Below are 448,021 nucleotides of genomic sequence, written 5' to 3' on the forward strand. Positions count from 1 at the left end.
TCTTGACGAGACGCTGCAGCACATCCTCGTCCGCACCCCAGGCCCAGAAGAGGGCCGCAAGCGTCACATCGATCACGATCAGCGTCGACGAAAGGAAGCCGACCTCGCCGCCGAGCAGGCCGAAGCCGCTGTCGATATAGGTAGAGAAGACCGACAGGAACTGGTCGATCACGCCGGTATCGTTCATGTCTCATCCTTTTCCTGGCCGAAGAAATGGCGGCGTCGCGTCTCCCAGGCCGCTTCGCATTCGGGGTCGGCGACGGTGACCGTGCGGCAGCGGCGGAGCGTCTCGGCAAGCTCTGGGCGTGCGTCCGCTCCGGAGATCCGAGGGGAAGCGGGCGCACGCGGCGCGGGCGGGTCGACCGCAGCCAGAAGCGCGATCGTCAGTGCCATGCCGCCGACGATCGCTCCGGCGACGAGCTTCCCCGCCCGGCTCATCTCAATGGCCCTTGCGGAAGCGGCGGAAGCGTTCGCGCCCTTCGGCCTCAGCCGCCGCCGCGCGTGCGGCATCGAGCATTTCGGCGCGCCCTTGGGCCGAGATCGCGGCGGCGAGATCGCCGAGCTGCTGCGACTGGAGCGCGAGCAGCTGGTTGCCCGCCTGCGCCGCCTGTAGCGCGCCGCTCGCCGACTGGCTGGCGGTGACCAGCGTCGAGATCGACTGGCGTGCGGCGCCCATATTGGTGACGACACCGGCCTGCACCTTCATCGCGTCCTGGAAGGCGCCGACGCTGTCGTTCCAGCGTGCCTCGGCATTGGCAACCATTGCCGCCTGCGGGCCGGCCAGCGCCGCACCCCTGTAACGCCCCTCGAACGTCTTCTGAATGTCGCCGACATCGAAGGCGACGCGCTGCGCTTCGCCCAGCAGTTCGCGGGTGCGATCGACCTGCCCCTGCAGCTCCCGCAGCGTCGAAGTTGGCAGGCTCTGAAGGTTGCGAGCCTCGTTGACCAGCGACGTCGCCTGGTTCTGGAGCTGCCTGATCTGGTTGTTGATCTGCTCGAGCGTGCGCGCGGCGGTCAGGATATTCTGGGCATAGTTGCGCGGATCGTGGACGATTCCGCCGACTTGGGCGGCCGCAGGGGCGACAACTGCGCCGGCGGGCAGCGCGGCGATCACAATCAGGCCGGCGAGGGCCGCACGGCGAAACAGGCACGACTTCATCATATTCACTCCTTCAGGGGGCTGCGATTTCAAGATGGCCGAGCAGATCGGCGGCCCAGGTGAGGCCGCGGTGGCGCAGCCAGGCTGCGGCGAACTGCTGCTGCCCGTGCGCGGCGATGAGCTCGCCGATGCGGATCTGGTCAGATTTCGAGGAGGCGGCGGCAAAGGCGAGCGCGATGTTGCCGAGACCGAGGTCGAAGAGCCGGTTGCCGTGCCGCGACTGGCAATAATAGTCACGCTTGGGCGTTGCCCGACTGAGGATCTCGATCTGCCGCTCATTGAGTCCGAAGCGTTCATAGACCCGCGCGATCTGCGGCTCGGCCGCGCGTTCGTTCGGCAGGAATATCCGCGTCGGGCAGCTCTCGATGATCGCGGGCGCGATGCTCGATCCTTCGATGTCGGCAAGGCTCTGCGTCGCGAAGATCACGCTCGCATTCTTCTTGCGGAGCGTCTTGAGCCATTCGCGCAGCTGCGCGGCGAAGGCCGGACTGTCGAGGACAAGCCAGCCCTCGTCGATGATGATCAGCGTCGGCGATCCGTCGAGGCGTCCCTCGATGCGGTGGAAGAGATAGGACAATACCGTCGCGGCCGACGCGGCCCCGACGAGCCCTTCGGTTTCGAGCGCCTGCACGCGCGCCGACCCCAGATGCTCGGCCTCGGCATCGAGCAGCCGGCCCCACGGACCCCCGACGAGATAGGGCGACAGTGCGAGCTTCAAATCCTGCGACTGGAGGAGCACTGCCAAGCCGGTGAGCGTCCGCTCGGCGACTGGCGCGGTCGCGAGCGAGGTCAGCGCCGACCAGAGATGCTCTTTCGCTGCCGGGTCGACTGCGACACCCTCTCCGGCGAGAAGCGCGGCAAGCCATTCGGCCGCCCAGGCGCGCTCGGCTGCCTCGTCGATCCGGGCGAGCGGCTGCAGCGCGACCGAGCCGTCGCTGCCGGCGTCGTGGAGCGCGCCGCCCAGATCCTGCCAGTCGCCGCCCATGCCAAGCGCCGCAGCGCGGATCGAACCGCCATAGTCGAAGGCGAAGATCTGGCTGCCTGGGTAGCGCCGGAACTGCATCGCCATCAGCGCGAGCAGTACCGATTTGCCGGCGCCCGTGGGCCCCACGACGAGGCAGTGGCCGACGTCGCCGACATGAAGCGAAAGGCGGAACGGGGTCGAGCCTTCGGTCTTGCCGTACAGCAAGGGGGCATCACCGAAATGCTCGTCCCGTTCCGCCCCCGCCCACACCGCCGAGAGGGGGATCAGGTGGGCGAGATTGAGAGTGGAAACCGGGGGCTGGCGGACATTCGCGTAAACATGGCCGGGCAGACTCCCGAACCAGGCCTCAAGCGCGTTCACGCCCTCGACCGTGCAGGTGAAGTCGCGGCTCTGGACGATCTTCTCGACCAGCCGGAGCTTCTCGGCCGCAAGCGCCGGATCGCGGTCCCACACCGTGATCGTCGCGGTGACATAGGCGATGCCTGCCTCGTCCGCGCCAAGCTCCTGCAGCGCCAAGTCGGCGTCGGCCGCCTTGTTCGAAGCATCGCTGTCCATCAGGACCGACGCCTCGTTGGTCATCACCTCTTTCAAGATCGCGGCGACCGACTTGCGCTTCGCGAACCATTGCCGCCGGATCCGGGTCAGCAGCTTGGTGGCATCGGTCTTGTCGAGCATGATCGCGCGCGACGACCAGCGATAGCCGAAGGCCTGCCGGTTGAGTTCGTCGAGCAGGCCCGGGAAAGTCACGCTCGGGAAGCCGGTGATGGTGAGGGTGCGCAGGTGATGATCGCCGAGCCGCGGCTCGAGACCGCCGACGAGCGCTTCGTCGGCGAGGAGGGCATCGAGATAGGCCGGGGTCTCCGGCACCCGGACGCGCTGGACTTTGGTCGAGACGCAGCTGTGGAGATAGGTCAGCGTCTTGCCGTCATCGAGCCATTCGGCCTCGGGCATGAAACCCTCGACCAGATGGAGGACGCGCGAAGTGCGATCGATGAACCCGGCGAGCAGCTCCTTGGGGTCGACCCCGGTCTTCGAGCGCCCCTCATAGAGCCAGGCCTCGGCGCGCGCGGCCTCTTCGGCGGGCGGCATCCACAGCAGGGTCAGATAATAGAAGCTCTCGAAATGCGCCCCTTCCTCGCGGAATTGCTCGCGCCGCTCGACGTCGACGAGCTCGGACACGATATCGGGGAATTCGGATACCGGATAGGACAAGGCAGGGACACGCTGCGCCTCGACGAACACCGCCCAGCCCGATCCGAGCCGACGCAGCGTGCTGTTGAGCCGCGACGTCACCGCGACCAGTTCGGCGGGCGTGGCGCTGTCGAGGTCGGGCCCGCGGAAGCGCGCCGTGCGCTGGAAGGAGCCGTCCTTGTTGAGCACCACGCCCTCCGCCACCAGGCAGACCCAAGGGAGAAAATCGGCGAGGCGGGCGGATTTCGATCGATATTCGGAGAGATTCATCATGAGCGCATCCAGACGGGATATTTGAGGTGACGGCGGGCGACATCGACGAACTGCGGATCGCGGCGGGCGGCCCAGACCGAGAGCGCATGGCCGACAGCCCAGATGGCGAGACCGACGATCCAGAGGCGGAGACCGAGCCCGACCGCGCCGGCGAGCGTACCGTTGACGATCGCGAGCGACCGCGGCGCGCCGCCCAGCAAGATGGGCTCGGCCAGCGCCCGGTGGACCGGCGCGAAGAAGCCCGGCACCTCCGCTTCCCGGCCCATCAGACGAGCGCTCCACCGCCGAAGGAGAAGAAGGAGAGGAAGAAGCTCGAGGCGGCGAAGGCGATCGACAAGCCGAACACGATCTGAACCAGCCGGCGAAAGCCGCCCGACGTATCGCCGAAGGCAAGGCTGAGCCCGGTCACGATGATGATGATCACCGCCACAATCTTGGCGACCGGACCCTCGATGCTCTCAAGGATCGATTGCAGCGGCGCTTCCCAGGGCATCGACGAGCCGCCGGCATGAGCAGGAGCCGATACCGCAAGCGCGACGAACAGCGCGGTCGAACATAGCATGACGCGGGGCGCGCCATGCCGGAGGGCGGGGATCATAGATTTTCTCCTTCACGGGTGATGAGCGGGGTCAGGCGATATTCGACGTTCAGCCGGTCGAACCCGTCGATGCGTGCGAGTTCGGCGAGACGCCGCCCTGTCCCGTCGCGGACGAGAACCGCCACCAGATTGATCGTCTCGGCGAGCAGCGCGCGCGGCACAGTGATCACGGCTTCCTGAATGAGCTGCTCCATGCGGCGAAGCGCGCCGAGCGCGGTGCCGGCATGGATCGTTCCGACGCCGCCGGGATGACCGGTCCCCCATGCTTTCAGAAGGTCGAGCGCTTCGGCGCCGCGGACCTCACCGATCGGAATGCGGTCGGGCCGCAGCCTCAAGGATGAGCGGACGAGATCTGACAGAGAGGCGACACCATCCTTCGTGCGCAGCGCGACAAGATTGGGCGCCGTGCATTGCAGTTCCCGCGTGTCCTCGATCAACACGATCCGGTCGCTGCTGCCGGCCATTTCGGCGAGCAGTGCATTAGTCAGCGTGGTCTTGCCGGTGCCGGTGCCGCCAGCGACGAGGATGTTAAGCCGATCGCGAACGCCGCAGCGAAGTGTGTCCGCGGCGCCCGCCGACATGATGCCCGAGGCCACATAATCGCCGAGCGTGAACACGGCGATCGCCGGTTTGCGAATTGCAAAGGTCGGCGCGGCAACGACTGGTGGCAATAATCCCTCGAAACGCTCGCCACCTTCGGGCAGCTCGGCCGATACGCGCGGGGCGGCGCCGTGGACTTCGGCGCCGACATGATGCGCAACGAGCCGGATGATACGCTCGCCATCGGCGGCGCTCAGTGTGGCACCGCTATCCTCGATCCCCTGCCCCAGCCGGTCGACCCAGAGCCGACCGTCGGGATTGAGCATGATTTCGATGACCTCGCGGTCGGCGAGCCAATCGGCGATCGCACCGCCCATCGCGGTTCGCAGCATGCGCGCACTGCGATGACGCGCCTCCAGCCGGATCGGTTCTGCGCCCATCGGGATCCCCGTTTTCTAGGAGCAGAGCACTGCGCCCGGCTCGACGGGGACGAGTAAGAGACGCAGAAGAAACCCGATTTCAACAAGGTTTTCGCGCCGTCGTACCGTCTCGTAGAAAGACAGGCCGTGGCGTAGGTCGATCCGGAGCGGAACCGATAATAATCATGCTGGAACTTGTGAAACGCCCGATTTTGACAACAGTGTAACAATGACTGATTCGGGGTCGCAGCCGTCAGAGGATGAAGTGCGCTGGGCGCGGCTCACGGACAAGCAGCGCGCTTGTCTCGATTTGCTGGTCGAGCGGCAGACATCGAAGCAGATCGCGCGTGAGCTCGGGATCTCCAAACAAGCCGTCGATCTCCGGCTGACCAACGCGCGCAACATATTGGGAGTCCCGAACCGCGACGAGGCTGCGCTCATCTACGCCCGGCTGCGGCAAACCTATGATCGGATACCATGTGATCCGATCATACTGGCGCCGCGGCCGGCATTGATGTCATTCGACTCTCCGAACGGCGGGTTGCCCGAGGCGATCCACGACCGCGGCTCGCCGACAAACGAGCCGGAGGGCAGTCGCCCACCGTTCGGGGATTTCTGGAGGCGTGATCATGCCCGGGTCAGGCGAGTCTGGATCATGGCGGCCCTGCTGGTCGGCTTGGCCCTGCTCATCCTGACGGGACTTGCGATTGCGCAGGCGCTGACGCGGCTGATCTCCGGCTGATCCCATTTACAAGTCCCAATGTCGATAGCCGAAGCGCGATCGCGCTTTCGGAAAAGGAGAAGTCATGTCCAAGGAAATCACATTCACAGCTGCCCGCCTTGCTCGCGACGTTCCGGCCGCAGAGATCAGGCTCGACGACGCCCTGATCGCTGTTTCGTCGCTGATGACGAGCATCGTGACAGCGCGCCGTGACACCGTCGGCGTGCCCGCGGCAAAAGGCCATGCCACGATCCAGCGGCTCATGAAGGCGCAAATCGCCCTCGTCGGGGCGAGCGGCGACATCCTTCGCGTCCATGGCGACCTCGCCGACATCGGGCAAGCGACCGCAGGCTATGATCTGCACGAATGTCCCAAGACGGCGCGAAGCGATGCGGCTCCCCTCGCGTCGGTCGCCTGATCGGTTGACCAGGAGCGATCGGCATGGAAATCTGGAGCGGTGCGCATCGCCTTGTTTCTCGCTTTCTTGCTGGTCGCTACGGGCTACGCCCTCTGGCGCGGCGGCGGCCCCGAACGCGCGATGGCGGCGATCGCGCTGACGATGGTGGGAGCGGACCAACTGCTCCATATCTTTGTGCCGCCGGAATTTGCGGCGCTGGACATCGGGCATCTCGCGATAGATTTGTTCGGCGCGGCGGCCACATTCGTGCTCGCACTTTTTGCGCATCGCTTCTGGCCCATGTGCGTCGCCGTGCTCCACATGCCTCCCCTCCTCGCGCACACGAGCAAATTGATCGATGTGACGGTGCAACCGGCCGTCTATCTCACGATGCAGGTGGCGACGTCCTGGCCGGTTCCGTTGATCCTCATCCTAGGAACCTGGCGTCACCGGCGACGGCTGGCGCGCGGCGAGAGCGAACCATCCTGGCTGATCTCATCGCCGCGGTCGATCCGGCGAACAGGCATGCGATAGCGGACGCCCTGCTCGCGGAGTATCGCACGCTCGCGCGTCTCTGGACCCAGTCTCCGCGATCTCTTGGGCGGGTTCTCGGGAAGGACAACCCCGTCATCGCGATGCTCTGCGCTGCGCGCGCAGCAACGCTCGAAGCGATGCGCTCGGAAGTCTCCGGCCGCGCCATTGCGCCGTGGGATCCCAAGCTGATTCAATATTTGCAAACATCGATGGGCGCTCTTCCGCTTGAGGTTCTCCGCGTGCTGTTTCTCGATTCTGCACGGCGCGTGATTGCCGACGAGCAGATGCAGAATGGGACAATTGGTCAGCTGACAATCCATGCGCGCGTCATATTCCGCCGCGCGCTTGAACTCGATGCAGCCGCGATCATTCTTGTCCACAACCATCCCAGCGGCGACCCGAATCCGAGTCGGGGCGATATCGATGTCACCGAACGGCTGGTCGCGATCGGCTACGCGCTCGATGTCGATCTGCTGGAGCATATCGTGGTGACGAGCAGCGACCACCAGATGATCTTGAACCGCCGGGCGAGGCCGAGACGGCGGCCGTCGGAACGGCTCGGCGACAGCGCCAACCAACGAGTTGAGGCCGGCCTCGCGCTGGAAAACGCGCATAAAATTGCTCGACGCAGGCTGCTGCGTCGCCAGCTCGTCGGCGCGGACGGGTTGTTCGGCGAGCCGGCCTGGGACATTTTGGTCGACCTTTTCATTCACGAAGGCCAGGGCAAATCGGTATCGACGGGTTCCGCCTGCATCGCGTCTGGACTTCCTAGATCTTCCGCGCTCAGGTTGCTTCAGAAGCTCTGCGATGCCGGCCTCGTCGTCCGCGAGGCCGATCGCGACGACGGGCGGCGGACATATATCCGGCTGGCCCCCGATCTCGCGCATCGGCTCACTGCTTATTTTGCGGCGGGCGAAGAATGATCGCATGCGATCTTCAATCCCCGCGCGTCGATATGGGCGATCGCTATAGCCCGGCGCCGAAACGGGAAGACAGACTGTTTGCCAAACCGCTCCCGCTCACCTTGGCTGCAACAGGCTGCGCAATCGCGGCCTGCGCGATCGCGGTCTGGACCGTACCGGCGCGCTCGTTGATCGCCGAGATCAGTTTCGCTCGGTCATTGGTGACGATCGTTGCCGACAGCTTCGCGCGAGAAATTCCAACGTAGAAGCTTTTCTGATCGACCAGATTGGTGGCGCGGCTGTCGGCATGAATTATGACATGATCGGCCGTGCGGCCCTGGGCCGCGAAGGCTGTGTCGACATAGCCATGGGCGATGTGCCGGTCGCGGGCGGTATCGAGCCGCAAAGTCTGGACCTGCCCTCGCGCGCCGCGAACGGTGGCGACCTTGGTCTTGGCATCTACAGCCGTCACTTCCACACGCGCGCCATTCACCCGTCCCGCCTCGCGATCGTTGCGCGTAAACCGGATGCTGTCACCACCCCGTAATTCCAGCCTTTGCGCCTCGAACACCTGCACCTTGCCAGCACCCCATTGCCGCAGCCGCCAATCCACCTCGCGCCCATCCTCAGCCCTCAGCGCAATCGCAGCCTTGGCCGGATCGATGCCTTCGACTCTAAAGGCCTCACCGCGCGCTACGCCCTTATCGGCATAATCCTGGGAGAAGCGGACGACATCGCCCTTGTCATAGCTCAGCGGATCGTTGGCCTCGGCGCGGGTGAGCCCTTTGTTGACGAGACTTTCCACGGTGACAGCCGGTCCCCTCAGTTCGCCCGATCGAATAAGCGCCTGACGAATATCCCGAGTAAGAGTATCGCGGCCCTCGCGCGACGGTTCAATGACGATTGTGCGCGCACGGCTCGCCTTATCGAGACCGGCATAGCGCTCGGCGATAGCGGCGAAGCGCTCCGATCGGTCGGCGCCCTCGATGATTTGGCCGCTGCCGCGATCGAGCGCGGCCAGCGCCTTCTTCGCATCGCCCTCGATCGATGCCAGCACGGCCTCCTTCGCGGCGGCGTTGGTCTGCCGCACGATTTCGCCGAGCTTGGCGGTTTCCATGCCCGCGGCCTGCAACTGTCCGAACGCCGCGCCCGCCTCGACTGAGCCAAGCTGCTTCACGTCGCCGACCAAGATGACGCGGGCATTTTGCTTTTCGGCCGAATCGAACAGGCGGGCAGTATCACGAGCCGACAGCAGCGAAGCCTCATCGACGATCCATACGGCGGGCTGACCGGACGCCGACTGCCCCGGCGACAGCATATGGCGCGCGACCGTATCGCCGCGTGTCCCAAGCGCCTCGCCGAGCACCATCGCGGCCGATGCGGTCGGTGCCAGCGCGACGACGAAAACGCCGCGCGCCTCTGCTTCGCGCGCGCAGGTCGCGAGTACAGTGGTCGTTTTGGCGGTACCGGCATAACCTTGCACCGCGGTGATCCGATTACGGCTGGTCAGAAGCTCCTCGGTCGCGGCGCGCTGATCGTCGTTCCAAGCAAAGCCAGCACGCTCGGCGTGACGCGCGGCAGTAGCGACCGCTTTGGCCGCCGCCATCGGCGATGCGATCGGCGCGAACGCACCGCGGCCCTCAGTTTCAATGCGCAACAGCCGCGTTTCGGCCTCGATATTCTGACGCGTGGTTACCCCGGCGAACTCGGCGCCGCGTCGGTCAAGATAAGTGCGATCGATCAGGTCACCCCGCGCGCTTGCCGCCTCAATCGCTTGCCCGATCTGTGCGTAGCTGACTTTTCCGAGTCCGACACGTCCCGCTTCCTCATGCAGGACGGCCACCGAAAACACCGATCGCCGCTCGCCGAGCTTGTCTGCGGCATGGGCGACCGCCCGCGCGCCTGCGTCCGTCCGCTCTAAACTGCCCGCTCCACGCGCGACGCTGGTCTGCGCGTCCCGGACGAGCGTCAGACGCGCGCTCACATCGAAGCCAGCCCGGTCGGCGGTTTCGCGCCAGTCCGCGACCAACGACGCCTGATCGGCTGCGACCTTCGGCTGCCGCGTGTCCAGTGCTACCACCTGCTTCTCGGCCGCGCCGGCTTCCTTGCGCGATGTGCCGCGTTCGCCGAGAGCGGCTTCGATTTCGGCGCTGCGGGTGCTAAATGCCGTCATGACGTCATCGGACACACCCCTGATTTCAAACATCGACTCCTTGGCCGTCTCGATTTCGTAGCCGAGTTCACGGACTTTGAGCGCGAGCTCCTGCCGGTAGATCGCACCGATCTGCTTCTGGAGCTGATAGATAGCGCGCGGTTCGAGGCTGCGCCATGATCCGTCCTCGCCCTGTGTCGCGTTCATGATGACATTATGCGTGTGAAGCTGCGGGTCCTGCGCCCGGCTGGTCCCATGCTGAAAACTGGCCACGATCAGATTGCCGGTCGATTCACGGACCACCGTGCCGCCGTGCCGGACGCGGGTCGCGGCCATATGGGTTTCGACATGTGCGAGAGCCGTCTTCACCGCTTGCCCGTGCGCCTCGATCAACCGTCGGTCGCCCGCGACTTCTGCCATGATCGACACCGACTTGGGCGCACTGAGGGTCACGTCCCAGCCGGGCCGATGTTCAAGCTCGCCGCCGCGGATTGTGCCAAGCTGCTGATCGCCGATCTTGCCGTCTAGCAGTTCGCGGAAGTCGTTGCGATCCACCTCGCCGGACATACCAAGCTCCTCGGCGCCCTTGCCATGCCATTCGGATGGCGACAGCCCGCCCTCGGCATAATAGTCGTCAGCCTCATAATAGGTTCTGGCCTGCGCCGAGCTGGTCAGCGCCGATAGCGAAGCCACCATCAGATCGGCCCATCATCGCCATTGGCCGCGGGCGGCGCCGGTTTCTTCTTCGCCTTCGGCTTCGGCTTCTCGGTCGCCGCTGGCGCCGGATCTTCCAGCGTTTCCTCCAGCGGCGCCAATGATCGATGCCACAGGCTTGTCTTGGGGTCTGCTGCGACGAAAGCAGGTTGCCGCGGATCACCACGTCGCGCGATATGATCGGCGGTGAGCGAGATGCGCGCGACCGGGAACCCGTCGGGGAACAGCAAATAACCCTCGTGCCGCGGGAGGCGAAGTTCGCTTTCGAATACGGCGGGCCGGGTCTTACGCTGCCGCCCGAGCGTCATCCTGGGCTTGTCATCGCCTTCGCCGAGTGCGCCGCTCATGGTGTGAAGCTCGACCTCGCAGGTTCCGATCGTGTCGCTTGCCCATTGCCGGGAATCCGCGTCGGTCATCTGGAGGAAGAGTTTTGTGTTGCAGCAGCCCAGCATCGATTCGGACAAATCCTTGCCGTAGCGATGCCGCATCAAGCCGATGGCCTGGAAGGTGATCACGACCGCGGCGCCGAACTTGCGGCCCTCGGGCAGCAGACGCGCAAGATTGTCGACGGGGGGCAGGTCGGCGAGCTCGTCGAGCAGAAACCAGATTCGCCGCTCGGACGATGGCGAAAGCCCGAGCATTGCACTGGCGGCACATTCGAGCCAGCAGGCGAGCAGCGGTTTCGACGCCGCGAAATGCTCCTCCTTCCGTGGCACGAAGATCCACGGCTTCGCCCCCTTCCGCTCGTCGAGCCCGGTAATGAAATCGCGGAAGGCGAAAGCCTTCTCGCCTTCCTCTGGCATTCGAAGGAACTGGATCAGATTTGCGGCCTTCGCGAGCATGAAGAGCACGCTGCCGGTGGCCCGGTCGGCATCGTCGGAGAAGGTGCGCGCCGACGACGTGTCCTTCAGCCAGTCCTTGAGTTTGTCCTTGTCCCACTTTTGCAGCGCCTCGAGCAGGTCGGGCAATGTGCATTTCTTCTCCTTCCACAATTCCCGAAGTATGTTCGCGACCAGGATGCGGCTCGTCTCCAGCCAGACGTCGTTGTCCTTGTCGCCGGTCTCGGGAATGAGCTGCTGCGCAATACGATCGGCGTCGGCCGGATGCGCGATCTCGGCGAAGGGAGACCAATAGACGCAGCGGGCATCGAATGGATTGAGGATGATGTCGCCGCACTCGGGCCGGTAATAATGAGCGATGAACTCGCCGCTGGTATCATAGACCAGCGCGGCCTCGCCGCGCGCCGCAATCCCGTCGAGCATTTGGCGCAGCACCGTCGTCTTGCCGCTGCCGGTCGTTCCGACCATCGCCATGTGCCGGGTTTCGAGACGGCGGGGGAAGGGGATGGGACCGATGGCCAGCGGATGCTTGCCGGCTTCGCCTCGCGCCAGTTTCGCGAGCTCCGTCTCCGACGTCACCTTGGTGCCGTCGATCACGCGATCGCGGAGCGCGCGTTCACGTCGGCGCGCGGCGACATCGCGGAGCAGGAACAGCCCCGACAGCCATGCAATAAAGCCCAGCACGGCGCCGCGCATGACAAACGACTTGGCGATGCTCGCCCGGCGAACCCAATAGGGATCGGTCGCGACCGTGCGAGCGGGCGTCAGATAATCCGCCCCCTTGTAACGGACCACGATCCCCGGATCGCCGCCGCCGCTGCCCGCGAACCAGGACAGCATCTTCGCATGATAATGGGTGCCGGCGTCCTGCACGATGCGAGGATCGAGCATGAGATAGGGCGCGACCAGACCGCCGAGCGCAATCGACGACAGCATGATGGCAATTTGCCGCTTGAACCGCCGCGTCTGGGCGTAGCGAAGATGACGCCGCAGCGTCTCGGCGTGGAGCCGGCGATCATGCGGCTCGCTCATGGCCGTTCCGCCATCGCGGCGAGCTGCCGGTCATAGGCCCGGTTGGTCTCCGCGGTGATGACCTCGTCGGTCTTCTCGCCGCCCATCGCTGCGCTGCGCGCATAGCAATAAGCTGCGCACGCGGTAAACAGGGTGCGGTCGAGCATGCGCTCGACATCGGCGAGACGGGTGCTGATCGACGCGACCTCGGCGACAAGTTCATGCGATCCACCATCGGCGGCTGGCAGGATCAACTGCGCGTTCACACCGGCCTTCACACAGCGCTGGAGCATTTCGTATGGGGTGACATTCTGCTGCGCCGCGAGCTTCTGCATGGCCTTGTCGACGGCGGCTGGCACGCGGACGGTATATTGGATTGTCTTCATCAGGCCACCCGCGCGAGAGTGCGAGTCGTACTCTCGAATATGCGCGAGAATCCGCGACTTTGCAGCAAGCCGCGCTCCCTGTAGTCTAATCGTACTCTCGAAAAATGGCGGAAAAGCTGGATGCACCCGTGCGTGAGGTGTGTATCCAAATTACGGGTCCGATGCGTAGCATCGCGGCCCCGCAACCTTGCTTCCAATGCCATCGGTTCGGTAGTGCTCTGCGGTCCCCTTGAGACCGCTCTGTTGTCGCGGGTCCGATCCGGCCTGTGACGATAAAATGACACGCCCCAGGGCGAGCGAGAGTCGGTGGCCGTCATCAGCGGTCCTTTCCAGACAGCGTTACAAAAAGGGGGTTGAGAGTGGCAGGACGCGCCCGCAGTTCGTCTTCGGGCTGCCGAGGCGGAGGCAAAGTCGCTGCAACATTTTCGCCAGGCGGCAGCGCGCCCGGTGCTGCGAAGAGTCCTGCATCGCGCCAGCCGGGCGCTGCCACCGACATCTCGGAGGTGGTAGAGACGCGTCGCCATGAACCGAGCTCGGGCGCGATCGCAGCGACATAAGCGACCGTTTCGGCGGGCAGCCCTCGCCGCCGCGCGGCATAAGCATCGGTGCGTCCGGGACCGGCATTATAGGCGGCCAGCATCAAGCGGATGTCGCCATAGCGGTCCCACATCGCGCGAAGATAGGCTGCGCCGGCGTGGATATTGGAACGAGCGTCGAACGGATCATTCCCGAGCCGATACTTCGCGGTCAGCATCGCCCAGGTCGCGGGCATGACCTGCATCAGTCCCATCGCGCCGGCGCGCGATACGGCGCGCCGGTTGCCGCGGCTCTCGGCGTGCATCACCCGCCAAATCCAGACCTCGGGGATGCCGAAGCGCTGCGCTGCCTCCGTGACCGATGCGGCATAGGGATGGCCTTCGCTACGCACTGGCGGTGCCGCATGGGCCGTGCTCGACGCGCAGACGAAAGCGGCCATAGAAGCGGCTCCAAGTGCGGCGAACCGCAGCACGAGAACAAGTCGAGCGCCGTTTGACAGCAAATTGCGCGTCGTCATCAGTTGCTCTCGCGTATCGGGAAACGAGACCAGAGCAGATACCGATTATCGTCTTTCTGGCCGGAGTGCAGAAGATGGGCGCGCATCGGTTCGGTCAACGCGGGATCGTTAATTTGCAAAGCGATATAGGCGCCCGCTACCTCACCGGTTCGGTTCCAGCCCACCCCGGTCTCGGCGCCCTCGCCTTGGCTGCCAAGACAAAGCCGCCACGCCGGCGCGCCGTCGTCGCCCATCGCGGGGGCCGGAACGATGCTGAGTTCAACGTCCAATGTAAGCGAACGGAGGCGCCCGACATAGCGGTCGCCGCTCATGCGAAAGATACCGATGATCATGCGCGTAACTCCCGATCGTTCAGAGAAAAAGCGGCGCGCCGGCGTCCGGGCGCCAGCGCAGCGGCGCACCGGGCGCGGCGCGCGTGAGGATCGGATGTGCCACCCCGAGCAAACCAGCGACGGGCAGCGGCCCGAAATAGCGACCGTCGAGGCTGTCCGGCGCCGCATTGACCAGGAAGAGCTGGTCACGGCCGACGATCCGGCAACCGGCCCAGACAGGGAGCGGGCGACCGGTCCGATCGCGCGACAGCGCGCGGGCAACCGCGACTCCGTCGACCGTGACGAAGACGCCGGAACGGCAGACGAGCGCGCCGGGAAGGCCTGCGACCCGCTTCAGCAGCGGGACGCCGCGTGGCAAATATCCGCGCCGCGCGAGGAATGTCGCGAGCGCGGGCGGCGGGGCGATGGCGACATGGTCGCCGAGCCCCGGCGGCGCGCCGACATCGATCCGGTAGAGACCGGTCGGCGCGCTGGCGCTCGCATTCCATAGGAAACGCGGCGCGGGCTTCAGCCACGCGACCGCGACGAATAATGTGCTGAAGATCGTCGCGGCCGCCGCCGTGGCGCGGAGCGCCCGGCGGTTCACGACCCGACCGCCCGGCGGCGAAGCCACGCCAAGTGGCGGTCGCTGGAATAGGGCCGGAATGGCAGACCGGCGACAATCCGGCTGCCGACATGGCGCCAATGATCGGGCGCCGCATCGCACGCATCGATGCCGATTGCTTCGACCGCGTCGATCGCCTCGAGCATCTTTTGCACGTTCGGCCAACCGTCGATCAGCGCGAGAATGTCCGCGCCGGGACGGATGAACGGCAATTTCGCACAGGGTTCGCCGGGCGCCACCGCGACGGCGAGCGCGATGGTCGAATGGATCGTCCCGAAGTCGTTCGACGTCCAGCGCACATAGGCAAAGACGGCGCCGGGCCGGAAGGCCGCGACGCGCGTGGCGCTGCTCAAGATGCGCTCAGCCGCGATGCGGCCGAAGCGGATCCACTGCTCGTGTCGCCCTTCGATCCAGGTCAATTCGACCTCGGTGAACGCGGCGACACGCGGCGACGGATGTGCGCCAGCGTTGCACCTTGCGGTCAGCGGCGGGCACATCGCCCGTTCAAAATTGGCGGACCGCATCAGCGCTGCGCCCGCCGCGCCGGATGTACGGTGCCAGTGCCGGGATCGGACGTCGACGAACGCCGACCAAGTTCGACCCAGGCATCGAGTTCGTCGATCGCGTAAACGACGCGGCCGCCAAGTTTGCGATAGGCGGGGCCCGTTCCATAACAGCGGTGCTTCTCCAGTGTCCGGTGCGAGAGGCCGACCCGCTTGGCGGCATCGGGGGTCGTGAGAAAGCGCGGCGGGTGACCGTTCGTCATTGGAGGGCTCCTTCCAGCGTTCGGACCCAAAGCGCGGGCCGGCGGGCGATGTCGCGTGGTGGCGCGAAAGCGGCCTCGCGGGGAGCGGCTGAATTGCGGTGCTATTTTTGTCGCCCCGCCCGGCCTGCCAGCAGCGCGCGATAACCGCCCGCCGCCAGCGCCTCGGCTTCGCGGATCAGGCGCTGGGTTCGGCGTCGTTCGGGCGAGGATTTCCACGCAGCGCCGCGGCCCACATCCAGGCGCGGATAGATGAGCCGACGCGCGACCTCATGGCTGGTCGCATCCCGTTCGCCGCGAAGGTCGAGAATCGACAGCAACAGATCGAGGCGCTGCGATTGGTAAGAGGTCGGCCAGCCGACTGGCGAAGCGGGCGTTATGCCGCGCAGCCAACGTTCAAGATTGGACACCGCCAGCAGGCGCGTCTCGGTCATGGCATCGCACAAAATCAGGGCAGCGAGCGGAACAATCGCCGGATCGCAGCGCAGCCAGATCCGTTGCCAGATGGAGCCGTCGCCGAGTATATAATGACCGCCCCCAAGCGACGCCCGGTAGCCAAGGCGATGCGTCAAGCGAGCCGGATCGAAGTGCGGTTCAGCCGCAATCCCGCGCGGCGCAGCGTCGAAGATCACGACATAGGGGCAGACCGCAGCATCCCAGAAGGCGGGTGCTGCAGCCGCAGAAAGACGCGGATCGGCCGGGAAAGCAGAGGCCCCATCGCCGGGCCATAACCTCCTGCGACGCCGGATCGGCGTGGCGATCCGACATCACGCTGTCATAGGAACGGCGATAGTGCGGGCTGCGGCGCAGAAATTCCTGGGCATAGCCGGGAAAGTCGAGGCGCAGCGCCCGCTTGCTTTCTGCCGTCTTCTCCACCGCCATAACAGCCTCCAGGGAGGCCGAAGCGTTGGCGAAATGCGGGCATGCGCCAATTCCAAGGCGCGGGGATGCCCATCCCCATTTATGGGTATCCCGCCCGGCAGCTGCCGGGCGGGACCCTTGCGGCTCAGTCGCCGCGGCGGGTCTGGCGGCTCCAGACCAGGTCATGCTCGTCGCCTTCACTCGCGAACAATTGCGCGAAGATCGGGGCGGTGAAACTCGGGTCGTCGAGCTTGACCGACAGATAAGGCCGCTTGTCCTGCGTCTGCTTTTCCCAGGCCGCGCCGACTTCGACGTCGCCGACGAAAACGCGGTGGCTGGGCGCATTGCCGCTCGGGTCTTTTTCGGGTGCGATGCGAACCGCTTTCGCCTGCACCGAGAGGGTGGTGATCTGACCTCGAAATTCTCCGGATACTTTCTTAAACGTGCCGATCTTGGCCATGTCGCATTCCTTCCTTGGTTCGGGCCGCACCATCGCGGCCTCGATGCGCATCGGTTGTCAGCGGGGAACCGGCGGTGCAGCCGCAGGCCCGCAGCGAAGCGAAGGACCGCGCCGTTCGGCTTTCTTGTTTCGCGAGGAACGGCGGCACGCCGGGGGAAGAAAGTCGAAAAGGCGCGGTTGCACCAAGCCTGGTCAGCGAAGCGGCGCGCTGACAGATGGCGCATTTCGAGAGGCCGTAATGGTGCGGATCGGCGGACGGATGCGTTGCCGGTCGGTCGGGAAGCGAAGAAGCATAAGGGCGGGTGAGCGCCTAGCCGTGCAGCGCCGGTGGCTCGATTCCACGTTCAAGCGACCGGAGATCACGCCAACTGGCATGACCGGTAACGAGGCCGATAAGGATGGATAAGCTGCGCTGCGTAAACGGATCGAGGTCGGCCAACGCCGAGAGCGCAGCTCCAGCCTGAAAGCCGGCAGCAGCGGCAGCGCCTACGAACATCAGGATGACGCCGAGCCGGACGGCGAGCGGAGCAGAACTGCGCGTCAGGTGTCGGCCAAGGGCATGAAGGGAGATCCCCGCGAGCAGTCCCGCCACCACAATGACCGACCAGCCGAAACCATGGTCCCGAAGCGTGAAGACCAGGCCAAGCCCGGCGAAAACCGGCAGCGCATATGTCGCGCAGCGAAAGAGCAGAAGCAGACAATAACATGCGGCAACCGCGCCAAGGATCAGCATCAGGGTCATGGACGTCCTCCCATCGGACGCGCCCACCACCACCTCCACAGCGCATTCTGCAGGCCGAGTATAGCAAAAGCCGGCTCGGGGTCGAACCCGAACCGGCCCCAGACTGGACCTAAATCCAGTGACTTAGCGGTTGAACGGATCATATTCGCAAACGATCGTTTCAGGGTCGCCGTCGAATTCGTCGAGCGGCATGACCGAATATCCGGCGCTGGTCTCGATGAGGATGATGATGGTCATCATGGTCCGGGCGAGGTTCCAGCCGAGCGATTGGGCGGTGGAAAGCGGCATGGGATAGGCTCCTGTGTTGGGAGCGGGCCATTCCCGCTCGACAGGCGCCCCGCCGGACGGGGACAGGCCGCAATCACCGCGCGCGAAGCCGCGGCCCGAGCGAAGCGTGGGGACCCTTCACGGGTTGATTGAAGGAGGCCTGGCCTCGGCCAAGGGAATAGCGGCAATCGAGAGCGCGGATGGCCCGCTCCCATGCGGCAGTGCCCCACGCCCCACTTGCCCCCGGTTCGCCGCCGCGTCCCGGCCCCCTCGCTGACCCTTCTGCGTCGCAGACCTGATGATTTTCTTCCGTTCGCAAATCGCGCGACGCTATTCATTCGTTGCCCCCCAATCGCCGAAAAGGAGAGACGCCTGTTCGCCGGTCCCGACAACCAACATGACGCTCAGCCAGGTAGATCGACGTGAAGAAAGAAAAAGGCGGCCTACAGGACCGCCTTCACGTGGTGGAAATAATCGGCTCCGCCCGAAGGCGGAGCCGGAGAACCCGTCAGGCCGGCGGGTTCCAGATGATGACCTTCTTCATCGGATCGTCGCCGGGTGCGTTGGCGACATTGCCGTAGATCGTCCCGAACTCGGGGGCCGACATCGTCACCGACACATATTCGGCGCCGTTGTTCTGCGAGGTGCGGGTCCAGCCGGCACCAAGCTCGAAGCCATTCTTGCGGCTGAGGATGCGATAATCGGGCTCGTTTTCCTTGGTCTTGCGACCGTTCGGCACGATAGCGATCGGCGCAGTGACGTTGAGGGTGGCAAGCGTGCCTTCGAAGCTGCCGTCGGGCTTGACGTTGAGGTTGGCGATTGTGGGCATGGATTTTCTCCTTCGGTTGCTCGGGGGACATCCCCGATGGCGCCAGAAGAAGGGACCGCGAGCTGCCGTCACCGAGCGGAACGCGAGGGCGAACCCCGCATGGGGTTGACGGCCAGAGGCGAGCCGGGCCCGCAGAAGGGCGACAGGAGGGGGTGGCTTTGAGCAACGGAGACAACTGCCGCCACGTCCATTCAACTGTCAGCGCCGCACGCCAAGGCCCGCCCACCCGATCCGCGGGCCCGATCCGGTCCGGATCAGTCGCAGCGATGCGCGCCCCAATATTTGTCCCAGCGCGCGGCAAGACCGCTGCGGACCATGGCGCAGGAGATATCGCCGGAACGGGGCGAGGTGCAGAAGGCGGCGGTGCGGGTGCCGCCGGCCCCGCCACGCGAGACGCAGCGCATAGCCGGACCGCGAACAAGGATATGGCCGGTCCGGTTCCGCCCCTGCGGTTCCCCGAGCAGGCCGACCAGATGATCACGCGCCGCAACCGCATCGGCGTCCGGACAGGGATGCCCCGGACTGCAGCTGCCGTTCATTTCGCGTGCAGCAACGCCGGAAAGGTGAACATGTGGACCTTCCGCACACCAGATCGGCCGTCGCCATCCCAGACCGCGACGGGGGTAGAGGCGAAGGATTGGCCGGCCGGTACGACCGTAGCGAGCAGGAACGGGCTGAACATCATCACGAATCCGTAATGCGGCCGACCGATCGGTTCAAACCCCGTATTTATCACAAAGCATCATAGAACTGCGCGAAGCGCCCAAAGACAAACGCGCTCTTGGCGAGGCCTCAGCCGGACGGCGTGCGCGCGGGCCTGTGGGCCAGCCGCCGTCCGGCAAGGTGACCGAGCCAAGTGCGCTGCGCGGCCCAAAACAACACGCGGCCCCTGGCGCCGCCTGTCGGCGTCAGAGTACGCTCAATTCAGCCGCGCTCTATCTGCCCGCGGCGAAAGTACCAAGTTCAGCCCTTGTGACGAATGACCGGTCGCGGCTCGCCGCACAGGCCGCACGGACCCTTGGTCCGTTCAAAACCTCCGGTACCCGCTGCCGCGCCGGTCGCGACGCTCGCTTGGGCAATGGAAGAAAGGTCGAGCCGGTCCGCGATGCATTCGTCGCAGAGTGGCGTTCCTTCCATTCGCCGGATGAGCGCTTCGACACGTTCTGCAATGGTTGAGCGTCTCGCCATTGGGCGGCTGTAGTGAAAGATCGAAATTCTGGAAAGTTACCGATATCCGAGCACTGAATCGGATCTGGTGGGATCGTGAGAAACACCGCAATCCCACCATATCCGTGTGGGGTTCTATGCTATGCTTGCGTCATGACCTACTGCCTAGAGCGAGTCGCCCGCGCACTTTGCGAGTTGGATGGAAATCCGCCCGATGCGACGATGGGCGGCAAGTCGCTTTGGCAAGACTATCTCCCAGAGGCCCGGGCGGCGATCATGGCTCTTCACGAACCCGACGCGGAGATGGTCAGTGCTGCCGCGCTTGCGGGTGGCCACTTTGCCAAAGACGAAATCGGAATAATTTATCGAGCCATGATCGATACTGCGTTGATCGAATGACTGTCGGCCACAAGCAAAACGAAGTGGCAGGAATAAGCGGAAATGACCGGTTACGGCCGGTCAGTTGGTCGACTAAAAATCGGTAAAGAGCGGGCAGCCCGTTCTATGCGTCTACGGCGCACGACATGCGCGCTGCGGCACAATGTGGAATAATTCCCGTAACCCGTTCCGGATAATTGCACAGCCGAATTCCTTTTGGCGTTGCCGTACAATTCTCGGTAGGTTGGACCCCGTAACTGCGCTGTGCGACCCAGGAGAGCTCTTCCTTTCAGGAAACCAGAGATCTTCATCTGATGCCCGCCCGGTTTCGATCAGGTGGGTGTCTTTTTTGGTCCCGTCCGATAGCTGCTCGAATTGTCGGAATATGGCTAATCGCCACTGACCCGGAATGTGCCTTCCACCAGCCATTCGCCGATAGCCGAATGAAGCGAACCGGGCGTCAGTCGCGCACGACCCGGATGCGGCTGAGCCGAGTCTTGGCGATTAGCCAGCGCCCGCTCGCCTTGCGATAGCAGTCATGATAATGCCCGAAGCCGTGGCGCGACCGACCGGCAAGATCGCTACCCTCGCCCGCCCAGAAATGATCGTCCATCGCCCAGATGCCCTCGGCGTCGCGCGCGCCGGTGAAACGGATTTCAAAGCTGTGGACATGATGGACAGTCGTGGCCTCGTGGAGCTCTGCGGCGACCCCCGCCACGAAGGCATCGGCGCCGGTCGTGAGCAATTTCTCGTCCGGTAGGCCGCCTGGCATTTCGCGAAAGTCGCCGACCATGTCGTCGGTCAACAGGCTGCGCAACAAGGGCCAGTCCTTCGTATCGAGTGCGCGCAGATAACGTGCTTTAAGCAACCGAATTTCCTCGATCGCAGCAAGATTGACGCCTTCGGTCATTTTATTTTCGCTCCCGTATAGCGGCTCCAAAGGCCGCGAAACTCAGTTCGACATTCGAGCGGACCAGACTGGAATCTTCAAGCGCGTAATTTTACAGCGCGCGATCCTCGCGTACGCTGACCTCGATCCAGCTGGCCATTCCCACGCGGATAGGACGAAGGTATTGGCCGGCAGCAGTCAGACGGCTTTTGGCGCGCGATTGGCGAAAGCTGATACGGGCCGTGTTTCCCGTGCCGGCCGCGCCCAACGCTGATTGATTGAGTGAAGCGTATGAAGCTCATCGGCCACGGCAAGCCATCTCCTGGCTTCATTTGCCATTCCGGCTGCGGCGGCTATTCGCGCCTCGCGCCGGGCATATTCTTCAGCACCCTCACCATATTCGTCTTCTGCCGCAATGACGGCCGGCCAGATCGAACCTTTTCCTTGCGTCATGGGAAGCCTCCATCGTGCCACCTGCCGACGAAGCATAAATTCTGCAAAGAACAGCCAGTCTAACCTAGATTATAGCGCATATAATTTTTTGCGCGGACCGCTTTCCGAGAACCGAAACTTCAGTCAACGAATTTCGATCACGTCGCCAAAATTGACTTTGGCGATCGAACGCCGCGCCGCATCGAGAATCTCAACGTAATGCTGCCGGTCGAGATGTCCCTCGATCACGGTTTCTGCCGCAATGCCCCGCGCGCCCGCTACCGCGTGGACCCGAGCAGCCGCAAAATCCGCCAACTCCAATCCCTCTAAATCCTCAGAAAACAAATCGTTTTGAACGTTGAAATAGTAGAGTGGCATGTGTTCAATCCAGCAGTTGTACGAGCTTTCGCGCTTCCGAACGTTGCGAGACAAAGCATGTAGTGTTGAATCGCAAAATGCATCGGTAGATGCCGAGAGCCATCGAAACTTCGGTAACCTGGGTTACTTCTTAACTTCGGACAGTGTACACGATCAGTACCACCGCCCACGCCACGGCACTCGGTGGCAGAGAGACAGGCTCGCGCTCCCGCCTGGGGAGCGCGCGATGTCTATCCGATCCGACATGAGTTTATATGTTGCCAAGCTGGAACGGCGCGGTCCGCTTTCGGTGGCTGGCCGGAAAGCGATCATGGCGCTGCCGACCCGCACCCGCGAATATGGAATCTATCAGGATATCGTGCGCGAGGGCGACCGGCCCGAGCATTGCTGCTTTGTCGCCGATGGACTCGTCAGTCGCTACAAGACACTGCGAAGTGGCGCCCGGCAGATTGTGTCGTTCCACATTGCCGGCGACATGGTCGATCTCTCATCGGCTCTGGTTGTTGTTGCCGATCACGGAATCCGTACCCACGCACCGACGACCGTTGTTGCAATCAGCCATCGGGATATATTGCAGACGTCTGCCGACTATCCCGAGATCGGCAGGGCCCTATGGTTCGACACGTTGATCGATGCCGCGATTTTTCGCGAGTGGACGGTCAATGTCGGAAGGCGCAATTCGCGTGAGCGAACGGCGCATCTGCTGCTTGAGTTCGCCTATAAATTCCGCGCCGCGGACCAGCTCGTCAATGACGGGTTCGAGCTCCCGATCAGTCAGTCGGACCTGTCGGACGCGCTGGGAATAACGCCGGTCCATCTCAACCGCACGCTACAATGGCTCCGCGGCGAACGACTGATCCGGACCCATATGAGAACGGTGACCATCGAGAACTGGCCGGAAATGATCCGTCTGGCCGGCTTCAGCTCGGCCTATCTGCATCCCGAGGGGCCGCGGGAGCTGAAGCTGCCGAAGAGTTGATCTGCTCAATGACTGGGCAGTCGCGCGACATCACCCTGCATCGATTCCGCCGCCAGCAGCCAGACACCACCGTGCCCCTAGTCTCCAGTCTGCATCAGTCGCGCGTGTAGGAGCTGGCCTTCTGCATCTCGTCCCAGAGACGTTTGACGACAGCTCCGGCAGGCATCGGCTTCATAACGAGCGCAGGCTCGAAGAATTGCTGCGCCAAATCCGGGGGCAAGCCAGTGCCCGTATGGAACACGAGCGGCGTTTTCGATCCGGCAAGATGCAGAGCCACCGGCGTAATGTCACGATCCTGCAATTGCACATCGAGGATCGCGCCGGCGACAACGGAGATTTCAAGCATCGCGAGCGCTTCGCTGACCAGCGGGTAAGGTCCCATGACGATGCCGCCCAGGCTCGTGATCGCATCTGAGAGCTCGAGAGCCACGAACGGTTCGTCTTCGACGATCAGAATCGCTTTTGCTTGAAACATACCAAGGCTCCCGGAGCGGGAGCGCGGAACCGTCTCTCAGCCACCGTTGGCTCGGTCTGGCCGGTGGTGATAAGGAAACGGCTTTAACCTAGGTTAGTTCCTTCGCTCAGCGCATTCCCGAAATGCGTGCCATGAAGAACAAAGTTTCAAGTGGCAGAACGATTGAAATTCGTGGTTCTCCAAGATGAAGACAGGGCAGACGCGAAGCCGGCGAGGCGGATCATTTCCGGCCAGTTCTCGATGGCCACCGTTTTCATATGGGTACGGATGAGTAGTTCGCCGCAGAGCCGCTGGAGCGTTCGGTTGGATTGCCCCGCACCTCGCCGCCGCGGCGTAGCGCATTTCGATGAAAGGATGGATTGACGACCTCTGGCCGATTGCGGCCCGGCAACTTACGCGAGCAAGAAGGTGATAGCTGTCCTTGACAGCATTACTGCTCGAGCGACGCGCAAGGGATATTACTTGTCAAAGGTCTTCGCCTCTTGAATATGAGCGCTGTTTACTGGGGTAGGACGCGAAGAGGGGCAGGCATGTGGGCTAAACTTGCGGTTCTTGTTGGGTTTGTTGTTCTGGCTAGTCCGGCCCATGCTCGTCCAGAGCAAGTCCAGATTGCTTGTCGCGCGCTTCACGGGAGCAAAACCTTTGTAGTCCCTGAACTCGTTGTTGATCGGGTCGATGGCGACGGGAATGACATGAAGGAGTACCAGCGGGCGCTCGACCGCGCGTTTCAGAACTACATCAGGAGCAACTACGACGTCGGCGACAATTTTGGAGTCGATTGCCGCGTGCATGCCGTCGAGCTGTCCGATGGGTCTATGGACACCAACATGGTTGAACGCGCTAGCGCCCTTCTTGGTCAATGGCAGGCCGCCCCACAGGCGACACTGATCAGTGCCGGCTGGTTCAAACCGATCAACGTAGCTGCACTGCCAGTTCAGCCGGCGCGGAGCGGCACGGGACACCAAGGCGGTGGCTTTCTTGTGCTTGGCTCAATCAAGCCGCCGATCGAACCCGGGTGGGACGAGAAGGTGAGAGAGCGGCAACGGGAAGATGCCGCGACCAGAACCCGGCTCCTTGCGAATAACGCACGTCTCAAGGCAGAAACGGAAGCGGCAACGAGCGAGATGCTCCATGAGCTACGGAAGCGGGGAAGAGCGCAATGATCCGGCTAAATGTAATGATTGTTGTTGCCGCGCTTCTGCTGGCGCCTTCGCCGACTATTGCTCAATCGGCGATGCCCGACGGCGTTCGAATGATCGAGAATAGCAAGGAAGTTCGGAGCGGACCCGGACAGCCCGACCGCGCTGATCTCTACACCTTCGTTACGCTGCCGGGCGATCAACAACGGGTGGTGCTGCGGTCGTCTAACGAGAGGGCGTTCGAAATTCAGATCCGCGACCCAGGCGGCAACGTCGTTGCGGAAAGCTGGGGAAAGGGAGAGGTCGAGATCGAGACGATTCCAGCCTGGGGTGACATGTATACCATCGCTGTACTCCGAGCCGAACCGACTGCGAACTACACGATCCGCCGTACGGCAACGCCAGGCTCGCTGCCGCAATTCCTTCTGGCTCATATGGCTGGCTATCGACGACTGTCGGGTCTTAAAACTACGCGGTGCTGGTCCAATCCCGGGCGAACGATCAAAATCGACTTCGGCGACTATGTGCTGGAGCGCTCCGTTGATGGCGAGCAGATTCGGAACCGCCGTATTCGCTCCGGGCAGCCTACGGTGTTCTGGACGCAGACTGCCCAGATCGTCGGCGATCAAATCGAGGTTGTAGATCTCGAAGACGGAGATGCTCACAAGACGACCCTGAGCCTCGACTCGGGACGCCTGCGCTATAGCTCCGACTATGAACTGGTGGGTGCTACTTGTTGAACGCCTGCGTGCATCTCGCCGGCTGAGCGCCCGCAGAGATGTGCGAATTCCCTTGAAATATTGGGCTACTGAGCAGCGAAACAGGGAAGCTTTGGACTCAATCAACAGGCTGTCGTGCAGTAAAGATTGACGTGCCCCGCTGCGCTCCACCACGCGAAATCAAAGCCCAGCTGCTTTGTTACGCATGAGCGCGCCATAGCCGCCCTTGGCCGCTTAGAGACGGTCCGCATTTGGGCAAGATTTCAGAAAAGCGGACATAGGCATGTGATATGTGCGCTGCGAACTCGGCATCCTCTTACTGAAGACGAAACGCCGCGCGATTACTCGACGTGGCGGACCAAGCGAAGCGAATTGGATGAGAACGGAGGGTCGATGAGTTTTAAGCCATTTAGCGCGATGGCGAAGAAGGTCCCGGGAGACACGCAAGAAATGGTTCTTGCCGTGGGCGCCATCGCGCTCGTTTGGGCGCATGTCGAGCTCGGGCTCGACATGCTGATCGGCCTCATCGATAACCTCCCTAACGCACCTAAGCGAAAGCGACATCCGGTTCCGCTTGGCGCCAAGCTCTCAGCCATCTTTGTTGCAATGCGCGATCAGCCCGAACTGTTGCCCTATCGCGGCGAACTGCTCCAGATTCATTCACTGACGGCGACACTGGGCGAAAAGCGTCACGCGATCCTGCACGGTGCTGCGCTGTCGATGCTCCAGGACAGCAAGTTCAAGGCTTTTCGGCTCGTCAACGGCGATGATGAAGCAACGATCGAGCATGAACGGGTTTCGCTCCATACTGCTTTCATCTTGTTTGAAGGTAGCTTTGAGCTCACCTTTCACATCTACAATCTCCTGTTCGCGCTCTTCGAGAAGCATTTCCCCGGTGCCCTCGGCGAGCTCGAAAAGCTGCGCGTCGACACCGCGAAGTTCAAATGGCCTGCCATCAATCCGATGTTCTACGAGAAGAAGGGCTCTGACGCGGGGCCGCGCGCCTAGCCGTTCGAGAAGCCCTGCTGCTACGTCGATGCGATCGAACCGGCATTTTCGTCTGCCCCCTCTTCCCCACCGCGCCCGACTCCCAGAGCAGGATTTTTGGTGGCTTCCACCCGATCGGCATAAGCCACTATCCTAATCACCGACCATTTCTATGAGTGGAAGGCGTTGCCGCAGCTGCACCAGCCAACCTACGAGATCCATTATTTCGCTCAAGATTTAAGACCGCTTCTCGAATGAGCATAGCCATCGCGGGTGGCAGCTTGCCCTGCCAGCATTCCATGAAATAATAACGGGTGAGAGCCGCAACAGTTGTTGCTGTCGCCGTGTCGATGCGAAGCTTTGCGGGAATGGTCGATGCATACCAGCGCATGTCGCCATAATAACGGTATACAGGCTCGAACCAGATTTCTCCTCCGGAAGGCTCGTCCGCCGTCATCCAGCCCCGTGCGTCCGCGAGACTCTCTTTCTTGCTGATCTTGATTTCGTCGTCATCGGTGAGAATCTGGGTGAGTCGGGATGCAGCGGGTACGCCAGCAACGCCGAATTGCACCTCTGGGTAGTGTTCTTCGAAGCCATCGCGCGGCTCGCGATACTGGTGCTGGAGCCAACGATCGATCAAGGGAAAGCGCGCAACAATGCGAAACCGGTCAACCAGCCAAGTCGCTGCCGCGCGATCCTCGCCTCCTGACGAAAAGAGCTTCGAGCGCACTTGATCATCGTCGAAAGTACCAAGAACGGCGGATGCAGTCGTGTATGCATCGGCGAGGGTATCGCCGTTCGCCAGCCGATTGTAGAGAGTACCCGCGAATTGACGTGCGCCGACATTTGTGATCGGCGCGTCCGTCCCAATAACGAAGTCGGCAAACTCGGCCAGTTCCCCTGCCATTGTTTCAGACCGACAAGCGTTGAGGATGATAAGACGAGGCCGCAACTTCAATGCCGTCAGGATCTGACCGAGCCTTCTAGCATCAAGAACGACATGCCCCTTCTCGCGCTGCGCGAAAAGAATGGCATCGTCCCGCCCATGTGCTGACAAATGCAGGATGCCAGGCTTGAACTGACCTAGAACACCGACAAGCTGATCAAACTGGAGGTCGGGATGAACCATGAGCTCCAAGCTTTCGCTAGTCGGCACACGGTTCAGTTCATGCTGCAACAGTTGGATTTCGTTCTGAATCTGTAGAGACGGCGCATCCGCCGGATTGCCTGCGATATAGAGAATCTTCACCCCACGCCTCCCTCAGTCAGCTGGCGCTGTGACCAGACCCTCGCCGACATCGCTCGGGTCGGTGCCGCGAAGCTGATTCATTCGGCACGATGCGCGAAGCCGTGCAGCGACGCTGGCCGCATTTGCCCGGTTTCCCAATTTCTGCCACCAAAGAGCGGCGACACCAGCTACATGCGGACAGGCCATGGAAGTTCCACTCAGGCTGACAAGGCCGCCGTCAGGCTCCGCCGAGAGGATGTCCTGACCCGGCGCGGAGACGATGGGCTGACTGTTCGAAAAATCCGCGACGGCATAACCGTCACCATCTTGACCGTCACCATCTTGACGAAGCGCGGCGACGGAAATGACGTCGTGTGCCGCTGCCGGCAAGGAAGCCGCAATTCGATATTGCGCGTCGACACTCCGCCGGCTTTCATTGCCTGCCGCCGCTACGACTAAGGGCGTACCACCAAACGGGGCGCGAGCGCGCATCTCCTGCATCAGAGCATCGAACATCCGGAGATTGCCCCCATAAGCTTCGAGCCCCACTGACGTGGCGAGCGCAGGCGGCCATCCGTCCTTGACGAGGCGTTCGACCATACCCGGAAAGTCGAAGCCCAGTGACATGCTGACGATCTGGACACGCTCCTGCATCACCCAGTGAAGCGCATTGAACAACATATCCGACCCGCCGCTGCCGTCGTCGCCAAGGACCTTGCCAATGAGCACGTCCGTCACACCCGGCGCGACCCCAATGCGACCCGCCGGCAGCTTGCCGAAAATGGTTCCAGCGCAGTGGGTGCCATGGCCTTGCACATCGCCATCGCCCGAGCCGCTGAAATCCCGTTCGAGAAAGCGGATGTGCTGAAAGGCGATATGGTCGCGTGCGATCCCGGTGTCGAGGACGGCAAGGCGAACGCCCGCACCGTCAAATGGGGTTGTATCGGCGCCGACTGCCGCAATGCCCCAAGGGTGATCGACGGTTCCAGGCCCTTCGCCTGAAAGGCTGATATCGGTCCGGACAGGTGCGATAAGACGCGTCGGCATAACGGGAGCAATGAGGTTACTAGGATCGCGTGCGAGGCTGGCCGCGTCGCGGTCTTCGAGGCGTTCGACGGCGATCGAAACTTGCGCCGCCCCGAAGCGTTCGAGACTGCGCGTCTCAAGATCGGCCGACTTGCCCGCTCTCGACCGCCGATAAATTAGATAGTCGCGCAAAATATTCTCCTGTTGCAGCGGCGCAGCGGCGCCAGCTCAGATTTCACGTTCGAGCCGAGACCTTGTTTTCTTCTCGTCGATATACTTCTTCAGCCGGGCCACGATCGGAGCGAGTGCGATATTTGCGGGAAGGCTCCCGTCGAGTATCGGATAGGCCCACGGCTTCATCCCCTTAAATTCCTCAGGCAGTTCGCTTCGGGTACCCTCGGGAATGAGCAGCAGCGTGCGATGGCGGCCGAGGATCGACATCAGATAACCCAGTTCGAAGAGGACCGACTCGCGCGACGGTCCGCCATCGGCCTGAACGGTACGGCGCAAGTCGTCTGGATGAGCCAAGACAATGGCTATGTCGGCGAGCATCGCTGCTGCATTCAGGCGCTCGACCGCATAGGTGCCGGGCGGTGCAAGATCGCTCTCTTTCCAAAGCTCGGTTTCGTAGCTCGGACCGAGCGCCATCTCGATTTCCTCCGCCTCATCATATTGATCTGCGGTCGCTACCATGAAGATGCGGGGGCGCTCGTTCGCACGGCTCACATATTGGTTACGCTGATGTACTTTGCGGGTGAGATCGATTGCGAGAAACCGCCACACGTCGGGCTCCAGCTTCCCGGCCTCCCGGAGCGCCGAATGATCGACCTGGATGGCGACCACCTCGGTAGCTGCGATCACTGTCGCTGTTCGCGGCATGGCATTGTTGATTGCAGCAAACTCCCCCACAACCTGACCGGCCTTGCGGCGGTCGTTGAGCAACATCCCGTTGACCCGTATTTCCACTTCGCCCGCGAGCAGGAAGTACGCTTCGCGATCCTGCCCTTCCTGGACGATCAGTTCGACGCCCGCCTCAAAGTCGACGAGTTTGCCCGCGTCGACGAGCGCCGCGGCCACAAGGGCATGCCCGCCAACGATGGTCTGTTGCCGCATGGCGTCGATGCGCTCCTCGCGGTCGCGAAATCGGTCAATCGCGCGAGTCATGCGGTCCCTTTCGGCTGCGTCGTGCGCGGGAGCGGACATCCCGCGACACGGCCGCAGCATGTGTCGCCCAGCGCGCGAAGGCTATCGAAAAACGCTCGCTCGGCCGCTCGCCGCCGTGACTCGGCAACCAAAATATGGTCGACCGCAGTGCGATGCGGACAGTGGCGGAGCGCGAGCGGCTGGTCTTTGCCATCGACGCATCCCAAGGGGCATGTTGCGCCACGCACGCGCGGTCTGCCCGAATTAGCGTTGGGAAAAAACTGTGCGAGCCAGCCCTCACCTGCCTCAAGCCATTGCGCATAATCTTCTCCAAGGCCTGCGGTAGCCGCCGAGGTTTCGGCCTCGATCTGCGCGTCGGCAGCATCCGGGCCATGCGATAGCCAGCGCCCTGCGGGCCAGACGCCCCGCCGTTCGGCATATGTCTGGTTCACAAGATACTGACCGAGGTTTTGCCAAAAGGCCACGACGTCCGTGTGATGCCGAGCCGCAAAGGAGCGGCGCGCAATGCAGAAGGTGCCATTGCGATTGACATGGAGCTCCGGACAGCTGGCCGGCAACCGGTCACCCAGCGTGCGCTCGGCGACAATCAGTTGCCCATCATCTTCGGTAATTCGCAGCTGAAAAGGCGGCACCGCGACCCCACTCGGCTGGGGCGGCGCGGCCAACCATTCCGAGCGCGCGCCCGAAAAGAGGCATGCCGCCCAAGCAGGAGCTTGAGCGGCGAGGACAGATTCCTCAGCCTTCATGATATGCCCGCGCCGGCGCAGCGAGAGCAGGAGCGGCACTAAGGACCGTTCCCGCGGCACCCGCGACGGTGGCCGCCACGCGAGGAGCATTCACCGCAGTTTCAACATCGTCATAACAAAGATCGTCGACGACACGACCGGGGCCGAAGAGACGCCGCACAGCGGGGGTGGCCTGCGCATAGGCTTTGGGCCCGATCTTCGACTGGGCACCTCCGCAGTCACTCTGGCACTGCTCTGAAGCACGCACAGCAAGGCTAGAAGCCGTCCGCACCGCGCGGTTGCCGCGAATGCCGATACGCGAGACGGGCGTTTCACCGAGCTCGAATCCAATGGCGAGACCCAGTTCGTTCGCCCCCGCGATTAGTTGCTGGCACAGTTTGAAGGAAGAGCGAAGACCGCCAGCACAGCGAGCGGCGAGCGACACCGATCCTGCCAAATCGGTGTCGCGCGACGTGCCCTCGGCGAGGATGCCATGGATACAGTCGCCGATGAAGCGCACCTTCCGGGAACCGAAGTCGTCCTGCAGAACGGCGTTGAATTCGCTGCGCAGGATGTGGAGGAGCCGCACCGCCTCGGCGAGCCGGCCGTTCGCCATGCAGCGATCGATATAGGCGGTATAGCGATCGAGATCGGCGAAGATCGACACGAGTGGCATTCGGATCGAGCGGCTCGGCGACAGATCGTCGTAGTCGATCGACTTCAGCGGCGGCGTGTGATGGTGGAAGGCAAAGGCGCTGGGCCCGACCGAGGCAGTAACGCGGCCGCGGACGTCCTCGCGCCAGCGTTCAAGACGAGATGCGGTGAGCGCCGCGCTGTCGCGGACGGTCAGCGCGCCGTCCCGAAGCAAGCCGAGCTCCACCGAGTTCGCCGTCCATGCCCGTTCCTCGGAAATGCCCGGTGCACGGCGGAGCCCGAAGAGCGCACGAATGCGGTCGGACAGATAGATGCCTTCGGCATTGCCCGCGGCGAGCTTTGCAGCGTGATTGGCCGCAGGCCCGATAAACATCGGCTCGCGCTCGTCACGGCGGCCGCTGTTGATCGCCACGCAGCGCCCGATGTCGATGCCGACACGGAAGCGCGGACGCACGCCGACCTCACTCAGAAACTCCCGGCCGGCAGCGTCGGTGAGCGCAATCATTTCCTCGGCGAAGGCGATCGCGATCGCGATCCGCTCGGCGACACTCGCATTCCCGCGCGGTTCGGTAACGACCGCATGCATGCGCGATCCATGATGATCGACCCGCTGCCCCCCGACTTGCTCGACCACCCGGTCACCAGCGCTGTAAAGGACATGGAGATAGGAAAGGCCCCGCGCATGGCTCGCTTCGGTCTCGGCTCCATCCTGGAGACGAAAGTCGTCATAGTTGAGCGTGCGGACATACACCTGAACGGTTTCGACGAGGACCGCTGCACCGTCCGGAAGGTCAAACAGCGGCGGTGCGTCCGCAGCGTCAGCAAGGCCGAGACGCCGGGCTTCGATCCGCCGGGCTTCCAAACGCGGCAGATATTCGTCCTCATAGCGCTGGATCTGGATGTCCGGGGCGGTTTCGCTGAACTTGCGGATGCGCGCTTCGGCACGCTGACGGGACCAACTCATAGCATATCCTTTCGAGAGGCCCCCTTGGCCCCGGTTTGTTCGCCTCCCCCTACATAACTTATATATTACATTCTACGCAGAACATCAAGGTTAACTATCCCGAAAGGATTATGCCCAAAAGCCGATAGACTATCAGAAGCTTAATGCCTATGTTAAGGCGAAGGGGTCAGGCAATGACGCGTCGTGCGCCGTCAATCGCAGCCGAAATTTCTTTGGTGCGAGTCGGTGGGCGTCGCTGGAGCGTCGCCATGGGCGAAACGGAGTGGGCGTTATTTTGCAGCAGCATCGGTACCGACGCACGCAATCGCCTGCTCGTAATATTCGAACATTTTTGCGATGATGGTGAAGCCGATTTGCCAAGCCGTGCGTTTGGATGGCTGGCTTCCGATCCCGATGTTCCCGGCGGTTCGCGCCAGGGTGCGTTCGAGGCGCATGGTGTTGTGGTCCGGGGCCGCCAAGGGACCATCGACAAAGAGAAAATCTTCTACGTGACCGAAATCAGCATGGACCCGCCGCAGCCCGCTACCCGCGGGCGAATCCGCGCCGATGATCGGCGCCAGGGCCGACTACCCTTCCCCCGCAACCCGTCAGAGAGGAATTGACCATGGCCAAAATCATGCAATGCGACGAGTTCGATTGCGACGACCGCCTGTTCGAGGAACGATTCCTGTTGCACGTGCAGACGCGCATCCAAAAACTGCTCCACCGGAAGAAGCTTCGGTATAGAGATTTATCGAAGCGGCTCGGCGTAAGCGAAGCGCGCGTCAGCCAAATGCTTGGCGACGATGCCTCGAACCTGACAATTCGCACGGTAGCGCGTATCTTTTATTGCCTTGAAGAAACGCCGCGCCTGACTTCGGAAAAAGAACTGCAAGCCTTGCTTTCCGGCCGAACGATATCGGACGCGCCCGAGGAAGGCGGGGATTGGAAACTTGAGGCCAGCAATTTCGACATGTTCGTCATGCTGCAGGGCCAGCCGTGCAACGATGAGGAAGGCCCGCACGGGTTCCGTGCGCCACGCAACCGTGAGTGGATGGCAGCCGAGCCCGCGCTCCGGCGCGCCTGAGGACAAGTCCATGGCAAAGGAAAAGCCGAAACGCGAAGACATCGTCTATAATGATATGGTCGGCCAGACGACACTTCGCGGCATCTGGATGACGGAGTCCCGTCTCGATATGAAGCCCGCAGCGCTCGATCTCGACGATACGCCGCTCAAGCACGGGATGCGCGTCGAGCGTGAGGAAGCTGTGATCCAGCCGGATGGAACGCTGTATGGTTTTATCAACTTCGAGGTCACTGCGCGGCGGGGACGGCAAAGGATGCTCCGTATTACCGCGCGCTATTTCGTCAGCTACCATGTCGAAGGCAGCTGCGATCAGTATACGGCGGATCTGTTCATCGATCGCGTCGGGAGGCTCGCAGCATATCCATACTTCCGCGCGCTCACGGCGTCACTAGCGGGGCAGGCAGGCCTGACGATCCCGCCGCTGCCGATTATAAGCTTTCGTCCGCGGAACATCAGCTTCGTTCTCGACGCCGAGGCTGCAGAAGGGGATGCGACGCCAAAACTATCGTGACCAGTGCAGCGGTCTCGCTCTGCAACCAAGCCAAGCTTCAGATATCGATCTCGAGGGATGCGCCTTCAGACGCGGGATAAACGCAGTCGTAGCCGTGGGTCTTTTTCAGGTCCGCGTCGTTCCAGGGAAGAGTGCGTTCGCTGGCATAATTGAAATAAAGCGTCTTCTGCCTGTTCGATCCAAATTTCAGGATCCGGCTGATTGCCTCGGGATCGGGATGACCGAAAACGCTCCCGCTGGTTGATATGGCAAAACGGTCGCAATCGAGCGTCTCAATAATTTCGCGCGTAATATTGGCACGGCTGCCATGATGCGGAAGTTTGACCAAGTCGATCCGGCAGCGCTTGGCGTCGCCAGTGAGCGCCGTCAGATTTTCAAGGACAACATCGGGATGAGCGTCTGCGCCCAGAAGAACCGAACGTCCATCATATTCAGCGATCATTGCGATGCTCGAGCCGTTGGGCGCGGTCTTGTCGATCCCGCTCGCGGCACTGAGCTTCTCGACATCGAGCGTCGCCGGCATTGGTCGCTTCCCGAACGCCTCAAGCTTGCCGCCTGCATGTGCGGCGGCCGGCGGTGGTGGCGGCGCGAGCGCCTTGCGCCAGTCATTGCGCAACTTGTCCAGCTTTGCGCGATCTGGCGAAATCAGCGTGAGCGTCAGGCCTGCAAAGAGAAAAGGCGTGGGCTGGCCTTCGGTGAAAATCGATTTTCCTCCGAAAGCTTCATTGATTGGCCAGCCTTTTGCGGCCAGCGCTTTGCTATACGCGTCGGCTGCCTTGAATCCGAATGGCTGAAGGCCTCCGGGCGGGACCATCGTCTTCAGTTGCTCATAGCCATTGTACCAGATCGTTTTGGGAACAAGCGGCAGACCGGAATCGGTGACAAGCTCAACCAGGCCATCGATATGATCGGCATCAATGTGAGTGAGTAGCAACAGTTCGACTTCTTCGCCGCGTGCGGCGATCGTCGCGAGGGCCGTCTTCAGCCGCGGCCATGTCGCCTTGCGACCCCCATCGATAACAATATGCCGGAGCACGTTCTCCTCGGGCCCATAACTCAGGATCAGGCAATCGCCCTCGCTCGCGGGCAACATGGTCAGCCGGAAAACGCTCATCGGATCGCTGCCTTTTCTGGTGCGTAGCGCAGGACGGTGAAGGCCTGGCCCGCATCGAGACGGCCGACGAGCCGGCCCGCCTTTTCCGCAAGCGGTGCCAGATCATCGTGATCGGCGGAAAGCTGAAGCAGCATTTCCCGCAGCAGCAGAGCGCCCGCCGAAAAATAGGGAATGCCAGCCGCGCAGGCCGCTCGTAGCGCCTCAGCGGCACGATCATTGTCATTCGCGTCGGTTGGCCGCAAGACGAGCCGCCGCGCATGGACGATCGCGGCATCGGGAATGCCGGGGAAACGCGTCATGCAGTTGTTGAGCCACAAATCCCATTTTTCTTGTGCACCCGGTGGGTTTACGGCGAGGCCGACATAGGCGGCCGCGCATGCGGCGAGCGGATTGATCATCTTCGCGAAGATCGTCTCCTCGATCATCTGGTCACGTGCAAGCTCAGCGAGAATGGGCGCGGCGGAACTGGCCTGGCCGCGATCGAGAAAGGCCAAGAGCCCGGCAAGGCGCTGGTCGCGCACGGCGACGCTGGTCGCTGCGGCACCGCTCCGCGCCGGATCGACGAGAAGTTCCGCCGGACTATATTCACGATTGGCGGCGCAGAGCCAAGGCAAGGGCAAGCTCGCAATTTCGACACCCCCATTGGGCAGCTCAATGCGTGCCCAGCGCCGGGTTTCGGGCTGATAATTGACCGCATCCGCCGATGGGATTCGCCACAATGCGCTGTCGCCGCTCCGGTCGGCGGGCTCTATGCTCTCCCAATCCGGACTGTCCGCGGATTCAGCTGCGAGATCGAATGACCCGACGCGCTGCGAAACCGCGGCAAGTGAAGGAAGCGCGACGGCAGGCGTCGATGATGTGGCGGCGGGGTGTCCTCTTGATTTGAAGCCTCGCGTCAGCGGTGCGCTACGCGCCCGATTTGCTGCGAGATCGAGTGCCGCTTTATAGTCCTCACTGCTACTGTTGCCTGACGAGACCGCAGCTTCGGCAAGAATTTCGCGGTCCGGCCTTCCGACCGATTCCTGCAAGCTGAACCCGCCGGCGGGGGCGAAATCTTCGAAGAATTGGAAATCTTCGTGCGTATCTTCGCCAATCTTCACATGACGCTGGATAATGCGCCCCGACGGCAGGGTCAGCTCGACATTGTAGAGGCCTTGTTCGAGCTTTTGTTCGACGCTCTTCCCAGCCGGCACGACCATTTCGTGGCTGACGGTCGTTCCGGCATCACCAGCGAAACCGAAGATGCGCGCGACGACGGGACGGCTATCGTCGGCCCCGCCCGTACCGCCGAAGCTGATGGTAATGCCTGTCGGCCGGACCATCATGGCCGCCTGCTCACTGGCAGATCGCAAACCACCTCGGGTGGATAGGCGATGACGTCCTCAGCGCAGTTCTGAAACTGCGAGCCGTTCGCGAACCGCGCCTCGACATTATATATAACGTCGGCCGCGCGCTGTGTCGGATTGACCAACTGCATCAAGCACGACGGTGCAGTTACGGTGTCCGTCTCGAGCGGTGGATCATGCACGACCTTCTTCTGGAACGTGCCCCGGCGCGCTTCAATCTCGACCTTTTCGCGCCACACGGCAGGTTCCCGACTGTTCACATAGAGGTCAACCTCGATCGGTCCCGGTTTTGCGATGCGGAAATCCTGTGACTGGGCAGCCGGGCGCTGGATGACGCCTTCGGTCAAGCTCACGCGCTGCAGATAGGTGCTCAGCACGGTGTGCAAACGGCTGGTGGTCACCCACCACTCCGCGGTGTGCTCGGCAGCTCCACCTTTCAGCGCCTTCAAAAGGACTTCGGTAAAGAGGCTCGGCCCCTCGGTCCGGCCCCATGCTTCGGTGAAGAGCGAGGTTGCGAACTGCACGCTCTGCATCGCTGGCGCATTGTCACGGTTCGAAAGGCTTTCAAGGTCGAGCAGGCCATTGCCTGGCGTTGCCTGGCCAAGCAGCGCATTTTCGAGATCCGGCGTGCGGCAAGCGTCGATCAGGAACAACTGGGTGTCGGGTTGGTGGGTCGACAGCGCGATGCGGAATTGCTCAAAGTTGATCGCGCCACGAAAGCGACTGGTTGGCACCTTGCCATAGTCGCGGCAGAGCAGGACCGGATTGCCAGACTGCAGTCCATGGCCGCAGAAGCCAAATATGAGGCTGTTATCGCGGCGGGCCGATGCGCGGTCGATCCAGGCGTCAACGGCATCTTGGACTTCCTCGATCTCGCCACGCGGTACCATCGCGCTGCCGCCCGGCACGCGGTCATGCGTGAAAGGCGCCGGAGTCTTTTCCGAGAGAAGGAGGGACACGCTGGCCAGCTCGCGATCGGGATTCTGGAAGGAGGTCAAGAACCAGTCGGCAAGGTGCCGAATGGAGACAGGTGGCGCGGCGAGCTGACCCATGCCGACAGCATTGTCCTCATGCTTCTCCGGAACATATTGGTCGCCATCCTCGAGCCAAGGATAGTCCCCAACGCCAATGAGAAGAACATGCATGCCGGCGCGATCTGCCGAGTCGTGAAAGATAAGGGCCGGATCGGTCATATCTGGGCGTATCTGCCGGTCGGATCCATCATCAACCGATCCCCGTCCCGGGATAGGGAAAGCCCGCAGGAGCGGATAGCGACGGCATCCAGTAGCGGCGCATTCCGGCATCGGCGACGGCATATCCCCAATTAATCAGCCGTTCCTGCTGTGCATCGTCCATCCGCCGGAGCCGTGTCGGAATGGCCGCGATGCGCGCGGTCTTTTCATAAGGACAGGGTAGCGCATCGGCCAAATCATAAGCCGCGATATTGGTGCGCGCGCTCCAGAAGGCACCAAAGCGCTCCTTGCTTTCGAGCGATCCGACCACCTGGAGCATGCGCAGGTTGCGAACCTGCTGGTCAATTACCTCAAGTACCCGCAGCGACTGACGCGCCCAGTCGCCGGGGGGCGCCGCATTGTCGGCGATATGGCCGCCGCCGTCCGAGACGAGCACCGTCTTGCAGCGCGCCCAGACCTGCTGCAGCCCAAGATTGTCATAGACCCCACCGTCGGAGAGGCTAATCTCGTTGCGAAAGGCATCGTCGGCGATCTCGCCGGGCGCAGGCGGATCGAAATCGGCGGGATCAACATCGAGGATGAAGGGCGAGAGAATTGGCGGGAAGGCCGAGGAAGCCGCAACGGCGTCGGCAATTCGTACCGTTGGCGCAGCGATGCGTCCCACGCGCCAGTCGCGGATGGCGCTCCGCATGAATCGGAAAAGCGAGCCGGTTTCAAGATTGGTCGCATTGATAACGAAAACTGGCGCCTCGGGCAGATCCTGCAACGTGCGATCGCCGAAGAGATGTTTGGCATAAGAATTGGCGACATATTGGGCGATGCTGCCGGGAAGGAAAAGACCACCGAGGATTGAGCGCTCGTCGATGGTGACGCGCGCGAGGCCGCGAAGCGGTTCGACGACATCCTCGCGAAAGGCAGCCATGCCGCCCGACTTCAGTCCATCCCACGCGAGCGCGAGCACGCCTGCGGTGATCGAACCGCCCGAGACGCTCGAAATACGGGTGAGCTCGAACAATTTGTCCGCCTCCATGAGGCGCCACAACGTGCCAACATGGAAAAGCATGGCGCGATAGCCGCCGCCCGACAGGCAAAGGCCGACGCCGTCGTCAGGTACACCTGTGCCGAAGATCGGATCCCCGATCGCGCCGGGTTCGCGCGCCGTCATGGTGTCAGCCAAGCCTGAATGTACGACTGCGCGCGCGTCTGCCGCATATCCGGCATGCCCTTTCCCCTCCGTTCCCCGCGATCAGGCGCGCAGTATCCCGGCCGAATCGCCCGTCAACGGTAGAGATTGCCAGTTATGGCGAAAATCGCCAGCACTGTTTCCCCCATTTTGACCCTATCGCAGCGCCGCCGCCGAATAGGGCTCAGCGCCGCGCAACCTGTCGAAGATCGCATCGCGTTTAGGCAGCGAGATAGCCGGCTTGCGCTGGCCCGAAAAGGTGCCGGGATCGTCACATTCATGCTGCTCGACCCGGTGCAGGAAGATTTGACAGATTTCCATGCCGGGCGAGATCGCGACCGGGACCTCACCGACATTGGCAAGCTCGAGGGTGAGGCAGCCCGAGAAGCCGGGGTGAAGGCCCGCCGCGGTCTCGATAACGAGACCGTGCCGGCCGAGCGAGGATTTCCCCGAGACATAGCCCGAGAGGGTACGCGGCAGAGAGAGCCACTCCATCGTCACGCCAAGCACGAAGCGACCTGGATGCAACACGAAATTCGCCCCGAAACGCACGAAATGCTCGCTGGTACGCATTGCATCGCGTGCGGGCGGCGCCCATTGGCGCTCGGCAGGGAGATCGCCCAGATCGGCATCGAGCGGCGGTGCAGCGGCAGATGGCTCGAGCCAGAGCTTAGCTTCGCTACTCTTCGACGGCTTGAACGATCGAAACCAGCGCCCCAGCCGCAGGTCGACGGATGTGCCACCCCGCGCGCGCAGTATCGCCTGGTCGGGCCGCGGGACAATGGCGAGCCGGTCGACATGGCCTGGGTCATGCTCGAGGCGGATGCAGATTTCGTCGGCATTAAGCATGGCCCGCGATCCTGTCATGATATTCGGCAACCTCGATTGTCTTCAAGACGAGATCGGCGAGAACTTTGTAGCTTTTGGACCGATTGCCGCGCTTCTCTTCCTCATCCGCGCCGCGGCACGGCGCGAGATCGAGCGCACGCAGGCGATGCCAGCCGGCCGAGACGATTTCGCCGAGCTCGACGCGTTCGGGATAGGGTTCGCCCCGCTCGAAAGCTTGGAGCACGTTGTCGATCACGTGTTGTTGCGGCGGGTTGATACCTAGGGACTGAAGCCTTGCGAACAGGTCGGTGCGCACTTGCGGCACCATCGACCGCGTGACCGCATCGACAATCTCTGCGCCCGCCTTGTCGGCCAAGCTCGGCGCGGCAACGGTCCAATGCGCGGCCATGGCAGCGTCGAGCCGGAGGTCGAGGGCGCCCTCGACCTTGTCTCCCGCCGCCTCGACGAGGATCGCCATGCGCTGGTCGTCGCTTGGATAGTCGAGCCCCCTCACATGACCGCCCGGCCCGAGCAGATAATCGAAAGCAGCTATGAAACCATATCCGAAGAGATAAAGGCCGAAGAGATCGCAGAATATCTCCTCGAGCTGCTCCATCACATGGCCGGCACACTGGTTGATGACCCGGTCCTTGTCGAGCGCCTTGAGAGGCGCAGCCTCGAGAAGTGCCTTACCCGCTTCCTTGTTGCGATCGATCTCCTCTTTTACCGCCTGGTTGGCCATTCGCGCATATAAAGGCGAACAGCCATACATGCGCCAAGCCGAATGGCCGACCTCATGTCCAGCGAGCGGGATCAAAAGAGGGTTGCCCGATTCAGGCGCGGGTGTTCCGATAAGAATGGCATCGGGCAACTGATCGACGCTCATCGGATAGGTGAATGGGACATAGGTCCATTCGGACGAGATCAGCAGACTGACATCGCCGTCGAGCGCTCGGCTGACGAGCTTCTTGACGATATAGTGCAATTCGAAAGGATTGCGGACGTTGGTCGAGCGCAGGATGAAGCCGAGAATAGCAGTGAACTTGTCGACCTTGTCGAGCAGATTGAGGCAAAGATGATCGACCACGTCGGTGCGCACGCCGACGGGCAGATCGAGGTCGGCTTGCAAATCCTTGCAATGCTTGCGGATGGCCGCGAGCGCCGCCCGCCCGTCGTCGTGCGGAAAGCTCGATGCCGCCAATACGTCAATTTGCTCGATGAAAGCGTCGATCCGCCGTCTAGCGGACGAAAGCCTCAACTGAGACGCTGCGTTCTCTTCTCCCAACTCGATTCTCCGTCGGCGGACGACGAACAAACTCCCTGTTGAGTTCGAGACAGAAGTCAACGAGCTTCGCCATGAGCGTTTCGTTTATCTTGCGGCTTGCCGCCGCGTCGATATCCGCGATCGCCCTAACCATGAACTTGTGGATATCGTCGAAAGACTTGGGCTCGGCCGCATGGCTCGATCGATAGACACGCTCGAAAGGCTCGAAATAGCCGGGCCGCATATAGGCGACCTTGCCCGACCCATCCGCCTCGCCGGCGGAGACACGCAGCGCCTCGGCGAGTTCGGCAAGCTGCGATTTGTCATACTTCATACCGGCACGCGCGCGTTCGAGCTCGAGCGCCGACTTCAGCGCGAGATCTCCTACCTTGAACTTCGAGAGCCGCGCCGCCATCGCATGCGTCTGCATCATCATCTCCGTCCCTCGCCCTGGCCTGTTACCAAGGCTACCATATCATTCCACGGATTGCGACTCGAATCGAGTCGAATACGCTTGTTCGAGCCAGCGATCTCGCAGTTCGGCTCTCACGAGGACCGCGCCGATTTGTGATAGGCCTTTGCCATGAGCCTGCGCGAGAGCAGTGAGAGCGGCATGCGCGGCACCGTCGACATGCGCCGTGACCTTAGATCGTCGTGCGTCATCTGGTGCATGATCCTCCGGAATGAGTTCGCGAAGCCGTGCGACTCGCAGCTCGCGTCCAAAGAGTAGTGCGAGCAGCCCCGCTGCGTCGAGCAGGAACTGCCGGGCATATTGTTCAAAGCAGGTCCGCTCGACGGAAGTCAGATAGACCGTTGCCTGATATTCGCTCCGTCGCACGCGTCGCCTCCATGCCATTGCCGTAGAGACGAGAAGTTAAGATCGACTTGGAAGCGCGTCCACCGCTTGTAAAATAACCTGTTTCGTCCTCCGGGAGATTGCCTAGAAACCGGGAACCAGCCAATCGCCAATGGCGCCGCGTCCTGTGAATGACCGCTTTCGGATCGGCGTTTCCTTCACTTGGACGGCAACAACCAGGCGCGAAGCCGACCTACAAAAAAGGCGGCCTAAAAGGCCGCCAAAGTTGAATGGAGGAGCCCTCCATTTGGGTCGCGATGCGCCCCCTACATGAATTGATAGATATCGCCAGTGGATTCAGGTTGCCGTAACGGAATATTGCAAAGTGGTGCTACGCGGCAACACATTGTATCGCACGCAACTAACTCCCGAAAATGTGTGAGCGTCGCGTCATCATCACGCAGGATGGCAATTTGCTTCCAGCATTGCGATACGTTCAGAGCAGATTTCCTGCACTGCCCGGCCCAATTCCTCCACGCGTCCCGCGAGCCAAATCAGGTCCTCCTCGCTGATCCGATAATGTTTCGAGTAGCGTGCTTTCACGTAGGCCTCTTTGAGCTTTTCGAAACGCGATCGGTCCGCCTTCAGTTCACGGGGCCATGCGTCGACTAAGCGCATGTCTAATCGCTCAGCTTGGGTTCGCAAAAACCCCAGATTGTGGACGTGCGGAGTGTAGAAGGTGCAGACGAGCAGAACGCAGTGATAAAGCCGCTCAGTGGCTTGATGCGTATCGAATGCAGCATCTTTGAAGTGGCCCTGTTCGCGATAATATTGCGCTCCCCCGAAGCGTTTCATCGCTGCCGGAAACCACTCGTCAAAGTACTCCCGCGCCATCGCCAGCGCCTGTTCGGGCGTCTTCGGCTTCGGCTTGTGCAATTCCTTCTCGTCGAACTCGTACAGTGCGACCCCATCGCGCGCGACGTCCATGAAGAAATAGCGCCCGTGCGCGAGCCCATCGTTCACCTCCTGCAGAGTGTGGACGATGAAGTTGACCGGCGTGTGCAGCGTCTTGTCGATCGCGAGCTCGCGGGTCAGCCGATCGTCGAGCTTCGCCCAGAAGTCGACCTTGTCGGTCAGGCGCTTGTCGTTGACGATGATCAGCAGATCGAAGTCCGAGCGATAGCCCTTGGCGGTGTGGGGCTCGTCAACCCAGCCGCCGCGCGCATAGCTGCCGTAGAGGATGATCTTGTCGATCCGCCCCTTCTTCTTCCAGCTCATCGTGCCGAGCGCGAGCGCATCCTCGAATTCTTCGAAGATGATCGCCTTCACGCGTTCGAGCTCGCGCTGCTTGTTCGCCGGGAGATGATCGAGATCGGTTTTCATTGATTTTCATCCTGTAATCCCGCTCGCCCGATGGCAAGCATCGTCGGGTCCAAATCTGAAGACAAGTTCATCCCGGCACCCGAAAGTCCCAGACCGGAATGCCGAACGCCCGCGCCTTGTCGACGAGATTATCCTGGATTCCGGTGCCCGAAAAAACGACCAGCCCGGCGGGCATGGCATCGATCATCCGCTCGTTGCGCTTGAAAGGCGCCGCCTTCTTGTGACGGTTCCAGTCGGGGCGGAACGCCACCTGCGGCACCCCGCGCGTGTCGGCCCAGCAGGCGGCGGCACGCTCCGCGCCGGTCGGCGTCGCCCCATGCATCAGCACCATGTCGGCATGACGGGCATGGACCTTGTCGAGCGCCGACCAGATATGGCGATGATCGTTGCATGCCGGTCCTCCGCTGAAGGCAATGCGCGTTCCCTCGGGGATCAGAGCCTTGGCCTTTTCGCGGAGGCGCTTGTCCATGAAGTCACGGCTGTCAATGATCGCCGCAGTCATCGTCTGGTGGCGGATGCGCGATCCGGTGCGAGGCTGCCAGGCCTTGCGCGCGTGGATGCGGAACTGCTCGGCGGCGCATTCGCGGAAAAATTCCATCGTGTCGCGCCGCTCGATCATCGTGATGCCTTCGGCGATCGCGCGCTCGAGTTCGACCGAACGGATTTCGCTGCCATCCTGCTCGCGCTGGAGCTCACGCTGCGCCTGTTCGTTGCGATCGAGTTCGCGCTCGACCCGCTCGCCGGCGCGGTGGAAGATGTTGACGACATTCCAGAGAAGGTCCTCGAGATCGGGCTCGATGCGGGTATCGACAAGGCACCCCGCCAGGGCGTCGAAGATGTCGGCGACCGCACCGCCGGCGAGCCGGTCGCAAGGGAGCGGCCGTGGGTCGGGTTCGTCGTCATAGGGCCGATGGCCGTAAAGCTGCATTTCCTGGAGCAGATAGGCGCTGGCGCCGGGCTGCTGCGGTTCGCCCCGTTCGGGAAGCTCGAAGAAGTCGGTCATGTCGTTTCTCTTGTCTGGGGCCGCGCCTTTCGCGGCCTTCGCGGCGACGCCTTCGCGGCGGCGGGTGCGGGTCCGCACCGTGCGGGGCACCCGCGCGGCCGAAGCGCAGCGAAGGATCGCGGGGGCGCGGCTATTTTGTTTCGCGATGCAAAGGGGCGTGAGCCCCGGCGGAAAATAGCCGCGACCAGAGCCATTGCGGCGCCCGCGCCCGCTGCCGCAGTCGCCCTCCAGCGAAGGCCGAGGCGTGGCCTTTCGAGAAAGGACCGATCGGGCTTATCCCTTTCCGGACAGGCTCGACCCCATCCCCGGCGCCGAAACGCCCTGCTACAATCCAGAATTGCTATCGGCTTCTCGTCCGGCGTCGATGCCACCAGCGCCATCGCCGCAGCGCAACGTCGTTCGGCGCGATGCTGGGCGCGGGGTGGTTTTGCGGCGGAAGAAGCTATCTATGCCGAATCCAGCATCCGTTCGGCATCGACGTCACGCATCTGGGTGAGGATCATGGCCGCAAGCTGCAAGCGGCCCATCGATAGGAGATCGCTGTTCAGATCGTCCAGCATGGGATCGAGCGGCAAGGCTTCGATCCCCAGCGGCGCAGCGCGCTCGGCGAGGGCGGCGAATGCGGCGCGTCCCGCGTTATCGCGTTCGCGCGCGACATAGAGGCGGCGCAGCGGCGCAGGAAATTCGAGCGCCGCGAGATGCGCCGCCGACAGGCCCGCGACAAGCGGCAGCGTGGCGGCGATTTCGCGCAGCGAGAGCATGGTCTCGATACCCTCGCCGAATGCCATGACCTCGCCCGCGAGCCCGAAGCGGACGCCATGACCGAGCAGATGTCCCATCGCGCGCCGCGGGTAGGCCACGGCCGCCTTTGTCGATCGATCCGGATCGAGCCACGTGCGATGGACGCCCCTGATCAAACCATCGAGATCGGTCACCGCGGCGATCATCGCGGGATAGGCGGGTTTGACCGATGGGCCATCCTCCTCGGACCGGCGATAATAGCAATTCGGGTGGCATCGCAGCGCGGGCAGATCACCGCCGCGCCGCAGCGACCGGCCCGTCAAATAGGTGCGCACCAAGGTCCCCGCGATCGGCTTCGATGCCGCCCACAGCCGAACGGCCGCCTCGGCGCTGCCCGCGCGGGCGCGGCGCGCACGGGGACGCGGACCTGAACCCAGACCCTGGGTGCCGGCATCGGATGAAGGCAGGCTCAGGAAGCGCCGCGCCTCGGCGAGCGTGTCGCCGAGGTTGGCATGGGCGCAGCTCGCGCCGATGATATCGAGCAGGTCGCCATGCTCGCCGGTCGCGGCGTCGGACCATTTGCCGGCTGCCCGACCGTCATCGCCGGCGACGAGGCGCACATAAAGACTGCGCCCAGCTGCATTGCCCTTATCGCCGACCATCCAGTAATGGCCTTCGCGGCGACCGTTAGACAAATAGTGGCGGCACACCGCCTCGGCATTTTCACCGAGACGACGCGCGAGTTCACGAACCGGATTGGCCATGGCGGGGCTCCTTCAGGCGGCCTTGCGGTCGGCGATCCGCTGGATCGGAAAGCGATCCACCAGCCGCGCGAACACATCGGCGCCAGCAGCCCCTGCCGGCACGTAGAGCTTCAATTTCCACGAGACGATCTCGGACATCAAGCCGAAAGCCTTCAGCCGCTCGACGCCGAGATCGTTGAAGCCGCTGAGTTCGATGCGCCAGTCGTTCATCGCGCGAACACGGCGCAACATCTGCCCTTCGGCAAGGTGCAAGACGACCTCGCCTTGCTGAACAACCTGCCACGCCTCCTCCCTGGGCAGATCGCATGGCCCGTCTCGGACGACAGATGCCACCCAGCCCTCCGAGACCTTGCGTCCGATGATGCGTTCGCCGTCATCAGTCTGGAGCCGGTAAACGCGCGAGGATTCCTTGGGCAGTTGCCGCCAGATGGGAAGCAACAGGCCCGACACAATGCGCAGGGTCGAGGTCTCATAGTCGGGAATAGCGGCAAGTTCGGCATTCCAAACGCTCCCGAACAGGTCGCGGTCGGCCGGTTGCCAATGGCTTATGACGAAATCGGCGATCAGCATGTGGCTGGCCTCGAGGGGCCGGTGGAGACGCACGCGCCGGTGGACCGCGCCATCGTCGTCGATGAAACTGCGCGCCCCCAGCTTCACCGCGGCGCGCTGTGAGCGCCGATTCACGAGCAGTTCGCCGCCACGCTCGCGGGCGAGCGCCAGCGCATCGTCAAGACCGAGGGGCAGGACCCGCTCCTTGCGTTCGATCGTCAGGAGCTGCGTTTCCGCCCCGGTTCCCGGATGGGTGTAGATCGTCTGCCGCGCCTTCACGCAAAAGCTCTCGGCGCGCAGCGTTTCGAGGCCGATCTCATAAGTGCCCGCCGCAATCGCCGCCTCGATGCGGTGCACAAGCAGACCCTCGAAGGCCTCGAAAAGGATGTTCTGCAGGTCGATCGTCAGCGCCAGCATGCGATTGAGGAAGGTGGTGATCGGCGGCAGCTCCTCGCGCAGGCAGCCGTCGACGTCGAGCAACGAGAGGCCGGTCGCGCTCTCGAATGTCAGCAGCGCGCAGCCCTCGACCTTGCCGTCCGCGATCAGCACGTAGAGCTGGCGGAGCGCATCGCGGGCGTAGAAGGATTCCAGATTGTCCTCCGCCCGGAACATATTTTGCCCGCCGGTCTGGCGCTGGCCGCGCGTTATCGCCCCCATCGAATCGAGCCGCCGCGCGATCGTCGAGATGAAACGCCTCTGCGCCTTCACGTCGGTCGATACGGGACGGAACATCGGCGGCTGCTTCTGGTTCGTGCGGTTCGTCCGACCAAAGCCCTGGATCGCGGCATCGGCCTTCCACCCCGCCTCAAGCAGATAGTGGATGCGTCGCCGCTGGTTCTTCACGCCGAGATCGGCATGATAGGAGCGGCCCGTGCCGCCCGCTTCCGAGAAGACGAGGATGCGCTTCTCGTCGTCCATGAAGGCATGGGTCTCTCCGATGTTTGCGCTGCCGGGCCGGTTCTCGACCGCAAAGCGCACCTCCCCGCCTTCCCCGCGCCGCGGGACGATGCGGCGCGAGCGGCCCGTGACCTCGGCGACCAGCTGGGTCCCGAAATGCTGGACGATCTGGTCGAGTGCGCCCGGCACCGGCGGCAGCGCGGCGAGCTTCTCGATCAGCGCGTCGCGCCGCCGGCAAGCCTCGCGGCTGACTATCGGATTGCCGGCCTCGTCATAAGCGGGCCGCGACGCAAGATTGCCCTCCCCGTCGGTGCAGGGCTCGAACAATTGCACCGGAAAGCCATGCGCAAGATAGTCGAGCACATATTCGCGCGGGGTGATGTCGACCGACACGTCGCCCCATTCATCCGCCGGGATCTCGGCGAGCCGCCGTTCCTGGAGCGCCTCGCCGGTCGAGACGATCTGGACGACCGCGGCATGGCCCGCCTCGATATCGCGCGCGATGCTCGCAATGCAGCTCGGGGTCTGCATCGCGGTGATGAGATGGTTGAAGAAGCGCTGCTTGGTGCTCTCGAACGCCGAACGCGCCGCCGACTTCGCCTGCGCGTTGAGCGTACTATGTTCGGCGCTCGTCACCCCGGCCGCCTCCATCGCGGCGGCGAGATTGTTGTGAATGACCTGGAAGGCGCCGGCATAGCTGTCGTAGATTCGCCGCTGCTCGTCGGTGAGCTTATGTTCGAGCAGCTCATATTCGACGCCGTCGAACGACAGCGAGCGCGACGCATAGAGGCCGAGCGCCTTGAGGTCGCGCGCGAGCACCTCCATGGCCGCGACCCCGCCCTCCTCGATCGCGGCGACAAACTCGCTCCGCGACGCGAAGGGAAAGTCGCTTCCGCCCCACAGGCCGAGCCGCTGCGCATAAGCGAGGTTCTGGACGGTCGTCGCTCCGGTCGCCGACACATAAACAATTCGCGCTTGCGGCAGAGCATGCTGCAACCGAAGGCCGGCGCGCCCCTGCTGCGACGACTTCTGGTCGCCGCGCCCGCCCTTGCCGCCCGCCGCATTGGCCATGGCATGGGCCTCGTCGAAGATGATCGCGCCGTCGAACTCAGGGCCGAGCCATTCGACGATCTGGTCGATCCGGCTCGCCTTTCCTTCGCGGCCCTGCGAACGCAGCGTCGCATAGGTGGTGAACAATATGCCTTCGGCGAGGCGAATCGGCGCGCCCTGGCGAAAGCGTGATAACGGTGTGACGAGGAGTCGCTCCTGCCCCAGCGCCGACCAGTCGCGCTGCGCGTCTTCGAGCAGCTTGTCCGATTTCGAGATCCAGAGTGCGCGGCGTCGGCCCTTCAACCAATTGTCGAGAATGATTCCCGCGACCTGCCGCCCTTTGCCCGCGCCGGTGCCATCACCGAGGAACCAGCCGCGCCGGAATGCGACCGCCGCCTCATTGTCCTCGCTCGCCGCGCTCACGACGTCGCACGTTTCGTCGACGGTCCAGGCGCCCGACAGATGGCCGGCGTGCGCCTCGCCGGCGTAGATGACCGACTCCAGCTGCGCATCTGAGAGGAGGCCGTCGCGGACGAGATGCTCGGGAAGATGCGGCCGATAGGACGGCCGCGGTGGTGCGACCGAGGCCATCGCCGCCGACTGGACGAGGTCGGTTGGATGGGGAAGCGCCCCTCCAATCCGCAAGGACTGGAGCGCGTAGGGCTCGTAGATCGCCTCGCCGAGCTGGCCTTCGGGCGGCGACCACGCGATCGTCTCATAGTCCAGTTCGCCTACAGCGACGCACGCGGACTTCTCCTGTCGCGCGGGTCCCTTGGCAAAAGGGCCGAGAGCAGTCGATGCGCCGCGAATGAACGGCATTGCTGCTGCTGGTGCGGGGGACGGCGGTGCTGGTCGCGGCGGAACATGGCTGGACACCCAGGCAAGGAGCGTCGCCAGGTCGGGAGCTTCCCCATGGCTCGCCGGCAGCATGGCTCGATCGGCCGCCGGCACCTTGTCGATCACAAGCAGACGCGTCGCGGTCGTGGTGCCATGCTTGGCGTAGACTTTTCCAGCGATCGCGGCTGAGAACAGGATCGTCGCCCGCTCGTGAAGCCGGGCGAAGCCTTCACGGAAGGCTGCGGCCTCGGGTGCGCAATTGGCGCCGACGATGGCGACCAGCCGTCCGCCGTCGCGCAGACGCGTGAGAGCGGAAGCGATGTGGCGAAGCGCGGTGCCGCGCATTGGGCGATCGACATTCGCCGTCGCGGAAAAGGGCGGGTTCATGAGCACGATATCGGGAACGACCGCATCGTCGAGCCGGTCGTCGATTGATGCCCCATCGTGTCGGCTGACCGGGACGGCGGGGAAGAGCAACCCGAGCAGTTCGGCGCGCCCGCTGGCCATTTCATTGAGCGCAAGACCGGCCCCGGCGAGTTCGGCGTGGATCGCGAGCATGCCCGTGCCCGCGGATGGCTCGAGAACGCGGTCGCCGGGATGGATCGAGGCTGCATGCGCCGCGACGAAGGCCAGCGGCAGGGGCGTCGAGAATTGCTGGAAGGACTGGCCTTCCTCCGACCGCCGCGTCTGCGTGGGAATGCGAGCGGCAAGTCGTTCCCAAGTCGCGAGCTGGTTTTGGGGCGAGCGGCTGCGCACCGCAAGCGCGCAGCCATAGCGGCGAAGGAGCAGGACTTGCGCCGCCTCGCACGCATCATAGGCTGCTTTCCAGTCCCATGCGCCGGCGGCGTCGCTCGCGCCGAAGGCAGTCGTCATCGCCGCGCGCAGTTCGGCGGTGGAGAAGGGCTGGCCCGCCTCGAGCAGTGGCTGAAGCGCCGCGGCGGCATCGAGCAAGCGCCGGGGCGCTGGCGCGTCCGGGCGAGAAGCGGCGGTCGCCGCAGCGCCGGGCGCCGCATCGGGGAAGGTCATTCGCATGGCTGAAATCCTTGGGAGAGCGGGGCTGGAATGAACCGCCCGCTGCTCTCTCTTCGATCCGGGGGTTCCCCCTTTCCGGCCCCGCCTCTCCCTCTCAACCGAAGCGAACGCCGTCGGCGGTGAAGCTATATTCATTGAGACGGATGATCTCGTCGACGGCCTCGTCCGACGTCAGATGTTCATATTCGTCGTCAAGGCGTCCGTAGAGCCAGCGGGCCAGATCGCGGAGCGCCTCCGTCACATCCTCATCGGCATCGGCGGTCAAGTCCTGGACGACCGGGCTGTCGCGCTCGACAGCGATGTCCATGCTATATTCGTGATAATAGCGGCCGCGATGCGCGATACGCGCGCTCAGCTGATAGAAATTGCGCCGCTGGATCGATCCCAGCGCGTCCGCGATGCGATGAAGCTCGCTGTCCGTCGGCGCGTAACTGCGGATTTTTCCGCTCGCGCCTCTGGCATAGCTATAGGCGCCTTCGAAGCAGGCCCCGTCACTCTGGCTCCAGAAACCCGAAAACCAGATGCAGGGCTTCCGGCGCGTTCCGCCGCCGAACAGGCGCACGGCGACCGTATCGAGGCTGATCCCCAATATGTCGCAGACGCGCTCGAAATCCTCATAGACAAATTCGAACCAGTCATAGTCGAAACCGCCTTCGCGATACCAGGCGCGCGCCTTCTCCTTCCCGTCATCCGGCAGTTCATCGAGGCAATAGACGGTCGTTTCGATAATCGAGGGCATGATATCCTCCTCTCGGCTCAGGGGCCAGAAAAGGCGAAAGCCCGGCGCGCGGGCCAGGCTTTCGCAGTCGGTGAACGATGGGCTGAACAGGCGTCAGCCGGGGGCATCGCCGGACAGGCGCGCGATCGCTTCCTCGAGCCATCCGGCTGTCGAGACCGTTTCGATGTCATCCGTCGTGATCAGCGTCGCGGCACCGCCGAAACCGTCGGGCCGCATTTTGGAACAGGTCCATGCGGCCTCGACTTCGATATAATCGAGCGCCGACCGCCGAACGATGTCCTGGAAAATGCCCTCGAAACCGATCATCGACATGTCGAGTTCGAACTCGGCACCGTCAGGATCGCATTTGGCCATCTCCTGCCGGACGAGATCGGCGAGGCCGCTTGCGACACCCTCATCTTCGCCAAGCAGCGCCTTCACCTCCCCGAGGTCCAGGAACAGCATATCGTTCGGACCGTGGCTGGCGCAGAAATAGACATCCTCGCCGACATCTTCATGATCGAACATCTGCGCGAGCACCTGATATTCGAGCGCGGTCATCGCCGTGCGCGGGATGTCGGGACGGATGACGGTCTGAGAGAAATAGTCAGCCATGGCGCGCCTCCCCAGGTACATCCGCGTCTTCCGCCGCCGCCGGGGCCAGCGGCGGATCGCCTTCGACCACCAGCGGCGGCACTTCGAATTCCGCGCCGTCGAAGTAAGCAAGCGCGGCTTCGATCGAGCCGAGGTCGCTGAGCAGGCGGCGATCGATCAAAACGCGGTCGCTTTCATCGATCATGTAGCTATCGACCGTGCCCGAGCCCCGGTAGACAAGCCGCTCGGGCGACCATTCGCCGGGGCAGCTCCCCGACCATCGGACGAACGACAGGCCATGCTCGACGCAGAAAGCCTCGAGATTGTCGATCTTGCCCCAGGCGCAGCTCTCGTCGAACAGTGCGAGCGGCTCGCCCGGAACGCGGCTCCCGGCTTCGAAGGGCTCGCCGCCCCATTCGGGCGACAGGCCTTCGAAAGCGATGATGTGGAGCAGCTCTGCGAAAACTGCGGCAGAGACGCCGCCGCCGATCAGGATTGAAGCGGGAACACGATCAGCCATGACAGCCTCCATCGTTCATGCGGCGGGTGGGATTTGAACTCTTCATGTCAGGTCTCCGTAAAAACGGCTCGGCCCGGCATTGCTGCCGGGTCGGAGCCTTGATTGTCGGTGATGCGCGGCAGCCGATTATTCGGCCGCGACAGCCAGTTCGGGGTCGTCCGCGTCGTCGGGGCTGGCCGCATCCTCAGCGAGGAAGGCAGGCAATTCGGCGTCGGCGGCATCGCCCTCGGCGTCGCCAGGCTTGGCAACATCGAGCCCAGGCGTGCGCATCGGCTCGGGGAGCCAGGCTGCGTCTTCGAGGAGCCGCTCGGCTTCGCGGGCCATGTCCGCCTTCTTGAGATGATCGATCATCTCGGCGAATTGCGGTCCCCGCGCCTCGGCGACATCGGCAAGGATCCGCGGCTTGGTCACCGCGCGAAAATAGCCCTCGACGGTCGGGAGCCAGCCCGCCGCGACAAGATCGAGCCCGACCGCCCGCGCCAATATGTCGCTGTGCGCGAGCCGGCGCGCCACGCCGTGCGCCGAGATGCGACCATTGTCATATTTGGGGACGATCTCGGCTTGGGCGTTAACGCAGAGCGACGCGCAATGGGCGAACAGCTGTGCCTGCTCCTTGCCATCGAGGGTCAGCAGAAAGTCCCACAATTCCTTGTCGGACTGCGGGAGCCGCTCTTTCCATGCCGAAGCGCGCGCATCGATCGCCTGCGCCGGCCCGCAATCGCGCAGTTTCGTCGGCGCGTTGCTGAAATAGACCCGGTTCGCCGCGACCTGGACGCAGCTTTCGCGCGTCCCGGTGTAGAAACAGCCGAGCACGAGGGCGTGGAGTACCGCGGCAAAGGCAATCGCCGGATCCTGTGCGAAGGCATCCTGGAGCGCGAGCGTGCGCCATGCCGTGAGATCGGACACAAGCCGATCGGGGAGCGGACGGAGCCCCTCGCCTTCCTCTTCGCCATCGCTGCCCGCAGCCGGTGTAGCGTGATCGCCATCCCCACCGCCGCGCAAGGCGACGCCTTCGCCGTCGGCTTCCGCGTCGGGCGCAGCCGCGCCATCGGCCATTTCCTGCCCCGGCTCGTCTTCAGCACGAACGAATCCACGCTCGATCCGCACCGACCCGTCGCGATCGATCGAGACGAAGGCGCCGGCGATTGCGATATCGGCGGCGTCGAAGACGAGCGGGCGGTCGACGACCGCACCAAGTTCGGCGTCGATCGCATCGATCCGCGCATGCACTTCGGCGGGCACATTAGGCACGTCGGACCATTGCTCGCAAAGCGCCTCGCTTTCGGCCTCGAGCGCAGTGACGCGCGCCTGTTCGTCGTCGCTCATCGGGACGTCCGCGCGGTCGATCGCGCGCAGGTCGCGCGTCGCGTCCCACGGCAGGTCGATCGAGGTGGTGACCCATTTCCAGCCCTCGGCGAGGATGCGTGTCCCTTTGGCCTTCAGCTTTTCGTCGACCAGCCGGTCGAGCAGCGCCGGGTCGGTGAGCCAGCCGCCGCCGTCGGCCTCGAACAGGTCGCGCACCACGCCGCCGCCCGCTGCGACATAAGCATCGACGCCGACAAACGCCGCGCGCTTGTCGGTCACCCGCACGCTGTCCTCGGTCAGTTTCTGGCGGATGAAGGCAGGGCTCTTGTTGAAGCTGTGATCGAGCTGGGCCCAGACGTCTTCTTGGCGCTGATGATCGTCGGCGACGGTGAAGGCCATGAGCTGGTCGAGCGTCATGCCGTCTTCGGCGTAAATGTCGTGGAGCTTGGGCGACACCGCGGCGAGCTTCAGCCGCTGGCGCACGACCGCGGGGGTAGTGAAATGATGCGCGGCGATCGCTTCGACATCGTCGCCCTTGTCCACCATCGCCTGCATCGCGCGAAACTGGTCGAGAGGATGCAGGCTCTCGCGCATGGCATTTTCGGCGAAGCTGTCGTCCTCGGCGAGGATGTCATCGCCCGGCGCGCGGACGACGCAGGGGATCGGCGCATCCTTGGCGAGGCGCCTGCGCTTCACCAGCAGTTCGAGTGCGCGGTAGCGGCGCCCTCCGGCGGGTATTTCATAGCGGCCGGTCTCCTGGCCCTCCGCATCGAGCAGCGGGCGAACGCTAAGGCTCTGGAGCAGTCCGCGCCGGGCGATGTCGTCGGCGAGCGTCTCGATCGACACGCCGGCCTTGATGCGCCGGACGTTGGACTGCGAGAGGGCCAGCCGGTCGAGCGGGATGTCGCGCGACGGGCTGAGGGTGATCTTGGCGGCAGTTCGGGCCATGGCCATTCTCCATGACGGGCCGCCGCGAGACTCTCTCCCGGCTCCTGGACCCGTCACGAAGGCGCCAGCCCCCCTCTTCCTCCCGGGGCCGCGCAAGGCGGCCCCGGCAGGCGGCGAGGCGCATCAGCCGCGCCCCGAAAGCCGTTCGGCCGCCCGGCGCAGCCTTTGCTCCCCCAGCACTATTGATCCCGCACTCCGCGCCGCTTCGGCATAGGCCGAGAGCGGGTGGCTCGGCGCGAAGTGCAGATCGCGTTCGATGGTGAGGCCGAATGGCAGGCGGACGGCTTCGAGCTCGGCGAGCGCGAAACTGCCGAGTTCGGGACAACCGAAGCCGAGGTCGGCGAGCCCGAAGAAGATGCCGTCCGCATCGATCTCGGTCGCGAGCCAGGTCGCCGCGCCGACGGGGCTGAACAGGCGGACGACCGGCCTCGGATCGGGCTCACGTTCGCCGCGCGAAAGCGCGTCGATCCGCGAGGCCAGATTGGTGCGAAGCTGCGCCTCCAGTTCGGGGGTCAAGAGTTGCATGGCATGGGTCTCCTCCGGCGGCCGGCAGCGAGCCTCTCTCGCCGCGCCCGGTCCGCCGCCCCGGGGCAGGCCCTTCTCTGCCTCGCCGGATGTTGGCACCGCCGGTGGCGGGCGCCGAAGGCGCGAGGCAGGCCGGCGCAGGCGCGCGCCTGCCGCCAAGGCCGCCCGCTCCGTCCCGGCCACGCACTTGCCAAAATGTTCTTCCTATGTTCTCATAAGGCCATGAACAATATCGATACCGCGCGAGTCGCAGAGACCATCCTTTCCGCTCCCGGCTGGGCGCGCGTCGGCATCACCGCGCCCACCAGCCATATTCGGGTCGAGGCGGCATTCGAGCTTGCGCGCGCGATCGTCGAGAGCGCATGCGCCGGTGCGGAGCCGCAAAACCCCGATCAGCTCGGGCTCTCCCTGTGACGTGGGCGGCTGGACCAAGGATGGACAGCCCCGCGCGACCCACATTTTCGAGGCGGCCGCGTGGTTCCGCGCGATCAAGCCGGTGTGCCGCTGCGGGCACAGCGCGACCTTCAATCCGTACGGCATCTGGTGGCGCTTCCAGTGCAAGATGTGGGACGATGATCTTTTCAAGGCGCGACAGAAATTCTGGTGCGTCCGCTGCGGGGCGCGGACGGGCAAGCGCGTTCGCCCGGTGCGGATCGAGCTCGTCGAACCGAGCCGCGACGACATCGCGCTGCCGATGCCCGACGAGCGCGAATGGAAGCGCGCGCTCAGCCGCTTCCGTGCCTGAGGATTGAGTGCATGGATATCGAAACGGACGACGCGCTCGTCGGCATCGGCAAGCTCCACCGGGTGATGATCTGGGACGGCCAGCGCGAGCGCGAGAAGGAAATGCTCTGGGGCCTGCCCTCGCGCGAAGCCGAGGTGTTCCAGATCCCGCTCCTGAAGTCCGAGACCGCAATCATCGACCGGCCCTGCCTGTTGCTCGCCAATGAGTTCGGCCTCGTGAAGCGCGGCAAGACGATCTATGCCGCGAGCCTCATCTCCGACGAGCCCTTCTTCTGTATCGCAGCGGTCTGGCGCCCGGCGCACCAGCTTTGGCCCGAGAGTTTTGCGGCGCTCACCGTGCCGGCCTATGACGATCTTGCCCCGCACAAGGACCGCCATGTCGGCGTGGTGCGCCCCGAGGACTGGTTCGACTGGCTGATGGGGACAAGGCCGCCGCTGGACATATTGCAGCCTTTCCCCAAGAACAGCTTCAGCATCATGCCGCCGATCCAGCAGAATTTCGACGAGTTGCTCGGAGCGACCTGACAGCTATTGTCGCAGGGGACCGCCGCAATGTGCAATCTCGTGACCCTCAAGGCTTCGGTCGCCGAAGTCGCATCGGCCTTCGGCGCGCGGCGTCCGATCACCAATGCGCAACCCGGCGAAGTCTATCCAGGCGGACAAGGCTTTGTGATCCGCGACGATGCGGGCACGCGCGCGCTGCAGTCGATGACCTGGGGCTTCCCTGTCCGGCTCAAGCATATGAAGCCGACGAGCAAGCCGAAGCCGGTGAACAATGCCCGCGACGACAAGCTGATGACCTTCTGGCGGACCTGGTTCACCAATCCCGGCCAGCGCTGCCTGATCCCGATCACGTCCTTTGCCGAGGCCGAGGGCGAACAGGGCCGAATGACGCGCACCTGGCTCAGCGTTATCGACCAGCCGCTCGCCGCCTGTGCAGGCCTCTGGCGACCGACGGACGAGTGGGGCGACTGCTATACCATGGTGATGGTCGATGCGACCGAGGAGCTTTTCGACATCCACGACCGCATGCCAGTCATCCTCCATGCAGCGGATCATGACGCCTGGCTGCACGCGCCGCCCGAAGAGGCCATACAGTTGGTCGCTAAATATCCTGCCGAGCGGCTCGCCGTCGAACGAACGGACATTCCTTGGTTCAGCCCCAGACCGCCGACGGTCGAGGCCCCGACGCTTCTTTAGCACCGCTATAAACAAGGCCCGCCGAGTTCGCCGGTCCCAGTCCAATCAGCCCAAGAATATGGCGCCGCCCCGCCAGGAAAAAACTGCGAACATAACCTGTGTTAAGTCAGGAAACCGTAGCGTTAACGGGGCCTTGACTCTCCTGCCGAGCGCGGTAGCTAGGACACCTCTTTTCGATCTTCGATGCGACCTAGAAGATTCGGGGAGGGGGGCGACTTTCGATATGGCTCCTGTGATATCGAAAGCCGGAAGGGCCTCGTCGAAAGACGGGCCCTTTTTCGTATGTCCTACATCGTGGGACAGTGTCATGCTCATGCCATGACCCCCGAACCCAAATGGAAAAGCCGCGCTATCGCGATTGAGTTTTGGCTCCTCTCTGCCTTGGTCGCGGGATCCTTCATCGCCGGACTTATCGCCGCGATCCGATCGCTTGTCGGCAGCTGACCGGATCGACGTCGCCCGAACAAATTCAAGCGCCCGCCCTTCGGCGGATGAAGTATCAAATTGGGTCCATCTCCGGAATGCCGAGCCTTTACGCCATTTTTCCGACTGTTAGACTAGGGCAACCGATCGATCGCCGCGTCGAGGCCGCGAAAACAGCAGCCCGCCCGGCCATGTCAGGACCCGTCGGTGAAATGTCCATCCTTCGTACGCCTCGGAGAGGAACCGAGAGCGCGCGATCCAATGGAGCGGACCGCGGGCAGCCGGGTCGGGACCGTGCCAGCGGCCGATGATCAGACGTGAAGCATTTTCATTTGACGGAGGAACTCGCACAGGAAATTACCGGTGCCGGCAGAGTAGAACAGCTTTTCGCGGCGCTCGCGAACGCGACCGGGCGCATGGGGTTCGATCATTTCGCCCTCGCCTTCGACCGGCGAGGAAACGATGGCGCCTCAATGCTGGTCCATAATTATCCGGACGCCTGGGCAAAAATCTATGTCGGCTTCGACCTCGGCGCCGCCGATCCGATCCGCCGCGCCGGCGAGCGGTCGGTCACCGGCTTCCAGTGGCGCGATGTGAACCGCTACATTCCGCTGTCGCGCGGCGATCGGCAGCTGTTGAATGTTGCGCGCGAGAGCGGGGTCGGCGACGGTTTCACCGTTCCGCGGCACTTGCCCGGCGAAGCGTCGGGCTCCTGTTCCTTCGCAGTCAGTCCGCGCGCAGCCCTGCCCGCCGACATGTTGCACGCCGCTGAGATCCTCGGCGCGATCGCTATTGCGTCAGCCCGCGAATTGATCGGGTCTTCGCCCTTGCGGCCGCGCCCTGTTCTCACCGAGCGTCAACGCGAATGCGTCCTCTGGTCGGCGCGTGGTAAGACGGCAGGCGAGATTGGCGATATCTTGGGGATCAGCGAAGAGACGGTGGTGCGCCACCTCAAGATGGCCCGCGACCGTTATTCGGTTCACTGCCGCTCGATGCTCATCCTGTGCGCACTGTTCGACGGGCTGATCGGCTTTTCGGATATCTACGACTGGTGGCGTCCGAACTGAGCGCGACACAAATCGCGAAATGCTTGCCCAGAAATGGGCATAGGCGACCCGCGGGATTGATGGTCTGATTCCGGCTCCACAAGCCAAGGACTTCTTATGATCACTCAATTCACGCGGGCGCATGATGCGCCCGGGAATGTCGCGTTGCGCGCCATGTTCGCAGCCCGCAAACAGGTTTTCATCGACCAGCTGAAATGGGACCTGCCTGCCCTCGACGGCCGTTTCGAGATCGACCATTTCGATACGCCGGATGCCCGCTACCTGATCCTGCTCGATCCTGACGATCTGCGTCACCGGGCATCGGCACGGCTGCTGCCGACAACGGCGGCGCACCTTCTCGGCGACGTCTATCCTCAGCTTTGCACCGACGGCCCGCCGTCCGGCGAAGGCGTGTGGGAGATCAGCCGCTTCTGCCTCGATCCTGCGCAAACGCATGCCGAGCGCCGCGATGCCCGCAATCAACTTGTCACCGCGCTCGCCAACCATGCTTTGCGGAATGGCATAACCCAGTATGTCGGCATCGCCGAAGAGAGCTGGTTCGACAAGATCAGCAAATTCGGATGGCTCTGTCGCACGCTTGGCCCCCTTCACACTGATGGTATCTGCGACCTACTCGCGCTCAACATCCACATCGACGATGACACGATCGCAGGGCTCAAGCGCACCGGAACCCACGCGCCGCTTGCCCTCAGGTTCGAGCAAGGCGGGGAGCGCGCACAATGAAAAAGGACCTGACCGAAGCCGATCTTCCTGACCTGCTCGTCGATGAACTGCGCCGCAAAGGCTATTGCATCATCGGCAACGAGGCGATCGGGCGCGTGCATGCCCTCGCGAGGGACCTTGATCCGATCTTTGCCGCGACGCCTTTTTGCGAGGGCAATTTCTACGGCGGCCGGACAAAGCGCTTCGGCGGCCTGCTCAAGCGATCGGAGCACATGGCCGCACTGGTTCTCAACCCGCTCATCCTTTCTGCCGTGCAGACCATTCTCGGCACCGGCTGCGACCGGATCCAGCTCAACCTCACGCAGGCGATTGAAATTCATCCTGGCGAAGTGCGCCAGTTCCCGCACCGCGACCAGGATATGTGGCGCGGGGCCGACGGCACGCAGGAATATCTTGTCAATGTGCTGTGGCCGCTGACCCCGTTCACACAAGAGAATGGCGCCACGCGCATCTTCCCGAAGAGCCACGGCGTGCTGGGGATGGCGAAAACCGATCTCGGCCAGCCGATCTTCGCGGAATGCAAGCCGGGCTCGGCGATCTGCTTTCTCGGATCAACCGCGCATGGGGCGGGCTCGAACCTCAGCAAGGAGGTCCGGCGCGGCGTCCTCGTCAGCTACAGCCTCGGCTGGCTGAAGCCGTACGAAAATCTGGGGCTCGTTTACCCGCCCGAGATCGCCAAGCACTTTCCGCCCGAACTGGCCGCCCTCGCCGGCTATGCGCTGCACCGTCCGAATCTCGGCAATTACGAAGGGCGATGTCCATCGATCCTGCTGCAAGACGAACTGCCGGCGCATATCGGCGCGATCGACGCGCTTCGTCCCGACCAGGCCGACGCCGTGTCCGAATTCGCTGCCGCGGAAAGGAACGGACAATGAGCCCCGCGCATGTGTTCGAGCCGACCTATGAAGCGATCAAGCGGCGTTTGATGACGGGCGCATGGGCCGCGGGCGCCCGTATCGAGGCGGCGCGTCTTGCCGACAAGCTCGGTGTCAGCATGACGCCAGTGCGCGACAGCCTCTACCGGCTGAACGGCGAGCGCATGGTCGACTTCACGCCCGGCGAGGGATTTCATGTGCACCGTCTCGCCGAGACCGAGTTTCGCGACCTGCTGGAGTTGCACCTGATCCTGCTGCTCGCCGCGCTGGCGACCGCCCCCAAGGGCGCCGCGGGGTCGGTGCCCGAGGACCAGCCCTATCCCGACCGGATCGCGGACCTGTTCCTCGCGATCGCCGAGCGATCGGCGAACAGCGAGATCGTCGCGAACATCGCGGCGATCGGCGACCGATTGCAGCTATCGCGGCATTTCGACGCGATGATCCTCGTCGATGTCGACGCGGAGTATGATGCGATCGCCCATGCCGTCGCCGATGCCGAGCCGCAAGCCGAGGTCCGGGGCCTGCTGCTCAGCTATCATGAGAGGCGCGCGCATGAGGCGGCGAGCTATGCCCGCATGCTAGGCAGTCATTCCGGCGGTGAGCCTTGACGCCGCGACGACCCGGCCCGAAGCTTTTGCTTGTCAGCGCCGTCCGGAATTGACATGATTCTGCCGCGCGGGTGCATTTTCTGGCAGCTCCCGCGCGGAATGTTTCGCCAGTCATCAAACACGCCAGTCCTTGATCGGACCGGCGGCCCAACCGGACCATGGACCCGCGCGAGCGGCCAGACGGCGGCACAGCACTGGGAGAGCGGTGTCCGGCTGAAGCCGGCCGCATCCGCTCGCGCCGTCCGGGACTGCCGCATTGTCTTCATGTACCTGCCGCGACCGTGCTCCGCCGCGTCATCCATTTTCTCCGTCGTCTGCTTGTCATGTGCATCCTGCCGACCGGCCCCCGTTCATCGAGATGCGGCCAGACGCGGAGCATGATCTTGAAGCGGCCTATCGCGCGCATCGCACATCGCTCTTTCATTTCCTGCGCCGCAACGCGGGCGCCGAGGAAGCCCCCGATCTTGTCCAGGAGGTCTTCGCACGCGCGGCGGGCAGCGCGCAACGCCGCCAACTCGTCAATCCGGGCGGATTTCTGCGCCGGATCGCCCAGAATCTCCTTATCGACCGCGCGCGGCGGCAAAAATCCTCGCGCGCAGTCTTCTATCCGCTCCGCGAAGAAGCTGAGGGCGCCATACCCGCGGCGCAGGAATGGAACCTGGAAGCCGCGGACCTGCTCCGACTCTACGAAGCCGCTGTTGACGCCATGCCGCCGAAGACGCGCCGCGTCTTCCTGATGCACCGGGTGGACGAGCTCTCATATCGCGAGATACATGAAGCGCTCGGCATCAGCATCGCGACGGTGGAATATCATATGATGAAAGCGCTTGGTCAGATCGCGAAGGCGGTGGACGGCGGTCGATGACCACGACATGCGGCGACGACTATTCGGTCGACGAGGTCGCCAGGGCTTGGCTGATCAAAATGCGCGGCGAAGATGCCGATGCGCTGCGCGGAGAATTCGAGGCTTGGCGGCTCGCATCGGCTGCCCATGACGAAGCGTACCGACGGGCGGAACAGCGCATGGCGGCGCTCGCGATCCTCAAGACGTCGGAGCGCCACGGAACGGCACATGCGCAGGAGCGGCTGGGCCGGATCCGCGGTTGGCTGCCTTGGGGCGCCGCCGCGACGGTGATCGCGCTGCTGATCATCGCGATCGGGGCGGGAGGTGCTCCGCTTCCCGGCCAGCCTGACAGCGCCTCGACGGCCATTGCCGCCGAACCGCTGGAAACGCGTCGCGGTGAGATTCATACGTTTCGGCTGGCCGATGGGTCGAGCGCCACGCTCGACACCGACAGCCGGTTGGACATTGCTGTCGGGCAGAGCGTACGAAGCGTTCGCCTGATCAAGGGACGGGTGCGCCTTTCGATCGCCCGGCAGGATCGTCCAATGCGGATCGAGACGGGATTGCGCACGGCAAGCGCAAATGATGCCATAATCGACCTCAGCCTCGACGAGTCCGGACGGGTTGTCGCATCCTTGCGGCGCGGGAGCGCCGAGGTATTGGCGGACGCGAACGGCGGGGATTTGACCACGCTTCGATCAGGTAGCACGCTGGCCTATCAGGCCGATGGCACGACGGAGCCCGGCCCTGCGCCGACACCGGGCATTCCGGCGAGCTGGCCCGAAGGCTGGGCCGAATATCGTTCGATACGGCTCGACCGCCTTGTGGCCGAGGCCAATCGCTATGCCGTGCTGCCGATAACCATCGACGACAGCATGATTGCCGCGCGCGAGGTGTCGGGACGCTTCCAGATCAGCGAGACCGAGCAATTCGCAGAACGGATCGCGAGCCTGTTTGGTTTGCGCGTCGAGCGGAAGCCCGACGCGATTATCCTCAGCCGCCAATAATTTTTTCATCCTCCGGCTAAGGTCGCGGGGCTCCTCCCGTCAACTCACCCCCACTGGCGGCCTGCCTGATGCACGGCCGAGAACCTGGGGGAGTGATGATGTTGAAAAAATCCCGTTCGCTGGCCGTGCTGCTGGTGGGTGCCGCAGCCTGTTTTTCTCCGGCGGCCGCGATGACCGCGCAGCAACAGCGCCAGTCGTATGACTTGCCGGCACAGGATCTGGGAGAGGCGTTGCGCCGCGCCGCCGAACTCGCCGGTATCGAGCTTTATGCCGCCTCACGCGACTTGGAAGGAAAAACTGCGCCCGCCCTCAAGGGCGAGTTGACGCCGCGCGAAGCCATCGAGGCGCTTCTCGAAGGTAGCGGGCTCATAGCCAGGTTCGACAGCCGGTCGGTTATCATTCTGACCGACGCTTCGGCCGAAGCCACATCCCCGGGCGAGCCGGAAGCCATCATTGTCACCGGCTCGCGCATCGCCGGCGCGCCGGCGGCGGCGCCAGTCATCGAAGTAACGGCCGAGGATATTCGCAACGCCGGACACGCCGACCTTGGCGAGGTGGCGCGCAGCCTGCCCCAGAATTTCGGGGGCGGGCAGAATCCCGGAATCGGATCGGCGCAAGGGGTCCAGAACCAGAATGTCAATGTCAACGGGGCGTCGACCTTCAACCTTCGGGGCATCGGTCCCAATGCGACGCTCACACTGCTGAACGGGAACCGCTTTGCCTACAGCGGGACGCAAAGCGTGATCGACATCAGCGCGATTCCGACGGCCGCGGTCGAACGGATCGAAGTCGTCACCGATGGCGCATCCGCAATCTATGGCGCCGATGCGGTTGCGGGCGTGGTCAATATCCTGCTGCGGAGGGATTATGAGGGTCTGACCACGAGCGCTAGGATCGGCGGCTCGACCGACGGCGGAAACTTCCAGCAACAATATAATGTCGTAGGCGGAGCCAAATGGTCGGGCGGAGGCTTCCTTGCCACCTATGACTATTTCGAGAACAGCGCGATACTGGCGCGCGACCGCAGCTATGCGGCGTCGAGCAACCCGCTCTCGACTTTCTATCCCGACCTCAAGCGCCACAGTATGCTGCTGAGCGGCCATCAGCAACTCGCACCCGGTCTCCGCGCGAAGGCCGACCTGATCTACAAGCGCGGCGACATGACCTCGGTGCTCGGCCTGTTCGTCGACCGGCCGATCATGACGCGCGGGATCGTGGTCCACAATGAATTCGAAACTCTGGGCTTCGCGCCGACCCTCGAGGCTGACCTCGGCGCCGACTGGAGCGCGCGTATCTCCGGCTTTTACGGCACGGACAGGACCAATGGTATCACACAGAATTTCACCAACGACATTGCCCGGACTTCGGTTCGGATCTTCAACAACCGCAGTCTGAGCGTCGAGGCGGGCGTCGAAGGCCCCCTCTTCGCCCTTCCGGCAGGAGACGTCCGGCTCGCAGCCGGAGGCGGCTGGCGCAGCAATCGCCTCAACGCCTTGATTGCCGGCCGCGCGTTCGCGCCGACGCGCGAAAATCGTTATGCCTATGGCGAACTCTTCGTGCCGCTAGCCAGCCCGGAGCAGCAGCTGTCCTTTGCGCACCGCGCCTCGATCACGGCGGCGATGCGCTTTGAGGATTATTCGGAATCGGGCAGCATCGTCGTCCCCAAGCTCGGTTTCGTCTATGCACCCGCGCCCGAGTTCAGCCTGGGCATTTCGTGGGGCAAGTCGTTCAAGATGCCGACGCTGAACCAGCAATATAGCGGATACACGCCGGTCCTCCTCCCCGTCACCGGCTATGGCTCGATGTTTCCGGCAGGGTCGACTTATATCTATCTCGGCGGCCCGAACCCTGACGTGGGCCCCGAGCGGTCCGAAAATATCATGCTGAGCGCGACCTTCCGGCCTTCGAGCCGGTTGCAGATCGTGACGAGCCTCTTTCGCATCGATTATCGCGACCGGGTAGCACCACCATTCGGGTCGCCGCTGGGCATTCTCACCAATCCGCTGTTCGCCGATCTTGTCACATTCAATCCCTCGCCCGCTCTACTGGCCGCTGCGATCGCGGGCGCCTCGGATCCGCTCGGCAATGCCACTTCGGGACCCTATGACCCCGCCAACGTCATTGCGCTGATCGACGGGCGTGACCGGAACATCGCGTCACAGCGCTATGAAGGGGCGGATTTGTCGCTGCGCTATCGCGCCCCGCTCGGCACGCAGACGCTCACACTGACCGCGAGCGGCACCTGGCTGGACAGCCGGCAGCAATTGCTTCCGGGCCTTCCGGTCACCGATCTTTCCGGCACCCTGTTCAATTCTCCGCATTTTCGCGCGCGGGGCGGTGCGACGTTCGGCGAAGAGAGTTTCACGCTCGCATCCTTTGTGAACTTTACGGGCGGCATCACCGACCGGCGCCGTCCGGTACCGGTGAAAATTGCGTCGGTCACGACACTCGACCTGTCGGCCCGGGTGCGGATCGGCTCATTGGGCGAAATCAGCGTCAACGCGCTGAATATCTTCAACGCAAAACCCGAGAGAATTGCGGTGGCGTCGCCGAGCGACACGCCCTTTGATTCGACAAATTATTCGGCGGTCGGACGTTTCCTCGGCGTCACGATCCGCCGCGACTGGTGAGGAGAATCTCGATGCCGAGTCCCCTCCGAACCGGCCTCCCGGTCGCGGCGCTCCTTGCCGCCGCGGCGCTCTCCCCTGCCTCCCTGGCAGGGGAGAGCAAGGGCAGATCCTGGACCCTTGAAGACATTCTCCTCGTCCCCGAAGTCACCGATATCGCGCTATCGCGCGACAAGCGGTTCGCCATCTATTCGGTGGAGGCGGCCGACCCATCAGCGGGAAAACCGCGTCTCACGCTGCGCCTCCTCGATCTTGCGGCGCGAGCGCAGCGAACATTGCGGACCGCGGACATGGTGAAATCGCTGCGACCGATCCCTGGAACCGACGACTGGAGCGGCTTGATGGATTTGGGCGAGGGACTGCAACTCTATCGGATCGCGTCATCGGGGGCCGTCGAGCCGCTGCTCGTCAACGCCGACACCGTGCCGGTGGGCCGTGCTGACATGTCCTTGGCGGTCGGCGGAGGAACGGTACCGCACCGGATTGGCGTACTCGCCTATGACTGGGCGCCGGACGGCCGATGGCTCTGGTACGCGCTGTTGAAGCCGGTACCGAACCCGCGCCGAATCCGCTTCGACGACGAGGTTCGTCCGCTACAGGCGCGACGACGATCCTCGATCGAAGCCGAGATCGAATATTATCTGCGCCGCCCGGATGGCGAGAGCGTCAAGGTGATGACGCGGCCATCGAGCGACCGCATGGCGCTGCACGCCGCAGGCAATATCCTGTGGCGCGGAGACGAAATTCAGTTTCGCATCGAGACGCCGGGTTCGAGTGCCGGCGGGACCTATGAGGTACGCGCCTGGAACCGGGTTACAGGAGCCATGCGCACGCTCGCCGACGAACATGATCTTCAGACGCTCTGGATCCTCAGAGGTCCGCGCGGCGGCACCCTTGGCACCACTGGCACCGGCGACAGGCTCGAACTTGCAGAAAGCTTCGCAGACGGCAGGAAGCATAATTACGGTCGCTTCGGTTTCACGATCGGCGATCTTCGTTCGGCGGGCATTTCGGTCAACGCCGAGTTGCAGCGTGCGGTACTCGGAACGCGCAGTCTCGGCAATCCACGCTATGGGCTCGCGGTCGTCGACAAGCGGGGCGTGCGCGAAATCCGCAACGACGCGAGCCTCACGCGTTGCGGCTTCGACGCGGCGCTGACGGTCGGGGTTTGCGTGGCGGAAGGCATGTCTCGTCCGCCTTCACTTGTACAAGTCGATATTGCGAAGGGATCGGTAACCCCGCTCGTGTCGGTTTCGCCGCGCCACGACGAGATCGCACCTCTGGTTGCGCGGCCGCACATCTGGCGCAATCGGGACGGGTACCGGATGGCCGGCTATGTCGTCCTGCCGCGGGGCTATCGCGCAGGAACGCGCTATCCTGCGATTGTTGTAACGCATGGCGGGGACGCTGATGATCGCTTTTCCGAGATCGGCAACCAGTGGAACTATCCGGTGCAGTTATTTGCGGAGCGGGGCTATGTGGTTCTTCTCCTGAACGACCCGTGGCCGCAGCAGTCCGACGAACTCATGGCCGCCTACAACGCCTGGATCCGCGGCAGCGGGCCGCCCGGGCCGGACACGCTGCAACGTCTCATATGGATCAACGGGGTCCGCAGTTTCGAAGATGCGGTGCTCGATCTGGCTCGTGAAGGTCTTGTCGATCCGGACCGGGTCGGGATTGCGGGCTACAGCCGCGGTTCCCAGCTGGTAAATGTCGCGGTGACGCAGTCGAATGTCTTCCGGGCAGCATCAAGCGGCGACGGAGGTTTCCTCGAGCCCGCCGGTTACCTCTATTCGGCTGCGAGCTACGACCCTGTCTATGGCGGAGGGCCGCTCAGCGAGCATATCGAAGCCTACCGGAAGTTCGCTCCATCGCTCAACGCCGCAAGGATCTGCACGCCGGTGTTGCAGCAGGTCGCATCCGCCTCGCCGCCGCAGATCGAGTTTTACGATGCACTGCGCGCCGTGAAGGTGCCGACACAGATAAGCTATTATCCCGGCGCAAGCGCGGCGTCGGACGAAACGCATATCTTCCATATACCGTCCAACCGGCTTCTCGCCATGCGCGAGAACATCGCCTGGTTCGACTTCTGGCTGCGCGGGATACGCGATGACGATGCCCCCTTTCCCGGGCGTTTGGCGCAATGGGAGCAAATGGCCACTCGCGCGCAGCCATGTCCATCGCCGGTCAGGCCCTAGGCCCACTCCACCAGTCCACCCAGTTCTCCGCCGCGGCGAGGTCGAGGATGCGCTGGATTCTCTCGGTCCCGCGCCAGGTCGGATCTTCGGCTTCGTCGAGAAAGGCGAGGTCGAGCATGCCGGCCTCAGCCAGACGGCCGTGGCGAAGTCGGTCGACAAGCGCCGCGCGGTGGCGCTGGTAGATGGCAAGATCGAACCCGCCGGGACCGCCCTTCTGTGTCCGCCGCAGGATGAGCGGGGGAAGGATGCCCTCGAAGGCCAATCGAGCCACCGCACGATTCAGGCCATCGGCGACCCAAATCCAGGTCGGTATCGAGAGGCAAAGTTCCACGATCGGCTGGGACTGCAACGGCGCAATGTGCGGGGGCGACGCTGCGCGGGGATAGAGTTCGATACCCTTCTGGCTGCGCATCAAATAGGCGACGTGAACGGTTTTTCCGGGCAGCGCATCCTTCGGAAACACGAACCACGGATGCGTCGACCCCTCGGCCTCGAGTTCTTCCAGAATATTGGGCGCTATTCCCGAGCCATTGTAGCGCGCACGATGGGAACCGCCGTTTCGCCGGTAACGGTCCCACGCATAGCGGAGGACAGTCATCCGATCGGCACCCGTCACCATGCATATATCGCGCAGCGTATCGGCAAGGCGAAGATGAGGCCCTTCGGCCAGGTAGCGATCCAGAAACGGCACGGCGCTGCGGGTGCTGCAGAATATCCCGTCACCGCCATTTCCTGAAAAATGGGCATCGATCGCCAGCCCCTGCGCGAGGCGACCGTGAATCGCTTCATTGGTCAGTTTTCCGATCGACGCGACCGGCCATGGATGATGCGGCGATGGCGCACGCGTCACGTCAATATCGTCGATCTGCCGCGGCATCTCATGCAAATCGACGCCAAGCGCGTCGGTCAGCGCGCGGGCATATCGACGCTCATCGCCATCGGCGTCGGGGCCAAAGAGCGTGAGGCAGTTAAGCCGGCTCGCTGTCGGCGCTGCTGCCGCGGCGACGATCGATGAGTCGAGACCGCCCGAGACACCGAGCAGAATCGACGGAAAGCATCCGGCCCAGGCGCCGACGCAGTCAGTGATTGTGTCGCGGAGTCCGGCCGCAGCCTCGGAGGCCGCCATGCTTCTTGGGGGCGCGACATGGTGCCAGGGCGTCCACCAGGCTTCGGTCCGGATGTCGCTGCCATCGACCACAAGGCACTCACCAGCGATCAGTTCGTCGATGCCTTCTATGCATGTGCGCCGGCCTCGAGCGTCGCCGCTCGCCAGAAGCCGGGCAACCTCCCGAAAATCCACCCTGCCCGGGCCGGGGTGCGCCAGGTCGGTGATGTCGCCAGCGAGCGTTACACCCATGTCACTGGTCCGGACGTAGCAAGGCAGGATGCCGGAAGGGTCGCGCAAGACCTTGATCCGGCCATCGGCGCGTGCGTGAACCAGTACATAGCCGCCCCAATAGTCGGCCAACAGCATGCGACCGCGATCGGCCAAAAGCTTCTCGCTCCCGATCTCCTGCAGGTTCGTGATGCGCCGACTGGGAGATCCACGCTTGAAGAGATGGCCGACAACGACCGTATGCGCGTCGATGGGCACGAACGGTTCGTCCGCCCAGACTCCCAAACTCCCCTCGGCAATGAGCAGCGGCCTCTCAGGCCCGCGACAGGCGGCAGTAGAACCTCGTCGCCGTGCGATGTGGATATGGAAGCCGCCCGCCATCAGATCGCAAAGATCGGCTGATAATGGAGTACGATATCGAGAGGGTCGGTCAGCACCGTATCACCGACCTGAATCCAGCAATGAGCCGCGAAGGGTATAGTGACGCCAAAGACAAGGATCGACGGGCAACCACGCGTCAACAGAAGGCGCTTCATCGCAATGCCGCGGGCGAGGCATTCATCGGTGGCAGGCAGATAGCGAGCCGCGCGCAGAGAGGCTGCGGCAAGGTCCGTGCAAATATCCGCCTCAGCCGAGGCTGCGTCCGGGCATTCTGGCTGTAATCCGGCAATGACATACGCGAGCTCGTGCCGACGCAGGTCGCGTTTCGCTAAGAGCTGCGCTTTCAAAACGGCAATCGTCGCGCGAACGGTACCTTGCGGAAGCGGTCCGTCGACGAGGCTCCGAGTCGGGGGCGGGGCTTGGCGGTCCTCGCAGCTCAGCTGGCGGTTTGCCGGCAATATCAAGCCTTCTCTTTGCAGCGCCTCGATATCTTGTGCTGCGGCTTTCCCAGCTGCGAAGCGCGCGAAACACTGCGCCCGGCTGCCGCTCAACATGAAATAGCGATCGCGGGGCAGGTCGAAGAACAGAGTTATGTTTCCGAAAGGGCGGAAATAGAGGCCGGGGCGCAGCATATAGATCATGGATGGAGCCGAAGCGGTCGGCGTACCGCCGAGTGACGGCACGCCGCTCGCAGTCAGTCGTCGGCCGTGATGCCGCCCGAGAAGAGGAAATGATCGCCCGTGGCTTCATCGCGCGGGCCAACCGGCTCGATTCCGCGGGTTTCGGCGCTGATCGCGCCGAGTTCGATCAGTTCTTCACTGGTATGCAGTTTCTTCATGGCAATTTCCTTTCCAAACAAGCGACCGGATGAGTCGCAATCAGAAAGTTATGCCTGACGAGAAGGGGCTACCATTTAATAATCCAATTATTATTCCTCGTCCTTTACTCAAAAAAATGTGACCGAGCGAAGGAAACGTGCGTCGAGAGCCCGTACCGCCACCTTTAGCATACGCCTGGACATACGTGACGGATCCCGGTCACCCGCCCGAGATAAATGCGGGCGATCGCACAGTCTTGGCGTGGGTACCCGATTTCGCAACGACAACTGGGACCGAATATGGATGTATTTCTTTATCCGACGCTACCGCTTGGCGCCGTCATCGCTTTCCGAATGGCGGCAAATCGACTAGTTTTCCCCGATGGAAATCCGTCATGAGCATCTGGAGGGCGAAGACATCGCCCTGTTCGGGAACTATCGGCCCTGGTGGTATCACAAGGAGCAAGGCGGCGACGGATCAAACTACCCGCTGCACAGTAGTCGCATACTCGATCTCAAGGATGGCGACGCCCGAGGCATCGATTATTTTTGCGAATATATCGCGCCCCGGATGAAGCGCTATCCGATGGTGGCGGCAGTTCCATCCCATGACCCGGACAAATCGTCGTCGGGGATTCGTATGCTCGCCGCCAAATTGGAGGCGGCCGGAGATTGCAAGAATGTGAGCGGGCTGCTTGTCCGGCACACTAAAATTCAAAAGCTCGCCGCGGGCGGCAATCGAAGCATCGACGTGCACCTCGAGTCCATCAGGATCGACGACGGCCAGCCGATCAAGGGTCAGCGGATATTACTGATCGATGATGTGCTGACGACCGGCTATTCCCTGCTTGCCTGTCGGAAGCTGCTGCTCGCCGCCGGGGCCGATTTCGTCAAATGCGCGGCGCTCGGCCGTACTACTTATTGAGACGGTCGAGCACGTCCTCGATCCGCTCGAGTACGACGCATTTCTCGTACGGCAAAAAGCGCTCCGGCCAGGTCAGACGCGGATTCTCCACGACTGATTTTGCAATAAACAGCCAACGACCGAGACGCTGACATTCCGCGCTCTGGTGCAGGGTCCCCGAGCTGTCAGATGCTTCGATGACGACCGTCGCATCCGATACCGCCGCCATCAAGCGGTTTCGTTCCGGGAAATTGGATTTGAACGTTCGGGCCCCCGCGGGAAATTGGGATATCAGTAAATGGTCCCGGTATATCTGTTCCTGGAGTGCCGCATTTATCGCGGGATAGGCCTTGTTGATCGGTGTCCCGATTACCGCAGCCACGCGCCCGCCGGATCCGATCGCGGCAGTGAGCGCTTCCGTATCGACACCTTCCGCAAGACCCGAAACGACCGCAACGCCGGCAGCCGTGAGCCCTCGTGCGAGCTTCCTCGCACGAGCAGCGCCTTCGGGCGACACCTTCCGCGTCCCGACGATCGCGACTGCAGGCGCGGTCAGGAAGTCGAGATTGCCGGAGTAGAAAATATCCTTCGATCGGTCAGGTTCGGCGCTGCCAAACATGAGATCGAGCTGCTTAGTTTCAAACGGCGCACCACCGCGGCTCGCAAGTATATCTGCAAGATTTGCGCGTTTAACGTCTTCGGGCGGCTTGTAGGACACCGACATCTCGCCTTGGGTGTGCCTCGTCGAACCCCGATCCGAACGCTGATGCAAGAGCGGCACGTTCATAATCTGCCAAAACTACAAGATTCAGTCATTAGATTCAAGCGCTTAGGAGGAGAACAAAATGACTCGAAATCAGCAGTTTAGCCAAGTTCTCCCCTGAGCGGCGCCATTGTCGAGCAAACCGGCGAAGGCGCCGGAAGATGATCGGCAGCGACCGAGGCTCATCGCCGAACAGGATCAGAATGATGATTGATGGCGCACCCGACAGGATTCGAACCTGTGACCTTCGCCTTCGGAGGGCGACACTCTATCCAGCTGAGCTACGGGTGCTTCGGGGCGGTGCCTAGCCGGTTCGACGGGCATCGGTCAACGGATTCGATGCGTAATGGCTCGACCAGCCCGACGGCGATCGCCTACTCCAGCAAAACCCTTCGTACGCTATGATACTACGCAGTATGCTTACGTCATGCTTACGCGAAATAACCAAACCTATTTGGTACGCAAATTAAGCCAGAAAAATCGTTTAATATCAAAGAGATATACAGAAATTTACCGGAAAATTAGCGCTTGACCTCTGCCTTCGGAGGGCAGCGCTCTATCCAGCTGAGCTACGGGTGCTGATAGAGCGCGGCCTCTAGCAAGCCCTTGGCCCGCCAGCAATGGCCTATCGACCGGGACGCGCGGATATGCGAAGCGGACCCCGCGAAGAGAGCGGGAACGTTGGTGAAACTATCCGAACAGGGCTGGCCGATGGCCGCCGACCTATACGGCGAGATGCAGCTCGAGGCGAACCCGCCCGCGCGGCATCGCTGGCGCGACTATCTTCCGGGCATTCTCGTCACCACCATCGCCGCGCTCGCCGCCGCGTGGCTCGCCGACCATTATGCCGCGCCGATCGTGCTGATGGGGTTGCTCATCGGCCTTGCCCTGTCCTTCCTGTCGCAGGACAAGCGCACCCACGCCGGGCTCGACCTGATGTCGCAGACCGCGCTCCGCATCGGCATCGTCCTCGTCGGCGCACGGATCACGGCCGAACAGCTCGCCGAGCTGGGACCGCTGCCCTTCGCGCTGCTCGTACTCATCATGCTCGCGGTGATCGTGGTGACCGTCGCCGCCGCGCCGCTGTTCCGGCAGGACAAGCAGGCCGCCTTGCTCGCGGGCGGCGCGACCGCGATCTGCGGCGCTTCGGCGGCGCTCGCGCTTTATTCGCTGATCGGCGACAAGCGTATTGATCAGGCGCGCTTCACCCTCACCCTTGTGGGCATCACCGTCGCGAGCGCGCTGGCGATGACGCTCTATCCGGTGCTCGCGGCGCAGCTCGGCCTTACCGACGCGCAGGCGGGATTCCTGATCGGCGCGTCGGTCCACGACGTCGCGCAGGCGATCGGCGGCGGCTTTTCCTTCTCGCAGCCGGCGGGCGAGGTCGCAACGATCGTCAAACTGACGCGCGTCGCGCTGCTCGCCCCGATGCTGATGCTCGTCGCGCTCTGGCTCGGCCACAGTGGCGGAACGGGCGCCAAGACGCGTATTCCGCTCCGCCTGCCGTGGTTCATCATCGGCTTTCTCGGCCTCGCGGCGATCAATTCGCTCGTCGCGATTCCGCGCCCCGCGCAGGACGCCGCCGCGACCGCCGCGCAGGCGCTGCTCCTCCTCGCGATCGTCGCCACCGCGATGAAGGCGCGGCTGCACCTGCTGCTCGATCAGGGGTGGCGCAGCTTCGCGCCGATCATCGTCGCGACGCTGACCGGCTTCCTGCTGTCCCTTGCGGCCGCGCTGCTGCTATGACGGCGTGACGTCATAGCAAATCGTTGAAATATCAGCCCTTCGGTAGCGCCCAGCTCACCGTCAGCTGCGTCGCGCGGCGCGGGATGTCGAGCTTCGCCTCGCTGAAATTGACCTTCTCGTTGGGCGGCAGCATCCGCACCGGCGGCTTGATCGTCCAGCTGTAGACGATCGTACCCTGCGCATCGCGCAGCTCGGCGAGGATCGGCGGCACGCGCTGTTCGCGGTCGGTCGGGTTGATGATCACCCCCGACGCCGCGAAATAGATTGTCCCGTCGGCGAGTTCGCGATGATCCTGGTTCGGCGGCAGCTCGATCACCAGGTCGGGTTCGTCGACACCGCCCGGCAGGCCGAGCCCCTGCGCCCAGCCCGGCAAGCCGAAATAGGCGAGCCCCGCGGTCGCGGCGATCATCAGCACGGCAGCGGTCGCGGCGATCGCCGTCCAGCGTTTCGCGGGATTGCGCCGCGGGCGGCGGAACGGTAGCGGCGCGTCGGCAGCGGCAGGTGCGACGCGCGGCGCGGGCTCCGCGGCGGCGGCAAAGGCCGGCGGCGCCGGTGCGGGAGCGGGCGAAGTTTCTGCCGCCTCCGAATAGGCGGCCGCGGCGGGTTCGGCCGCCGGCGCCGGCGGCGCGGCCGGAGCAGGCGTTTCGACCGCCGGAGCGGAGGCGGCCGCGGGTTCCTGGAACCAGCTGTGTCGGCAATTGGCGCAGCGCACCGTGCGCCCCGTCGGTCCGATCGCCGTATCGGGAACGACATAGCGGGTATGGCAGGACGGGCAGGCAAGGATCATGGGGTCCCTCTAAACACGCTGATTCGCGGCGTTGCAAGCGCCGCGTTCCACTCGCACCTTGTCCTTGGTGGATAGCCGTGCGACAGGCAAGCGGATGAGCGGACCAGCGCCCCTGTTTCTTGACCCCGTAGAGGCGCATGATCGTGCGCGCGTGGCGTCATGACCGAGGTAGCGCCGGTGCGCCCCGGCGGCGCGATGGTCGAATTCGACGGCGTCGGGCTGCGCTATGGCCCCGATGCCGAAATCCTCTCCGACATCAGCTTCAATCTCCAGCCGGGCAGCTTCTATTTCCTCACCGGCGCGTCGGGTGCGGGCAAGACGTCGCTGCTCAAGATGCTCTATCTCGCGCAGCGGCCGAGCCGCGGGATCGTCCGCCTATTCGGCGAGGATCTGGTCGCGATGCCGCGCCACCGCCTGCCCGGCTTTCGCCGCCGCATCGGCGTCGTCTTCCAGGACTTCCGCCTGATCCCGCATTTGAGCGCGCGCGACAATATCGCGCTGCCGCTGCGCATCGCAGGGGTCAGCGAAGAGGATCTTTCGGGCCCGGTCGGCGAAATGCTGAGCTGGATCGGGCTCGGCGACCGCGCCGACGCGCGCCCCGCGACGCTGTCGGGCGGCGAACAGCAGCGCGTCGCGATCGCGCGTGCGGTGATCGCGCGCCCCCAATTGCTCATCGCCGACGAACCGACGGGGAACGTCGATCCCGAGATGGCGATGCGCCTCCTGGGCCTGTTCGAGGCGTTGAACCGCCTCGGCACCACCGTCGTCGTCGCGACGCATGACATCCACCTGATCAGCCGCATCGAAAATGCGCAGATGATGCGGCTCGAAAAGGGCCGCCTCGCCGACCCCACCGGCGCGCTGCGCTATCCACCGGCGAACCGGGCATGATCATCCCGCGCGTTCCCGTCCAGCATCGCCGCCTGCTTCCCGACCGCCGCCTGTCGGGCCCAACGCCGTGGGTGATCGCGATCCTGATGATGCTGACTTTGCTCGCCGCCGCCGCCGGCGTCGGGCTGGCCCGCTCGGCGAATGCGATCGGCGACGCGATCGCCGGGCGCGTCACCGTCCAGATCGTCACCGCCAACCCGGTGACGCGCGCCGAGCAGGCGGCCGCGCTCCGCCGCGCCGCCGCCGCGCAGCCCTTCGTGCGGTCGGCGCGTTCGGTCGAGCGCGAGGAGCTGCAGGCGACGCTCGGCCAGTGGTTCGGCAGCGCCGACGGCGACGACCCGGTGTTGAAGTCGCTCCCCCTGCCCGCCCTCGTCGACGTCGATTTCGTCGGTGAGGACCGCGGCCGCCATATGGAGGCGCTCCGCGCCCTCGTCGCGCGCGAGGCGCCGGGCGCGCGGATCATCCCGCACGCCGAATGGCTGGGCCCGGTCGCGCGGCTCATCCGTTCGCTCGCGTGGATCGCCGGCGCCATGGTGCTGCTGATGGCGGCGGCGAGCGCCGCGGTGGTGATCATGACCGCCCGCGCCGCGCTCGGCACCCATTATGCGACGATCGAGATGCTTCATATGATCGGCGCGACCGACCGCCAGATCACCCGGCTGTTCCAGCGCCGGATCGCGATCGACACCGCTTATGGGATCGCGCTCGGCAGCACCGTCGCCGCGGCGATTCTGCTGCTGATCGGCTGGCAATGGTCGGGGGTCACCGCGGGTCTCGCCGCGACCGCGTCGCTCGGTTCGGCGGGCTGGGCGCTCTTGCTGGCGCTGCCGCTATTGGCTATCGCGCTCGCTGCCCTCACCGCGCGGCAGACCCTGCTCGCGGCGCTCAAGAAGATTCTATGATCAAGCGCCTGATTTCCCTGTTGTTTCTGGCCTGGGTGCTTGGCTTCGCATGGTTTGCGCTGCTGTTGCCGCTGCCCGCCGACGCGCAAAAGACCGATGCGATCGTCGTGCTCACCGGCGGGCCCGGACGCATCGACCGCGCGCTCGAACGGCTCGAGGCGGGCGACGCCAAGCGCCTGCTCATCAGCGGCGTCGCGCGCGAGGTGAAGCCGCGCGAGCTTGCCGCCGAGTATAAGCGTCCGGTTTCGCTTTTCGACTGCTGCATCGCACTGGGGTTCGAGGCCGAGGATACGCGCTCGAACGCGACCGAGGTCGCGACCTGGGCGCAGCGGCGCAAGTACAAGAGCATCCGGCTGGTCACCACCGATTGGCACATGCGCCGCGCCGAATATGAAATCGGCCGCGCGGTCGGCGATACGGTGACGATCCTGCCCGACGCGGTGCGCAGCCAGCCCAGCTTTGCGACCCTGTTCCGCGAATATCATAAATATCTCGCGGGACTGGCGGGCGGCCTCCTCGGACTGTAAACGCCCTCCGTGCGCTACACCATCGCCCTGATCCGCTCGATCCTCTTCTGGCTGCTGTTCGTTCTGATGAGCAGCATCAGCTCAATCGGCGCGGTGATTTCACTGCCGGTCTCGCACAAGGCGACGATCTGGTTCGTGCGCATCTGGGCACAGTTCCACCGGCTGATCTGCCGTTTCGTACTGGGCCAGAAGATCATCGTCGAGGGCGAGATGCCCGACATTCCGGTGCTTTACGTCTTCAAGCATGAGGGCGCATTCGAGACGATCGAGCAGCCGGGCCTGTTCAAGCACCCAGCCGTCTTCGCCAAGGAACAGCTTTTCTCGATCCCCGTCTGGGGCCAGGCCGCGCGCTTCTATGGCCTGATCCCTGTCGACCGCGACGGCGGCGGCAAGGCGATGCGCGCGATGCTGAACGCCGCTAAGGCCGCGCTTGCCAAGGACCGTCCGCTCGTGCTGTTCGCCGAGGGGACGCGTATCCCGCACGGGCTGGCGCCACCACTGCGCTCTGGCTTTGCCGGCATCTATCGTCTGCTCGGCGTGCCCGTGATCCCGGTCGCGGTGAACAGCGGCATGGCCTATCCGCCGCGCCGCTGGGTCAAATGGCCGGGGACGATCACCTACAAGGTCGGCGAAACGATCCCCGCCGGCCTGCCGCGCGAAGAAGCCGAAGAACGCGTGTGGCGCGCGATCAATGCCCTGAACCCACCCGAAGCACTACTGGCAAGCAAAGCCTCGGCTTAATGTTTCCGCCCGAAATCGGGCGCCGCATCATCCTGCCCCTGTTCGATGATCGACCGCCGGATCGCGCGCGTGCGCGTGAACCAGTCCTCTAGCTTCGCGCCGTCGCCGCGGCGGATCGCCTGCTGGAGCGCGGTAAGATCCTCGTTGAAGCGCTGCAAGGTCGCGAGCACCGCATCCTTGTTGGCGAGAAACACGTCGCGCCACATCACCGGATCGCTCGCCGCGATGCGCGTGAAGTCGCGGAAACCGCCCGCCGAATATTTGATCACCTCGCTCTCGGTGACCTCTTCGAGTTCGCTCGCGGTGCCGACGATCGTATAGGCGATGAGGTGCGGCAAATGGCTCGTCACCGCGAGCACCATGTCGTGATGCGCGGCGTCCATGACGTCGACCTTCGCGCCGAGCGCCTGCCAGAAGCCCGTCACCGCCGCCACAGCCTCGTCGGGCGCCCCCGCGCCCGGGGTGACGATGCACCAGCGGCCGTCGAACAGGGTCGCGAAACCGGCGGCGGGACCGCTGTTCTCGGTCCCCGCGACGGGGTGCGCGGGAATGACGATATGGTCGGGCAGCGCCTTCGCCAGCGCGTCCGCCACGCCGGCCTTAGACGATCCGACGTCCGAAATGATCGCTCCCGCCTTCAGCCCCGGCGCGATCGCCGCCGCCGCGTCGGCCATGCGACCGACCGGAACCGCGAGGATGACAAGGTCGGCATCGGCCACAGCCGCGGCGGGATCGTCGGTAATCGTATCGCAAAGGCCCAGCGCGCGCGCGACCCCGCGCACATCGTCGCTGGCGTCATGGCCGGTCACCGCCACCTGCGGCAGCCGCTCGTCGATCGCACGCGCGATCGACGAGCCGATCAGGCCCAGCCCGATGACCGCGACCTTGCGGATCGCCATCAGCCGTTCAGCGCCGCGCGGATCGCCGCCGCCAGGCCGCGCGTCTCGTCCCCGGTGCCGATCGTCATGCGCAGCGCGTTCGGCAGTCCCTGCCCCGGCAGCCAGCGGACGATATAGCCCGCGTCCATCAACCGGTTGTAGACCGTCTCGGCGCTGACATCGCCCTCGAACAGCACGAGCAGGAAATTGCACGCCGACGGCACGACGCGCACGCCATGGTTGCCGAGGCTTTCGAGCTCGCCCGCCAGCCACGCGCGCCATGTCGCATTATGCTCGCGGCTGTGCGCGACGAATTCCTCGTCGCCGAGCGCCGCGACCGCCGCCGCCTGCCCCGCGCGCGTGACGTTGAACGGCAGGCGGATGCGGTGCAGCGCCGAAATCACCTCGGCGTCGGCATAGCCCCAGCCGATGCGTTCGGCGGCGAGCCCGTGAATCTTCGAAAAGGTGCGCGTGATGAAGACGTTCGGCTGCGTCTTCGCGAGTTCGAGCCCGCCGTCGTCCTCGGCCTCCGACAGATATTCGCTATAGGCCTGATCGATCACGAACAGGACATTCTTCGGCAGCCCGGCATAGAGCCGCTGGACCTCCTCGCGCGTCGCGAGCGTGCCGGTCGGATTGTTCGGATTGGCGAGATAGACGACGCGCGTCTTGTCGGTCACGGCGGCAAGCAATGCGTCGACGTCGGTCGCATAGTCGCGGTCGTCGGCCTCGACCGGCACCGCGCCGACGCGGCGCGCCGCGATCTCGTAGACCGCAAAGCCGTAGCGCACATAGAGAATCTCGTCGCCCACCCCGGCATAGGTGCCCGCCGCCAAGTGAAGCAGCTCGTCCGACCCGTTACCGCAGATGATCCGCGCGGGATCGAGCCCGAACTTCGCCGCGATGGTCTCGCGCAGCTCGACCGAACCCGGATCGGGATAGCGCGACAGCGCATCGGCTGCGCCCTGCGCGGCGGCGAAGGCCGCGCGCGCCTTTTCGCCGGTGCCGAGCGGATTTTCGTTCGCGCTCAATTTGATCAGCGGACGCCCGTCGGCGCCCGCCGACTTGCCGGGAACATAGGGAGCGATGCCGCTGATCCACGGCTTGGGCGTAAGGGTTTGGGTCGCGTCGGTCATGCCGCGCCGTTTAACGGCTATGCGTGGCGAGTCCAGCACGTTGACACGCTCCCCGCACCCGCTTAGCCCGCGCGAACGATGGCGAGCCTTCTCCACCAGATTCAGCATCAGGGCGTGACGATCAACGCACCGCTGCCGCTCGACAGCGGACAGGTGCTGCCGTCGGTGACGATCGCCTGGCAAAGCTATGGCGCGCTCAACGCCGACAGGTCGAACGCCGTGCTGATCTGCCACGCGCTCACCGGCGACCAATATGTCGCGAGCGACCATCCCGGAACGGGGAAACCCGGCTGGTGGGCGCGCATGGTCGGCCCGGGCAAGCCGATCGATACCGACCGCTTCCACGTCATCTGCGCCAATGTGCTCGGCAGCTGCATGGGGACGAGTGGCCCCGCGACCCCCGACGCGGCGACCGGCGCGCCGCTCGGCATGGCCTTTCCCGTCATCACGATCACCGACATGGTGCGCGCGCAGGCGATGCTGCTCGACCATCTCGGCATTTCGCGCCTCCACGCGGTCGTCGGCGGGTCGATGGGCGGGATGCAGACGCTCGCCTGGGCCGCGACCTATCCCGAGCGCCTCCAATCGGCATTGGTCATCGCGAGCGCGGCGCGCCATTCGGCGCAGAATATCGCGTTCCACGAGGTCGGGCGGCAGGCGATCATGGCCGACCCCGACTGGCAGGACGGCCAATATTATGGCAGCGCGCGCGCGCCCACCAAGGGGCTCGCGGTCGCGCGCATGGCGGCGCATATCACCTATCTGTCCGAGGAAGGGCTGACCGAAAAGTTCGGCCGCCGCCTGCAGGCACGCGACATCAAGAGTTTCGGCTTCGACGCCGATTTCCAGGTCGAATCCTATCTCAGGCATCAGGGGCTGGCCTTCACCGACCGCTTCGACGCCAACGCCTATCTCTATATCACGCGCGCGATGGACTATTTCGACCTCGCCGACCCGCACGACGGCCGCCTCGCGGGCGCCTTCGCGGGCGCCAGGGATGTGCGCTTCACGCTCGTCAGCTTCGACACCGACTGGCTCTATCCGACCTCCGAATCGCGCCGCGTCGTGCAGGCACTGCAAAGCGTCGGCGCGGCGGCGAGCTTCGTCGAGCTGTCGGCGCCCTTCGGCCACGACAGCTTCCTCCTCGACGTCCCCGCGCTCGACCGCCTCGTCGCGGGATCCTTGCGGGCGGGTCTGGCATGACCGACGCCTATCGCCTCTCCTTCGACCCTGCCGACATGCAGGTCGACGCGATCCACGCCTTTCTGGCGCAAAGCTATTGGGCCGAAAATATCGCGCGCGGCCTCGTCGAACGCGCGATTGAAGGGTCGCTCTGCGTCGGCGTCTTCGCGCCCGGCGGCGAGCAGGTCGGCTTTGCCCGCGTCGTCACCGACCGCGCGACCTTCGCTTACCTCGCCGACGTCTATGTGCTCGCGGCGCATCGCGGGCACGGCCTCGCCGCGCGCATGGTGACCACGCTCCACGATCATCCCGATCTGCAGGGTCTGCGGCGCTGGATGCTCGCGACCAGCGACGCCCACGGCCTTTACGCAAGTCTCGGCTGGACTGCCGTTGAGGACTCCACGCCGTTCATGCAGCGGCATTTTCCCGACGTCTACCGGCAGGCCGAGCAATGAAGCTTCGCCCCGACCTCGCGATCATCGCCGAAGCAGTGCCCTCGACGGCGCGCGTGCTCGACGTCGGCTGCGGCGACGGCGAACTGATGGCGGCGCTGCGCGCCAAGGGCGTCGACGCGCGCGGGCTCGAGATCGATCCCGACAATGTCACCGCGGCGATCGCGCGCGGCCAATCGGTGGTGCAGGGTGACGCCAACCGCGACCTTGCCGACTATCCCGACGACGCCTTCGATTATGCGATCCTGTCGCAGACGCTGCAGACCACCGAGCGCCCCGACCGAGTCGTCGACGAACTGCTGCGCATCGCGCCGCGCGCCTTCGTCAGCTTTCCCAATTTCGCCCACTGGCGCATCCGGCTCGCGCTGCTGTGGGGCGGGCGGATGCCGGTGACGCGGCTGCTCCCCGTCGCCTGGTACGAAACCCCGAACATCCACCATGTGACGGTCAGCGACTTCCGCGACCTCGTCCGCGACAAGGGCATCGGGGTCGAGCGCGTCTGGCACCTGTCGGGCGACAAGCCGGCAAGCGACGCCGCCGCGAGCTGGCGCGCCGAACATGCGATCTTCCTGATTTCGCGCTAGGTCAGTCGCGCTTCTTCAGCCCGTTCGCGAGCAGGTCGTTCGCAACGCGCGCGATCTCCGAAATGTCGCTGTCGGTATCCCAAAGCCCGTAACGCATCCCGAGGAATACGTTCATCCCGCCGATCGCCCACGCGTGAATCTCGCTGACGTCATCGCGGATTTCACCGCGCGCCGCGCCATTCTCTAGCCGCTGGCGCACGCGCGCGACGGTCGTTTCATAGTGGCTGCGATAGCTCGCATAATCGACGAATTCGGCCTCGTCGATGATGCGGTATATCTCCTTATGTTCGCGCACGAAGCCGAGATAGGATTCGAGCCCGATGCGCTCGGCGCTGATCTCGTCGGGCGCCGCCTGGACCAGCGGCGTCACATGGTCGCGCAATTGCTCGCTCATATAGCGGACGAGCGCCTGGAAGATTTCCTCTTTCGAATCGAAATAGGTGTAAAAGCTGCCGAGCGCGGTCCCGGCGCGGCGCGTGATCGCGCTGATCGACGCTTCGTGAAAGCCGCGCTCGCCGAATTCGATCGCCGCCGCGTCGAGCAGCTTGCGCAGCGTCCGCCGCCCGCGCTCGGTGCGCGGCGTCTTGTCGCGCGCATCGCCCTGAGCCTCTTCGTCCTGCCCCGTGTCGGTCTGCGGCTGATCCATGGCTGCCTTTCCGTCTCCCCCGTCGTCCGGCTCCGCCTGCATCGTGGCATTTCCGCACCACTGGCAAGCAAAAAACGACGAAACCAACTTCCAAGTTGAAACTTGGTTCATGTTTCATTATTGGAAGCGGCGCGGCTTGGCAAGCACCGGCCCAAGAAAAGCAAACCGGGCGGCGAGGGGTCGCCCATCACATGGGAGAGTTTTCATGCGTCCTTTCGCCCGCCCGCTGCGCCGTGCCGTGCTCGCCACCAGCGCGCTTTCGATGATCGCCTTCGCTCCGCCCGCCTTCGCGCAAGAAGCGGGCGCCACCGACGCCGGCGACAACGAGATCATCGTGACGGCACGCCGCCGCGACGAGCGGCTGATCGACGTCCCCGTCGCGATCACCGCCTATTCGGGCGAGGCGCTCGAAAAAGCGGGCGCGATCGACATCACCGACATCGGTCAGACGACGCCGAACACGACGCTCGAAGTGTCGCGCGGGTCGAATTCGACGCTCAGCGCCTTCATCCGCGGCGTCGGCCAGCAGGATCCGGTGTCGGGGTTCGAACAGGGCGTCGGCATCTATCTCGACGACGTCTATCTCAACCGCCCGCAGGCCGCGGTGCTCGACATCTACGACGTCGAGCGTATCGAAATTCTGCGCGGGCCGCAGGGCACGCTCTATGGCCGCAACACGATCGGCGGCGCGGTCAAATATGTCACCAAGCAGCTGCCGGAGGAATTTTCGCTCAAGATCAAGGGCACGCTCGGCACCTATGACCAGGCCGACCTCGTCGTCACCGCGAGCGCGCCGATCGGCGACCTGCTCCGCGTCGGCGGCTCGGTCGCGCGGCTGTCGCGCGGCGGCTTCGGTGACAATCTCACCACCGGCACCGAAAATTACAACAAGGACGTCTGGGCCGGCCGCGGCACCGTCGAGCTCGGCGGTTATGGCGCGCCGGTGCTGATCCGCATTTCGGGCGACTATTCGAAGGACAAGAGCGATCCGCGCGGCGGCCACCGCCTGATCCCCTCGCTCGCGACGGGCGCGCCGGTGCTCGACGATGTCTTCGACACACGCGGCGGCCTCAACGATCCAAAGCAGGACATCGAGGCCTATGGCCTCGCGATGAACGTCACCGCCGAACTCAGCGGCACACTGACGCTCCGCTCGATCAGCGCGTGGCGCAAGGACCGTTCGGCGACTCCGATCGATTTCGACGCGCTGCCCGCGGTCGACGTCGACGTTCCCGGCTTCTATTTCAACGAACAGATCAGCCAGGAATTCCAGCTGCTCTACGAAGGCGACCGGCTCAAGGGTCTGCTCGGCTTCTATTATCTCGACGCGACCGCCGACACTTTGTTCGACGTGCGCATCTTCAACACCTTCGCCGGGCTGACCGCCTTTACCGAGGCCGACGTCGACACCACGACCTTTGCCGTCTTCGGCGACGCGACCTTCGATTTCACCGACCGGCTCAGCCTGTCGGTGGGCGGCCGCTATACGTGGGACAAGCGCACCGCGTCGATCCTGCGCCAGAATTATCTCGGCGGCGGATCGCCGGTATTCGGCGGCGCCGGGGTGCCCTTCGGCGCCCCGGGCACCGATTTCGACGGCAGCCGGAGCTTCGAAAAATTCACCCCGCGCGCTTCGCTATCGTTCAAGCCGACCCCCGACCACACGCTCTATGCAAGCTATTCGCAAGGCTTCAAGGGCGGCGGCTTCGACCCGCGCGGTGTCGGGGTCAACGCGCCCGCCGCGACCCCCGGCGCGCCGACCGACGACGAGGTCGCCGCCTTCCTGAGCTTCCGTCCCGAACAGGTCGACAGCTATGAAATCGGCTATAAGGGCAGCCTGTTCGACGGCGCTCTGAATCTCGCGCTCGCGGGCTTCTACGCCGATTATACCGACGTCCAGATTCCCGGCTCGGTCGCCTGCACCGTGCAAGGCCTGCCGAGCTTCTGCGGCGTCGTATCGAACGCGGGCAAGGCGACCTTCAAGGGGATCGAGTTCGAAGGCCGCGCCCGGCTCGGCGAGGATCTGGCGGCGACGGGCGACCGGCTGACGCTGTCGACCGCGCTCGGTTATATCGACGCCGAATATAAGGAATATATCACCAACATCGGCGGCGTGCCCACCGATGTCGCCGATTTCCGCGAGGTGCAGAACACGCCGAAATGGACCGCGAGCGCCAACCTCGCCTATTCGGCTCCGATCGGCGACGGCGACATCAGTTTCGGGACGACGCTGTCGTACCGCAGCAAGACCTATCAGTTCGAAATCCCCAACCCCTATATCGACCAGAAGGGCTTCGCGCTGTGGGATGCCAGCATCGTCTACACCGCACCCGACGACCGCTGGAGCCTCGGGCTATTCGGAAAGAACCTGCTCGACAAGGAGTATAAGACCTCGGGCTATACCTTCATCGTCGTCGACCCGGTCACTGGCGTTCCCGCGCTCGGCGCCAACGGCCTCCCGGTCTCGGCGCTCGGCACAGAGGGCACGCTGACCGCTTTCTACGGCAACCCGCGCCAGATCTTCGTCACCGGCACGGTGAAGTTCTGATTTTCGGATAATAAGGGGGAGAAGGGGGCGTCCATCGCGGCGCCCCTTTTCTTTCGCGATCAGTCGGCGAAACGGCCGGATGTCTGCTTTGGGGTGGAGAGCTGACGTCCTCTACATTCGTCATCCCGGGCTTGACCCGGGACCCGCCTTCCTCCTGCTCAAAGTCGAAAAGACAAGGCAGGCCCCGGGTCAAGCCCGGGGTGACGAGGAACATGATGGCGGCCGCTTCCGGTCGTTAGCCACCCAGCGGCGGCGCGCCGCGCGCGGCGACCATGCGCTCGCCGTCGATCACGATCGGGCTCGCGACGCCGTCGATCGACGCGCCATCAGGGCGAAACCGCATCCCGCGCGCCTGCACCTGCGGATCGGCGAACACCTGCGCCAGATCGTTGATCGGCCCCGCGGGCACCCCTTCGGCCTCAAGCGCGAGCGACAGCGGCTGCGCGTCCCACGCGGCGATCTTCGCCGCGAGCAGCGGGATCAGCTCGCCCCGATTCGCGAGCCGCGCGGCATTGTTCGCGAAACGCGGATCGTCGCCCCATTCGGGCACGCCCAATATCGCGCAGAGCTTCCGATACTGCCCGTCGTTGCCGACCGCGATCACCAGCTGGCCGTCGGCGGTCGCAAAGACCTGATAGGGCACGACATTGACATGCGCGTTGCCCATCCGCTTCGGCGCGACGCCGCTCGCCAGATAATTGGCGGCCTGGTTGGCGAGCACCGCGACCTGCGAATCGAGCAGCGCCATGTCGACATGCGCGCCCGCACCTGTGACGTCACGGCGTCGCAAAGCCGCGAGAATTCCGACCGCCGAATACATGCCGGTGAAGATATCCGCATAGGCAATTCCGGCCTTTTGCGGCGCGCCGTCGGGCTCGCCGGTCAGCGACATGAAGCCGCTCATCGCCTGCACGATATAGTCATATCCCGCGCGGTGCGCATAAGGTCCGCTCTGGCCGAAGCCGGTGATCGAGCAGATGACCAGCTGCGGGAAATCGGCGCGCAGCCGCGCCGGGTCGAGGCCATATTTGGCGAGCCCGCCGACCTTGTAATTTTCGATGACGACATCGGCATCGGCGAGCAGCGCGCGCACCTTCGCCTGCCCTTCGGCGTGCGCGATATCGATCGCGACGCTGCGCTTGCCGCGGTTGCAGCTGTGATAATAGGCCGCACCCAGATTCTCGCCCTCGGCGCCGGTGACGAAGGGCGGGCCCCATTCGCGCGTGTCGTCGCCCGCGCCCGGCCGCTCGACCTTCACCACCTCGGCACCCAAATCGGCGAGCAATTGCCCGCACCACGGCCCCGCGAGCACCCGCGCCAGTTCGACGACGCGGATGCCTTCAAGCGGCTTCGGATCAGGCAAAGGCGCTGATGCCGGTGATCGCGCGGCCGAGGATCAGCGCGTGGACGTCGTGCGTGCCCTCATAGGTGTTCACCGTTTCGAGGTTCACGGCGTGGCGGATGACATGATAATCGGCCGAAATGCCGTTGCCGCCGTGCATATCGCGCGCGACGCGCGCGATATCGAGCGCCTTGCCGCAATTGTTGCGCTTCAAAAGGCTGATCGCATCGGGGACGAGCCGCCCTTCGTCGATCAGCCGCCCGACGCGCAGCGCCGCCTGCAAGCCCAGCGCGATTTCGGTGAGCATATTGGCGAGTTTCAATTGGACGATCTGATTCGCCGCGAGCGGGCGCCCGAACTGCTGACGTTCGCCCGTATAATTGCGCGCCGCCTCGTAACAGAATTCGGCGGCGCCCATCGCGCCCCAGCCGATCCCGTAACGCGCGCGGTTAAGGCAGCCGAACGGTCCTTTGAGCCCCGAGACATGCGGCAGCAGCGCATCCTCGCCGACCTCAACCCCGTCCATCACGATCTCGCCGGTAATCGAGGCACGCAGGCTCACCTTGCCCTCGATCTTCGGCGCCGACAGCCCCTTCATCCCCTTTTCGAGCACGAAACCGCGAATCGCGCCGTCATGTGCCTCCGACTTCGCCCACACGACAAAAACGTCGGCGATCGGCGAATTGGTGATCCACATCTTCGCGCCCTTGAGGCGATATCCGCCCGCGATCTTTTCGGCGCGCGTACGCATCCCGCCGGGATCGCTGCCCGCATCGGGCTCGGTCAGCCCGAAACAGCCGACGAGTTCGCCCGAGGTCAGCCCGGGCAGAAACTTCCGCTTCTGCTCCTCGCTGCCATAGGCGTTGATCGGGTGGATCACGAGGCTGCTCTGCACCGAACAGGCCGAGCGGTACCCCGAATCGATCCGTTCGACCTCGCGCGCGATCAGCCCGTAGCTGACATAGTTCAGCCCCGCGCCGCCATATTTGGGGTCGATCGTCGCGCCGAGCAGGCCGAGCGCACCCATTTCGGACATGATCTCACGATCGAAACGCTCGTCGAGGAACGCCGAGGTCACGCGCGGCAACAGCTCGCCCGTCGCATAGGCGCGCGCCGTGTCGCGGACCATCCGCTCCTCGTCGCTCAGTTCGGCGTCGAGCTGGAGGGGGTCGAGCGGGTCGAGCGCCTCGATGCGCTGCGGATCGGCGAGGGCCATGGGTCTGCTTTCTTCAAAGGCGACCCTTGGAACCGGGTCGCTACGGGGTCGGTTCGGCCGTTTTGCGGGCCGCCGCGGCAGGCGGGCTGTCGCGCGGCTCCAATATCGCCGCCGTCTCGATCAGGTCAAGCGCGCGCCGCGCCTCGTGATAGCGCCGCGCGTCCATCAGCCACTCGCCCGCGACCTCCGCGCCGGGCATCGCTTCGACCTCGGCGATCGCCTGATCCGCCTGCCCCGCCGACAGATAACGCCGCGCGCGATCGAGGCGTTCGGACGCGCGCGGCGATTTGGTTCCGGCCGCGCGCACGACGAACAGTTCGCCGAGTTCGCGGCGCAGCCCGGTCCACAGGCTGCCGTCGCCGTCGCCGTCGCGCCCGACGAGTTGCGGCGCCATCGCGTCGAGTTCGGTGCGCAGCCTCTCGAGCGTCACAGGGTCGCGCGACGTGTCGATGATCGTCTTGACCGCATTCGGCTGGTCGTCGCCGAAGCGCAGCCGCAGCTGCGCGTCGAGATAGCCCAATGACAGCCCGCGATCGAGCGCGCGGCGCACCGCGAAGGCGACGAGCAGCCCTTCGGCGCGCGATGCATTGCCCGACGCCGATTCGGCCTGGAGCGTGATGCGCGACAGCCGTTGCTCAAGCTCGGCGACGCGCGCCGCAAGCGCATTGGCGCCGTCGACCGGCGTCACCACCAGCGGCGCCGCAGCCGCGCCGCCCTTCACCGCCCCACCCGTCAGCAGAGGATCGGCGGCCGCCGCCGGAACGCCGACGGCTTTTGGGGCGGGCGACAGATTATTGCCCACCAGCCAGCGATTCACCGCCCAGCCGCCGCCGACGATGCCGATCAGCAGGAGGAGGAAGGCACCGATGGCGAGGGCGCGGAACGATAGCCCCTTCGCCGGGACCGCCCCGTCGGCAGGCGGGGAGGTTTCGAAGCTGTCGATTGCCATGTTTCTCTTTCGAACGACCCTATTTCGCACCCTTGTGCCACAAAGCGCGCGCCTGTGCCAATATTGCGACATCGTCGGGCCGTTCGGCAACCGCGACATCGCGCCACCCCTCCCCCGCCGCCGCAGCAGCAGCCGGACTGATCGCGGCGAGCGACAGATGCGCGCGCGCCGCGCCGACAAGGTCGGACATGCGCTCCGCCGCACGCGCCGAATGCGCGAGCAGCACCGCAGGCGCCGCGATGAGGCCGGCCCATGCGGCGGGCGGCGGCACGGGATCGACGGCATAGCAGGGCAGCGGCGTGATCGCCGCCCCGCGCGCGTCGAACCCGGTCCGCTCGCGCCCACAAAGCCACAGGATCGAACGAATATTCCGTGACGCCATGGCATCAAGAAGCTGCTGCGCGCCCGCCGCTCCGCGCATCGTGACGCGCAATCCCGCCGTTTCGGCGGCGCGCGCGGTCGCTTCGCCCACCGCGTGGACCGGCAATGCCTGAAGCCGCGCAATCTGGGGCCCTGCCAGCCGCGCGGCAAAGGCGCTGGTCAGCAGCAGGGCGTCGAAATCTTCGGCGGCGGGCGCGCGCCAGTCGAGCGGGTGCGCGGCGAACAGCGGCATCGCGTGGACCTCGAAACCCATCGCCCTTGCCCGCCCGGCCGTCGCGGCATTGCCCGGCTCGGGCCGCGTGACGATCAGCGGCGGCCCGCCCGTCATGGCGTGAACAACGCCCGGACGCTGTCGGGCGCCTCGGCGAGCAGGCGGCGCGCCAGCGCGGCGGGCATGTCGGGCCCGGTCACGACGATATGCCCCGCCGCATGCTCGGCGCCATCCTCCGAAAAAATCTCGGCGTCGAGGCGCAGCGCGCCATCCTCCTGCCAAAAGGCATGCGCCGCAACGGGCGAACGGCAATCGCCGCCCAGCGCCGCGAGAAAGGCACGCTCGGCCGCCACCGCGCCATGTGTCGGCGCATGGTCGACCGCGCCGAGCAGCGCGATCGCCCTCGCATCATCGGCGCGGCATTCGATCCCGATCGCGCCCTGCGACGCCGCCGGAAGCAGCAGCGCCGCATCCTGCACCGTCCCGACATCGTGCATCCCCAGCCGCTCGAGCCCCGCCGCGGCGAGCAGCGTCGCATCGGCGTCACCCGCCGCGAGCTTGGCGAGCCGCGTCGCGACATTGCCGCGCAGCAGTACGGTCTCGAGATCGGGACGCAGCCGCTTCACCTGCGCCGCGCGGCGCGGGCTGCTCGTACCGAGCCGCGCGCCCGGCGGCAGCTCGGCGATCGTCGCGGCCGCGATCCCCTCGCGCACCACCAACCGGTCGCGCGGGTCGGCACGCTCGAGCATCGCACCGAGGAAAAAGCGCGCGTCGCGCAGCGTTTCGACATCCTTCAGCGAATGCACCGCGATGTCGATCGTCCCCGCGTCGAGCGCCGCGTCGAGTTCGCGCGTCCACAGCGCCTTGCCGCCGACCTCGGCGAGCGCGCGATCCTGAATCCGGTCGCCGGTCGCTGTCATCGGCACGATTTCGAGCGCCGCGGCGGGCACGCCATGGCTGGCGATCAGCGCCGCCATCGCCATATGCGCCTGCGCCATCGCGAGCGGCGAAGCGCGCGTGCCGATGCGCAGCGGGTTTTCGGGGGTGGGAAGTCCATTCATCAGCCGCCTGCTAGCGCGGCTTGCCCTGTCGATAAAGGGGCGGGTAAAGGAACGCGCAACATATGACCCTCATCCTTGGCCTTGAATCGAGCTGCGACGAAACCGCGGCGGCGCTCGTCGACAGCAAGCGGCGCATTTTGGCGCAGCGCGTCGCGGGGCAGGAGGCCGAGCATAGCCCCTATGGCGGCGTCGTCCCCGAGATCGCGGCGCGCGCGCATGTCGACCGGCTCGCGCCGATCGTCGAGGGGGTGCTCGCCGATGCCGGCGTGACGCTCGCCGACGTCGATGCGATCGCCGCGACCGCCGGTCCCGGGCTGATCGGCGGCGTGATGGTCGGGCTCGTCACCGGCAAGGCGCTCGCGCACGCCGCGAACAAGCCGCTGATCGCGGTCAACCATCTCGAAGGCCATGCGCTCAGCCCGCGCCTCGCCGACGCGAGCCTCGAATTCCCCTATCTGCTGCTCCTCGTGTCGGGCGGTCATTGCCAGCTGCTGCTCGTGCGCGGCGTCGGCGATTACCGCCGCCTCGCGACGACGATCGACGACGCCGCGGGCGAGGCGTTCGACAAGACCGCGAAGCTGCTCGGGCTCGGCTATCCGGGCGGCCCGGCGGTCGAGCGCGTCGCGAAGGACGGCGACCCGTTTGCGGTGCCGCTCCCCCGCCCGCTCGTCGGCAGCGCCGAGCCGCATTTCTCCTTCGCCGGGCTCAAGAGCGCGGTCGCGCGCGCGGCGGCGAGCGGCGCGCATAGCGTTCCCGACCTCGCCGCCTCCTTCCAGCAGGCGGTCGTCGACTGCCTCGTCGACCGCAGCCGCATCGCGCTCGCCGTCTGTCCCGAAGCGACTGCTTTCGTCGTCGCCGGCGGGGTCGCGGCGAACGGCGCGATCCGCACCGCGCTTACCGATCTCGCCGCGCGCTTCGACAAGGGTTTCGTCGCGCCGCCGCTCTGGCTCTGCACCGACAATGGCGCGATGATCGCCTGGGCGGGCGCCGAACGCCTTGCCGCCGGCCTCACCGACGCGCTCGACGCGCCCGCGCGCCCGCGATGGCCGCTCGATCCCGAAGCCGAAGCCGTGCGCGGAGCCGGAGTGAAAGCATGACGTCATACAGGAATTTCGGCGTCGTCGGCGGGGGCGCATGGGGCACCGCGCTCGCGCAGCTGCTCGCCGCCGGCGGCGCGCCGGTCCGCCTCTGGGCGCGCGAAAAGGACGTCGTCGACGCGATCAACGCCGAGCATCACAACCCGGTATTCCTCCCCGGCGCGGCGCTATCGCCGTCGCTGTCCGCGACGGCTGAACTCGCCGACATGGCCGGGCTCGACGCGCTGCTCATCGTCGTCCCCGTCCCCTTTCTGCGTGCCGTGCTCGCCGACCTGCCGTCCGGCGACGCCCCCCTGATCTTCTGCAGCAAGGGCATGGAAGCGGGCAGCTTCGCTTTCCCGATCGACATGGCGCGCGATCTCGTGCCGCAGCGTCCGCATGCCGTGCTGTCGGGGCCGACCTTCGCGCACGAGGTCGCCGCTGGCCTCCCCACCGCGATCACCCTCGCCGCCGCCGATGCGGACGTCGCGGCTGCGCTCGCGCAGGCGCTCGCGCGCCCGCACTTCCGTCCCTATGTCTCGACCGACATGATCGGGGCGGAGATCGGCGGCGCGGTCAAGAATATCCTCGCGATCGCCTGCGGCATCGTCGACGGCGCCGGGCTCGGGCTCAACGCGCGCGCGGCGCTGATCAGCCGCGGTTTCGCCGAGATGACGCGCTTCGCCCTCGCGCGCGGCGCGCAGGCCGAAACGCTCGCCGGACTCGCGGGGCTCGGCGACCTCGTCCTCACCTGCACCTCATCCAATTCGCGCAACTTCGCGCTCGGTCAGGGGCTTGGCCGCGGCGAAAAGGTCGAGACGCTGATGGCCGATCGCCGCACCGTTGCGGAAGGCGCGTTCAGCGCGCCGGTTGTCGCCGCCGCCGCGCGCGCCGACGGCATCGACATGCCGATCACCGATACGGTCGCGCGCCTCGTCGCCGGCGAAGTGCGCGTCGCCGACGCCATTCAGGCCCTGCTCAGCCGTCCGCTGCGACCCGAAGGGCGATGAATTGCCGCACACAATTGCCTGCTCCCTCGGGCCGCGCTAGACTGCGTCTCTGGGCAAAGCAGAAGGGGCGCCAGGCTTGAGCCAGACCGATAGCGCAGCCGCGCCCCAATCGCCCGACGTCGCTTCGCGCGACGCCGACACGGCGGCGCTCGCCAAGGGCGGGCGCACCAATTTCTTCGGCTTCATCCTCCGCCTCGTCGCGCGCCTGCCCTTCCTCTATGTGGCGGGCCGTTGGTACGGGCCCGAGGCGGTCGGGCGCTTCGCCTTTGCCGTGCTCGTCATCGAACTCGTCGCGCAGCTCGCGACCCTGGGGCTGAAGCGCGGCCTCGCCGAACAGTTGAGCGCCGAGGGCGCCGACCAGCGCATCGTCGTGTGGGACGGCATGTTCGTCGCCTTCATCGTCTCGGCGGCGGGATCGGCGCTGCTCCTCCTGTTTCCGCAACTCATGTATCCCGCGGGCGACGTGGACAGCGCCGACCGCTGGATGGCTCTGCTCGTCTTCGTGATCGCGGGGACCGACATCGCGCTCGCCGCCTGCGCCTATAAATTCGACGTCGGCGCGACGGTGCGCGCGCGCGCGATCGTCGAACCCTGGGTGATCAGCGTCGCCGCGGCGGGCTTCTGGTTCGTTTCGGCGCGCGACGGGCTGATGCTCTCCTACGCCGCCGCGATGGTCGGCGCCTTCCTCACCGCGCTGGTCCCGATGATCCGCCATTATGGCGGCCCCGGCGTGTGGCGCCCGCATCCGGCGCATCTGATCCTGCTCGCGCGGCGCAACGCGCCGCTCGCCGCCGCCGACGCGATCGAATGGGGAACGCGCCGCCTCGACCTCTTCATCCTCGGCCAATTCACCTCGCCGACGATCTACGGCATCTATTATATGGCGCAGCAGGTCGCCTCGCTGCCGCAAAAGCTGAAGACGAGCTTCGAGCCGATCCTCGGCCCGGTGATCACGCGCAACCTCGCCGAAAAGCGGCTTGGCGCGGTGGCGGCGCAGGTCAGCCAGGTCGGTTTCTGGATCATCGCCGCGCAGGCCGGGGTCGCGCTCGCGCTCGGCATTCCGGGCGAGGCCGTCATGGGCCTCGTCGGCCCCGAATTCGTCAGCGGCACCGCCGCGCTCGCCTTTCTGCTCGCCGCCGAAGTCGTCGCCGCGACCGCGGTCGTCAGCGAAGCCGCGCTCGTCTATGTCGCGCGCCATCGCAACCTGCTCATCAGCATCGCGACGCTCGCGCTGCAGGCGGTGCTCAGCGTCGCGCTGATCCTGATCGCGCAGTCGATGGGATGGCCGCCGATTTATTATGCCGCGGCGGTCGCGCTCGCGCTGATGCTCGCCCTCGGTTTCGCGTCGCTGGTCAAGGCGCGGCTGCTCGCACATATCCTCGGCGCCCCGGTGAACAGCCTGCGCTGGGCGCTCGTCTGGGCGACGGCGGGGGCGGCGGTGCTCGGCTGGGGCGCGACGCAGCTGCCCGAATGGGCCGAGCTCCTGATCGGCGTGCCCTTCATCCTCGCCATCTACGGCTGGCTGATCTGGACCCGCGGCTTCGGCCCCGCCGACCGCGAATTGTTCCGGAAGCACCCCGATCCGGCCGCAACACCCGCGAGCTGAGGCTTAGTCGACCGCCTTTTGTGCCGCGTCGCCGACATCCTGCGCGGCGTCGCCGACCTGCTGCGCCGCTTCGCTGATCGCGCCGCTCTCGGCCTGTTCGCTCGCGAGGAACTGAAAGGCGAAAAAGGCCGCCACCAGAATCGCGACGAGCAGGATCAGCCCGATGCCGATCCCACCCCGGCGGCGCGGTTCACGGTCGATGACCGTCGTGGTGTGCGTCGTCCCGTCGGGATCGCGCGTCGTGTGGATTTCGTCGGCCATAAAGGAAACTCCCATGCCTGTGATGCGGCATAGGACGTTTCAAAGTGCTTAGAAGTTCCGGCACCGGCCCGCTCCCCCTCCCGGCCTCCCCAACGATAGTAGCCTATGGGAGGCCGGGAGGGGGAGCGGGCCGGTGCCGTTTCCGCGCAAGCGAAAAGAATCCTACCCCAGCCGTTCGGCGACCTTCGCCTTGAGGTCGGTCTGCGCGCGCGGACCGACCTGCGCGATGATTTCGCGCGCGCACACCGCGCCCATCGTCAGGCATTCGTGCATCGACCGGCCTTCGGCGAGGCCGGCGAGGAATCCGGAAGCGAACAGGTCGCCCGCGCCCGTCGTGTCGACGACCTGATCGATCGGCTCGGCGCCGACCTCGGTGCGCGTGCCGTCCTGCAGCGCGATCGCGCCATGCGCGCCGCGCGTGACGACGAGCAGCGGCACCTGCGGCGCGATCTTCGCGACGGCGGCCTCGAAATCGTCGGTTTCGGCCAGCGCCTGGATCTCGACTTCGTTCGCGAACAATATGTCGAACAGCCCCTCGCCGATCAGCTTGCGGAAATCGGCGCCGTGGCGGTCGATGATGAAGGCGTCCGAAAGCGTGAAGGCGACCTTGCGCCCCGCCGCGCGCGACACGTCGATCGCGCGCCGCATCGCCGCGCGCGACAGTTCGGGATCCCACAAATAGCCTTCGAGATAGAGGATCTCGGCATCGGCGATCCATTCCTCGTCGATCATCGCCTGCTCGAGCAGGTGGCTCGCACCAAGGAAGGTGTTCATCGTGCGCTGGCCGTCGGGGGTGACGAGGATCAGGCAGCGCGCGGTCGGCGCTCCTTCCTTCAGCGCCGGGGTTTCATAGGCGACGCCCAATGCGCGCAGGTCGTGCGTGAAGACATGGCCGAGCTGGTCGTCGGCGACCTGGCCGATGAAGGCGCAGCGTTCGCCGAGCGCCGCCATGCCCGCGAGCGTGTTCGCCGCGCTGCCGCCCGACACTTCGACCGCCGGGCCCATCGCCGCATAGAGGCGCTCGGCCTCTTCGGCGTCGATCAGCCGCATCGACCCCTTGGTCAGGCCTTCGGCGGTGATCAGCGCATCGTCGGCGCGGGCAAGAACGTCGACGATCGCATTGCCGATGGCGACGACGTCGAAACGGGCGGTGGAGGCCATGGAAAATCCTGTGCTGGTGGGAAAAAGCTGCGCGCGCTTTAGGGACGGCGGCGCGCCAACGCAAGCGCGGGCGCTTGACGCACGCGGCGGCGCCGGTCATCCCCCGGCGATGGCCCGCGCCGCCCACGCTTTCCTGCTCGCGCTCAGAGACCTGCCGCACCCGCGCGTGCTCCGCGTCCTCGCGCAAAGCCTCGCGCTCACGCTCCTGCTCCTCGCCGTATCGGGCGCAGCGATCTTCTTCGGCGCGCGCTGGGCGCTCGCACACTGGAAATGGCTCGAAGGGGCGCAGCTCGACATGGCGGGCGTGCTGATCATCCTCCTGATCATCGCGGGAAGCTGGCTGCTCTTCCGCGCCGTCGCGATCGTCGTCATCGGCCTTTTCGCCGACGGCATCGTCGCCGATGTCGAGGGGCGTCATTATCCCGCCGCGGCGGCGCGCGCGGTCGATGTCGGTTGGCGGCAGAATATCCGCCTCGCGCTTGCTTCGCTCGTCCGCCTGATCGGCGGCAACCTGCTCGCGCTGCCCATCTATATCCTGCTGCTCGTCACCGGGATCGGCACGCCGATCTTCGCGCTGCTCGTCAACGCGTTGCTGCTCGGCCGCGATCTCGAGGCGATGGTGCTCGCGCGCCACCCGGACCGTCCGCGCTTCGACCGGCCGGCGCGCTGGTCGCTCGGGCTGCTGTCCGCCGCAAGCTTCGTGGTGCCCGTCGCCAATTTGTTGGCGCCGATATTGAGCGCCGCTATGGCCGTTCACATGCTGCACCTGGGCAAAGGGGACCCCGAAATATGATCGATAACCGCCGTCTCGGCGTCGTAGCCATGCTCGGCCTGACCCTCGGCGCCTGCGCCGGCCCGGCGATTCCGCGCGCCGCCCCGCCGCGCGCCACCGCGCCGCCGCCGACCGTGGTGCGGCCGGTGCAGAATAATGTGCTGATCGGAAACAGCGCCGACGCGATCGGCCGCATGTTCGGCAAGCCGCGGCTCGACGTCACCGAGGGCGCCGGCCGCAAGATCCAGTACGCGGGCTCGAACTGCATCCTCGACGTCTATTTCTACGCCCCGCGCGCGGGCGCCGATCCGGTCGCGACGCATGTCGACGCGCGTACGACCGACGGCCGCAACGCCGAGGTCAACAGCTGCGCGCAGTCGCTGCGGCGTTAGGTTGACGTCAGGGCGTCAGCTCGTGAAGCGCCCATAAAGCCGCGTCGACAACCATCGGCGACTCGTCTTTGGCAAGCTTTTGAAGCGCGGGCACAAAGCGAGCATCCCCGCTGTTCCCCGCCGCGATCGCCGCGTTGCGTACCATCCGACCGCGCCCGATTCGCTTGATCGGCGACCCTGCGAAGATCTGCCGGAATCCTTCCTCGTCGAGGTCGAGCAGGTCGCCGATCGACGGCGCCGCCAGCTCGGCGCGCGGCAGGAACGCCCTGTGCCTGTGCGCGGTGTCGGCGAATTTGTTCCACGGGCAGGCGGCAAGGCAATCGTCGCAGCCATAGATGCGGTTGCCGATCCCGCGCCGCAGCGCGACCGGGATCGGGCCATTATGCTCGATGGTCAGGTAGGAGATGCAGCGCCGCGCATCGAGCCTGTACGGCGCGGGAAAGGCGTCGGTCGGGCACGCCTCCTGGCACGCCGAACAGCTGCCGCACGTATCGCGCCCCGCCTTCGACGGCGTCAGATCGAGCGTGGTGTAGATCGCGCCCAGAAACAGCCAGCTGCCATGCTCGCGGCTGACGAGGTTGGTGTGCTTGCCCTGCCAGCCGAGCCCCGCCGCGGCCGAGAGCGGCTTCTCCATCACCGGCGCGGTGTCGACGAACACCTTGACCTCGGCGTCCTCGACCTCGCCGATCAGCCAGCGTGCGACGGCCTTCAGCGCTTTTTTTACGACGTCATGATAGTCGCCGCCCTGCGCATAGACCGAAATCCGCCCGCGCCCCGGATGCCCCGCCAGCGCGAGCGGATCGAGCGCGGGGGCATAGCTCATGCCGAGCGCGATCACCGAGCGGACCTCGGGCCACAGCCCTTGGGGCGATCCGCGCTGTTCGGCGCGGCTTTCCATCCAGATCATGTCGCCGTGGCGCCCTTCGGCGAGCCACTGGTTCAGCCGCGCGGCGGTTTGCGGCGCCGCGTCGGCGCGCGCGATCCCGAACGCCGCGAACCCATGTTCGCGCGCGACCGCTTCGAGGCGCTGTTCCAGCGAAGGCAAGGCTTCGGCAACCATTGGCGCTCTATACGCGAGCCGCCTCGCCGTGCCATAGCTTGGTATGGGAATGATTGGGGACCGGCATTTGAACGATTTCAGCGTCGAGGCGGACGGCCTCACCAAATATTTCGGCGATTACAAGGCGGTCGACCACGTCAGCCTCGCGGTGCCAACGGGCAGCATCTATGGCGTGCTCGGTCCCAATGGCGCGGGCAAGACGACGAGCCTCAGGATGACGCTCGGCATCATCGACCCCGACGAAGGGACGAGCCGGCTGCTCGGCGGACACCGGCCGCAATCGGTGCGCCACCGCATCGGCTATCTGCCCGAGGAGCGCGGGCTTTACCCCGGCATGAAAGCGCGCGAGGCGATCGCCTTCATGGGCGCGCTGCGCGGGCTCGACTGGTCGGAAGGGCGCCGCCGCGCCGCGACCTTCATGACCGAACTCGGACTCGAACGCGTGATCGACGCCAAGATCCGCAAGATGTCGAAGGGCATGGCGCAGATGGTCCAGCTGATCGGCTCGATCGTCCACGCCCCCGACCTCATCGTGCTCGACGAACCTTTCTCGGGGCTCGACCCCGTCAATCAGGAACGGCTCGAAACGCTCATCCGGCGCGAACAGGCGCGCGGCGCGACGATCCTCTTCTCGACGCATGTGATGGCGCACGCCGAGCGCCTCTGCGACCGGATCGCGATCATCGCTCGCTCGGCGCGGCGGTTCGAGGGCACGGTCGAAGAGGCGCGCGCGCTGCTCCCGATGCAGGTGCGCTACACGCCGCGCGACGCCGGCGATCCCGCCGCGGTCGCCGCGACCCTGCCCGCCGGCGCCGAACGGCGCGGCGATGCCTGGCATTTCGCCATTCAAGACGACGGCGTCGAACCCTTGCTCGCACAAATCACCGCAAGCGGTCATGGCGTCACCGGCCTGTCGATCAGCCGCCCGGCGCTCCACGACGCCTTCGTCCATATCGTCCGCCAGGTCGACGCGGGTTTCGACGCCGATGCGGCCGAGGATGCCATCGAGGAGGCGAGCGCATGACCCCCTTCATTCGCAATATGTTCGTGGTTGCGCGGCGCGACTTTCTCGCGATCGTCGCGACGCCGACCTTCCTGCTCTTCCTGCTCGCGCCGCTGTTCATGGTCGGCATGGGGCTCGCGGGCGGCATGGGCGCGTCGCAGCTCGCCGACAGCGCGCGCGGCGCCGGCCGCATCGTCGCGGTCGCCGATCCCGCCCAGATCGAGGCGCTGCGCGCCGCCGACGCCCGGCTCCGCGCCGCGATGCCGCGCGAGCCCGCGCTGCTCGAACTGCGCGTCGCCGGTCCCGCCGCCGATCCACTCGCGATCGCGCGCGAAAAGGGCAGCGACACCTATGCGGTGATGAGCGGCGACCTCGCGGCCCCGCGCATCGTCGAGCGCGAGGAGGGCAGCGGCTCGGGCCGCTATCTCGCGCTGCTCGCGGGCGAAGTGCGGCGCGCCGAGGCCGCCGGCGACCTGCCGCCCGTGACCCCGCGCTTCGAAAGCCTGGCGAGCGGCGGGACGAGCATCGCGGTGCAGCAGTCGCTCGGTTTCGGCGCGGTGTTCGTCATCTTCCTTCTGACCCTGCTCCTCGCGGGCCAGACGGTCAGCTCGCTCGCCGAGGAAAAGGGCAACAAGGTCATCGAGATCCTCGCCGCCGCGGTGCCGCTCGAAAGCGTCTTTCTCGGCAAGCTGCTCGGCTTCCTCGGCGTCGCGGTGCTGTTCATCGCCTTCTGGATGGCACTCGCGTTCGGCGGCGGACTGATCGCCGCGACGCAGATGGACCCCGCGGCGATCGCCGCGGCGGGCAAGGCGGGCAAGGCGGCGACCGCGCTCGCCGCGACGCCGGCGACCGGCTGGCCCTTCTTCCTCGCCATCGGCTTCATCTATTTCGTGATGGCCTTCCTGCTCCTCGGCGCGGTTTTCCTCGGCGTCGGCGCGCAGGCGGCAACGGTGCGCGAAATCCAGATGCTCAGCCTGCCGATCACCATCTTCCAGGTCGGCATGTTCAGCCTCTGCGCCGCCGCGGCGAGCGCGCCCGACAGCGGCCTCGCCCGCTTCGCGCAAATCTTTCCCTTCTCCTCGCCGCTCGCGATGGCGGCGCGCGCCGCGACCGACGATGCGAAAGCCGTCCACCTGCTCGCGCTCGGCTGGCAGGCGCTCTGGGTCGCGCTCGTCATCTGGCTTTCGGTACGCCTGTTCCGCGCCGGCGTCCTCAGCGGCGGCAGCGGCTGGAAATTCTGGCGCGGCAAAAAAGCTGTCGCTGCGGCTGCGGCCGCCATCGAGGCCGCTTCGTCCCAGCCTCGTTGACAAAGCTGTAAACAGTGGCATCCTGCAACTGATCTGGCCGACGGCGGCAAGCGTCGCGGCGAGTCCCTTTTGAGGAGGAGGATGCCCGATGGCGACTGCAGCCGCGCCCCAGCCCGTCACCGACCGCTATGACATGAGCCCCGCCGCGATCTATTCGGAGGATCGCTGGCAGGCGCCCTTCGCCGAAATCCGCAAGGCGGGCGGCATCGTCAAATGCGCGGACAGCGTCCACGGACCCTATTGGAATATCGCGAGCCATCAGGCGATCCAGCATGTCGAGGCGCTCCCCGACATCTATAGCTCGTCGTGGGAATATGGCGGCATCACCATCCTCGAACGCGACGAGGATGAAGATTTCCGCCTGCCGATGTTCATCGCGATGGACCGGCCGCAGCACACCGACCAGCGCCGCACCGTCGCCCCCGCCTTCACCCCCGCCGAAATGACGCGCCTGTCCGAAGACATCAGGAATCGCACCGGCGAGGTGCTCGACGGGCTGCCGTGGGGCGCGACGTTCGACTGGGTCGACCGCGTGTCGATGGAACTGACGACGCAGATGCTCGCTTTGCTGTTCGATTTTCCGTGGGAGGACCGCCGCAAATTGACCGAATGGTCCGACTGGATGGGCGACGTCGAGCTCGCGCAAAAGGTCGAACTCAAGGAACAGCGCCGCGCGGTGCTCGAAGAGGCGTTCGTCTATTTCCAGAAACTGTGGATGGAAAAGCTCGATCAGCCGCCGACCCCCGACCTCCTGTCGATGATGCTCCACAGCGAGGCGATGAGCCACATGGACAAGTACGAGTTCATCGGCAACCTCGTGCTGCTGATCGTCGGCGGCAACGACACGACGCGCAACACCATGTCGGGGCTCGCCTACGGGCTCGACAAATATCCCGGCGAGCGCGCGAAGCTTGAGGCCGATCCGGCGCTGATCCCCAATGCGGTGAGCGAGATCATCCGCTGGCAGACCCCGCTCGCGCACATGCGCCGCACCGCGCTCGCCGATGCCGACCTGTTCGGGCATCAGATCAAAAAGGGCGACAAGCTCATCCTCTGGTATATTTCGGCGAACCGCGACGAGAGCGTGTTCGACGACGGCGACGCGCTTCGGCTCGACCGCGAGAATGCCCGGCGGCACCTGTCCTTCGGTTACGGCGTCCACCGCTGCGTCGGCGCGCGCCTCGCCGAGCTGCAGCTGCGCATCCTGCTCGAGGAAATGGCGGCGCGGCGGATGCGCGTGACGGTCGCGGGCGAGCCCGAGCGCGTCCACGCCTGTTTCGTCCACGGCTTCCGCGCGCTGCCGGTGCAAATCGAGAAATATTGACGCGCGCTTGTAACCCGGCGGCCGCGTCATACGTATCAAAGGCATGATCGAACGTCGTTATCTTCTCGGCGGACTCGCACTCGGCGGCGCCGTCATTGGCGCGCCCATGCTTTTCGCCAAATCGGCGCGGCCCAAGGCGCAGGCCGGTTGGCAGCTCAGCGACGCCGAATGGAAAAAGCGCCTGTCGCCGCTCCAATATCGCGTGCTGCGCGAAGCGGCGACCGAGCGCGCCTTCACCAGCCCGCTCGACAAGGAAAAACGCGCCGGCACCTTCGTCTGCGCCGGCTGCGCGCTGCCGCTCTATTCGAGCAAGACCAAGTTCGACAGCGGCACCGGCTGGCCGAGCTTCTGGGCGCCGCTCAAAGGCGCGATCGGTACGTCGACCGACCGCGACCTCGGCTATGCGCGCACCGAAGCCCATTGCCGGCGCTGCGGCGGCCACCTCGGCCATGTCTTCAACGACGGGCCCAAACCGACGGGCAAGCGTTATTGCATGAACGGCGCCGCGCTCGCCTTCCGCGCGGCCTGATATATGGTCAAATTGAATAAGCTGTGTGCTCCGCGAAGGCGGGAGCCCATCTCCGGTCGGTGCTATTTCGAGCCGGCCGATGGTGTGTCCCCGCCTTCGCGGGGACACACCACCCTTTCAAAGATGATCATGCTTCGGGGCCTTCACCCGCCACACCGACAGCCCCGCGCGCGAGCCGATCGGCACCGCTTCGAGCCACGCCGGCGGCGTCTCCGCATAGAGCCGCGCCCCCAGCGAATCCTTCCGCGCGCGGCGATATTTGGTGAAGTCGTTCGCCGTGCGGCAAAAGACGATCAGCGTCGCCTGCTGCTGCCGCACCAGTACTTCGGCCTTGGCCGGATCGCCCGCGAAGGCGCGGATCGTGTCGGCCATCGCCTGGCTGTTGCGGTGATGCGGCGTCGCGACGAGGCTGTGCCGCGTCCAGAATATCAGCGGCGCGCCGAGGTCGATCGGCGTCAGCAGCGTCGTCGCTCGCAGATGATTGAGATCGGCGATCGCCGCGGGGTCGAGGCAGTTCGCCTTATAGGCGTTGGCTTCGGCCTTCTCTGCGGTTGCGCGTTCCTCCTCATCCTTGAGCGCGGGGACTACCGGCGTCAGCACTGCGGCGACCACCATGCTGCCGAGCAGCGGCAGCGTCAGGGCCGCCATCGCCGAGGCGAGGATGCGCGGCAGCGCCGACGAAATCGTCCGCGCCCACGTCCAGGCGCGCAGCCCGAGCCAGGAGCAGCCCGGCAAGGCGAAGAGATGCGCGGTCGACACGGTGCGGAAGACGAGCAGCGACAGCGCCGCCGCGCCGGCGAGCGCGACGATGACCGTCGCCCAATTCCTGCGATCCGCCGCATCGGTGCAATCGCGCCAGGCGAAAACCGCCCCCGCGAGGCCGACGATCGACGGCACGAGCACATGGATCATGTCGTGCGGCTTCGCGACCCACAACGGCTGGCCTTCGAGGACGTTGCGATACCAATATTGCACGACGATCGGGTCGAGCGCGGCGAAGGGCCCGTTCGCGCATTGCGGTTCGGTCCCGACCAGCGCGGCGGCCGCCGCGATACCCGCCAGCGCGAGCAAAGCGAAGCGGACCCAAGCCACGCCGGGATTCGCCCGCGCCGCGGCAAAACTCACAGCCGCCGCCGCGACAAACGCCGCCATATAGGGCGCCGAAAGCGAATCGCACCAGCTTCCGACAAGGCCCACCGGACCGCGCGTCACGAACTGGAGCAGGATCGCCCCGCCCGCGAGCGCGCCCATATAGCCGCACAGCCTAGCGCGATCCTCGCTCCGGCCATCGAGCGCCCAGCGCAAGGCGGCAAGCCCCGCGAACAGCGCCACGACGGGCAGCCCCTCGATCGACACCGCAAGCAGCGCCGCCGCGAACAGCCCGCCGAGCAGCCCCGCCTGCCACGATGCCGGGCGCAGCGCCTGCGCCATAACGAGCATCGCGAGGAATATCTGCCAGCCATGATGGTCGATGCGCAGCGGCCGGAACTGGACGAGGATATAGCCCGACATGATCAGGAACAACGGCACCACATAAGCGATTCGGCGGTCCGACAGGTTGCGGTAGCCGAGCGCGCAGGCGACGCTGAGCGCCGCACCGAGCAGCGGCGGCCACAGCGCCATCACGATCCGCTCGGCCATCGTCTGCCCGAACAAGGGCTTCAGCAGCAATATGCCCGCCGCAAGCGGCGCATCGACGAGGCGCGACCAGTGCATCAGCACCCCGCCCCCGGCCGGATTGACGCGATACTGCGCCAGATCCCACCAGCCTTGCCCCGCGAGCAGATCGCGCACCTGCGCCATGCGCATCGCATCGTCGGTATCGGAAAGGTCGAGCGCCCCGATCGCCTGCCATTTGGCGACGACCGCGATCAGGCTCATCAAGCCCCACACGATCAGCGCGATGCGGGCGGGCGTGAACCAGGGGCCGAGATGGATGCCGCCCGGATTTGAAGCGGACGGCGCCTCGCTCACGCCGCGGCCGCCCGGAACACGATATGGCGGCGCAGCAGATAGGTCGTCTGGAAACTCACGACGATTGCCGCGAGCTTGGCGAGCCGGGGGTCGAGCCCCAGCGCGCTGCCACCGCCGACGATCGCGGTCGTGACCGCGAGGCCGACGAGCGCCGAGCCGACGAAAAGCAGTTTCTGCCGATGCCGTTCACCCGTGCCGCGCGCTGCGGCACCGTCGGCGAAGACGAGCCGGCTCGAAATGACCCAATGGACGAGGATGCCCGCGCAATAGCCGGTCGCCGACGCCGTTACCGGCGCCATCCCGGCGTCGAGCAGCAGCAGGAACAGCCCCGCGTCGCTGCCGAGCGCGAGCCCGCTCGCGAGCAGATAGTTCAGCCAGCGGATCTCGCCGCGCCGCACCGACGCGATCAATTTGGCAATAGGTTGCATCGCGCGTCCCCCCGGCCCGATGCTCAGGCGGCCTTCGCGACGCGCGCCGGCACCTCGCGGACCGACGCCAGCGCGGCCTGTTCGCCCTCGGTGCCGCTTTCATGATATTCGGCGTCCTCGTTGACGCCCCAGATATCATAGAGTTTCTCGCCCGCGGCGATGTTGCGCACCGTCAGCATCGCGGTCATCATCGCATGATCCTGGTTGTTATAGCGGTGCATGCCGTTGCGCCCGACCATGTGCAGCGTCGGATAACGCGCCTCGAGTTCGCTGCGCATCGTCTCGACATGCGCGGCATAATCATCGTCATAGACGGGATAGGCCTTTTCCTGCCGCACGACCGCGCCGCCGACGACATCTTCGGGATCGCAAAGCCCCAGGATTTCCATTTCCTTCGTCGCCAGCGCGATGAGGCGCTCGTCGCTCGACGACCAGAGCCCGTCGCCCTCGAAGCAGAAATATTCAAGGCCCACGCACGCGATCGCCGGATCGGGCACCATTTCGGGCGACCAGCTGCGGAAATTCTGCACCCGGCCGACCTGCACCTTGCTGTCGTGGATATAGATCCAGTTGTCGGGAAACAGATCCTCCGAGCGGATCTTGAGCGCGACGGTCAGAAAGTCGCGATAATTGAGCTTCGGCGCGGCGCTGAGCGCGCACGCGGGCAGCGGATGGATTCGCGCCGCGAGCTCGCGCATCGGCGCCGAGCTGATCACATGGCCCGCATCGATCACGACATCGCCGTCGGGCCCGCTCGCGGTCATCCGCCAGCGCCCCGTCTTCTGGTCCTGCGTCAGCTGCTTGAAGCTGTGGCCCATCAGCACATGGTTACCGCCCGCGACGACCTTGTCGCGCGCCGCCTCCCACATCATGCCCGGGCCGAGCCGCGGATAGCGGAAGGTTTCGAGCAGGGTCTTGGTCGCCATGCCGTCGTTGGGCTTTTTGTTGAGCCCGAGGCTGCGTTTCAGCCCGTCGATCACGGCGCCGCCGAGGCTCAGCCCCTTGATGCGCTGCGCCGCCCAGTCGGCCGACATTTCGTCGCACGGCATGCCCCACACCTTCTCGGTATAGGTCTTGAAAAAGATCGAATAGAGCTTCTGCCCGAACTGGTTGATCGTCCAGTCCTCGAAACTGCGCACCTTCTTCTTCGGCAGCAGCTTCGCCTTGGCATAGCTCACCATGCACAAGGTCGACCGCACGACGCCGAGGTTCCACAGCGCCTCGAACGCGCGCAACGGATAGGAATAGAATTTGCCCTCATAATAGATGCGGCTCATTCGCGGCCGCTCGATGAAATCGTCGGGCAAAATCTCGTTCCACAGCTCGACGACTTCGCGGCTCTTCGAAAAGAAGCGGTGCCCGCCAATGTCGAAACGAAAGCCCTCATGCTCGACCGTCCGGCTGATCCCGCCAACGTAAACCGGATCCTTCTCGATCACGGTCACGCTATAGCCCTGCTGCGTCAGCAGATAGGCCGCGGTCAGGCCCGCCGGACCCGCGCCGATGATGGCGACGTCGGCGCTCGTCGGACGATTTTTCGACATTTGGGCGTTAGTCACGTGAATATTCCCCCACACAGATAACTCGCTGGGTCTCGCCATGGAGGAAACATGGCTAAGAACTGGTTAATACCGTGCGGGATTTCCCGTTGATCGCGCGCTTTCTCTATCGGGACGGAGGATGCGATAGACATGGAAGCTGCCCGACGAGAGCCGGGTTTCGGGTTTCAGCCAATCGATCCGATCCCGCGCCAGCAGCCGGGCTGCCAGTCCGTCGGGATTGCCCGGGGCCAGCCGCGCAAGCTCTTCGTCGCAGAATACCAGATATTGCGCCCCGCTCTCGCTGACCAAGGGCCTTGCAAGGGCCGGCGGGGCGAGAAAGGCCGACAGGACGCGGTGGAGTGTCGCATGGTTGCGGTGATGGCCGGTCGTGACCACGCTATGCGGCGTGCGCACCAGCAAAGTCGGCGCGATATTGACGGCGGAAAAGAGCAGCGCCGGAGGTTCGTCGGCCAGCGCGATGGTGCTCCGGTCCAGACAGGTCGGCGCCGCGCTCGCCACCGCGGGCGATCCGGCTTGCAACGACATCAATCGAAAGCCCAGCGCCATATCGACCGTCGGGATCGCAAGCATGAACAGCAGAACCCCGCCCAGCCGGCGTAGCGAATTCGGCTGGGCATCGGCGCGGCGCCACAGCGCGGCCGCGAGCGCGGCAAAGGCCGGAATCATGAAGGCGTGCGCCACCGCGATCGTTCGCACGACCAGGCAGGCCATGATCGCGCCGAACGATATGACGAGCGCCAGTCGCACCCGGTTTTCGCTTTCGGGGCGGTCCCGCGCCTGGCCGCACGCCCACAGGCTCGCCGCGACACCCACCACGGTCGGAATGGCATAGCCGAGCATTCTCGCCGGCGTTTGCACCCACAAGGGTCGCCCTTCGAAAATCGGATCGTACCAATAGGTCCGCACGAACGGCTCCAGTTCGCCGAAAGGTCCGCCCAGACAGGACGGCCCCGTCAGGGCGAATCCGGCCGCCGCCGCCATGCCCGCGACCAGCACGACGCCCAGGCGCTGCGCCAGCGACGTGGCCGGGCGCAACGAGATAGCGATCACGAATATCGTGCCGGCCAACGCCGCGGCGAGAATATAGGGCAACGAAAAACTGTCGCAAAAAACGCTCGAGAGATAGGCGGGCCCGCGAAACGGCAGCGACCACAACGCGGGAAGCAGGATCATCCCCGCGGAAAAGCCGCGCAGCCGATCCGCCTTCGACGGATCGTGCAACCAGTCGAACACAAAAAGCGCCCAGAAAAACCCCAGAAACGGAAAGCCCTCTAGCGAAATCTCGACATATATGCTGGCGATCAGGGCGGACAGCAATCCGTTGCCGATGGTCGCCGGCCGCAACGCGAGCCACAATAGCGTGACCGAGAGCAGGATCTGCCAATTGTGATGATCGATGTTGAGCGGCGCGAAATGATGGAGATAGCTGATCGTCGTGGCCGCGATCGCAAGACCGAAAAATACCGAGGCGCGATCGCCCAGCATCTGTAATATTCGCGAAAGGACGAGCAGCAGGGGCAGCGCCAGCAGCGGCGGATAGGCCGCCAGCACCAGGCGCTCGGCGGTCCGGGCCTCGACGAAAAGGCCAATAAGCCAGATCGACCCGGCAATCGGCGCGTCGATAAAGCGCGACCAATGCGTCGGTCCGCCGCCGCCCCCCGGATTCGTCCGGTACTGCGTCGTGTCGAACCAATTCTGTCCGGCGACCAGATCGCGGACCTGCGCCAGTCGCATCGCATTGTCGGGATCGGAAAAGCTCAGATGAGCGATCGCATCGCGGTTCAGGAACAGGCTGGCACCGAAAAAACCGCACCACAGGATCAGCGCAAACCGGTCGGGGGACAGGGACGAACGCGCGCGCCCGCCTTCCCGCGCTTTTGCTATCGTTCCGGCCATCGGTATCCCCCTCCGGCCGTTCCAGCCCGCAATCCGTCATAGGCTTGGCGCTCTAAAAACCGGTTAATAGCGCGCTAGGGATTTCAAAATATACGGATTTTCTCGCCGTCCCTTGTCGCGGCGCTTGGTCGGCGGGCGAACCTGCGGTAAGCTGGCACGGGCCAAGGAGGCGCACATGGCAGGCGGTCTGGCAATCGTATTGAGCGGCGGCGGCGCGAAGGGCGCCTTCCAGGTCGGCGTCGTCCACGAACTCGTCGTCAATCGCGGGGTGCAGCTCGACATCGTCGCCGGCGTCTCGACCGGCGCGATCCAGGCCTTGGGCGTCGCACAGAACGATGTCCCCGCGCTGCTCGACGCCTGGCTCGGCATCCGCGGCAACAGCTCGATCTACAAATCGCGCCCGCTCGGCGTCGTCGGCGGGTTGCTCGGCGAAGACGCGCTCTACGACACCGGACCCTTGAAGCGCCTGCTCAAAAACTTCGCGAACGAAGCGAAACTGCGCGCGAGCGGGCGCAAACTCCTGCTCGGCGTCGTCAATCTCGGCACCGGCACCTATCGCACGATCGACGAAAGCGTGCCCGGCATCCACAATTGGGTCTATGCGAGCTGCGCGATGCCGCTCTTTTTCGATCCCTTGAAGACGCGCGCGGGCGACGGGACCGAGGAACAATGGGTCGATGGCGGCGTGCGCGACGTCACCCCCTTGAGCTCGGCGCTCGACATGAACCCGCGCGGCGTGATCGCGGTGCGCGCCTCGCCCGCGCCGCAGCCCGGCGCGGTGCGCACCTTCCCCAACCTCATCAAGATCGGGCTGCGCGCGGTCGACATCCTCCAGTCGGAGGTGTCGGCGAACGACCTCGCCGGCGCGGCGTTGATCAACGACCTCATCGCCGCGCGCGAGGCGCAGCTCCGCGCGCTCCAGAGCGAGGACATCGGCGGCGCGCAGGCGGCGCGCATCCTCCGCCCGCTCGACGTCCAGATCGCGCGCTATCGCTTCGCGCCGATCCGCATCATCGAGCCCGAGGAAGAAGTCGCCGAAACGCTCGAATTCGATCCCGCAAAGATCCGCGCCGCGATCGACGCCGGCCGCCGCGCCGTCGACCGCGAATGGGACGCGCTCGAGCCGCTGCTGAGCTGAGATGGCGGGTTTCGGCCGGGAGCGGACCTACTTCTCCCCTCCCTTTTGGGGAGGGGCCGGGGGGGGGTGGGTAGCCGCCGAAGGCCGCACTCTTCCTTCTGGCTCGCTGCGCTTGCGCACCCACCCCTCGCCCCTCCCTAAAAGGGAGGGGAATGTCAGCTTTCCACCCCTAAGCCGTCATTCCCAACCAGCCCGCAACCGCGCCGCCCGCCACAACCGCCGGCGCGACCCAAACGGCCTTGAAACGCCACACCACCGCGAGCGCCGCCGCAAAGAGCAGCAGCGCGAACAGTGGTTCCGCGACCCGCGCGCCCACCGCCTGCCCCAGCTGCACGAAAGTTGCGGCGATGATCCCGACCACCGCGGCGGCGACGCCCGCCAGCAGCCGGTGCAACGCGGGATTCTCGACGATCGCCTCGAGCCGCTCGAACAGGATCAGCGAAAAGGCGAAAGCGGGCAGAAACATACCCGCGGTGATCGCCAGCGCACCCCCCGGGCCGCCCGCGACATAGCCGACGAAGGTCGCGAAGATGACCAGCGGCGCGGGAAGCACCCCCGCGAGCGCGATGCCGTCGAGGAAGGTCCCGTCGCCGATCCAGCCGCGCCCGACCGTATCGGCGCGAACATAGGGGATCGCGGCATAGGCGCCGCCAAAGGTTAGCAGCCCGCCTTTCAGCCCGGCGATGAACAAGGCCGTCAGCGTCACAGGCGCCGCTATATTCCCCGCCGGAGCCGACCCGGTGATCAGGCGAAGCGCCGCCGCCACGCCAACCGCGGCCATGACGACCAGGATCGCTGCGACCGGGCGATGCGAAGCGGCATAGGCCAGCCCCCCGGCGACGAGCGGAATCCAGAAAGGCACCCCCGCCAGCGTGGCGAGCAGGCTCGTGGCCGCAAGCAGCGCGAGCAGCCGGTCCTCGACGATATGCTCGCCGATCCGGACGACGGCGCGCAGGATGATCGCGAGCACGACGAGCTGCACGCCGAGCAGCACCCCCGACAAGCCGGCCTTGCCCGCAATCCAACCGACATAGAGCCACCCCGCGACGAGCATCAGCGCCAGCCCCGGCAGCATGAACCCCAGCCCCGCGAGCAGCCCGCCGATCCGGCCGCGCGCGACCATGCCCAGATGCACGCAAAGCTCGTGCGCCTCGGGCCCGGGCAGGACCTGCAGCACCGCGAGCAGCCGGTTGAAGCGCGCCGGCTCGATCCAGTGCTCCTCCTCGACGAGCGCGTGCCGGATCATCGCGATCTGTGCGACCGGGCCGCCAAAGGCGAGGAAACCGAAACGCAGGAATTTCAGGAACAGCGCCGCCAGGCCGAGCTGTGACGGGGGGACGGGGGCAAGGTCGGTGGTCATCTCAACGCTCCGGACGCCGCGAAGCGCGGCGGGGGAACGGAACTTGGGCGAGCCCTCGCCTGAACGGGCGTCCGCGTCGGCCCGTTGCCGCCGATATCATCCGAAGCGGCGGTGAAGTCAATCGCGGCGCCCGAGTCCGCCCACGTCCTCGGCGATCGCGGCCGTCCGCGCGGCGTCGTTATCTGTTTACCGATCGGCGCGCTTGCCGGGCCTTATCACAATATTCGCCGCGTCGGGCGCACGCCGCCTCCAGCGCCTGGATCGATTTTTCCCATTGATCGGCGACATAGGGGTCCTTTGCGATGATCGGCGAGTAAACCTCTCTGTTCTGCGTGCGTTGGGGCGGGCTGTGGTCGATCGAAGGCCGGCTGCCGCCTTCCTTGCGCGGCGACGGCACGGCGGATACGAGCGCCGCAAAAAGGCCCGCCGCCGCTAACAGGAGACCCATCGACACCGCTATCCACGCCGCTTTTCGCACATCATGCCTTTCACGGACCGACGTCGTCGCGATCATCGTCGCCGTGCTTCATCTCTTTCGCGGCTGGGCGCGGCAAGCAAATTATCTGCTTTTCGGATCGGTTACGGTTCTGCATCGCCCTCGCGCGGCGGGCCGCGCGCGCTGCTGATTCCCGGCGCCGCGCCGCCCGCCGCAACCTTACGCAGCGGCTTCAGCACCACCGTCCCCAGCCGCACGCGCGGCGTCGCCTTGCCGGAAACCGCACTCATCGCGAAACCGCTGTCGAGCCGCAGCGCCGCCGCCGACGCCGGACCCAGCCGCACCGTGTAACGCCCGTAAGCGACGCCTTCGAACAGAAAATAGCCGTCGAACTCGGTCAGCGTCGCCGCGCGCACCCGCCCTTCGGCGTCGACCAGTTCGACGCGCAGCCCCTCGACCGGATTGCCGCCGTCGCGCCGGAATATCCCCTCGATCTCGCCCGCCGCGACCATCGGCAGCGCGACGCGCGTCGCGACCCCCGGCCGCGGCGCGACCACCACCCCCGGCAGCGCGGGCTGGACATAGGGATCGGGCAGGCTCCCCGCATCGATTCCGATCATCACCGGACGAAAGGGCTCGAGTCCATCGATCGTCCCGCGCCCCTCCTTGTCGGTGGCGGCATCGACAAAGGCGTTGCCCGCGGTCAGCGGCACGCCGGGCAGCGCCGCTTCGCCCGGCTGGCGGACGCCGTCGCCATTTTCGTCCATCCAGACATCGGCGATCACCTGCCCGCGGCTCGCGAGCTTTTCGCTCGATACGCGCCAGCCACCGTCGCTTCCCGGCCCGAAACTGAATGCAAGCGCCAGCGACGCCGCGACCGACCCATCGCTCGCAACCTCGCCGAAACCCGACAACTGCAACTTGTTGAATCGGCGCGTATAACCGAGCCCGGCGCGCGCGCGATCGAGCCCGCGGTCATAACCGAGTTCGGCGCGCCATTCGGCCTCGCCCTTCCCCGCCCATTCGCCGATCAAGGCCATCCGCGTGTCGCTATTGCCGCCCGACAGCGCAAAGCGCGCCTCGCCGCGGACGCGCACCCGCCCGATGCGGGCGTTGGCCAGCAGGCTCGCGATCAGATTGTCGGGCGGGTCGGGACCGGCGGGCGCTTTCGTCCGGCTCCAGTCGAGCTGGCCGGTGAAGGTCATCGCGCGGAAACTCGCCGACGCGCGCGCGCTCGCCTCGACACTGTCGCCCCCCGACCATCGCTCGACCTGCCGCACGTCGAAGTGCAGCGGCAATATCGTCCGCCCGAGCTTCACCGACTGGTCGACCGACACCGAATATATCGCGTTGATATTGCCCAATAAGCGGTCCGACACGAACCCGCCCCAGCCGCGCATCGCATCGGCGCGCACATAAGTCTCGCCGAACGCCGCGAGCCAGCTCGCGCGCGCGGCGACGCCGCCCTTCTGTTCATAGCTGCCGCCGACCTCGAGCAAGGTCGGTCCGATCGAGCGCCGCAAGGCGACCTCGCCATAATTGTGGCGGACATTCTCGATCAACAGGCTGTGCAGATAGGCCGAAGCCGATGTGCGCGTGTCGAGCCCGCGCTCGATCCCCGCCGTCCCGCGCCAGCCGCGCCGGAACGCGCCGCCGCGCCGGCCGCCGAATTCGATCAGGTCGGCATTTTCCTGCGCGAAGCCCGCCCAATACCAGGTCTGCTGCGGCGGGATCGAATCGAGCCCCACCTGCACCTGCTTGATCTCGCGCCGCACCTGCCCCTGCGGTCCGTACAGCACGATCTCGAAGCGGTTCGCGCCATATTGCAGTGGCACGTCGATAAACTCGTAACGCCCGTCGCCATTCGGGCTCGTGAACGCGAGCAGCTGGCCGTTGCGATAAAGTTCGGCGTCCCATCCCGCCGGCAAATCGCCGCGAAAATCGGTCTTGTCGAAAGCGTCGGGGCGCTCGACCGGGCGATTGGTCAGCACCGCGCCGCGCCCCGGCGCCGACGCCGCGACGATTCCTGTCGACAGCAGGCTGACGTCGCCGACGCCATAATGCGTTGCCTTCAACGGCCCGAGCAGCCGCCCTTGCGCGTCGGTGCGATAGAGCCGCATCCGCAGACTGTCGGGCACGCCCTCATTGTCCGACGACAGCCGCGCGTCGAAGCTCTGCGCGAGCAGCTCGCCCGCCGCGAAAATCTCGTAGCGTGCCTGGACATAGGATCCGCCGCGCTTGTCCGACACCGCACCGGCCGACGCGACGACATCGACCGAGGGCGTTGCCCACGCCGCGTAAGGCCGCGCCGCCTGCGGCAGAGTGGCAAGATCGAATTGCGCGCGCGGGCGGATCGACGCCGCGCGCGCGCGCCGCTCGGCGGCGAGCTGGAACGGCAGCTTTTCCTTGGCATCGACGCGCAGCACCGCGTTCGACAGATCGGCGGTCAGCGGCACCCCCAGCCACGCGTTCAAGCTGTCCAAATCGACGCACCAGCCCGCCGCCGTGTCGCGAATCGTCGTCGCGGCGAGACGAAATGTCTGGCTCCCCGCGCGCACCTCGCCCGTCTCGCGGTCGATCGTCAGGCCGCGCCGCTCGTCGAACACCCAGCCGGTTGCGCGGCGCAACTTCCGATCGACCCGCACCGCGAGATCGAGCGCGAGCACGACATCGGCCAGGTCGACGCAAATCCCCTGCGGCGTCTGATACCCGCGCACCCCGTCGCCGAGCCGATATTGTCCCGACCGCACATCGAACAGCCAGCTGTCGTCCGCGTTCGGCGCCCACACCGCGGAGGAAGGGGAAACCGGCATCCGATCAACGGCTTCGGCGCTGGCGGGCGCGAGGCCCGCCAGCGCCAGCGCGGCGACGATGAAGCGCCCCCACCGCATCACGGCCGCGCCTGAACTGTCCCTCCGCTTCCTACTTCACGACCCGCTCGGCCTCGTCGATCGTGCCGCCGCCAATCTCGCGATCCTCCGAATAGCGGATGCGCACCGGCCCCTTGAGCTTCGCCGCCACCTCGCCGGGCACGCGCAGCGACACCGTGCGCGCGGCGACCTCGGGATAAACCGCGATCCCGCGCGCGACGAGCAGCGGCTCGGCCACCCCCGCCCGCGTCACCTCGATATCGCCATAGACCGATCGGTTTCCGCTCCGCGAAAGATCGAAATTGAACGCCGGCCCGTCGGCGCCCTCGCTCACCCACGCGTCGCCAATCGCCGCCTCGGCGCCGAGGTCGCCGACGCGCACGATCACCGGGATCGTGATCCCGTAGATCGGCGTCAGCGCGATCGACACCCCCGTGCTCGCGGGCTTCGCTTCGGCCGTCGCCGGCACCGCGTCGGGAACCGCGCGAAACAGCATATGCGCGCGATATTCGCCCGGCGGCGTCCCTTCGGGCACGCGCACCCCGACGCGCACCACCTGCGGCTGGTTCGGCGGCAAGGTCACACGCCGCGGGCTGAAGACGATCATGTCGAGCGCCGCGCGCTCGGCCGCGGTGACATTCTCCTCGACGATCTCGTCGAGCCCGCCCGCCGCGGTCATCCGCTTGATCTCGAGGCTGATACGATAGGTCGCGGGCGCGCTGCCGATATTGTTGAGCACCACCTCGGTCCCGCGCGATCCGTCGAGGATCACGCGCGTCGGCGCGACGAGCAGGTCGCCCGCCGCATGGACGGGAGCAGCCGCGGCGCCGAGCGCGGCCGCGGTGAACAGGCCAAAGGCCTTCAGAAAGCGAAACATTGGTCACGATCCCCACAATCGTCCGGGAAGCGGCCCCACACCGTCCCGATGGTCGCCCCCCGCTTGCGCCGACATGGTTGATATTTCGCTAACCATCACCCTCGACCGCGCAAAAAAAGGGGCCGCCCGGCGCGTGCCCGGCGGCCCATTTCAAACGGCTGGCGGATCGAAGCCCGCCAGCTCCCCCCAAATTCACTGATAGTTGGCGGTGACGTTGAACGTCCCCGAATAGTCGCCCGACGCCTGATTGGCACCGACGCTCAGCGTGCCGCCGACCTGAAAACTGCCGCCGGTGGCGCCCAGCGTGATGTTCGGCGCCGAATAGGTCAGCGTCGACGTCATGGAGCCGCCGAGCGACCCGTTGAGCGTCACGCTCGAATCGCCGCCGACGAGCACGACCGCGCCGCTCGTGCCCGCGACGTCGAAGCTGCCGGCGGCGGCCGTGCCCGTGCAGGTCAGCCCCGCGCCGCAGGTCACCCCGCCCGCGGTCGACACCGCGACGGTCGACGCGGTCGCGCCGCTGATGATCGTCGCATATTGCAGGTCGCTGGTCTTGGTGAGCGTGATCTGGCGAAGAATCTTGGCCGTCGCCGTGCCCGTGGCCGTCGCCGCCTGCGCCGCCGGGGCGTTTATCGCGAGGGCAGCAATCGCGGCGCCCAGCAGGGCGCGCTTCATTCCATGGTATTGCATATGATTTGGTCCCTTGAATTCGGTCTAGAGTCGAATGGAAATCCCACACCATTCACCGCCCTGTTTAGGCGGGGACCTCTTCAGGCTTTGCCAGCAAGCTTGGTTAACAGCGCGACAAGGACTGGCCCGCGCACCGCAATATATCATATATAAATCAAGTAGTTACGGAAAAATCATGAGCGGGTCGAGAACCACCTTCCCCGCGCCGGCGGCCCGATCCGGCACATTTTAACGCGCGCAATGGCGCGAATCAGATCCCCTCGCCCGAGAGCCGCTGGCAGATCATGTCGAGCTGGTCGAGCGACGCGAATTTCAGCGTCAGCGCGCCCTTGCCCTCGCCGGCATATTGAATCGCCACCCCGATCCCGAGCAGTTCGGACAGATGGCGTTCGACCGCGACGATGTCGGGGTCGCGCCCCGATGCCGCGATCGCGCCCGAATCGGCGGGCGCCTTGCGCGGCGCGTCGCCGCCCTTGCCCGCGCGCACCAGCGCCTCGACCGCGCGCACCGACAGGCCTTCCTTCGCGACGCGGCGCGCGATCGCTTCGGCGTCTTCGGCACCGATGAGCGCGCGCGCGTGACCCATCGCGAGCGATCCGTCGCCGACGAGCGCCTGCACGGCTTGGGGCAGATCGAGCAGGCGCATCAAATTGGCGACATGGCTGCGCGACTTGCCGACCAGCTTCGCCAGCGCTTCCTGATTATGACCGAAATCCTCGATCAGCCGGCGATAGGCGCTCGCCTCTTCGATCGCATTGAGGTCCTGGCGCTGGATATTCTCGACCAGCGCGATCTCATAGGTCGCGGCATCGTCGAGCTCGCGCACGAGCGCCGGAATCTGGTGCAGCCCGGCGCGCTGCGCCGCGCGCCAGCGCCGTTCGCCCGCAACGAGTTGGAAACCCTCGCCATCCGGCGCCCGGCGGACGATGATCGGCTGCAACAGTCCGCGCAGCCCGATCGAATCGGCGAGCTCGGCGATCGCATTCTCGTCGAAATGGCGCCGCGGCTGCCCGGGCAGCGGCCGAATCGCGCCGACGGGGACATGCTGCACCGCATCGCCCGCCACCGGCGCCGCGCGCGCCGCGCTTCCCGGCGTCGCGAGCACCGGCGCCTCGACCGCGGCGTCGCCGAACAGCGCGTTCAGCCCGCGGCCCAGCCCCGAAGGACGCTTGCGAATCGGCGTTGCGCCACTTTCTTTTTCATTATCAGCCATTTATGCCGCCTTGCGGATTTCGGGGAGCCGGTCGATCAGCTCGCGCGCGAGCGCGATATAGGCCGCCGACCCGGCGCAACGATGATCGTAGATCAGCGCCGGCAGGCCGTGGCTCGGCGCTTCGGACAGGCGCACATTGCGCGGGATCACCGTGTCGAACACCACCGGGCCCAGCACTTCGCGCACATCGTCGGACACTTGATCGGTCAGCCGGTTGCGCCGGTCGAACATGGTCAGCGCGACGCCGAGGATCGACAATTTCTGGTTGAAGCGCTCGCGCACGCGCTCGACCGTGGTCAGAAGCTGGCTCAGCCCCTCGAGCGCGAAAAATTCGCACTGGAGCGGCACGATCAGCGATTCGGCGGCGATCAGCGCGTTGAGCGTGAGCATCCCCAGCGAAGGCGGACAATCGATCAGGCAGATGTCCCACTGCCCCGCTTCGGCGCCCGACAGCGCTTGCTGGAGCCGGTGGAGCCGGTCCTGAAATTCGATCAGCTCGATCTCGGCGCCCGACAGGTCGACCGTCGCGCTGACGATGTCGAGCCGCGGCACCGCGGTCGCGATCGCGCATTCGGCGACCGTCGCGTCGCCGCGCAGCAATTCGTAACTCGAATATTCGCGTTGCGACTGCTTGATCCCGAGCCCCGTCGAGGCATTGCCCTGCGGATCGAGGTCGATGATCAGCGTGCGCCAGCCGGTTGCCGCGAGCGCGGTCGCCAGATTGATCGCCGTCGTCGTCTTGCCGACCCCGCCCTTCTGGTTCGCCACGGCAATGCGGATCATCGCTTTCCTCGCTGTTTTGCGCCGATCCGCCCCTGACCCACCAATATCTGACTGTCGGCGTCGGTGCGGCTTTGTTCCACGTGGAACATTCTCTGCCATGCCTCGGGCAGCAAAGCCAGTTCCTTAACCGCGTTTCGGCCCTTTGGCAGCAACCAGCGCGTCGATTCGGTGGAAAAACGGGTGGATAAGGTGATGAGCTTGTCGAGCGGCGCGAAAGCCCGCGCGCTGATCGTCGCCGCAGGCCGCGCTCCGACGCGCTCAAGCGGCATCTCGGCGACCTCGACATGGGCCAGATCGAGCTCGGCTGCGACGTGCCGCAGAAAATCGCACCGCCGCTTGCGCGATTCGACGAGCAGCATCGGCCGCTCCGACAGGATCGCGACCACCAGCCCCGGCAGCCCCGGCCCGCTCCCCAGGTCGATCCAGAGCCCCTCGCCCTCGCGCGTGTCGAACGACAGCAGCTGCGCGCTGTCGGCGATATGCCGCACCCAGATCGTCGGGATCGTCGACGCGGAAATCAGATTCTGCTGTGTGTTTTCGGCGATAAGCATGCCGACGAAGCGTTCGATCTTCGTCCATTGATCGCCGGTCGGTGCGAATTTCTCTTCGAGCCAAGACCGAGACCCTTCTTCGCTGTTGAGGAGTCCATTCGTCATATATCGTCTTCGGTAAGCAGCATCACCGTAGGCAGAGGCATGCCACGCTTCCCCTTAAATCGGCTACGTCGGTACTCGCTTTGATATTCCCGCCTTTGCTTCGCCACTTCATACAGAACGATCCCGGAACTGGTCCCAAGGTTTAGGCTTTCGATCATCCCGAACATCGGTATTGCGACGCACATCTCGCTGCGCTCGACGGCAAGATCGCTGATGCCCCGTTTTTCATTACCGAACCACACGGCAAGCTTCGCGTGCTGCTTGTAATCGCCCTCATGCAGGTAGCGGCTCTGCTTTCCTTTGACATGAGGCGATGTAACGATCGATACGAAACCCCGCTTTTCCAGATGATCTAAGCACTCCTCCGTGCTGTCGAAGCGTTTGACGAAGGTCCATTTCACAGCCGAAACAGAGGTCTGGGAAAGCGATTTGCGCGAACGCATATCCTGCCAATTGTCGGGCAGCGACTTACGTGGATCAACGATATAGACCTTCTCGACACCGAGCGCATTGGCATTGCGAACGACGGTTCCTATGTTCCGAATGTCGGAAGGGCTTTCGATTACGGCGATTAGATTCTTGCAGCGAAACGCCCGAATCGCATCGGCGCGATCACGAACCGATGCCTTGGATCTCGTTGCCTCGTCAGCTTTTTCTGGTTCTTCTGTCTGCATAGAACCGGTCTAGCAGGCTCGCCGCGGGGTTCAACGACCTCGTCCTGATGGTCTCAAGCCGCCGCCCGCCGGCGGCTATGCACCATGATCGCGGTCAGCGCCGCCGGCGTCACCCCGTCGATCCGCGCCGCCTGCCCCAGCGTCTCGGGCCGCGCCTTTGTCAGCCGCTCGACCATCTCGCGCGACAGTCCCCCGATCGCGGCATAATCGAGCGCCGGGTCAAGCAGTATCGCCTCGTTCGCCGCGAGCGACCGCAGCTCGGCGTCCTGCCGCGCGATATAGGGCGCGTAATGTGCGTCCTCGGCGACTTCCGAAAGGATCGCCGGATCGATCGATACGAGTTCGGGCGCGAGCACAGCGAGCCGCGCCATCGTCATATCGGGATAGCGCAGCAGATCGATCCGCTTGCGCGCGATCCCGTCGCCGGGCAGCGCCAATCCGATCGCGACATAGTCGGCGGTCATCACCGGCGCATCGAGCAGAGCTTCCGCCCGCGACCGTTCGGCCCGCCGCTCCGCAAACTGCGCCGCCGTCGCCGGGCCAACGAGCCCCAGTGCAATCCCCCTCGGGGTCAGCCGCGTCGCGGCGTTGTCGGCACGCAGCCGCAGCCGATATTCGGCGCGCGCGGTGAGCATCCGGTACGGCTCGGTCACCCCCTGCAGCACCAGATCGTCGACCATCACCCCGATGTAGGATTCGGACCGGTCGAGGATCAGCGGGTTGCGGCCCTGCGCGGCGAGCGCGGCATTCGCCCCCGCTACCAGCCCCTGCGCCGCCGCTTCCTCATATCCCGTCGTGCCGTTGATCTGCCCCGCACACCACACGCCCGGCATCGCGCGAACCTGCAACGTCCGGTCGAGCGCGCGCGGATCGATATGATCATATTCGACCGCATAGCCCGGAACGACCATCTCGACCGTCTCGAGCCCCTCCATCGTGCGCAGCATCGCGAGTTGAACGTCGGCGGGGAGCGAGGTCGAAATCCCGTTCGGATAGACGAGGAAGCTATCGAGGCCTTCGGGCTCGAGAAACACCTGATGCCCGTCGCGGTCGGCGAAGCGGTGGATCTTGTCCTCGATCGACGGACAATAGCGCGGCCCTGCCGCCCCGATCGCGCCGGTGAACAAAGGCGAGCGGTCGAGATTCGCCGCGATGATTGCGTGGCTTTCGGCGTTGGTGCGCGTGATCGCACAGAAAATCTGCGGCACCGTGCGTTCGCTGTTCCACGTGGAACAGGTCCAGCGCGCACCCGCGGCGCTGTCCGACGCCTGCTCTTCTAGCCGCCCCCAGTCGATCGTCCGCCCGTCGAGCCGCGGTGGCGTCCCCGTCTTGAGCCGCGCCATCGGCAGATGTGCGGCGCGCAATTGCTCGGCGAGCCGATGCGCGCCGGCTTCGCCAATGCGCCCACCCTCCATTCGCTCTTCGCCGCGAAACAATTTCCCGCCGAGAAAAGTGCCGGTTGCAAGCACGACCGCATTTGCGATCAGGACCGAACCATCGGCCAGCTCTAGACCCTCGACGCGTCCGTCATCCGACAACCGCAGCGCCGCCGCTTCGCCCGCGACGACGGCGATATTCTCCTCGGCCGCGAGCAGCGTTTGGATCGCGTCGCGATATAGTTTGCGGTCGGCCTGGATGCGCGGCCCCTGCACCGCCGCGCCCTTCGACGCGTTGAGCATCCGGTAATGGATCGCCGCGCTATCGGCCGCGCGCGCCATCCAGCCGTCGAGCGCGTCGACCTCGCGCATTAGATGGCCCTTGCCGAGGCCGCCGATCGCCGGGTTGCACGACATCGTCCCGATCAGCGCGGGGTCGAAACTGACGAGCGCGACGGACGCGCCGAGCCGAGCCGCCGCCGCGGCGGCCTCGGTCCCGGCGTGTCCGCCGCCGACGACGATGACATCGAAAATTGCGCTATCGTGCATGATGGCGGCGCGCATAGCGCAAAGCGCGTATCGAATCCACCGCGCTGCTTGCCGCTCGATGTTTCACGTGAAACATCATTTCCCGATGCAGAAACGGCCGAACAGCGCGTCGAGCATCTCCTCGACCCCCGCGCGCCCGGTAATGCGGTCGAGCGCCGTCGCGGCGAGCCGCAGCCGCTCGGCGAGCAGGATCAGGTCGCCGGCCTCGCGCGACCCCTCCTCGACCACAAGCCATTGTTTTGCTTCGGCAAGTGCGGCGCGCTGGCGCTGGCGCAGCGCTGCCTCGTCCTCGCGCGGCAGCAACGTCCGCGCCATCTCGACGATCATGCGATGCAGCCTGTCCATCCCCTCGCCCGTCGCCGCCGACAGCGTCAGGTCGCAATGCTCCGCGTCCGCCTCGGCCGCCGCATCGCCGCGCCAACGATCGGCCTGCGCCGCGATCAGGATCGTTCGCGGATGATCGGGAACCGCCTTCGGCGCCCCGAGCCACAGCAAAATATCCGCCGCCTCGACCGCTGCCTTCGCACGGTCGATCCCGATCGCCTCGATCGCATCGGCACCTTCGCCGCGAATCCCCGCCGTATCCGAAAAGCGCATCGCGATGCCGTCGAGCGCCAGCGGGGTTTCGATCACATCGCGCGTCGTTCCTTCGACGGGCGACACGATCGCCAGCTCTCGCTGCGCCAAGGCATTGATTAAAGTGGATTTTCCGGCATTTGGCGGCCCCGCGATCACCACCGACAGCCCCTCGGCGATCACCTCCGCCGCCGGCCGCGCCAGCCATGTGCCGAGCTCGTCCGAAAGCTCCGCCATCCCCGCAATCAAACGCTGCGCGGCACCTTCGCCAACTTCGACGTCATCCTCGTCGGCGAAATTGAGCTCGGCCTCCGCCCCCGCCATCAGGGCGAGCAAGTGCTCCTGCCACCCCGCGACCGCGCGCGACACATGCCCGCTCGCCATTCCCAGCGCCTGCACCCGCTGGCTCTCGGTCTCGGCCGCGAGCAGGTCGGCCAGCCCTTCGGCCTCGGCAAGGTCGATCCGGCCGTTCTCGAACGCGCGCCGCGTAAACTCGCCCGCCTCGGCGCGGCGCAACCCCGGCATCGCCGAAAGCGCCGCCTCGACCGCCGCGACCACCGCGCGCCCGCCGTGCAGATGCAGCTCGGCCAGATCCTCGCCCGTCGCCGTCGCCGGGCCCGGGAACCACAGGATCAGCGCGCGGTCGAGCGCCGCACCATCGGCATCGTTCAACCCCACCAGGATCGCGCGGCGCGGCGCCGGCAGGCGTCCCGCGAGCGCCTGCAGCGCCGCCCCGGCCGCCGGTCCGCTCACACGCACGACGCCGATCGCCGCCGGCGGCATCCCGCTCGACAGCGCGAAGATCGTATCGCTTACAGGATTTTGGTTCAGCTCTTGCGCCCCTTGGCGGGCTTGTCATCGACCGCCGCATCGCCCGGCTTCGCGCCGCCCATCAATCCGCCACCGAATTGACCGAGCAACGACTGGACCAGCCCCAGCCCGCTCTCGCCCATCGGCACCCAGGTCTTGACCATCGACTGGACCATGTCGGGGGTGATCCCCTTCGCCATCAATTCCTTGACGCGGTCGAGGTAGATATCGTGGAGCGGCTCGAGATCGGGAAGGCCGAACAGGCGGCGCGCCTCCTCGGGGGTGCAATCGATCTCGATATTGAACTTCATCGCCTGTCTCCGCGCCGAAAAATGCCGGTTAGCCGCTTGAGCCCTGCTCATCGCGCCGCTAGCTTCGCGCTTTCACCACAAAGAAGCAAGAGACAGGAGAGCTCCCCACATGGCCGCGACCAACACCCAGATCCCGACGCTCGACGGCGCCGGCACCCTTCCCGCCTATGTCGCGCGTCCCGACGCCGACAGCACGCGCGCGATCATCGTCATTCCCGAAATTTTCGGGGTGAACGAAGGCATCCGCAAGAAATGCGACGACTGGGCGGCCGAAGGATATCTCGCGATCGCACCCGACATCTTCTGGCGCTTCGCCCCCGGCGTCGAGCTCAGCCCCGATATCGAGGCCGAATTCCAGCAGGCGCTCGGCTATTTCGGCCAATATGACGCCGACGACGGGGTCAAGGATATCGAGGCGGCGATCCACTGGTTGCGCGGCGAAGGCGCCGAAAGGATCGGCTGCGTCGGTTTCTGCCTCGGCGGCCGCCTTGCCTATATGGCGGCGACGCGCACCGATATCGACGCATCGGTCGGCTATTATGGCGTCATGATCGACCAGATGCTGAACGAGGCGCATGCGATCGCCAATCCGCTGATGCTCCACATCCCGACCGAGGATCATTTCGTCGATCACGCGGCGCAGAAAAAGGTGCACGAGGCGCTCGATCCGCATCCGAAGGTCACGCTCCACGACTATCCGGGGCTCGACCATGGCTTCGCCGCGACGATGGGCAATCGCCGCGACGAGGAAGGAGCGCAACTCGCGGACGGCCGCACGCGCGCCTTCTTCGCCGAGAAGCTCGCATGACGGGCCATGCGGGTCTCGCCGCCTGGCACGCCTATATGGCGGGCGGCGGCGACCCGCAGGCCTTGCGCGACCTGCTCGCCGAGGATGCGGTGTTCCACTCGCCCGTCGTCCATACGCCGCAGGAAGGGCGCGACAAGGTCTTCGCCTATCTCCACGCCGCGAGTCACGTCCTTGGCGGCGACGATTTCCGCTATCTGCGCGAGATCGTCGACGGCGGCCAGGCGGTGCTCGAGTTCCAGAGCAACCTCGACGGGATACAGATCAACGGGGTCGACATCATCACTTGGGACGAACACGGAAAGATAAAAGATTTCAAGGTGATGGTTAGACCGCTCAAGGCGATCAACAAGGTCTGGGAAAAGATGGCGGCGATGCTCGCGGCGCAGGCGGGCTAAGCCGCTCGCCATCCAATGCACCGCTGGATCGCCTTCCCTATCCTCCTCGCCGCGATCGCGCTGGCAATATGGTGGCCGCCGGCGCGCTGGACGCTGATCCTGTGGGTGCCGCTTCTTCTCGTCGCCTTCTATGACGCGATCCAGCGGCACCACAGCCTCCGCCGCAACTTTCCGCTGATCGCGCGCATTCGCTGGCTGTTCGAGGATTTGCGGCCCTTCCTCTACGCCTATATCGTCGAAGGGCCGCTCGACGGCCGCCCCTTTGCGCGCGCCGAGCGCGATATCATCTATGCGCGCGCGAAGGGCGAGCTCGACAGCCATCCCTTCGGTACCGAACTCGACGTCTATTCGGACGAATATGAGTGGATGAGCCACAGCATCGCGCCGGTCGCGGGGCACGACCGGACGCTGCGCCCGGTGGTGGGCACGTCGCAATGCTCGAAACCCTATCGGCCCGCCCTGCTCAACATCTCGGCGATGAGTTTCGGTTCGCTCGGCGCCAATGCGATCGAGGCGCTCAACCTCGGCGCCAAACTCGGCAACTTCTATCACGACACGGGCGAGGGCGGCTTCAGCCCCTACCATCGCACCCACGGCGGCGACATCGTCTGGGAACTCGGCAGCGGCTATTTCGGCTGCCGCGACGCCGAAGGTCGCTTCGACCCCGAACGCTTCCGCGACCGCGCGGTCGAGGATCAGGTCAGGATGATCGAGATCAAGCTCAGTCAGGGCGCCAAGCCGGGGCACGGCGGTGTCCTCCCCGGCGCCAAGGTCAGCGCCGAAATCGCCGCGACGCGCGGGGTCCCCGAGGGGCAGGATTGCATCTCGCCCGCCGCGCATTCGGCGTTCGACACGCCGATCGAGATGCTCGAATGGGCCGCTCGATTGCGCGAGATGTCGGGCGGCAAGCCGGTCGGGATCAAGCTCTGCGTCGGTCAGCCGCACGAAATCTATGCCGTCATGAAGGCGATGATCGAGACCGGCATCCGCCTCGATTATATCGTCGTCGATGGCGCCGAGGGCGGCACGGGCGCGGCGCCGGTCGAATTTTCGAACCGCGTCGGCATGCCTTTGCGCGAGGGTCTGATCTTCGTGCGCAACGCGCTCGTCGGCTGCGGGCTCAAGGAGGAGATTCGCCTCGCCGCGTCGGGCAAGGTCCATTCGGGCGCGGGGCTCGCGGTCAATTGCGCGCTCGGCGCCAACTGGTCGAACGCCGCGCGCGCCTTCATGTTTTCGCTGGGCTGCGTCCAGTCGCTCAAATGCCATACCGACATGTGTCCGACCGGCGTCGCGACGCAGGATGCCGGCCGCCAAAGCGGCCTCGTCGTCGAAGACAAGGCCGAGCGCGTGCGCCGCTTTCAAGCGGCGACCGTCTCGGCGCTGTGGGACATCAGCTGCGCGATGGGGCTCGACGATCCGTGGGCGATCCGCCCGCACCACCTCCACGAGCGGCTCAATTCGGCGCGCTCGGACTCGATCGACCGCATCTATAAATTCTACGAGCGCGGGGTTCTTCTCGACGATCCGCAATCGATCGCGAGCGCCCGTTACTGGGCGATGGCGCGCGCCGACAGCTTCCGCGCAGCCTTTTAGATCAGGCTGAGTTCGGCGAGCTCGCGATACAGTTCGGGCGGCAGATCGGCGAGCCCGTCATCCTCGCTGATTCCCTTCGGTGCATCGGCATCGGCAAGGTAGCGCCACCCTTGGTGCGCGCGCTTCGGCTGCGGATGAATCCGCTCGAGCTTCGCGACGCAGACGATATCGACCCGCCCGTCGCTCCGATCCTCGAAGCGCAAAATTTCGACGCGCCCGACCAGCGTGTGTTTGACGATGAAATGCAGCTTGCCGCCGATCAACTCGTCGGCGCGCTTGGGCCGGAACCGTGTCGCGAAACGGATTTCGCTATCTTCGGCATGATTGGCGATCCGCGCTTGCAGCGCCGGGTAATCGGAACAGCCGACGGCAACGCGGGTCATGTGAAGCTGGGACATACGAAGCAGATGGGAAGCCTGAACGAAAAAGGCCAGCCCCTCCCTCATTTGGGCGGAGCCGGCCTCTTCATTTCAAGCCGAAAATCGATCAGCCGAACAGCGTACCCACCCCGACGCTCGGGTCGACCCAGCCGTCGTAGATCATCTTGAACGCGACATAGACGATCACGGCAAGGCCGAGATAGGCGATCCAGCGGTAGCGCTCGATATATTTAGCGATGATGTTCGCCGCGAGGCCCATCAGGGCTACCGCGAAGATCAGGCCGACGATGAGGATGCCCGGATGCTCGCGCGCCGCTCCGGCAACCGCGAGGACATTGTCGAGGCTCATGCTGACGTCGGCGACGGCCACCGCCCAAGCTGCGCCGGCGAAGCTCTTGGCGGGCTTCAGGCCCGAATGCTCGTCGCCCGCAATCTCGGGCGACCCATGCGACTGGCCGGTGTGACGCAGTTCGCGCCACATTTTCCACGCGACCCAGACGAGCAGCAGCCCGCCGACGAAAATCAGTCCGACGATCTGCATCAGCTGGGTGACGACGAGCGCGAAGGCGATGCGCAGCACCAGCGCCGCGAGTACGCCGATCAGGATAACCTTCTTACGCTGGTCGGCGGGTAACCCTGCGGCAAGCGCGCCGACGACGATCGCATTGTCGCCCGCGAGGACGAGGTCGATCATCAGCACCTGCAGGAAAGCGGCAAAGGCCGCTGGTTCGGTGATATTCGAGAAATCCTTTACGATCGCGTCCCACATTCCCGCGGGACCGCCGAAACCGCCGGCGTGCGCCGCGGCCTGAGTCAAAAATTCCAGAATCACACCAAATCTCCGAAATAGCTGACCTCTGGCATAGGGTCATAAAAAGGATGCAGCAACGCCCGCCACTGTTGGTAGCGATCCGATTGCCGGAATCCGTCTCGATGGTCGGCGACCGATCGCCATTCGGCTAACAGCAGATAGGGCTGTCCGGTTCCGGTCGGGCGGCGAATTTCGAGCGAAATAAAGCCTGGCGACGCCTCGATCAGCGGCCGCGCCGTAGCAAGGGCCGCCTCGAACGCGGCCTCGCTTCCAGCACGAACCGGAAGCAAGGCATGTTCGAGAACCGCCACAAGCGCGGCTTATTGGTTCATGCTGTCGAAGAAATCCTCGTTGGTCTTCGAATCCTTGATCTTGTCGAGCAGGAATTCCATCGCGTCGACCGTGCCCATCTGCATGAGGATTCGGCGCAGCACCCACATCTTCGACAGCTTGTCCTTCTCGACGAGCAATTCTTCCTTGCGGGTGCCCGACTTGCCGACGTCGAGCGACGGGAAGATGCGCTTGTCGGCGACCTTGCGGTCGAGCACGATTTCCGAGTTACCCGTGCCCTTGAATTCTTCGAAGATCACTTCGTCCATGCGGCTGCCGGTATCGATCAGCGCGGTGGCGATGATCGACAGCGAACCGCCTTCCTCGATGTTGCGCGCGGCGCCGAAGAAACGCTTCGGGCGCTGGAGCGCATTGGCGTCGACACCGCCGGTCAGCACCTTGCCCGACGAAGGGACGACGGTGTTGTAGGCGCGGCCGAGACGCGTGATCGAGTCGAGCAGGATGACGACATCCTTCTTATGCTCGACGAGGCGCTTGGCCTTTTCGATCACCATTTCGGCGACCTGGACGTGGCGCGTCGCGGGCTCGTCGAAGGTCGAGGAGACGACTTCGCCGTTCACGCTGCGCTGCATGTCGGTGACTTCCTCGGGACGTTCGTCGACGAGGAGGACGATGAGGTAGACCTCGGGGTGGTTGTCGGTGATCGCCTTGGCGATATTCTGGAGCAGCACCGTCTTACCCGTACGCGGCGGCGCGACGATCAGCGCGCGCTGGCCCTTGCCCTGCGGGCTGACGAGGTCGATGACGCGCGCCGACTTGTCCTTGACGGTCGGGTCGACGGTGTCGAGCGACAGCTTCTGGTTCGGATAGAGCGGGGTGAGGTTGTCGAAATTGACGCGGTGGCGCACCGCTTCGGGGTCGTCGAAATTGACCTTGATCAGCTTGGTCAGCGCAAAATAGCGTTCGCCGTCGCGCGGGGCGCGGATCTCGCCTTCGACGGTGTCGCCGGTGCGCAGACCATATTTGCGAACCTGGTTCGGCGAGACATAGATGTCGTCGGGACCCGCCAGATAATTGGCGTCCGACGAGCGCAGGAAACCGAACGAGTCCGGGAGAACCTCGATCGTGCCCGACCCGATGATTTCCTCGCCCTCTTCGGCGAGTTCTTTCAGGATCGAGAACATCAGGTCCTGCTTGCGCAGCGTCGATGCGCCCTCGACACCCAGTTCTTCCGCCATTTCGACGAGCTGGGCGGGCGCTTTGGTTTTGAGTTCTTTGAGATGCATTGGATGGATTCCAGATATTCGGGAGAAATAGGACGCGAATTTGTCGCACCGCTGGGGTGCCTATCCGGCCGTGGGACGACCGTTTCGATAGCATCGGCACGGGGGACGCGCCGCCCGTATGGAACGGGGGTTGAATCGCCCCTATAACCGGCTCGGGATCAAGTCAATCGGGCTGCGCCGGGGCGAAGGCGGGTCAGGGGCGCACGACCACGAGGATGACGATGATCGCCGCGGCGACGCCCGGCACCTCGTTGAGCATCCGCAGCTGTTTTTCGGTCAGCGGACGCTCGCCCTTTTTCAGCTTCTTGAAATAGCCGATCATCCAGCCGTGATAGCCCGACAGCGCGATCACGAGCAGCAATTTAGCGATAAACCAGCCCTCGCGCCAATAATCGCCGTTGAAGGCGAGCATCAGGCCGAAGATCCAGACGATGGTGAGCGACGGACCCAGGATGATCCGGCGCAGCCGGTCCTCGCGCTCGATCCACTTCTTGTCTTCGTCGGACCCGACCGGTGCCTGGTGATGATAGACGAAGAAGCGCGGCATCATGAACAGGCCGGCCATCAGGAAGATCACGAAAATGATATGCGCGGCTTTGATCCAAAGCATCGTCGCCCCCAAAAAACCTGCCAGTTCCATAGATTATCCGCCGCGAACGCGTTTGATCAGATGCTCGACATGCGCGATCGGCGTGTCGGGCACGATGCCATGGCCGAGATTGAAGATATGGGGACGATCGGGGAAAGCCGCAAGGATGCGGTCGATCGCCGTATCGAGCGCGGCGCCGCCCGCAACGAGCGCAAGGGGGTCGAGATTGCCCTGTACGGGAAGATGCGCCGGCAAGGCGGCGTCGGCCCAGGCGGGATCGACCGTCTCGTCGATCCCGATCGCGTCGACTCCGGTTTCGTCGGCATAGGCGCGGAGCTTGCCCCCGGCGCCCTTCGGAAATCCGATGATCGGCGTATCGGGATGGAGCGTGCGCAAGCGACGCACGATCTCGGCATTGGGCGCAATCACCCATTGCTCATATTGCGCCGGCGACAGGCTGCCCGCCCAGCTGTCGAACAACTGCACGGCGTCGACGCCATTTTCGATCTGCCCCGCCAAATAGGTCACGGTCAGCTCGACGATCGCATCGATGATCGCCTCGAACGCCGCGGGATCGCCAAACGCCATGCGCCGCGCCGCGGCCTGGTCCTTCGACCCCTGCCCCGCCACCATATAGGTCGCGACCGTCCACGGGCTTCCCGCGAAGCCCAGAAAGGTCGTCTCGCGCGGCAGCGCCGCCGCGACGCGCGCGACGGTCGCGTAAACCGGGTCGAGCCGCTCGGATGCCGCCTCGAGTGACGCGAGGGCGCTGTCGACGAGCGGCGGCGCGAGCCGCGGTCCTTCGCCCACCTCGAACCACAGATGCTGGCCGAGTGCGTGCGGGATGACGAGAATGTCGGAAAAGAGGATCGACCCGTCGAAGCCGAAGCGCCGGATCGGCTGCAACGTCACTTCGGCCGCCGCCTCGGGATCGTAGCATAGCTCGAGGAAACCGCCCTTGGTTTCGCGAAGCGCGCGATATTCGGGCAGATAGCGCCCGGCCTGACGCATCAGCCAGAGCGGCGGGCGCTCCTGACGCACCCCGCGCAGCGTCGCGAGCAGCTTCTTCGGTGACGCCTTCACGCGGCCCCTCTTTCTCTCTTCATATAGTTTTAAATATGATTGTGGTGGTTTGTAGGTCGGCGGACAAGGCGGCTTTAGGCCGGGGCGCCCATTTTGCCAACAGCTTGACTCCCGGCATTGCGGGTCGGGCCATAGAGTCGCCGCGCACTGTCCCCCTAATTCACAGCCTGTGGATAAGATTCGTCCCGTGTGGATAAGCGGTGGAGCGGAATCGACACGGCCGGGGATGAATCCCGCCTGTCGAAATCATCCCGGGGCTTCTGCCAAACTTATCCACAGGGGGCTTTTCATCAGCCGGGCGCGATCCGGCATTGCCTTTTTTCGCGGATTCCCGCCATGGTGGCGCGATGGGCCGGCTTCACCTTCACCTCATATCCGATTCCACGGGCGAGACGCTCGAAAATATCGCCAAGGCGGCGATCGCGCAATTCGACGATGTCGAGGTGGTGCGCCATTTCTGGCCGATGGTGCGATCGGAATCGCATCTCGACCGCATCATGGCCGAAGTGCAGGCGAGCCCCGGCATGATCCTCTTCACCCTCGTCAACGGCGAGCTCCGCGTCAGCCTCGAACGCCGCGCGCGCGCGCTCAACCTCCCCACCGTCGCGGCGCTCGACGCGGTGACCGACGCACTATCGCGAATGCTCGGGCAGGAGGCGAAGGCGCGTCCGGGCCGCCAGCATGTCCTCGACGCCGCCTATTTCGCGCGCGTCGAGGCGATTCAATTCACCGTCGCGCACGACGACGGCATCGGCTGGGAAAATTGGGAACAGGCCGACATCGTCCTCGCCGGCGTATCGCGCACGTCGAAAACGCCGACGAGCATCTATCTCGCGAACCGCGGCTTCAAGACCGCGAATATCCCGATCGTTCCCGAATCGCCGCCGCCGAACGCGCTGTTCAACCTCAAGCGGCCGATGATCGTCGGGCTGACGACTGGGCTCGACCGGCTCGTCCAGGTACGCCGTAACCGGCTGCTCTCGCTGAACCAGGCGCCCGAGACCGCCTATGTCGACGACGAGCGCGTCAAGGCCGAACTCGCTTATGCGCGGCGGATGTTCGCCGACAACGGCTGGCCGGTGATCGACGTGACGCGCCGCTCGATCGAGGAAACCGCCGCCGCGGTGATCAAACTCGTCGAAGACCGGGCCGGCGCATGAGCCTCCTCCTCGCCTCGCAAAGCAGCGGCCGCGCCGCGATGCTCCGCGCCGCCGGGCTCGCCTTCGAAACGAGCGCCGCGCATGTCGATGAGGAGGCGCTCACCGCTTCGCTGCTCGCCGCCGGCCAGACGCCGCGCAACATCGCCGACGCGCTCGCCGAGGCGAAGGCGGTCAAAATCTCGTCGCGGCTTCCCGGCGTCACCGTGCTCGGCGCCGATTCGACGCTCGCGCTCGATGACGGCGCGATGCTCGCGAAACCCGCGAGCCCCGAAGAGGCCGCCGATCATCTCCGCCGTATGGCGGGAACGCGGCACCGCCTGTTCAGCGCCGCGGTCGCCGCCCGCGACGGCGCGCCCGTCTGGCGCGCGATCGGCGAGGCGAAGCTGTGGATGCGCCCCTTGTCGGACGCCTTCATCGCCGACTATGTCGCGCAAAACTGGGACAGCATTCGCTGGACCGTCGGCTGTTACGAAATCGAAGGAGCGGGCGTGCAATTGTTCGACCGGGTCGAAGGCGACCCCTGGACCATTATCGGCATGCCGATGCTTCCCTTGCTGGCGTGGCTGCGCGCCACCGGGCTCGCCGCATCATGAGCAATATTCCATACGCCGAAGTGATCGGCGATCCGATCGCCCAGTCGAAATCGCCGCTGATCCACGGCTTCTGGCTCGACGCGCTCGGAATCCCGGGCGACTATCGCCGCGCGCATGTAAAGCCCGAAGACCTTGGCGCCTATATCGAGAACCGCCGCGCCGATCCCGACTGGCGCGGCTGCAACGTCACCATGCCGCACAAGGGGGCGGTGATGGATCTCGTCGACGATTCCGGCGACATTCGCGGCACGATCGGCGCGATGAACACCGTCGTGCGCCAGCCCGACGGCGCGCTGATCGGCACCAACACCGATGCCGCGGGCTTCTATTCGCCGCTCGCCGAACTCGATCTCGAGGGCGAGCCCGTCGCGGTCGTCGGTGCGGGCGGGGCGGCGCGCGCGGTGCTCTTCGCGCTTGCCCGCGCCAATGTCGGCCCGGTGACGATCCTCAATCGCAGCCCGCTCAAGGCGATGGGCCTGCTCGCGACCTTCGGCCTCAAGGGCGAGGTTGTCGGCCTCGACGCGCCGCTCCCTCCCGTATCGCTGCTCGTCAATTCGAGCAGCCTCGGCATGGCGGGCCAGCCGCCGCTCGATCTCGACCTGTCGCCGCTCCCCGAGGATGCGATCGTCTACGACCTCGTCTATTCGCCGCTCCAGACCGGGCTGCTCAAAGCCGCCGCGGCGCGCGGGCTCGATATCGTCGACGGGCTCGACATGCTGATCGGGCAGGCCGCGCTCGCCTTCGAGCTGTTCTTCGGCGCGTCGCCGCCCGAGGGCCGCGACGAGGAATTGCGCGCGTTGCTGGTGGCCGGATAATCGTGACATGACGCATCGCCCGCGCCCCGGCTCGCGGCTGCGCCGGCCCTTTATCCTCGGGCTCACCGGCTCGATCGGCATGGGCAAGTCGACCGCCGCGACGATGTTCGAACGCGAAGGCGTCCCCGTTTTCGACGCCGATGCGGAGGTGCACCGATTGCAAGGCCCCGGCGGCGCGCTCGTCGCGGCGATCGAGGCGCGCTTCCCCGGCACCACCGGCCCGAAGGGCGTCGACCGCCAGAAGCTCGGCGCGCTGGTCCTTGGCAACACCCACGAACTCGCGGCATTGGAGGCGATCGTCCACCCCGCGGTCGGCAAGGCCCAGAAACGCTTCCTCGCCCGCCACCGCGCGCGCGATCTCGTCGTGCTCGATATCCCCTTGCTCTTCGAAAAGGGCGGCTGGCGGCGGGTCGGCGCGATCGCCGTCGTCTCGGCACCGGCGTGGATGCAGCGAAAGCGCGTGATGCGCCGCCCCGGCATGACCGCGGCGAAGCTGAAGGCGATCCGCCGTCTGCAGGTTCCCGACCGCGTCAAACGGTCGCGCGCCGATTTCATCATCGAAACGGGCCGCCCCAAAAGCGAGACGCACCGTCAAATTCGCTTCATCGCCTCTTGTTTCCACGCCCGATAGGGTCCAGATTATCCATTCGATGCGCGAGATTATTTTCGATACCGAAACCACGGGTTTCGATCCCAGAAGCGGGGACAGGCTGGTCGAAATCGGATGTGTCGAGCTGGTCGACCGCCGCGAAACCGGCGTCACCTTCCACGCCTATTTCAACCCCGAGCGCGACATGCCCGCCGCCGCCGAAGCGGTGCACGGGCTGTCGATCCAGTTCCTCTCCGACAAGCCGTTGTTCGCGACGCGCGTCGACGAGCTGATCGAATTCCTCGGCGATGCGCCGCTGGTCGCGCACAACGCCGCCTTCGACTTCGGCTTCGTGAACGCCGAACTCGCCCGCGCCGGCCGGCCCGCGCTCGATATGGCGCGCATGTGCTGCACGGTGCAGATGGCGCGCAAGCTCCACCCCGGCGCGAAGCATAGCCTCGATGCGCTCTGCACGCGCTACGGCATCGACCGCAGCCACCGTGTCAAGCATGGCGCGCTGCTCGACGCCGAACTGCTCGCGCATCTCTATATCGAAATGACCGGCGGGCGGCAGATCGGCCTCGGCCTCGCGGCCGCCGCTGCCGTATCGGTGTCGCTCGATGTCGCGGCGCCCACCGCGCCGCGCGGCCCCGACCGCCCCTTTCGCGAACCCCGTCCCCATATGGCGTCGGCCGCCGAACTCGCGCGGCACGCCGAATTTGTCGCAGGGCTGAACCAGCCGCTGTGGCTCGATACGGTGTAACGACTCTCCCATTGTCGTCGCACCGGCCAAGAAGGAGAAGAAAAATGGAAATCCGCGTCTCTGGCCACCAGATCGAAACCGGCGAAGCGCTCCAGGCGCATGTGTCGGACCGGATGAACGCGATTGCCGACAAATATTTCTCGCGGGCGATCGGGGCGCACGCGACCTTCGGAAAAGGTCCGCACGACAGTTTCCAGTGCGACATCGTCGCGCATGTGATGCAGGGGCTCGTGCTCAAGGGACACGGCCAGGCGCAGGACGCGCATGTCGCTTTCGAGGGCGCGGCCGAACGCATCGAAAAACAGCTCAGGCGCTATATGCGGCGGTTGAAGGATCATAATAATGGCGTGGCCGCCCCGTCGCCGACGATCGACGAGATCGAGGATAATGCGGCCTACACCGTGTTCGACGCCGGCAGCGAAGAGGATGCGGGCGACGCGCCCGCGATCATCGCCGAAACGCGCGTCGACATTCCCAGCAGCAGCGTGTCCGACGCGGTGATGATGCTCGACCTTCGCAACACCAACGCGCTGCTCTTCGTCAACAGCAAGACCGGCACGCATAATATGGTCTATCGCCGCGACGACGGGACGATCGGCTGGGTCGAACCACGATAGGGCTGGATTTTCTCCGCCATCCGGCTTAAGGGCCGCGCCCAACGATGCCCGAAGCCGGGATGGCGGGGGGCCTGCCACGACAGATCCGCGACCGCTTGCCAGCATAGTTCCTGGCGGCGGCCGGCGTTTAACAAGATTTGGCCAGACGATGAATCTTTCTTCCCTTCTCTATCCGGCGACCGTGCGCGCGCATGTTCAGCTCGATTCGAAAAAGGCGCTTTTCCCCTTCGTCGGCGATCTCGCCGGCCGTTCGCTCGGCCTCGACGCCGGCGAAGTCAGCGAAGCTTTGCTCGAACGCGAGCGTCTGGGCTCGACCGGCTTCGGTCGCGGGATCGCTCTGCCGCACGCCAAGATGGCCGACCTCGGCGGGGTGCGCGGCCTGTTCTTGCAACTGGCGAGGCCGATCGATTTCAACGCCGTCGACGGCCTGCCCGTCGACCTGCTCTTCATCCTGCTCTCGCCGCTCGATGCCGGCGCCGACCATTTGAAAGCGCTCGCGGGCGTGTCGCGGATGCTGCGCAACGAAGCGATCGCCGACCGGCTGCGCGGCGCGAAGAATGACGAGGCGCTCTACGCGCTGCTCGCCGATACCGAAACGCGTGACGCGGCCTGACAAAAGAACACCGCGCCCCTGCGAAGGCAGGGACCCATCACCCGCCGTCGCGATTTCAGTTTCCCCCGCCTCAGGCCGGAAGGTTCGGTGATAGGCGCCGGCCTTCGCAGGGGCACACGCTGAGATGACCCGCCTCAAAAGCCGTTTCCTTGTCGACCTGCTGCTTCGCCGCACCGAGGCGGCCGGCGGCTTTGCGACGATCCTCGCCAAGGGTGACGACACATCGGGCATCATTCTTGTCCAGTGCAGCGATCGCGGTGAACCCGGGCCGCTCCTCGAGCGGCGCTTCGGCCTCGATGGGCACTATATCTGGGAGGAGGTCGGCCTCGCCGACCCAAAAGATGGTGAATCGCGCCAAAACTATCACGATCGGCGGCGAAGGGCCGATCCCGATCTGTGGATCGTCGAACTGGATATCGCAGATGCGCCACGACTCGTCGCGGAGTGGGCCGCGTTAACTTGACTCTGTTGCGGCGCACAATAACTGGCGCCCATTCGATAACGCGTAGGTCGTTCCGCGGGTTGCATCGCCTTGGGCGAAGCTCCGGTAAAACGGTTCGGACACGCAGTCGGACGATGACCGCAGGCGATATTGGACCATAGTCCCCCGCCTGTTTTGAGAGGTTCGGTTCATCGGCCGCCCTTTTGACGGACACTATGAGTCGCATTTTGAACGTGGCCGGCATGGCTGCCGTTGGCATGACTGCCGCCTCCATGCTGCTTCTGGCGGAACCGGGCTTTGCAAGCGATCTTGCTGCCGACGCCAATATCCCCGCGATCATCCTCCCGGGCGCCGATGCGCCGGCGGTTGAGGAGAAGGCGGATCTCCCGATCGAAGCCGAGGCGCCGGTCGAGGACAGCACCCAGAACGAAACCGAAGCCGATCCCGCGCCGATCCCGGCGCCGGTGACCGCCGCTTCGCTCGCCGAACTCGTCGCCGTGACGCCGCGGCCCGCCGAAATCGATCCCGAATTGCGCTGCCTCGCCGGCGCGGTCTATTTCGAATCGCGCGGCGAATCGCTCCCCGGCCAGCTCGCGGTCGCGCATGTCGTGATCAATCGCGCCCAGTCGGGCCGCTTCCCCAAAAGCCTGTGCGGCGTCGTCCTGCAGAAAAGCCAGTTCAGCTTCGTGCGCGGCGGCCGGATGCCGGCGGTCCGCAAAGGCGCGCAGTGGGACAATGCGGTCGCGATCGCCCAGATCGCGCGCGACGGCACGTGGAAGAACCACGCCCCGGGCGCGCTCTTTTTCCACGCGCGCTACGTCTCGCCGGGCTGGCGCAAGACGCGTATCGCGCAAATCGACAACCACATCTTCTATCGTTGATTGCCGGGGCGGGGTGTTCAGGCATCCCGTTCATTGCCAAGCCATAATTGCTGGCGCATGATGCGCGGATGACGCGTTCTCTTTCCGCCGCCCTGCTCGCTGCAGTGGCGTTCGCCATGGCTGGCTGCGCGACGGCGGTGCCGCCGGTCGAAGTCACCCGCTTTCACACCAATGCGCCTGCCGGCTGGGCGCCGGGCACGCGCTACGCGATCGCGACCGCGCCGCTCGACGCCCCGGGTGCGCAAACCCCAAGTGCGGTTCCCGGCGCGGCGATGCCCTCGCTCGAATGGAACAGCTACCGCGCCGCGGTCGACCAGCAGCTTCAGCGGCAGGGGCTGGTCCCCGCCGGATCGGGCGAACGTGCGCCGCTCCTCGTCCGCATCTCCTTCGACCGCGTCGACCAGCTGCCCGAGGGCCGCCGCTCGCCCGTGTCGGTCGGCGTCGGCGGTTCGACCGGCAGTTACGGCTCGGGGGTCGGACTCGGGATCGGCATCAATCTCGGCGGCGGTCCGAAGCGGATGGCCGATCTCCAGCTGTTCGTCCGCATCGACGATGCCGCATCCGGCCAGGCGCTGTGGGAAGGTCGCGCGTTGACCGCGGTTCCGGTCAAGGCGCCCGCCAACCAGCCGAGCCTCGCCGCGGCGAAATTGGCCGAAGCCCTATTCAAGGACTTCCCCGGCGAATCGGGACGCACTATCAGCGTCAAATGACCATCAGCATCAACGCCGCTTTCGACAGCGGCAATATCGTCGTGGAAAATGTCGACGGCACGTCGGCGCGCCTTTCGATTCGCAAGGATCGCGAATCGGACTTTTTCCAATGGTTCCACTTCCGCGTTGCGTGCAGCGTCGGCGACGCGCTCGAACTCGCGATCGCCGGGCTGGCCGAATCGGCTTATCCCGACGGCTGGCCGGGTTACGCCGCCTGCGCGAGCTACGACCGCGAGACCTGGTTCCGCCTCGACACCAGCTATGATGCCGGTACGCTGACGATCCGTCACAACGCCGAAAGCCCGCTCCTCTGGGTCGCCTATTTCGCGCCTTACTCGATGGAACGCCATCACGACCTGATCGCCTCGGTCGCCGAATGCGAGGGGGTCACCTATCGCTGCCTCGGCACCAGCCTCGAAGGCCAGCCGATCGACTGCCTCGAAATGGGCAGCGGCGACACGCAGGTCTGGCTCTATGCGCGTCAGCATCCGGGCGAATCGATGGCCGAATGGTGGATGGAAGGCGCGCTCGAAAAGCTCACCGATACCGCCGACCCGCACACGCGCTCGCTGCTCGCCAAATGCCGTTTCCACATCGTCCCGAACATGAATCCCGACGGCTCGCGCCGTGGCCATCTGCGCACCAATTTTGCCGGTGTGAACCTCAACCGCGAATGGGACAATCCGACCGCCGAGCGCAGCCCCGAAGTGCTCGCCGTGCGCAATGCGATGGACGAAAGCGGCGTCGATTGGGCGATGGACGTCCACGGCGACGAGGCGATCCCCGCGGTCTTCCTCGCGGGGTTCGAGGGCATCCCGTCACTCAAACCCGAACAGACCGAGAAGTATAAGGCATTCGAAATCGCACTCGCGGCGAACACCCCCGATTTCCAGGTCGATCTCGGCTATGAAGAATCGGCGCCGGGCAAGGCCAATCTCTCGATGTCGACGACGCAACTCGCCGAACGCTTCGGCGCGGTGTCGATGACGCTCGAAATGCCGTTCAAGGACAATCGCGACCTTCCCGATCCGGTGCAGGGCTGGTCGCCCGAGCGGTCGAAACTGCTCGCCCACGCCTGCCTCGCGACGCTGGACCAGCTACTGTGAGAGGTGATGCCTGGCGGATCGTCGAGGACGATCTGTCGGGCGCCGCCATTCGCGCGCTGCTCGAGCAGCATTTCGCGGGCATGCTTGCCAACTCGCCCGCCGAAAGCTGCCACTTCCTGGATTTCGACGGGCTGCGCGCGGGCGACGTGACCTTCTGGTCGATCCATCGCGGCGAAGACCTCGCCGGATGCGGCGCGCTCAAGGCGCTCGACGAGCGTCACGGCGAGATCAAGTCGATGCGCACCGCCGACGCCTTTCTGCGGCAGGGCGTCGCCGCGCGCATGCTCGTCCACATCATCGACGAAGCCCGCGCTCGCGGCCTCGAACGGCTCAGCCTCGAAACCGGGTCAGGTCCTGCTTTCCAGCCCGCACTCGCGCTCTATGCGCGCCACGGCTTCGAGGATTGCCAACCCTTCGCCGACTACCAACCCGACCCGTTCAGCCGCTTCATGGCGCGCGCGCTCTAGCAACGAAAACGGGGCCCGGAAGGGACTCCGGACCCCGCATCATCAAACCAGATCGGCCGCCGTTTACGCGGCCTTCTTGTCCTCGATCACCGGCGCACCGCCGATCGCGATCTTGTGCGGCTTCATCGCCTCGGGCACTTCGCGCACCAGGTCGATCGTCAGCAGCCCGTCGGCGAGGTCGGCCGCGCTCACCCGCACGAAGTCGGCGAGCTGAAAGCGGCGCTCGAACGCGCGCGTCGCGATGCCGCTATAGAGCAATTGGCGCGCCTCGCCTTCGGCCACCGGCGCCTTGCGGCCGCTGACGGTCAGCATATTCTGCTGCGCGGTGATGTCGATCTCGTCGCTCTTGAATCCCGCGACCGCGACCGTGATCCGGAAATGGTCGTCGGCGAGTTTTTCGATGTCGAACGGCGGATAATTTTCGGCGCCCGACCCGCCGGTTTCGAGGAAATCGAAGAGCCGGTCGAACCCGACGGTCGAACGACGATAGGGGGTCCAGTCGAAACTGTTACGCATGGGTCATTCCTTCCTTGCAAAAGCGAAGCAAAGGGACCGCGGGAACGCCCGCGATCGCCACCCGGCCCCGTATCGGCGGCCGGACGATCCAAATCTGGGTGCCGCCGAAACCATTTCAAGAGCGCGGTTGGCGTTCGATGAAAAGCCGCGCTAAAGGGCGGCACACTTCCTCCAGTGCAAGGATCCCAAATGCCCCAGCTCATCCTCATCCGTCACGGCCAGTCGCAGTGGAATCTCGAAAACCGCTTCACCGGCTGGTGGGATGTCGATGTCACCGAAAAGGGCGTCGCCGAAGCGATCGCCGCAGGCGAGCTGATGAAGGCGAAGGGCATCGCGCCCGACACCTGCTTCACCTCGGTCCAGTCGCGCGCGATCAAGACGCTGAACCTGGCGCTCGAGGCGATGGGGCGGCTGTGGCTCCCCGTCACCAAGGACTGGCGCCTCAACGAGCGCCACTATGGCGGCCTCACCGGGCTCGACAAGGCCGAGACCGCGGCGAAGCATGGCGACGATCAGGTCAAGATCTGGCGCCGCAGCTTCGACATCCCGCCGCCGCCGCTCGAAGCCGGCTCGCCGTGGGACCTGTCGAGCGACCCGCGCTACGCCGGCATCGATATCCCGTCGGCTGAAAGCCTCAAGGATACGATCGAGCGCGTACTCCCCTATTATGAAGCGGCGATCGTGCCCGAGCTCGCGGCGGGCAAGACGGTGCTGATCTCGGCGCACGGCAACAGTCTGCGCGCGCTCGTCAAGCATCTCTCGGGCATTTCGGACGCCGACATCACCGGGCTCGAAATCCCCACCGGCCAGCCGATCGTCTACGACCTCGCCGACGACCTGACCGCGCGCGAACGCTATTATCTCAGCGAACGTTGAGCGCGCTTTCGCGGCCGCGACACGACTCTCGCAGGCGCAGCAGGACGATACCGATACTTCGGGATCGGTATCGTCTTTTCTTGCATCGCGCGCAATTCGCGACATGATTGCCCCGGATAACGGGGGGTTATGGTGCGGATATTTTTCTCGATGATGGTCGGCGCCGTCTTGGCGCAGGCTCAGGTTCAGGCAAAAGACGAACGGATCGAGCAGGGACCGGTTCCGGACTGGGCGACCCCGTCCGAACTGATGCCGGTTCCCGAGGGAGCTGGCGGGCTGATTTTCGTGCGACGCCAGGATGCGCTGATCCATCTCGATGCGGAGGGTCAGGCGCAATATTTCGGCTATCGCATCCGCATCCTCCATCCCAATGCGCTGCAGATGGGCAATATCCAGACCGCGTGGAATCCCGCGTCGGGGCCGCCGGTCGTGCATTTCATCAAGGTCCATCGCGACGGCGAGACCATCGACGTCCTGGAAAAATCATCGTTCGAAATATTGCGCCGCGAGGGTCAGCTCGAGGCGGCGATGCTCGACGGCATTCTGACCGCGGTGCTCCGCGTTCCCGACCTGCGCGTCGGCGACGAGCTCGAGGTCGGCCTGACCACCCGGCTCAGCGACCCCACGCTGGGCAAGAATGATTCGGGCGTGCTTCTCCTCGGTCCCAGCCCCGCGCCCGGCCGCTACCGCCTGGGGCTGAGCTGGGAAAAGGGGTTGAAGCCGCATGTCCGGATGACCCCCGACATCGCGCCGGTCGCCCGGTCGCGCGCCGACGGAATCGATTTCAGCTTCGACAATCCGGCGATGCTGACGCCGCCGAAAGACGCGCCGGGGCGTTATCAGTGGCAACGCATCGTCGAATTCACCGACTTTGCCGACTGGGCGACGATTTCGCGGCACTTCGCTCCGCTGTTCGCCAAGGCGGCGCGGATCGACGAGGGGTCGGCGCTCGACCGGGAAGCCGCGCGCATCGCGGCGGCGCACGCCGCGCCCCTCGACCGGGCGAGCGCGGCGCTGAAGCTCGTCCAGCAGGATGTGCGCTACATCTACGTCGGCCTCGGCAACGGCAATCTGACCCCCGCAACGGCGGAGGAAACGTGGCAGCGCCGCTACGGCGATTGCAAGGGCAAGACCGCGCTGCTCCTGGCGCTGCTCGCCCGGCTGGGGATCGAGGCGGAAGCCGTGCTCGCCAACAACAATGGCGGCGACGACGGTCTCGACGCGCGGCTGCCCAATCCCGGGATGTTCGACCATGTCCTCGTGCGTGCCCGTATCGACGGCGTCGCTTATTGGCTCGACGGCACGCTGCCGCCGGTGGTTTCCCCCGGCTCGACCCCGGCGATACCCTATCGCTGGGTCCTTCCGCTCACCGAACGGGGCAGCGCGCTCCAGAATCTCGAATGGCGGATGGCGAGCAAGCCGAACGAAATCACGCTGTACGAGATCGACGCGCGCGCCGGCTTCGACAAACCGGCGAAGGTGACGAACACGATGATCGTTCGGGGGCTGCCCGGGCTCGTGCAACAGGTCCAGCTATCCGGCCTGACCGCCGACCAGTTGCGCGACGGCATGCGCCAGCAGCTGATCGGCGCGACATGGGAAACGGTCGACGATGTCAAATGGCGCTACGACCAAAAGGCCGAGGCGAGCATCCTGACCGTGAGCGGGACGTGGACGATCGATTGGGACGATGACGGCGACGGGGACAAATCCTATGCGCTCCCCGGAGGCGGATTCAGTCCGCCCGAAAGACGCGCCCGCGCGGTCGATCAGGATCAGGACCTGCCCTATTACAGCGCGCCCGAATTCGACTGCCGGGTGACGACGCTCCGCTTGCCGGCCACCACGAACGCGGCGAACTGGTCGTTCAAATCGGGCTATGACACGCGCATTTTCGGAATGAATTATTACCGCGCCTTCGATCTTCGCGACGGTGCGATCCGCATGATCCGCGGGCTGCGCGTCGAACAGCCCGAAATCGATGCGGTCAGCGCGCGGCGCGACAACGGCCGGATCGCCGGCTTCGACAACAGCATGGCGTGGGTCTCCTACAAACCCGAGGTCGCGAAGCCGCACGATCCCACGGGCCGGGTCGTGCCCGCCACCTATGATATCGACTGGACCGCCGACACCGTTCCCTGCCTTTCGCCCGCGACGATGCGCTGACCCGGCCGGACAGACTCTAGTCGCGCAGCAGCTCGTTGATTCCGGTCTTCGCGCGCGTCTTGGCGTCGACGCGCTTGACGATCACCGCGCAGTAAAGCGACGGTCCCGGCGTCCCGTCGGGCAGGGGCTTGCCCGGCAGCGAACCCGGCACGACGACCGAATAAGCGGGGACTTCGCCGATAAACACCTCGCCCGTCGCGCGGTCGATGATCTTGGTCGATGCGCCGAGATAGACGCCCATCGACAGCACCGCGCCTTCGCGCACGATCACGCCCTCGGCGACCTCGGCGCGCGCGCCGATGAAGGCGCCGTCCTCGATCACCACCGGCCCGGCCTGCAGCGGCTCCAATACGCCGCCGATTCCCGCGCCGCCCGACAGATGGACATTGGCGCCGATCTGCGCGCAGCTACCGACGGTGGCCCAGGCGTCGACCATCGACCCTTCGCCGACATAGGCGCCGATATTGACGAAGCTCGGCATCAGCACCGCGCCCTTGCTGATGAAGGCGCCGCGGCGGACGATCGATCCGGGGACCGCGCGGAAGCCCGCGTCGCGAAAGCGGTTCTCGCCCCAGCCGGCGAATTTCGACGGCACCTTGTCCCACCAGGTCGCGCCGCCGGCGCCGCCCTCGATGATCTCCATGTCGTTGAGGCGGAACGACAGCAGCACAGCCTTCTTCAACCACTGGTTGACCTGCCAGGTGCCGCCCGCGTCGCGCTCGGCAACGCGGTAGCTGCCGTCGTCGAGCCCCGCGAGCGCACTCTCGACCGCCTCGCGCACCGCGCCGGTCGTGGTCAGCCCCAGCGTGTCGCGCGCGTCCCACGCGGCTTCGATCGTGCTCTGCAGGTCGGTCGTCATGAAATTCCCCAAGGTGAAGGCAAGGTATCGAGCCAGTCGGCGATGTCGGTCGCGTGGAAATCGACATGGTCCGGCAGGTGGTCCCGATGGCCGCTTTCGCTGCCATTGTCCAGCCACACGGTCGTCATCCCCAGCCGCTTCGCCGGGGTCAGGTTGCGCGCCATATCCTCGACGAACAGGCTCTTCGCCGGATCGACGCCGAGGTGCGCGACCATCATGTCATAGGCCGCCGCGTCGGGCTTGGGCGTATAGCGGGTGACGCGGATGTCGCAGATGCCGTCGAACAGGTCGGCGATCCCGCGCGCCTTCAGCACCCGCGCCGCATAATCGGCATCGGCGTTGGTGAAGACCAGCTTGCGTGCGGGCAGCCGCTCGAGCCCGGCGCGCAGCCGCGTGTCCACCGTCAGCCGGTCGAGCGCGATATCATGGACATCGACCAGGAAATCCTCGGGATGCACGCCGTGGTGGCGCATCAGCCCCGCCATCGTCGTGCCATGATCGTGGAAATATTGCTTCTGCACCCGCCGCGCCTCGACCGCGTCGACGTCGAGCAGGCGCATGATGAAGGCGCCCATACGCGCGTCGATCAGGTCGAACAGCTTCGCCGACGGCGCATAGAGCGTGTTGTCGAGATCGAAGATCCAGCTGTCGATATGGTCGAGTGCGGGGGACATGATGCGGGCGCATAAAGGCTGCGGTGGGCAGCGGCAAGGCGGGTGAGCGAGCACGCACCATATCACCCTATCGTCGCCCCCGCGAAGGCGGGGGCCGCTGTCGGTCTGTCGCAACGATGAGGCCCGATCGCCAACGGCCCCCGCCTTCGCGGGGGCGACGGGTTGGAATAGCGAGGATCAGCGAACCCCCAATTAACCGCATGATGCTACCCCTTCCCCCTCCGTCGCGTTAAAAGACGGGCATCAGGGCAAAGGGGAACGGCGATGGCCGACGCGAACCGACGCAGCCGCATCCACCGGATGGCTGGGCGGTCTTTACCTCTTTTGTTTGGCATCGCCGCGCTCTCGCTTGCGGCGTGCGGTGGAGGTGGCGGCGGTGCCCGCCCCTCGCCGACTCCGGCTCCACCGCCCGCTCCGACGCCGACCCCCACGCCAACGCCCACGCCTCCACCGCCGACCGGCAATTTCGACACCGCCGAAACGCGCATGTCCGACGGGGTCAATTTCCACGGCGCGATCACCGCCTATCGGGCGGGGGCGACGGGGCGGAATATCCTCGCCGGCGTCATCGACGACGGTATCGATCAGGACAGCCCCGAATTCGCCGGGCGCATCTCGGCCGCTTCGGCCGACCTCGCCGGGTCGCGCGGGATCAATGGCGAAGGCACGCATGGGACGAACGTCGCGCAACTATTGCTCGGCGGGAAAAATGACGCGGGCACCTTCGGTATCGCGTTCGACGCCAGCCTGCTCGTGCTGCGCGCCGACCGGCCGGGAAGCTGCGCGACCGAGGATCCGTCGAACGACGAAAGCGGCTGCCGCTATCCCGAAACGGCGATTGCGGCGGGGCTCGACCGCGCGGTCAGCGCGGGCGCGCGCGTCGTCAACATCTCGCTCGGCGGTGAGGATCCGCCCGGCGCGATGCTGCGCGCCGCCGTCTCGCGCGCGACCGCGGCGGGAATCATCGTCATCGTCGCGGCCGGCAACGACGGCGACACCACCGCGAACGGCAACGATCCGGGCAGCCCCGATCGCTTCGCGCAGGGGCTGCGCGATGCCGGCGGCGGGCTCGTCGTCATCGCCGGGTCGGTCGATGGCGGCGGTGCGATCTCGCCGTTCAGCAACCGCGCGGGCGGCTATGCGGGCTCCTACCTCACCGCGCTCGGCGAGGGCGTGTGCTGCGCCTATGAAAATGGCGCGCTCAAGACCGAGGGCAATTTCGTCTTCGTGCTCAACGGCACCAGCTTCGCCGCGCCGCAGGTCGCGGGCGCGGTCGCGCTGATCGCAGAGGCCTTCCCGAACCTCACCAGCCAGCAGATCGTCTCGCTTCTCTACCAGTCGGCGCGCGATGCGGGCGCCGCGGGCGCCGACGGGGTCTATGGTCAGGGCATCCTCGACATCGCGCGCGCCTTCCAGCCGATGGGGCGACGGCGCTGACCGGGACCATGACTGCGGTGCCGCTCGGTGCGCCGCTCGGCCTGCTCGGCGGTCCGATGGGCGACGCCGGCGGGGCGGGCACGATGGGCCTCGTCACCGACGGTTTCGGGCGCGCCTTTACCGTCGACTTCGGCGGATCGCTTGGCATCCGCCGCCCCGATTTCAAGCTGTCGGGCGCGATCGGCGGACTCGTCCACCAGCAAAGCGCCGCCAGTTCCTCGCTCGCGCTCTCGCTCGTCACCGCGCCCGGCGCGGGCGGCACCGATGCGCTCGCCGGGCTGTCCTTCCACGACGCGCGGCGCGCGCGCACCCTCGCCGCGTCGGTGATGACGCGCCTCGATGCGCACACGCGTCTCGGTTTCGCCGCGGGGCGCGGCACCGGCGGCCTGCTCGCGGACGAGCGCGGTGAAAGCGGTCACGCGATGCTGATCGCCGACGCCGCGCACGAAGGGCTGGGCTTTGCCGCGAGCCCCGGCATCGGAACGATAATTCGGCATAATATATATAAAAATCAATATGTTAATTTATATGCCGAAAGCGGTTGGGTCTCGGGCTCGCGCTGGCAGGACGATCCCCTCCTCCGCTACCGTTCGCGCTCCGACAGCCGCTACCAGCGCCTCGGCGCCGCGTGGGACGGCCATCTCGGCCCCGTGCGCGCCGCGATCGGCGCCAGCTGGCTCCGCGAATCGGACAGCCTCCTCGGCGCCCGCCTCGGCCCCGTCTTCGGTGCGGGCGGCGCGACCAGCCTCGTCGGCGACGCGAGCTTCACCCTCAATATGCGTGAAGATTGGCAAATTGCAGCCGTCTGGCGCCAGATGTGGACCCGCCCCGACGCCCGTGGCCTCGTCGCGGGCGGCGCGCTTCGCTCGACCGCCTTCTCGCTCGACCTCGCCAAGGCGGGCCTGCTGCAAGCCGGCGACCGCGCCGCGCTGCGCTTCGCCCAGCCGCTGCGCGTCGCGCGCGGCGGCATCGACCTGATGCTCCCCGTCGCGCACGACTATGCCAGCGGCCAAACCGATTTCGGCCGCCGCACCTATAATCTCGCGCCGACGGGGCGCGAGCTGGTGGTCGAGGCGAGCTATGCGCTTTCGCTGTTCGGCGGAGATCTGATCGCCAACACATGGTGGCGCCGCGACCCCGGCCACATCGCCGCGATGCCCGACGACCGCGGCGCGGCGCTCCGCTTTACGATGGGCTTCTGATCGGCTTTAACGTTCCCCAAAGATCAAAACAGGGGATGCCGAAATGAAGCCGATTCAAATTCTTCCGCTCGCGCTGTTCGGCGCGACGCTCGCCATGCCGCTCGCCGCCCAGGCGCCCGCGCGCACTGTTATCCATGCCGGGCAATTGCTCGCCGAACCCGGCAAGCCGGCGCGCGGCGCCTCGACGATCGTCGTCGAGGGCGGCAAGATAGTGAGCATCGCCGACGGCTATCAGGCGGCCGACCCCGGCGCGACGCTGATCCACCTCAAGGACAAATATGTCCTCCCCGGCCTGATCGACAGCCATGTCCATCTGACGAGCGACGCGGGCGGAATCGCCGGCCAGCTCGAGGAAATCACGCTTAGCCCGGCGGCGCAGGCCTTCAATGCCGAGGTCAACGGCATGAAGACGCTGCGCGCGGGCTTCACCACCGTCCGCAATCTCGGCGACGGCGACGGGGCGACGCTGGCGCTCCGCGACGCGATCGCGGCGGGCAAGGTGCGGGGACCGCGGATCGTCGATGCCGGCGCCAGCATCTCGGGCAGCGCGGGGCATATGGACGGCTCGCTGGGCTATCGCGACGAGCTTCGCCCCTTTTTCGCGGGGGCAGGCAACACCTGCAACGGCGCCGACGATTGCCGCCGCGCGGTGCGGCTGCAGATCGGGCGCGGCGCCGACGTGATCAAATTCGCCTCGACCGGCGGGGTGAACAGCCGCATCGGCGCGGGCCTCGGCAAGCAGATGTTCGACGACGAGGCGCGGGCGATCGTCGAGACCGCGCATCTGTTCGGCAAGAAGGTCGCGGTCCACGCGCACGGCGCCGACGGCATCCGCCTCGCGATCGGTGCCGGCGCCGACTCGATCGAACATGGCACGATCCTCGACGACGCGACGATCGCGGCATGGGCGAAGTCGAAAACCTATTATGTTCCGACGCTGTCGACCGTGAACGGTTACAAGGAACGGCTCGCCGCCAATCCCGACGCCTATGAGCCCGACGTGCTGGCGAAGATCAAATGGCGCATCTCGATCACCGGCAAAAGCCTCGAAACGCTCGTCCCGCGTGGCGTGCGCATCGCCTTCGGCACCGACGCCGGCGTCTCGAAACACGGCCGCAACGGCGACGAGTTCGAACTGATGGTCCAGCACGGCATGACCCCGGTCGAAGCCTTGAAGGCCGCGACGGTGAATGCGGCCGACCTGCTCGGCCTCTCGGACCAGATCGGCTCGATCGCGCCGGGCAAGAGCGCCGACATCATCGCGGTGGCGAGCGATCCCATCGCCGATGTGCGCATACTCAAGAAGGTCGATTTCGTGATGGCGCGGGGAGAGGTCGTCGACTGACCTATAGTGCGCCGCGCAGCGCCAGCCAGCGGTCGCGCTTCGCATCGAATCCGATCGTATGCGCGGCGCTGCTCGACGGCAGATCGACGAGAGCGACGCCCTCGATCGGCGGGAGCTGCTTCCGCCCGATCGCCGCGGCCTTGCCGCCGTTGAAGGCGATCATGCGCAAATCGGGCAGGTCGGCGATCAGCGCTGCGAGGTCGTGGGCTTCGGCTTCGCGGATATGGCTGTCGCTGCTCGTGTGGCGTTCGGCGCTGCGGATCACATCCCACAGGCCGACCTTCGCTTGGCGCAGCGCGGTCAGCCTGTCGTCATAGGGTATATCCGCGAGCGGCCGGCCGATCACCTCGCCCAGCAGGCGCCAGAACTGGTTGGTCGGATGCGCATAATATTGCCGCGCGGCGAGCGAGCGGGCGCCGGGCAGGCTTCCCAAAATCAGCAATCGCGTGTCGGGCGCGACATGCGGGGCGAAGCTGGCGTGGCGGACGGCGGGCATGGACCCGCGATAGCCCGCTCCGCGTGGCGCAACAATATTGCCTGCCTCTTGACCGGGGAGGGAATCGGGTCTAGGGGCGCGCTCGACCGAAAAGGGCGGTTTGCCGCCTCTTTCAGTTGCAACAGCGCTTGAACATTGCTGGCGCGGATGGAGCCTCCGGAAGATCAATCCGATCTGCCGGGGTCTTTTGCTGTTATCAGGTCGGCCGTTTTCCGCCATTTTCGGCGGGCTAGCGGCCGGAGCTTCATCCACCGCGGTACAGTAACCGTTCGCTTTGATGGGCGGACACAAAAAGGTGAAGCATTCATGCCCACGATCAACCAGCTGGTCCGCAAGGGCCGGACTCTCCAGAAGGTGAAGTCCAAGGTCCCGGCGATGGAAGCAAACCCGCAAAAGCGCGGCGTTTGCACTCGTGTCTATACGACGACCCCGAAAAAGCCGAACTCGGCGCTCCGCAAGGTTGCAAAGGTCCGCCTGACCAACGCCCGCGAAGTCATCACCTATATTCCCGGCGAAGGCCACAACCTCCAGGAACACAGCGTCGTGCTGATCCGCGGCGGCCGTGTGCGCGATCTTCCCGGTGTGCGTTACCACGTCTTGCGCGGCGTGCTCGATACGCAGGGTGTGAAGGACCGCAAGCAGAGCCGTTCGAAGTACGGCGCGAAGCGTCCGAAGTAAGGACCGCTTTTTCGGCTATTTGATCATCCCAGGCTGCCTCGGCGCCGGGATGCTGTTGTAAAAGGAATTACCCATGGCTCGTCGTCGTCGTCCTGAACGCCGCGAAATCCTGCCCGATCCCCGTTTCGGGGATGTCGTGCTGTCGAAATTCATGAACAGCGTCATGCTGGACGGGAAGAAGTCCGTCGCCGAAAGCATCGTTTACGGTGCGCTCGAGTCGGTCGAAGCCCGCGCCAAGAAAGAACCGATCGGCGTGTTCCACGAAGCGCTGGCGAACATCCGCCCGAACATCGAAGTCCGCAGCCGCCGCGTCGGCGGTGCGACCTATCAGGTTCCGGTCGAAGTCCGCCCCGACCGCGCGCAGGCGCTCGCGATCCGCTGGCTGATCACCGCCGCGCGCAACCGCAGCGAGACCACGATGGCCGCGCGCCTGTCGGGCGAACTGCTCGACGCGTCGAACAACCGTGGCAACGCGGTCAAGAAGCGCGAAGACACGCACCGCATGGCCGAAGCCAACCGCGCTTTCAGCCACTACCGCTGGTAATTTGCCGGACGCTCTCCGTGTTACGGGGGCGTCTCGCAATCGCAACAAAACTTCCTATATCGGGGGCGGCTCCAAAGGCCTCCCCCCAAATCCAAGGAAAAGATCATGGCACGCAGCCATCCGCTCGAACGCTATCGCAATTTCGGTATCATGGCGCACATCGACGCCGGCAAGACCACGACGACCGAGCGCATTCTCTATTACACCGGCAAGTCCTACAAGATCGGCGAAGTCCATGACGGCGCCGCGACGATGGACTGGATGGAACAGGAGCAGGAGCGCGGTATCACGATCACGTCGGCCGCCACCACCTGCCTGTGGAAAGCCGAAGAAGGTCAGGGTCCCGAGCATCGCCTGAACATCATCGACACCCCCGGCCACGTCGACTTCACCATCGAAGTCGAGCGTTCGCTGCGCGTGCTTGACGGCGCGATCACCGCGTTCGACGGCGTTGCCGGCGTCGAGCCGCAGTCGGAGACCGTGTGGCGTCAGGCGGACAAGTATAAAGTTCCGCGGATGTGCTTCATCAACAAGCTCGACCGCACGGGCGCCGATTTCTATTATTGCGTCCAGACGATCATCGACCGCCTCGGCGCGACCCCGGCTGTCCTCTATCTGCCCATCGGTGCCGAAGGCGACTTCAAGGGTCTCGTCGACCTCGTCAACGAGCGTGCGATCATCTGGAAGGACGAAAGCCTCGGCGCCGAATTCTTCTATGAGGAAATCCCCGCCGACCTCGCCGACAAGGCGGCCGAATATCGCGAAAAGCTCGTCGAGCTCGCCGTCGAACAGGACGACGACGCGATGGAAGCCTATCTCGAAGGCACCGTCCCCGACGTCGCCCAGCTCAAGGCGCTGATCCGCAAGGGCACGCTGGCGCAGGCGTTCGTCCCGGTCCTCTGCGGCTCGGCGTTCAAGAACAAGGGTGTGCAGACGCTGCTCGACGCCGTCGTCGACTATCTGCCTTCGCCGCTCGACATTCCCGACGTTCAGGGCATCAACCCCGACACCGACCAGCCCGACTCGCGCGAGACGTCGGACGCGGCGCCGCTGTCGTTGCTCGCCTTCAAGATCATGAACGACCCGTTCGTCGGTTCGCTCACCTTCGCCCGCATCTATTCGGGGACCCTGAACAAGGGCACCTATCTGAACTCGGTGAAGGACAAGAAGGAAAAGGTTGGCCGCATGCTGTTGATGCACGCGAACAGCCGCGAAGACATCGAAGAAGCCTATGCGGGCGACATCGTCGCGCTCGCCGGCCTCAAGGAAACCACCACCGGGGACACGCTCTGCGCGACCAACGCGCCGATCATCCTCGAGCGGATGGAATTCCCCGAGCCGGTCATCGAGCTGTCGGTGGAACCGAAGACCAAGGCCGACCAGGAACGCATGGGCATCGCGCTCAACCGCTTGGCCGCCGAGGATCCCTCGTTCCGCGTGTCGACCGACCATGAATCGGGCCAGACGATCATCAAGGGCATGGGCGAGCTTCACCTCGACATCCTCGTCGATCGTATGAAGCGCGAGTTCAAGGTCGAAGCGAACGTCGGCGCGCCGCAGGTGGCGTACCGCGAATCGCTCGCGAAGGCGGTCGACGTCGACTATACCCACAAGAAGCAGTCGGGCGGCTCGGGCCAGTTCGGCCGCGTCAAGGTCAGCGTCGCTCCCGGCGAACGCGGCGCGGGCATCACCTTCATCGACGAGATCAAGGGCGGCAACATTCCGCGCGAATATATCCCGTCGGTCGAAAAGGGCATGCGCGAGTCGGCCGAAAACGGTCACATGATCGGCTTCCCGATCATCGACTTCGAAATCAAGCTCACCGACGGCGCGTACCACGACGTCGACTCGTCGGCGCTGGCGTTCGAAATCGCGGGCCGTGCGGCGATGCGCGAAGTGGCGGCGAAGGCCGGCATCAAGCTGCTCGAACCGGTGATGAAGGTCGAGGTTGTCACCCCTGAGGAATTCATGGGCGACGTGATCGGCGATCTCAACAGCCGTCGCGGGCAGATTCAGGGCACCGATAGCCGGGGCATCGCCCAGGTCGTCGAGGCGATCGTTCCGCTGGCGAACATGTTCGGCTACGTCAATCAGCTGCGCAGCTTCAGCCAGGGTCGCGCCAGCTACTCGATGCAATTCTCGCATTATGAGGAAGTGCCGACCAACGTCGCCGAAGAAGTGAAGGCCAAGATGGCCTGATGGGTCAAAGCCGCGCGGGCTTGCACCGCGCGGCAAGACCCTCTAAGGGCGGCGCCTGATTCAGCAGGCCCGTCCGGACTGATCAAACGAAACACCTAAGAAGAAGGTTCTTAAATCATGGCCAAGGCTAAATTTGAGCGGACGAAGCCGCACTGCAACATCGGCACCATCGGTCACGTCGACCATGGCAAGACCTCGCTGACCGCAGCGATCACCAAGGTGCTCGCCGAAAACGTCGCCGGCAACGCCGCCGTCGACTTCGCGAACATCGACAAGGCTCCCGAAGAGCGCGAGCGCGGCATCACCATTTCGACCGCACACGTCGAATATGAAACCGACGGCCGCCACTATGCGCACGTCGATTGCCCGGGTCACGCCGACTATGTGAAGAACATGATCACCGGTGCCGCCCAGATGGACGGCGCGATCCTCGTCGTGTCGGCCGCTGACGGCCCGATGCCGCAGACCAAGGAGCACATCCTGCTCGCGAAGCAGGTCGGTGTTCCGACCATGGTCGTGTTCCTCAACAAGGTCGACCAGCTCGACGATCCCGAGCTTCTTGAGCTCGTCGAACTCGAAATCCGCGAAGAACTTTCGAAGCGCGACTTCGACGGCGACAATATTCCGATCATCGCCGGTTCGGCGCTCGCCGCGCTCGAAAGCCGCGACGACAACATCGGCAAGGACGCGATCCTGAAGCTGATGGCGGCCGTCGACGAATGGATCCCGCAGCCGGAACGTCCGCTCGACAAGCCCTTCCTGATGCCGATCGAAGACGTGTTCTCGATCTCGGGCCGTGGTACGGTTGTCACCGGCCGCGTCGAAACCGGCATCGTCAAGGTTGGTGAAGAAGTCGAAATCGTCGGCATCAAGGACACCAAGAAGACCGTCGTCACCGGCGTCGAAATGTTCCGCAAGCTGCTCGACCAGGGCCAGGCCGGCGACAACATCGGTGCGCTGATCCGCGGCGTCGGCCGTGAAGAAGTCGAGCGTGGCCAGGTTCTGGCGAAGCCCGGCTCGATCACGCCGCACACCGAGTTCACCTCGGAAGTGTACGTCCTGTCGAAGGACGAAGGCGGCCGTCACACGCCGTTCTTCGCGAACTATCGTCCGCAGTTCTACTTCCGCACCACCGACGTCACCGGCGAGGTCATCCTCCCCGAGGGCACCGAGATGGTCATGCCGGGCGACAACGTCCAGCTGTCGGTCAAGCTGATCGCCCCGATCGCCATGGACCCGGGTCTCCGCTTCGCGATTCGCGAAGGTGGCCGCACGGTCGGCGCAGGGGTTGTCGCGACGATCACAAAGTAATATAGGGCCGCGAGCCGCGCGATTCGGACCGATTCGCGCGGCTCGTAGCTTAAAGGTTTTTGATGGCCGATCCGGCTTCCCTGCGGAAGTCGGAGCAGGCCATTTCGGCTCTTTCGCATCGTTAGACGGGATTCGACTGGAACAGTCATGGAAACGCAGAATATTCGCATTCGCCTGAAGGCCTTTGATCACCGCGTGCTCGATCAGGCCACCACCGACATTGCCGACACGGCACGTCGTACCGGAGCGCTTATTCGCGGCCCGATCCCGCTTCCGACGCGTATTGAAAAATTCACCGTGAACCGCGGTCCGCATGTCGACAAAAAGTCGCGCGAGCAGTTCGAGGTGCGCACCCACAAGCGGCTGCTCGACATCGTGCAGCCCACCCCGCAGACGGTCGACGCGCTGATGAAGCTCGACCTCGCCGCGGGCGTGAACGTCGAAATCAAGTTGGCCTAAGCCAACGCCGCCCCGGTGAAAACCGGGGTCTCTATCGGCAGGTGGTTCGCCGCCTGCATTGTCCGGAGCGATCCGGGCCGACGATAGGGTGGATACCGCCGGTCGTTTCTTCGGAAACATCCAGACCGGGCTGCGTCCCCCGTCTCGCCGCTTCTCCTTCGGGATGGCGGCACCTCAGCCCGGACGGGGCGATGCATCGAAATTTTGGGCTGGGAGGGTAGCCGTCGGGCGTTCGTCTGATGGCTTCCCGCAAGCCGTGCGGAATGGTCCGCCCGGCCTCTGTTGAGGAGTATGATCATGCGTACTGGCGTGATCGCGAAGAAAATGGGGATGACCCGCCTGTTTCAGGACGACGGCCGCCACGTGCCCGTCACCGTCCTGAGCCTCGAAGGCTGCCAGGTCGTCTCCGTGCGCGATAAAGAACGTGACGGCTATGTGGCCGTTCAACTCGGTGCCGGTTCGGCCAAGGCGAAGAACGTCGCCAAGCCGCAGCGCGGCGCTTATGGCAAGGCCGAAGTCGAGCCCAAGGCGAAGCTCGTCGAATTCCGCGTCGCCGACGACGCGACGCTCGACGTCGGCGCCGAACTGTCGGCCGACCACTTCGTCGCCGGCCAGATCGTCGACATCCAGGGCGTGACCCAGGGTAAGGGCTTTGCCGGTGCGATGAAGCGCTGGGGTTTCGGCGGTATGCGCGCGACCCACGGTGTTTCGATCAGCCACCGTGCGCATGGTTCGACCGGTAACCGCCAGGATCCGGGCCGCGTCTTCAAGAACAAGAAGATGGCCGGCCACATGGGCGCGCGCAACCGCACCCAGCAGAATCTCGAAATCGTCCGCACCGATGTCGAGCGCGGCCTTCTCTTCGTCAAGGGCTCGGTCCCTGGCTCGAAGGGCGGCTGGCTGCTCGTCCGCGATGCGGTGAAGCTGCCGCGCCACCCCGAGGCCCCCTATCCGGCGGGTGTCAAGAGCGCGGCCAACACCAACGATGCCCCGGCTGACGCGCCGGTCGAAACGCCGGTCGAAGAAACCGTCGTCGACACCGCGGCCACCGACGGCGCACAGGAGTCCTGATCATGAAGGTCAAGGTTCAGACCCTCGACGGCAAAGCCGGCACCGACATCGATCTTAACGACGACGTCTTCGGTGTCGACGCCCGCGCCGACATCCTGCACCGCGTCGTCGCATGGCAGCTCGAAAAGCGCCGTGGTCCGGCTCGCGCCGCCCGCGAACGCAGCGATGTGTCGCGCACCGGCAAGAAGTTCGGTCGCCAGAAGGGCGGCGGTACCGCCCGTCACGGCGATCGCAAGGCGCCGATCTTCATCGGCGGTGGCAAGGCGCACGGCCCGCGTGCCCGCACCTTCGGCCACTCGCTGAACAAGAAGATCCGCACCCTCGGCCTGAAGATGGCGCTGAGCGACAAGGCGAAGGGCGGCAAGCTCGTCGTTCTCGACACGCTCGAGCTCAAGGACGCGAAGACCAAGGCGCTCGCCGGCAAGCTCGGCAAGATGGACCTCGGCAATCGCGCGCTCTTCATCGACGGTGACGCGGTGCACGAAAGCTTCGCGATGGCTTCGGCCAACCTCATCGGTGTCGACGCGCTGCCCGCCATCGGTGCCAACGTCTATGACATCATCCGTGCCGATACGCTGGTCCTGACCCGCGCCGCGGTCGAACAGCTGGAGGCCCGCTGCAATGGCTAAGGCAAAAACCATCGACGCGCGTCACTATGACGTGATCCTCGCTCCGGTGATCACCGAAAAGTCGACGCTGCTCAGCGAAAATGACGCGGTGGTGTTCAAGGTCGCGAACGACGCGACCAAGCCCGCCATCAAGGCCGCCGTCGAGGCGCTGTTCGATGTCAAGGTGCTGAGCGTCAACACGCTCGTCACCAAGGGCAAGACCAAGCGCTGGAAGGGCAAGCCCTACACCCGCAGCGACGTGAAGAAGGCGATCGTTCGCCTGGCCGAAGGCCAGTCGATCGACGTCACCACGGGCGTCTGATTGTAGGAAGAGGCAGAGAAAATGGCACTTAAATCCTATAATCCGACCAGCCCCGCGCAGCGCGGCCTGATCCTCGTCGACAAATCGTCGCTGTGGAAGGGCAAGCCCGTCAAGGCGCTGACCGAAGGCAAGCGCAAGACCGGTGGCCGCAACAACAAGGGCCATGTGACCTCGCGCGGTATCGCCGGCGGCCACAAGCAGAAGTACCGCTTCATCGACTTCAAGCGTCGCAAGTGGGACATGCCGGCTGTCGTCGAGCGTCTGGAATATGACCCGAACCGCACGGCGTTCATCGCGCTCGTCAAGTACGAAGACGGTGAAGTGGCATATATTCTGGCACCGCAGCGTCTGGCCGTTGGCGACACCGTCGTCGCGGGCAAGAAGACCGACGTGAAGCCGGGCAATGCGATGGAATTGTCGCAGATGCCGGTCGGCACGATCGTCCACAATATCGAGATGAAGCCGGGCAAGGGCGGCCAGATCGCCCGTTCGGCCGGCACCTATGCGCAGGTCGTCGGTCGTGATCGCGGTCTCGTCATCGTGCGTCTCGGTTCGGGCGAACAGCGTTACATCCGCGGCGAGTGCATGGGCACGGTCGGTGCGGTGTCGAACCCCGACAACCAGAACACCAACCTGGGCAAGGCCGGCCGCAACCGCTGGCTGGGCAAGCGTCCGCTGACTCGCGGTGTCGCGAAGAACCCGGTCGATCACCCGCACGGCGGCGGTGAAGGCCGCACCTCGGGTGGCCGTCATCCGGTGACCCCGTGGGGCAAGCCGACCAAGGGTGCTCGTACCCGTCACAACAAATCGACCGACAAGATGATCATCCGGTCGCGTCACGCGAAGAAGAAGAGGTAAGCCATGGCTCGCTCGGTCTGGAAGGGTCCCTTTGTGGACCTCCATCTCCTCAAGAAAGCCGAAACGGCCCAGGACGGTGGCAGCTCTGCCCCGATCAAGACCTGGTCGCGCCGGTCCACCATCCTGCCGCAGTTCGTCGGGCTGACCTTCAACGTCTACAACGGCCGCAAGTTCGTGCCGGTGTCGGTCAATGAAGACATGGTCGGCATGAAGCTGGGTGAATTCGCGCCGACGCGCTTCTTCCCCGGCCACGCGGCTGACAAGAAGGGCAAACGCTAATGGGCAAGGAAAAGTCCCCCCGCCGCGTTGCGGACAATGAGGCGCTCTCGGTCGGCACGCAGATTCGCGGCTCGGCGCAGAAGCTGAACCTCGTTGCCGCGCTGATCCGCGGCCGCAAGGTCGAAGACGCGATGAACGTCCTCGCTTTCTCGAAGAAGGCGATGGCCGTCGACGTGCGCAAGGTTCTCGCCAGCGCCGTCGCCAACGCGGAAAACAACCACAACCTCGACGTCGACGCGCTCGTCGTCAAGGAAGCGAGCGTCGGCAAGTCGCTCTCGATGAAGCGCTGGCATGCGCGTGGCCGCGGCAAGTCGACCCGGATCGTCAAGCCGTTCAGCCGCATCCGCATCGTCGTGCGCGAACAGGAAGAAGAGGCGTAAGATGGGCCAGAAGAGCAATCCGATCGGCCTGCGCCTGCAGGTCAACCGCACCTGGGACAGCCGCTGGTTCGCCGAAGGCCAGGACTATGGCCGCATGCTTGTCGAGGATCTGAAGATCCGCAAGTTCGTGTTCAAGCACCTGCCGCAGGCCGCGATCTCGAAGGTCGTGATCGAGCGTCCGGCGAAGCTGTGCCGCGTGTCGATCTATGCCGCCCGTCCGGGCGTCATCATCGGCAAGAAGGGCGCGGACATCGAAAAGCTGCGCAAGAAGCTGGGTGAGATGACGGGCAGCGACGTGTCGCTGAACATCGTCGAAATCCGCAAGCCCGAAGTCGACGCCAAGCTCGTCGGCCAGGGCATTGCCGACCAGCTCGAACGCCGCGTCGCGTTCCGCCGCGCCATGAAGCGCGCCGTTCAGTCGGCGATGCGTCTCGGCGCCGAGGGCATCCGCATCAACTGCGCCGGCCGTCTCGGCGGCGCGGAAATCGCGCGCACCGAATGGTATCGCGAAGGCCGGGTGCCGCTGCACACGCTGCGCGCCAATGTCGACTATGCCGAGGCCGAAGCGCACACCGCTTACGGTGTCTGCGGCATCAAGGTCTGGATTTTCAAGGGCGAAATCCTGGGTCACGACCCGATGGCGACCGACCGTCTGATGCTCGATGCGCAGACGACCGGTGTCCGTCCGGCCCGTGAAGACCGCCGCTAAGGACTGCTGACATGCTGCAACCGAAAAAAACCAAGTTCCGCAAGGCCTTCAAGGGCCGCATCCATGGCAATGCCAAGGGCGGTACTAGCCTGAACTTCGGCTCCTACGGGCTGAAGGCGATGGAACCCGAGCGCATCACCGCGCGCCAGATCGAAGCGGCCCGCCGCGCGATCAGCCGTGCGATCAAGCGTCAGGGCCGTTTGTGGATCCGCATCTTCCCCGACGTCCCCGTGTCGTCGAAGCCTGCCGAAGTCCGTATGGGTAAGGGCAAGGGTTCGCCGGAATTCTGGGCCGCGCGCGTGAAGCCGGGTCGCATCCTGTTCGAACTCGACGGCGTTCCCGGCCCCGTGGCCGCGCTGGCGTTCGAACGCGCCGCGATGAAGCTGCCGATCAAGACGAAGGTGATCGCCCGTCTCGGCGACACCTCGCATCTGGAGGGTTAAGGACATGGCCAAGACCGAAGATTTCAAGGCCAAGACCGACGACCAGCTCGCCGAACAGCTTGGCGAACTGAAGCGCGAGGCGTTTAACCTCCGCTTCCAGGCGGCCACCGGCCAGCTTGAAAAGGCCTCGCGCGTCAAGGAAGTGCGGCGCTCGATCGCCCGCATCAAGACGCAGCAGACCGAGCGTTCGCGCTCGGCCGCGAAGTAAGGAGACTATCGATGCCGAAGCGCATTCTGACCGGCACGGTGGTGTCCGACAAGGGCGACAAGACCGTCGTGGTGAAGGTCGAACGGAAGGTGAAGCACCCTCTGTACGGCAAGATCATCCGCCGCTCGAAGAAGTATCACGCCCACGATGAGGACAACGCCATCAAGGCTGGCGAAACCGTCCGCATCGAGGAAACGAAGCCGATTTCGAAGCTGAAGACCTGGAAGGTGCTCGACAAGGTCGACACCCACAGCAAGCCCAAGGGCGCCGCTCCGGCTGCTCCCGCCGCGGCCGAAGGCTAAAGAGTTTCACGGAACCGCCGGGGCATCCCGGTAGGCCAAGGAAGAAGGAAATGCATCGATGATTCAGATGCAGTCACAATTGGAAGTCGCCGACAACAGCGGCGCGAAGCGCGTCCAGTGCATCAAGGTGCTCGGCGGCTCGAAGCGTCGCACCGCCGGCGTGGGCGACGTGATCGTCGTGTCGATCAAGGAAGCGCAGCCGCGCGGCAAGGTGAAGAAGGGCGACGTGCATCGCGCCGTCATCGTCCGCACCGCGAAGGATGTGCGCCGCGCCGATGGCTCGGTGATCCGTTTCGACAGCAACGCCGCCGTGCTCGTCAACAAGAACGAGGAGCCGATCGGCACCCGTATCTTCGGCCCCGTCGTCCGCGAACTGCGCGGCCGCGGCTATATGAAGATCATCAGCCTGGCGCCGGAGGTGCTCTGACCATGGCGAACAAGATCAAGAAGGGCGACACGGTCGTCATCCTGTCCGGCAAGGACAAGGGCAAGACCGGCGAAGTGACGCAGAGCCTGCCGAAGGACGGCAAGGTCGTCGTCGCGGGCGTCAACGTCATCACGCGCCACCGCAAGCCGAGCCAGACCAACCCGCAGGGCGGTCTGGAACGCAAGGAAGCGCCGCTGTTCGCAAGCAAGGTCGCGCTCGCCGATCCCAAGACCGGCAAGCCGACGCGCGTTCGTTTTGAAACCAAGGACGGCAAGAAGGTCCGCGTGGCCGTGAAGTCCGGGGAGACGATCAATGGCTGATAACTACACCCCGCGCATGCGCAAGCGCTACGACGATGTGATCGTCAAGGCGATGACCGAGAAATTCGGTTACAAGAATGCGATGGAAGTGCCGAAGATCGAAAAGATCGTGCTCAACATGGGCGTCGGCGAAGCCACGCAGGACAAGAAGAAGGTCGAAGCGGCCGCTGCCGAGATGGAACTCATCGCCGGCCAGAAGCCCGTCGTGACCAAGGCGAAGAAGTCGATCGCACAGTTCAAGCTGCGCGAAGGCATGCCGATCGGCTGCAAGGTCACCCTGCGCCGCGAACGCATGTATGAATTCCTCGATCGCCTGATCACGATCGCCATGCCGCGCATCCGCGACTTCCGCGGCGTGTCGGCGACCAGCTTCGACGGCCGTGGCAACTATGCCATGGGCCTGAAAGAGCAGATCATCTTCCCCGAGATCAACTATGACCGCATCGACCAGGTGCGCGGCATGGACGTGATCGTCACCACCACCGCCCGTACGGACGAAGAAGCCCGCGAACTGCTCAAGCTGTTCGGCTTCCCCTTCCCGATCGAAGCGCAGGAAAAGGAAGCCGCCTGATCCTTCGGGACCAGGCAGGCTCTTTCAAGAAGGAAAGAGAACTTAAGTCATGGCGAAACTGAGTTCGGTAAACAAGAACGAGCGTCGCAAGCAGCTGGTGAAGAAATATGCCGGCCGTTACGCGAAGCTGAAGGCGATTGCGGCAGACACGTCGCTCGACGATGGCGAGCGTCTGATCGCGCGCCTCAAGATGGCGGAAATCCCGCGCAATGGTAACCCGACCCGCATCCGCAACCGGTGCGAGCTGACGGGCCGTCCGCGCGCCTATTATCGCAAATTCCGGCTGTGCCGTATCCAGCTCCGCGATCTGGCCAACAAGGGCCTGATCCCCGGTGTTGTGAAGTCGAGCTGGTAAGGGACTGACAAGATGGCAATGACCGATCCCCTGGGTGATATGCTCACCCGCATCCGCAACGGCCAGCAGGCGAAGAAGGACAGCGTCCTGACTCCCGCCTCGACCCTGCGCGTCCGCGTTCTCGATGTTCTCCAGCGCGAAGGCTATATCCGCGGCTACAGCGAAGAAGCGCTGGGTGCCAAGGGTCAGCACAAGGGCATCCGCATCGAGCTCAAATATTTCGAAGGCCAGCCGGCGATCCGCCACGTGGCCCGCGTCTCGAAGCCGGGCCGCCGCATCTATTCGGGCTCGAAAGAGCTGCCGATCGTGCGCAACGGCCTTGGCATCACCATCGTGTCGACCCCGCGCGGCGTTCTCTCGGACGCCGAAGCCCGCGAGCATAATGTCGGCGGCGAAGTGCTGGCGGAGGTGTTCTGATGTCGCGCATTGGTAAAAAGGCAGTAGCGATCCCCGGCGGCGTCACCGCCGCGATCGACGGCGGCCAGCTGTCGGTCAAGGGTCCGAAGGGCACGCTCGCGATGCCGCTGTCCGACCTCATCAAATATGAAGTCGGCGAAGGCAGCATCTCGGTGCAGCCCGCGAACGACACCCGCGAAGCACGCGCCTTCTGGGGCATGCAGCGCACGCTGGTCCAGAACCTGATCACGGGCGTGACCGAAGGCTTCACCAAGGTGCTCGAAATCACCGGTGTCGGCTATCGTGCCAACGCACAGGGCAAGAATCTGAAGCTGCAGCTCGGCTACAGCCACGATGTCGATTTCGCGGTGCCCGAAGGCATCGAGATCAAGACGCCGGACAACACGACGATCGAGATCAACGGTATCGACAAGCAGAAGGTCGGCCAGGTCGCGGCGGAAATCCGCCGTTGGCGCAAGCCCGAACCCTATAAGGGCAAGGGCATCAAATATCGCGGCGAGTACATCTTCCGCAAAGAAGGCAAGAAGAAGTAAGCCATGGCACATCTTACCCCTTTCCAGAAACGCCGTCAGCGCGTTCGTACCGCCCTCCGTCAGCGCGCCGCTGGCCGTGCCCGCCTGTCGGTGCACCGTTCGGGCCGTCACATCTATGCGCAGCTCATCGATGACGCTGCCGGGCAGACGCTGGCTTCGGCCTCGACGCTCGACAAGGATGTTCGCGGCAAGACCGGCGCGACCACGGCGGCGGCTGCCGACGTCGGCAAGCGCCTCGCCGCTGCCGCCAAGAAGGCGGGCGTGACGCAGGTCGTGTTCGATCGCGGCGGCTTCCTGTTCCACGGGCGCATCAAGGCGCTGGCCGACGCGGCTCGCGAAGGCGGATTGGAGTTCTAATCATGGCAGACGAAATTCAGAACGCCGAAGGCGCCGCCCCCGAGGCGACGACCCCGACCGAAGGCCAGGCTCCGCGCCGCGGCCGTGGCGGCGGCCGCGATGGCGGTCGTGGTGGACGTGACGGTGGCCGTGGCCGCCGCGACGACCGTCGCCCGCGCGACGAGGATGGCGGCGAAGAGCTCATTGAAAAGCTCGTCCACATCAACCGCGTTTCGAAGACCGTGAAGGGCGGCAAGCGCTTCGGTTTCGCCGCGCTCGTCGTCGTCGGCGACGGCAAGGGCCGCGCCGGTTTCGGTCATGGCAAGGCGCGCGAAGTGCCCGAAGCCATTTCGAAGGCGACGGCTGCCGCGAAGAAGGCGATGATTCGCGTTCCGCTGCGCGACGGCCGCACGCTCCACCACGATGGCCGCGGCGTGTTCGGCGCGGGCAATGTGACGCTGCGTTCGGCGCCCGCCGGTACCGGCATCATCGCCGGTGGCCCGATGCGCGCCGTGTTCGAATCGCTGGGCGTTGCCGATGTGGTGACCAAGTCGGTCGGCACCTCGAATCCCTACAACATGATCCGCGCGACCTTCGAGGCGCTCGGCGAACAGACCAGCCCGAAGTCGGTCGCGCAGCGTCGCGGTAAGAAGGTTTCGGACCTGATCAAGCGTGGCGGTGCGTCCGACCGCGCAGCCGAGGCCGAAGCCGCGGCGGTGACGGAGTAAGACCATGGCCGACAAGAAGATCAAGATCCGCCAGATCGGTTCGCCGATCCGTCGTCCCAAGAGCCAGCGTGCGATCCTGACCGGCCTCGGCCTGGGCAAGATGCACCGCGAGGTCGAACTGGTCGACACCCCGGAAGTGCGCGGCATGATCCGCAAGCTTCCGCACATGGTGGAAGTCGTCGAGGGCTAAAACGCCAGTGAAGCTTTATCGCCTGTTGACCGGTCCCGATGACGCCGCCTTTTGCGCGCGGGTCGAGGGGCTGCTCAACCGGGGATGGCAGCTTCACGGCAGCCCCTCGATCACCAGTGTCGATGGCCGTGGCTATGTCGCCCAGGCCATCCTGATGGAGAAAGCCGGGCCCTATCCCGGCTTTCAGCCGTCGAGTGAAATCGAACCGGACTGAAGCGTTTCAGTCCACAGCGCGAACACAGCGAAAGCGAGTGCAACCATGACTATCAAGCTTAACGAACTTCGTGACAACAACGGCGCCCGCAAGGGCCGCATGCGCGTCGGACGCGGCATCGGCTCGGGCAAGGGCAAGACCGCCGGCCGCGGCCAGAAGGGCCAGAAGGCGCGCAGCGGTGTCGCGATCAACGGCTTCGAGGGCGGCCAGATGCCGCTCCACATGCGCATCCCGAAGCGCGGCTTCAACAACATCTTCGCGAAGGACTTCGCGATCGTGAATCTGGGCATGATCCAGAAGCTGATCGACGAAAAGAAGCTCGACGCCAAGAAGACCGTCGATCACGCCGCGCTCAAGGCCGCTGGCGTCGCCCGCGGTGGCAAGGATGGCGTCCGCCTCCTCGCCAAGGGCGAGCTGACCGCGAAGCTGACTTTTGCCGTTGCCGGCGCCTCGAAGGGCGCGATCGAAGCGGTCGAAAAGGCTGGCGGCAAGGTTGAACTGCCCGAAGTCAAGGAAGCCGCGCCCGAAGGCAAGAAGGCCCAGCGCCGCGCCAAAGCCAAGGCGGAATAATTAGGGCGAAGGGGCGGTTTCTAAGGGAACCGCCCTTTGTCATATAAGATACCCCCTCCCGTTTGTGTCGAGCGAAGTCGAGACACCCCTCGGGACAGCGCAAGTTCGAGAGGCATCTCGACTTCGCTCGATGCGAACGGACAGTGAAAGCGGCACCCGGCATCGACCTGCCGCTTAAGTAAGGCCTTTCCCCTTGCGCTTCGCGACCGCCGAACGCACATAGGCGCCGGGTCGCGGGGGGCGCGGTCCGGAATATCCGAGGAAAACACCCATGGCCTCTCGCGCCGACCAGCTTGCATCCAACCTCAATTTCTCGAAGTTCGGTCAGGCGACCGAGCTCAAGAACCGCATCTGGTTCACGATCGGCGCGCTGATCGTCTTCCGCTTCCTGTCGTTCGTGCCGCTTCCCGGGGTCGATCCGGTCGCGCTGGCGTCGCTCTACAGCCAGGCCGCTTCGGGCGGCGTCCTCGATATCTTCAACACCTTCTCTGGTGGCAGCCTCGAGCGCATGAGCATCATCGCGCTCGGCGTCATGCCCTATATCACCGCGTCGATCGTCGTGCAGCTGGCGGCCGCGCTGTCGCCCAGCCTCGCCGCGCTCAAGAAAGAGGGCGAAAGCGGGCGCAAGAAGCTCAACCAGTACACGCGCTACGGCACCGTCGCGCTGACCGCGATCCAGGGCTATTTCATCGCCGTCGGGCTCGAAACGCTCGGCGCGAGCCAGGGCATCGCCGCGGTCGTCGATCCGGGGATGATGTTCCGCATCGGCGCCGTGATCAGCATCGTCGGCGGCACGCTCTTCCTGATGTGGCTCGGCGAACAGATCACCAGCCGCGGCATCGGCAACGGCGTCTCGCTGATCATCATGGCGGGCATTCTCGCGCAGCTGCCGCGCAGCTTCGCGCAGATGTTCACGCAGGTCCGCGAAGGCTCGATGGGCGGCGGCACGATTTTCGCCGTCATCGGCGGCGCGATCGTGATCATCGCCTTCATCAGCTTCATGGAACGCGCGCAGCGCCGCGTGCTCGTCCAGTATCCGAAGCGCGCGACGCAGCGCGGCGTGATGCAGGCCGACCGCAGCCATCTGCCGCTGAAGGTCAATACCGCGGGCGTCATCCCGCCGATCTTCGCCTCGTCGCTGCTGCTGATGCCGCTGACGGTGACGCAGATGATGGGCCAGAATGTCCAGGGCGACACCGCGACCGGCGACTTCCTGATCACGCTCAACCAGTATCTCGCGCACGGCCAGCCGCTCTATATGGCGCTCTATGCCGCGGGCATCATCTTCTTCTGCTTCTTCTACGTCGCGGTCGTCTTCAACCCCGAGGAAACCGCAGACAATCTCAAAAAGCAGAACGGTTTCATTCCCGGCATCCGTCCGGGCAAGAATACCGCGACCTATCTCGACTTCGTGCTGACGCGAATCACCGTCATCGGCGCGGCCTATCTGGCGGTCATCTGTCTGGTGCCCGAATATTTCATCGCCGGATCGGGCCTCCCCTTCCAGCTCGGCGGCACCAGCCTTCTGATCATCGTGAACGTGACGATCGACACGATCAGCCAGATCCAGAGCCACATGCTCGCCCATCAATATGGCGACCTCATCAAGAAGGCCAAATTGAAAGGCGGCGTTGCGCGGCGCTAAGGCGCCCGCTACGGCACTCGCGACACGGTAGGGCAAACAGGGGTCCCCATGACGCTGAATATCATTCTGCTTGGTCCGCCGGGAGCGGGCAAGGGTACGCAGGCTTCGCGGCTCGAGGACGAGCATGGCATGGTCCAGCTCTCGACCGGCGACATGCTGCGCGCCGCGGTCAAGGCGGGAACGCCGATCGGCCTCCAGGCCAAGGCGGTGATGGATGCGGGCGAACTCGTCTCCGACGCGATCGTCTCGGGGCTGATCGGCGAGCGGCTCGACGAGCTGGGCCCCGACGTTTCGGTGATCTTCGACGGCTATCCGCGCACCGCGGCGCAGGCCGACGCGCTCGACACGATCCTCTCGGACCGCGGCCGCAAGCTCGACCATGTGATCGAACTGCGGGTCGAGGAAGACGCGCTCGTCGACCGCATCACCGGCCGCTTCAGCTGCGCGAAGTGCGGCGCGGGCTATCATGATCGTTACAAGCTCCCTAAGGTGGAGAATGTTTGCGACGTTTGCGGCAGCGATGAATTCAAGCGCCGTCCTGACGACAATGAGGAAACGGTGCGCACGCGCATGGCCGAATATCGCGCCAAGACCGCGCCGATCCTGCCGATCTACGAAACGCGCGGCATCGTCACCCACGTCGACGGCATGGCGCCGATCGACCAGGTCAACGACGCGATCGAAACGGTTCTCGCGACGGCTGGCTAGCAACTTTCCCCGGCGCCGGTTATTGACGCGCCAAAGGGGAACGGGCTGATGGCATTTTTCAGATATTTTGCGAGCGCGGCGGTGATCGGCGCGCTCGCCTTCGCGCCCGCGCAGGCCAAGGTCATCGATCAGGGCGAGATCGGCTTCGCCGTCGCGCACACCGCACAGGTCGCCGCGACCCCCGCCGATGTGTGGAAAATGCTCCGCATGCCGCAAAGCTGGTGGTCGAAGGAGCATAGCTGGTCGGGCGACGCCGCCAACTTCTGGCTCGATTCGCAGGCGGGCGGCTGCTTCTGCGAAAAGCTGCCCGACGCCGGATCGGGCGTCGGCAGCGTCCAGCACGCGCGCATCGTCTTTGCCAAGCCGAACGAGATGCTTCGCCTGTCGGGCGCCTTCGGCCCGCTTCAGGGCGAGGCGCTCGATGCCACGCTGACGATCCAGATCAAGGAAACGCCGACGGGCAGCGCGCTACGCTTCGACTATGTCGTCGGCGGCTATATGCGCTTCAAGGTCGCCGAGATCGCGCCCGCGGTCGACAAGGTGATCGGTGAACAATTGCTCGGCCTCGCCAATGCGCTCGGCGGGGCGCTGCCGCCGACGCGCGACGAAAAGGCGGCCGAGGAACCCGCCGCCGAAGCCCCGGAAGCGAAAGAGGAACCCGGACTCGACGCCGCGGTCGCCGATCTGGTCGAGGAGGAAGCGAAGCCCGCCCCCGACGAAAGGCCCTAGGCGCCGGGCTTGCCGCGCAGCTTCGCCAGCGCGGCGAACGGCCCCGCCGCCTCTTCGCTCAGCACGCCCTTCTCCGCGAGAAGGCGTTCGGCGTCGGGATGGCGCGGAAAGGGATTTAGCGCGAGCGACAGCGTCTGCACCGCGGCTTCGCCCAAATCGACCCGGTCGCCCTCGAGCGGCAGCAGGTCGAGATCCTCGCTGCCGATCTCGATCTCGTCCTCCTCGCTCGCCGGGGCATCGACATCGCGCAGGAAGCGCAAGTCGAACGGCTCGGCGATCGTCGCGGGCACGGGCAGGTCGGTCGCGGCGCACGCCTGCACGACGTCGGCGCCCACTTCGCCTCTTACGGCGATCCCGCCCGCGATAGCACGAACTTCGGCAGCGAGAGAAAAACGATCGAGCGCGAGCAGTCCGAGCCGCCGCGCGATCGCCGCGCGCGCGCCGGCGTCTGCTTCGACCGAAATGGCGCGGCCGTGCGCCGCGTCGGCGAGCGTCACGACCAGAGAGAATTCGGGAACGGTCATGCCCGCGCTCCGTCCAGCCGGTCGGCGACGACCAGCTCGGACACCGGCGTCGCCGCGAGTAGCGCGCGGAGCGCCGCGACCTCGGTCATCACATGCGCCAGCCCCGCATCGGGGGGGGCGTTGCCGCGCCACAGGTTGCGGACCAGCGCCTCGCGCAATTCGGCCGAGCCGTCGGCGGCGCGATAGGCGCCAAGCCGCCCGCCAAGTGCGCTCATCATCCGCCCGACCTGCTTGCCGACGACCATGTCGCCGAAACCGATCTGGCGCATCTGCCCGTCCATGTCGTTCACGAACAATTCGGTGAGCTGGACGCCGGCGAGCCCCTGTGCGGGGTCCTTGTCGATCCGGTGCAGCACGAGCGCGAGCACGAGGCTGATCATATCGAAGCGGCCGTCGAGCGTGTCGGGAACGCCGCCTTGCGCATACCAGTGCGGCGCGCGCGCGGTGGCGACGACGGCGTTCCACAGCGGGCGCCGCGCCTCGCGCGGATCGGGTTCGGATTTGAAGAGTTTGCGGAGCGAAGAAAACATGGCGCAACGCTTAGGCCGAATCATGTCGGCGGAAAAGGGGCCTGAGTCAGCTTGGCGCAAGCTTTGCCGCGGCATAAGCCGCTTGTGCGCGCCGACCGCTTGCGGTTAAGAGGCGCGATTGCCAGCGCCCCATACAAGCGGCGCAACGGAGATATATGTTGATGCCGACCCATGACCCGAAGTCTCCCGTCCGCCCCGTGCGCCTGATCGTCGCCGGGCTGGCGCTCGCGCTGACCGTTGGCGGTTGCACGCAGCTCAAGGGGCGGCAGGGCTATGTTGCCGATCCGGCGCTGACCCAGGCGATCACCCCCGGCGTCGACAACCGCGAGTCGGTCGAAAAGACGCTCGGCCGTCCGACCTTCGTCGGTCAGTTCGGTACCGACGAATATTATTATGTCTCGCGCGAAACGCGCCAGCTCGCGTTCGCGAGGCCGCGCCCGATCGACCAGCAGGTGCTGCGCATCCGCTTCGACGATACAGGCAATGTCGCCGCAGTCGATCGCACCGGGCTCGAACTGGTCCGCAAGATCAGCCCCGAAGGCGACAAGACGCCGACACTGGGTCGCGAACGCAGCTTCTTCGAAGACATCTTCGGCAATATCGGCGCGGTCGGCGCGCCTGGTGCAGGCGCGCCCGGCGGGCGGTAAAACCGCCGTCGCCCGCGCTTTCGCGGGGGCGGCGACTTATTTCTCTATATTATTGCGCGATCCCGCCTGCCGCGAGCACAGCCAAGGTAACGAGATCCGACGCGGTCGAAGCCATCGTGGCGACCTGCACCGGATTCTCCATGCCGACGAGCATAGGGCCGATCACCGCACCGCCGCCCAGTTCGCGCAGCAGCTTCGCCGACAGGTTCGCCGACTGCAGACCCGGCATGACCAGCACATTCGCGGGACCCGACAGGCGGCAGAAGGGATAATTCTTCATCACCTTCTCGTTGAGTGCGACGTCGGGCGCCATTTCGCCTTCATATTCGAAGGCCGGTTTCCGCCGGTCGAGGATCGCCACTGCTTCGCGGATGCTCTCCAGCCAGCTTCCTTCGGGATTGCCGAAGGTCGAATAGGAGAGGAAGGCGACGCGCGGTTCGTGGCCCATGCGCCGCGCGACCTGCGCGGTGCGTTCGGCGATGTCGGCGAGCATCTCGGCGGTCGGCCGTTCGTTGACCGTCGTGTCGGCCATGAAGATCGTGTGATGCTGATCGACGAGGACGTGGATGCCGAACGGCGTCTTGCCCTCGGCATGGTCGATCACGCGCCTTATCTCGCGCATCGTCTGCGAATAGGTCCGCGTCGTGCCGGTGATCATCGCATCGCCGAGCCCCATCTTGAGGAGCAGCGAGCCGAAGATGTTGCGGTCGCGGTTGACCATGCGCTCGACGTCGCGGCGGAGGTATCCGCGCCGCTGTAGCCGCTCGTAGAGCATGTCGACCATCTGCGGCACATGCGGCGAATTGACGCTGTTGTGGACCTCGAAGCTTTCGGCGTCGGCGACGCCCATCGCGCGCAGCTTGTCGTGCAGACCTTCGCGCCCGACGAGCACCGGAATGCCGTATCCGCCGTCGCGGAACTGGATCGCGGCGCGCAGCACGACCTCCTCTTCGCCTTCGGCAAAGACGACGCGTTTGGGATTGTTGCGCGCGGCCTCATAGGCGAGCGTGAGAACCGAGGTGGTCGGATTGAGCCGCGCGCGCAGCCGGGTGCGATAATCGTCCAGATTCTCGATCGGGCGCTGAGCGACGCCGGTATCCATCGCCGCCTTGGCGACCGCGGCGGGGACGATTTCCATCAGCCGCGGATCGAAGGGGGAGGGGATGATATATTCGGGGCCGAAGCTCGACGCGCGCCCGCCATAGGCGGCCGCGACTTCTTCGGGCACCTGCTGGCGCGCGAGGTCGGCGATCGCATAGGCCGCCGCGATCTTCATCTCCTCGTTGATCGCGGTCGCATGGACGTCGAGCGCGCCGCGGAAGATGAAGGGGAAGCAGAGGACGTTGTTGACCTGGTTCGGATAATCCGAGCGCCCGGTCGCGATGATCGCGTCGGGCCGCGCCGCGCGCGCGTCGGGCGGCGAGATCTCGGGATCGGGGTTCGCCATCGCGAAGATGATCGGCGCCGGCGACATGTCCTTGACCATCTCGGGCTTGAGCGCGCCCGCGGCCGACAGGCCGAGGAACACGTCGGCGCCGACCAGCGCCTCGGTCAGGTTGCGCGCTTCGGTCGGCACCGCATGCGCCGACTTCCACTGGTCCATCCCTTCGGTGCGGCCCTGATAGATCGTGCCCTTGCGGTCGCACATGATCACATTTTCGTGCCTTACGCCCATCGCCTTGATCAGCGCGGTACAGGCGATCGCGGCGGCGCCCGCCCCGTTGACGACGACCTTCACCGTCGAAAGGTCGCGCCCGGTCAGGTAACAGGCGTTGATCAGGCCGGCGGCGGTGATGATCGCGGTGCCATGCTGGTCGTCATGGAACACCGGAATGTTCATGCGTTCCTTCAGCGCCGCTTCGATGACGAAGCAGTCGGGGGCGGCGATATCCTCTAGGTTGATGCCGCCAAAGCTCGGCGCGAGCAGCTCGACCGCTTCGATGAAACGCTGCGGATCCTCGGTGTCGACCTCGAGGTCGATCGAATCGACGTCGGCGAAACGCTTGAACAGTACCGCCTTGCCTTCCATCACCGGCTTCGATGCCAGTGCGCCGAGATTGCCGAGCCCGAGGATCGCGGTGCCGTTCGAGATCACCGCGACCAGATTGCCCTTGATCGTATAGTCATAGGCCTTGGCGGGATCTTCGGCGATCGCGTTGACCGGCACCGCGACACCGGGCGAATAGGCGAGGCTGAGGTCGCGCTGCGTCGCCATCGGCTTCGACGCGACGATCTCGATTTTTCCGGGCCGGCCATATTCGTGGTAAAGCAGGGCCTCGCGGTCGGAAAATTGCACCTTGCTGCCGCTGTCCATTCTGTATCCTCTCGAAATTTCCACAAGATGCGCGCCCGAATATTTCCCCTAGCGCCGCCTCGCGAAAATGTAACCGGCAATGTTGATCGCGATCCACCCGGCGCGACCGGAACTCGCCGTCGCCCTCCGACCTTGCCATGCCGCCCCCAATCACTAAGCAGGGTCCGATGTCCGCCACCGCCCGAGCCGCCGCCAATATGAACACTGCCGCGCCCGCCGCGACGCCGATGATGGCGCAATATTGGTCGCTGAAGGACAAGGCCGGCGACTGCCTGCTTTTCTATCGCATGGGCGATTTTTTCGAGCTGTTTTTCGACGACGCCAAGGCCGCGGCTTCGACGCTCGATATCGCGCTGACCTCGCGCGGCGAGCATGGCGGCGCGCCGGTGCCAATGTGCGGCGTGCCTGTTCATTCGGCCGAATCCTATCTCGCGCGGCTGATCCGCGCCGGGCACCGGGTCGCGATCGCCGAGCAGGTAGAAACCCCGGCCGAGGCGAAGGCGCGCGGCGGGTCGAAAGCGCTCGTCGCGCGCGACATCGTGCGCTTCGTCACCGCGGGCACGCTCACCGAGGAAAGCCTGCTCGAAGGGCGCAGCGCGAACCGGCTTGCCGCGCTGGCGCAGGTCGGCAGCGAGGTCGCGATCGCCGCCGCCGATATTTCGACCGGCCGCTTCGAGGTGGTCGCGGTGCCTGCGCAAGCGGTCGACGCAGAGCTTGCGCGGCTCGCGCCGTCGGAATTGCTGCTGAGCGAGAATGCCGAGGACCTGCCGATCTCTTCGGCGCGCCAGATCGTGCGCCGTCCGTCCTCCGAATTTTCGAGCACGAATGCGCAAAAACGGCTCGAAGCCTTTTTCGGCGTCCAGACGCTCGACGGCTTCGGTCAGTTCGTCCGCGGCGAGATCGCCGCGATGGGGGCGCTCGTCGCCTATCTCGACCATGTCGGCACCGGCGGCCCGACCTTCCTCCAGCCGCCGCTGCGCCACCTCGCGTCGGGTCGGATGGCGATCGACGCCGCGACGCGCGAAAGCCTCGAACTCGTCCGCACCATGGCGGGCACGCGCGACGGCAGCCTGCTCGGCACGATCGACCGCACGGTGACGGCGGCGGGCGCGCGGCTGCTCGCCGACGATCTCGCGAGCCCGCTCACCGACAAGGCGGCGATCCTCGACCGGCTCGACCTTGTCGACGCGCTCGCACGCGATGCCTTGTGGCGCGGCGAACTGCGTGCGGCGCTGCGCGCGCTGCCCGACGCCGGGCGCGCATTGGGCCGCCTCGTCGCGGGGCGCGGCGGGCCGCGCGATCTCGCGCAGCTGCGCGATGCGCTCGGCGGGGCGCGCCTGCTGCGCGAACATCTCGCGCGGCGCGCCGACCTGCCGCCCTTGCTCGCGCGCTTGCTCCCCGCGCTCGACGGCCACGGCGCGCTCGTCGACGAACTGACGCGCGCGCTGATCGAGACGCCGCCGGTTGACGCAGCGCAGGGCGGCTATGTCGCCGAAGGCTATGATCATGCGCTCGATGCGCTGCGCGAAACCGCGCGCGACGGGCGCAAGGCGATCGCGTCGCTCGAAGCGCAATATCGCGACCGCACCGGCATCGCCTCCCTGAAGATCCGTCATAATGGCGTGCTCGGCTATCATGTCGAGGTGCCCGCGAAGCACGCCGACGCGCTGATGGCGCCCGAATCGGGCTTCACCCATCGCCAGACGCTCGCCGGCGTCGTGCGCTTCAACTCATCCGATCTGCACGAGGCCGCGAGCCGGGTGACGCAGGCGGGGGTGCACGCGGTCGCCGCCGAGGCCGCGCATCTCGAAACGCTCACCGACGCCGCGATCGGCCGCCGCGAGGCGATCGCCGCGTCGTGCGACGTGCTCGCGCGCCTCGACGTCGCGGCGGCGCTCGCCGACCATGCGATGAGCCACAATTGGTGCCGCCCCGACCTCGCCGACGAGCCCTGCCTCGACGTCAGCGGCGGGCGCCATCCGGTGGTCGAGGCGGCGCTCGCGAAGTCGGGCGAACGCTTCGTCCCTAACGATGTGTCGCTGTCGGAAGCCGACCGGCTCTGGCTCGTCACCGGCCCCAATATGGGCGGTAAATCGACCTTTCTCCGGCAAAACGCGCTGATCGTCGTGCTCGCGCAGGCGGGCGGCTTCGTACCCGCGGCGGCGGCGAAGCTCGGGCTCGTCGACCGCCTGTTCAGCCGCGTCGGCGCGAGCGACAATCTCGCGCGCGGACGCTCGACCTTCATGGTCGAGATGGTCGAAACCGCCGCGATCCTCGCGCAGGCGACCCCGCAAAGCTTCGTGATCCTCGACGAGGTCGGGCGCGGCACCTCGACCTATGACGGGCTCGCGCTCGCCTGGTCGGTGGTCGAGGCGGTGCACGAGGTGAATAAGTGCCGCTGCCTCTTCGCGACGCACTATCACGAGCTGACGCGGCTTGCCGAAACGCTAAACGCGCTGTCGCTCCATCATGTTCGCGCGCGCGAGTGGCAGGGCGATCTGGTGCTGCTGCATGAGGTCGCCGAAGGCCCCGCCGACCGTAGCTACGGTCTCGCGGTTGCGCGCCTCGCGGGCGTCCCCGCGCCCGTCGTCAAGCGCGCCGAAACGGTGCTCGCGAAACTCGAGGCGGGGCGCGAGGCGACCGGCGGGCTCGCCGCGGGTCTCGACGACCTGCCGCTGTTCGCGGCGACGCTCGCCGCCGCGCCCGAAGCGGCGAAGGACGCGCTGCGCGAAGCGCTCGGCGCGATCGACCCCGATGCGCTCGCGCCGCGCGATGCGCTCGATGCGCTCTACACGCTCAAACGCCTGCTGGCGGACGAAGGATGAGCAATCTCTTCGACAATCTCGACCAGCGCCGCGCGATCATCGATCGCCGCGATCTGGCGGCGCGGCTCGACGCGATTGCCGCCGAAAGCAGCGATTCGGGCACGCGCCGCCGCGCGATGGTCGACCTGCTCAAGGGCGCGCTCGAAGCGGGCCGTGCCGAGATCGAGCGCCGACTGCTCGAACGCCCCTCCTCTGGGCGCGTCGCGGCGAATGCGACCGCCTTCCTCATCGACCAGATCGTCCGCCTCAGCCACGATTTCACCACCCACCATCTCTATCCCTCGGCCAACCGCTCGGCGGGCGAGCGCATCACGCTGATCGCGGTCGGCGGCTATGGCCGCGGCGAGATGGCGCCGCACAGCGACATCGACATCGGCTTTTTGACCCCGTTCAAGCAGACGAGCTGGACCGAACAGGTGATCGAGGCGCAGCTCTATACGCTGTGGGATCTCGGGCTGAAGGTCGGCCATTCGTCGCGTTCGCTCGACGAGATGGTGCGCGCGGCGAAGGAGGATCTGACCGTCCGCACCGCGCTGCTCGAAGGGCGTTTCATCTGGGGCGACCGCGATCTTTACGATCAGGCGTCGGCGCGCTTCGATGCCGAGGTCGTCGCGGGCAACGCGCGCGCCTTCGTCGCCGACAAGCTCGCCGAGCGCGACGAACGTCACAAGAGGATGGGCGATTCGCGCTACGTCGTCGAACCCAATGTGAAGGAAGGCAAGGGGGGCCTTCGCGACCTCCACACGCTGTTCTGGATCGGCAAGTTCATTCACCGCGTCCGCACCGTGCCCGAACTCGTCGATGCGGGGCTGATGTCGGCGCGCGAGCTGCGCCAGTTCGAGCGCGCCGAAAATTTCCTGCTCGCGGTGCGCTGCCATCTCCACATCCTCGCGGGGCGCGCCGAGGACCGGCTGACCTTCGATTTCCAGCGCGAGATCGCGAGCCGCATGAAATTCGCCGATCGCCCGGGCAAGAGCGCGGTCGAGCGCTTCATGCAGCTCTATTTCCTCCACGCCAAAAGCGTCGGCGACGTCACCGGCACCTTCCTCGCGCATCTCGACGACCAGATGGCGGCGCGCGGGCGGCGTTTCCTGCCGACGATCCGGCGGCGTCCGGGCAAGCTCCACGGCTTCGTCCTCGACCGCGGCCGGCTCGCGCTGCCGGCGGAGGATTTCTTCGCGAAGGATCCGGTGCGGCTGGTCGAGATTTTCGCGCTCGCCGACAAGCACGGCCTCGAAATCCATCCGCAGGCGATGCGGCAGGCGCGCCACGACGCCAAGCTGATCGAGACGCAGAGCGTGCGCCGCGACCCCCGCGCCAACGAGCTGTTCCTCGACGTGCTGACGTCCCCGCGCGATCCCGAAACCGTGCTGCGCTGGATGAACGAGGCGGGGGTGTTCGGCCGTTTCGTTCCCGATTTCGGCCGCGTCGTCGCGCAGATGCAGTTCGACATGTATCACCATTATACCGTCGACGAGCATACGATCCGCGCGATCGGGCTGCTCGCCGACATCGAGCAGGACCGGCTCAAGGACGATCACCCGCTGTCGACCGCGATCATGGACCAGATCCACTCGCGCCGCGTCATCTATGTCGCGGTGCTGCTCCACGACATCGCCAAGGGCCGCGGCGGCGACCATAGCGTGCTCGGCGCCGAGCTGGCGCTGCGCGTCTGCCCGCGGCTGGGGCTGACCGACGCCGAGACCGAGACGGTGTCGTGGCTCGTGCGCTATCACCTCCTGATGTCGGCCACCGCGTTCAAGCGCGACCTTGCCGATTTCAAGACGATCCTCGACTTTGCGCAGATCGTGCAGAGCGCTGAACGCCTGCGTCTGCTCCTCGTGCTCACCGTCGTCGACATCCGCGCGGTCGGGCCGGGGGTGTGGAACGGCTGGAAGCGCCAGTTGCTGACCGAGCTCTTCGACGCCGCCGAAGAAGTGCTGCGCCTCGGCCACAAGCAGAAAGGGCGCGAGGCGCGGATCGAAAGCAAGAAGGAGGCCGTGGCCGCCCAATTCGGCTTCGATGCCAAGACGTTCGAAAAGCTCGCGAGGCGGCTCCCCGAAAGCTACTGGATTGCCGAGCCGGTCGAAGTGATCGCGGCGAATATGCTCCATATCCGCCAGGCGGGCGATGCGCCGCTGCATATCGCCGCGGTGCCCGACGACGATCGCGGTGCCACGCTGGTGATGGTGCTCGCGGCCGACCACCCCGGCCTCTTCTATCGCATCGCCGGCGGCATCCACCTCGCCGGCGGCAACATCATCGACGCGCGCATCCACACGACCCGCGACGGGCTGGCACTCGATAATTTCCTCGTCCAGGACCCGCTCGGCCGGCCGTTCGACGAGGCGGGTCAGATTGGCCGGCTGACGCGCGCGATCGAGGACGCGCTCGCCAACCGCCAGAAACTGCTGCCGAAACTCGAAGCGCGCGCGCTGCCGCGCACCCGCGCCGAGGCCTTCCGCATCGCCCCCAGCGTCTTCGTCGACAATAAGGCTTCCAATCGTTTTACCGTGATCGAGGTCAATGCGCAGGATCGCCCCGCGCTGCTCAACCAGCTCGCCTATGCACTCTTCCAGTCGAAGGTCACGGTGCACAGCGCGCATGTCGCCACCTATGGCGAGCGCGCGGTCGATACATTTTACGTGACCGACCTGATCGGCGACAAGATCGACAGCGCGGCGCGCGTGAAGAGCCTCGAAAAGCGTCTGCTCGAAGCCGCCGGCAGCCGCAGCGAGGAAGCCGTCGCGGCGTAGAGCGTGATCGGGTCAGACTGAAACACCGCTTTCCCTTTTCGCCGGGATGACGATCAGTCAAAATAATCTGCTCTAGAAATCGAACCCCTGCTGGACGGGGGGAAGCGGCACGCCTTCGAGTTCGAGCATGCGCGCCTTGGATTGCGAGCCGCCCGGCGCGGAGAATCCGCCGATTCCGCCGCCCGCGGCCATGACGCGGTGGCAGGGGATGATCAGCGGCACGGGATTGGTCGCCATCGCCTGCCCGACCGCGCGGGCCTGTTCGGGACCGGCATCGAGCGCGCGCGCGACAGCGCCATAAGTCGTCGTCTCGCCCCAGCCGAGCATGCGCACATGGTCATAGACGCGCGCGAAGAAGGGCGGCTGCTCGCCCGGATCGACGGCCACTGTGAAAAATTCGATGCGTTCGCCAGCAAAATAGCGGGTCGCGGCGTCGATGACTGCCGCGATTCCGGCGGGCGGCGCGGCGCGAAGCGCGCCGGGCAGGCGGCGCAGCATCGCGCGCTCGGTTTCGGAGGCGGCCGGCGCGGGCAGCCGCAGCGCGGTGACGCCTGCGTCCGCCCAGCCGATCGCCGCGATCCCGGCGGCGGTTTCGAAAAGCTGATACTGGCTTTGCCCGGCCATGCGCGATTCTCCGTCGTTGCCAGAGATATAGGATCCTGCGGCGCCGACGCCATAGAGCGGCGGTGCGACGCGCGGCGGCCGACAGCTTTGGGGTCAGTCGCCCGCCGGCCCCGTCATCGCCGCCGCCGCCGCGAGCAGCCCGCCGTTGAAGCGCTGCGACAAGGCCGCATCGGGAATCGCGTTGAAGGCATGGATCGCGCCGGCATAGCTGTGCAGATCGACGGGTACGCCCGCCGCGACGAGCCGCCGCGCATAGTCGAGATTTTCGTCGAAAAAGAGGTCGAGACTGCCCGTCGCGATATAGGCGGGGGGCAGGCCCGTCAGATCCTCGGCGAGGCTCGGCGAAAACCAGCCGCGCCGCGCGTCGTCGGCCTTGTAGTCGGCCTGCAGCGCGCGCCAGCCGAAGCGGTTGCTCGCGCGCGTCCAGATGAATTCGCCGGTCGCGGGATTGGCATATGGGCAGGCGTCGCCGCCCGTCCGGTGATCGAGCATCGGATAGGTCAGCAGCTGGCCGGCGATCGCGGGTCCGCCGAGGTCGCGCGCCATGATCGCGAGCGCAGCGGCGAGCCCGCCGCCCGCGCTCTCGCCTGCGACGACGATCCGGCGCGCGTCGACGCCGAGCGCGTCGGCCTGCCCCGCGAGCCAGCTCAGCGCCGAATGGCAATCTTCCTGCGGCGCGGGAAAGGGATGTTCGGGGGCGAGGCGATATTCGACCGACACGACCGGCACGCCCGCGGCCGCCGCCAGCGCGGCGGGCCCCACCTGCATCTGTTCGACCGATCCCAGCACCATGCCGCCGCCATGGATATGCAGGATCGCGCCGCTCCCCGGCCGCGGCGCGGCGGGGCGATATAGGAAGACCATGATGTCGGGGCCGCCGTGGATCGACGGCACGATCAGCTTTTCGGGCGCGATGACGGGTGGCGGCAGGAAGGAATAGGTCTCCGCCGCTTTCGCCCGAATCTGCGCTATCGGCGCCGCGTCGAGGTCGACGCGGGGAAACAGATCGATGATCGGCGCGATCTCGCGATCGACGAGGTGGCGGGTGTCCATATCAAACTCTCCCTTTCATCCCGCCGACCCGGTCATCAGCCGCGCAGCGTCGCTCCGACCTTCGCCGCCGCGGCGACCACCTTGTCGGCGATCGCCTTCAACTCGGCATCGGTGAAGCTTTTCTCTTGCGGTTGCAGCTCGACTTCGACCGCCAGGCTCACCTGCCCTTCGGGAACGCCTGCGCCCGCGAAGCGGTCGAACAGCCGCGCATCGACGACGTTCGCCTTGTCGGCGCCGCGGATCGCGCGCACCAGCTCGGCCGCGGTCAGCCCCGCGGGCGCGAGGAAGGCGAAGTCGCGGCGCACCGATTGCAATGCCGGGGGCGCGAAGGCGGCGCGCGCCGGGCCGCTCGCGCGCTTCGCTGGGATCGCATCGAGGAAGATTTGCACCGCGATCACCGGGCCATCGACGTCGAAAGCGCGGGCCAGCGCGGGGTGGAGCGCGCCGAACTCGGCGAGCACCGCCTTGGGACCGAGCCGCAAGGTCGCCGACTGGCCGGGATGCCAGATGTTGCCGTCCGTCACGGCTTCCATCACCTGCAACCGGTCGGCGGGCGCCCCCGCCGCGTCGAGCAGCGCCAGTGCCGCGGCCTTGGCGTCGAACGCGTCGAAGGGCGCGGCTTTGCCCGCCTGCCAGCCGCGCCCGCTTTTGTCGCCCGCCATCAGGATCGCCAGCGTCGGATGTTCGGCGTCGGAAAGATAGCGCCGCCCGATCTCGAACAGGCGGATGCTCTCCGCGCCGCGATTCTGGTTGCGCGCCGCCGCGGTGAGCAGGCCGGGCAGCAGCGACGGGCGCATGACCTTCAAATCTTCGCTGATCGGATTGGCGAGACTCCACGCGCCGCCGCCGAAGGGCGCGGCGTCGGCCTCGCTGATGAACGACCAAGTCACCGCCTCGTCGAACCCGGCGGCCGCCGCGGCGCGGCGCAGGCGGCGCTCGACCATCTGTTCGGGCGTGGCGGTCGGCTTGGCCACGCCATCGGCGCGCGGCAGCGGCACCGACGCGATCGCGTCGAAACCGGTGATGCGCGTGACTTCCTCGACGACGTCGGGCGCGCCGTCCATGTCGCGGCGCCAGCTCGGCACCGACACCTGCCAGCGGCCGCCCTGTTCGATCACCGCGAAACCGAGCGCGGCGAGGATGTCCTTCTGCCGCTCGGGCGCGATCGCGATGCCGCCGAGCGTCGCCGACAGCGCGGGGTCGTAATCGATCACCTTCACCTCGGCGGGCGGCGTGCCCGCGCGCGTCACCGCCGACGGCGTGCCGCCGCAGATGGCGAGGATATGCGCGGTGACGATCGCGGTCGCATCGTCGAGGAATGCGGGGTCGACCCCGCGCTCGAAGCGGCTGCGCGCGTCGCTCGACAGGCCGAGCGCCTGTCCGGTGAGCGCGATGTTTTCGGGGGTGAAATAGGCGACCTCGATCAGCACGTCGGTCGTCGTCTCGCTGCACCCCGAATGCTCGCCGCCCATGATGCCCGCGATGTCGTGGACCTCGCGTTCGTCGGCGATCACCGTCATCGTGTCGGTGAGCGTGTATTCCTTGCCGTTGAGCGCCGTGACGGTTTCGCCATCCTTGGCGCGCCGCGCGACGAGCGCGCCGGTCAGCTTGGCGCGGTCGTAGATATGACTCGGACGACCAAGGTCGAACATCACATAATTGCTGATGTCGACGAGCGCCGAGATCGACCGCTGGCCGACGGCTTCCAATCGGCGGCGCATCCATTCGGGGGCGCTGCCGTTGGTGACGCCGCTGACCGTGCGGCCGAAGAAGGCGGGGCAGGCTTCGACATCGTCGGTGCGGATTTCGGTCGCGGGCGCGCCCTCGCCGGTGACCGTCGGGACGTCGAGCGGCTTCAGCGTGCCGAGCCCGGCGGCGGCGAGGTCGCGCGCGATCCCGCGCACACCCATGCAGTCCTGCCGGTTCGGGGTGATCGATATGTCGACCACCGGGTCATTCGCTCCGCTATAGTCGGCGAAGGGCGTGCCGACCGGCGCGTCGGCGGGCAGCTCGATGATCCCGTCATGGTCGTCGCCCAGTTCGAGTTCGCGCGTCGAGCACATCATGCCGTTCGATTCGACCCCGCGCACCGCGGCGACCTTCAGCTCCATGCCGTTCGCCGGCACGACCGCACCGGGCAGCCCGAGTACGCCGACCAGTCCCGCGCGCGCGTTGGGGGCGCCGCACACGACGGTGAGCGGCGCGCTACCGTCGCCCGTATCGACGGTCAGCACCTGCAGCTTGTCGGCCTGCGGATGCTTTTCGGCGGTGAGCACCTTGGCGACGCGGAAACCCGCGAGCTTCTCGGCGGGGTTTTCGACGCCTTCGACCTCGTGGCCGATGCGATTGAGCGTCGCGACGACATCGGCGACCGAATAGTCGCCTTCGAGATGTTCGCGGAGCCAGTCGAGGGTGATCTTCATGCCGAAATCCCCCCGCTCAGCGTCGGCACCGACAGCGCGCCGAACCCGTAATGCGACAGCCACCTGAGGTCGCCGTCGAAGAAGGCGCGCAAATCGTCCATGCCATATTTGAGCATCGCGAGCCGGTCGACGCCGACCCCGAAGGCGAAGCCCTGCCATTCATCGGGATCGAGCCCGCAGTTCGCGATCACGCGGCGGTTGACCATGCCGCTGCCGAGCAGTTCCATCCACGCATGGCCCGCATCGTCGCCGTTGCCGCCGACGATGCGGCGGCCCTTTTCCTGTTTATAGCCGACATCGACCTCGGCCGAGGGTTCGGTGAAGGGGAAGTAGCTAGGTCGCAGGCGGAGCACGATGTCGTCGCGCTCGAAATAGGCCTTGAGGAAGGTCTCGAGCGTCCACTTGAGATGCCCCATATGGATGCCGCGGTCGATGACGAGGCCTTCGACCTGATGGAACATCGGCGTGTGTGTCGCGTCGCTGTCGCTGCGATAGACGCGGCCGGGCGCGATGATGCGGATCGGCGGCTCCTGCGACATCATCGTCCGGACCTGCACCGGCGAGGTATGCGTGCGCAGCAGCATCGCGCGGCCTTCGGCGTCGTTCATCTGCGAAGGGAAATAGAAGGTATCGTGCATCGCGCGCGCCGGATGCGTCTCGGGAATGTTGAGTGCGGTGAAGTTGCGCCAGTCGTCCTCGATCTCGGGGCCCGTCGCGACCGCGAAGCCCATGTCGGCGAAGATTTCGGCGAGCTCGTCCATCACCTGGCTCACCGGGTGCACGCTACCACGCGGGCTCGCGTCGGCCGGCAGCGTCATGTCGATCGCTTCGGCGGCGAGTTTGAAGTCGAGCGCCGCCGCGTCGAGCACCGCCTTGCGCGCCGCGAGCGCGGCCGTGACCGTTTCGCGCAGGCCGTGGATCGCGGGACCCTGCGCCTGCCGTTCCTCGGGGGTCATGCCGCCGAGCGTCTTGAGCAGCGCGGTGATGCTGCCCGCCTTGCCGAGCGTGGCGACGCGCAGCGCCTCGACCGCACCCGCATCGGCCGCGGCTTCGATGTCGCCCAAGAGCTGGGTCTGGATGGCTTCGATATCGCTCATCGTCATTCGTCCTGTTCCGGCGGCGAAGTCGCCGCCAGCCTCATGTTTCCGTGGTTCCGTGGATAGGCGGCTACCCGCGCGTCCGTCGTCCGCCGCTTGCACCGAACCCGCCGCGCGGGTCAAGCCTGTTGGCGGAAAACGGTCTATCCTGTCGGTTTGTGGAGCCCCTGCACTGCCGCGCCCGCCGCCGCCGCCCGCGCGAACGCCGCGGCGCCCAATATCGGCTTGGGTCGCGCCGCATAGTCGCGCGGGCTCATCCCCATGAAACGCTGAAAATCGCGGGTGAACTGCGCCTGATCATAATATTGATGGTCCATCGTATCGATCCACGCCATCGACGGATCGAGCATGAAGCGCGCGAGGCTGCGCAGGAAGCGTTGGCGGCGCAGCAGCAGCTTTGGCGAAAAGCCGAAGGCGCGGTGGCTCAATCGCTCGATCGAGCGTTCGGAAAGACCGAGCTTCGCCGAAAGGTCGGCGACGCTCGACAAATCATCGTCGACGAGCGCGCGATGCGCGGCGAGAATGGCGGGATCGTCGGGCGGCGCATCGGCGAGCAGCGCGCGGAAATGGGCGTCGATCAGAGCGGCTGCGGCATCGACGTCGTTGGTTCGCCGCAACCGCTCGGCCAGCAGCGCGAATCGGGCAAAGGCGGGATGCGCGCTCCCGTCGCAGAGCCGGTCGGCGAGCGCGTCGGCGGGCAGCGGAACGAATTTTGCCCATCCCATCGGCAGCACGCCGATGCCCCAGGTCCGCATATTGCCCGCCGCGAAATAGGTCGCCTGGCTCGTCGGCCCGGTAACGACGAAGCGCGGCGTTTCGAGGGCGTGCCCGCCGCCGATCGCCGCGAGCGGCGGATCGCCATCGACAAATCGAAGGTTCGCCCATTCCGGGTGCAGATAATCCTCGACCCGCGAACCGTCGGCGACGCGGACCTCGCTCAGATAGATGGTGCTGAGATAGGGGCGCAGCGGTTCCGACAAGGGAAAGAAGCGCGTCGCGACACGCGGGCTGGCGGGAGATGCGTCGCGGTGCGCCATGTTGTTTCATTTTAGCGCGCAAAACGCATGAAAAACAATGTCCCGAAGCGGTGTTCTGTCGGGTTCTTACAATTTTATGGGCTGCCGCTGCTTCATAGTTGCGCTGCCTGCTCCGAACGGGGGGCGTGCAAGGAGAATCGGGCGTGACGCCAGAGGATGGGGCTTGGCGGGGACCTGAAATAGACGACTGATTTTCCGAGCTTCGTTCCGGCCGTCGGCTTCTGCGACCCACGGCTATTCGGCACGGGCGGGGGGCGATGGTTTCCACTGGAACCATTGTCGAGGCGGCCCGGCGCGCGAGCTCCGCGCCGCCTCTTCGTTCGGAGCGGGGCTAGCGCGCCCGCGCAGCCTGATGGGCGATATCGGTCATCAACTTGCGGAACAGCACACCGCCCGCGGTGCCCGACGCCTTGAGCGCGCGCTCGCAGTCGAGCAGGCGGCTCATCAGCCGCGCGATGCGCACCGAATCCCAGATATGCAGCTGCGCGGTCACCGCGTCGCGTTCCTTCCAGAAAATGCCGCTCGATCGCGCCGAGACGACGGTCGCCGGATGCGCGCCGCCATCGACTTCGGCGCGCAGCCGCGCCAGTGCCAGCGCCCGGATCGCGAGCGCGCGGATGATGCGGATTTCGGCGACGCCGACCGCCGCCGCGTTGGCCAGCATCTCGGGCAGATCGCGCACCTTGCCGCCGAGCGCGACGTTGATGCATTCGCTGACATCTTCTTCGTGCGTCGCGGCGCCGAGCGCGGCGATGTCGGCGGCCGTGACCTGCCGCTGGCGGTCGGGCCCGGCGTCGAGGTAGAGCGCGATCTTTTCGATCTCGCGGCGCATCAGCGCCTGATCGCCCGAGACGAGGTCGACGAGCAATTGCGCCTCGCTGTTGGCGATACGCAGCCCCTGCTCCTGCGCCGCCGCCATCGCGATGCCGACGAGCGCGCGCCGGTCGGGCTGGTAACAGATCGCCGCGACGGCATGGTCCGACCCCTCGACCAGCTTGACGAGCTTCGATTTGGCGGTGACCGAGGCGCCCGTCGCGACGACCGGGTTGATCGCGGTTTCGGCGGCGAGCAGCGCCTCGACCGCGGCGAGGCTGTCGTCGCCGCTACCGGTCAGTTCGAGCTTGATGATGCGCGCGGGCGAAAAGAGCGACATCGACGCCGCTTCGGCGGCGAGCAGCGAGGGGTCTTGCGACAGCTGCGATCCGGTCAGGTCGAGCCGCTCGGCCTCCTTGCCGGCAAGGCCGATCAGGCGAGCCGCGACGGCTTCCATCGTCGCTTCGTCGGGGCCCGTCAGGAGGGTGAAGCGAACCGCGGGATCGAGGCGCGTCTGGCGTTCGAGGTCGGCGGGCTTGACGCTCTTCATTGCCCGGCGGGCGCGGGCACGGCGGGTGCGAGCACCGCCCCCGGCTGACCGCCGCCGCGGTTCGCATAGACCGCGAGCCGCGCGACGATCTGGTCGGCGACGCCCGAGGCGAGCCGTTCGAGCGCGGTCGATTCGGCGGCGATCGTCGCATATTCGCTGCCGACGACATCGATCCCGGCGTCCTGCGCCGCGGTTGCGTCGAGCAGCACCGCGCCCGACGCCGAATCGACGAGTTGATAGCGCGCGCGCAGCGTCCGGCGCTCGCGCGTCACCGTATCATCGGCGCGGACGCCGAAGCCGGTGATCGAATCCTCGAGCCGGACGTCGAGGCGGAGGCGCTTGCCCGCGCCCTCGCCGCCCTGCGTCGCTTGCAACCGGTCGCGGAGCGCGTTGCGGACGAGCCAGCCTTCATGCCCCTCGATCGGCGCGACATCGACGTCGGCGAGTATCTGTGCGACCGCCCCCTTGCTGCCATTTGCATAAAGCGGACGCAGCCCGCACCCGCCGAGCATCAGCGAAGCGGCGACGAGCGAGGAGGTCAGAAGGGCGCGCATATCAGGGTACGATATTCACCAAACGGTCGGGCACCACAATCACCTTCTTCGGCGTCGCGCCGGCGAGCAGCTCGACGATACGCGGGCGCGCGAGTGCCGCCGCTTCGGTGGCGTCCTTGTCGAGGCCCTTGGCGATCGTCATCGTATCGCGCAGCTTACCCGCCATCTGAATCGCGATTGTCACCTCGTCATCGACGAGCAGTGCTGGATCGGCGGCGGGCCACGCGGCCTCGGCGATCATCGGCGTTGTGCGCTGGCTTGCCGGCAACGCCGCCCATGCCTCTTCGGCGAGGTGCGGCATCATCGGCGCGACGAGCAGGATCAAAGTGCGGCACGCCTCGGCACGCGTCGCCGAGGGCGGTGCCTTCTCGATCTCGTTCGCGAGCGCGTGAATTTTCGCGACCGCCTTGTTGAAACCGAGCGATTCGATGTCGGCCGCGACGCCCGCGATCGCCTGATGCAGCTTGCGCGCGAGTGCCTTGTCTTCGCCGCCGTCGCCGACATTTCCGGTATCGCCGAACAGGCGCCATAACCGCTGGACGAAGCGCCACGCGCCCTCGATGCCCGCCTCGCTCCACGGTAGATCGCGCTCGGGCGGGCTGTCGGACAGCATGAACCAGCGCGCCGCGTCGGCGCCATATTGGTCGAGGATGGCGTCGGGATCGACGACATTCTTCTTGGACTTCGACATCTTGATCACGCGGCCGATCTCGACGGCGGCGCCGTCGGCGGTCAGCGTCGCGCTCTCGGCGCCGCGATCGACCTCGTCGGGAGTGAAGAAGAGCGGCGGCAAGCCTTCGCCCTGGCTGCGGCTATAGGTCTCGTGCGTCACCATGCCCTGGGTGAACAGGCTCGCGAAGGGCTCGGCGATGTCGATCATCCCCATATGCTTGAGCGCGCGCGTCCAGAAGCGCGCATAGAGCAGGTGAAGGATCGCATGCTCGATGCCGCCGATATATTGGTCGACGGGCAGCCAGCGGCGAATGACCTCGGGGTCGAAAGGCTTGTCACTCGGCGCCGACGCGAAGCGCAGGAAATACCACGACGAATCGACGAAGGTATCGAGCGTATCGGTCTCGCGTTGCGCCTCGCCGCCGCACGACGGGCATGGGACATGCTTCCACGTCGGATGGCGGTCGAGCGGATTGCCGGGGACCGAGAAATCGGCGTCCTCGGGCAGCACGACGGGCAGCTGGCTCTTGGGAACCGGCACCATGCCGCAGGCGGCACAATGGATGAACGGGATCGGCGTGCCCCAGTAACGCTGGCGCGAGACGCCCCAGTCGCGCAGGCGCCACACGGTGGTGCCCTTGCCCCAGCCCTCATGCTCGGCGCGCGCGATGACGGCCGCCTTGGCTTCGTCGATCGTCATGCCGTCGAGAAAGTGGCTGTTCACGAGGCGGCCGGGGCCGGTGTAGGCCTCGGTCCCGGTGAAATGCTGTTCGGTCTCGTCGCCGTCGGCGATCACGCGGTAGACGGGAAGCTCATATTTATGCGCGAAGTCGAGGTCGCGCTGGTCGTGCGCGGGACAGCCGAAGATCGCGCCGGTGCCATAATCCATCAGCACATAGTTCACGACCCAGACGGGCAGATGCCAATCGGGGTCGAGCGGATGCTCGACCGAAATTCCGGTGTCGAAACCCATCTTCTCGGCGGTGTCGAGCTGCTCGGCGGCGGTCCCCTGACGGCGGCACTCCTCGATGAAGGCGGCAAGCTCGGGCGAGTCCTTGGCGAGGCGTTCGGCGAGCGGATGGTCGGGCGAAATCGCCGCGAAGCTCGCGCCGAACAGTGTGTCGGGGCGCGTCGTGAAGACGTCGAAGCCGACCGCGCCGCCGGCGAGCTTGAAGCTGAATTCGAGCCCCTGCGACTTGCCGATCCAGTTCTCCTGCATCAGCCGGACCTTGTCGGGCCAGTTGTCGAGGCTGCCCAATCCTTCGAGCAACTCCTCGGCGAAGTCGGTGATCTTGAGGAACCACTGCGACAATTTCTTCTTTTCGACGAGCGCGCCCGAGCGCCAGCCGCGCCCGTCGATCACCTGCTCGTTCGCGAGCACGGTCATGTCGACGGGGTCCCAGTTGACGTAGCTGTGCTTGCGCGTGACGAGCCCTGCGGCGAACAGGTCGAGGAACAAGGCCTGTTCCTGCCCATAATAGTCGGGTTCGCAGGTCGCGAGTTCGCGGCCCCAGTCGATCGCGAGGCCGAGGCGCTTGAGCTGGCCGCGCATCGAGGCGATATTGTCGCGCGTCCAGCCGCCCGGATGCACGCCCTTTTCCATCGCGGCATTTTCGGCGGGCATGCCAAAGGCGTCCCAGCCCATCGGATGCAGGACGTCGTGCCCGGTCATCCGCTTGAACCGCGCGAGCACATCGCCCATCGCATAGTTGCGCACATGCCCCATATGGATGCGCCCCGAGGGATAGGGGAACATCTCGAGGATATAGGCTTTCGGCTTATCCACCGTATCGGTCGTGGCAAAGCTGTTCGCCGCCTCCCACGCCGCTTGCCAGCGGGCATCGGCGGCGAGGGCGCCAAAGCGCGTTTCGCGGGTCATTCGTCGGTTACCCCGTTAGTCTGTGTGGGCGCGCGGACGCGCGCCGCCGGATTAGTCCCTGATGGCGCTGCGGCGCAGGTCGCGCGCGCGGGTGAGGATGATTTCCTCGAGCTTCTGCACGGTGGCCGCCTGCACCGGCGCATCGACCCAGGCGCCGCCCTGCGACACCTGCCGCGACGCCGCGATGCGCAGCGCGTCGGCGCGCAGGTCCTGGTCGAGGATCGACACGGTGACCTTCATCCGCTCGCCCGGGTTCGACGGATTCGCGTACCAGTCGGTGATCACGACGCCGCCCGCGCTGTCGGCTTGGAGCAGCGGCATGAACGACAGCGCGTCGAGCGAGGCGCGCCACAGATAGCTGTTCACACCGATCGTCGTCACCTGGCTGGCGGCGAGGTCGGCGCGCGGCCGTTCTTTGCCCGCGCACGCTGAAAGGCCGAGCGCCGCAAGTCCGAGCAGCGCGAGCGTGGCCGGACGGCGACCGATCGTGGCAAGGACAGAAAGCTGGGACATGCCGATAACACCTTATCTTTTTGAGCCCGCCCGAACGTAAGAAAATCGGCCGCGCATAACGGAATTGCCAGCGTCTCTATCGCCCTTGCCGCCACCCTGCAAGCGCGGCAATTCCCGCCGCGACATCATTCAGATTCTGGTCAGATTCGATCCGCACTGTGACGATCGCGCAACAATTTTTGCAAAAAGCGGAATCGTTGCAACAATTTGGCGGGATTCGCTGGTATTATCGGACCGGCGGTCCTATTTGACGAGTCGATTGGGGTTGGAGTCGCAGAGCAATGGCGCGGACATCGCGACATTTTTGGAAAGCAGGTCTCACCGCTTTGGCGGTGGCTTCGCTTGCGCTGCCGCCGGCCCTCGCTGCGATGTCGAACGCCGACCGCATTCGCGACACCGCGCTTTCGGAAACCTTGCTGGGCCAGTTCACCCCGGCGTCGGGCGACGAAAGGCTGATCGCGCGCTATAACAAGATGTCGGCCGAACAGCGCGGCAACTTCAGCTTCACGCCCGCCCTGACCGACAGGGCCCGTCAGAACCGCGCGATCACCGTCGTGATTCGCGCCCGCGACGATGCGACGAGCGCCGCGCGCACCTCGGCGCTGGCGGCGGGCCGCACCGCGCCGGTCGCGATCGCGCCGGTCAAATATAATCTCGGCGCGTCGGTCGGCTTCGAAAAATTCGTCACGCCGTCGCTGCCGCGCGGTACCGATCTTCGCAACCTGCCGGTCGCCAAGGCGCCCGAACAGGACGAGAAAAAGTCACGCTTCGCCACGCGTATGGTGAACCGCCCAAGCGACCCGAGCGGGGCAACCGATCGCGTCACCGCTCCCGGCGAGGCGTCCGCCGTCGATGTCGTCAGCAGCTATCGCCTGACCAAGAATATCGATGTGACCGCGGGCGTCCGGTACCGGAGCGACGACCGCGTCGAACCGCTCACCGATTCGCGCCGCGACAGCCAGGCGGTCTATATCGGAACCGCGTTCCGCTTCTGACGCGCCCGGCGCTTCGCCGCCTTTTCATCCCAGGCATCGACCGCAGCCCAGCCGTGCGCGCTTCCGCTCGCCAGCTTTAGTCGGCGCGCCCGCGCCTCGGTCATTCCGCCGAGCGCGACCGGCGTCGCCGCTGTGAGGCGCGCGAGCCGCAGCCAGGCCGCCCGGCCGAGCGCCGAGCCCCCGGGATGCGAGCGGGTCGGATAAAGCGGCGAGATGAAGACGGCGCCGGGCCCGGCCCGGCGCGCGCGGCGCGCCTCGGGCACGTCATGGACCGGCATCGTCACCAGCAGCCCGAGCCGGCGCGCCTGCTTCGCCCGGTCGGCGTCGCGCTGGCGCAGGTGGACGCCGTCGGCGCCCCAGCGCCGCGCCATATCGGGAGATCCCGCAAGCAGGACAACGAGCCCCCGCGCCCTCGCGGTGCGCATCAGCCGCCGGAGCAGGCGCCAGCGGGCCCCGGACGCCAGCCCGTCGTGCCGGAAAATGACGCCGCTGCCGGGCGGCAACAGCGCGGCGAGCGCGACAGGACCGGTCCGCGTCCGCTCGTCGCTGAACAGCCATCGCATCGGAATTTGGAGGGGCAAGGGGTGGCGCGGGCGCATCGCGCTTTCTATAGGCGCGTCGCGAGCGCGTGCAACGCGCGGTATGAAAGCGAGACGATGAGCGAAGCAGCAGAGCGGCTGGCCGAAGTGCAAGGACATATCGCCGACGCGGCGAAGCGCGCGCAGCGCGAGGCCTGCGCGATCTGCCTGATCGCGGTGTCGAAGACGCACGACGCGCCGACGATCCGCCCGCTGATCGCGGCGGGTCAGCGCCATTTCGGCGAGAACCGGGTGCAGGAAGCGGCCGCCAAATGGCCCGAACTGCGCGCCGAAACGCCCGGCATCATGCTGCACCTGATCGGTCAGCTGCAATCGAACAAGGCCGAAGAAGCGGTAGGGCTGTTCGACGCGATCCACTCGGTCGACCGCGCGTCGCTGGTGCAGGCGCTCGCCAAGGCGTGCGCCAAGGCGGGCCGGCAACCGCAGCTGTTCGTGCAGGTCAATATCGGCGACGAGGAGCAAAAGGGCGGCTGCGCCGTCGCCGACCTGCCCGCGCTGCTCGCCGAAGCCACGGAAGCGGGGCTGACGATCGACGGCCTGATGGCGATCCCGCCCGCCGATATCGAGCCCGCGCCCTTTTTCGCGCTGCTCGACGAACTCGCCGAACGCCACGGCCTGCCGCTGCGCTCGATGGGGATGAGCGGCGATTATGAGAGTGCGGTGATGCTCGGCGCGACGCATGTGCGCGTCGGGACGGCGCTGTTCGGCGCGCGGGGTTGAAGGTCCGCTAGCGGCGGAAATCAGCCGTCGCCCCCGCGAAGGCGGGGGCCGCTGTCGGTTTACGCGGGCGCCGCCGAGTAAGGCCGCTAGCGGCCCCCGCCTTCGCGGGGGCGACGGTTATGTGGAACGTCCGCTCACCACCCCCAAAGCCGACCTTCGCCCTACTGATACTCCACCGTCACCGGAATCCGCCCACGATAATTCCCATCGTCGAGCGCCGCGACCTGCAAGCGGCCGCCGAAGCGGAACTGCAACCGGCCGTCGGCGCCAAGGCGCGGCGCCGCCGACAGGTCGGTGACAAGGCCGGTGACCCGTGCGGTGCGGCCATGGCCCCCCTCCAGGTCGACGCTCGCCGGCAGGATCACGCGCACTTCGGCGCCCGGCGCGCCGCGCACGGTCACGACGCCGCTCAGCGCGTAGCCGCCCAGATCGACGACATCGCCGCGCACCCGGCGCGCGCCCGACACCGGATCGAGCTCGACCTCGCCGCCCATCGCGCCGACGGCTACGCGGCCCATATCGAGCCGGGTTTCGACTTCGACGCGCAGCGGCGTTTCGGTCGCGCGAGGCGCGGCGCCGCCCGATTTGTCCTGCGCGCAGAGCAGGCACGGCGCCGCAATGACGGGCGCGCCGCCAAGGGCCAGGGCGAGGCCGAAGAAAAGACGCATTTTCACGCCCGCCCGCATAGCCCGGCCGTGGTTAATCCGGGGTAAAGTGGGCCGGGCGCTAATCGCTGGTCTGTCCTCCGCTTTTCGGCCACACCTGCGCGATGACCACGCCCCCGCTCCCCCACCTGAATGCCCTCGCCACCGCGGTTCCGGGGCATGACATCCATCGGGCCTTCATTGATTGGGCGGCGCCGCGGCTCGGCGACGAGCGCGTGCGCGCGCTCTTTACGCGGATGGCGGCGCGCTCGGGGATCGACCATCGCTGGTCGGTGCTGCCGCCGACCCCGGGGGGCGGGTCGCCGGTCGCGGCGGGCGGCTTCTACGACGTTCCCGGATTGCCGCCGACATCGGTCCGCATGGCCGCCTATGCGGAGCATGCGCCAGACCTCGCGATGCAGGCGGTCGCGGCATTGGGCGACGCGCTCGATCCGGCGCGGATCACCCATCTGGTCGTCGCGAGCTGCACCGGTTTCGTCGCGCCCGGGATCGACCAGATTCTCGCGCGGCGGCTGGGGCTGTCCGCAACCGTCGAACGCGTGCTGATCGGCTTCATGGGCTGTTATGCCGGGGTCACCGCGCTGCGCACCGCGCGGCACATCGTGCGGTCCGAACCCGGCGCCGTCGTGCTGGTGGTCAGCGTCGAGCTGTCGACGCTGCACCTCGCGCCCGCCGACGAGGCCGAGCCGCTGCTGATGATGCTGCAATTCAGCGATGGCGCGGCGGCGGGGATCGTCTCGGCCGCGCCGCGCGGACTCGAACTGGGTGAGGGCCGCAGCCTCGCGCTCAAGGACAGCGAAGATCTGATCCGCTGGGACATCGGCGACAAGGGCTTCGAGATGATATTGTCGGGTGAGGTGCCGGGGCGGCTGCGCGAGGCGTTGGCGGACCCGGATGTGCAACACGAGCTGTTCGGCGATGCCGGCGCGCCGCCGCTGCTCGCGGTCCACGCCGGCGGCCGCTCGGTGCTCGACGCGGTCGAACACGCGCTCGCCGTTCCGGCGGAAGCGCTCGCCGACAGCCGGGCGGTGCTGGCGCGGTTCGGCAATATGTCGTCGGCGACGATCCTTTTCGTGCTCGCCGACATGATGGCGCGCGGAGCGAGCGGCGAGGGCGTCGCGATCGCCTTCGGCCCCGGCCTCGCCGCCGAGGCGATCCGGTTCCGGGCATGAACCCCTTCGCCAGCCTTCGTGTCCCGATCGCGCGCGAGGAGGAAATGGACGCCGCCGACCTGCCGCCCGATCGCTATGCGCGCGTGCTCGCCGACCTGTCGCGGATCAACGTGCTGACGCTGGCGCCGCGGCCGACGCTGGGGTTTCTGGGCCGGGTGCGCGCGCGCGGCATGGAAACAAGCGGCACGGGAACGCGGCCGTGGCGCATCCTCGACATCGGCTTCGGCGCGGGCGACATGCTCGCGCGGATCGCGCGCTGGGGCGAACGCCGCGGCGTCGCGCTCGATCTCGCCGGGGTCGACCTCAACCCGAAGAGCGAGGCCGTCGCGCGTGCGCGGCTCGGCGACCGGGCGCGGCTCATCACCGGCGATTACCGCGATCTGGCGGGGCAGGGGTGGGACATCATCCTGTCGAGCCTCGTCAGCCACCATATGACGCCCGCGCAGCGCACCGAATTTCTGCATTTCATGGAAGGCGAGGCGGCGCGCGGCTGGCTGGTCAACGACCTCCACCGCCGGCGCCTGCCCTTCGTCGGCTATCCCGTGCTCGCCACTCTGGCGTTCGTCGATCCTATCGTGCGGCGCGACGGGCAACTATCGGTCGGGCGCAGTTTCCGCCGCGCCGAATGGACGGCGATGCTGGCGGAGGCGCTGCCCGATGTGGCGAGCGAATGCCGCATCTTTCGCAGCTTCCCCTATCGCCTTTGCGTCGAGCGTATCCGGTGAACGACGCGATCGTCGTCGGCGCCGGGCCCGCCGGGTCGGCGGCGGCGGTCGGGCTTGCACGCGCAGGTGCAAAGCCCTTATTGCTCGACCGCGCGCGCGAAACGGGCGATGCGCTGTGCGGCGGTTTCCTGAGCTGGCGGACGCTGGCGCGGCTCGATGCGCTCGGAATCGACCGGGCGTCGCTCGGCGGGCAATCGGTTCGCTTCGTGCGCCTGTTCGCGGGCGAGCGGCGAAGCGAAACGATGCTGCCGGGCGAAGCCATAGGGGTGTCGCGCCGCCGGCTCGACGGCTTGTTGCAGGCGGCCGCGGTCGCCGCAGGCGCGGGCCTCGAACGCGGCGTCCATGCGACGGCGCTCGAGGACGGCGCGGTGCAGACGCGCGATGGCGCGACGCTGGCGGCGCCCTCGATCTTCCTTGCGACCGGCAAGCACGGCTTTCGCGGTTTCCCGCGCGACCCCGCCGGATGGCAGCGCGGCGATCCCGTCATGGGGTTGCGGCTGCGGCTGCCCGCGCATCCCGCGCTCGCCCGGCTGGTCGGCGATGCGGTCGAGCTGCATCTGTTCGATCGCGGCTATGCCGGGCTGGTGCGGCAGGAGGACGGTGGCGGCAATCTGTGCCTCGCGGTCCATAAATCGCGGCTCGACGAAGCGAACGGCGATCCGGCCGCCCTGCTTCGCACCTTGGGTAGCGCGTTGCCGCACCTTGGCGAGCGGCTGGCGCACGCCGACTGGTCGCAAGACGTCGATGCGATCGGCCACGTCCCTTATGGCTGGCGAACCGCCGAAAGCGTGCCCGGCCTGTTCCGGCTCGGCGATCAGGCGGGGGTAATCCCCAGCCTTGCGGGCGAAGGCATGGGGCTTGCCCTCGCGAGCGCCGCGGCTGCTGCCGCTGCGTGGTGTGACGGTGGCGGCGATGCGGCACCCGCATATCAGAAGCGCCTCGCGGCGACGATGACGCGCCCCTTCGCACTCGCCAATCTCGTCTGGCGGATGGGCGAAAATCGGCGCACGGCGGGAGCCATGACGAGCATGGCGTCACTTTTTCCGGCTTTGGTACGAATGATGTCAGCGGCGACGCGGATCGAGCCCCGCTGACCGCTCACCCCCTTGCGAGAACGGGGCGCCGCGCCGATATTGTGACCAACAGCGACGGGAATGAAATGGCCCGTCGGAAGGAGATTCTCCATGACCGACCCGAAAACCGAAAAGACGCTCGATCCGATGGCGCATCATGTGCTGCGCGAAGGCGGCACCGAACGCGCGTTCACCGGCAAATATACCGACCACAAGGGCGATGGCGTCTATCATTGCGCCGGATGTGGCGCGCCGCTCTTCGACAGCCACACCAAATATGACAGCGGGTCGGGCTGGCCGAGCTATACCGCGCCCGCCGGGAGCTCCGCGGTGAGCGAACATCGCGACGCGAGCCACGGCATGGTCCGCACCGAAGTGCGCTGCGCCAAGTGCGAAGGCCACCTAGGCCATGTCTTCCCCGACGGCCCCGGACCGGAGGGCCTGCGCTATTGCATCAACAGCGCGGCGCTTGACTTCGCGGACCGCGGGCAGGATGAGGCGTCAACCGGCGAAGGCTGACACGCCCTCGCTACTGACGCATCAGGGGCGACGCGAGGGAAGGAATACGGGCTTTGCGCCGCGAAAGACAGCAAGCTTCGTCGAATAAATCGTCATCGTCCAGCAAGCGCAGCGGCACGCCCCGTGGTGAGCCGCCGCGCTGGCGCGTGTGGCTGCGCCGCGCCCTTCGCTGGGGCCTCGGCCTCGCCGTCGTCGGCCTCGTCGCGCTCGGCGTTGCGGTCGGCATCGCGGTGCAGCGCATGCCGAGCTTCGAAGAACTCAAGAAATCGCCCGCGGGGCAGACGATCCGCGTCCGCGCCGCCGACGGCACGGTCTTTCTGTCGCTCGGGCCCAATTACGGCCGCTGGCTGACCCTCAGGGAAACGCCGCAGGTGATGCAGGATGCGATGGTCGCGGTCGAGGACCGGCGCTTTCGCTATCATCCGGGCGTCGATCCCGTCGGCATGGCGCGCGCCGCGGTGTTCGCGGCGCAGCATTACGGCACCGGCCGCCGACTGCAGGGCGCCTCGACGATCACGCAGCAGCTCGCGCGCAACATCTTCCTGTCGAACAGCTATACCTGGGCGCGCAAGATGCGCGAGATGGTCCTGTCGCTCGCGCTCGAATGGAAATTCTCGAAGGACGAGATACTCGAACTCTATCTGAACAAGGTCTATTTCGGTGGCGGCAGCTATGGCATCGACGCCGCGTCGAACAGCTTCTTCGGCCATAGCGCGACCGAAATGTCGCTGTCCGAAGCCGCGGTGATCGCCGGGCTCGTCAAGGCGCCGTCGCGCTATTCGCCCACCGCCGACGCGCAGGCCGCGCTCGGCCGCGCCGGTGTCGTGCTCGACGTCATGGTCGATGCGGGCGTCATCACGCAGGCGCAAGCCGACGCCGCCGAGCCCGCCAACGTTCAGCTCGCAAAGGAAACCGGGCAGAACAGCGCGCGCTATTTCAGCGACTGGGCGCTGCCGCAGCTCGACATGCTGATCGACGAGGGCAGCGAGGCACTCGACGTCTACACCACGATCGACCTCGGCATGCAGCGCGCGGCGACTGCGGCGATCCAGGCCGACACGCCGAAAGGCGTGCAGGGCGCACTGGTGTCGCTCGACCGCGACGGCGCGGTGCGCGCCATGGTCGGCGGCCGCGATTATGTCGCGTCCAACTACAACCGCGCGACGCAGGCGCTGCGCCAGCCGGGATCGGCGTGGAAATTGTTCGTCTATATGGCGGCGCTCGAGGCGGGCTATAAGGTCAATGACCCGGTCGTCGACGAGCCCGTCACGATCAACGGCTGGAGCCCGCGCAATTCGTCCGGCCGCTTCGCGGGCACGATGGATCTGCGCAGCGCCTTCGCCTATTCGGTCAACACCGTCGCGGCGAAGCTCGGCGACGAAGTCGGATTCTCGGCGGTCGCGAACATGGCGCGCCGCTTCGGCATCACGACGCCCGTCAACACCCATCCCTCGATGGTGCTCGGCAGCGCCGAGGTCCGCGTGATCGACATGACCGCCGCTTTCGCCGCGGTTTCGCGCGGAGGCGTGTCGGTGCAGCCTTATGGCATCACCAAGGTGACGACGGCCGGCGGCGAACTGCTCTACCAGCGTCCCGCCGAGCGCGGGACCACACTCGTCGATCATTGGGTGGCCGCCGGGATCACCGATCTTTTGCAAACTGCGGTGAACACCGGCACCGGCCGGGCGGCGCAGATCGGCCGCCCCGTCGCGGGCAAGACCGGCACGACGTCGAGCAACAAGGACGGCTGGTTCCTCGGATTTTCGAGCGGGATCACCACCGGCGTCTGGATGGGCCGCGACGATGCCAAGCCCGTCGGCGGGCTGCAGGGCGGTCGGGCGCCTGCCAGAGCCTTCGCCGATTATATGCGCGTCGCGGTCGCGCGGCGCCCGGTCGAGCAGTTCGACACCGAAGTCGTGCTGCCCGAATGGCAGCTCGAGGACGAAGACGAAGCCTATATGGGCGAGCCCGGCGAAGACGGTTTCGTCGACGAGAATGGCATGCCGATCGAGCTCCCCTATGACAGCCGGCCCCCCGAAATGACGGGGCCGATGCCGCCGCCGGCCGACGAAGGGCCCGTGCTCGACCAGCAATGGATCGAGGAGCAGACCGGGCGGCGGCCGCCCGCCGAGAATGGCGCACCGCCCCCCAATGGCGCGGCGCCGAAGAACGGCGGCCAGCCCAGAATCGTCACGGTGCCGAAGGTCGTGCCGCCGCCGGCGCGGCCGCCGCAACAGCGCCCGCCGTCGGACCCTTCTGACTAAAGTCAGGCCGTGAAGCGGTAGCGGTGGAGCCCGCGCCCTTCGCGGCGCAGCCAGCCGCGCGCCGCCGCGACATCGCCGTCGTGCAGTTGATCGACGAGCGCGTGGAACGCCGCGCCATGGTCCATATGGCGAAGATGCGCGACCTCGTGCGCGACGGTCGCGCGCCGGACATGATCGGGCGCCAAGATCAGCCGCCAGCTGTAGCGGAGGTCGCCATCATGGGTGCAGCTGCCCCAGCGGCTGCGCGGATCGCCGACCCCCACACGGCCGACCGCGAGCCCCGCGGCGGCGGCGATTTCGCGGCTCTCGCGCTCCATCAGCTCGAGCGCCTGCGTCTTGAGCCAGCGTTCGATGCGCCGTCCGAGCGTCTCGAGCGGACCGCCCACGTGGAGCCGTTCGCCATCGAGGCGGATCGCGCGCGGCGCGGCGGGCGCCCAGTCGACATGGCGCTCGATCCCGCGAAAGGGCAGCGCCGCGCCCGGCTGGACGAGGATCGGCACCACCGCTTTGCCGAGCTGTTCGGCGAGCCACGCTTGCTGTTCGCCCGCCCATGTCAGCGCGGCGTGCTCGCTGGCGCGGCGCGGCACCGTCAGCCGTAGCTCGCCGCGCGCACCGTCGAAGACGAGGCGGTAGCGGCGCGACTGCGCATGGCGCACGACGCGCACCGGCCAGGCTTCGTCGCCGACCCGGATGTGCGGCCGGTCGGCCGACGGATCAAACGACGCGTTCGACAAGATGATTCTCGAGCGGCCCCGCGACGTCCTCGCCGACCGTCCAGCCGACGATCGACTGCCCCGCACGGTGCACCGCGTCGCGGTCGCCGCAAACGAGATAATGCCAGTCGGGCAGTGGCCCGCCCTCGGCGCGCAGCCGATAGGCGCAGCTCTGCGGCAGCCATTCGAGATCTTCGACCTTGGCCCTGGTCAGCGTCAGGCAGTCGGGAACGTGGCGGCGGCGATGCTTGTAGTCGCCGCAGCGCGCGGTCGTAAGGTCGAGCAGGCGGCACGCGACATTGGTGGGATAGATGCGGCCCGTATCCTCGTCTTCCAGCTTGTGCAGGCAGCATTTGCCGCAGCCGTCGCACAGCGCCTCCCATTGCCCGGCGTCGAGGCTGGCGAGCGGCGCTTCCCAAAAGGGGCGCTCGACGATCGCGCCCCCCGCCATCATTTCACCCACTTCGCCAGCTCGGCGGCGACCTTGGCCGGCGCGCCCTCGTCGACATCGGTCGAGGGGTCGTCGAGCGGCAGCAGCGCGAGCGGCTTGCCGTCGGGATCCATCAGAAAGGCGAGCTGGCTGTGCGCCATCAGATAGCGGTCGGGCGCCGAGCCCGGCACCTTGTTATAGGTGACGACAAAGGCTTTCGCGACACTCGCGATCTGTTCGGGGGTGCCGGTAAGACCGAGCAGGCGTGGGTGATAGCGTGCGACAAAGGGCTTCAAGGCCTCGGGCGTATCGCGCTCGGGATCGACGGTGATAAACAGCGGCGCGACCTTGGCGCCACGCGCGGCGTCAGCCTTTTCGAACTGCGACAGGCCGCGCATCAGCTTTTGCAGGTCTACCGGGCAGATGTCGGGACAGAAGCTGTAGCCGAAATAGACGAGGCGATATTGGCCGGCGAAATCGCTGTCGCGGACGGTTTTGCCATTCTGGTCGGTCAGCGTGAAAGCGCCGCCGATCCGCGCGCCTTCGAGCGGCGGCTTGGCGGGCGCGCCTTCGCCCGCGCCGTTGCATCCCGCGAGCGCGGCGCCGAAAGCGAGGATCAGGCTTGCACGGACAAGCCTTTGTCCCATATTTGCGATATTCATCATGTGGCCAGCCTTGGTCGGCTAGCCTTCGAAAATCAACCATTGTCGTCGCGGCGCGCGATGGACAAATTGCCCCAGGGGTCGCCCGATCATGTTTCGACGCGCGGAATTCCGCCTCGCCTCCTTGTTCCTCACGCTGCTCGCGGTTGCGGGTCTGGCCCTCCCCGCGCAGGCGCAATTCCGCGGCGGTTATGCCTTTCTGCAGGCGGTCGAAAATCGCGACGGGACCAAGGCGACCGAGGCGCTGAAGGATGACCCCTCGTTCGTCAACACGCGCAATCCCGACACCGGCGAAACCGCGCTGATCATCGTCGCCAAGCGGCGCGACATCAGCTGGCTGCGCTTCCTGCTCTCCAAGGGCGCCGATCCGTCGATCGGCGACCGTCAGGACGTGACCCCCTTGATGCACACGGCGCTCATCAACTTCACCGACGGCGCCGAAGCGCTGCTCGACCGCAAGGCGCCCGTCGATCAGACCAACCGGCGCGGCGAAACCGCGCTGATTCTCGCGGTCCAAGCGAAGAATGTCGCGATGGTCCGCCTGCTCGTCAAGCGCGGCGCCAATCCCGACAAGGCCGATCATATCGCGGGCATGTCGGCGCGCGACTATGCCAAGCGCAACGATCGCAGCGGACGCATTCTCGCGCTGCTCGAAGCCAAGACGGAGGAGGCACCCGCGCGCGAGTACGGCCCGACCTTCGGCCCGCAATGATCAGAGCAATGTGATAGGCGGATTGACAATCACATTATGATGTGAGACATGCCGGTCATGTCCACAATGCTCATCGATCGCATCCGCGCCATCGTCGACGACGGGACCATGTCCCGCTCGGGACTCGCTCGCGCCGCGGGTCTCCACGCCAACAGCCTGCGCGACCTCGATTCGCCCGGCTGGAACCCCACCGCCGAAACGCTGCGCAAGCTCGAAAACTGGCTCGCGAACGGCAGCGACCTGTCGCCGATGGCGAGCCCCGAAGAGATCATCGCCGAAGCGCGCAACGGGCGCATGTTCATCCTCGTCGACGACGAGGACCGCGAGAATGAGGGCGACCTCGTCATCCCCGCGCAGATGGCGACCCCCGACGCGATCAACTTCATGGTCACCCACGGGCGCGGCCTCGTCTGCCTGACGCTGACGAAGGCGCGCGTCGATACGCTCGGGCTCGAACTGATGAGCCGTAACAACGGCACCCGGCACGAAACCGCCTTCACCACCTCGATCGAGGCGCGCGAAGGCGTGACGACGGGCATTTCGGCGGGCGACCGCGCGCGCACTGTTGCCGTGGCCATCGACGCGGGCAAGACTCGCGACGACATCGTGACGCCGGGCCATATCTTTCCGTTGATCGCGCGCGACGGCGGCGTGCTCGTGCGCGCCGGCCATACCGAGGCGTCGGTCGACATCGCGCGCCTCGCGGGCCTCAATCCCTCGGGCGTGATCTGCGAGATCATGAACGACGACGGCACGATGGCGCGGCTCGACGATCTCATCCCCTTCGCGCGGCGCCACGGGCTCAAGATCGGGACGATCGCCGACCTCATCGCCTATCGCAATCGCAGCGACCGGCTGATCGAATGCGTGTCCGACGATCCGTTCGAATCGGATTATGGCGGCGACTGGCGGCTCAAATCCTATCGCAACAAGATCGACGGCAGCGTCAATCTGGTGCTGCAAAAGGGCCCGGTCGATCCCGCGGGCGTGACGCTGGTGCGGATGCACCCGGTGTCGCTGTTCGACGACATCATGGGCCGCCCGGGCCCCAAGAAACGCCGCCTCCAGCGGTCGATGGACGCGATCGGCGAAGCCGGCGCGGGGGTGATCGTGATGCTGATGCGCCCGCTCCCCGGCTCGGCCGATGCCGAGGCGCTGCCGCCGCCGACCGGCGGTATGGACCTTCGCACCTACGGCATCGGCGCGCAGATCCTCGCCGACCTTGGCGTCCATGCGATGGAATTGCTCACCCCCACCCACAGCAATATCGTCGGCCTCGAAGGCTATGGCCTGTCGGTCGTCGGCGAACGCCCCATTCCCGGAGAGGCGTGATCGGACGGTGAGCGAGGGGCTGGGGATCGGCTTTGCAGTCGTAGCCGCGCTGACCACCGCTTCGTCGCATGCGCTACTCAAGTCGGGAGAGGATCAGGAGGCCGTTCGTGCGCTGTGCGGGGTCACCTGGGCTGCGGCAGCGGCCATTCCCCTGGCATTCATCGGCGCGCCGGCTCCGGCGATACTGCCCTGGCTGGCCGGCGCCGTGACCTTGCACAGCCTCTATTCGCTGGTGCTGACGCGGTCGTACACGCTCAACGATTTTTCGGTCGCCTTCCCGATCGCACGGGGAACCGCGCCGCTCGTCGCGACGGTCGCCGGCGCGCTGCTGTTTGCCGAAACGCCCGGTGTCGGAGAGATATTGGGCGTGGCCGCGATCTGCGCGGGCATATTCTCGCTGTCGGCGGGCGGGCGCATCGGCACGAAAGGGTTGATCGCCGCGCTGGGAGCGGGGGTTCTGACCGCCGCTTACACCGTCGTCGATGCGGGCGGGATGCGGGCGAGCGACGGGGTCTTTCCGTTTCTCTGCTGGTTCTTTTTCGCCACCGGAATAGCTTTGACGATCCAGTTCCGCGCGTCGGCCGGCCCCTCGGCTTTCGCGCGCATGCGAAACAATCTGCGGCCGGGAATCGCGGCCGGATCGCTCGCGATCGTCAGTTTCGGATCGACGCTTGTCGCGCTGCGTTACGCTCCCGTCGCCGTCGTCAGCGCGCTGCGCGAAACATGTATCCTCGTCAGCCTGCTGATCGCGTGGTTCTGGATGAAGGAGCGCGTCACGCTGCACAGCCTGACCGCCGCCGTCCTGATCGCGGCGGGGGCGCTGCTTCTCCTGCTTCCCCATCTCTTCCCATCCATCTAAGGAGGCCGTTATGGCACATGTTCTGATCGTCGAAGCCCGCTTCTATTCGCACCTCAATGATATGCTGCTCGACGGCGTGCGCAGCGCGCTCGAGGGCGAGGGGCATAGCCACGAAACGGTGACGGTTCCGGGCGCGCTCGAAGTGCCCGCGGCGATCTCGCTCGCCGCCGACAGTGGGCGTTACGACGCCTATGTCGCATTGGGCGTCGTGATCCGGGGCGAAACCTATCATTTCGAGGTTGTGTCGAACGAAAGCGCGCGCGGCATCATGGCGTTGACGCTCGACGGGCTCGCGATCGGCAACGGCATCCTGACCGTTGAGAATGAGGAACAGGCGCTTGCGCGCGCCGACAAGACGCGCAAGGATAAGGGCGGCGAAGCGGCCAAGGCCGCGCTCGCCATGCTCGCGCTCAAGGAACAATTCGGTATTGGTTGACCGCCCGCCCCCCAGCCGTTTTTCGGTCGTCGAGCGCGGCGGGCGGTTGGTGGTGATCGACCGCGAAACCGGCCAGATTCCGCCGACCGCGGCCGAGCGGATGGATGCGCATGATCGCCGCATGGGGATTGAGCCAGTCCAGCCCGCGGCGCAGGCTGCTCCGGCCCGTGCCGAGACGATCCTCGACCTTGCCGAAGCCGCCCCGGCGCCGCAGCGCACCGCGCCGCGACCGCCGAACGACGGGAAGGCGGCCGCGCGCGCGATGAACCGCAAGCAGCCATGGGGCCAGCAGGCGAGGGGGAAGGGACCGGCCCGCATCCCGCAACGCCCGCAGTCTCAATCGCGAGCGAGCGACCGGAAGACGATCGTCACGGCGAAATGGTGGGATGCAAAGGGGCCGCGCACGATCGAACTGGGCCCGAACGGGCAGTCCGAACTGACCGGCCGCCTTATGTTCCTGTTCTTCGGGGTGGTGATCGCGGCGATCGTCATCGCCTTCATCGCGCCGCTGCTGTTGTTCGTCGCCGCGTTCCTGCTGTTCCGCTTCGGCGGCAATTTTCTCGGGCCTGTCGGCGCCGCTATCGTCGACAAGGCGCTCGCCGAAAAGCGGTGATCCGGACGGCAGCGGCCGCCCGGATCACCGGCCTGTTACGCCGGCTGCAGCGCCGGATAGTCGGTGTAGCCTTCGGGGCCCGGCGAATACCAGGTCTGCGGATTGTCGGCCGCCCATTCGGCGCGGTGCCGGATCCGCTCGACGAGGTCGGGGTTGCCGATGAACGGCCGGCCGAAGGCGATCGCGTCGGCGGTGCCGCTGGCGAGCGCCTGTTCGGCGAGCGCGACATCATAGTCGCTGTTGAGGATCAGCGGACCCTTGAAAGCCGCGCGGATCGAAGGCGACTGTTTCGGCACATCGGTACGCCCGAAAGTGCCCTCGGGTCCGGGTTCGCGCAGTTCGAGGAAGGCGATGCCGAGCGCACCCAGCGCCGCGGCGGCGATCGGAAACAGCTTTTCGGGCGCGCTGTCGTCGACGCCCTGCGTGTCGCCGTTGGGCGACAGGCGCACGCCGACCCGGTCCTTGCCCCAGACCGAAATCAGCGCCTCGGTGACTTCGCGGAGCAGGCGGATGCGGTTTTCGACCGGACCGCCATAATTGTCGTCGCGCAGGTTCGACCCGTCGCGCAGAAACTGGTCGATCAGATAGCCGTTCGCGCCGTGCAGCTGCACGCCGTCGAATCCGGCACGCTTCGCATTTTCGGCCGCCTTGGCGTAATCGGCGATGACACGCGGGATTTCGCCAAGCTCGAGCGGGCGCGCAACTTCATATTCGCGGCGGCCGACGGGCGTGTGCGCCTTGCCCGGCGCCTGCGTCGCCGACGCCGAAACCGGCGGCTTGCCGTCGTTGAACACCGAATGGACGACGCGTCCCATATGCCAGAGCTGCGCGACGATCCGCCCGCCAGCTTCGTGAACCGCGTCGGTCACCGGCTTCCAACCCTCGACCTGCGCGTCGGTCCAGAGGCCGGGCGCCGACGGCCAGCCGAGCCCTTCCTGCGAAATGCCGGTGGCTTCGGAAATGATGAGCCCCGCCGACGCGCGCTGGCGATAATATTCGCGCGCCAGCTCGTTGGGCACGAAACCCGGTCCGGCGCGGCCGCGGGTCAGCGGCGCCATGATGATGCGGTTCGGCGCGTCGATCGCGCCCAGCTTGATCGGATCGAACAGGGATACGGCCATATTTCCTCCACATTCACTTTCGTTGCGCGCGGCCCCATCGGCCGCCGCCTTGGCCCGCGAAGCTATGGACGCAGCGGGGCCGGCACAATGGTGAGTAGCAAAAGAAAATCTAAATGACAGCGAAGAAGGTGCGCGTCGACGCGCGCGATACGGGTGCGGTTGCCGAACCGCGCGGTGCGGCCTATTTGACATTTATGGCTTCCATCTTGCCCGCTGACCCGACCCTCGACGAGATTCGCGCCGCGCTCGCGCCGCTGATTGCCGCATCGGCGGCTTTCGACGGTTTCGGCGACGCCGCGCTCGCCGATGCCGCCGCGCGCGTCGGCGTTGACCCCGACGTCGCGCGCCTCGCCTTTCCCGGCGGCCCGCGCGACATGGTCGACGCGTGGTTCGCCGATATCGACGCCGCGATGGAAGCGCGCTGGCCCGCCGAAAAGCTCGGGGCGCTCAAGATTCGCGAACGGATCACGACGCTCGTCGAAACGCGCATCGATCTGCTCGCCGGCACCCGCGAATCGCTCCGTCGCGCGCTCGCGCTGCTCGCGCTGCCGACCAACGCACCGCACGCCGCGAAGCTCGGCTGGCGCGCCGCCGATCATATGTGGCGCCTCGCGGGCGACACCGCGACCGACTATAATCATTACAGCAAGCGCGCGATTCTCGGCGCCGTCTATGGCTCGACGATGGCGGTGTTCCTGAACGACGAGAGCGAGGATTTCGCCGATACGCGCGCCTTCCTCGCGCGCCGCATCGACCAGGTGATGCGCTTCGAAAGCTGGAAGCACCGCCGCGCCGCGCACAGCATCGAACGGCCCAGCCTCGCGCGCTTCGTCGGGCGTCTACGCTATCCGGGGCGCTGACGCGTTTCGATAAAGGACTGGCGCTCGGCGGTTGTTATTGATAATCGCTCGCAAATGACTGCTTTGCTCGACAAATCGCCGCTGGGCGTGATGGTGCGGATCGCCCGCATCGACTGGAATGCCATGTCCGAAGACGAGGGACGGCGCCTGCGCGAATTCGGCCTGATGGAAGGGTGCGAAGTCACGCCGCACCATCGCGGCAGCATCTTTTCGCGCGATCCGCTCGCGCTGACCGTCGGCCGCATGAAGGTGATCATCCGCGCCAGACAAGCTGCGGCGATCGAAGTGGAGCCCGCGGCATGACGGCGGCGATTCCCTCGGTCGCGCTCGTCGGCAATCCCAACGCCGGCAAGTCGAGCCTGTTCAACGCGCTGACCGGAGCGCGGCAGAAGATAGCCAACTATCCCGGCGTCACCGTCGAGCGGAAGGCGGGACATGCGAGCTTCGCCGACGGCCGGCCGCTGTCGCTGATCGATCTGCCCGGCACCTACAGCCTGACGCCCGCGAGCCTCGACGAAGCGGTGACGCGCGATGTCGTGCTTGGCCGTCAGGAAGGCGAGACGCGCCCCGACGCGCTGATCGTCGTGCTCGACGCCGCGAACCTCGACAATCATCTGAGCTTCGCGATCGAACTGCTCGCTCTCGGTCTGCCGACCGTCGTCGCGCTCAACATGGTCGATCTCGCGACCCGCGATGGACTGACGCTCGACGCCGAGCGATTGTCGAAGGAGCTCGGCGTCCCCGTCGTGCCCACCGTCGCGGTGCGCAAGCGCGGGCTGACCGAGCTGCTCGTCGCGGTCGACGGCGCGATCCAGTCGCATGCATCGCGCGGCGTCGCCGCGCCCGCCGAAGCGAGCGACGCCGCGCTTCACCAGCGCGCCCGCGCGATCGCGAAGGCCGCGATCGTCAGCGAAACCCCGGTGCGCCGCTGGACCCAGCGCGTCGACAATATCGTGTTGCATCCAGTCGCCGGGATGGTGATCCTGCTCGCGCTGATGTTCGTGATGTTCCAGGCGGTCTATGCCTGGGCCGGGCCGCCCGCCGACGCGCTCGAAGGGCTCGTCGGCGCGATGCAGACGTGGGTGGTCGACAATATCCCGCAGAATTTCCTGCGCGACCTTGTCGTCGAAGGCCTGCTCGCGGGAGTCGGCGCGGTCGTCGTCTTCCTGCCACAGATCCTGATCCTCTTCCTCTTCATCCTGCTTCTGGAAGCCTCGGGTTATATGACGCGCGCGGCCTTCCTGATGGATGGGCTGATGGGCAAGGTCGGCCTGTCGGGGCGTGGTTTCATCCCGCTGCTGTCGAGCTTCGCCTGCGCGGTGCCCGGCATCATGGCGACGCGCGCGATCCCCGACGAGAAGGACCGGCTGACGACGATCCTGATCGCGCCGCTGATGACGTGTTCGGCGCGGCTTCCCGTCTATGCGCTAATCATCGCCGCCTTCATCCCGAACCGCGGCGTCGGCGGCACGGGCATCGGGCTGCAGGGGCTCGTGCTGTTCGGCCTCTATCTTGCCGGCATCGTCGGCGCACTCGTCGTCGCCTTCGCGCTCCGCCGCACGGTCGCGAAGGGCGCGGGCGCGGGCTTCATGATGGAAATGCCGCGCTACCAGATGCCGCAACTGCGCGACGTTCTGCTCGGCCTGTGGCAGCGCGCGTGGATCTTCCTGCGCCGCGCGGGCACGATCATCGCGATGACCACGGTCGTGCTGTGGCTGCTGCTCACCTTCCCGCAGGCACCCGAGGGCGAGAGCCAGGTCGAATATAGCGTCGCGGGCCGCATCGCGAGCGGGCTCGAAGTCGTCGTCGCGCCGATCGGTTTCAACCACGATATCGCGCTCGCGCTGATCCCCGCGATGGCGGCGCGCGAGGTTGCGGTGTCGGCGATGGCGACCGCCAACGCGATCGACGCCGGCGACGATGAGGAGGCGATGGCCGAGTCGCTTGGCGAACGGCTGCAGGGCAAGTGGAGCCTCGCGACCGCCCTCGCCTTCCTCGCCTGGTTCGTCTTCGCGCCGCAGTGCATTTCGACCATCGCGATCACGCGGCGCGAGACCAATGGCTGGAAATGGCCCATGTTCATGGTTGGCTATTTGTTCCTGCTCGCCTATGCCGCTGCTGGTATCACTTACTGGACGGCCGTCGCCTTCGGACTCGGCTGATCCTCCCAATCTTCAAGCGGAGCGGAGCGGCGGATGGCTGGCAGCGTCAACAAGGTAATTCTCATCGGCAACCTCGGCGCCGATCCCGAAATCAAATCGTTCCAGAATGGCGGCAAGATCGCCAATATCCGCATCGCGACCAGCGAACAGTGGAAGGACCGGATGAGCGGCGAGCGCAAGGAGCGCACCGAATGGCATAATGTCGTGATCAACGGCGAAGGGCTGGTCGGCGTCGTCGAGCGTTACCTCAAAAAAGGCTCGAAGGTTTATATCGAGGGCTCGCTGCGCACCCGCAAATGGCAGGACCGCGACGGCAACGACCGCTACACGACCGAAGTGGTGATCGCGGGCATGGGCGGCACGCTGACCATGCTCGACGGCGCGCCCGGCGGTGGCGGCGGCTCGCGCGGCGGTGGCGGTGATGAGTGGAGCGGCGGTTCGTCGGGCGGTGGTTCGGGCGGCGGCTGGAACCAGGGCGGCGGTGGCGGCGGCTCCTCGGGCGGCGGTTTCGGCGGCGGTTCGAGCGGCGGCGGACGCCCGCCCTTCGACGACGATCTCGACGACGACGTCCCGTTCTGATTTCTCCATCAAAATCCCGCTCGCGCTGAGCCTGTCGAAGCGCCGTACTTTTCTTTGCTACGTTGCGGGAAACGAGAACGGCCCTTCGACAGGCTCAGGGCGAGCGGCTTAAGGTAATAGCGTGGCTGGACTAGCCGGTGCCGGTACCGAAATGGGAATCACCGCCGCACACGTCGCGCGCGGCGTATGCCGGCTGTTCGCACAGCAGGGGCTTGTCGCGATCCCCGAAGTGCCGCTGCCCAACGGGCGGCGCACCGACCTCACCGCGATCGACGCCAAGGGCAATATCACGATCGTCGAGATCAAGGTCAGCCGCGCCGACCTCCACGGCGACGGAAAATGGCCCGACTATTGCGACTGGTGCGACCGCTTCTATTGGGCGCTCGCCTCGGGGCTCGACCCGGCGATCCTCGACACGCCCGATTACCGACCCGAAACGTCGGGGCTGATCGTCGCCGACCGCTATGGCGCGGCGGTGGTGCGCGAAGCCGCGAGCTGCAACCTCGCGCCCGCGCGGCGCAAGGCCGAGCTGCTCAGGATCGGGCGGCTCGCGATGCGGCGCTCGATGCTCGCCGCCGACCCCGAATTGGCGGCCGGGTGGATCGAGGGCTAGTCGGGATCGATCCGCGCCGAATCGAAGCCAGCTTCATATTGCGGCGCCGCATCGGAGATGCACACCCAGGGCGCTTTTGAACCGACGAAAATATGGGCCGCGTAGCCGCGAAATCCCGGGTCTTCGTCAAGCAAGCCAGCCGGGACAAAAAGAAACTTTCCGTCATTGCCGCTCAGCGGCACCGGGCTGCCGCATTGCCGACAGAAATGCGACGACCAGCCGCTACCGTCGGGAACGGCGAAACGCTGGATCATGTCTTCCCCCGCCAGCCAACGAAAGCTGGCGGCGGGCGCATAGAAGACCGCATTGCCGTCCGTACCCGAGACTTTTCGGCACTTGGAACAATGACATTGGCCGGCGGGGCCAATTTTTCCGTCGATTTCGAAACGAACTTCACCGCACAGGCAGGAGCCATGAAGCACGCTTGTCATACGCCCTCCTTGTCTGTTCGTCGCGGAACTATCCCCGCGCCTGCATCCGCGCGAGATAGCGCGCGAGGATATCGATCTCGAGATTGACCGGGCGCCCCGCCGCCGCTTCGTTCAGCGTCGTCATCTCCTGCGTATGCGGGATGATGTTGAGCGTGAAATGCGCTTCGCCGTCCGGCTGGTCGGTCACTTCGTTGACCGTCAGCGACACGCCGTCGACGGTGATCGAGCCCTTGGGCGCGATATGCGGCGCGAGCGACGCGGGCGCCGCGACGGTGACCGTCACGCTGTCGCCGACCGGCTCGACCGACACGATACGGCCGATGTCGTCGACATGGCCCGTGACGATATGCCCGCCAAGCTCGTCGCCGATCTTGAGCGCGCGTTCGAGGTTGAGGCGCCGCCCCTGGTCCCACATCCCCGGCGCGGTGCGCGCGAGCGTTTCGCCGCTCGCGTCGATCGCGAACCAACCGCCGGGCCCGTTGCTGTCCGCGTCCACACCCTTATCGACGACCGTCAGACACGCCCCCGAGCAGGCGATCGACGCGCCGATATCGATGCCGCCCACATCATAGGCGGTCTCGATGACGAGCCGCGTATCCCCGCGATCCTCGCGGCTGCGGATGGTGCCGATGTCGGTGATGATGCCGGTGAACATATGCGTCCTCAAATAATCCTGATGCGCTCGTAGACGTCGAGCCGGTCGCTGCCAAGCATCCGGCTGTCGGCAAGGCGCCAACGGCCGTGCGCTTGCGCGAGATCGGCGAGGCCGATGTCGCCGAGCGCGGATCTGCCGCCGCCGATCAGGATCGGCGCGCGATAGAGCAAAAGCCGGTCGACGCGGTCGGCGGCGAGAAAGGCCGATGCCGCGCCGGCGCCGCCCTCGACGAGTAGCGAATCAACGCGGTCGATCGATTCGGGTGAGGCAACGACGGTCCAGCCGTCGGGCGCTTTGCCGGAGGTCAGCAAAAGCTTCTCGGGGCCGCGATCCTCAAGTCCGGCCAGGCGCACGTCGAGCTTGGGCGCATCGGCGTCGAGCGTCCCGCGCCCGACGAGGATCGCCTGATGGCTCGCGCGTTCGAGATGGCCGTGCGCGCGGGCGCGCTCGCCGGTGATCCAGCGGCTCGACCCGTCGGCCATCGCGATACAGCCGTCGAGCGACGTCGCGAGCTTCAGCGTCACGAAGGGGCGGCCCTCGGCCTGCCGCGTCCACCACGGCGCCATCGCGGCGCGCGCCTCGGTGGGAAGGACATTGAAGACCACTTCGATCCCGGCGTCCTGCAGCCGCGCTATGCCCTTGCCGTCGGTGCGCGGGTCGGGGTCCTGCGCGGCGATCACCACGCGCGCGATACCGGCGGCGATCAGCGCGTCGCTGCACGCCGGGCCGCGCGGGCTCGCATGGGCGCAGGGTTCGAGCGTGACATAGGCGGTCGCCCCGCGCGCGGCGCCGCCCGCCGCGGCGAGCGCCATTGCTTCGGCATGGGGGCGTCCGCCGGGCTGGGTCCAACCGCGCGCGACGACGGTGCCGTCGTTGACGATCAGGCAGCCGACATTGGGATTCGGCGCCGCCGCCGGCCGCCCGCGCCGCGACAGCGCGATGGCAACCGCCATCCAGTCGGCGTCGGCGGTCGGTCGGCGCATCCGGTCAGTCGGCGGGTTTGGGCGGCGTGCCGCGCGCCGCGCGTTCGGCGAGCGTCGAGCGCGTCTGCACAGGCGCGGGCTTTTCCTTCGCAGCTGCGGCCGCCTCTTCGCCCAGCGTTTCGCGCGTCACCTTGTCGGCCTCGCTCGAATCATATTCGATGCCCAGGCTGTCAGCGAAACGCTGATATTCGGCGCGCTTCTCGGCATTGCGGCGCGTCGTCTCCTTGGCGCGCGCTACCCAGTCGGCGCGGATCTCATCGGCGCTGCGCGTCGCTTTCCAATTCTCGAAATAGATGATCTGCGCCTTCGGCTTCTCATAAGGGATCAGATATTGTTCGATCCCGTTGAAGACGATCCAGGTCAGCGCGAGCGCGACCCCCCAGATCGCCCAGCGGTGCGGACGCGGTTCGCGGATATAGGACCAGAAATCGGACAGGCCGCCGCCGACATCGACTTTGTTGAACATTCCCATCGGCGCAATTTAGGCGATGTCGCAGCGATTTGCGAGAGGAAGCGGCGCGTCGCGTCGATTGCACCGAATGGCGGCTGCGAGCGTTCTCGATTGCAAAAAATGCAATTGCGGATGCTTTTTTCGCAGTTGCAACATTCATTGTGCACTGCAATATCACACTTGCCTTTTAGGCATCCTCTCCCAAAACTTTCACGGGCCGCCCTTGGGCGGCCCTTTTTTTCGACTTTTTTGGTTGAGAGGGTCGATTCGGCTCGTTCGAATCAGCCCTGTGTCGGCGTCCGCGCTTCGAATCGCCTTACTTCCGCAATGAAGCTCCCCGGCAGCACCGTCGGCTGGCCGCTATCGGTGTCGATATGCGCGTAGCTGATCTCGATGTCGGTAAGGCGTTCGTTTTCGCGGAAAATTCCGCAGTGCAGCGTGAAGCTCGCCCGGCCGAAGCGGCTGATTCGCGCGGCGATCGTGATCAATTCATCGAGCCGCGCGGGCGCATGATAGTCGATCTCACAATGCGTCTCGCGAATGTCTGTGCCATATTGGTTAAAATAGGGGCCGGGCTGCCCCTCGCCGAGCGCGCGGAAATATTCGGTCACGCCGATGTCGGCGTAGACCAGATAGTTGGCGTTGAAGACGATATTCTGTCCGTCGATTTCGTTGAAGCGCACGCGCACGCGCTCCCGGACGCGGAAATCGTCGAGCGGCACGTCTCTGCGAGCGTCGGTCATCCCGGCCTCAGGCAGCGAGTGCGGCGGGGGTGCGGTCGAGCGGCGCGCACGCGGCTTCGAGCCATGCGCGCTCCTCGCCCTCCATCGCGGCCCCGAGCTTCGCCAGCACCTCGGCATGATAGGCGTCGAGCCAGTCGGCCTCGGCGCCCGACAACAGCGACGCATCGACGAGATTCTGCGCGATCGGCGCGAAGGTGATCGTCTCGAACCCCAACATGTCCTCCTCGGCGCCCGCGATGCTTTGCGGCGTGACGACGACGAGATTCTCGATGCGGATGCCGAAATGGCCCGCCTTGTAATAGCCGGGCTCGTTCGAGAGGATCATGCCCGCGTGCAGCGGCTCCTCGGTTCCCGCTTGCCCGCCCGACGGCTTGGCGATGCGCTGCGGCCCTTCGTGGACCGCGAGGTAGGTGCCGACGCCGTGGCCGGTGCCATGCGCATAATCGACCCCGTCGGCCCACAGATACTGGCGCGCGAGAATGTCGAGCTGGCTGCCGCGCGTCCCCTTCGGGAAGCGCGCGACCGCGAGCGCGATATGGCCCTTCAGCACCTGCGTGAAACGGCGGCGCATTTCGGCACTCGGCGTGCCGATCGCGATCGTGCGCGTGATGTCGGTCGTGCCGTCATCATATTGCCCGCCCGAATCGACGAGGTAGAGGGTGCCCGTTTCGATCGCGCGGTTGGTCGTTTCGTCGACCTTGTAATGCGGCAGCGCGCCGTTCGGGCCGGCGGCCGAGATGGTGTCGAACGACAGATCCCTGAGCGCGCCGCTTGCATCGCGAAATGCGCGCAGCTTCGCCGCGGCGCCAAGCTCGTCGAGCCCGCCCTGCGGCGCGACCTCTTCCATCCATTTGAGGAAGCGCGACACCGCGGCGCCGTCGCGCACATGCGCGGCGCGCGTGCCATTGAGTTCGGTTTCGTTCTTGATCGCCTTGGGCAGCACCGCGGGGTCGCGGTGACGCTCGATCTTCGCGCCGGCGCCCTCGATCGCGGTGAAGATCGCCGCGACCGCGCGATCGGGATCGACCGCGACCGTCTTGCCCGAAAGATCCGCGAGCGCGCCCTCGAACGCGTCGCGGTCGTGAATGCGGACGCTGTTGCCGAGATGCGCGCGCACCGCGTCGGTGAGCTTCTCGGGCGCGATGAACAGATCGGCGGTCGCATCGGCGTGGAGCAGCGCGAACGCGAGCCCCACCGGCGTGTGGCTGACGTCTTCGCCGCGAATGTTGAACGTCCACGCGATCGAATCGAGCGCGGTCATCACCGTGGTATCGAGCCCCTTCGCCTTCAGCCAGTCGGCGATGATCTCGCGCTTCTCGACCGCGCCCTGCCCCGCGAGCGCGGCGTCGTGAACGGTCACCACCGCATCGCTCGGCGCGGGCTGATCGTCCCATGCGGCGTCGAGCGGGTTCGCTTCGACCGCGACGAGGCTCGCGCCCTTTGCTTTCAGCGCCTTTTCCAGTCCCCGCGCCCAGTCGATGCCGTGCAGCCAGGGGTCATAACCGACCTTCTGCCCCGCGCTGACATTCGTGCCGAGCCATTCGGCGACGCTCGACTGCGGCACGCCGACATAGTCGAACAGCGTCCCGTCGACCTGATCGCGGACCTGCACCGTGTAGCGGCCGTCGACGAACACCGCCGCCTTTGCGGGCAGCACCGCCGCGGTCCCCGCCGATCCGCCGAAGCCCGTCAGCCACGCCATGCGCTGCGCATAGTCGCCGACATATTCACTCATATGCTCGTCGCTGATCGGCACGACGAAGCCGTCGAGGCCGCGGGCGGCGAGCTCGGCGCGGACGCGCGCGAGGCGCTCGGCATGGACGGGGCTGGACATGGTCGCTTCCTTGTTCCTACATCACCCGATCCCGCCCAGAGGGGCGAAACCGCGGGGGATTTTGTGATGCGCGCTATTTGGATGTTTCTGGCGGCAATTGCCACCCCGCTTGTCGCGTCGCCCGCGCTGTTCGCCCCCAAGCTTTTCGCCAAAGAGAAAGACGCCGCCTTGACCAGCCCGACCCCCGCCCTGTCCGCCGCCCCCGTCGCGGAAAAGCGCCCGCACGAGACGACACTGCACGGCAAGACGCTGTCCGATCCCTATCATTGGCTGAAGGACGAAAGCTATCCGACGATCGATGACAAGGACGTGCTCGACTATGTGAAGGCGGAAAATGCGTATTTCGACGCCGCGATGAAGCCGCATGCCGAGCTCGTCGAAACGCTGTTTCAGGAGATGAAGGGCCGGATCAAGGAAGCCGATTCCTCGGTGCCGCAGAAGGACGGCGACTGGGTCTATTGGGTCGAATATGAAGAGGGTGCCGAGTATAAGAAATGGTACCGGAAACCCGTCGCGGGCGGCGAGCCGGTCCTGATCCTCGACGAGGTCGCGATGGCCGCGGGTAAGGATTATTTCCGCCTCGCCGAGGTGTCGGTCAGCCCGAACGGCAAGCTGATGGCCTATTCGTTCGACGACAATGGCTCCGAACGCTTCGAGGCGCGCATCCGCAACCTCGAGACGGGCGAACTGCTGCCCGACACCATCCCCGGCACGCTCTCGTCGCTCGTCTGGACATCGGGCAACGACGCGATCCTCTATGGCCTCGCGAACGAGAATTGGCGCACCGACAATGTCCGGTTGCACAAGCTCGGCACGCCCGTCGCCGAGGATAAATTGCTCTACAAGGAGGCCGACATCGGCTTCGGCGTGGGGATCGGCAAGACCGCCGCCGACAATTATATCGTCATCGCGACGGGTGATAACGAAACGAGCGAAGTCTATCTGCTCCCCGCCGATAACCCCGAAGCACCGATGCAGCTTGTTTCGGCGCGCAAAAAGGGCCGCGAATATAGCGTCGATGAGCGCGAGGGCACGCTCTACATCCACACCAACGACGAGCATCCCAATTTCCGCGTCGCGACCGCGAGCATCGGGGCGCCGGGGACGTGGAAGACGCTGATTCCCGGATCGGATGATAATTACATCACCGGCCTGTCGGTCTTTCGCGACTATTTCGTGCTCGAATCGCGCGAGCAGGGCGTCGATCAGGTCGACGTCCGCAAATATGATGCGCCGCTGACCCCCGGCCGGATCCAGTTCCCCGAGGCGACCTATGTGGCGGGGCTCGGCGACAATCCCGAATATCATCAGGACAAGCTGCGGCTCGACTATGAATCGATGGTCACCCCTGACACGGTGTTCGATTACGACCTCGCGGGCGGCAAGCTCGAAACGCTGAAGGTGCAGGAGATTCCGTCCGGTTATAATCATGACGACTATCAAACCGAATTGGTTCACATGCCCTCGCGCGACGGCACGCCGGTGCCGGTGTCGCTCGTGTACAAAAAGGGCACGCCGCGCGACGGCAGCGCGCCGATGCACCTCTATGTCTATGGCTCATACGGCTACCGCGTCCCGCCGGGCTTCTCGACGACGCGTCTCAGCCTCGTCGATCGCGGCATGATCTATGCGATCGCGCACGTCCGCGGCGGCGACGACCTCGGCCGCGGCTGGTATCTCGCAGGCAAGACCGACCAGCGCAAGAACACGTTCAACGACTTCATCGACGTGGCGAAGGGGCTGATCGCCGCCAAATATACGAGCGCGGGCAAGATTTCGATCGAGGGCCGCTCGGCGGGCGGGCAGGTGATGGGCGCGGTGTATAACCAGGCGCCCGAGCTGTGGGGCGCGGTACTCGCCGGCGTGCCTTTCGTCGACGTGATCAACACGATGGTCGACAAGGACCTGCCGCTGACCCCCGGAGAATGGCCCGAATGGGGCAATCCGATCACCGACAAGGCGGCGTTCGACTATATGCTGAGCTACAGCCCCTACGACAATGTGACCGCGAAAGCCTATCCGCCGATGCTCGTGTCGGCGGGGCTCAACGACCCGCGCGTGACCTATTGGGAGCCCGCCAAATGGGTCGCGAAGCTCCGCGCGACGCGGACCAACGACGCGACCCTGCTGCTGCGCACCAACATGGGCGCGGGCCACGCGGGCAAGTCGGGCCGCTGGGGCGCGCTACGCGAGGATGCCGAGGAATATGCCTTCGTGCTGACGCAGCTCGGCGTCGAGAAATAATAGCGATAGCCCGCATCGACTAAACCGCGAGCGGTCGCTGCCCTCATTTCAAGGGTTGTTTCGACGAGGGCAATATATATAAGCCCTTATATATGAACTATCGATCAGGCCTTGGGACACGTCTGCGGCTGCTGGTGGCGGCGCTCGACGACGCGGTCGAGCAGGCTTATCATGACGCTGGACTCAATTTCCGGCCGCGCTTCTACCCCTATTTCCGGCTGCTCATGGCACACGAGTCGGCATCGGTCGGCGAATGCGTCGCCGCGCTCGGCTTCACCCAGCCCGCCGCCACCCAGACGTTGCAGACGATGGTGCGCGAAGGCCTGATCGAATCGGTGCCCGGTCGCGACCGGCGCGAGCGACGCTTTGCCCTCACCGTCGGCGCGCGCGCGATGATTCCCGATCTCGAAGCGATCTGGGCCGCGACCGCTGGCGCCGCGCAGGCGCTCGATGCGGCGCTGCCGCAACCCTTGGGCGCGACGGTCGATGCCGCCCTCGAACAACTCGGACGCCAGTCGTTCGGCGATCTCATCAAGAAGGAACGCTTGCCATGATACGTGCCCTGCTTTTGCTGGCGCTCGCCTGCTTCGCGCTGCCCGTCGCGGCGCAGCCGATCAGCGCCGCCGACCGGGGACAAACGATTGACGAAATCGCTCGCTTGCTCGCGACGCGCTATGTCGACGCCGACAAGGGACAGCGGATAGCTGCAGAGTTGCACCGGGCGAAGGGGCAATGGAGGGACGTGGCCGACGGCCCCGCCTTCGCCAAAGCACTGACCGGCTGGCTGCGGCAAGCTTCGGGCGACGGGCATTTCGCGGTCGACTACAGCGCCAGCCCGATCCCCGCCGACGGCGGCGACCAGGCCTTTCTCGACGCGGAGATCGAGCGTTATTATGGCGCGCACGTCAATCATGGCGTGCAGAAAATCGAACGTCTCGACGGTAATATCATGCTGATAGACCTCCGCGTCTTCCCGCCCCCGGCACTTGGCGGCGACGTCATTGCCGCGATGATGACCGTCGCGGCGCAGGGCGATGCGCTGATCATCGACCTGCGCAAGAATGGCGGCGGCATGGAAACGGTCGACACAATTATCAGCCAACTCGTTCCCGCGGGGTCGCCGCTCAGCGGCAGTTTCGACCGTCCGAGCGGCAAGACGACGCCCCATGTCTCGCCCGCGCCGCCCGAAGGGCGCCGGTTCGGCGACACGAAGCCGGTCTATATCCTGACCAGCAAGCGCACCTTCTCGGCCGCCGAAGCGCTGGCTTACGATCTTCAAGCCCTGAAACGCGCGACGATCGTCGGCGAAGTCACGGGAGGTGGCGCCAACCCGTTCGAATATCGCCGCGTGCACCCGCATTTTGCGCTGAGCCTGCCCGAGAAACGGTCGGTCAACCCGATCACCCGAACCAACTGGCAGGATGTCGGGGTCAAACCCGACGTCGCGGTCCCCGCCGACCAGGCGCTCGAAACCGCGCTATCGCTCGCGAAGGAAACGCTCGCCAAAGCGCCCGGCGGTGGTCAGGACAAATAGCCACGCGCGACGAGGTCGCGTTCCAACTCCATCGCGCCGCGAAAATGATGCCCCGCGATGCCGGCCGCTTCGGCGCCTGCGACATTCTTCGCGACATCGTCGATGAAGACCGCGCCCGCGGGATCGATGCCGAATCGCTCGATCGCGAGGGCATAGATCGCCGGGTCGGGCTTCATCAGCTTCTCGGTGCCCGACACGATGATGTCGCGGAAGCGGTCGAACACCGGCTGAGTCGGGCGGAAACCTTCCCAGAATTCATGGCCGAAATTGGTGATCGCAAAGAGCGGCACGCCAGCGGCATCGAGCCGCTCGACGAGTTCGAGGCTGCCCGGCACCGGCCCCGGGATCGTCTCGTTGAAGCGCGTCGCATAGGCGTCGATCAGCGCGTCATGCCCCGGAAACTCGGCCTTGAGTTCGGGGACCATCTCGACAAGCGGACGCCCGGCATCGTGCTGGAAATGCCACTCGGGCGTCACGACGTTGGCGACGAACCACTCAAGCTGCTCCGCGTCGTCGATCAGCTTGGCGAACAGGTGGCGCAGGTCCCAGTCGAAGAGGACGCGGCCGACGTCGAAGATCACGCTTTGCCGAATCATAGGCACTCCAGACACGCGAAAGCGCCGCCGGAAGCATCCGACGGCGTCACGCTGGCTCGCAAATGCGCGCGGGGCGGCAAACGCCCCGGCAGGGACATCAGCCCTGGCGCGCCTTGAAGCGGCGATTGGTCTTGTTGATCACATAGGTGCGGCCACGGCGGCGGATCACGCGGTTGTCCCGGTGGCGGTCCTTCAGCGACTTCAGGCTGTTGCGAATCTTCATCGTTCTGTTCCGTAAAATTTCGAGCGTTGCTCGCGAAGCGGCGCAACTATGGGGATGGGGCCGAAAAGTCAACTGCCGCCTTCCCTTTTTCGTCATCCCGGACTTGATCCGGAATCCACAGCGGCGCTGAAGGCATGGACCCCGGATCAAGTCCGGGATGACTATAATGTTACCCCGCCAAAGCCTTTTGCCGCCGCCGCTGTACCGACGAGCCATAGCCCATCGCCTCGCGATATTTGACCACGGTGCGCCGCGCGATGTCGTGGCCCTCGGCCGACAGTTTTTGGGCGATCGTCTCGTCGGAGAGAATCGCCTTGGCGTCCTCGGCCTCGATCATCGCCTTGATCCGGCTCTTCACCGCCTCGGCCGATACCGCGCCGTCGCCCGCGGTCGCGGCGATGCCCGACGAGAAGAAATATTTGAGTTCGAACAGCCCGCGCGCGCAGCTCAGATATTTGTTGCTCGTCACGCGGCTGACGGTCGATTCGTGCATGCCGATCGCCTCGGCAACCTGGCGTAGCGTCAGCGGGCGCATATGCGCGACGCCGTTCAGGAAGAAACCCTCCTGCTGCTTCACGATCTCGCTCGCGACCTTGACGATCGTGCGCTGGCGCTGGTCGAGCGCGCGGACGAGCCAGTTCGCGCCCGCGAGTTGCTCGGAAAGCCACGCCTTGCTCTTGGCGGCGGCGCCCGCAGCCAGCTCGGTATAATAGCGGCGGTTGACGAGCAGGCGGGGCAGGGTGCCGCTGTTGATCTCGACCGCCCAGCCCTTCGCGGTCTGGCGGATATAAAGGTCGGGGACGACTGCGGGCGCACCCTCGCCGCCGAATTTGAGGCCGGGGCGCGGATCGTAACCGCGCAGCTCGCGAATCATGTCGGCGAGATCCTCGTCGTCGACGCCGCAGATGCGTTTGAGCTGCGGAAAGGCCCCCTTCGCGACCAGATCGAGATGCGCGATCATCGTCGCCATCGCGGGGTCATAACGGTCGGCCTCGCGCGCCTGGATCGCGATACATTCGGCAAGGTCGCGCGCGCCGACGCCCGACGGGTCGAAGCACTGGATGCCCGCCAGCACCGTTTCCACCAGCGCCAGCGGAACGCCGAGCTGCGCGGCAAGCTCGGCGAGGTCGGCGCGCAGATAGCCCGCCTCGTCGATCAGCGCGACAAGCTGTCCCGCAACGATCGCCTCGATGCCGCCGAACCGCTCGCCGACCTGCGCCAGCAGATGATCGTGGAGCGTCCCCTCATGCTCGGCGAAACTGTCGAAATCGATATCCTCGCCGCCGCCCGACAGCCCGACATTGTCGCTCGCGCTGTCGTGGTGGAAGCTTTCGGCGGCGAGGTCGACGTCGAGGTCGTTTTCGCTCCCGCCATCGGCCGAGAGCGCCTGATCGGTTTCGAGCGACGCGGCCTCGGCCGCGGGTGCGTCGCCCGCAGGCTCGTCACCGCCGCCGCCGTCGCTGTCGGCCGAGGCTGCGTCGAGCAGCGGATTGCCTTCGAGCGCCTCGGCCAGATAGGCCTCGAGTTCGAGGTTCGACAGCGCCAGCAGCTTGATCGCCTGCTGAAGCTGCGGCGTCATCACCAGCGATTGCGACTGGCGGAGATCGAGACGCGGACCGAGCGCCATCGGCGGCTAGTTCATTATTCCGCGTTCTCCCGCGAAGGCGGGAGCCCATCTCCGGCCGGTGCAAACTTGAACCCACCGGAGATGGGTCCCCGCCTTCGCGGGGACACACGGTATTTTTTGTCGCGGCAAACCACTAAGATCACAGCGAAAAGCCTTCGCCGAGGTAGAGGCGACGCACCTCGGGATCGGCGACGAGTTCGGCCGGGGAGCCGGCAAGCAGCACCTTGCCGTCATAGATGATGCACGCGCGATCGACGAGGTCGAGCGTCTCGCGGACATTATGGTCGGTGATCAGCACGCCGATGCCGCGCGTCTTGAGGTCCGCGACCAGGTCGCGGATATCGCTGATCGACAGCGGATCGATGCCCGCGAAAGGCTCGTCGAGCAGGATGATCGACGGGTTGGCGGCCAGCGCGCGCGCGATTTCGGCGCGGCGGCGTTCGCCGCCCGACAGCGCCATCGCGGCGGCGTCGCGCAGCCGCGTGAGGCCGAACTCGTCGAGCAGTTCCTCGAGCCGGCGTTCGCGCGCGATCTTGTCGGGCTCGGCGAGTTCGAGCACCGCCTCGATATTCTGTGCGACGGTCATGCCGCGAAAGATCGACGTTTCCTGCGGCAGATAACCGAGGCCGAGGATCGAGCGGCGGTACATCGGCAGCGCGGTGATGTCGGCGCCGTCGAGCATGATGCGCCCGGCGTCGGGCTTCACCAGCCCCATGATCGAATAGAAACAGGTCGTCTTGCCCGCGCCGTTCGGACCGAGAAGGCCGACGACCTCGCCCTTGCCGACCGACAGCGAGACGTCCGACAGCACGACCCGCTTGTCATAGCTTTTCGCGATCGAGATGACCGCGAGACCATTGCCCGCCGCCGCATCCTCGCGGACATGCGCGCGATGCTCGGTGACGCCATGATCGCCCTCGGCCAGCGTGCCAACAGTGGATTCGTCGTCGGTCATAGGTCGGTCGGTTCCGTTTCTAGCCCCCGAGCGGCGTTACCCCAGCGACGCGGCGAACGTCAATCTGGCAAGATTTTTGCAAGGCAACGCAAGTGGCGCCGCAGGCCGCTTAGTGCGCCGCCTGCGGTCCGCGCACGATCCCCGACAGGGCGAGCTGCTCGTCGATCGCGGCGAGCAGGCGCGTCAGCGCCGCCTCGTCCTTCGCTTCGGCGCGCGCGACGAGCACGTCCTGCGTGTTCGAGGCGCGAAGCAGCCACCAGCCATCGTCGGTGAGCACGCGCGCGCCGTCGGTGCGGTTGACCTTCGCCCCCGATTCGGCGAGCCGGTCCAGAACTTCGTCCACAATGGCGAACTTGCGGCTCTCGTCGACCTGGAAGCGCATTTCGGGGGTGTTGACCATCGGCGCCATTTCGCCGCGCAACTCGGTGACGCTCTGCCCCAGCTTGGTCGCCGCCTCGATCAGCCGCACCGCCGCATAGGGCGCGTCGTCATAGCCATAATAGCGGTCGGCGAAGAAGATATGCCCGCTCATCTCGCCCGCCAGCGGGCTGCCGGTTTCCTTCATCTTCGCCTTGATCAGACTATGGCCGGTTTTCCACATCAGCGGTTTGCCGCCAAGCTCGGCGACGCGGTCGAACAGCGCCTGGCTCGCCTTCACATCGGCGATCACCGTCGCGCCGGGCATGTCCTGGAGCACCGCGGCGGCATAGATTTGCAGCAGCTGGTCGCCCCAGATCACCCGGCCCTCGCCGTCGATCGCGCCGATGCGGTCGCCGTCTCCATCGAAAGCGACGCCGAAATCGAGGCTCTTCTCGGCGACGAGCTTCCGAAGGTCGGCGAGATTCTTTTCCTCGGTCGGATCGGGATGGTGGTTCGGAAAATGGCCGTCGATGTCGGTAAACAGCAGGTGGTGCTCGCCGGGCAAGCGCGCGGTCAGCTTCTCGATGACGGTGCCCGCGGCGCCATTGCCGGCGTCCCAGCCGATGCGGAAGGCGCCGCCGGCGAACCCCTCGACCAGCCGGTCGACATAGGCGTCGACGATGTCGATGCTCTCAAACGTGCCTTCGCCATCATCCCAGTCGCCCGCGGCGGCCATTTCGCCGATCCGCTGAATGTCGGCGCCAAAGAAGGGACGCCCCTGAAACACCATCTTGAAACCATTATAGTCGGGGGGGTTGTGGCTGCCGGTTATCTGTATGCCGCCGTCCACATCCTCGGTTGATGCGGCATAATAGAGCATCGGTGTCGGCCCGAGCCCGACGTTCAGCGCATCGACACCCGCGGCGTTGATACCCGCGATCAGCGCGTCGGCGAGCATCGGCGACGACAGCCGGCCGTCATAGCCGACCGCGACACGCTTGCCGCCGGCGCGGCGGATCAGCGTCGCGAAGCTGCGCCCGATCGCATAGGCATCCTTGTCCGAAAGCGTGTCGCCGACGACCCCGCGGATATCATATTCGCGGAGCATCGTCGGATGGAAATTGTGCGTCATATTCGAACCTCTTGGGGAGAGAAGGAAGTCAGGCGGCGGCGAACAAATCTCCGTCCGGGTGCAATCGCTCGCGCGCCGGAAGGTTCAGTCCGCCCATCGCCTCGCGGAGTTCCTGCCGCGCGACGACGTGGCCGATTCCCATGCCGCCCAGATGCGCCTTGTCGAGCAGGGTGAGGCCGGCGGGGAAAAGTTCGCGATAGATGACGCGCTCGCCGAGTCCCGGGATGACGCGGAAACCGACGCGGCGCGACAGCTGGGTCAGCGCCTCGCCGACGCGGCGCATATTGTGCGCATCGACATGCTGCAGGCGATTGCGCAGGATGATCCAGTCGATCGTCCGCCCGTCGCTCTTGGCGCGCGCTTTGCGCGTGTCCCAGATCAGTTCGGAATAGAAGCTCGGCCGGGTCACCTGGAAGGTTTCGGGATCGACCTGCCCGATCAGGTCGAAATCGATGAAACTGTCGTTGATCGGGGTGACGAGCGTATCGGCGCTCGTCGCAAGGTGGCGCGCGAAGACGTCGTCGCGGCCCGGCGTGTCGGCGATCAGATAGTCGGCGTCGACGCTCAGCCGCGCGACCTGCGCGTCGAGTTCCTCGATCGTCGAGCCGGTGAACACTTCGAAGCGCGGGGTCGGCAGCGCGATGTCGCGGCGCTTCGCCGTATTCTCGCGATTTTCGAGATAGCGGTGGAAAGTGCGCTGGCGCGGGTCGAGGTCGATGCCCGCGACGCGCCAGCCCTGACTCGCCAGCGCGACCGCGAAATGCACGGCGCAGGTCGATTTTCCCGTTCCGCCCTTTTCATTGGCAAAGATGATGCGGTGCGGTGCGGGCGTCGTCATGAGCGTTGCGATTTTCCTGTTGGCACGGCATGGGCGGCCGTCGCGCGAAGTGATATAGTCGCGCCAATATCGGAGGGCGACGAGCCGTGCAAATCATCCGTGACATCGCGATGCTGCACCGTGCCGTTACGGCACTGAAACAGGGGGGGAAGAGCGTCGCTCTGGTCCCGACGATGGGTTCGCTGCACGACGGCCACCTGTCGCTCGTTCGCATGGCGAAGCGCGTCGCCGACCACGCGGTCGTGTCGATCTTCGTCAATCCGACCCAGTTCGGCCCGAACGAGGATTTCGACGCCTATCCGCGCGACGAAGCGCGCGACGCCGCGCTGCTGGTCGAGGAGGGGACGAGCCTGCTCTGGGCGCCCGATGTCGCGACCATGTATCCCGGCGGGCACAGCACGCATATCGAGGTCGCCGAGCTTGGCGCCGATTATTGCGGCGCCGCGCGCCCCGGCCATTTCGATGGCGTCGCGACCGTCGTCGCGAAATTGTTCAACCAGGTCCGCCCCGACGTCGCGATCTTCGGCGAAAAGGACTGGCAGCAGCTCGCGATCATCCGCCGCATGGCGCGCGACCTCGATTTCGGCATCGACATTTTGGGTGCGCCGATCGCGCGCGACGCCGACGGCCTCGCGCTGTCGTCGCGCAACGCCTATCTCTCGGACGCGCAACGCGCGGCGGCGCCCGCCCTTCCCGCCGCGTTGAACGCCGCGGCGCGGGCGATCGCGGGCGGCGCCGACGTCGCCGAGACACTCGCCAAGGCCGAGGCGGCGATTGTTGCGGGCGGTTTCGACAGCGTCGACTATGTCGCGCTCGCCGATGCCGACAGCCTCGAAAGGCTGAGCGCCTTCCGCGTGCCGGCGCGTCTGCTCGCCGCCGCCCGGATCGGAAAAACGCGGCTGATCGACAATCTTCAGGTGGGTTGATCGGCGCGGAAACCCAAGGATTTCCGAGAGATTTGGACAATATCCACAAAAAACGACATCGTCGTTAACACTTTGTTGACCATAAGCCGCAAATTTGGGCCCCGAGGTCTCCATGTGGGGTGGAGGCAAAGGGGGTTATCATGGCGAATAGTCTGAAGTCTGCCCAATATCTGATCGAGAGCCGCTTGCTCGACGCAGCGCGCGGTGATGCGGGCGCCTATTTCGATCTCGGTATCGCGTTTTCCACCGGCTCGGGTGGGGTCGATGTCGACCTGATCCAGGCGCATAAATGGTTCAATCTCGCCGCGCTCGGCGGCAATATCGAAGGCCAGCAATGCCGCGCCGACGTGTCGAGCGAAATGTCGCGCGATGAAATCGCCGAGGCACAGCGCCAGGCGCGCGCCTGGCTCGATGAGACGGCGCGCCGTCCCGCCGCCCGCCGCTTCGCGGCCTAATCCTTCCGCTTGAAGGGCATCTGCCCTTCCAGCCATTCCATCTCGGCCGCTTCGGCCTGCCTTTCCTGCTCGAGATAATCGGCGACCGCGCGGCGAAAGCCCGGATCGGCAATGAAATGCGCCGACCAGGTCGCGACGGGACCATAGCCGCGCGCGAGCTTGTGCCCGCCCTGCGCGCCCGCCTCGACCCGCGCGAGGCCGCGTTCGATCGCGATGTCGATCGCGCGATAATAGCATAATTCGAAATGCAGATAGGGGATCTCGGTGAGGCATCCCCAATAGCGGCCGTAGAGCGTGTCGGCGCCGAGGAAGTGCAGCGCCCCCGCCACCGGGCGTTCTTCGCCGTCATAGGCTATGGCCAAGATGATGTGCTCCGCCATATGCTCACCCATCAGGTCGAAGGCGGCGCGCGTCAGATAGGGGTGCCCCCATTTGCGTGCGCCGGTGTCCTGATAGAAAAGCCACATCGCGTCCCAGTGTTCGGGGCGGATCGCATCGCCGGTCAGTTCCTCGATGCGCAGCCCCTCGACCGCGCGCAGCCGTTCCTTGCGCAATTGCTTGCGCTTCTGCGAATTCAGCGTCGCGAGGAAATCGTCGAAACTGGCATAGCCGGTATTCGCGAAATGAAACTGGATATCGCGGCGGACGAGCCAGCCCGCCTCCTCGAACAGCGGCATCTGTTCGGGCGCGACGAAGGTCGCATGCGCCGACGACAATTGATTCTGCCGCACCACCGCCTCGGCGGCGCGGAGCAGCAGCAGCGCGTCGCCCTTGTCCTTGGCGAGCAGTCGCGGGCCCGGCACCGGCGTGAAGGGCGCCGCGATCTGCAGCTTGGGATAATAATCGCCGCCCGCGCGCGTCCACGCATCGGCCCACGCATGGTCGAAGACATATTCGCCCTGGCTGTGTGATTTGAGATAGGCGGGCGCCGCGGCGACGAGTGCGCCGGCGGCGTCCTCGACGAGCAGCGGCGCGGCCTGCCAGCCGGTGCCCGGCCCGACGCTGCCCGATTGCTCAAGCAGCGACAGGAAGGCGTGGCCGACGAACGGATTGCCGCCACCCGCCAGCGCATCCCACGCCGCCGCATCGATCGCGGCGACGCCGGTTCCGAGCGAAATCGTCCGGGCGGGCGGGTCGGCTTCGGCCATGCCGGGACGCCCTTAAACGCCGTGCCCCCGCGAAGGCGGGGGCCCATCACCCGGCGGTGCCATTTCGAACCCACCGGAGATGGGTCCCCGCCTTCGCGAGGACACGGAAAGATTTTGGGCGATATTTTTCAAGGTCATCCTACGCCGGGCGCACCGCGACGATCGCGTCGGCCTCGACCGCCGCGCCGAGCGGCAGCACCGCGACGCCGACCGCGGCGCGCGCGTGGCGGCCCGCTTCGCCGAACAGCGTTTCGAACAGCTCCGATGCGCCGTTGGCGACCTTCGCCTGATCGGTGAAGCTCGGCGCGCTGTTGACGAACACGCCAAGCTTGACGACGCGCTCGACGCGCGACCAGTCGCCGCCCAAGGCCTGCCCGATCTGCGCGACGAGCATCAGCGCGACACGCTGCGCCGCATCCTGCCCGCCGGCGACATCCATATCGTCTCCGAGACGGCCGGTCACGACCTGCCCGTCGCGGAAGGGAAGCTGGCCGCTGACATAGAGCATGCCGCCCTGCTCGACGACCGGCACATAGGCCGCGACCGGCGCGGCGGGCTTGGGGAGCTCAAGGCCGAGCTCGGCGATCTTGGCGGCGATATCCATGGGGGTGGTTCCTTCTTAAACCGGCTCGGCGGCCGGGGCGGGGATGTTTTCGGCGAGGCGCGCCAATATCCAGCCCTGCGCCTCTTTCCAATCGTCGATTCGCGCATGGGCGTATTTCGCCGGGGCGATCTTGCCGGCGATCGCTGGCTCGCCGATCAGGTGCAGCCGCCACACGTCGGGCGCCTCTTGCGCGACCGACTGGTGATGGCCGGCCAGATCGTCGATGAAGACGGCGACCGAGGGCCGATATTGCTCGATCAGGCGGCGCACTGGCTCGCCCTTGCCGCCGCGGCTGCCGATCACCGGCGCGTGGAATTCATGGAGCGCGAGTTGCTCGATCCGCGCCTGCTGGTGCTCGGGACCGACATTGGTCAGGACGACGATATCGGCCTCGGCGCCGATCGCGGCCATCGCCGCGAGCGCGCCGGGTATCGGATATTGCCGCGTCATTTCGGTGCGGAAGAAGCCGTCGAGCAGCGGCCATACCTCGGCCGCCTCCAATGGCGTGCCGCATTCCTTGCGCTTCAGCGCATTGGCGAAGCTCGCATCCTCGATGCGAAAGATCACGCCATGTTCGGTGTCGACCCATTCGGCGAAGGGCACGACCATGTGCATCAGCACCTCGTCGCAATCGGTGATGACGAGCGGGCGGTTCATGCGGGGGTTCCTTCGAGTCTTTGCGCCGCGGCGGCGATGCTGGCCGGCGGCACCTGCAACGCATCGGCGCAGGCGACAAGGTCGTTTTCGTGGCCCGCGAGGAAAGCGAGGATCGCCGCGAGCGTCGCCTGCTCGCCCAGCGAGGCTCGCAGTTCGTCGGGCGCGAGGCCGGTCAACGCGAGCAGCCGTTCGGCGCGCGGTTCGTCGCTCAAAATCCACCCGAGCGCCTGAAGCGCCAGCGCCGCATCATCTTCCAGCACGCTCGATCCCTCCGTCGCGATGCAATTGTGTCGTGCGGCCGATTCGCCTAAACGGGCCGCGCAAGCAAGGTGGGGAACGGAACGCACATGGGCAAGACCATCCTGGTCGTCGAGGATAATGAACTCAACCTCCGCCTCTTCTGCGATCTGCTCAACGCCCATGGCTACAGCGCGCATCCGGTGCGTGACGGGCGCGACGCGCTGGCGAAGGCGCGCGAAATCACCCCTGACCTGATCATCATGGATATCCAGCTGCCGCATGTCAGCGGGCTCGATCTGATCGGCCAGATGAAGGCCGACCTGACGCTGCGCGCGGTGCCGATCATGGCGGTCACCGCCTATGCGGGCAAGGGCGACGAGGAACAGATCAAGGCGGCGGGGGCCGAGGCCTATGTCTCGAAACCGATTTCGGTGATCAAGTTCATCGAAAGCGTCGGGGCGTTCGCCTAGGGCGGGTTGCGGCCGATACCAACCGTCGCCCCCGCGAAGGCGGGGGCCGCTGTCGGTTTACGCAACGGGCCCTGGGTAAGGCCGCTAGCGGCCCCCGCCTTCGCGGGGGCGACGGATTTTATGAACGTCCGCTCCCCGCCCAAGCCCAAAAAAGGAAAGGGCCTGTCGCGACAGTGCCCGGCCGCGGCAGGCCCTTCCTACGCCCTCCCCGACTTTGGGGAGGGGGAGAGACGGTCAGAACTGGCCGCGCAGGGTGACGCCATAGGTGCGCGGCTCGCCGGGGAAGCCGACGAACAGCTGGTTTGCGGTCGCCGGGAAACCGAGCGCCGCGGGCGCCGCGACCGATCGGAACGATCCCGATCCCTGGAGCGGCATGTCGGCGCCGATCTGGTAATATTGCTTGTTGAACAGATTCTGCCCCCACAGCTCGATCCCCCAGCGGCGATCGCGCCCATAAAGGCCGATGCGGCCGTTGAAGACCGCGAAGCCGTCCTGGATCTTTTCGACATCCAGATCCGACCCGGTGTTGGTGTCGCTCTGGAGCCGCGTGTCGAAATAGACGAGCGCGCTCAGCCCGCTGTCGCCGATCGGAGGCGTCCAGCTGATCCCCGCGGTCGCCACATATTTCGCGGCGTTCGACACGCCGCGCCCGGGCAGCTGGAACAGCACCGGCGACAGCGGCCGGCCGCCGGTGCCGACGAGGTTGCGGCGATAGAGGGTGTCGACATAGGTGAGCCCCATATTGACCGAGAGATAGCGTGCGGGGCGCAGGAAAGTCTCGATCTCGAACCCCTTCGCGACCACCCCGGGCTTCAGCCGGTCGGACGCGCAGCCGCCGGTCGCGGCGCTGTTGTCGATCGGCCCGGTCCCGAGATCGTCCTTGCAGGCCTGAATGTTGGTGACCTCGAAATTGACCCCGTTGAAGGTGTTGAGCTGGTAATTGCTATATTCCTGCCAAAAGGCCGCCAGATTGACGTCGATCCCGGGGCCGTCCCATTTGACGCCGAGTTCATAGGCGTCGACCTTCTCGCTCGCGAATTGCAGGTCGCTCGCTTCGGGCCGCGCGTTGCCCGGCGTGTTCGCTGGCCGCGCGAGCGCCGCGACGCAGGCGGCATCCTGCGCATCCGATCCCGCGGTCGTGCTGCACGGCCGGTCGAGCGCCGAATAGTCGAGGTTGAAGCCGCCCGCCTTGTAGCCTTTCGACGCCGAGGCATAGACGAGCCATTCGGGCGCCGGCTTCCAGCTGAGCACCGCGGTCCCCGTCCACTGGCCTTCGCTGAATTTGGTCCCCGGCGCGCCGGCGACGATGTCGGGCGCGGTGCCGTTGATCACGCAGGCGAGGGTCGCCAAGGCTTGCAAGGATGAATTGACGATCGCCGGACAGAGCGTGTTGGTGAAATTGGCGTCGCCGCTCAGCGTCTTCTTCTCGTGCGTATAGCGCGCCCCGACCGTCAGCGTCAGCGCATCCTCGACGATGTCGAAGCTGTTATGGGTGAAGATCGCATAATTGGTGCTGCGCTGCGCGAAGGTCGATCCATTGTTCCCGGTGCCGTTCAGCGGTGCGGCGCCGAGCAGCGCGGCGATCCCCTGAAAGCCCGGGAAGCTCGCCGCGGGCAGGTTCGAACAGGTCGTCGACGCGGGGTTGAGGAAGGCCGGGGCGAGCGCCGCCGCGGCGAGGCAATTGGCATAGCGCTGATAGTCGGCGCCATAGACGATGTCGTCGTCGACATCGAGCTTCTCGTTCGCATAATAGCCGCCGACGAGCCAGTCGAGGCGGCCATCGAACGCCTCGCCCTGCAGCCGCAGCTCCTGCGTGAACAGCCGGAAACGGCGATCGAGATCGGTGCGCCGCAAAATGTCGAGCGTGTTGAAATCAGCGTCCTGTCCCTGTGCATTCTTGTAGTCGCGATAGGCGGTGATCGAGGTCAGCGTCGCGCCGCCGAAATCCCAGTCGAGCTCGCCCGACACGCCCCAGTCCTTGGTGTCCGACCGGTAGGTGACGCCGGGGGTGGTCGACTGGCGGCGCACGAAGCTGTCGTTCGCCGGCGCGACCTGATGGTTCGCGCCGAGGAACTGGAGCAACGGCAGCAGCGTGTTGGGCGACGCCACGGGGGCGCCGTCGGGGCCGCGCGTCAGGCTGCGCACGGGGTTCAGCAGCACGCCGCCGCAGCAATTCTCGTTGCGCTTCGAATAGTCCGCGATCAGCCGCAGCGTGATATTCTCGGCGGGTTCGAGCAGCAGCTGGCCTTTGACCAGCCAGCGGTCGCGGTCGTTGATGTCGGGCTCGCCCGGCGTCGCATTGTCGATGAAACCATCGCGTTGCTGCCAGACGCCGTCGACGCGCACCGCCGCCTTGTCGCCCAGCGGCGCGTTGATCATGCCGTCGACCCGCCAATAATCATAATTGCCGTAAGAAACCGATCCCTTGGCGCCGAACGCCGAAAGGTCCGGCCCCTTGGTGACGATGTTGATCAGCCCGGCGGTCGAGTTGCGGCCGAACAGCGTGCCCTGCGGCCCGCGCAGCACCTCGACGCGCTCGATATCGCCGAGCTCGGACAGGCCTACCCCCGTCCGGCTGCGATAGACGCCGTCGATGAACAGGCCGACCGAGCTTTCGAGGCCCGGATTCTCGCCGACCGTGCCGATGCCGCGGATGCGCGCGGTGAAATTGACCTCGCTCGTCGCGCCCGATACGAGCAGCGACGGTGCGACCTGCCCCAGCGCGCGCACGTCGGTCGCGCCCGTCTTTTCGAGCGTATCGCCGGTGACCGCCGAGACCGCGATCGGCACGTCGGACAGCGCCTCGCTGCGCCGCGTCGCGGTGACGATGATCGTGCTGTCGTCGGTTTCGGCGCCCGCGGCGTCCTGCGCCACGGCGGGCACGGCGATAAGGGCGAGCGAAAGCGACAGTCCGGCGGCGCTGGTTCGCAGCAGACCGGCGGCGCGGCGGCAATTGTTTTTCATGAAAATGGCCCTCCTCTCACGATCGTTCATCGGTGCGGGGGAGAGCGGTTTTGTTTATGACCGGGGCGTATCACGACTTGTGCGCGTCATGCCAGCGCGGCGCGGCTGCCCTAGCGTCATTCCGCGCGTGGCGCGGCTTTTGTGTCACAGCTGTCAGATGTGACGGGTTGACGTGTCCGGGCAAAGAAAAGGGGGCGAAGCCACCGGCCCCGCCCCCTCGAACGTCATGCGATCGTAAGCGATCAGAATTTGCCGCGCAGCGTCACGCCATAGGTCCGCGGTTCGGCGAGGAACTGCGAAAAGATCTGGCGGCCGCCCGGATATTGCGGGTCGGCGAAAGCGGCGCTGGCCGAGGTCGCGCCCTCCTGGAACGGCGAGTTGAAAGCGACCTGGGCATATTGCTTGTTGAAGATATTCTGGGCCCACAGCTCGATGCCCCACTTCTCGTCGGGACCGCGCACGCCGAGGCGGGCGTTGAACAGCGCATAGCCGTCCTGTCCCTTTTGCGGGAACAGGTCCGACCCGGTGTTATAGTCGCTGGTCATGCGGCCATCGACATAGACGAGACCGGTCAGCCCGCTGCTGCCGATGTCGGGGGTCCAGGCGATGCTGCCCGTCGCGACCAGTTCGGGCGCGTTCGACAGATTGTTGCCCGGCAGCAGGCGCAGCGCCTGATCGAGCGGCGCGCCCGAATCATTGCCGACGAGGTTGCCGCGATATTTGGTTTTCGCATAGGTCAGCCCCGCGGTCATGCGGAAGCTGCGCGCCGGAACGAGCGAGGCTTCGAGTTCGAAGCCCTGCGACCGGACGCCATGGCTGACGTCGTCGGTGGGACAGGCGCCGGTGGTCGCCGCCGCGGCATTATAGTTCGGCGCACCCGTGAACTTGCTCTGGTCGCGGTCGCCGCCCCCCAGATCACTGTCGCAGCCGTTGATGTTCTGCACGAGGAAGACGGTGCCGTTGAACGTGTTGAGCTGGAAGCTCGAGAAGTCCGACCGGAAGAAGGTCAGGCCGAGGCCGAACGGACCGGTCGAATATTTGGCGCCGATTTCATAGCTGTCGACCGTTTCGGGGTCGAACTGCAGCGCGCCGACCAGCGCCTGCGCCCCGCCCGGCGTCGCCGCGAAGGGCAGGATCGGCGATTTCAGCGCCGACCGGTCGAGGTTGAAGCCGCCCGCCTTATAGCCGCGCGAATAGCTCGCATAGACCATCAGATCGTCGACCGGCTTATATGACAGGATCGCGGTACCGGTGAATTCGTCCTCGCTCCTTTTGTCGTTGATCGACACGCCATTGAGTTCGGCGGTCGAATTGCCCTGGCAGCCGAGGCCGATGAGCGCACCGGCGAGCGCGCGCGCGGTGGGGTTCGTGCTCGACAGATCATCGAGCACCAGCCCTTGGACCGTCGTGCAAACGGTGTTGTCGTTGGTGAAGCTTGCCGAGAATTTCTTCTTGTCGTTGGTGTAACGGAGACCGAAGGTGAAATCGAGCTTGTCGGTGATGTGGAAGATATTGTGCGTGAACAGCGCCCAATTCTCGCCATCCTGACGATAGACGTCGTTGATGCTGCCGAGGTCGCTCAGCCCGTCGAGCGCATTGAACGCCGCGAGAATGTCGGGACCCGATGCGCCCGACGCGCCCGCGATCGTCGCCGGCCCGACGCCGGGAGCGACGCAGAGCGGATTCGTCGGCGAATACAGGAAATTGAGCCCGCCGCCCGAAATGATGCGGCAGGTCGCGAAACGGCCATAATCCTCACCGAAGCGGAGGTTGTCGCGCACGCGCAGCTTTTCATTGGCGTAAAAGCCGCCGACGAGCCAGTCGAGCTTGCCGTCGAAGGCCTCGCCCTGCAGGCGCAGTTCCTGCGTGAAGGTGTGGAACTGGCGATAGGCGTCGTCGTCGGGCGCGCGATAGAGGATGTCGACCGTGCCATAATCGACGTCGCCCGCCTGGCTCGACCGATATTCGCGATAGGCGGTGATCGAGGTCAGCGTCGCTCCGCCGAAATCATAGTCGATCTGGCCCGAGAAGCCGTAATCCTTCGTCTTGCCGGCATAGCTGCGGCCCGGGGTAACCGAAATATCGCGGCTATAGCCCTGATCGAACGCCGAAAGCGACTGGCCGAGGTCGGCGAGCACCTGGATGATATTATTGGAGGTGTCGGTGGCGGGAACCCCGGGATTGTTGAGGTTGCCGATATAGGGATTGACCGACGGCCCGACATAGGTCGCCGCGCAGCATTCCTCGTTGCGATAGGTATAGTCGGCGATCAGCCGGACCGACAGCGCGTCGGTCGGCTCGAACAACAGCTGCCCGCGCAGGAAATAGCGGTCGCGATTGTTGACGTCGCGGTCATTCGCGGTGTCGTTGTAAAAACCGTCGCGCTTCACCCACACGCCGTCGAGACGCGCGGCGAGCGTGTCGCTGATCGGGCCGGTAACGCTGCCGCCGAGGCGCCAATAATCATAATTGCCATAGGTGATCTCACCCGTGGCACCGAACTGGAAATCGGGCTTTTTCGAATAGATGCTGATCAGGCCCGCCGACGAGTTGCGGCCGCCGAGCGTGCCCTGCGGGCCGCGCTGCACTTCGATGCGGTCGATTTCGCCCAGCTCGTTGAGGCCGATGCCCGAACGCGAGCGATAGACGCCATCGATGAAGACCGGGACCGAGCTTTCGAGGCCGGGGTTGTCGCCGACGGTGCCGATGCCGCGAATACGTGCCGAACCGTTCGCTTCCGAACCGGTCGACGAGACGAGCAGCGACGGCGCGACCTGGTTCAGCTGGCGAATGTCGTTCGCGCCGCTGTTCTGCAGCGTTTCGGCGCTTACCGCCGAAATCGCGACCGGGACGTCGGACAGGAGCTGCGAGCGGCCCTGCGCGGTGACGATGATCGGTGTGTCGTCGCTGTCGTCGGTCGCGGTATCGGCCGGTGCATTGGCCGGGGCATCTTGGGCGAAGGCCGGGGCTGCGACCACCGCCATGGCGATCGAAACGCCCAGCGCGCTGGTGCGAAGAAAACGGGCAGCGCGAAGGGAAGATGATTTCATATCGGGCACTCCTCTCAACATTTCATTATTTTTGTTGCCGGCGGAGCATAACTCAATTGCGTCTCCGATCCAGCCGGAGGCGCCAATTTGCGTCGTTTTTGAAAAAGTGATGCTTTTCGGTCACAGCCAGAAAAGCGCCTGTTCGACGGGACTTAACTCCTCGCCCGTCGAAGGAGGCGGCTTGCCGTAGCGTCATCGCGCGCCCGGCCGGCGCAGGGGAAGCAGAGGCGGCGACCGCGCGCGACGAGCATCGCTTCATAGGGTCCAGCGAAATTTTCGGCGATGACCGGGTCTTCTGCGGCCAGACCGCCGGTCAGGCTGCCGAAGGCCGGCAGAATCAGCCGCCGGGCGTCCCCCGCGAAACAGGGGCGCGAAATCGGCCGGCCGCGGACGTTGATCCGCAATTTGGGATGGAAGTGGCCAGAGATTTCGGGCCGCGTCTCGTGCGCCAGGCTTTGATGGCGAAAGACGATGCCATCGACGGCCAGTTCGTCGGCGACCTCGCCGCCCCACGCACCACCGGAGAGCCCGTCGTGATTGCCCGCGATCCACAGCAGCCGCGCCGATGCCGCCTGCCGCGCCAATCGCTCGGCGATCGCCGGCACGATGCGCGCCGCGGCGTGACGGTCGTGGAAGCTGTCGCCAAGGCACCAGATCGCGCGCGCGCCGGTCTCGGCGGCGAGCGCGGCGAGCCGGTCGAGCGTGTCGTGGCTGTCATAGGGCGGCAGCGGCTGTCCCAGCGCCGCATACCAGCTCGCCTTTTCCAGATGCAGGTCGGCGACGATCAGCGCGCCGTGGCGCGGCCAGAACAGCGCCCGGTCGGCCAGCATCTCGAACTGCTGGCCCGCAAAGACAAAGGTCGGCGGCGCGGACATGGCGTCGCTATGGAGGCGCCGCCGCTCCGCCGCAAGCGCCCAGTCGGTGCTCATGTCAGGGTTCTCGCCTAACCGCCGATACGGATTCCGTTGGCGGCAAAGCGCCGCCCCATGTCGCGGCTCGCCCCTTCGGGAAGGTCGAACACGACGCGCTTGTTCGGAAAATCGATTTCGACGCGGTCGAACAGCGACAGGCTGTCCATGCCGAGCAGCAGCGCCGGCCGCTCGACGAGGCCCAGCGCACGGAACGCCTGGCTGTCGGCGAAGCTGACCGGCAGGTCGTTGACGTCCATGCCGTTGATCACGATGCGCCGGATCGCGGTGCGGACCGCCGGAACCGCCTCGCCGGTCACCGCGCCGAGCGTCGTCGGCAAAAAGGGCAGGCGGTTCGCGCGTTTCGCCGCGACCAGCTTTTGCAGTGCGAGGTTGCCGACGCTGGTCTGCGCGCCGGTATCGACGATGACGTCGATGCGTTTGCCGTCGAGCCGCGCGTCGGACAGGATCAGCCGCCCCGCCGAATTGCGCGCGGTGACGACGATCGCATCGTCGTCGCGGATGATCGGGCGCGCGCGCTTGCGCGTTTCCAATATCTCCATCGTTTCCTTGCGGAAATCGATCAGCACGCGCCGCTCCTCAAGCATGTCGACCCCGATCAGTCCGGCGGCGCCGATATGCCGGCCGAAAAAGGCGGGGGCATCGACCGGCGCGAGGTGCAGGTCGGACATCCGCAGCGCCGCGACGCGGAAACTCGGCACCACCGCCGATCCGCCGATCGTCGCGAGCTTGAGCTTGGCGCCTTCGACAAGTTTCAGCCGCGCGGCGAGTTCGCGCGCGATCACGGTGCGCTCGGCGCCGGTATCGACGAGGAAGGAAAAGGGGCCTTGGCCGCCGACCATGACCTGCACCGCCATGCGCCGCGTCGCGTCGAGGTCGAAGGGCTGGATGAAGGGAACGACGGTGACCGGCGGCGCGACCAGTTCGCCGGGCGGTGTCGGGGCCGCGGCGGGGGCCGGCGCGGGGCCGGCCGGCGCCGGCGTCGCACCGGTAAGCGCGGGGGCGGCGAGCAGCAGCGCCAATGGGACGGACCACCTGGTTGCACGGGTCATCGCTGGCATCCTCATCTATCTTTGCGCCAGTTTACGCCTGTGCGGCCCCTGCGGCAAGCGATGCGGCGCTGGACGTCTCATTCCTGCGGGTCAACGCGCATCGCCTCCTCGGCCAGCGCATCGGCGAGTTCGCCGAGCAGCATGTCGTCGAGATCGGACGCTGCGACATTTTCGCGCCCGATCAGCACCAGCACGGGGATGGCGAGCGGGCTGATCCGGTCGAGCGTCAGGTGCAGCATCGTACCCGCCGCGCGGTCGAGCAGGTCGCCCAGCCGCGCGACGTCGGTCAGCCGCTCGCGCGCGTCGGCCCACGCGGCTTCGAGGAGCAGATGGTCGGGCTCATATTTTTGCAGCACGTCGAAAATCAGGTCGGTCGAAAAGGTCACCTGCTTGCCCGTCTTGCGTTTGCCCGGGTGTTGGCGCTCGATCAGCCCGCCGATCACCGCGACCTCGCGAAAGGCGCGCTTCAAGAGGTGCGACCGCTCGACCCATTCGACGAATTCTTCGGACAATATCTCGGCATCGAACAGGTTTTGCGGGTGCGCCACCGGCCGCAGCGACCAGATCGCGATCGCATAGTCGGAGGCGACGAAGCCCAGGGGTTGCAACCCGGCGCGCTCCATTCTTTTGGTGATCAGCATGCCGAGCGACTGGTGCGCGTTCCATCCCTCGAACGGATAGCAGACGAGATAATGCTTCCCTTCGTGCGGAAAGGTCTCGACGAGCAGTTCGCCCGGCCGCGGCAGCGCCGAGCGCAGCGCCTGCATTTCGAGCCAGAAGCGCACATCCTCGGGAAAACGCGCCCAGCTCGCCGGATCGGCGAGGAAGCTGCGCACGCGGTCGGCGAGCCGCGTCGAAATCGCGAGGCGCGCGCCCATATAGCTCGGGATGCGCGCGGGGCGCGTCGTCGCGCGGACGATCAGGTCGGTGTCGCGGATCGCCTCGACCTCGAGACTGAGCCCGGCAAAGGCGAAGGTGTCGCCGGGGGTCAGCGTGCTCGCGAAATATTCCTCGACCTTGCCGAGCCGCCGGCCGTTCTTGAAGCGCACGTCGGCCATCGGCGCTTCGACGATGATCCCGGCGTTGAGCCGGTGCTGCGCGGCGAGACGGGGGTGCGCGATCCGCCAGCGCCCCTGCCCGTCGGGCGCCAGCCGGCGGAAGCGGTCATAGCTTTTGAGCGCATAGCCGCCGTCGCGCACGAAGCCGAGCAGCCGCGCGAAGATCGGGGCGTCGATCCATCGATAGGGTGCCGCGCTCCGGATTTCGGCGAGCAGTTCGGCCTCGTCGAACGGCGCCGCGCAGGCGAGCGCCATCACATGCTGCGCGAGCACGTCGAGCGCGCCGGGGCGGAAGCGGTCGGCGTCGCGTTCGCCCGCCTCGACGGCGTCCAAAGCCGCCTGCGCCTCGAGATATTCGAAGCGGTTGCCGGGCACGATCAGCGCGCGGCTCGGTTCGTCGAGCCGGTGGTTGGCGCGCCCGATGCGCTGGAGCAGCCGTGAGCTTCCCTTGGGCGCCCCCATCTGAATCACGCAATCGACGTCGCCCCAGTCGAGCCCGAGGTCGAGGCTCGCGGTCGCGACGAGCGCGCGCAGCCGTCCCTCGGCCATCGCGGCCTCGGCGCGCTGGCGCGCTTCGCGGTCGAGGCTGCCGTGATGGATCGCGATCGGCAGGCTGAGGTCGTTGACCTTCCACAGCTCCTGAAAGATCAGCTCGGCGAGCCCGCGCGTGTTGCAGAAGATGATCGTCGTGCGATTCTTCGCGATCACCTCCATCACCTGATGCACCGCCCAGCGCCCCGAATGCCCGGCCCAGGGGACCGCGCCCTCGGGCAGCAATATCTCGATATCGGGCTCGGCGCCCGCTTCGCCCTCGACGAGCGTGACCTTGTCGGCATCGGCGTCGGGAGCGAGCCAGCCGGCATATTGCAACGGGTCGGCGATCGTCGCCGACAACCCAACGCGGCGCAGCCCCGGCGCGATCGCCTGGAGCCGCGCCATCGCGAGGCTGAGCAGATCGCCGCGCTTGCCGGGCGCAAAGGCGTGGATCTCGTCGATCACCAATGTCTTCATATGCGCGAACATCGTGAAGCTGTCGGGATAGGAGAGCAGAAGCGACAGCGATTCGGGCGTCGTCAGCAAGATGTTCGGCGGCCGGCTGCGCTGGCGCGCTTTCTTGTCCGAACTGGTGTCGCCGCTGCGGCTTTCGACGCTGATGTCGAGCCCCATTTCGGCGATCGGGCCGAGGAGGTTGCGCTCGACGTCGGCCGCGAGTGCTTTCAGCGGCGAAACATAGAGCGTGTGGAGCCGGTCCGACGGGTATTGCGCGAGATCGACGAGGCTCGGCAAAAACCCCGCCAAGGTCTTGCCCGCCCCCGTCGCCGCGACGAGCAGCGCATGTTCGCCCCGCGCGCCCGCGCCGAGCATGTCGGCCTGATGCCGCCGGAGCCGCCACCCGCGCGCGGCGAACCAGTCGGTAAAAGGGGCGGGGAGCGGCATGGACGAGATGTGGCGCGGCGCACGGGCGGGGGCAAGGGCTTCGGCCCCGCACCGAAGATGCCCGACCGGTTGCCGGCCCTGAGCGTCAGAAGATTCCGGCGGCGATCCCCTCCGCGAGCGCGGCGCCCATGTCGCGCGCTTCGGCAAGGCGGTCTGGCGCGATGGTCTTCGGCGCCAGGATGGCTTCGGGGGTTTGCGCCGCCGTATTGACAATCACCGGCTCGGCGACGCGTTTCAGCCGCCAGCCGGTGGCGATGCGGTCGAGCTGGCGCTGGGCATTCTCGCCGTCGGACCCGGCGCAGATGATCGTCGCATAGGGGCGGCCTTCGAGCTTGCCGAGGCAGGGGTAATAGCAGCGATCGAACATCTCCTTCATCGCGCCCGACAGCGCGGCGAGATTTTCGGGGCCGACGAAGAGATAGCCGCCGGCCGCCTGTAGCGCGTCGGGGGTGACGTCGTCGGCGGCGACAAGCCGGGCACCCGCCGCGCCGTCGGCCGCCGCCTCGGCCAGCGCGCGACTGCCCCCGGTGCGGCTGTGCCAAATGATAAGAAGCTTGCATTCGTCCATGCGCCGATCCTCTATCCTGCCCCGCCGGCATCGTCGGCCCCTCGCTTGCCAAGCCGCGCGACGCGGCGCAAGCTGGGCGCCAACAGGGGAGAGAGACTATGCGCCGACTGACCACCGTGCTGCTCGCGAGTTGCCTGCCATTCGCGGCGCTCGCGCAGGATGCCCCAAGCGAGGCGACGCGGACCGCGCAGGCCGAGATCGCTAATCGCCTGCCGCTCGACGATCCGCGCGACGAAGCCAATGTGCTGCGCGGCAAGCTCGCCGAGATCCCGGACGGGGTCATCCTCGACAAGCAAGGTAAGACGGTGTGGGACCGCCGGCCCTATGCCTTCCTCGATGCGAAGGAGGCGCCCGATACGGTCAATCCTTCGCTGTGGCGGCAAGCGCGGCTCAACGCGGTGCATGGATTGTTCGAGGTGGTGCCGGGCAGCATTTGGCAAATCCGGGGCTATGACCTGTCGGTGATGACGATCATCCGCGGCAAGACCGGCTGGATCGTCGTCGATCCCCTCTTGTCCGAAGAGAGTGCGGCAGCCGGCTGGAAGCTGTTCGCCGGCACGATCGCGAGCAAGGAGCCCGAGCGTCCGATCAGGGCGGTGATCTTTTCGCACAGCCACAGCGATCATTTCGGTGGCGTCGGGGGCATCGTGACGCCCGAACGGGTCAAAGCGGAGAATATCCGCATCATCGCACCGCACGGATTTTCGGAGGAGGCGACGTCGGAAAATGTCCTCGCGGGCGGCGCGATGGGGCGGCGCGCGCTCTATATGTTCGGCGCCATCCTGCCGCCGGGGCCGATGGGGCAGGTCGATACCGGACTGGGGCCGAAGCTGTCGTCGGGGACGATCGGCTATATGGAACCGACCGAGACGGTCGGCGAAAAGGGCGGCACGCTGACGATCGATGGCTTGGCCTTCGACTTCCTCGACGCGGGCGGCACCGAGGCCCCGTCGGAGTTCGTTTTCTATATCCCCGCCTACAAGGCGCTGCACACGACCGAAGTCGTGACCCACAATCTCCACAATATCCTGACCCTGCGCGGCGCGCAGGTGCGCGACGCGCTCCGCTGGTCGAAGGTGATCGACGCGATGCTGCTGAAATGGGGCGGCAAGGCCGAGGTCGCGATGGCGTCGCACCATTGGCCGACCTGGGGCGCGGATGAAGTGTCGTCGCTGCTCGCGAACCAGCGCGATGCCTATCGCTATGTCCATGACCGCACGCTCTTCCTCGCGAACCGCGGCGCGACCTTGCACGAACTCGCCGACCAGACCGCCGAGGCGCCGGTGCAGGCGACCGATTTTTCGACGCGCGGCTATTATGGCACGCTCAACCACGACATGAAGGCGGTCTATCAGCGCTATTTCGGCTGGTGGGACGGCAATCCGGCGAATTTCAACCCGCTACCGCCCGAGCAATCGGCGCCCAAATATGTCGCGCTCGCGGGCGGCGCCGACAAGCTGCTCGCGGCGGGACGGGCGGCGCTGAAGGCGGGCGATTATCGCTGGGCGGCCGAGCTTTTGAACAAGCTGGTCTTTGCAGAGCCCGACAACAGCGACGCGCGCGCCGCGCTGGCGTCGGCCTATGACCAGCTCGGCTATCAGGCCGAATCGGGCGCATGGCGAAACTATTATCTTGCCGGGGCGGCCAGCCTGCGCGGTAACGCGGTCGAGGCATCGAACGGCAACGGGCAAAGCCGTAGCTTCGTCAGCGCAATTCCGACCGCGGTCTTCTTCGACGCGCTCGCGACGCGCTTCGACGCGGCGAAGGGCGGCGCGGTCAAGGGGACCTTCCAGTTCATCCTGCCCGACAGCAAGGAAAGCGTCGCGGTCGTGGTTGTCGGCGGGGTCGAATTTCCGCGCTACGGCGTGACCGACCCGGTCCCCACGGCGACGATCACGATCGACCGCAAGATCCTCGACGAAGCGATGATGGGGCGCGCGCAATTTCCCGCGCTCATCCAGTCGGGGGCGATCCGCATCGACGGCGACAGGCAAGCCTTTCTGTCATGGTTCGCGCTCCACCCGCCCGCCGATCCGCGCTTCAATGTGGTTGTGCCGTAGTCATATAAGACGCTAACGGAGGAGCATGACCGACACGCCCGCCGCGCATCCGACCGACCCCTTCGCACCCGAGGCGCTCAACGCCGCCGAGGGGCTGCACCCGGTCGATCCGGCCTATGCGAAAGTGCTGCGCATCGCGACCGCGCTCAACCTGATCCCGCTCGCGATCGGTGCGAGCGTTTTCGACGCGCTGCTGATCCGCCATATCGAGGGCCCTTACGGGCTGATCACCGCGCTGGCGTGGCTGATCGCGATCGTCACGATCGTCAGTTTCCCGTCGCGGCGCGTGTCGCGCTGGGGTTACAAGATCGGCGACGGCCAGCTTCGCGTCGCACGCGGCTGGCTGTTCCGCACCGATACGATCGTGCCCTTCGTGCGCGTCCAGCATATCGACGTCGGCCAGGGGCCGATCGAACGCTGGTTCGGCCTGTCGCACCTGATCGTCCACACGTCGGGCACGCACAACAGCACGGTGACGCTGCCCGGATTGCCCAGCGACCTCGCGGCGGCGATGCGCGAGACGATCCGCCGCCATATCCAGACCGACTTCGCATGACCGACGCCGCAGCCCTCGCCGCGCCGGAGGACGAGACGCGCTGGCAGCGGCTGCACCCCGCGACGCTGGCGCTCGCGATTGTCGCGCTCGGGCCGAAATCGCTCAACTTCCTGCCCGCGGTGGCTGCGCTCGGCTTTACGGGCAACTGGCTCTGGATCGTCCCGGCGGTCGGTGCGTTCCTACTGATCTCGCTGCTCGCCGCCTGGTTCCAGTGGCTGCGCTTCCGCTTCCTCGTCGGCGACGACGAGGTGGTGATCGAAAGCGGCGTCTTTGCGCGCCAGCACCGCACCATCCCCTTCGACCGCATTCAGGACGTCGGCATCGAGCAGGGGCTCGTCGCGCGTGCCTTCGGCATCGCCAAGGTCGGATTCGAAACCGGCGCGGGCGGCAAGGAAAATGATGCGAGTCTCAACGCGATCGCGCTCGACGCGGCGCAGGCGCTGCGCACGACGATCCGCGCGCATCGCAGCGGCGAGGCGGCGGCGGCCGTCGCTGCGGGCGCCCCCGATACGGCCGTGCCCGCGCCGGACGATCGGCTGCTCTTCGTAATGAGGCCGGGGCGGTTGCTGACCGCGGGGCTGTTCAACTTCTCGCTCGCCGCGCTCGCGGTGGTCGGCGCCGCTATGCAGTTTTTCGACGGGCTGTTGCCGTTCGATTTCAATATTTTCAATCCGATGGACTGGATCGACATCGCCGAAAGCTATGGCCTCGACCAGTGGCTGCTCGCGCATCGCTGGGTGGCAGGGATCGGTGCGGCGCTGTCGCTGCTGCTGATCGGTTTCGCGAGCGGGGTCGCGATGATGGTCTTCGCCAACTGGGATTTCCGCCTGACGCGCGAGCCGCGCGCGCTCCGCCGAACCCGCGGGCTGACGACGCGCACCGACGTCGCGGTGCCGGTCAAGCGCGTGCAGGCGGCGATCCTCATTACCGGCTGGTTTCGCCGGTGTTTCGGCTGGCACGAGCTCCGTCTGCAAAGCCTTGCGAGCGATGGCGAGAAGGAGCGCGACCATCAGGTCGTCCCCTTCGGCAAGCTGGCCGAAATCGACCCGGTGCTGGACGAGATCGCGATCGCGCGGCCGGGGGCGGAGGCGGCATGGCAGCACAGCCATCGCATCGTCGCGCTCGGCGGTCTGATCGGCGCGGTGTGCGCAGCGACCGGCGGGCTTGTCGCGGTGTCGTTCGGTCAACCGCTCGGCTGGCTGGGTCCGGTCGCCGGGCTGCTGATCGGTGCGGGGTCGCTGTTCGGCGCCCGCTTCCACCGCTGGACCGACCTCGGCGAGCAAGTGGCGATCCGGCGCGGAATATGGAAGCCCAAGACGACGCTGCTCCCGCACGCGTCGGTGCAGAGCATCGACCTCAAGAGCGATTTCATCCTGCGTCCCTTGGGCCTCGCGACTTTGGTGTTCGGCGTGCCGGGCGGCAGCTCGCTCGCCAGCCATGAGATTCCTGCGATCCCGGCGGCCACGGCACAGGCGCTGCGCGCCCGCATCCTTGCCGCGAGGGCGCGGCGATGAGTGATGCGGCGCTCGGAATTACGCGCTCGATCGTCGGGCAGCCCTGGCACTGGCGGCGGGCGAGCGCCGACATGGCCGGCGAAAATCTCGCCCCCGACGATCTCGTCACCCAATTGCTGCTCGCGCGCGGCGTCGCGCGCGACGATCTCGACCGGCAGCGCACGCCAACGCTGCGCGGCTTCATGCCCGACCCCTCGCTGTTTCGCGACATGGACACTGCCGCCGCGCGGCTCGCCGACGCGGTGGAGGCCCGCGAAGCGGTGACGATTTTCGGCGATTACGACGTCGACGGCGCGACCTCGGCGGCGCTGCTCGTCCGATTGCTGCGCGGGCTCGGCCTTCCTGTCGGCGCCTATATCCCCGACCGCTTGATGGAGGGCTATGGCCCGTCGGGCGCCGCGCTCGTCAAGATTGGCGAGGCGGGATCGAAGCTCGTCGTCACCGTCGACTGCGGCGCGCAAGCGTTCGACGCGATCGCCGAGGCCAAGGCGGCGGGGGTCGAGGTGATTGTCGTCGACCATCACCAGTGCGCGACGACGCTGCCCGCGGCGCTCGCGCTCGTGAACCCCAACCGGCTCGACGAGGAACCCGATGCCGCGATCCACGGTAATCTCGCCGCGGTCGGCGTCGCCTTCCTGCTCGGCGCCGCGCTGCTCCGCACGCTTCGCGCACGCGGCTTTTTCGCGGGCCGCGACGAGCCTGCGCTGATCGAGCTGCTCGACCTCGTCGCGCTCGGGACCGTCGCCGACGTCGCGCGCCTCACCGGCTTCAACCGCGCGCTCGTGACGCAGGGGCTGAAGGTGATGGCACGGCGCGGCAACATGGGTCTCGCGGCGCTGATGGACGCCGCGCGGCTCACCAAGCCGCCGAGCGCGAGCGACATGGGCTTTGCGCTCGGCCCGCGGATCAACGCCGGCGGGCGCGTCGGCAAGTCGGACCTCGGCGTGCGGCTGCTCACGACGAGCGATCCGCAGGAAGCGGCGGAGATCGCAGCCGAGCTCAACCGGCTAAACGAAGAACGCCGCGCGATCGAGGCCGCGGTGCTCGAACAGGCGATCGAAGCGAGCGCCGCCTGCGGCAACGCACCCGTTGCGATCGTCGCGGGCGAGGGCTGGCATCCGGGCGTCATCGGCATCGTCGCCGGGCGCCTGAAGGAAAAATTGCATCGTCCCGCGATCGTGATCGCGGTCGACGAGGAGGGCGTCGGCAAGGGGTCGGGGCGCTCGATTTCGGGCGTCGACCTTGGCGCCGCGATCCTCGCCGCGAAGGAAACGGGCCTGCTCGTCGCGGGCGGCGGTCACGCGATGGCGGCGGGGCTGACGGTCGAAAGGGACAAGGTCGATGCGCTTGGCGCGTTTCTGAACGACCGTCTCGCCGCCGACGTCGAGCGCGCGAGCGGCGACAAGGCGCTGCTGATCGACGCGGTACTCGCGCCGCGCGGGATCAATCCGCTGTGGTGCGACGCGATCGAAAGCGCGGGTCCCTATGGCGCCGGCTGGCCTGCACCGCGCGTCGCGACCGGCCCTTTGCGAATCGTCGAATCGGGGATCGTCGGTACCGACCATGTCCGCCTCATCGTGTCGGGCGACGACGGCGCGCGCTTCAAGGCGGTCGCCTTTCGCAGTGCCGGGACCGAGCTGGGACAGGCCTTGCTCCACGCGCGCGGGCGCAAATTATGGCTCGCGGGCCGCGCAAAACGGGACGATTGGGGCAGCCGCCCCGCCGCCGAATTACATCTCGAGGATGCCGCCTGGGCCGACTAGCGGCGGGCCGCTCGGGTGCGGCGCAATATTTTTGCGCGGGGGTGGCGTCGCCATGCTTGACCGCGCCCAAACGCCCGTCTAAGGCGCCCGCTCACCGATCAGACGGCCCCTTCGTCTAGCGGTCTAGGACGTCGCCCTTTCACGGCGAAAACACGGGTTCGAGTCCCGTAGGGGTCACCATCGGTCAAAGGAGCGGTCGGCTCCTCTCACCTGCGAAATTTCCGACCTAAGGCCCCTTCGTCTAGCGGTCAGGACGCGGCCCTCTCACGGCTGAAACACGGGTTCGATTCCCGTAGGGGTCACCAAATCCGGAAACGCGGCGCGCGCAATTCGAAAAACGCGCCGATATGGCGCCGCCGCCGATCCTTTCCCGCTGTCGGCCCGATCGTTTCGCGCGCAGCATCGCAGCGTGACCGAAAGCGGGGACCATATCCATCTGATCCTGCCCGACCCTGTCGAACGGGCGGCCTGTTTTCGCACGCTTGCTACAGGTCATGCGCGGGTCGTTCGCAGCTTTGCGAGCGCGGACGCCTGGATCGAGGCCGAGGGCGACGATCTGTCCGGCGTGTTGCTTTTTCGCTGGCGCCAGCCCGGGCGAACCGACGGCACGGCGCTGCTCGAACGGATTGCCGGGCGTCCCGCGATCCTCGCCTTCGTCGCCGCCGAACAGCTCAGCATCGCCGAATCGCGCGCGATCCTGCGCGGCGGGGCACAGGATCTGCTGCCCGCGCCGCTCGACCCTCGCCTCGTCCGGCGCACGATCGACGCGGCGCTTGCCGACTGGCGCGCGGCGCAAGGCGCGCTGGCGCGGCATCGCGAGGCCGAAGCGCGGCTGGCGGCGCTGACCCCGCGCGAGCGCGACATTCTGGATGCGATCGCCGCCGGGCTCGGCAACAAGGCGATCGCGCGGCGGCTCGACCTCAGCCCGCGCACCGTCGAAGTGCACCGCGCGAATATCATGCGCCGCGCAGGCGCAGGTAATGTGGCCGAACTGCTGCGATTGCAGTTCACCGCCGAATATGCGCGCGCCGCGTCGGGCGATCGGGTCCGTTTCGGTGCATGATCGCACGGGAACCCGGCCAGTCGCCGCGCGTAGCGCCTATAAGGAAAATGAACGGTGTACCGCCCTTGAGTTGGTCCCCATTGGCGCTGCCGTTCATCCGCCCGGGGTCAACCCCACCTGACCCCGGGCAAACAACAGGGCCGGCAGGGACGTTCCTCTCTGCCGGCCCTATCGCTGTCCGGTAACCAGCGCGCGCTGGTCGGCGCGGCCCATCGAGAACAGGATGGGGTCCGACGCCTGCCGCGCCATGAAATCGGCCTTGCTTGTCATGCCCTGCCAGCCGATGCCGATCAGCGATTGCGCGATCGCGCCGCCGAGCGTGTCGCCCGGGCCGGGCAGGATGATCGCGTCGGGCGCATATTCCTTGACCGCGACCTGCACCGACAGTGCGAAATCATAAGGCGCGAGGATCTGGTGGCCGAAAGTATAGTCCCAAATCTCGGCGGGGTCGCTGGAGAAGCGGCGCCAGATATGGCCGCGGCCATCGACCATCGGAATGTCGGGGCGGCCGAAAAGCGCGACCGGCAACTCGGCCCGGGCCTTGTCCGAACTGCCGAACATCAGCGCCGTGTGAAAGGGGCCGTGGCCCGCGAGGCGCAGCGGATCGCGCCCCGGGGTCGGCGGCGCTTCGGCGAGCAGCGCGGCCAGCCCTTCCTCATTGCCCGCGAGCACGAGCATGCCGGCGAGGTCGATCGACAGCGCGAGCGCGTGGTCCGGACGGGCGTCGATCGCCGCGGCAAGGTCCAGCAGCTTTTCGCGCAGCCCGGGTACCGGACGCCAATCCTCGTCGACCACTTGCAGCAAAATCTGCCCGCCCGGACCGTGTGTCTGGCTGTTGAGGCCCATCGCGTTCGATATACGGAAGCCGTCCTCGACCGAAACCGCGCCGCCGAGCGCGAGCGCGCTGTACCAGCCCATCGAATTGCCGAGGGCCGCGACGATGTCGTATTTTTCGCGGTCGATGCTCAGATAATCGAGCGCGGTCGCGGTGTAGATCAGCGGCGCCGCAACGTCGCCGCGCATATGCGTTGCCACACTGAAGCGGTCGGCGCCGTCGAGTTCGGTGACCGTCGGCTGACCGCGGTCGCGGCGCTGCGCGTCGAAATCGGCGACGAGGTCCGCGAAGCGAGCGCCGTGGAATCGGGCGATGCTGCCGAGCTCGCCCTTGCCATAGGTGCCGCGGCCGGGGGCGACGACGATCGCGGTCTTGCGCGCGCTCATGCCAGCAGCTCCTTCGCGGCGGCGATGATGCTGTCGCGGCTCGGCAGCGTCAGCGTCGCCGCCTTGCCCAGGGGGATGAAGCTGTCGTCGGCGGCGATGCGCGCGAGCTTCTTGTCTGGCGTGCGTTCGACGAAGGTCGCCATCAATGCTTCGCTCTGCGATCCGGTAATGCGGCATTCGTCGACGATCAGGATGCGTTTCGCGTCGCCGACGGCCGCCACCAGCTTCGCTTCGTCGACCGGTCCGAGCCATCGCAGGTCGATCACGCGCGCCTTGATGCCATCGTCGGCGAGCAATTTTTCGGCCTGCCGTGACAGATAATATCCATTGCCGTAAGTGACGATCGCGAGGTCGGTGCCGTCGCCGTGGACCCCGACGTCGCCGAGACGGATCGGCGCACCTTCGCCCGGCGCCTCGTAGACGCTGGTCCACAGGCCGTCGCCCTCTTTGTGGAGGTCGCGCGTCATATAGAGCGCGATCGGCTCGACGAAGACGATCACGCGCTGCTCCTCGCGCGCCAGCCGCACGCATTCGCGCAGCATCTGGGTCGCGTCGCGTCCGTTCGAGGGCACCGCAAGGATGACGCCGGGAATGTCGCGGAAGACCGCGAGGCTGTTGTCGTTGTGGAAATGGCCGCCGAAGCCCTTCTGATAGCCGAGCCCCGCGATGCGGATGACCATCGGATTGCTATATTGCCCGTCGGAGAAAAAGCTGAGCGTCGCCGCCTCGCCGCGAATCTGGTCCTCGGCATTGTGGACATAGGCGAGGAACTGGATCTCGGGCATCGGGATAAAGCCGTTGTGCGCCATGCCGATCGCGAGCCCGAGGATCGCCTGTTCGTCGAGCAACGTGTTGACCACCCGCGCCGATCCGAAACGCTGGTGGAGCTTCGCCGTGACGTTGTAGACGCCGCCCTTCGGTCCAACATCCTCGCCCATCACGGCGATTTCCTTGTGCGCGAGCATCAGGTCGGCGAGCGCCCAGGAAAGGAGCCGCGCCATGTGCATCGGCTTGTCCATCTGGCCCGCATCGCTGCCGAACATCGCCTTACGATCCTCGTCCGACGGCGTGTTGACCCGCGCCACCTCGCGCTTGGGCGGGATCAGGCTTTGCATCACATGCGCGGGCGTTATGATCTTGGGGCGCTGGATTGCCGCTTCGGCCTGCCGCGCGAGCGTGGCACCGATTTCCTGATAGGCTTCGGCGATCTCGCCCGCGCTCATCCAGCCATGTTCGGTCATCAGTGCCGCGCCCGCGAGCAGCGGGTCGCGCGCCTCGTCGGCCTCGATCAGCGCCTTGGGAAGATAGGCGCCCTGCACGTCCGATCCGGCGTGGCCATAAAGGCGAACGGTGCCCATGTGGAGGAAAACGGGCTTGCGGGTGCGCCGCGCATAATCGGCCGCCTCGGCGGCGCCCGCATAGGCCGAGACGAGGTCGGTGCCGTCGCATTTGATGTAGTGGAGACCGGCGCGGTGGCGGAACTGCGCTTCGATCCAGCCGGTCGGGGTGCGCGTCGAAATGCCGATGCCATTATCCTCGCAAAGGAAGATCAGCGGCATCGGCGAGCCCTGGAAGGCAGCCCAGCCCGCGGTGTTGAACGCGCCCTGCGCGGTCGAATGGTTTGCCGAGGCGTCGCCGAAGCTTGTGAGCACGACCGCGTCGTCGGGCAGCGGCAGCCCGGTCATGCCGAGGCGGCGCGCGATGCCGATCGAAAAGGCGGCGCCGACCGCCTTGGGCAAATGCGAGGCGATCGTCGAGGTTTGCGGCGGGATGGCGAGCGACTTCGAACCGATCACCTTGTGCCGCCCGCCCGAAATCGGATCCTCCGACGACGCGGCGAAGCTCAGCAGCATGTCCCATGTCGGCGTGCCGCCGGGAAGCTGGCGCGACCGGTGAAGCTGGAAGGCGTTCGAGCGATAGTGGAGGAAGGCCATGTCGGTGACGCGCAGCGCCGCCGCGACCGCCGCATTGCCCTCGTGCCCCGACGAGCCGATCGTGTAGAAACCCTCGCCGCGCGCCTGCAGATGGCGCGACAGCCGGTCCATCTGGCGGCTCGTCAGCTGCGACAGGAAGATATCGGTCGCGCGGCCGCGCGACAGCCCGGCTGCGGCGGGATCGGGCGCATCGGCGCGGCTGGGCAGTCTGCCGCTTGCCAGCGCGCCAAGGAATTTCTCATGTACCGCCTGCGCCGCGTCCACCTGTCTCTCCTGTCGCGCGGCCGGTGGTTTCGATTGTAACGAACCGGCCGATTTTTCCGCGCGCTAGAACGGGGCAGTTCGGCGCGCAAGCATCTCTTGCCTTGCAGAGCGCGCTCGCGCTACCAAGATCGGTAATGACCGAGCGGGGCGAGATCATCTTTTCAACATGATATCCATGTGGATCGCCCAGACGTCGGCTGCGGCCGACACGTCCGGCGCCGGTGGGGGTCAGGGGTGGCTGCTCGACCCCGAACTCGTCGATCCGGCTTATAGCCAGACGATCGCGGGCGGCGAGATCCAGACCGCCTTTCCGCCGCCGCCTCCACCCCCGCCGCCGACGCCCGAGTGGCTGAAGTCGCTGCTGAACGCGATCGGCAATTTTTTCGAGTGGAGCGCGCCCGCCGCGAAGCCGCTGATGTGGATCGTCGTCGCGCTGATCCTGCTGTTCCTCCTTTACCATTTCGTCCCCGCCTTTGCGCGGTGGGTCGACAATCTGCGCTTCGGTCGCAAGCGCGGCGACGCGGATGCGGACGATGCCATCGGGCAGGCCGAGGCCGGCGCTGCGCGCGCGCTGCTCACCGAGGCCGATGCGCTCGCCGCCGAGGGGCGCTTCGCCGAAGCGGTTCATCTGCTCCTCTATCGCAGCGTCGAGGATATCGAAGGCCGCCGCCCCGGGCTCGTCAAACCCGCGATGACGTCGCGCGACCTGGCCGAAGCACACGACCTGCCGTCGGTCGCGCGCGGCGCATTCAGCCGTATCGCGCGCGCGGTCGAGATCAGCCTGTTCGGCGGGCGATCGATCGACGCCGGGGCGTGGGAGCAATGCCGCGCGGCCTATGCCGAGCTCACGGTGCCGAAGAATTGGGCGCGCGCATGAGCGAGGCCTCCACCGACGATCATGGCTTCAACCCGCGACTGATCGCCGCGGTCGTCGCGATCGGCGTGGTCGCTTTCATCGCGCTCTGGGCACTGATCGCGCTCGGGCCGCAGCTCAGCAGCGGCAATGACGGCGGCGGCCATGCGCTGTCGAAGGCGGCGCCGGGCTATGCCGCGATCGTCGACCTTTCGGAGCGCGCGGGCGCTGAAGTCGAACTGCGGCGGAAGGTCGAGACGACGCGCTACGAAGAATATGAGCCGCTGCTGATCCTCACGCCGACGCATCGCACCCGCGCGTCCGAGATCGCCGAGCTGCTCGACGCGCAGATCAGCACGCCGGCGCTGATCGTGCTGCCCAAATGGCAAACGATGGCGGTGCCCGGCCAGGCGGAGAAGCCCGGCTGGGTTAGCGTCGGCCTTCCGGTCAAGCCGCGCGATGCCATGCTTCCCCCCGCGCATTTCGGCAAGGTTGCGATCAAGGCTGCGCCGGGCAAGGCGCAGGACGTGCCCGCGCGCCTTGCGGGACACAGCTTCACCGCCTGGCTGCCGGCCAATGTGCAGACGATTTCGGGCGACAATCTCGAAACGCTGATCGCCGCGCCGGGCGGCGGGGCGGTGCTGGCGCAGGTCGGCGATCGCGATCTCTACATTCTCGCCGACCCCGACCTCATCAACAATCTCGCCTTCGCCTCGCGCGACAGGGCGCGCGGCGGCGCGATGCTGATCGACGCCGTTGCCGACTATGCCGATGCCGACGGGCTCGCTTTCGATGTGACGCTCAACGGCTTCGGCGGCCAGCGTTCGCTGCTCCGCTTCGCCTTCGTCCCGCCCTTCATCGGCATCACGCTCTGCCTGCTCGCGGCTGGGCTGCTCGCGCTGTGGCAGGCGTGGATGCGCTTCGGCCCGGCGCTGAAGCCGGGCCGTGCGATCCCGGTGTCGAAGGCGGCGCTGATCGCGAACAGCGCCGACCTGATCCGGCAGGCGCGGCGTGAACTCGACGGCGCTGAGGCCTATGTAAAGAGCCAGCGCATCGCGATCGCGCGGCGGCTGCACGCTCCCACCGGGCTCGACGACGCCGAAACCGATGCGTGGATCGACCGGCACCTGGGCAAGGGCAGCGAGCTTTTCTCCGCGCTCGCCCGGCGCCTGCCGCTCGCGCGCAACACCCATGAATTCCTCGCAGACGCGCAGGCGCTGCACGACATCAGGAAGGATCTACTCCGTGACAGCTAATATCGCCAAAGGGATCGAGAGCGTGCGGGCGCTCGGCGCCGCGATCGAGGGCGAGGTCGCCAAGGCCGTGTTCGGGCAAGGTCCGCTCACCCGCATGGTGACGATCGCGCTGCTCGCGGGCGGCCACGTCCTGCTCGAAGGTCCGCCGGGGACGGCGAAGACGCTTCTCGCGCAAGCCTTCGCGCGCGCGACGGGGCTCGATTTCGGACGCATCCAGTTCACCCCCGACCTGATGCCGGGCGACATATTGGGATCGAACCTGTTCAACTTCCAGACGTCGAGCTTCACCCTGACCAAGGGGCCGATCTTCACCGAATTGCTGCTCGCCGACGAGATCAACCGCACCCCGCCGAAGACGCAGGCCGCGCTCCTGGAAGCGATGCAGGAGCGGCGCGTCACGATCAATGGCGAGCCGCACGTCATGAGCCCGCGCTTTACGGTGCTCGCGACGCAGAACCCGATCGAACAGCAGGGCGTCTATCCGCTTCCCGAAGCGCAGCTCGACCGCTTCCTGTTCAAGCTCGTCGTCGATTATCCCGACGCCGACGAGGAACGGCGCATCGTCGCCGACCATGGCGGGCGCTTCAAGAGCCCGGCGGTCGGCGATTTCGGGGTGACGCAGGTCGCCGATGCGAAAGCGATCGGCGAGGCGATCGACATCATCGCGACGGTGCGGCTCGCCGAAGAGATCGTTGACTATATCGTCCGCCTCGTCCGCGCGACGCGCGAGAGTGCCGACCTCGAATGCGGTGCCTCCCCGCGCGCCGCGACGTTGCTCGCGCGCGCGGCGTGCGCGGCGGCGGCGCTCGACGGGCGCGACTATGTGATCCCCGACGACGTACAGCGCCTTGCCGCGGGCGTGCTCCGCCACCGCGTCATCCTGTCGGCCGCCGCCGAGATCGAGGGCCGGGGCGTCGAGCAGGTCGTCGCGGCCTTGCTCGAACGCGAAGAGGTGCCGCGTTGATCTATCCGACTCGCCGCGCGATCTATCTGCTGCTCGCGGGCGCCCCGATGGCGCTCGCGCTCGGGCTGATCCGGCCCGAGCTGTGGCTGGTCGCGCCCGGCTGGATCGGCGTGATCATCGCCTGCCTGATCCTCGATTGCCTGGCGGGCGCCAGTCCGCGCCATCTGACGCTCGATGCGCGTTTCCCGCATCAGGTCGGCGTCGGCGACCCGTTCGACCTATCGCTGACCGCAAGCGGCCGCAGCGTCCCGCCGCGCGCCGAGCTCGCGCTCGCGCTCGACGAAAGGCTCGCCGAGGACGGACGCCTCGCGGGCGATATGCGGCGTGCCAATACGGGCGGCGCACTCGTTCGCACACTCGCGCTCACCGCATCGCGGCGCGGGCAGGCGCGCATCGAGGCGCTGTGGCTCCGCTGGGCGGGCCCGCTCGGGCTCGTGTGGAAACAGCGCAAATTCGAGATCGGCGGTACGATCCACGTCGTGCCCAGCCTGCGCGCCGTCACCGACGAGGGCAGCCGGCTGTTCCAGCGTAACAGCTGGTTCGGCCTTCGCCAGCAGCGTTTCCGCGGCGAAGGCACCGAGTTCGAGGCGCTCGCCGAATATCAGCCCGGGATGGACCGGCGCGCGATCGACTGGAACGCGTCGGCGCGCCACGTCAAACTGCTCGCCAAGGAATATCGCGTCGAGCGCGACAATCGCGTCGTCCTCGCGATCGACAGCGGGCGGACGATGGCCGAGCCCGTCGGCGGCATGCCGCGCGTCGACCGCGCGGTGTCGGCGGCGCTGCTGCTCGCCTATGTCGGGCTCAAGCTCAACGACCGGATCAGCTTCTTTTCCTTTGCCGCCAAGCCGCAGGCGCTGACCCCCGCCTATATGCACACGCGGGATTTCCCGGCACTGCAGCGCGCCGCGAGCCTGATCGACTATGCGCATGTCGAGAGCAATTTCACCCTCGCGCTGACGACGCTCAGCGCGCAGCTCAACCGCCGCTCGCTGATAATCCTTTTCACCGAATTCACCGACGCGACGAGCGCCGACCTGATGATCCGCGCCGCGGGGCGGCTCGTCCAGAAGCACCGGCTGCTGTTCGTCGTGATCCGCGACGAGGAGGTCGAGAGCGAGGAGCGGCGGCGGCCCGAGACCGGCGCCGACGTCACGCGCTCGAACGTTGCCGCGGCGATGCTGCGCGACCGGCAGCTGGTGATCGCGCGGCTCCAGCGCCTCGGCGCCGACGTGATCGAAGTGCCCGCCGACGCGATGGGGGCGAGCGCGGTCGAGGCCTATCTCGGCATCAAAAGGCAGGGCAGCCTGTGATCCCGCCCGCCGCCCCCGCAAGGACGATCGACGCGCCGAGCTTCTCGACCAGCCGTTTCCGCGCCGAGCGCGAAGCCGACTGGATCGCCTTCGATCTTCTGCTCACCAAGCTCGAGAAGAAGGGCGCGAAGGCGCTGACAAGCGACGAGCTGCTCCAACTCCCCATCCTCTATCGCGCGACGCTCTCGTCCTTGTCGATCGCGCGCGCGACGAGCCTCGACAAGGCCCTGCTCGATCATCTCGAGGCGCTGTCGATCCGTGGCTATTTCCTCGTTTATGGCGTGCGCGAAAGCCGCTGGAACCGCCTCCGCCGCTTCTTCCTCTACGACTGGCCCGCCGCGGTGCGCTCGGTGTGGAAGGAGACGCTGATCATCGCGCTCGTCATCCTGCTCGGCGCATTGACCAGCTATTCGCTCGTGTCGAGCAACCCCGAATGGTATTTCAACTTCGTCGACGAGGAGATGTCGGGCGGCCGCGACCCGCGCGCTACCGCCGAATATCTCCAGACGACGCTCGGGCACGGCAAGGCGGCGGCGGAGAAGGACGAAAGCGGGCTGCACGTCTTCGCGACCTATTTGTTCACGCACAACAGCCGCGTGTCGATCCTGTCCTTCGCGCTCGGCTTCGCCTTCGGCGTCCCGACGCTGATGCTCGAATATTATCAGGGGATCGGGCTCGGCGCGATGATGGCGGTCTTTTCCGCCAAGGGGTTCGGTTTCGATTTCGGCGGCTGGCTGTTCATCCACGGCACCACCGAATTGTTCGCCGCCGCGCTGTCGGGCGCCGCGGGGCTGCGGATCGGTTCCGCGGTCGTCTTTCCCGGCGCGCGCGGGCGGTTGCAGGCGGCGTCGGAGGCGGGGCGCACCGCGGGCAAGGTGATGGTCGGCGTGATCCTGATGCTGTTCGCCGCCGGACTGCTCGAAGGTTTCGGGCGCCAGCTGATCGCCGACACGATGCTCCGCTATGCGATCGGCACGCTGATGCTGCTTTTCTGGCTCGCCTATTATTACATTCCGCGGCGCGAGGATGTGACATGACCGCCGCCGCCAACGCGAAACATCGCGCCGCGAAAGCGAAGAAGATCCGCCAGTTCGTGACCCCCGAAGGCGTCGATCTCGAACTCAGGATCGCGAGCGCGGGGCTGCGCTTCGGCGCGCTGCTCGTCGACATCATCCTGATCCTGCTCGCGCTGTTCCTCTTTTCGCTGTTCATGCTGTGGGTCGGCCTCGCTTCGCGGTCCGACGTCACCGTTGTCGTCTGGCTGCTCGGTTCCTTCGTGCTGCGCACCTTCTGGTTCATCGGCTTCGAGCTTGGCTCGCGCGCCGCGACACCGGGCAAGCGGCTGATGGGTATCCGCGTCGTCGCGCGCGATGGCGGGCGCCTGACCGCCGACGCGGTCGTGGCGCGCAATTTGATCCGCGAGCTCGAACTCTTCCTGCCGCTGATGATGCTGGGGTCCGGCGCGGCGGAGGATATGGTTTCGGGGTGGATCATTCTCGCCGGCGTGCTCTGGTCGCTGACGCTCAGCCTGTTCCTGCTATTCAACCGCGACCGGATGCGGATGGGCGATCTGATCGCGGGCACGTGGGTGGTGATGGCGCAGCGGGTCAAGCTCGACGCCGATATCGCGGTCGATGCCGCAGGTGGCGCGATGAGCTTCACCGAGGCCGAGCTCGCGGTCTATGGCATTTTCGAGCTGCAGGAACTCGAGCGGGTTTTACGCGGCCGCGATCCGCGCGCGATGCGCGAGGTCGCCGACGCGATCCGCGCCAAGATCGGGCGCCCGGTCGCCGAAGAGGATGACGTCTTCCTGCTTTCCTATTACCGCCAGTTGAAAGCCCGGCTCGAACGCAAATTGCTGTTCGGCAAAAGGCGAGAGGATAAATATGCCAGCGACTGACATAAGCGTTACCGAGGCTCTCCACGCGCGCCGCTCGGTGCGCGCCTTTACCGATCGGCCGGTCGATCCGGCGCTGCTCAAGGAGATTTTCGCGGCGGCGCAGCGCGCGCCGTCGGGCGGCAATCTGCAACCGTGGCAGGTGACTGTGCTCACCGGCGAGCCCTGGCAGGCGGTGAAGGATGCCGTCGCGAGCCGGATCGCGATGGGGCGCGAGGGGCACGAGCCCGAATATGACATCTATCCCCGCGCGCTGACCGGGCCCTGGACCGACCGCCGCTTCGGGGTCGGCGAGGCGCTCTATGCGTCGCTCGGCATCCCGCGCGAGGACAAGGCGGGGCGGCTCGCTCGGTTCATGGACAATTACCGGGGTTTCGACGCACCGGTGATGCTTTTCCTCCATTGCTCGCGCATCATGGGGCCGCCGCAATGGTCGGACATGGGGATGTGGCTGCAATCGGTGATGCTGCTGCTCGTCGAACATGGCCTCGCGAGCTGCCCGCAGGAATGCTGGGCGATGTATGGCGCGACGATCCGCCGCACGCTCGGACTGGGCGACGAACAGATTTTGTTCACCGGGCTCGCGATCGGCTATGCCGACACCGAAGCGGCGGTGAACCAGTGGCCGGTGCCGCGCGCGCCGCTGGATGAAGTGATCGATTGGCAGGGGTTCTGAGGATGCAAATGTCCGGCTTTCGTTATGCGGCGGCAGCGACGCTGATGCTGGTCGTCGCGGGCTGCGCCGCGATCCCCCAGCCCGAAGCGCCGCCGCCCGCGCCGCGACCCGTCGCGCCCGCGCCGGCGCCGGCCCCCCTGCCAACTCCGACGGCGGGCTGGGAGGATCGCGCGATCGATCGCGGCGCGTGGCGTTACGACGCCGCCAGCCGCACCGCCGCCTTCGTTCCGACGGGCAGCGCGAATCCGCTGCTGACGATGGCGTGCAGCGGCGGCGGCATCCGCATGACGTCGGAGCTTTCGGGCAACGTCAGCCTGCGCACCAGCGCCGGCACCGACCAGATCCGTTTCGACGGCGGCAGCGCGAACCTGCCGAACCGCGACCCGCGGCTCGACCGCATCGCCTTCAGCCGCGGCCGTTTCGCGCTGGAGACGCCGGGCGGCGGCGCGCTGACATTGCCGGTGCAGTCCGAAATCGGGCGCGTGATCGAGGATTGCCGGGGGTAGGGGCGTCGGCTTCGGGGTGGGGAGCGGACGAACCCAATATCGTCATTCCCGCGAAAGCGGGAACCAGTCTGAGATCAGCCTCGCACGCTCTGGGTCCCCGCTTTCGCGGGGATGACGATGTAAAAAGACGGGCAGCTATCGGCCGCGAACCGGTCATATCGGTGGCGCGGCCGGGCCTATCCGCCCAGCTGAACCGTCCCGCCCTTGATCCAGCCCCAGCGGCATGGACCCTGATATTCGCGTGCGTTGGGGACCGACTTGCCGACGCCGCACATGTCGGGATCGGTGCCGGGCGCGGCGAAGACGACGCCGAACCAGCTGTCATTCTCGGCCGCCTCGCACAGCGAGACATTCGCGCCGCCGGCGAGCTTCGCTTTGACCGCGCGCGTTTCGTTCGGCGCCCAATAGACGTCGGTGCCGCCCGTCTTGACGCGGCTGATGCTCGAACAGGCGGGCAGGCTCGGTCCCTCGGTGCCGATCATCACCGCGCGCGTCGCGATGGGTTCACCCGCAACGACGGGGGCGTTGTCGGCGGGCGGCGCGGGCTGGCTGCAGGCGGCGAGGGAGGCGATGAGAAGGGTGGCGAGCGGCGTTGTGGGACAATGTTTCATGGCTGCGAAACTAGCCGCCGTGGCGTCGCCGCGCAACGCTCGTCGCCCAAGACCCGAGAGCCGCATTTTCGCTTGGGTTTTCGGGTCCGCGACCCTATATAATCGATATGACGGACACGCCTGAAAATGAAGCGCCGAGCGCAGCTTCCAACCAGCCCAATGCCAACGCCTATGGCGCCGATTCGATCAAGGTATTGAAGGGCCTCGACGCGGTCCGCAAACGCCCGGGCATGTATATCGGCGATACCGACGACGGCTCGGGCTTGCATCACATGGTGTTCGAGGTTTCGGACAATGCGATCGACGAAGCGCTCGCGGGGCATTGCGACCTCGTCCTCATCACGCTCAACAGCGACGGATCGGTCAGCGTCGAAGATAATGGCCGCGGCATCCCGACGGGCATCCACGCCGAGGAAGGCATTTCGGCGGCCGAGGTCATCATGACCCAGCTTCACGCGGGCGGGAAGTTCGAGAATACGAGCGACGACAATGCCTATAAGGTGTCGGGCGGCCTGCACGGCGTCGGCGTGTCGGTCGTCAATGCGCTGTCCGAATGGCTCGAACTCACGATCTGGCGCGACGGCGAAGAGCATTGGATGCGCTTCGAACATGGCGATTCGGTCGCGCCCTTGAAGGTCACCGGCCCCGCGCCCGCGGGCAAGAAGGGCACGCGCGTCACCTTCTGCGCCTCGACCGACACGTTCAAGAATGTCACCGAATTCGATTTCGAGAAGCTCGAGCATCGCTATCGCGAACTCGCCTTCCTCAATTCGGGCGTGCGCATCAAGCTCGTCGACGCGCGCCATGCCGAGCATGAAACACACGACCTTTTCTACGAGGGCGGAATCGGAGCGTTCGTCCAATATCTCGACCGCAACAAGAATGCGCTGCTGCCCGATCCGATCGCGATCAGCAGCGAGCGCGACGGCATCGGCATCGACGTCGCGCTCGAGTGGAACGACAGCTATTATGAAAATGTCCTCTGCTTCACGAACAACATCCCGCAGCGCGATGGTGGCACGCACCTGGCGGCGTTCCGCGCCGCGCTGACGCGCACCTTGAACGGCTATGGCGACAAGTCGGGCATCCTCAAGAAAGAGAAGGTCTCGCTGACCGGCGAGGATATGCGCGAAGGGTTGACCGCGATCGTCTCGGTCAAGCTGCCCGATCCGAAATTTTCGTCGCAGACCAAGGACAAGCTCGTTTCGTCCGAAGTCCGCCAGCCGCTCGAAAGCCTGATGGCCGACCGGATGACCGAATGGCTCGAGGAAAATCCCGCGCACGCCAAGGCGGTGATCCAGAAGGTCATCGACGCCGCCGCGGCGCGCGAGGCCGCGAAAAAGGCGCGCGAGCTGACGCGGCGCAAGGGCGCGATGGATATCGCCTCGCTCCCCGGCAAGCTCGCCGACTGTCAGGAACGCGATCCCTCGAAGTGCGAACTCTTCCTCGTCGAGGGTGACTCGGCAGGCGGATCGGCGAAGCAGGGCCGCGACCGGCATGTGCAGGCGATCCTGCCCTTGAAGGGCAAGATTCTGAACGTCGAGCGCGCGCGTTTCGACCGCATCATCTCGTCGAAGGAAGTCGGGACGTTGATCCAGGCGCTCGGCACCGGGATTCGCGACGAGTTCAACCTCGAAAAGCTGCGCTATCACAAGATTGTGATCATGACCGACGCCGACGTCGACGGCGCGCATATCCGCACGCTTTTGCTCACCTTCTTCTATCGCCAGATGCCCGAGATCATCGAGAACGGCCATCTCTACATCGCCCAGCCGCCGCTCTATAAAGTCGCGAAGGGGCGGAGCGAGGTGTATCTGAAGGACGACACCGCGCTGGAGAATTACCTTGTCGACGCAGGCATCGATGCGCTGCTGCTCGAAACCGCCGGCGGCGCGCGCTCGGGCGCCGATCTTCGCTCGCTGATCGATCACGGCCGGCGGCTGCGCGCGCTGATGCGTTATGTGCCGCGTACCCTCAATCACGGGCTGGTCGAGGCGCTGGCGCTCACCGGCGCGCTCGATCCCGATCTCGATACGGCAGGGCGCCACAGCGCCGCCGCGACCGCCGCGACCTGGCTCAACGCCGCCGAGCGCGCGCTGACCGGCGGGGCCGAAGCCTTGTGGACCGTCGAAGCGGTCGAGGGCGGCGGCTACACGCTCGAACGCCGCTGGCGCGGGGTCAGCGATCATCATGCGATCGACGCGGGCTTCCTCGCCAGTCAGGAGGCGCGCCGCATGCACAAGCTCGCCGCCGAACAAGCCGAAAGCTATGCGCGCCCCGGCCGGCTGGTGAAGGCGAGCGGCGCGGCGGCCGAGGTCGAAACCGAGGTTGCCGACGGCGAAGAGAGCGACGTTCCCGCCGCGACGAACGCGAAGGCCAATCCGGTCACGCGCCCGTCCGAACTGCTCGAGGCGATCTTCGCGCACAGCCGCAAGGGGCTCGCGATCAGCCGCTACAAGGGGTTGGGCGAAATGAATGCCGAGCAGCTCTGGGAAACGACGCTCGATCCCGCCAACCGTTCGCTGCTGCGCGTCGAGGCCGAACAGGCCGATGTCGCGCACGAAATCTTCGAGCGGCTGATGGGCGACGAAGTCGAACCGCGACGCGATTTCATTCAGACGAACGCGCTTTCGGTGGCGAATCTCGACGTCTGATTTCGCTTTGGTTCCTTAAAAAACGGGCCAAAACGCACTTTCGAACGCGAAATATATTCAGTTTAACGCGCGGCGGCTTGTTTCGGCAGGCCGCCGCTGCTTTTGGCGCTCTCACCGAAAAGGGAGGATGCCATGCGGGCTCTTGTAACCATGGTGATGCCGCTGATGCTCGTTGCGTCGGCCGCTGCACAGGACAGTGACGCCGCTGCCATTCCCGCCGTCGCGGCCAGCGCGATTCCCCTTGCCGACATTATCGAAGAAACCGAAATCGACGGCGGCATGGCGAGCTATTACGGCAACGAGCTTGCCGGCAACCGCACCGCGAGCGGCGAGCGGTTCGATCCCGGTCAGCTGACCGCGGCGCACCGCACATTGCCCTTCGGCAGCAAGGTGCGCGTCACCAACATGACCACCGGCGACAGCGTGATCGTCCGCATCAACGACCGCGGTCCCTTCGCCCACGGCCGCGTGATCGACGTCAGCCACGCCGCGGCGCGCGAAATCGGCATGCAGCGCAGCGGTACCGCGCGGGTGAAGCTGGCGCTGCTCGCCGACGACTGAGGCTCAGTCGAACACCGACCAGCCGGCCGCATAGGCGAAATGTTCGAGCGCGACCGCGCCGGCGAGCGACGTTCCCGCTTCGTTGAGCGCAGGCGACCAGACCGCGATCGATCCCTGCCCCGGCGCGATGCAGAGGATGCCGCCGCCGACGCCGCTCTTGCCCGGCAGGCCGACGCGGAAGGCGAATTCGCCGCTATTGTCGTAATGACCGCACAGCATCATAATCGCGTTGATGCGCCGCGCGCGGTGCGGCTCGATCAATTGCTCGCCGGTGAGCGGATCGCGGCCCTCCATCGCGAGGAACAGCCCGGCGCGCGCGAGCTGGCAGCACGACATGGCGATCGCGCATTGGCGGAAATAGACGCCGACGACGGTTTCGACCGGATGCGTGAGGTTGCCGAAGGCGTCCATGAAATGCGCGAGACTGCGGTTGCGCGCGCCGGTGTCGGATTCGGAGAAAGCGACGTCGAAGTCGATTTCGACGCTGTCGTCTCCCGCCCGCGCACGCATGAAATCGACGATCTCATCGACGGTCGCATCGCCGCTCCGGCCGTCGATCAGCCGGTCGGTCGTCGCGAGCGCCCCGGCGTTGATCAGCGGGTTGCGCGGTATGCCCTGCTCGCTTTCCAACTGAACGATCGAGTTGAACGCCGAACCCGATGGCTCGCGTCCGACGCTGTCCCAAAGCGCGCTGCCGACACGGCGGAGGGCAAGCGCGAGCGTGAAGACCTTCGACACTGACTGGATCGAGAAGGGCTCGTCGGCGTCGCCCGAGCTGTGGACGGTGCCGTCGGGGAGGGCGAGCGCGAAGCCGAGCTTGTCCGGATCGACCTTCGCCAGCGCGGGAATATAGTCGGCGACGCGCCCTTTTCCGAGCTGCGCGGCGGCGCGTGTCATCGCTTCGTCGATATGGTGGCGGAGGTCGTCGGTCATCGCGCTGCTTTATCATCTTGACGCATATCGGCGAGTATTTTCATTTTTGTGAAAATATTCTATAATTGAGAAATCATATGGCGAATCGGGAGACAGGACATGGCCGATCATCCGCGTTCCAAGGGGCTTTCGAGCGCCGTCTGCTACAAGGACGCGAAGGCGGCGTTCCGCTGGCTGGAGGACGCGTTCGGGTTCGAGCCCGTCTTCGTGCTGCTCGACGATCAGGGCAATCTCGCGCACAGCGAGATGGAATATGGCAATTCGTCGATCATGATCGGCAATGAATGGTCGGACGAGCATCGTAGCCCCGCGAATCTCGGCGGCAAGAATAGCCAGACGGTGCACGTCCAGCTCGGCCGCGGCGAGGATATCGATGCGCATTGCGAGCATGCGCGCGCCGCCGGCGCCGACATCGTCGCCGAACCCGAAACGCAATTCTACGGCGACCGCACCTACCGCGCCAAGGACCCCGAGGGGCATATTTGGACATTCGGCGTCACGGTCGAGGACAAGAGCGCCGACGAGTGGGACGCGGCGGGCGGCTTCACGACCAAGACGCGGCTCGACGATTGAGCGCCGCGCTCGACCGGATGCTGGGCGCGCTCGCCGACCCGAAACGGCGGCGCGCGATCGCATTGCTGGGCGAACGCCCGCGCAGCGCGGGCGAGCTGGCGGGCGCGCTCGGCCTCGCGCCGCCCGCGATGAGCCGGCATCTGCGCGCGCTGAAGGAAGGCGGGCTGGTCGAGGACGGGCATCCGACCTTCGACGCGCGCGTGCGCATCTATCGATTGAAGGACGGCGCGACCGCCGAGCTCAAGCAATGGCTCGCCGAGACCGAGGCGCTGTGGTCGCACCAGCTCGCCGCGTTCAAGGCGCATGTCGAGGGCGGTCCATGAGCGGGGCGGCGGTGATCGTCGCGCTGCGCGTCGCGGCGACTCCGCAAGCGGCGTTCACGGCCTTCACGCGCGATATCGGCCAATGGTGGCGGAGCCATCCCCTGTTCCAGCTTTCGCGGCACGGCGACGGCGCGCTGCGCTTTGATCCCGCGGGGCCGGGCGGGCGGCTCGTCACGCGCTTCGACGATGGCGCCGAGTGGGAGATCGGCGCGGTGCGCCACTGGCTGCCGGGTGAGCGGCTGACTTTCGCCTGGCGCCTGCCGAGCTTCCGCGACGACCAGACGACCGAGGTCGATGTGCGCTTCGAGGCGGTCGGCGCCGAAACGCGCGTGACCGTCGAGCATCGCGGCTGGGACGCCATCCCGCAAAGCCACGTCGCGCGGCACGGGTTCGAGCTGATGCTGTTCCAGCGGCGGCTGGGGGAATATTGGCGGGGGTTGCTGAAGGGGATGCGCGCGCGGCTTTGAGCTGATCTCCCCTCCCGCTTGCGGGAGGGGAGAAGGATGACAGCTTCAGCCGCCTTCAACCCATCTTCAATGCGACCGGTGCTCGCCCTTGACCCAGCGCACGGTGCCGGACGAGGCGCGCATCACGACCGTTTCGGTGGTCATCACGCCGTCGCGGCGGCGCTTGACGCCGCGTAGCAGCGATCCGTCGGTGACCCCCGTCGCGGCGAAGATGACGTCGCCCTTGGCGAGGTCTTCGAGGTCGTAGACGCGGTCGAGATCCTCGATGCCCCATTTCTTCGCGCGCTTGCGCTCGTCGTCGTTGCGGAACAGCAGGCGGCCCTTGAACTGGCCGCCGACGCAGCGCAGCGCCGCGGCGGCGAGCACGCCCTCGGGCGCGCCGCCCGACCCCATATAGATGTCGATATTGGTGTCGGGGTTGGTCGTCGCGATCACGCCGGCGACGTCGCCGTCGGGGATCAGCGCGACGCCGCAGCCGATCGCGCGCAGTTCGGCGATGATCGCCTCGTGGCGCGGGCGATCGAGTACGCAGACGATGATCTGTTCGGGCTTGCAGCCCTTCTCGCGCGCGACCGCCTCGACATTCTGGCGCACGCTGTTGTCGAAATTGACGACATCGGGCGAATAGCCGGCGCCGACCGCAAGCTTGTCCATATAGACGTCGGGGGCGTTGAGCAGGCAGCCTTCCTCGGCGATCGCGAGCACCGCGAGCGCGTTGGGGCCGGCCTTGGCGGTGATCGTCGTGCCTTCGAGCGGGTCGACCGCGATGTCGATCTTGGGCCCCTTGCCCGGCGCGTTGCCGACCTTCTCGCCGATATAGAGCATCGGCGCCTCGTCGCGCTCGCCCTCGCCGATGACGATCGTGCCGTCCATATAGAGGGTGTTGAAGGCGGTGCGCATCGCCTCGACCGCGGCGGCGTCGGCGGCTTTCTCGTCGCCGCGGCCGATCAGCTTCGCGGCGGCGATCGCCGCGGCTTCGGTGACGCGCACCATTTCGAGCACGAGCACCCGGTCGAGGTTGCTGCCGGTATCCGTCATCTCGATCACTCTCCGTCTTTACTTGCTGCGCCGCGTCGGCATGGTGGGCGCCATATGGTCGCCCGCGCCACTTGTCGAGAACGCTTCGCCCGATTCGGTGCCGCTTTCGCCCTGAGCTGTGTCATCGCGATGACCGGGGCGATGACCGGCGCCATGATCGCGATGGCGCCAGCCGCGGCGCAGGTGCAGGGGCCGCCCGCCCCGCCGCCGCCGCGCGATGCCGAAAGCGCCGCGGCCAACGCGAAGGAGCTGGTCGACCCGATCCGGCGCTGCAAACCCGCCGAAGACGGATCGATCAACGTGTGCGGCACCGACACCGAACGCCACCGCCTGACCCCCGAATTGCGCGCGATCGCGAACGAGGGGCGCGAGGCGCCGCCCAAGCTGCCGCGCGCCGAAGCGAGCGCGATGACGCTCGACAAGCTGCCCTATAACTGGATCTCGATCGGCGGCCGGATGAAGCCGGGCCCCGAATATAATGCGCTCTATGAAATGGCGAAGGAGCGCACCGACCCCGAGAACGGCGAGCCTGCGGCGCCGGAAGAAGAGCCTTAAAGCGCGAGGATCGGCATATGCATCGGTGCGCCGACGACATAGTCCGACGCGCCGAGGATGCCGAGCGCCGCGTGGATCGCGCTCGCCGGGCCTTCGTGGGTGACGAGCACGATCACGACGCCGTCGCCGTCCTCGCTGCCGCGCTGGATCAGGCTTTCGATCGACACGCCGGCGTCGCGCATCGCCGTCGCGATTTCGGCGAGCACGCCGATCCGGTCCTCGACGATCAGGCGGACATAATGTTTGCCGACGCGCGCGCCGGCATCGGCGGCGGGCGCCGCGTCGAGCGCGTCGACGGGCATCGCGAAGGCGGGGCCATATTCGTCGCGCGCGATGTCGATGATGTCGGCGACGATGGCGGACGCGGTCGGTCCCGCGCCGGCGCCGGCACCTTCGAAGAAGAGGCGGCCGACGAAATTGCCCTCGGCAACCACGGCGTTGAGCGCGCCGGGGACATAGGCGAGCGGATGGTCGGCGGGGACGAGGCACGGCTGGACATGCTGGTAGAGGCCGCCGCCTTTGTCGGCGCCGTCGCGTTCGGCCATGCCGATCAGGCGGACGCGGTGGCCGAGCGCTTCGGCTTCGCGAATGTCGGCGGCGATCAGCCCGCGAATCCCGTCGGCGGTCACCGCGTCGATGTCGAGCCTCGTGCCGAAACAGAGCGCGGCGAGGATCGACAATTTATGCGCGGCGTCGATTCCGTCGACGTCGAAGCTCGGGTCGGCCTCGGCATAGCCCTCCGCCTGCGCGGCGGTTAGCGCGTCGGCGAAGCTGGCGCCGTCGCGTTCCATGCGGGTCAGGATATAATTGCAGGTGCCGTTGAGGATGCCATAGACGCGCGCGATCTCGTTCGCCGACGCGCCCTCGCGGATCGCCTTGATGACGGGAATACCGCCCGCGACCGCGGCTTCATATTTGAGCGGCGTGTCCTTTTCCTCGGCGATCCGCGCGAGGTCGAGCCCGTGATGCGCGATCATCGCCTTGTTGGCGGTGACGAGCGCCTTGCCCGCGCCGAGCGCGTGGCGCGCGAGCGTCAGCGCCGATCCGTCGGCGCCGCCGATCATCTCGACGACGACATCGACGTCGTCCGCCGCGACGATCGCGTCCATATCATCTTCCCAGCGATAGCGGGTCAGGTCGACGCCGCGGTCCTTGTGCCGGTCGCGCGCCGACACCGCGACGATCTCGATCGGCCGGCCCGCGCGGCGCGCGATCAGTTCGCGGTTCGCCTCGAGCAGCCGCACCACACCGCCGCCGACGACGCCGATCCCCGCGAGCGCGACGCGCAGCGGCGGACGGGGAGCGGTCGGGGCGGAATAGGGCGACATGCGGGGGGACTCCATAAAACTACGGAGCCTCGCCCCGCCATCGCGAGCGCCCTATCGGCTTTTCCGGGCGAAACAAGGAAGCTTTTCTGTTGCCGCGATGCGAAAACGTGCGGCACCGGCCCGCTCCCCCCGCCCGGCCTCCCTCACGATAGTAGCCTATGGGAGGCCGGGCGGGGGAGCGGGCCGGTGCCGCCTTCGCCGCCAGGCGAAGAAGTTCTATCAATCCACCAGTGGCTTGCGCGTGCGTGTGCAGTCGCCGAGCGCGCCGAGAATGACGGCATAGTCCGACGCCGCCTTGCGCCGGTCCTCGGGCGGGGTTCCCGCGAGCTTGTTGAGCGGCAGCTGGCGCGGCAGGCCGCAGGCGAGACGATACCAGGCGAGCGTGTCGCGCGCCGGCACCGCCGCCGAACCATCGACGATCTCGCCGAACGCCGCCGCCCAGCGCCGCGATCCGTCGGCGGCGGTCAGCACGGTGAGCGATACGGGGTCGCCGGTCGAGGTGTTCAGGAACAATTGCGTCTCGCCCTCGCCGGGAAGCGTCCCCGGGACATGGAAGCCGTTGGCAATGCCGGTGATCGCGGGTGGCGCGCCGGGCTTGACCAGCTCGGTCAGTATCGCGCGCAATTGCGCTTCGGTCGCGGAATCCCACGGCAGCTGGGCGTCGGGGGCGATCAGGCGGACGCTGCCGGTGCTGTTGGCGCCCGCTGCCGAACCCGCGACGGGGCCGGCGAAAATCAGCACCGGCTGCTTCTTCTTGAGCTTGGGCGGCTTGCCCCGCGCATCGAGCGGCAGGTCGACGAGATAGGAGATTCGCGACGCGAGCGGGCCGCTGCCGCGAATCAGGCTGACGACGTCGGCTTCGACGTAGAATCGGACGTGACCCGCCGCGACTCCGGGCGCTCGCTCGGGTTTCAGGTCGGTCGCGTCGCGGATGCGCGCGTGCAGGACGATCGGCGCCGCGGTCGCCAGATCGGCGATGTCGGCATAGGTGTAGGGGCTTGCCGCCGCGGCGCCCGCTGGCGCCTGCATTGCGGAAACGCTTGGGATTCCAAAGCTCAAGGTCAATATGCCGGCGATAGCGGCCGGGTGAGGGAGGCGCATGGTCGATCTACTTTCCATCATCTGTGACACCGGTATCGGCGCCTGAATCCCCATCATGGGACATGGCACATTAACCGCTGATAAAGGGTTTGCGAATGTGCCGCCACCGCGATAGGACGGGCCGCGAAGCGTCCGGCGAAAACATAATAAGCCGGATGTAGCGCCGTCGGGTCTGTGAAAACGCATCGGAAATCATCCGGGCATTTGGCAACCGTCCCGAGGGTTGGGAATTGGTGTCAGGATGATCTAGCAAGGAGCGTCGTCCCTGAATGGCTTATGGTGATAATGTCGACCCTAAAAACAGGGTAGTGGCGATTGTCTTGGTTGGTCTGTTTACGGCAGTTCTGGGCTATGGCCTGGTTAACGGCTTGAATATCAGTATCGTCAAGAAGATCGCCGAAAAATTGGATGTGGTGGACGTCGAAGAGCCGCCGCCGCCGGAGGAGCCGCCGCCGCCGCCGCCGCCGGACAACAAGCTGCCGCCGCCGCCGCCGGTCGTGACGCCGCCGTCGCCGATTCCGCCGCCGGTGACGACCAATACGGTCCAGTCGGTGCCGAAAGCGCCGCCGACGCCGCCGCCGCCGGTCTTCACGCCCCCGGCTCCCCCGGCTCCGCCGGCGCCGGACCTCAGCCAGGCCGGTACGCCGCGTGGCAACCCGGGCCGCTGGGCGACGAACGACGACTATCCGGCGCGCGCCATGCGTGAAGAACGCGAAGGCACGACGGGTTTCCGCGTGACTTATAATGTCGAGGGCCGCGTGACCTCGTGCGACGTGACCTCGTCGAGCGGACACGCCGATCTCGATGCCGAAACCTGCAAGCTTATCCAGCGCCGCGGCCGGTTCAATCCGGGCAAGGATCGCGCGGGTAACCCGACGGGCGGCACCTACAGCAACCGTATCCGTTGGCAGATTCCGCGCTGATCGGCGCCGGACCACCTGTTTTCGATTTTGAATATTTTGAGAGGGAATTTCCTATATGTTTAATCTGATCGCAAATGCCGCCGCTGCGGCGCCGGCTGCCGCTCACGACGCAGGCATGAGCCTGATGCCCGCATCGATGTGCGTGAAGGAAGAAGGCCAGAACCCCTACGGCCTCGTCCCCGCGCTCTGCGAAGGCGGCATCGTGTCGCAGGTCACCTTCCTCGTCCTGCTGATCATGTTCATCGGCACGCTCTACATCCTGTTCACCAAGCTGTTCGAGCAGAACAAGGTGATCAACCAGGGCAAGCAGGTCGACGCCAATTTCTGGCGTGCGCCGACGCTCGCCGACGGCGCGTCGAAGCTCGAAAAGAACAGCGCCTATCGTCAGGTCGTCGAAGACGGTCTGCGCGCCAACGAAGAGCATAACAAGCTGACCGACCCCGTCGAAGCCCACGACTGGATGCACGGCACGCTCGAGCGTTCGCAGAACCACATCAACTCGAAGCTCAACTCGGGCCTCGCCTTCCTCGCGACCGTGGGTTCGACCGCGCCGTTCGTCGGTCTGTTCGGTACCGTTATCGGTATTCTCCGCGCGCTCGTGAAGATCGGTGCGTCGGGTCAGGCGTCGATCGACACCGTCGCCGGTCCGGTCGGTGAAGCGCTCATCATGACCGCCATCGGCCTGATCGTCGCGGTTCCCGCGGTGCTCGCGTTCAACTGGCTGCAGAGCCGCAACAAGTCGATCGCCCGCCGTCTGTCGACCTTCTCGAACGACGTGCTCGGTTCGATCATGTCGAACGGCCAGGTGAAGCCGGCGACGCTCGCCCCGGCGAAGGCCGCTGCTCCGGCCGCGGCGCCGAAGAAGGCCTGATTGGTTCCTGGATTTCCGCCCTTCGCCGCGCGGCGAGGGGCGGGGTCCGCTGGACAAGGGCGCGGCGCCGGTGGCGCGACGACCCAAGGTCCGTGACAGTAATTTTGTGACAGGATGCTAATCCTATGGCGATGAGTGTAGGCGACAGTGGCGGTGAAGACGCCCCGATGTCCGAAATCAACACGACCCCGCTCGTGGACATCATGCTTGTGTTGCTCATCATCTTCCTCATCACGGTTCCCGTGGTGCTGGAGACGGTGAACCTCAAGCTGCCCGACGTGGTCTTCGAGCCGACGACGACGAAGCCCGAAAATGTGCTGCTGTCGATCCGTTCGGCCGATACCGACGGTGACGGCGAGCCCAATGCCGACAGCAGCGCGTGCGAAGTCTATTGGGGCCAGACCCCGGTCGATTCGCGGCAGCTGCTCGAACGCGGGCAGGCAAAGCTTGAAAAGCTGCTCGAAGATATTGGCGGGCCGCAGAACATCACCGAAGAGAACTTCCCCGAAGTGCATATCCGCGGCGACGTGAACACGCCGTACCAGTGCATCGGCGGCGTGATCTATACGATGCAATATGCCGGCTTCCAGAAGATCGGGTTCATTTCCGAACCGGCTCCTGGCTCGGGCACGGTGGGTCGCCTCTAAGGCGGCCTTCCGTTTAGGAATGAAGGAATAATCGCATGTCCATGGCAGTTGGAGATCGGGACGAAAACGAACCGATGATGGACATGAACACGACGCCGCTTATCGACGTCATGCTCGTGCTCCTCATCATGTTCATCATCACCATCCCGGTCCAGACCCACGCGGTGAAGATCGACCTGCCGGTCCCGACCGACAGCCAGAGCAATGTCGACCCCGAGAAGAACAAGGTGATGATCGACCCCGCGGGGACGATCACCTGGAACGGAACGCCGGTCGACCTTGCGCAGCTGGCGCAATATCTGGAACAGACCAAGGCGCTGCCGGTCGAACCCGAATTGCAGGTCCAGCCCGACCCCTATGCGCGCTATATCGTCGTCGACAATGTCATGGCGGTGATCAAGCGCAGCGGCGTCGGCAAGCTCGGCTTCGTCGGCAACGAACAATATGCCCGCGTCTTCTGATTTCTGATCGGAAGCCGTCAGGCGAAAATGGAAGGGGCCGCGAAGCAATTCGCGGCCCTTTTCCTTTGTCGGCGCGGAGTGACTGCTTTCGCGCGGTAGTTGCCATTTAATCCTCCCTGCGGCGAGGCCGTGGGGAGGGGGACCGCCGCGAAGCGGTGGTGGAGGGGCGGAGACGTCGCGCCATTGGCGCCTCCGTCAGCGCTTCGCGCCGCCACCTCCCATCGCTGCGCGACAGGGAGGATCTTCCCCGCTTCGTCATCCCGGACTTGATCCGGGATCCATCCTTCCACCGTTGCGCGAATGGACCCCGGATCAAGTCCGGGGTGACGAAGCGAGGGTAGTTTGCCGTCCGCTTCCCACCCCGAAGCGGACGCAATCTGTCCGCACCGGGAGGAGCGTCGGCTCAATAGCCGAGCGTCGCCTCGAGGAACCAGATGCGCTGCTGCGTCTCGTCGGCCCAGCCGTCGACCAGCCCGCTGGTCGCGATGTCGCCATCGGCTTCGGCAGCCGCCTTCACTTCCTTGAGCTGGCCGAGCAGCAGCTTGTTGTCGTCGGCCAGCTTGCGGATCATCGTCTCGGCATCGGCGTTCGCGCTATCGTCGTCGCGGATCGAAGCGCGGCGGCCTATATCGCCGATCGAGCGCAGCGTCGGCGCGCCATTCTTGCGCACGCGCTCGGCGATCAGGTCGGTCGTCGCGAAAATCTGCGCCGCCTGTTCGTCGAACAGCAGGTGCAGTTCGCGAAAGCGGGGGCCCTGAACGTGCCAGTGATAATTTTTGGTCTTGAGATAGAGCGCGAAGCTGTCGGCGAGCAGCGCGTTGAGCGCGTCGGCGACGGCGGGAGCATTGTTGGTCTTCTCGGACATGGGAGCATCCTTTCTGTTACCCCGCCGATATAGCGAAGCGGGATGACATTTTCCCATTGAAGCTTCGGATGAGCATCATCGACAAAAACGATGAAACTCATTCCTATCGATCGATCAGCCGATCAGTCCGAAGGCGCCGAGCGCGGTGCGCAGGCCCCAGATCATCAGGATCCCCGCGGCCGCCCAGCGCAGGCCGCGCGCCGCGCGCCGCTCGGCGAGCGCCGGCCCGAAAGCGAGGAAAGGCAACATCGACAGCGTCCAGCCGACGAGCCCGCCCGCCGCCGCCCATTGCCCCGCGCCGCTGGTCGCGGCGAGCGCGGCGATCAGGAAATGGCTGCGGTCGCCGAACTGGTTCGCGAGCATCCGTCCCGCGAATAGCGGCGCCGGCGCGTCGCCATCTCCTTCCTCACGAGCGGGCTTCATCGGCCACAATAGCGCCACCGCGGCCGACAGCATCGCGAGCGTGACGAGCAGGGCGGCGACGCCCTGGCCGATCATCCGGTTCGCGATCGCCCCGGCGGTCGCGGCGACGACCGCATTGATGATGAAAGCGCCGAAGGCGATGCCGACGGTGATGCGCCGGTCGCTGCGCACGCTGACGAGTCGCGACAGCGCGATTCCGCTGCGCCCGTCGGCATTGGCGAGCAGCACCGCCACCAGCGCGAGCATGATTGCGTCCATGACGTCGGATCTGGATCGTCAGGCGTGCGGGGTCAATGCCCGAGCCGGCTCGCCACCGATGCCAGCCACGCCTCGTGCGCAGCCGCCGGCATCGGCCCGCGCGGCGCCTGCACCGCGTCGCTCATCGCGTCGAGATAGGTCAGGATCGCGGCGCGATAGCCGCCGCCCGCCACCGCCGATTCGAGGCGGCTCGCCAGCGTTTCGACCGCGGCGAAGCCGTTGTCGCGCGCAAGGCAGCGAATATCGTCGATCCCCTGCACGATCTGCGCCAGCGCGCAATGCGGCAAGGCTTCGGCGAGTGCGCCGATCTGGCCGGTGATCCGGTTCTGAATGTCGAGATATGGGTCGGTCTGGTTTCGCATCGTCCACCCCCTGTCGTCAGGGAACGATGCGCCCTTTTGGTTAACGCGCGGTTAGCGGTGACCCACAGGCCCGCCCTGTCCCTGCTTGCAGCGATACATGTCGCGGTCGGCGGCCGCCAATATGTCCGATTCGTTCATTCCCGTCTGGAGCATCGCGACTCCGAAACAGGCGGACAGGGCGATCTCGTGCCCGTCATAATGCGCGGGCGCCGCGGTCAGCACGTCGCACAGCCGCGTGACCTGCGCGCGCGCGCCGTCCTCGCTCGACTGATCGAGGATCAGGCCGAATTCGTCGCCGCCGATGCGCGCCGCGACGTCGGTCGCGCGGATCGAACCCGCGAGCCGCTTGGCGATTTCCATCAGCGCGAAATCGCCCGCGGCATGGCCGAAATTGTCGTTGATATATTTGAGCTGGTTGACGTCGATGAAGACGACCGCGGCACGCTCGGCGTGGCGTTCGAAGCGTGCCATGCGGTGGTGAATCGCGGTCAGGAAATAACGGCGGTTGAACAGCGGGGTCAGCGTGTCGCGTTCGGACACGCGCTCCAGTTCGGCGACGGCGATCTTCAACACGCGGTTCTCGCGGCGCAAGGCGTCGCGTTCCCGGCGTATCTCACGCAGCTGGTCCTCAATGGAGTCAACGGGTACGGCGGCGAACTGGTCGACCGCGATCCGTGCCCCCCCTATGCTATCCATGCCTTGTCCCCGGCGCGCCCTACCCCTCCACCGGCGGGATGCCGACGGATATGATGCGGCAACCCTAGCCGCGACTTGATACCAATCGGTAAACGCGCCCGACATCAATTGCACGGCGTTGCCCGCGCGAAGCGCAGCCGTCAGAGCCTGTCTTGTCGAGATGGAAACATCGCGACGGAGCAGATTTTGGCCCATAGCGAGGCGCGAGGAGGGAGCGATGTTCTCGCATCGTGACCGACGAGCAACGCTGCAATGGGCCAAAATCGGCCCGCCCCGAAGGGGTCGCGTTGGGGGGACTGCTGGACGGCGTCGCGGCGCTTGCACGGGCAACCTGCCCGCGCGGCGCCCCGTTCCTTGCCAGCAATCCCCCCAACGCGATCTCGATGCTTCCATCTCGACAAGACAGGCTCTAGGGGGAAGGCGGCGGCGATTCATGCCGCCGCAGGAGGGATTGGGCGATGGGCGACAACGCACCGCAAGTCGGTGTCATCATGGGCAGCCAGTCGGACTGGCCGACGATGGCACACGCGGTCCAGATCCTCGAAGAATTGGGCATCGCGCACGAAGTGCAGATCGTCTCGGCGCACCGCACCCCCGACCGCCTCGTCACCTATGCCAAGAGCGCGGCCGAGCGCGGGCTGAAGGCGATCATCGCGGGCGCGGGCGGCGCCGCGCATCTGCCCGGCATGGTCGCGTCGATGACGCGCGTGCCCGTGCTCGGCGTCCCCGTCCAGTCGGCGGCGCTGAGCGGCGTCGACAGCCTCTATTCGATCGTCCAGATGCCCGGCGGCATTCCGGTGGCGACCTTCGCGATCGGCAAGGCGGGCGCGACCAACGCCGGCCTCTTCGCCGCAGCGCTGCTCGCCAACGAGGATGCGGCCCTCGCGGACAAGCTGGTCGCGTGGCGCGAGACGCAGACGAACAGCGTCGCCCCCGTTCCCGTTCGCGAAGGCTAGGACCCCGACTTGCTACCTCCCGGTTCGACGATCGGCATCCTCGGCGGCGGCCAGCTCGGCCGGATGCTGGGCCTCGCGGCGGCGCAGCTCGGCTACAAGGTCCATGTCTATGCCCCCGATGCCGAAAGCGTCGCGGCCGAAGTGACCGCGCATCACACGCAGGCGGCGTGGGACGACGAGCCGCGCCTCGCGGCCTTTGCCGCGCATTGCGACGTCATTACCTATGAATTCGAAAACGTCCCCGTCGACACGGTGCGCTTCCTGTCGGGGCATGTCGCGATCCGCCCCGGGCACGAGGGACTGGAAATCGCGCAGGACCGCCTCGCCGAAAAGAATTTCGTCGCCGGCCTCGGCGGCCGTCCCGCGCCCTTTGCCGCGGTGCCGGGTCGCGCCGCGCTCGATATGGCGCTCGAACAGGTCGGCGCGCCCGCGATCCTCAAGACGGTGCGCATGGGCTATGACGGCAAGGGGCAGGCACGGCTCGGGACGTCGGGCGACGCCGATGCGGCATGGGAAGCGATCGGCCGCCACGCCGCGGTGCTCGAAGGCTTCGTGACCTTCGCGCATGAATTTTCGGTGATTCTCGTCCGCGGTATCGACGGCGAGGTTCGCTTCTGGGATTCGCCCGTCAACGTCCATGAGGGCGGCATCCTCGCCACCTCGAGCCTGCCGCCGCCGCAAATCGTTGCCGATCAGCAGGAGGAAGCCCGCGCGCTGATGGCGAAGATCGCCGAGGAGCTCGACTATGTGGGCGTCCTCACCGGCGAATTTTTCGCGACGGACAATGGCCCCGTCTTCAACGAGATGGCGCCGCGCGTCCACAACAGCGGCCACTGGACGATCGAGGGCGCGGTGACCAGCCAGTTCGAAAATCATATCCGCGCGGTCGCGGGCCTGCCGCTCGGCGGCACCGCGACGCGCGCGCTGCCCGTCACGATGCGCAACCTGATCGGCGCCGGCATCGCGGATGTCCCCGCGCTGCTCGCCGACGAAAATTGTCACGTCCATCATTACAGCAAGACCGAGGTGCGCGACGGGCGCAAACTCGGCCACGCCACATGGGTTGGAGCCTCTCCCAAAGGGTCCGTACTCGATTGCAGCAGCGTCGAGGTTTGAAGCAAAATGGCCCAGTGCGAGGAGAGAAGGCGCAGACATATGCCGATATTTCAAGGCTTCTCGACGAAGCAATGGGCCATTTTGATCAAATCCCTTCGGGACGCTCAAATGGCTTCCATCTCGGCCCGAAAGTCGCTTGGAAAGGCAACCAGCCTTCCCGGCGCGTCTTTCGGCTCGATCTGTTCGCCATTTGAGCGCCTCGACGCTGCTGCAATCGAGTACGGACCCTTATGAACCGACCCGAAATCACGCTGATCCTCGCCCGCGCGGCCAATGGCGTGATCGGCGCCGGCGGCAAGATGGCGTGGCACCTGCCCGCCGACCTTCGCCGCTTCAAGCAGCTCACCATGGGCCGCCCGATGATCATGGGGCGCAAGACCTTTGACAGCCTGCCCGCGATCCTCGAAGGCCGGCGCCACATCGTCATCACGCGCGATCCCGAATGGCAGGACGAAGGCGCCGAGCCGGTCGGCACGATCGAGGAAGCACTGAAGCTCGCCAACGCGCCGCATGTGATGGTGATCGGCGGCGCCGAAATCTATCGCCTCTTCCTGCCGCTCGCCGACCGCATCGAGCTGACCGAAGTCGCGCTCGAACCCAAGGGCGACGCGAGCATCGATTATCCCCCCGCCGCCGACTGGCGCGAGACGGCGCGTGAGGACCATCCCGCCGACGAGGCCGGCCGCCCCGCCTACAGCTTCGTCACGCTGGCGAGGAAATAGGCGATGCGCCGCTGGATCATCGGCATCCTGCTCATCGTCGCTCTCGCCGCGCTCGCCTTTTTTGCGCTGGCTCCGGGCATGATCGAACGCGGAATGAATCAGATCGACGGCAAGCCGCTGCCGCAGGTCAGCGCGCGCGCGCAGGCGCTTCACAAGACGCTGACGATCGTCGACCTGCACAGCGATACCCTGCTCTGGAAACGCAGCATCCTCGACCGCGCCGAGCGCGGCCATATGGACCTGCCACGGCTCGAGGACGGTAACGTCGCGCTGCAGGTGCTCGCGAGCACGACCAAGTCGCCCAAGGGGCAGAATTACGACGCCAATAGCGGCGACACCGACAATATCACCAGCCTGGTGATCGCGCAGCTCCAGCCCGTGCGGACGTGGAATTCGCTGCTCGAACGCTCGCTCTGGCACGCCGAAAAGCTGCACCGCGCGGTTGCCGATTCGGCGGGCGCGCTGCGCGCGGTCGATGCGCCCGAGGATCTCGACACGCTGCTCGCCGCGCGCGGGGGCAAGGCGCCGCCCATCGGCGCGATGCTCAGCATCGAGGGGCTGCACGTCCTCGAAGGCAAGCTCGCCAACCTCGACAAGCTTTATGCCGCCGGCTTCCGCATGGCGGGGCTCACCCATTTCTTCGACAATGACCTCGCGGGATCGATGCACGGCCTCAAGAAGGGCGGGCTGACGCCGCTCGGGCGGCAGGTGGTCGAAACGATGGAGGCGAAGGGCATGATCGTCGACATCGCGCATTGCTCGGTCGCCTGCGTCGCCGACATCCTTCAAATGGCGCGCCGCCCCGTGGTATCGAGCCACGGCGGGGTGCAGGCGACGTGCCAGGTCAACCGCAACCTTTCCGACGAACAGATACGCGGCGTCGCCGCGACGGGCGGGCTCGTCGGCGTCGGCTATTGGGACGCCGCGGTCTGCGACACCTCGCCCGCGAGCATCGCGAAGGCGATGAAGCATGTCCGCGACCTCGTCGGCATCCGGCATGTCGCGCTCGGCAGCGATTATGACGGCGCCACGACGGTGCGCTTCGACACGTCGAAGCTGGTGCAGGTGACGCAGGCGCTGATCGACGCGGGGTTCAGCGACGACGAAATCCGCGCCGTCATGGGCGGCAACGCGATCCGCGTGCTGGGGGCGGGGCTCGTGCCCCTCACGCCGCCGCCCTCGATTTCGGCGCCATGATCCGCCTCGACGGCCACGACCGCATCGAAGGGCGCTTGCGCGGCGGGGTGATCGCGCTCGGCAATTTCGATGGCTTTCACGCCGGGCATCAGGCGGTCGTCGGCCGCGCGGTCCATCATGCGAAGGACGAGGGGCTTCCCGCGATCGTCGCGACCTTCGACCCGCATCCGGTGCGCTTCTTCAAGCCCGACGTCCCGCCCTTCCGCCTGACCACGCTCGACCAGCGGCAGGAACTCTTTGCCGAAGCGGGCGCCGACGCGATGCTCGTCTTGCCCTTCGACGCCGCGCTCGCGGGGACGACGGCCGAGGATTTCATCACCGGGCTGCTGCTCGATCGCTATGGCGCCGCGGGGGTCGTCACCGGCGCCGACTTCGTCTTCGGCAAGGGCCGCGGCGGCGATGTCGTGACGCTCGCCGACCATGCGCGCCGCCTCGGCTTCTTCACCGAAATGGTCGCGCCGGTCGACGACGCCGCGGAGGTGATCTCGTCGAGCCGCATCCGCGAGGCGCTGAAGGCGGGCGACTGCGCCACCGCGGCGCGCCTGCTCACGCGCCCCTTCACCGTGCGCGGCACCGTCCAGCATGGCGACAAGAACGGCCGGCTGCTCGGCTTTCCGACCGCCAACCTCGAAATGGGGCAGTATCTGCGCCCGCGCTACGGCATCTACGCCGTTACAGGCCGCCTGCCGGATGGCCGCGTGCTGAAGGGCGCCGCCAATTTCGGTATCCGCCCGAGCTTCGACCCGCCGAAGGAGCTGCTCGAACCGCATTTCTTCGACTTCGCCGAGGATCTGTACGGGCAGGAAATCGACGTGGCCTTCCACGCCTTCATCCGGCCCGAGGCGAAGTTCGAGAATATGGACGCGCTGATGGCGCAGATCGCGGCCGATTGCGACGAGGCCCGCAGGCTATTGGCCGACGTCTGACGACGCAGCTATCATCCCGCTCCCAATTTCTTTGCTCCCGCCCAAATCTGCGCTAAGCGCCGCGACCATGACCGACGCTCTCGACTACCGCGACACCGTCTTCCTGCCCAAGACCGACTTCCCGATGAAGGCCGGCCTGCCGCAGAAGGAACCGCTGATTCTGGCGAAATGGCTCGAGGGCGATCTCGAGGGGCAGATTCGCGAGAGCCGCAAGGGCCGCGACCAGTTCATCCTCCACGACGGCCCGCCCTATGCCAATGGCGACATGCACATCGGCCATGCGCTCAACCATATCCTGAAAGACATGGTCGTCCGCACCCAGACGCTGAAGGGCAAGGACGCGCCCTATGTGCCCGGCTGGGACTGCCACGGCCTGCCGATCGAGTGGAAGGTCGAGGAGCAGTATCGCAAGAAAAAGCTCAACAAGGACGAGGTTCCGGTCGAGGAATTCCGCGCCGAATGCCGCGCCTATGCCCAGCATTGGGTCGACACCCAGCGCGAGCAGTTGAAGCGCCTCGGCATCGGGGGCGACTGGGACCATCCGTACCTGACGATGGATTATGAGGCCGAGGCCACCATCGTGCGCGAGCTGCTCAAATTCGCCGCGAACGACATGCTCTATCGCGGCGCCAAGCCGGTGATGTGGTCACCGGTCGAAAAGACCGCGCTCGCCGAGGCCGAGATCGAATATGAGGATATCGTTTCGACCCAGATCGATGTCGCGTTCGAGATCACGGAAAGCCCGATCGCCGAACTGGTCGGCGCGCATGCGGTGATCTGGACGACGACCCCGTGGACGATCCCGGTCAACCAGGCTTTGGCCTATGGGCCGGAGGTTGAGTATGTGATGGCCGAAGTAGACGGCCGAGGCTATCTGGTCGCTCTGCCGCTATTGGTGGAATTTTCGCGCCGTGCATTTCCGGGCAAATTTGGCATCCGGCCGCAAGAGGATGGCACGGGAGTGATGACCGCGCCTCACATTGTTTGGCAGGGCAAAGGCTCCGACCTCGCCGACTCCATCGCCCGTCACCCGATGCACGCGCTCGGCGGCTTCTTCGCGCGCCCGCGGCCCTTCCTCGCGGGCGATTTCGTCACCACCGACAGCGGCACCGGCCTCGTCCATATGTCGCCCGACCATGGCGAGGATGATTTCGACCTGTGCAAGGCGAACGGGCTCGACCCCGTCTTCGCGGTCGAGGGCGACGGCAAATATCGCGCGGACTGGGGCTGGCTCGGCGGTCAGGGCAGCGTCATCAACCCGAAGTTCAACGCCCCCGACGGCCCGATCTGCACCGATCTGCGCGAAGCCGGCGGGCTGTTGGCCGCCAGCGCCGACTACAAGCACAGCTATCCGCACAGCTGGCGCTCGAAGGCCAAGGTCATCTATCGCTGCACGCCGCAATGGTTCGTGCCGATGGACAAGGTGATGACGCATATCGAGCCCAAGGCGCCGCGCGAGCAGCGCTGGGAGTCCGAAGGCGGCGCGATCAACCCCGCCGAGGAAGGTCTTTGCGACGCGCCGACGCTGCGGCAGGCCGCAATGCATGCGATCGATCGCACGCGCTTCGTTCCCGAAAAGGGCCGCAACCGCATCGGCAGCATGGTCAAGGACCGCCCCGACTGGGTGCTGAGCCGCCAGCGCGCGTGGGGCGTGCCGATCACGCTCTTCGTCGACCGCAAGACCGGTCATTATCTGAACGACCCGATCGTCAACGACCGCATCGTCGCGGCCGTCCGCGAGGGCGGCGTCGACGCATGGTCGGACGCGCGCGCGCAGGAGTATCTCGGCGCTGCCTATGACGCCGCGAACTACGAGCGCATCACCGACATTCTCGACGTCTGGTTCGATTCGGGCTGCACCCACGCCTTCGTGCTGGAAAGCGGCCGCTGGCCCGCGCTCGTGCGCCACGATGGTTCGACGCACAGCGCCGACCTCTACCTCGAAGGCAGCGACCAGCATCGCGGCTGGTTCCAGTCGTCGCTGCTCGAAAGCTGCGGCACGCGTGGGCAGGCGCCGTACAAGGCGGTGCTGACGCACGGCTTCACGATGGATGCCAAGGGCTTCAAAATGTCGAAGTCGCTCGGCAACACGATCAGCCCGATCGACCTGATGCGCGACTATGGCGCCGACATCCTCCGCCTGTGGGCGCTGTCGGTCGACTTCACCGAGGACCACCGTATCGGCAAGGAGATCCTGACCGGCGTCGCCGACCAGTATCGCAAGCTGCGCAACACCTTCCGCTACCTGCTCGGCGCGTTGGAAGGTTTCACCGAAGAGGAACGCGTCACCGACGTTGCGGCGATGCCCGAGCTCGAACGCTATATGCTGTCGCTGCTCGCCGACCTCGATGCGAAGATGGCCCGCGCGGTCGATGATTTCGACTATAACAGCTACACGCGCCTGCTCGCCGATTTCTGCAACGAGGACCTGTCGGCCTTCTATTTCGATATCCGCAAGGACGTCCTCTACTGCGACCTCGGCCCCGCCGCACCCCTCGGCACCGACACGCGCCGCGCCTATCGCAGCGTGCTCGACATCCTGTTCCACGCGCTCGTCCGCTACGCCGCGCCGGTGCTGGTGTTCACCAGCGAGGAAGTGTGGGGCACGCGCTATCCCGACGCGGGCAGCGTCCATCTGCTGGAGTGGCCGGTAATCAACGCCGCGTGGAACGACGCCGCGCTCACCGCCAAATGGGCGGGCGTGCGGACCCAGCGCGAAGCGGTGACCGAGGCGATCGAGCCCTATCGCCGCGAAAAGACGATCCGCTCGAGCCTCGAAGCCGAGGTGACGATACCCGATCCCGCGCTCGACCCCGCGGCGCTCGAAGAGGCGTTCATCGTATCGGTCGCGCGCGCGGGCAACGAGCTGACCGTCACCCGCACCGAAAACCATAAATGCGGCCGCTGCTGGCGCCACCTGCCCGAGGTCGAGACCGACGGCAGCTTGTGCAATCGCTGCGACACGGTATTGACTTCGGCATGAGCAGCACATTTTCGCCCTATCTGCGCTTCGGCCTGATTTTCGCCGCCGCCGCCTTCATCCTCGACCAGATCGTCAAATGGGTCGTCACCGTCCCCCTGTCGCTCGAAGCCAAGGGGCAGATCGAGCTTGCGAGCATCTTCAACCTGACCTGGGCGGAAAATTGCGGCATTTCGCTGTCGATGTTCGCGAGCTGCACCGACACGACGCGCTGGACGCTCGTCGCGGTGACCGGGATCGTCGCCGCCGCGGTCGCCTTCTGGATGACGCGCGAACAGGCGAAGGGCGATGTGATCGCGCTCGCGATGATCCTCGGCGGCGCGCTCGGCAATATCGTCGACCGCGTGCGCTTCGGCTATGTCGTCGACTTCGCCGACCTGCATTTCGGCGATTTCCGCCCCTTCATGATCTTCAACGTCGCCGATGCGTGCATCACGCTCGGCGTGCTTTTGCTGGTTGCGCGCGCGCTGCTCTTGGGCGAAAAGGCCCCAGCCGCGGACGCCACGCCGTCCGCCGAGTAAACGGGGCGCATAGGAGTTTTTTGACGTGAACCGGACCACCGCCATCCTGGCAGCCTCGATATTTGCCACCACCCTGTCGGCCTGCGGGTCGAACAGCCTGTTCAGCCGCGACCGCCCCGACGAGATGATGGTGTCGCGTCAGGCGCCGCTCGTCGTGCCGCCCGATTTCGCGCTGACCCCGCCCGCGCCGGGCACCGCGCGCCCCGGCGGCGAATCGACCGCCGAACAGACGCTGCGCGCGCTCTTCGGCGGCGCGTCGCAGCGCAGCGCGAGCGAGACGCAGATCATCGGCGCCGCCGACGGCCAGCGCGCCGACCCCGGCATCCGCAGCGCGGTCGGCAGCCCCGGCACGCAGGTCGTCGACAAGGGCCTCGTCGTCCGCGACATCCTCGCCGCCCCCGAAGGCGACGGCCGCGACGCGCAGGCCTCGATCCCGGGCGCCTGAGCCAGCCCTCGGATTTCAATAGATCGACGGCCCGGCATCGCCCGGGCCGTTTTCTTTTGCCCGGCGCGGCAGCCATATGTCGCCCCACGCCTTGATCGCGTCATAGGTGGGGCGCAGCGCCTCGCCCGCGGGCGTGAGGCGGTACAGCGCGCGCTTGCCCTCGGGCGGCACCCGCTCGAGGACCCCGGCCGCGACCATCCAGCCGAGCCGCGAGGTCAGCGCGGCGCGCGAAATGTCGAGCCGGCCGAGGAAATCCTCGAAACGATCGATCCCCAGAAACGCTTCGCGCAGGATCAGCAGCACCCAGCGGTCGCCGAGCAGCCGCGACGCGCGGCCGACGGCGCAGGGCGAACGCGAGGGCACATAATCCTTCATAAGTCTGGATTTAAGACTTGACGCCATCACGATGCAAGCGGCAATAAGTCTGTATTGCAGACTTAAAGGGATGGATCATGCGCGGACACCGCTTTGCCAGCAACGACGAGGCTGTCGCCTATATGAAAAGCGTCGCGGTCGATGCGTCGGGCTTTACCGCCTTCCTCGGCGTCGAACCGCTGCGCTGCTTCGATGGCGAGGCCGAATTGCTGCTCGCGCTCCGCCCCGACATGACCCAGCATCACGGCTATGCCCATGGCGCGATCGTCGGGCTGATGGCCGACAATGCCTGCGCCTGGGCGGCGTCGAGCGTCATCGGCGACGTCGTCACCGGCAGCTATACGATCAACTTCCTCGCCCCCGCGCAGGGCAGCCGGCTGCGCGCCAAGGGCAGCGTGGTCAAGGCGGGCAAGCGGCAGGCGATCGTCCGCGCCGACGTCTGGGCCGAAAGCGAAGGCGAGGAACCGCGCCGCTGCGCGATCGCGCAGGCGACGATCGTCCCCGTTGGCTAGCTGAACAGGCTCGACAGCAGGAACATCGCGGCGAGGCTTTCGACCATCGCGCGCGACGCGTGGCCGAACGCTCTGAGGCGCCCGCATTTCAGATGCTGGTTGAACCAGGCGGTCTGCAAAAAGCCGAACCAGAGCAGCGCGAAAAGCACGAGCGCCCCGCCCGCAAGCACCGACCAGTCGTGCGCGAGCTTGATCAGGATCACCGCGCTCCCCAGCATCATCGCCAGCACCGCGGCGACATAGCATTGGCTGTAAAAGGGCGCGCGCAGCGTGTCGCGGTTGACCTGCAATGTCTGCGCGCGGACCATCCGCGTCGCCATCATCACCGGAAACAGGCTGTAGGTGACGATGCGCAGCATGATCAGGTCGGTGTTGGTGCTGACGAAGGCCGACAGCCCGACCTTGCTCGCGACCACCGCGTCATTGCCGACCAGCGCGATCTCGGCGGCGTGGACGATGATCAGCGACAAGAGCAGGAACAGCGGCGGGCTCAGCGTGTCGGTATATTGCTGGTCGCTCGCATCGCCCTGCTCGCTGTCCGAATAATCCATCATCTTGAGCGGGTGCACGAGCGTGCGCCACAAGGTGATCGGATAAAAGACCAGCCACGACATCACCTCGTACAGCAGCTCGTCGAGCGATTGCAGGAGGTTGAAGAAGTTCATGCCGCCGACCGCGCCAGCAACCGACGGCCGTCCGACAGCCAGCGGGCGTAATTGCGCACCGTCGTCGCAGCGTCCCGCGGCCAGTCGGGGAAATCATCGTAACTCACTGCAAAGGCCTTGCAGAAATCGCCGAACCAGTCGCTCTGATTTTCCGGATCGATCGGCATGTCTTCCAGATAATCGTCATCTGGATGCGGCGTGAGCTCGACACCCCAATGGGAATATTCTTCGGTGAATATGGTCCAGACGAACTCGGCGATATCCGGCTCGCAATCGGCGGCGAGCGTGGCGAGAAATTCTTCCCGGCCCGGATTCGGCCGTCGTTCGACCAACGCGAGCGCCTGAATTTTCCATTTTCGGGCCGTGAAAACCCACAACAGCAGATATAGTCCGACGCAGCCAGCGGCGAACCACCAGCCGTTCAAGCGCGCGCGCCCGCTTCCTCGACCCCCGCGCTGTTGTGGCGCAGCGCCTTCAGCACCGTGTCGACAATCTGCGGCGCGTTGAGCCCCGCCGCGTCATATTGCAGTTCGGGCTTGTCCTGGTCCTGAAAGACGTCGGGCAGGCGCATCGTGCGCAGTTTCAGCCCCGCGTCGATCAGCCCCTCGTCGCTCGCGAGCGTCAGCACATGCGCGCCGAGCCCGCCGATGCTGCCTTCCTCGATCGTCACGCAAACCTCGTGCGCGGCGAGCGTCTTGCGAATCAGCTCCTCATCGAGCGGCTTGGCGAAGCGCAGGTCGATCACGCTCGTCGACAGCCCGCGGGCTTCGAGCGTGTCGGCTGCCTTGAGCGCCTCGGCGAGCCGCGTGCCGAGCGAGAAGATCGCGACGGTCTTGCCGCTGCGCACGACCCGCCCCTTGCCGATCGGAAGCTTCTCGGGAACCGCGGGCAGCGCCACCCCGGTGCCGTTGCCGCGCGGATAGCGGAAGGCGATCGGGCCGGCATCATATTCGGCGGCGGTATAGGTCATATGGACGAGTTCCGCCTCGTCGGCGGCCGCCATCACGACAAAATTGGGCAAGGTCGCCAAATAAGTGACGTCGAACGAGCCGGCGTGCGTCGAGCCGTCGGCGCCGACGAGCCCCGCGCGGTCGATCGCGAAACGCACCGGCAGATTCTGGATCGCGACGTCGTGGACGACCTGATCATAGGCGCGCTGGAGGAAGGTCGAATAGATCGCCGCGAACGGGCGCATGCCTTGGGCGGCGAGCCCCGCCGCGAACGTCACCGCATGCTGCTCGGCGATGCCGACGTCGAAGCTGCGCTCGGGATGCGCCTTCGCGAATTTGTCGATCCCGGTCCCCGACGGCATCGCCGCGGTGATCGCGACGATGCGCTCGTCACTCTCGGCAAGCTTCGCGAGCGTTTCGCCGAAGACATTCTGATAGGCAGGCGGTCCGGGAGGCGCCTTGGCCTGCTCGCCGGTGATGACGTCGAATTTCTGGACGCCATGATATTTGTCGGCGGCGGCCTCGGCGGGGGCATAGCCCTTGCCCTTCTTGGTCACCGCGTGGATCAGCACCGGGCCATGCTCGCTGTCGCGGACATTTTCGAGCACCGGGATCAGATGTTCGAGATTATGCCCGTCGATCGGCCCGACATAATAGAAGCCGAGTTCCTCGAAGAGCGTCCCGCCCATCGCCATGCCGCGCGCATATTCGTCGGTCTTTTTCGCCGCCTTGTGCAGCGGCTCGGGTAGCTTGCGCGCAAAGCGCCGCGCGATCTCGCGCAGCTCGACGAACGGCCGCGACGACACGAGCTTCGCCAGATAGGCCGAAAGCCCTCCGACAGGCGGCGCGATCGACATGTCATTGTCGTTGAGGATGACGATCAGCCGGTTGCCCGCCTGCTTGGCGTTGTTCATCGCCTCATAGGCCATGCCCGCCGACATCGACCCGTCGCCGATCACCGCGATCGCGCGTCCCGGCGCGCCGGTCAGCTTGTTCGCGACCGCGAAGCCGAGCGCGGCGCTGATCGAGGTCGAGCTGTGCGCCGCGCCGAACGGATCATATTCGCTCTCGCTGCGCTTGGTGAAGCCCGAGAGCCCGCCGCCGGTCCTGAGCGTCCGGATGCGGTCGCGTCGCCCGGTGATGATCTTGTGCGGATAGCATTGGTGGCCGACATCCCACACGATCTTGTCGCGCGGCGTGTCGAACACATAGTGGAGCGCGGTGGTCAGCTCGACGACGCCGAGCCCCGACCCCAGATGCCCGCCCGTCGTGCCGACCGCCGAGATCATCTCGGCGCGCAATTCGTCGGCGAACTGGCGGAGGTCTTCGGGCTTCAGCTTGCGGAGGTCGGCGGGGACATCCACCGTGTCGAGCAGCGGCGTATGCGGACGATCGGTCATCGCGCTGTCATACTGGTAACCGCCGATAGTGTCGAACGAAAAGGGATCAGTCGCGCTCGCTCGGTTCGCCCTCTTCCTCGCGCCGTTTGGCGGCATCGACCTGCGCATAGAGCCCGCGCACCATCAGGTCGGTGAACACCAGCATCACCCCGACCATGCCGAGAAAAAGCGCCACCGCGACCGCGGGCAGCGGCCCGACCGTCTCGACGCCCTCCTTCTTCATCACCGCCGCCAGCAGCGCGGAGGCGGCCATGAAGCCATAGCCGATCAGGCGCGGAATCCGGCTCATGCCGGGCGAATCCGGGGCAGCCCAAGGGAACCAATGACGGAGCGGGGGAATATGAGAGCGGCGAAGGAGCGTCGTGACATGAAAGCCACATGCGGCGAAATGCGTGCCTCCGCAAGACGAAGCCGTTGCAAAGGCGCGTCGTTTACTTACACCCCCGTAAAGAGGGGTATAGACAAAGAAAATATAGGCGGATGTTTATGCCCGATTTGACCTTGTTGTTCCGCTTGGCCCGTCCGGCCCGATCGCTCCCTCTTCTTGCCGTCTTCGCCCTCGCCGGTCTGGCCGCGCCCGCCGCCGCCGAGGATGCCGCGCTTCCCTATGACCTGCCGGCGATCAGCGACACGACGCTCGCCACCGGCGACGACGAACAGGCTACCGCCCATTTCCAGAACACCGAGATCGACGAGAATATCCTGCTGCCCCCCGCGCGGCCGCAGGACGACGACCCCGAACGCAAATGGTCGCGCGACTATTTCGCGGTCGCCGTGGGCGTTTTGAACACGCCGAAATATAACGGCTCCGACGATCGCCGCACGCTGCCCGCCTTCTATTTTCGCGGACGGGTCAGCGGCTTTTCTTTCTCGACGCGCGGCACCAATCTCGTGGTCGACCTGATCCGCCAGCGGCGGGGGCAAAAGACCGATTTCAAATTCGGCCCGTCGATCAGCCTGCGCGGCGACCGCAGCGGCAAGATCGACGATCCGCAGGTCGCGGCGCTCGGCAAGCGCAAGGTCGCGGTCGAGCTCGGGCTGTTCGCCGGGGTCACCCAGACCGGCGTTCTCACCAGCAAATATGACCAGCTCGGCTTTCGCATGTCGGCGTCGAAGGATGTTTCGGGGCGCCACGGCAGCTGGACGGCGTCGCCGACGATCGATTATGGCACGCCGCTGTCGAAACGCGCCTATATCGGTGTCTCGGCCTCGGTGAATTTCTACGGCAAGGGCTTCGGCCGCTATTATTACGACATCGACGCCGAAGACAGCGCCGCGAGCGGGCTCCCCGTCTATGACGGCGCGGGGCGCAAGGCGACCGCGGGCAAATATACGCTCGGCATCGCGGGCGCCTATTCGCTGTCGGGCGACCTCCGAAAGGGGTTCACGCTGATCGGCGGCGCGCAATATGGCCGCATCGCCTCGCGCTTCGCCAAATCGCCGATCGTCGCGGACGTGGGCAGCGCCGACCAATGGCTTTTCGGCGGTGGGCTCGCTTATCAATTCTGACGGGTTTCGGGCGAAACTAACCGTCGCCCCCGCGAAGGCGGGGGCCGCAGTCGGTTTACGCAACGCCGCTGAGTAAGGCCGCTAACGGCCCCCGCCTTCGCGGGGGCGACGGTCATAGCGAACGTCCGCTCCCTACCCCCCAAAGCCGCCGATCCGCGGCACGCAAAAAGGGCGGCACGCGGCCGCCCTGGATCCCCGCCTTCGCGGGGATGACGCATTTCTCACCCACGCGCTTTCAGCGCGCGGAGAAATGCCTCACTTGATCTTGGATTCCTTGAATTCGACATGCTTGCGCGCACGCGGGTCATATTTCCGCACCGTCATCTTTTCGGTCATCGTGCGCGGGTTCTTTTTCGTGACATAGAAAAAGCCCGTGTCGGCGGTGCTCACCAGCTTGATCTTGACGGTCGTCGGCTTGGCCATGGCCCTGTTCCTCGAAATAACTGCACATCCGCCGGAGCTCCGATGGATGCGGCGGGACTAGGGGCCCCGACGTTGGTGTGAAAAACATAGAGGGCCGCGCACGAGGCGCCGCCCCCAATATCCGGGCGCCTTTGGCGGGATTCGCCCTTTCTGTCAAGCGAAAGCGAAGGGCGGGCGGCAATATCGGCCGCCCGCCCGGGAGGGGTCGGTGGGGGTCTTCAAGCGTTCCGGATCTCGAACCGGACGGTCATCACCTTCCAGCTTTCCTCGGCCACGCCGCCGCGGGTCGCGGGCTTGAAGCGCCATTTGGCGAGCGCGCGGCGCTTCGTCGCTTCGAAAAAGGCCGGGCTGTCGGCGCTGATCAGCTCGACCGCCTTGACGCGCCCGTCGGTGCCGATCAGCACGCGGACCTTCGCCACGCCCTCGATCCCGCCGCGCTGCTCGCGCGCCGGATATTCGGGCTGGAAAGCGTCGGCAAAGCGCGGATCGATGTCGGCGAGCACCAGCTTCGGCGGGGCGGGCGGATCGACCGGCTTCACCGGCGGGCCGGGATCGACGCGCGGCAAGTCGACGATCACAGGCCCCGGCTGCACATAGTCGGGGGCAAGCGGCACCGTCTTGACGAGCGGCTCGACGGTGTCGCTGGCCGAGGAGGTTTTCGGCGTCGGCTGGGCATCCTCGATGACCTCTGGGGGCGGGGGCGGGGGCTTTGGCAGCTCGATGATCGTGCCGATCAGCGGGATGGTCCGCGGCCCGGGCTCGACGACCATCGGCGACAGGGCGACCGCGACGACGAGCGCGGCGGGCAATCCCACGGCGAGCACGGCGGCCACCGGCCGGTGGCGGTTGCCCGCCCCATAGCTGTTGCGCGGTTGCAGGGCTTGATGGGCGCCCGCGGGCGCGGTGGTCGCCTCGGGCGCGGCAACAATCGCCGAAATCAGGGGTATCAAGGTCATGGCATCTCTCCTTGCCTGTCGACCCGGCCCCGCGGCGTTCTGACCGTCGAACCGGCCAGGTCAGGATCACGTGATATTATAACATCACTGACCTTGTCAAGCGGATCGGTAAGCAAGCATCGATCGGCTGGAGCGGCTTGGATCAGGCGCCCGAAAGCCGCGCGACCGCTTCGTCCTTGTCGATCAGCGGCAGCAGTTCGGCCATGTCGGGCCCGTGATCGCGCGCGGTCAGCGCGCGGCGCAGCGGCAGGAAGAGCGCGCGGCCCTTGGCGCCGGTCCTCTCCTTCACCGCGCCGGTGAGCGAATGCCAGGGGTCCGCCGACCAATCGATCGAGGGCGCGGCTTTCGCCGCCGCATCGAGCACCGGCCGGTCGGCGGCGTCGGCGGGCGGCGGCGCGAAGGGGCCGTCGAACACCCCCACCCAGTCGGCCGCCTCGGCGACCGTCATCAAATTCGGGCGAATCGCGTTCCAGCGCGCCTCGCTGATCGCGGCGGGAAGGCGATCGGCGACCGCGGCATAGTCGGTGTGGTGGAGGATCTTCTGATTAATCAGCGCCAGTTCGCTCTCGTCGAAGCGCGCGGGCGCACGGCCGAAGCGCGCGAAGTCGATGCTCTCGATCAGCGGCGCGGGCGTCGTCACCGGTTCGACCGGGTCGCTGGTGCCGAGCCGCGCGAGCAGCGCGACAAGCGCGATCGGTTCGATCCCGTCCGCGCGCAGGCTCGTCATGCCGAGCGAGCCGAGCCGCTTCGACAATTTGCCCTCGGTCCCGACGAGCAGCGCCTCGTGCGCGAATGCGGGCGGCTTCGCGCCGAGCGCCGCGAACATCTGGATCTGCGCCGCGGTGTTCGACACATGATCCTCGCCGCGCACGACATGGCTGATCCCCATCGCGATGTCGTCGATCACGCTCGGCAGCAGATAGAGCCAGCTGCCGTCGGCGCGGCGCACGACGGGGTCGGACATGGTCTTCGGCTCGAAATGCTGCGGGCCGCGGACCATGTCGGTCCATTCGATCGGCGCATCATGGTCGAGCCGGAAGCGCCAGTGCGGCGCGATACCCTCGGGGGCTTGCGTGCCTTCGGGCTTGCGCTCGTAAACCGGGGGAAGCCCGCGCGAGAGCAGGATCTTGCGCCGGATATCGAGTTCCTCGGGGGTCTCGTAACAGGCATAGACGCGCCCGGCCGCCTTCAGTTTCTCGAACTCGCCCTCATAGAGCGCGAAGCGCGCCGACTGCCGCTCCTCGCCGTCGATGTCGAGCCCGAGCCATGCGAGGTCGGCGCGAATGCCCTCGACATATTCCTCCTTCGACCGCTGGAGGTCGGTATCGTCGATGCGCAGCAGGAAACGCCCGCCGTGCTTGCGCGCCCACAGCCAGTTATGGAGCGCGGTGCGGACATTGCCGACGTGCAGGCTGCCGGTGGGCGAGGGGGCGAAGCGGGTGATGACGGTCATGCGCCGCGCCTATAGCCGCATTTGCCCGCGCGGCGATAGCTATGCGCTGCGCCGCGCCGGCCACCAGGCCCAGGCGATGCCGAGCAGCGCGACGATCAGGATGACGCTATATTCCATCCCGTTGCGCCCGCCGCCGACGACGAACCAGCCGGCGGGAAGGTGGACGAGGATCATGCCGAGCGTCAGAATCGCGGCGTGGCCGAGCGCGGCAAGGCTGGTCCAGCGGCGCGTCAGCATCAGCGCCGGGCCGACAAGCTCGTACAGCGTCACCGCCATCGCCCAGCCATAGCCATATGGAAAGCCGAGGCTGTCGAGCCAGATGCCGAACGGGGCAACGAGCCCCGCGGCGAGGCGATAGACGCCGTGGATCAGGATCAGGATCGCGACGGTGATCCGCAGCAGCTCGATAAATTGCCCCGCGCGTTCGGGCGGCGCCTTCGGTCCCAGCAATCCCATTGTGCCTCCCCCTGATTATCCTGTGCGGAACCCGTGCGTGATCGGATAGCGCCGGTCGCGCCCGAAATTGCGCGTCGACAGCTTGACCCCCGGCGGCGCCTGCCGGCGCTTATATTCGGCGAGCATCAGCAGCCGCTCGATCCGCGCCACCGCGTCGCGATCGAAGCCATATCGGGCGACGACGTCGTCGACGCTCGCTTCCTCCTCGACGAGCATGTGGAGCATGCGGTCAAGATCGGCATAAGGCGGCAGGCTGTCCTCGTCCTTCTGGTCGGGGCGCAGCTCGGCGCTCGGCGGCTTGGTGACGATATTGTCGGGCATCACCGGCGTGACGCGGTTGCGCGACAGGCGCGGCACATTTTCGTTGCGCCATTTGGCGATCGCAAAGACCGTCATCTTGTACGCATCCTTCAGCGGATTATAGCCGCCCGCCATGTCGCCATAAATGGTCGCATAGCCGACGCTCATCTCGCTCTTGTTGCCCGTCGTCAGCAGCATCGGGCCGAATTTGTTGCTGAGCGCCATCAAGGTCAGCCCACGGATGCGCGACTGGACATTCTCCTCGGTGATGTCGACGTCTTTGTCGGCGAAGCTGCCCGCGAGCATGTGATCGAAGGCTTCGACCGCGGGGACGATCGGGATCGTGTCGAGCCGGCATCCGATCATCGCCGCGCAGCCCGCGGCATCGTCGAGGCTCGCCTGCCCGGTGAAGCGGCTCGGCATCATCACGCACCAGACCTTGTCGGGGCCGAGCGCGTCGGCGGCGATCGCGGCGCAGATCGCCGAATCGATTCCGCCCGACAGGCCGAGCACGACGCCGGGAAAGCGGTTGCGTTCGACATAGTCGCGCAAGCTGACGATCATCGCGCTGTAGATGTCGGCGGGATGCGCTTCCCATTCGGCGATCGCGCCCGCTTCGCACACCCAGCCATCGGCGCCTTTCGTCCAGCGCGTCACCCGCTCCTCGGCTTCCCAGTCGGTCAGCCGGTGCGCGGTCGTCCCGTCGTCATTGAGGACGAAGGAGCAGCCGTCGAACACCAGCTCGTCCTGCCCGCCGATGCGATTGAGGAAGATCAGCGGCAGCTTGGTTTCGGCGACGCGGCTCGCGAACACTTGGCTGAGCCGGCGCTCGTCCTTGTCGATTTCATAGGGGCTGCCGTTCAGCGAGATCAGCAGCTCGGCGCCCTGCGCGGCGAGATGCCGGCAGACCTTCGGCAGCCACCCATCCTCGCAGATCGGCAGGCCCAGCTTCACCCCGCGCCATTCGACCACGTCGGGGAGCGGACCGGGGGCGAACACGCGCTTCTCGTCGAAGGTGCCGTAATTGGGGAGTTCGTGCTTGCGCCGCGTCGCGACGATTTTCCCGCCGTCGAGCAGCGCGACGATATTGTAGAGGTCAGCCCCGTCCCGCTCGACCGAACCGACGAGCATCGCGGGCCCGCCGTCAGCGGTCTCGGCCGCGAGCTCGGCGAGCAGCTTCGCCGCGCGCTCGGCCAGCGCGGGCTTCAACACCAGATCCTCGGGCGGATAACCGATCAGTTGCAGCTCGGGGTAGAGGATCAGGTCGGCCCCCGCGTGCCGCGCCCGAATGCTGCGCATCGCGTCGGCGTTCGCGGCGAGGTCGCCGACCGTCTGGGTCATCTGCGACAGGACGATGGTGAGCGTTTCGGGCGAGGTCATGCGTTGCCCATATTCCGCCGTCGGTCCCGGAGCAATGGCGGCCAAGCAACTAGACCCTTCCCCTCTCCGCCTGTGATGGCTAAGGGGGCGCGCAATCCCACCCCGCGCGAAAGGGCTTTGCACCTTTATGAAACTCATCTCCGGCAACAGCAACCTGCCGCTGGCCCGCGCGATCGCGGACTATCTCGAACTGCCGCTGACCGACACCAGCGTGCGTCGCTTCGCCGACGAGGAGGTCTTCGTCGAAATCCACGAGAATGTCCGCGGCCAGGACGTGTTCGTCGTCCAGCCGACGAATTTCCCCGCGAACGACAATCTGATGGAGCTGCTGATCATCAACGACGCGCTGCGCCGCGCTTCGGCGAAGCGCATCACCGCGGTCGTTCCCTATTTCGGCTATGCCCGCCAGGACCGCAAACCCGGCCCGCGCACCCCGATCTCGGCGAAGCTCGTCGCGAATCTGATCACCACCTCGGGCGCCGACCGCGTGCTCGCGATCGACCTCCACGCCGGGCAGATTCAGGGCTTCTTCGATATCCCGACCGATAACCTCTACGCCGCGCCGGTGATGAGCGCCGACATTCAGGCGCGCTTCGGCGGCAAGAATCTGATGGTCGTGTCGCCCGACGTCGGCGGCGTCGTGCGCGCACGCGCGCTCGCCAAGCGGCTCGACAACGCCCCGCTCGCGATCGTCGACAAGCGCCGCGAACGCGCCGGCGAATCGGAAGTGATGAACATCATCGGCGACGTTTCGGGGCGCTTCTGCATCCTGATCGACGACATCGTCGATTCGGCGGGCACGCTCTGCAACGCCGCCGCGGCATTGAAGGCCGCGGGCGCCGAGGGCGTCGTCGCCTATTGCACCCACGGCGTCCTGTCGGGCGGTGCGGTCGCGCGCGTCGATGCGAGCGAGCTCACCGAACTCGTCATCACCGATTCCATCATGCCGACCGACGCGGTGAACGACAGCGGCAAGGTCCGCGCGCTCACCGTCGCGCCTTTGCTTGGCGAAGCGATCAAGCGCATCGCCGACGAAAGCAGCGTCTCGAGCCTGTTCGATTGATCGTTCTTAGAGGCGGCACCGGCCCGCTCCCCCTCCCAGCCTCCCATAGGATACCATGTCGGGAGGCTGGGAGGGGGAGCGGGCCGGTGCCGCATTCGTGGGCCGCGTCAGCGCGCGACGAGCGCGCCGACGATATGATCGAGCTGGCGCCGGAACGCCGCGTGATCGGGCACCGCATGAACCAGCCCGCGCGCCGTCCAGCATAGGGCCTGCGCCATGCTCCCCGCGCGCGACACCGCCGAGCCGTGGCCGCTGAGCCGGATCGCCTCGGCCATCGCCGCGACCAGCCGCCGTTCGGCCATGCGCGCCGCGTCGGGCGGATCGCGCTGGAGCATGGCGATGATTTCGGCGCCATGCGGCGAAGCATGAAGCGCCGCCATATGCCGCCCCACCCACGCGTCGAGCGCGTCGGCCAGCCGCTCGGCGAGCGTCTTGGCGGGCTGCTCGATACACGCGAGCGCGGCGGCGAGCGATGTATCGACCAAGCCTTTGGTCGCCCATTCGACCAGCGCGCCCTTCGATCCGAAGCGCAGATAAAGCGCCTGCCGCGACACGCCGAGCGCCGCGGCGACATCTTCCATCGACGCCTTGCGCAGCCCATAGCGCGCGAAGGTCGCGACGATCGGATCGAGAGGAAAATCGCCCGGCACGACGCCGATTTTACAGTTTAGATTATATTTGTAAAATTGATAAAATGGGAGCTCGAAAGCACGCAATAGGCCTGCATGGACTGGCGGCGCGGACCGCGCTGGGCTAGCGCGAAGTCATGTCGATCACCTCCGACCTCGCCCTCGCCAACCGCCTCGCCGACGCCGCCGGCGAAGCGATCCGCCCGCTCTTTCGTTCGAACTGGGTCCACGAGGCCAAGGCCGACGCCTCGCCCGTCACCGAGGCCGACCGCGCCGCCGAAGCCGCGATGCGCCGCCTGCTCGATGCCGAGGCGCCGCGCGACGGCATCATCGGCGAGGAATATGGCGCCGAGCGCCCCGAAGCCTCGCGCCAGTGGGTGCTCGACCCGATCGACGGCACCGTCAGCTTCATGGCGGGCCGCCCGATCTTCGGCACGCTGATCGCGCTGCTGCAGGACGGCTGGCCGGTCCTCGGTATCATCGACCAGCCGATCGCCGGCGAACGCTGGGTCGGCGCGCTGGGGCAACCGACCCTGTTCAACGGCGCCCCGGCGCGCACGCGCGCCTGCCGCAACCTCGCCGACGCGGTACTCGCGACGACGGGGCCACAATATTTCAGCGATCACGACGGCGAGCATTTCATGGCGCTCGCGGCGAAGACGTCGCACAAGCGGATGGTCTTCGGCGGCGATTGCTATAATTATGGCCTGCTCGCGAGCGGGCATATCGACCTGGTGGTCGAGGCGGGGCTCAAGCTCCACGACTTCGCCGCGCTCGCGCCGATCGTCGAGGGCGCGGGCGGCACGATGTGCGACTGGAACGGCGACCCGCTCAGCGCCGACAGCGGGGGGCATGTGATCGCGCTCGGCGATCCGGCGCGGCTCGAGGATGTGATCGAGGGGCTCGCCTGCCACCATTGAGGCCGGGACCCCGGAAAGGAGAGACGACATGGCTTATCAAGGCAGCTGCCACTGCGGCGCGGTGACCTATAGCGTCGAGGGTGACATTCCCGACACGGCGATGAGCTGCAACTGCTCGCACTGCCGACGCAAGGGTTTTTTGCTCAGCTTCGTTCCGATCGACCAGTTCCGGCTGGAGAGCGGCGCCGAGCGGCTGACGTCGTACAAGTTCAACAAGCATAATATCGACCATCAATTCTGCGACGCGTGCGGGTGCCAGAGCTTTTCGGTGGGCACCGGCCCCGATGGATCGAAGATGGCGGCGGTGAACCTGCGCTGCGTTCCGGGCGCCGATCTCGACGCGCTGAATGTCCAGAAGGTCGACGGCGCGAGTTTCTGATCCCACAACGCTTGCATTTCCGGGCGAATCCACCTAAGCGCGCCGCTTCCGATTGTGTCGGCTGGCTGAAAGGGCTGCCAGGCCGATACGCAAACGGACTTCAAAGGAGACCAAAATGCCCAAGATGAAGACCAAGAGTGGTGTGAAGAAACGCTTCAAATTCACCGCTTCGGGCAAGGTGAAGCACGGCGTCGCCGGCAAGCGCCACCGCCTGATTTCGCATAACTCGAAATATATCCGCACCAACCGCGGCACCAGCGTGCTCAGCGATTCGGACGTGGCCCATGTGCGCCTCTGGGCGCCCTACGGTCTGAAGTAAGGAGCGCTAGACCATGTCACGCATCAAACGCGGCACGACCACGCGTGCCAAGCACAAGCGGATTTTGGATCAGGCGAAGGGCTATTATGGCCGTCGCAAGAATACGATCCGCATCGCCAAGCAGGCGGTCGAAAAGGCCGGCCAGTACGCGTACCGCGACCGCAAGGTCAAGAAGCGGAGCTTCCGGGCTCTCTGGATCCAGCGCATCAACGCCGCGGTCCGCGCCGAAGGCCTGACCTATTCGCAGTTCATGCACGGCGTGAAGCTCGCCGGCATCGACCTCGACCGCAAGGTCATGGCCGACCTCGCGATGAACGAAGGCGGCGTGTTCACCGCGATCATCGCGCAGGCAAAGGCGGCGCTGCCCAAGGCAGCCTGACGCTTTAAGCCAAGGCGAACAAGAAAAAGGGCGGTCCCGACGGGGCCGCCCTTTTTCGTTGGGTGCCTGCAAGCGACCGAAATCAGCCGTCGCCCCCGCGAAGGCGGGGGCCGCTAGCGGCCTTACTCGGCGGCGCCCGGGTAAACCGGCAGCGGCCCCCGCCTTCGCGGGGGCGACGGTTATGTGGAACGTCCGCTTCCCACCCCAAACCAGCCATCCACCCTCAATCCAACCCCGCCGCCCGCATTCGTGCCGTCATCGCGGCGACGAACGCGCGCACCGACGGCAAGCCCGCGCGCGACGGCTCGAACAGCAGATGGACCGGCAGCGGCGGCGGCGCTTCGTCGGCCAGCAAGGATATGAGCCGCCCCGCGTCGATCGCTTCGGCGAGCTGGTAGCTCAGCAAATTTGCGATCCCCAGCCCTGCCTCGGCCGCCGCGAGCACGCTATCGACGGTGTTGAGCACGAGCCGCGGCGGCGCGTCGAGCCGCCAGCGCCGCGACGCGAATTGCCATTCGGCCGTCCAGCGCGGCCCCATCGTGCCGATCAGCTCGTGGCCCACCAGATCCGCGACCGCCGCCGGCGCCCCGCGGCGCGCGAGATAGGCGGGGCTCGCGACGAGCATCTGGCGCACCCGGCCGATCCGCTTCGCTTTCAATGTCGAATCGGCGAGCGGTCCGATCCGCACCGCGACGTCGATCCCCTCCTCGACGATCCGCACATTGCGGTCGATCAGCATCATGCGCACGGCGAGGTCGCGATGCTGCGCCATCAGCTCGCCCACGACCGGCAGAACATGCAGCCGCCCGAACATGACGGGCGCGGTCAGGTGCAGCTGCCCGCGCGGTTCGGCCTCGGCACCGCGCAACGCGCGCTCGGCGCCCGCCAGCTCGGCGAGGATGCGCCGCGCCTGCTCCAGAAAGGCCGCGCCCGCATCGGTCAGTGCGACCGCGCGCGTCGAACGGTGAAACAGGCGCGCGCCCAGCCGCGCCTCGAGCGCCGCGATCCCGCGCGTCACCGCGGGCGGCGAGCTGCCGAGCTTGCGCGCCGCCGCGGCGAAACCGCCCTCGCTCGCGACCGCGACGAACATTTCGAGCGTGGTGAGGCGATCCATGATTGTTCCACTATGCGGAATTAACTCATTCGACCTTCGCCGATTAACGCTCAGGCTGCAATGCTCTAGCGACGGGCCCGCAAAGGAGCGGACGATGGCGCGAAATTACCGGCACACTTTGTTCAACGACGCGGTGAAGGCGCTGCAGGAACGCCATGGCTCGCGCGCCGCCTATGTGAAGATGGACGCCGGCGCCGACGGCACCCCCGATGCGCTGACCGCCAAGGAGCTCGATTACATCGCGCTCCGCGACAGCTTCTATATGGCGAGCGTCACCGCCGACGGCTGGCCTTATATGCAGCATCGCGGCGGCCCCGCGGGCTTCCTCCGCCATATCGCGGGCAACCGCATCGGCTTCGCCGACTATCGCGGCAACCGCCAATATATCAGCACCGCCAACCTGACGGGCAACGACCGCGTCTCGCTCTTCCTGATGGACTATCCGAACCGCGACCGGCTGAAGCTCGTCGGCCATGCGGCAATCGTCGAACTCGCCGACGATCCCGCCGCGGTCACCGCGCTGATGCCCGCCGGTTATCGCGCGACGCCCGAGCGCGCCTTCTTCATCGACGTGATCGGCTGGGAGTGGAACTGCTCGCAGCACATTACCCCGCGCTTCACCGAGGCCGAGATTTCCGCCGCGGTCCGCCCGATGGCGGCCGAAATCAACCAGCTGCGCGCCGAAATCGCGGCCTTGCGCGCGGCCTCTTCCGGAGACGCCCAATGATCACCCTCTATGGCACGCCGCTGTCGGGCAACACGCACAAGGTCCGCATCGCGCTCGCCCTCCTCGGCCTGCCGTGGGACGAGCGGCTCACCGACGCCGCGGCGCGCCAGTCGGACGCCTTTCGCGCGCTGACCCCGATGGCGCAGATCCCGCTCTACGTCGAAGGCGATTTCAGCCTGCGCGACAGCCAGGCGATCCTCGTCCTGCTCGCGGCGCGCCACCGCCCGGGCGACTGGGACGGCCGTACGCCCGAAGAACGCGGCGAGGTCGCGCTCTGGCTTTCGCACGCCGCGAACGAGATCGCGAACGGCCCCGCCACACTCCGCCTCGCGCGCAAATTCGGCCTCGACATCGCCGAGGAACATGCCGCCGCTGTCACCGCGCGGTTCCTTCCCGTGATCGACGCGCATCTCGAACGCCGCGACTGGCTCGCCGGTGGCCGCCTCACCATCGCCGACATGGCGGCGAGCCCTTATCTGGCGCTGATGGGCGATGCGGGCATAGACATCGCCGCGTGGCCCGCGATCCATGCCTGGACCCGCCGGATCGCCGCGCTGCCCGGCTTTCCCGCCATGCCGGGCTGGCCCGCCGAAGGCGCCGCATGATGCCCTACGTCCATATCAAGATCACCCGCGAGGGGGCGACGGCCGAACAAAAGGCCGAACTGATCGCCGGCGTCACCGATCTGCTCCGGCGCGTCCTCGACAAGAACCCGGCGACCACCGTCGTCACCATCGACGAGGTCGAGACCGCCAATTGGGGATTGGGCGGATTGCCAATCCTCGACTATCGCGCCGCACAGGCCGCCAAGGAGACCCAGCGATGACCGCGAACAATGCCGCCCCCGCCTTTGCCACGATCATGTTCCTGACCGGGGTCGGCATTCCGATCCTCGCCGCCCTGAACGGCGGGCTCGGCGCGCGGCTCGAAAGCCCGATGGCGGCCTCGGTGATTCTCTTCACCCTCGGCCTGCTCATCGCGGTCACCGGCGCGATCTTCACCGGCTCGCTCGGGCAGGTGCGGCTGTCGTCCGACATTCCGGCGCATTTCTATTTCGGCGGCGCCTTCATGGCCTTCTACGCGATCGCGGTGACCTTCATCGCGCCGCGCTTCGGGGTCGGCAACGCGATCTTCTTCGTGCTCGTCGGCCAGCTGATCAGCGCGGCGACGATCGACCATTTCGGCCTGTTCGGCGCGATCCGCTCGGCAATCGACGCGAAGCGCGTTGCGGGGATCGCACTGATGATCGCGGGCGTGTATCTGGCGCGTCGCACGGGTTGAGGGGTGGGTTCGGACGAACCTAGCCGTCGCCCCCGCGAAGGCGGGGGCCTTTGTCGGTTTACGCGACGCCGCCGAGTAAGGCCGCTAGCGGCCCCCGCCTTCGCGGGGGCGACGATTTCTGAGTATTCGCCTACCTTTCCTCACATATGCGCGGTCACCTCCGGCGGGTTCCACCAATTGTTGCCCGCGCCGTCCATATGGCTCACCGGCAGCTCCGCCATCTCGGCGGGGGTCAGATCGTCGAGGCACGCGATAGCGACCGAATAATAGGCGCCGCCGATCTCCTCGACATAGCCATGGCCGAAGGACGACACGCCGCACGTCTTGCAGAAGACATGATGCGCGCTGTTCGACCCGAACTGATAGTCGGCGAGCGCCGCCGGATCGGTCAGCAGCCGAAAGGCGTCGGGCTTGATCTGCGCGCTCCAATTGCGCTTCTTGGTGCAGATCGAGCAATTGCACTTACCCGTCCCCGCTTCGAGATCGAGGTCGGCTTCGAACTTGACCGCGCCGCAGTGGCACGAACCATGATGGGTCTTGAGCATCGCAAATCCTCCGGTTGCCGGCGCCGTCCTTGGCGCCCTTCACCCGAAGCGATGTAGCCCGCCCCCCTGACAGATATTGTCAGGAGGCGGCATCGTAACCGCTCTGCCGCCACCAGTCGGCCATCAGCACCGCGCGGCGGCGCCCGAAACCTTCGTCGCCGATCCGCGCCGCAGCGATGCGGTCGATGCGAAAGCTGCGGAAATCCTGCCGCAGCAGGCACCAGGCGGCGATGATCTGCTTCTCTTCGAAATAGGCGAGCGCCGCGGGCCAGATCGCGCGCGCCGTCGCCGTGCCGCTTTCGTCGGCATAGTCGATGTGCAGCACCTTCTCGGCGCGCATCGCCTCGCGCACCGTCGCGAGCAGCGGCGCGTCGGTTTCGCGCCAGCGGCTGTTGACCGGCCACAGCCCCGCCTCGTCGATCCGCTGCTTGAGTTCGTCGGGGCTCGCCGCGGCGATCTTCGCGAGCGCCAGCCCCGCCGCGCGCGACAGCGACCCGTCCTGCCGCCCCTCGACCCAGCGCGCGCCCAAAACCAGCGCCTCCAGCTCGTCGGCGGTGAACATCAGCGGCGGCAGGAAAAACCCCGCGCGCAGCACATAGCCGACCCCCGCTTCGCCCTCGATCGGCGCGCCGAGCGCGATCAGCGTCTGGATGTCGCGATAGAGGGTGCGCACCGACACGCCCTGTTCCTCGGCCAGAACCTCGGCGGTCACCGGGCGCCGGCGGCGGCGCAGGCCGTCGATGATCGCGAAGAGCCGCGCCGTCTTGTCCGCCATGATGTCCTTCGTCCGTCAGCGCCGCCGATAGGTCCAGCGGCGCGGCTTCGCCCCGTCGATCGCCGAAATCGTCGCGGTCAGCGTATCGCCGTCGCGGGCATAGTCGATGCGCTGCGGAAAATCATGCGCCGGATTCTCGAAGGTCGCGCGCGTTGCCCCATGCGCCTTGGCCTGCCGCACCAGCCGGAACGCGACCGGCGCCCCGCCCTCAGGCATCGCGATATAGGAAATCGCGCCATCGTCGCCGCGCGCGATGCGGATGAATTCATATTCGCGCAGGGCCTCGCCGCGCCCCGACCGGCTATGCCCCAGCATCATCCCGCCGCGCGGGGGCGTCCAGCGCTCTTCGGTCCAGCGTTCGCCCTCCTCGCTCACCCAGTCGCCCGCGAGCCAGCCGAGATCGTCCACGCTCGCCGCCGGGCTCGCCGCCACCAGCAATGTCGCCAACACCGCCGCGATCATCCGCATGGCCCTCTCCCTCTCGCCGCCTTTTACCACCGCGCCGTCCCCATCATCAATGGACAGCGCACCCCCCGCCGCCTATAAGCCGGTCATCCCCGGGGAGCCTGTGTGCAGAAACAGGTTGAGAGCGGAACAGCCCGCGACCCGTTGAACCTGATCCGGGTAATACCGGCGGAGGGAGGGTCGGCGTTCCGAAAGCCGGAATCCCCATTCTCGCTCCGGCATTGATATGGAGCGACTGCACATGGCCGACATCGACTCGAAGTTCGAATTCGCAACCCCCATCGGCGTCACCACCGGCCCGATCCGCGGCAGCCGCAAGATCCATGTCGCGGCGCAGACCGGCAGCGGCATCCGCGTCGCGATGCGCGAGATCGACCTCGACCCGCATTCGGGCGAGCCCCCCGTCCGCGTCTACGACACCAGCGGGCCTTATACGGACGCCAACGCCACCATCGACATCAACGCCGGCCTCGCCGAACTCCGCCGCGAGTGGATCTTCGGCCGCGGCGACGTCGAGGAAGTCACGCAGCGCGAGGTGAAGCCCGAGGATAACGGCCAGCTCGGCCCCGACCGCAGCGGCGGCGTCCCCGCCTTCCCCAACGTCAGGAAGAAGGTGCTCCGCGCCAAACCCGGCCAGAACGTCAGCCAGATGCACTATGCCCGCCGCGGCATCATCACGCCCGAGATGGAATATGTCGCCGAGCGCGAAAATCTCGGCCGCGCGCGCCTCGCCGAATATAAGCGCGACGGCGAAAGCTTCGGCGCCAGCATCCCCGATTACGTCACCCCCGAATTCGTCCGCGACGAGGTCGCCCGCGGCCGCGCGATCATCCCCAGCAACATCAACCACCCCGAGAGCGAGCCGATGGCGATCGGCCGCAACTTCCTCGTCAAGATCAACGCCAATATCGGCAACAGCGCGGTCGCGTCCGACGTCGCGAGCGAGGTCGACAAGATGGTCTGGTCGATCCGCTGGGGCGCCGACACCGTCATGGACCTGTCGACGGGGCGCAACATCCACGACACGCGCGAATGGATCATCCGCAACTCGCCCGTCCCGATCGGCACCGTCCCCATCTATCAGGCGCTGGAGAAGGTCGGCGGCATCGCCGAGGACCTGACCTGGGAAATCTTCGCCGACACGCTGATCGAGCAGGCCGAACAGGGCGTCGACTATTTCACCATCCACGCCGGGGTCCGTCTGCCCTACGTCCCCCTCGCGGCAAAGCGCATGACCGGCATCGTGTCGCGCGGCGGCAGCATCATGGCGAAATGGTGCCTCGCGCATCACAAGGAAAGCTTCCTCTACGAACGCTTCGACGAGATTACCGAGATCATGAAGGCCTATGACGTCGCCTACAGCCTCGGCGACGGCCTGCGCCCCGGCAGCATCTACGACGCGAACGACGAGGCGCAGTTCGCCGAGCTCTACACGCTCGGCGAGCTCACCAAGCGCGCCTGGGCGCAGGATGTGCAGGTGATGATCGAGGGGCCGGGCCACGTCCCGATGCACAAGATCAAGGAGAATATGGACAAGCAGCTCGAGGCGTGCGGCGAGGCGCCCTTCTATACGCTCGGGCCGCTCACCACCGACATCGCGCCCGGCTACGACCATATCACCAGCGGCATCGGCGCCGCGCAGATCGGCTGGTACGGCACCGCGATGCTTTGCTACGTCACGCCCAAGGAGCATCTGGGCCTGCCCGACCGCGACGATGTGAAGGTCGGCGTCGTCACCTACAAATTGGCAGCCCACGCCGCCGACCTCGCCAAGGGCCACCCCGCCGCGCAGGTCCGCGACGACGCGCTATCGAAAGCGCGCTTCGAATTCCGCTGGCGCGACCAGTTCAACCTGTCGCTCGACCCCGACACCGCCGAGCAATATCACGACCAGACGCTACCGGCGGAAGGCGCCAAGTCGGCGCATTTCTGCAGCATGTGCGGCCCCAAATTCTGTTCGATGAAGATCAGCCAGGAAGTCCGCGACTTCGCGAAGCTGCAAAATCAGGACAGCGCGGGCTTCATCGCCGCCGAAAAGGCGGAGAAAGGCATGGCGGAAATGAGCCAGGTCTATGAGGACACGGGGCGGGAGCTGTATATGGGCGCGGGTGGGCGGGAGCATGATTGAACTCGCCACCTTCGGCAGCGTTAGCCAGCCCACTAATCTGCCAAGCCCAACGTGAGCGCTCCGCCAGCGGGTTCGTCGAACCGCTGGTGGAGAACGCCGTGCTCCGTTGAGCAAGCGTTGAATGAAAATCCATAGAAATTCGCCAATTATGGCGAAATCAGATCGATACGACTGCATCCCCGATCCCCGGTAGCGTGAATCCTGCAACGGGTGCAATGCGGCGGGGATCAAGAGATTACGGATAAACCGTAAATTGATATCGGATCGAAGCGACCCAAACTCCTAATTTATATTATTGATTTTCAAGAATTTATATTTTCATCAAATAGGTTTCTTGCTCTCAGAACGTGGCAATCGTAGAGAGTTCAGCCATATACCAAGCCCAACGTGAGCGCTCCGCCAGCGGGTTCGTCGAACCGCTGGTAGAGAACGCCGTGCTCCGTTGAGCAAGCGTTGAATGAAAATCCATAGAAATTCGCCAATTATGGCGAAATCAGATCGATGCGACTGCATCCTCGATCCCCGGTAGCGTGAATCCTGCAACGGGTGCAATGCGGCGGGCTTCATAAGATTACGGATTACACGTAAAAACGATCCAATATTCTTCGATTTGTGACCCAAAGCCCTTAAATCGGTCGATGAATTTTTGACTATGCCACGGTAAATTTCATGTTCTGACGTTGCAGTCGCACCGAGAAGAATTGGAAGAACGGAATTTTTTGCATAACCATCGGAAAATATCGAAAAATTATGAAATTCCATTGCACTTTGCATCTCCTAAGTTTTATATGCTTTGAAGGATTACCTTTTTTATGCTCTTGACAAAATTTCCGACTCGATCCACGTAAAGTGAGAACAGGAGGGAATCCGATGAATCAGGCAAAAATCTCGATACAGCACGGCGCGACGAGCCTCAGCGCGGAAGGGTCCGAAACTTTTGTGAAGGAAGCCATGCATCTGTGGGACAAGCTAATAGAGCAGCCCGCGCCCGCATTTGTTCATCCGCAGAGTTCGGCGCAGCCCGAAGTGGCGGCAACAACCGCGCCCAAAAGTGCCTCGTCAGCGGGGCTGCTTGAGTTTGATAACGTCTTCGACACGGCAGACGAAAAAATTAAAATTATCGCGGCAATTAATGGGAAAAGTAAAGCTGAACAAACCAGAAATGTTGCGCTTCTTACGCTCTTCGCTCACTATGTTGATGGGAAGGAAGTTATTCCTTCCGAACTCATTCGCAATGCTTGCGTGGATCAGGGATGCTATGATTCTACCAATTTCGCAGGCTACTTGAAGAGCCTAAAATCATTCGTTGTCATGAACACGAAGAGCGGTGGTCAGTACGACATCAAGTTGACAGCACCTGGCCGAAAGCGTGCGCGCGAATTAGCTGAAGAGCTTCAAAAGGGGGATGAATGAAACAAGAAAATCTCCTGCCCGATCTTCCCGATGCCCTGCGTCTTGAGTTGTTCAACGAGTTCTCCGAACTCGGCCAGAACTTCAACGAGGGAAGATGGAGAGCGTGCGGCTTGAATGCAGGGCGGTTTTGCGAGGTCGCATATTGCGTCGTGCAAGGCATCGCCAACCAAGCCTATGCAGCAAAAGCCTCGAAGCCACAGAACTTCAGAGATGCATGTAAACAGCTGGAGAATGTTAGCTCGCTTCCGAAAAGCTTTCGGTTCATTCTCCTACCTCTGTTGACTGCGCTGTATGAGGTGCGAAACACCAGAGACATCGGTCATGTAGGGAGCGACGTCGATCCGAGCTTTATGGATGCGAGCGTTGTTATGGCAAATGCAAAATGGGTAGTGGCTGAAATCATTCGGCATTCCCATGACCTTCCTTCGGCCAAAGCTCAAAGTATCGTTGATTCTCTTAGCCAATACTCGTCGCCGCTTGTATGGTCTGATACAGACGTGCGACGTGTCTTGGATCACAATCTATCGTTGGATCAGAAGATCTTAGTGCTTCTATCTTCCGCCGGCGGCCGAGCAACGCGATCAGAGCTATTCGATTGGTTGGATGAGGCAAGCAAATCCACTTTCAATCGACGTATATCGACATTGCATAACTCGCGATGTATCGAGGCAAAGGCTTACGGTTCCACCATTCAAATTCTGCCGCCGGGAATCCAGCGTATATCCGATATGGAACGAGGGAATACGGCTATCGCGGCATAAAGGATGCGCTAGGATTACGGTGATATTCTATTAAATCCCCAAATTTCGGCCTGAACGGAGCGGGCAATCGTACCCACCCCCACACCATGCTACACTCCCACCCATGCGCGCCCGGAACCCCCTCTACGTCATGGCCAAGCCGCCGCCCGAGGTGCAGGCGCAGATCGCCGCGCTGCCGCGCAACGACCCTTCGCGCGGGGTCGACCTCCTCCATGTCACGCTCATCTCGCTCTACGACCTGCACCATGTGCCGCCCGAGTGGCTGCCCGCGACCGTCGCCGCGCTCGACAGCTTCGTCGCGGCGCCCTTTCCGCTCCGCTTCGACCGGATCGAGAACCGCAAGGCGGTGACGCTGCGCACGCGTGGGTCCCTGGCCGAGGCGCGGGCGTTCCAGAAGGCGCTGGTGAATCATCTGCTCGCGGCGAAGGCGCCGATCATGGACGGCACCACCCCCGAACCGCACATCACGATCAACTATCGCGGCGACCGGCTGAACGCACAGAAAATGCCGCCGATCGAATGGACGGTCCGGGAAATATTCCTGGTCGAAAGCGTTGTCGGCAAGACCACCCATATCGAGCACGGTCGCTGGGCGCTCACGCCGCCCCGCGACTGAGCGCCGCGCAGCGAAAGAGGAGCGTAGCCATGACGACGATCACGATCGGCAAACCCGCGGACAAGGCGCGGCTGCTCCACACGCTGGTGCTCGGCTTCTCCGCCGACCCGGTCGCGCGCTGGGCCTCGCCCGACGCCGCGACCTATATGAGCCGCCGCCACGAATTTTTCGGTGCCTTCGGCGGCGCGGCGTTCGATCATGGCACCGCGTTCGTCGCCGACGACGGCGCGGCGGTCGCGACCTGGCTGCCGCCGGGGGTCGAGCCCGACGGCGAGGTCATGGCCGCGATCATGGACGAACAGACGCCGCCGCACCGCAAGGCCGAAATGGACGACCTCGTCGAACAGATGGACCGCTTTCACCCGAAGGAGCCGCACTGGTATCTGCCGCTGATCGCCGCCGATCCGGCGCATCGCGGCCGCGGGCTCGGCACTGCGCTGATGGAGGCGGCGATCGCGCGCATTGACGCCGACGGCCGCCCCGCCTGGCTCGAAAGCTCGAACCCGCGCAACATCCCGCTCTACCGCCGCTTCGGCTTCGAAAGCATCGGCGAGATCCGCACCGAAACCTCGCCGCTGCTGACCCCGATGCTCCGGCCGGGGCGGGGATAAAGCGCGAAAGGATTGCCCCATGTCGCACCCCTCGAACATCGTTTACTGCACCGGCCCCGGCGACCCGCACGCGCTCGACGGCATTTCGCGGCGCCACCGCAGCGGCGATCTCGACACGCTCTGCCCCGTCTGCCTCGGCTATGGTCAGTGGAACACCCAGATCGACCTTGTCAGCCACCGCTCGATCCGCCACGCCTGCCCCAAATGCGACGGGCGCGGCTGGATCGAGACCGGCGACGACATGGTCCCCTCGCACGACATCGAGCGCAGCGCCGAAGGCCATCCGGCGTGGACGGTGCGGCTCGACCCGTCGGACGACCGCGAATGACGTGGGCTCCGGTCCGCTTCGCCCTGCTCCTGTCGCTGGCCGCGCCGGCGGCAGCGCAAGCAGAAACCGAGAAGCCGGCGGCGACCGCACCCGCCGCGCAGCCGCTCTTCGCGCTCATCCTCGCCCCCGGCCCGGCGTGGAAGCCGGGCCGGCCCTTCGCCGAACAGGGGCTGCGGCCGCATTTCGATTACTGGATGGCGCTGTTTCGCGCGGGGCGCATCGCGAGTGCCGGCCCCGTGGGGACCGACGGCGGGCTCGTCCTGCTGCGCGCGCCCGATCAGGCTGCGGCCGACGCGATCCTCGCCGCCGACCCGGCGATCGTCGCGGGCATCTTCACCGGCACCGTTCGCCCCTATGCCCCGCCGATGGTCGATGCGGGCGTCCTCGGGTCCGCACGCAATTAACGCGCCGTCGAGGCGCCCCGGGGTATATTTTCACCGAAGGCGAATGACCGCTTCCGACTTCGGCCAGCGGGGCGCGGCTCGACTTCAGGATGCGTCGCCGATAGGCTGGCGTCCCTTGTCGATATGGGAGAGTGACGATGCGGAAACAAAGCTGCCTGAAGGGCGGGCTCATGGCGGGCGCGTTGCTGGCCCTCGCGGCGTGCGGCAAGGCCGAAGCGCCAGCCGCGCCCGAAAGTGCCGCGCCCGAAAAATCGGTGCTCGCGGAGGGCCCCGCGGCCGAGATCAGTAGCGTCGCCGCCGCCGACTTGCCGCAGGGGGTGCGCGATGCCGTGCTCGCGCGCGTGCCGGGCATGAAAATCGCCGAGGCCGAGCGCAAGGAACGCGATGGCAAGCTCTTCTACGACGTCGAGGGAACGCGCCCCGACGGCAGCCCGGTCGAACTCGACCTGATCGAGGAGGCGGAGGCATTTCGCGTCGTCGAGATGCAGCGCGACATCGCCTGGGCCGACGCCCCCGCGCCGGTGCGCGCCGCCGCGGCCGCCCCGGACGACGCCTTCACCCCCGCGCGCGTCATCGAAAGCACGCAGGAGGACGGCACCATCGTCTATGAACTCTTCGCCCCGGGCAAGGCCGACGAGCCCGCCGCCGAGGTGAACTGGAAGGACGGCAAGGCGGTGCTGCGAACCGAACGCAACGAATATTGATGACCGACGCTCCCCATGGCCCCGATGCGGGCGCGACCTTCTACCACGGCACGCGCGCCGACCTCGCCGTCGGCGACCTGCTCGCCGCGGGCTGGAACAGCAATTACGGCACCGACAAGCCGCTGTCGTGGATCTATTTCTCGGCCGCGCTCGAATCGGCGATCTGGGGCTGCGAGCTCGCGGCGGGAGCGGGGCGCGAGCGCATCTATATCGTCGAGCCGACCGGCGACTGGTTCGACGACCCCAATCTCACCGACAAGAAATTCCCCGGCAACCCGACGCGCAGCTACCGCAGCCGCGCCCCGCTCCGCGTCATTGGCGAGGTCGAAAGCTGGGAGCCGCATGCGCCCGAGGTGCTCGCCGCGATGAAGGATGGCCTCGCGAAGCTGAAGGCCGAAGGGAAGGACGTGATCATCGACTGATGCCGCGATATTTCGTCCGAAAGAAACGGAGAGAATAGCCCATGCCCTCCCCCATCCGCATCTTCACCCTCGCCGCGTTTCTCGCGCCAATGCTCGCGCTGGCGCCCGCCGCCGCTGCCACGCAACCCGACGCGCCCGCGCCGCTGCAGCAACTCCGCATCTATGAAATCCCGCGGACCAACGAAGGCGTGTTCCACGACCGCTTCCGCGATCACGCGCTGCGCATCATGGCGCGCCACGGCTTCGCGGTGCGCTCGATCTGGCGCAGCGAGCATGAGGGCAAGGTCGAGTTCGTCTATCTGCTCGACTGGCCCGACGCCGCCACGATGAAAGCGGCGTGGGCCGCCTTCATGGCCGATCCCGAATGGGCGGCGATCAAGAAGGAGACGGGCGCGCAGCACGGCAGCTTCGTCGACGCGATTTCGGACCGCACGCTTGAACCCGTGCCTTACTCGCCCGACCGGGCGGGCGCGGGCGGCTAGGGGCCAATCGACGGAACCGGACCGCGCCTTCGCGGGTCTATCATACAGAGGGGCCATTCGCATGCCGCCGCTTGGCCCGGCACGCGATCCGAATGGAGTGATGTCGATGAACAAGCTCATGATCCTGCCCCTCGCCGCCGCGACCGCGCTCGCCGGCTGCGCCTCGACCGGCGGCTATGGCGGCGGCTATGACGATGGTGGCTACGGCTATTACGACCGCAGCTATTACGACCAATATGGCCGCTATGACTGGGACCGGCCCGATCCGCGCCACGACGGCTATTATGCCGATAATTATTATCGCAACGACCGCCGTTACCGCGAGCGCCGCCTGTCGAATAACGACCGCGTCTATCGCGGGCGCGACGGCAAATATTATTGCCGCCGCAACGACGGCTCGACCGGGCTGATCGTCGGCGGCGTCATCGGCGGCATCGCGGGCAATGTCATCGCACCGGGCGATTCGAAGACGCTCGGTACCGTGCTCGGCGCGGTCGGCGGCGCGGTTGCCGGGCGCGCGATCGAACGCAGCGGCAACGACGAGGTGCGCTGTCGCTGAGTAGCGCGACGCGACGGCGGCTTGCGAAGGTTCACCGGTGTCATTAGCCTCCGCCCGATGTTGTGGGGAGAGGCTGAATGATCACCGCCGCCAAGCTCGCCGCCGCCGCGCTGCTGCTGACGCTCGGCGCCGCACAGGCGGCGCCCGATCCGCGGCGCCCCGCGCCTACCTTCGACCGCGTCCCGCCCGAACTGCCCGCGCTCACCCGTCCGGCGGTGCTGATCGTCAGCAAGACCAACGGCTATCGCCACGACAGCATCGCGGCGGCGGTGCCCGCGATCGAGGCGCTGGTGAAGGCGCGCGGCTGGTACAGCTTCGCGACCGAAAATGCCGCCGTCTTCAACGCCCGCGACCTCGCCAAATTCGACGTCATCGTCTTCGCGAACGCTAGCGGCGACATCTACACCTCCGACCAGCGCAAAGCCTTCCAGGCGTGGATCGCCGGCGGCGGCGGCTTTGTCGGCCTCCACAGCGCGGGCGACGGCAGTCACCCCGACTGGTTCGTGAAGCTGCGCGGGGGCGGCCGTTTCACCGGCCATCCGGGGGGCGCCGACCAGTTCCAGGCGGCCGACTTGGTCATCGTCGATCGCAGCCATCCCGCGACGCGGCACCTGCCCGCGCGCTGGCGCTGGACCGACGAATATTACAGCTGGGACGCCCCGCCCGCCGCCGACGCGCATATTCTCGCATCGCTCGACGAGGCGACGCTGCGGCTCGAACCCCGATACCGGATGGGGGGCGGCCACGCGCTCATCTGGTGGCGCTGCGAAGGCCGTGCGCGCATCTTCTATTCGGCGCTCGGTCACAAGGCCGAGGCGTGGCGCGACCCGATGCACCTCAAGATGCTCGACGGCGCGATCGGCTGGGCCGCGCGCGCCGAAGGAACGGGCTGCGACTAGGCCTTTTTGACCCGCGCGGGCTTTTCGAGGTTCGCCTCGACCGCCGCGCGGATCAGCGCCTTGAACGCCGCCTCGTCGATCGTATCGCCCTCGAACAGGTCGATCGCGCGCCGCGTGTTGCCGTCGAGGCTCGAATTGAACAGCTTCTTCGGATCGGCGAGCGCCGCGCCCTTCGCAAAGGTCAGCTTGACCTTGTCCTTGTACGTCTCGCCCGTGCAGAGGATGCCCGCATGGTCCCACACCGGGACCCCCGCCGGGTTCGACGGCTTCTGCCACTTCACCGATTCTTCGACCTCGGGATCGGCGGCGTGGATCAGCGCGCGCAGCCTCGCCAGCGTGTCGCCGCGCCAATCGCCGAGCCCCGCAATCTTCGCATCGATCTGCTCCGCCGCCATAGCCTCGTCCTCACATCTTCTCGCCGGGCAGCGCCGCGGCCTGTTTCACCCAGCCGGCGAACGCCGCTTCGTCGACCCGATCGTCTTCATGGATATGGAAATAGCGCGTGTCGCCGCTTTTCGACGCAACCGGCGGCACCGGATCGAGCGACTGGCCGCGAAAGAAAGCAACCTTGATATATTTGTCGAAGCAATGGATGCTGAGGAACCAGTGCGTCGGCGCCTCACCCTGTCCCGGCGCGCCATAGAAGGGCGAGTTCCATTTGACCGCCTTCGCGACGCCGGGAACCGTCTTTTCGATCAGTCTGTCGAGCCGCGCCCAGGCGGCCGACTTCCACCCCGGCATCGCGGCGATATAGGCCTGCACCGGCGCGTCGCCATAGGCTTTGGCGATCTGCGGATTGCCGCCCGACAGCAGCACGACCTTCTTGTCGCTCATCGCGGGGATCTTTAGCGTTCGTCGCGATAGAAGGGCCGGTCGCCCGCGATCGTCACGCGCTCCATCCGCCGCACCGCCGGGAAATAGTCCGACGCCGCATAATGCTGCGCGGCGCGATTATCCCAAAAGACGACCGAGCCGGCGCGCCAGCGGAAGCGGCACTGGATTTCGGGGACCGCGGCCTGGGCATAGAGATGCGCGAGCAGCCATTCGCTCTCCTTTGCCGACAATCCCTCGATATGGCTCGTGAACGCGGTGTTGACGTAGAGCGCCTGTTCGCCCGTCTCGGGATGGGTGCGGACCACGGGGTGGAGCTGCGGCGGATATTGTTCGTGCAATTCGTGCGCGCTCTTGCCCAGCCTTTTGGCGAAGACGCGCGCGATGTCGTGCACCGCGCTCAGCGAGCGGCACCAGTCCTGCATCGCGGGCGACAGGCCGCGAAACGCCGCCGCCATATCGGCGAACAGCGTGTCGCCGCCGACCTCGGGCACCTCGATCGCGCGCAGGATCGACCCCAGCGACGGCTCGGCGCGCCAGGTGACGTCCGAATGCCAGAAATTCTCGCGCCCGCGCGACTCGGGCCCGTGCGCGATGTGCAGAACCTCGCGGTTCGGCTGATCCTGCGGCGTCGCGGGGTGGATTTCGAGTGGGCCGAAGCGCCGCCCAAAGGCGATATGCTGCTCGGGAGTCATCGACTGGTCGCGAAAGAAGACGACCTTGTAGGCGAGCAGCGCGGCACGGATTTCGGCGATCGTCGCGTCGTCCTGTTCGCGGCCGAGGTCGATGCCCGAGATTTCGGCGCCGATCGACGGCGTCAGAGGTGCGACCTTCAGCCGCTCGAAAACCCGCTGCGATGCGATAAGGGTCATGGCTTTCGCTCCTGCAATTCTGTGTCGGAGCATGAGAAAGCCATGGCGGCGGCGAGTCAAGCCGCGGGCATCGATTGGTCCTAGCCGACGATCTCCGCCGTCGCCGCACGCTCGATCGCGCCGCGCCAGTGCGGCCGCACGGGCAACAGGAAAATCTCCGACAGCGCGCGCTCGATCTCGTCGGCGGTCAGGTAGCGCCGGTCGGACCGCCCGTCGATCAGCCGCGTCGTCAGCCGGTTGTCGCGCAGCCCGTAACGCGCCTCGGCCGTCGTCCGTGCTGCGATCAGCTGATGGCGGAAATGCGATTCGGGATGCGCCGAGGTGTACCAATTGCCCAGCTCGTAATCGATCGCCGGCGGCGCCGCATTCTCGATCCGGTAGAGCGTCCGCCATTCACTCTCGATCAGCGCCGCGACCTGCCATTCGTCGCGATGCCGAACGACGCGATAGCTTTCGTGCCGCGTCGGCTGTGCCTCCTCGCGGTCCATCGCCAGCGGCTGCGGCGGTACCGCGGCGCCGAAACCGACGTCGGTGAGCCACGGCCGCCCTTCGATCGTCACGCGCACGACCATGTGCGTGCGCGGCGTCGGCGGCGCATCATCGGGCAGCATCCAGCGCACCCGTCCGATCAGCCCCTCGGCCGCGAAGCCGATCGCCTGCAGGACGCGGAGGAACAGGCCGTTCTGCTCGAAGCAATATCCGCCGCGCCGCTGGCCGATCAGCTTCGCGTCGATCGCGTCGGCGCCAATATCAATCCCGGCGCCGGTCAGCGCGTCGATCGCCTCGAACGGGATGCCGGCGATATGCGCGGCCTGGAGCGCGGCGAGCACCTCCAGCGTCGGCGCCGCGGCGCCGCTATAACCGATGCGCGCGAAATAGCGCGGCAGGAACGCATCGGCCGCGTCCGGCGACGCATCGTCGCCATCGGCCGGATCGGTAGGGGCAGCGGGATAGTGCAACATGGTCAAAGGCTCCGTTCGCAAATCATCTGCCCGCCTTATGAAAGCTCAACCGCGGTTGAGATCAAGCACGAATGTCGCCGCCCGAACGCGAAATCGGATCGGGCAGGGCCGAGGACGATTGACCGGGAGGCCGCCGGCAGGGATGATAGCGGGATGAAGACTCCTTTTTTCCGGGCTCCGCTTGTGGCCGTGGCCCTGTTCGCCGGCGCGTCGGCGGCAACCGCCGAGGCGCCGCAGGGCGACCTCGCCGGCCTCACAGCCTTTGCCGACGCCTTCGACGCGGCGCAGATCGCGCAGGATCGCGCCGCGCTCGACCGCATGGTCGCCGACGACCTCGTGTTCATCGACGGCAGCGGCAAGCGCTATGGCAAGGCCTTCTTCATCGATGGCTGGACCGGCCCCGACGACGATTATGACCCGGTGACGCTGAAGGACCGGGTGGTGCTGCCGCTCGGCAAGGATGCCGGCCTCGCGAGCGCCGAGACGATCCTGTCGGGCCGGTCGGCGGGCAAGCCCTTTCGCGTCCGCATACGCTTTACCGACATCTTCCGTCGCCATGGCGACAGCTGGCAGGCAAGCTACATCCACGTCACACGCATGCCCGTCGAAGGCGATTAGCGGAAGGATTCGACTCCTGCGGCAAGTGAGAACATAATGGGAACATTGATCCGATTCGGAGGAATGGACGATGGACCCGATGTTCCGATACTTCCTTGGCTTTCAGCTTGCCGCCGACCGCGCCGGCTGGCTCGCGCGTCAATTGCCGCCCGTTTCGGGCGATCTGTTCGCAGGGCTGAAGCCGCAAAACTATCATCTCACCCTCTGCACGATCGACGAGACGTCGGTGCCGCACCCCTTCCTGCGGCAACGCGTCGCCGGTGCATTCGAAGCCGGCCTGCCCGCCGCCGCTTCGATTCCCTTTGGCCGGATCGTCAGCCGGGATGCCGGCGCCGAATTGGTGACGGTCGGGAGCACCGCCGCGATTCGCCAACTTTACGACGACCTCGTCGCAGGGCTCGCGCCGCACGGGATCACGCCCTGGTATCGCCAGTCGGGGCTCCGCCCGCATATCACGCTCGGCTATGGCAAACATGTATTCGACCCGGTGCCGGTCGCGTGGAACTGGACGCCGCGCGAGCTCGTCCTGATCGAAAGCCATGTCGGCCACAGCCGCCACCGCCTCCTGCAACGCTGGCGGCTTCCCGCGCCCGTGCAGGGCGCCTTCGACTTCATGGACGACGCGCTGCCGCCGCCGCTGCGCTATGCGGCTTAGCTTTCGAGGCTGTGTTCGAGCGTGATCTCGCAGTCGAGCAGCTTCGACACCGGGCAATTCTTCTCGGCCTCCTCGGCGATCTTCGCGAATTCGTCGGCGTCGATCCCCGGCACCTTGCCCGTCAGCGTCAGCGCCGACCTGGTGATCGTGAAGCCGCCGTCCTGCTGTTCGAGCGTCACCGCGGCACTCGTCTCGAGCGTATCGCCCGAATAGCCCGCGCGCGCGAGACCGAACGACAGCGCCATGGTGAAGCAGGCGGCATGCGCCGCGGCGATCAATTCCTCGGGATTGGTCCCGGGCTGCCCCTCGAAGCGCGTACCGAAGCCATAGGGTTGTTTGTCGAGCACTCCCGACTTGGTCGTGATCGATCCCTTGCCCTCCTTGCCGAAACCTTCGTAGCGGGCCGATGCGCGATTGACGGTCATGCGATTTCTCCTGGAGTTGGATCGGGGCGTTCGATCGGGAGTGCGAAACGGAAAAGGCGCCCGGGACTCGGGAAGCCTCAGACGGCGAGCAGCTTACGCCCCGCGCCCACGCGCTGCCACGCCTTTTCGTGAAAGAAGAAGGCGACAGCGTTGATGCACGGCTCGATGATCGCGATCCCGCCGGCGAGCGCGACAGATCCCGTCATCACATAGGCGACGCTGAACCCGATCGTCAGATGGATCGAGAGATAGGTGAGGGTCTTGAACAGGTCGGTGGGCATGGCCCGTCTCCAGCAGCGGTGAACCCGTCCAAGTTAAGAATGATTCGCAACAATCGCCAGCCGGAGCTTTCGTTCAGTCTGATCGTTTTTCCCGCGACACGCCCGCCCGGTCGAGTTCGGGTCCGAGCCTCCCCCTGAGCCACATCGCCCACATCTTGAAATCGGCTGCGAGGCTCCACAGCGGATAGGTGAAGGTCGCGGGACGATTCTTCTCGACCCCGAAGTGCGCGACCCACGCGAAGAAATAGCCCGCGATCGGCAGCGCGACGAGCCAGCCCCAGCGGCCGCTCGCCACGGCCGCGACCGCGATCAGCACCACGAGGCTCGTCCCGACATAATGCAGCGCGCGCGTCGACGCCTTGCTGTGCTCGCGCAGGTAAAAGGGCCAGAATTCGGCGAAGCTGGTGTAGAGCCGCGGCATGATGACAGAGGATGCTGCGGCCGGCGCGAGGCGTCAAGGTGCCTGTCGAATGTACGGCCCACGTCGACCGTGGGCTTTGGAATGAAGAAATAAGGGATGGCGACTGAAGGCCGTTCTCGGCCGTGCGCAATCCTGCGTTCCAAACAAAAAGGGCGGCCCCTTGGCCGCCCTTTCCGTTTGCCTGTCCTGCCGATCAGTCCTGATGCGGCTGGATGTTCACCGCCGCGAACTTGCCGCGGTCGTCGACTTCGATGTCGAAAGCGACGCGGTCGCCTTCGTCGAGGCCCGCCATGCCGGCGCGCTGCACCGCGCTGATATGGACGAAGGCGTCGGCCTGTCCGTCGTCGCGCGCGATAAAGCCGAAGCCTTTCGTCGTGTTGAAGAATTTGACGGTGCCCGAGGTGCGCTCACCGGTCAGCTGGCGACGCCCGCGGGCGCCGCCCGGACGGTCACCGCCGCGGTCGTCGCGACGCGGGGCGAATTCCTCGACCGGCATCGGTTCACCCTCGATCTTGAGGTCGATCGCCGATACCTTGCCGTTGCGCTCGACGAGCGTGAAGCCAAGCGGCTGACCCGAAGCGAGGCCCTGAAGGCCCGCCTGTTCGACCGCGCTGATGTGGACGAACACATCTTCGCCGCCATCGTCGCGGGCGACGAAGCCGAAGCCCTTCGATGCGTTGAAGAACTTCACCGTGCCCTGGCCCTCGCCGACGACCTGCGCCGGCATGCCGCCGCCGCGTCCGCCGCCGAAACCGCCGCCGCCGCGATCGCCACCGCCGAAGCCGCCACGGTCGCCGCCGCCAAAGCCGCCGCCACCACGATCGCCGCCGCCGAAGCCGCCGCGATCACGATCGCCGAAACCGCCACGACCGCCGCCGTAGCTGTCGCCGCCGTAGGGAGCCGGTTCGAAGCTGTCGAAATTGCCGAAATCATCGCGCTTGCCGCGTCCCCGATGGCCACGGCGATCCTTGTTGAAACTCATTGCTTAGTAGTCGCTTTCGGTCGTCCACACCCCATTCAACCGGCTCCTTGCGCCGGACGGGGACGCAGTTCACCACGGGCACGGACTCGCCCCATGCCACCAAGAGCGCAAGATATAGCCTAATTATCCACAGGCTGCGAACAGAAAATTTCAGAAAGACGGTGCCGAATATTGCACGCTTTGCCGCGGGCTTGCGTAGCCCGGCGGCGGGCCCGAAAACCAGCCATTGAGCGGCAGGGCCGCTTGGCCTAAGGCGGCCCTATGACTGTCTATTTCCACGAAGAAGATCTGCCCGAGGGCGTGCTGCGCCCGGGCCCGGTCGCGATCGATACCGAGACGATGGGTTTGAACCCGCTGCGCGACCGATTGTGCCTCGTCCAGATCAGCGACGGGTCGGGCGACGAGCATCTGGTGCGCTTCAACCCCGGCAGCGCCTATGACGCGCCGGTGCTGAAGGCGATCCTGACCGATCCCGCGCGTTTGAAGCTGTTCCATTTCGCGCGTTTCGACATCGCGGCGCTGCAGCAGGCGCTCGGCGTGGTGACCGCGCCGGTCTATTGCACCAAGATCGCCTCGAAGCTCGTGCGCACCTACACCGACCGCCACGGGCTCAAGGAACTGGTGCGCGAACTGCTCGGCCAGGAGGTGTCGAAGCAGCAGCAGTCGAGCGACTGGGGCGCTGCGGAGCTCAGCGACGCGCAGCGCGACTATGCCGCGAGCGACGTGCGCTTCCTGCACGCGATGAAGGCGATTCTCGACGTGCGGCTGGCGCGCGAGGGGCGCACCGCCCTCGCGCAGGCCTGTTTCGATTTCCTGCCGACGCGCGCCGCGCTCGACCTTGCGGGCTGGCCCGAAGTCGATATTTTCGCGCATAGCTGAAGGTCCGGGAGGCTCCGCCCATGTCCGAACGCGCCGATCTTGATCGCACGATGCGCCGCATGTGGGCGGCGAGCGGGTCGAGCCACGACCGCGTCGTGCGCATCCTGCGCTTCGGGCTGCCGCTCGTCATCGGCGTCGTCGCGGCGGTGCTCGTCTTCTCGCCCTTCACCCAGCGCGCGGAGATCAGCTTTCTGCTCGCCAAGGACAAGGTCGAGATGGCGAGCGAGCGGATGAAGGTGACGCGCGCCGAATATCGCGGCCAGGATGCCAAGGGGCAGCCCTTCGCACTGCTCGCGGGCAGCGCGGTGCAGAAAAGCTCGGCCGAGCCGATCGTGCGGATGACCGACCTGTCGGGCGCGATCAAGCTCGTCGACGGCCCCGCGACGATCGTCGCGAAGAACGGCGCCTATAATATGGAGACCGAAAAGGTCGCGGTGCCGGGAACGGTGCAGGTCAAGAGCGCGAACGGCTATAGCATCGACGCGAGCAATGTCGCGGTCGACCTCAACACGCGCACGCTCTCCGGCCAAGGCGGCGTCGAGGGCACATTGAACATCGGCCGCTTTTCGGCCAATCGGCTGTCGGCCGACCTCGACAAGCGGATCGTGCGCCTCGAAGGCAATGCACGGCTCAGGATCAATCAGGGAGTGCTCAAATGAACCGGCTTTGGACCCTGAGGAGTATGGCGCTTGCGGGTGTGGGCTTCGCGCTGACCAGCCTGGCGCTCCTGTCGGCCGGCGGCGGTGACGCCGCGCAAGCGCAGGCGCTCGCCAATCACAACAGCAACGCCCCGGTCGATTTCGCGGCGGGCAGCATCGAGGTGCAGGACCGCGCCGACCGCGTCGTACTGGCGGGCAATGTCCGCGTGACGCAGGCGGGGCTGACGGTCACCGCGCCGCGGATGACCGTCGCTTATACGCGCGCGGGGGGCACCGACGTCAACCGGCTCGACGCGACCGGCGGGGTGACGGTGGTTAAGGGCGACGAGATGGCGAAGGGCAATGTCGCCATCTATGACCTCGACCGGCGCCTGATCACGATGGTGGGCAATGTCGAACTTCGCCAGCGCGGCAACAATCTGCGCGGCGGGCGGCTCGTCATCGATCTGAACAGCGGCCGCGCGACGGTTGACGGGCGCGGCGCAGCGCGCGGGCCCGACGGCAATCCGGTGCAGGGCGGCACCGGCGGGCGCGTCACCGGCACCTTCACGGTACCGGAAAGAAAGCAGTAACCACCCCGCTTTACCGGGCCGCAACCATGCGGTTTCACCATGGCTGCAGGGACCAGATCATAGCGGTGCCGGGGGGCGACGCCGTGCATTTTGAAAGCAGCCCCCATGCGCTTTTCCCCCATCGTCCCACCCCGGCGCCCGCTGTTCGGCCGCCGCCAGGAACCGCCCGCGGCGATCGTGCCGACGCCGACATCCGAAGAGCGGCGCCTGATCGATCGCATCATCCGCCACGCGGGCTATCGCGAATCGCGCTAGACGAGGGAGTTGGCGCGGCGGCCTTACGCCCCTACATGGGGCGTCCATGCCCCCCGATACCGCAACCTCCGCCGACGCCAGCCGCGAACCGCCCGTCCTTGCGACGCTGCGGCGCTTTCTCCCCTATCTGTGGCCCGCAGGCCAGACCGAGGCGAAGGTCCGCATCCTCCTTGCCGGGCTCATCGTGCTCGCGTCGAAGGGCGTGCAGCTGTCGATGGGTTTCCTCTACGGCGCCGCGATCGACCGCATGGCGCCGGGGATGGAGGAAGGCGTCGCGCTCGCGATCGGGCTGGTGCTCGCCTATGCCGGCGCGCGCTTTGCCGGGGTGCTGTTCGACAACCTCCGCAACGTGGTGTTCGAGCGCGTCGGGCAGGATGCGACGCGCGAACTCGCGATCGGCACCTTCAGCCATCTCCACGCGCTGAGCCTGCGCTTCCACCTCGCGCGGCGGACGGGCGAGGTAACCAAGGTGATCGAGCGCGGCACCAAGAGCATCGACACGATGCTCTATTTCCTGCTCTTCAACATCGCGCCGACGATCGTCGAACTCGCCGCGGTGCTGATCATCTTCTGGACCAAGTTCAGCTTCGGCCTCGCGAGCGCGACCGCGCTGATGGTCGTCGTCTACATCGTCTTCACACGCAAGGTGACCGACTGGCGCAATGCGCTCAGAACGCGGATGAACGACCTCGACACGCTGACGATCGGGCGCAGCGTCGACAGCCTGCTCAACTACGAGACGGTCAAATATTTCGGCGCCGAGGAACGCGAGGAAGCGCGTTACCGCGACGTCGCCGACCAATATGCGCGTGCCGCGGTCAAGAGCGAGAACAGCCTCGCGTGGCTCAACATCGGGCAGAGCCTGATCACCAACGCCGCGCTTGCGGGGGCAATGGCCTATACGGTGTGGGGCTGGTCGACCGGCGAATATAAGGTCGGCGACGTGGTGTTGGTGAACACTTTGCTCGCGCAGCTCTTCCGCCCGCTCGACATGCTCGGCATGGTCTATCGCGTGATCCGTCAGGGGCTGATCGACATGGAGGCAATGTTCCGCCTGATCGACACCCCGCCCGAGATCGCCGACGCACCGGATGCGTGGCCGCTGGTGGTGAACGGCGGCGCGGTGGCGTTCGAGAATGTCGTCTTCGGCTATGAGCCCGACCGCACGATCCTGAACGGCGTGAGCTTCGCGGTCGGCGCGGGCGAGACGCTGGCGATCGTCGGGCCGTCGGGTGCGGGCAAGTCGACGATCGCGCGGCTGCTGTTCCGTTTCTATGATCCGCAGCGCGGGCGGATATTGATCGACGATCAGGATATATCGCAGGTCACCCAGAAAAGCCTGCGCGCCGAAATCGGCATCGTTCCGCAGGATACGGTGCTGTTCAACGATTCGATCGGTTACAATATCGCCTATGGCCGCGAAGGCGCGAGCGCCGGGGAGATCGCGGCGGCGGCCGAGGGCGCGGCGATCGACAGCTTCATCGCGCTGCTCCCGCAGGGCCATGAGACCGAGGTCGGCGAGCGCGGGCTCAAGCTGTCGGGCGGCGAGAAGCAGCGCGTCGCGATCGCGCGCACGCTGCTCAAGAATCCGCCGTTGCTGATTTTGGACGAAGCGACGAGCGCGCTCGACAGCCGCACCGAAGCGGCGATCCAGTCGACGCTTGACCGCATCGCGGCGCGGCGCACGACGCTGGTGATCGCGCACCGCCTGTCGACGGTGACGAACGCCGACCGCATCATCGTGCTCGAACGCGGACGGGTCGCCGAGACCGGAACGCACGACCAGTTGCTCGGCATGCGCGGGCTCTATGCCGACATGTGGGCGCGGCAGCAGGCCGAGCGCGACGAGGGGACGGTCGACGCCTGATCGCGGCGGTCGCTAAATTTTAACGCCGGTTTACATTTCTGTAAGTGATTCCCACCCATTGAGCCTCTTTGGACCTGTCCGTCAGGCTGGCGGACGTTCGAGGGGAAGGTGGGCGCTTGATCAGGCTGGCGATGTGTATCGCGATCGACCACGATCCGTGGCTCGTCGCGCTGGCGGTCGCGATATGCGGCGTCGGCGCGTTTGCGATCGTCCAGATGTTCGAGCGCGCGCGCGACGCCTCGCGTACGCAGGGGATCGCCTGGGCCTTCCTCGTCGCCGTCGCCGCGAGCGCGACGATCTGGTGCACCCATTTCGTCGCAATGCTCGCCTTCGAAGCGAAAGCACCGGTGACGCTTGACCCGGTGCTGACCATCGCCTCGCTGATGGTCGCGATGGTCGGCAGCTTCATCGGCTTCGCGGTCGCGGCGTGGGGCAAGGACGAGGTTTTCGGCGCGATCGGCGGGGCGCTGTTCGGCGCCGCGATCGCCGCGATGCACTTCACCGGCATGACCGCGTACCGTGTCGACGGGATCGTCGCGTGGGACGGCGAGTATATCGCCGCGGCGGTGATCTGCGGCATGGCCTTCGCCGCCGCCGCGCTGACCGTGCTGCGCACGGGCCGCGCGGTACGATACCGCGTGCCGCTCGCGACTTTGCTCATCGTGCTGGCGATCGCGTCGCTCCATTTTCTCGCGATGACCGCGATGCGGATCACCCCGATGGCGCTCGACGAGACGCCGCTGCGCCCGGCGGAGTTCAACGCCCTCGCGCTCGCGACGGTCCTCGTCGGCGGCATCGTGATCGCGGCGGGCGTCTTCGCCGCGATGCTCGACCGCCAGACGCGGTCGGAGGCGCTGCGCGAACTGATGCGGATGGCGATGAACGATGCGCTGACAGGCCTGCCCAATCGCACCGCCTTTCGCGCCGAACTGGCGCGGCAGATCGGGGCGGCGATGGTAAGCGGCGAGCGCGTCGGCCTCTGCGCGATCGACCTCGACCGCTTCAAGGAAATCAACGATGTCCACGGCCACAAGGCCGGTGACGAGGTGCTAGCGCGGATTGCTCAACGGATGCGCGACACCCTGGGGCATAATGAGTTCGTCGCGCGGCTGGGCGGCGACGAGTTCGTCGCGCTGACGCGCTTTACCGAGCGCGCGCAGCTCGCGGCGTTCGCGGCGCGGCTCGATGCCGAACTCAAGGCGCCGCTTATCTTTCCCGATTTCGAGGCGCGGCTCGGCGCGAGCATCGGCGTGGCGGTCTTTCCCGACGATGCGGCGACCGCCGAGATGCTGGCGAACAACGCCGACCTCGCGATGTACCGCGCGAAGGCCGACGCGGCGACCACACCCTGCCACTATGACTGGCAGCTCGACGAGGCGATCCGCGACCAGCGCGAACTCGCGACCGACCTGCGCAGCGCGATCGAGCGCGACCAGCTCGACGTCCATTATCAGGTCCAGACCTCGGTCACTACCGGCGAGATCACCGGATATGAAGCGCTGCTGCGCTGGACGCATCCGGTTCGCGGTGCGATCCCGCCCGCCATCTTCATCCCGCTTGCCGAAGCGAACGGCTTCATCCTGACGCTCGGCGAATGGGTGTTGCGGCGCGCCTGCACCGACGCGGCGGCGTGGCCGCACGCCTCGAAGGTCGCGGTCAACGTATCGCCGCTGCAACTCGCGCATGTCGATTTGCCGCGTTTGTTCCACCAGATCCTGCTCGACACCGGCCTGCCGCCGCGGCGGTTGGAGATCGAGCTCACCGAAACCGCGATCATCGCCGACCGCGAGCGCGCGCTGCACGTGCTGCGCCAGATCAAGGCATTGGGCGTCGGGGTCGCGCTCGACGATTTCGGCACCGGCTATTCGTCGCTCGAAACGCTGCGCGCATTTCCGTTCGACAAGATCAAGCTCGACCGCTTCTTCCTCGCCGAACTCGCCGGCAACGTTCAGTCGACCGCGATCCTGCGCGCGGTGCTCGCGCTCGGCAAAAGCCTGTCGATCCCGATCCTCGCCGAGGGGATCGAGACCGCCGAGCAGCTCGATGTGCTGCGCCGCGAGGGATGCGACGAGGCGCAGGGCTTCCTGATCGGGCGGCCGGGGCGCGGCGTGGCCACGGGCGAGGACGAGGGCGACGGCGAGCGGGTTTACGCGGCCTGAAGGCGCAATTTTAACTAAAATACTTGGCTTGGGTTGACCCTCCGCACATGCGCCCTTTACGCAGGGGTTCATGCCGCATGATACCACGCTGATCGGAACCATCGTCGCGGGCCTGGGGGTCGCCTTCCTGATGGGGGCGCTCGCGCACCGGCTCAAAATCTCGCCGATCGCGGGCTATCTGCTCGCGGGCATCCTCGTCGGGCCTTTCACTCCGGGCTTCGTCGCCGACACGGGGCTGGCGATGCAACTCGCCGAGATTGGCGTCATTCTTCTCATGTTCGGGGTCGGGCTCCACTTTTCGCTCAAGGACCTGCTTTCGGTCCGCAAGATCGCGGTCCCGGGGGCGATCGCGCAGATCGCGGTCGCGACCGCGCTCGGCATGATGCTCGGCCTGTGGCTGGACTGGTCGATCGAGGGGAGCGCGGTGTTCGGGCTGGCGCTGTCGGTTGCGTCGACCGTTGTGCTGCTGCGCGCGCTGCAGGCGCGCGACATGGTCGAGACCGAAAAGGGACGAATCGCGGTCGGCTGGCTGATCGTCGAGGATCTCGTGATGGTGCTCGCGCTCGTGCTGTTGCCCGCGATGTTCGGCGACCGCGGCGACGAAGGAGCGACCGCGGGGCTGCTGCAATCGGCGGCGATCGTGCTGATCAAGGTCGTTGGTTTCGGCGCTTTCATGTTCCTGATCGCGCGGCGAATCCTGCCGTGGGTGCTTCACTGGGTCGCGCATTCGGGATCGCGCGAGTTGTTCCGGCTCGCGGTGCTCGCGATCGCCTTGGGGGTCGCATTCGGCGCGGCGGTGATTTTCGACGTGAGTTTCGCGCTCGGCGCCTTCTTTGCCGGCATGATCCTCGGCGAGACGCAGCTGTCGCGGCGCGCCGCTGAGGAGACCCTACCGCTGCGCGATGCCTTTGCCGTGCTCTTCTTCGTGTCGGTGGGAATGTTGTTCAATCCCGAGGTCTTGACCGAACAGCCGGGACCGGTCGTGGCGACGGTGGCGATCATCGTCGTCGGCAAGTCGCTCGCCGCCTATGCGCTGGTCCGCGCCTTCGGCCATCCCAACCAGACCGCGCTGACGATCTCGGTCAGCCTCGCGCAGATCGGCGAATTCTCGTTCATCCTCGCCGGGCTCGGCGTCGGCCTGAAAGTGCTGCCCGAAACCGGGCGTGACCTGATCCTCGCGGGGTCGATGCTGTCGATCCTGTTCAACCCGATCCTCTTCACGCTGGCGGTAAAACGCATCCGTTCCGACGAGCCCGCCGCGGAGCAGCCCGAGGGCGCGGCCGCCGAAACGCCCGAACCGTGCAACGCCGGGGTCGTCCTGATCGGCTATGGCCGCGTCGGCAGCCATATTGGCGGGATGATCTGCGGACGCGGCGAAGGGCTGACGGTGATCGAGGACCAGAAGGACATGGCCGCCGCCGCCGAGGCCGCGGGCGCGACGGTGATCGTCGGCGACGCGACGAAAGAAAGCATCCTGCGGCAGGCCGGACTCGATGCGGCGTCGACGCTGCTGATCGCGATTCCCGAAGGGGTCGAGGCGGGCGCGATCGTGCGGCGCGCGCGCGCGATCAATCCCAAGCTCGTCATCGTCGCGCGCGCGCATTCGGATGAGGAAGTGAGCGATCTGGTGCGGCGCGGCGCCGACCATGTCGTGATGGCCGAGCGCGAGACCGCGTCGCGCATGGCCGAGCGCGCGATGCTGACGCGGGCATAGATCAATCGGGGACTTCCCCCACCGCGCCAAACTTCCTATCGCCCTCCTCAATGTCCGCCGACGCGCTCCTTCCGCTGCTCAAATCCACCTTCGGTTTCGATCATTTCCGCGGCCGCCAGGGCGAGGTCGTCGATCGCGTGATGGCGGGCGAACATACGCTGGCGGTGATGCCGACGGGGGCGGGCAAGTCGCTGACCTATCAATTGCCCGCGGTGGCGCTGACCGGCTGCGTCGTCGTCGTGTCGCCGCTGATCGCGCTGATGCACGACCAGTTGCGCGGCGCGCGCGCGGCGGGGATTCGCGCGGCGAGCCTGACGAGCGTCGATGCCGATTTCGCCGACACGCGGCAGGCGTATCGCGACGGCGAACTCGATCTTCTCTACATCGCGCCCGAGCGCGCCACCGGCGAAGGCTTCCGGTCGCTGATGGCAGCGCGCACCCCCGCGCTGTTCGCGATCGACGAGGCGCATTGCGTTAGCGAATGGGGGCACGATTTCCGGCCCGATTACCGCCTGCTCCGGCCGCTGCTCGACGCCTTTCCCTCGGTGCCGCGGCTCGCGCTGACGGCGACGGCGGACAAGCATACGCGCGAGGATATCCTCCTTCAGCTCGGCATTCCGGCCGAGGGGCTGGTGCTCGCAGGGTTCGACCGCCCGAATATCCGCTACCGCGTGACGCCGCGCGTGAGTCCGGCGAAGCAGCTCACCGATTTTATCGCCGCCAATCCCGGCCCGGGGATCGTCTATTGCCCGACGCGCGACGGGACCGAACGCATGGCGGCGAAGCTTGCCGCCGCTACGGGGCGCAGCGTTGCCGCCTATCACGCCGGGCTCGATCCCGAGCGTCGCGCGCGGGTGCAGCACGACTTCGTCGCGTCGGAGGACGGGATCGTCACCGCGACGGTCGCCTTCGGCATGGGGATCGACAAGCCCGACGTGCGCTTCGTCGCGCATGCCGGGCTGCCGAAGTCGATCGAGAGTTATTATCAGGAAACGGGGCGCGCGGGGCGCGACGGCGACCCCGCCGAGGCGCTGATGCTGTGGGGCGCCGAGGATTTCGCGCGCGCCCGGATGCGGCTCGGCGAACTGCCCGAGGCGCGGGTCGCGGGCGAACGGGTGCGGCTCAATGCGCTCGCGGCGCTCGTCGAGACGGTCGAGTGCCGGCGCGCGCTGCTGCTCCGCCATTTCGGCGAGTCGCCGCCCGAGCGCTGCGGCAATTGCGACAATTGCCTCGAGCCGCCAAGCCAGATCGACGCGACGGTGCTGGCGCAGAAATTGCTCTCGGCGGTCTATCGCACCGGGCAGAGCTTCGGCGCGGGGCATGTCGAGGCGGTGCTCACCGGCCGGAGCGATGAGCGCATCGCCCAGCGCGGGCACGACAAGCTCTCGGTCTTCGGAATCGTCGCGGGCGAGGAAGCGCGGCTGATCAAGCCGCTCGTCCGCACGCTCGTCGCGCGCGAGGCGCTCGAGACGACCGAGCATGGCGGGCTGATGTTCGGCCCCGCCGGGCGCGCGATGATGAAGGGCGAAACGCCGGTGCTGATCGCCGAGCCGCCGGTGAAGCGGACGCAGAGGGCTTCGCGCGCGGATCGGGCCGCCGCGAACCCGGTCGGCGATCCCTTGTTCGATGCGCTGCGCGCGATGCGGCGCGAACTGGCGGCCGAAGCCGGGGTGCCGCCCTATGTAATCTTCCACGACGCGGTGCTGCGCGCGATGGCGAGCGAACGGCCCGCGACGCGAAGCGCGCTCGCCGACATTCCGGGCGTCGGCGGCAAGAAGCTCGACGCGTGGGGCGACGCGTTCCTGAACGTGATCCGGCAATATTGATCGCACCTTCACGCCCCCACCTTCATGCTTGTCAGCAAGTGGGCGGCGGGAGTAGATCGGCGGCATGAGTGATTTTCGTCCCCTGTCCGCCCAATTCAGCGTCGCGCCGCAGATCGACATCGAGGCTGTCGCCGAGGCCAAGGCGCAAGGCTTTGCATTGGTGATCAACAACCGTCCCGACGGCGAGGAGCCCGCGGCGCCGCAGGGCGAGCATATATCGACCGCCTGCGCCGCCGAGGGGCTGGCCTATGCCGCGATCCCGATCGGCCATGCGGGGTTCAGCCACGCGCAGATCGATGCGCTCGACAAATTGCTGGCGAGCGCGACCGGGCCGATCCTCGCCTATTGCCGTTCGGGAACGCGCTCGACGCATCTCTGGGCACTGAGCCGCGCGCGCGCCGGCGACGACGTGGACGGTATTGTCGATGCGGCGGCGAAGGCGGGTTATGATCTTTCGGGGCTGCGGCCGATGCTGGACGCGCTTTCGGGGGAAAAATGACCGCGGTCGCGATCCAGACCGGCGCATCGCTCGTCGCGGTGCTGTTCATCGCCTGGCTGGTCGGCAGGATGGGGCTCGGCGCTGATCCGCGGATTGCGGATGAAGCCCATGCGATCCGGCTCGCCGAAGAGGCCGAAGCGGGGTTTTGCGGGATCGAAGTGGCGCGCGACCGCGCTGGCTTCGCGGCGATCGTCCGCAATGCCGAAGGACGGATGATGCTGGTGCGCGCGCACGGCAATCATTTCGCGGCGCGGCCGGTCGACGCCAGTGTCATCGGGCGACTCGATAAGGATTTCCTGACACTGACGACGCCGGAACGGACATTCGGTGCGGTGACGCTGCAACTGGGGAAGGATGCGGGGATGTGGGCATCGCGCATGCGGGATATCGCCCGTGCCTGAGCTTCCCGATCCCGTCGTTTACGCGGTTCCCGTCTTCATTCTGCTGTTGATCGCCGAGATGATCGTCTCGCTCAGGCGCGACAAGAGCCGGTATGAGGCGCGCGACACGCTGACCTCGCTGATGCTCGGGACGGTAAGTCAGGTCGCCGGAGCGCTCGTCGGCGCGGCGGTGATCGGTATGGCGGTTTGGGTCTATCAGTTCCGCCTGTTCGATATCGGGATCGAATTCGGCACCTGGTGGTGGGCGTGGATCCTCTGCTTCTTCCTCGACGACCTCGCCTATTATGCCTTTCACCGCAGCGCGCACCGCGTGCGCTGGTTCTGGGCGAGCCATGTCATCCATCATTCGAGCCAGCATTATAATCTGTCGACCGCGCTCAGGCAGACCTGGACGGGCTTTTTGAGCCTGACCTTCCTCTTCCGCCTGCCATTGTTCCTGATCGGCTTTCCACCCGCGATGGTCTTTTTCTGCGCGGGGCTGAACCTGATCTACCAGTTCTGGATCCATACCGAGGCGATCGGGCGGATGCCGCGCTGGTTCGAGGCGGTGATGAACACCCCGTCGCACCACCGCGTCCATCATGGCGTGAACCCGCGCTATCTCGACGCCAATTACGCCGGCGTCTTCATCATCTGGGACAAGATGTTCGGCAGCTTCGTCCCCGAGCGCGACGACGAACCGGTACGTTACGGCATCGTCAAACAACTCGGCAGCTTCAACATCCTCTGGGCCGCGGTGCATGAGTGGGTCGGGATCGCGAAGGACGTCTGGCACGCGCCGTGGCGGCACAAGCTTTCGTACATGTGGCGCGAGCCCGGCTGGAGCCACGACGGCAGCCGCGCGACGAGCGCGATGATCAAGCAGCGCTGGGCGGCCGGGCGGCCGGTCGAGGAGCCGGCGGAGTAGCGTCTTTCCCTCCGTCCGTTCGTGCGCGCGTGATGCCCCTTGCCTCGCTCCCTAATGACATTCATGTAAGCATCCGGGAGACCGCCAGCAGGCGGCGCGAGGGAGAGTCGCGAGCATGGATCAGTTCGACATCATCGTCATCGGCGGCGGCAGCGCGGGGAGCGCGGCGGCGGGGCGGCTTGCCGAGGACGGCACGCGCACCGTCTGTCTGGTCGAGGCGGGTGGCCGCAACGACAATATGCTGATCAAGACGCCGGGGTTCATGCCCTTCATCCGGAACAGCTCGAACTATAAATATGAGACGGTGCCGCAAAAGGGACTGAACGGCCGGGTCGGATATCAGCCGCGCGGGCGCGGGCTCGGCGGGTCAAGCGCGATCAACGCGATGGTCTATATCCGCGGGCACAAGTTCGATTACGATCAGTGGGCGTCATTGGGCGCGACGGGCTGGAGCTATGCCGACGTACTCCCCTGGTTCAAGCGCGCCGAGCATAATGAGCGCGGCGCCGATGATTTCCACGGCAGCGGCGGGCCCCTCAATGTCATGGACCAGCGCTGGCCCAATGTAACGAGCCGGCGCTTCGTCGAGAGCGCGGCGGTGCTGCAACTGCCGCGCACCGCCGATTTCAACGGCGCGCAGCAAGAAGGTTTCGGCCTCTATCAGGTGACGCAGAAGGGCGGCGAGCGCTGGTCGGCGGCGCGCGCCTATGTCGAACCCTTGCGCGAGCATGGCAATTTCGCGGTGCGCACCGGCGCGCTGGTCGAGCGGATATTGATCGAGGATGGCCGCGCGACGGGGGTGGTCATCCGGCGCGGATCGAAACGCGAGACGCTGCGCGCGCGCGGCGGGGTCGTCCTGTCGGCGGGCGCCTTCAACAGCCCGCAGATATTGATGCTGTCGGGAATCGGGCCGGGCGCGCATCTGCAGGAGAAGGGAGTCGCCGTCGCGCTCGACCGCGCCGGCGTGGGCGCGAATCTGCAGGATCATATCGACTATGTGTCGAGCTGGGAGACGCGCTCGGCCGACCCCTTCGGCGACAGTCCGGGCGGCACCTGGCGGATGCTGAAGGCGATCTTCGAGCATCGCACCAAACGCAGCGGGATCATGACGACCTGTTTCGCCGAGGCGGGCGGCTTCTGGAAATCGCGGCCCGACCTGCCCGCGCCCGACATCCAATATCATTTCGTCCCCGCGATGCTCGAGGATCATGGCCGCACCAAGGTGAAGGGGCACGGCTTTTCGTGCCACGCCTGCGTGCTCAGGCCCGAGAGCCGCGGGTCGGTGACGCTGGCATCGGGCGATGCCGCCGCGGCGCCGGTGATCGATCCGGGCTTCCTGACCGATGCGCGCGACATGGCGACGCTGCGCGCCGGGGTGCGGATGATGCACCGCATCGCCGCCGCGCCGCCGCTGTCGGATTATGCGGGGGTCGACCGCCACCCGGTCGATCTCGACGACGATGCGGCGCTCGACGCGCTGATCCGCAATCGCGCCGACACCGTCTATCACCCCGTGGGCACGTGCCGGATGGGGAATGACGCCGATGCGGTGGTCGATCCGACGCTGAAGCTCAAAGGCATCGACGGACTGTGGGTCGCCGATGCGAGCGTGATGCCGCGACTCGTTTCGGGCAACACCAACGCGCCAAGCATCATGATCGGCGAGCGCGCGGCGGATTTCGTGAAGGCCGCGCTGGCCTGAGAGCTAAGAGCAAGCGGCCGCCAGCAATCGCCCGCTGCCCGTCAATTCATAACGGCTCGCGGGCGGGCGCATGTCGATCACCTCGCGCGTCACCAGCCCATGACGCCCAAGCGCGGCCAGTCCCTGCGACAGCGCCCGTGGTGTCGCGGGGGCGAGCAGACGCGACAGCGCGTTGAAGCGGTCGTGCCCCGCGCCGATTCCGACGACGAGCGGCAGCCCCCAGCGCGTCGCGGCCCCCGGGGGCAGGCCGAGCGCGCCATGGGCTTCGGCGATCGTCGCGGCGCGCGCGGCGGCCGCCTGTCCGCTTTCGGTCAATATATATTCGGGGCGGAGCGGGTGGCCGTGGCCGGGGTTGCGCTGCACCCAGCCGATCGCCCGCGCCGCCTCGAGCGTCCGCGTCAGGCTGTCGCGCGACAGTCCGAGCCGATGGGCGAGCTCGACGAAGCGCGCGCCTTTGTGGCCCGCGAGATCGGCGAGCAAGGGCACCAGCCAGCGGTGGCTGCCGAGCTGGACCAACAGGGAATCGGGCGGTGGCGGATCGGGCTTGCTTGACGGCATTTGCAACTAACTATACAAACCAGACCATCGGTGCAAGGATGTTGGCAGAGGGAGCAAAGACATGGCACTCGAATATGGATCCGAACTCACCTGCTCGATGGGGGTGAAGGACATGACCGCGTCGATCGCCTGGTATGAGCGGGTGATGCGCTGCGAACTGCTCTACCGCGCCGACGAGATCGGCTGGTGCGAGCTGAAAACGCCGATGGCGGGGGTCAATATCGGGCTGAGCGAGATCGAGAGCGTGACGCAGGGCGGCGGCGCGACCAATGTGTTCGAAGTCGCCGACATCGCCCAGGCCAAGGCGCATCTCGATGCCGAGGGCGTGCGGCAGGACGGCGATATCCAGCATATCCCGGGGCTGGTGAAATTGCTCACCTTCTACGATCCCGACGGCAATGCTTTCATGTTCTCGCAGTCCGAGATGGCGCCATGACGGCACTCGGCTGGGCCGCGGCGGCGCTGCTCGCGTCCCCGGCGCCCGCCGCCGAGCCGTCGTCGCTGACCGCCTGGCACGGAAGCTGGGTCGGTGAGGGTGAGGCGTTCGGCCAGCCCGCGACCGCGACGCTCGAAATCGCAGCGGGCGAGGGCGGCGCGGCGACGCTTGCCTATCGGCTGAGCATCGCCCGAACGCCACCCCTCACCTACTCGGCCGAGGCGACCTATGCCGTCGACGCCAAGGGGCGCGTCAGTGGAAAATGGACCGACAGCACGGGGCGCGCACGCGCGGTTGCGGGCGGGGTGAATGCGGCGAAATGGTGGACGCATTGGGGCAGCGCCGATGTCGAGATCGGCCGATCGACCTATGTCCTCGAAGAGGGTAGGCGGCTCCTCGTTAGCGATTCGGTCCTGCAGGAAGATGGTGGCTGGCGCGTCTTCGCCGTGCTGCGCTACACGCGAAAAAAACCCTGAAAGCCGCCACTTTTCAGGCGGGCGTATGGTGCGCACAAAAAAAGAGGGCCGGGACTTGCGTCCCGGCCCAGCCTTTCAGGCTCTCCCCTCCTGAAACTGTTGACCCAATGAATGCCATATTAATGTCATGTTGGAAAGGCCAAAATTGCGGCAATGTTGCACAAAATTTGTGCAGCATTTCAGTTGAGAAAGGGGTCGGCGCGCGCCGGCGATCCGGCCCCCTTTCGCAGCCGCTTAAAAGCCCTTTCGCACCGTGACGCCGAAGGTCCGCGGCTGGTTCGTCGCAAAGCCGAGGCGTGCGCGCCCGCCACGCTCGCGGTCGAAGGCGAGCAGCGCATTTTCGTCGAGCAGATTGTTCACATAGACCGAGATTTCGAGTTCGTCGGGAAACTCGATTCCCGCGCCGATATTGACCAGCTGATAATCGGGCAGCTTGAGGTCGAGCGTCGTCGCCGACCCGATCGGCGCGCCGCCGAAAGTGAAGCCATGCTCGAAGGTCCGCGGGTTGTTCTCCTGATCGCCCGGCTGCGTATAGCGGCTGCCGACATGCTGGAAGGAGGCGGTGACGAAGGCGTTGCTGTTCCCCGATGCGTCGATCGGAAAGCTGTAGGTCGCATTGGCCGCCATCTGGAACTTCGGCACCGAGGGCAGGCGGTTGCCGTCGCGGATGCCCTCGATCACCGTTCCGTCGGGGCGCGTCAGCGTCGAGTCGAACTCGGCCTCGACATAGCTGCCCGACAGTCCGAGATCGAAGCCGGTGAACGGGCTCGCCGACAGCTCGAATTCGAGCCCCATCGTATGCGCGTCGGCATTGAAGACGATACGCGACGAGCAACTGCCGGCATCGGCGGTGACCTGCAGATTGTTGATCTTGGTATAGAAGCCCGCGGCGTTGAAGGTGATGCCGCCGAACTGCGCCTTCACCCCGCCTTCATAGTTCCACAGCGTTTCGTCGTCGTAGCGCGGCCGGCCGCCGAAGGTCTCGGCATCGGGGCCGCCCGGATTGCCGCCGTCGCAGAGCGGCAGGTTCAAGGGATCGTTGACCCCGCCGAGGCGGAAGCCCTTCGACGCCTGGGCATTGAGCGTGACGCCGTCGGCGACGTCGTAGCTCAAGAGCAGGCGCGGCGAAAAGCCGGTCGACGAGGTCTTGTCGCGCGCATTGTCGCCGTTCGGGAAGAGCCCGCCCGACACGAAGCGGCGGCTTTCGTCGAAGGCATAATAACGCCCGCCGACCGTCGCGGTCAGGCGGTCGGTGAAATCATAGCTGACCTCACCGAAGATCGCGATTTGCGACAGATCATAGGGAATGTCGGCGTTGTAGGGCGAATCGGGCCCGAAGCCGTTGGCGATATCGGCCGCGGTGAGCGGCACCCCGCCGGGTCCGCAATCATCGGGGTCGGCGTTGCATGCGTCGATGAAGAACTGGTTGGTGAAAGCGTCGTAGCCCGGCGTCGGCAGGCGCTGGGTATAGTCGCGCTTCACATTCGCATAATAGCCGCCGATCAGCCACTGGAAGGGGCCGTCGCCCGCCGAATTGACGCGGACTTCCTGCGTGAACTGCTTGACCCCCGTGGTGTCGACCAGGTTCGAGGGAAGCAGGATGCCCGCGTCGGGAAAGCCGAGGTCGGACGACACGCTGCCGGTGAGCGCGCTCGCATCGCGGCTGACGAGGATGTCGCGGTCGGTGTAGGTGGTGACCGAGGTCACGCCGATGACGTCGCCGGTATAGTTCATCGTGAGGTCGAAGAGCTTGACCTCGTCCTCGAACGCTTCGTCGAGCAGCAGATATTGCTGGCGTTCCTCGAAGGTCACCTGCGGCCGCGTCGTCGTGAACTGGTTGGCGTAGAGGTTGTAGACCTCCTGCCGGTTGAAGCCGTCGGTCGTCACCTTCTGATAGACGACGCGCGGCGTGATCGAGAGGCCCTCGGCGGGTTCCCAGCGCAGCGAGAAGCGCCCGCCATAACGTTCGCCGCTGTTGACGTCCTCGCTCTCGCCGCCGCCTTCGCGCAGCGCGTTGATGAAGCCGCCGTAGCGCGTGTAATAGCCGACCGCGCGCATCGCGAGATTCTCGCTCAGCGGCAGGTTGATCGCGCCTTTGAGGTGGCCGCCGAAATCGTCGCCGTCGACGAGATTCACATTGCCTTCGACCTTGCCCTCGACGCGGTCGGTGGTCGGCTGATTGGTGATATAGCGCAGCGTGCCGCCGACCGATCCCGAGCCGAAAAGCGTGCCCTGCGGCCCGCGCAGCGTTTCGACGCGGTTCAAATCGAACAGGTCGAGGTCGGGGGTGAACAGCGACAGCGAGACGACCGATTCATCGAGGTAGACGCCGACCTGTTCCTTGACGCCCGGCTGGTCGCGCGCGATCTGACCCGCCGACACGCCGCGCACCGACACTTGGCTCTGCCCGGGTCCGAGATTCTGGACGGTCAGGCCCGCGACGTTGCGCGACAGATCCTCGATCGTGCTCGCATTGGCGCGCTCGATCGCCTGTTCGGTCTGGGCGTTGATCGAAAAGGGAACGTCCTGAAGGCTCGCGTCGCGCTTGGTGGCGGTGACGATGATCTCGTTGCCGTCATAGCTGCCCGATGGCGCCTCCTGCGCCGCTGCCGGGGCGCTTGCGAGCGCAAGGCACGACAAGCCGGCGAGCAAAGATGCTCGTGCATTCATGATAATCCTCCTCCTGGTGGCCAATCTGACGCTGGTCCGGGCGGGAGGGTGCGCCTCTTGCGGGTGAGAGGCAATGGGGGACGATTCGCGCGTAATAAAATTACCCGAACCTGTTGCGTCGCCGCCACAGTATAAAAAGAGGCCGGGACGTCGGTCCCGGGGCCGTGACCCTTCCGGCCACAACTAAAAAAAGCCGGGGCCAAGCCCCGGCTAGTGGTTCGCAGGAGGAACCTCGTTAGGCCCCCGCCGCCGCCGTTTGAAAGGAGAGAGAGACGTGCGGCGACGGGTTCCTGTCTCGTCAATAATTATAGGCGCGCTCGCCATGCTCGCCGAGGTCGAGGCCTTCGCGTTCGACCTCTTCGGAGACGCGCCCGCCGGTGACCGCCTTGGCGATCGTGAAGGCGATGGCCGAACCGACCGCCGACCAGAGGACGGCGACGCCGACCGACTTGATCTGGATCCAGAGCTGGCTGCCGAGAACATAATCGTCGCCCGCCGGACCGCCGAGCGCGGGCAGCATGGTGACCGCGGTCAGCACCGAGCCGATCAGGCCGCCGATGCCGTGGATGCCGAACACGTCGAGCGAGTCGTCGAAGCCAAGCTTGGGCTTGATCTTCATCACGAACCAGCAGCAGACGACGCCGGCGATCGCGCCGAGCAGGATCGCGCCGAACGGGCCCGAATTGCCCGCGGCCGGGGTGACCGCGACGAGGCCGGCGATCGCGCCCGAACAGGCGCCGAGCAGCGAACCCTTGTGGCCGAGGACGCGTTCGGTGAGCATCCAGAAGAGAACGCCGGCGGCGGTGGCGGTGAAGGTGTTGATCAGCGCAAGGCCGGCCGAGCCATTGGCTTCAAGCGCCGAGCCGGCGTTGAAGCCGAACCAGCCCACCCACAGGAGGCCGGTGCCGATCAGCGTCATGGTTAGCGAGTGCGGCGCCATGATGTCCTTCTGATAACCGCTGCGCTTGCCGATGATGAAGCCGCCGACGAGCGCCGCGATACCCGCGTTGATGTGGACGACGGTGCCGCCCGCGAAGTCGAGCGCCCCCCAGCCGAAGATCAGGCCGGTCGAGGCTTCGTCACCGCCGAGGTACCAGACCATGTGCGCGATCGGATAATAGACGATGGTCAGCCAGACGATCGCGAAGACCATCACCGCCGAGAATTTCATGCGCTCGACGAGCCCGCCGAGCACGAGCGCGACGGTGATCGCCGAGAAGGTCATCTGGAAGGCGATGAAGACGAATTCGGGGATGACGACGCCGTCGGTGAAGGTCGCGACGTTCGAATCGGCGGTGACGCCGGCAAGGAAGAACTTGCCCGACGAAATGAGCCAGTTGGCATCGCCGCCGAAGGCGAGGCCGTAGCCGTACATGACCCAGAGCACCATCGCGAGCGCCGCGACGGCGAGCACCTGCGTCAGCACCGAGGCCATATTCTTGGTGCGAACGAGGCCGCCGTAAAAGAGCGCGAGGCCGGGAACGATCATCGCCATCACGAGCACGGTCGCGACCATCATCCACGCGGTGTCGCCCTTGTCGGGCGTGGGTGCGGCGGCTTGGGCGACGGCGGGCGCCGCTTCGGTGACGGCTTCCTGGGCCCAGGCGGGCAGCGCGGCGAACAGCGACAGGCCGATCGCCCCCGCGCCCGCCGCAATCTTGTTTGCGAACTTCATTGCTTCCCCCTTTGTCATTACAGAGCCGCCTCGCCGGTTTCGCCCGTGCGGATGCGCACGGCCTGACCGACGTCGAGGACGAAAATCTTGCCGTCGCCGATCGAACCGGTGCCGGCGCTTTGCTGCAGCGTTTCGACGACCCGCGGCGCCAGCGCGTCGTCGCAGACGAGTTCGATCTTCACCTTCGGCACCATGTTGGTGGCATATTCGGCGCCGCGGTAGATTTCGGTCTGCCCCTTTTGCCGGCCGAAGCCCTTGACCTCGGTCACGGTCATGCCGGCGATGCCGAGACCGGTCAGCGCCTCGCGCACCTCGTCGAGCTTGAATGGTTTGATGATGGCCAGGATCAGCTTCATGACGCCCCCTTTTGCTAATGGCACCATGTCGCTCTGCAACGGGCGTGCCAAATTGCGCTCGAGGATCGAAAGTTAACATTTTGTGACGGTTTTGGAGTCGCCGACGCGCCGGATCGTGCGTTCGGTGGGCAGGCGAGGCAGACCTTTGCCTAAATTTTAGGCACCCAAGGAGGGCGACTTAGGACGCCTTCGTAAATCGCGCCCAGATGGGCAAATGATCCGAGGCGCGCGCCGCGAGCGCGCTGCGGTGGACGCCCGCCTCGACTGCTTCGAGGTCGGGGGTCGCGAAAATCCGGTCGAGCTTGGCGACGGGGCGGCGGCTGTGGAAGCTGTGGCCGGTGTCGACGAGGCGGTGATGCGCGCCGAAATCGGAAAGGCAGCCGCCGCTGGCGCGCCATTCGTTGCAATCGCCCATCAGAATCGTCGGCAAGGGCTCGCCCTCGGCGACGTGGTTCAGGATCGCGCGCGCCTGCTGGCGGCGGCGCAGCCCCGAAATGTCGAGGTGCATGCCGACGACGCGGAGCCGCGTATCGCCGATGCGCACCGTCGCCGCGACGGCGCCGCGCGGTTCGAGCGTCGGCAGGTGGAGCGCGTGGCTTTCCTCGACCTCGGCGCCCTTGCGCACGAGCAGCGCATTGCCGTGCCAGCCGATCGCATAGGGGCGGCCGCTCAAGAGGTCGACGGGGACATAATCGCTATGATCCTCGAACATGTGCGGCGGGATCGCGCTTGCGCGGGTGCCGAAACGGCGGTCGGCCTCCTGCAGCGCGACGATGTCGGCGTCGAGTTCGCCGAGCACCGAGAGCACGCGGCCGGGATCGCGACGGCGATCGAGCCCGATGCCCTTGCGCATATTGTAACTGGCGACCTTGATCATCTGCTTTTCAAGCGCTCAGGCCGCGTTTCCGTTCCCGCCGCCCTCGAACTCGGTCATCAGCGCGCGCGCTTCGCCCAGATCCTCGTCGAGCACCATCACGCGCACCGGGATGAGCAGCCCGACGCTTTCGGCGATGTTCATCCCCGCGTCGAAGCAGACCGCATGCACACCCGCGCTTTCGAGCCGGCCGCGCAGCAATTCGGCCTCGGCGCCATTGGGAAGCCGCACCAACTCGACCAGCGGCATCAGGCGTCTCCCGCGATAAAGCGGTCGGTCGGGCGCGTCGGCAGGCCGTCGATGCTCCGGTTGCGTTCCTTGAATTTCTCGACCCACAGCGCGCGGTCGGCCTGGCGGTGATATTTCTGCAGCGTGTCGCGTTCGTGTTGCAATTCCATCATCGGCACGCCCCAGCCGCAGCTCGTCTGCACGCTTTCGACGTCGATCACGAAGATCTGGCGCGTGCCGGGAAGCAGCGTGAAATGGGCCGCGAGCGCGTCCCATTCGGCATCCTGTGGCAGGACCGGGCGGCCGCGGCCATAGATGCGCAGGATCAGCGCGCTGCGATCGAAGGCGCAGAACATGATCGTGATCCGTCCGTCGGCCGCCAGATGCGCGTGCGTTTCGTTCCCCGACCCGCCGAGGTCCAGATAAGCGACCTGCATATCCGAAAGCACCTTGAAGCTGTCGGCATAGCCCTTCGGCGAGAGGTTGATCCGACCATCGGCGGCGGCGGTCGCGGTAAAAAAGACCGGCTGCTTTCCGATGAAGGCGATATGTTTTTCGGTCAGCGTTTCGGTGAATTCGGCCATGGCTGCTCTCCGGTTCGCGACGTGCCTATCACCAATTCTTGCCCTCTTCTATCGCCGCTTCCTCATCGGCGCGCGTCGCGCGGCCGAGGGCTTCGTTGCGGTGCGGGAAGCGGCCGAAACGATCGACGATGTCGAAATGCTTTTGCGCATAATCCTGGAACATCGGGTCGTCGAACTGGCCGAAGAGGCGCAGCGATTCGCGCTGGTCGCCCAGATCTTCGCTATGCTGGAAGGGCAGGCAGGCGAACTGCCGGCGCTCGTCGGGCCAGCCTTCGTGCCAGCCGCGTGTCACGATGCCGCGCGCGATCGCGCGGGCGAGGCTGTCGGTCGCGAAAGCGTCGGCGTAGCCGCGATAGATGTTGCGCGGCACCTGGTCGAAGAGGATCGTCGCCGCGAGCGCGGTGTCGGGGTCGGTCAGAAAGACTTCGGCGGGCTGCGAGCGGAGGGCTTCGTGCCAGCCTTCGGCAAGCTCGCGGACCTCGGCATCGAAATCGGGGCCGCCGCCGTACCAGTCGTCCATATCATGGTCGTCGAACCAGAAGGCGAGCAGTTGCTTGGCCCAGTCGGCGGGGGGAGGGGCGGGTGCTTGGGAATCACTTGTCATTGCGAGCGCAGCGAAGCAATCCAGAGCGGTTTGCGCAACCCTGGATCGCTTAGTTGTGCGCTCGCGATGACGAGCTATTCGCCCTTCGCTTTCCGATAGGGAACGAACTCGCCGAGCGAGACGAAGCCGCTGTACATCCGGCTCGTCCGATCGTGCAGTTCGAGCGTGTCGATGCTGCACAGCTGGCTACCCGTCGTCCTGAGGACGAGGATATCGTCGTCGTCGAGCGATTCTGCGCCGCCCTTCGGCCGGTTGACCCAATAGGTGCTGCCGACTTTGTAGACGATCGCGGTCTTGTCGATGATCTGCGAGCTGCGCGCGGTTGAGAGCGGGATGCAGTCCTGCGGTTCGCCCGCAACGCGGCCTTCGAGCAGCTTGGCGAGCTCGGCTTCGGGCTCGAGCTTTTCGCGCGCGGTCGCGGCGGGGGCGGCCGCTACGGCCGCGGCGGCAATGAGCGCCGGGATGAGGTGACGCATGGTTCGACTCCTGTCTTCATCATACCCTACCCGGCGCTCTTTTACGCGATCATGCGTGAACAGGGCCTGACTCGCCGCGCTTTCAGCACGCCCCGTCCGGGAGCGGAATCCCGAACGGGCCCTTGCATTTCTTCTTTTTCGCGGGCTCGGCCGGCGTGCCGCCACCAGTGTTCGCGCCGCTCATGCCGCCGAAATCGGCGCCGATCATCAGCATCGTGTGCGATCGGAAGCGGACTTTCGCCGTCCAGTCGATGTTCCACGCCGCATTGCCCGCGGGCTTCGGCGGGTAGGAGAAATTGGCCTCGGGGCCGAAGGCGTTCAAATTGCCGATCATCATCTCGCCCGACGCCTTCTTGACCTCGGCGGGGATCTGGCAGCTTGTCTGCGACGGCGGCATCACGATCTTTTTGGTGATCAGGTTCGCGACGACCGACGGCGGCAGCCAGTCCCATAGGCCGCCGCCGAATTCCTTCGACGCGCTGCTCGTCCACCAGACGATGTCGCCCATGTCTTTCCCGCCGCTGCCGCCCGACATGCCGCCGATCGTCCACGCGACATAGCCGGTCGCGCCCGGCACCGCATTCCAGCGCACCATCACCGACTGGTCGCCCTGGATCGCGGTCGACGCCGACAGGCCCTGCATATAATCCTGCGCGAGCGTGAAATTGATGTCGGGGCCGATATTGCTCGCGATGCGGTGCGCGCCGATCAGCGACGAGCCCGACCCCGGCTGGCGCCCGCCCTTCTTGTTCGGCCAGTCGATATAGGAACGGCTGTTCGCCTTGCTGACCTCGCGGATCACCGGCACCGCGCTCGAAAACAGGTTCGGCGGCATCTGGCCCGCAGCGACCTTGGCGAAATCGATCACGACCGGCTGGCCGGGGCCCGCCTTCGCGCCGCAGCCCCAATAGAGCAGCAGGCGGCCCTTCGGCCGTTCGAACGGCGTCGTTCCCGTCGCTTCCTTGCCTTCCTCCCAATATAGCGGGACCGATTTGCCCATCTTCGCCTGCGGCTGAAAGAAATGGTCGCCCTTTGGCGGCGGCGCGGTGGCCGCATCGTTCGAGCCGAGACGGAGCAGGAGCTGATGCGCGACCTTGCTCGACGGATCGCCGCCGAACATCATCCCCATCGCGCCGCCGAGCCCGCCGCGTCCGCCGCCCGCCATCGCGGCGAAGCCCGACATCGTCGCGACGTCCATCTCGTACCGTTCCTTGGGGCCGGTCGTTTTTTGCGCCGAGCCGGGAACGGCGGCAAGCATCGCGGCGACGGGGGCCGCGGACACAAAATGCAGAGTCGAACGCATATTATCCTCCCTGTTGCAGGGGATCCCCCACGGATGATGCGACCGAATCTTCTTTCTGTTTGGCTATCCTATATGCGCGGGAGGGGCGAACGCCAAGTGAGGGCGATCACAGGCGCGTCAGGCCGTCCCGCCTACCGTCAGCCCGCTCACCAGCAGCGTCGGCTGGCCGACCCCTGCGGGCACGCTCTGCCCCGCCTTGCCGCAGATGCCGATGCCCTCGTCGATCGCCATATTATTGCCGATGCCGGTGACCTTCGTCAGCACGCTCGGCCCGTCGCCGATCAGCGTCGCGCCCTTGATCGAGTCGCCAAGCTTGCCATTCTCGATCTTGTACGCCTCGGTGCAGCTGAAGACGAACTTGCCCGACACGATATCGACCTGTCCGCCGCCGAAGCTCTTGGCGAAGATGCCGTTCTTGACGCGCGACAGGAGCTCGGCGGGATCGTCACTGCCGCCGCGCATGAAGGTGTTGGTCATCCGCGGCATCGGCGCGTGCGCGAAACTTTCGCGCCGGCCGTTGCCGGTGGGCTCGACGCCCATCAGGCGCGCGTTGAGGCGGTCCTGCATATAGCCCTTGAGGATACCGTCCTCGATCAGCACCGTCTCGCCGGTCGGGGTGCCTTCGTCGTCGATCGAAAGCGAGCCGCGGCGACCGCCGCCAACGGGGCTTTCCATCGCGCCGTCGTCGACCACCGTGACGCCGGGTGCCGCGACGCGCTCTCCAATTCTTCCCGAAAAGGCGCTGGTGCCCTTGCGGTTGAAATCGCCTTCGAGCCCGTGGCCGACGGCTTCGTGGAGCAGCACGCCGGGCCAGCCAGGGCCGAGCAGCACGGTGAACTCGCCCGCGGGGGCGTCGACCGCGCGCAGGTTGACGAGCGCCTGGTTCAGCGCCTCGTCGATCGCGCGGTTCCACTGCGCTTCCTCGAACAGATGGTCGTACATGTAACGCCCGCCGAGGCCGAAATAGCCCGATTCGCGGCGCCCATTCTCCTCGACCACGATCGAGACGTTGAGGCGGACGAGCGGGCGAATGTCGGTCGCGAGGAAGCCGTCGGCACGGACGATCTCGACCACCGACCAACTGCCGGCGAGCGCGACCGAGACCTGCACGACGCGCGGATCGCGCGCGCGCGCGGCGGCGTCGACCTTCTGGCACAGCTCGACCTTCTTCGCGAAGGGGATGAGGTCGAGTGGGTTCGCCTCGTCGTAAAGGTGGCGGTTGGTGCGCGGCGGCGGGCCGGCGGGGGCTTGGCTGGCGGGATCGAGCAGCGCGAGCGTCTCGGCGGCGCGGCGGATCGCGCCCGCGCTGACGTCGCTCGCATGCGCGAAGCCCGTCATCTCGCCCGATACGGCGCGGAGGCCAAAGCCGGCGTCGGTCGAATAGTCGGCGGTCTTGAGGCGCCCGTCGTCGAAGCCGAAGCTCTCGGTCGCGCGATATTGCAGGTAAAGCTCGCCGTCGTCGGCTTTCGCGAGTGCTTCGCGCGCAAGCTTCTGCGCGAGATCGGGGTCGAGCGCGTCGGCGCGATAGAGGAAGCGGCGGGGATCGGTCGGGCTTGTCATAAGACGGATATAAGCGCTGGTCTCGCCGACCGCAAAGGTTCGTCAGAGATAATTGACCGTCAGCGTGAACGTCCCGCTGTAATTGCCCTCGGGCTGGTTCGCGGGGACGGTGAGTGTGCCACCGATATAATAGGTCTGCACGCCGCTCGGCAGCAATGTCGCGCCGAGCAGCGCGATGCCGCCGCCGCTCGTGGTCGCGGCGCGGACGAGGCTGGCGGTTATTGCCGGCGCGCCGCCGCCGGCGCGGGTGAGGGTGACCGACGTGCTGCCCGACACGGTGATCAGGAATATGCCGCCGGTGCCTTGGAAGACCGCGCGGCGGCCATCGTTGCCGACGAGTGTCGCGCCGCCGGTCGCGCTGCGTCCGTTGGTGACGGGGTTGATCGTGACCGTGCCGCCCGCCGATCCGCCGATCAGCGTTCCGAAATCGAGATCGTCGGTCTTGATCAGTGTGTTCGGACGGACGACCGCCGCATTGGCGGTGGTGCCCATGTCGGCGGCATAAGCCGGCGCAAATAGCGCCGCGCTCGCTGCCGCGATGGTCAGGACGCGAAACGCTCCCTGCCTGTATCTGGTCCCTTGAATCCCCACGATTCTGCTCCCGTCTGACACATTTATGCCAACCGGACCTTCATCGAGGATGCACGGGCTTGGTAAAGGCGGCGTTTACCTCCGGTCGCGCTTGGCGCCACCGGAACCCCGCCCACGCTTAGCTTTTGTCGGCGACCCCGCCGATCAGGATGAAGCGCCGGTCGCAATAGCCGCAGTCGGCGAAGCCTTCGTCGGTGTCGATTTCGAGCCACACGCGCGGGTGGCCGAGCGCCGCATCGGCGAGGCCGTCGCCGGTGCCGTCGCAGGCGATGCGGGTCTTGGGCGTGCGGATGGTTTCGGGTGCGGGCTGGGTCATCGACCGCGCCCATAGCAAGGCCGCGAAGGCTCGGCAATCGGGTCTGCGCATGGGGTGGGGTCTGTGACGGCACCGGTGCAAGCACCCGTCCGGGTGCCAGTGGTCCCCCGGTGCCGTCTTCCCCCCCACAGGAAGCCTAAAGATAGTTCAAGGTGATCGTGAAACTGCCGCTGTATTCGCCCGGCGCCTGGTTGGCGCCGACCTCGAGCGTCGCCCCGACCGGGAAATTATAATTGCCGAGCGGCGAGGTGATGCGAAAGCGCGTCGGCGACGTTGACAGGATCGCGGTCGGTGTGCTGCCGATCTCGAAATTGCGCGCGCGCATCCGCGTGCCCGGCCCGGTAAGCCAGACGCTGTTCGATCCCAGCGAGATATTGACTTGGCGATTGACGCTGCCGAGCCCGGCGAAGCGCGCAGGTTCGCCGCCGTCGCCCGCGAGGGTCACGCCGCCGGTGCGGTTCCGCGATCCGTCGGGTTCGATCGTGACGGTCCCCGCGGCGTTCGACGGGATGATGTCGCCGAAGTCGAGGTCGTTCACCTTGAAGAAGGAAAGCGGGCGAAGCACGATGGCTTCGGCCTCGCCCGGTGCGCCCGCCTGCGCCAGCGCCGGCGAGGCTGCGAAAGGCGCGATCGAGAGCGCAACGATGGCTAGCCCGCGCTGCATGGGCAGCGGGCGAAAGATGTGACTGGTCCCCACAGACCTCGTTCTAAGGGCAAGATTCCAATTTAGCGTTAACGCGCCGGTCAGCAGAAAATCTATCGGCGAAGATGGCTTTCACGCGAAGAGGCGCGCGGCTATGGAGGCGGCCATGAGTGAAGCCGCCATCCGCATCGACGCCGTCTCCAAACTCTATGCCGGCGGCAAGCAGGCGCTCGACAATGTCAGCTTCGACGTGCCGCGAGGGGCAATTTTCGGCCTCCTGGGCCCGAACGGTGCGGGCAAGTCGACGCTGATCAACATCCTCGCGGGGCTGGTCAACAAGACGAGCGGGGCGGCGAGCATCTGGGGTTTCGACATCGACGCCGACCCCAGGAACGCCAAATATTCGATCGGCATCGTGCCGCAGGAAATCGTCTTCGATCCCTTTTTCACCCCCTATGAGACGCTCGAAAATCAGGCGGGGCTCTATGGCGTGCCGAAGGACAGGCGGATTTCGGACGAGCTGCTCGCCGCGGTCCACCTCAGCGACAAGCGCGACGCCTACGCGCGCACGCTCTCGGGGGGCATGAAGCGCCGCCTGCTCGTCGCGAAGGCGATGGTCCATTCGCCGCCGATCATCGTGCTCGACGAGCCGACCGCGGGCGTCGACATCGAACTCAGGCAGCAGCTTTGGGAATATGTGCAGTCCTTGAACGACCGCGGCGTGACCGTCGTCCTCACGACGCACTATCTGGAAGAAGCCGAGGAGCTGTGCGACCGGATCGCGATCATCAACCATGGCAAGCTGATCGCGAACAAGCCGACGCGCGAACTGGTCGATATGGCGCGCGAGAAGATCGTCGTCGTCACGCTAGACCAAGACGTGACCGTGCTGCCGAGCCACCCCGCCTTCGATAAGGTCGAGCGCGAGGGCGAGCGCGGGCTTGCGATCAGCTACAACAAGGACCGCATGAATGCCGGCGAAGTCCTCGCCGCGGTCAATGCCATGGGCCATGGCATCGTCGACGTCTCGACCCGCGAAGCCGATCTCGAGGATGTCTTCCTCAACCTGACGCGCGCGGCGAATGGGTGAGCGTTCGTTCCCGTTCGTGTCGAGCGAAGTCGAGACACCCAATAGGATAGCGCGAGGCCGAGCGGCATCTCGACTTCGCTCGATGCGAACGGAATTGTGATGACAGATCCTATCCCCCACGACGTCATCATTGTGGGTTCGGGCGCCGCGGGGCTCACCGCCGCGATCGCGCTTGCCGATCACTGCAAGGTGCTCGTGCTGGCGAAGGGCGAACTCACCGGCGGGTCGACCGCCTGGGCGCAGGGCGGGATCGCCGCGGTGCTCGACGCGGGCGACACGTTCGAGAATCATATCGAGGACACGATGATCGCGGGTGGCGGGCTCAACCGGCGCGAGACGGTCGAGTTCGTCGTCGAAAATGCGCCGCACGCGATCGAGCGGCTCGTCGAAATGGGCGTGCCCTTCAACAAGCAAGCCGAAGCGCTGCATCTGACGCGCGAGGGTGGCCATTCGCACCGCCGTATCGTCCATGTCGACGACGCGACCGGCTGGGCGGTTCAGGCGGCGCTATTGAAGACCGCCGAGGCGCATCCGAACATCACCCTGCTGCCCGGACAGGCGTGCATCGACCTGATCACCGGCCGGCATGAGGAACGCTATTCGGGCTCGGGGCGCGTGTGGGGCGTCTATGCGCTCGACGAGAAGACGGGAAAGGTGCGCGCGCATGTCGGGCGCGCGACGATCCTCGCGAGCGGCGGGGCGGGGCGCGTCTACCAATTCTCCACCGCCCCAAGGGGCGCGACCGGCGACGGCATCGCGATGGCTTGGCGCGCGGGCGCCCGCGTCTCCAACATGGAGATGATGCAGTTCCACCCGACCTGCCTCTACAATCTCGACGTCAAGAATTTCCTGATCACCGAGGCGGTGCGCGGCGAGGGCGGGATATTGAAGCACCCCGTCACCGGGCACCGCTATATGCCCGACTATGACGCGCGCGCCGAACTCGCGCCGCGCGATATCGTCGCGCGCGCGAACGACGACCAGATCAAACGCTACGGCCTCGACTATGTCCATCTCGACATCAGCCATCAGGACCCCGATTTCGTCGCGGGCCATTTCCCGAACATCTATGAAAAGCTGCTGACGCTCGGCATCGATATGACCAGGCAGCCGATCCCGGTGGTGCCCGCGCAGCATTATACCTGCGGCGGGGTGCTGATCGACCTCGACGGGCGCACCGACTTGCCCGGGCTATATGCGGCGGGCGAATGCACCGAGAGCGGGCTGCACGGCGCGAACCGCCTCGCGTCGAACAGCCTCCTCGAATGCTTCGTTTTCGGCGAGGCGGCGGCGAAGGACATCGTCGCGCGCTGGGACCAGCTCGAACCGCCGCCCGCGATCCGGCCGTGGGACGAAAGCCGCGTCACCGATTCGGACGAAGAGGTGGTGATCAAGCAGAACTGGACCGAAATCCGCCGCTTCATGTGGAATTATGTCGGCATCGTGCGCACGACAAAGCGCCTCGAACGCGCGCAACACCGGATCAAGATGCTAGCGGGCGAGGTCGGCGACTATTACGGCCATTTCCGCGTCACCACCGACCTGATCGAGCTGCGCAACCTGCTACAATGCGCCGAACTGATCGTGCGCAGCGCCCTCCACCGCAAGGAGAGCCGCGGGCTGCATTACACGCTCGACTATCCCGGTCTGCTGCCCCAGGCCGTGGATACGGTGCTGGTGCCTTGATAGCGAAAATCAGCGAAAGGCAGATTTTCTGGAGCGCGCTCGCATTGGCGGCGATGTTTCGGGCGGTGGCGTCAATCCCCTTCACCGTCGGCTGGTTCGACGAGATCTGGCAATATCTGGAACCTGCCTGGCATTTGGTCGAAGGGCCGTGGGTGCAGACCTGGGATTATCGGTCGGGCATCCGCAGTTGGCTGATCCCCGAACTGCTCGCGCTGCCGATGGGCGCGGGGCATGCGCTGGCGCCCGAGACGACCTTCCACCTGACGCTGGTGCGGCTGACGCTCGCCGTCTTGTCGCTGGTGGTGGTCGGCGCGGCGACCGCGCTCGGGCTCAAATTGTCGCGGTTGCACGGCGCGATGGCGGGGGTCGTCACGGCGATCTGGTTCGAACTGATTTTCTTTGCGCCGCGGGCGCTGTCCGAACCGATCGGGCTTGCGCCGCTGATGGGGGCGATGTGGCTGCTTGTTGCGCGGCGGGCACCGCCGGGGCCGCGGCAATTCGCTGTCGCGGGGCTGTTGATGGGATTGAGCTTCGTCGCGCGCATCCATTACGCGCCCGCGCTGCTCGTCCTCGCGATCTGCACCGCGAAGCGCGACTGGCGCGGCGCGTGGACGCCGCTGATCGCGGGCGGGCTCGTCGCGCTCGGCATCGACGCCGCGGCCAATCTCGCGATGGGGGCGGTGCCGTTTCAGTGGGCGGTCGAATCGGTGCGCATCAACATCGTCGAAAATCGCGCCGCGGCTTACGGCCTGTCACCGGTCACCGGATATCTCTCCCTGTTCGTTTTCTACTGGCACTTCGCGCTGGTGCCGATCGTGCTGCTCGCCTGGTTGGGAGCCAAGCGTTATCCCGTCCTTGCCTGGATGGCGGTGGCGCATCTGGCGTTCCACTCGCTGATCGGACACAAGGAATATCGCTTCGTGCTGCTCACCGCGGCCCTGCTCATCATCCTCGCGGCGATCGGCACCGCCGATCTGTTGCGCCGGGTGCCGCGCCGGCGCCTGATGATCGCGGTGGCGGGAGCTATGGCCGTGTGGGCGGGCGGTTCGGCCGCGCTCGCGGCCGGTAATTTCCGGCCGAACTGGTCGATGGAGGCGGGGCTCGCCGATGCGCTCGAACGCGCGGGGCGCCCAGCAAAGACCTGCGGGCTCGCGCTCTATCGCCCGCGCGCGACGGTGGCGGGCAGCTACGCGCTCTATCGCCGCGCAACGCCTATCTACAGGATTGCAACGCGGCACGAGGCGGCGCGCCATGCCGCGGCCTTCGACGTCGTCCTGACCGGCCCCGCGCATATCGGCGAACTGCCGCCCGCCTACCGCCTCGAAGCCTGCGCGCCGCCCGGCTTTACTGACGCACCGTCGTGCGTGCTGCGCCGCGCGGGCGGCTGTACGCCCGATCCGGCGCTACGCAAACTGAACGACTGGCTCGCTGCGACGGGCAACTAGAGTCTTTGTGCCCAATCCGGGGCGGAAAGACTCTAGCCGCCGATTCCGGCCAGTCGTCCGATGAAGATCAGCACGATCGCGCCGATCACCGAAGCAAGACAGCCCGCGCGGCTAAAGTCGCCGCGGCCGCGCGATGTCGCGAGGCCGGCGAGGAGCGAGCCGCCGATGCCGAGCAGGATCGTCGCGACCCATCCCATCTCGACCGCGCCCGGGTAAAAGAAGCGCGCCAGCGCGCCGATGATCAGTCCAGAGATGATCGCGCCGATGATGTTGATCATGCATTGAATCCTTCGTTGAGGAAGCGTTCGGCAAGCGCCGCGTGGAGCGCGGCGCCGCGCGCCATCACGCTCTCGTCGAGGACCATATGGTTCGAATGGAGCCCGCAGCATTGGCGCCAGTCGCTGCCCGCCGCGCTCGCGCCGAGCCAGAACATCGCGCCGGGAATCTTTTCAAGGACGTAGGAGAAATCCTCGGCTCCCATCACCGGATTGTCCATCGTCAGCCAGGCTTGCTCGCCGAAGGTCTCCTCGACGACCGCCTGGCCGAAACCGACCGCGCGGCTGTCGCAGATGGTGACGGGGAAGCCTTCCTCGATCGTGACCTCGGCGGTGCAGCCATGCGCCTCGGCGATCGTGGGCGCGAGGCGCTTCAGTTCGCGCGCGACCATCGCGCGGCGTTCGGGGGAAAGCGTGCGGATCGTGCCGAGCATTTCGGCACTCTCGGGGATGATATTGTTCGTCGTGCCCGCGGCGATCTTCGCGATGGTGACGACCGCGGGGTCGAAAACCGAGATGCGGCGCGTGACCATCGTCTGGATCGCGGCGACGATTGCGCAGGCGACGGGGATCGGGTCGATGCTGTCGTGCGGCATGGACGCGTGCCCTCCGGCACCCTTGACGGTGATCGAGAGGACGTCGGACGAAGCGAGCAGCGGCCCCGCGCGGCCGGCGAAAATGCCGTGTGGCGCATTGGGCATGATGTGGAGCGCGAAGGCCGCGTCGGGCAGCGGATCGATGATCCCGTCATCGAGCATGAAGCGCGCGCCATGATGGCCCTCCTCGCCCGGCTGGAACATGAACATCACAGTGCCGGGCAAGCGGTCGCGCGCCGCGCACAGCAGCTTGGCCGCACCGACGAGCATCGCGACATGCGTATCATGCCCGCACGCGTGCATCGCGCCAGCGATCTCCGAGGTGAAATCGAGCCCGGTCTCTTCGAGCAAGGGCAACGCATCCATGTCGCCGCGCAGCAGCACGGTGCGCCCGTTCGCGGGGCCGCGCAGGATCGCGATCAGTCCGGTGGTCGACGGCCCCTCGCGAAATTCGAGCGGCAGGCCCGCGAGCGCATCCTTGATCTTCGCGAGCGTCTTGGGATTCTGGAGGCCCAGCTCGGGCTCGCGGTGAATCGCGCGGCGAAGGTCGACGAGGTCGCCCAACAGAGTTTCTGCCTCGGCGGGCCAGCTACGGGCGATCTCGTTCACTTCTTTCCTCCAAACAACTGCCGCCCGGCAAGGTCGAGCATGATTTCCTCGCTGCCGCCCCCAATGGCGTTGACGCGCACCTCGCGGTAGATGCGTTCGACCTTGCTGCCGGTGATATAGCTCGCACCGCCGAGTATCTGTGCCGCCTCGCGCGCGACGGCTTCGAGCATGCGCGTCGCCTGCACCTTGAGCATCGCGAAGTCGGCGGGACGGGCCTTGTCGTGCTTGACCTGCCAGGCGGCGAGGTCGACCCACGCCTGCGTCGCCTCGATCTGGCGTTCCATGTCGGCGAGCTTGATGCGGATCGACTGGTGGCCGACGAGCGGACGCCCAAAGGTCTCGCGGCTCTGCGCCCATTCGGCCGCTTCGGCCATCGCCACGCGGGCATAGGCGCAGCAGCCCATCGCCATGCCGAGTCGTTCGCTGTTGAAGTTGCGCATGATGCCGATGAACCCGCCATTCTCGGGGCCGATCAGATTTTCGGCGGGGACGCGGACGCCCTCGAAATGGATCGCAGCGGTGTCGCTGCAGCGCCAGCCCATCTTGTCCAGCCGCGTGCGCTCGACGCCGGGGCTCGCCATGTCGATCAGCAGCAGCGAGATCCCCGACGCGCCGGGGCGGCCGGTGCGCACGGCGCAGGTCAGCCAGTCGGCGCGCATGCCGCTGGTGATGAACATCTTGCCGCCGTTGACGATATAATGATCGCCGTCCCGAGCCGCGCTCGTCTTGAGGTTCGCGACGTCGCTGCCGCCGCCCGCCTCGGTGATGCCGAGCGCGATGATCTTTTCGCCCGCGAGCACCGGCGGCGCGACGCGCTGCTTCAATTCTTCCGAGCCGAGCGCCAGGATCGGCGGCAGGCCGATGCCGTGCGTCATCAGCGAGGCGCCGAGCCCGCCCGCGCCGACCGCGGCGAGTTCCTCGGTCAGCACGAGGCCGTGGAAATTGTCAAAGCCTTCCGAATGGCCGCCATATTGCTCGGGATAACGCAGGCCGAGAATGCCCGCCTCCGCAGCCTTTTTGTGCAGCTCGCGCGGCAGTTCGCCCTCGGCCTCCCAGCGGTCGATATGCGGCGCGATCTCGTGCGCGACGAAACGGCGGACGCTTTGCGCCAGCGCTTCGTGGGTTTCGTCATAATAGGGCGAGCGGGCGCGCCAGTCGTCGAAGGCTGTCATAGTGCGATGCTGGGCTGGGTTGACGGACACGTCAAGTAGGAGGCGTCAAGCGAGGCTTGCGCCGCGACGACAAGGACTTAAGGTCGCGCGCCATGAACAAGTCGCAACTGCTCGCCGGCCTCGCCGCTCTCGCCCTCGTCTCCACCCCCGCCCTGGCGCAGAAGTCGCCCGAAGCCGTTGCCGATGCCGCGCTCAAGAAGGCGCCGGTGTTCGACGGGCATAACGACGTGCCCTGGGCGCTGCGCGGGCGCGAAGGCAATATGATCAACGGCTTCGATTTCGAGGACACGACCGACACCGCGAAACCCGACGCGACCCCGCCCGAGATCGCGATGCACACCGACCTCCAGCGGCTGCGCAAGGGGCGGGTCGGCGCGCAATTCTGGTCGGTCTATGTGCCGAGCAACCCCGACGAGCCGCTCGCGGTGCAGCAGACGATCGAGCAGATCGACGTGATGAAGCGGCTCGTGGCGCGCTATCCGGACGATCTGATGCTCGCCTCGACCTCGGCCGAACTCGAAAAGGCGATGAAGGCGGGCAAGATCGCCGGGATGCTCGGGATGGAGGGCGGCCATTCGATCGGCTCGTCGCTTGCCGTGCTGCGCCAGATGTACGATCTCGGCGCGCGCTATATGACGCTGACGCATTCGAAGAATCTGAGCTGGGCCGACGCTTCGACCGACGCGCCGGCGCACGACGGGCTCACCGATTTCGGCCGCCAGGTGGTGCGCGAAATGAATCGCATCGGGATGATCGTCGATCTGAGCCATGTGAGCGAAGCGACGATGAAGGACGCGCTCGAAACCTCGCACGCGCCGGTGATGTTCAGCCATTCGGGCGTGCGCGCGATCAATCCGCATCCGCGCAATGTCCCCGACAGCGTGCTGCCCGCGGTGAAGGCGAACGGCGGGATCGTGATGGTCGTGCTGCTGCCCGGCTTCCTCGACGCCGACGTCCGTGCGCAGGGCCTCGCGCGCACCGCCGAACAGGCACGGCTGAAGGCGATGTATCCGGGCGAGCCGGCGGCGGCCGATGCGGCGCTCAAGACGTGGGACGCGGCGAATCCGGTGCCGACGACCGATGTCGCGAAGGTCGCGGATCATATCGACCATCTCAAGAAGACGATCGGGGTCGACCATATCGGGCTCGGCGGCGACTATGACGGGATGGATTCGGCGCCGGTAGGGATGGAAGATGTGTCGGGCTATCCGGCGTTGTTCACCGAACTCGCGAAGCGCGGCTATTCGCAGGCCGAGCTCGAAAAGATCGCGAGCGGCAACATGTTGCGCGTGCTGAAGGCGGTCGAGGCCTATGCCGCGAGCCAGCAGGGCCAGCCGCCGATCGAGACGCCGGTCGCGAAATAGGACTCAGCGGCGGAAAGGCCAGTCGGTCGCGCCGCTCGCCCACAGCGCCCACCAGATGATCAGCGGCTGCGCGGCGAGGCGCGGGCCGTGATACCACCAGCTCAGCGTCTCGCCGCCGATCGCGATATTGGCGAGCGCGTGGTGGAAATTGGCGGGCCAGACTGAGAGCGCGTAGAGCGCGAGGCCCCAGCCCGCCACTTTCCGCGTCGCGGGAATCATCAGCCCGATCGCACCGGCGATTTCGGCGATGCCGGTCGCGGCGACGACCATCTGGGGCTGTGGCACCCACGGCGGGGTGATCGCGAGGAAGGGCGCGGGCGTCGCGAGATGGCGCCAGCCCGCATAGGCATAAGCGAGCGCGAGCAGCCAGCGCAGCGCGGTACGGACGCGGCCCTTCACCGCCCGATCGCGCCGAGCATCGCCTCGATACTGGTGAATTTTTCGCGCGGGTTGCCGTCGAGCGCCGCCTTGACCTCGGCCTCCTCGATCCGGCGCCAGTCGCGGAAGGTGACGGGGGTGATGCCGCGGCTCGCCAACAGCGCGTCGAGCCCCGCGCGCCCGGCCTTGTTCGCGCCGCGGCCGATATCCTCCAGCACCATTTCGCCGATGCGCGCGCCGTCGGGCTTGTTCGTGCCGATCGTTCCCGACGGCCCGCGCCGCGCCCAGCCGACCGCGTAGAGCCCGGGCAGGATTCGTCCCTCGTCGCTCGCGAAGCGACCGCGCCCATGTTCGTAGGGAACCCCGGGGATCGGCGGGGTCTGATAACCGATGCAACTGATCACGAGGCCTGCGTCGACGGCATAGGTTTCGCCGGTGCCATGGCTGCGAAGGTCGGCGTCGAGGACGGTCTTCTCGACGATGACGCGCTGGACTCGCCCGTCGCCTTCGATCGCCACCGGCATCGCGAAGAAGTCGAAATCGATCGTCACCGGCTTGGCGACCGGGTTGGCCGCGAACTGCCGAAGGTGCGTCACCGACTTGCGCATCCCTGGCTCGAGCATCGCGTCGTCGCCCTCGTCGGGCAGGTCGGCGGGATCGACGCGCGGGCTCGCGCGCTCGAGATGGCCGAGTTCGCCCAGTTCCTTCGGCGTCATCGCGATCTGGTGCGGCCCGCGGCGGCCGAGAATCTGGATATGGCGCACCGCGCTCGCCGCCAGCATATCGCGCGCGTGCGCGACGATGTCGCTGCCCGCGAACTCGCCCGGCGTCTTGGCGAGGATGCGCGCAACGTCGAGCGCGACATTGCCGTTGCCGATCACCGCCACACCCGGCGCGTCGAGCGGCGGATCGAGGTCGGCGAAGTCGGGGTGGCCGTTATACCAGCCGACGAAGGCGGCGCTGCCGATCACGCCGGGAAGATCGGCGCCGGCGATGTCGAGCGGCCGGTCGTTCGGCGCGCCGGTCGCGAGCACGACGGCGTCGTAGAGGCCGACAAGCTCGTCGATCGTCACGTCGCTGCCGACCGAGACATGGCCGACGAAGCGGACATTGTCGGTGAGCGCGGTGCCCTCGTAGCGGCGCGACACCGCCTTGATCGATTGATGGTCGGGGGCGACGCCGGTGCGGATCAGGCCGTAGGGCACGGGCAGCCGGTCGATGACGTCGACCGCTATATCCTCCGCTTTCTGCAATGTTTCGGCGGTATAATAGCCCGCCGGGCCCGACCCGACGATCGCGACATGACGCATCAACCCACTCCTTCGGGCATCCGCGCGGGCGCGCGGCCCCTCTTTTGTTATGGGGTGATGCTAGCGGCGAAATGCGACAGGGCAAGCGCGCTTGTGCGGGCTGCCGCTCCGGCCTTGACAGGCGGCTCCCGCAATCATATTGCGCGCGCCTCATTGCCCCGTCGTCTAATGGTAAGACTACGGATTCTGATTCCGTCTATTGAGGTTCGAATCCTCACGGGGCATCCAGAGCTTTCCATAAAGCATTGAATTCATTCGGTTTTATGTCGAACCGATGCACTCCTCCCACATTTCCTCCGTCATATCGCCCCGCCAGCGGAGGGCTGCGGGAGCGAAGAAAATGCGGCGCTGGCGTCGTCCATCGCATTTCGCTCGAACTGATTCGGCGGGATGATGCGAATGCCCACGGTGGGGTGCTGAGCGCAGCGACAAAGTTCAAGTCACTTCCGGTTGCAGTTCTCGTTGCAATTCGTTCCAGAATTTGCAGGCTGCGCGAGCGCTCAGGCCAGCAGGCGTGTGACCGGGCTCTGTCACGTATGTCCAGGCGAAAGCTAAAGGTGCCGGTGCGCGCTCCCAACGCGCGTCTTCCTTTGCTCGGTCACTCTTATCTTAGTCGAAATTGGCGGCGCGATTATAATCCGATTATAAAATAGCCCTCAGGATTGGCGCGACATAACTTTTCCTTGCGACTCATTTCGGTCGCATTTTGGAAAAGGTGAAAGCGATGAAGACGTTTCAGAACAGTGACGAACTGATCGACCTGGGCGCAATCAGCGTCGAGACCCGCGGGATCGAACCCGTCGGGTTCGAGGATCAGGACCCGAGCGACAAATATCTCTTCTCCGGCGGCATTTCGGCGGACGACTGAAGGGCGGCGGCGTGTTGTCCTTGGGCGGCACGCCGCACCCTTCTGGTTTAGCAGACGCGCTCCGATGGCTCTCATGCTTCGCGACGGCCTCTATCATCGTCAAATTGGCGACGCCGTCATCTTTCTCGATCTTCCGGTTGACCGCTATTTTCTCCTGACGGACGGCCACGCCGAAGATTTCCTTCGCGCTCTTTCGGGAGAGGCGAGCGCGTCGGATTGGCTAATCGAGCGGGGCATTTTCGCCGATCGAAAAACCGAAGAAGGGACGGAGCCTGACGCTTTGGTTGCTCCGAAAATAAGCCTCGTCGACGGGCCGCTCGACGAAGCGTCGGTTGCGACGACGGCCGCATCGCTCTGGCTACAATGGAGGACACGAAAAGAACTGCGCCGCCGACCGCTGTCCAGCATCATAGGTGAACTGAAAAGCGCGGGGCGGCGGGAAACTGCCCAGCCCAACGACGCCGTAATTGCCGGAGTTGCGGCGGCCTTTCTGTGTGCCAAGCGATACGCGCCAGCGATCGATCAATGCCTCGTCCGCAGCATAGCGATGAAGCGGATGCTGATGCACCGCGGATCTGCGGTTTCGCTGGTGTTTGGGGTGACCATGCCCTTCGCAGCACATTGCTGGGTCCAGGCTGGATCGACCGTGCTGTCGGATCCGCTCGACATTGTCCTCCACTACAAGCCAATTCTCGCCGTTTGATGGCTGGCGGGTTCCGCATAGTTGTGGGATTGCGGGCCGGAAGAGAGGGGCTGACCAGGCTTGACGCCGATCGGTCGCCCGACCTCACAACGGCAGGCTTCGTCCTTTGGTCGGACGAACCGATTGTGCGGGTCGATTCCGAGACAGCGATCATCGGTTACCTGTTCAAGCGCGGCCCGCCCAGCAGGCGAGTCATGGAGTTCAGTCCGGACGAAGCGGAACGACTGAGCAAAAGCGGCGGGCGTTCGCTGCTCAGGGAATATTGGGGCGGCTATGTGATGATCCGGGCCGATGTCTCCGGAACGGTCAGCATCCTGCGCGACCCCTCCGGAGCATTGCCTTGCTATTTCCGGCGTGAAGCGGATCATATCTTGTTTGCGGGCAGCATTGCGGACCTCGCAGAGCCGGGGCCTGGCGTGGCCGATCTCGAAGAAATTGCGCGGATTGCAGCGAGCGGCGACGCCCGGGGGCGACGGACCTGCGTCAGCGGGATCGATGAGCTGATCGCCGGCGAATGTCTTGTCGTGGGACGCGACGGAGTTGCAATCGAACCTTGGTGGACGCCGTGGGATCATGTCGAGCAGACAGCATCCGCCGATTTCGCGGAGGCGGCAGTCCGGTTGCGTGAAACCATTTCGGATTGCGTAGGAAGTTGGGCAAGCTGCTTTCCATCGATCCTGCTCGGCTCCTCCGGCGGGCTCGATTCTTCCATCGTCGCCGTCGCATCCGCTCCACGGGCGAGGCGGCTCGCTTGCCTGACATTGGTCGGTCCTGATTTCGGAGGTGACGAGCAACGCTATGCCGCAGCCCTTGCTGCGTCGCTTGGCCTCGGTCTCGAAGCCGTACCGATGGATCTTGAAGACATCGATGTCGGCCGCGCCGTCGCACCCCATCAGCCTTGGCCGATTGCGCCCCTGTTCAAGCAATCGGTAGAGGCAATTCATATGCGAATGAACGCACGCTCGCCCATCGATGCCCATTTTACCGGGAACGGCGGCGATGGAATGCTATGCAGCATCCGGAGTGCCGTTCCTCTTCTTGATCGCTTTCTTGCCGAGGGTCCTCGACCCGCGCTTGCCGAAACGCTCCGCGACATTTGCATTCTCACCGGCACCGACAGCCGCACGGTCCTTCGTCACGCGTGGGCGCGCTACCGCCGTGACGGTGGCCGTCATCATGTGCGTTTCGACTTCAGTGGGATTTCGCCGGACGCCGCGTCGCGGATCGAGACGGCAGGCGGAACTCACCCGTGGCTGTCAGCGCCGACCGAGGTGCTACCGGGCAAGACCGTTCATGCCGCCTATCTGATGCGGACACAAAAAGGCATCGAGCTTTATCCGCGGTCATGCTCGCCCATCCATGTCGCTCCGCTGGTGTCGCAGCCCATAGCCGAGCTCTGCCTGTCGATTCCGAGCTGGCTGTGGATCGAAGGCGGTCGCAATCGCGCGGTCGCCCGGGAAGCATTCGAACATTCATTTCCCGAGCTCGTCGCAAGACGGACGCAGAAGGGTGGTCCCGGAGGATTTCAGCTCTCGATCTACCACCGGTTCCGGGCGATCCTCCACGATCGTTTGCGCGGGGGACTGCTCACAAGCGCCGGAATATTTGACACCGCTCTTCTCGATGAACCCGACGATCCGAGCTGGCGCGGGACCGAGCGCCTTCAGCGAATCCTGGCCCTCGCCGCGGCCGAAAACTGGGCAAGGTGGTGGAGCGGTTCCAGCTAATGGCGCGATACGCCGCATCGGCCTCCAGCGTTGACCGCCATGCGATCCCATTCCGCAAAGCGCCGTGGGAACGGCGCATCGGAATCGCGCCTGCCAAGCAGCCAATAATCGAACCAAGCGACATTTTCGCGCATCGCCAGCAGCCGGTTCGAAGGGATGTGAAACAGGTGGGTTTCGTCCGACGCTGCGCTTGCGCCTGGATAGAGGCTGATCTGCGCGGGCACATTGGCGCCGCGCAGCGCGTCGTGGAGATCGGCTTGCGACCGTGAGGCCGACGCCACTTGCTGGAGCAGCGGCGCGCAAATCTTGTCGGCATTGAGCGATGGACTGAATCGGCGATAATTTGCGGCATGCTCGCCGAAAGGCGAGCCGCCGTAAATTGCGGTGTAGCTGGCCGGCGATAGCGAATAGCCCGCCGGTTCGAGAAAGCCGCCGTCGCCGCTCGAAGCTGCCCGGAACATGCGGGAGTGGGTGACCGCGACATTCACCATTTGCGCGCCGCGGCTATATCCTGCGATGCCGACCCGATCGAGATCGACAAGGCCTTCGGCGGCCAGCTCGGTGACGGCATCCTCGAAACTGTACACGCCGTTGATCCAGACAAGCTTCTGAATCTCCTCCGGCCCTGGCGGGCCGCTTCCCCGGAGCCATGCTCGATAGGCGGCCTGAAGGGCCGCGCTTTGCTGCGGCGCAGGATCGTTGATGAGGAGTATGGCATAGCCGCGCTCGGCCAATAGTTGGACGGGATAATTCCATTGATTGCTGCTCTCCGCGAAGCGTTCGTCGGCGTCGCTGCCGTGTGTAACGACGATCGTGGGATATCGACGGTCCTTGCGGTAGCCGCGGGGAAGGATGACATATCCGGTGGCTCTGTAGCCCAGTCGATTGACCCAGGTCCGGGGCCGCACGGCCAATGGTGTGATGGCTGAGTGGCGAGGCGAAACCTCGAGGAGGTGCTCCAGCTTTCCGGTCGAAAGGTCGACCTGAACAAGTTCGGGCGCCAACGTCATGCCCTCATATACGCAGACAGCGAACGAAAGATTGCCCGAAAAGCCGCATTTTGTGAGGCTTCCCTTGGTGCTGATCTCGCGGACACTATTTCCGTCGATGAGGGCGAGGCCATAGCGCGGCGTACTCAGGTAGCGAGTTCCTACAATTGTCCTTTGCCGATCGGCACTACGGCTGAACCCTGCCGATCGCGGATCCCCGATGGTAAAATCGAAGCGGCCATAAATGTGCCGCCTTCCGCCCGGCAGGATTTCTGCCAGTTCGTTCGAGCCATCGCCGGTCGTCGACTCAAGTTTTCCCCCGCGCGGTCCCGCAATCATCCAGAGGGACTGCGTGTCGCGCTCACTCTCCAGTCGCTGTGTGGATTTCTGGACGCGGTCCCAAGCCCAGATCGCCTGCACCGACCCCACCGATCCGTCGGATTCTTCGACGCGAAATCCGACCTGATCCTCCTGCCAAATGATGTTGCCCCCCGCATGGAGCGCCATGCGGTCGGAGGAAGGGCGTGAAGTGACCTTATCGACCCGCCCGTCGGGGCCGCGGAGAAAAAACTCGATACGCGCCTCGATCTGCGAGCGCCTGCGATCGCGGAGTGCCGTTACCTCCTTGTCGAAGCGGACGCCCACTGGGTCGTTCTCTGCCGTGAGCAGGCTGTACCAAAGCCAGCGTCCGTCCGGTGACCAGTCATAGGCGAGCACGCCGACCGAATGCGGCGGACTATCTCCCCCGATGGAAAGCGACATGTCGGCTTTCCCGACGCGAACGGGCGCCGGATTGAGCACAATCGCATCGACCTTTCCGTGCCGGTCGATGCGATAAAGTTGCAATCCTTGCCCGATATCGAGGAGCGCGCTCCAGTCATCGGTTCCGGGAATTTGCCTTATCAGCTTCGCGGCTTCGATCTCGATCACGTCGCGCTGCGTCTTTTTTTCGATATCGACCAGACGGAGCGTGATGCGGGGCCGTCCGGCATTCACGTCGCTTGCTCGCACCGCGTACAGGACCGTTCGAGCGTCCCCTGACAGGGAAATTTCGAGAATTTCGGGGACGAGCAAGATATCCTCGAGCGTCCACGGGCGTATCGCATTCGACTTGGCGGCGGTCGCTGCGGGCAATAGCGCGGTGCCGACCGCTAGTGCGATCGAAAAGTGAGAGCGGGCGCCGGCGATCATGGCGATCCGCCTCACCAGTCGCGCCGGATGGTGATGCCCAGGAATCGTCCGACCGCGGAATAATTGGTCGTATCAAATGGGGTATCGCCAGCCGCCGCGACAGTCGTTCTCTCCGGCTTCGCATTGAGAATATTTAGGGCGCTCAGCGAGACCTCAGCGAGGGTGCCGATCTTGATCCGCCCGGTCAGATCGAGCGTCGCCATCGAAGAGATTTTCAGCGGGACCGGCCGCCGCCGATCGGTCACACCCCCGGTGAAACTGACGAAGCCGGAAAGTGAGAAGCGCTCATCACCGAAGGTCGCGCCGCCTCGTGCCTTGAAATGAGGCGAGTTGAAGATGGTCCCGGCAAGGTTCGTCGCCGGGAGGCCGGGAAGGAGCCGCTGCCAGCTGTCGATCCAGGTCGCACTTGCGGCGAGGGTCAGTGACCGCCCACCCGCCATCGGCGCGCGGTAGCGAAGCGAGAGGTCGGCGCCCTGATATTGCTGCACCGCGATGTTGCGATCACGGCCGTCAAGAAGCGCAATGACTCTGGCGGGGTCGTAGGGTCCGCCCGTTGCATTAACCAGCGGCGCATTGGCGCCCGAGATGGCCGCATCGAGGGCATCGGCGGCAGGGTCAAAGCTGACGAGGTCTGCGTAGAGCGGATTGGTCAGCGCGCCGAGTGGAGACGCGAATGGTGGCGCTACGCGGTCGCGATAGTCGATCCGGAAGAAGCTCGTCACGATCTCGAGCCGCGGCGATGGCCGGAAAGTCGCGCTCAGCGTAATATTCTCCGAACGCTCGGGACCAACCTCAGGGTTCGGGCCACCGATGTAGAGATAGGTCGAACCCGGCGGGAAGAGATTGCCATAGCCGGTGACAGGCAAAAGCAGCGCCGTGTAGCCGGTGTATTGCTGGATGAGCGTAGGCATCTTGAACGAGCGGCCCCATGAGATGCCGAGGCTGAGCTCCGGAACGGGAGCGTAGACGAAACCGAGCTTCGGGGTGACGATACTTCCCGAATCCGAATAATCCTCCCAGCGGAGCGCCGCCGTGAGCGAGGCCCGATGCGCGAAGCCGAGGCGCTGGGACGGACTAGCTAGCGGGATGAAGATTTCGCCATAGGCGAAGCTGTTTGCGCGCGCCGCACTGAAGCGGCGACCGCCAAGCTCGACGCCGATGCGGTTGCGCCGCCAGCCGCCGCCTGCGGCCAGCCGGGCATCGCCGGCAGGCAACGCAAACAGCGGACCCTCAATTCCAGCCTCGATTGCGAGATTGCGATTATTGTAGGTGCGGACGGCCTGCGTCGCGACATCATTGGTGTAGTTGTCGGTAAGGGCGTTGGTCTTGTCGGTACCGTACAGACCGGTAATTCGCGCATTCCACGATCCGCCGAGATCGGCCTCGAAGGTGGGTGCGACACCTAAGGTCACGAACTTCGTGGTGGCCAGGAAGCCCCGGGTCGTGACCGGGCGGTCGACGAACAGGGCGCGGACGCTGCTTGTATTGCCGCGCTTGTAGATCAGGTCGCCCGACAATTTTACGCTGTGTGCGACCTCTTGATGGCCGCTCAGCAAAACACTGTGACGCTTGAGTTGGGGATAGAATGTCGATGCCGGGTTACTGCTCTCCGAATAAGTCCGGTCGCGCGCATAGATCGCGCTGTTATCGAAATAATCATATGTCGCGACAAATCCGCCGCCGGACCATTTTGCGCCGCCGAGCAGATTATATTGCTGCTGGAAGTTGCCGCCGTCGGTCGACCCTCCGAGACGGGCGCTCGTCGTGACGCCTTCATAGTCCTTGCGCAGCTTGATGTTGACCACGCCGGCCACCGCATCGGCGCCGTAAATTGCCGACGCGCCGTCGGCGACGATCTCCACGCGTTCGACCGCGGCAACAGGGATCGCACTGACGTCGATGACGCTCTGCGTACCGCTGTAGCTGAACCGGTTCCCGTTGAGCAGGGTCAATGTCGCATTCGGGCCGACGCCGCGGAGATTGAATGTTGAAGCGCCATTGACGTTGACATTCTCGTTCCCGGTCCCTTGTCCGCTGCCAATTCCTGGATTCTGGCCGCCACCGAAATTCTGCGGCAGGCTTCGGGCAACCTCACCGAGATCGGCTTGGCCCGCGTCGCGGATATCATCGCCGGTAATCGTGATGACGGGCGCGGGCGGTGGCGCGCCTTCAATGCGGGAGCCCGTCACGACGATAGCCGCATCGTCGGTGACGTCGGCGGATGTCTGGCTGCTACGCTGTCGTCGAATGATTACCGAGCGACCGTCGAATTCCGCCGACAGCAGCGTCGCTCGCAGAAGCGCATCGATGGCTTCGCGCGGCGTGAATGTGCCGTTGAGCGGCGGAGAGCGCCGACCCACTAGATCCTCGCTCGATGCGTAGAGCTCGAGCCCGGCGCGCGCGGCAACGCCCTTGAGGGCGTCGCCGAGATCCTGTGCTTGCAGGCTATAGGACTGGCGCGCCTCCTCATAAGCTTCCGCATCGGCCGGCGCAACGAGCAGCGCCGCGCCGGCAAGCAGCTCCAGCGCCGAACGGGATTTGAAAATCGTCATCTAACTCCCCCCTTTTTGGTCGGCCGTGCGTTGGGCGCAGGGCCAGTGGGGAGCGTTGACGCTCGTCTTCAGCCTACCTTAGGCGGAGAGTGAAATTATCTGCGGCGAAGCCGAATGCCGTCGTCGCGCCGGTCGAGCTCAAGGTCCAGCAACTGTGCGATGCGCCGTGCAAACCCGTCCGCATCTGCAATGTGGAAGCGTCCCGAGATTTCGCGCGATGCGAGCGCTGGGTCATCGATGACGATCGGGCGAGCCGCATATCGGTTCGCCTCTTCGACAAGCCGATCGAGGCGAATGGCGCGATGTTCCGACCAACCCGTCGTCCAGTCCGCGGACGATTTCACGATGGCGGGCGAGCCCCCATCGGAGACCATTTGGCCGGTCCGGTAATGGCTGCGCTGGCCGATACGCAATGCGGCTGGCCGCGACGATGTCGCCATCGCGGAGCGGACGGCGGCGGCACCCCTTGCCAGTTCGACTGCAATGATATCGCTCGTCTCAATGCTGACGTCGATCGTCGCGTCCCGCGCCGCGATGACGGTGGCGCCGGCATCGACGCGAAACGGCCGGGCGTCGGCGGCGATCGCGAGGCGGGCACGCCCGCGCGACAGGCGCAGGCGCCGTTCGCCGCCATCCATCGAAAATTCGGCCACGCTGTCGGTATCAAGGACGACGGTCGATCCGTCGGCGAGGCGGAAGGTGCGGATTTCGCCGCGCCTGGTCGCGAGCGGTTCGGCCGCATAGGCGGACGCCGCCCCGGGTTGCATGGGACCCGGAACGGGGGCGCCGCCAGCCCCTATCGCAAAGACGAAGAGCGCAGCCGCCGCCGCGACGGTTCCGGCAATCTGCCATCGGCGCGCCTGCACGAAGCCCCACGGATCGAAGCGGCGCGGCCCGAATTTTTGGGAGGTCTTGAGAATATCACTTCGCGCGAACCTCCCGGCGGCGCGCTCATAGGCGCGGCGGTTTTCGGGCGAGGTCGCCAGCCATTCCTCGAACTCCGCGCGAAGCGAGGGCGCGTCCTCACCTCGCATCTTGACGACCCAGGCGCGCGCGACTTCCGCGCTCGAATAGCTTCCGGCGCCAGGCGATCCGTCGTCATCGTTCATCGGCAGCCTTCCAGAGCCCTGTCGATATGCGCGAGTGCCTTCATCATATGATATTCCACCGTCGCAACACTGATACCCACCCGTTCGTGGATCTCCCGATAGCTGAGTTCGTCGACGCGGTGCATCAGGAAAACGCGGCGTGTCTTTGGCGGCATGGCCTCGACGGCCTGTTCGTAAAGGCGCAGGAGGTCGGCGGCTTCCAGGCCATGCTCCTGCTCCGCCGGGCAAGCCGCATCATGCTCCTCGCGCAGCGAAAAGAGTAGGACATTGTCGCGCCGGTGGCGGCGGGCCCGGTCGATCAGCAGATTCTGGGCGATCCGGCGAAGAAAGCCGCCCGGATTGACGAGGCGATGCCGCTGGGGACTGCCCGCCGCGCGCGCGAACACGTCCTGCATCAGATCGGGCGCCGCCTCGTCGCCCGCGCGGCGGCCGAGAAAGCGCAGCAGGGCGGCGCCATGCCGGCGAAAGGCGTCGTCGAGGCTTGCCCCGTCGTCCCCGGGGGCCTGTGCCGGAGCGCGGTGCTCGTCGGCATCGCCCGGTCGGTGATGGCAGGCCGAAGCGACCGAGAAGGGATGGCGCTGTGCCGCGGCACGCTTGAGGGGAGGCGGTGACAAGGATCGGGCCTGAACATATACGCGCGAAACGGGCCGGCGGCACCGGTCGTCTCGTCATCCAGGGCAGTGCCATTGCATCGATCCGGCAAACCTGTCCGATGCGGCCGCCCGGCCTGCGGGGACGGGCGTAAATAATGCCTGGCATATTCTGTGCCGCGCCCGCCAATGAGGGGGCGCTGCGAGGAATCATGACAAGCGGCCGCGCGATTGACAAGCAAAAGGACGTCTTCGGCGCCGCGTCGTGGTTCCTGCCGTAACGCATGGCGAATGTCATTCGCCCGGTGCGAGCAGCCGCGTCATGCGATCGGCCGCTTGCCCCCGGCTGTGATGATAGCGAAGCAACAGATCGCGAACGCGGCCGTCGGCTTCTCTCTCATCTATCGCTCGTTCGAGTGTCGCCAGTTCGCCGTCTGACTCGGGCATCACGGCGCCTTCCTGGAGGCGCATCAGATGCAGCCGGTCATTGATCGCGGAGACGGTGGCCAGCAGTGCGCCGTTGCCCGCGCGGCCGGCGATATCGAGGAACAGGCGAGCGGTGCGCTCCGCCACGTTGCCGCCGATCTCGGTGCGGCGATCCCGGGCAGCCGGGACCACCGACATGGCTGCCAGCAACAAGATGCAGTTGAGCTCGAGCAGGTCGCGGAGCTCGTCCTGCCCGAGGCGGGGTACCCGAAAGCCTTCGCCCGGCGTGACATCGACCATATGTTCGCCCGCGAGGCGCCACAGACTGTCGCGGACGGGGGTGATGCTCACGCCAAGTTCGTCGGCGAGCTTGGCCGCCTCAAGCCGGAGGCCGGCGGGCCATTTTCCGATCTTGAGGCGTAGCTTGATCGCCTCGTAGGTTGGTTCGAGGACATGCGCCGGGCTCACCGCCGAGGCTCCTGCTCGGCGAACTCTGCGAGCATCGCTGCCTGGTCCGGTCGGAGCGCATCGATCGCGGCGAGATGCTCGGGCACCGTCTCGCCGAGTAGGATGGACGGACATTGTCCCTCGTAATTGCCAAGATTGGGGCGGTGCTGCACATAGCCGGCGAGCGCCGCGAGTTCGGGCGAAAAGCGTCGTGCGATCTCGGGCGGATAGGCGAGCCAGTTATTCTCATAGGGCTTGAGCCAGCCAAGGCTGTAGCCGATCACGACCCCGCGCCGCACCCGCGACGTGATATTTGCGCCGGCGCCATGCGCTGTCGATCCGAGAAAGCAGATCGCCGATCCGGGCGAGCATTCGGCGACGACCGGCTCGCCGGGATCGTCTTTGGCCATGCCTTCCGGACCATGGCTGTAAGGATAGAGGTGCGTTGCGCCATTATCGGCCGTAAAGCGCGTGAGCGGCCAGATGATGTTGACCAGATATTCGTGCGCGCCCTTGGCGCCCGCCCACATGTCATGGTCGCGGTGCGGGAATTGCCGCTTCTCGCCGGGATGAATCTCGATCGCCTGCGCGACATTGAGCTGGATGCGGTCGCAGCTGTCGCCGAGCACCGCGTCGACGATCGCGAGAATTTGGGGTTCGAGCGCAAGCGCCTCGACATGGCGCGACCGCTTGAGAAGACCCCCGAATCTTTTGGTCCGATAGCCGTAGAAATGACCTTCGCCAAAGGGCGTCGCCGCAAACAGCGGATCGAGATCCGCGTCAAGTTCGGCGATCAGCTTCGCCGGTATGAGGTCCTCGAGAATGCAGTAGCCGCGCGCGTTCAACTCGGCCGTCGCTTCGGCGACATCGACCCGCTTCATTGCTCCAGCCCCCGGCCCGCGGTCAGACGGAGCTCGGCGGGTTGATAGATGCCCCGCTCTCTCAGACCGGCGAGCGTCTTGTCGTCGATCCGGATGTGCAGCGCGCCCAAGCCGGTTCCGATTTCCAGCGCGCTGCCGAGCGTCCGGCAATCCCATCCGAACTCGACGATCTGGCAAAGCCACCCGGGCTCGGCGACGCCGATATAGTCGGTGATGCCGCATCGCAGGGCGTGCTCGGCAAGGGCGGTCACGAGCTGGTTCCGGGCCGAGCGGCGTTCGGCGGCGGACTGGTTGCGGTCGAGGCAGAAGCGGGTGATCTCGCGGACCAAGGGACCATGGGGAGGCGGGCCGTCGCAGAGATGCGCATAATATTCGCCGAGAAGGTGCGGACCGTCGGTCCGGAGCAGCCGGGTCGAAGCACGGTGCCGACCATCACGATCCATCAGAATGAGATATTCGGCGTCGGCCGTGTCATATTGGTCGACCTCATATTGGCCCGCCAGCACGGGCACGTCCCACCCGAGCAGGTCGACGAACACCTGTTTTCGTGCCGCGAACATGGCGCGCAGCGCCGTATCTCCGGGCGCCTGCGGCGCCCGCACCAAATTGTCCTGCATGTCGGCTCTCCGATTTTCGACGTGCAGGGATCAGACCATGATCGCGGCTTCCCCGGCATCCCCATATCTGGGGAGGGCCGGGACGATTTTTCGGACCGCCGGGTCGCCTACGGATCGCGCCAGTCGAAGATGTCGGCGAATCCGATCAAGCCGTCGAACAGCGCGCAGAGGATCAGCGCATTGCCGCTGTGAACATTGTAGCGTTCGCGCGCGGTCCTGAAATGCTGGATCACGGTCGATTCCGAAATGTCGAGGATGATCGCGATCTCGCCCGCGGTCTTGCCGCGCGCCGACCACAAGACGCACTCGCGCTGCCGCTCGCTGAGGGTCGGGCGTTCCTTTGGAAAGCCGGCTCCCGAGATTTGTCTCGCTCGGGCGAGCGCGAAGGCGCCGACGATTTCGGCGACGTCGAGAGCATCGGCCGGCAATATCCGGTCAGGGCGGACGACGAAGGAGCAGGACCCGCTGGCGTCGCCGGGAAGATGCCGCGGCACGGTGTAGCCGTCGCCGATCCCATGTTCGCGGCCGACCGACAGCATCTGCCGGTCGCCGCGCGTCAGCGGAATATAGCGATCGATATGCTGCCATTCGAAGCCCGTCATCGACCGCTCGCCGGCGCGGCGGACAGGGTCGGCGCCGCCAAGCTCGAACCCGATATAGACGCGCGCCCAGGCGTCGGGATAGTCGTGCAGCAGGATCGCCGATCGTCCGATCGCGGGGAGGCGCTTTTCATAGGAAAGCGCGAAATGGTCGAAACCGATCCGCGCTGCGGCGTCGGTCAGTGCGCGGTGGAGGCTCTCCTCGTTCGCCGCGCTGTGGATATCGGAGACGAGACGCTCCGTGAGTTCATTCTGCATTGCTGTCTTTGCGGCTGCCGGGGCGGTCCCAACCCGCTCTCCGTGCACGCCGCCCCGATGGGCCCGCCGGTGACATTTCCTTTCCGCTCCCGACGGGCGGCTGCGCAAGCCGTCGGACTTTTGCCGCGGCGGGACATATTGCTAGCCGGAAAACTCCGCTTTTCAACAGGATAAACTTTCAGTTCTGACTTCAATCGGCTCGGGGCAGGGGCTGGCGGTGGCGCTTTCACGCCGGGCTTCGGGCGGCCACCTGCGGCGGCCGGAGGAAGAGGGACCTTCGGATTTCGGGACAGGCTGGGAGCCGGGAGAGAGTCTCGCGGCGGCCTGTCACGGAGAAAAACCATGGCCAAGGCCGCGCAGAAGATCACCCTCAGCCCGTCGCTCGACATCCCGTTCGACCGGCTGCAACTGTCCCAGTCCAACGTCCGGCGCATCAAATGCGGCGTGTCGATCGGCGAGCTTGCCGAGGATATCGCTCGCCGCACGCTGCTCCAGAGCCTCAACGTCCGGCCCCTGCTCGACACCGCGGGCGCGGAGACGGGGTCCTATGAAATTCCGGCCGGCGGCCGGAGGTTTCGCGCGCTCGAACTGCTGGTGAAGCAGAAAAGGCTCGCGAAGGATGCGCCGATCCCCTGCATCGTCCAGCGCGCCGGCGAGGCCATCCTCGCCGAGGAAGACAGCTATGCCGAAAATGCGGTGCGCGAACAGCTCCATCCGCTCGATCAGTTTCGCGGCATGCAGGCGATGGTCGAAAAGGGGGCCGAGCCTGAGGATATCGCGGCGCATTTCATGACGACCCCGGCGGTCGTGCGCCAGCGCCTCAAGCTCGCTGCCGTCTCGCCGAAGCTTCACGACGTCTACGCGGCGGACGCGATGACGCTGGAACAGTTGATGGCGTTCACCATCTCGGACGATCATGCGCGGCAGGAGCAAGTCTGGGAGTTGCTTGAAAGCAGCTTCAACCGCTCCGCCACCTATATCCGGCAAAAGCTGACCGAGGATAGCGTGCGCGCCGCCGACAAGCGGGTCGGCTTCGTCACCGTCGAGGCCTATCTCGAAGCGGGCGGGAGCATTGTGCGCGACCTGTTCGAAGCCGATAATGGCGGCTGGCTGACCGATCCGGCGCTGCTCGACCGGCTTGTCGATGCGAGGCTGGAGGCGGAGGCCGCGCGGATCGGCGCGGAAGGCTGGAAGTGGGTCGATACCGCCGTCGAACTCCCTTGGAATGCGACGCATGCGCTGCGCCGTATCGCCGGGACCGAGGCCGAACTGACCGATGAGGAGGCGGCCAAGCTCGCGGCGCTCGAGGAAGAAGCGGACACGCTCTCGGAGCAATGGTCCGAAGAGCCCGACGTCCCCGCTGAAATCCATGCGCGCCTCGAGGCGATCGACGCCGAGATCGGCACGCTCGCCGACCGTCCGCAGCTCTTCGATCCCGAGGAGATCGGGATCGCCGGCGCCTTCGTGTCTATCGATCCGCGCGGGAATTTGACGGTCGAGCGCGGCTTCGTGCGGCCCGAGGACGAGCCGGTGGCCGGCGAAGCTGGCGGCGAGGAGAAAGGGAGCGGTGACGGCGGTCCCGGCGATCGGGACGCACCTGCGGAAGTCATGGGCGGAGAAATGACCGCCGAGCCCGATCCTGCGGAGGAGGAGCTGAAGCCGCTGTCGGAGCGGACAGTGTCGGATCTCACCTGCTGGCGCACGCTCGCGTTGCAGGATGCTTTTGCGCGCGATCCCGGAGTGGCCTTCGCGACCGTCCTGCACGGTCTCGTCCTCGCGACCTTCTATGGATACAGCCACGAATCCTGTCTCCAGCTGACGCTGCATCCGGTCGGATTCAGCAACGCGCCGGGGGGTCTGCGCGACACGCCGCCGGCGCAGGCGATCGCCGAGCGCGCGGAAGCCTGGCGCGCCCGGCTGCCGAAGTCCGACAAGGATGTGTGGGACGCGCTGCTCGAACTGGACGGCGACGAGCAGATGGCCCTGTTCGCACATTGCGCATCGCTCGCGGTCAATGCGCAGGCCGAGATCGTTCCCAAATATGACAATGGCCGCATCTCGAAGCACATGGTCGAGCGGCGGATTGCGCACAGCCATGTCCTGGCGCGCGCGGTCGGGCTCGATCTCGTCGAGGCCGGCTGGCGTCCGACCGCCTCGGGCTATCTCGGGAGCGTGACCAAGCCGCGCATCCTCGCAGACGTCGCCGAGGCGCGCGGCGAGAATTTCGCGCAGATGATCGACCATCTGAAAAAGGCCGACATGGCGCGCGAGGCGGAGCGGCTTCTGGAAGACAGCGGCTGGCTCCCGGAACCGATGCGCACGCCGGGGGCCGAGGAAGCGGCCGTTCAGGGCGATGCAACTGGCGGCGCTGCCGCCGCGGGGGCGTCCGACCTGCCGCCCTTCCTCGACGACGAGGCGGGCACCGACGAACTGCCGATCGCGGCTGAATGACCGTTCGGGGCGGCAGAACCGCCCCGGACCTGTCCATCCCATTTTCCAGGAGCCCGTCGACGCGCGGGCTCTTGGCATTTCAGGAGCACATATCATGTCTGCACAGGCCATAATGGACCATGCGCCGCTCGGCGCGATCATCCGCTTTTCGGACGGCGCCCCGCGTCCGTCCGATCGTTTCCGGCGCAAGCTCGCCGACTGGGAAAACCGCAACGACAAGGGGCGGCTGATCCGCAAGGAGCCGCCGCGTATCGGCAAAAGCCTCAATTATCCGGGCGGCTTTTCGCTCCATCTCGGTGACTATGGATCGAACGGGGTCGTCGTCATCAAGTTCACGCGGAGCTTTCAGGCGACGACGCGGCTCAGTTTCGAGATCGTCGACCTGCCGCCGCCGGGCAGTATCCGGATCCTGAGACAAGTCGGCGAGGGCGAGGAACTCGAATATCTCGCGCCGGACGCGGCTGCCGCCGACGAATGGCTTGCGCGCAATCATTTGGCGAAAGTCCGGATCGAGACCGTCGGAGCTCGGGCATCGCCGTTGACGCATACGGCCCCGGTAATCGTGACGTCGTGATTTCGCTGCCGGGCGAAAAGACTGGCCAGCCCGCCCCGGTCGATCGCCGGGGCGGGCCCCTTTGTTGCCTGGCCATCGAGAACGACCGCGCTCGCCGGGCAGAGACGAAATGAGCGGGGCTATGGCCCACACTGACCGAATGGGATTCGGCCAGAGTGGGGCGCTTATCCGCGGCCCCGCGCACACGCTGAAACCGGCCGGACTGCGGTCATTCGGCCCCTTGGCAGCCGACAGGCCCCGGCTGCCGGGCCTCAGATCGGCCAGCATCGAGCCTCCTTTCAGGGTGCGGTCTTCTGGCAGCCGGCGCGGCCGGCTGCGCAGCCGCCGATGGCGGCGCGAGAGGCCGAGGGCCTGCCTGAACGGGTGCGCGCAGCGGGATCGAGAAAGCTGCGGCGCTTTCCTGAACCATCCGGAGACCTGTCATGACATCATCTTCCAAGGCGGCGCCTTGCGCCACTGCCGCGCACCAGGCGCAAACATCGGTTGCGCGTGCGATTTTCTCCCTTCTGGCTGCCGAGGTGCTGCTTCCGCACCTCGAGCGGAGCAAGGCACTGGATGCGTCGGCGCTGCGCACGCATGCCTATGGCGGGAACGACGCCCAAGGCGCCTGGGAGTGGAAGGCGGCCTCATGACCAGTCCCGCTGCCGAAATCGCCCGCCGCCTCGGCGGCAATGCTGAGGGCGTATGCCGCCGCTATCTCTCGAACGGACGTCGCGAGGGCCATTATTGGCTCGTCGGCGATATCCGCAATACGCCGGGGCGGAGCCTCTACGTCCGGCTTGTTTCCTCCGATGGCGGCGGAGCCGCGGGCAAATGGACCGATGCCGCGACCGGCGATCATGGCGATCTCCTCGATATCATCGCGGCGAGCTGCGGCCATGCGATGATGCGCGAAACGCTCACCGAAGCGCGGCTGTTCCTCTCGCTGCCGCAGCCGCCCGTGGGCATGGCGAACCCGCGCCCAGCCAAAGCGCCGACGGGGTCGCCCGAGACCGCGCGGCGCCTGTGGGCTGCCTCGAGGCCCTTGCCCGGAAGCCTCGCGGCGCACTATCTCGCCCGTCGCGCCATCCGCAACATCGGCGGACTCGCTGCGCTGCGCTTCCATCCGTCCTGCCATTATCGGCCCTCCGAAGACGATGTCCCGAATGTACGGACGGCGTGGCCGGCGCTGATCGCGGCGGCAACCGACGACGACGGTAGCATCATGAGCGTGCACCGGACATGGCTCGACAAGGGCGGCGAGGCTAAGGCACCGGTCGCCTGTCCGCGGCGTGCGATGGGACTTTTGCTCGGGAACGGCGTCCGCTTCGGCCCTGCCGGTCCGGTCATGGCCGCGGGCGAGGGCCTCGAAACGATCCTGTCGCTGCGCCAGGCGATGCCCGCGATGCCGATGATCGCGGGGCTCTCGGGCGCGCATCTCGCCGCCATCGTCTTTCCTGCAGGTCTGCGCCGGCTCTATGTCGCGCGCGACGACGACAAGGCGGGCGCGGCGGCGCTGGCGACGCTGACCGGTCGCGCCGAGGAGGCCGGAATCCCCGTCGTCCGGCTCGAACCCCGCCGCGATGATTTCAACAGCGACCTCTGCGCCTTCGGGCTGGAAGCGCTTGGTGCGTCGCTGCGGGGCCAGCTCAGCGCTGCCGACGCCGCCCGGTTTCTGGGATGATCGGGATTCGCCGGAAAGGGGCGGGATGGACCGCCGGAGAATTCGATCAGCGTGAACATCACAATCCTCGCGGGACGCCGCGCTCCCGGCCTTCCCGGAGGGCGACTGCGGCTGCCGGTCCGGCAGCGCAATGGCGTGCGCGCGGCTATTTTCCGCCGGGGCCCGAGAGCCCCTTTGCATCGCGAGGCAAAATAGCAGCGCGCCCGCCATCCTCCGCTGGCGCTGCGGCCGCTCTGAACTGGGGCATCGACACGAACTTCGGGCAAGCGCGGTGCGCGGGCGGACCGGCTGCCGCCTTGCGTCGCCGGAAGGCCGCGCGAGGCGCGGCTGCAGCGCAAGGATACTCATCATGCTCGACGACGAAATGTCTCCCGAACCGCAGGACCGGGCCGGACCCGGCTCGACCGCCTATCTGCTCCAGGAAATGCAGCTGTTCGGCCATCGGCCCTTTGAGGACGAACCCGACCCGCGGCCGCTTCCCGACGCTCGCCTCGCCGCTGGCGCGGTCGCCGATATATTCGACGCGCTGGCGGGATGTATCGAGGATACGCGGATCGAGCCCGATCTCGACGACCTGCTCTGGAATCTGGTGAACCTCTTCCACCGCGCCGGCGAGCGCGCCGATCGCGAGCTCGATGACAATGAGCAGGCGCAGCGACGGCTGCAGCGCGAACAGGATGGCAGCGAGATCCGCTCGGTCGAGCTCGAACAGGCGATCGCCGAGGGCATCTCGATGATCGAACGGCGCGATACGATGGAATTTTTTCGCGAAGCCGCCGCCGAGCAGTATCGGACCCGGACGCGCAAGGCATGGACGCCGCGCACCGGCTCGCGCATCCGCCACCAAGCGATGACGGCCTCGGTCATCGACAGCCGCGACTTCATGGATCGTCGCCTGCACGAAAAGGCCGGGGCGCTCCTGCCCGAGGGGACACGGATCGCGTTCAGCGGGGGCCCCGCCTGCAACGATCACCGGCATATCTGGTCGGCGCTCGATCGCATCCATGCCCGGCATGCCGACATGGTTCTGCTCCACGGGGCAACGCCGACCGGCGCCGAGCGCGCCGCGGCATGCTGGGCCGATAGCCGCGGCGTGCCGCAGGTTGCTTTCCGGCCCGACTGGAACCGCCACAAGAAGGCCGCGCCGTTCAAGCGCAACGACCGGATGATCGACGCGATGCCGGTTGGGCTGGTCGTTTTCTCGGGGACGGGGATCCAGGACAATCTTGTCGACAAGGCGCGCGCCTTTGGGATCCCGGTCTGGGATTTCCGCGTGGCGGGGGGCGGTTAGCCAGCCCCTCCATCGGCTTGAACGAATGCTATGACGGGGAGGGCACGCCGTGCTGCCGGGGAGGACGGCGACCGATGATTACGGAAGCCGCCGCCGCTCTAGAATAAAAATGCTGTCCGCTGTCGTTTTGGCGTTTCCATACAATCGCGACTCATCTCGTATCTTTATGGGCGCGTCCGCGACCCAGAGAGCTCAGCCTTTCGCGAGGACGAGATCTCAATCTGACACCCGTCCGGTTTCGATCGGTCGGGTGTCTTTTTTAACGGTTGCGGGGTCTGATCAGCAACATAGCGCTGCGGGTGCGCGGTGATTATAGCGTCCTTCCGCCCGGGGCAGGCCCGAGGCGCCTGAAGGAGAATTTTATGAACCACGCCGAACTTTCGGACAGCGTCGCGGCCGCGCTCGGCCTCAGCAAGGCGGACGGCAAGAAAGCCGTCGACGCCGTCATCGCGGCGATCGCCGACGCAGTCGCTAAAGGCGAGGAAGTCTCGGTCGCCGGCTTCGGCAAGTTCAAGGTCAAGGAATCGGCGGCGCGTGAAGGCCGCAATCCCGCCACCGGCGCGGCGATCCAGATTCCGGCATCGAAGAAGCTCGGCTTCACGGCCGCCAAGGCCGTCAAGGATCGCCTCAACAGCTGATCCGAAAGCCCCCCGCCGGCGCGGCCGGCGGGGGGCTCGATATTGTTGGGCACGCGCCCGATCGGACTCGCGCAGCGCACGCTTTTCCAGCCAGACTTCGATCTGCAAAACGGTGTGACGTACTGCCAGAGGTCGCCTTCCCCAGCGACGGCACCACTCGCCAATCGTTCGGCCGACTGAATTTTGTCATATGTAGGCTCCATGCTATCATCGCTCGATAATACCGGAGTCGCAAAACATGGGAACCAAGGCCGACCATGACCTTTGGGGCCAGGCGCTCGCTATCGAATCCCGATACGGGGATCGCGGGCTGGAGGTAATCGCGCGCAAGGTCGAGGATCTTTGCCGCGCCGGACAGGATTCCGAAGCCGAATTCTGGAGCGAGGTCGCCGAGTGCCTCACCGAATTGCATTCGATTCGCTGGCCGGGCGGAATAAGTACGGTAACTCCGTCTGCTGCTGGCGGCGATGCTCCCACCCCATCGCGTCGTCGAGGCGGTCAGGCGTCGCCAAGACGATATATCGGCGTCCGCTGAAGCGGGCTGCCGCGGGCGTTGCCCGCTGGCGGGATCGCATCGCGAGCGTTCGGGCCGGACGGCATATCTAGACGGTGGGAAGGCTCATTCGCTCAGCGGCGGCGGCCGGCGAGGGCTTCGAGCTCGGCGATCCGTTCGGCGCAGATGGTCTGGACGACCTGCCCTAGCTCCTCGACGCAGCGGCCGAGCCAGCGGAGTTCGGCTTCGGTGATGCGATAATGTTTCGAGTAGCGCGCCTTCACATAGGCTTCTTTCAGCTTCTCGAAGCGCGAGCGGTCAGGGCGGGTTTCGCGGGGCCAGGCATGGACAAGACGGATGTCGATCCGTTCGGCCTGGGTGCGGAGGAAAGCGAGATTATGGACGTGCGGTGTGTAGAAGGTGCAGACGAGGAGGACGCAGTGATAATAACTTTCTGTTGCTTGGTGGAGTAAGAACGCCGCCTTCTTCGTCCAGCCTCTGTTCGTGGCAAATTTGGCTGTTTCGAAGAATTCTAATCCGCTCGCTGACCACTCCTCAAAATACTCTTGGGCCATCAAGAGAGCGTCGTCGGGCGTCTTCGGCTTGGGAGTATGCAGTTCCTTGTCGTCGGACTCGTAGATTGCGATGCCGTCGCGCGCGACGTCCATGAAGAAATAGCGACCGTGCGCGAGGCCGTCGTTCACTTCCTGAAGCGTGTGCACGATAAAGTTGACCGGCGTGTGGAGGGTCTTGTCGATCGCAAGCTCGCGGTTGAGCCGGGCCTCGAGCTTCAGCCAATAATCGACCCGCTCGGTCAGCCTCTTGTCGTTGACGATGATCAAGAGGTCGAAATCCGAGCGATAGCCCTTCGCCGTGTGCGGCTCGTCGACCCAGCCGCCGCGCGCATAGCTGCCGTAGAGAATGATCTTCTCGATCCGGCCCTTTTTCTTCCACCCTTGGGTGGCGAGGGCGAGCGCATCCTCGAATTCCTCGAAGATGATCTGCTGTACGCGCTCGAGTTCGCGCTGCTTGTGCGGGGGAAGATGATCGACGTCGGTTCGCATTGTTTTCAGTGTGATGGCACGGCGCGCGAATGGCAACCTGATCGGAGCAAATCTTGTCCGAATTGGTGATCGGAATGGGGAGGGCGGATGCCAGCTGCACGGCTGGCGAGGGGTCAGCGCTTTAAAGATTGCCGTGCGAGCTGGCACTTAAGTGGATAATTTTCGCTTTAAATTAATTCATTCTTCCACACGCTTGTCCTATCCATCCTATCTTTATGTCGATTGTACAAAGATAATTTAAAGCGCACCTAAGCTACTACGACGCATGAAAATCAATGTTGCTTTAAATTACCTCTCATGATAATGAGTCTGCAACGTAACCTTGATTCGGAGAAGCGCGATCCCCGATCGGCACGCCATCATCACCTTTAAAGGCACGGCGGCAGGTCTGCTCAGCGAAATCGGTAATGGAAGCCAGTTCACCTATGCCGATGGCTGGGATACCGACATTGCCTGCGCACTGCCGACAGTCCGCCGCGACCATGTCTACCGCGACGGACTGATCCCCTTTTTCCAGCATCTGGGTCCCGAGGGCTGGCTTCGCGGCCTGCAGGCGCGCGCGGGCGGGGCCACCGATCAGGATGATTTCGGGATCCTGCTGCAATATGGCGCCGACTGCATCGGCGCGGTCGGCGTCCTGCCTGCCGACGGCGTGGCGCCCGTCCACCATGTCGAAGGCAGCGTGTCCGAGGAAGCCGCGGTGACCGCGTCGCGCACCGTGTCTGGCGTCCAGCGCAAGCTCCTGGCCTGGCACGACGGCACCGGCTTTCGCCCCTCGGTCGAAGCCGGCGAACCCGCGACGCATATCGCAAAATTCAATCATAATGACGAGCCGACCCTCGTTCAGAATGAGGATCTCAGCCTGCGTCTCGCGCGCGAGATATTGGGCGAGGCTGAGGTGACGCGCGCCGCGCCCGCGGCCGTCGCGGGCATCGACGGGCTCGCACTCTTGGTCGAGAGGTTCGACCGCGACGAGGGCGTAAGGCTCAGGCTCGAAGATTTCGCGCAGATATTGGGCAAGCCGCGGGGCGCACAGTTCGGCGGCAAATATGATTCGAGCTATGAGGAAGCCGCGAGCGTGATCGCCGGCTTCTCGTCGCGTGCGAGGCTCGACCTCGATCGCTATTTCCGGCTGGTCGTCTTCAATTTCGCGCTCGGCAACGCCGATGCGCATCTGAAGAATTTCTCGCTGCTCGAGCGGCCCGAGGGTCTTCGCCTCAGCCCGGCCTATGATCTTCTGAACAGCCTGCTCTATCCCTTCAGCCGCGAGACCGCGCTCGCTATCGGCGGAAGGAAGCGCGAGTTCGACACTTTGTCGCGCGCGGTCGTTGAACGCTTCGGGCTCGACATCGGTCTACCGAAGGCAGCGGTCGATCTCGCGCTCGCCGATCTGGCGAAGCGCCTCGCCGATCCGAAGACCCTGCGCTTCGCTGCGCCCGTCGACGCAGGCGATTTCCGGGCACGCTTCAAGGCAGGCGTCGAGGAAAACAGCCGGAGGATATTCGCATGAGCAGCGCACCGCTCGACTGGCAGGCACTCGTCGACGAGGCCGTGCGCCGCCGCAAGGCGGAAGGCCACACGCAAAAATCGCTGGCGGCACTCGCCGGCGTCAGCCTGCCGACCGTCAATGCCTTCGAGCAGGGCGATATCAAGCTGCGGCTCGAGAAGGTCTTCAATATTCTCGACGCGCTCGGCCTGGTGATCCTGCCCAGTACGCCGGGGAGCTTTGCGGCGTTCGTCCGGGCGGCGCGTCAGCGCTGGGCCGAACTCGTTGCGCCGCTCGACCCTTCGCATCCGTCGCGCCAGACGCTCGGGCACGTGTCCTATGCCTATGAACTCGGTAATGGGGAAAGCCACGAAACATTGGGCTCGCTCCGGAACATCCTCGCCAGGCTACCCTCCACCTCAGGCTGGACACCCTTCTGGTTGCCGACAAAAGACAGCATACGCCCGGTCATCCGGGACGGTCTCATCGAATGCTGGCTCGGTGATCCTGCCGCCGACCGGTTCTTCCTCGACGCCGCGCACAGCGATTTCTGGCAGGTGACCGGCGACCTCAAGGGCTATTTGCGCCGCGGTTTTCAGGAAGATGGCTCGGGCAATCTCGAACCCGGGACGATCTTCGATCTGACGCTCCCCGTCTGGCGGACGGCGGAAGTTTTCGTCCATATCCTCAATCTGGCGCGAGCGCTCGAACTCGACCCCGCGACGCCGGTCCGCTTCGAGAGCCGTTACGCCGGCCTTGAGGGGCGCCAGCTCATTTCTTGGGCAGCACCGCTCCGTTGGCCGCTCACCGATACCCAGCGCAGCCGGACCAGCGCGGCCAAGCTTGCGACGACCACAAGTATCGCTGAGCTCCAGAGTGATTTCGCCGACGTGGTCCACCGCACCCTGACGCCGCTCTACGATCTGTTCGATGGCTATGACGCAACCCTCCAGTTCGTCGGATCGGAACTTGATGAATTCCGGCGTTCGGCGCTGAGCTTCGGGACGCCGCGTTAGGCGTCGTGCGGTCCGTTCCGGGAATCTGCACATTGTCGAACGCGCCGGACTCCTCTCGGTTCAAGCTCTGCGAGCCGTTTCGAGCGGACGGCCCGGGCGACCTGATCGGGCTTCTCACGCGGCGGATGATTCAGCGGATCTCGGCCTGCGACACCAAGCTATTGTTTCCCCATGAAGCGTTTCAATCGCTCGCGTCCCTCCACGGTCTGGACGGCGATATCGGCATTCGCGCATTCTTCGCCGCTGGCAGAACCCTCCTTGCAGGCGGCAATAACCGCACGCGCCTCTTGGACATTAGCTTCAAAAAACTGTGTGCTGCGCGGTTCGCTCGCGCTGCAGGCGCCTAGAATGACGAGCATTGGGACCAGAGTCTTTTTCATGTTCCGTCTCCTTGCGGATGAAGAAGGAACCATAATTGCCTCAACGGGAATGGCGACAAGAACTAGGACCGGATTTGACTTCAATCGATGAAAAATGCGCTCGGCGACCCGATAATATGTCGGCCTTGCCTCATGTCAGCCGTTTCTGCCTTGACTGGCGTCTGCCTGAAAGCGGTCATTTGATCGCCACGCTTATCGTGCCTTCTCCCGGTCTGTACGGTGCGATTTGCGACACCTGAAAGGCGAAGTCGAAACCGGGCTAGCGCGTTGCGTTAGTGTGAGATCGCCCGCCATGATTGGCACGCGCCCTCGCCATAACCCGCTGCACTGCATCGGTCACGGCCTTCCGCATGAAGATCCTTCGTTTGTCGTCGACAATATTCTCGAGGCCGTCGGGATGGTTAGGAAATGACGCGAATTGGCACTTGTCCGTTAAGGCGTACTTCCGAACCGAAAGCGGATTGGTCGTAATCGGCCATTCGCGCACGTCACTGTCAAACGAGACCGGCAAGCGTGTCCGGCTGCCCGCGCCGTTCCAAGCGCCAGCCGCAGCAAACGGCCCGTCAGGGTATTTTCTCGGTCACTTTTGCCCTTTCGAGCCAGCGGCTATATTCAGCGAGGAAGGGCGATGCGGGATCGACGAGCGCGAGCATCCCCGGCATCGCTTCGAGCGCACGGCGGTTGGGCGCGTTCAGGAAGATGATCACACCGTCTCTCGACGGTTTGTAGACATAGGCGACGGCCAGTTGCGCCCAATCGGCACCGCCATGCTCGAGCACCGTGACGCCATCATATTTCAGCACGTTGAAGCCGAGGCCGTAGCCCTGCTGGGCGGGGCACGGCAAATTGGGCGCATCTTCGCAGTGGACGATGCGCTCGCTGCCCTTGTCCGATTGCACATGATCGCGATCGCTGGCGATCGCCGGGCCGTAGCCGTCCGCGTCTATCACCGCGACGAGGAACTCGGCATAGTCCTCAACCGTCGTCATCATATCCGAGGCAGCGGACCAGTCGCCTTGCTTGCGGCAGAAGGCCGTGCCTTCGGGGCGGCAGAAATAACCGTGGAACACGCCGCCATCGTCAACCGGGCGGGCGATCTTGTCCGCGTGTTCGGTGCGGACCGTGAAATCGGTGTGGGCCATGCCCACCGGCTTCGCGTTAGTCTGGTATCTATGTACGATTGTGAGCTTCGGTTTGACGCCATCATGGATCCACGCCGGACTCTCGGTGGTCCCGTTCGGTCCGGTGGCGTTGGCGTGGCAGATGTTTCAAGGCGTGACCCTTTATGCCGCGTTGGTCCTCTTCGTGTATTGGCGCGACGCGACGGCTCGACTTGAGGCTCTTCGGGCCGGGCGCGCTGCCGCAACCGAACTAGCGACGAACGCCCCTGCGCGCGAAACGCTTGGTTCGCTTCTCGTGCGCTGCGACAGGGAAGTGGTCCCGGTCGCGCTCGACGACATCGTGATCATTTCGGGCGTCGACGGATATGCGGAAGTCGTCACCAACGCGCGCCGACTGCTTTCGACTACGACCCTGACGCGCTTCGAGGCGATCCTTCCTCCCGAACAGTTCGTCCGTGTGCACCGATCGCGCATCGTCCGTCTGGGCGCGATCCGGCACGCCGAACCCGCCGGCAACGGCAAGCTGCTTATCCACATGGAGAATGGCGACATGGTGAACACCAGCCGAGCCGGCGCACGTGCGTTGAAAGCGCGTGCCGTTTGAATCTTCGGGCGGGTCGCTTCACCGTCGCCTGAGGCATTTCAAAGGTTTTTTCTCACCGGCAACCTCGCATGACTAGTTCTGCGCCGTGCTCGACGCAGGTGCCGAGCCCCGTGGAGGACAGCGATGAAGCAATTGGAATGGCGCCATGGTCTCGTGGCAATGGCGGCGCTCGCCCTCGCCGGTTGCGCCACAACGCGTCAGTTGCCCGGGCCACCCTTCGGCGAGGTCGCGGCGCCCCACGGGTCTGCGGCGCTGCTTCTGGAGCGCCGGCTCGGAGAGATCGTTGTAGAACAGCGAGTGATCACGGCAGGCGTTGGTGTGATCAGGCACGGCAAGCTCGTCTGGAGTGCCTATTTCGGCGAGCAGTCGCCGGGCGTGCCCGCCAGCGCTGCGACCCGGTTCAATACGGCGTCGATCACCAAGACCGTCACCGCCGAAACGATTTTGCGCCTCGTGGGTCAAGGGAAGCTTTCGCTCGACGAAACGATGGCGGAATATTGGGTCGACCCCGACATCGCCGCAGATCCGCGCCGCTTCGACCTGACCCCGCGCATCGCGCTTACGCATATGACGGGCTTCCCCAATTGGCGGTTCTTCCGACGTGACGGCAAGCTCGCATTCGAGCGAGCGCCCGGCGCCGGCTATGGCTATTCCGGAGAAGGGTTTCAGTATCTCGCTCGGTTTGCGGAAAGAAAGCTGGCCAAGCCTTTCCCGCAGCTTGTCGATGAGACGGTCCTGAAGGCGACGGCCAGCGGCACATGCAACGCCGCGGCCACCGCAGGCCGGCGATCCACTACAAAGCGTGCGAGCAACTGGTAGAATCCAGTCCCTGCCAAACCGATGCCCAGCGTATTGTTGGCCGCATAAAACATCGAAGAACCGACCGGTTGATCAAGTGTCGCGAGGAACGCCGCAGCATAGCCGAAGAAGACCAAGACGAGCCCGGCCACCGCAGCGGATGCAGTCGGCGATGCCTGGAACCAAGCTATGGGACGGCTAAGCGAACGTGAAACCGTCTCCGCGAGTTGTTTGAAATCGAAATGCAGCCGCCGCCTCATCCGACCAGTCTGCATGAGAGTCCCGGCCAAGCGCAACTCCATAACATGGCTAGATCCGTCGCCTTTGGGGAATGCCGAAAGCTGACAGTCGGCTAGCCGCTCGCGCTCGGCCAGATGAAACCAGCGCCCCAATCGAGCAGCTGATCCGTGATCTTCAGCGCGCCGTCTACCGGCTCGATCCGGTAGACCGTCTCGCCGACATGTTTGCCGATGGCAATGTCGAGCGCGCCGCCCTGGGGATGCGGGACGGTGAAGCAAACTGCCTTCATGTCCGGGTCATGGTCGGACGGCCAACCGAGCGAACTCGGTTCCCAATAGCTGTCGTTGCGCGCCCAGTAGCGCTGGTAGATAGCGAGTTTGCGGGCCATCAGCTCGCGCAGGAGGCCGTCCTCATCGCTGCGTTCGTGGTGTTCGCGGTCGATCGGGAGCATTTCGGCATCATAGGCCGTCACCAGCGCATGGGCCGCCTCCAACATGTTTTCGTCGATCGGCGCCGCGGCGCGGGGCTTGCGGGCCGGTTCGTCGAAGCGAAGCGAGAGGAACACAGATGTCGAGCCGTTGACGATGGCGCGATAGACGCCGTCGGCGCCGCCCGCCCGGGCGGCGAAGGCGAGCAGGGGCATCAAGTCGTCGAAGACGACGGTCTGGGTCGGTGTCTTCAGAGCGACGAAGCCCAGCCGTTCGCCCTCGGCCTTCGCGCGTCCGGCATCCTCGCAGATTGCCGGCAGGAGGGAAGGATTGGCCCAGGCCCACAGGAAGCTGCGGTCGCGTGGATCGAAACTGCCGAGGATTTGCGCATGGGCAGCGATCGTGCGGCCGCGCATGAACTTCAGGGTAAGCCGACCGCTGTCCTGATCGAAATCATAACTGCGCTCGAGACCGAGCCCCCGTTCGCGGGCGAGGCGGATATTCTGCCCGATGAGCCAGTCGCAGGCTTCGCGGAGGCGCGGCGCCATGCTGTCGTCGGGGACAAGCGCGGGAAAGGCGGGAGTATCGGCGCCGTCTTCGGCCAGCGACAGCGTTTGCGTCGCCCGCGTGATGCGCCCTTGCTCGTCGCGCTCGACGCCGCCCGCGGGCGGCTCTGCGGTTTGGTCCCCGCTCATCAACTTCCGCAGCCATTCCAGCATGTGCCATCTCCCTTATCCGAGCGCCCTGTTGCCAATTAGATAGTTGCAATGACACCGCGACGACGATCGGGAAAGCCGCTCGTTTCGCGCAAAACCTATGGCTCTTCTCGAAGAGTTATTGCCCTATTTCTGTTCAATATTTGGTTAATCTTCAGTTAACCTAATGAGATATCGCGACGGATTACAATAATTAACAAATTTTTTGACAGTAATATCCGACGCATGCGCGCCTTTTACAATTGTTGACTTACGCTCTCACTCAATCCGGTGATAGGGGCGCCGCCTCGTCTGAGGGGCATAGATAGTAGGTGACTGAATGCACCGGCCTCGATTGGACCAAGCATCAATTAAGGGGCTTACGACAATGCAAGCATTTTATCTCGGATCTCTATCGGCCGCTGCGGTTGGCGATGATCAGGAACGCGCCCAACGCCGGGCACCGTCAAGTGGCGGGCGCGGCGGGCGCCTGACCAAGTGGAAGGGCATCGTGGCGAGCGTAGCGCCAACGACGACGCTGGTTCTGGCCGGACTTGCCGGCGCAAGTCCCGCGATGGCGGGGGATTGCGGTCCCGCTTCGCCCGGCGCCACGATCACCTGCACTGCGGCCACCTTCAATCCGGTGCCCGGTGGCAATATCTCATACGAAAATGGCGTCGACGGTCTGACGCTTATCCTCAACGATCCGAACCTGACGGTCACGCCTGATCCGGCGACGATCGGCGGCGCCGTCCGGGTGAGGAATAGCGCGACGTCAAGCGCTGACGTTTCGGTCCAGGGAACGCGTTTTGGTACCCTTGCGACCACGACTTTTAACGGCGGACACGCAATCTCTGTATTCAACCTGGGTCTTGGCGGCTCCGCCGGCACGATAGGCGACGGCAATGTCTCGACCACCGGAATGAATTCGAACGGCATGTTTGTGGGCGTCCAAAACGCTGCCTCGCAGGGGATCGCCACCGCAACGATGTCGGGCGGCACCATCACCACCAGCGGGTCCTTCTCGCGCGGCATCTGGGCATGGAGCAGCGGCCTTGGCGATGCAGCGGCAACGCTGAAGGCCGGTGAAATCACCACCTCCGGGTTCAATGCGGTCGGTGTCATGGCGGACATCAGAAACCCCAACTCCGAAGGGACCGTGACGGCAAGCATGGAGGGCGGCTCGGTCGCGACAATCGGCACCTCTTCGCAAGGCGTCCAGTCGTGGAACCAGGGACTGGGCGACGCGATTGCCGCGCAGAGCGGCGGTGACATATCGACCCAAGGGGCCCAAGCCCATGGCATCTGGGCGCACAGCGATCAGACGGGCGATGCGACTGTCGGCATGACGGGCGGCGCGCTTGCGACCGCCGGCGACGCCGCGCACGGCATCTATGCGCTCTCGAACGGCGGCGATGCGGGCGTTGCCGTGAGCGATGGTATGGTTGCGGCCGCCGGTGCCGGCTCTGACGGCGTACGGGCTCAGAGCACTTCGGGCACCTACGCCGCGTCCTTGACGGGAGGCTCGGTAACCGGAGGCACGGGTTCCGCAGCGGCTGTCCACACGATTGCGGCCGCGGGCGGGACGATCGACATTGGCGCGGCCGCCGTGGCCGACGGTTCGGCGTCGGGAATCGCGATCCGCGATGGCGACCTCAACGGCGACGGCATCGACGAAATCGGCGGCAACGCCGTTGTGACGACCGCCGGCACGGTGACCGGCGACGCCATCCTCGGCCTGGGCGACGACAGGTTCGCCCTGACCGGCGGGAGCTTCACCGGCGACGTCTACGGCGACGACACCGTCACCAGCGCGAATGATGGCGGCGATGCCTTCGTGTGGAGTGGCGGGACGCTGACCGGCGGCTTCCACGGCCAGAACGGCACGGACACGGCGATCGTCTCGGCCGCCGGCTATGACGGGTCGCAGCGTCTGGATGGCGGCGACGACCTTGCGACGGCCGATGGCTGGAATGACCGGCTGACCCTGCAAGGTGTGACGGCGAGTGCTCCCGGCGCGAATATCGTCAACTGGGAGATTGTGACGCTCGATGCGGCCAACCTGACCATTTCGGACGGCGCGCTCGCAGTGGGTTCGGATCCGGGCACGGGTCTCTACCTCACCAACGGTTCGAACCTCGATGGCCTCAACACCTATACCCAGACCGGCAACATGTCGATCGATCCCACCTCGACCTTTATCGGCACGGGCGGCGGCGCCGGGGTCTATACCTTCAACGGAACCGTGACCAACCTTGGCACTATCACCACCGTCGATGGCGCGGTGGGCGACAAGGTCGTCGTCAACGGCAACTATGCGGGCGGCGGGAAGCTGCTGTTCGACACCAATGTTGCCGCCGGCAAGACCGACACCATGGCGGTGAGCGGGACGGCGAGCGGGACGACCAACGTCGACCTCAACATCGTCCAGCACGGGATCGTTGCGGGCGGATTCCTCCCGGTCGTGACCGTCGACGGCGGTACGCCCGCGGCGGGCGCGTTCGTCTCGACCTCGCTGCCTACGACCGGGTTCATCACTCAGAAGTTCGTGCAGAACCCGGCCAATGCCCACCAGTTCGGCATCCAGCAGTCGGTCAACCCCGGCGCGGTCCAGCTCGCCTCGCTCTCGACGCTGGCGGGCAGTGTCTCGGCGATGCTCGATGCCCCCTTCATCGTCGACCGGCGCGACCGCGAGCGTCAGGTCAGTCTGTGGATGCGCAATGGCGGCGGCAGCTTCGACCAGAACCTCACTACCAGCTTCGGCGCACCGGGCTTCGCCACGAACTTGAGCGACCGGGTGCGGACCGACTATTGGACCGCCCAACTGGGTCTCGATTATGGCGTGCTCGAGATGGGCGGGGGCGGGCTCGACCTGCATATCGGTCTGGCCGGCGGGTTCTACGGCGCCGACGCCCGCGGAGCGAGCGGTCTTACCAAGGTCGAAGCCAATTTCTTTGGCGGTTATGCGAACCTCCAGAGCCGCGACTTCAGCCTCGATGCGACGGTGCGGCACGAATGGCGTGACTATACCATGGCGAACCCGAGCCTGTTCGCCGCCGGCCGCGCCAAAACCGATGGCACCGCCTGGGCGGGTTCGGTTGCCGGCAGCTACACCTTCCATCTTGGCAAGAAGGTCAAATTGGTGCCGTCGGCCTCCTATGCCTGGGCGTCGAGCCGTGTGGATCCCTTTGTCGTCGACAGCCTGACCACGGTGACCCCGGCGAACGATCGCCAGGGCCTGGGGCGCTTCGGGGCCAAGCTGGTCTGGGGCGAAGCCAACGCTAACTGGGCGCCCGAGGGCGAACGGAAGTTCACGATGAGTCCCTATGTCGGGGTCTATGCGCTGCGCAACTTCTCGCGAACCGAAGCGGGCAGCGCAAGCTTCGGCGCCTCGGCCGTCGCCATGGAGACCACCGGGTTCAAGAATGCCGTACAATATAGCGCCGGCATCAGCGGGCGCGACGCCACGGGCAAGGTCAATGTGTTCCTCCAGGGCAGCCTCAGCCGCGGCGATGGCCTGAAGGCGGCGGCGCTCAGCGGCGGCTTGCGGTTCAACTTCTGAAACGCCGGCCCGAAGGGCAACAGGTTCGCGAAGGCCGGTCTCGACACCTTGTCGGGCGGCCGGTGAACTGAAGAACCGGACGGATATGCCTTCTTCCCTCGGCAATCCGTCCCGCGGGAGACGGTCAGGCACAGGCCGTCTCCCGCCCCATCCCTGCCGAACGGCGGAACAGCGACAGCGGGCCCCTGCGCCCTGATCGCTGGTCCGTCGTCCGGTAGAATGTTCGAGCCGCTCGCCGCGCTCCTGAACAGAAAAGCTGGAATCGGCAAGGTCGCGGTTCACGATCCTTTACGTGACGGCGAAGCCGGACGGCTGACAGCCAGCCGGCGTGCGGTTTCTCTGCGCATGTCGATCTCGTTGCGCTGTCCGGCCTCTCGCGTCGCCCCCGCCGCTCGGGGAAGCACCCCTCCTTGTCGCCTTCTGCGGGCCGCGGATCGCCTCGGGCCGTCAACCCCTGGCGGGGTTAGCCCTTCGCTTCGCTCCGGTGACGGCGGCTCCCGGCCCCTTCGGTGGGCGCCATCGGGGAATGTCCCCCGAGCCACCAAGGAGTATCGAACATGGCCACCATCGCAAATCTCACCGTCAAGGCCGACGGCAGCTTCGAAGGCACGCTCGCCACCCTCAACGTCACCGCACCGATCGCGATCGTCCCCAACGGCCGCAAGACCAAGGACAGCGAGCCCGATTACCGGATCGTCAGCAAGAAGAACGGCTTCGAGCTCGGCGCCGGCTGGGTCCGCACCGCGCAGGCGACGGGCGCCGAATATGTCTCGGTCTCGTTGTCCGCCCCCGAATTCGGGACGATCTACGGTAATATCGCCAACGCACCCGGCGACGACCCGATGAAGAAAGTCATCATCTGGAATCCGCCGGGCTGATCGGCCGCCGGTCCCGCCTTCGCGGGACCGGCTATGTCTTGCCGAGTTGCTCGGCGCCTGACCGAATGAAGGATCCCAGGACCCCGTCGATCGCCTCTTTCAGGTCGGCGGGTTTGTCATCAGTGAGGTTTCCCAACGCTTGGGCCAGCTCGATCAGGAGCGGCTTCAGAACGGCGGACGAGCTCTGAACGCGTGCGAACATGCGTATGCCGAGCGCGGCGTGACCGAGGAACTTCATGTTGAGCCTGGTGATGTCGGCGACTATGTCCTCCGTGACCGCCTCCGCCGGCGCGACGAACGCGCTGCCCGTCCAGTCGACATAAAGGGCGTCATTCTTGTTCTTGTTCGATCTCTGGTGGAAACCATCCTGCATTTTCTTGAAGGCGGCGGAGGAAGCGTCCCAGTCCCCGCTTTCGCGGGCCGCAATCTCTTCCGCGGATGACGCGAGCATATAGGCGTTCAGCTTGTTCTTCGCGGCGTGACTTCTGAACGCCTTACCGATCTGCTCCCGATCGCCTTCCTTCTCGAGCAACTGGCTCATCGCCCATCCCCCGAGATATTCGACTTTCGAGCATTCCTCGATCGAGATCTGGTGGAGACAAAGCGCCCGCGCGCGAGAACCGTGCGCCGCCAGCAGCTGAGCCTCGCCGAACAGCGCTTCGGCATTGTCGAAGGCTTTTTGCGCCCCGTCGATCAGCAACTCCAGCGAAAGCCCGTTGGATTCCGCCTTTGCGGGCGCGGCTTTCTTCTCGCTTTTCATGCTTCGATCCATTCGCTTGTGGGTGGCATCGGGGACCGTCCCGCGATGGCCGACGCCGCATCGGAAATAACGGCGGATCGTGCAACCGGTGATCGTCGCGAAGCCGGACGGTGTTCAGGCCGTTGCGTCTTCCCGCGCGGCACCATCCCGCTCTCGATGGCCGCTGATCCCTGGGCGCGAGGCCCTGCCTCCTTCAATCAACCCGCGAGGGGTCCGCTACGCTGCGCGTGCGGCCTTCGCTTCGCTCAGGTGATTGCGGCACGCCCCCGGCCGGCGGGGCGACTGTCGAGCGGGAATGGACCCGCTCCCGGACAGGAGCCTCGAAATGCCGCTTTCAACCGCCCAATCGCTCGGCTGGAACCTCGCCCGCACGATGATGACGATCATCGTCCTTGTCGAAACCACCAGCGGATATTCTGTCATGCCTCTCGACGAGTTCGACGGCGATCCCGCATGCATCGTCTGCGAATATGACCCGTTCAGCCGCTGATCGCGCCAATCGCTTCCCAAGGCGGACCGAATTTCGGTTCCCCCTTGGTGCGAAAATGCCAAACCGGCAAGGCAAGCCGCGCTGCGGTTGTGGAGGAAAGCGCGTCCTTTGGAAGGACGCTCATGACCTTTTTGTTGATCCTCGGCGCTATCGCACTCTTCTATCTTGTCTGGTTGCTGTTCCGGCTGGCGACGCTCGCGCTGCCTTTGTCCGCGGGTCTCGCCGCCGCGACGCTCATGACCGAACGCGATTTCTCGCTCCCCGCCTCGCTTGCGGCGGGATTCGCGGCAGGGCTTCTGCTCCTGGCAATCGGTCGATTGATCTTCACATCTTCGATATCGCCGCTGATACGGACGGGCGTCGCCATCATGTTCGCGGCGCCGGCCGCCTTTGCCGGCTATCTGATGGTGCGCGGCCTTGCCGGTCTTGCTGTCGGGGAGGGGATCGCCCTCAGCCTCCTGTCACTGGTCGGCGGGATAATGGCAGCATCGTCGTCGTGGCGAAGTCTTGTCGATGGCGCCGAGGGCCCCGAATCCGGTCCGGACTCGGCATCGATCCCTGGGCGAGCAAGGCTCACCGCGGCGACTGAACTGGCTGCTATGCGATCGCGATGACGGGCCTCGTCGTACGGATTGGCGAGAGCGATACCGTGCCGCGACCTTGAACCACTCACCTTCGATTGGCCTTTCCGGGCATTGCCGCGCCGCTGCGGCCTCGTGGCATGCGCAATCTGTCGGCAAGCCGCTGTGCTGGCCCGGCTTGCCGCAACGGCGAGGAGCCGCCTTTCTTCCCCCGGCGTGCCGCCGTTCCCCGCGAGACAAGAAAGGCGGTCCCTCGCCATCCTTCGCTTCGCTGCGGTCCTGGCGGATGCGGCGCCTGTCCCTTGCCGAGCATCGATGCGCATCGAGGCCGCGATCGGCGCGGCCTTCGACGCCAGGAAAGGAAATCGAAATGGCACGTATCGGCAAGTTCAAGAAAGTCTCGGGCGAGTATCGCGGCGAAATCGTCACGCTCTCGGTCCAGGCGAAGGGCATTCGCATCGCACCCGAAGACAATCCCAGCGGCAACGCCCCCAGCCACCGCGTCTTCGTCGGCGATGCCGAGGTCGGGGCCGCCTGGCAGAAGCGCACCCAGGACGACCGGCCCTATCTCTCGGTCAAGCTCGACGATCCGAGTTTCACGGCGCCGATATTCGCGCAGCTCTTCGACGGTGAGGCTGGCGAATTCGACCTCGTCTGGAGCCGTCAGAACCGCCGCGGCGACTGAACCCGCGGAAACGGACCACCCGGCGCCCGCCGCCGGGCGGTCCCCTTTTGTGGGGATGCACCGCCCAAGGAATGGTGATTTTGCCGATGCGGACTTGACGTCAAGCTGAACCTTCACGTCAAGGGAGGCGCCCGTGATCGGCAGAGGGGAGGGCGGCAAGCAACCCGTTCCCCTCGACTTCCCGGGCTTCGCGCAGGAGTTCCTCCGGCGCAGCCCCGCGTATCGCGCCTATTTCCGCGAGACGGCGGCCGACTTGCTGCGGCGACCGGCATCGCTTCAGGAGGACATGACCCGGCGCTGGGGTCTTTCCTATCCGTTGTCGCCCGACATGCCGGCCGCGGCGGAGCCCGCGCTATGGACGCCGTCGGCCTCGGCCTTCACGACTATTGTCGCCAGCACTCCGGTGGGATCAGGCATCGCGTCGTCCCGGATAGCCGACTGGCCCGCCATTCTGGTCGATCGCCCGCTTCGCGGCGGTCGCTTTCTGATCCTCGATGACAAGGACGGACCGCATCGCATCTGGCTGTGCAGCGAAGGTGAAGGAGTGCCGCTCGCTTATGTCATTCCCTACGATGCCGCCGCCGAACTGCGCCTCGAGACCGCGCGGCGGCTCGGCCGCCGCCTGGCCGGCGCGCCGCCCGTGCGCGCGCTGAACGGACATCGTCCATCGCCCTTCCAGCGGCACCGGCTCGGGCAGCTTCTCGCCATCCTCGACGCAGTCGATCCCCGGGGTGCACGACCGGCGACCACTTACGAAGTCGCGCGGCAAATCGTCTATCCCGCGATGACGGTGGGCCGCGGGGCGGAGTGGAAAACCTCCTCGGAGCGGCGCCACACCCAGCGGCTCATCGACGAGGCGCGCGAACTGAGGGACGGCGGCTATCGCCGCCTGCTCCTTGGCCGGGTGCGGGGGGCGACAAAAAGCGGCGGCTCAAAATAGCCGCTCCGGCCGCCGCGCGTCTTTCCGCCATTGTCCGCCACGGGCCCTCGCGATCGCATGCGGCGGCCGAAGCAGCGAAGGAGGACGCCAATGCACCCTGCTCCCGTATTTATCGGTCCGCGCTATCTCAAAACCCCCGACGCCGCCGTCCATCTCGGCCTGTCGGCGCGAACGCTGGAAAAGCATCGCTGCTTCGGCACCGGCCCCATTTATCGAAAGCTTGGCGGACGGATCGTCTACGCGATCGACGACCTCGATGCATGGGCCGAGATCGGGCGGCGGCGCTCGACGTCCGACCCGGGCACGGGAACCGTGCATCCCGCGCGGCCGGTGCGCCGCTGATGTCTCGCGCTGCTATTCCGGCGCGAACCTGCGGCCATTTCGTGGGCGCAGCGCCGGCCGCCGTCGGGGTGTCCGGAAACGGGCTGACCGACGTCGAACTGACATGGATCGAGCAGCACCTCGGACAGTCGATACGCTTCGGCCGGGTCGCGGCGGAGCGCATCGCCGGGAGCCGGACGCGCATCGTCTCGTTCCGGCCCGGTACGATTTTCGCGCTGGTGCGCTGGACGTCGAACGATTTCGGAACCGTGCACGCGAGCCTTGCGATCATCGCCGCGCGGGCGCCCGAAGAGCCCTTCGACACGCATCCGTTCGTGCGTCCGGGCGGCGACATCCTGCTGCGTATCGACGGACGGCAACAGGTTCGGACCGTCGTCGGCGCGATCGATGCGGTCGATGCGGCGGGCATCGATCCGTGCGACGCGGCCCCCGATCATTGGCGCCATGTCGGCAGCCGCCTTGCCGCCAACCTGCCGTTCCGGCCCTATGGCACCGAACGCCACGCCGGCTGGCTACAGCGCAAGGCGCGCGAGTCATGAGCCGGGCATGGCTGCAGGCCACCATCGGCTTCGGCGCCCTGTTCGCGGGGCTGTTCGGCGCAGTCGCGGCGCTTGCGCCGCAGCCTCGCCTCCTCTGGAATGCAAGCGCCAGCGTGCCGGTCGGGCTCTATCGCCTCGTCGCGGAACCCCGTCCGGCGCCGGGCGACCTGGTCGCCATCGCGCCGCCGGCGCCCGTCGCCGCGCTGCTCGCGCGTCGCGGCTATCTTCCGCGCGGCGTGCCGCTGCTGAAGCGTGTTGCGGCCGCGGAGGGCGCGCTGGTCTGCCGCAGCGGGAGCTTTGTCACGATCGACGGGGCGTTCGCGGGGCGCGTGCTGACGCGCGACCGCGCCGGCCGGCCGCTGCCATATTGGATCGGCTGCCGCCAGCTCAGGAGCGGCGAGCTGTTCCTGCTCGGCAGCGCGCCGGGCAGCCTCGACAGCCGATATTTCGGGGCGCTGCCGGCCGCCGGCGTCGTCGGTATCGCGCACCCGCTCCTCGTCCGCGACGCGCCGGGCGCGCGCCTGCGCTGGCGCACCGCGTCGGCTCGGGCCTTTGCTTCACCGCAGACCGAGGGGGGGCGGCGATGATTGCAGCACGCATCGCCGCGGCCGCATTGGTCGCCCTCGCGCCGCTTGGCTGCCGCGCGGCGGCTGCGTCGCCGGCATCCCCGGCGAGCGGCCATGCGCATCCCTATGCCGCCCATGTGACGGAGGCATCGCAGCGTTTCGGCATACCGGAGGCGTGGATCTGGCGCGTAATGCACACCGAGAGCCGCGGCAACCGGCGCGCGGTCTCGCCCGTCGGCGCGATGGGCCTGATGCAGATCATGCCCGGAACCTGGGCGATGCTGAGCGCTCGCCATCGGCTTGGCGCGGATCCGTTCGACGCTCGCATGAATATCCTCGCGGGTGCGGCCTATCTGCGTGCGATGTGGGATCGCTACCGCGATGTCCGGTTGATGCTTGCCGCCTATAATGCGGGCCCCGGGCGCGCCGATGCCTATGCAGCCGGGCGCCGCCGCCTTCCCGCTGAAACCAGGGCCTATGTCGCACAGATTGTGTCGTCGCTCGGCGTCTCGGGCGTGTCCCCGGCTGCACCGGCGCGGCCTTGGGATTCGCCGAATTGGCGCGATGCGTCGCTCTTCACGGCGCAATCGGAGCGCGAAAAATTTGCTCGGGAACCGGGAATCCGGCTGCATCCGGCGCGCGAAGCCACTGCGGCCGACGGTCCTTTGTCTGATGCGACTTCGCCGCTCTTCGTCGCGCTCTCGGGGGACGGACAATGACGATACCGCGGATTTCTCTCGGGCCTGAATCGGTCGCGAGTGACGGAAGATTGCGGGGCCGCGATGCTGCGCATCGGACCCATAATTTGAATACACACCTCACGCACGGGTGCATCCAGCTTTTCTGCCGTTTTTCGAGGGTGCGATCCGGATGCGCGGCAGCGGATCGGAGCCGATCCGTCGGACTTCCGCCGAAATTCGAGGGTGCGCGGCGCACCCTCGGGGGAGCTGCGCTATGAAGGCGGTTCAATATTCAGTCCGCCTGCCGATGGCGCTCGACGGGGCCCTTCGCAAACTCGCCGAGCAACAGGATATGACGCCTTACGCGATGCTCCAGCGCAGCGTGAAGGCGGGGATCGCCGCCGAGACACAATCCCCGCTCGCCGACACGAACGGACGCGAACTCATTACCGAGGTGGCGTCGATCGGCACGCGCCTTGCCGACCTCGAGCGGTTGCTGGACCGGACCCTGTTCACGGCCTGTGCCGCTTATTGCTACGCGCGCAGCGCAGCGATGGGCGGCGGCAAGAGCGACGAGATCATCCTCGTCGAAATCAACCGGGCCTATGACCGGCAAATGGGGATCGCGGAGGATCGGTCGTGATCGAGCGTCCTGATCTCCGGCTCCATGCCGATACGCTGCAGCGCCATTATCGCTACAGCCAGACGCGGCGCTTCAGGCGGCATGTCCTGATCATGCTTTCGTCGATCGCGCTCGGCGCACTCGCCGCTCCCTTCCTGCTGCTCGACCCGCGCGTTATGCAGGAGACTGGCACCTATTATCATGCAAAGCTCCTCGTCTGGTTCGCCGGAAGCGGAGGTGGCGATCCCGGGATGACGATCCGCTACGAGGGTGCCGACTATCGGGTGCCCGCGCGCGGGGTCGCGGCCGATCGATATTATCGCCGCGCCGCCGACGTCACCGTCTCGTTCGTGATGCGCGGGAGCATGCTGGGGCTCGCGGCATGGCTGTCGGCCTTGTTCCTCCTTCGCGGGCTTGCGGCTCGCCGGCGCGATCGGGCGCTTCGCGATCATTTCCTCAGCGGCACGATGGTGACGAGCGAAGCCAGGCTCGCGAAGCTGGCGCGATCCGGGGCGAACAAGCGGTCGCTGGCGATCGGCTCCATTTCGCTTCCGCCGCGCCTCGAGACGCGCCATATGGCGATGATCGGCACAACCGGCAGCGGTAAGACCACCGTGCTGCGCCAGATGCTCGACGGGATCGAAGGGCGCGGCGAGGCGGCGCTGGTCTACGACACGAGCGGCGAGTTCATCGCGCATTACTTCGACCCCGAGCGCGGAGACATCATCCTCAATCCCTTCGATGCCCGCTGCGCCTATTGGTCGCCGTTCGCCGAGATCGCCCACCCTGCCGACGCCGACCGCATCGCGCACCAGCTGATCACCGAGACCGGGCAGCATGATCGCGACGTCTGGCTCGAGACCAGCCGTATCCTCGTCGCCAACATGCTTCGCGCGCTGTGGCGCGAGGGCAAGGGCACGCTGCCCGACCTGCTCCACGCTCTCCAGGTGCGGACCAAGGACGACCTCAAGGCCTGGCTTGGCGACAGCTCGTCGGCGCGCACCTTCGCCGACGACGCCGACCGGGCGACGGGCAGCGTGCTCTTCATGCTCACGAAGGCCGCGAACCTGATCCAGTTCCTGCGGATGCAGGACGGGGACGAGAAGCCCTTCTCGTTCCGCGCATTCATCTCCGGCCTCGACGAACGGACGGGGCGCAGGCCCTGGATATTCGTGCCGCGCAAGGAGGATTATTTCGAGGCGTCGAAGCCGCTTCTCGCCTGCTGGCTCGAATGCGCGGCGAGCGCCTTGCTTGGGCTTTCGCCATCGGCGGACCGGCGCGTCTGGTTCCTGCTCGACGAACTCGCCGACCTGCCGCGTGTCGACAATCTTGCGCGGTTGCTCCCCGAGGGGCGCAAGTTCGGGGCAGCGGTCGTGCTGACCTTCCAGGCCATCGGCCAGATGCGGCACCGCTATGGCGACGATCTTGCCGAATCGATGCTCGGTTGCTGCAATACGAAGCTCTTCCTCCAGATGATCGATGGCGAGAGCCGCAAGTGGGCGAGCGACACCATCGGTAGCTGCGAGATGGAAGTCCACACGATGACCGGCGTGCTCGGCGAGGGCGACGACAAGCCGCGAATGACGCTTGGCCGCCAGCGCAAGACCCGGCCTGCGGTGCTCGAAAGCGAGTTGCGCCTGGCGCGGCACGAGGGATATTTGCTGTTCCCCGACGGTCTGCCCGTCGCGCGCATATCGCTCACCGCCGACCACATCGCGCGGCGCGGCGATCCGCGTCAACACGCTTTCGTCGAAGCCAATCCCGCGACCAGCCTGTGGCGGCACGCGCCGGAACCTGCGCCGCCCGAAATTGGTGCGCGCGAAGCCGCCGGGAAGCCGAAACCCAGGCCAAAGGCCAAACCGGCTGCGCCCCCACCCGCCGTCGATGACGGGCCGGTCTGATGGTCGCGTCGGTATCCGCGCTGACCAGCTCGGCGCAGGCCAGCAGCTATTATGAGACCGACGACTATTATGCCGAGGGCGGGCTGTCGCCGTCCGAATGGCAAGGCAAGGGAGCGAGGGAACTTGGCCTTTCGGGCGATGTCGACCGCGATGTCTTTCGGGATCTGCTGGACGGCAAGATCGGCGACCGGCAGCTTGGCACGATCCGCGACGGCCGGCTCGAGCATCGACCCGGGTGGGATATCACCCTGAGTGCGCCGAAGTCGGTGTCGATCATGGCCGAGGTCGCGGGCGATCGGCGACTGATCGCGGCGCATGGGCAAGCGGTGACGACCGCCTTGGCGCATGTGGAAGCGCATATGGCCGCGACCCGTGTCCGGCGCGGCGGCAACGTGGCCCGCGAGGCGACCGGCAATCTTGTTGTCGCCAGCTTTCAGCACGGCACGAGCCGGGCCCAGGACCCGCAGCTTCACACGCACAATGTCATCGTGAACGCGACGCAGGGCGAGGACGGCGCCTGGCGCAGCCTCGAGCCGCGCGCGATCTACCAGCTCCAGAAGCAGATCGGCGCCGTCTACCGGCAGGAGCTGGCGCTCAAGGTCCGCGACCTCGGCTATGAGATCGATACGGCCAGGGACTCGATGTTCGAGATCAGGGGCGTCTCCGCCGACGTGATGGCCGCCTTCAGTACCCGTAGCGCCGAGATCGAAGCTGCGCTTGGCGAACGCGGGACGTCGCGCGAGGCTGCCAGCGCGGCCGAAAAGCAGGTCGCCGCGCTTGATACCCGGCAAGCGAAGGCGACAGCCGACCAGGCCTTGCTTGTTGCCGATTGGCGCGAGACAGCCGATCGGGCCGGTTTCGATGCGAGCGCGCGGCTCGCGCTCGTTCGCGAGGCGAAATCCCGTGCGGAAAGCGCGGCCAGTCTGGCGGCGCGGACGGACGCAGCCGAGCGCGCGGTCGCGCACGCTGCGGACAAGCTCGGTGAACGACAATCGGTCTTTTCGGTCGCCGCCCTCCACGAAGAGGCCGGGCGGGTCGGTTTGGGCAAGGTGGGATACGCCCGGATCGGGGAGGCAATCGCTGCGGCGACGAAGCAGGGCCAGCTGATCGACCGGACATTCGTCGATCGTCGCGGGGCCGAGTTCGCCGGATTCACCACCCGCCAGAATATCGAGGCCGAGACCAGCTTGTTACGGTTCGAAGCCGAGGGGCGCGGCGCCTTTCTTCCGATCGCATCGCCGCTGGCGGCGGCGAAGGCCGTGGCGTCGGCCGCACGCCGGTCCGAGCGCGCCGGCTTCGCCTGGAATGAAGACCAGCGCGCCGCCACCGGGCAGCTTCTCACCAGCCGCAACCGGATCACCGCGGTGCAGGGCTATGCCGGCACTGCCAAAACCACGACGGTGCTCGCGACGTTCGCACGCGAGGCCGAGGCGCGCGGGGTGACGGTCGTAGCTCTGGCGCCGACGGCGTCGGCGGCCGCAGTGCTTGGCGAGGCGCTCGGGACGCGGGGCGACACTGTCGCGCGCCATATGCTCTCGGCCGATCGGTCCCTTCCCGGTCAGCCGGCCGCCTGGATCGTCGACGAGGCTTCGCTGTTATCCGCGCGCGACACGGCGCACCTGTTTGCCCTTGCCGAAGACCATGATGCCCGCATCATTCTGGTCGGAGACGTGAAGCAGCTCGGATCGGTCGAGGCCGGCGCCGCCTTCGCGCAACTGCAAGCGGCAGGCATGGAAACCGCCAAGCTCGGCGAGATCGTCCGGCAGACCAATAGCGCGACCAGGGACGCGGTTCTGGCGTCGATCGAGGGCGACGCGAAAAAGGCGCTCGCCGCCCTTGATCGCGGTGGCGGCGCGATCATCGAGAACGCCGACCGTGCCGAGCGCTTCGCCGCGATCGCCGAGCATTATGCCGGGCTCGACCGGGGGAGTCGCGGCCGCACGCTCGTCGTCGAACCATCGCGCGAGGGCCGCGACGCCTTGACCGCGGATATTCGGGAGGCGCTTATCCGTTCGGGGGCGTTAAGGGGGCCGGCCGTTACCGTGGAGAGCCTGGCCAATAAAGGCCTCACGCGCGCCGAGGCACGCGATCCGCTGAGCTACGATAAGGGCGATGTCGTCCGCTTCGCGCAGGACTATGCCGATAAGGGCGTCGCGCGCGGCGAAGCGTTCCGTGTCGAAGCGATCGATCCGATCAAGGCCGCCCTTGCGCTCAGGTCGGAAGACGGGCGCGAGGTCGATTGGCGGCTGCTCCAATGGGGCGCCGGCAAGGTGCAAGTGTTCGAGGCGCGGCGATTGGAACTGAGGGCCGGTGACAGCATAAGGTTCACGCGCAACGACCGCGACGCGGGTCGGGTGAACGGCGCGCGCCTGGAGGTGACGGCGGTCGATGCCGAGACCAGGACCGCCATCGTTCGGGGCTCGCGCGGACAGATCCAGACCCTGCACCTTGATGCTGCCCGCGACCGGCACATTGCCCACGGTTATGTCGACACGGCCTTCGCAGCGCAGGGCCGCACCGCCGATCATGTCATTGTCCATGCCGACAGCCGCGCCACCAATCTCGTCGACCAGAAGAGTTTCTATGTCGGGATTTCGCGCGCGAAGCAGTCGGCGACCATCTTCACGAATGATCGCGCGAAGCTGGTGTCCGCGATAAACGAACGCGCCGGGACGGTTCAGACAGCAATCGTGCAGGCGGCTATTCCGCCTGCCGCCACCGCCAGGACGTCCGCCGTCGGGCTGGTGCAATCCCTGTCTTCCCGTTTCGGCGCCGGGCTTTAGTCCGCATCTACCAGTTGGGGTATCTCCATGGCCAGCTCGGCAATATCCCGTGCCAGGAGATCGACGGCCTCGAAGCTTGCATCCCAGGCGAACATGAAACGCGCGCTGCCGCCGATGAACGTGTAAAAACGCCAGCCCCGCGCACCGAGATTTTCGAGCAGCCTGTCGGGGGCATGGAGGAACACCGCGTTGGCCTGGACAGGGAAGGCGAGATGCACGCCGGGAAGGCCTTCGACCGCCGCCGCGAGGCGCGCGGCGCAGCGATTTGCATGTTGGGCATTGCGGAGCCAGGCGCCGCTTTCGAACAGGCCGATCCATGGGGCGGCGAGAAAGCGCATTTTCGAAGCGAGCTGTCCTGCCTGCTTGCAGCGATAGTCGAAATCGATCGCGAGCTTCGTGTCGAAGAAGACAATCGCTTCGCCGGCCGCCATGCCGTTTTTCGTGCCGCCGAAGCAGAGCACGTCGACGCCTGAGCGCCAGGTCAGATCGGCCGGCGAACATTGGAGCGTCGCGCACGCGTGCGCGAAACGCGCGCCGTCCATATGGAGCTTGAGACCCAGGTCCCGACAGGTCGCGGCAATCGCACGAATCTCGTCGATCGTGTAGATTTGCCCGGTCTCGGTCGGCTGTGTGATCGTCACGACACGCGGTTTCGGAAAATGAATGTCCGATCGGCTCGCCGCGAGCGCGCGGATCGCCTCAGGGGTCAGTTTTCCGTCGGCGGACTGCACGCCAAGCAGCTTCGAACCGTTCGAGAAGAATTCGGGCGCGCCGCACTCGTCGGTTTCGACGTGCGAACACGAAGAGCAGATGACGCTGTGATAGGATTGACAAAGCGCCGCGAGCGCCAGCGAATTGGCCGCGGTGCCGTTGAAGGCGAAAAAGACTTCGCAGGGCGTGTCGAAAAGCGTCCGAAACGCGTCGGCGGCGCGCTGGGTCCATTCGTCGTCGCCATAAGCGGGCGCCGAGGCCGAGTTCGCGGCGGCCATCGCCTCCCAGGCTTCGGGACAAATACCTGCATAATTGTCGCTGGCGAATTGCTGCGGCCGCGTCGTCATATCGAATTCCTTCCTTCGAGATCGAGGCAGGTCGACGCGCGTGCGGCTTGGGGTCCCGTTGGTTGCCGGTCCGGCCACATCCCCCGCCTGTGACGGGGTACCACCTTGCTCGGGAGCAGGTTGGTGCCGGGCGTCGGCCCGACTCTTGATGTACGCCGCGCCCTAGGCGAGGCGATAATTCCTGTCAATTTCATCGGCCGCTGCCCCACGGATGGGGCATGCAATCGATCCGGCCGCCGCGATACGACACCCCCGGCACGCAATCGGCGGCAAGGAATATCGGGCCGTCGAGGTCGACGATCGAGCAGAACTGGCCGAGCAGGAACGCCGGCGCCATCGCGAGCGAGCTGCCGAGCATATTCCCGACCATCACGTCCAGCCCGAGCTGACGAGCGCGTTGCGCGAGCCGCAGCCCGTCGGTGAGACCGCCGCATTTATCGAGCTTGACGTTCACCGCCTGATATAGCCCGGCGAGCCGCTCAAGATCGGACATCGTCTGGATGCTCTCGTCGGCGGCGACAGGGATTGGCAGGTTAAGGCCGGCGAGCTCCGCATCGCGGCCGACCGCGAAGGGCTGCTCGATCAGACGCACGTCCGCGGCTTCGAGCGCAGGAAGCAGGCGGCAGACGCTCTCGGGCGCCAGGCTGCGATTGGCATCGACCGCGAGCCACACATCGGGGCGCGCCGCGCGCACCGCAGCGACGCGGGATGCGTCGGCCGCGTCGCCCACGAGCTTGATCTTGATAGCGCGCGCTTCGCTATAGAGGACCGCTTTGGCCGCCATTCCATCGGGCGTGTCGCTGCCGATCGTATAGGTTGTGAGCAGCGGGGCTGGCGGCGCGATGCCGAGCAGTTGCCATACCGGCAATCCCATCCGCTTCGCTTGCAGATCCCAGAGCGCGCAATCGAACGCGTTCCGCGCCCCGCCCGCTGGAAAGAGCCGTGCCGAATCGGCGTGGCCAATTCCTCGTGCGATTGTCTCCTTGGCTTCGCGCAGCGCGGCAACGATATCCGACGGCATGTCGCCCCGATAGAAGACGCCGGCCGCCTCGGCATGGCCGACATGGCCATCGGCCTCGAGCCGCAGCACCGCGGTCTCGACCTCTTCGAATATATGGCCCGCGATGCAAAAGGGCTCGGCGAGCGCAAGCCGGGCCAGCTCGACTTCGACATTTGGCGAGCACGGCGCGAGCCGAGCCAGGGCGTCGTCAATTCCGAGCGAATCCAGAGTGGCTGCAGTAAATCCGGCGGTCATGCGATCCGGCTAATTGGTCGTAGGTTTTCTGTCTATGAATTTTAATGACAAAAAACTAGCATGACTTCGCTGCTTTAGCCATTCATCTTCGGGCGTGGCGGCTGGTGACCCGCATAGCCGGTGAATGTCTGGTGAAGCCGCGTCAGCGTTTCCAGCCGCGCTTCGACCTTCGTGCCGATTCGCTTGATCACGCTGTTCACCATCAGGTTCACCGCGCAGACGAGCGCGACCGGCGAGCTCCAGAACATGCCTGATTGCGTCGGAACGGCGAGGACGTGGGGCGTAAAGCGGGGCGCCCAGTCGCAGAATAGGTCGGTGATGACGATCAGCGGAATGCCGTGCTGGCTCGCCTGTTCGGCGATCAGATAGGATTGCCGCGAGTAGCGACGAATGTCGATGACCACGAGGCAGCGATCTGCATCCTCGTCGGTCGCGAAGACGTCGGCATAATTGCCCGCGGTGAGGTCGACGAGCCGGACGCCGTCGCGCATGAATTGCAGATGGTTCGCCAGCAGCATCGCGATTCCGCGCTCGGTCTGGAACCCCGCGATCTGCACCGTGCGTGACCTGGCGAGAAGGTCGGCGGCGGCCGCCCATTGCGGCGTTTCCGCAAGGCGATAGACCGCAAGCAACGATTTCATTTCGCGCTGAATCGAGCCGTCGGCCTCCTCGGGCAGCCCCGGGGCTTCGATAAAGTGCTGCAATTGCTCGCCGACCAGCCAGGGAAAGCCTTCCTCGCTGCTGTCCTTGAGCTCGTTCTTCATCGCCTTGAAATTGCGAAAGCCGAGCTTGCGAGCGAAGCGCCCGATCGTGATCTCGCTGACCCCCGCCTTCTGGGAGAGGGTCATCGCGGTCTCGAACGCGAGCGTCGCATAATGGCCAAGGATATAGACGGCAACGGCACGGTCGGCGGACGAATAGCTATCGAGATCGGCCTGCAAACGCTGGAGCAGCGGAACATTGGGAATCGCTGGGACTTCGGTTGCTGGCCGCGAAACCTGATCTTCACTCCCCGCCATCGTCGTTCCTTGATCCGTCATCTCTGGCGCTATGTCAGAAATATGTTCAAAACTATCAATTGACAGAAATATGTCAACAGGCCTTAATTCTGTCGTACTTCGGCGATGCGGTGCGAAAGCGGGCGCAAGACCGGGCATATCGATTGCCGATCCAGGGGGTGTGTGATGACGATGATACGACAGCCGCATGAGTTCCGTCACCAGCGCCGGCGCGGGGCGCTTCATTTGTTTTGCGCAGGCAGCGCCGTTGCGGCCGCGGCTCTCGCCCCCTCGACGGCGAGCGCGCAAGAGACCGATGCGAACGAAGGCGATGCCATCGTCGTCAGCGGCTACCGCTACCTCAGCGAAGATACGAGCGGCACAACCGGACTTCCGGTGCCGATTGAAAAGGTTCCACAGTCGATCAGTCTCGTCAGCGAAGACTTCCTCGACGCGACCGACGCGAAATCGCTGGGCGATGTCGCGCAATATACGCCGGGGGCGCTGTTCGACGGTAATCCCGGCGGCACGTCGTCGATCGTCAAGCTGCGCGGCTTTGCGGCGGGCAACGCGATCGACGGGCTGAACGTCGGAGCCCTCGATTACGAACCCGATTTCGCGACCCTCGAACGGCTCGAAATCGTCAAGGGGCCGACCTCGGTGGTCTATGGCGCGGCGAACCCGGGCGGCATCATCAACCAGGTCACGAAAGGCGCGAAACCCAACACGCCCTCGCACATCGAACTGCTCGGCGGCTCGTGGGATCGCTGGCGGATCGAAGGCCAGGCCGCGACCTCGCTGAATGCTTCGGGCACGGTCAATCTGATCGGGATCGGCGTCCATGAGGAGGCGGGCAGCTTCATGCAGCGCGTCGATTCATCGAAGACGGTGCTCTACGCGGGGATCGACGCCGAGCTGTCGCCGGGCCTGACCGGTTATGTCCACGGCGGATACGAGCGCTACCGCCGCACCTCGTTCGACGGCATTCCGACCTTGCCCGACGGCTCGCCGGCGCCGGTCGGCCGCTCCTTCTTCATCGGGTCGGGCGATTTCGACCTGGTGACCCCGGTCGTTCGCGTGAACGGCGGGCTCGACTGGGAAGCCTCGTCGGCGCTGTCGGTCAGCCTCAAGGTCAACTATCTCCGCTCGAACACGACCGGCGAGAGCGGCTATGGCTATGATCTGCAGCCGAACGGCGACTTTTTCATCGCGATCAACAAAATCACGAAGAGCGTTACGCAGGCATTCAGCGCGGGCCTCTCGACTGTGTACAAGTTCGACGATCTCGGGCTGACCGACAGCTTCGTAACGGTTGCCGCCAATTACCAGAGCTATGACACGAAACAGGCGGGCACGATTCCCGATACGCCGCAGGGCGATGTCGGCAATATCTTCGACGGCGTCGATGCGATCGAGGCGCTCTTCAACACGCGCACCTATCCCGGCATCTTCGACTACAGCCTGAACCGCCGTCTGCGCTATTTCACCCTGTCGACGCAGGCGAACATCAAGGTTGCCGAACCGCTGACCCTGCTCGCGGGGCTCTCCTGGGCCAAACCCGATGTCAGCAAGCAGTCGGGCACCGGGCCCTGGCAGGATTTCAGCGGCGACAGCCAGACGAGCCTCCGCCTCGCTGCGACGCTGGAGCCGGTACGCGGCCTCAACTTCTACGCATCCTACAGCGAATCCTTCCAGCCGCAGCTCTTCATCGATGCGGCGGGTGACGTCTTGGCGCCGCTCACTGGCGAACAATATGAGGTCGGCGTCAAATACGTGTCGCCCGACCGGCGCCTGCTCCTCACCGGCGCGTTGTTCGACGTCCGGCAGTCCAACCAGGCTCGCTACGACCAGACGATCGATCTCATCGACCGCTACGCGCCGATCGGCAAGGTTCGCCACCGCGGGTTCGAACTGCAAGCGGTCGGCGAGATTGCGAAAGGGTGGCAGGTCAATGCCGGCCTCGCCATCCTCGACCCGACGATCCGGCGCGACGACGATCCGACCCTGATTGGCAAGACCATCACCTTCCTGCCAAAGAGCTCGGCGAGCATCTATACCAGCTACGAGTTCGGGAGTGCCTTCGTCGGCGGCGGCATCCGCTACGTCGACTCGGTGAAGACCGACATCGACCGCGCGACGCGCGATATCCCGTCCTACACGCTGGTCGACGCATCGGCGGGCTATGATTTCGGGCGCTTCCGCGCGCAGATCAACGTCAAGAATCTCTTCGACAAACATTATTTCGTGAACAATTATCAGACGCTGTTCTACGGCAATGTCGTCGGTGAGCCGCGCAGTGTCACGGTTTCGCTCCGCGCGAATTTCTGACCCTGTGCTAGGCGTGGCGCATGCGAGGCGTATCTTGACGATGGGGCGGCCGAGACGGGCAGCAGCGCTGCTGCTCGCGGCCGCCGCGTTGGGGGCGGACCTTTCCGCCGCCGCGTCGCAGACCGGCGTGGTCCATGACATCGTCTATAAGGGTGCGCGCGCGATCGATCCGGAAACGGGGCTCGATGCGGTGCGCGACATCGCGGTCGACGGCGACCGGATCGCCGCGATCAGCGAGGCACCGCTTAACGGACGGCGCATGATCGATGCGCATGGGCTCGTCGCCTCGCCGGGCTTCATCGACATTCACTCGCACGCGACAACGCGCGAGGCGGCGCGCTACCAGGCGAAGGACGGCGTGACGACGCGGCTCGAGCTCGAGATCGGGACCTGGCCGGTCCCGGCTTGGTACGAGGCGAAACAGGGACGCGAGCTCCTGAACTATGGCACCAGCGCCGGGCACACGGCGCTGCGCTATTTCATCCAGAAGGGCGAAGGCGCTGCGGGGCTCGCAGCGCTGCGCGATCCGATGGAGAAGTTCGGGGCGAAGGAAGCCGATGCGCCGCTGTCCGATGCGATGGGGAAGAGGCTCGATCTCCTGCTCGAACAGGGCGTGCGAGAGGGTGCGATCGGGATCGGCAGCGGTACCCAATATGCCCCGGGGATCACGCGCCGCGAAATGCTCGACGTCACGGCGGTTGCCGCGAAAACCGCAACCTGCCTCTTCACCCATATTCGTTATGGCAGCCTCGTCGAACCGGACAGCACCTTTGAAGCGGTGCAGGAGAATATCGCGAATGCCGCCTCGACCGGCGCCTGCATCCATGTCGCGCATATCAACAGCATGGCGATGCGCGATGCGCCCTTCATGGCCGCGCTGATGCGCGACGCCCGTACGCGCGGCGTCGATATCACCACCGAAACCTATCCCTGGGGCGGGTCGGTCGACGCGGTGCGCAGCCATTTCTTCGATCCCGGCTGGGAACAGCGCTGGGGTGTCGGGGTCGGCGATCTCCAGTCGCGCAGCACGGGCAAGCGGTTGACGCAGGCTGAGTTCGACGCGCTTCGCCGCGGCACCGGCGATGACGGGGTCATCATGCACATGAACAGCGAAGCGACGATCGCGGCACTGCTGAAGGAAAGTTCGGTGATGGTTGCGAGCGACGGCGGGCGGATCGAGGGGCCGAACGGTCATCCCCGATCGGCCGGCACCTTCGCACGCCTGCTCGGCCATTATGTTCGCGAGGCGGGAACGCTTGGTCTGGTCGAGGCGCTCGGCAAGATCACCTTGCTGCCTGCTCGGCGGCTCGAAGCCTTCGTTCCCGCTATGAAGCGCAAGGGCCGCCTCCAGCCGGGCATGGACGCTGATATCGTGCTGTTCGATCCGCGCACGGTGGGAACGCGCGCGACCTATGGCGACGCGGCCCGCTATTCAGACGGCTTTCGCTACGTGATGGTGAACGGCGTGCTGGTCGTCGATCACGGCGCGCTCGTCGAAGGCGTCAGTCCGGGCGGACCCGTCTATTCGAAGTATAAATCATGAGCATCGCGATCGATTATCCCGTGGCTGCGCCGGCAACCGGACCCGAAGGTTTCAACCTTCCCGGCCCCTATCTGCTCTTCCTCGGCGATGCGGCAGACACGACCTTCCTCAAGACCGGCCTCGGTCTCCGCGATTGGGCGCCCGGGCTCTGCATCGGCGAGCATAAATGCGCAGGCGCCGCGGCAACGCTCGGGCTTCCCGTCATGGGGCCAAGCGTGGCGCATGGGGCGGGCGCGCGCGCGTTCGTCCTGTCGGCGGCGTCGATCGGCGGCGCGATCCGCGAGAGCTGGATTCCCTATCTGGTCGAGGCGCTCGAAGCGGGGCTCGATATCGTTAGCGGCGCGCACGACCGGCTCGGCGACAATGCGCAGCTTCGCCAAGTAGCCGAAACGCATGGGCGTCGCCTCATCGACGTGCGCACGCCGCCGCCGGGACTGCCGATCGCTACGGGGCGGCGAAGGAGTGGCAAGCGGCTGCTGACCGTCGGCACCGACTGCGCGCTCGGCAAGAAATATACGGCGCTGGCGCTCGCGGATGCCTTCCGTGCCCGCGGGATCGATGCCGATTTCCGGGCGACCGGCCAGACGGGGATCATGATCGCGGGGCGCGGCATTCCGATCGACTCGGTCGTCAGCGACTTCGTCGCGGGCGCTGCCGAGTTGCTCAGCCCCGATGCCGATGTTGCGCATTGGGACGTGATCGAAGGGCAAGGCTCGCTCTTTCACCCGTCCTACGCCGGCGTGTCGCTCGGCCTGCTCCACGGGTCGCAACCCGATGTGCTGGTGCTGTGTCACGCGCATGGCCGCGAGCGAATCGTCGGTCTGCCCGACTATCCGCTGCCGTCGATCGGGCGCGCGATCGAGGTGACGCTCCAGCAAGCGGAGCTCACCAACCCCGGCGTCCGCTGCGCGGGCGTCTCGCTCAATACGGCGGGGCTCGGCGCCGAAGAGGCCGAGGCTGCGATGTCCGAGCTGGCGCGCGCCTGGAATATCGTCGTCGCCGACCCGATGCGCGGCGGCCCGGTGTTCGATCGGCTCGTCGACGCATGCCTCGCATGACCCGGCTGCTCCTTCTTCTTGCCTTCCTGATCGGGGCGATCGTGCCGGCGGCGGCGAAGGAAGGTGGCGGCACGGACCGCGAGGCAGCGCTTGCCGACATCCGGGCGATGGTCGAGGGCGCTTCAGGCGACAGCGCGCTCGTCGTCGCGATCACCGATCGCGACCGATCGATCATGGTCGCAGCCCATGGTTATGCCGACATCGACCGGCGGATCGCAGCGACAGGCGATACGCGCTTCGCGATCGGGTCGATCTCCAAATCCTTCGCGGCGGTCGCGCTGATGCAGATGGCGGACGAGGGGCGGTTCGACCCCGATGCGCCGATTGCGCGCTATCTCCCCGATTTTCATGTGCGCAGCAGCTATGCGCCGATCACCGGCGCTTCGCTGTTGTCGCACACCTCGGGTCTTCCCAATTATCTCGCCAACGTGGCATCGATGCGCTTCCTCATCACCGCGCTCGCCGGTTTCGAGCGGCGCTATGCGCCGGGCGAGCATTTCTGGTATTCTAATTCCGGCTATCAACTGCTCGGCTATGCGGCCGAAGCGGCCGACAGACGGCCGTTCCCGATGATCGTGCAGCAGCGTATCCTGGGTCCGCTCGGCATGACCGCGACCGCCCCGCAGATCGACGACCGGCAGCGCCGACAGATGGCGACAAGCTATGAGCGCGCGCCCGACGGCGATCTCGTCGTGGCGCCCTGGTTCGAGCATATCGCGGCCGATGGCGCGATCGTCTCGAACGCCCCCGACATGACCGCCTATGCCCGGATGCTGCTGGCGCGGGGCAGGGCACCGAAAGGCCGGCTGCTGTCGGATCGCGCCTTCTCGCGCATGATCACGCCGGTTCGCGACGATTATGGCTACGGCTTCGATATTGCCGAGCGGGGAAAGATGCTCTTCCACACCGGCTCGATCATGGGCTTCCAGGCCTATTTCGCCGTCCATCTGGAGAAGGGGCTGGGGATCGTCATGCTCGGCAACGGACCTGCGGACAGGGCGCTTCGCGAGCGGATCATCGCGCGCCTTTTCGGCACCGCACCGAACCCCGTGCCCGACCTCAAATGGCGTGAAGCCGATAGCTTTGCCGGCCGTTTCGTTGGCCCTGGTGACAAGGTGCGGGAGTTTCGGCCCGGGCCCTCGGGCGATCTTCTCGTCGACGATGGCAGCAATATCCTCCCGCTTGCGCGGATCGGGCGGGAAGGTTGGGGCGCCCATCTGACGCCGGCAGGACCACGTTCCTTTCTCTTCTTTCGCGATGCCTCGGGTGTCGTGTCGGATGTGGTCGATGGGGATGTGACTTTCGTCCGCGCAGGCGGGACTCCGGCACCGGTCGCGCCGACATCCTATCGGCCGCTTGTCGGACGCTATAGCGCCCATGGCGAAGAGGGGCCAAGCGTGCGTATCTATACGCGCGGCGCGAAGCTCATGATGTCCTATGCCGATTCCAGCCTCCCCATGCCGCTCGTCGAGGATGGGCCCGGGCGCTTTCGGCTCGATACCCCGGAATACTCGCCCGAGTGGTTGCGATTCGACACAATTGCCGAAGGCGAGGCGCAGCGGCTTCTCCTGAACGGGGTGCCCCTCTACCGCATCGAACTGCCGTGATGGCGCTTCGCCAGATCTATATATTCCTCGCAGCGCTGCTTGGGGCGATACCGGCCGCTGCTGCTGCGCCACATGATGCAGCATTCGTCGCATGGGCGAAGGCGCACGCGGCTCCGCTGCCGGCCTGTGCGTCGATCAAGGCGGGCGCGGATTATCGCGCAATCGCCGCGTCGCTCGGGACCGCGCGCGTCGTCGCGCTCGGCGAGCCGGTGCACGGCGCGCACGAACCGCTGGCGCTGCGCAACTGCCTCTTCCGCTATCTTGTCGAAGAGCAGGGCTTCACGGCGATCGCGCTGGAGACAGGGCTCCATGAATCGCGCCGGCTGCACGATTATGTGGCGGGCGGTGCCGGGGACGTGCGCGAGGTCGCGCGGAGCGGCTTTACCTGGGGCTTCTGGCGCTATCCCGAGAATATCGAGCTGCTCGAGTGGATCCGCGCCTATAATCTCGACCCCGCGCACGCTCGCAAGATCGCCGTCTATGGCATCGATGTGAGCGGCGGCGATGCGGACGGCGCTTGGGCACGGGCACGCATTACGCTCGACGAAGGCCTCGATTATCTGGCCCGCGCGGCGCCCGCGAGTTCGATGCCTCCGCGCAAGGACATCGAGCCATTTCTGGGTCGCTTCTCGGCCCCGTCCTATCGCGCGCTGACAGGCCGCGAGCGAAAGAAACTTCGACTGTCGATTGCCGGCATTCTCGCATTCTTCGATACAAACCGGGCTGCTTTGGTCGCTGCATCCTCTCAAAGGGACTATGACTGGGCGCGGCAGAATGTCGTCGCGGCGCAGCAACTCCAAAGTCTTTTCGATGTGTCCGGCGTGCCCGATCCCGAAGGCAGGCTCCTCCCCGGGGACTATCGCGCCGACGCCGCACGCGACGCGGCAATGGCGGACAATGCCCTATGGGCGTTGGATCGCGAAGGCCCCCGGGGGCGGATCCTGTTGTTCGCGCACAACGGCCATGTCATGAACGGAAATAGCCGCGGGGGGATATGGTCCGTCTATGCAAGACCACCCTCGGCCATGGGTGCCTATCTGCGCCGGAAGCTTGGGCGTGAGCTCCTGATCCTTGGAAGCAGCTTGTCAGCAAGGAGCAACGGTGCGGGAAGGCCGCGGACGATGGATGCCGCGTTGGAGCGAGTGAGCCCGGCTCAATTTCTCGTCGATATCCGCATGGCGACCGGCAAGCCGGCGCAATGGCTGTCGCAGGAGCAGTCGATTAGCGTCAACTACACGACCGAAAATCTGATCGTTCCGCAGCAAGCTTTTGACGTCTTGATCTCTTTCCCGTGATCATGGATGGACCGTCCCAGCCGCACGGCCAGGTGCAAATGATTTCCATGTCACAGATAAATATGGATGCCCGGATGCGCCTGATCATTGTAGACGATGAGACCAGCGTTCGCGATGCTTTGGCCGATCGACTGCGCGAAGAAGCCTTCGATGTGGAAAGCGTCGGCACCGCATTGGAATTCTATCGCGGCATGGCCGGAAACGGCTATGATATCGCAATCATCGACGTCGATTTGCCTGACGAAAGCGGCCTCGATATCGCGGCCTGGCTGAGCGAGAAGGGCCGGGTGGGCGTTGGGCTCATGACGAGCCGCGGCGATCTCGAGGATCGCCTCGCACTCCGGCGCAGCGGCGCTGATTTCTATTTGCTGAAACCGGTCGATGGCGACGAATTGGTCGAGGCTGTGCGTAATGTCGCACGGCGCATCGTCCGCGGCGAGCGAGCGGAGAGTGATGTTGGCGCCGGACCAGCCGACTGGTTCTTCGACCCGTCGCAATGGATTCTGCAATCGCCTGACGGCCAGGCCGTGAAGCTCACTGCCGCCGAGGTGTCGTTCGTTGGGCGGCTGGCGTTGCAGCCGGGATCGGCGGTCTCGCGGTCCGAGCTTCGCACGGAACTCGGCTACGGCCATGACAGGTCCGGCGACCGCAACCTCGAAGCCATTGTCCGTCGCCTTCGAAAAAAGCTGGGGGCGCTGGGAGAGCGCGCCGTCCCGATTCAGACCGTCCATGGAACCGGATATCTCTTTTCCGGAAGTTTGCGCATCGACCGGCGCAAGCACTCGGGCGCTGATCGCGAAAAGTCCATCCAGCCTAAATGACAAAGATGTAAACAGAGAGACTCGCTGCGTTGGGGCGTTTGGAATAGTAGGTAAAGGTAGGAACCTACTAAATCCTACATCTGCAATTGTAAAATCTTGTAAGGTGATTCGCCTTATTCGCGAATTTTCAAGATTTGACGTTACTCGTTTATCTTTTTGTAAGAAGGTATGAATCAATTTGATTTGATTGTCGGAATGCGGGCGGCCGGAGAGTTTTTGACTGGCCGAAGGGGATGATCGGAACTTGATCGCGGGATGTGTCTTGAGGCTGTGTGAGCCGGCATTCCAGGAGCGTCCGCGATATTGTCATTTGTGAAACCCAAGGCCTTTCAGGGCGCGCGGGCGGGTCGATTATAATCAGGGGGTCGTGGAATGAGCGGAATCGGACAAGCCGGGCGTCGCGCGGGTTTTGCGGCTGGACGTCTGCTTTGCGGTACGTCGCTCTCTGCGGCCTTGTTGTTCGCGATCCCTGCTGTGGCTTACGCTCAGGATTCCGACCGACATTGGGATGCGAACGGCACGACGCCGGGCAATGGCGGGACCGGCACATGGAACACCACCGGCGGGAACTGGGGTCCTGACAACAGCGGCCAGAATGGCCCCTATGTTCCGCCGTGGAACAATACGTTGCTCGATAACGCGATCTTTGGCGGTACCGCCGGCACAGTGACGCTCGGGACGCCGATCACCGTCCATAACATTACCTTCGACACCTCGGCTTATACGCTGACCGGCAACACATTGACGCTTGCCGGGCTGGCGCCCACCATCCGGGTCAACAGCGGCAGTTCGTCGATCGCATCCGCGCTGGCCGGTACGGCCGGCCTCACCAAGGAGGGTGTAGGCGGACTGACGCTCTCTGGAGCGAACACACTCACTGGCGATATCACGATCAATGCCGGCACGCTCAGCCTCTCGGGCACGAGCAGTTTCACCGGCGATATCTACGTCAACAGCACCGCGAGGGGCGGTCTGACGATCGTGAGTGACGCTGCGCTCGGTGTCGCTTCGAACCGCATTTTCACGGCAGCTGGCAGCTGGCTGACCATCCTTCCGACCCTGTCCGCGAGCCGTGTGGTCACGCTCGGCACTGGCGGGACCGTCGTCGAAGGTGCCGGCGCGGGCGCGGTGCGCTACACCGGCGTGGGCGACCTCACCGCCTATCGCAGCGGCCTGACGAACAATTTTAACGACTACACCGGCCAGACGACCTTCAGTTTCGACGGCTTCGCCACGTTCAGTTCAGTCGGCAATCTGGGTGAGGCAAGCGCTTTGGGCGCGCCCGTCACTGTAGCAAAGGGAACCATCATCGTCGCCCCGGGCGGCGGAGCCACTCGGCAAATGATCTACGTGGGCGATGGCGATGACTCGAACCGCAATTGGGACATGCGGGCGACCGGCGCCAATCTCACCTTCTCAAACAGTGGCACCGGAACGCTCACCCTGCGCGGAGACATCCTCCTCAGCGGCACCGCCGGCACCGGAGTCGGCTACGCGGCGACGACGGGTGATATCGATCTCCTCGGGCAACTCACCAGCACAGGAACCTTCGCCTCGGTCTCCTTTAGCGGTGGCGTAGGTCGCACGATCACGCTCGGCGGTTCCAACACCTTCAACGCGTCCGCTGCGGTCGACACTATTACCGTCAAGGCAAGTGTCCTGGCCAATATCGGCGCAAGCAGCTCGCTCGGCGCCGGCACAAATGTCGGTGTGAACAACGGCGGTGTTCTCAGCTATACTGGCGTTGGGGCCAGCAGCAACCGGATCTGGTCGGTTTCCGGTGCTGGCACGATCAGCAACGACAGCGTTGCGGGAGCGCTGAATCTCAGCGGGGCTCTCGGCTTCGTGGCCGGCGGTGCCGTTGATACCTTGACGCTTGGCGGCAGCTATGCCGGCGGCGTCAACACCTTCTCGGGCTTGATTTCCGGCGCCGGAGGCCTTGCCAGCAGCGGATCCGGCATCTGGGAGCTGACGGCGGCGAATACGCGAACCGGTACCATTGCGGTTAACTCCGGTACATTACGCGCCGGCAATGCGGCGGCATTCGGTACGGTCACGGGGACCACAGTCAATGGCGGAACGCTGGATCTGAATGGAACCAGCCTGGTCACGCCGACGCTCGGCGGTACCGGCGGTACGATCGCACTGGGAACTGGCAACCTTACCGTCAACGGCACGGCCGCCTCCAGCTATGGCGGCAGCATTACCGGAAGCGGATCGGTCGGCCTGATCAAGACCGGCACCGGCGTGCTGACGCTGACGGGGCAAAATAGCTATACCGGCGCCACGAACGTCGGGGGAGGCACGCTCAGGCTCGACTTCACCGGCGCGGCCACCAGCGATATCCTCTTACCCTCGTCAGTCCTGAACTTGTCCGGGGGCAGTACGCTTTCGCTCGTCGGTGCGACCGAAGCCAACAGCCAGAGCTTTGCTGGTGTGAATATCCTGTCCGGCAGCAATACGATCAAGCTCGATGAGGGTGCCGGCGGCAGTCTTACGCTCAATCTCGGCGCTCTTTCCCGCACGGCCGGAACGGTCAACTTCGTGCCCGAAGACGGGCTCATCACAACCGCCAACGCCGACGGCGCGCTTGGCGGTTGGGCCCTCATCAATAATACCGATTATGCCAAGGTCGTAGGCGGCAATATCGTCGCCTTCGATGACAACGACTATACCGGCCGGGACGATGCGGGAACCTGGCAGGCCGGTGAGATCATCACCGACGAGGATACGCTCAACACCACGAGCTTCTTCGGCACCGTCGCGAGCAGCGTTCAGCTCGGCGGCCTGCGCTTCGTCGAGGCGGACCCCACCACCACCATAACCATCGCGGGCGGCCAGACGCTGGGCATAGACGGCGCGATCATTGTGGCGCCTTCGGTCGGCAATAACAGCCAGCTGATTACCGGCGGCTCGATCACCGGCAGCACCGGCGGCGGCGTATTGGCTGTTCAGCAAAGCGGTGGCGGCAACTTCCAGATCGCATCGCAAATCGTCGACAATGGCGGAGCGACGGGCTTCCTCAAGGGCGGTGCGGGCCTGGTCACTTTGAGCGGTGCGAACAACTTTAGCGGCGCGACCACGATCAGCCAGGGCGTGCTGTCGGTCAGCACCATCGGTAATGGGGGCGCCGCGAGCAACATCGGCGCGTCGAGCGCCGATGCGTCGAACCTAATCATCGACTCATCCGAGCTGCGCTACACAGGCGCGACGGCCACGACCGACCGCGGCTTCACCGTCGCGCGCACTCTCGGCAATGATCCGACGATCAACGTGACGACCGCAGGCTCCAATCTCACATTTTCCGGACAAGTGGCCAGCTCCGATAGTGCTGGTCTCACCAAGACCGGGGCGGGCACGCTGACGCTGGCCAACGCCACCAACAGCTATGCCGGGGTGACGAAAATTGGCGCCGGGACGCTGGCAATTTCGACGATCGGCAATGGCGGCGCGCCGAGCAGCCTCGGCGCGTCCTCGAACGCATCCGCTAATCTGTGGATCGAGGGCGGTGCCGCGCTCCAATACACGGGCAGCACTGCGACGACTGATCGCGGCTTGACGCTCAATGGTGTCGCCGGTGGCGCGATCGACGTAACCAACGCAGGCACGACGCTCACATTCGGTGGGGTGGTCGCCGGACTTGGTTCGGCTCCCTTACGCAAGGAGGGGGCCGGCACGCTGGTACTCTCGGGCATAAACACCTATCCGGGAGCGACGAACGTCAACGGCGGAACGCTCCGGGCTGGGTCGACCAAGGCTTTTGGTGGTCCCAGTCTGGTGACGCTGGCCGACACGGCGGGCGTGACGCTTGACCTCGCCGGATTCAGCAACAAGGTCGGCGGATTGACGGGAGGTGGCACAAGCGGTGGCAATGTGCTTCTCGGTAGCGCAACGCTTACCATCGGCGGCGCGAACGGAACCTACAGCGGCACCATCAGCGGCTCAGGCGGGATCATCAAGGACAACAGCAGTTCGCAGACGTTCGTGGGCTGCAACAACAATTATACCGGCTCGACCACGATTCAGGGCAGCAGCACGCTGACCGTGGACTGCCTGGCCAACGGCGGTTTTGCGAGCGGCATCGGTGCCTCGGGCAGCGCGTCGTCCAACCTCGTCTTCATTAACGGCGGGCTGAATTACACCGGCGCGAACGTCAGCACGAATCGCGGATTCACGATCCAGGGATTTACGGGAGCCACGATCGGCGTTGAGAACGCAGCCACGACGCTAACATTCAGCGGCCAGGTTACCGGCGCGAACGGTCTTGTCAGAAAGGAAGGCGCTGGCACGCTGGTGCTCTCCGGGAGCAATGTTTACGGCGGGGGCACGGTTGTGGCAGCAGGTACGCTGCGGGCGGGGTCGATCTCCGCATTCGGCACCGGTGGGATGACAGTGAATGCCGGAACCACGCTCGACCTCGATGGTCTCAGCAATTCGGTTGCGGGCATCACCGGAAGCGGAAACATAACCCTGGGCTCGGCAACGCTCACGCTGACTGGCGGCGGCGGCCTGACCTTCAGCGGTGCTATCAGCGGCACCGGTGGCCTCGTCAAGAGCGGCGCTGGCACGCAGATCCTTTCGGGCTGCAACAGCAGCTACGCCGGGTCGACGACCATCAACGGCGGCATCCTCTCGGTGAATTGCCTCGCCAATGGCGGAACTAACAGCGCGATCGGCGCTTCGGGCCCGGCCGCCGGCAATCTCATCCTCGACGGTGGCACATTGCAATATACCGGCGGCGCGACGAGTACCGACCGGCGGTTCACGCTTGGCCCGTCCTCTTCGAGCAAGATTGAAGCGTCGGGGACTGGCGCGCTCACGATGACGAACACGAATGCGATCGCATTCTCTAGCCCAGGTACGGCCCAGACGATCAAACTAGGCGGCACCAACACCGGCAATAACAGCCTTGCCGCGCAGATTGGCAACAACGCCGCGGGTACGACGTCCTTCACCAAGGAGGACAGCGGCACTTGGATTCTGACAAACCAGACCAGCAACTATACCGGCGTAACCTCGATCGTCGGCGGCGTGCTCGGCGTCAGCAAGCTGTCGGATGGCGGCTCCGCCAGCAGCATCGGGGCGTCAGCCAGCGATGCGTCGTTCCTTGTTATCGGCAGCGGCACGACCCTGCGCTACACCGGTGCTGGCGATACGACCAACCGGCTGTTTACACTGGCGGCAGGAAGCACGTTTCTCGAATCGGCCGGGACCGGTGCGATTGCCTTTACCAACACCGGCGCCATCGGTTTCTCTGGAACCGGTGCGCGTAACTTCGCGCTCGGCGGTAGCAACACCGGCGCCAATATCATGGGTGCGAGCATTGCGAACGGCGCCGGCGGCGTCACTACGCTGGCCAAGAGCGATAGCGGCACCTGGTATCTCACCGGCACGAACACCTACACCGGCAACACCAATATCAACGCCGGGACACTCTATATCGGCAATGGCGGCACGACGGGATCGGTCGTAAGCGCCACGATTAATAATTTCGGCGCGCTCGGCTTCAACCGATCTGACGCCGTGACCTATGCCGGAACGATTACCGGAACGGGCTCGGTGCTCCAGGCGGGTACCGGGACGACGACCCTCACCGGGACGAACAATTATACCGGCGGCACGACGATCAGCGCAGGCACGCTCCAGCTCGGCAATGGCGGCACGACCGGCAGCATCGTCGGCAACGTTGCCAACAGCGGCACGCTGGCGTTCAACCGGAGCAATGCCGTCACTTTTGGCGGAACGATCACCGGCACCGGCACGATCGCGCAGATCGGCACCGGCACGACCACCCTGACCGCTGCCAACACCGCCGGCGCGACCACGATCAGCGCCGGGACGCTGCAGGTCAACGGCGCGCTGGAGACCGCGACGGTCGCGATGACCGGCACCTCCGCGCTGACGGTGAACGGCACGATGGGCGCGGCTGCCGGCGGCGCCTCGACCTTCGCCGGGGATGCCGGGGCAAGCACGATCAATATCAATTCCGGCGGGACATTGCGCGCCGCCGGTGATCTCGGCGCCGGCGGCGACTTCGTCAACGTTACGGGCACGCTGAACACGGGCGCGGGAACACTTTCGCTTGGCGACGGCAACGACACGCTGGCGCTCAATGGCAACTGGAGCCTCGGCGGCAACGTCGCAGGGGGTAGTGGCAACGACACGCTACAGGTGAGCAGTACGTCCTTCCGAGTTTTGAATGGCGCGAGTGTCACCGACTTCGAGACGCTCAACAAGACCACGGCCGTCACCCTCATGCTGACCGGCGATCATAGCTATATCAATGGCGTGACGAACGCCGCGGGCCTGCTGCAAATTGGCGACGGCACTGCGACGGGCACGCTCGTCGGCAATGTCGCGAACAGCGGAACGCTAACATTCAACCGCGCGGGCGCCTCGACTTACGCGGGCGTGATTTCCGGATCGGGTGTGCTCAACCAGAATGGGACCGGCACCACCACGCTGACCGGCAACAGCACCTATGCGGGCGCGACCAACGTCAACGCCGGCACGCTGCTAATCAACGGCAACCAAGCGGGCGCGACCGGCCTCACCAGCGTCGCTTCCGGCGCGACGCTCGGCGGTGCGGGTACGATCGGTGGCAGCGTGACCATCGCCGACGGCGGTATTCTGGCGGCGGGCGCGAACGGGGTCGGCGAGCTGACCATCAACGGCAATCTGGCGCTGGCCAACAACTCGCAGCTCAACTTCGAGTTCGGTGCGGCCAACGTCCCGGGCGGTCCGCTCAACGATCTCGTCGATGTGGGCGGCAACCTGACGCTCGATGGCGTCGTCAACGTGACGCAGACGCCCGGCGGCACGTTCGGCCCCGGCGTCTATCGCATGTTCAACTACAGCGGTGCGCTGACCGACAACGGGCTGACGGTGGGCTCGGTGCCGGTCGGGACGCAGGCGTTTGTCCAGACCGCGCTCGCCAACCAGGTGAACCTCGTCAACACGGCGGGGCTGACGCTGAGCTTCTGGGACGGTGCGGCGGGGCCGAAGAACGACGGCACGATCCAGGGCGGCGACGGCACCTGGCGCGTAGCGGGCGGCCAGAACAACTGGACCGACCCGAATGGCGTGGTGAACGCCGACTATGCGCAGGACAGCTTTGCGATCTTCCAGAGTGCGGCAGGCACGGTCACGGTCGATAATGTCGGCGGCAATGTCCTGGCATCCGGAATGCAGTTCGCGAGCGATGGCTACCTCATCGACGGCGGCCCGCTGACGCTGACCGGCGCGCAGGCTCTGATCCGCGTGGGCGTCGATACAGTCGATCCGGTCTACACCGCCACCATCGCTGCCGAGCTGACCGGTTCGGCGCAACTGGTGAAGGATCTCGCAGGTACGCTCGTGCTCTCGGGCACCAACAGCTATACCGGCGGGACCGCGATCAACGGCGGCACGCTGCGCATCGCGAGCGACGCCAATCTCGGCGGCGTGGCGGGCGGACTGAGCCTCAATGGCGGCACGCTCAACACGACCGCGAGCTTCGCCTCGGCTCGGGCGGTTGACCTTGCCGGCGCCGGCACCTTTCTCACGGATACCGGTACGACGCTCGCACTGAGCGGTGCAATCTCGGGCGCTGGCGCGCTGACCAAGGATGGCGCGGGCTCGCTGATTCTCACCAATGCCAATAGCTATGCTGGCGGTACCACGATCAGCGCCGGCACGCTCCAGCTCGGCAATGGCGGAACCAGCGGCGCGATCGCGGGCGACGTCGCCAACGACGGCGTGCTGGCGTTCAACCGCTCCGACAGCCTGACTTTCGCCGGCGCGATCACCGGCAGCGGCGCGGTCAACCAGCTCGGCAGCGGCACGACCATCCTCACTGCAGACAGTGGTTATACCGGCGGCACGACGATCGGTGCGGGCGTTCTCCAGCTCGGCAATGGCGGCGCGAGCGGCGGCATTGCGGGCGACGTGGTCAACAATGCCGCACTCGTCTTCAATCGCTCCAACGCGCTGACCTTTGCGGGTCTGATCTCGGGGGCCGGCACGCTCACCCAGGCGGGCAGCGGCACCACCATCCTGACCGGCGCCAACAGCTATGCCGGCACGACGACCGTGAGCAGTGGCACGCTGCTCGTGAATGGCGATCAGAGCGCGGCGAGCGGCGCAACCACTGTCGCCTCCGGCGCGACGCTGGGCGGCACCGGGACGATCGGCGGCGATGTCACGCTCGCGGGCGGCGCGACGCTGGCGCCCAGCGACGCGACCGGTCCGGGCACGCTCACCATCAACGGCAATCTCGCGCTCGCTGGCACCTCGCGGCTCGATTACGAGTTCGGCCAGGCGAACATGCCCGGCGGACCACTCAACGATCTCACGCAGGTCGGCGGCGATCTCACGCTCGACGGCACGATCGATGTGACCGTTTCGCCGGGCGGCAACTTCGGTCCCGGCCTCTATCGCGTGATCAGCTATGGTGGCACGCTCACCGATAACGGCCTTGCCCTCGGCTCACTGCCGCCCGGTAACCTGGTATCGGTCCAGACCTCGGTCGCGGGCCAGGTCAACCTCGTCAATTCGACCGGCGCCACGCTCAACTTCTGGGACGGCGCGGCGCTGCCGAACAAGGGTGACGGCGCCGTCAACGGCGGCGACGGCATCTGGCAGAACAGCAGCGGCAACGATAATTGGACCGAGCTCACCGGCGCCGTGAACGGCGCCTACACCGATGCCAGTTTCGCGATCTTCGCCGCGGCGCCCGGCACGGTGGATGTCGACAACAGCCTCGGCGCGGTCAGCGCGTCGGGGATGCAGTTCGCGAGCGACGGCTACACGATCACGGGTCAGGACCTGACTCTGGTCGGCCCGCAGTCCACCATCCGCGTCGGCGACGGCACGGCACCGGGAGCGGGCTTTACCGCGACGATCGGTGCCGCCCTCATCGGTAGCACCGAGTTGGTCAAGGCCGACCTCGGCACGCTCGTCCTCACCGGTACCAATAGCTATACGGGCGGCACGCAGATCGATGCGGGGACGCTGCGCATCTCCAGCGACGCCAATCTTGGCGATGCGGCGGGCGCGCTCAGCCTCAACGGCGGCATTCTCAACACCACCGCCGACATCGCCTCTGGCCGCGCCATCGATCTGCTTGGCGCGGGCACATTCGCAACCGATGCGGGAACGACGCTGACGCTGAACGGAGGCATCACCGGTGCCGCCGGCTTCACCAAGACCGGCACTGGCAGCCTTGTCCTGACCGGGACCAACGGCTTCGGCGGCGACGTTGACGTGACCGAAGGCAGCCTGTTCGTGAATGGCGACCAATCGGCGGCGACCGGACTCACTAGCATTGCATCCGGAGCGACGCTGGGCGGTTCGGGCACGATCGGCGGAAACGTCACCCTTGCCGATGGCGCGACGCTCGCGGCGGGCACCAACAATGTCGGCACGCTCAGCATTGGCGGCAACCTCGCGCTCGGTGCGGGTTCGGTGCTCGATTTCGAGTTCGGCCAGGCCAATGGCATCGGCGGTTCGCTCAACGACCTTGTCGACGTTGGCGGCAACCTGACGCTCGACGGGACGATCAACGTGACGGTGCCGACCGGCGGTACGTTCGGCCCCGGCATCTACCGCGCCTTCAATTATGGCGGATCGCTTACCGACAATGGCCTCGCGCTCGGCACGCTGCCCGGTGGCAGCGCGGTCACGGTCCAGACCGCGATCGCGGGACAGGTCAATCTGGTCAACACCGCCGGCCTGACCTTGAGCTTCTGGGACGGCAATGCCGGTCCCAAGAACAACGGCACGATCAATGGCGGCGACGGCGTGTGGCGGATCGCCGGCGGCTCCAACAACTGGACCGACATGACCGGCGCGGTGAACGCTGACTATGCGCAGGACAGCTTCGCGATCTTCTCGGCCGCACCGGGAATTGTGACCGTGGACAATAGCGGCGGCAATGTCCTCGCTTCGGGCATGCAGTTCGCGAGCGATGGTTATGTCGTGACCGGCGATGCGCTGACCCTGACCGGCGCGCAGGCGATCGTCCAGGTGGGCGATGGCAGCGCCGCGGGCGCGTCCTACGTCGCGACGATCGACGCCGAGCTTGGCGGCGCCGCGGGCCTGGTCAAGACCGATGCGGGAACGCTCGTGCTTTCCGGTACGAACAGCTACGCAGGCGGCACGTCGATCAACGGCGGCACGATCCGCATCGGCGCCGACGCCAATCTTGGCGCGGTGACGGGCGGGCTCGTCATCGACAGCGGCACGCTTCACACCACGGCCAATATCGTGTCGGGCCGAGCGGTCGACCTTGTCGGGGCAGGCACGTTCCTGACCGATAGCGGCACTTCGCTTACCCTCGGCGGTGCCATCTCGGGGGCGGGCAGCCTCGGCAAGTCCGGTGGCGGGACGCTCGTCCTGACCGCGAACAACAATTATGCGGGCGGCACGCTGATCGACGCCGGACTGCTGCAGCTTGGCAATGGCGGAACGAGCGGTTCGATTGCCGGAGACGTCGTCAACAATGCCGCGCTCGCCTTCAATCGCTCGGATATCGTCACCTTCGGCGGTCTTGTCTCGGGCAGCGGCGCGGTCACCCAGGCCGGAACCGGTACGACGATCCTCACCGCGAACAACAGTTACGCGGGCGGGACCACGATCGCGGCGGGTACGCTTCAGCTTGGCGATGGCGGCACCACCGGCTCGATCACGGGCGACGTTACGAACAATGGAACGCTCGCGTTCGGCCGCTCCGACAGCATTACCTTCGCCGGCCTGATTTCGGGCAGCGGCGGCGTCGACCAGATCGGCTCGGGTACGACGATCCTGACCGGCGGGAACAGCTATGCCGGCGCGACCAACGTCACCGCGGGCAGCCTGCTCGTGAATGGCAACCAGTCGGCGGCAACGGGCCTCACCAGCGTGGCGTCGGGCGCGAGCCTGGGCGGCACGGGCACGATCGGCGGCGACGTGATCGTTGCGGGTGGCGGGACGCTGGCGCCGGGCGCGGGCGGTGCGGGCGCGCTGACGATCAATGGCAACCTGTCGCTTGCGGCGGGGTCGGCCCTTGGCCATGACTTCGGCCTGGCGAATGCGCCCGGCAGCCCGCTTAACGACGTGGTCAATGTCGGCGGCGACCTCAGCCTCGACGGCACGATCAATGTCGCGGTGACGCCGGGAGGCAGCTTCGACATCGGCCTTTATCGCGTGATCAACTATGGCGGCGCGCTCACTGACAACGGGCTTGCGATCGGCACCACCCCGGCAGGGTCGGATGTGTTCGTGCAGACTTCGGTCGCGAACCAGGTCAACCTGATCAACACTGGCGGCGCGACGCTCAACTTCTGGGACGGCGCCGCCGGGCCGAAGTTCGACGGCGCGGTCAATGGCGGCGACGGCATCTGGCAGAATGGCACCGGCAATGACAACTGGGCGGATGCGACCGGTGCGGTGAATGCGCCCTTCGATGACGGCGCGTTCGCGATCTTCACCGGCGCGGCAGGCACGGTCACGATCGACAACAGCCTGGGCACGGTCACCGCCTCGGGGCTGCAGTTCGCAACCGACGGTTACACGATCACCGGCCAGGACCTGACGCTCGTCGGGCCGCAGTCGATGATCCGGGTCGGCGACGGCACGGCGGCGAGCAGCGGCTATGTTGCCACCATCGCGAGCGCGATCACAGGCGGCACGCAGCTGGTGAAGACCGATGCGGGCACGCTCCTGCTCTCGGGCAGCAACAGCTACACCGGCGGCACCGCGATCAACGGCGGCACGGTTCGCATCTCGAGCGACGCCAATCTGGGTAGCGCGGCCGGTGCGATCAGCTTCGATGGCGGCACGCTCAACACCACTTCTAGCCTCAGCTCGGCCCGAGCGGTCGATCTGGCCGGTGCGGGCACGTTCCTGACCGATGCGGGCACGGTGCTGACGCTCGGCGGCGCGGTCTCGGGCGCCGGCGGTCTCACCAAGAGCGGTGCTGGCACGCTGGTGCTGGGCGGCAGCGGCACCTTTGGCGGTGCGACGGTCGCGGGCGGCACGATGTTGGTCAACGGCAGCTACGCGGCGGTCACGGGCACGACGAACGTCCTTGCCGGTGCGACGATGGGCGGCACCGGCACGATCGGCGGCAATGTCGCTTATGCCAATGGCGCGACACTCGCGCCGGGCGCGGGAGCGGCAGGGACGCTGACCATCGGCGGCAATTTGTCGCTGTCAGCGACCACGCAGCTCGATTTCGAATTCGGCGAAGTCGGCGCGGTCGGGGGTGCATTGAACGATCTCGTCAACGTCGGCGGCAACCTCGTGCTCGATGGCGTTCTCAATGTGGGCGTTCCGGCGGGCGGCGCGTTCGACGTCGGCGTCTACCGCATGTTCAACTATGGCGGCGCACTGACCGACAATGGCGTGACGCTCGGCACGCTGCCGGGCGGGGCGGACGCGCAGGTCCAGACTTCGGTCGCGGGCCAGGTGAACCTCGTCAATTCGGCGGGGCTGACCCTCAACTTCTGGGACGGCGCGGCCGGGCCCAAGAACAACGGCGTGATCAACGGCGGCAATGGTGTCTGGCAGAACAGCGGCGGCAACGATAACTGGGCCGACGTCTCGGGCGCCGTCAACGCGCCCTATTCGGACGGCGCTTTCGCTGTATTCGGCGGCACCGGCGGCACGGTCACGGTCGACAACGGGCTTGGCGCCGTGTCGGCCGCGGGGATGCAGTTTGCCGCGAACAATTATGTCATTGCGGGCGGCGGCATAACGCTGACCGACCCGACCGCGACGATCCGCGTCGGCGACGGCAGCGTCGCCGGGGCAGGCTTCACCGCGACGATCAATTCGGCGCTGAACGGTACGGCGCAGCTCGTCAAGACCGACGCGGGCACGCTCGTGCTGGGCGGCGCGAACGCCTACACCGGTGGCACGTTGATCACTGGGGGCGCGGTCCGCATCGCGAGCGATGCCAACCTCGGCGCCGCCGATGGCGCCGTTACGCTCGACGGGGGCGCGCTCGAGACAAGCGCGAACATGGCGAGCGCGCGCGGCATTTTCGTTGCGAGCGAGGGTACCATCTCGGCCGCGGCCGATACCGTCTTCACCTATGATGGCCTCTTCTCGGGTACCGGATCGCTCACCAAGGCAGGCGCCGGGACCTTGCTCGTCACGGCCGACAACAGCGGCTTCGCCGGTAGCACTTCGGTGGCCGCGGGGACGCTTGCGGTGCAGGGCAGCCTCGGGGGGTCCGTCGATGTTGCTGCGGCCGGCCGCCTCGAAGGCACCGGCCGGGTCGGCTCGATTGTGAACTCGGGCATCGTCGCGCCCGGACGCGGCGAGATCGGAACGCTGACCGTTGCCGGCGACTATGGCAGCAACGGCGGCACGCTCGAGATCGAGGCGGAGCTTGGCGGCGATGGGTCGCTTTCGGATCGCCTCGTCGTGAACGGAGCGACGTCGGGCAGTACCCGCGTGACCGTGACCAATCGGGGTGGGCTCGGTGCCCAGACCGTCGAAGGGATCAAGATCGTCGATGTCGCGGGCGCGTCGAACGGCAGCTTCGCGCTCGAAGGCGACTATATTTTCGGCGGCGAGCAGGCGATCATCGCGGGCGCCTTCGGCTACCGTCTCTACAAGAACGGGGTTGCGACGCCCACTGACGGCGACTGGTATCTCCGCTCGGCGCTGCTCAATGGTTCGAACGAGCCGCAGGGTCCGCTCTATCAGCCGGGCGTACCGCTCTATGAAAATTACGGGCAGGTCCTCGCGTCGCTCAACACGCTTCCGACCCTGCAGGAGCGTGTCGGCAACCGCCAGTGGGCACAGTCTGCCGACGGCGCGAGCAACGGCATCTGGGGCCGGATGGAAAGCACCCGGGCCCGGCCCGAGGCACGCGTGTCGACCGCCGGCACCGACGCCAATATCGACAGCTGGAAGATGCAGATCGGCGTCGACCGCACGCTCAGCGACGGTGACAGCGGCGTGCTCGTCGCGGGTCTCACCGGCCATTACGGCGAGTCCAATGCGTCGGTCCGGTCGATGTTCGGCGATGGGACGATCAAGGCCAAGGCCTATGGCGCCGGCGCGACGCTGACCTGGTACAGCGAGGGCGGCTTCTATGCCGATGCGCAGGCCCAGTTCGCCTGGTTCGACGGCCGTCTGACCTCGTCGGTTCTCGGCACGCTCGTCGACGGCAACGACGGCACGGGCAAGGCGTTCAGCCTCGAACTCGGCAAGCGCGCTATGGTCGGAAGCGGGCTCACGGTCACGCCGCAGGTCCAGATGATCTATCAGGACGCCGATTTCGACAGCTTCGCCGATCCGTCCGAGGCCATGGTCTCCTCGGCGAAGGGCGACAGCCTGAAAACGCGCTGGGGCATCTCGCTCGATCATCAGAAAGCGTGGGAAGCGAACGGGACGACGCGCCGGAGCCACCTCTACGGCCTCGTCAACGTGAGCTACGAATGGCTTGATGGGACCGAGGCGAATGTGTCGGGTACGGCCATCCGCAACTCGAACGACCGGCTACGCGGCGAGATCGCGCTCGGGGGAAGTCTCGGTCTTAACGACCGGGTGACCATCTACACCCAGGCGTCGGCGAGTTCGCCCTTCCGCGATTTCGGCGACGATTACAGCATCAAGGGCGTCGCCGGGGTGCGGGTCGCCTTCTGACGCTTCTGATTTCGGATTGCATAGGAGAAAAAACGATGGCCAGCGCAGCGCAGAGCGCGACCTTGCCCCTGTTCTACAAGGACCTCACGCCGGTCAACGTCCGCGATCACGGGACCTGGCGGAGCCGCACGACCGACAAGGCGAGCTGGCTTGCCGCACAGCATGTCGTGCCGCTCACGGTCGAGGAATTCGCCGAGGCGCAGCGGCATTATCCGATCATCTTTTCGGTCGGAGACGATCCGGTCCCGCTCGCGCTGATGGGCCTGAACGACGGGGTGAATGTGTTCGTCGAGGCGGACGGCAGCCTCGCCGAGGCGGTCTATATCCCGGCCTATGTGCGGCGCTACCCGTTCATGCTGGCCCGGATATCGCCTGAAAGCAGCGATCTCTCGCTCTGCTTCGATGCGACCACCGATCTGGTGGGCGACTTTGCCGACGGTTCGCTCCTGTTCGACGGCAACGCCCCCAGCGAAGCATGTCGTTCGACGCTGCAGTTTTGCGAGCAGTTCGAGATGGCCGGCCAGAAGACCGGCGCCTTCATGGCCGAACTCGTCAAACACGGCCTTCTCATGGACGGCGAACTCACCGTCCAGCCCGGTGGTGAAAGCCCGCCTTTCGTCTATCGCGGCTTTCAGATGATCGACGAGACCAAGTTTCGCGACCTCGATGCCGAGGTGCTTCGCGAATGGAGCCGGAACGGCGCGCTGCCCCTGATCATCGCGCATCTGTTCTCGTTGAACCTGATGAGCAAGGTCTTCGATCGCCAGCACCCGGTGTCGCCTGCCGGCGCGCTGGCCCCAAGGCCTCGCGGCCGCTCAGCGGCGCGATGAAGCTGCTGCGCCGCCTCGGATGCCTGGTCGGAAGACATGAACGCTGGCGCGAGCGCGTATGGCGCGACGGCTCTTTCTACAAGGGCATCTGCAGGCACTGCCGGGTGCCGATGGTCCAGGATGCCAAGCGCCGCTGGCATGTCGACCGCGGACGCTGAGATGCCGCCTCCTGCTCTTTCGGTCCGGCCAAGCGACCGGGCGTGACGATCGATGCGCCGGGAGATTATATTGTCGGCGGCAGCCATGGCCGTCTTGTTCTGGTCCGGGCAAGCCACGACCCCGCGGCTTCCCGACAGGACCAGCGGCGATCGGATCATCCTCGTCGACATCTTCAGGTCGGTGGACGCGTGCGCGGCCGCGTCCGGACTCAGCCGTGCAGCATGCGCGGAAGGGGGGCGGGCGGCCCGCGCCAAGCACGATCGGTCGGGCCCGAAGTTCGGAACGCGTGCCCTTTGCGAAGCGCGCTTCGGCGTTGGCGCTTGCGATCTCGGGCACGCGGGCTCCGAGGCGTGGGCGACCCCGCGGCCCGCCGGTTTCCTGCACTGTGCCGCCGGGCCGCGCGGCTGTTCGAAACCCACCTTCGCTCCGGTCTATCGCAACGCTGCGGGGGCCGAATTCATCGTTGCCGGCGAGGGATATGCCCGTCGCCTGTCAGCCTATGCAGGCCGCTTCCGTATAAGCCGGCTCGCAATTGGCCAGTCGGATATCTGACCGCCATGAGTCTGCGCGACGCGCTGCCTCCTTACCTGCCGATGCGCGTGCCGTGCCTTCTTGCATGGCGCGTCGCGCGATCAGTGCGCGAAGGATGCGACCGAGACGCGATCGCGGCCCGACCGCTTTGCGCGGTAGAGCGACTCATCCGAGGCGCGCAGCAACTCGGCTGCATGCGCGGCGACCGATCCGGCAACCGTTCCAAGATCGAGCACCGCGACCCCGACGCTGATCGTCACCTTCTCGCGATCCGCCGCCGGGTGAGGCACTGCGAGGCTGTTGACGGCGCGCCGGCACTGGTCCGCGAGTTCGGCGGCGGCTCGCGGGCTGGCATCGGGGACGACCAGTGCAAACTCCTCGCCTCCATATCGCGCGACCGAGGCGGCGGCGCCGAGGCCGCATTGCTCCAGCGCCGCCGAAACGACGCGCAGGCACCGGTCGCCCGCGGGATGTCCGAAATGATCGTTGTAGAGTTTGAAATGATCGATATCGACGAGGAGGACGGCGACGCGACTTCGCGCCGCGCCAGCGCGGCGCAATTCCTGCCGCAATCGCATCTCAAGACCGCGGCGGTTAAGCAGGCCCGTCAGATGATCGCGGGTGGCGATCGAGAGCAGCCGGCGGTGCGACCTCAGCAGACGCCGCTCGGTATGAACGCGCCGCGTGATGTCGGCGGCCGCCACGCACAAAGCCTGCACCTGTCCGTTCTCGGCCAGCACCGAAAAGGAAAGCTCGAGCCAACGATCCTGCCAGGGAATGATGAAATTCCTGAGTTGTTCTCCAGCGTCGGCCTTGGCGAAGCAGGAGCTCAATATCGTATCGGCGTCGGCGAGCAGGCTTGCCGCGAAACGACCGGCGAGCTGTCCGGCAGCCACTCCGGCAAGTTCCGCCATCCGCTCGTTGACGGCCTCGAAGCGGCGCTGACGGTCGATGATACAAAGGGCGATCGGGGCCATGGCAAAATAGCCGGGAAGCGCCGATCGAGATGGCCCGGCGGCGAGGCGACGCGGCGTGCTGGTCGGCGCACCGCACCGCTCGCTCGCCGCACGCGACCACGCTCCCAAGGCGAGTTCCATGACCAACTCCATCGAATAATCTCAAAGCGCTCTGGTCGCTGCCCCGGAGCTTGTCATGTTAAGGATTGCAAAATCTCCCCGCTTTCGAGCCAGGCTGTAAAATATTGTTAACCATCCCTTCTTTCCTCGCATTTCGCGCCTGCATCCCTAGGGTCGCGCCCGAAGCGGGTGGCGGAGCAGGAAATGCGGATCGCAATACTGGAAGACGATCTGGCGCAGGCCGGATATGTGAAGAAATTCCTTCTCGAAGCGGGTCATGGTTGCGACCATTTCGCCGACGGGCAGGATCTCATTCGGGCGTTGCGCCGCGAGACGTTCGATCTCCTCGTTCTCGACTGGAACGTCCCGGGAGCGTCGGGTCTCGACGTGCTGCAATGGATGAAGATCAATCTCGAGACGCCGCCCGCGGCGCTCATGCTGACGAGCCGCTCGACCGAGGAAGATATTGTCGAAGGCCTCCTGGCGGGCGCAGACGATTATGTCGTAAAACCTGTCTCGGCGCCCGTCCTTCTCGCGCGCGTCGATGCCATCGCGCGGCGCGCCCACCCGCATTCCGTCAGCGGCACCGAGACCTTCGGCCGGTACAGGTTCGATACGCGGGGCGAACAGCTCGAGATCGACGGCGAGCCGGTCAATCTGACCGCCAAGGAGTTCGCGCTGGCGCTGCTCCTGTTCCGCAACACCCACCGCGCGCTCTCGCGCGCTTATATTTTCGAGTCATTATGGGGCCGCAGCCCCGACCTTCCGACCCGGACACTCGACGTTCACATCTCCAACGTCCGTACCAAGCTCAACCTTCGTCCGTCGAACGGCTACAAGCTGGTCCCGGTTTACGCTTATGGATATCGCCTTGAAGCGCTTGAATGACTTTCATATTCTGATTGCGCTGACATTTCTGTGCCTCGTCGCGGCGCCCGGTCTCCCCGCTGCCGCCCAGGGGCGCGAGGCGCGGGGCGCCGAGGTCGTCCTCTACCGCGTCAAGGCCGGCGACAATCTCTACGATCTCGCCGGGCGCTATCTCACGCGCATCGAAAGCCACGCTGCCGTCCAGCGTCTCAACGCAATCTCCGATCCCCGGCGCCTCAGGCCGGGATCGCTGATCCGAATCCCGCGCTCGCTGCTTCGCCACGAGCCGCTGAGAGCCGTCGTCCAGAGCTATCGCGGTACGGTTATCGTTCAGCGCGGCGCCGCCCGCCAGGCCGTCGCGGTCGGAATGCGGCTCGGCGAAGGCGACTTGCTCGAAACGGCCGAAAAATCCTTCGTCAGCCTGCGGCTGCCCGATGACTCCACCGTCGCCATGCCCTCACACTCGTCGGTTCGCATCCAGCGTCTGCGCAGGACGCTCCTCGGCGGTTCGATCGACAGGCTGTTCGCGATCGTCAAGGGGCGGGCGAACGCGACCGTCACGCCGATGACCGATCCCGGCAGCCGCTTCGACATGTCGACGCCGTTGGCTGTCTCGGCGGTCCGCGGTACGGAATTTCGCATGTCGTTCGATCCCGGGGCGCGCCGCACAACGACCGAAGTCACCGAAGGGAAGGTCGCCTTCGAACCTGCGATCGAAGGATCGGCCGCTCCTGCCGGCGCCCAACTCGTGACCACCGGTTTCGGCATCGCGACCGATCTCGCAGCGCCGGTCGCGCTGCTGAGCCCACCCGACCTCCTGCGTCCCGGGCGCGTGCAGGACGAGGACAGGCTCCGCTTCGAATTGCGTCCGGTCGACGGCGCGGTTCGCTACCATATCCAGGTTTCGCGGGACGCGGGATTTCTCGAACTGCTCGACGACGCCGAGGCGGCGGCGCCGCTCGTCGATCTCGAACCCCTCGCGAACGGAACTTATTTCGTGCGCGCCACCGCGATCGACGCGCGAGGTCTTGAAGGAATGCCCGCGACCTATGGTTTCGAGCGGCGTCTCAACCGCGTGGAGGCAAGCGTCGAAGGCACGCAGGCCGGCCGTCACCGCGAATATCTGTTCCGCTGGCGAACGCCCGATGCGCCGCGTGCCCAATATCGCTTTCAGCTTTTCTCCGCGTCGGCAATCGATCCGATCGTCGATGAGACCGGCCTCGCATCCACCACCTTCGTCGTCGCCGACCTGCCCGAGGGCAGCTACCGTTGGCGCGTGATGACGCTGAAATTCGCCGAAGGTCGCCCTTATGATTCCTGGTCTACCTTCCAGGAATTGCGGGTCGATACCGAAAAATGATGTCGGGCGGATGAGCGGGGAAAAAAGCCGGACACGGCTCAAGGTCGAATGGGGGATCATTCTCCTCGCTGCGAGCCTTCTTGTCGGATGGATGAGCGCCGACCGGTCGCTCCTGCGCTTCGACAATCTGATTTATGATCACCTGCTGCAAGCCAGCCGGCCGGCATCGTCCGGCGACATCATCCTTGTCGCAATCGACGACGAAAGCCTGCGGCGGGTCGGCCGCTGGCCATGGCCGCGCGAGACGCATGCGCGCCTCGTCGACGCGATAGCCAAGACGAGACCGCGCGCGATTGGCTATGACATCCTCTTCTCCGAGCCGGCCGATGCGGCGGGCGATGCGAGCCTCGGTGCGGCGATGCGGCGCGCCGGCAATGTCTATGCACCGCTATCCTTTGCCGCGCCCGGCCGGAATGGCGCCGGGTTCGACATTCTCGCACCGATCGGCCCCGTGCGCGAGGGTGCCGCCGGGATCGGCCACGTCAACCTCAGCTTCGATCCCGACGGGACGGTCCGGCGCTTTTCGTCCTCGTTCGGCGATTCCCGGCATCGGTGGTGGCATCTGGCCGAGCTGGTCCATGCCGGGCCCAGGCGCGAACCGTCGCGGGCCCCGGGCGCACCCATTCTCATCCCGTTCGCGGGGCCAGCCGGCCACTGGCCAACGGTCCCGGCGGCCGCGGTGCTTGCGGGCGAGGTTCCTCCGGAGTTTCTCCGCGGCAAATATATCATGGTGGGTGCGACCGCCAACGCACTCGGCGCCGGGCAGCCGGTTCCGGCCGGCGAGCGTATGCCCGGCGTCGAGATCCAGGCGCATATATTGAATGGCCTCATTACCGGACGGGCGGCGCGCGAGGCAGGTATCCCCGCCATGCTCTGCTTCGGCCTCATTCCCTTGTGGATGGCGTTCCTGGCCTATCGCTACCTTCCGAGCCGCGCGGCCGCTTTCGCCGCGGCGATCATGATATTGGCCGTGTTCCTCACGGCCGCGGGCGCGTTGATTCTTTTCGGGCTCTGGATTCCGCCGGCCGTCGCGATTGCCGGACTGGTCGGAAGCTATCCACTTTGGGCTTGGCGCCAGCTCGCATCGGCGGACAAATTCATGCGGACCGAAATCGACCGCTTCCGGTCCGATCCGCGATGGCTGCCCGAGCCGGAGATGCCGCTTCCTCCCGGTGGGCAGCTCGAATCGACGATCGGCAAATTGCGGCTCGCGATCTCCAATGCACGCGAGCTTCGGCACTTCGCTCTCGACCGGCTCGACCAGCTTCCCGACGCGATCCTCGTTACCGATCGCGAGGGCTATATCGTTCTCTCGAACGCGGCGGCGGCGGCGCTGTTCGGCTCGCTTGGCACATCGATCGCCGAGGGCGACGACTGTCTCGCTCTCTTCGCCTGTTTTCACCTCGATCCCTCGCGCGATCCGCTGCCGGTGACCCGCGAGAAAGGACAGCTGAAAGTCGATTGCGGCGATCTCGATGCGGCGACTGCCGAAGGCCATTTCTATTCGGTGCGCTTTGCGTCCCAGAGCGCCGCGACAGGCGAGCAGGTCGGTTGGCTCATCCGCCTGCTCGACGTCAGCGAAAGCCGCGCTTCGCAGCGGCAGCGCGACGACATCGTCCAGCTTCTGACCCACGACATGCGATCGCCGCAAGCCTCGATCATGGCGTTGCTCGATTCGGCCGCGTCGGAGCAGATCGATCCCGGCTTCGCGGCCCGCATTCGTCATTACGCTCAGCGGACGCTCGGTCTTGCCGATGGTTTCGTTCAATTGGCCCGCGCGGAATCGCTTAAATATGCCATGGAGGAAATCGACTTCAACGACATCCTCATGGACGCCATCGACGAGCTCTGGCCGCAGATGACCGCGAAGCAAATCCGGGCCGAAACGCTCGGCGGCGAGGAGCGGATCCTTGTCGAGGGCGAGCGATCGCTCCTGACGCGGGCGCTCGTCAACATCATCGACAATGCGGTCAAATATAGTCCGCCCGGAACCTGTATTCGCTGCACGCTTCGCCGCGAGCCTGCGCCCGGTGGCGGCTGGCTTGCGCAGTGCACGGTCGAGGACGAGGGGCCGGGCCTGCCCGCTGATCGCTGCGGAACGATCTTCGAGCGTTTCGAGCGCGGTCCGCTCGGTATCGGCCACAAGATCGAGGGGGTCGGTCTCGGCTTGAGTTTCGTGCATACCGTCATGGTGCGGCACAAGGGCGAAGTGCGCTGCGTGAGCGAGCCGGGGCAGGGAGCGCGCTTCACGCTCACCTTGCCCGCCCTGGCCTAGGGCATCAATGCGAACACCGAGGTCCGAAGAGCTTCGCCTTCATCGGATTTCTTTTCGCGGTACAATTCGCTCCCATGGGCGCGATAGATTTCTTCGCCCGTCGCGCTGTCGGTCACGGTCACGACAAGACGCCGCATCCGCTTCGATTTCGCGCGTGTCGGCGGCAGGAGCCACTGCGGTTCGGCGGCCTGGAGCAGTGAAAGGCCGGTTTTCGCTGGCGGCTCCGAGAGGCCGACCTGAACGACTAGCGAAGCCTTTTCATCCGCCGAAAACCCGCTTGCCTTGAGCTTCGATGCCAGCGCCGCCTCGATGCGGGACGGTTCGGGGCCAGCGACAAGCATGCGGTAGCTGCCCGGTTCCGGCATCCTTCCCACTTCGGTAGCGATGATCGCAGGCTGCGTGGTGCAGGCGGATAGCGCCAGAATCGGCGGCAGGGCGAGCGGCAGGATTTTCATCTCCGCTTCCTACAATCTCGCTGCACGAAGCCGAAGTTAAAAATCGACTTGAATGTTTGAAGTGCGGTGCGGAAAAGCGCGGAGCTTTGCATAATTTAACATTCATGTTGTTGAGTTTACTCCACATATCTGATCATCTTCATTCCGGGGGCGAGCCTCCTGGGTCGCAAGTCATGATCGATGATCATGAGGGCGAGATCAGCGAAGGCTGGTCTCGCTTTCCCCTCGCGGATGGTGGCTTGCATCTCCGGTCGCCCTGCTCGCCGCGGGCTGCGATCGCCTCAAAGATATCGGTCGCAAAGCCCCGGGAACGCTCGGCGAAGCGACGCGTTTTGGGGCGGACGAAGTTGGGGAGACGGGGCCGTGGGAATAAACAGGATATCGGAGGCTCGCGTCCGGCGCGACCGGATCGCGGAAGCCGCAGACTGGATTGCGGCACATGTGCCCTGGACCATCGATGCATCCGATTGGCCGGCTTTTCATGCACGCTGGCCCGATATAGGCGCCGGGGAACTCGCCGATGTCGACATCGAGTTGCAGCGGCGAGGCGAGGCGATATGTTCGGATCCCGAAGCCACCGCGGCTACGTTCGGCATGGCCGGTCGAAGCGATGGCTCGTCCGCCGCGGCCGCGTGGCTGCTGGAGCGCTTTCCGCGTGCGGACATATTCGATCCCGAATTCGTCGAGCATTTCGCTCATCTGACCCGCTTGGAAATTCTGTGGGCAGCAGTCGAGCATCGCTCGCTCATCGGCGCTGCTGTGGCAGGCACGCGTCCCTGTCGCTAGCGCGCGAGGCTGATGGGCGGCGGCTGGGGACCAACCCGCCGCCGCCCAGGCCGGGCCGATGTGGGGGCGGTCCGACCGCGTTGATTATCGCAAGACGTCATTAACAAAAGGCTGACGCGGGCTTCTCTGCGTCGGGGCGCGCACCCGGCATCAGTGAGTGCCGGTCGCGATGGCGCGCCTGTTCAGCGCCGCTTTCATACCATGGGAGCACCCCGTTAGAAGGATCACGCATCCCGTCCGCGATCCCAAGTTTTCGATTCAGCGCTGGAGCCATAGATCGCGATCTTTCGGCCTTTGGGTTCGGACGAACGCCGAAAAGGAAAATTTCCAGCCAGTGCTTTCGTCGCGAGGCGGTCGGCTAGTGAATTGTTAAATAGTGTCAATTTTACAATTCTCCAACTATTCATTAACCACCGACCGCCTCTAAGGCGCCCCGATCTCATAGCGAGAGCGGGGGCTTTCAGTGTTTAAAAATCTAGTCGGCGGTTCGGTCCGCGCATTTCGTGTTGCGCGTTTCATCGGTCTCGCCATTGCCATGCTCGTTTCGGCACCGGCCTGGGCGGCCGATCTGCAGGTGTCCGATTACACCTGGGCTCCCGATCCCGTGCCAAATGGCGCCGCCACCGAGTTCACGGTGCGTCTGACCAACAACGGGCCGGGCTCTGTCTCGGACACGGTGGTTTCCCTCGCGGTCTCGAACCGCTTTCGCGTCGATGCCGGCGACTTCCCTTCCTATTGCTCCTTGTCCGGTGCGACCGGGTCGCAGACGCTGACGTGCAACCTTGGTGCCTTCGCGGTCGGCGACCGCAGCTTCTCCTATTCGGCGACCGCCATTGCCGTCGGCTCGGCAAACACGTCTGCCACCATCTCGAGCGCGACCGCTGGCGATACCAACGCCGCGAACGACGTCCTCGTCGTGACGCCCGCGGTCCAGAACGGCGCGGATCTTTCGCTGGTCAAGGATGATGGCCTGCCCGGCAACAGCATCGTCGCCGGCGGCACCATTTCCTATCAACTGACGGCCAGCAATGCCGGTCCCGACGCGACAGCGGCGGTGCGCGTCGTCGACAATCTGCCGCCGGCTTCCGATTTTCAGTTCCAGTCCGCCGGTGGCACCAACTGGAATTGCTCGCGGGCCGGCACGACGGTGACCTGCATCTATTCCGGCGCTGCGGCGATCGGCGCGCTGCCGCCGATCACCATCGCGGGCCGCGTCATCCGCCAATCGAGCGGTACGCTCACGAATACCGCCTTTGCCGAGCTTTCGGTACCCACCGTTCTCGATCCCAACGGCGGAAACAACGCCGCCACTCCGGTCGTGACGGCGATAACGGAGGGCACCGACCTGCGAGCCGGAAAAGCCTTTTCCGCGGCGACGATCGTCGAAGGGACGAGCGCGAGCGTCACCTTGACTGTCTTCAACGACGGTCCGCGAAGCGTCACCGGCGCGACGATCAGCGACACGTTCGCCACCAATTTCTCGATCGGAACCTTGCCGGCAGGCTGCACGGCCGCCGGGCAGACCGTGACCTGCAACGCCGGGACGCTCGCCAGCGGCGCCAATCGCGCCTTCGTTATACCGGTAACGGCGAACACCGCGACGGCAGGCATCGAGAATAATAGCGCGACCGTAACCGGACCGGCCGGCCTCGCCGAACCCGATACCGCGAACAATGTCGCCACGGCAGCGTTCCAGATCGTGGCGCCGACCGCCGATCTCAGCGTGACCAAGGGCAAGACGCCGAATCCGGTCCAGGCGGGCCAGGACATGACGAGCACGATCATAGTGCGCAACAATGGCCCCGGCGTGCTGAGCTTCGGTCCCGGCAGTCCGCTCAGGGTAACCGACAGCGTTTCTGCCGACGAAACCTATGTATCCGCGAACGCGGCATGGAGTTGCGGCCAGGCCGGGACGGTGATCACTTGCGATACCGTCAATTCGGGCACAATCGCCGTCGGTTCGACGATCACCCTGACACTGGTGACCCGCGCGGGCCCCACCGCCAACGTCAATCTCACCAACAATGCCTGCACCGGGACGACCGGCGGATCGCAAGCGACGCCGGCCGATAGCAATGCCGCGAACGACTGTGCCGGCGCAACCGCGCGCGCGACGACGGTCACGACCGATCTCGCCGTCGTCAAGGAGGTCTCGCTCAGCCCCTCGGGGCCATGGAGCCAGACGCCGGCGCTCGCGATTCCGGCGACAAGCCAGAGCTTCTACATCCGCCTTACCGCCTCGAACGGCGGCAGTCAGGCCGCCGGAACCGTCGTCGTGAGCGATGTGCTTCCGAACCGGTTGAACAGCGGCGGTTTTGTGACGAGCGTCGCGCAGGAAAGCGCGACCAGCGGCTCGGTCGCCTACACCGCCTCGAACGGCGAGGTCCGCTGGACGCTCGGCAATCTCGCGCCCGCGGCCGCTGCGACGGCCATCGTTCGCGTCACGCGCCCGTTCACCGAAGGGGCGCACACCAACGTCGCGCGTATCTCATCGCCCGACACGATTGATTCCAACAGCGCGAACAACCAGTCGACCGCGCTCTACACGGCGGAGCCGCTGGTAGACATGGCGGTGACGGCGAAGTCCATTGCGCCCAATCCGGTGCAGACGGGTACCGTCGCGACCTACACGATCAGCGTGCGGAACAACGGCGCCAACACGGCCGACGACGTGGTTGTGACCGATACGATCGATCCGACCCGCTTCGAACTCGTCGGCAGTCCGTCGACGACGCAGTCCGGCGGCAGCTGCGGCGCGACGGCGTCGACCGGCGAGGTGCGTTGCAACATGGCCGACTTCACGCGCGGCCAGACCTTCCAGATCAACCAGCAGGTCCGTCCGCTGTTTCCCTTCGGCGGCGCGACATCGGGCTTCCCCCTCAGCCACACCAACACGGCCTCGGTCACGACGGTTACGGCCGAAAGCGACACCACGAACAACAGCGCGTCCGTCACGCATGACGTGACCGCGCCTGGATTCGACCTTGCGATCACCAAGCAGGAGCCGGGTCCCGAGTTCGATCCGCGGCGCTTTGGCGACGAGCTCGTCTATGACGTTCGTGTCTCGAATTTCGGCCCCTCGCGCGCGACGAACGTCGTCATCACCGATATTCCCCAACCTCCCGCCGGCTACACAATGGCGCTGGCCGGTTTTCAAACAAACCAGGTGCCGGCCAACGGCGGCCTCACGCTCTACACGCCGCCCGCGCCCGATTGTGTCCAGGCTGGCGCCAATGTTGTTTGCCGCCTGCACGGCTCGCAGCCCGCGCTGAACTATCTCGACCCGCTGCGGCAGACGATCTTCAGGCTGCGCTTCACGCCGGCCGGTCCGGCGCCCGCGACCTCGCTCACCTTCACCAACGGTGTGAACGTGGTCGCGCTCGAGCAGGACAATACGAGCGTCAACCAGGCCGATACCCAGCTCGCCAACAACAGCGCGGTCCAGACGACCACGGTGCTGCCTTCGGTCGATCTTGAAACCGTATCGAAAACCCGTATCACCGCCTCGCCCGCCGGAATCAACGAGCCCGTCGAATATGCGATTGTCGTGCGTAACAACGGCATCTCGCCGATCGCCCAGATCCGCGTTACCGACGAACTCCCTGCGGGCCTTATTCTCGCTACGCCCGCGCCGACCGCCACAGCCGGCGGCACCGCGAGCGTCAGCGCGATCAATTGCAGCGGGACGACGTCGGTGCTGTGTATCCTCGACGGCAGTTTTCCGCCCGACGGCTCGCAGGTCACAATTCGCCTTTTCGCTCGCGCCGCCTATCCGTTCAGCGGCCCGCTCGGCTCCGATCTGACCAATAGCGCGACGATCGCGCCGGGCCAGGACAGCGGCGGCCAGGAACTGGCGCGCGATAGCGAACCGACCAACAACAGCAAGACGGCCGCCGTGCAGGTCGCGGCGTCCTCGATCGCGGGTTCGGTCTATGCCGACGACAATCTCGACGATGCGCCGCAGGCGGGCGAGATGCTCGCCGGTGTTACGGTGACGATCAGCGGCACCGATGCGTATGGCAATGCGATCGCGGCGCGTACCGCGACCACCAGTGCGTCGGGCGCCTTCCTGTTCGACCGCCTGCCGCCGGGCACCTACACCATCGTCGAGACCCAGCCGGCCGGCTTGCTCGACTATCGGGAGACCGCGGGCAGCGCGGGCGGTACCGTCAACAATGCCGCCTTCGGCAGCGGCGCGGCGACCAACTCGATCGCAAGCATTTCCCTGCCGGCCGCAACCGACGCGACCGGCTACCTCTTCCAGGAGGTGCGCGCTGCATCCCTCAGCGGCACGGTATTCCGCGATGCCGACAATGACGGCATCATCGATCCCGGCGAAACCGGCGTGGGGCCGGCCGACTTCCCGGCTACGCCGCAGATCCGCCTGACCGGCAACGATTATGCCGGCAATCCGGTGAATCTCACGACGACGGTGGATGCCAGCGGCAATTACAGCTTCGCCGACCTGCCGCCGTCGGATGCCACCGGATATACGGTGACCCAGCTCGTCCAGCCGAACGGTCTTTCGGACGGTCTCGACAGCAATGCCGGCAACATCGTCGCCGGCTCGGCGGGACGCGCTGCGCCCGAGGGTATCGCGGTCGGACCGGTCGGCTCAGGTGCCACGCTCACCGGCCGTAACTTCGGCGAGATTCCGAGCTCGACCCTGTCCGGCATCGTCTATCTCGATCCGAACGAAAATGCGGCGCGCGACGCGGGCGAGCAGACCGGTCTCGCCGGTGCGATCATCCGTCTCACCGGCACCAACGATGTCGGGCAGAGCGTCGATTGCTCGATCACCACCTCGGCGGCGGGAACCTACAGCTTCCCCTCGGACGTCGATCCCGATCCGGCGTGCCGCGTTCTGAGACCCGGCACTTACACGGTCGCCCAGACGCCGCCTCCCGGCCTCACGCCAAGCGGAGCCTATATCGGATCGACGGGCGGCAGCTCGGGCGGCGTCAGCGGCACCAATGTGCCGGTGCCGGGTACCGCCAACACCATGGTCACCGGCGTCGTCATTGCCGCCGGCACCACCGCCGAGCGTTACGACTTCGGCGCGACCGGCGAAGGCCTCAGCGGCTATGTCTATGTCGATCGCAACAACAATGGCGTTCGCGACGACGGCGAGCCGGGAATCTCCGGCGTCACCGTCACGCTCTCGGGCCAGACCGGCGGCGGCCAGGACGTGTGCACCATCGCGACCTGCACCGCGACCACCGATGCGGGCGGCAACTTCATCTTTATCAACGTGCCCGGCTCTTCGGCTGCAGGCTACACACTGACCGAGCAGGCCCAGTCGAGCGCCCCGCTTTCCGGCTATGGCGACGGTGCCGACGCACCCGGCACGGTCGAGGGCAGCCCTCGCGGCACGGCCGGCAACGATGTCATCAGCGGCATCGTTCTCGGCGCCGGCGAGCTCGGCATCAACAACGCGTTCGGCGAGCGCGGATCCTCGCTCGCGGGCAGCGTCTATATCGACGGCAATGACGACGGCGTGCGTCAGGGCGGCGAGACGGCTCTGCCCGGGGTCATGGTCACGCTGTCGGGCACGAGCGCCAGCGGCGAGGATATCTGCACGCTCCGCGCTGCGCTCGATCCGGCACTCGGCTGCACGACCACAACGGGTCCTGACGGCAGCTATCGTTTCGACGATCTGCCGGCCGGCACCTACACGCTGACCGAGGACCAGCCGAGCGTCTATGCCGACGGCCGCGAAACGGCCGGCACCCCGGCAGGCACCGTCAACAATGGTAGTTTCGGCGGCACGCCCGCAACCAATCGCGTCGCCTCGATCGCACTCGGTGGCGGCGTCGCGGGCACGGGCTACGACTTCGGCGAGCGCGCGATCACCATTTCGGGCCGGGTCTATCTCGATCCCGAACGCGACGGCGCGGACAACAACGAGACCGGCATCCCGGGCGTCACGATCACGCTGCGCCAGGGCGGCACCGTCGTCGCCACCACGACCACGGGTCCGGACGGCAGCTACCGGTTCGAGAACCTGCCCGCCGGTAGCTACACGGTCGAGGAAACCCAGCCCGCGGGCTACGGGTCGTCGACCCCCAACAGCCAGTCGGTCAACGTGAGTGCCGGCCAGAACCAGTCGATCGACTTCGGCGAAACCAATTCCAGCCTTGCGGGCTCGGTCTTCGTCGACAGCAACAATGACGGCGTTCGCCAGCCCGGCGAGAGCGGCATTGAAGGCGTCACCGTCCGTCTCACCGGAACCGACGAGGCGGGCACTGCGGTCGATCGCACGCTGACCACCGATGCCGACGGCAACTATCGCTTCGGCGATCTGCTCGCCGGCACCTACGCACTGGCCGAGACCCAGCCGGTCGGCTTCGGGGACGGGGGCGAGAGCGCCGGCACGTCGGGCGGTTCGGTCGCGAACGACAGCATTGCGGCCATCGCGCTCGCCGCCGGCATCGATGCCAGCGACTATGTGTTCGGCGAGGTCGGCCAGGGCCAGGGCGGCACCGTCTATGTCGATACCAACCGCAACGGCGTCCAAGATCCGGGCGAGCCGGGTATTCCGGGCGTCACCGTCGAATTGCAGCGTCCGGACGGATCGGTCGTCCAGACGGTCACTACCGGACCCGACGGGCGTTACGACTTCGCCGACATCGAGGCGGGCGACTATGTCATCGTCGAGACGCAGCCGGCGGGGTACGGCGATGCCGCGGAGAACCCGGCAAACCGCGTCCCGCTGACGGTGGGCGTCGGGAGCCCCGTAACCCCGATCAATTTCGGCGAGCGCGTGGGCTCGATCGCGGGCCTCGTCTACAATGACAGCAACGGCAACGGCCAGCGCGACCCGAACGAGCCGGCGATCCCCGGCGTCACGCTGACCCTCAACGGCTCCGACGCGCGCGGCAACCCCGTGACCCGGACGGCCGTCTCGGGGCCTGACGGCAGCTATCTGTTCACCGGCCTCCCCGGTGGCGGCTACACGATCGTCGAAACCCAGCCCGATGGCTATGGCGACGGCACCGATACGCCTGGAAGCTCGGGCGGCGCGGCCGCCGGCGATACGATCTCGGCGATCAACCTGACCGCGGCGGACGAGGCCACCGGCTATCTGTTCGGCGAGCAGGGCGAGGGCGCGCGGGTCGCGGGCCGCGTCTGGATGGACAGCGATCATGATCGCGCGCTCGACAATGGCGAGCCGGTCCAGGCGGACTGGGTGGTCGAGCTCCTGCTCGGCGATGCCCTGATCGCAACCACCACGACCGCGGCGGACGGCAGCTATGCCTTCAACGGCGTCGCCCCCGGCAGCGGTTACGAAATCCGCTTCCGCAATCCCGAGAGCAATGCGCTCTACGGCAGCGCGCGGCCCAACGAAACCGGTTCTCCGGTTACCGAGGGTGTGGTGTCGGCGAGCAATCCTGCGGGTGCGCGGACCGAGGGCGGCACGCTGACCGGACTGACGCTCGCTCCGGGCGCCGACGTCCCGCAGCAGTCGTTGCCGCTCGACCCGTCGGGTGTGGTCTATGACGCGGTCCGCCGCACGCCGGTTTCCGGTGCGCGGGTGGCGCTGAGCGGCCCGGCTGGCTTCGACCCCGCCATTCACCTGCTTGGCGGGACCGGCAATCTCGCCCAGGTCACCGGCGAGAGCGGCATGTACCAATATCTGCTGCTGCCCGGTGCGCCGGCGGGTGTCTACACCCTCGCGGTCACGCCGCCCAATGGCAGTTACAATCCGATCCAGCCGTCGAGCCTCATTCCGCCGTGCGCGGGTCCGCTCAACGTTGGCGGCACTCCGGATCCGTTGCTCGTCTCGCTATATAATGGCGCGCCGCCCACCAGCGCGGTCCGGACCTGCACGACCGGTGGCGACAGCACCGCCTATTTCCTGAGCTTCACCCTCACGCCCGGCGTGTCGGCGAATGTGGTCAACAACCATATTCCGATCGATCCGATCCTCGAGGGCGCGATCGAAGTCACGAAGCGGACCCCGATGACCAATATCAGCCGCGGCGGTCTCGTTCCCTATGTCGTCACCGCCCGCAACACGCTGGCCGGTGCGATCAACGGGATCACGATCACCGATCGGGTGCCGGCCGGTTTCCGCTATCGTACCGGCAGTGCGACGATCAACGGCACGGCGGTCGAGCCGCAGCAAAGCGGTCGCCTGCTCAGCTGGCCCGACCAGAGCTTCACGGCCGGCGAAGAGAAGGCGGTCCAGCTGATCCTCGTGGTCGGTTCGGGCGTCGGCGAAGGCGAGCATGTCAACGAGGCCTATGCGGTGAACGCGCTCGTCGGCGCGGTCGTCTCGAACGTCGCCGACGCGACCGTTCGGATCATCCCCGATCCCGACTTCGATTGCTCCGATGTCATCGGCAAGGTCTTCGACGATCGCAACATGAATGGGGTCCAGGACGACGGCGAGCCCGGCTTGCCCGGCGTTCGCCTTGCCTCCGCGCGGGGCCTGCTCATCACCACCGACGCCGAAGGCCGCTATCATGTGACGTGCCCGATGATTCCGAATGAGGAGCGCGGATCCAACTTCATCCTGAAGCTCGACGAGCGGACGCTGCCGACCGGTTTCCGGATGATCTCGGTCAATCCCGATACCGTCCGCCTCACCCGCGGCCGCATGGCAACGCTGAACTTCGGAGCGGCGCTGGGCCGGGTCGTGCGGCTCGACGTCAATGGCGACGCCTTCCAGGGCGACGCCGTTGCCCCGGCGTTCGATGCGCGTATCGACGGCCTCCTCGAGGTTATCGCGATGAGCCCCTCGGTCCTGCGCATCGCCTATGCGGCGCGCGGCGAAGACGAGCGGACCATCCGCCGCCGGCTCGCGTCCTTGCGGGACGTCATAGGAACGAAATGGAAGCAGGTCGACGACCGATATCGTCTGATCATCGAGGAGGAGACCGCGGTCCCGGCCGCCGCCCGACAGGGAGACGCCAAATGAGCCCGCACATGATCCGCCCGTTGGCGGCCCTCGCCCTCGGGGCGTCCTCGCTGGCGCTGAGCGGCGGGCTGCTCGCGCAGACCGCCGAACCGACGGGCTATTGCGGCGACGATACGCGCCCGTGCGGGCCGCGCACCGACGACAGCTCGGTCGAACGGCGCGCCGTCGCGGCCAACCTCGAAACCGGCCCGGCCGAGGGCGCGTTTCGCGTCACTGTCGACGGCGAGGGAGAGGGCGCCACTGCCGCCGATGCGCAGCGCGCCACCGACGTCGCGCTTGCCGAGGCGAACATCAACATCCAGGTGACCCGGATCGACGGACAGCCGATGCTGAGCATCGTTCCGGCGGAGCCGGCGATCGCGCCCGGGCAGCCGATGCGCTTCGAGGCGATGACAAATTATGCCGCGTTCATCGCGCGCGCCGAACTGCGCCTGTTCGGACCGCAGGATTCGATCGAAGGCACACCCTTGACGGTGATCCCGGTTCGCTTTGGCGAGCCCATATTGTGGAGCCCGGGAGCGGCGGAAGACCGGCCGTATCGTGCGGTGCTCCGCGTCTATGATGCCGAGGGGCGTTTCGATGAAACGGCGCCGACCGATGTGACCGTCACGGGAGCGCCGCGGGATCCGCTCCGCGATGCGCGCACTGGCCCGATCTTCGAGAATATGCGCACCACGGCGAATATTCCGGTCGCCGGCACCGAGGTAACGGTGAGCGGCGCGGTGGACGAGGCCGCGACGAAGGTCATGGCTTTCGGCACGCGCATCCCGGTCGATGCCGGCCGCCGCTTCGTCGGTCAGCAGATTGTCCCGGCTGGCGTGGGCGAGGTGGTCATCCGTCTCGAACCCGCCAATGGCGAAGCACGCGAGTTCCGCCGCGCTCTGAATGCGCCCACCGATGACCATTTCCTCGTTGCGATAGCGGATGTCACGGCGGGCCACCGGAGCTTCGATCCGGGTCGCCTCGAACTTCAGGGAGCGGACGAGGCGGACGCGCGCCGTGACTTCGTCGACGGACGGCTTGCCTTCTATTATCGCGGCCGCCTGTCCGAGCGCTGGCGCCTGACCGCTTCGGCGGACACGGGCGAGCAACCGCTATCCGATCTGTTCGACGGGTTCCTCCGCCGCGACCCGCGCGCGCTGCTGCGGCGGCTCGATCCCGAGCGCCATTATCCGACCTATGGCGACGATTCGACGACGGTCGAGGACGCCCCGACCTATGGCCGCTTCTACATCCGCGCCGAGAGCGAGAATGCCGAGGCGATGTGGGGCAATTTCCAGACCCAGCTCAGCGGCACCGAACTCATCCGCTATCAGCGCGGCCTCTACGGCGCGCAGCTCAAGTGGCGCAACGCCGCGACGACGAGCTTCGGCGAGCGGCGTACCGAGGTCAACGGCTTTGCCGCCGATCCGGGTACGGTCGGAAGCCGTGAGGATTTCACATCGACGGGCGGGTCCGTTTATTATTTGCGCAACCGCGATCTCGCGGGAGGCTCCGAGCGGCTGTTCGCCGAGGTCCGCGACCGCGATTCCGGTCTGGTGCTCGAACGGCGCGAACTCATCGCGGCGCGCGACTATGAACTGAACTATATTCAGGGCCGCATCCTGCTGCGCGAACCACTGCCGATAACGGCCGACGGCAGCCTGTTCGTGCGCGACTCCTCGCTGGCCGGTAACCCCGTCTGGCTGGTCGTCACCTATGAATATGTGCCCGGGCTCACGCGCCCCGACGCGCTGACCGTCGGCGGCCGCGCGCAGCATTGGCTTACCGATCAGGTGCGTGTCGGCCTTACCGGCTACCGGCAAGGCGAGGATCAGGCATCGCAGAATCTATACGGCGCCGACATCCTCGTCCGCTACAAGCCGGGGACTTATGTGCGCGGCGAGTTCGCCCAGTCGAAGGGCGCCGGCAACGGCGCACTCTATTCCTCGACCGGCGGATATGATTTTACCGAACTCAACACCATCGCGCGCCGTGCCAACGCCTTCAACGTCGAAGGTGCCATGGACGTCGCTGAAGTGCTTGGTGCGGGTTCGGGGCGGATCGGCATGTACTGGCGTCAGCGCGGACGCGGCTTTTCGGGGCCGGGCGAACTCACCTTCAACGAGATGCTCGATCAATATGGGGGGACTGCGGACGTCGAAATCGTCAAGGGCACCCGCTTCCAGGCGAAGGCCGACCTCACCGACGGCTCGATCACCGAGCGTCATGCGCTCGAGGCGGGTATCCGGCACGAACGAGCCGATGGCTGGTTCGGAACATTGGGTGTACGTTCGGAGAAGCAGCAGGGCCAGGCGACGTCGTACACGCCGTTCCCGTCGTCCCCCGAGCTGACGGGCTCGCGCACCGATGTCGCCGCAAGTATCGGATATCGACATACGCCTGCCCCGAACACGCCGACCCAGGATGAACCGGACGAGCAGAAGCGCGATCGTCCGTGGTCGGCGTCGCTTTTCGGCCAGACGACGGTCGATCACAGCGGCGGGCGGCAGGAGAACGACCGGATCGGCGTTGCCGGAAAGGTCGAACTCAGCGACCGGCTGAGCGTCGATGCCGAAGTATCCGACGGTGATCTCGGCATGGGCGCGGATGCACGGGCGACATTCACGATGGGCGATCGCGGATCGCTCTATCTCGGCTATGCGCTCGCTGCCGAAAATCCGGACGCGTTCAACACGGGGCGGCTCGGCCGCCTGACATTGGGCGGCCGCCGCCGCGTCGGGAGCAGCACGTCGGTCTTTGCCGAGGGGCGCTATGAGCATGGGGCCGGCCCCACGGGGCTGACCCAGGCCTATGGGGTCGATTTCACTCCGCTACCGGGTTGGACATTCGGCGTGCGCTACGAGCGCGGCTCGCTGCGCGACGCGCTGGGCTCGACGATCCACCGCGAGGTGATGGGGGCGACCAGCGATTATGGCGATAACAAGCTGCGTTGGAGCAGCGCTCTCGAGTTCCGCCGCGACGGCACTGCGCTCCTCGGCGACCGCGAAACCTGGGCGACGCGCAACCAGGTGACGTATCAGGCGAGCGATGCCCTGCGACTGTTCGGGCGGGCCAATATCTCGCTGTCGAGCGGCGGCAACCCCACGACATCGCTCGATGCCGACTATTACGAGCTCGTCCTGGCGGGGGCCTACCGGCCGACCAGCAACGACCGGCTCAACGTGCTGGCGAAATACACCTATCTTTACGACCTGCCATCCCCGGCTCAGGTGGACTCGCTGGGGCTCAATCTGGACTTTGCGCAGCGGAGCCACATCGTCGCGGTGGATGCGACCTATCAGCTGACGCCGCGTCTCGCGGTCGGCGGCAAGGTCGCGCATCGTGTCGGATCACTGCGGGCATCGCGCGATGCAAGCGCGCCATGGTTTTCGAGCGAGGCGACCTTCTGGGCGTTGAGGGCGGACTATCGGATCCTCGCGCGCTGGGAAATGCTGCTCGAGATCCGGGAACTGTCGGTCTCGGAAGCGCAGGACAGCCGGCTTGGCGGTCTGGCCGGCATTTATCGGCACCTGGGTAACAACCTCAAGATCGGGGTCGGGTATAATTTCACCGATTATTCGGACGACCTTTCCGACCTCAGCTACAATGAGCGAGGATTTTTCGTAAACGTGATTGGTAAGTTCTGATCGCCGGGAGGAGTACGCAACAATGGCTTGCCCGGCGGCAGACTCGGCGCGACGTCGGGCGCTAGCCTTCCGAATCCGGTGCTTCAGCGAAATAGGCGCGCATTTTGTGCAGCGTTTGAGGCGTGAGACGCACGAACGTGCGACGGCCATCGCCAGGATCCTGTACCCTGGCGATCAGTCCCGCCTCGCACAGGCGGCGCACGAGGCGGGTCGCGCTACTTAGCGAGGCGTCTGTTGCGATGCCAAGCGAGCTGGTCGGCAAATTTATGCCGCGGTACTCCTGAACGAACAGGTCGATCAGCAAGTCCCACGCGGGCTCGCCGAATAGCTCGTCGGAACCGATGAGTTGCCGGCGGAGCAGGCGGCGGCGCATCGTTCTGAGCGCATTGTCCAGCGCCCGCGCAATATCCGCTTCCTCTCCCCACGGATCGCAACGCAGCGTCCAGCCGGTTTTTCGCGAGGCTCGATCGCCTTCGTCACGCCATATGATGTGATGGATCTTTTTTCGGGTCACGATGATGTGATCGACCACCTCGACCTCCAGCGTGTGACCGATCCGCGCAAGCTGCCGGGTGGATGCGATATCTTGCCTGCTGGGTTCCGCGTTGCCGCTTGGATGATTATGGACGAGCAGGACGCCCGCTGCATTATGCTCGAGGGCGCGCCGGAACAATATGCGCGGGTAAAGCGTCAGGGCCGCAAGCGTGCCCCGCTGCAATTGCTCGTCGGAGATCAGCCGATTGTTCCCGTCGAGAAACAAGATGCGCATAGTCTCGTCGGGCAGCGAGCCCATCGACATGATGAGATAGCGGTGGAGGGCTGGATCAGCGGCATCGATGCGCCGCATGCGCAGGTCCGAACGCAGGGCCTCTGTCATCATATCGCGGGCATTCAGCAACAGGCTGGCCGTGCCGTCGCAGGCGCCACCGACCCGTGCCAAAGCTTCCGGAGATTGCTGCACGATACGGCCGATGCTGCCGAACTCGTCGAGTAGTTTCTCCGCCAGGCGATGTTCGGCCTTGGGATCGACGACCGCTAAAAGCTTCGCCAGGACGGATCGCTGCCGGACCGCCCAAGCCTTGTCCGGTGCTGCCAGGTTGCCGCGATCAGCAGGAGCGGAACCGCCCAGGACGGGGCCACCTGCATGATCATATAGGCCGCCGGGTCCATCGACACGTCGAGCGTCCGGCTCGTATGCGCAAGCAGCGGCAATATATGCAGCACCGCGGCGAACATGGGCCAGAAGCGATAGGCAAAGAGCGCGAGGGTGAAGGTGGCCGAGGCGCCAGCCAGATCGATCGCGAGATGGCCGAGGTCGGTCGACAGATAATCCGGCGGGACGAATAGATGCAGGAGCTGGTCCGACGCCACCATCCCGAACGCGATCCCCGCCATCGTCCGTTCGGGGCCGCCGCCGCGCCAGACGGAATAACCAAGAGCCACCGCCAACAAGAGAATGAAAACGGCGACCCGCATGGCTTCTCTTATTCATTTCGGCGGCCCTTGGTCAAATCGTCAGGAGGCTGCGCGCAGAGGCACAAGCACGGCCGATTGCTGCGGGCATTCCTGATGCAGATCATAGCCTGCCGTTTCCCGCCCGATGCCCACGAGTTCGCCATGGACGCGGAGCACATCGCCACTGACATCAACCAGCGACAGCTGGGCTTTCGCCAGCCGCTGGATTGTCGCATGGCCCTTCGCGATGGGGAGGCCGGCGGTGTCGCGCCGGGCCGTGACGACGCTGGTCATCAGATTGGACAATGCGATGAGGGCCTCGTCGAGACGCTCTTCGGCGACGGGGACGTCCACCTGAAGCCGCGCGGCGGTATTCGTGATTTCCTTGGACATGACTTCTCCTTTTCCGGGAAGCACCCCACGCCCCGGTGTCTGTTTCAGCATTGGTCATTGGGTCAGCCGGAGAGCAGCTGCGTGAGCGACTGCGCAATCCCGAGGCCGAGGGAAATGGCAATGATCGTGACCAGCAGCAGGGCGACCATGATCATTATCCGCTTCCCCGGCCCATCGCCGGGTCTCCAGATTGTCCCGAACGAAAGGCTTGCGCCCGAGAGTTCGTCCATCCGCTTGGCGCTCTCGCCAAGCTTGATGCGGGACGGCCTTCCGTTCGCGAAATTGGATGGCACGAGTTGTGGCTCACCCGCCATCTCCACCGGATCGTATGCGATGCGATAGTATATGCTCTTGAGGTGTCGGTAGCGGATCGCGGCCTCATTACGGTCGCTGGCGCCGAGGATGTTCCGCGCGGCGGTGATGCGCTGATCGACCGTATCCTTCGCGATGTCGAGTTCGCGGGCAATCTGCTTCGACGTCTTGTGATCGAGAAGAAGATCGAGGCAAGCGCGATGCCGCTCGGTCAACCGCTCCCATATCATCTGGTTTTCAGTCATTTGCGAACCCGAATCGCCCATATTGACACTCTTGTACACTCGGCGCCGCGAAGCAAATCCCAGCTGGCCCAGGCGATTGGCGCGCGGCGCGCCTACGCCACCGCCTGTCTTTCTACCCCATGGTGCGAAAGCGCCAAAAGCTTGTTGATCGAGCGCCTTTTCTGCGTCTCTTGATCGACCCCGTCGAGCCGGGCGCCGTGCCCCGCTCCAGCCAATGGGGTCCACCGATGGGCGCAGAACCGGCGAGACAGGAGGCGTTCCAGCGCAGCGCGCGCATGCTGCGCAGCGCCATGGGCGGAGCGATCGCCGGGTGGCTCGCGGACCCGCAAGTCATCGAGATCATGCTCAATCCCGACGGACGCCTCTGGGTCGATCGGCTGGCCTGCGGAATATCCGATAGCGACGTTCGCCTTTCCGCTGCCGACGGTGAACGCATCATCCGCCTCGTCGCCCATCATGTCGGCGCCGAAGTGCATGCCCGTTCGCCCCGTGTCTCGGCCGAACTGCCGGAAAGCGGGGAGCGGTTCGAAGGGCTGCTTCCTCCGGTGGTGGCGGCGCCGGCCTTCGCGATCCGCAAGCCTGCTGTCGCTGTCTTCTCGCTAGGCGATTATGTTGCGGCCGGCATCATGTCGGAGGTTGAGGCCGCGGTCCTGCGCCACGGCGTCGCGGCTCGGCTGAACATTCTCGTCGCGGGCGGCACCGGCACCGGCAAGACGACGCTCACCAACGCGCTGCTAGCCGAAATTGCCGGCACGGCCGATCGCATCGTCCTCATCGAAGATACGCGCGAGCTTCAGTGCGCCGCGCCGAACCTCGTCGCGATGCGGACGAAGGACGGGGTCGCGACGCTCGCAGACCTGGTGCGCTCGTCGCTTCGCCTCAGGCCCGACCGGATCCCGATCGGAGAGGTGCGCGGCGCCGAGGCGCTCGATCTTCTGAAAGCCTGGGGCACGGGGCACCCGGGCGGCGTCGGGACGATCCATGCCGGCTCGGCGCTCAGCGCGCTGCGCCGGATGGAGCAGCTGATCCAGGAAGCCGTGGTCACCGTCCCGCGCGCGTTGCTCGCAGAAACCATCGACCTCGTCGCGGTGCTCGCGCGCGACGGCCACGGCCGGCGCCTTTGTGAACTGTCGCGTGTCGACGGGCTCGACCCCGCAACCGGCGAATATCGCCTCATTCCCGCCTGCCCAGAAGGAGACCCGTCATGACCTCTGATTTCCGGCACGGCGCTTCCCGCGCCATGCTCGCCTCTACCGCCCTCTATGTTTCGCTTGCCGTCGTAGCACCCGCCCGCGCGGGCGGATCGTCGATGCCCTGGGAAGCGCCGCTCCAGTCGATCCTCGAGAGCATCGAAGGGCCGGTCGCGAAGGTCGTCGCGGTGATCATCATCATCGTGACCGGGCTCAGCCTCGCCTTCGGCGATACGTCGGGCGGCTTCCGGCGGCTGGTGCAGATCGTTTTCGGCCTGTCGATCGCCTTCGCGGCCTCGAGCTTCTTCCTCTCCTTCTTCTCCTTCGGCGGCGGGGCGCTCGTCTGATGACCCGCGAGGAGGAGGTCCCGGGCTTCTTCGTGCCGGCACACCGCGCGCTCGCCGAGCCGATCCTGCTCGGCGGCGCCCCGCGCAGCCTTGCCATCGTCAACGGCACGCTCGCCGGCGCGATTGGCCTCGGCCTTCGCCTCTGGCTCGCGGGGCTCGCGATCTGGGCGGTCGGTCATGCGCTCAGTGTCTGGGCGGCAAGGCACGATCCCGCCTTCGTTGATGTCGCCCGCCGTCATCTCAAATATCCGGTCTGGATGCGCCCATGATGAACCTCTCCGAATATCGATCGAAATCCGCAGCCCTTGCAGACTTTCTCCCTTGGGCCTGCCTGGTCGCGGAGGGCGTGGTGCTCAACAAGGACGGGTCGTTCCAGCGATCGGCGCGCTTTCGTGGTCCCGACCTCGACAGCGCCACGCCCGCCGAGCTCGTCGCGGTTACCGCGCGGCTCAACAATGCGCTGCGCCGGCTCGGGTCGGGTTGGGCGGTGTTCGTCGAGGCGCAGCGCGTCGCGGCGATATCCTATCCGCTTTCCGATTTCCCCGATGCCGTCTCGGAACTGGTCGACGTCGAACGCCGCGAACAATTTCGCGAGGAAGGCGCCCATTTCGAGAGCTTCTACTATCTGACCTTCCTCTGGATGCCGCCCGCCGAGGATGCGGCGCGCGCCGAAGCCTGGCTGTATGAAGGCAGCGCGAAAACCGGCGTCGACCCGAAGGATCTGCTCAAATCCTTTGCCGACCGGACCGGACGCCTGCTCCATCTGGTCGAGGGCTTTCTGCCAGAGGCCGAATGGCTGGGTGACGCGGAGACGCTCACCTATCTGCACAGCACGGTCTCGACGAGGGTCCAGCGCGTCCGGGTGCCCGAGACGCCCGCCTATCTCGACGCACTGCTCACCGACGAGGCGCTCGCCGGCGGGCTCGAGCCGAAGCTGGGCGATCACCATCTGCGGACGCTGACGATCAGCGGTTTCCCGAGCGCGACCTTCCCGGGGCTGCTCGACGAGCTCAATCGGCTGCCCTTCGGATATCGCTGGTCGACCCGCGCGATCATGCTCGACAAGACCGACGCGACGAAACTGCTCACGCGCATCCGCCGGCAATGGTTCGCCAAGCGCAAGTCGCTCGCCGCGATCCTGAAGGAGGTGATGACCAACGAAGCATCGGTTCTTCTCGACAGCGACGCCTCGAACAAGGCGGCCGATGCCGACCTGGCATTGCAGGAACTGGGCGCCGATCATGCGGGCGTCGCCTATGTTACCGCGACGGTAACGGTGTGGGACCGCAATGCGGGGCTCGCCGCCGAGAAGCTGCGCCTCGTCGAGAAGGTGATCCAGGGCCGCGACTTCACCTGCACCGTCGAGGGTGTGAACGCGCTCGAGGCCTGGCTCGGGAGCCTGCCGGGTCACGTCTATGCCAATGTTCGCCAGCCCCCGGTTTCGACGCTCAATCTCGCGCACCTGATCCCGCTTTCGGCGGTGTGGGCCGGGGAGGAGTGCGACGAGCATCTCGGCGATGCCCCCTTGCTCTACGGCAAGACCGAAGGCTCGACCCCGTTCCGCTTTTCGCTCCACGTCGGCGATGTCGGGCACTGTCTCGTCGCCGGTCCCACGGGCGCGGGCAAATCGGTGCTGCTCGCGCTGATGGCGATGCAGTTTCGGCGGTATCCGGGCGCGCAGATCTTCGCCTTCGATTTCGGCGGCTCGATCCGCGCCGCCGCGATCGCGATGGGCGGCGACTGGCAGGACCTTGGTGGCGGACTCCACGACGGCGAAGGCGGCGTCGCGTTGCAGCCGCTCGCGCGGATCGACGAGGCCGCCGAGCGCGCATGGGCGGCCGAATGGCTTGCCGCCTTGCTGGCAGGCGAGGGCGTTGCCGTCGATCCGGCAGCGAAAGAGCATATCTGGTCGGCGCTGATCTCGCTCGCGACCGCGCCGGTTTCCGAGCGGACCCTGACCGGGCTCGCGGTACTGCTCCAGTCGCGGGCATTGAAGCAGGCGCTCGCCCCCTATCTGGTCGGAGGCCCGTGGGGCCGGCTGCTCGATGCCGAGGAAGAGCGGCTTGGCGAGGCCCCGATCCAGGCGCTCGAGACCGAAGGGCTTGTCGGGACATCGTCCGCCGCGGTCGTGCTTGCCTATCTCTTTCACCGCATCGAGGGCCGGCTCGACGGGTCGCCGACGCTCATCATAATCGACGAGGGGTGGCTCGTTCTCGACCAGCCCGCCTTCGCCGCGCAACTGCGCGAATGGCTGAAGACGCTCCGCAAAAAGAATGCCAGCGTCGTGTTCGCGACCCAGAGCCTTGCCGATATCGAGGGATCGAGCATCGCGCCCGCGATCATCGAGAGCTGTCCGACGCGGATATTCCTGCCCAACGAACGCGCCGCCGAGCCGCAGATCGCGCGAATATACGCGCGCTTCGGGCTGAACGACCGCCAGATCGAGATATTGAGCCGGGCGACGCCCAAGCGCGACTATTATTGCCAGTCGCGGCGCGGAAACCGGCTGTTCGACCTCGGTCTGGGCGAGATCGCACTCGCCTTTGCCGCGGCCTCTTCCAAATCCGATCAGATCCGCATGTCCGAACTCATGGCCGCCCACGGGCAGGCGCAGTTCGCTGCGGCCTGGCTGCGCCACCGCGGTCTCGAATGGGCAGCGGACCTCCTCGGTCATCTCGAAATCGCAGCCCCAGAAGGAGAAATGCCATGAAGACGTCTCGATTGCGCCGCCTGCTGACCGCGGCGTTATACGCCGGCCTGATCATGCCGGCCGGACTGATGCCCGGAGCGGCCTCCGCACAGGTCGGCGGCATCGTCCACGATCCGCGCAACTATGCGCAGAATATCCTGACCGCCGCGCGCACCCTCGAGCAGATCAACAACCAGATCGCGATGCTCCAGAACCAGACGACGTCGCTGCTCAACGAGGCGAAGAATCTGAGGGGCCTTCCGACGTCGAGCCTCGAGGAATTGCAGGCGCAGGTCGACCGGACGCGCGGCCTCCTCGGCGAGGCGCGGCGCATCGCTTTCGATGTCCGCGATGTGCAGTCGGCGTTCGAAGGACGCTACAAGGGCGCCGCGCTGACCGGCCCCGGTGCCGCGATGATCGCCAATGCCGATGCGCGCTGGAAGGATAGCGTCGGCGCCTTCGAGGATGCGATGAAGGTGCAGGCCGGCATCGTCGGAAACCTTGGAACCACCCGGACGACGATCGGACGGCTGGTCGGTGCCAGCCAGTCGGCGGCCGGCGCGCTCCAGGCCGCGCAGGCGGGCAATCAGCTGCTCGCGCTGCAGTCGCAGCAACTCGCCGACCTGACCGCCGCTCTCGCGGCGCAGGGCAGGGCGCAGTCGCTGGACGCGGCTCGCAGCGCCGCCGCCGAAGCCGAAGCGCGCGAGCGTTTCCGCCGCTTCCGCAAGGCCGATTGAGATGGGCCGGGCGGCGAGGATCGCGGTCACCGGAGTGCTGAGCGGCCTGCTCATGACGCTCGCGGTCGTCACCCTGATGTCGCCGCCCGCGCCCCGTGCGTCCGCTCCTGTCAAATCGGGGGCGGACGCACACCCCGCACCTGCCGCCATTCCCGGCCATTGCCGTTCGGTGACCGCACCCGATGCCGGATGCGAGGCCGCCTGGGATGCAAAGCGCCGGCGCTTTTTCGGCAAGAAGGACTGACCGCCATGGAAGACACGGGCGTCATCGACCAGTTTCTGTCGGTCTTCTCGACCTATATCGACAGCGGCTTCGGACTGCTCAGCGGCGAGGTCGGCTTCCTGTCCTCGACCCTGATCGTGATCGACGTGACGATCGCGGCGCTCTTCTGGGCGTGGGGCACCGACGAGGACATCATCCAGCGCCTGGTGAAGAAGACGCTCTACATTGGCGTCTTTGCCTTCATCATCGGCAATTTCGCGGGGCTCGCGACCATCCTCCTGCAAAGCTTCGCCGGCCTCGGCCTGCAGGCGAGCGGAAGCGGCATGGCGATTGGTGATTTCATGCGGCCGGGCGTCGTTGCCGCGACGGGCCTCGACGCGGGGCAACCGCTGATCGACGCGACCGCCGAGCTGGTCGGGCCGGTCGGCCTGTTCACCAACTTCGTCCAGATCATGATCCTCCTGATCGCTTGGGTGATCGTCGTGCTCGCCTTCTTCATCCTCGCGGTGCAGATCTTCGTCACCGTCATCGAGTTCAAACTGGTGACGCTCGCGGGGTTCGTGCTGCTGCCCTTCGCCTTCTTCGGGCGTACCGCCTTCATGGCCGAGCGCGTCCTCGGTCATGTCATCTCCTCGGGCATCAAGGTTCTGGTGCTTGCCGTCATTACCGGCATCGGCACATCACTCTTCAGCCGCTTCCTCGAAGCCGGCCTTGGCCCCGAGCCCGACATCGAACAGGCGATGGCAATCGCGCTCGGCGCGCTCACGCTTCTCGGGCTCGGCATCTTCGGCCCCGGGATCGCCAATGGCATCGTCGCCGGCGGACCGCAGCTCGGGGCTGGCGCCGCGGCCGGGACGACGGTCGCGGCCGGGGCGACGATCGCCGCGGGGGCGGCTGGTGCGAGTCTTGCCGCGGGCGCTGCCAGCAGCGCCGCCGGGCGCGCGGCGCTTGGCGGATCGCGTGCTGCCGGCAGTGCATCGGCATCCTATGCCCGCGGGGCGGCCGGGAAGCAGGGGTTTGCGGCCTTTGGATCCGGAATGGCCGAGGTTGCACGTACGGCTGCAAGCGGCGCCGGCACGCCCGCCCGGCGGGCGTCGGGGCAGCTTCGCGGCAGTTTCGCGGCGGGCCGCGCGGGCGCAGGGGAAGGGGCGGCTGACAGCGCGCCGGCACCCGCGAGCGGCCCGCCATCATGGGCTGCGGCGATGCGGCGCCGGCAGACGCTCGCGCAGGGCGGCACGATCGCCGCCAGCACGTT

At 65.8% G+C, this 448,021-nt stretch carries 447 protein-coding genes, 4 tRNA genes, 1 pseudogene and 2 riboswitches (2 of these 454 only partly in view); of the genes and pseudogenes, 246 read left to right on the forward strand and 206 right to left on the reverse strand.

The genetic code is table 11. From position 1 onward, the window contains the following. The 7 genes in view from trbL (VFG17_RS01400) to trbB (VFG17_RS01430) are tightly spaced (at most 13 nt apart) and all read right to left on the reverse strand, a layout consistent with a single transcriptional unit that may run on beyond the window. On the reverse strand, window positions 1-187 hold the beginning of the coding sequence (gene trbL, locus VFG17_RS01400) for a P-type conjugative transfer protein TrbL (protein WP_325027693.1). The gene continues 1,082 nt to the left of window position 1, outside the view; the window shows 187 of its 1,269 coding nt (coding positions 1-187); its start codon is at window positions 185-187; its stop codon lies beyond the left edge, outside the window. Next, a complete protein-coding gene (trbK-alt, locus tag VFG17_RS01405) occupies window positions 184-438 on the reverse strand; it encodes a putative entry exclusion protein TrbK-alt (RefSeq protein WP_325027694.1) in 255 nt (84 codons plus the stop codon). Before trbK-alt (VFG17_RS01405) ends, trbL (VFG17_RS01400) begins: the two co-directional genes overlap by 4 nt. Window position 439: 1 nt before the next feature. Continuing rightward, window positions 440-1,159, reverse strand: a complete 720-nt coding sequence (trbJ, locus tag VFG17_RS01410) for a P-type conjugative transfer protein TrbJ (RefSeq protein ID WP_325028284.1) — start codon at window positions 1,157-1,159, stop codon at window positions 440-442. A 13-nt stretch (window positions 1,160-1,172) separates the two neighbouring features. Further along, on the reverse strand, window positions 1,173-3,608 hold the full coding sequence (gene trbE, locus VFG17_RS01415; protein WP_325027695.1) for a conjugal transfer protein TrbE: 2,436 nt from the start codon (window positions 3,606-3,608) through the stop codon (window positions 1,173-1,175). After that, window positions 3,605-3,874 carry a VirB3 family type IV secretion system protein gene (locus VFG17_RS01420; protein WP_325027696.1) on the reverse strand — a complete coding sequence of 90 codons (270 nt, stop codon included), beginning with the start codon at window positions 3,872-3,874 and terminating at the stop codon, window positions 3,605-3,607. Before VFG17_RS01420 ends, trbE (VFG17_RS01415) begins: the two co-directional genes overlap by 4 nt. Then, window positions 3,874-4,206 carry a TrbC/VirB2 family protein gene (locus VFG17_RS01425; protein ID WP_325027697.1) on the reverse strand — a complete coding sequence of 111 codons (333 nt, stop codon included), beginning with the start codon at window positions 4,204-4,206 and terminating at the stop codon, window positions 3,874-3,876. The genes VFG17_RS01420 and VFG17_RS01425 overlap by 1 nt, the downstream gene beginning before the upstream one ends. Next, window positions 4,203-5,186: a P-type conjugative transfer ATPase TrbB gene (gene trbB, locus VFG17_RS01430; RefSeq protein WP_325027698.1), complete on the reverse strand. Its 984-nt coding sequence runs from the start codon at window positions 5,184-5,186 to the stop codon at window positions 4,203-4,205. Before trbB (VFG17_RS01430) ends, VFG17_RS01425 begins: the two co-directional genes overlap by 4 nt. 208 nt (window positions 5,187-5,394) lie before the next feature. Between trbB (VFG17_RS01430) and VFG17_RS01435 the strand changes: the two genes are divergently transcribed. The 4 genes from VFG17_RS01435 to VFG17_RS01450 all read left to right on the forward strand — a co-directional run bounded on the left by VFG17_RS01435 (window position 5,395) and on the right by VFG17_RS01450 (window position 7,740). Next, window positions 5,395-5,907 (forward strand): helix-turn-helix transcriptional regulator, encoded by a 513-nt coding sequence (locus VFG17_RS01435; RefSeq protein ID WP_325027699.1) that lies wholly within the window; start codon window positions 5,395-5,397, stop codon window positions 5,905-5,907. 64 nt (window positions 5,908-5,971) lie between these two features. Further along, window positions 5,972-6,304 (forward strand): hypothetical protein, encoded by a 333-nt coding sequence (locus VFG17_RS01440; protein ID WP_325027700.1) that lies wholly within the window; start codon window positions 5,972-5,974, stop codon window positions 6,302-6,304. Window positions 6,305-6,343: 39 nt separating this feature from the next. Continuing rightward, window positions 6,344-6,817: a hypothetical protein gene (locus VFG17_RS01445; RefSeq protein WP_325027701.1), complete on the forward strand. Its 474-nt coding sequence runs from the start codon at window positions 6,344-6,346 to the stop codon at window positions 6,815-6,817. A gap of 137 nt (window positions 6,818-6,954) precedes the next feature. Continuing rightward, complete coding sequence (locus VFG17_RS01450; protein ID WP_325027702.1) at window positions 6,955-7,740, forward strand: JAB domain-containing protein; 786 nt, start codon at window positions 6,955-6,957, stop codon at window positions 7,738-7,740. Window positions 7,741-7,783: 43 nt separating this feature from the next. On the opposite strand, the gene mobF (VFG17_RS01455) is transcribed toward VFG17_RS01450, so the two are convergent. The 15 genes from mobF (VFG17_RS01455) to VFG17_RS01525 all read right to left on the reverse strand — a co-directional run bounded on the left by mobF (VFG17_RS01455) (window position 7,784) and on the right by VFG17_RS01525 (window position 19,418). Then, entirely contained in the window at window positions 7,784-10,567 is a 2,784-nt protein-coding gene (gene mobF / locus VFG17_RS01455) for a MobF family relaxase (protein WP_325027704.1), read from the reverse strand. Then, the gene (locus VFG17_RS01460; protein WP_325027705.1) at window positions 10,567-12,456 is read right to left on the reverse strand and encodes a type IV secretion system DNA-binding domain-containing protein; all 1,890 of its coding nucleotides are present in this window, start codon (window positions 12,454-12,456) and stop codon (window positions 10,567-10,569) included. The genes mobF (VFG17_RS01455) and VFG17_RS01460 overlap by 1 nt, the downstream gene beginning before the upstream one ends. Continuing rightward, window positions 12,453-12,821: a hypothetical protein gene (locus VFG17_RS01465; RefSeq protein WP_325027706.1), complete on the reverse strand. Its 369-nt coding sequence runs from the start codon at window positions 12,819-12,821 to the stop codon at window positions 12,453-12,455. Before VFG17_RS01465 ends, VFG17_RS01460 begins: the two co-directional genes overlap by 4 nt. Window positions 12,822-13,137: 316 nt before the next feature. Beyond that, the gene (locus VFG17_RS01470; RefSeq protein WP_325027707.1) at window positions 13,138-13,797 is read right to left on the reverse strand and encodes a lytic transglycosylase domain-containing protein; all 660 of its coding nucleotides are present in this window, start codon (window positions 13,795-13,797) and stop codon (window positions 13,138-13,140) included. A gap of 77 nt (window positions 13,798-13,874) precedes the next feature. Next, window positions 13,875-14,207 carry a DUF736 domain-containing protein gene (locus VFG17_RS01475; protein ID WP_325027708.1) on the reverse strand — a complete coding sequence of 111 codons (333 nt, stop codon included), beginning with the start codon at window positions 14,205-14,207 and terminating at the stop codon, window positions 13,875-13,877. 19 nt (window positions 14,208-14,226) lie between these two features. Beyond that, a complete protein-coding gene (locus tag VFG17_RS01480; RefSeq protein WP_325027709.1) occupies window positions 14,227-14,793 on the reverse strand; it encodes a S26 family signal peptidase in 567 nt (188 codons plus the stop codon). After that, entirely contained in the window at window positions 14,790-15,308 is a 519-nt protein-coding gene (locus VFG17_RS01485; protein WP_325028285.1) for a DUF2840 domain-containing protein, read from the reverse strand. The genes VFG17_RS01480 and VFG17_RS01485 overlap by 4 nt, the downstream gene beginning before the upstream one ends. Before the next feature lie 26 nt (window positions 15,309-15,334). After that, a complete protein-coding gene (locus VFG17_RS01490; protein ID WP_325027710.1) occupies window positions 15,335-15,577 on the reverse strand; it encodes a helix-turn-helix domain-containing protein in 243 nt (80 codons plus the stop codon). Window positions 15,578-15,678: 101 nt separating this feature from the next. Continuing rightward, complete coding sequence (locus VFG17_RS01495; RefSeq protein ID WP_325027711.1) at window positions 15,679-16,206, reverse strand: DUF2285 domain-containing protein; 528 nt, start codon at window positions 16,204-16,206, stop codon at window positions 15,679-15,681. Beyond that, window positions 16,169-16,456, reverse strand: a complete 288-nt coding sequence (locus tag VFG17_RS01500) for a transcriptional regulator domain-containing protein (protein ID WP_325027712.1) — start codon at window positions 16,454-16,456, stop codon at window positions 16,169-16,171. The genes VFG17_RS01495 and VFG17_RS01500 overlap by 38 nt, the downstream gene beginning before the upstream one ends. A gap of 124 nt (window positions 16,457-16,580) precedes the next feature. Then, complete coding sequence (locus tag VFG17_RS01505) at window positions 16,581-16,895, reverse strand: DUF736 domain-containing protein (RefSeq protein WP_325027713.1); 315 nt, start codon at window positions 16,893-16,895, stop codon at window positions 16,581-16,583. A gap of 310 nt (window positions 16,896-17,205) precedes the next feature. Further along, a complete protein-coding gene (locus VFG17_RS01510) occupies window positions 17,206-17,637 on the reverse strand; it encodes a hypothetical protein (RefSeq protein WP_325027714.1) in 432 nt (143 codons plus the stop codon). Window positions 17,638-17,760: 123 nt separating this feature from the next. Next, window positions 17,761-17,925 (reverse strand): hypothetical protein, encoded by a 165-nt coding sequence (locus VFG17_RS01515; protein ID WP_325027715.1) that lies wholly within the window; start codon window positions 17,923-17,925, stop codon window positions 17,761-17,763. A 487-nt stretch (window positions 17,926-18,412) separates the two neighbouring features. Continuing rightward, a complete protein-coding gene (locus tag VFG17_RS01520; protein ID WP_325027716.1) occupies window positions 18,413-18,733 on the reverse strand; it encodes a DUF736 domain-containing protein in 321 nt (106 codons plus the stop codon). A gap of 535 nt (window positions 18,734-19,268) precedes the next feature. Then, on the reverse strand, window positions 19,269-19,418 hold the full coding sequence (locus VFG17_RS01525; protein ID WP_325027717.1) for a hypothetical protein: 150 nt from the start codon (window positions 19,416-19,418) through the stop codon (window positions 19,269-19,271). A 635-nt stretch (window positions 19,419-20,053) separates the two neighbouring features. Here VFG17_RS01525 and VFG17_RS01530 point away from each other — a divergent pair. Next, entirely contained in the window at window positions 20,054-20,299 is a 246-nt protein-coding gene (locus VFG17_RS01530) for a hypothetical protein (RefSeq protein WP_325027718.1), read from the forward strand. Window positions 20,300-20,738: 439 nt separating this feature from the next. On the opposite strand, the gene VFG17_RS01535 is transcribed toward VFG17_RS01530, so the two are convergent. The 3 genes from VFG17_RS01535 to VFG17_RS01545 form a co-directional block, all read right to left on the reverse strand. Further along, window positions 20,739-21,188, reverse strand: coding sequence for a nuclear transport factor 2 family protein (locus tag VFG17_RS01535; protein WP_325027719.1), 450 nt, complete (start codon window positions 21,186-21,188; stop codon window positions 20,739-20,741). 177 nt (window positions 21,189-21,365) lie between these two features. Beyond that, entirely contained in the window at window positions 21,366-21,620 is a 255-nt protein-coding gene (locus tag VFG17_RS01540; protein ID WP_325027720.1) for a hypothetical protein, read from the reverse strand. 123 nt (window positions 21,621-21,743) lie between these two features. Further along, window positions 21,744-21,977 carry a DUF6894 family protein gene (locus VFG17_RS01545; protein ID WP_325027721.1) on the reverse strand — a complete coding sequence of 78 codons (234 nt, stop codon included), beginning with the start codon at window positions 21,975-21,977 and terminating at the stop codon, window positions 21,744-21,746. A 226-nt stretch (window positions 21,978-22,203) separates the two neighbouring features. Here VFG17_RS01545 and VFG17_RS01550 point away from each other — a divergent pair, with 226 nt between their 5' ends. Beyond that, window positions 22,204-22,956, forward strand: a complete 753-nt coding sequence (locus VFG17_RS01550; protein ID WP_325027722.1) for a Crp/Fnr family transcriptional regulator — start codon at window positions 22,204-22,206, stop codon at window positions 22,954-22,956. Window positions 22,957-23,050: 94 nt separating this feature from the next. Here VFG17_RS01550 and VFG17_RS01555 read toward each other — a convergent pair whose 3' ends face one another. Further along, window positions 23,051-23,431: a response regulator gene (locus VFG17_RS01555; RefSeq protein ID WP_325027723.1), complete on the reverse strand. Its 381-nt coding sequence runs from the start codon at window positions 23,429-23,431 to the stop codon at window positions 23,051-23,053. Between the two features lie 530 nt (window positions 23,432-23,961). On the opposite strand from VFG17_RS01555, the gene VFG17_RS01560 reads away from it, so the two are divergent. From VFG17_RS01560 to VFG17_RS01570, 3 genes are all read left to right on the forward strand, one after another. Further along, the gene (locus VFG17_RS01560) at window positions 23,962-24,594 is read left to right on the forward strand and encodes a hypothetical protein (RefSeq protein WP_325027724.1); all 633 of its coding nucleotides are present in this window, start codon (window positions 23,962-23,964) and stop codon (window positions 24,592-24,594) included. Further along, a complete protein-coding gene (locus VFG17_RS01565) occupies window positions 24,591-25,310 on the forward strand; it encodes a hypothetical protein (RefSeq protein WP_325027725.1) in 720 nt (239 codons plus the stop codon). Before VFG17_RS01560 ends, VFG17_RS01565 begins: the two co-directional genes overlap by 4 nt. Window positions 25,311-25,682: 372 nt before the next feature. Then, window positions 25,683-26,297, forward strand: coding sequence for a hypothetical protein (locus tag VFG17_RS01570; protein ID WP_325027726.1), 615 nt, complete (start codon window positions 25,683-25,685; stop codon window positions 26,295-26,297). A 136-nt stretch (window positions 26,298-26,433) separates the two neighbouring features. Here the strand turns inward: VFG17_RS01570 and VFG17_RS01575 are convergent, their stop codons facing one another. From VFG17_RS01575 to VFG17_RS01595, 5 genes are read right to left on the reverse strand one after another with little or no spacing between them, the layout of a single operon-like run. After that, window positions 26,434-27,525 carry a CHAT domain-containing protein gene (locus tag VFG17_RS01575; protein WP_325027727.1) on the reverse strand — a complete coding sequence of 364 codons (1,092 nt, stop codon included), beginning with the start codon at window positions 27,523-27,525 and terminating at the stop codon, window positions 26,434-26,436. Window positions 27,526-27,537: 12 nt separating this feature from the next. Next, entirely contained in the window at window positions 27,538-28,722 is a 1,185-nt protein-coding gene (locus tag VFG17_RS01580) for a S8 family peptidase (RefSeq protein ID WP_325027728.1), read from the reverse strand. Between the two features lie 36 nt (window positions 28,723-28,758). Continuing rightward, entirely contained in the window at window positions 28,759-29,694 is a 936-nt protein-coding gene (locus tag VFG17_RS01585) for a TIR domain-containing protein (RefSeq protein WP_325027729.1), read from the reverse strand. Further along, on the reverse strand, window positions 29,691-30,440 hold the full coding sequence (locus tag VFG17_RS01590; protein ID WP_325027730.1) for an E2 domain-containing protein: 750 nt from the start codon (window positions 30,438-30,440) through the stop codon (window positions 29,691-29,693). Before VFG17_RS01590 ends, VFG17_RS01585 begins: the two co-directional genes overlap by 4 nt. Then, entirely contained in the window at window positions 30,430-31,935 is a 1,506-nt protein-coding gene (locus tag VFG17_RS01595; protein ID WP_325027731.1) for a hypothetical protein, read from the reverse strand. Before VFG17_RS01595 ends, VFG17_RS01590 begins: the two co-directional genes overlap by 11 nt. Before the next feature lie 275 nt (window positions 31,936-32,210). Here VFG17_RS01595 and VFG17_RS01600 point away from each other — a divergent pair, with 275 nt between their 5' ends. The 3 genes from VFG17_RS01600 to VFG17_RS01610 are packed head-to-tail and all read left to right on the forward strand — an operon-like array spanning window position 32,211 to window position 33,614. Beyond that, on the forward strand, window positions 32,211-32,639 hold the full coding sequence (locus tag VFG17_RS01600; protein WP_325027732.1) for a hypothetical protein: 429 nt from the start codon (window positions 32,211-32,213) through the stop codon (window positions 32,637-32,639). A gap of 2 nt (window positions 32,640-32,641) precedes the next feature. Next, window positions 32,642-33,103 carry a helix-turn-helix transcriptional regulator gene (locus tag VFG17_RS01605; protein WP_325027733.1) on the forward strand — a complete coding sequence of 154 codons (462 nt, stop codon included), beginning with the start codon at window positions 32,642-32,644 and terminating at the stop codon, window positions 33,101-33,103. Between the two features lie 10 nt (window positions 33,104-33,113). Then, entirely contained in the window at window positions 33,114-33,614 is a 501-nt protein-coding gene (locus VFG17_RS01610) for a hypothetical protein (RefSeq protein WP_325027734.1), read from the forward strand. A gap of 37 nt (window positions 33,615-33,651) precedes the next feature. On the opposite strand, the gene VFG17_RS01615 is transcribed toward VFG17_RS01610, so the two are convergent. The 17 genes from VFG17_RS01615 to VFG17_RS01695 all read right to left on the reverse strand — a co-directional run bounded on the left by VFG17_RS01615 (window position 33,652) and on the right by VFG17_RS01695 (window position 54,204). After that, complete coding sequence (locus tag VFG17_RS01615; RefSeq protein ID WP_325027735.1) at window positions 33,652-34,728, reverse strand: ComEC/Rec2 family competence protein; 1,077 nt, start codon at window positions 34,726-34,728, stop codon at window positions 33,652-33,654. Beyond that, window positions 34,725-36,053: a hypothetical protein gene (locus VFG17_RS01620; RefSeq protein WP_325027736.1), complete on the reverse strand. Its 1,329-nt coding sequence runs from the start codon at window positions 36,051-36,053 to the stop codon at window positions 34,725-34,727. Before VFG17_RS01620 ends, VFG17_RS01615 begins: the two co-directional genes overlap by 4 nt. Further along, complete coding sequence (locus VFG17_RS01625; RefSeq protein WP_325027737.1) at window positions 36,050-37,267, reverse strand: caspase family protein; 1,218 nt, start codon at window positions 37,265-37,267, stop codon at window positions 36,050-36,052. The genes VFG17_RS01620 and VFG17_RS01625 overlap by 4 nt, the downstream gene beginning before the upstream one ends. 31 nt (window positions 37,268-37,298) lie before the next feature. Then, window positions 37,299-38,432, reverse strand: coding sequence for a patatin-like phospholipase family protein (locus VFG17_RS01630; RefSeq protein ID WP_325027738.1), 1,134 nt, complete (start codon window positions 38,430-38,432; stop codon window positions 37,299-37,301). Window positions 38,433-38,606: 174 nt separating this feature from the next. Beyond that, window positions 38,607-39,299 carry a dCTP deaminase gene (gene dcd / locus VFG17_RS01635; RefSeq protein WP_325027739.1) on the reverse strand — a complete coding sequence of 231 codons (693 nt, stop codon included), beginning with the start codon at window positions 39,297-39,299 and terminating at the stop codon, window positions 38,607-38,609. Beyond that, entirely contained in the window at window positions 39,292-40,593 is a 1,302-nt protein-coding gene (locus VFG17_RS01640; RefSeq protein ID WP_325027740.1) for a hypothetical protein, read from the reverse strand. Before VFG17_RS01640 ends, dcd begins: the two co-directional genes overlap by 8 nt. Further along, entirely contained in the window at window positions 40,517-40,978 is a 462-nt protein-coding gene (locus VFG17_RS01645; protein ID WP_325027741.1) for a hypothetical protein, read from the reverse strand. The genes VFG17_RS01640 and VFG17_RS01645 overlap by 77 nt, the downstream gene beginning before the upstream one ends. Before the next feature lie 39 nt (window positions 40,979-41,017). Beyond that, entirely contained in the window at window positions 41,018-41,380 is a 363-nt protein-coding gene (locus VFG17_RS01650; protein WP_325027742.1) for a hypothetical protein, read from the reverse strand. 414 nt (window positions 41,381-41,794) lie between these two features. Beyond that, window positions 41,795-42,721: a nucleotidyltransferase and HEPN domain-containing protein gene (locus VFG17_RS01655; RefSeq protein ID WP_325027743.1), complete on the reverse strand. Its 927-nt coding sequence runs from the start codon at window positions 42,719-42,721 to the stop codon at window positions 41,795-41,797. A 67-nt stretch (window positions 42,722-42,788) separates the two neighbouring features. Then, window positions 42,789-43,724, reverse strand: coding sequence for a DUF2493 domain-containing protein (locus VFG17_RS01660; RefSeq protein WP_325027744.1), 936 nt, complete (start codon window positions 43,722-43,724; stop codon window positions 42,789-42,791). A 446-nt stretch (window positions 43,725-44,170) separates the two neighbouring features. Further along, a complete protein-coding gene (locus VFG17_RS01665; RefSeq protein WP_325027745.1) occupies window positions 44,171-45,229 on the reverse strand; it encodes a DUF7146 domain-containing protein in 1,059 nt (352 codons plus the stop codon). Between the two features lie 12 nt (window positions 45,230-45,241). Further along, on the reverse strand, window positions 45,242-49,594 hold the full coding sequence (locus VFG17_RS01670) for a strawberry notch-like NTP hydrolase domain-containing protein (RefSeq protein WP_414712917.1): 4,353 nt from the start codon (window positions 49,592-49,594) through the stop codon (window positions 45,242-45,244). Window positions 49,595-49,688: 94 nt separating this feature from the next. Continuing rightward, window positions 49,689-50,333 (reverse strand): antitoxin of toxin-antitoxin stability system, encoded by a 645-nt coding sequence (locus VFG17_RS01675; RefSeq protein WP_325027746.1) that lies wholly within the window; start codon window positions 50,331-50,333, stop codon window positions 49,689-49,691. A gap of 93 nt (window positions 50,334-50,426) precedes the next feature. Then, window positions 50,427-50,927, reverse strand: coding sequence for a hypothetical protein (locus tag VFG17_RS01680; protein WP_325027747.1), 501 nt, complete (start codon window positions 50,925-50,927; stop codon window positions 50,427-50,429). Next, window positions 50,920-51,426, reverse strand: a complete 507-nt coding sequence (locus VFG17_RS01685) for a hypothetical protein (protein WP_325027748.1) — start codon at window positions 51,424-51,426, stop codon at window positions 50,920-50,922. Before VFG17_RS01685 ends, VFG17_RS01680 begins: the two co-directional genes overlap by 8 nt. A gap of 126 nt (window positions 51,427-51,552) precedes the next feature. Further along, window positions 51,553-53,679, reverse strand: a complete 2,127-nt coding sequence (locus VFG17_RS01690) for a ParB/RepB/Spo0J family partition protein (protein ID WP_325027749.1) — start codon at window positions 53,677-53,679, stop codon at window positions 51,553-51,555. A gap of 123 nt (window positions 53,680-53,802) precedes the next feature. Then, window positions 53,803-54,204, reverse strand: coding sequence for a DUF2958 domain-containing protein (locus tag VFG17_RS01695; RefSeq protein WP_325027750.1), 402 nt, complete (start codon window positions 54,202-54,204; stop codon window positions 53,803-53,805). A 222-nt stretch (window positions 54,205-54,426) separates the two neighbouring features. On the opposite strand from VFG17_RS01695, the gene VFG17_RS01700 reads away from it, so the two are divergent. From VFG17_RS01700 to VFG17_RS01755, 13 genes and pseudogenes are all read left to right on the forward strand, one after another. Further along, entirely contained in the window at window positions 54,427-54,618 is a 192-nt protein-coding gene (locus VFG17_RS01700; protein ID WP_325027751.1) for a DUF6771 family protein, read from the forward strand. Window position 54,619: 1 nt separating this feature from the next. Further along, complete coding sequence (locus VFG17_RS01705) at window positions 54,620-54,949, forward strand: hypothetical protein (protein ID WP_325027752.1); 330 nt, start codon at window positions 54,620-54,622, stop codon at window positions 54,947-54,949. An 11-nt stretch (window positions 54,950-54,960) separates the two neighbouring features. Next, on the forward strand, window positions 54,961-55,473 hold the full coding sequence (locus VFG17_RS01710) for a hypothetical protein (RefSeq protein WP_325027753.1): 513 nt from the start codon (window positions 54,961-54,963) through the stop codon (window positions 55,471-55,473). A 27-nt stretch (window positions 55,474-55,500) separates the two neighbouring features. Continuing rightward, window positions 55,501-56,148, forward strand: a complete 648-nt coding sequence (locus VFG17_RS01715) for an SOS response-associated peptidase (protein WP_325027754.1) — start codon at window positions 55,501-55,503, stop codon at window positions 56,146-56,148. 740 nt (window positions 56,149-56,888) lie between these two features. After that, window positions 56,889-57,638, forward strand: coding sequence for a LuxR family transcriptional regulator (locus VFG17_RS01720; protein WP_325027755.1), 750 nt, complete (start codon window positions 56,889-56,891; stop codon window positions 57,636-57,638). Window positions 57,639-57,734: 96 nt separating this feature from the next. Next, entirely contained in the window at window positions 57,735-58,361 is a 627-nt protein-coding gene (locus VFG17_RS01725; RefSeq protein WP_325027756.1) for an acyl-homoserine-lactone synthase, read from the forward strand. Next, window positions 58,358-59,236 carry a phytanoyl-CoA dioxygenase family protein gene (locus VFG17_RS01730; RefSeq protein WP_325027757.1) on the forward strand — a complete coding sequence of 293 codons (879 nt, stop codon included), beginning with the start codon at window positions 58,358-58,360 and terminating at the stop codon, window positions 59,234-59,236. The genes VFG17_RS01725 and VFG17_RS01730 overlap by 4 nt, the downstream gene beginning before the upstream one ends. Beyond that, complete coding sequence (locus VFG17_RS01735; RefSeq protein WP_325027758.1) at window positions 59,233-59,844, forward strand: GntR family transcriptional regulator; 612 nt, start codon at window positions 59,233-59,235, stop codon at window positions 59,842-59,844. Before VFG17_RS01730 ends, VFG17_RS01735 begins: the two co-directional genes overlap by 4 nt. 358 nt (window positions 59,845-60,202) lie before the next feature. Beyond that, the gene (locus VFG17_RS01740; protein ID WP_325027759.1) at window positions 60,203-60,709 is read left to right on the forward strand and encodes an RNA polymerase sigma factor; all 507 of its coding nucleotides are present in this window, start codon (window positions 60,203-60,205) and stop codon (window positions 60,707-60,709) included. Continuing rightward, window positions 60,706-60,852 (forward strand): annotated as a pseudogene (locus VFG17_RS21595) (FecR/PupR family sigma factor regulator); the annotation flags it as partial. The gene VFG17_RS01740 and the pseudogene VFG17_RS21595, both read left to right, overlap by 4 nt. A 15-nt stretch (window positions 60,853-60,867) precedes the next feature. Then, window positions 60,868-61,695 (forward strand): FecR family protein, encoded by an 828-nt coding sequence (locus VFG17_RS01745; protein WP_325027760.1) that lies wholly within the window; start codon window positions 60,868-60,870, stop codon window positions 61,693-61,695. A 98-nt stretch (window positions 61,696-61,793) separates the two neighbouring features. Continuing rightward, complete coding sequence (locus VFG17_RS01750) at window positions 61,794-64,325, forward strand: TonB-dependent receptor (RefSeq protein ID WP_325027761.1); 2,532 nt, start codon at window positions 61,794-61,796, stop codon at window positions 64,323-64,325. Between the two features lie 11 nt (window positions 64,326-64,336). Continuing rightward, window positions 64,337-66,520: a prolyl oligopeptidase family serine peptidase gene (locus tag VFG17_RS01755; RefSeq protein WP_325027762.1), complete on the forward strand. Its 2,184-nt coding sequence runs from the start codon at window positions 64,337-64,339 to the stop codon at window positions 66,518-66,520. On the opposite strand, the gene VFG17_RS01760 is transcribed toward VFG17_RS01755, so the two are convergent. The 3 genes from VFG17_RS01760 to VFG17_RS01770 form a co-directional block, all read right to left on the reverse strand. Beyond that, window positions 66,510-68,114: an asparagine synthase C-terminal domain-containing protein gene (locus tag VFG17_RS01760; protein WP_325027763.1), complete on the reverse strand. Its 1,605-nt coding sequence runs from the start codon at window positions 68,112-68,114 to the stop codon at window positions 66,510-66,512. The two genes, VFG17_RS01755 and VFG17_RS01760, sit on opposite strands and share 11 nt — an antisense overlap. Window positions 68,115-68,236: 122 nt before the next feature. Then, on the reverse strand, window positions 68,237-68,878 hold the full coding sequence (locus VFG17_RS01765) for a lasso peptide biosynthesis B2 protein (RefSeq protein WP_325027764.1): 642 nt from the start codon (window positions 68,876-68,878) through the stop codon (window positions 68,237-68,239). Window positions 68,879-68,931: 53 nt separating this feature from the next. Further along, window positions 68,932-69,075 (reverse strand): hypothetical protein, encoded by a 144-nt coding sequence (locus VFG17_RS01770; protein ID WP_325027765.1) that lies wholly within the window; start codon window positions 69,073-69,075, stop codon window positions 68,932-68,934. 361 nt (window positions 69,076-69,436) lie between these two features. Between VFG17_RS01770 and VFG17_RS01775 the strand changes: the two genes are divergently transcribed. Further along, window positions 69,437-69,979, forward strand: a complete 543-nt coding sequence (locus VFG17_RS01775; protein ID WP_325027766.1) for a phosphoribosyltransferase — start codon at window positions 69,437-69,439, stop codon at window positions 69,977-69,979. Here the strand turns inward: VFG17_RS01775 and VFG17_RS01780 are convergent. Next, on the reverse strand, window positions 69,969-70,676 hold the full coding sequence (locus VFG17_RS01780; protein ID WP_325027767.1) for a DNA-processing protein DprA: 708 nt from the start codon (window positions 70,674-70,676) through the stop codon (window positions 69,969-69,971). The two genes, VFG17_RS01775 and VFG17_RS01780, sit on opposite strands and share 11 nt — an antisense overlap. Before the next feature lie 259 nt (window positions 70,677-70,935). Then, window positions 70,936-71,012, reverse strand: a tRNA-Arg gene (locus VFG17_RS01785). A gap of 393 nt (window positions 71,013-71,405) precedes the next feature. Between VFG17_RS01785 and VFG17_RS01790 the strand changes: the two genes are divergently transcribed. Continuing rightward, window positions 71,406-72,467 carry a YeiH family protein gene (locus VFG17_RS01790; RefSeq protein ID WP_325027768.1) on the forward strand — a complete coding sequence of 354 codons (1,062 nt, stop codon included), beginning with the start codon at window positions 71,406-71,408 and terminating at the stop codon, window positions 72,465-72,467. Window positions 72,468-72,498: 31 nt separating this feature from the next. On the opposite strand, the gene VFG17_RS01795 is transcribed toward VFG17_RS01790, so the two are convergent. Further along, window positions 72,499-73,254 (reverse strand): zinc-ribbon domain-containing protein, encoded by a 756-nt coding sequence (locus VFG17_RS01795; RefSeq protein WP_325027769.1) that lies wholly within the window; start codon window positions 73,252-73,254, stop codon window positions 72,499-72,501. A 159-nt stretch (window positions 73,255-73,413) separates the two neighbouring features. On the opposite strand from VFG17_RS01795, the gene ftsE reads away from it, so the two are divergent. The 4 genes from ftsE to VFG17_RS01815 are packed head-to-tail and all read left to right on the forward strand — an operon-like array spanning window position 73,414 to window position 76,315. Then, window positions 73,414-74,145 (forward strand): cell division ATP-binding protein FtsE, encoded by a 732-nt coding sequence (ftsE, locus tag VFG17_RS01800; protein WP_325027770.1) that lies wholly within the window; start codon window positions 73,414-73,416, stop codon window positions 74,143-74,145. Further along, window positions 74,142-75,047 carry a cell division protein gene (locus VFG17_RS01805; RefSeq protein WP_325027771.1) on the forward strand — a complete coding sequence of 302 codons (906 nt, stop codon included), beginning with the start codon at window positions 74,142-74,144 and terminating at the stop codon, window positions 75,045-75,047. The genes ftsE and VFG17_RS01805 overlap by 4 nt, the downstream gene beginning before the upstream one ends. Continuing rightward, window positions 75,044-75,574: a YdcF family protein gene (locus VFG17_RS01810; protein WP_037557439.1), complete on the forward strand. Its 531-nt coding sequence runs from the start codon at window positions 75,044-75,046 to the stop codon at window positions 75,572-75,574. The genes VFG17_RS01805 and VFG17_RS01810 overlap by 4 nt, the downstream gene beginning before the upstream one ends. A gap of 9 nt (window positions 75,575-75,583) precedes the next feature. Next, window positions 75,584-76,315, forward strand: a complete 732-nt coding sequence (locus VFG17_RS01815; RefSeq protein WP_325027772.1) for a 1-acyl-sn-glycerol-3-phosphate acyltransferase — start codon at window positions 75,584-75,586, stop codon at window positions 76,313-76,315. On the opposite strand, the gene VFG17_RS01820 is transcribed toward VFG17_RS01815, so the two are convergent. Together VFG17_RS01820 and hisC are read right to left on the reverse strand one after the other, a co-directional pair. Next, the gene (locus tag VFG17_RS01820) at window positions 76,312-77,217 is read right to left on the reverse strand and encodes a prephenate/arogenate dehydrogenase family protein (RefSeq protein ID WP_325028287.1); all 906 of its coding nucleotides are present in this window, start codon (window positions 77,215-77,217) and stop codon (window positions 76,312-76,314) included. The two genes, VFG17_RS01815 and VFG17_RS01820, sit on opposite strands and share 4 nt — an antisense overlap. Beyond that, window positions 77,214-78,329, reverse strand: a complete 1,116-nt coding sequence (hisC, locus tag VFG17_RS01825) for a histidinol-phosphate transaminase (protein WP_325027773.1) — start codon at window positions 78,327-78,329, stop codon at window positions 77,214-77,216. Before hisC ends, VFG17_RS01820 begins: the two co-directional genes overlap by 4 nt. 78 nt (window positions 78,330-78,407) lie before the next feature. Between hisC and metX the strand changes: the two genes are divergently transcribed. From metX to metW, 3 genes are read left to right on the forward strand one after another with little or no spacing between them, the layout of a single operon-like run. Beyond that, complete coding sequence (gene metX, locus VFG17_RS01830; protein ID WP_325027774.1) at window positions 78,408-79,532, forward strand: homoserine O-acetyltransferase MetX; 1,125 nt, start codon at window positions 78,408-78,410, stop codon at window positions 79,530-79,532. Further along, entirely contained in the window at window positions 79,529-79,966 is a 438-nt protein-coding gene (locus tag VFG17_RS01835; RefSeq protein ID WP_325027775.1) for a GNAT family N-acetyltransferase, read from the forward strand. Before metX ends, VFG17_RS01835 begins: the two co-directional genes overlap by 4 nt. Continuing rightward, on the forward strand, window positions 79,963-80,547 hold the full coding sequence (metW, locus tag VFG17_RS01840) for a methionine biosynthesis protein MetW (RefSeq protein WP_325027776.1): 585 nt from the start codon (window positions 79,963-79,965) through the stop codon (window positions 80,545-80,547). Before VFG17_RS01835 ends, metW begins: the two co-directional genes overlap by 4 nt. Before the next feature lies 1 nt (window position 80,548). Here metW and VFG17_RS01845 read toward each other — a convergent pair whose 3' ends face one another. After that, the gene (locus VFG17_RS01845) at window positions 80,549-81,193 is read right to left on the reverse strand and encodes a TetR/AcrR family transcriptional regulator (protein WP_325027777.1); all 645 of its coding nucleotides are present in this window, start codon (window positions 81,191-81,193) and stop codon (window positions 80,549-80,551) included. 262 nt (window positions 81,194-81,455) lie between these two features. On the opposite strand from VFG17_RS01845, the gene VFG17_RS01850 reads away from it, so the two are divergent. Then, entirely contained in the window at window positions 81,456-83,741 is a 2,286-nt protein-coding gene (locus VFG17_RS01850) for a TonB-dependent receptor (RefSeq protein ID WP_325028288.1), read from the forward strand. Between the two features lie 235 nt (window positions 83,742-83,976). Here the strand turns inward: VFG17_RS01850 and VFG17_RS01855 are convergent, their stop codons facing one another. Genes VFG17_RS01855 through hemC form a run of 5 tightly spaced genes read right to left on the reverse strand, consistent with a single transcriptional unit; the run spans window position 83,977 to window position 88,901 of the window. Next, window positions 83,977-85,104 (reverse strand): CaiB/BaiF CoA-transferase family protein, encoded by a 1,128-nt coding sequence (locus VFG17_RS01855; protein WP_325027778.1) that lies wholly within the window; start codon window positions 85,102-85,104, stop codon window positions 83,977-83,979. Beyond that, window positions 85,097-86,299 (reverse strand): acyl-CoA dehydrogenase, encoded by a 1,203-nt coding sequence (locus tag VFG17_RS01860; RefSeq protein ID WP_325027779.1) that lies wholly within the window; start codon window positions 86,297-86,299, stop codon window positions 85,097-85,099. The genes VFG17_RS01855 and VFG17_RS01860 overlap by 8 nt, the downstream gene beginning before the upstream one ends. 40 nt (window positions 86,300-86,339) lie before the next feature. Further along, complete coding sequence (locus tag VFG17_RS01865; RefSeq protein ID WP_325027780.1) at window positions 86,340-87,248, reverse strand: mitofilin family membrane protein; 909 nt, start codon at window positions 87,246-87,248, stop codon at window positions 86,340-86,342. A 19-nt stretch (window positions 87,249-87,267) separates the two neighbouring features. Then, entirely contained in the window at window positions 87,268-87,957 is a 690-nt protein-coding gene (locus tag VFG17_RS01870) for a uroporphyrinogen-III synthase (protein ID WP_325027781.1), read from the reverse strand. After that, on the reverse strand, window positions 87,954-88,901 hold the full coding sequence (gene hemC / locus VFG17_RS01875; RefSeq protein ID WP_325027782.1) for a hydroxymethylbilane synthase: 948 nt from the start codon (window positions 88,899-88,901) through the stop codon (window positions 87,954-87,956). Before hemC ends, VFG17_RS01870 begins: the two co-directional genes overlap by 4 nt. A 62-nt stretch (window positions 88,902-88,963) precedes the next feature. Here hemC and tsaD point away from each other — a divergent pair, with 62 nt between their 5' ends. The 3 genes from tsaD (at window position 88,964) to VFG17_RS01890 (ending at window position 92,593) form a co-directional block, all read left to right on the forward strand. Continuing rightward, window positions 88,964-89,998, forward strand: coding sequence for a tRNA (adenosine(37)-N6)-threonylcarbamoyltransferase complex transferase subunit TsaD (gene tsaD, locus VFG17_RS01880; RefSeq protein ID WP_325027783.1), 1,035 nt, complete (start codon window positions 88,964-88,966; stop codon window positions 89,996-89,998). After that, window positions 89,995-90,987 carry an NAD(P)H-dependent glycerol-3-phosphate dehydrogenase gene (locus VFG17_RS01885; protein ID WP_325027784.1) on the forward strand — a complete coding sequence of 331 codons (993 nt, stop codon included), beginning with the start codon at window positions 89,995-89,997 and terminating at the stop codon, window positions 90,985-90,987. The genes tsaD and VFG17_RS01885 overlap by 4 nt, the downstream gene beginning before the upstream one ends. A gap of 76 nt (window positions 90,988-91,063) precedes the next feature. After that, window positions 91,064-92,593: a lipopolysaccharide biosynthesis protein gene (locus VFG17_RS01890; RefSeq protein ID WP_325027785.1), complete on the forward strand. Its 1,530-nt coding sequence runs from the start codon at window positions 91,064-91,066 to the stop codon at window positions 92,591-92,593. Between the two features lie 3 nt (window positions 92,594-92,596). Here VFG17_RS01890 and VFG17_RS01895 read toward each other — a convergent pair whose 3' ends face one another. Then, window positions 92,597-92,854 carry a hypothetical protein gene (locus VFG17_RS01895; RefSeq protein ID WP_325027786.1) on the reverse strand — a complete coding sequence of 86 codons (258 nt, stop codon included), beginning with the start codon at window positions 92,852-92,854 and terminating at the stop codon, window positions 92,597-92,599. 162 nt (window positions 92,855-93,016) lie between these two features. Then, window positions 93,017-94,015 carry an adenosine kinase gene (locus tag VFG17_RS01900; RefSeq protein WP_325027787.1) on the reverse strand — a complete coding sequence of 333 codons (999 nt, stop codon included), beginning with the start codon at window positions 94,013-94,015 and terminating at the stop codon, window positions 93,017-93,019. A 109-nt stretch (window positions 94,016-94,124) separates the two neighbouring features. Here VFG17_RS01900 and VFG17_RS01905 point away from each other — a divergent pair, with 109 nt between their 5' ends. Next, on the forward strand, window positions 94,125-94,808 hold the full coding sequence (locus VFG17_RS01905; RefSeq protein ID WP_325027788.1) for an EI24 domain-containing protein: 684 nt from the start codon (window positions 94,125-94,127) through the stop codon (window positions 94,806-94,808). After that, entirely contained in the window at window positions 94,805-95,179 is a 375-nt protein-coding gene (locus tag VFG17_RS01910) for a hypothetical protein (protein WP_325027789.1), read from the forward strand. Before VFG17_RS01905 ends, VFG17_RS01910 begins: the two co-directional genes overlap by 4 nt. 7 nt (window positions 95,180-95,186) lie before the next feature. Here the strand turns inward: VFG17_RS01910 and queG are convergent, their stop codons facing one another. Continuing rightward, window positions 95,187-96,239, reverse strand: a complete 1,053-nt coding sequence (gene queG / locus VFG17_RS01915) for a tRNA epoxyqueuosine(34) reductase QueG (protein ID WP_325027790.1) — start codon at window positions 96,237-96,239, stop codon at window positions 95,187-95,189. Between the two features lie 49 nt (window positions 96,240-96,288). On the opposite strand from queG, the gene VFG17_RS01920 reads away from it, so the two are divergent. The 4 genes from VFG17_RS01920 to msrB (VFG17_RS01935) all read left to right on the forward strand — a co-directional run bounded on the left by VFG17_RS01920 (window position 96,289) and on the right by msrB (VFG17_RS01935) (window position 100,402). Next, window positions 96,289-97,263 (forward strand): ABC transporter ATP-binding protein, encoded by a 975-nt coding sequence (locus VFG17_RS01920; RefSeq protein ID WP_325028289.1) that lies wholly within the window; start codon window positions 96,289-96,291, stop codon window positions 97,261-97,263. Continuing rightward, the gene (locus VFG17_RS01925; protein WP_325027791.1) at window positions 97,260-98,549 is read left to right on the forward strand and encodes an ABC transporter permease; all 1,290 of its coding nucleotides are present in this window, start codon (window positions 97,260-97,262) and stop codon (window positions 98,547-98,549) included. The genes VFG17_RS01920 and VFG17_RS01925 overlap by 4 nt, the downstream gene beginning before the upstream one ends. Window positions 98,550-98,637: 88 nt before the next feature. After that, window positions 98,638-99,873 (forward strand): cytochrome P450, encoded by a 1,236-nt coding sequence (locus VFG17_RS01930; protein WP_325027792.1) that lies wholly within the window; start codon window positions 98,638-98,640, stop codon window positions 99,871-99,873. Window positions 99,874-99,979: 106 nt separating this feature from the next. Beyond that, a complete protein-coding gene (msrB, locus tag VFG17_RS01935) occupies window positions 99,980-100,402 on the forward strand; it encodes a peptide-methionine (R)-S-oxide reductase MsrB (protein ID WP_414712925.1) in 423 nt (140 codons plus the stop codon). 117 nt (window positions 100,403-100,519) lie between these two features. On the opposite strand, the gene VFG17_RS01940 is transcribed toward msrB (VFG17_RS01935), so the two are convergent. The 4 genes from VFG17_RS01940 to VFG17_RS01955 form a co-directional block, all read right to left on the reverse strand. Next, window positions 100,520-102,376 carry a hypothetical protein gene (locus tag VFG17_RS01940; protein ID WP_325027794.1) on the reverse strand — a complete coding sequence of 619 codons (1,857 nt, stop codon included), beginning with the start codon at window positions 102,374-102,376 and terminating at the stop codon, window positions 100,520-100,522. Next, the gene (locus tag VFG17_RS01945) at window positions 102,373-102,804 is read right to left on the reverse strand and encodes a GtrA family protein (protein WP_325027796.1); all 432 of its coding nucleotides are present in this window, start codon (window positions 102,802-102,804) and stop codon (window positions 102,373-102,375) included. The genes VFG17_RS01940 and VFG17_RS01945 overlap by 4 nt, the downstream gene beginning before the upstream one ends. Window positions 102,805-102,827: 23 nt before the next feature. Then, window positions 102,828-104,348, reverse strand: coding sequence for an NAD(P)/FAD-dependent oxidoreductase (locus tag VFG17_RS01950; RefSeq protein WP_325028290.1), 1,521 nt, complete (start codon window positions 104,346-104,348; stop codon window positions 102,828-102,830). Between the two features lie 81 nt (window positions 104,349-104,429). After that, window positions 104,430-106,262: a hypothetical protein gene (locus VFG17_RS01955; protein WP_325027797.1), complete on the reverse strand. Its 1,833-nt coding sequence runs from the start codon at window positions 106,260-106,262 to the stop codon at window positions 104,430-104,432. Window positions 106,263-106,437: 175 nt separating this feature from the next. Between VFG17_RS01955 and VFG17_RS01960 the strand changes: the two genes are divergently transcribed. Continuing rightward, on the forward strand, window positions 106,438-107,400 hold the full coding sequence (locus VFG17_RS01960; protein WP_325027798.1) for a patatin-like phospholipase family protein: 963 nt from the start codon (window positions 106,438-106,440) through the stop codon (window positions 107,398-107,400). A 169-nt stretch (window positions 107,401-107,569) separates the two neighbouring features. Here the strand turns inward: VFG17_RS01960 and chrA are convergent, their stop codons facing one another. The 12 genes from chrA to VFG17_RS02020 form a co-directional block, all read right to left on the reverse strand. Further along, entirely contained in the window at window positions 107,570-108,760 is a 1,191-nt protein-coding gene (gene chrA / locus VFG17_RS01965; RefSeq protein WP_325027799.1) for a chromate efflux transporter, read from the reverse strand. A 178-nt stretch (window positions 108,761-108,938) separates the two neighbouring features. Next, window positions 108,939-109,274 (reverse strand): hypothetical protein, encoded by a 336-nt coding sequence (locus tag VFG17_RS01970; protein ID WP_325027800.1) that lies wholly within the window; start codon window positions 109,272-109,274, stop codon window positions 108,939-108,941. Between the two features lie 65 nt (window positions 109,275-109,339). Next, the gene (locus VFG17_RS01975) at window positions 109,340-112,087 is read right to left on the reverse strand and encodes a carboxypeptidase regulatory-like domain-containing protein (RefSeq protein ID WP_325027801.1); all 2,748 of its coding nucleotides are present in this window, start codon (window positions 112,085-112,087) and stop codon (window positions 109,340-109,342) included. Between the two features lie 31 nt (window positions 112,088-112,118). Beyond that, window positions 112,119-112,943 carry a molecular chaperone gene (locus VFG17_RS01980; protein WP_325027802.1) on the reverse strand — a complete coding sequence of 275 codons (825 nt, stop codon included), beginning with the start codon at window positions 112,941-112,943 and terminating at the stop codon, window positions 112,119-112,121. A gap of 192 nt (window positions 112,944-113,135) precedes the next feature. Continuing rightward, window positions 113,136-113,633, reverse strand: coding sequence for a DUF4402 domain-containing protein (locus VFG17_RS01985; protein WP_325027803.1), 498 nt, complete (start codon window positions 113,631-113,633; stop codon window positions 113,136-113,138). 250 nt (window positions 113,634-113,883) lie between these two features. Continuing rightward, complete coding sequence (locus tag VFG17_RS01990; protein WP_325027804.1) at window positions 113,884-114,846, reverse strand: ParB/RepB/Spo0J family partition protein; 963 nt, start codon at window positions 114,844-114,846, stop codon at window positions 113,884-113,886. After that, the gene (locus VFG17_RS01995; RefSeq protein WP_325027805.1) at window positions 114,847-115,629 is read right to left on the reverse strand and encodes an AAA family ATPase; all 783 of its coding nucleotides are present in this window, start codon (window positions 115,627-115,629) and stop codon (window positions 114,847-114,849) included. Then, window positions 115,626-116,285: a 16S rRNA (guanine(527)-N(7))-methyltransferase RsmG gene (gene rsmG, locus VFG17_RS02000; protein WP_325027806.1), complete on the reverse strand. Its 660-nt coding sequence runs from the start codon at window positions 116,283-116,285 to the stop codon at window positions 115,626-115,628. The genes VFG17_RS01995 and rsmG overlap by 4 nt, the downstream gene beginning before the upstream one ends. Then, window positions 116,282-116,959, reverse strand: coding sequence for an RNA methyltransferase (locus VFG17_RS02005; protein ID WP_325027807.1), 678 nt, complete (start codon window positions 116,957-116,959; stop codon window positions 116,282-116,284). Before VFG17_RS02005 ends, rsmG begins: the two co-directional genes overlap by 4 nt. Window positions 116,960-117,012: 53 nt before the next feature. Then, on the reverse strand, window positions 117,013-118,884 hold the full coding sequence (mnmG, locus tag VFG17_RS02010; protein ID WP_325027808.1) for a tRNA uridine-5-carboxymethylaminomethyl(34) synthesis enzyme MnmG: 1,872 nt from the start codon (window positions 118,882-118,884) through the stop codon (window positions 117,013-117,015). Window positions 118,885-118,959: 75 nt separating this feature from the next. Further along, window positions 118,960-120,264 (reverse strand): tRNA uridine-5-carboxymethylaminomethyl(34) synthesis GTPase MnmE, encoded by a 1,305-nt coding sequence (gene mnmE, locus VFG17_RS02015; protein WP_325028291.1) that lies wholly within the window; start codon window positions 120,262-120,264, stop codon window positions 118,960-118,962. Between the two features lie 23 nt (window positions 120,265-120,287). Further along, the gene (locus VFG17_RS02020) at window positions 120,288-120,581 is read right to left on the reverse strand and encodes a DUF6489 family protein (protein ID WP_325027809.1); all 294 of its coding nucleotides are present in this window, start codon (window positions 120,579-120,581) and stop codon (window positions 120,288-120,290) included. Window positions 120,582-120,690: 109 nt separating this feature from the next. Between VFG17_RS02020 and VFG17_RS02025 the strand changes: the two genes are divergently transcribed. From VFG17_RS02025 to VFG17_RS02035, 3 genes are read left to right on the forward strand one after another with little or no spacing between them, the layout of a single operon-like run. Continuing rightward, on the forward strand, window positions 120,691-121,389 hold the full coding sequence (locus VFG17_RS02025; protein WP_325027810.1) for a dienelactone hydrolase family protein: 699 nt from the start codon (window positions 120,691-120,693) through the stop codon (window positions 121,387-121,389). Then, window positions 121,386-121,784 (forward strand): nuclear transport factor 2 family protein, encoded by a 399-nt coding sequence (locus VFG17_RS02030; RefSeq protein ID WP_325027811.1) that lies wholly within the window; start codon window positions 121,386-121,388, stop codon window positions 121,782-121,784. The genes VFG17_RS02025 and VFG17_RS02030 overlap by 4 nt, the downstream gene beginning before the upstream one ends. Before the next feature lie 15 nt (window positions 121,785-121,799). Continuing rightward, window positions 121,800-123,377: an FMN-binding glutamate synthase family protein gene (locus tag VFG17_RS02035; RefSeq protein WP_325027812.1), complete on the forward strand. Its 1,578-nt coding sequence runs from the start codon at window positions 121,800-121,802 to the stop codon at window positions 123,375-123,377. Here the strand turns inward: VFG17_RS02035 and VFG17_RS02040 are convergent. From VFG17_RS02040 to hemE, 6 genes are all read right to left on the reverse strand, one after another. After that, window positions 123,374-123,760 (reverse strand): DUF1489 domain-containing protein, encoded by a 387-nt coding sequence (locus tag VFG17_RS02040; RefSeq protein WP_325027814.1) that lies wholly within the window; start codon window positions 123,758-123,760, stop codon window positions 123,374-123,376. The genes VFG17_RS02035 and VFG17_RS02040 overlap by 4 nt on opposite strands. A gap of 103 nt (window positions 123,761-123,863) precedes the next feature. After that, entirely contained in the window at window positions 123,864-124,526 is a 663-nt protein-coding gene (locus VFG17_RS02045) for a TerC family protein (RefSeq protein ID WP_414712926.1), read from the reverse strand. A 59-nt stretch (window positions 124,527-124,585) separates the two neighbouring features. Further along, entirely contained in the window at window positions 124,586-124,879 is a 294-nt protein-coding gene (locus tag VFG17_RS02050; protein ID WP_325027815.1) for an antibiotic biosynthesis monooxygenase, read from the reverse strand. A 9-nt stretch (window positions 124,880-124,888) separates the two neighbouring features. Further along, window positions 124,889-126,145: a transcription termination factor Rho gene (rho, locus tag VFG17_RS02055; protein ID WP_037557490.1), complete on the reverse strand. Its 1,257-nt coding sequence runs from the start codon at window positions 126,143-126,145 to the stop codon at window positions 124,889-124,891. Window positions 126,146-126,338: 193 nt separating this feature from the next. Further along, on the reverse strand, window positions 126,339-126,755 hold the full coding sequence (locus VFG17_RS02060) for a CopD family protein (RefSeq protein WP_325027816.1): 417 nt from the start codon (window positions 126,753-126,755) through the stop codon (window positions 126,339-126,341). 33 nt (window positions 126,756-126,788) lie between these two features. Then, on the reverse strand, window positions 126,789-127,817 hold the full coding sequence (hemE, locus tag VFG17_RS02065) for a uroporphyrinogen decarboxylase (protein ID WP_325027817.1): 1,029 nt from the start codon (window positions 127,815-127,817) through the stop codon (window positions 126,789-126,791). Window positions 127,818-128,164: 347 nt separating this feature from the next. Between hemE and VFG17_RS02070 the strand changes: the two genes are divergently transcribed. From VFG17_RS02070 to VFG17_RS02125, 12 genes are all read left to right on the forward strand, one after another. Beyond that, window positions 128,165-128,977 carry a pyruvate, water dikinase regulatory protein gene (locus tag VFG17_RS02070; protein WP_325027819.1) on the forward strand — a complete coding sequence of 271 codons (813 nt, stop codon included), beginning with the start codon at window positions 128,165-128,167 and terminating at the stop codon, window positions 128,975-128,977. Next, window positions 128,974-129,570: a Maf family protein gene (locus VFG17_RS02075; protein ID WP_325027821.1), complete on the forward strand. Its 597-nt coding sequence runs from the start codon at window positions 128,974-128,976 to the stop codon at window positions 129,568-129,570. The genes VFG17_RS02070 and VFG17_RS02075 overlap by 4 nt, the downstream gene beginning before the upstream one ends. Then, on the forward strand, window positions 129,567-130,385 hold the full coding sequence (gene aroE, locus VFG17_RS02080; protein WP_325027822.1) for a shikimate dehydrogenase: 819 nt from the start codon (window positions 129,567-129,569) through the stop codon (window positions 130,383-130,385). The genes VFG17_RS02075 and aroE overlap by 4 nt, the downstream gene beginning before the upstream one ends. 7 nt (window positions 130,386-130,392) lie before the next feature. After that, the gene (coaE, locus tag VFG17_RS02085; RefSeq protein ID WP_325027823.1) at window positions 130,393-131,016 is read left to right on the forward strand and encodes a dephospho-CoA kinase; all 624 of its coding nucleotides are present in this window, start codon (window positions 130,393-130,395) and stop codon (window positions 131,014-131,016) included. Window positions 131,017-131,035: 19 nt separating this feature from the next. After that, window positions 131,036-131,737, forward strand: coding sequence for a DNA polymerase III subunit epsilon (dnaQ, locus tag VFG17_RS02090; protein ID WP_325027824.1), 702 nt, complete (start codon window positions 131,036-131,038; stop codon window positions 131,735-131,737). 44 nt (window positions 131,738-131,781) lie between these two features. Further along, window positions 131,782-132,354: a ribosome hibernation-promoting factor, HPF/YfiA family gene (gene hpf / locus VFG17_RS02095; protein ID WP_037557496.1), complete on the forward strand. Its 573-nt coding sequence runs from the start codon at window positions 131,782-131,784 to the stop codon at window positions 132,352-132,354. A 148-nt stretch (window positions 132,355-132,502) separates the two neighbouring features. Further along, on the forward strand, window positions 132,503-132,967 hold the full coding sequence (locus VFG17_RS02100; RefSeq protein WP_325027826.1) for a PTS sugar transporter subunit IIA: 465 nt from the start codon (window positions 132,503-132,505) through the stop codon (window positions 132,965-132,967). A 124-nt stretch (window positions 132,968-133,091) separates the two neighbouring features. Beyond that, complete coding sequence (locus VFG17_RS02105; RefSeq protein ID WP_325027828.1) at window positions 133,092-133,430, forward strand: DUF1491 family protein; 339 nt, start codon at window positions 133,092-133,094, stop codon at window positions 133,428-133,430. Window positions 133,431-133,666: 236 nt separating this feature from the next. Then, entirely contained in the window at window positions 133,667-134,290 is a 624-nt protein-coding gene (locus tag VFG17_RS02110; protein WP_325027829.1) for a cell wall hydrolase, read from the forward strand. A 68-nt stretch (window positions 134,291-134,358) separates the two neighbouring features. After that, on the forward strand, window positions 134,359-135,000 hold the full coding sequence (locus VFG17_RS02115) for a DUF4136 domain-containing protein (protein ID WP_325027830.1): 642 nt from the start codon (window positions 134,359-134,361) through the stop codon (window positions 134,998-135,000). Then, window positions 134,997-136,106 (forward strand): M14 family metallopeptidase, encoded by a 1,110-nt coding sequence (locus VFG17_RS02120; RefSeq protein WP_325027831.1) that lies wholly within the window; start codon window positions 134,997-134,999, stop codon window positions 136,104-136,106. The genes VFG17_RS02115 and VFG17_RS02120 overlap by 4 nt, the downstream gene beginning before the upstream one ends. Further along, entirely contained in the window at window positions 136,103-136,573 is a 471-nt protein-coding gene (locus tag VFG17_RS02125; RefSeq protein WP_325027832.1) for a GNAT family N-acetyltransferase, read from the forward strand. The genes VFG17_RS02120 and VFG17_RS02125 overlap by 4 nt, the downstream gene beginning before the upstream one ends. A 63-nt stretch (window positions 136,574-136,636) precedes the next feature. Here VFG17_RS02125 and VFG17_RS02130 read toward each other — a convergent pair whose 3' ends face one another. Then, complete coding sequence (locus VFG17_RS02130) at window positions 136,637-137,089, reverse strand: Hsp20 family protein (RefSeq protein WP_325027833.1); 453 nt, start codon at window positions 137,087-137,089, stop codon at window positions 136,637-136,639. Window positions 137,090-137,278: 189 nt separating this feature from the next. Here VFG17_RS02130 and gpmA point away from each other — a divergent pair, with 189 nt between their 5' ends. Beyond that, entirely contained in the window at window positions 137,279-137,965 is a 687-nt protein-coding gene (gene gpmA, locus VFG17_RS02135) for a 2,3-diphosphoglycerate-dependent phosphoglycerate mutase (RefSeq protein ID WP_325027834.1), read from the forward strand. A 132-nt stretch (window positions 137,966-138,097) separates the two neighbouring features. Further along, entirely contained in the window at window positions 138,098-140,131 is a 2,034-nt protein-coding gene (locus VFG17_RS02140) for a DUF3857 domain-containing protein (protein WP_325027836.1), read from the forward strand. Window positions 140,132-140,147: 16 nt separating this feature from the next. Here the strand turns inward: VFG17_RS02140 and dapD are convergent, their stop codons facing one another. Both dapD and VFG17_RS02150 read right to left on the reverse strand, forming a co-directional pair. Continuing rightward, window positions 140,148-140,990, reverse strand: a complete 843-nt coding sequence (gene dapD / locus VFG17_RS02145; protein WP_325027838.1) for a 2,3,4,5-tetrahydropyridine-2,6-dicarboxylate N-succinyltransferase — start codon at window positions 140,988-140,990, stop codon at window positions 140,148-140,150. After that, window positions 140,987-141,664 carry a pyrimidine 5'-nucleotidase gene (locus tag VFG17_RS02150; protein ID WP_325027839.1) on the reverse strand — a complete coding sequence of 226 codons (678 nt, stop codon included), beginning with the start codon at window positions 141,662-141,664 and terminating at the stop codon, window positions 140,987-140,989. The genes dapD and VFG17_RS02150 overlap by 4 nt, the downstream gene beginning before the upstream one ends. Before the next feature lie 264 nt (window positions 141,665-141,928). Here VFG17_RS02150 and VFG17_RS02155 point away from each other — a divergent pair, with 264 nt between their 5' ends. Genes VFG17_RS02155 through VFG17_RS02165 form a run of 3 tightly spaced genes read left to right on the forward strand, consistent with a single transcriptional unit; the run spans window position 141,929 to window position 145,648 of the window. Beyond that, window positions 141,929-143,101 carry a S8 family peptidase gene (locus VFG17_RS02155; RefSeq protein WP_325027840.1) on the forward strand — a complete coding sequence of 391 codons (1,173 nt, stop codon included), beginning with the start codon at window positions 141,929-141,931 and terminating at the stop codon, window positions 143,099-143,101. 8 nt (window positions 143,102-143,109) lie between these two features. Then, window positions 143,110-144,303 (forward strand): hypothetical protein, encoded by a 1,194-nt coding sequence (locus VFG17_RS02160; RefSeq protein ID WP_325027841.1) that lies wholly within the window; start codon window positions 143,110-143,112, stop codon window positions 144,301-144,303. A 43-nt stretch (window positions 144,304-144,346) separates the two neighbouring features. Then, a complete protein-coding gene (locus VFG17_RS02165; protein ID WP_325027842.1) occupies window positions 144,347-145,648 on the forward strand; it encodes an amidohydrolase family protein in 1,302 nt (433 codons plus the stop codon). A 1-nt stretch (window position 145,649) separates the two neighbouring features. Here the strand turns inward: VFG17_RS02165 and VFG17_RS02170 are convergent, their stop codons facing one another. Next, complete coding sequence (locus VFG17_RS02170; RefSeq protein ID WP_325027843.1) at window positions 145,650-146,144, reverse strand: DNA-deoxyinosine glycosylase; 495 nt, start codon at window positions 146,142-146,144, stop codon at window positions 145,650-145,652. A gap of 306 nt (window positions 146,145-146,450) precedes the next feature. Here VFG17_RS02170 and rpsL point away from each other — a divergent pair, with 306 nt between their 5' ends. The 29 genes from rpsL to VFG17_RS02315 all read left to right on the forward strand — a co-directional run bounded on the left by rpsL (window position 146,451) and on the right by VFG17_RS02315 (window position 164,258). Continuing rightward, a complete protein-coding gene (gene rpsL / locus VFG17_RS02175) occupies window positions 146,451-146,822 on the forward strand; it encodes a 30S ribosomal protein S12 (protein WP_037556358.1) in 372 nt (123 codons plus the stop codon). Between the two features lie 73 nt (window positions 146,823-146,895). Then, window positions 146,896-147,366 carry a 30S ribosomal protein S7 gene (rpsG, locus tag VFG17_RS02180; protein ID WP_037556359.1) on the forward strand — a complete coding sequence of 157 codons (471 nt, stop codon included), beginning with the start codon at window positions 146,896-146,898 and terminating at the stop codon, window positions 147,364-147,366. A gap of 105 nt (window positions 147,367-147,471) precedes the next feature. After that, window positions 147,472-149,565: an elongation factor G gene (fusA, locus tag VFG17_RS02185; RefSeq protein WP_325027844.1), complete on the forward strand. Its 2,094-nt coding sequence runs from the start codon at window positions 147,472-147,474 to the stop codon at window positions 149,563-149,565. A gap of 117 nt (window positions 149,566-149,682) precedes the next feature. Beyond that, window positions 149,683-150,876 carry an elongation factor Tu gene (tuf, locus tag VFG17_RS02190; protein WP_037556362.1) on the forward strand — a complete coding sequence of 398 codons (1,194 nt, stop codon included), beginning with the start codon at window positions 149,683-149,685 and terminating at the stop codon, window positions 150,874-150,876. Window positions 150,877-151,023: 147 nt separating this feature from the next. Further along, on the forward strand, window positions 151,024-151,335 hold the full coding sequence (rpsJ, locus tag VFG17_RS02195; RefSeq protein WP_003042199.1) for a 30S ribosomal protein S10: 312 nt from the start codon (window positions 151,024-151,026) through the stop codon (window positions 151,333-151,335). A gap of 297 nt (window positions 151,336-151,632) precedes the next feature. Continuing rightward, a complete protein-coding gene (gene rplC, locus VFG17_RS02200) occupies window positions 151,633-152,406 on the forward strand; it encodes a 50S ribosomal protein L3 (protein WP_325027846.1) in 774 nt (257 codons plus the stop codon). A 2-nt stretch (window positions 152,407-152,408) separates the two neighbouring features. Continuing rightward, a complete protein-coding gene (gene rplD, locus VFG17_RS02205) occupies window positions 152,409-153,035 on the forward strand; it encodes a 50S ribosomal protein L4 (RefSeq protein ID WP_325027847.1) in 627 nt (208 codons plus the stop codon). Then, window positions 153,028-153,336: a 50S ribosomal protein L23 gene (locus VFG17_RS02210; RefSeq protein ID WP_037556365.1), complete on the forward strand. Its 309-nt coding sequence runs from the start codon at window positions 153,028-153,030 to the stop codon at window positions 153,334-153,336. Before rplD ends, VFG17_RS02210 begins: the two co-directional genes overlap by 8 nt. A gap of 21 nt (window positions 153,337-153,357) precedes the next feature. After that, the gene (gene rplB / locus VFG17_RS02215; protein ID WP_325027849.1) at window positions 153,358-154,194 is read left to right on the forward strand and encodes a 50S ribosomal protein L2; all 837 of its coding nucleotides are present in this window, start codon (window positions 153,358-153,360) and stop codon (window positions 154,192-154,194) included. A gap of 3 nt (window positions 154,195-154,197) precedes the next feature. Beyond that, window positions 154,198-154,473, forward strand: a complete 276-nt coding sequence (rpsS, locus tag VFG17_RS02220; RefSeq protein WP_037556370.1) for a 30S ribosomal protein S19 — start codon at window positions 154,198-154,200, stop codon at window positions 154,471-154,473. Beyond that, the gene (rplV, locus tag VFG17_RS02225; protein WP_011543083.1) at window positions 154,473-154,853 is read left to right on the forward strand and encodes a 50S ribosomal protein L22; all 381 of its coding nucleotides are present in this window, start codon (window positions 154,473-154,475) and stop codon (window positions 154,851-154,853) included. The genes rpsS and rplV overlap by 1 nt, the downstream gene beginning before the upstream one ends. A 1-nt stretch (window position 154,854) precedes the next feature. Continuing rightward, window positions 154,855-155,562, forward strand: a complete 708-nt coding sequence (rpsC, locus tag VFG17_RS02230; RefSeq protein ID WP_037556371.1) for a 30S ribosomal protein S3 — start codon at window positions 154,855-154,857, stop codon at window positions 155,560-155,562. A gap of 11 nt (window positions 155,563-155,573) precedes the next feature. Beyond that, window positions 155,574-156,005: a 50S ribosomal protein L16 gene (rplP, locus tag VFG17_RS02235; protein WP_037515653.1), complete on the forward strand. Its 432-nt coding sequence runs from the start codon at window positions 155,574-155,576 to the stop codon at window positions 156,003-156,005. A 4-nt stretch (window positions 156,006-156,009) separates the two neighbouring features. Further along, window positions 156,010-156,213: a 50S ribosomal protein L29 gene (gene rpmC, locus VFG17_RS02240; RefSeq protein ID WP_054589693.1), complete on the forward strand. Its 204-nt coding sequence runs from the start codon at window positions 156,010-156,012 to the stop codon at window positions 156,211-156,213. A gap of 11 nt (window positions 156,214-156,224) precedes the next feature. Beyond that, window positions 156,225-156,515 (forward strand): 30S ribosomal protein S17, encoded by a 291-nt coding sequence (rpsQ, locus tag VFG17_RS02245; protein ID WP_037556374.1) that lies wholly within the window; start codon window positions 156,225-156,227, stop codon window positions 156,513-156,515. A 58-nt stretch (window positions 156,516-156,573) separates the two neighbouring features. Continuing rightward, window positions 156,574-156,942 carry a 50S ribosomal protein L14 gene (gene rplN / locus VFG17_RS02250; RefSeq protein WP_011543078.1) on the forward strand — a complete coding sequence of 123 codons (369 nt, stop codon included), beginning with the start codon at window positions 156,574-156,576 and terminating at the stop codon, window positions 156,940-156,942. Window positions 156,943-156,944: 2 nt separating this feature from the next. Continuing rightward, entirely contained in the window at window positions 156,945-157,262 is a 318-nt protein-coding gene (gene rplX / locus VFG17_RS02255) for a 50S ribosomal protein L24 (protein ID WP_037556376.1), read from the forward strand. Then, a complete protein-coding gene (gene rplE, locus VFG17_RS02260; protein ID WP_194953097.1) occupies window positions 157,255-157,833 on the forward strand; it encodes a 50S ribosomal protein L5 in 579 nt (192 codons plus the stop codon). Before rplX ends, rplE begins: the two co-directional genes overlap by 8 nt. A 49-nt stretch (window positions 157,834-157,882) precedes the next feature. After that, window positions 157,883-158,188 carry a 30S ribosomal protein S14 gene (gene rpsN, locus VFG17_RS02265; protein WP_037556379.1) on the forward strand — a complete coding sequence of 102 codons (306 nt, stop codon included), beginning with the start codon at window positions 157,883-157,885 and terminating at the stop codon, window positions 158,186-158,188. A 12-nt stretch (window positions 158,189-158,200) separates the two neighbouring features. Beyond that, on the forward strand, window positions 158,201-158,605 hold the full coding sequence (gene rpsH, locus VFG17_RS02270; RefSeq protein ID WP_037556380.1) for a 30S ribosomal protein S8: 405 nt from the start codon (window positions 158,201-158,203) through the stop codon (window positions 158,603-158,605). Continuing rightward, entirely contained in the window at window positions 158,605-159,138 is a 534-nt protein-coding gene (rplF, locus tag VFG17_RS02275) for a 50S ribosomal protein L6 (RefSeq protein ID WP_037556381.1), read from the forward strand. Before rpsH ends, rplF begins: the two co-directional genes overlap by 1 nt. A gap of 3 nt (window positions 159,139-159,141) precedes the next feature. Beyond that, complete coding sequence (rplR, locus tag VFG17_RS02280) at window positions 159,142-159,495, forward strand: 50S ribosomal protein L18 (protein WP_037556384.1); 354 nt, start codon at window positions 159,142-159,144, stop codon at window positions 159,493-159,495. 2 nt (window positions 159,496-159,497) lie between these two features. Then, a complete protein-coding gene (rpsE, locus tag VFG17_RS02285) occupies window positions 159,498-160,202 on the forward strand; it encodes a 30S ribosomal protein S5 (protein WP_136176162.1) in 705 nt (234 codons plus the stop codon). 4 nt (window positions 160,203-160,206) lie between these two features. Continuing rightward, window positions 160,207-160,392: a 50S ribosomal protein L30 gene (rpmD, locus tag VFG17_RS02290; RefSeq protein WP_037515666.1), complete on the forward strand. Its 186-nt coding sequence runs from the start codon at window positions 160,207-160,209 to the stop codon at window positions 160,390-160,392. Between the two features lie 7 nt (window positions 160,393-160,399). Then, the gene (locus VFG17_RS02295) at window positions 160,400-160,606 is read left to right on the forward strand and encodes a DUF1737 domain-containing protein (RefSeq protein WP_325027850.1); all 207 of its coding nucleotides are present in this window, start codon (window positions 160,400-160,402) and stop codon (window positions 160,604-160,606) included. A gap of 45 nt (window positions 160,607-160,651) precedes the next feature. Then, window positions 160,652-161,176 (forward strand): 50S ribosomal protein L15, encoded by a 525-nt coding sequence (gene rplO / locus VFG17_RS02300; RefSeq protein ID WP_325027851.1) that lies wholly within the window; start codon window positions 160,652-160,654, stop codon window positions 161,174-161,176. A 271-nt stretch (window positions 161,177-161,447) separates the two neighbouring features. Then, window positions 161,448-162,821, forward strand: a complete 1,374-nt coding sequence (gene secY / locus VFG17_RS02305) for a preprotein translocase subunit SecY (protein WP_325027852.1) — start codon at window positions 161,448-161,450, stop codon at window positions 162,819-162,821. Between the two features lie 48 nt (window positions 162,822-162,869). Beyond that, window positions 162,870-163,529 carry an adenylate kinase gene (locus VFG17_RS02310; protein WP_325027853.1) on the forward strand — a complete coding sequence of 220 codons (660 nt, stop codon included), beginning with the start codon at window positions 162,870-162,872 and terminating at the stop codon, window positions 163,527-163,529. Between the two features lie 48 nt (window positions 163,530-163,577). Beyond that, window positions 163,578-164,258, forward strand: coding sequence for a hypothetical protein (locus tag VFG17_RS02315; protein ID WP_325027854.1), 681 nt, complete (start codon window positions 163,578-163,580; stop codon window positions 164,256-164,258). On the opposite strand, the gene VFG17_RS02320 is transcribed toward VFG17_RS02315, so the two are convergent. Together VFG17_RS02320 and VFG17_RS02325 are read right to left on the reverse strand one after the other, a co-directional pair. Further along, window positions 164,255-164,782 carry a DUF177 domain-containing protein gene (locus VFG17_RS02320; protein WP_325027855.1) on the reverse strand — a complete coding sequence of 176 codons (528 nt, stop codon included), beginning with the start codon at window positions 164,780-164,782 and terminating at the stop codon, window positions 164,255-164,257. The genes VFG17_RS02315 and VFG17_RS02320 overlap by 4 nt on opposite strands. Further along, window positions 164,779-165,312 (reverse strand): ubiquinol-cytochrome C chaperone family protein, encoded by a 534-nt coding sequence (locus VFG17_RS02325; protein ID WP_325027856.1) that lies wholly within the window; start codon window positions 165,310-165,312, stop codon window positions 164,779-164,781. Before VFG17_RS02325 ends, VFG17_RS02320 begins: the two co-directional genes overlap by 4 nt. 161 nt (window positions 165,313-165,473) lie before the next feature. Between VFG17_RS02325 and VFG17_RS02330 the strand changes: the two genes are divergently transcribed. Then, window positions 165,474-165,959 (forward strand): outer membrane protein assembly factor BamE, encoded by a 486-nt coding sequence (locus tag VFG17_RS02330; protein ID WP_325027857.1) that lies wholly within the window; start codon window positions 165,474-165,476, stop codon window positions 165,957-165,959. Between the two features lie 49 nt (window positions 165,960-166,008). On the opposite strand, the gene VFG17_RS02335 is transcribed toward VFG17_RS02330, so the two are convergent. After that, window positions 166,009-168,273 carry an NADP-dependent malic enzyme gene (locus tag VFG17_RS02335; protein WP_325027858.1) on the reverse strand — a complete coding sequence of 755 codons (2,265 nt, stop codon included), beginning with the start codon at window positions 168,271-168,273 and terminating at the stop codon, window positions 166,009-166,011. 167 nt (window positions 168,274-168,440) lie between these two features. Between VFG17_RS02335 and mutS the strand changes: the two genes are divergently transcribed. Next, window positions 168,441-171,098: a DNA mismatch repair protein MutS gene (mutS, locus tag VFG17_RS02340; protein ID WP_325027859.1), complete on the forward strand. Its 2,658-nt coding sequence runs from the start codon at window positions 168,441-168,443 to the stop codon at window positions 171,096-171,098. Further along, entirely contained in the window at window positions 171,095-173,854 is a 2,760-nt protein-coding gene (locus VFG17_RS02345; RefSeq protein WP_325027860.1) for a [protein-PII] uridylyltransferase, read from the forward strand. Before mutS ends, VFG17_RS02345 begins: the two co-directional genes overlap by 4 nt. Window positions 173,855-173,926: 72 nt before the next feature. Here the strand turns inward: VFG17_RS02345 and VFG17_RS02350 are convergent, their stop codons facing one another. The 9 genes from VFG17_RS02350 to VFG17_RS02390 all read right to left on the reverse strand — a co-directional run bounded on the left by VFG17_RS02350 (window position 173,927) and on the right by VFG17_RS02390 (window position 185,069). Continuing rightward, window positions 173,927-174,478 carry a methylated-DNA--[protein]-cysteine S-methyltransferase gene (locus VFG17_RS02350; protein WP_325027861.1) on the reverse strand — a complete coding sequence of 184 codons (552 nt, stop codon included), beginning with the start codon at window positions 174,476-174,478 and terminating at the stop codon, window positions 173,927-173,929. A 93-nt stretch (window positions 174,479-174,571) separates the two neighbouring features. Further along, window positions 174,572-175,531, reverse strand: coding sequence for an alpha/beta hydrolase (locus VFG17_RS02355; RefSeq protein ID WP_325027862.1), 960 nt, complete (start codon window positions 175,529-175,531; stop codon window positions 174,572-174,574). Between the two features lie 35 nt (window positions 175,532-175,566). After that, on the reverse strand, window positions 175,567-177,954 hold the full coding sequence (gene pheT, locus VFG17_RS02360; protein WP_325027863.1) for a phenylalanine--tRNA ligase subunit beta: 2,388 nt from the start codon (window positions 177,952-177,954) through the stop codon (window positions 175,567-175,569). Beyond that, window positions 177,951-179,051 (reverse strand): phenylalanine--tRNA ligase subunit alpha, encoded by a 1,101-nt coding sequence (pheS, locus tag VFG17_RS02365; protein ID WP_325027864.1) that lies wholly within the window; start codon window positions 179,049-179,051, stop codon window positions 177,951-177,953. Before pheS ends, pheT begins: the two co-directional genes overlap by 4 nt. Window positions 179,052-179,194: 143 nt before the next feature. Further along, window positions 179,195-180,088 (reverse strand): helix-turn-helix domain-containing protein, encoded by an 894-nt coding sequence (locus tag VFG17_RS02370; protein ID WP_325027865.1) that lies wholly within the window; start codon window positions 180,086-180,088, stop codon window positions 179,195-179,197. 331 nt (window positions 180,089-180,419) lie between these two features. Then, window positions 180,420-181,451: a DNA polymerase III subunit delta gene (gene holA, locus VFG17_RS02375; RefSeq protein WP_325027866.1), complete on the reverse strand. Its 1,032-nt coding sequence runs from the start codon at window positions 181,449-181,451 to the stop codon at window positions 180,420-180,422. After that, window positions 181,448-182,005, reverse strand: a complete 558-nt coding sequence (lptE, locus tag VFG17_RS02380) for an LPS assembly lipoprotein LptE (protein WP_325027867.1) — start codon at window positions 182,003-182,005, stop codon at window positions 181,448-181,450. Before lptE ends, holA begins: the two co-directional genes overlap by 4 nt. Window position 182,006: 1 nt before the next feature. Beyond that, window positions 182,007-184,556: a leucine--tRNA ligase gene (gene leuS / locus VFG17_RS02385; protein WP_325027868.1), complete on the reverse strand. Its 2,550-nt coding sequence runs from the start codon at window positions 184,554-184,556 to the stop codon at window positions 182,007-182,009. Window positions 184,557-184,607: 51 nt separating this feature from the next. Then, window positions 184,608-185,069 (reverse strand): DUF3576 domain-containing protein, encoded by a 462-nt coding sequence (locus VFG17_RS02390; protein ID WP_325027869.1) that lies wholly within the window; start codon window positions 185,067-185,069, stop codon window positions 184,608-184,610. A gap of 332 nt (window positions 185,070-185,401) precedes the next feature. On the opposite strand from VFG17_RS02390, the gene VFG17_RS02395 reads away from it, so the two are divergent. Continuing rightward, window positions 185,402-186,064: a hypothetical protein gene (locus VFG17_RS02395; RefSeq protein ID WP_325027870.1), complete on the forward strand. Its 663-nt coding sequence runs from the start codon at window positions 185,402-185,404 to the stop codon at window positions 186,062-186,064. Here the strand turns inward: VFG17_RS02395 and VFG17_RS02400 are convergent. Further along, the gene (locus VFG17_RS02400) at window positions 186,037-186,663 is read right to left on the reverse strand and encodes a thiamine phosphate synthase (RefSeq protein ID WP_325027871.1); all 627 of its coding nucleotides are present in this window, start codon (window positions 186,661-186,663) and stop codon (window positions 186,037-186,039) included. The two genes, VFG17_RS02395 and VFG17_RS02400, sit on opposite strands and share 28 nt — an antisense overlap. Before the next feature lie 57 nt (window positions 186,664-186,720). Between VFG17_RS02400 and VFG17_RS02405 the strand changes: the two genes are divergently transcribed. After that, complete coding sequence (locus tag VFG17_RS02405; RefSeq protein WP_325027872.1) at window positions 186,721-187,383, forward strand: YggS family pyridoxal phosphate-dependent enzyme; 663 nt, start codon at window positions 186,721-186,723, stop codon at window positions 187,381-187,383. 161 nt (window positions 187,384-187,544) lie between these two features. Here the strand turns inward: VFG17_RS02405 and VFG17_RS02410 are convergent, their stop codons facing one another. Next, entirely contained in the window at window positions 187,545-188,051 is a 507-nt protein-coding gene (locus tag VFG17_RS02410; protein ID WP_325028293.1) for a DUF4402 domain-containing protein, read from the reverse strand. Between the two features lie 101 nt (window positions 188,052-188,152). Between VFG17_RS02410 and VFG17_RS02415 the strand changes: the two genes are divergently transcribed. From VFG17_RS02415 to VFG17_RS02435, 5 genes are all read left to right on the forward strand, one after another. Next, window positions 188,153-189,220, forward strand: coding sequence for a type III polyketide synthase (locus VFG17_RS02415; RefSeq protein WP_325027873.1), 1,068 nt, complete (start codon window positions 188,153-188,155; stop codon window positions 189,218-189,220). After that, a complete protein-coding gene (locus tag VFG17_RS02420; RefSeq protein ID WP_325027874.1) occupies window positions 189,217-189,945 on the forward strand; it encodes a methyltransferase domain-containing protein in 729 nt (242 codons plus the stop codon). The genes VFG17_RS02415 and VFG17_RS02420 overlap by 4 nt, the downstream gene beginning before the upstream one ends. Then, entirely contained in the window at window positions 189,942-191,039 is a 1,098-nt protein-coding gene (locus VFG17_RS02425) for an NAD(P)/FAD-dependent oxidoreductase (protein ID WP_325027875.1), read from the forward strand. Before VFG17_RS02420 ends, VFG17_RS02425 begins: the two co-directional genes overlap by 4 nt. A 90-nt stretch (window positions 191,040-191,129) precedes the next feature. After that, a complete protein-coding gene (gene msrB / locus VFG17_RS02430) occupies window positions 191,130-191,537 on the forward strand; it encodes a peptide-methionine (R)-S-oxide reductase MsrB (RefSeq protein WP_325027876.1) in 408 nt (135 codons plus the stop codon). Between the two features lie 53 nt (window positions 191,538-191,590). After that, the gene (locus tag VFG17_RS02435) at window positions 191,591-193,801 is read left to right on the forward strand and encodes a transglycosylase domain-containing protein (protein ID WP_414712918.1); all 2,211 of its coding nucleotides are present in this window, start codon (window positions 191,591-191,593) and stop codon (window positions 193,799-193,801) included. Window positions 193,802-193,803: 2 nt separating this feature from the next. Here VFG17_RS02435 and VFG17_RS02440 read toward each other — a convergent pair whose 3' ends face one another. Genes VFG17_RS02440 through VFG17_RS02450 form a run of 3 tightly spaced genes read right to left on the reverse strand, consistent with a single transcriptional unit; the run spans window position 193,804 to window position 195,609 of the window. Further along, the gene (locus VFG17_RS02440) at window positions 193,804-194,535 is read right to left on the reverse strand and encodes a M48 family metallopeptidase (protein WP_325027877.1); all 732 of its coding nucleotides are present in this window, start codon (window positions 194,533-194,535) and stop codon (window positions 193,804-193,806) included. Beyond that, complete coding sequence (locus VFG17_RS02445; RefSeq protein WP_325027878.1) at window positions 194,516-194,968, reverse strand: YcgN family cysteine cluster protein; 453 nt, start codon at window positions 194,966-194,968, stop codon at window positions 194,516-194,518. The genes VFG17_RS02440 and VFG17_RS02445 overlap by 20 nt, the downstream gene beginning before the upstream one ends. After that, window positions 194,965-195,609 (reverse strand): SCO family protein, encoded by a 645-nt coding sequence (locus VFG17_RS02450; RefSeq protein ID WP_325027879.1) that lies wholly within the window; start codon window positions 195,607-195,609, stop codon window positions 194,965-194,967. Before VFG17_RS02450 ends, VFG17_RS02445 begins: the two co-directional genes overlap by 4 nt. An 88-nt stretch (window positions 195,610-195,697) precedes the next feature. Between VFG17_RS02450 and VFG17_RS02455 the strand changes: the two genes are divergently transcribed. From VFG17_RS02455 to VFG17_RS02475, 5 genes are read left to right on the forward strand one after another with little or no spacing between them, the layout of a single operon-like run. Then, window positions 195,698-196,318 (forward strand): ankyrin repeat domain-containing protein, encoded by a 621-nt coding sequence (locus VFG17_RS02455; RefSeq protein ID WP_325027880.1) that lies wholly within the window; start codon window positions 195,698-195,700, stop codon window positions 196,316-196,318. Between the two features lie 57 nt (window positions 196,319-196,375). Continuing rightward, window positions 196,376-197,650: a 3,4-dihydroxy-2-butanone-4-phosphate synthase gene (gene ribB, locus VFG17_RS02460; RefSeq protein ID WP_325027881.1), complete on the forward strand. Its 1,275-nt coding sequence runs from the start codon at window positions 196,376-196,378 to the stop codon at window positions 197,648-197,650. Between the two features lie 7 nt (window positions 197,651-197,657). After that, window positions 197,658-198,509, forward strand: a complete 852-nt coding sequence (locus tag VFG17_RS02465; protein WP_325027882.1) for an EamA family transporter — start codon at window positions 197,658-197,660, stop codon at window positions 198,507-198,509. 10 nt (window positions 198,510-198,519) lie between these two features. Further along, window positions 198,520-198,945 carry a 6,7-dimethyl-8-ribityllumazine synthase gene (gene ribH / locus VFG17_RS02470; RefSeq protein WP_037556122.1) on the forward strand — a complete coding sequence of 142 codons (426 nt, stop codon included), beginning with the start codon at window positions 198,520-198,522 and terminating at the stop codon, window positions 198,943-198,945. Then, window positions 198,938-199,558 carry a hypothetical protein gene (locus tag VFG17_RS02475; RefSeq protein ID WP_325027883.1) on the forward strand — a complete coding sequence of 207 codons (621 nt, stop codon included), beginning with the start codon at window positions 198,938-198,940 and terminating at the stop codon, window positions 199,556-199,558. The genes ribH and VFG17_RS02475 overlap by 8 nt, the downstream gene beginning before the upstream one ends. 35 nt (window positions 199,559-199,593) lie before the next feature. Here the strand turns inward: VFG17_RS02475 and VFG17_RS02480 are convergent, their stop codons facing one another. Beyond that, the gene (locus tag VFG17_RS02480; RefSeq protein ID WP_325027884.1) at window positions 199,594-200,679 is read right to left on the reverse strand and encodes an alkene reductase; all 1,086 of its coding nucleotides are present in this window, start codon (window positions 200,677-200,679) and stop codon (window positions 199,594-199,596) included. Window positions 200,680-200,873: 194 nt separating this feature from the next. Here VFG17_RS02480 and VFG17_RS02485 point away from each other — a divergent pair, with 194 nt between their 5' ends. The 5 genes from VFG17_RS02485 (at window position 200,874) to VFG17_RS02505 (ending at window position 204,893) form a co-directional block, all read left to right on the forward strand. Next, complete coding sequence (locus VFG17_RS02485; protein ID WP_325028295.1) at window positions 200,874-201,539, forward strand: COQ9 family protein; 666 nt, start codon at window positions 200,874-200,876, stop codon at window positions 201,537-201,539. 54 nt (window positions 201,540-201,593) lie between these two features. Then, window positions 201,594-201,842, forward strand: a complete 249-nt coding sequence (locus VFG17_RS02490; protein WP_037556128.1) for a FeoA family protein — start codon at window positions 201,594-201,596, stop codon at window positions 201,840-201,842. Further along, window positions 201,839-203,701: a ferrous iron transporter B gene (feoB, locus tag VFG17_RS02495; protein ID WP_325027885.1), complete on the forward strand. Its 1,863-nt coding sequence runs from the start codon at window positions 201,839-201,841 to the stop codon at window positions 203,699-203,701. Before VFG17_RS02490 ends, feoB begins: the two co-directional genes overlap by 4 nt. A gap of 33 nt (window positions 203,702-203,734) precedes the next feature. Beyond that, window positions 203,735-204,280 (forward strand): single-stranded DNA-binding protein, encoded by a 546-nt coding sequence (ssb, locus tag VFG17_RS02500; protein ID WP_325027886.1) that lies wholly within the window; start codon window positions 203,735-203,737, stop codon window positions 204,278-204,280. Between the two features lie 151 nt (window positions 204,281-204,431). Further along, window positions 204,432-204,893, forward strand: coding sequence for an MmcB family DNA repair protein (locus VFG17_RS02505; protein ID WP_325028296.1), 462 nt, complete (start codon window positions 204,432-204,434; stop codon window positions 204,891-204,893). Here the strand turns inward: VFG17_RS02505 and VFG17_RS02510 are convergent. The 6 genes from VFG17_RS02510 to VFG17_RS02535 form a co-directional block, all read right to left on the reverse strand. Beyond that, entirely contained in the window at window positions 204,890-205,324 is a 435-nt protein-coding gene (locus VFG17_RS02510; protein WP_325027887.1) for a GFA family protein, read from the reverse strand. The two genes, VFG17_RS02505 and VFG17_RS02510, sit on opposite strands and share 4 nt — an antisense overlap. 28 nt (window positions 205,325-205,352) lie before the next feature. Continuing rightward, entirely contained in the window at window positions 205,353-205,979 is a 627-nt protein-coding gene (locus tag VFG17_RS02515; RefSeq protein ID WP_325027888.1) for a riboflavin synthase, read from the reverse strand. Between the two features lie 8 nt (window positions 205,980-205,987). After that, the gene (ribD, locus tag VFG17_RS02520) at window positions 205,988-206,962 is read right to left on the reverse strand and encodes a bifunctional diaminohydroxyphosphoribosylaminopyrimidine deaminase/5-amino-6-(5-phosphoribosylamino)uracil reductase RibD (RefSeq protein ID WP_325027889.1); all 975 of its coding nucleotides are present in this window, start codon (window positions 206,960-206,962) and stop codon (window positions 205,988-205,990) included. Between the two features lie 4 nt (window positions 206,963-206,966). Further along, complete coding sequence (locus tag VFG17_RS02525) at window positions 206,967-207,428, reverse strand: hypothetical protein (RefSeq protein WP_325027890.1); 462 nt, start codon at window positions 207,426-207,428, stop codon at window positions 206,967-206,969. A gap of 266 nt (window positions 207,429-207,694) precedes the next feature. Beyond that, a complete protein-coding gene (locus VFG17_RS02530) occupies window positions 207,695-208,156 on the reverse strand; it encodes a thioesterase family protein (RefSeq protein WP_325027891.1) in 462 nt (153 codons plus the stop codon). A 7-nt stretch (window positions 208,157-208,163) separates the two neighbouring features. Continuing rightward, window positions 208,164-209,990 carry an aminopeptidase P family protein gene (locus tag VFG17_RS02535; protein WP_325027892.1) on the reverse strand — a complete coding sequence of 609 codons (1,827 nt, stop codon included), beginning with the start codon at window positions 209,988-209,990 and terminating at the stop codon, window positions 208,164-208,166. A 66-nt stretch (window positions 209,991-210,056) separates the two neighbouring features. On the opposite strand from VFG17_RS02535, the gene VFG17_RS02540 reads away from it, so the two are divergent. The 3 genes from VFG17_RS02540 to VFG17_RS02550 all read left to right on the forward strand — a co-directional run bounded on the left by VFG17_RS02540 (window position 210,057) and on the right by VFG17_RS02550 (window position 213,768). Further along, window positions 210,057-212,234, forward strand: coding sequence for a S9 family peptidase (locus VFG17_RS02540; protein ID WP_325027893.1), 2,178 nt, complete (start codon window positions 210,057-210,059; stop codon window positions 212,232-212,234). A 92-nt stretch (window positions 212,235-212,326) separates the two neighbouring features. Beyond that, window positions 212,327-212,788, forward strand: a complete 462-nt coding sequence (locus tag VFG17_RS02545; RefSeq protein ID WP_325027894.1) for a helix-turn-helix domain-containing protein — start codon at window positions 212,327-212,329, stop codon at window positions 212,786-212,788. Then, window positions 212,785-213,768 (forward strand): S41 family peptidase, encoded by a 984-nt coding sequence (locus VFG17_RS02550; RefSeq protein WP_325027895.1) that lies wholly within the window; start codon window positions 212,785-212,787, stop codon window positions 213,766-213,768. The genes VFG17_RS02545 and VFG17_RS02550 overlap by 4 nt, the downstream gene beginning before the upstream one ends. Here VFG17_RS02550 and VFG17_RS02555 read toward each other — a convergent pair. From VFG17_RS02555 to VFG17_RS02580, 6 genes are all read right to left on the reverse strand, one after another. Beyond that, the gene (locus VFG17_RS02555; protein ID WP_325027896.1) at window positions 213,756-214,364 is read right to left on the reverse strand and encodes an HAD-IA family hydrolase; all 609 of its coding nucleotides are present in this window, start codon (window positions 214,362-214,364) and stop codon (window positions 213,756-213,758) included. The two genes, VFG17_RS02550 and VFG17_RS02555, sit on opposite strands and share 13 nt — an antisense overlap. Before the next feature lie 97 nt (window positions 214,365-214,461). Continuing rightward, a complete protein-coding gene (ykgO, locus tag VFG17_RS02560; protein ID WP_003046794.1) occupies window positions 214,462-214,587 on the reverse strand; it encodes a type B 50S ribosomal protein L36 in 126 nt (41 codons plus the stop codon). 169 nt (window positions 214,588-214,756) lie between these two features. After that, window positions 214,757-216,214, reverse strand: a complete 1,458-nt coding sequence (gene rpoN, locus VFG17_RS02565) for an RNA polymerase factor sigma-54 (protein ID WP_325027897.1) — start codon at window positions 216,212-216,214, stop codon at window positions 214,757-214,759. 139 nt (window positions 216,215-216,353) lie between these two features. After that, window positions 216,354-217,169, reverse strand: a complete 816-nt coding sequence (lptB, locus tag VFG17_RS02570; RefSeq protein WP_325027898.1) for an LPS export ABC transporter ATP-binding protein — start codon at window positions 217,167-217,169, stop codon at window positions 216,354-216,356. A 109-nt stretch (window positions 217,170-217,278) separates the two neighbouring features. Beyond that, on the reverse strand, window positions 217,279-218,661 hold the full coding sequence (gene pgmG / locus VFG17_RS02575; protein ID WP_325027899.1) for a phosphoglucomutase/phosphomannomutase PgmG: 1,383 nt from the start codon (window positions 218,659-218,661) through the stop codon (window positions 217,279-217,281). A 28-nt stretch (window positions 218,662-218,689) separates the two neighbouring features. Further along, complete coding sequence (locus VFG17_RS02580) at window positions 218,690-219,499, reverse strand: division plane positioning ATPase MipZ (protein ID WP_325027900.1); 810 nt, start codon at window positions 219,497-219,499, stop codon at window positions 218,690-218,692. 86 nt (window positions 219,500-219,585) lie between these two features. Here VFG17_RS02580 and panC point away from each other — a divergent pair, with 86 nt between their 5' ends. Then, window positions 219,586-220,425 carry a pantoate--beta-alanine ligase gene (panC, locus tag VFG17_RS02585; RefSeq protein ID WP_325027901.1) on the forward strand — a complete coding sequence of 280 codons (840 nt, stop codon included), beginning with the start codon at window positions 219,586-219,588 and terminating at the stop codon, window positions 220,423-220,425. A gap of 140 nt (window positions 220,426-220,565) precedes the next feature. Then, window positions 220,566-220,880 (forward strand): hypothetical protein, encoded by a 315-nt coding sequence (locus VFG17_RS02590; RefSeq protein ID WP_325027902.1) that lies wholly within the window; start codon window positions 220,566-220,568, stop codon window positions 220,878-220,880. On the opposite strand, the gene VFG17_RS02595 is transcribed toward VFG17_RS02590, so the two are convergent. The 4 genes from VFG17_RS02595 to VFG17_RS02610 form a co-directional block, all read right to left on the reverse strand. Beyond that, complete coding sequence (locus VFG17_RS02595; RefSeq protein ID WP_325027903.1) at window positions 220,877-222,028, reverse strand: GNAT family N-acetyltransferase; 1,152 nt, start codon at window positions 222,026-222,028, stop codon at window positions 220,877-220,879. The genes VFG17_RS02590 and VFG17_RS02595 overlap by 4 nt on opposite strands. A 139-nt stretch (window positions 222,029-222,167) precedes the next feature. Further along, entirely contained in the window at window positions 222,168-222,632 is a 465-nt protein-coding gene (locus tag VFG17_RS02600; RefSeq protein WP_325027904.1) for a RidA family protein, read from the reverse strand. Window positions 222,633-222,647: 15 nt separating this feature from the next. Further along, window positions 222,648-223,289, reverse strand: a complete 642-nt coding sequence (locus VFG17_RS02605) for an HAD family hydrolase (protein ID WP_325027905.1) — start codon at window positions 223,287-223,289, stop codon at window positions 222,648-222,650. Continuing rightward, window positions 223,286-223,549 carry a DUF3572 family protein gene (locus VFG17_RS02610; protein WP_325027906.1) on the reverse strand — a complete coding sequence of 88 codons (264 nt, stop codon included), beginning with the start codon at window positions 223,547-223,549 and terminating at the stop codon, window positions 223,286-223,288. The genes VFG17_RS02605 and VFG17_RS02610 overlap by 4 nt, the downstream gene beginning before the upstream one ends. Before the next feature lie 87 nt (window positions 223,550-223,636). Here VFG17_RS02610 and VFG17_RS02615 point away from each other — a divergent pair, with 87 nt between their 5' ends. Then, on the forward strand, window positions 223,637-223,999 hold the full coding sequence (locus tag VFG17_RS02615) for a response regulator (RefSeq protein WP_136176111.1): 363 nt from the start codon (window positions 223,637-223,639) through the stop codon (window positions 223,997-223,999). A gap of 234 nt (window positions 224,000-224,233) precedes the next feature. Here the strand turns inward: VFG17_RS02615 and VFG17_RS02620 are convergent, their stop codons facing one another. The 6 genes from VFG17_RS02620 to VFG17_RS02645 form a co-directional block, all read right to left on the reverse strand. Further along, a complete protein-coding gene (locus tag VFG17_RS02620; protein ID WP_325027907.1) occupies window positions 224,234-226,963 on the reverse strand; it encodes a TonB-dependent receptor in 2,730 nt (909 codons plus the stop codon). A 242-nt stretch (window positions 226,964-227,205) separates the two neighbouring features. Next, window positions 227,206-230,013 (reverse strand): TonB-dependent receptor, encoded by a 2,808-nt coding sequence (locus VFG17_RS02625; protein ID WP_325027908.1) that lies wholly within the window; start codon window positions 230,011-230,013, stop codon window positions 227,206-227,208. A gap of 152 nt (window positions 230,014-230,165) precedes the next feature. Beyond that, window positions 230,166-230,942 carry a ligase-associated DNA damage response endonuclease PdeM gene (gene pdeM / locus VFG17_RS02630; RefSeq protein ID WP_325027909.1) on the reverse strand — a complete coding sequence of 259 codons (777 nt, stop codon included), beginning with the start codon at window positions 230,940-230,942 and terminating at the stop codon, window positions 230,166-230,168. Between the two features lie 14 nt (window positions 230,943-230,956). After that, window positions 230,957-231,994, reverse strand: a complete 1,038-nt coding sequence (locus tag VFG17_RS02635) for an aspartyl protease family protein (RefSeq protein ID WP_325027910.1) — start codon at window positions 231,992-231,994, stop codon at window positions 230,957-230,959. Window positions 231,995-232,071: 77 nt separating this feature from the next. Next, window positions 232,072-234,489 (reverse strand): ligase-associated DNA damage response DEXH box helicase, encoded by a 2,418-nt coding sequence (locus VFG17_RS02640; RefSeq protein ID WP_325027911.1) that lies wholly within the window; start codon window positions 234,487-234,489, stop codon window positions 232,072-232,074. Window positions 234,490-234,574: 85 nt separating this feature from the next. Continuing rightward, window positions 234,575-235,057: a flavodoxin family protein gene (locus VFG17_RS02645; RefSeq protein ID WP_325027912.1), complete on the reverse strand. Its 483-nt coding sequence runs from the start codon at window positions 235,055-235,057 to the stop codon at window positions 234,575-234,577. 98 nt (window positions 235,058-235,155) lie between these two features. Between VFG17_RS02645 and VFG17_RS02650 the strand changes: the two genes are divergently transcribed. The 7 genes from VFG17_RS02650 (at window position 235,156) to VFG17_RS02680 (ending at window position 242,013) form a co-directional block, all read left to right on the forward strand. Continuing rightward, on the forward strand, window positions 235,156-237,117 hold the full coding sequence (locus tag VFG17_RS02650) for an alkyl/aryl-sulfatase (RefSeq protein WP_325027913.1): 1,962 nt from the start codon (window positions 235,156-235,158) through the stop codon (window positions 237,115-237,117). Between the two features lie 25 nt (window positions 237,118-237,142). Further along, on the forward strand, window positions 237,143-237,673 hold the full coding sequence (locus VFG17_RS02655; protein ID WP_325027914.1) for a PH domain-containing protein: 531 nt from the start codon (window positions 237,143-237,145) through the stop codon (window positions 237,671-237,673). Beyond that, entirely contained in the window at window positions 237,670-239,187 is a 1,518-nt protein-coding gene (locus VFG17_RS02660; protein ID WP_325027915.1) for a PH domain-containing protein, read from the forward strand. Before VFG17_RS02655 ends, VFG17_RS02660 begins: the two co-directional genes overlap by 4 nt. Next, window positions 239,184-240,950, forward strand: a complete 1,767-nt coding sequence (recJ, locus tag VFG17_RS02665; RefSeq protein WP_325027916.1) for a single-stranded-DNA-specific exonuclease RecJ — start codon at window positions 239,184-239,186, stop codon at window positions 240,948-240,950. Before VFG17_RS02660 ends, recJ begins: the two co-directional genes overlap by 4 nt. Before the next feature lie 104 nt (window positions 240,951-241,054). Then, window positions 241,055-241,130 (forward strand) — tRNA-Glu (locus tag VFG17_RS02670). Window positions 241,131-241,180: 50 nt separating this feature from the next. Further along, a tRNA-Glu gene (locus tag VFG17_RS02675) sits at window positions 241,181-241,255 on the forward strand. A 104-nt stretch (window positions 241,256-241,359) separates the two neighbouring features. Then, entirely contained in the window at window positions 241,360-242,013 is a 654-nt protein-coding gene (locus VFG17_RS02680) for a response regulator transcription factor (RefSeq protein WP_325027917.1), read from the forward strand. Window positions 242,014-242,181: 168 nt separating this feature from the next. Here the strand turns inward: VFG17_RS02680 and VFG17_RS02685 are convergent, their stop codons facing one another. Both VFG17_RS02685 and VFG17_RS02690 read right to left on the reverse strand, forming a co-directional pair. Then, window positions 242,182-243,234, reverse strand: a complete 1,053-nt coding sequence (locus tag VFG17_RS02685) for an ACP S-malonyltransferase (RefSeq protein ID WP_325027918.1) — start codon at window positions 243,232-243,234, stop codon at window positions 242,182-242,184. Beyond that, window positions 243,231-245,432 (reverse strand): thiamine pyrophosphate-dependent enzyme, encoded by a 2,202-nt coding sequence (locus VFG17_RS02690; protein WP_325027919.1) that lies wholly within the window; start codon window positions 245,430-245,432, stop codon window positions 243,231-243,233. The genes VFG17_RS02685 and VFG17_RS02690 overlap by 4 nt, the downstream gene beginning before the upstream one ends. Window positions 245,433-245,607: 175 nt before the next feature. Here VFG17_RS02690 and VFG17_RS02695 point away from each other — a divergent pair, with 175 nt between their 5' ends. From VFG17_RS02695 to VFG17_RS02730, 8 genes are all read left to right on the forward strand, one after another. Next, window positions 245,608-246,309, forward strand: coding sequence for a DUF4129 domain-containing protein (locus tag VFG17_RS02695; RefSeq protein WP_325027920.1), 702 nt, complete (start codon window positions 245,608-245,610; stop codon window positions 246,307-246,309). Then, complete coding sequence (locus tag VFG17_RS02700; RefSeq protein ID WP_325027921.1) at window positions 246,306-247,541, forward strand: DUF4350 domain-containing protein; 1,236 nt, start codon at window positions 246,306-246,308, stop codon at window positions 247,539-247,541. The genes VFG17_RS02695 and VFG17_RS02700 overlap by 4 nt, the downstream gene beginning before the upstream one ends. Window positions 247,542-247,635: 94 nt before the next feature. Continuing rightward, window positions 247,636-248,505, forward strand: a complete 870-nt coding sequence (locus VFG17_RS02705; protein ID WP_414712927.1) for an AAA family ATPase — start codon at window positions 247,636-247,638, stop codon at window positions 248,503-248,505. Further along, complete coding sequence (locus tag VFG17_RS02710; protein WP_325027922.1) at window positions 248,502-249,818, forward strand: DUF58 domain-containing protein; 1,317 nt, start codon at window positions 248,502-248,504, stop codon at window positions 249,816-249,818. The genes VFG17_RS02705 and VFG17_RS02710 overlap by 4 nt, the downstream gene beginning before the upstream one ends. Continuing rightward, window positions 249,815-250,855, forward strand: coding sequence for a stage II sporulation protein M (locus VFG17_RS02715; protein ID WP_325027923.1), 1,041 nt, complete (start codon window positions 249,815-249,817; stop codon window positions 250,853-250,855). The genes VFG17_RS02710 and VFG17_RS02715 overlap by 4 nt, the downstream gene beginning before the upstream one ends. Beyond that, a complete protein-coding gene (locus VFG17_RS02720) occupies window positions 250,852-251,718 on the forward strand; it encodes an RDD family protein (protein ID WP_325027924.1) in 867 nt (288 codons plus the stop codon). Before VFG17_RS02715 ends, VFG17_RS02720 begins: the two co-directional genes overlap by 4 nt. After that, the gene (locus VFG17_RS02725) at window positions 251,705-252,391 is read left to right on the forward strand and encodes a nitroreductase (protein ID WP_325027925.1); all 687 of its coding nucleotides are present in this window, start codon (window positions 251,705-251,707) and stop codon (window positions 252,389-252,391) included. Before VFG17_RS02720 ends, VFG17_RS02725 begins: the two co-directional genes overlap by 14 nt. A gap of 8 nt (window positions 252,392-252,399) precedes the next feature. After that, complete coding sequence (locus VFG17_RS02730; protein WP_325027926.1) at window positions 252,400-252,897, forward strand: hypothetical protein; 498 nt, start codon at window positions 252,400-252,402, stop codon at window positions 252,895-252,897. 176 nt (window positions 252,898-253,073) lie between these two features. Here VFG17_RS02730 and VFG17_RS02735 read toward each other — a convergent pair whose 3' ends face one another. Further along, window positions 253,074-253,508, reverse strand: coding sequence for a hypothetical protein (locus VFG17_RS02735; RefSeq protein ID WP_325027927.1), 435 nt, complete (start codon window positions 253,506-253,508; stop codon window positions 253,074-253,076). Between the two features lie 107 nt (window positions 253,509-253,615). Between VFG17_RS02735 and gyrB the strand changes: the two genes are divergently transcribed. Together gyrB and VFG17_RS02745 are read left to right on the forward strand one after the other, a co-directional pair. After that, on the forward strand, window positions 253,616-256,162 hold the full coding sequence (gyrB, locus tag VFG17_RS02740) for a DNA topoisomerase (ATP-hydrolyzing) subunit B (protein ID WP_325027928.1): 2,547 nt from the start codon (window positions 253,616-253,618) through the stop codon (window positions 256,160-256,162). 132 nt (window positions 256,163-256,294) lie between these two features. Then, window positions 256,295-256,723, forward strand: coding sequence for a septal ring lytic transglycosylase RlpA family protein (locus VFG17_RS02745; protein ID WP_325027929.1), 429 nt, complete (start codon window positions 256,295-256,297; stop codon window positions 256,721-256,723). Window positions 256,724-256,726: 3 nt separating this feature from the next. On the opposite strand, the gene VFG17_RS02750 is transcribed toward VFG17_RS02745, so the two are convergent. Beyond that, on the reverse strand, window positions 256,727-257,656 hold the full coding sequence (locus VFG17_RS02750) for a glutaminase (RefSeq protein ID WP_325027930.1): 930 nt from the start codon (window positions 257,654-257,656) through the stop codon (window positions 256,727-256,729). Window positions 257,657-257,755: 99 nt separating this feature from the next. Between VFG17_RS02750 and VFG17_RS02755 the strand changes: the two genes are divergently transcribed. The 3 genes from VFG17_RS02755 to VFG17_RS02765 are packed head-to-tail and all read left to right on the forward strand — an operon-like array spanning window position 257,756 to window position 259,019. Further along, a complete protein-coding gene (locus VFG17_RS02755; protein ID WP_325027931.1) occupies window positions 257,756-258,229 on the forward strand; it encodes a VOC family protein in 474 nt (157 codons plus the stop codon). After that, complete coding sequence (locus tag VFG17_RS02760; RefSeq protein ID WP_325027932.1) at window positions 258,226-258,552, forward strand: metalloregulator ArsR/SmtB family transcription factor; 327 nt, start codon at window positions 258,226-258,228, stop codon at window positions 258,550-258,552. The genes VFG17_RS02755 and VFG17_RS02760 overlap by 4 nt, the downstream gene beginning before the upstream one ends. Continuing rightward, window positions 258,549-259,019 carry an SRPBCC domain-containing protein gene (locus tag VFG17_RS02765; protein WP_325027933.1) on the forward strand — a complete coding sequence of 157 codons (471 nt, stop codon included), beginning with the start codon at window positions 258,549-258,551 and terminating at the stop codon, window positions 259,017-259,019. The genes VFG17_RS02760 and VFG17_RS02765 overlap by 4 nt, the downstream gene beginning before the upstream one ends. A 66-nt stretch (window positions 259,020-259,085) precedes the next feature. Here the strand turns inward: VFG17_RS02765 and glpX are convergent, their stop codons facing one another. After that, window positions 259,086-260,057 carry a class II fructose-bisphosphatase gene (gene glpX, locus VFG17_RS02770; protein ID WP_325028298.1) on the reverse strand — a complete coding sequence of 324 codons (972 nt, stop codon included), beginning with the start codon at window positions 260,055-260,057 and terminating at the stop codon, window positions 259,086-259,088. Window positions 260,058-260,198: 141 nt separating this feature from the next. Here glpX and VFG17_RS02775 point away from each other — a divergent pair, with 141 nt between their 5' ends. Further along, window positions 260,199-260,612: a hypothetical protein gene (locus VFG17_RS02775; protein ID WP_325027934.1), complete on the forward strand. Its 414-nt coding sequence runs from the start codon at window positions 260,199-260,201 to the stop codon at window positions 260,610-260,612. Here VFG17_RS02775 and VFG17_RS02780 read toward each other — a convergent pair. Together VFG17_RS02780 and VFG17_RS02785 are read right to left on the reverse strand one after the other, a co-directional pair. Further along, window positions 260,609-261,940: a homoserine dehydrogenase gene (locus VFG17_RS02780; protein WP_325027935.1), complete on the reverse strand. Its 1,332-nt coding sequence runs from the start codon at window positions 261,938-261,940 to the stop codon at window positions 260,609-260,611. The two genes, VFG17_RS02775 and VFG17_RS02780, sit on opposite strands and share 4 nt — an antisense overlap. A gap of 219 nt (window positions 261,941-262,159) precedes the next feature. Beyond that, on the reverse strand, window positions 262,160-262,969 hold the full coding sequence (locus VFG17_RS02785) for a hypothetical protein (protein ID WP_325027936.1): 810 nt from the start codon (window positions 262,967-262,969) through the stop codon (window positions 262,160-262,162). 341 nt (window positions 262,970-263,310) lie between these two features. Here VFG17_RS02785 and VFG17_RS02790 point away from each other — a divergent pair, with 341 nt between their 5' ends. The 4 genes from VFG17_RS02790 to VFG17_RS02805 all read left to right on the forward strand — a co-directional run bounded on the left by VFG17_RS02790 (window position 263,311) and on the right by VFG17_RS02805 (window position 265,943). Then, window positions 263,311-263,964 (forward strand): energy transducer TonB, encoded by a 654-nt coding sequence (locus tag VFG17_RS02790; RefSeq protein ID WP_136175982.1) that lies wholly within the window; start codon window positions 263,311-263,313, stop codon window positions 263,962-263,964. Window positions 263,965-264,019: 55 nt separating this feature from the next. After that, complete coding sequence (locus VFG17_RS02795) at window positions 264,020-264,835, forward strand: MotA/TolQ/ExbB proton channel family protein (protein WP_325027937.1); 816 nt, start codon at window positions 264,020-264,022, stop codon at window positions 264,833-264,835. Between the two features lie 125 nt (window positions 264,836-264,960). After that, window positions 264,961-265,482 (forward strand): biopolymer transporter ExbD, encoded by a 522-nt coding sequence (locus VFG17_RS02800; RefSeq protein WP_325027938.1) that lies wholly within the window; start codon window positions 264,961-264,963, stop codon window positions 265,480-265,482. 35 nt (window positions 265,483-265,517) lie between these two features. Next, window positions 265,518-265,943 carry an ExbD/TolR family protein gene (locus VFG17_RS02805; RefSeq protein ID WP_037555438.1) on the forward strand — a complete coding sequence of 142 codons (426 nt, stop codon included), beginning with the start codon at window positions 265,518-265,520 and terminating at the stop codon, window positions 265,941-265,943. A gap of 403 nt (window positions 265,944-266,346) precedes the next feature. Here the strand turns inward: VFG17_RS02805 and VFG17_RS02810 are convergent, their stop codons facing one another. The 4 genes from VFG17_RS02810 to VFG17_RS02825 all read right to left on the reverse strand — a co-directional run bounded on the left by VFG17_RS02810 (window position 266,347) and on the right by VFG17_RS02825 (window position 268,547). Then, window positions 266,347-266,808: a DNA starvation/stationary phase protection protein gene (locus VFG17_RS02810; RefSeq protein WP_325027939.1), complete on the reverse strand. Its 462-nt coding sequence runs from the start codon at window positions 266,806-266,808 to the stop codon at window positions 266,347-266,349. Between the two features lie 114 nt (window positions 266,809-266,922). Then, a complete protein-coding gene (locus VFG17_RS02815; RefSeq protein ID WP_325027940.1) occupies window positions 266,923-267,489 on the reverse strand; it encodes a hypothetical protein in 567 nt (188 codons plus the stop codon). Between the two features lie 32 nt (window positions 267,490-267,521). Further along, on the reverse strand, window positions 267,522-267,851 hold the full coding sequence (locus VFG17_RS02820; protein WP_325027941.1) for a hypothetical protein: 330 nt from the start codon (window positions 267,849-267,851) through the stop codon (window positions 267,522-267,524). A gap of 51 nt (window positions 267,852-267,902) precedes the next feature. After that, window positions 267,903-268,547 (reverse strand): GGDEF domain-containing protein, encoded by a 645-nt coding sequence (locus VFG17_RS02825; protein WP_325027942.1) that lies wholly within the window; start codon window positions 268,545-268,547, stop codon window positions 267,903-267,905. A gap of 458 nt (window positions 268,548-269,005) precedes the next feature. On the opposite strand from VFG17_RS02825, the gene purE reads away from it, so the two are divergent. From purE to VFG17_RS02865, 8 genes are all read left to right on the forward strand, one after another. After that, complete coding sequence (gene purE, locus VFG17_RS02830; protein WP_325027943.1) at window positions 269,006-269,503, forward strand: 5-(carboxyamino)imidazole ribonucleotide mutase; 498 nt, start codon at window positions 269,006-269,008, stop codon at window positions 269,501-269,503. Between the two features lie 9 nt (window positions 269,504-269,512). Further along, entirely contained in the window at window positions 269,513-270,619 is a 1,107-nt protein-coding gene (locus VFG17_RS02835) for a 5-(carboxyamino)imidazole ribonucleotide synthase (protein WP_325027944.1), read from the forward strand. A 230-nt stretch (window positions 270,620-270,849) separates the two neighbouring features. After that, a complete protein-coding gene (locus tag VFG17_RS02840) occupies window positions 270,850-271,341 on the forward strand; it encodes a dihydrofolate reductase (RefSeq protein ID WP_325027945.1) in 492 nt (163 codons plus the stop codon). A 3-nt stretch (window positions 271,342-271,344) separates the two neighbouring features. Beyond that, window positions 271,345-272,538, forward strand: a complete 1,194-nt coding sequence (locus tag VFG17_RS02845) for a dipeptidase (RefSeq protein WP_325027946.1) — start codon at window positions 271,345-271,347, stop codon at window positions 272,536-272,538. Then, window positions 272,535-273,464, forward strand: coding sequence for a bifunctional riboflavin kinase/FAD synthetase (locus VFG17_RS02850; protein WP_325027947.1), 930 nt, complete (start codon window positions 272,535-272,537; stop codon window positions 273,462-273,464). The genes VFG17_RS02845 and VFG17_RS02850 overlap by 4 nt, the downstream gene beginning before the upstream one ends. Before the next feature lie 67 nt (window positions 273,465-273,531). Then, window positions 273,532-276,447: an isoleucine--tRNA ligase gene (gene ileS, locus VFG17_RS02855; RefSeq protein WP_325027948.1), complete on the forward strand. Its 2,916-nt coding sequence runs from the start codon at window positions 273,532-273,534 to the stop codon at window positions 276,445-276,447. Beyond that, entirely contained in the window at window positions 276,444-276,965 is a 522-nt protein-coding gene (gene lspA, locus VFG17_RS02860) for a signal peptidase II (protein ID WP_325027949.1), read from the forward strand. The genes ileS and lspA overlap by 4 nt, the downstream gene beginning before the upstream one ends. Before the next feature lie 25 nt (window positions 276,966-276,990). Continuing rightward, window positions 276,991-277,410, forward strand: a complete 420-nt coding sequence (locus VFG17_RS02865) for a DUF3035 domain-containing protein (protein ID WP_325027950.1) — start codon at window positions 276,991-276,993, stop codon at window positions 277,408-277,410. 15 nt (window positions 277,411-277,425) lie between these two features. Here VFG17_RS02865 and VFG17_RS02870 read toward each other — a convergent pair whose 3' ends face one another. Then, window positions 277,426-277,773 (reverse strand): helix-turn-helix domain-containing protein, encoded by a 348-nt coding sequence (locus VFG17_RS02870; RefSeq protein ID WP_325027951.1) that lies wholly within the window; start codon window positions 277,771-277,773, stop codon window positions 277,426-277,428. An 89-nt stretch (window positions 277,774-277,862) separates the two neighbouring features. Between VFG17_RS02870 and VFG17_RS02875 the strand changes: the two genes are divergently transcribed. Then, entirely contained in the window at window positions 277,863-278,297 is a 435-nt protein-coding gene (locus VFG17_RS02875) for a PaaI family thioesterase (RefSeq protein WP_325027952.1), read from the forward strand. Here the strand turns inward: VFG17_RS02875 and VFG17_RS02880 are convergent. From VFG17_RS02880 to VFG17_RS02895, 4 genes are read right to left on the reverse strand one after another with little or no spacing between them, the layout of a single operon-like run. After that, window positions 278,294-278,962: a hypothetical protein gene (locus tag VFG17_RS02880; RefSeq protein WP_325027953.1), complete on the reverse strand. Its 669-nt coding sequence runs from the start codon at window positions 278,960-278,962 to the stop codon at window positions 278,294-278,296. The genes VFG17_RS02875 and VFG17_RS02880 overlap by 4 nt on opposite strands. After that, window positions 278,959-279,387, reverse strand: coding sequence for a hypothetical protein (locus tag VFG17_RS02885; RefSeq protein ID WP_325027954.1), 429 nt, complete (start codon window positions 279,385-279,387; stop codon window positions 278,959-278,961). The genes VFG17_RS02880 and VFG17_RS02885 overlap by 4 nt, the downstream gene beginning before the upstream one ends. Beyond that, a complete protein-coding gene (gene dxs / locus VFG17_RS02890; protein WP_325027955.1) occupies window positions 279,384-281,312 on the reverse strand; it encodes a 1-deoxy-D-xylulose-5-phosphate synthase in 1,929 nt (642 codons plus the stop codon). The genes VFG17_RS02885 and dxs overlap by 4 nt, the downstream gene beginning before the upstream one ends. A 46-nt stretch (window positions 281,313-281,358) precedes the next feature. Continuing rightward, on the reverse strand, window positions 281,359-281,601 hold the full coding sequence (locus VFG17_RS02895; protein WP_325027956.1) for a hypothetical protein: 243 nt from the start codon (window positions 281,599-281,601) through the stop codon (window positions 281,359-281,361). 197 nt (window positions 281,602-281,798) lie between these two features. On the opposite strand from VFG17_RS02895, the gene VFG17_RS02900 reads away from it, so the two are divergent. Continuing rightward, window positions 281,799-282,821 (forward strand): MipA/OmpV family protein, encoded by a 1,023-nt coding sequence (locus VFG17_RS02900; RefSeq protein WP_325027957.1) that lies wholly within the window; start codon window positions 281,799-281,801, stop codon window positions 282,819-282,821. A gap of 255 nt (window positions 282,822-283,076) precedes the next feature. Here VFG17_RS02900 and rpmG read toward each other — a convergent pair whose 3' ends face one another. From rpmG to VFG17_RS02925, 5 genes are all read right to left on the reverse strand, one after another. Next, the gene (gene rpmG / locus VFG17_RS02905) at window positions 283,077-283,244 is read right to left on the reverse strand and encodes a 50S ribosomal protein L33 (RefSeq protein WP_325027958.1); all 168 of its coding nucleotides are present in this window, start codon (window positions 283,242-283,244) and stop codon (window positions 283,077-283,079) included. Between the two features lie 218 nt (window positions 283,245-283,462). Then, on the reverse strand, window positions 283,463-284,200 hold the full coding sequence (locus VFG17_RS02910; RefSeq protein WP_325027959.1) for a TonB family protein: 738 nt from the start codon (window positions 284,198-284,200) through the stop codon (window positions 283,463-283,465). Window positions 284,201-284,342: 142 nt separating this feature from the next. Continuing rightward, window positions 284,343-285,653, reverse strand: coding sequence for a glutamate--tRNA ligase (gltX, locus tag VFG17_RS02915; protein ID WP_325027960.1), 1,311 nt, complete (start codon window positions 285,651-285,653; stop codon window positions 284,343-284,345). 39 nt (window positions 285,654-285,692) lie between these two features. After that, the gene (locus VFG17_RS02920) at window positions 285,693-286,109 is read right to left on the reverse strand and encodes a DoxX family protein (protein WP_325027961.1); all 417 of its coding nucleotides are present in this window, start codon (window positions 286,107-286,109) and stop codon (window positions 285,693-285,695) included. Window positions 286,110-286,124: 15 nt separating this feature from the next. Further along, window positions 286,125-287,789 carry an NAD+ synthase gene (locus VFG17_RS02925; RefSeq protein WP_325027962.1) on the reverse strand — a complete coding sequence of 555 codons (1,665 nt, stop codon included), beginning with the start codon at window positions 287,787-287,789 and terminating at the stop codon, window positions 286,125-286,127. 127 nt (window positions 287,790-287,916) lie between these two features. Here VFG17_RS02925 and VFG17_RS02930 point away from each other — a divergent pair, with 127 nt between their 5' ends. Beyond that, window positions 287,917-288,852, forward strand: a complete 936-nt coding sequence (locus VFG17_RS02930; protein WP_325027963.1) for a ribose-phosphate pyrophosphokinase — start codon at window positions 287,917-287,919, stop codon at window positions 288,850-288,852. Between the two features lie 107 nt (window positions 288,853-288,959). On the opposite strand, the gene VFG17_RS02935 is transcribed toward VFG17_RS02930, so the two are convergent. Then, complete coding sequence (locus VFG17_RS02935; RefSeq protein WP_325027964.1) at window positions 288,960-289,502, reverse strand: helix-turn-helix domain-containing protein; 543 nt, start codon at window positions 289,500-289,502, stop codon at window positions 288,960-288,962. Between the two features lie 116 nt (window positions 289,503-289,618). Here VFG17_RS02935 and hisN point away from each other — a divergent pair, with 116 nt between their 5' ends. The 4 genes from hisN (at window position 289,619) to rplT (ending at window position 291,478) form a co-directional block, all read left to right on the forward strand. Then, window positions 289,619-290,401 carry a histidinol-phosphatase gene (hisN, locus tag VFG17_RS02940; protein ID WP_325027965.1) on the forward strand — a complete coding sequence of 261 codons (783 nt, stop codon included), beginning with the start codon at window positions 289,619-289,621 and terminating at the stop codon, window positions 290,399-290,401. 28 nt (window positions 290,402-290,429) lie between these two features. Continuing rightward, on the forward strand, window positions 290,430-290,780 hold the full coding sequence (locus tag VFG17_RS02945; protein WP_325027966.1) for a GFA family protein: 351 nt from the start codon (window positions 290,430-290,432) through the stop codon (window positions 290,778-290,780). A 115-nt stretch (window positions 290,781-290,895) separates the two neighbouring features. Next, window positions 290,896-291,099, forward strand: coding sequence for a 50S ribosomal protein L35 (rpmI, locus tag VFG17_RS02950; protein WP_088439780.1), 204 nt, complete (start codon window positions 290,896-290,898; stop codon window positions 291,097-291,099). A 13-nt stretch (window positions 291,100-291,112) separates the two neighbouring features. Then, window positions 291,113-291,478 (forward strand): 50S ribosomal protein L20, encoded by a 366-nt coding sequence (gene rplT, locus VFG17_RS02955; RefSeq protein WP_037555450.1) that lies wholly within the window; start codon window positions 291,113-291,115, stop codon window positions 291,476-291,478. A 223-nt stretch (window positions 291,479-291,701) separates the two neighbouring features. Here the strand turns inward: rplT and VFG17_RS02960 are convergent, their stop codons facing one another. Next, window positions 291,702-292,592, reverse strand: a complete 891-nt coding sequence (locus VFG17_RS02960) for a LysR family transcriptional regulator (protein WP_325027967.1) — start codon at window positions 292,590-292,592, stop codon at window positions 291,702-291,704. Window positions 292,593-292,686: 94 nt separating this feature from the next. Between VFG17_RS02960 and VFG17_RS02965 the strand changes: the two genes are divergently transcribed. Genes VFG17_RS02965 through VFG17_RS02980 form a run of 4 tightly spaced genes read left to right on the forward strand, consistent with a single transcriptional unit; the run spans window position 292,687 to window position 294,600 of the window. Further along, window positions 292,687-293,319, forward strand: a complete 633-nt coding sequence (locus VFG17_RS02965) for a pyridoxamine 5'-phosphate oxidase family protein (protein WP_325027968.1) — start codon at window positions 292,687-292,689, stop codon at window positions 293,317-293,319. After that, window positions 293,316-293,924: a glutathione S-transferase gene (locus tag VFG17_RS02970; protein WP_325027969.1), complete on the forward strand. Its 609-nt coding sequence runs from the start codon at window positions 293,316-293,318 to the stop codon at window positions 293,922-293,924. Before VFG17_RS02965 ends, VFG17_RS02970 begins: the two co-directional genes overlap by 4 nt. Next, a complete protein-coding gene (locus VFG17_RS02975; protein WP_325027970.1) occupies window positions 293,924-294,145 on the forward strand; it encodes a 4-oxalocrotonate tautomerase family protein in 222 nt (73 codons plus the stop codon). The genes VFG17_RS02970 and VFG17_RS02975 overlap by 1 nt, the downstream gene beginning before the upstream one ends. Next, a complete protein-coding gene (locus tag VFG17_RS02980) occupies window positions 294,142-294,600 on the forward strand; it encodes a DMT family transporter (RefSeq protein ID WP_325027971.1) in 459 nt (152 codons plus the stop codon). Before VFG17_RS02975 ends, VFG17_RS02980 begins: the two co-directional genes overlap by 4 nt. A 140-nt stretch (window positions 294,601-294,740) precedes the next feature. On the opposite strand, the gene VFG17_RS02985 is transcribed toward VFG17_RS02980, so the two are convergent. The 3 genes from VFG17_RS02985 to VFG17_RS02995 all read right to left on the reverse strand — a co-directional run bounded on the left by VFG17_RS02985 (window position 294,741) and on the right by VFG17_RS02995 (window position 296,388). Further along, complete coding sequence (locus tag VFG17_RS02985) at window positions 294,741-295,145, reverse strand: GFA family protein (protein ID WP_325027972.1); 405 nt, start codon at window positions 295,143-295,145, stop codon at window positions 294,741-294,743. A 79-nt stretch (window positions 295,146-295,224) separates the two neighbouring features. Beyond that, window positions 295,225-295,920, reverse strand: coding sequence for a YafY family protein (locus VFG17_RS02990; protein ID WP_325027973.1), 696 nt, complete (start codon window positions 295,918-295,920; stop codon window positions 295,225-295,227). A 15-nt stretch (window positions 295,921-295,935) separates the two neighbouring features. Further along, entirely contained in the window at window positions 295,936-296,388 is a 453-nt protein-coding gene (locus VFG17_RS02995) for a DUF6265 family protein (RefSeq protein ID WP_325027974.1), read from the reverse strand. Window positions 296,389-296,468: 80 nt separating this feature from the next. After that, window positions 296,469-296,579, forward strand: a riboswitch (TPP riboswitch). Window positions 296,580-296,626: 47 nt separating this feature from the next. Here VFG17_RS02995 and thiC point away from each other — a divergent pair. The 12 genes from thiC (at window position 296,627) to VFG17_RS03055 (ending at window position 305,712) form a co-directional block, all read left to right on the forward strand. Next, entirely contained in the window at window positions 296,627-298,513 is a 1,887-nt protein-coding gene (gene thiC / locus VFG17_RS03000; RefSeq protein ID WP_325027975.1) for a phosphomethylpyrimidine synthase ThiC, read from the forward strand. A gap of 870 nt (window positions 298,514-299,383) precedes the next feature. Then, window positions 299,384-299,926, forward strand: a complete 543-nt coding sequence (locus tag VFG17_RS03005; RefSeq protein ID WP_325027976.1) for a hypothetical protein — start codon at window positions 299,384-299,386, stop codon at window positions 299,924-299,926. Next, entirely contained in the window at window positions 299,923-300,687 is a 765-nt protein-coding gene (locus VFG17_RS03010; protein ID WP_325027977.1) for a hypothetical protein, read from the forward strand. The genes VFG17_RS03005 and VFG17_RS03010 overlap by 4 nt, the downstream gene beginning before the upstream one ends. Window positions 300,688-300,790: 103 nt before the next feature. Further along, window positions 300,791-301,303 carry a 2'-5' RNA ligase family protein gene (locus VFG17_RS03015; RefSeq protein WP_325027978.1) on the forward strand — a complete coding sequence of 171 codons (513 nt, stop codon included), beginning with the start codon at window positions 300,791-300,793 and terminating at the stop codon, window positions 301,301-301,303. A 29-nt stretch (window positions 301,304-301,332) separates the two neighbouring features. Next, a complete protein-coding gene (locus VFG17_RS03020; protein ID WP_325027979.1) occupies window positions 301,333-301,914 on the forward strand; it encodes an N-acetyltransferase in 582 nt (193 codons plus the stop codon). Between the two features lie 19 nt (window positions 301,915-301,933). Next, complete coding sequence (locus tag VFG17_RS03025) at window positions 301,934-302,242, forward strand: hypothetical protein (protein ID WP_325027980.1); 309 nt, start codon at window positions 301,934-301,936, stop codon at window positions 302,240-302,242. Next, window positions 302,239-302,646 (forward strand): YciI family protein, encoded by a 408-nt coding sequence (locus VFG17_RS03030; protein WP_325027981.1) that lies wholly within the window; start codon window positions 302,239-302,241, stop codon window positions 302,644-302,646. Before VFG17_RS03025 ends, VFG17_RS03030 begins: the two co-directional genes overlap by 4 nt. Window positions 302,647-302,783: 137 nt before the next feature. Continuing rightward, entirely contained in the window at window positions 302,784-303,350 is a 567-nt protein-coding gene (locus VFG17_RS03035; RefSeq protein WP_325027982.1) for a hypothetical protein, read from the forward strand. Then, complete coding sequence (gene arr / locus VFG17_RS03040) at window positions 303,350-303,772, forward strand: NAD(+)--rifampin ADP-ribosyltransferase (protein ID WP_325027983.1); 423 nt, start codon at window positions 303,350-303,352, stop codon at window positions 303,770-303,772. Before VFG17_RS03035 ends, arr begins: the two co-directional genes overlap by 1 nt. 41 nt (window positions 303,773-303,813) lie before the next feature. Beyond that, window positions 303,814-304,254, forward strand: coding sequence for an NIPSNAP family protein (locus VFG17_RS03045; protein ID WP_325027984.1), 441 nt, complete (start codon window positions 303,814-303,816; stop codon window positions 304,252-304,254). 106 nt (window positions 304,255-304,360) lie between these two features. After that, window positions 304,361-304,813, forward strand: coding sequence for a glycine zipper 2TM domain-containing protein (locus VFG17_RS03050; protein ID WP_325027985.1), 453 nt, complete (start codon window positions 304,361-304,363; stop codon window positions 304,811-304,813). 77 nt (window positions 304,814-304,890) lie between these two features. After that, a complete protein-coding gene (locus VFG17_RS03055; protein WP_325027986.1) occupies window positions 304,891-305,712 on the forward strand; it encodes a ThuA domain-containing protein in 822 nt (273 codons plus the stop codon). On the opposite strand, the gene VFG17_RS03060 is transcribed toward VFG17_RS03055, so the two are convergent. The 4 genes from VFG17_RS03060 to VFG17_RS03075 form a co-directional block, all read right to left on the reverse strand. Further along, window positions 305,709-306,107 (reverse strand): DUF1801 domain-containing protein, encoded by a 399-nt coding sequence (locus tag VFG17_RS03060; RefSeq protein WP_325027987.1) that lies wholly within the window; start codon window positions 306,105-306,107, stop codon window positions 305,709-305,711. The two genes, VFG17_RS03055 and VFG17_RS03060, sit on opposite strands and share 4 nt — an antisense overlap. Before the next feature lie 10 nt (window positions 306,108-306,117). Continuing rightward, a complete protein-coding gene (locus tag VFG17_RS03065) occupies window positions 306,118-306,546 on the reverse strand; it encodes a DUF1801 domain-containing protein (RefSeq protein WP_325027988.1) in 429 nt (142 codons plus the stop codon). An 11-nt stretch (window positions 306,547-306,557) separates the two neighbouring features. Next, on the reverse strand, window positions 306,558-307,415 hold the full coding sequence (locus VFG17_RS03070) for a TauD/TfdA dioxygenase family protein (protein ID WP_325027989.1): 858 nt from the start codon (window positions 307,413-307,415) through the stop codon (window positions 306,558-306,560). A gap of 80 nt (window positions 307,416-307,495) precedes the next feature. Next, complete coding sequence (locus tag VFG17_RS03075) at window positions 307,496-308,377, reverse strand: arylamine N-acetyltransferase (RefSeq protein WP_325027990.1); 882 nt, start codon at window positions 308,375-308,377, stop codon at window positions 307,496-307,498. A 183-nt stretch (window positions 308,378-308,560) separates the two neighbouring features. Here VFG17_RS03075 and VFG17_RS03080 point away from each other — a divergent pair, with 183 nt between their 5' ends. Beyond that, window positions 308,561-308,995 (forward strand): nuclear transport factor 2 family protein, encoded by a 435-nt coding sequence (locus VFG17_RS03080; protein ID WP_325027991.1) that lies wholly within the window; start codon window positions 308,561-308,563, stop codon window positions 308,993-308,995. Window positions 308,996-309,065: 70 nt separating this feature from the next. After that, complete coding sequence (locus VFG17_RS03085) at window positions 309,066-309,650, forward strand: hypothetical protein (protein WP_325027992.1); 585 nt, start codon at window positions 309,066-309,068, stop codon at window positions 309,648-309,650. On the opposite strand, the gene VFG17_RS03090 is transcribed toward VFG17_RS03085, so the two are convergent. The 4 genes from VFG17_RS03090 to VFG17_RS03105 all read right to left on the reverse strand — a co-directional run bounded on the left by VFG17_RS03090 (window position 309,647) and on the right by VFG17_RS03105 (window position 311,759). After that, on the reverse strand, window positions 309,647-310,075 hold the full coding sequence (locus VFG17_RS03090; RefSeq protein ID WP_325027993.1) for an OsmC family protein: 429 nt from the start codon (window positions 310,073-310,075) through the stop codon (window positions 309,647-309,649). The genes VFG17_RS03085 and VFG17_RS03090 overlap by 4 nt on opposite strands. A gap of 77 nt (window positions 310,076-310,152) precedes the next feature. After that, window positions 310,153-310,356 carry a DUF2061 domain-containing protein gene (locus VFG17_RS03095; protein WP_325027994.1) on the reverse strand — a complete coding sequence of 68 codons (204 nt, stop codon included), beginning with the start codon at window positions 310,354-310,356 and terminating at the stop codon, window positions 310,153-310,155. A gap of 73 nt (window positions 310,357-310,429) precedes the next feature. Next, window positions 310,430-310,777, reverse strand: coding sequence for a DUF962 domain-containing protein (locus VFG17_RS03100; protein WP_325027995.1), 348 nt, complete (start codon window positions 310,775-310,777; stop codon window positions 310,430-310,432). 193 nt (window positions 310,778-310,970) lie between these two features. After that, window positions 310,971-311,759, reverse strand: coding sequence for a cold-shock protein (locus VFG17_RS03105; protein ID WP_325027996.1), 789 nt, complete (start codon window positions 311,757-311,759; stop codon window positions 310,971-310,973). A gap of 261 nt (window positions 311,760-312,020) precedes the next feature. On the opposite strand from VFG17_RS03105, the gene VFG17_RS03110 reads away from it, so the two are divergent. The 12 genes from VFG17_RS03110 (at window position 312,021) to VFG17_RS03165 (ending at window position 325,199) form a co-directional block, all read left to right on the forward strand. Beyond that, entirely contained in the window at window positions 312,021-312,638 is a 618-nt protein-coding gene (locus VFG17_RS03110; protein ID WP_325027997.1) for a ribonuclease D, read from the forward strand. Between the two features lie 20 nt (window positions 312,639-312,658). Further along, entirely contained in the window at window positions 312,659-313,297 is a 639-nt protein-coding gene (gene lptC / locus VFG17_RS03115) for an LPS export ABC transporter periplasmic protein LptC (RefSeq protein WP_325027998.1), read from the forward strand. Continuing rightward, window positions 313,294-313,869: an LptA/OstA family protein gene (locus VFG17_RS03120; protein WP_325027999.1), complete on the forward strand. Its 576-nt coding sequence runs from the start codon at window positions 313,294-313,296 to the stop codon at window positions 313,867-313,869. Before lptC ends, VFG17_RS03120 begins: the two co-directional genes overlap by 4 nt. Window positions 313,870-313,974: 105 nt before the next feature. Further along, window positions 313,975-314,124: a hypothetical protein gene (locus VFG17_RS03125; protein WP_177175844.1), complete on the forward strand. Its 150-nt coding sequence runs from the start codon at window positions 313,975-313,977 to the stop codon at window positions 314,122-314,124. 46 nt (window positions 314,125-314,170) lie between these two features. Next, window positions 314,171-315,991, forward strand: a complete 1,821-nt coding sequence (locus VFG17_RS03130) for an ABC transporter ATP-binding protein/permease (protein WP_325028000.1) — start codon at window positions 314,171-314,173, stop codon at window positions 315,989-315,991. A 116-nt stretch (window positions 315,992-316,107) separates the two neighbouring features. Then, a complete protein-coding gene (locus tag VFG17_RS03135; protein WP_325028001.1) occupies window positions 316,108-318,150 on the forward strand; it encodes a putative bifunctional diguanylate cyclase/phosphodiesterase in 2,043 nt (680 codons plus the stop codon). Between the two features lie 70 nt (window positions 318,151-318,220). Next, window positions 318,221-319,864 carry a YbaL family putative K(+) efflux transporter gene (gene ybaL / locus VFG17_RS03140; protein ID WP_325028002.1) on the forward strand — a complete coding sequence of 548 codons (1,644 nt, stop codon included), beginning with the start codon at window positions 318,221-318,223 and terminating at the stop codon, window positions 319,862-319,864. A 50-nt stretch (window positions 319,865-319,914) separates the two neighbouring features. Continuing rightward, window positions 319,915-321,690 (forward strand): DNA helicase RecQ, encoded by a 1,776-nt coding sequence (recQ, locus tag VFG17_RS03145; RefSeq protein ID WP_325028003.1) that lies wholly within the window; start codon window positions 319,915-319,917, stop codon window positions 321,688-321,690. A gap of 64 nt (window positions 321,691-321,754) precedes the next feature. Beyond that, window positions 321,755-322,189 (forward strand): TIGR01244 family sulfur transferase, encoded by a 435-nt coding sequence (locus VFG17_RS03150; protein ID WP_325028004.1) that lies wholly within the window; start codon window positions 321,755-321,757, stop codon window positions 322,187-322,189. Next, a complete protein-coding gene (locus VFG17_RS03155) occupies window positions 322,186-322,590 on the forward strand; it encodes a hypothetical protein (protein WP_325028005.1) in 405 nt (134 codons plus the stop codon). Before VFG17_RS03150 ends, VFG17_RS03155 begins: the two co-directional genes overlap by 4 nt. Then, window positions 322,583-323,497 (forward strand): sterol desaturase family protein, encoded by a 915-nt coding sequence (locus VFG17_RS03160; RefSeq protein ID WP_325028006.1) that lies wholly within the window; start codon window positions 322,583-322,585, stop codon window positions 323,495-323,497. The genes VFG17_RS03155 and VFG17_RS03160 overlap by 8 nt, the downstream gene beginning before the upstream one ends. Window positions 323,498-323,612: 115 nt before the next feature. Next, on the forward strand, window positions 323,613-325,199 hold the full coding sequence (locus tag VFG17_RS03165; protein ID WP_325028007.1) for a GMC family oxidoreductase: 1,587 nt from the start codon (window positions 323,613-323,615) through the stop codon (window positions 325,197-325,199). A 3-nt stretch (window positions 325,200-325,202) separates the two neighbouring features. Here VFG17_RS03165 and VFG17_RS03170 read toward each other — a convergent pair whose 3' ends face one another. After that, on the reverse strand, window positions 325,203-325,757 hold the full coding sequence (locus VFG17_RS03170; protein ID WP_325028008.1) for a winged helix-turn-helix transcriptional regulator: 555 nt from the start codon (window positions 325,755-325,757) through the stop codon (window positions 325,203-325,205). Window positions 325,758-325,818: 61 nt separating this feature from the next. Between VFG17_RS03170 and VFG17_RS03175 the strand changes: the two genes are divergently transcribed. Together VFG17_RS03175 and VFG17_RS03180 are read left to right on the forward strand one after the other, a co-directional pair. Then, on the forward strand, window positions 325,819-326,193 hold the full coding sequence (locus VFG17_RS03175; protein ID WP_325028009.1) for a VOC family protein: 375 nt from the start codon (window positions 325,819-325,821) through the stop codon (window positions 326,191-326,193). Beyond that, window positions 326,190-326,669, forward strand: coding sequence for a hypothetical protein (locus VFG17_RS03180; RefSeq protein ID WP_325028010.1), 480 nt, complete (start codon window positions 326,190-326,192; stop codon window positions 326,667-326,669). The genes VFG17_RS03175 and VFG17_RS03180 overlap by 4 nt, the downstream gene beginning before the upstream one ends. A 234-nt stretch (window positions 326,670-326,903) precedes the next feature. Here the strand turns inward: VFG17_RS03180 and VFG17_RS03185 are convergent, their stop codons facing one another. From VFG17_RS03185 to VFG17_RS03245, 13 genes are all read right to left on the reverse strand, one after another. Beyond that, complete coding sequence (locus VFG17_RS03185) at window positions 326,904-329,339, reverse strand: TonB-dependent receptor (RefSeq protein ID WP_325028011.1); 2,436 nt, start codon at window positions 329,337-329,339, stop codon at window positions 326,904-326,906. Window positions 329,340-329,637: 298 nt separating this feature from the next. Then, a complete protein-coding gene (locus tag VFG17_RS03190; RefSeq protein ID WP_325028012.1) occupies window positions 329,638-331,014 on the reverse strand; it encodes an ammonium transporter in 1,377 nt (458 codons plus the stop codon). Between the two features lie 17 nt (window positions 331,015-331,031). Further along, a complete protein-coding gene (locus tag VFG17_RS03195; RefSeq protein ID WP_003043080.1) occupies window positions 331,032-331,370 on the reverse strand; it encodes a P-II family nitrogen regulator in 339 nt (112 codons plus the stop codon). Between the two features lie 178 nt (window positions 331,371-331,548). Beyond that, on the reverse strand, window positions 331,549-332,247 hold the full coding sequence (locus VFG17_RS03200) for an endonuclease/exonuclease/phosphatase family protein (protein ID WP_325028013.1): 699 nt from the start codon (window positions 332,245-332,247) through the stop codon (window positions 331,549-331,551). A gap of 15 nt (window positions 332,248-332,262) precedes the next feature. Next, window positions 332,263-332,493 carry a DUF2007 domain-containing protein gene (locus VFG17_RS03205; protein WP_325028014.1) on the reverse strand — a complete coding sequence of 77 codons (231 nt, stop codon included), beginning with the start codon at window positions 332,491-332,493 and terminating at the stop codon, window positions 332,263-332,265. After that, window positions 332,493-333,056: a pyridoxamine 5'-phosphate oxidase family protein gene (locus tag VFG17_RS03210; protein WP_325028015.1), complete on the reverse strand. Its 564-nt coding sequence runs from the start codon at window positions 333,054-333,056 to the stop codon at window positions 332,493-332,495. Before VFG17_RS03210 ends, VFG17_RS03205 begins: the two co-directional genes overlap by 1 nt. Before the next feature lie 28 nt (window positions 333,057-333,084). Next, a complete protein-coding gene (locus VFG17_RS03215; RefSeq protein WP_325028016.1) occupies window positions 333,085-333,660 on the reverse strand; it encodes a DUF924 family protein in 576 nt (191 codons plus the stop codon). Window positions 333,661-333,734: 74 nt separating this feature from the next. After that, window positions 333,735-334,136, reverse strand: coding sequence for a hypothetical protein (locus VFG17_RS03220; protein ID WP_325028017.1), 402 nt, complete (start codon window positions 334,134-334,136; stop codon window positions 333,735-333,737). Between the two features lie 82 nt (window positions 334,137-334,218). After that, window positions 334,219-335,439: a hypothetical protein gene (locus VFG17_RS03225; RefSeq protein ID WP_325028018.1), complete on the reverse strand. Its 1,221-nt coding sequence runs from the start codon at window positions 335,437-335,439 to the stop codon at window positions 334,219-334,221. Window positions 335,440-335,556: 117 nt separating this feature from the next. Then, window positions 335,557-336,999, reverse strand: a complete 1,443-nt coding sequence (gene tldD / locus VFG17_RS03230; protein WP_325028019.1) for a metalloprotease TldD — start codon at window positions 336,997-336,999, stop codon at window positions 335,557-335,559. 42 nt (window positions 337,000-337,041) lie between these two features. After that, complete coding sequence (locus tag VFG17_RS03235; protein WP_325028020.1) at window positions 337,042-337,590, reverse strand: DUF4402 domain-containing protein; 549 nt, start codon at window positions 337,588-337,590, stop codon at window positions 337,042-337,044. A 118-nt stretch (window positions 337,591-337,708) separates the two neighbouring features. Further along, window positions 337,709-337,906 carry a zinc-finger domain-containing protein gene (locus tag VFG17_RS03240; protein WP_325028021.1) on the reverse strand — a complete coding sequence of 66 codons (198 nt, stop codon included), beginning with the start codon at window positions 337,904-337,906 and terminating at the stop codon, window positions 337,709-337,711. Window positions 337,907-338,042: 136 nt separating this feature from the next. Then, entirely contained in the window at window positions 338,043-338,603 is a 561-nt protein-coding gene (locus VFG17_RS03245; RefSeq protein WP_325028022.1) for a DUF4402 domain-containing protein, read from the reverse strand. A gap of 112 nt (window positions 338,604-338,715) precedes the next feature. Between VFG17_RS03245 and VFG17_RS03250 the strand changes: the two genes are divergently transcribed. From VFG17_RS03250 to VFG17_RS03260, 3 genes are all read left to right on the forward strand, one after another. Beyond that, window positions 338,716-339,639 carry an ABC transporter ATP-binding protein gene (locus tag VFG17_RS03250; protein ID WP_325028023.1) on the forward strand — a complete coding sequence of 308 codons (924 nt, stop codon included), beginning with the start codon at window positions 338,716-338,718 and terminating at the stop codon, window positions 339,637-339,639. Between the two features lie 99 nt (window positions 339,640-339,738). Further along, window positions 339,739-341,325, forward strand: a complete 1,587-nt coding sequence (gene nadB, locus VFG17_RS03255; protein ID WP_325028024.1) for an L-aspartate oxidase — start codon at window positions 339,739-339,741, stop codon at window positions 341,323-341,325. Beyond that, window positions 341,322-342,770 (forward strand): hypothetical protein, encoded by a 1,449-nt coding sequence (locus tag VFG17_RS03260; protein WP_325028025.1) that lies wholly within the window; start codon window positions 341,322-341,324, stop codon window positions 342,768-342,770. The genes nadB and VFG17_RS03260 overlap by 4 nt, the downstream gene beginning before the upstream one ends. A 32-nt stretch (window positions 342,771-342,802) precedes the next feature. Here VFG17_RS03260 and VFG17_RS03265 read toward each other — a convergent pair whose 3' ends face one another. The 3 genes from VFG17_RS03265 to VFG17_RS03275 are packed head-to-tail and all read right to left on the reverse strand — an operon-like array spanning window position 342,803 to window position 345,422. Further along, complete coding sequence (locus tag VFG17_RS03265) at window positions 342,803-343,048, reverse strand: GlsB/YeaQ/YmgE family stress response membrane protein (protein ID WP_325028026.1); 246 nt, start codon at window positions 343,046-343,048, stop codon at window positions 342,803-342,805. After that, window positions 343,045-344,241, reverse strand: a complete 1,197-nt coding sequence (locus VFG17_RS03270; protein ID WP_414712928.1) for a M20 metallopeptidase family protein — start codon at window positions 344,239-344,241, stop codon at window positions 343,045-343,047. The genes VFG17_RS03265 and VFG17_RS03270 overlap by 4 nt, the downstream gene beginning before the upstream one ends. A gap of 5 nt (window positions 344,242-344,246) precedes the next feature. Beyond that, the gene (locus VFG17_RS03275; protein WP_325028028.1) at window positions 344,247-345,422 is read right to left on the reverse strand and encodes an acyl-CoA dehydrogenase family protein; all 1,176 of its coding nucleotides are present in this window, start codon (window positions 345,420-345,422) and stop codon (window positions 344,247-344,249) included. 92 nt (window positions 345,423-345,514) lie between these two features. On the opposite strand from VFG17_RS03275, the gene VFG17_RS03280 reads away from it, so the two are divergent. Further along, a complete protein-coding gene (locus VFG17_RS03280) occupies window positions 345,515-346,786 on the forward strand; it encodes a dipeptidase (RefSeq protein WP_325028029.1) in 1,272 nt (423 codons plus the stop codon). Between the two features lie 3 nt (window positions 346,787-346,789). Here the strand turns inward: VFG17_RS03280 and VFG17_RS03285 are convergent, their stop codons facing one another. Continuing rightward, complete coding sequence (locus tag VFG17_RS03285; RefSeq protein WP_325028030.1) at window positions 346,790-347,185, reverse strand: DoxX family protein; 396 nt, start codon at window positions 347,183-347,185, stop codon at window positions 346,790-346,792. Next, on the reverse strand, window positions 347,182-348,474 hold the full coding sequence (locus VFG17_RS03290) for an FAD-dependent oxidoreductase (protein ID WP_325028031.1): 1,293 nt from the start codon (window positions 348,472-348,474) through the stop codon (window positions 347,182-347,184). The genes VFG17_RS03285 and VFG17_RS03290 overlap by 4 nt, the downstream gene beginning before the upstream one ends. Window positions 348,475-348,628: 154 nt before the next feature. Here VFG17_RS03290 and VFG17_RS03295 point away from each other — a divergent pair. The 4 genes from VFG17_RS03295 (at window position 348,629) to VFG17_RS03310 (ending at window position 351,772) form a co-directional block, all read left to right on the forward strand. Continuing rightward, window positions 348,629-348,702, forward strand: a tRNA-Gln gene (locus tag VFG17_RS03295). Between the two features lie 496 nt (window positions 348,703-349,198). Then, a complete protein-coding gene (locus VFG17_RS03300) occupies window positions 349,199-349,342 on the forward strand; it encodes a benenodin family lasso peptide (protein ID WP_325028032.1) in 144 nt (47 codons plus the stop codon). A 64-nt stretch (window positions 349,343-349,406) separates the two neighbouring features. Continuing rightward, the gene (locus tag VFG17_RS03305; protein ID WP_325028033.1) at window positions 349,407-350,045 is read left to right on the forward strand and encodes a lasso peptide biosynthesis B2 protein; all 639 of its coding nucleotides are present in this window, start codon (window positions 349,407-349,409) and stop codon (window positions 350,043-350,045) included. A 125-nt stretch (window positions 350,046-350,170) separates the two neighbouring features. Then, the gene (locus VFG17_RS03310; protein ID WP_325028034.1) at window positions 350,171-351,772 is read left to right on the forward strand and encodes an asparagine synthase-related protein; all 1,602 of its coding nucleotides are present in this window, start codon (window positions 350,171-350,173) and stop codon (window positions 351,770-351,772) included. On the opposite strand, the gene VFG17_RS03315 is transcribed toward VFG17_RS03310, so the two are convergent. The 8 genes from VFG17_RS03315 to VFG17_RS03350 form a co-directional block, all read right to left on the reverse strand. Beyond that, window positions 351,769-353,952 carry a prolyl oligopeptidase family serine peptidase gene (locus VFG17_RS03315; RefSeq protein WP_325028035.1) on the reverse strand — a complete coding sequence of 728 codons (2,184 nt, stop codon included), beginning with the start codon at window positions 353,950-353,952 and terminating at the stop codon, window positions 351,769-351,771. The two genes, VFG17_RS03310 and VFG17_RS03315, sit on opposite strands and share 4 nt — an antisense overlap. 11 nt (window positions 353,953-353,963) lie before the next feature. Continuing rightward, entirely contained in the window at window positions 353,964-356,504 is a 2,541-nt protein-coding gene (locus VFG17_RS03320) for a TonB-dependent receptor (RefSeq protein ID WP_325028036.1), read from the reverse strand. Between the two features lie 95 nt (window positions 356,505-356,599). Continuing rightward, the gene (locus VFG17_RS03325) at window positions 356,600-357,613 is read right to left on the reverse strand and encodes a FecR family protein (protein WP_325028037.1); all 1,014 of its coding nucleotides are present in this window, start codon (window positions 357,611-357,613) and stop codon (window positions 356,600-356,602) included. Beyond that, a complete protein-coding gene (locus VFG17_RS03330; RefSeq protein WP_325028038.1) occupies window positions 357,610-358,227 on the reverse strand; it encodes an RNA polymerase sigma factor in 618 nt (205 codons plus the stop codon). The genes VFG17_RS03325 and VFG17_RS03330 overlap by 4 nt, the downstream gene beginning before the upstream one ends. 270 nt (window positions 358,228-358,497) lie before the next feature. After that, window positions 358,498-359,097 carry a GntR family transcriptional regulator gene (locus VFG17_RS03335; RefSeq protein ID WP_325028039.1) on the reverse strand — a complete coding sequence of 200 codons (600 nt, stop codon included), beginning with the start codon at window positions 359,095-359,097 and terminating at the stop codon, window positions 358,498-358,500. Further along, on the reverse strand, window positions 359,094-359,957 hold the full coding sequence (locus VFG17_RS03340) for a phytanoyl-CoA dioxygenase family protein (protein WP_325028040.1): 864 nt from the start codon (window positions 359,955-359,957) through the stop codon (window positions 359,094-359,096). The genes VFG17_RS03335 and VFG17_RS03340 overlap by 4 nt, the downstream gene beginning before the upstream one ends. After that, on the reverse strand, window positions 359,954-360,574 hold the full coding sequence (locus VFG17_RS03345; protein WP_325028041.1) for an acyl-homoserine-lactone synthase: 621 nt from the start codon (window positions 360,572-360,574) through the stop codon (window positions 359,954-359,956). Before VFG17_RS03345 ends, VFG17_RS03340 begins: the two co-directional genes overlap by 4 nt. A 107-nt stretch (window positions 360,575-360,681) precedes the next feature. Next, entirely contained in the window at window positions 360,682-361,431 is a 750-nt protein-coding gene (locus VFG17_RS03350; protein WP_325028042.1) for a LuxR family transcriptional regulator, read from the reverse strand. Window positions 361,432-361,773: 342 nt separating this feature from the next. Here VFG17_RS03350 and VFG17_RS03355 point away from each other — a divergent pair, with 342 nt between their 5' ends. The 6 genes from VFG17_RS03355 (at window position 361,774) to VFG17_RS21600 (ending at window position 368,583) form a co-directional block, all read left to right on the forward strand. Next, window positions 361,774-363,882, forward strand: coding sequence for a ParB/RepB/Spo0J family partition protein (locus VFG17_RS03355; protein ID WP_325028043.1), 2,109 nt, complete (start codon window positions 361,774-361,776; stop codon window positions 363,880-363,882). Between the two features lie 94 nt (window positions 363,883-363,976). Continuing rightward, window positions 363,977-364,456: a hypothetical protein gene (locus VFG17_RS03360; protein ID WP_325028044.1), complete on the forward strand. Its 480-nt coding sequence runs from the start codon at window positions 363,977-363,979 to the stop codon at window positions 364,454-364,456. 628 nt (window positions 364,457-365,084) lie between these two features. Beyond that, entirely contained in the window at window positions 365,085-366,119 is a 1,035-nt protein-coding gene (locus VFG17_RS03365; protein WP_325028045.1) for a DUF7146 domain-containing protein, read from the forward strand. A gap of 349 nt (window positions 366,120-366,468) precedes the next feature. Continuing rightward, window positions 366,469-367,410 (forward strand): DUF2493 domain-containing protein, encoded by a 942-nt coding sequence (locus VFG17_RS03370; RefSeq protein ID WP_325028046.1) that lies wholly within the window; start codon window positions 366,469-366,471, stop codon window positions 367,408-367,410. Window positions 367,411-367,772: 362 nt separating this feature from the next. Then, window positions 367,773-368,048, forward strand: a complete 276-nt coding sequence (locus VFG17_RS03375; RefSeq protein ID WP_325028047.1) for an HU family DNA-binding protein — start codon at window positions 367,773-367,775, stop codon at window positions 368,046-368,048. A gap of 238 nt (window positions 368,049-368,286) precedes the next feature. Beyond that, complete coding sequence (locus VFG17_RS21600; RefSeq protein ID WP_414712919.1) at window positions 368,287-368,583, forward strand: DUF6961 family protein; 297 nt, start codon at window positions 368,287-368,289, stop codon at window positions 368,581-368,583. A gap of 92 nt (window positions 368,584-368,675) precedes the next feature. Here the strand turns inward: VFG17_RS21600 and VFG17_RS03380 are convergent, their stop codons facing one another. Continuing rightward, the gene (locus VFG17_RS03380; protein ID WP_325028048.1) at window positions 368,676-369,605 is read right to left on the reverse strand and encodes a HEPN domain-containing protein; all 930 of its coding nucleotides are present in this window, start codon (window positions 369,603-369,605) and stop codon (window positions 368,676-368,678) included. A 322-nt stretch (window positions 369,606-369,927) separates the two neighbouring features. On the opposite strand from VFG17_RS03380, the gene VFG17_RS03385 reads away from it, so the two are divergent. After that, window positions 369,928-371,115 (forward strand): type II toxin-antitoxin system HipA family toxin, encoded by a 1,188-nt coding sequence (locus tag VFG17_RS03385; protein ID WP_325028049.1) that lies wholly within the window; start codon window positions 369,928-369,930, stop codon window positions 371,113-371,115. Beyond that, window positions 371,112-372,107 (forward strand): helix-turn-helix domain-containing protein, encoded by a 996-nt coding sequence (locus VFG17_RS03390; protein ID WP_325028050.1) that lies wholly within the window; start codon window positions 371,112-371,114, stop codon window positions 372,105-372,107. Before VFG17_RS03385 ends, VFG17_RS03390 begins: the two co-directional genes overlap by 4 nt. A 158-nt stretch (window positions 372,108-372,265) precedes the next feature. Here the strand turns inward: VFG17_RS03390 and VFG17_RS03395 are convergent, their stop codons facing one another. Together VFG17_RS03395 and VFG17_RS03400 are read right to left on the reverse strand one after the other, a co-directional pair. Further along, window positions 372,266-372,487, reverse strand: coding sequence for an EexN family lipoprotein (locus tag VFG17_RS03395; RefSeq protein ID WP_325028051.1), 222 nt, complete (start codon window positions 372,485-372,487; stop codon window positions 372,266-372,268). Between the two features lie 563 nt (window positions 372,488-373,050). Then, on the reverse strand, window positions 373,051-373,629 hold the full coding sequence (locus VFG17_RS03400) for a hypothetical protein (protein ID WP_325028052.1): 579 nt from the start codon (window positions 373,627-373,629) through the stop codon (window positions 373,051-373,053). On the opposite strand from VFG17_RS03400, the gene VFG17_RS03405 reads away from it, so the two are divergent. Both VFG17_RS03405 and VFG17_RS03410 read left to right on the forward strand, forming a co-directional pair. Beyond that, complete coding sequence (locus VFG17_RS03405) at window positions 373,628-374,212, forward strand: LytTR family DNA-binding domain-containing protein (protein WP_325028053.1); 585 nt, start codon at window positions 373,628-373,630, stop codon at window positions 374,210-374,212. The two genes, VFG17_RS03400 and VFG17_RS03405, sit on opposite strands and share 2 nt — an antisense overlap. A 123-nt stretch (window positions 374,213-374,335) precedes the next feature. After that, on the forward strand, window positions 374,336-375,031 hold the full coding sequence (locus VFG17_RS03410; protein ID WP_325028054.1) for a serine hydrolase domain-containing protein: 696 nt from the start codon (window positions 374,336-374,338) through the stop codon (window positions 375,029-375,031). Between the two features lie 331 nt (window positions 375,032-375,362). Here VFG17_RS03410 and VFG17_RS03415 read toward each other — a convergent pair whose 3' ends face one another. Beyond that, window positions 375,363-376,397: a DUF6882 domain-containing protein gene (locus VFG17_RS03415; RefSeq protein WP_325028055.1), complete on the reverse strand. Its 1,035-nt coding sequence runs from the start codon at window positions 376,395-376,397 to the stop codon at window positions 375,363-375,365. Between the two features lie 487 nt (window positions 376,398-376,884). On the opposite strand from VFG17_RS03415, the gene VFG17_RS03420 reads away from it, so the two are divergent. Further along, window positions 376,885-379,935 carry a hypothetical protein gene (locus tag VFG17_RS03420; protein ID WP_325028056.1) on the forward strand — a complete coding sequence of 1,017 codons (3,051 nt, stop codon included), beginning with the start codon at window positions 376,885-376,887 and terminating at the stop codon, window positions 379,933-379,935. 557 nt (window positions 379,936-380,492) lie between these two features. After that, the gene (locus tag VFG17_RS03425; RefSeq protein WP_325028057.1) at window positions 380,493-380,813 is read left to right on the forward strand and encodes a DUF736 domain-containing protein; all 321 of its coding nucleotides are present in this window, start codon (window positions 380,493-380,495) and stop codon (window positions 380,811-380,813) included. Between the two features lie 31 nt (window positions 380,814-380,844). On the opposite strand, the gene VFG17_RS03430 is transcribed toward VFG17_RS03425, so the two are convergent. After that, complete coding sequence (locus tag VFG17_RS03430; RefSeq protein ID WP_325028058.1) at window positions 380,845-381,573, reverse strand: AbiV family abortive infection protein; 729 nt, start codon at window positions 381,571-381,573, stop codon at window positions 380,845-380,847. 325 nt (window positions 381,574-381,898) lie between these two features. Between VFG17_RS03430 and VFG17_RS03435 the strand changes: the two genes are divergently transcribed. The 11 genes from VFG17_RS03435 to mobF (VFG17_RS03485) all read left to right on the forward strand — a co-directional run bounded on the left by VFG17_RS03435 (window position 381,899) and on the right by mobF (VFG17_RS03485) (window position 391,702). Next, window positions 381,899-382,063 (forward strand): hypothetical protein, encoded by a 165-nt coding sequence (locus VFG17_RS03435; RefSeq protein ID WP_325028059.1) that lies wholly within the window; start codon window positions 381,899-381,901, stop codon window positions 382,061-382,063. Window positions 382,064-382,152: 89 nt separating this feature from the next. Beyond that, window positions 382,153-382,677, forward strand: coding sequence for a hypothetical protein (locus VFG17_RS03440; protein WP_325028060.1), 525 nt, complete (start codon window positions 382,153-382,155; stop codon window positions 382,675-382,677). 337 nt (window positions 382,678-383,014) lie between these two features. After that, window positions 383,015-383,329, forward strand: a complete 315-nt coding sequence (locus tag VFG17_RS03445; RefSeq protein ID WP_325028061.1) for a DUF736 domain-containing protein — start codon at window positions 383,015-383,017, stop codon at window positions 383,327-383,329. Between the two features lie 133 nt (window positions 383,330-383,462). Then, window positions 383,463-384,269 carry a DUF2285 domain-containing protein gene (locus tag VFG17_RS03450; protein WP_325028062.1) on the forward strand — a complete coding sequence of 269 codons (807 nt, stop codon included), beginning with the start codon at window positions 383,463-383,465 and terminating at the stop codon, window positions 384,267-384,269. Between the two features lie 90 nt (window positions 384,270-384,359). After that, window positions 384,360-384,611, forward strand: coding sequence for a helix-turn-helix domain-containing protein (locus VFG17_RS03455; RefSeq protein WP_325028063.1), 252 nt, complete (start codon window positions 384,360-384,362; stop codon window positions 384,609-384,611). Then, window positions 384,611-385,150, forward strand: a complete 540-nt coding sequence (locus VFG17_RS03460) for a DUF2840 domain-containing protein (protein WP_325028064.1) — start codon at window positions 384,611-384,613, stop codon at window positions 385,148-385,150. The genes VFG17_RS03455 and VFG17_RS03460 overlap by 1 nt, the downstream gene beginning before the upstream one ends. Beyond that, window positions 385,147-385,737 (forward strand): S26 family signal peptidase, encoded by a 591-nt coding sequence (locus VFG17_RS03465; RefSeq protein WP_325028065.1) that lies wholly within the window; start codon window positions 385,147-385,149, stop codon window positions 385,735-385,737. The genes VFG17_RS03460 and VFG17_RS03465 overlap by 4 nt, the downstream gene beginning before the upstream one ends. Continuing rightward, window positions 385,734-386,435, forward strand: coding sequence for a lytic transglycosylase domain-containing protein (locus tag VFG17_RS03470; protein ID WP_325028066.1), 702 nt, complete (start codon window positions 385,734-385,736; stop codon window positions 386,433-386,435). The genes VFG17_RS03465 and VFG17_RS03470 overlap by 4 nt, the downstream gene beginning before the upstream one ends. Before the next feature lie 235 nt (window positions 386,436-386,670). After that, window positions 386,671-387,039, forward strand: coding sequence for a hypothetical protein (locus tag VFG17_RS03475; RefSeq protein WP_325028067.1), 369 nt, complete (start codon window positions 386,671-386,673; stop codon window positions 387,037-387,039). After that, window positions 387,036-388,919 carry a type IV secretion system DNA-binding domain-containing protein gene (locus VFG17_RS03480; protein WP_325028068.1) on the forward strand — a complete coding sequence of 628 codons (1,884 nt, stop codon included), beginning with the start codon at window positions 387,036-387,038 and terminating at the stop codon, window positions 388,917-388,919. The genes VFG17_RS03475 and VFG17_RS03480 overlap by 4 nt, the downstream gene beginning before the upstream one ends. Next, window positions 388,919-391,702 (forward strand): MobF family relaxase, encoded by a 2,784-nt coding sequence (mobF, locus tag VFG17_RS03485; RefSeq protein WP_325028069.1) that lies wholly within the window; start codon window positions 388,919-388,921, stop codon window positions 391,700-391,702. Before VFG17_RS03480 ends, mobF (VFG17_RS03485) begins: the two co-directional genes overlap by 1 nt. Here the strand turns inward: mobF (VFG17_RS03485) and VFG17_RS03490 are convergent. The 3 genes from VFG17_RS03490 to VFG17_RS03500 form a co-directional block, all read right to left on the reverse strand. Further along, a complete protein-coding gene (locus VFG17_RS03490; protein ID WP_325028070.1) occupies window positions 391,699-392,760 on the reverse strand; it encodes a low specificity L-threonine aldolase in 1,062 nt (353 codons plus the stop codon). The genes mobF (VFG17_RS03485) and VFG17_RS03490 overlap by 4 nt on opposite strands. Window positions 392,761-392,808: 48 nt before the next feature. Continuing rightward, window positions 392,809-392,917, reverse strand: a riboswitch (SAM-I-IV-variant riboswitch). A gap of 33 nt (window positions 392,918-392,950) precedes the next feature. Next, window positions 392,951-394,015 carry a dipeptide epimerase gene (locus tag VFG17_RS03495; RefSeq protein ID WP_325028071.1) on the reverse strand — a complete coding sequence of 355 codons (1,065 nt, stop codon included), beginning with the start codon at window positions 394,013-394,015 and terminating at the stop codon, window positions 392,951-392,953. Window positions 394,016-394,089: 74 nt separating this feature from the next. Beyond that, a complete protein-coding gene (locus tag VFG17_RS03500) occupies window positions 394,090-395,034 on the reverse strand; it encodes a MurR/RpiR family transcriptional regulator (RefSeq protein WP_325028072.1) in 945 nt (314 codons plus the stop codon). Window positions 395,035-395,199: 165 nt separating this feature from the next. Between VFG17_RS03500 and VFG17_RS03505 the strand changes: the two genes are divergently transcribed. From VFG17_RS03505 to VFG17_RS03550, 10 genes are all read left to right on the forward strand, one after another. Next, window positions 395,200-397,341, forward strand: a complete 2,142-nt coding sequence (locus VFG17_RS03505; RefSeq protein WP_325028073.1) for a TonB-dependent siderophore receptor — start codon at window positions 395,200-395,202, stop codon at window positions 397,339-397,341. 40 nt (window positions 397,342-397,381) lie between these two features. Then, a complete protein-coding gene (locus tag VFG17_RS03510; RefSeq protein WP_325028074.1) occupies window positions 397,382-398,884 on the forward strand; it encodes an amidohydrolase family protein in 1,503 nt (500 codons plus the stop codon). Continuing rightward, window positions 398,881-399,942 (forward strand): DUF1611 domain-containing protein, encoded by a 1,062-nt coding sequence (locus tag VFG17_RS03515; protein WP_325028075.1) that lies wholly within the window; start codon window positions 398,881-398,883, stop codon window positions 399,940-399,942. Before VFG17_RS03510 ends, VFG17_RS03515 begins: the two co-directional genes overlap by 4 nt. Continuing rightward, window positions 399,939-401,549 (forward strand): serine hydrolase domain-containing protein, encoded by a 1,611-nt coding sequence (locus tag VFG17_RS03520; RefSeq protein WP_325028076.1) that lies wholly within the window; start codon window positions 399,939-399,941, stop codon window positions 401,547-401,549. Before VFG17_RS03515 ends, VFG17_RS03520 begins: the two co-directional genes overlap by 4 nt. Next, complete coding sequence (locus tag VFG17_RS03525) at window positions 401,549-402,844, forward strand: erythromycin esterase family protein (RefSeq protein ID WP_325028077.1); 1,296 nt, start codon at window positions 401,549-401,551, stop codon at window positions 402,842-402,844. The genes VFG17_RS03520 and VFG17_RS03525 overlap by 1 nt, the downstream gene beginning before the upstream one ends. 74 nt (window positions 402,845-402,918) lie before the next feature. Then, entirely contained in the window at window positions 402,919-403,665 is a 747-nt protein-coding gene (locus VFG17_RS03530; RefSeq protein ID WP_325028078.1) for a response regulator transcription factor, read from the forward strand. A gap of 474 nt (window positions 403,666-404,139) precedes the next feature. Next, window positions 404,140-418,284 (forward strand): autotransporter-associated beta strand repeat-containing protein, encoded by a 14,145-nt coding sequence (locus VFG17_RS03535; protein WP_325028079.1) that lies wholly within the window; start codon window positions 404,140-404,142, stop codon window positions 418,282-418,284. A 35-nt stretch (window positions 418,285-418,319) separates the two neighbouring features. Further along, a complete protein-coding gene (locus tag VFG17_RS03540) occupies window positions 418,320-419,114 on the forward strand; it encodes a SapC family protein (protein ID WP_325028080.1) in 795 nt (264 codons plus the stop codon). After that, the gene (locus VFG17_RS03545) at window positions 419,111-419,272 is read left to right on the forward strand and encodes a hypothetical protein (RefSeq protein ID WP_325028081.1); all 162 of its coding nucleotides are present in this window, start codon (window positions 419,111-419,113) and stop codon (window positions 419,270-419,272) included. Before VFG17_RS03540 ends, VFG17_RS03545 begins: the two co-directional genes overlap by 4 nt. A gap of 85 nt (window positions 419,273-419,357) precedes the next feature. Beyond that, window positions 419,358-419,825, forward strand: coding sequence for a DUF1190 domain-containing protein (locus VFG17_RS03550; protein ID WP_325028082.1), 468 nt, complete (start codon window positions 419,358-419,360; stop codon window positions 419,823-419,825). A gap of 80 nt (window positions 419,826-419,905) precedes the next feature. Here the strand turns inward: VFG17_RS03550 and VFG17_RS03555 are convergent, their stop codons facing one another. After that, on the reverse strand, window positions 419,906-420,901 hold the full coding sequence (locus tag VFG17_RS03555) for a diguanylate cyclase (protein WP_325028083.1): 996 nt from the start codon (window positions 420,899-420,901) through the stop codon (window positions 419,906-419,908). A 183-nt stretch (window positions 420,902-421,084) separates the two neighbouring features. On the opposite strand from VFG17_RS03555, the gene VFG17_RS03560 reads away from it, so the two are divergent. The 3 genes from VFG17_RS03560 to VFG17_RS03570 are packed head-to-tail and all read left to right on the forward strand — an operon-like array spanning window position 421,085 to window position 425,382. After that, a complete protein-coding gene (locus VFG17_RS03560; RefSeq protein WP_325028084.1) occupies window positions 421,085-421,768 on the forward strand; it encodes a response regulator transcription factor in 684 nt (227 codons plus the stop codon). Further along, on the forward strand, window positions 421,752-423,107 hold the full coding sequence (locus VFG17_RS03565; RefSeq protein ID WP_325028085.1) for a FecR family protein: 1,356 nt from the start codon (window positions 421,752-421,754) through the stop codon (window positions 423,105-423,107). Before VFG17_RS03560 ends, VFG17_RS03565 begins: the two co-directional genes overlap by 17 nt. A gap of 10 nt (window positions 423,108-423,117) precedes the next feature. Then, on the forward strand, window positions 423,118-425,382 hold the full coding sequence (locus VFG17_RS03570; protein ID WP_325028086.1) for a CHASE2 domain-containing protein: 2,265 nt from the start codon (window positions 423,118-423,120) through the stop codon (window positions 425,380-425,382). Here the strand turns inward: VFG17_RS03570 and VFG17_RS03575 are convergent. Beyond that, complete coding sequence (locus VFG17_RS03575; RefSeq protein WP_325028087.1) at window positions 425,379-425,837, reverse strand: DUF4136 domain-containing protein; 459 nt, start codon at window positions 425,835-425,837, stop codon at window positions 425,379-425,381. The two genes, VFG17_RS03570 and VFG17_RS03575, sit on opposite strands and share 4 nt — an antisense overlap. Window positions 425,838-426,278: 441 nt before the next feature. Here VFG17_RS03575 and VFG17_RS03580 point away from each other — a divergent pair, with 441 nt between their 5' ends. The 3 genes from VFG17_RS03580 (at window position 426,279) to VFG17_RS03590 (ending at window position 439,175) form a co-directional block, all read left to right on the forward strand. Further along, window positions 426,279-426,623, forward strand: a complete 345-nt coding sequence (locus tag VFG17_RS03580) for a hypothetical protein (RefSeq protein ID WP_325028088.1) — start codon at window positions 426,279-426,281, stop codon at window positions 426,621-426,623. 463 nt (window positions 426,624-427,086) lie between these two features. Further along, the gene (locus VFG17_RS03585; RefSeq protein WP_325028089.1) at window positions 427,087-435,546 is read left to right on the forward strand and encodes an SdrD B-like domain-containing protein; all 8,460 of its coding nucleotides are present in this window, start codon (window positions 427,087-427,089) and stop codon (window positions 435,544-435,546) included. After that, complete coding sequence (locus tag VFG17_RS03590; RefSeq protein WP_325028090.1) at window positions 435,543-439,175, forward strand: hypothetical protein; 3,633 nt, start codon at window positions 435,543-435,545, stop codon at window positions 439,173-439,175. Before VFG17_RS03585 ends, VFG17_RS03590 begins: the two co-directional genes overlap by 4 nt. 61 nt (window positions 439,176-439,236) lie before the next feature. On the opposite strand, the gene VFG17_RS03595 is transcribed toward VFG17_RS03590, so the two are convergent. The 4 genes from VFG17_RS03595 to VFG17_RS03610 all read right to left on the reverse strand — a co-directional run bounded on the left by VFG17_RS03595 (window position 439,237) and on the right by VFG17_RS03610 (window position 441,601). Next, window positions 439,237-440,136 (reverse strand): JAB domain-containing protein, encoded by a 900-nt coding sequence (locus VFG17_RS03595; protein WP_325028091.1) that lies wholly within the window; start codon window positions 440,134-440,136, stop codon window positions 439,237-439,239. Window positions 440,137-440,210: 74 nt separating this feature from the next. Continuing rightward, window positions 440,211-440,651, reverse strand: a complete 441-nt coding sequence (locus tag VFG17_RS03600) for a hypothetical protein (protein ID WP_325028092.1) — start codon at window positions 440,649-440,651, stop codon at window positions 440,211-440,213. Between the two features lie 39 nt (window positions 440,652-440,690). Beyond that, window positions 440,691-441,023 (reverse strand): hypothetical protein, encoded by a 333-nt coding sequence (locus tag VFG17_RS03605; protein ID WP_325028093.1) that lies wholly within the window; start codon window positions 441,021-441,023, stop codon window positions 440,691-440,693. 62 nt (window positions 441,024-441,085) lie between these two features. Beyond that, window positions 441,086-441,601: a helix-turn-helix transcriptional regulator gene (locus tag VFG17_RS03610; protein WP_325028094.1), complete on the reverse strand. Its 516-nt coding sequence runs from the start codon at window positions 441,599-441,601 to the stop codon at window positions 441,086-441,088. A 206-nt stretch (window positions 441,602-441,807) separates the two neighbouring features. On the opposite strand from VFG17_RS03610, the gene trbB (VFG17_RS03615) reads away from it, so the two are divergent. The 7 genes in view from trbB (VFG17_RS03615) to trbL (VFG17_RS03645) are tightly spaced (at most 32 nt apart) and all read left to right on the forward strand, a layout consistent with a single transcriptional unit that may run on beyond the window. Continuing rightward, on the forward strand, window positions 441,808-442,788 hold the full coding sequence (gene trbB / locus VFG17_RS03615; RefSeq protein WP_325028095.1) for a P-type conjugative transfer ATPase TrbB: 981 nt from the start codon (window positions 441,808-441,810) through the stop codon (window positions 442,786-442,788). Window positions 442,789-442,820: 32 nt separating this feature from the next. Next, entirely contained in the window at window positions 442,821-443,117 is a 297-nt protein-coding gene (locus VFG17_RS03620; RefSeq protein ID WP_414712929.1) for a TrbC/VirB2 family protein, read from the forward strand. Further along, on the forward strand, window positions 443,117-443,386 hold the full coding sequence (locus tag VFG17_RS03625; protein WP_325028097.1) for a VirB3 family type IV secretion system protein: 270 nt from the start codon (window positions 443,117-443,119) through the stop codon (window positions 443,384-443,386). The genes VFG17_RS03620 and VFG17_RS03625 overlap by 1 nt, the downstream gene beginning before the upstream one ends. Next, window positions 443,383-445,827: a conjugal transfer protein TrbE gene (trbE, locus tag VFG17_RS03630; protein WP_325028098.1), complete on the forward strand. Its 2,445-nt coding sequence runs from the start codon at window positions 443,383-443,385 to the stop codon at window positions 445,825-445,827. Before VFG17_RS03625 ends, trbE (VFG17_RS03630) begins: the two co-directional genes overlap by 4 nt. Beyond that, window positions 445,824-446,543 carry a P-type conjugative transfer protein TrbJ gene (gene trbJ, locus VFG17_RS03635; protein ID WP_325028099.1) on the forward strand — a complete coding sequence of 240 codons (720 nt, stop codon included), beginning with the start codon at window positions 445,824-445,826 and terminating at the stop codon, window positions 446,541-446,543. The genes trbE (VFG17_RS03630) and trbJ (VFG17_RS03635) overlap by 4 nt, the downstream gene beginning before the upstream one ends. 1 nt (window position 446,544) lies before the next feature. Continuing rightward, on the forward strand, window positions 446,545-446,787 hold the full coding sequence (trbK-alt, locus tag VFG17_RS03640) for a putative entry exclusion protein TrbK-alt (RefSeq protein ID WP_325028100.1): 243 nt from the start codon (window positions 446,545-446,547) through the stop codon (window positions 446,785-446,787). 5 nt (window positions 446,788-446,792) lie between these two features. Next, on the forward strand, window positions 446,793-448,021 hold the 5' portion of the coding sequence (trbL, locus tag VFG17_RS03645; RefSeq protein WP_325028101.1) for a P-type conjugative transfer protein TrbL. Its footprint extends 58 nt past the window's final position; 1,229 of the gene's 1,287 nt are visible here — the first part of the coding sequence; it begins with the start codon at window positions 446,793-446,795; its stop codon lies off the right edge, out of view.

The sequence above is a fragment of the Sphingopyxis sp. genome, assembly GCF_035686825.1.
GTDB lineage: Bacteria > Pseudomonadota > Alphaproteobacteria > Sphingomonadales > Sphingomonadaceae > Sphingopyxis.

Bases quoted from the DNA above. Each gene is read 5' to 3' on its own strand.
- trbK-alt (WP_325027694.1), bottom strand. From the start codon at position 438: ATGAGCCGGGCGGGGAAGCTCGTCGCCGGAGCGATCGTCGGCGGCATG.
- trbJ (WP_325028284.1), bottom strand. From the start codon at position 1,159: ATGAAGTCGTGCCTGTTTCGCCGTGCGGCCCTCGCCGGCCTGATTGTG.
- trbE (WP_325027695.1), bottom strand. From the start codon at position 3,608: ATGATGAATCTCTCCGAATATCGATCGAAATCCGCCCGCCTCGCCGAT.
- VFG17_RS01420 (WP_325027696.1), bottom strand. From the start codon at position 3,874: ATGGGCCGGGAAGCGGAGGTGCCGGGCTTCTTCGCGCCGGTCCACCGG.
- VFG17_RS01425 (WP_325027697.1), bottom strand. From the start codon at position 4,206: ATGATCCCCGCCCTCCGGCATGGCGCGCCCCGCGTCATGCTATGTTCG.
- trbB (WP_325027698.1), bottom strand. From the start codon at position 5,186: ATGGGCGCAGAACCGATCCGGCTGGAGGCGCGTCATCGCAGTGCGCGC.
- VFG17_RS01435 (WP_325027699.1), top strand. From the start codon at position 5,395: ATGACTGATTCGGGGTCGCAGCCGTCAGAGGATGAAGTGCGCTGGGCG.
- VFG17_RS01440 (WP_325027700.1), top strand. From the start codon at position 5,972: ATGTCCAAGGAAATCACATTCACAGCTGCCCGCCTTGCTCGCGACGTT.
- VFG17_RS01450 (WP_325027702.1), top strand. From the start codon at position 6,955: ATGCGCTCGGAAGTCTCCGGCCGCGCCATTGCGCCGTGGGATCCCAAG.
- mobF (WP_325027704.1), bottom strand. From the start codon at position 10,567: ATGGTGGCTTCGCTATCGGCGCTGACCAGCTCGGCGCAGGCCAGAACC.
- VFG17_RS01460 (WP_325027705.1), bottom strand. From the start codon at position 12,456: ATGAGCGAGCCGCATGATCGCCGGCTCCACGCCGAGACGCTGCGGCGT.
- VFG17_RS01465 (WP_325027706.1), bottom strand. From the start codon at position 12,821: ATGAAGACAATCCAATATACCGTCCGCGTGCCAGCCGCCGTCGACAAG.
- VFG17_RS01470 (WP_325027707.1), bottom strand. From the start codon at position 13,797: ATGGCCGCTTTCGTCTGCGCGTCGAGCACGGCCCATGCGGCACCGCCA.
- VFG17_RS01475 (WP_325027708.1), bottom strand. From the start codon at position 14,207: ATGATCATCGGTATCTTTCGCATGAGCGGCGACCGCTATGTCGGGCGC.
- VFG17_RS01485 (WP_325028285.1), bottom strand. From the start codon at position 15,308: ATGTGCCCGCCGCTGACCGCAAGGTGCAACGCTGGCGCACATCCGTCG.
- VFG17_RS01490 (WP_325027710.1), bottom strand. From the start codon at position 15,577: ATGACGAACGGTCACCCGCCGCGCTTTCTCACGACCCCCGATGCCGCC.
- VFG17_RS01500 (WP_325027712.1), bottom strand. From the start codon at position 16,456: ATGGCGGTGGAGAAGACGGCAGAAAGCAAGCGGGCGCTGCGCCTCGAC.
- VFG17_RS01505 (WP_325027713.1), bottom strand. From the start codon at position 16,895: ATGGCCAAGATCGGCACGTTTAAGAAAGTATCCGGAGAATTTCGAGGT.
- VFG17_RS01510 (WP_325027714.1), bottom strand. From the start codon at position 17,637: ATGACCCTGATGCTGATCCTTGGCGCGGTTGCCGCATGTTATTGTCTG.
- VFG17_RS01515 (WP_325027715.1), bottom strand. From the start codon at position 17,925: ATGCCGCTTTCCACCGCCCAATCGCTCGGCTGGAACCTCGCCCGGACC.
- VFG17_RS01520 (WP_325027716.1), bottom strand. From the start codon at position 18,733: ATGCCCACAATCGCCAACCTCAACGTCAAGCCCGACGGCAGCTTCGAA.
- VFG17_RS01525 (WP_325027717.1), bottom strand. From the start codon at position 19,418: ATGATGTTCAGCCCGTTCCTGCTCGCTACGGTCGTACCGGCCGGCCAA.
- VFG17_RS01530 (WP_325027718.1), top strand. From the start codon at position 20,054: ATGACCTACTGCCTAGAGCGAGTCGCCCGCGCACTTTGCGAGTTGGAT.
- VFG17_RS01535 (WP_325027719.1), bottom strand. From the start codon at position 21,188: ATGACCGAAGGCGTCAATCTTGCTGCGATCGAGGAAATTCGGTTGCTT.
- VFG17_RS01540 (WP_325027720.1), bottom strand. From the start codon at position 21,620: ATGACGCAAGGAAAAGGTTCGATCTGGCCGGCCGTCATTGCGGCAGAA.
- VFG17_RS01545 (WP_325027721.1), bottom strand. From the start codon at position 21,977: ATGCCACTCTACTATTTCAACGTTCAAAACGATTTGTTTTCTGAGGAT.
- VFG17_RS01550 (WP_325027722.1), top strand. From the start codon at position 22,204: ATGTCTATCCGATCCGACATGAGTTTATATGTTGCCAAGCTGGAACGG.
- VFG17_RS01555 (WP_325027723.1), bottom strand. From the start codon at position 23,431: ATGTTTCAAGCAAAAGCGATTCTGATCGTCGAAGACGAACCGTTCGTG.
- VFG17_RS01560 (WP_325027724.1), top strand. From the start codon at position 23,962: ATGTGGGCTAAACTTGCGGTTCTTGTTGGGTTTGTTGTTCTGGCTAGT.
- VFG17_RS01565 (WP_325027725.1), top strand. From the start codon at position 24,591: ATGATCCGGCTAAATGTAATGATTGTTGTTGCCGCGCTTCTGCTGGCG.
- VFG17_RS01570 (WP_325027726.1), top strand. From the start codon at position 25,683: ATGAGTTTTAAGCCATTTAGCGCGATGGCGAAGAAGGTCCCGGGAGAC.
- VFG17_RS01585 (WP_325027729.1), bottom strand. From the start codon at position 29,694: ATGACTCGCGCGATTGACCGATTTCGCGACCGCGAGGAGCGCATCGAC.
- VFG17_RS01590 (WP_325027730.1), bottom strand. From the start codon at position 30,440: ATGAAGGCTGAGGAATCTGTCCTCGCCGCTCAAGCTCCTGCTTGGGCG.
- VFG17_RS01600 (WP_325027732.1), top strand. From the start codon at position 32,211: ATGACGCGTCGTGCGCCGTCAATCGCAGCCGAAATTTCTTTGGTGCGA.
- VFG17_RS01605 (WP_325027733.1), top strand. From the start codon at position 32,642: ATGGCCAAAATCATGCAATGCGACGAGTTCGATTGCGACGACCGCCTG.
- VFG17_RS01610 (WP_325027734.1), top strand. From the start codon at position 33,114: ATGGCAAAGGAAAAGCCGAAACGCGAAGACATCGTCTATAATGATATG.
- VFG17_RS01615 (WP_325027735.1), bottom strand. From the start codon at position 34,728: ATGAGCGTTTTCCGGCTGACCATGTTGCCCGCGAGCGAGGGCGATTGC.
- VFG17_RS01620 (WP_325027736.1), bottom strand. From the start codon at position 36,053: ATGATGGTCCGGCCGACAGGCATTACCATCAGCTTCGGCGGTACGGGC.
- VFG17_RS01625 (WP_325027737.1), bottom strand. From the start codon at position 37,267: ATGACCGATCCGGCCCTTATCTTTCACGACTCGGCAGATCGCGCCGGC.
- VFG17_RS01630 (WP_325027738.1), bottom strand. From the start codon at position 38,432: ATGACGGCGCGCGAACCCGGCGCGATCGGGGATCCGATCTTCGGCACA.
- dcd (WP_325027739.1), bottom strand. From the start codon at position 39,299: ATGCTTAATGCCGACGAAATCTGCATCCGCCTCGAGCATGACCCAGGC.
- VFG17_RS01645 (WP_325027741.1), bottom strand. From the start codon at position 40,978: ATGATGATGCAGACGCATGCGATGGCGGCGCGGCTCTCGAAGTTCAAG.
- VFG17_RS01655 (WP_325027743.1), bottom strand. From the start codon at position 42,721: ATGAAAACCGATCTCGATCATCTCCCGGCGAACAAGCAGCGCGAGCTC.
- VFG17_RS01660 (WP_325027744.1), bottom strand. From the start codon at position 43,724: ATGACCGACTTCTTCGAGCTTCCCGAACGGGGCGAACCGCAGCAGCCC.
- VFG17_RS01665 (WP_325027745.1), bottom strand. From the start codon at position 45,229: ATGGCCAATCCGGTTCGTGAACTCGCGCGTCGTCTCGGTGAAAATGCC.
- VFG17_RS01670 (WP_414712917.1), bottom strand. From the start codon at position 49,594: ATGCGAATGACCTTCCCCGATGCGGCGCCCGGCGCTGCGGCGACCGCC.
- VFG17_RS01675 (WP_325027746.1), bottom strand. From the start codon at position 50,333: ATGCCCTCGATTATCGAAACGACCGTCTATTGCCTCGATGAACTGCCG.
- VFG17_RS01680 (WP_325027747.1), bottom strand. From the start codon at position 50,927: ATGGCTGACTATTTCTCTCAGACCGTCATCCGTCCCGACATCCCGCGC.
- VFG17_RS01685 (WP_325027748.1), bottom strand. From the start codon at position 51,426: ATGGCTGATCGTGTTCCCGCTTCAATCCTGATCGGCGGCGGCGTCTCT.
- VFG17_RS01690 (WP_325027749.1), bottom strand. From the start codon at position 53,679: ATGGCCCGAACTGCCGCCAAGATCACCCTCAGCCCGTCGCGCGACATC.
- VFG17_RS01695 (WP_325027750.1), bottom strand. From the start codon at position 54,204: ATGCAACTCTTGACCCCCGAACTGGAGGCGCAGCTTCGCACCAATCTG.
- VFG17_RS01700 (WP_325027751.1), top strand. From the start codon at position 54,427: ATGAACAATATCGATACCGCGCGAGTCGCAGAGACCATCCTTTCCGCT.
- VFG17_RS01710 (WP_325027753.1), top strand. From the start codon at position 54,961: ATGGATATCGAAACGGACGACGCGCTCGTCGGCATCGGCAAGCTCCAC.
- VFG17_RS01715 (WP_325027754.1), top strand. From the start codon at position 55,501: ATGTGCAATCTCGTGACCCTCAAGGCTTCGGTCGCCGAAGTCGCATCG.
- VFG17_RS01725 (WP_325027756.1), top strand. From the start codon at position 57,735: ATGATCACTCAATTCACGCGGGCGCATGATGCGCCCGGGAATGTCGCG.
- VFG17_RS01730 (WP_325027757.1), top strand. From the start codon at position 58,358: ATGAAAAAGGACCTGACCGAAGCCGATCTTCCTGACCTGCTCGTCGAT.
- VFG17_RS01735 (WP_325027758.1), top strand. From the start codon at position 59,233: ATGAGCCCCGCGCATGTGTTCGAGCCGACCTATGAAGCGATCAAGCGG.
- VFG17_RS01740 (WP_325027759.1), top strand. From the start codon at position 60,203: ATGCGGCCAGACGCGGAGCATGATCTTGAAGCGGCCTATCGCGCGCAT.
- VFG17_RS01745 (WP_325027760.1), top strand. From the start codon at position 60,868: ATGGCGGCGCTCGCGATCCTCAAGACGTCGGAGCGCCACGGAACGGCA.
- VFG17_RS01750 (WP_325027761.1), top strand. From the start codon at position 61,794: ATGTTGAAAAAATCCCGTTCGCTGGCCGTGCTGCTGGTGGGTGCCGCA.
- VFG17_RS01755 (WP_325027762.1), top strand. From the start codon at position 64,337: ATGCCGAGTCCCCTCCGAACCGGCCTCCCGGTCGCGGCGCTCCTTGCC.
- VFG17_RS01765 (WP_325027764.1), bottom strand. From the start codon at position 68,878: ATGATCTATATGCTGCGCCCCGGCCTCTATTTCCGCCCTTTCGGAAAC.
- VFG17_RS01770 (WP_325027765.1), bottom strand. From the start codon at position 69,075: ATGAAGAAACTGCATACCAGTGAAGAACTGATCGAACTCGGCGCGATC.
- VFG17_RS01775 (WP_325027766.1), top strand. From the start codon at position 69,437: ATGGAAATCCGTCATGAGCATCTGGAGGGCGAAGACATCGCCCTGTTC.
- VFG17_RS01795 (WP_325027769.1), bottom strand. From the start codon at position 73,254: ATGATCCTTGCCTGCCCGTCCTGCCATACCCGCTATGTCGTTCCCGAT.
- ftsE (WP_325027770.1), top strand. From the start codon at position 73,414: ATGACCGAGGTAGCGCCGGTGCGCCCCGGCGGCGCGATGGTCGAATTC.
- VFG17_RS01805 (WP_325027771.1), top strand. From the start codon at position 74,142: ATGATCATCCCGCGCGTTCCCGTCCAGCATCGCCGCCTGCTTCCCGAC.
- VFG17_RS01810 (WP_037557439.1), top strand. From the start codon at position 75,044: ATGATCAAGCGCCTGATTTCCCTGTTGTTTCTGGCCTGGGTGCTTGGC.
- hisC (WP_325027773.1), bottom strand. From the start codon at position 78,329: ATGACCGACGCGACCCAAACCCTTACGCCCAAGCCGTGGATCAGCGGC.
- metX (WP_325027774.1), top strand. From the start codon at position 78,408: ATGGCGAGCCTTCTCCACCAGATTCAGCATCAGGGCGTGACGATCAAC.
- VFG17_RS01835 (WP_325027775.1), top strand. From the start codon at position 79,529: ATGACCGACGCCTATCGCCTCTCCTTCGACCCTGCCGACATGCAGGTC.
- metW (WP_325027776.1), top strand. From the start codon at position 79,963: ATGAAGCTTCGCCCCGACCTCGCGATCATCGCCGAAGCAGTGCCCTCG.
- VFG17_RS01845 (WP_325027777.1), bottom strand. From the start codon at position 81,193: ATGGATCAGCCGCAGACCGACACGGGGCAGGACGAAGAGGCTCAGGGC.
- VFG17_RS01850 (WP_325028288.1), top strand. From the start codon at position 81,456: ATGATCGCCTTCGCTCCGCCCGCCTTCGCGCAAGAAGCGGGCGCCACC.
- VFG17_RS01860 (WP_325027779.1), bottom strand. From the start codon at position 86,299: ATGGCCCTCGCCGATCCGCAGCGCATCGAGGCGCTCGACCCGCTCGAC.
- VFG17_RS01865 (WP_325027780.1), bottom strand. From the start codon at position 87,248: ATGGCAATCGACAGCTTCGAAACCTCCCCGCCTGCCGACGGGGCGGTC.
- VFG17_RS01870 (WP_325027781.1), bottom strand. From the start codon at position 87,957: ATGACGGGCGGGCCGCCGCTGATCGTCACGCGGCCCGAGCCGGGCAAT.
- hemC (WP_325027782.1), bottom strand. From the start codon at position 88,901: ATGAATGGACTTCCCACCCCCGAAAACCCGCTGCGCATCGGCACGCGC.
- tsaD (WP_325027783.1), top strand. From the start codon at position 88,964: ATGACCCTCATCCTTGGCCTTGAATCGAGCTGCGACGAAACCGCGGCG.
- VFG17_RS01885 (WP_325027784.1), top strand. From the start codon at position 89,995: ATGACGTCATACAGGAATTTCGGCGTCGTCGGCGGGGGCGCATGGGGC.
- VFG17_RS01895 (WP_325027786.1), bottom strand. From the start codon at position 92,854: ATGGCCGACGAAATCCACACGACGCGCGATCCCGACGGGACGACGCAC.
- VFG17_RS01900 (WP_325027787.1), bottom strand. From the start codon at position 94,015: ATGGCCTCCACCGCCCGTTTCGACGTCGTCGCCATCGGCAATGCGATC.
- VFG17_RS01905 (WP_325027788.1), top strand. From the start codon at position 94,125: ATGGCCCGCGCCGCCCACGCTTTCCTGCTCGCGCTCAGAGACCTGCCG.
- VFG17_RS01910 (WP_325027789.1), top strand. From the start codon at position 94,805: ATGATCGATAACCGCCGTCTCGGCGTCGTAGCCATGCTCGGCCTGACC.
- queG (WP_325027790.1), bottom strand. From the start codon at position 96,239: ATGGTTGCCGAAGCCTTGCCTTCGCTGGAACAGCGCCTCGAAGCGGTC.
- VFG17_RS01920 (WP_325028289.1), top strand. From the start codon at position 96,289: ATGATTGGGGACCGGCATTTGAACGATTTCAGCGTCGAGGCGGACGGC.
- VFG17_RS01925 (WP_325027791.1), top strand. From the start codon at position 97,260: ATGACCCCCTTCATTCGCAATATGTTCGTGGTTGCGCGGCGCGACTTT.
- VFG17_RS01930 (WP_325027792.1), top strand. From the start codon at position 98,638: ATGGCGACTGCAGCCGCGCCCCAGCCCGTCACCGACCGCTATGACATG.
- msrB (WP_414712925.1), top strand. From the start codon at position 99,980: ATGCTTTTCGCCAAATCGGCGCGGCCCAAGGCGCAGGCCGGTTGGCAG.
- VFG17_RS01945 (WP_325027796.1), bottom strand. From the start codon at position 102,804: ATGCAACCTATTGCCAAATTGATCGCGTCGGTGCGGCGCGGCGAGATC.
- VFG17_RS01950 (WP_325028290.1), bottom strand. From the start codon at position 104,348: ATGTCGAAAAATCGTCCGACGAGCGCCGACGTCGCCATCATCGGCGCG.
- VFG17_RS01955 (WP_325027797.1), bottom strand. From the start codon at position 106,262: ATGGCCGGAACGATAGCAAAAGCGCGGGAAGGCGGGCGCGCGCGTTCG.
- VFG17_RS01960 (WP_325027798.1), top strand. From the start codon at position 106,438: ATGGCAGGCGGTCTGGCAATCGTATTGAGCGGCGGCGGCGCGAAGGGC.
- chrA (WP_325027799.1), bottom strand. From the start codon at position 108,760: ATGACCACCGACCTTGCCCCCGTCCCCCCGTCACAGCTCGGCCTGGCG.
- VFG17_RS01970 (WP_325027800.1), bottom strand. From the start codon at position 109,274: ATGATCGCGACGACGTCGGTCCGTGAAAGGCATGATGTGCGAAAAGCG.
- VFG17_RS01975 (WP_325027801.1), bottom strand. From the start codon at position 112,087: ATGCGGTGGGGGCGCTTCATCGTCGCCGCGCTGGCGCTGGCGGGCCTC.
- VFG17_RS01980 (WP_325027802.1), bottom strand. From the start codon at position 112,943: ATGTTTCGCTTTCTGAAGGCCTTTGGCCTGTTCACCGCGGCCGCGCTC.
- VFG17_RS01985 (WP_325027803.1), bottom strand. From the start codon at position 113,633: ATGCAATACCATGGAATGAAGCGCGCCCTGCTGGGCGCCGCGATTGCT.
- VFG17_RS01990 (WP_325027804.1), bottom strand. From the start codon at position 114,846: ATGGCTGATAATGAAAAAGAAAGTGGCGCAACGCCGATTCGCAAGCGT.
- VFG17_RS01995 (WP_325027805.1), bottom strand. From the start codon at position 115,629: ATGATCCGCATTGCCGTGGCGAACCAGAAGGGCGGGGTCGGCAAGACG.
- rsmG (WP_325027806.1), bottom strand. From the start codon at position 116,285: ATGACGAATGGACTCCTCAACAGCGAAGAAGGGTCTCGGTCTTGGCTC.
- VFG17_RS02005 (WP_325027807.1), bottom strand. From the start codon at position 116,959: ATGCAGACAGAAGAACCAGAAAAAGCTGACGAGGCAACGAGATCCAAG.
- mnmG (WP_325027808.1), bottom strand. From the start codon at position 118,884: ATGCACGATAGCGCAATTTTCGATGTCATCGTCGTCGGCGGCGGACAC.
- VFG17_RS02020 (WP_325027809.1), bottom strand. From the start codon at position 120,581: ATGAAGTTCAATATCGAGATCGATTGCACCCCCGAGGAGGCGCGCCGC.
- VFG17_RS02025 (WP_325027810.1), top strand. From the start codon at position 120,691: ATGGCCGCGACCAACACCCAGATCCCGACGCTCGACGGCGCCGGCACC.
- VFG17_RS02030 (WP_325027811.1), top strand. From the start codon at position 121,386: ATGACGGGCCATGCGGGTCTCGCCGCCTGGCACGCCTATATGGCGGGC.
- VFG17_RS02035 (WP_325027812.1), top strand. From the start codon at position 121,800: ATGCACCGCTGGATCGCCTTCCCTATCCTCCTCGCCGCGATCGCGCTG.
- VFG17_RS02040 (WP_325027814.1), bottom strand. From the start codon at position 123,760: ATGACCCGCGTTGCCGTCGGCTGTTCCGATTACCCGGCGCTGCAAGCG.
- VFG17_RS02045 (WP_414712926.1), bottom strand. From the start codon at position 124,526: ATGTGGGACGCGATCGTAAAGGATTTCTCGAATATCACCGAACCAGCG.
- rho (WP_037557490.1), bottom strand. From the start codon at position 126,145: ATGCATCTCAAAGAACTCAAAACCAAAGCGCCCGCCCAGCTCGTCGAA.
- VFG17_RS02060 (WP_325027816.1), bottom strand. From the start codon at position 126,755: ATGCTTTGGATCAAAGCCGCGCATATCATTTTCGTGATCTTCCTGATG.
- VFG17_RS02070 (WP_325027819.1), top strand. From the start codon at position 128,165: ATGGGCCGGCTTCACCTTCACCTCATATCCGATTCCACGGGCGAGACG.
- VFG17_RS02075 (WP_325027821.1), top strand. From the start codon at position 128,974: ATGAGCCTCCTCCTCGCCTCGCAAAGCAGCGGCCGCGCCGCGATGCTC.
- aroE (WP_325027822.1), top strand. From the start codon at position 129,567: ATGAGCAATATTCCATACGCCGAAGTGATCGGCGATCCGATCGCCCAG.
- coaE (WP_325027823.1), top strand. From the start codon at position 130,393: ATGACGCATCGCCCGCGCCCCGGCTCGCGGCTGCGCCGGCCCTTTATC.
- dnaQ (WP_325027824.1), top strand. From the start codon at position 131,036: ATGCGCGAGATTATTTTCGATACCGAAACCACGGGTTTCGATCCCAGA.
- hpf (WP_037557496.1), top strand. From the start codon at position 131,782: ATGGAAATCCGCGTCTCTGGCCACCAGATCGAAACCGGCGAAGCGCTC.
- VFG17_RS02100 (WP_325027826.1), top strand. From the start codon at position 132,503: ATGAATCTTTCTTCCCTTCTCTATCCGGCGACCGTGCGCGCGCATGTT.
- VFG17_RS02105 (WP_325027828.1), top strand. From the start codon at position 133,092: ATGACCCGCCTCAAAAGCCGTTTCCTTGTCGACCTGCTGCTTCGCCGC.
- VFG17_RS02110 (WP_325027829.1), top strand. From the start codon at position 133,667: ATGACTGCCGCCTCCATGCTGCTTCTGGCGGAACCGGGCTTTGCAAGC.
- VFG17_RS02115 (WP_325027830.1), top strand. From the start codon at position 134,359: ATGACGCGTTCTCTTTCCGCCGCCCTGCTCGCTGCAGTGGCGTTCGCC.
- VFG17_RS02120 (WP_325027831.1), top strand. From the start codon at position 134,997: ATGACCATCAGCATCAACGCCGCTTTCGACAGCGGCAATATCGTCGTG.
- VFG17_RS02130 (WP_325027833.1), bottom strand. From the start codon at position 137,089: ATGCGTAACAGTTTCGACTGGACCCCCTATCGTCGTTCGACCGTCGGG.
- gpmA (WP_325027834.1), top strand. From the start codon at position 137,279: ATGCCCCAGCTCATCCTCATCCGTCACGGCCAGTCGCAGTGGAATCTC.
- dapD (WP_325027838.1), bottom strand. From the start codon at position 140,990: ATGACGACCGACCTGCAGAGCACGATCGAAGCCGCGTGGGACGCGCGC.
- VFG17_RS02150 (WP_325027839.1), bottom strand. From the start codon at position 141,664: ATGTCCCCCGCACTCGACCATATCGACAGCTGGATCTTCGATCTCGAC.
- VFG17_RS02155 (WP_325027840.1), top strand. From the start codon at position 141,929: ATGGCCGACGCGAACCGACGCAGCCGCATCCACCGGATGGCTGGGCGG.
- VFG17_RS02160 (WP_325027841.1), top strand. From the start codon at position 143,110: ATGACTGCGGTGCCGCTCGGTGCGCCGCTCGGCCTGCTCGGCGGTCCG.
- VFG17_RS02165 (WP_325027842.1), top strand. From the start codon at position 144,347: ATGAAGCCGATTCAAATTCTTCCGCTCGCGCTGTTCGGCGCGACGCTC.
- VFG17_RS02170 (WP_325027843.1), bottom strand. From the start codon at position 146,144: ATGCCCGCCGTCCGCCACGCCAGCTTCGCCCCGCATGTCGCGCCCGAC.
- rpsL (WP_037556358.1), top strand. From the start codon at position 146,451: ATGCCCACGATCAACCAGCTGGTCCGCAAGGGCCGGACTCTCCAGAAG.
- rpsG (WP_037556359.1), top strand. From the start codon at position 146,896: ATGGCTCGTCGTCGTCGTCCTGAACGCCGCGAAATCCTGCCCGATCCC.
- fusA (WP_325027844.1), top strand. From the start codon at position 147,472: ATGGCACGCAGCCATCCGCTCGAACGCTATCGCAATTTCGGTATCATG.
- tuf (WP_037556362.1), top strand. From the start codon at position 149,683: ATGGCCAAGGCTAAATTTGAGCGGACGAAGCCGCACTGCAACATCGGC.
- rpsJ (WP_003042199.1), top strand. From the start codon at position 151,024: ATGGAAACGCAGAATATTCGCATTCGCCTGAAGGCCTTTGATCACCGC.
- rplC (WP_325027846.1), top strand. From the start codon at position 151,633: ATGCGTACTGGCGTGATCGCGAAGAAAATGGGGATGACCCGCCTGTTT.
- rplD (WP_325027847.1), top strand. From the start codon at position 152,409: ATGAAGGTCAAGGTTCAGACCCTCGACGGCAAAGCCGGCACCGACATC.
- VFG17_RS02210 (WP_037556365.1), top strand. From the start codon at position 153,028: ATGGCTAAGGCAAAAACCATCGACGCGCGTCACTATGACGTGATCCTC.
- rplB (WP_325027849.1), top strand. From the start codon at position 153,358: ATGGCACTTAAATCCTATAATCCGACCAGCCCCGCGCAGCGCGGCCTG.
- rpsS (WP_037556370.1), top strand. From the start codon at position 154,198: ATGGCTCGCTCGGTCTGGAAGGGTCCCTTTGTGGACCTCCATCTCCTC.
- rplV (WP_011543083.1), top strand. From the start codon at position 154,473: ATGGGCAAGGAAAAGTCCCCCCGCCGCGTTGCGGACAATGAGGCGCTC.
- rpsC (WP_037556371.1), top strand. From the start codon at position 154,855: ATGGGCCAGAAGAGCAATCCGATCGGCCTGCGCCTGCAGGTCAACCGC.
- rplP (WP_037515653.1), top strand. From the start codon at position 155,574: ATGCTGCAACCGAAAAAAACCAAGTTCCGCAAGGCCTTCAAGGGCCGC.
- rpmC (WP_054589693.1), top strand. From the start codon at position 156,010: ATGGCCAAGACCGAAGATTTCAAGGCCAAGACCGACGACCAGCTCGCC.
- rpsQ (WP_037556374.1), top strand. From the start codon at position 156,225: ATGCCGAAGCGCATTCTGACCGGCACGGTGGTGTCCGACAAGGGCGAC.
- rplN (WP_011543078.1), top strand. From the start codon at position 156,574: ATGATTCAGATGCAGTCACAATTGGAAGTCGCCGACAACAGCGGCGCG.
- rplX (WP_037556376.1), top strand. From the start codon at position 156,945: ATGGCGAACAAGATCAAGAAGGGCGACACGGTCGTCATCCTGTCCGGC.
- rplE (WP_194953097.1), top strand. From the start codon at position 157,255: ATGGCTGATAACTACACCCCGCGCATGCGCAAGCGCTACGACGATGTG.
- rpsN (WP_037556379.1), top strand. From the start codon at position 157,883: ATGGCGAAACTGAGTTCGGTAAACAAGAACGAGCGTCGCAAGCAGCTG.
- rpsH (WP_037556380.1), top strand. From the start codon at position 158,201: ATGGCAATGACCGATCCCCTGGGTGATATGCTCACCCGCATCCGCAAC.
- rplF (WP_037556381.1), top strand. From the start codon at position 158,605: ATGTCGCGCATTGGTAAAAAGGCAGTAGCGATCCCCGGCGGCGTCACC.
- rplR (WP_037556384.1), top strand. From the start codon at position 159,142: ATGGCACATCTTACCCCTTTCCAGAAACGCCGTCAGCGCGTTCGTACC.
- rpsE (WP_136176162.1), top strand. From the start codon at position 159,498: ATGGCAGACGAAATTCAGAACGCCGAAGGCGCCGCCCCCGAGGCGACG.
- rpmD (WP_037515666.1), top strand. From the start codon at position 160,207: ATGGCCGACAAGAAGATCAAGATCCGCCAGATCGGTTCGCCGATCCGT.
- rplO (WP_325027851.1), top strand. From the start codon at position 160,652: ATGACTATCAAGCTTAACGAACTTCGTGACAACAACGGCGCCCGCAAG.
- secY (WP_325027852.1), top strand. From the start codon at position 161,448: ATGGCCTCTCGCGCCGACCAGCTTGCATCCAACCTCAATTTCTCGAAG.
- VFG17_RS02310 (WP_325027853.1), top strand. From the start codon at position 162,870: ATGACGCTGAATATCATTCTGCTTGGTCCGCCGGGAGCGGGCAAGGGT.
- VFG17_RS02315 (WP_325027854.1), top strand. From the start codon at position 163,578: ATGGCATTTTTCAGATATTTTGCGAGCGCGGCGGTGATCGGCGCGCTC.
- VFG17_RS02320 (WP_325027855.1), bottom strand. From the start codon at position 164,782: ATGACCGTTCCCGAATTCTCTCTGGTCGTGACGCTCGCCGACGCGGCG.
- VFG17_RS02325 (WP_325027856.1), bottom strand. From the start codon at position 165,312: ATGTTTTCTTCGCTCCGCAAACTCTTCAAATCCGAACCCGATCCGCGC.
- VFG17_RS02330 (WP_325027857.1), top strand. From the start codon at position 165,474: ATGCCGACCCATGACCCGAAGTCTCCCGTCCGCCCCGTGCGCCTGATC.
- VFG17_RS02335 (WP_325027858.1), bottom strand. From the start codon at position 168,273: ATGGACAGCGGCAGCAAGGTGCAATTTTCCGACCGCGAGGCCCTGCTT.
- mutS (WP_325027859.1), top strand. From the start codon at position 168,441: ATGTCCGCCACCGCCCGAGCCGCCGCCAATATGAACACTGCCGCGCCC.
- VFG17_RS02345 (WP_325027860.1), top strand. From the start codon at position 171,095: ATGAGCAATCTCTTCGACAATCTCGACCAGCGCCGCGCGATCATCGAT.
- VFG17_RS02350 (WP_325027861.1), bottom strand. From the start codon at position 174,478: ATGGCCGGGCAAAGCCAGTATCAGCTTTTCGAAACCGCCGCCGGGATC.
- VFG17_RS02355 (WP_325027862.1), bottom strand. From the start codon at position 175,531: ATGGACACCCGCCACCTCGTCGATCGCGAGATCGCGCCGATCATCGAT.
- pheT (WP_325027863.1), bottom strand. From the start codon at position 177,954: ATGAAGATCACCCTCGACTGGCTCCGCGAACATCTCGAAGGCGACTAT.
- pheS (WP_325027864.1), bottom strand. From the start codon at position 179,051: ATGAGCGATATCGAAGCCATCCAGACCCAGCTCTTGGGCGACATCGAA.
- VFG17_RS02370 (WP_325027865.1), bottom strand. From the start codon at position 180,088: ATGGCGCACCGCGACGCATCTCCCGCCAGCCCGCGTGTCGCGACGCGC.
- holA (WP_325027866.1), bottom strand. From the start codon at position 181,451: ATGAAGAGCGTCAAGCCCGCCGACCTCGAACGCCAGACGCGCCTCGAT.
- lptE (WP_325027867.1), bottom strand. From the start codon at position 182,005: ATGCGCGCCCTTCTGACCTCCTCGCTCGTCGCCGCTTCGCTGATGCTC.
- leuS (WP_325027868.1), bottom strand. From the start codon at position 184,556: ATGACCCGCGAAACGCGCTTTGGCGCCCTCGCCGCCGATGCCCGCTGG.
- VFG17_RS02390 (WP_325027869.1), bottom strand. From the start codon at position 185,069: ATGTCCCAGCTTTCTGTCCTTGCCACGATCGGTCGCCGTCCGGCCACG.
- VFG17_RS02400 (WP_325027871.1), bottom strand. From the start codon at position 186,663: ATGCGCCCGCGCCACCCCTTGCCCCTCCAAATTCCGATGCGATGGCTG.
- VFG17_RS02405 (WP_325027872.1), top strand. From the start codon at position 186,721: ATGAGCGAAGCAGCAGAGCGGCTGGCCGAAGTGCAAGGACATATCGCC.
- VFG17_RS02410 (WP_325028293.1), bottom strand. From the start codon at position 188,051: ATGCGTCTTTTCTTCGGCCTCGCCCTGGCCCTTGGCGGCGCGCCCGTC.
- VFG17_RS02415 (WP_325027873.1), top strand. From the start codon at position 188,153: ATGACCACGCCCCCGCTCCCCCACCTGAATGCCCTCGCCACCGCGGTT.
- VFG17_RS02420 (WP_325027874.1), top strand. From the start codon at position 189,217: ATGAACCCCTTCGCCAGCCTTCGTGTCCCGATCGCGCGCGAGGAGGAA.
- msrB (WP_325027876.1), top strand. From the start codon at position 191,130: ATGACCGACCCGAAAACCGAAAAGACGCTCGATCCGATGGCGCATCAT.
- VFG17_RS02445 (WP_325027878.1), bottom strand. From the start codon at position 194,968: ATGATGGCGGGGGGCGCGATCGTCGAGCGCCCCTTTTGGGAAGCGCCG.
- VFG17_RS02450 (WP_325027879.1), bottom strand. From the start codon at position 195,609: ATGATGAATATCGCAAATATGGGACAAAGGCTTGTCCGTGCAAGCCTG.
- VFG17_RS02455 (WP_325027880.1), top strand. From the start codon at position 195,698: ATGTTTCGACGCGCGGAATTCCGCCTCGCCTCCTTGTTCCTCACGCTG.
- ribB (WP_325027881.1), top strand. From the start codon at position 196,376: ATGTCCACAATGCTCATCGATCGCATCCGCGCCATCGTCGACGACGGG.
- ribH (WP_037556122.1), top strand. From the start codon at position 198,520: ATGGCACATGTTCTGATCGTCGAAGCCCGCTTCTATTCGCACCTCAAT.
- VFG17_RS02480 (WP_325027884.1), bottom strand. From the start codon at position 200,679: ATGGCCGTATCCCTGTTCGATCCGATCAAGCTGGGCGCGATCGACGCG.
- VFG17_RS02485 (WP_325028295.1), top strand. From the start codon at position 200,874: ATGGCTTCCATCTTGCCCGCTGACCCGACCCTCGACGAGATTCGCGCC.
- VFG17_RS02490 (WP_037556128.1), top strand. From the start codon at position 201,594: ATGACTGCTTTGCTCGACAAATCGCCGCTGGGCGTGATGGTGCGGATC.
- feoB (WP_325027885.1), top strand. From the start codon at position 201,839: ATGACGGCGGCGATTCCCTCGGTCGCGCTCGTCGGCAATCCCAACGCC.
- ssb (WP_325027886.1), top strand. From the start codon at position 203,735: ATGGCTGGCAGCGTCAACAAGGTAATTCTCATCGGCAACCTCGGCGCC.
- VFG17_RS02505 (WP_325028296.1), top strand. From the start codon at position 204,432: ATGGGAATCACCGCCGCACACGTCGCGCGCGGCGTATGCCGGCTGTTC.
- VFG17_RS02510 (WP_325027887.1), bottom strand. From the start codon at position 205,324: ATGACAAGCGTGCTTCATGGCTCCTGCCTGTGCGGTGAAGTTCGTTTC.
- VFG17_RS02515 (WP_325027888.1), bottom strand. From the start codon at position 205,979: ATGTTCACCGGCATCATCACCGACATCGGCACCATCCGCAGCCGCGAG.
- ribD (WP_325027889.1), bottom strand. From the start codon at position 206,962: ATGCGCCGACCGACCGCCGACGCCGACTGGATGGCGGTTGCCATCGCG.
- VFG17_RS02525 (WP_325027890.1), bottom strand. From the start codon at position 207,428: ATGTTCAACAAAGTCGATGTCGGCGGCGGCCTGTCCGATTTCTGGTCC.
- VFG17_RS02530 (WP_325027891.1), bottom strand. From the start codon at position 208,156: ATGACCGACGCTCGCAGAGACGTGCCGCTCGACGATTTCCGCGTCCGG.
- VFG17_RS02535 (WP_325027892.1), bottom strand. From the start codon at position 209,990: ATGTCCAGCCCCGTCCATGCCGAGCGCCTCGCGCGCGTCCGCGCCGAG.
- VFG17_RS02540 (WP_325027893.1), top strand. From the start codon at position 210,057: ATGCGCGCTATTTGGATGTTTCTGGCGGCAATTGCCACCCCGCTTGTC.
- VFG17_RS02545 (WP_325027894.1), top strand. From the start codon at position 212,327: ATGAACTATCGATCAGGCCTTGGGACACGTCTGCGGCTGCTGGTGGCG.
- VFG17_RS02550 (WP_325027895.1), top strand. From the start codon at position 212,785: ATGATACGTGCCCTGCTTTTGCTGGCGCTCGCCTGCTTCGCGCTGCCC.
- VFG17_RS02555 (WP_325027896.1), bottom strand. From the start codon at position 214,364: ATGATTCGGCAAAGCGTGATCTTCGACGTCGGCCGCGTCCTCTTCGAC.
- ykgO (WP_003046794.1), bottom strand. From the start codon at position 214,587: ATGAAGATTCGCAACAGCCTGAAGTCGCTGAAGGACCGCCACCGGGAC.
- rpoN (WP_325027897.1), bottom strand. From the start codon at position 216,214: ATGGCGCTCGGTCCGCGTCTCGATCTCCGCCAGTCGCAATCGCTGGTG.
- lptB (WP_325027898.1), bottom strand. From the start codon at position 217,169: ATGACCGACGACGAATCCACTGTTGGCACGCTGGCCGAGGGCGATCAT.
- pgmG (WP_325027899.1), bottom strand. From the start codon at position 218,661: ATGACGCACAATTTCCATCCGACGATGCTCCGCGAATATGATATCCGC.
- VFG17_RS02580 (WP_325027900.1), bottom strand. From the start codon at position 219,499: ATGACGACGCCCGCACCGCACCGCATCATCTTTGCCAATGAAAAGGGC.
- VFG17_RS02590 (WP_325027902.1), top strand. From the start codon at position 220,566: ATGGCGAATAGTCTGAAGTCTGCCCAATATCTGATCGAGAGCCGCTTG.
- VFG17_RS02595 (WP_325027903.1), bottom strand. From the start codon at position 222,028: ATGGCCGAAGCCGACCCGCCCGCCCGGACGATTTCGCTCGGAACCGGC.
- VFG17_RS02600 (WP_325027904.1), bottom strand. From the start codon at position 222,632: ATGGATATCGCCGCCAAGATCGCCGAGCTCGGCCTTGAGCTCCCCAAG.
- VFG17_RS02605 (WP_325027905.1), bottom strand. From the start codon at position 223,289: ATGAACCGCCCGCTCGTCATCACCGATTGCGACGAGGTGCTGATGCAC.
- VFG17_RS02615 (WP_136176111.1), top strand. From the start codon at position 223,637: ATGGGCAAGACCATCCTGGTCGTCGAGGATAATGAACTCAACCTCCGC.
- VFG17_RS02620 (WP_325027907.1), bottom strand. From the start codon at position 226,963: ATGAAAAACAATTGCCGCCGCGCCGCCGGTCTGCTGCGAACCAGCGCC.
- VFG17_RS02625 (WP_325027908.1), bottom strand. From the start codon at position 230,013: ATGAAATCATCTTCCCTTCGCGCTGCCCGTTTTCTTCGCACCAGCGCG.
- pdeM (WP_325027909.1), bottom strand. From the start codon at position 230,942: ATGAGCACCGACTGGGCGCTTGCGGCGGAGCGGCGGCGCCTCCATAGC.
- VFG17_RS02635 (WP_325027910.1), bottom strand. From the start codon at position 231,994: ATGACCCGTGCAACCAGGTGGTCCGTCCCATTGGCGCTGCTGCTCGCC.
- VFG17_RS02640 (WP_325027911.1), bottom strand. From the start codon at position 234,489: ATGCCGCTCCCCGCCCCTTTTACCGACTGGTTCGCCGCGCGCGGGTGG.
- VFG17_RS02645 (WP_325027912.1), bottom strand. From the start codon at position 235,057: ATGGACGAATGCAAGCTTCTTATCATTTGGCACAGCCGCACCGGGGGC.
- VFG17_RS02650 (WP_325027913.1), top strand. From the start codon at position 235,156: ATGCGCCGACTGACCACCGTGCTGCTCGCGAGTTGCCTGCCATTCGCG.
- VFG17_RS02655 (WP_325027914.1), top strand. From the start codon at position 237,143: ATGACCGACACGCCCGCCGCGCATCCGACCGACCCCTTCGCACCCGAG.
- VFG17_RS02660 (WP_325027915.1), top strand. From the start codon at position 237,670: ATGACCGACGCCGCAGCCCTCGCCGCGCCGGAGGACGAGACGCGCTGG.
- recJ (WP_325027916.1), top strand. From the start codon at position 239,184: ATGAGTGATGCGGCGCTCGGAATTACGCGCTCGATCGTCGGGCAGCCC.
- VFG17_RS02685 (WP_325027918.1), bottom strand. From the start codon at position 243,234: ATGAGCGCGCGCAAGACCGCGATCGTCGTCGCCCCCGGCCGCGGCACC.
- VFG17_RS02695 (WP_325027920.1), top strand. From the start codon at position 245,608: ATGTGGATCGCCCAGACGTCGGCTGCGGCCGACACGTCCGGCGCCGGT.
- VFG17_RS02700 (WP_325027921.1), top strand. From the start codon at position 246,306: ATGAGCGAGGCCTCCACCGACGATCATGGCTTCAACCCGCGACTGATC.
- VFG17_RS02705 (WP_414712927.1), top strand. From the start codon at position 247,636: ATGGTGACGATCGCGCTGCTCGCGGGCGGCCACGTCCTGCTCGAAGGT.
- VFG17_RS02720 (WP_325027924.1), top strand. From the start codon at position 250,852: ATGACCGCCGCCGCCAACGCGAAACATCGCGCCGCGAAAGCGAAGAAG.
- VFG17_RS02725 (WP_325027925.1), top strand. From the start codon at position 251,705: ATGCCAGCGACTGACATAAGCGTTACCGAGGCTCTCCACGCGCGCCGC.
- VFG17_RS02730 (WP_325027926.1), top strand. From the start codon at position 252,400: ATGTCCGGCTTTCGTTATGCGGCGGCAGCGACGCTGATGCTGGTCGTC.
- VFG17_RS02735 (WP_325027927.1), bottom strand. From the start codon at position 253,508: ATGAAACATTGTCCCACAACGCCGCTCGCCACCCTTCTCATCGCCTCC.
- gyrB (WP_325027928.1), top strand. From the start codon at position 253,616: ATGACGGACACGCCTGAAAATGAAGCGCCGAGCGCAGCTTCCAACCAG.
- VFG17_RS02745 (WP_325027929.1), top strand. From the start codon at position 256,295: ATGCGGGCTCTTGTAACCATGGTGATGCCGCTGATGCTCGTTGCGTCG.
- VFG17_RS02750 (WP_325027930.1), bottom strand. From the start codon at position 257,656: ATGACCGACGACCTCCGCCACCATATCGACGAAGCGATGACACGCGCC.
- VFG17_RS02755 (WP_325027931.1), top strand. From the start codon at position 257,756: ATGGCCGATCATCCGCGTTCCAAGGGGCTTTCGAGCGCCGTCTGCTAC.
- VFG17_RS02765 (WP_325027933.1), top strand. From the start codon at position 258,549: ATGAGCGGGGCGGCGGTGATCGTCGCGCTGCGCGTCGCGGCGACTCCG.
- glpX (WP_325028298.1), bottom strand. From the start codon at position 260,057: ATGACGGATACCGGCAGCAACCTCGACCGGGTGCTCGTGCTCGAAATG.
- VFG17_RS02775 (WP_325027934.1), top strand. From the start codon at position 260,199: ATGACCGGCGCCATGATCGCGATGGCGCCAGCCGCGGCGCAGGTGCAG.
- VFG17_RS02780 (WP_325027935.1), bottom strand. From the start codon at position 261,940: ATGTCGCCCTATTCCGCCCCGACCGCTCCCCGTCCGCCGCTGCGCGTC.
- VFG17_RS02785 (WP_325027936.1), bottom strand. From the start codon at position 262,969: ATGCAGGCGCCAGCGGGCGCCGCGGCGGCAAGCCCCTACACCTATGCC.
- VFG17_RS02790 (WP_136175982.1), top strand. From the start codon at position 263,311: ATGGCTTATGGTGATAATGTCGACCCTAAAAACAGGGTAGTGGCGATT.
- VFG17_RS02795 (WP_325027937.1), top strand. From the start codon at position 264,020: ATGTTTAATCTGATCGCAAATGCCGCCGCTGCGGCGCCGGCTGCCGCT.
- VFG17_RS02800 (WP_325027938.1), top strand. From the start codon at position 264,961: ATGGCGATGAGTGTAGGCGACAGTGGCGGTGAAGACGCCCCGATGTCC.
- VFG17_RS02805 (WP_037555438.1), top strand. From the start codon at position 265,518: ATGTCCATGGCAGTTGGAGATCGGGACGAAAACGAACCGATGATGGAC.
- VFG17_RS02810 (WP_325027939.1), bottom strand. From the start codon at position 266,808: ATGTCCGAGAAGACCAACAATGCTCCCGCCGTCGCCGACGCGCTCAAC.
- VFG17_RS02815 (WP_325027940.1), bottom strand. From the start codon at position 267,489: ATGGACGCAATCATGCTCGCGCTGGTGGCGGTGCTGCTCGCCAATGCC.
- VFG17_RS02820 (WP_325027941.1), bottom strand. From the start codon at position 267,851: ATGCGAAACCAGACCGACCCATATCTCGACATTCAGAACCGGATCACC.
- VFG17_RS02825 (WP_325027942.1), bottom strand. From the start codon at position 268,547: ATGGATAGCATAGGGGGGGCACGGATCGCGGTCGACCAGTTCGCCGCC.
- purE (WP_325027943.1), top strand. From the start codon at position 269,006: ATGGGCGACAACGCACCGCAAGTCGGTGTCATCATGGGCAGCCAGTCG.
- VFG17_RS02840 (WP_325027945.1), top strand. From the start codon at position 270,850: ATGAACCGACCCGAAATCACGCTGATCCTCGCCCGCGCGGCCAATGGC.
- VFG17_RS02845 (WP_325027946.1), top strand. From the start codon at position 271,345: ATGCGCCGCTGGATCATCGGCATCCTGCTCATCGTCGCTCTCGCCGCG.
- VFG17_RS02850 (WP_325027947.1), top strand. From the start codon at position 272,535: ATGATCCGCCTCGACGGCCACGACCGCATCGAAGGGCGCTTGCGCGGC.
- ileS (WP_325027948.1), top strand. From the start codon at position 273,532: ATGACCGACGCTCTCGACTACCGCGACACCGTCTTCCTGCCCAAGACC.
- lspA (WP_325027949.1), top strand. From the start codon at position 276,444: ATGAGCAGCACATTTTCGCCCTATCTGCGCTTCGGCCTGATTTTCGCC.
- VFG17_RS02875 (WP_325027952.1), top strand. From the start codon at position 277,863: ATGCGCGGACACCGCTTTGCCAGCAACGACGAGGCTGTCGCCTATATG.
- VFG17_RS02880 (WP_325027953.1), bottom strand. From the start codon at position 278,962: ATGAACTTCTTCAACCTCCTGCAATCGCTCGACGAGCTGCTGTACGAG.
- dxs (WP_325027955.1), bottom strand. From the start codon at position 281,312: ATGACCGATCGTCCGCATACGCCGCTGCTCGACACGGTGGATGTCCCC.
- VFG17_RS02895 (WP_325027956.1), bottom strand. From the start codon at position 281,601: ATGAGCCGGATTCCGCGCCTGATCGGCTATGGCTTCATGGCCGCCTCC.
- VFG17_RS02900 (WP_325027957.1), top strand. From the start codon at position 281,799: ATGCCCGATTTGACCTTGTTGTTCCGCTTGGCCCGTCCGGCCCGATCG.
- rpmG (WP_325027958.1), bottom strand. From the start codon at position 283,244: ATGGCCAAGCCGACGACCGTCAAGATCAAGCTGGTGAGCACCGCCGAC.
- VFG17_RS02910 (WP_325027959.1), bottom strand. From the start codon at position 284,200: ATGACCTTGATACCCCTGATTTCGGCGATTGTTGCCGCGCCCGAGGCG.
- gltX (WP_325027960.1), bottom strand. From the start codon at position 285,653: ATGACCGTCATCACCCGCTTCGCCCCCTCGCCCACCGGCAGCCTGCAC.
- VFG17_RS02920 (WP_325027961.1), bottom strand. From the start codon at position 286,109: ATGGGATTGCTGGGACCGAAGGCGCCGCCCGAACGCGCGGGGCAATTT.
- VFG17_RS02925 (WP_325027962.1), bottom strand. From the start codon at position 287,789: ATGACCTCGCCCGAAACGCTCACCATCGTCCTGTCGCAGATGACCCAG.
- VFG17_RS02930 (WP_325027963.1), top strand. From the start codon at position 287,917: ATGAAACTCATCTCCGGCAACAGCAACCTGCCGCTGGCCCGCGCGATC.
- hisN (WP_325027965.1), top strand. From the start codon at position 289,619: ATGTCGATCACCTCCGACCTCGCCCTCGCCAACCGCCTCGCCGACGCC.
- VFG17_RS02945 (WP_325027966.1), top strand. From the start codon at position 290,430: ATGGCTTATCAAGGCAGCTGCCACTGCGGCGCGGTGACCTATAGCGTC.
- rpmI (WP_088439780.1), top strand. From the start codon at position 290,896: ATGCCCAAGATGAAGACCAAGAGTGGTGTGAAGAAACGCTTCAAATTC.
- rplT (WP_037555450.1), top strand. From the start codon at position 291,113: ATGTCACGCATCAAACGCGGCACGACCACGCGTGCCAAGCACAAGCGG.
- VFG17_RS02960 (WP_325027967.1), bottom strand. From the start codon at position 292,592: ATGGATCGCCTCACCACGCTCGAAATGTTCGTCGCGGTCGCGAGCGAG.
- VFG17_RS02965 (WP_325027968.1), top strand. From the start codon at position 292,687: ATGGCGCGAAATTACCGGCACACTTTGTTCAACGACGCGGTGAAGGCG.
- VFG17_RS02970 (WP_325027969.1), top strand. From the start codon at position 293,316: ATGATCACCCTCTATGGCACGCCGCTGTCGGGCAACACGCACAAGGTC.
- VFG17_RS02975 (WP_325027970.1), top strand. From the start codon at position 293,924: ATGCCCTACGTCCATATCAAGATCACCCGCGAGGGGGCGACGGCCGAA.
- VFG17_RS02980 (WP_325027971.1), top strand. From the start codon at position 294,142: ATGACCGCGAACAATGCCGCCCCCGCCTTTGCCACGATCATGTTCCTG.
- VFG17_RS02985 (WP_325027972.1), bottom strand. From the start codon at position 295,145: ATGCTCAAGACCCATCATGGTTCGTGCCACTGCGGCGCGGTCAAGTTC.
- VFG17_RS02990 (WP_325027973.1), bottom strand. From the start codon at position 295,920: ATGGCGGACAAGACGGCGCGGCTCTTCGCGATCATCGACGGCCTGCGC.
- VFG17_RS02995 (WP_325027974.1), bottom strand. From the start codon at position 296,388: ATGCGGATGATCGCGGCGGTGTTGGCGACATTGCTGGTGGCGGCGAGC.
- thiC (WP_325027975.1), top strand. From the start codon at position 296,627: ATGGCCGACATCGACTCGAAGTTCGAATTCGCAACCCCCATCGGCGTC.
- VFG17_RS03005 (WP_325027976.1), top strand. From the start codon at position 299,384: ATGAATCAGGCAAAAATCTCGATACAGCACGGCGCGACGAGCCTCAGC.
- VFG17_RS03010 (WP_325027977.1), top strand. From the start codon at position 299,923: ATGAAACAAGAAAATCTCCTGCCCGATCTTCCCGATGCCCTGCGTCTT.
- VFG17_RS03015 (WP_325027978.1), top strand. From the start codon at position 300,791: ATGCGCGCCCGGAACCCCCTCTACGTCATGGCCAAGCCGCCGCCCGAG.
- VFG17_RS03020 (WP_325027979.1), top strand. From the start codon at position 301,333: ATGACGACGATCACGATCGGCAAACCCGCGGACAAGGCGCGGCTGCTC.
- VFG17_RS03025 (WP_325027980.1), top strand. From the start codon at position 301,934: ATGTCGCACCCCTCGAACATCGTTTACTGCACCGGCCCCGGCGACCCG.
- VFG17_RS03030 (WP_325027981.1), top strand. From the start codon at position 302,239: ATGACGTGGGCTCCGGTCCGCTTCGCCCTGCTCCTGTCGCTGGCCGCG.
- VFG17_RS03035 (WP_325027982.1), top strand. From the start codon at position 302,784: ATGCGGAAACAAAGCTGCCTGAAGGGCGGGCTCATGGCGGGCGCGTTG.
- arr (WP_325027983.1), top strand. From the start codon at position 303,350: ATGACCGACGCTCCCCATGGCCCCGATGCGGGCGCGACCTTCTACCAC.
- VFG17_RS03045 (WP_325027984.1), top strand. From the start codon at position 303,814: ATGCCCTCCCCCATCCGCATCTTCACCCTCGCCGCGTTTCTCGCGCCA.
- VFG17_RS03050 (WP_325027985.1), top strand. From the start codon at position 304,361: ATGAACAAGCTCATGATCCTGCCCCTCGCCGCCGCGACCGCGCTCGCC.
- VFG17_RS03055 (WP_325027986.1), top strand. From the start codon at position 304,891: ATGATCACCGCCGCCAAGCTCGCCGCCGCCGCGCTGCTGCTGACGCTC.
- VFG17_RS03060 (WP_325027987.1), bottom strand. From the start codon at position 306,107: ATGGCGGCGGAGCAGATCGATGCGAAGATTGCGGGGCTCGGCGATTGG.
- VFG17_RS03065 (WP_325027988.1), bottom strand. From the start codon at position 306,546: ATGAGCGACAAGAAGGTCGTGCTGCTGTCGGGCGGCAATCCGCAGATC.
- VFG17_RS03070 (WP_325027989.1), bottom strand. From the start codon at position 307,415: ATGACCCTTATCGCATCGCAGCGGGTTTTCGAGCGGCTGAAGGTCGCA.
- VFG17_RS03075 (WP_325027990.1), bottom strand. From the start codon at position 308,377: ATGTTGCACTATCCCGCTGCCCCTACCGATCCGGCCGATGGCGACGAT.
- VFG17_RS03085 (WP_325027992.1), top strand. From the start codon at position 309,066: ATGGACCCGATGTTCCGATACTTCCTTGGCTTTCAGCTTGCCGCCGAC.
- VFG17_RS03090 (WP_325027993.1), bottom strand. From the start codon at position 310,075: ATGACCGTCAATCGCGCATCGGCCCGCTACGAAGGTTTCGGCAAGGAG.
- VFG17_RS03095 (WP_325027994.1), bottom strand. From the start codon at position 310,356: ATGCCCACCGACCTGTTCAAGACCCTCACCTATCTCTCGATCCATCTG.
- VFG17_RS03100 (WP_325027995.1), bottom strand. From the start codon at position 310,777: ATGCCGCGGCTCTACACCAGCTTCGCCGAATTCTGGCCCTTTTACCTG.
- VFG17_RS03105 (WP_325027996.1), bottom strand. From the start codon at position 311,759: ATGAGTTTCAACAAGGATCGCCGTGGCCATCGGGGACGCGGCAAGCGC.
- VFG17_RS03110 (WP_325027997.1), top strand. From the start codon at position 312,021: ATGACTGTCTATTTCCACGAAGAAGATCTGCCCGAGGGCGTGCTGCGC.
- lptC (WP_325027998.1), top strand. From the start codon at position 312,659: ATGTCCGAACGCGCCGATCTTGATCGCACGATGCGCCGCATGTGGGCG.
- VFG17_RS03120 (WP_325027999.1), top strand. From the start codon at position 313,294: ATGAACCGGCTTTGGACCCTGAGGAGTATGGCGCTTGCGGGTGTGGGC.
- VFG17_RS03125 (WP_177175844.1), top strand. From the start codon at position 313,975: ATGCGCTTTTCCCCCATCGTCCCACCCCGGCGCCCGCTGTTCGGCCGC.
- VFG17_RS03130 (WP_325028000.1), top strand. From the start codon at position 314,171: ATGCCCCCCGATACCGCAACCTCCGCCGACGCCAGCCGCGAACCGCCC.
- ybaL (WP_325028002.1), top strand. From the start codon at position 318,221: ATGCCGCATGATACCACGCTGATCGGAACCATCGTCGCGGGCCTGGGG.
- recQ (WP_325028003.1), top strand. From the start codon at position 319,915: ATGTCCGCCGACGCGCTCCTTCCGCTGCTCAAATCCACCTTCGGTTTC.
- VFG17_RS03150 (WP_325028004.1), top strand. From the start codon at position 321,755: ATGAGTGATTTTCGTCCCCTGTCCGCCCAATTCAGCGTCGCGCCGCAG.
- VFG17_RS03155 (WP_325028005.1), top strand. From the start codon at position 322,186: ATGACCGCGGTCGCGATCCAGACCGGCGCATCGCTCGTCGCGGTGCTG.
- VFG17_RS03165 (WP_325028007.1), top strand. From the start codon at position 323,613: ATGGATCAGTTCGACATCATCGTCATCGGCGGCGGCAGCGCGGGGAGC.
- VFG17_RS03170 (WP_325028008.1), bottom strand. From the start codon at position 325,757: ATGCCGTCAAGCAAGCCCGATCCGCCACCGCCCGATTCCCTGTTGGTC.
- VFG17_RS03175 (WP_325028009.1), top strand. From the start codon at position 325,819: ATGGCACTCGAATATGGATCCGAACTCACCTGCTCGATGGGGGTGAAG.
- VFG17_RS03180 (WP_325028010.1), top strand. From the start codon at position 326,190: ATGACGGCACTCGGCTGGGCCGCGGCGGCGCTGCTCGCGTCCCCGGCG.
- VFG17_RS03185 (WP_325028011.1), bottom strand. From the start codon at position 329,339: ATGAATGCACGAGCATCTTTGCTCGCCGGCTTGTCGTGCCTTGCGCTC.
- VFG17_RS03190 (WP_325028012.1), bottom strand. From the start codon at position 331,014: ATGAAGTTCGCAAACAAGATTGCGGCGGGCGCGGGGGCGATCGGCCTG.
- VFG17_RS03195 (WP_003043080.1), bottom strand. From the start codon at position 331,370: ATGAAGCTGATCCTGGCCATCATCAAACCATTCAAGCTCGACGAGGTG.
- VFG17_RS03200 (WP_325028013.1), bottom strand. From the start codon at position 332,247: ATGATCAAGGTCGCCAGTTACAATATGCGCAAGGGCATCGGGCTCGAT.
- VFG17_RS03205 (WP_325028014.1), bottom strand. From the start codon at position 332,493: ATGCCGCTGGTCGAGTTGGTGCGGCTTCCCAATGGCGCCGAGGCCGAA.
- VFG17_RS03210 (WP_325028015.1), bottom strand. From the start codon at position 333,056: ATGGCCGAATTCACCGAAACGCTGACCGAAAAACATATCGCCTTCATC.
- VFG17_RS03215 (WP_325028016.1), bottom strand. From the start codon at position 333,660: ATGACAAGTGATTCCCAAGCACCCGCCCCTCCCCCCGCCGACTGGGCC.
- VFG17_RS03220 (WP_325028017.1), bottom strand. From the start codon at position 334,136: ATGCGTCACCTCATCCCGGCGCTCATTGCCGCCGCGGCCGTAGCGGCC.
- VFG17_RS03225 (WP_325028018.1), bottom strand. From the start codon at position 335,439: ATGCGTTCGACTCTGCATTTTGTGTCCGCGGCCCCCGTCGCCGCGATG.
- tldD (WP_325028019.1), bottom strand. From the start codon at position 336,999: ATGACAAGCCCGACCGATCCCCGCCGCTTCCTCTATCGCGCCGACGCG.
- VFG17_RS03240 (WP_325028021.1), bottom strand. From the start codon at position 337,906: ATGACCCAGCCCGCACCCGAAACCATCCGCACGCCCAAGACCCGCATC.
- VFG17_RS03250 (WP_325028023.1), top strand. From the start codon at position 338,716: ATGAGTGAAGCCGCCATCCGCATCGACGCCGTCTCCAAACTCTATGCC.
- nadB (WP_325028024.1), top strand. From the start codon at position 339,739: ATGACAGATCCTATCCCCCACGACGTCATCATTGTGGGTTCGGGCGCC.
- VFG17_RS03265 (WP_325028026.1), bottom strand. From the start codon at position 343,048: ATGATCAACATCATCGGCGCGATCATCTCTGGACTGATCATCGGCGCG.
- VFG17_RS03275 (WP_325028028.1), bottom strand. From the start codon at position 345,422: ATGACAGCCTTCGACGACTGGCGCGCCCGCTCGCCCTATTATGACGAA.
- VFG17_RS03280 (WP_325028029.1), top strand. From the start codon at position 345,515: ATGAACAAGTCGCAACTGCTCGCCGGCCTCGCCGCTCTCGCCCTCGTC.
- VFG17_RS03290 (WP_325028031.1), bottom strand. From the start codon at position 348,474: ATGCGTCATGTCGCGATCGTCGGGTCGGGCCCGGCGGGCTATTATACC.
- VFG17_RS03300 (WP_325028032.1), top strand. From the start codon at position 349,199: ATGAAGACGTTTCAGAACAGTGACGAACTGATCGACCTGGGCGCAATC.
- VFG17_RS03305 (WP_325028033.1), top strand. From the start codon at position 349,407: ATGGCTCTCATGCTTCGCGACGGCCTCTATCATCGTCAAATTGGCGAC.
- VFG17_RS03315 (WP_325028035.1), bottom strand. From the start codon at position 353,952: ATGATCGCCGGCGCCCGCTCTCACTTTTCGATCGCACTAGCGGTCGGC.
- VFG17_RS03320 (WP_325028036.1), bottom strand. From the start codon at position 356,504: ATGACGATTTTCAAATCCCGTTCGGCGCTGGAGCTGCTTGCCGGCGCG.
- VFG17_RS03325 (WP_325028037.1), bottom strand. From the start codon at position 357,613: ATGAACGATGACGACGGATCGCCTGGCGCCGGAAGCTATTCGAGCGCG.
- VFG17_RS03340 (WP_325028040.1), bottom strand. From the start codon at position 359,957: ATGAAGCGGGTCGATGTCGCCGAAGCGACGGCCGAGTTGAACGCGCGC.
- VFG17_RS03345 (WP_325028041.1), bottom strand. From the start codon at position 360,574: ATGCAGGACAATTTGGTGCGGGCGCCGCAGGCGCCCGGAGATACGGCG.
- VFG17_RS03350 (WP_325028042.1), bottom strand. From the start codon at position 361,431: ATGCAGAATGAACTCACGGAGCGTCTCGTCTCCGATATCCACAGCGCG.
- VFG17_RS03355 (WP_325028043.1), top strand. From the start codon at position 361,774: ATGGCCAAGGCCGCGCAGAAGATCACCCTCAGCCCGTCGCTCGACATC.
- VFG17_RS03360 (WP_325028044.1), top strand. From the start codon at position 363,977: ATGTCTGCACAGGCCATAATGGACCATGCGCCGCTCGGCGCGATCATC.
- VFG17_RS03365 (WP_325028045.1), top strand. From the start codon at position 365,085: ATGACCAGTCCCGCTGCCGAAATCGCCCGCCGCCTCGGCGGCAATGCT.
- VFG17_RS03370 (WP_325028046.1), top strand. From the start codon at position 366,469: ATGCTCGACGACGAAATGTCTCCCGAACCGCAGGACCGGGCCGGACCC.
- VFG17_RS03375 (WP_325028047.1), top strand. From the start codon at position 367,773: ATGAACCACGCCGAACTTTCGGACAGCGTCGCGGCCGCGCTCGGCCTC.
- VFG17_RS21600 (WP_414712919.1), top strand. From the start codon at position 368,287: ATGGGAACCAAGGCCGACCATGACCTTTGGGGCCAGGCGCTCGCTATC.
- VFG17_RS03380 (WP_325028048.1), bottom strand. From the start codon at position 369,605: ATGCGAACCGACGTCGATCATCTTCCCCCGCACAAGCAGCGCGAACTC.
- VFG17_RS03390 (WP_325028050.1), top strand. From the start codon at position 371,112: ATGAGCAGCGCACCGCTCGACTGGCAGGCACTCGTCGACGAGGCCGTG.
- VFG17_RS03395 (WP_325028051.1), bottom strand. From the start codon at position 372,487: ATGAAAAAGACTCTGGTCCCAATGCTCGTCATTCTAGGCGCCTGCAGC.
- VFG17_RS03405 (WP_325028053.1), top strand. From the start codon at position 373,628: ATGCCCACCGGCTTCGCGTTAGTCTGGTATCTATGTACGATTGTGAGC.
- VFG17_RS03400 (WP_325028052.1), bottom strand. From the start codon at position 373,629: ATGGCCCACACCGATTTCACGGTCCGCACCGAACACGCGGACAAGATC.
- VFG17_RS03410 (WP_325028054.1), top strand. From the start codon at position 374,336: ATGAAGCAATTGGAATGGCGCCATGGTCTCGTGGCAATGGCGGCGCTC.
- VFG17_RS03415 (WP_325028055.1), bottom strand. From the start codon at position 376,397: ATGCTGGAATGGCTGCGGAAGTTGATGAGCGGGGACCAAACCGCAGAG.
- VFG17_RS03425 (WP_325028057.1), top strand. From the start codon at position 380,493: ATGGCCACCATCGCAAATCTCACCGTCAAGGCCGACGGCAGCTTCGAA.
- VFG17_RS03430 (WP_325028058.1), bottom strand. From the start codon at position 381,573: ATGAAAAGCGAGAAGAAAGCCGCGCCCGCAAAGGCGGAATCCAACGGG.
- VFG17_RS03435 (WP_325028059.1), top strand. From the start codon at position 381,899: ATGCCGCTTTCAACCGCCCAATCGCTCGGCTGGAACCTCGCCCGCACG.
- VFG17_RS03445 (WP_325028061.1), top strand. From the start codon at position 383,015: ATGGCACGTATCGGCAAGTTCAAGAAAGTCTCGGGCGAGTATCGCGGC.
- VFG17_RS03455 (WP_325028063.1), top strand. From the start codon at position 384,360: ATGCACCCTGCTCCCGTATTTATCGGTCCGCGCTATCTCAAAACCCCC.
- VFG17_RS03460 (WP_325028064.1), top strand. From the start codon at position 384,611: ATGTCTCGCGCTGCTATTCCGGCGCGAACCTGCGGCCATTTCGTGGGC.
- VFG17_RS03465 (WP_325028065.1), top strand. From the start codon at position 385,147: ATGAGCCGGGCATGGCTGCAGGCCACCATCGGCTTCGGCGCCCTGTTC.
- VFG17_RS03470 (WP_325028066.1), top strand. From the start codon at position 385,734: ATGATTGCAGCACGCATCGCCGCGGCCGCATTGGTCGCCCTCGCGCCG.
- VFG17_RS03475 (WP_325028067.1), top strand. From the start codon at position 386,671: ATGAAGGCGGTTCAATATTCAGTCCGCCTGCCGATGGCGCTCGACGGG.
- mobF (WP_325028069.1), top strand. From the start codon at position 388,919: ATGGTCGCGTCGGTATCCGCGCTGACCAGCTCGGCGCAGGCCAGCAGC.
- VFG17_RS03490 (WP_325028070.1), bottom strand. From the start codon at position 392,760: ATGACGACGCGGCCGCAGCAATTCGCCAGCGACAATTATGCAGGTATT.
- VFG17_RS03495 (WP_325028071.1), bottom strand. From the start codon at position 394,015: ATGACCGCCGGATTTACTGCAGCCACTCTGGATTCGCTCGGAATTGAC.
- VFG17_RS03500 (WP_325028072.1), bottom strand. From the start codon at position 395,034: ATGGCGGGGAGTGAAGATCAGGTTTCGCGGCCAGCAACCGAAGTCCCA.
- VFG17_RS03505 (WP_325028073.1), top strand. From the start codon at position 395,200: ATGACGATGATACGACAGCCGCATGAGTTCCGTCACCAGCGCCGGCGC.
- VFG17_RS03510 (WP_325028074.1), top strand. From the start codon at position 397,382: ATGGGGCGGCCGAGACGGGCAGCAGCGCTGCTGCTCGCGGCCGCCGCG.
- VFG17_RS03515 (WP_325028075.1), top strand. From the start codon at position 398,881: ATGAGCATCGCGATCGATTATCCCGTGGCTGCGCCGGCAACCGGACCC.
- VFG17_RS03520 (WP_325028076.1), top strand. From the start codon at position 399,939: ATGACCCGGCTGCTCCTTCTTCTTGCCTTCCTGATCGGGGCGATCGTG.
- VFG17_RS03525 (WP_325028077.1), top strand. From the start codon at position 401,549: ATGGCGCTTCGCCAGATCTATATATTCCTCGCAGCGCTGCTTGGGGCG.
- VFG17_RS03530 (WP_325028078.1), top strand. From the start codon at position 402,919: ATGCGCCTGATCATTGTAGACGATGAGACCAGCGTTCGCGATGCTTTG.
- VFG17_RS03540 (WP_325028080.1), top strand. From the start codon at position 418,320: ATGGCCAGCGCAGCGCAGAGCGCGACCTTGCCCCTGTTCTACAAGGAC.
- VFG17_RS03545 (WP_325028081.1), top strand. From the start codon at position 419,111: ATGAAGCTGCTGCGCCGCCTCGGATGCCTGGTCGGAAGACATGAACGC.
- VFG17_RS03550 (WP_325028082.1), top strand. From the start codon at position 419,358: ATGGCCGTCTTGTTCTGGTCCGGGCAAGCCACGACCCCGCGGCTTCCC.
- VFG17_RS03555 (WP_325028083.1), bottom strand. From the start codon at position 420,901: ATGGAACTCGCCTTGGGAGCGTGGTCGCGTGCGGCGAGCGAGCGGTGC.
- VFG17_RS03560 (WP_325028084.1), top strand. From the start codon at position 421,085: ATGCGGATCGCAATACTGGAAGACGATCTGGCGCAGGCCGGATATGTG.
- VFG17_RS03570 (WP_325028086.1), top strand. From the start codon at position 423,118: ATGAGCGGGGAAAAAAGCCGGACACGGCTCAAGGTCGAATGGGGGATC.
- VFG17_RS03575 (WP_325028087.1), bottom strand. From the start codon at position 425,837: ATGAAAATCCTGCCGCTCGCCCTGCCGCCGATTCTGGCGCTATCCGCC.
- VFG17_RS03590 (WP_325028090.1), top strand. From the start codon at position 435,543: ATGAGCCCGCACATGATCCGCCCGTTGGCGGCCCTCGCCCTCGGGGCG.
- VFG17_RS03600 (WP_325028092.1), bottom strand. From the start codon at position 440,651: ATGCGGGTCGCCGTTTTCATTCTCTTGTTGGCGGTGGCTCTTGGTTAT.
- VFG17_RS03605 (WP_325028093.1), bottom strand. From the start codon at position 441,023: ATGTCCAAGGAAATCACGAATACCGCCGCGCGGCTTCAGGTGGACGTC.
- VFG17_RS03610 (WP_325028094.1), bottom strand. From the start codon at position 441,601: ATGGGCGATTCGGGTTCGCAAATGACTGAAAACCAGATGATATGGGAG.
- trbB (WP_325028095.1), top strand. From the start codon at position 441,808: ATGGGCGCAGAACCGGCGAGACAGGAGGCGTTCCAGCGCAGCGCGCGC.
- VFG17_RS03620 (WP_414712929.1), top strand. From the start codon at position 442,821: ATGCTCGCCTCTACCGCCCTCTATGTTTCGCTTGCCGTCGTAGCACCC.
- VFG17_RS03625 (WP_325028097.1), top strand. From the start codon at position 443,117: ATGACCCGCGAGGAGGAGGTCCCGGGCTTCTTCGTGCCGGCACACCGC.
- trbE (WP_325028098.1), top strand. From the start codon at position 443,383: ATGATGAACCTCTCCGAATATCGATCGAAATCCGCAGCCCTTGCAGAC.
- trbJ (WP_325028099.1), top strand. From the start codon at position 445,824: ATGAAGACGTCTCGATTGCGCCGCCTGCTGACCGCGGCGTTATACGCC.
- trbK-alt (WP_325028100.1), top strand. From the start codon at position 446,545: ATGGGCCGGGCGGCGAGGATCGCGGTCACCGGAGTGCTGAGCGGCCTG.